Source organism: Caulobacter sp. GW821-FHT10F06, assembly GCF_058809215.1.
The window spans coordinates 109,938-559,121 of the sequence record NZ_JBXASK010000002.1; the positions used below are offsets into that span (position 1 = coordinate 109,938).

The following is a 449,184-nucleotide window of genomic DNA, read 5'->3' on the forward strand; positions in this document are numbered from 1 at the left end:
GGTGTCCTTGCCAGGTCGGGCGATAAGCCATGTCGAGGTCCTTGGGCGCTCGGCGCCGGGGCTGGGACTCGACTCAACGAGCATGTCGGTGATTCGTTCGCCGCCGTGGCGGTCAGCCGCAGGGCTGGGTCTCGCCGGTGTCCAGGTCGACACGGAAGCAGTGCTCGTGGCCGCTGTCGAGATCGCGCACGACGACGCTCAATTCGCTCTCGTCGCCGAGCGTCACGGGGTGGTCTTCGACATAGGCCACGGCCGCCGCCTCGAACGAGGGTTCGGCGATCAGGCGCGCGTGATGTTGGCCAAGGTGGCGCGCATGGACGCTGAAGCGGCGGTCGTCATTGGCGTGGGCGGCGGCTTTGGACATGCAAGGTCTCCTCGCGAAAGACAACGCGCGGCGGGCCGTTTGGATTCCTGCGCCGGCGAGAGCGGTGTGGATCGCGACCGAGCGCGAGCCGTTCAACCTCCGCCTCAAGATCGGAGCCGTCATGGCCGCTGCCAAATCCGCCCCCAAACTGGCCAAGTACCAGGAGATGCGCGACTTCGCCCAGACGGCCGAGCCGTCGGGCCAAGACGCCCGGGTCGTCCCGTCCGAAGCCCTGCGGTTCGTCATCCAGAAGCACGCCGCCAGCCATCTGCACTTCGACCTGCGGCTGGAGGTCGAAGGGACCTTCCGCTCCTGGGCCGTGCCCAAGGGCCCGTCCCTGGCGCCCAGCGAGCGGCGGCTGGCCATGGAGGTCGAGGACCATCCGCTCGACTATGGCGACTTCGAAGGCACGATCCCCAAGGGCCAGTACGGCGGCGGAACGGTGATGCTGTGGGATCGCGGCTTCTGGGCGCCGGAGAAGGGCTTCGAGAAGATCGGCGCGGCCCTGGCCAAGGGCGAACTGAAGTTCGTCATGGAAGGCGAGCGGATGCACGGCTCCTGGGTTTTGGTGCGCACCCGGCGTGACAGCAAGGGCAAGGCCAGCTGGATTCTGATCAAGCACCGCGACGAGGCGGCGATCGAGGACAATGCCGGCGGGCCCACCGACGCCGATCGTTCGGTGGCCTCGGGGCGAACCCTGGATGAGATCGCCGCCGGCAAGGGCAAGCCGCCGACCCCGTTCATGACCGCCAAGGGCGGCAAGGCCGGCGCGGTCTGGCAGAGCAACCGGGCCGAACCGGACGAGGGGACGACGCGGGCGGCAAGGCCGCAGACGGCGAAAAAGGCCAGCGTGCCCTCGGCCAAGCCCGCCCCCAAGCGGGTCGCAACCCTGCCGGGCTTCATCGCGCCGCAGCTGTGCACGTCGCTGGACAAGCCGCCGGCCGGGGCCGGGTGGGCGCACGAGATCAAGTTCGACGGCTATCGGATGCAACTGCGCACCGAGGGCGGCAAGGCGACGCTGCTGACCCGCAAAGGCCTGGATTGGTCGTCGCGCTACCCTGAGATCGTCAAGGCCGGCGCCAGGCTTGCCGACGGGATCATCGACGGCGAGGTGGTGGCGCTCGATCATACCGGCGCGCCGGACTTCGCGGCGCTGCAGGCGGCTGTCGCCGATGGGACGACCAAGAACCTGGTGTTCTACGCCTTCGACTATCTGTTCGCGGGGCTCGAGGACCTGCGCGGCCTGCCGCTGCGCGATCGCAAGGCGCGGCTGGAAAGCCTGCTGGCCAAAGCTCCGGGCAATCTTCGCTATGTCGACCACTTCATCACCGCCGGCGACGCGGTGCTTCTGTCGGCGTGCCGCATGGACCTGGAGGGCATCGTCTCCAAGAACCTCAATGCGGCCTACCAGTCGGGCCGCAGCGACAGCTGGACCAAGTCCAAGTGCCGCGCCGGCCATGAGGTGGTGATCGGCGGCTGGACCACGACGGGCTCGGCCTTCCGCTCGCTGATCGCCGGGGTCAACAAGGACGGACAGCTGGTGCATGTCGGCCGCATCGGCACGGGGTTTGGCAAGGGCAAGGTCGAGGCCCTGCTGCCCAAGCTCAAGGCGCTGGAGACCGACAAGAGCCCGTTCAGCGGCAAGGGCGCGCCGCGCAAGACGGCCGACATCCACTGGATCAAGCCGCAGCTGGTGGCCGAGATCGAATATGCCGGCTTTACCGGAGACGGCCAGATCCGCCAGGCCGCCTTCAAGGGGCTGCGCGAGGACAAGCCGGCGGCCGAGGTGGAAGCGGAGGTCCCGGCCTCGCCGGCCACGACGCCGCTCAGCAAGCCGGCCCCGGCCACCGTTCAGGTCAAGACCGTCAACGCCAAGAGCGCGGCGGTGGTCCTGGGCGTGACCCTGTCCAACGCCGGCAAGACGCTCTGGCCTGACGCGGCGGACGGCAAGCCCGTCACCAAGCTCGATCTGGCCCAATATTACGAAGCGGTCGGCGACTGGATGATCGAGCACATCAAGGGGCGACCGTGCTCGATGATCCGCATGCCCGACGGCATCCTTGGCGATCAGCAGTTCTTTCAGCGCCATAGCGGCAAGGGCCAGTCGGCCCTGATCAGCGAGGTGGAGGTCTGGGGCGATCGCAAACCCTATCTGCAGTTCGACCGGGTCGAGGCCCTGGTCGCCGCCGCCCAGACGGGGGCGCTGGAACTGCATCCCTGGAACTGCGAGCCCTTTCTGCCCGAGCAGCCCGGCCGGCTGGTCTTCGACCTCGACCCGGCCCCCGACGTGCCGTTCGAAGCCGTGATCGAGGGCGCGCGCGAGGTGCGCGACCGTTTGCAGGACCTGGGCCTGGCGAGTTTCTGCAAGACCACCGGCGGCAAGGGGCTGCATGTCGTCACCCCGCTGGACGGCGAGGGCGTCGATTGGCCGACCGCCAAGGCCTTCGCCCGCGACGTCTGCAAGGTCATGGCGGCCGACGCCCCTGACCGCTACCTGATCACCATGGCCAAGAAAGACCGCACCGGCCGGATCTTCCTGGACTATCTGCGCAACGACCGCATGGCCACGGCCGTTGCGCCGCTGTCGCCACGCGGCCGGCCCGGCGCCCCGGTGTCGATGCCGCTGACCTGGAACCAGGTGAAGAAGGGTCTGGATCCGGCCAAGTACACGATCCGCACCGTCCCGGCCCTGGTGCGCAAGCTCACGGCCTGGGAGGACTATTGCGACGGCGAGCGGTCCTTGGCCCAGGCCATCAAGCGGCTGGGCAAGGTCTAGCTTGGCGGCCGGATCGAAGGCGGGACGGGGCGGTTATCCCGTCACGCCCGACGGACGCTATTTTGTCGTGCGCGGACGCCTCTGGCGGCTGGCGAACCCGGCCCTGGCCCCGGAGCGTCGCGCCGAGCTGACCCAGCAACTGATGCGCGCCCGTCGCGGCGTGCAGATCGCGCGTCGCGCGGGTGACGCCCAGGCCGAGGCCGAGGCCCGGCGCGCCGTCGACCAAGCCAAGCACGACCTGGGCGAACGGGGCGCGCCCTGGTGGACCGATGGCGCGCCCGATCTCAACCGACGTCTGGCGCGCAACACGCTCTACGCCGCGTGGTTCGCCGCAACTCAGGGAGCGTTGTGACGTGATGGCGCAGCGCGCTCGCGTCGCGTCCGATCGTCCCCACATAGGGTGATGGGTGAGACATCAGCGGCCGAGGCTGCATTCGAGGCGCTCCGGGACGGGCTCGACCTCGCCCCGGACCTGGACGGTCTGGACGGCGTGGCGGCCCGCCGCGCGCGCTTCCTGACCCACGCCGCCGCCGCCCGTCGGGTCGCGGTCTATGACTTCGAGATTCCGTCCGGCGCGACCGCGCCCGCGCTCAACGCGCCGGACGAGCAACGTGACGCCCGCGACCAGCTTCTCCTTGTCGCCGCCCTGACCGGCGGCGCGCTTGGCAAGTTCTGGGGCGGGGTGTCCGTGCGCATACCGGTCTCGGCGGCTGACCGGTTCGAAGGCTTGGCCAAGCCACTGATCGAGGCGTTTTTGGTCGCCTATCGCCGCTGAAGGTTTGGCGCTCGCGACGGGCGCCGTTCGCGCGCCCGGGGCGCGCGGCGCGAAAAACTGTGGACGCTCGCCGCTGGCTGTCGCTTGGCGGCTGCTCGCCGCCGAGAACGCGCCTAGTCAGCGCCCATGACCCAAGACGAGATCGATCCGCTGCTGGACGCCATGCAGTCTGAGTTTGAGACGAGCGGCGCCGAAGGCCACAAGCCCGGCGTCATCACCTTCCAGACCGATGCGTGGGTTCGTTCGGCGCTGCCCACCTGCTGTACGTCGCCGGCGCGCGGCATCCGCTATCGCGGCGTCCGCATTGTCATCAGCCGACAGCGCCAGACCCGCGTCTGGAACCGCGCCGAGGCGGCGGCGGCCGGCGAGAGCGGCGAACCCCATGAGGACCTGAAATCGGTTGCGGAGGCCGCTGTCTAGCGACGTTTCCCAGCGAACGTCCGCTAGCGCAGCTGGCTGTCCTTGCTGCCGCGGCGATTGATGCCGCCGATGACCACCTGTTTGTCGCGGCCCGATTGGCAGTGGACGCAGGTGCGGGCCCCCGGCAGGGCCTTGCGCCGGGCCTCGGGAATATCCTCGCCGCACTCAACGCAGGACAGGGTTCCTTCGCCGGACGGCAGGCGCGCGCGGGCGTGCAGCACGCCATCGGTGACCGTGTCGTTGATCTGGTCGAGCACGCCGCCGTCGTGTGTCCAGCCGCCAGCCATCGTCCGTCGCTCCTTGTCCTCAGACGCCTAGATGGGGCGGGCGGCGGTCGGACCAAGCGGGACTGGTCGGTGTTACATCGGTCAAATTGACGCGCCGGACGCACCATCGAGAGCGGCTGCGACCGGACTTGTCGTCACCGCATCGGACTTTTGCCTGCGCACGCCGACTCGGCGTTGATTTGACGACCATCTAGCGAGGGTTCGATGACGCCTGACGAGTTCGCCCATCTCGCCCAACGCCTGGGCTCCAACGTCGTGACCCGCCCGATCCTCGACACCCTGCAGTTCAAGGTCGGCAGCAAGGCCTTCGCCACCCTCGGTTGGCCAGAGCCCGGCGTGGCGGTGGTCAAGCTCGACCCGCGGCGACAGGCCTGGGCCTTATCGCTCGGCACGGCCCTGTCGGCGGAACCTGGCCGGCGCCGCAAGGCGGGCATTATTCTGGTGCGTTTGTCCGGCCTGGACGCTGCGGCCGCGCGTGACCTTCTCGCCGCCGCCTGGACCCACGCCCAGCGCGGCGCGTCGGCTCGGATCGCTCAGCCTGTCGAACCCCATGCGCGACCGGCCGTTGCGGCTTAAGGCGCGACAGCCGCCACCCGCCCGCGCATTAAAGCGGGTCGAGCGACGCACGCGCCGACCTGCGGACCGCCGATTTTTCCGGGAAGCGGCCCGGCGATGTCGGGGGGCGATAGCCGGGCCGCAGGTCCGGACCCGGCTCTAACGGGTGGGACGTGAAAAGAACTCAGACGCTGGCCGCCGGTTCCCGCGACCGGACGTCTGCGTCACGCGAGCAGGTTGAACGCCGAGACTGCGGCGATCGCGGTCAGGGCCGCCGCCAGCAGAAGCGCCAGAAGCCAACCCGATGGCGTCAGCAAACGAGGGGCGGGGCGTCGGCGTGGGGGCATGTGCCTACCTTAGCAATGGCGACGAGCGGGCGCCATCGTCGCGGCTGGCGCCATCATGGCCCAAGATGGGGCTTAGAACAAATGGAGAACTTTTAGACTCGCTTTCGCGACCGGAGCGCGTAAGAGGTATCGGGATGCGGCGTCCCGCCACAGGGCGAACGGGTTGGCGCGACGGCATTGTACGGGGTGTTGGGGAGTGCTTGGCGTGTCGCGGATCGACAGTGAGTTTGTGCAGCTGGCGATCGAAATCGGTCTCGTCGAAAAGATCGCCGCGACCCTGCAGGACGTCGACCGCGCCATTCGTGAATATCCGGTCGGGCGAGGCAGGCGTTACCTCGCGCGTCTGCACGAGCAACGACAAACCCTGCAAAATCCGAGTCCGCGGACCACGGCGGCCCTGGCGGCGGCCATCTGCGTCGCCGACCCCAGCAAGGCGTCGATCATCCGCCCGGCCTTCGAGGCGCTGGTTGAGCGTCATCCCGAGCTCTCATGGTTCCTGGCGCTCGTGCCCAGCGAGCCCGCTTCGGATATGCGCTTGCGCCGCGCGAGCTAGCCGCTGACTTTTACGAGCGCGCTGGACCTTCGGTCCAACGCTTTGGCCGTCTCCCCCAACCCTCGGACAGGTTTTCCCGGCCGCTCGCCGCGGCCGCGCGCTTGGGGGCGCTGCCCCCTGGCGCACTTCGCATCGGTTTCCGCCCAGCTTCGCGGGCGAGCGGACCTCGTGGATCACGAGAGCGGCGACGGCTGCAGCCGGGTCCCCGCGAAACCGCCGCTCCGTTTGCACCCCCCGGTCTCGCCGACGGGCAGGGGTCAGGCGCGCCTTGCGCCTGACCCCAACCCTCTACGGGAGACCCGTCATGTCCAAGTCTGGTTCCACCGCCCACCCCAGCGCCCACGCGCTGGCCAACACTGACGGGCAAGCGCGCATCGAGCGCGGTCTGGTCCGGCCCGAAGACGTCGTCCGAATGCAGACCTCCGATGAGGACGACGAGACCGGTGAGGCGGGGAGAGGCGAGCACGAGACCGGCGAAGACGCCGCCAACCGCCCCGGTCTTGCCAGAGCGGAGGGCTCCGATGAGGACCCCGAGGGCGATGCGGGCGCGCCGCTGTCGGCCAAGCTGATCGCCGACCTCACCGCCCATCGGACGGCGGGGCTGCGTCTGGCCGTGGCGGGCGATCCCGACCTTGCCCTGCTGGCCGTGACCCACGCCCTGACGCTCTGCACCTTCTTCGGGGCGGCGCGGGCCTCGTGCCTGGACATCAAGCGGTCCTCGACCTTCCTGCCCGAGCATGGCGAGGGGGTGAAGACCAGTCCGGCCTGGGAGGCGATGGCGACGCGTCATGCGCAGTGGGGCGCGCAACTCCCCGGCGACGCCGAAGCGGTCTGGGACTTTCTGGTGGGCCTGGATGTCGACAGCCGCATGAGCCTCCTGGCCTTCTGCGTCGGCGGCTCCATCGACGCGGTGCGCGCCTTTGGCGGGCGCGGGGCGGCGCTGGACCATGCCGAGACCCCGGCGACCGCCACCGCTCTCGACATGACCGCCTTCTGGACCCCGACCGCCGAGCGTTACCTCGCCAGGGTCACCAAGGCCCATGTCCTGGCGGCGGTGACCGAGGCCGTCTCGCCCGATACGGCCCTGCGCCTGTCGGGGGCCAAGAAGGCCGACCTGATCGCGGCGGCCGAGCCCGATCTCGTCAAGGCCGCTGGCTCCCGCCGCTGCTGCGGATGCGGCCAGCGTCCAAGGACCACGGCGAGGCGGGCGAGGGGACCGATCCGGTGTTCGAGCCGGCGACCCGGCGGCCCAAGCGTTGGCCGAAGACGCCCCCGAAACCGAGGCCGAGGCGGGCGACGGGGCGGACTTGACGGTTGAGTAGAGGCCCTGCCGGGCCGGGCCGCCCTGTGTGGCCCGGCTTCGGCGCGGGCAAGGGCGGCCGCCTTGACGGTGGGGTAGGGCTCCCTGCCGCGCGGCGGCGGGGCGCGGCTTGAGGGGGATCAGCCTCGCGGCTCGGCCTCGTCGGGCCCGGTCTCGTTGCGGCGGGCCGGGCTACAGGCCAGAGCAAAGCGGCCTCGACGGCAAACGGCCGGGGCCCTGACCGAGGCCGGGAGGCTCGGGCCGTCGCGCCGGACCGACAGGTCGCGGCGCCCTTGGTTGAGGTGACGCGTCGAGGCCGCGCCGATATCGGCGCCCTCGGCGAAGACGCGGGCAGGCCGTCTGGCCTGGACCCAAAACGCCCTTGACCGCCGTGAAGACGATCCGAGGACGAACGCCTCCAGCGCGCGCCGAGACCCAATGGAGCCCTCCCGCGCGGCGTTGAACGGGGCCGAAGGCGCGCCTTGGAGGCCGTCTTCCCGCTGATCAAGCCACGACCCGCGCGGCCTCTCTTGGCTGCAACCGGACCGAGCCGGAGCCGTCAGGCAACCTGGGTGTCGGGTTTCTTCCCCGGCGCGCGCCCAGGGCTTCTGGCGCCTTCCTCGCGAGACAACAAACCCGCCCCCGGGCGGTCCTCCGCTCCCGCTGCGGGGCCGCGCTGGCGCGGCCTGCCTTCCGTCGCCGTCCCGGTCTCCGGAGCGCCATCGAGGCCGCGATGGTCGCGGCCCGACAAGCGAAAAGGACTCACGCCAATGGCACGCATCGGCACATTCAACAAGAGCGAAAACGAGCGAAGCGGCGTGCTGTCGACGGCGATGAGTTTCCTGGGTCTCTATCGAGATCCGGTCGTCGCCGACGTCACCCGCAAATGCGATTGGCGCATCACCGATCTCGTCGACGCCGACAAGCCGGTGAGCTTGTACCTCGTGGTGCCGCCCTCCGACATCAGCCGGACCAAGCCGCTGATCCGATTGATCCTCAACCAGATCGGTCGGCGTCTGACCGAGGGACTCGACGAGGCCAAGACGCGCCGGCCCTTGTTGCTCATGCTCGACGAGTTTCCAGCGCTCGGAAGGCTCGACTTCTTCGAGGCGTCCCTGGCGTTCATGGCTGGCTACAAAATCCGCTCCTTCCTGATCGCGCAGTCGCTGAACCAGATTGAGCGGGCCTATGGACCGAACCACTCCATCCTCGACAACTGCCACGTCCGCGTTGCGTTCGCGACCAACGACGAGCGGACCGCCAAGCGCATCAGCGACAGTCTCGGCACCGCTACCGAGATGCGGGCTATGAAGAACTTCGCCGGCGGACGGCTGTCGTTGTGGCTCGGCCACGTGATGGTCTCGCGTCAGGAAACCGCGCGCGCGTTGCTGACGCCGGGCGAGGTGATGCAACTTCCTGCGCAGGACGCGGTCATCCTCGTCGCCGGGCTTCCGCCTATTCGAGCGCGCAAGATTCGGTATTACGCCGACACCAGGTTGGTGGCGCGCGTCGTTCCGTTGGAGGAGCAGCCCCCGATTTCACTGGGCGAGGAGCCGTCGAGTTGGGAACGCCATCCGCCACTCGTTGACCGCGGCGATGGTCCCCGCCCAAGCACAGGAGACGGGGAGGGCGGACTACGGAGGGAGCCCGATCTCGAGGAAATGAAGTCGCCCCAGCATGACCTAGACGATATTGATCCGGTCGTCGAACATGACGGGGATGGCGATGAGATTCAGCAGGGCCGCGAGCTGCATCGTCGCTTCACGGGCGTCGCTAGCCAAGCCGCCATGGATCATGACGACGGCATTCCGTTGGGCGGTGACTCTTGAAGGTCCCCACGAAGGTCTTCCTTCCCGGCGACACCATTCGAAAACTCGACGACCTCGCACGACGAACCCGCCGTCAAAAGTCGGAGATCGCCCGCGCCGCAATAGAGTCATATCTGTCGCCCGATACGGCAGAAGCGGCGGAGGCGGCGTTGACGCGCCGCTTGGATCGAATGACCCGTCAGCTAGATCGTATTGAACGCGACGTTACGATCTCAAATGAGGCTGTCGCACTATTCGTGAAGACTTGGCTGAAGGTCACGCCGACGATGTCAGCGACTGAGGATCGTGCGGCCGCCGCAAAGGGACAGGAGCGGTACGCCTGGTTCATTGAACGGCTCGGTCGCCGGCTCTCAGAAGGACGGCTTCTTCGACGTGAGGTCCTATATGAAAACGCCGCTTCGGCGCACGAGAACGACGGACCTCCGAACGCTGAAAGCTGACTCATGGCTGACCTTGGGAAGGGCCGCTTTCCGGTAGTGGCGAAACGCCAGGCGCAGGACGTACGTGTTGATGTTCCAGATATAGGTTGAGTAAAGCCCTACGGGCCGCCTTTCGACGTTTCGGTATAAAAACACCCGTTTCACTCGCCCTGGCCTTGGCAAGGCGATCCGCCTTCCTATGTACCATAGCCGCTCGATGTAGTTGGAGCGGCCGGCTTGGCCACAAGATCTTGACGAGGTGGTCGACTTGGTGTGAGAATCGGCCCATGGTAAAAACGGGTTAACAAGCCCTTTCCAATCGTGCCGACTCGCGCCATACGAGTCTTGCGGATTGGGCGTTGGCTGTTCCTTTCCACTCAAATTGAAGATGTGCTCGTAAGTACGCGAGCATTCGCACCGCGTACCAGGCAATGGAGATGTCCAGTGATCTGAGCGTGCACATGGTGGGGAGAGGACGACCAACCCTAGACTTGGCCGTCGCGAAGGAAGTCGCCCTCTCTCCGGTACCGACTCGACCGAGCCAGCGGTGCGATCTTACGCGCCGCAGTCGCGCGCACAACCATGGCCGCGACGGAGATCGGTCGGAAAATTCCTTCCTCCCCCTCCGTCCGAAAGATCGCTGCCATGTCGTCTGGTGTCGCCCACCGTTGTCCACTGCCCGATAGAGAATTTGAGAGCGCCTGGAGCGCGATCAAGATCGATCCCGCCGTCAAGGAACGGCTGATCGCTCAAGCCATCCTGGCCTTGACGATCCGTCCCTCTATCCCCTTCGACACCGCGCCGCTTCACGGCCTGATCGTGCTGGCCGGTCCGCCCGGTACGGGCAAGACGACTCTGGCCCGGGGCCTTGCGACCAAAGTCGCTGCGATGCTGTCCGGCAAGAAGGTGACCTTCCTGCAGGTCGACCCCCATGGCTTGGCGAGCGCTTCGCTGGGCAAGAGCCAGCAACAGGTCACGACCCTTTTTTCTCAGACCATCCCCGAGGCGGGCATGGGCGGCGTCGCCATCGTGCTCCTGGACGAGGTCGAGACCTTGGCTGCGGATCGAAAGCGGATGAGCCTCGAGGCTAACCCTGTCGACGTGCACCGAGCCACCGACGCCGTCCTCGCCAGCCTCGACCTGCTCACCCGCAATCACAAGAACATCCTGCTCATCGCCACCACCAACTACCCCCAGGCGGTTGATGCGGCCTTCCTATCCCGAGCCGACCTGATTGAAACGATCCCGCCGCCCAACGCCGACGCCCGCGCCGAAATCATCCGCGATACGCTCGAGGGCCTCGCCAGCAAGTGGCCCAAGATCAAGGGCCTGGTGCACGACGTTTCGCTATTCGTCAGCGCATCGAACGGCATGGACGGCCGGCGCCTACGCAAGGCGCTGGTCGCTTCGCTCGGCTCGTCGATCGAAACGGCGAAAGATCCCAACCGCCTCACCAGCCAACAGGTCTTAGCGGCGATCAAGGCGGCCGCCCAGGCCAGCAAGGAGGTGGGCCGTGAAGCTGCGTAGGGATATCGCCGCCGTACCGCTCCGCACCGGCGCGGAGACTTGGTCGAAGGTGGTTGAACTGATCACCGCGTCGGGGTCGATCGATGTTGGACAGCTCAACGCCGCAGCATCCGTGATGGCCAGTTTGCTGTCGGAGGACCACTACGCCAGCAACGCGCTGACGCTAAAGGGCGATGGCCATCGGCTGGTGATCTATGGCGCTTACGGGGCCGACGCCCTGTCCCTGGGCGCGGATGTTTCGCAACTCGACTGGAACCCGACCGCCAAGGATTGGACGCTCTTCGTCCCGTGCGACCCGGTCGACCTCGACTGGGTCAAGGCAAGCCTGAAAACCCGAGCGCCCCGCTTCGTCGTCCACGCGCTGGACGAGACGCCTGCGGAGCTTTCGGAAGGAAGCGAGAAGGCCGCGGCCTCGGCGTCGGGCTTCGAAATCAACTGGGGGGCAATCTGATGGCGGTTTCCACCTATACCTACACGCGCACTCACACTGCCGCCTTCGTCTCCGACCACCTGCGTGGGCAGTTGACGCGGATCGTGCAGGCGGCCGGTTTGTCCCCTGAAAAGCTTGTCGATGACTGGGACGTGCTCGGCCGCGCCACGCGAGCCTGGCTGGAAAGCGGCCATCTCGAGACGGTGACGATCGAGTTTTACAAGGCTGGATCGAGCCAATTGCAGTTGCGCTGGGATTTCCCGATCGAATACGCGGGAAGCGGGATCGACGACGATATGTGGGTCGATCGAGAACACCTCCAGCGCACCATCGCCAAGGCCGGACGACCGTCCGCGGACTGCACCTACCGGATCCTCCTTTATACCCGCGCCGGACGACCGGACGTGGCTGGGATGTCCTCGTGCTCGGCCCTGTCCACCCAGGGCCTCGTCAGCCGCGCCACCGGCACGGCGATCGCGACCGGCGATATCACGGCCGGACTGAACTATTGGAGGCCGCAATGAGCAAGGTCAGCGACGCGTTCGCTACGTTCAAGTCTCGCCTAGAGCTTACCCAGACCGAACAGGACGACGCCAGCCGGCGGCAAAAGGACGTGCGGGCGACGGTCCAAGAGGCCTTCGATGTCGAGCGCGACTTCCTGACGGGGTCGTACGGACGCCACACCAAGACAAAGCCACTAAAGGATATCGACATTTTTGTCGTCCTTGGGGCCAAGGAAGCACATCGCAAGAAAGCCCACCCCAAGGGTGTCCTGGACGACCTAGAGAAGTGTCTCGTCGACACCTACGGCAAGGAGCAGGTGGAACGAGATCGCCGTTGCGTCACCGTGTGGTTCGAGAAGCGCAACCAGACCCAGCACGAGGACGGAAAAGTCGTAAGCTTGGACGTCGTGCCGGCCTTCGCCACGGGCGATGACTACGAAATTCCCGATGAGCAGCTTGGGACCTGGATCAAAACCAATCCGGCCAAGCACAAGGAACTCACGACAGCGAAGAACAAGACCTTGTCGGGGAACTGGGTGCCCCTGGTCAAGATGCTCAAGAGCTGGAACCGAGCCAACGGCCGGCCGATCGAGCCGTCATTCTTGGTTGAGGTGATGGCGCTCGACCTGGTTGACGGTCCGTTCAACAACTTTCCGGATGAATCCCGGCGCTTCTTCGCGGCCGCGGCGGCGAGCATTGACGATACCTGGGCCGACCCCGCCGGCCTTGGCCCGCCGGTCTCCGATGAAATGACGCCGGCCAAGCGCGCTGCGGCACGTGAAAAGCTCAAGGCCGCCGAAATGGGGGCCACGCGAGCCTACCGGGCCGAGATGCAGGGCAGTGAAGGCGAGGCCGTCCGGATCTGGCGCTCGATTTTCGGTGATTTCTTCCCAGCGTCGTGACGGTCTCAGCCGGCACCGCGAACATGCTCGCTGGCGCCGGCCTTCATCTGTCGCTCGAGATTGGGGCGGGCCAGCTGATAGAGACCGGGGATGATCATCGGGCTTCCCGTCCGCCTAGCGTAAAGCGCGTTTTGGACGTTACGAGCGGCGGCTTTCGCGCTGTCAGCGTCCATCTTTCCCGCCTTGACCTCCTCTAGATACTTCTCAGCCTCAGCCTTCGTTTGATCCTGGGCTTCGGCCGTATCTTTCTGGCGGAAGTGTTCCCGAATGGCCCAAATCAAAATGGGTGCGGCGGGTGTCACCACGGTCGCCATATCCTGGAACGGGATATTGGTCCTCCAGCAGGCGACGCCGAGGCCGATCGGGACCGCCCAGGCCAGGAAGAGCGCGACGGATCCGTTAAGCCTGCGCAGCTTCCCGTCGTACCAGAGGTTCGTCCGCTGACAGATCAAACGCCCAAGTTCAAGCGAGGCTTCTCCAACCGCCGCCGGATACCAGTCGCGCAGTCCCTTGTCTTTGCGCCGCTTGAACCAGGCCGACGCCGCTTCGTCGATCGTCTCCTCGTCCAAAGGCTTCCCGGCCGCCAGACTGTTCCAAGGCAAAGCCAGGACCGCGCAATCGAACCTTTCCGCGATCTTGGCGCCATAGCGCACAAATCGCCGTTGGGCGCGGTCAAGCACGGCTACGTCGAGCACCGTGATCAAGAGGCTCACCAGCGCGATGGTCGGGCGGGCGCTAGCGATGACCAGGCCTGCGACCGCACCGACCATGGGCAACAGCACCGTCAGGAAAAGCTGGACGATGAAGATGATCTTGGCGTTGTGAAACATTTGCTGGCGAGCGCGGAGAAGCCGCAGGTTCGCCTCAAGGTTCTGAGAGACAGGAATGTCGTTCATCTCGGCGCCAGTCGCTCAAATTTACACTGACAACCTTGGCAGGAGTCTCCGGATGCGGGAACGCGTTTTCGAACCATGGTTGCCGCGTGTCCCCGCGGCTGTTGAGCCGGGACGAGGCGTAGGCTAGGTGCGCAAAACTGGCCGGGTAGCTTCCGTTACCGCCGAGACAGGGGACAAGGGACAACTGATCGACGTGATCAAAACGTGTCTGAGTAGGCGAGCATGTATGTAACGCGCTTCAGCGTCACGACGATCAACCTTGCCTTCGCCCTCGAATGACGGCAGGCCAGTCCTAGTCCGCAGTGCCCGTTGAAGCTGACCGGGAACCTGCGACGCGTCCATTGACCAATCTGCTATCGGCTGATCGAAGCTGAATGCGCAGGCCGGGGACCGACATGCAGTTCATCAACGACGGACCCAATATCCCGTTTGAACTCATTGAAGCTCAGGAGCGCGGCGAAGTGGTCTTCGTTTGCGGAGCGGGCGTATCGCGCTCGGTGGGGCTGCCGTCCTTCGAGCAATTGACGCGGGATGTCTACGCCACCCTTCACGAGGACTGGGTTGGACATCCGGTCGAGGCCGCGGGCATGTCTCCACAGAGCCCAGCCTACGATCGAACCCTGTACGCCCTGCAAGCGCGGCTTGGCGGCGCGGGGCTGCGTCAAGCCGAGCACGCGCGCCGGGAAATCGTCGAGGCGGTTCAACGCGCCCTCGCGCCGCCGCGCGCCCGCCGCTTTGTTCATCATGGCAACATCTTGCGGCTATCGCGCGACGCGGAGATGCGACCGCGCGTGGTGACGACCAATTTCGACACTCTGTTCGAGCGCTCGCGCAGACGGGACAACCTCGGCGCCATCTCCAGCCGCGCCGCGGCGGACATGCCCGGTCCCGGATCGGCCGATTTTGAGGGGGTGTTGCATCTTCATGGACGGATCGCCGACCGCTATCTCGGATTGCCTCGGTCCGATCTTGTTCTGACCAGCGCCGAGTTTGGCGAGGCCTATCTTCGATCGGGCTGGGCCGCGCGCTATGTCTACGATCTAGCAAGAGCCTCAACCCTGGTGATCGTCGGCTATGGCGCGGACGACCCGCCGGTTCGCTACCTTCTGGAGGTCCTCAGCGCCGACCGCAGCCGCTTCAGGGATCTTCAGCCCATCTACGCCTTCGCGCCGGTCGATGAAGGGGCGGCGGTTGGAGATGCAGAGGCGCGCTGGAAACTCCAGGGAGTCATGCCGATCCTCTACACCGCCCGTGATCAGGGCCGTGACCACGCTCTGCTCTATGACACCCTGGCGCTGTGGGCCGACTATCAGGATGACCCCACCGGCTGGCGACGTGCCCGGGCCCGTCAACTCATGGCCGCCGGACCTGAGGCCATGACGGACGGGGATTGGGATCGACTGGCTTGGGCGCTCGGAAGGGGCGACGGCGGCCGAATTCTGGGTGAAGTCAATCCGACGCCCGAGTGGTGGGAGGTCTTACGCGACCGCGCGCTGGTTGGAGGTGAGGGCGCCTACGCGATCGATTGGCTGAGCCAGCGGCTCCAAGACCGTCAGATGTTCCAGCAGATCGTTGGCGACCGAGCGTTGGACCGTGCAACCTTGACCGACCTGACCCACCGACTGAACGTGGCGGAACTCCCTCAGCCCTGGGACACGGCCTGGCGATTGCTCACTCGGCGCCTGAATGCAGGTGGCGTTGCCTGGGATGATGGCTGGCATGGCCTGCTCGGCCGGCTCCGCCGCGGTGACACGGGGCTCGACGTCCGGCGTGGCTTCGCGCGAATCCTGACGCCCAAGCCCACGGTCGAGCGGCCGTTCCGTTGGCCAGACTCCGAAGTTCCAGAGGACCCGCAGGTGGAGCGTCTGCGCGATCTTGCCTCTGTCGGGTTCAAGATCCGGGCCCATGCCGACCTTACGGCCTTGCTGGTGGCTTGGCCGGCCGACAAGGATGAGATCTTGCTTCGAACGCTGCTGCGGGCGCTGTTCGATAGCCTGGAAGAAGCGACCGAGTACGGGTTCGCCGGCACGGGGTACGATCGCGCCTCCAATCAGGTCAAATCCATATCGCCCCACGGCCAGAACCGGCACGCTGAGGGCTTCTATCCCTTGGTGCGCTTGGTCGCAGACCTCCTGCAGCGTCTCTCCGCGACCGATCCCCGCGCCGTCACGGGCTTTGCCGAGGAACTGGCCGCTGCGCCCTACGTCTTGACCCGCCGCCTACATCTGCATGTGTTGACCGCAGATGCGCCCTTCGAGGCCGAGCCCGGCGCCGAGGCTCTCTTGGCGCTCTCCGACGAAGACTTCTGGGGCTCGGAGTTCAAGCGCGAGGTCATGCGTCTGCTTGTGACGCGTTGGAACGCGTTCTCGATTGCATCACGCATCGCGCTGGAGACGCGGCTGACCATCGGGCCGCCCCGAAGCCTCTTTTTGCCCGACCCGTCGCTCGACGAGGAGATCCGAGCGATCTGCGACCTGGAAATCGTTCAACGTCTCGGACGCTTGCGCGAGACGGGCGGTGCGCTTTCGATGAACGGAGCCAAGGCCCTCGACGATCTCCTCTCGGCCCATCCCGCCTGGGAGGAGCGCATGGGCGAGCGCGCCGAGTTCGCCGGATGGTCGGAGTCTCGGATCGGCGAACAGGGGGATGTGGACCTGCTGGCCGGCGTCGAGCCCGAGCGGTTGGTCGACGTGGCGCTGGAGCATGCACAGCGCGACCCGTTCAACCAGGGTGAGATCTGGCGCAAGTTTGCGGGGGCCGAGCCTGGGCGCGCGTTCGACGGATTGGTGGCACAGGCGACAAGTGGCCAATGGCTCGGATGGGCCTGGACACCGTTTTTCTGGGCCATGGCCGAAACGGACGATGCCGAACTCGAACGTCGAGTGGTCGGCTACCTGGTCGACATGCGCAACGAAGATCTCACCGGCTTCGGCGCCTCAGTGGCGAGCTGGATCCAACGACGTGACGGCTTGGCCGCCGTCGAACGCTCCCAACTTCTGAACCTATGGGACAAGTTGTTGGACGTTATCGCCAGCGATGATCGGGAAGCGGTCCTGGACAACGCCGATGCGCTGTTTGAATCGTGGAATCGGGCTCCGGGCCATCTGTCGAAGATCTTGATTGCGGAGCTGTCCAATCGCGGTCCGATTGGCGGCGCTGGACTGCCGGCCGATCTTGCGCCCCGCTTCCAGCGCCTGGTTGATCTCAATGGCGCCCAAGGGCTTCTGGCGAACATGGGCTTGATCTCGCAACTGACGTTCTTACACCAAGTCGATCCAGCTTGGGTCCAAACGACCCTGGTCCCCAAACTCGCCGTCGACCACGCCTGGGCTCCAGATCTTTGGTCGGCGCACGTGCGTAACCGCAGCCTGGGTACCTTGGAACTGATCGGCCAAATCAAGGCAGCCTTCCTTGCCGCCATCGCCGATCCAGCGCGGTTCGGCGCAGCCAATGAGGGGCTCATCGGTCATTTGGTGGCCCTAGCCATCAATCCGATTTCTGATCCGCGTCCCGAAGAATTGCCCACCTGGCCTGAAACTAAACGAGCCTTGGCCAGAACAAGTCACGAGGGGCGGGGGCGGGCGTCATTCCTGATATTCGACCGATTGCGGGATCTTACACCGGCGGCGGGCGCCGCGATCTGGCGGCGCACGCTTGGCCCGGCGTTCCAGGCCATCTGGCCGATGGAGCCGGCGTTACAAAGCAGTGACACATCCCTCTACCTCGTCTGGGCCGCGCAGAAGGCCGGTGAGGCCTTTGCCTACGCGGTTTCGACAATTCGGCCGGCACTGGTCGCCGGGACACGAACCAACTCGCTCTTTGATCTTCTCGACGAAGACAAGGAGGCCCTGCTGAACCAGAACCCTCAAGCAACGCTAGAACTGCTCGACGCGGTGGTCGATCCCGCCCAACCGCCACGTGGCTTGATGGATAGGCTAACCGCCTTGGCGCAGTCTAATCAGGCCATCACGCGAGAACCAAGGTATCGGCGGCTTTTTGGCATTGCTCGGCGCGCGGCGTCATAAACGTCACGGATCGCGACAGTTTCAGGAAAGAGCCTCCTCCGATGAAGCTCGACTCGTCGGCGGAGCGTCCGGTTTCCGGAGCGGAGTCAACGGCAGCAACTGGCGCTGCACAGTCCGAGTTCGCCGTTTCCCAAAGCCGCAATGGCTACTCCCACCCCCGACGAACGTCCTGTCGGCGGCATTCTGGGCACCCAATCGCGTACGTCGGCCGGCGTTCCCGATCGGCGTCACGCCGTTCCTCGGGAGTTAGGACTTCGACAGTGAACCTGTGACCGCAGTTGTTGCAGCGATATGGCGTCGGAATTGGCATCGTTCTACCAATGCTAAGTTGGCCAGATTGTACGATCTCGCGCTTCTCCGTCAGAGACGGTCATCGCGGTGGGGCTCTAGCTCCGTGGGACCCGTGGCTTGCGTAAAGGGCGGCGCACTGTGGGCTTTGCCTTGGCGACCGTCTTCGGTTTCGCCGGTCCGGCCTTGGATTTGCCGACCTTGGTCGCCGTCGGCTTGGCTTTCGCCGCGACAGGTGTTTTGCCCTGTGCAGCGGATTTTGCTGCGAGTTCCAACCTAACTGCTCCGACCACGCGTCGGATGCCAGAAGAGATGTCGAGATAGGCCTTGTCAGCTGGCCGCCATGCAGTGATCGGCTTCCCGTCCGTTGGTAGCAATTTGAAATGCGCCGCCGTTGTAGCCTTCCAGTCGCAAGGCCTTACGACCACTGCGACAACGTGAACGAGGCCTCGTGACCTACGCGACATCGCCCGAGTGAACTCAAGTTTCCAGCAATAAGTACTCGCCAAGTAGTCAGGGCTGAGAAGCGCCACGAAGATATGCGCTTGGCGGAGTTCGCGAGCGATACCTGTGTCCAAGGCGTCGCCGGCGTTAATATCGCCATCGAACCAAGTTGTGACGCCATCGCGCTTCAAGGCGGCGAGGTGGGTTTCGAGCTTCTCGCGCGCGCCTGAATCCTTATGTGAGTAAGAAACGAAAATATTGACCTGCGGCTTTGCGCCTGCACGAGCAGGCGCGCCGGCTCTTAGCGTCGATCCTCGTTGTTGTGCCGCCATAGCGCCCACCCCAATAGCAGCTCGCCGCAGGCCTTACGTACCGGTCAACGGCGAATCAGAGAGGTCGAATAATGCCTCTGTACTCAATCTATGTCTGCGTTTGGACCGGGGGCCAATGCCGCGTACGAAAGCTTTTGACACTACGCCTTGCCGCCGGCGCGTCCTCGAGGGCTTTGCTGGGCTCTTGGTAGCAGGCGGCATCTTTTCAGGACGTCAACGTCCGATTCTCGATCTGGTCCTTCGCCAGCGAAGAAGCACTTTGCCGTTACGAGGTGAGCGTATCGCTCGTGCTGGCTCGGCACGGGTTGGCACGAGCGACCCAACATTCGCCAGAAAGCGGCACTTTTGAGAGTCAGCAATGGGTGGGTAGCGGTCGCGCACCTACGCACATCGCGGTGCAGCTTACAGCTGCCTATGAAGCGCCCGCCGGATCAGCCAGAGATGGAAGGCGTGCACTGCGAGGAAGACGACCGCGCAGAAGGCGACTACCGGTATGACGAGGCCTTCCTGACCAGCCCTCGGTTTTACGAATGCTGCCGCGGCGGCGATGAGGGCCAAGCAGATTGCCGCCAGCACCGGGGTGAATGCGAGCGCGACCTTCCGGGGTGCGGTCCAGTTTACCGAGCCATCCCCCCCCCACTGCATCGGCAGCCGCGGTTGGCTTGCAAAGTGGCGGTCGGCGCGGAGAGACATCGCTGTAAGCAGCGCCACGGCGCTCAGGACGACTACCGCAGCTTCCATCGCTTGCGTCATGGGACCGTTTCCAATCCACCTTAGGTTAAGCCCTCCAACCGAAAGTCCGCAACGGGTCGGGGGCAGAAGGAAGCGCAAAGGCCGCATCCGGACCTTCGCCCCGGGCCCAAGGTCCGGTTGCTGGAGGCGAGTCAATGTCTCCTACTGGCGCAGGCAGGGCTCTGACGGACCGAGTAGGGAGCTGCGGAATGGTGCCCCCGGCCTCGGTCTAGTTCTTCGTTGAAGGTGCGCACGAGGATCTCGGCAACCGGTTCCGAACCAGCAGGACATGCCCGCTATAGATTATGCTTCGGCGGACCCGAAATCGGACGGCGTCCGACGCGGCGAAGGTTCAGTCTGGGCCAGCGCCTGGCGAACGCGATCCAGAAGCTCGACCCGCCGATAAGGCTTGCCGATCACGTCGAGCGAGGGTCGCGCCGGTCCTTCGACCAAGAGATCCTCGTTGTAGCCCGTGGTCAGCAGCACGGGCAACTCCGGGCGCATCCGACGGACCTCCTCGGCGAGCACGATACCATTGCGTCCGCCCGGCATGACGATATCGCTGAATAGCAAGTCGAAGGTGTCGGGCGCGGATGAGAAGACCGCCAGGCCCTCGTCGCCCGACGATGCCGTCGTCACCTGGTAGCCGGCGCTGGCCAGGATTTCGCGAGCCAGCGCCTGGACCTCGGGATTGTCCTCGACCAGGAGGATCCGCGCGCCATCGGCGGCAACCTCGATCGGCCCAGACGCGGGCGAGGCGGCGGGCGGGGCCGGCACGCGTGGCACGGCGTCAGGGGCGACCGGGAAGATCAGGCGGATCAGCGCGCCCTTCCCGGGTTCGCTTTCGATCTCGAGCCGGCCGCGCGATTGCTGCACGAAGCCGTGCGCCATGGCCAGGCCAAGGCCCGTGCCCTTGCCCACGCCCTTGGTGGTGAAGAACGGCTCCATGGCCCGCTCGAGCACGTGGCGCGGCATGCCCTCGCCTTCATCCCGCACCTCGACGGCCACGTAGTCACCGCTGGGCAGTTGCCGAGCCTCGGCGTCGCCGTTGAGATGCAGACTCTTCGTCGTGATCGTCACCACCCCACCGCCGGGCATGGCGTCGCGGGCGTTGATGACGATGTTGAGCAAGGCCATCTCGAAATGGTCGGCGTCGAGCAACACCGCGGGCAATCGTCGCCGCAGATTCAGCTGCACGTCGATCTGGGAGCCGAGCGTGCTCTCCATCAACTCCCCGAAGTTTATGATCAGCTCGGACAGGTTGACGGCCGTCGGTTCCAGCCGGGTCTTGCGGGCAAACGCCAGGAGCTGGCGCGTGAGCTTGGCCCCGCGCTCCGCCGCCGATCGGGCCGCGTCGATGTAGCGAAGGCTCCGGTCGTCCAGCGGGCGCGAGGCCAGGAGCTCCAAGTTGCCGTTGACCACCTGCAGGAGATTGTTGAAGTCGTGGGCCAAGCCGGCCGTCAGCTGACCGATGGCTTCCATCTTCTGGGATTGCCGGTAGGCCTGCTCGCTGTCGCGTCGGCGGCTGACGTCGAGCTGGCTGGCGAAGAAATAGAGCAGCTCGCCGGACGTGTCGTAGACCGGGCCGATGAATACCGCGTTCCAGAAGGGACTGCCGTCGCGCTTGTAGTTGAGGATCTCGAGCGAGATCGCATCGACCTTGGCCACCGCCTCTCGCATTTCGGCGATCACCTCGCGGTCAGACCCCGGCCCCTGCAGGAAGCGGCAGTTGCGGCCGAGGATCTCCGCCTCCTCGTAACCGGTGAGGTCCAAGAAGGCCTTGTTGGCGAAGACGATCGGATTGTCCGGCTTGTTGGGATCGGTCAGGATCATCGGCATCCGGGTCATCTCGACCGCGGCGAAGAAGACGCCACCCCGTTCGTTCAGGTCCGGACGGGTAATGGTGCTTTCTCGCCAATGGCGCCGGCCGGCGGTGCCGAGGGGCTCGGAAGGGCCATCGTCCAAGGTTCCGTTGGCCGGGACGCCGCGGCTCTGGCCGCCGCCTTCGATATCTTCAGGCAGGTCTGGGCGGCTGTGATCGTCGTCGGCGGTCAAGGCAGATTTCCAAGCGGTGCAATGGTGGCCTGCACCAACGCGCGTTCCGGGCCCTGGTTCGCCTCGGCCCAAGCTTTGCGTTGCTGAAGCCTGACTTCGACGGCGACCGGAACTCACGCAAGCTTCACCGCGTTCGCGCCTTTTACAGTCCGGCGGCTTGAGCTAACGCTGGGACCAAAGAGGGTGGGCCGTGGACGTCATGAACGCCGATGCTGAAGGTCTGCCGCGCGCGGCGAGCCGCCAGTTGCAAGGCGGCGGCGCGGTCGGCGACCTGATCCGGGCCTACGACTGGTCCGAGGCCGGCCTGGGCCCAATCGACACCTGGCCGGCGGAGCTCTTCACCACCGTCCAGACGATCTTGTCGTCCCGCGTGCCGATGGTGATCCTGTGGGGGCCCGACGGGCGGCTGATCTACAATGAGGGCTATGCCGAGGTCTGCGGTCCTCGCCACCCGGCCGCGCTGGGCGGCAAGGTCCTGGACATCTGGCCCGAGGCGCGTTTTTTCAATCAGAATATCCTGGATCGCGGCCTGGCCGGCGAAGCGCTCCACTACGCGGCTCAGCCCCTGGAGCTTTGGCGGCTCGGGCGCGCTGAGCAGGTCTGGATGGATCTGGACTACACACCCGTTCGCGATGAGGCGGGACGACCGGTCGGCATCCTGGCGATGGTCTTCGACATCACCCAGCGCGTCGTGGCCGAACAGCAACTGGCGACCAGCGCCCGGCTCTTTGGGTTCCTCGACCAGCTCGGGCAGGCCATCAGCGCCCACAACACCGCCGACGACATCCTGCGGGTCACCACCCGCATGGTCGGCGAACACCTGGGCGTCTCCAACTGCGCCTATGCCGACATGGACGCGGACCAAGACGGTTTCACCATCCAGGGCGACTGGCACGACGCGGCCTCGCCCTCGATCGTCGGCCACTACAGCCTGGCCGACTTCGGAACCTTGGCGGTGCGGGAGTTGGGGGCTGGCCGGCCGCTGATCGTCAACGACAATCTCGCGGAACTGGCCCCGCACGAAGCCAAGACCTTCCAGGACATCGGCATTGCCGCCACCATCTGCATGCCGCTGGTCAAGGCCGGGCGCCTGGTCGCCCTGATGGCGATCCATCACAAGGTCCCGCACCTCTGGACCGACTACGAACTCTCGGTCATCCGCGCAGTGACCGAGCGGTCCTGGGCCCACGTCGAGCGCGTCGGCGCCGAGGCCGCGCTTCGTCGGCAAGAGGAACAGCTGCGCCTGGCCACCGACGCGGCCGAAGTCGGCCTCTGGGACGTGGACGTGGTCGACGACACGCTCTACTGGCCGCGCCGCCTGAAGCGGATGTTCGGTATTGTCACCGATCGCCCCGTCTCGATGGCCGATTTCTACGGGGGCCTGCATCCCGATGACCTCGACGCGACAACCAAGGCCTACGCGGCGGCGGCCGACCCGGCGGTGCGTGAGCTCTACGACGTCGAGTACCGCACGGTCGGTCTGGACGATGGCGTGGTGCGCTGGGTTGCCGCCAAGGGCCGGGGTGTGTTCGATGGCGACCGGTGCCTTCGGGTCATCGGCACGGCGATCGACATCACTGCCCGAAAGGCCGACGAGCAGGCGCTTCAGGAACTCAACGAGACGCTCGAACGCCGCATCGTCGAGGGGATCGCCGAGCGGCGCCTGCTCGTCGACCTGGTCGAGAACACCGACGCCATCATCATCGTCATGGATCACGGATACCGCATCCTGGCGCTCAACCGCGCTGGCATTCAGGCCTTCGAGGACGCCTACGGGGCGCGGCCCAAGGTCGGCGACAACATGCTCGCCCTGATCGGCGACCGGCCCGACGACGTCGCCGAGATCAAGGCCGCGTGGGACCGCGCGCTGGCCGGAGAGGAGTATACCGACGTGCGCGCGTTCGGCAGCGCCGAGCACCAGCGCCGCTGGTTCGAATTGACCTTCCGCAACTACTACGACGCCGAGGGCGATCTAGCCGGCGCCTATCAGTTTGTGTACGACGTGACGGCGCGCGTGGCCGAGCAGCGCCGCTTGGCCGACGCCGAGGAGCAGCTAAGGCAGTCGCAGAAGGTCGAACAATTAGGCCAGCTCACCGGTGGCGTCGCCCACGACTTCAACAACCTGCTGACCCCCATCATCGGCTCCCTGGACATGCTCGGCCGAAGGGGCCTGGGCACCGAGCGCGAGCAGCGCCTGATCGCCGGCGCGCTGCAGTCCGCCGAGCGGGCCAGGACGCTCGTCCAGCGCCTGCTGGCCTTCGCGCGCCGCCAGCCCTTGCAGCCGACGGCGGTCGATACGGCGAGCTTGGTGACAGGCATGGCCGAACTCGTCGCGAGCACGACGGGTCCGCAGGTGCGGGTCGTGACCGACATCGCCCAGGGCCTGCCCATGGCCCATGGCGACCCCAACCAGCTCGAGATGGCCATCCTCAATCTCAGCGTTAACGCCCGCGACGCCATGCCTGACGGCGGCGACCTGAAGATCTCCGTGGCGCCCGAGACGGCGGGCGAAAAGCGGCCGCCGGGCCTGGCCGAGGGCCACTACGTCAAGATCACGGTGGCCGACACCGGCGTCGGCATGGACACCGCCACGATCGAGCGGGCGATCGAACCCTTTTTCTCGACGAAGGGCGTCGGCAAGGGGACAGGCCTTGGTCTGTCGATGGTCCACGGGCTGGTTCAACAGCTGGGCGGCGCCTTGGAGATCACCAGCACGGGCGGATCCGGAACCTGCGTGACGCTCTGGCTGCCCGCGAGCACGGCGTCCGCCCCGGCCGTCGACCTTGGTGAGACCTCCTCCGGTCTCTACGTCAATCGCCTCGGCACGGTGCTTCTCGTCGACGATGAGGAGGTGGTGCGAGCCAGCACCGCCCACATGCTCGAGGAGATCGGCTTCCAGGTGATCGAGACCGGATCGGCCGAACAGGCCCTAGCCGTTTTGCGGAAGCGCGACGACCTGGCGCTGCTGGTCACTGACCACCTCATGCCGGGCATGAACGGCGCCCAGCTGGTTCGCGCGGCCCGGCTTGCCCGGCCCCGCCTGCCGGCGCTGATCATCTCCGGCTATGCCGAGGCCGAGGGGGTGCCGCTGGATATGCCGCGCCTGACCAAACCCTTCCGGGCGCGGGAACTGTCGGACGCCATCGCCACGCTTCGAATCTAGGTCGTCCTAACAGGCCCCGCCCGGCCACGGCGATGGCCCGCCCAGCCCCGATCGCCCGACCCGAGCGTTCTTAACATGAAAGCCAACGCGCGAAGGCGCCCCGGCGGAACCGGGGCGCGGTGTACGCTCAAGCCGGGTTTGGCGAGCGCGCTGGCCGATGGGCCCTATGGTGTTCGGCCTGGCACGCCCCGGGGCCAGGCGCGCCCTAGCGGAAAGGGCGCGTGTCGACGCCTTGTCGTGATGCCTGATCAGACCGCTTTTCGAAGACCATCGCTCGCGGGGCCGAGGATCGGCTGTCGCAACGTCTTGTGGCGCAGTCTCGACAAAGGGAAGGGGGGCCTTGCGGTGCGGCGAAGAAGATTGCCGATGACCTAGCAAGCATGGTTCCGTTGTGTGGTTGAGCAAAGTCCTCGCCGTCGGATCCGGTAAATGCGCACCCGATATAATCGTCCGAGCTGGCATAAGATCTGCGCTGGCGCATTTCTCGCCGCACTGACCTGGACCTCGGCCGAGGCTGGAACTCCTACACCCTTCGCGCCGCCGACCAACGCCGACCTCGTCCTCTACCGCGACGCCATTCTGATTGACGGCACGCGCGCACCCGCGCGTCCGCATATGGACGTGCTGGTCTCGGGCGAACGGATCCTGAGCGTGTTTTCCGACGCGACGCGGCCGGCCGAGACCGCCAAGGCCAAGGTCGTCGACCTGCACGGGAAATACCTGATTCCAGGCCTGATCGACTCGCACGTGCACCTGGCCACGCCGCCCAACCGCCGCCAAGCCGAGGCTATGCTGCGCCGGGACCTCTATGGCGGGGTAACCGCAGTTCGCGACATGGCCGATGACCTTCGCGCCCTAGGCGACATCACGCGGGCCAGCCGGGTCGGCGAGATCGCAGCGTCGGACGTCTACTACGCCGCGCTGATGGCCGGCCCCGACTTCTTCACCGACCCGCGCACGGCTCAGACCACGGCTGGCGGGGAGCCGGGCCAAGTGCCGTGGATGCAGGCGGTTACCGATCAGACGAACCTGCCGCTGGCCGTCGCTCGGGCGGCCGGAACCTCGGCCACGGCGATCAAGCTTTATGCCGACCTGGATTCGGTGCTGGCCGGCCGGATCACGGCCGAAGCCCATCGTCAGCACCTGAGGGTCTGGTCCCACGCCACGCTCTACCCGGCCAAGCCTTCGGAGGTGGTCGCCGCCGGCGTCGAGGCGATCTCCCATGCCTGCCTGCTGGTTCGTGAGACCGATCCGCAGGTTCCCCGGTGGGCGCAGCCGCGCCACCCGGTCGATCTCGACACGTTCAGGGCAGGCGACAATCCGGTGCTGGCGCGGCTGTTTGCGGTCATGGTCGCGCGCGGGACGATCCTCGACGCGACGGTGTGGACCTATGGCGCCGCGCCGCCTGCCGGCCCCAGCAGCACGCCGCCTCTGAAGCCGGGATCCTGCGACGACGTCGTGGGCGGCGCGATCACCCACCAAGCCTACCGGGCCGGGGTCCAGATCTCAGCCGGGACAGACAACGTCGCGCCGGCGAGCGATCTCTGGCCGGACCTGTTTCACGAACTGTCGGCGCTGGTCGATCGCGCCGGCCTGCCGCCCGACGCCGTGATCCGCTCGGCGACCCTGATTGGCGCAAGGGCGGCCGGGCAGGAGCGAGATATGGGCACCCTGGAGGCTGGCAAGCTCGCCAACATGATCGTGCTGTCCAAGGACCCCCTGGCGTCGATCGACAATCTGAAGACGGTGGTGATGACCGTGAAACGCGGGCGCGTCTTCACGCGTGATGACTTCGTTCCACTGCGAGAAGACGACATCACGGACTTCTGACGCCTGTGCTTCCGATGCCTACTCCGCCACGCTCACCCCAGCGGAGTGGGCGGCTCCGAAGGTCAGGTTTCTGGCACTGTCCTAAGGTCGGCTACTGGCGCATGCTCAGCTTAGCGCGCCTTCGATCCCGTATTGTAGACACGACCTTGGCAGAGCGGCTTCAGGCGTCAACAGAGGTAGGTGCGATAGGCGCCGGTGTCCGGCTCCGGACCGTCCAGGGCCCAGGAGTCCGGCGCAGAGGCGCCGTTCTCGTAGGTTCGTACGAAGACACCCGCCGCCAGCTGTGTGGTGAAAACCCAGGCCGGCCGGCCGGTGAACTCCCACCGGCCGGCGCCGCCGCGCTGGACGGTCAGCGTGCCCGTGACGCCATTGGCGAACCTGTACTGCAGAGTCGAGCCTGGGGCTGTCCAGCACGTCGAATAGGAAACGGCGCCCTTGGCGTCATAGACGTCGTATCCGGCGCCATTGCGGAAGCTCCACTGGAAAAGATCCGGCGACTCGGCCGCCAGGGTCAGCTTGTAGGGCTTGGCTGCGTTCTGGCGGCCAACCGCCAGAAGATAGATTCCGTCCTTGGGCAACACTGCAATCAGCTTTGTCAGATCGACGTCATCGGCCTTCAGCATCTCCGCGCCCTCGGGCGTATAGAGGGTGATGGCGTGCCCCCCGGACCCGGGCGCGCCGGCGCTGGCCTGCAGAACCGAGCCGGATTCGCCGATGAAGGCGAACAGATCGACGGACGCCCCGACCTTTCCGGCCGGCCGCGCGATGGACTTGCCAACCTCGGCGGTCAGCACCCCCGGCGGCGGCGTGAACTTGGGCAGCGCCGGCGGCGCGACCGGGGGCTTGGGGGGAGGCTTGGTCGTCGCCGCCGCCGGCGCCTGGGCCGCCATGAGCTTGACGGGAGGCGGCGCCGGCGATGGCGGCTCCCATTTGATGTAGGGCCGTCGGTCGGTGTCGATCTTCAGCCGGTAGGATGTGACTGGCGGATCGCCCTTTGACCAGACGCTGACGACATAAGTCCCCGCCGTATTGATCGGCACGGAGAGCTGGCGCTCGGGGTTCTTCTGGCTGGTCGCGGCGACGTACCTATTGTTGGGATTGGCGACGAGAAGAATGATTTCCTTTGAAGCCTCCAACATCTCCAGGCGCAATGTTTCGCCGGCCTCGAGCGGGACGGCGAGGTATTCGGTCTGGTTCAGGCTGTCACCGTTGTCGAGCATGTCGAGGTCGCTCTCGACGATCTGAGGCGCGGCGATCACGTGAGGCGTCTTCGACGTCGTCCTGCGCCAGGGGGCGAGGACGCGCACGGCCGGGTCGCGCGGCTGGACAGCGTCGGGCTTCGCCGACGCCAGCAGCGGGCGGGCCGCCGCCGCCCGCAACGCCGGGTTGGCCGCAAGGACCCTGGTGTTGGCGGCGAAGGCTTCGGCCACCATGCCAGCCAGCCCGCCCGGTGCGCTCTTGCGCTCCATCGCCTCGCGGGTGGACAGCCGTCCGATCTCGGTCCCGGTCGCGCGGTCGGTCAGGATCCATTCCACCGCGACCTCGACCTTGCCGCTGATGGTGTCGGTGTTGCCAAAGCCGATATTGGGCAGGCACACGTCCGCCAGCGAGACGCGGGCGACCCCCGCCACCTCGACGGGCGCCGAGCCTGACGCGTTCACCGCAATTCCCGCCTTAGTCAGCTCCTCGCGCAGGCGTGCGTCGCTTTCGCCGGTAGTGAAGGCGCGGCGCATCGCCGAGCCCGTCGTCGGACCTTGCTTGATGCAGATCGCGCCGCCTTTCAGCACCGTGGTCGACTGTTGTTCCACGGGGGCGGCGGCCATCGGTTTCAGGGAGACGGTCAGGACCTGGGCCTGGGTGGCGCTCGCCGCGGCGAGCGTCGCGGCGGCTCCGAACAAGGCAAGGCGACTCATTGAGCGCGCCCCTGCTTGCGGCGCTCGCGGAAGAAGGCCTCCGTGTCGGCCTGGGCCTTGGCGTTGGCCTGTGCAGTCTTGGCGGCCAGTTCGACCTTCTTCCTGGCCTCCTCGGCCAAGGTCTTCTTTACCTGCTCGTCCCAGACCTTGCCGGCGTCGCGCAGCGAGGTGTCGGCCTTGATGGTCAGGGCGGGCTTGCTGACCTGCGCAGGCGCTTTGGGGCGCGCGGTAGGCGGCGGGGCGGTCTTGGCCATCGCGGCAGGGGCGTTGATCCGCATCTTGGCGTAACGACCGCGTGCGGTGAGATCGTCGATCAGGTTGGGGGCGATGGCCTTGGTCAGGCCGGGCCAGGCCGAACGGGTCAGAGCGTAGCGCGTCGGATCGGACCGGTGCGTGTAGCCGTCCAGCCGAGCGGCATAGGCCTGAAACGGCTCGGGCCCGATCGCATCGCAGCCCATGTTGGTGGTGTAGTATCGCATGCCTTGGCCGCGCATCCACGTGGCGTGGGCCGAGTTGGCGTCGGCGAGCAGCTTGTGGAATTCGGCCATGGTCGGTGGAAACGGCGCCTTGAACAGGTCGGTAACGAACTGTCTGACGAGGCCCTCCTCCGGCGCCACGCAGTAATAATACAGCTCGCTCGGCAAGGCGTAGGGGACACCATAGGCGGGCATCCAATTGACCTCCTCGAAGGTCTTGCCCGAGCGCGTGAGCAGTTCGAGCACATAACGAGGCGCGCCCTCGGGGCTCGCTTGGCAGGCGGCGAAAGAGCGATGGATCGAGCTGTATTTTGTCGACAGGAAGGCGAACCACTCATCAGCCATCGCTGTACTGGACATGTTGGCTTCGGCCTCGAACGCGAAGGCCCTGCTGTAGATATAGGGATTGGAGCCGCCTCTATTCGAGGTGTACTCGCATCGCATCACCCAGCGGGTCTTGCCTTGCGCGGAGGCCTCGCCGGCCGTTAGGGCAAGCCCCAGGACCATCAGCAAAAGAGCCCAGAATCCACCAAACCGCATCGTCCCTCCCGGCCGTATAACGATGGTCCCTCACGCGCCTTAGGTGGACGATCCTGGTTGCGGCAGTCAACACCGACGCTAGCGACGAAAGCGGGCGGAGGCCTGTCGCCTCCACCCGTTAATGACGTCTCGACCTGGTTAGGAGGAGGCTAAATCGCAACTCCGCCCAGGGTCGCTCGCCAGCGGCTCCCGTGGCTACACGTCCAGAAACCGGAGTGGTGCCAAGGGCCGCTCATGCCGCAGCTCTGTCGCCGCAGCGGCGGCGTTATCAGACCCGTACGCCTCCAACCTCACTAGCGAGCGGTTGCAGCGCAGTCATCTCTACGTCGGACAGAGTCATCGTAGCGGCGGCGACATTTTCCTCGAGGCGTTGGCGACGCCGCGTGCCGGGGATCGGTACCGTACTCACGCCCAGTCTACGGGACTGGGTATGGAGCCACGCCAGGGCAGTTTGCGCAGGGGTGACGCCTCGCGCGGTGGCCAGGGACGCCACCGCGTCGACGAGCTGATCATTGCGCTCCAGGTTTTCCGGGGCGAAGCGCGGGAAGTTCAGACGAGCATCTCCCTGCGGCAAGGATCTAGCGAAACCGCGGGACGTCAACAGCCCGCGCCCGAGCGGAGCAAAGGGCACAAGCGTCACGCCCAGTTCGATCGCCAGCGGTACGATGTCGTCCTCAATGTCGCGGCTGAACAGCGACCATTCCGATTGCAGGGCGACGATCGGATGGATCGCATGGGCCTGGCGCAGTTCGTCGGGTTCGACCTCGCACAGGCCCAGTTGGCGCACCTTGCCGGCGCTCACCAAGTCCGCCATCGCGCCGACGGACTCGGCCAGCGGCACGGCCTTGTCGCGGCGATGCATGTAGTAGAGGTCGATGACCTCGACCCCGAGGCGTTTCAGCGAGCGCTCGACGGCCGCACGGATGTGTTCGGGGCGGTTGCTGAGGCTCCAGTCGTCGGGCGTCTGCGGCGTGCGGACATAGCCGAACTTGGTGGCGACCAGGGCCGTGCCCCGGTTCCTGCGCAGGAAATCCGCCAGGAAGGCCTCGTTGGCGCCCAGCCCGTACATGTCGGCGGTGTCGAACAGGGTGACACCGAGGTTCAGGGCGCGGTCTAGCGTGGCGCGGGCCTCGGTCTCGTCGGTCGCGCCGTAAAACTCGCTCATGCCCATGCAGCCCAGGCCCTGGGCGCCGATGGAGGGGCCGCCCCGCCCGAGTTCGACCTTGGGAAGCGCGTGCGAAATGTTCGTCATGGAAAGGCTCCGAATGAATGACGAACAGCTCTATAAGTGTGGACCATGGTCCATGGTCAAGGAGGCGCCGGCATGCTGATCTCGGAGTTCGCCCGCGTCGTCGGCCTGCCCGTCGACACCGTCCGGTTCTATGTCGGGAAGGGACTGCTGCGGCCCGAACGGGGCGGTAAGGGCGGCGGCAATCCGTACCAGGTCTTCACCCGCGACGACGTCACCGCCGCCCGCATGATCCGCCTGCAGCAATCGCTCGGCTATTCGCTGCGGGAGATCGCGGCGCTGAACGAGGAATACCGGGCGGGCGGCGGCGGTGACGAGCGTACGGCGCAGGTCCTGCGTCTTCAGATCGAGCGCCTGTTGCAACGCCGGGCCGAACTCGACGCCGGTCTCGACTTCCTGCAGGGCAAGCTCGACTGGCTGGCGGCGGGACGCCCCGGCGACGTCCCGCGCCTGGAGGACTATCTCTGCCGCGCCGAGGCCGCCAGTTCCGAGAGCCCTTCGGCCAGGGAGACGACCGGCGCATAGCCGAGTTCACGCCGAGCCTTGCCGATGTCGAGCGTCACCTCCACGGCCGAGGCGGCGAAGCCTTGCAGGGTGAGCGGTACAGGCTTTCCACCCCGCGAGAGCAGGCCGATCAGGTCGCCCACGGCCGCGACGGCGCGCACCACACCGCGCGGAACGACCTTGTCCGGCGCCGCCATGCCTTGCGTCTCCAGCAGCGCCGAGACGAACGTCCGGAACGCCATCGGCTCGTCGTCCGACAGGAAATAGACCTCGCCGCCGCGCCCGGCCCGCAGTGCCAGATCGACGCCGTGACAGAGATTGTCGATATGGGTGGTCGAGGTCCGATAGCCGCCGCCATCGATCCACGCCAGCTGGCCAGAGCGGGCGGCCTCGACCAGCGTCGGCAGGGCCGTCGTGTCGTCGCGGCCCCAGACGAAGCGCGGGCGCACGACGACGACCGCGAAGGTCTCGTCGTTCATGGAGAGGGCGATCCTCTCGGCGGCGATCTTGCTGCGCGAATAGGAACCGGCCGGCCGGGCCGGATAGGGCCGGGTCTCGTCGACGTTCCTCAGCGGCCGCCCGTCGCTCAGCACCGACTCCGTGCTCAGGTGCACGACGCGGCGCACGCCCGCGGCCCGGGCGGCGCGAAGGACGGTCCGGGTTCCCTCGGCGTTGGTGCGCATCTGCGCCGCGCCGCCATGGCCGTGGTCGGTGTCGGCGGCCGCGTGGATCAGGGCGTCGCAGCCGGCCATGGCCTGGCCGATCCCCGGATCGAGGACGTCGCCGACCACGGCGATCGCGCCCAGGGCCCGCAGGCGGTCGGCGGCCTCGGGGCTGCGCACCAGGGCGACGGCCTCGACGCCGTCGCTCAGGAAGCGGCGCACCAGATTGCGGCCGACATAGCCGGCCGCGCCGGTCACGAAGAGGCGTCGCGGGCAGGCGCGCGCGCTCGTCGCCGCGCCGAGGTCGGCGGAGGAAGGGTTGGTCATGGTCTTGAAGTCCGGTTTGGGGGAGGGGTCAGTCGCCCGTCGGCGGCGGGCCGTCCTGCGGCGTCGCCGAGGACAACCATTCGATCTCGCGAACGATCCTGTCGCGCTCGGCCGGCGGGAAGTGGTGGAAGTCCAGGAATTCGAGAAACTTCAGGCCCTCGAGGGCGAGATAGGCCAGCAGGGCCCCGCGCGGCGCGGCCGAGGTGTCGAGCACGCGGGCGACGACTCCGGCCTGGTTGGCCTGCATCTTCCGGCGCAGGTCGGCGTCCAGCACCAGGGCGGCGCTGAGGTTCAGGGCGACGGCGCGGAAGTCCTCGGGCGGGGCGTGGGCGCCGCCGCGTATCCGCCCGCGGATGACGGGGCTGTCCTGGCCCGCCAGTTCGGCTTCCAGCGCCGCGTGACGGGCGTTGTCGGCCGCGAACGAGCGATCGACCACCGCCTCGATCAGCGCCTGCTTGGTCTTGAAGTCGTAGATCACCGTCGCCTTGCCGACCCCGGCCTCCTTGGCCACGGCGTCGAGCGTCAGGTTGGCCGCGCCGTCCCGCGCGACGACGCGCTCGGCGGCGTCGAGAATGACCTGCTGGTCGATGACGCGTTTGCGTCCCATCTTGGCTCCATTCATAACCGACCGGACGGTTATAAATGAGAGTGGCTGTCGGTCAAGGCTCAGCAGCGTCGCCGCGGAAGCTGCCGCCTCCTAGGCACCGCGCAGTCGCCAGGCGCGCCTTCCGCCAACGTCTTGTTCCTGGACGCGTGCCAAGGTCAGCTTCTGGCGCGATCCGGCCGGCGAAGCAGACCTTCGGATAGACGGAGAGGGGTGGTGAGCTGACTTTAAGGTGATAGAATTCCGACGATGACGGAGGATCGATATGACGCAGTCGTTCGCAACAATCGCGATCATTGGCGGCTTTCTGATCTGCATCGCTACCGCGCTCGTCCTCGCCCTCAGTTCCAAGTCCAAAACACCTGACGCGTAGTCGTCAACGTCTGTCTGGGGTCGGAGATAGCCGCTGGCGTCGAAGAGCGAATGTCCGGGAACCGGATGAGCGCAAAGGGCCGCTCTGCGGCGCCTGAACGTGAAGAGCCGAAATATGGTAAGATGAGGCGAGGGGAGTAGCCAATTCGCAGGAGGCGAACATGGCTCAATTTGACCTCTTCCTTCCGCCCAAGCGGCCTTGGAATACCGCGCGCATTATCGGCCCTAAGCCGCCATTCAAGCCCAAGCATATCTGGGGAATTCGCCAACAGCTGAAGGCCAACGGTCGAGTACGCGACCTGGCGATGTTCAACTGCGCGATCGACGCCAAGCTCAGAGGCTGCGACCTGGTGAAATTGCGTGTCAGCGACGTGGCGCCAGGCGGACTAATTCGGCCGCGTGCGATGATCATCCAGCAGAAAACGGGTCAGCCCGTTCCCTTTGAGATCACGGAGCCAACGCGAGATGCTCTGGCCACGTGGATCAAGGTTCGCGGCCGCCGCCACGACGATTGGTTGTTTCCCAGCCGCAGCCGGCCGGGCGGGCACGTCAGCACCCGGCAGTACGCCCGACTTGTCGATAAGTGGGTGTCTATGATCGAGCTCGAGCCGCGAGCGTACGGAACGCACAGCCTCAGACGAACGAAGGTCGCGCTGATCTACAAGAAAACGGGCAACCTGCGGGCCTGCCAACTTCTTCTCGGCCACCGCAAGCTGGAGAGCACGGTTCGATATCTCGGCATCGAGGTCGACGACGCGCTTGAGATGTCCGAGGCCATCGATCTGTAGATCGCGCGCCCTGGAGCTGGGGCCTTGACTTGCAATTCTATACGCCGTCCCTGGAAGGTCGTGTTCCCGCAGCCGGCCAAAGGGCGGCTATTGGGGCTTAGCGGCAACGGTAGCCGCGATAAGGCCCGGTCTTCGGCTCGGGCATGTCCAGACTCCAGGAAACGGGCGTGCGGCCGTCCGCGTACGTCCGCACGAAGACGCCTTCTGTCAGTTTGGTGGTGAAGGGCTTTTGCCCCTGGCCCTCGAATTCCCAAACGCCGTCGCCGCCGCGCTGGACACTCAAGGTCCCCTTGAAACCGTTGGCGAAGGTGTAGCGCAGGGTCGCGCCCGGCGCCGTCCAGCAGCTTGAGAAGGACAGCGCGCCCTTGTCATCATAAACCTCGTAGCCCGCCAGGTTACGGAAGCTCCATTGGAAGAGGTCTGGTGAATCCGCGGCCAGGGTCAGCTTGTAGGGCTTGGCGGCGTTCTGACGGCCAACCGCGAGCAGGTAAATGCCATCCTTAGGCAGCACAGCGGTCAGTTCAGCCTGATCGACGCCCTCGGCCGTCAGCATTTCATCGCCTTCGGGCGTGTAGAGCGTGATGGTGTGGCCGCCTGCGGTCGGTCCGCCAGCGCTGACCTGCAGCACTGAACCGGACTCGCCAGCGAAGGCGAAAAGATCGACCTCGGCGCCAACCTTTCCGGCGGGTCTAATGATCGACTTTCCGATTTCAGCCGCGAGCACGCCAGGCGGCGGGGTGAGCTTGGGCATGGGAAGCGGCGCGGGCCTTTTGGGCGTCGCCGCAGGCGTGGTCGAGCCGGCCAGCTGCGCTCCCTTGGGCGGTTCGGGCTTCGACGGCGGCTTGGGCGGTTCGGCAACGGCTGCGGCCGTATCTCCCGGCAAGGACGGCGGCGTGGCGCCCATGCCGAAGGACATAAGGTACTTGCCGATGTGCGCTGGCCCCTTGGAGTTCACCAGGAGGAAGTAGGTTCCATCGGCGGGCAGGATCGCGACCACGGGAGCGTCCTTAGCCGTCCCTCGCGCCAGCACCTTGCCGTCCGAACCAGGCCCTCGGAATAGGACTTCGAAGTCAGGAAGGTCGGTGCGGACGCGCACGCTCACCGTCTCGCCGGCCCGGCCGGTAAAGGCGAAGTGCTCGGCGTTCCAGTTCGCCAGCACCCGGAAGTCCGACGTGGAGATGTCGCTAGCGACGGTTTCTCCAGGCCGGATCAGAACTGGCTTGTTGAAGGTGGTCGACCGCTTGGGATCGACCGTCAGGTTCTGGGCGTGAGCGGTGCCGGCGAGGACGAACGTGGCGGCCAGTAGGAGCGCGCGCATCATTGGGCTCGTCCCTGGCGACGGCGCTCCACGAAGAAGGCCTCCCACTCAGCCTTGGCCTTGGCGTCGGCCTGGGCGGTCTTCGCCGCCAGTTCCACCTTCTTCCTCGCCTCGTCAGCCAAAGCCTTCTTCACCTGCGCGTCCCAGGCCTTGCCGACGTCGCGAAGGGAGGTGTCGGTCTTGATCGTGAGGCTGCCGCCTGTCGAGGCGACGGGTGGTTTCGGCTTGGGTGTCGGTACTGTTTTCTGTTCGGCCAGCGCGCCGTCGGGCTTGAACGGGATATCGAAGATCCGGCCTCCGGAGCTCGAATGGTCGATCTCGTCGAGCGCCAGGGCGTTCAGCCGCTCGCGGGTGCGCGCTTTCAGGCACCTGGGCGCGCCCTCGATCTTGTTGGCCTCCAGGTAGCTCCTGAACGCCTCGCGCTCGATGGCGAAGCTCTCACTGAGCTGGACCTGGAAGACAGGCGTCTTGCCGTAGTCGCCGGGGTTGTAGAATCGCGCCGAAGGCACGGTCAGGCACTGCATATAGATCGGCTTGGAACTGAGTGGCGGCGGCGCCTTCAGGAGATCCGCCGCGCTGGGCGTCCAGTGCAGGTTGGTCGAGCGGCCGTCGGACTCGCGGAAGAAGCGGTCGTGCGCTCTGGAAGCGTTGGACTTCGGAGTCCCGGTGGCGTTGCTCATACTACAGCCCGAGACGTAGAGACTGCCCGCGCCCAGAGGCTGGACGGTCTTGCGGACGTAGGCTTCGAACAGCTCCGCATAGCCATCCTGTTCGACGCCGTCGGTCCACTCGAACTCGTCCGAGTAGTAGGTGTGGCCGTTCTGGACCTCGCCCAGAGATGGATGGGGAACGTGTTGTTCTGGCACGAACTCGAACGTCCAGCAGGCCAGTGAACCTGCATTCGCCGCGCCGGCGAACATGCAGGCGCCAAGCGACAACAGCGCCAGCGCGATCCGTTTCAAGCTCAAGCCCATCCCCCATAGCGCCCGGTGAGCATTTCACGACGTCGGACGAATGCTAGATCTATAACGTCGTTTGATCAAAGCGCGCGGGGCTGATCCGAGGAGCCGGAGAAAGCGCTGTCGTTAGACCCCGGTGATTGGCGCGGGCGGGTGCACCCTGATCTGATCGACCTCTCGCCGAACGTCCAGTTTCCGGAGGTATGCCAATGGCGGCTATTGGCGCGAAGCTGCCCTTGACCCGCAGGCGCTAATGCGCACCTGCCGCGCAGCCCTTTTCGTGTTATCGCAGGTCGCTCTGCCGCGGCGCACAACACAAAAGCGCATGTAGAGTGAGTTGGTGTCGCCATTCCGAGTCCGTGCCCATGACCCGCGTCAGCCAGATCGATGGCCTGGTGATCTTGTTGCGCCAGCGGCTGCTTGAGCAAACCAAGGGCGCGCGCGGCGCTGGAAAAGCGGTCGTCGGCAAGGGACAATCCAATCTGGTCGCAGCGTTGGGCGAGATCGACAGCATCGACGATCGCCGGCTGCGCCGGGCTCTGATCCAGGATGTCCTCAGCGACCAGTTCGGGCGCGGCTTGGTCAATGACGCGCGGTTCCAGCAAGTCGTTGAGAAGGTCACTGCGACCCTGGAAACGGATCCGGACGGCGCCAAACTCTTCGATCGCGTGATCGGCGATCTTCGCGCCGCCGCGCGTTAGCGGCGGGGGCGAAGTCCTAGCGCGGTCATGGTTTGCAGGACGCTGCGGCCGCCGGGACCGGCCGCGGCGTTGAGAGCGCGATCGCGAATTTGCTCAGCCGTGTGGGCATCGCCGGCCTGATCGGCCAGCAAGCTCATGGCCAGGGCGCTGGCGAAGCCGTCGCGATCGAGACGACTGGCCTGTTCGGCCAAGGAGCGGCCGGAAACCAGATCGCCGGCGACGATGTCGAGCACCGCCAACCCGCCACGGGCTTCTGCGAAGCTCTCATCCAGCGCCAACGCCGCCTCGAAGCGGGCGCGGCTGGCGGCAAGATCGCCCGCCGTGAAATAAGCCCAGCCGGCGGCGACATAGGCGCCCAGGTGGCGGCGGAAAATCTCCGCGGCCGCGTCCAGCTCGACCGCCGCCGCACCAGCTTCGCCTTGGGCCAAAAGCGCCAGGCCAAGCCCCAGGCGCGCGCGACCCTCACGCGGGTCCAAGGCCAGCGCTCGGCGCGCCAGGGCGATGGCCGCATCAAGGTCCGAAGCTTCCACCCGCAGCAAGGACAGAGCCGCCAAGCCCGGCGCCGTCTCGCCCGCCGCGCGCGCGAACGCCTCAGCGTGTTCGAGCTCGCCTAAATCCAAGGCCACGGCGGCCAGAGCCGCCGCCAGCGCCGCGTCGGCCTTGGTTCCGGCCGAGGCTTGACCGATGGCCAGCGCCTCCTCCAGTCCGCCCTGGTGATGCAGGGCCTGGACCTTCAGGCGGATGGCCGCGGGACTCTCGCGGATTGCGTCGGCGTCAAGCAAATCGTCGACTTCGGTCCACAGGCCCTGCCGGGCTGCGCACCAAGCCAAGTTGAAGCGCAGCGCCGGGTCGGCGGGCGCGTCAAGCAGCAGGGCCGCGAAAATCTCGCGTGCGGCGTCCAGCTCGTCCAGCGCCATCGCGGCCAGTCCCTCGAGATTGCGCAGAACCAGCGACGGTGCCTCCAGCTGCGCGCGGCGCGCCAGAAGGGTTCGCGTGGTGTCGGGCTCGCCCGCCTCCAGCGCCGCGAAGGCCGTGTCCTGCAGCAGCGGCAGATTGTCCGGGTCTGTTTCCAGGAACGTCAGCAAGCGCTGGAGCGACGGATCGGCGGTCATGGAGCCTCGCACGGACGGCAGAATGGCTCCGGCCATGCGGCCGCGTCGACGGCGCGTCAAGTCGTCAGGGTCGGCGCAGGGCCTCGGAGCAGAATATTTTCCACGGGGCCTAAACCTTCGCCGCCAGCGACGGATGAACCGATGAGCAAGGGCGTTGAGCCTGCTCTGACGGCGTTATCGGGGGCGTATACGACATGGTCGCGATCATCGCGGGAGCCGGCCTGGGCTTGGAAAACAGCTCGGCCCAGGTGCTGGGCGGCGTGGGCCGTCTGGGGCAGGCAGGGTTGGGCCGCGCGGGCGAGGCGGTCTACGTCAACGGCGCGACCGGCAACCTTGTGGTTCAGAACGCCGACGAGATGGTGTTTGGCCTGGGTCCAGACAGCGTCGTGGGCCGCACCTATAACAGCCTGACGACCTCGGGTTCGAGCTGGCGCGAGAGCCTTGAGCGCCGCGTGACCGGTGTGACCGGAACCGTCAACACCGCCGGCAGCACTATCACTCGCATCGCCGCCGACGGCTCCGAGGTCGTCTACGCCTATGACGGCGCACGCGGCCTTTATGTCGGCCGTCAGGGGGAGGGTGGCTACGACACCCTGAGCTTCGCTGGTTCGATCTGGACCTGGACGGACGGCGCGAGCCGGACGGTCGAGACTTACGACGGCGCCAACGGCGGCCGGCTAACAGGCTCGCGCGACGCCGACGGCAACAGCCTGACCTATACCTACGCCAGTGGGCTGCTCACCCGGGTGACGACGGCCGATGGCGGCTATACCGAGTTTGGCTACGCCGGCGGCCTGCTGACCAGCCTGACCTCGACCTTCGTCGAGGCCGGCGTCAGCAGGACACAGACCCGAGTGCGCTATAGCTATGACGGCTCGGGGCGTCTCTCCACGGTCACCGTCGATCTCACGCCTTCCGACAGCAGCATCGCCGACGGCAAGACCTATGTGACCACCTACGGCTATGACGGAACGTCCAGTCGGATCGCTTCGATCAGTCAAACCGACGGGACCAGTCTGGCGATCGCCTATGTCCAGGTCGGCGGCGTCTATCGCGTCTCCAGCCTGACCCAGCTGTCAGCGGCCGCGGTCAGCCGGGTGACGGGGTTCGCCTACGACACCGTCAACCGGATCACGACCCTGACCGACCCCTTGGGTCTGGTCAGCAAGCTGGCCTATGACGCCAGCGGCCGTCTGATCAGCCTGACCGCCCCGCCAGCGGTTAGCGGCGCGACCGCTCAGGTCACCGGCTTCAGCTACAATAGCCAAGGCGACGTGCTGACCGTTACCGGAGCCGACGGCCTGACGGTCACCTATGGCTATGACGCCAACGGCAATCGGATCTCCGAGGTCGACGCGGCGGGCGACACCGTAACGCGCACCTTCGGCGCCAAGAACGAACTGCTGACCGAAACCCGCTATCTGGTCGCCGCGCAGGGCGCGACGGCGGCCAGCGGCGTTCTGACCAGCCGCTATGTCTACGACGCCGAAAACCACCTGCGCTATGAGATCAGCGCCGAAGGCGAGGTCGTAGAGCACCGCTATTCGGCGGCGGGGCTGGAGACCGCCCTGATCCGCTACAGCGCCCAGCGTTACGACGTCTCGGGCCTGGCGGTGACCGCCGCGCCCGCCGAAGGCGCCCTCGACGCCTGGGTGGCGGGGATCAGCGACAAGAGCCAGAGCCAGCGCACCGACACGACCTATGATTTCCGTGGGGAGATCGCCACGGTCACCGTCTATGGCAAGGTCAAGGCCGATGGCGCCGGGGACACCGCCGCCGACTTCAGCCGGATGACCTATGTCTACGACGCGGCCGGGCGGCTGCTCAGCCGACTGCCCAATGGCGCGGCGACCAGCGAAGTCCATGTCTATGACGGCCTGGGCCGCGAAGTCGCTTTCACCGATCTGGGCGGGGCCCAGACGACCACGACCTTCAACGACGCCGCGGGCGTGACGCAGGTCGTCTTGGCCAACGGCCTGTCGAAGACCTCGACTTACAATCTGGCCGGCGAGCTTGTCGCCTATGTCGAAAGCGGCGCGGGCGTGACGACCGCGACCAGCGCGTACGTCTATGACGCCGATGGTCGGCTGCGTGTTGAGGCCGGGCCCACCGGGGCCAGGACGTTCCACTTCTATGACGATGCGGGTCGTGAGATCGCTCGTATCAATCCCGACGGCGCGGTGATCGAGTACGGCTACAACGCCGCCAATCAGCTCTTCAAGACCATCGGCTACAAGACAGCGCTCAACGCCACGCAGCTGGCCTCGCTGATTGACGCCAATGGCAACCCAACGGCGGTGACCTTCGCCAGCGTGCGGCCCGCGGCCAATATCGACGATCGCTTTGACTGGCGGATCTACGACAAGGCTCATCGCCTGATCGAGATCATCGATCCGACCGGCGCCACGACGGTCTACGAGTATGACGGTGCCTCGCGGCTGGTTGGAACCCGGCAATACGCCAACAGCCAGGTGACGCCGGTCAGCTTCAACACCCTGACGATCGGAGCCTTCGGGTCGGGCTGGCGCTTGATCCAGTCGGGGGATCTGACCGGCGACGGCAAGCACGACTTCGTCTTCCGCCACGACGGCGGCGCGATCTATATGTGGTCGCCAACCGCGACGGGCGGGATCGTCGGCGCCGATGTCGGCTGGGCCGATCCGACGGAGACTGTGGTGGCGGTCGCCGATTTCAGCGGCGACGGCAAGGCCGACATCTTGCTGCGCACGGCCAGCAACCAGATCAAGCTCTGGTCGTCGGTGTCAGGCTCGACCCTCGCCTATACCAGCCAAGTGCTGACCACCATGACCTCGGACTGGTCGGTGCAGGCCTCCGGCGACTTCAACGGCGACGGCCGCGCCGACATCCTGTTTCGTCATACCGGCGGCACCCTGCTGTCCCTGGTCAGCAACGCCAGCGGCGGCTTCACCACAACCGACCTTGGGTGGTCCGATCCCGGCAACAAGCTCGTGTCGGTCGGCGATTACAGCGGCGATGGCAAGGCCGATCTGATCTGGCTCCAGTCCAACAACGATATCGTCGCCGCGACCCTCAACTGGGGATCGACCGTCAGCTATAGCAATCGCAATTTCGGTCAGATCGGCGCCGGATGGCGCCTGAACCCGTCAGGCGACTTCAATGGCGACGGCAAGTTCGACTTCCTGTTTCGTCACGACGGAGGCTCGGTCTATATGTGGGGCAGCACGCCGCTGCCCGCCTATACGGGCGAGACCATCGCCTGGTCGGATCCGACCAACACGCTGGCCGGCGTCGGCGACGTCAATGGCGACGGCAAGGCAGACCTGATCTGGCTGCAGGCTAGCGGCGATATCATCGTCACCTATCAGTCCGATCCGCGCGCGGCGCTCAACGCCTATGCCAGCGCCCAGACCGGAACCTTGATCCTCCCGGCGGCGGACTCGCTCAGCGACCGGATCACCCGCAATTTCTATGACGGCCAGAACCGTCTCATCGGCACGCTAGACGCCGAGGGCTACCTCACTCAGATCAAATACGATGCGGCCGGTCGCCAGACCGAGACGATCCGCTACGCCACCCTCACCAATGAAACCTTGCGCGCCAGCGCGACGTTCTCACAACTGCTGGGCAGTGTCGGCGTCAATGGCAAGGATATCCACAACTGGTCCCTCTACGACGCCCGCGGCCTGCTCGTCGCAGGCATCGATGGCGAGGGCGGTCTCACGCGCTACCACTACACCGCCCTGGGAGATCTGGATCAGCGGATCGTCGGTCAAAAGCTTGACGTGGCCGCCTTGCTGGCCTCCGGGCCGACCTTGGCTGGCTTCCCCGCCGCAGCGGCCGGGACCGTGCTGGAGACCACAAGCTACGATCGCGACCGCATGGGCCGAGTGCTCGCCGAGACCCGCGCAGCGGCGGGGGGGTCTGAACAAACGCTGTATGTCTATGACACGGCGGGTCAGCTTATCAGTCGCACCGAGGCGGCCGGCAGCAGCGACGCACGAACCTTCAACCAGACCTTCGATCGACGCGGACGTCTGACCGGCGCCTTGAATGGCGTGGGTTCGGCCGCCCTGGCGGCTCTCGGCTCCAGCCCGAGCGCCGGCCAGATCGCCGACATCTATGCCCGCTATGGGGTCACCTATGTCTATGACGCCGCAGATCGGCTGATCAGCAAGACCGAAGCCAATGGCGTTGACGCCAGCGGTCTGCGCAGCCTCTATTACTACAGCCCAGCTGGCCTCTTGCTCTACGAGATCAATCCGGCCGGGGAGGTCACGCAGTACGGCTGGAATAGCTTTGGCCAGCGCACGGACATCGTCAACTACGGCACGAAGATCGCGGCCGCGACGCTGTCTGGCCTGACGGGCGGGGCGGTCACGGCCGCTCTCAGCAACGCCATCGCCGCTAATGGCAATATCGATGTGCGCACCCACGCCGACTACGACCTGATGGGCCGGGTGACGCGATCGATCGATGGGATGCAATCGGCGACCACCTATGACTACAACGCTTTTGGTGAGTTGATTTCGACCCTGGCGCCCGAGAGCGCCACGACCAACATCCAGACCACGCGGACCTACGACCGGCGCGGTTTGCTGGCGAGCGTGACGCTGGACGCCGCACCCACCGGAATGCAGCTGAAGACGACCAATGCCTACGACGCGTTCGGTCGCTTGCTCAGTTCCACCGACCCCAAGGGTCAGGCCGCGGCCTGGACCTATGATCGGGCGGGACGCGTGGTGGTCCAGACCAATGGCCTGGGCCAGTCCCAAACCTTCGCCTATGACGGCCGCGGCGCACTGATCTCGTCGACCGACCGCACTCTGCGCACCACGACCTACGGCTATACCGCCTTCAATCGGCAGACGACCATGACCACACCCGAAGGGGTGGTGGTGACGACCAGGACAAACGCCCTGGACCAGACCGTGTCGATCACCGACGGGGCAGGGCGTGAAACCAGCTGGACCTACGACAAGGACGGCCACGTCAAGACGGTCACCGATCCGGCTGGCGCCGTGTCAGCCTCCAATTACGACATGGCTGGGCGTCTGAAGACGGTCACCGACGCCTTGGGGGTCAAGACCACCTATGCCTATGACGCGCTTAACCGCGTCCTGACCCGCAAGGTCGATGATGGCGGCCTGAACCTGACGACGACCTACAACTACGATTTCACAAGCGCGAACCGTCAAATGACGGTCACCGATCCGGCCGGGACGGCCACCAAGATCGTCTTTGATCTGAACGGCCGGCAAACCAGCGTCACGGTCGACGCCGGCGCAGGCCGCCTGGCCCTGACCACGACCTATGCCTATGATCGTACGGGGCAGGTGCTGACCCAAACCGAGGCGACCGGAACCAGCGCCCAACGTGTCATCAAGTACGTCTATGACAAGGCCGGGCGGCGTATTTCCACCTCGCTCGATCCAGCCGGTCTCAATCTGACAACCCGCTACGCCTACGATAAGGCCGGCAATGTCGTTGCGACCACCGACGCCAATCTGGCGGTCAGCCGGTTTGTCTATGACGCCGACAATCGCCTGATCTTCTCGATCGATCCGGTCGGAGCGGTCACAGCCCTCAGCTACGACGGCGAAGGGCGGGTGGTGTCCACGCGACGCTATGCCAACCTGATCAGTCTGGCGGGCCTGCCGACGGAGGCCACCGCCGCTCAGGTGACGAGCCTTATCTCAGCGTCAAACCTCGATGAGGTCACCGCGCAGGTCTATGACGCCGACGGGCGGCTTCGCTATGTGGTCGGCGCCGATCTTCGGCCGATCGAATACGAATACGACGGCGCGGGCGCGGTTATCCGCACCACCCAGTACGCAGGGCCTATCGCCTTCCAGGCCAGTTATTCGCTAACCTCCGTCCAAGGACAAATTCAAAGCCTCGGTCTGGGCGGTTCGAGCGATAACCGTGTGTCGCGCACGATCTATGACGCCGCCGGACGCGCCGCGTTTGCGATCGACGCGGCGGGCGGTGTCACTGCGTTTGCCTATGACGCGGCTGGCCAGTCGATACGCGCGACGCGTTATGCGGCGCTCTACACCGCCACCGGTCTGCCCAGCCTCGCCAACCTACAATCCTGGGCTAGTGGTCAAAGCGGCGCGCGCATCGATCGCTCGCTCTACGACGCCGCTGGCCGGGCCGTGTTCTCGGTCGACGCCTTGGGCTACGTCACCGAGCGCCAATACGACGCGGCTGGGCGGGTCATCAAGTCGATCCGCCACGCCAACGTCTATTCAGTCTCCGACGGGACAACAGTATCGAATTTGCGCGCCGCCGTCGGCTCGCCTGCCGCCAACGCGGCGATCACCCAGTACGCCTATGACACGGCTGGGCGGCTGACCGACACCACCGACGCGCTCGGCTATGTCACCCATCTGACCTATGACGCCATGGGGCGGGTGATCGACGCCATCGCCGCGTTTGGCACGGTCGACGAGGCCACGACCCACAATCAATATGACGCCGCTGGCCGCTTGCTTTGGCAGACGCGCGGCTATGGCGCGAGCGAAGCCGCGGCCACCGGCTACCAGTACGATGGCGTGGGTCGAGTACGGTTCATCACCGATCCGCAAAACTATGTGACCGAGCAGCGCTACGACGCCGCCGGACATCGCGTCCGGACCTTACAGGCCATCGGTTCAGGCGTGACGGCAGAAACCGCCTACGCTTACGACGCTTTTGGCAATGTGGCAGCAATCACCGACGCCCGCGGCGCGGTCGGCTACATGTACTACGACAAGCTCAACCGGCTGGAGTTGCAGGTCGACCCACAGGGTTACGCCACGGCCACCACCTTTAGTCTCGGCGGCGAGACCGCCTCGACCACCCGCTATGCGACCGCCATCGTCGGCGCGGGCTTGAACGCCCGTCCCGTCCCGACGGCGAACGACAGGGACGCAGTCACAGTCTTCGGCCGCGACAAGCTGGACCGGCTGATCAGCATCAAGGACGCCGAAAACAAGACCGAGAGCTACCAACTCAATGCGTTCGGCGATCGAATCTGGACTCAGAACCGCCTCCAAGGCGTGACGACGCGCCAGTTCGATGCGCTGGGCCGAGTGATCTCGGAGACCCTGCCGGTCACGTCGCTGCAATCGGACGGCGTGGCCAAGGCTGTGATCAATTCTTATCAATACGACGCGCGGGGAAATCTGCGCGTGTTCACCGAAGCCGTGGGTCTGGAGGAGCAGCGCACCACGACGCAAATCTTCGATCTGCTCGACCGCAAGGTGGAGGAGGTCGGCGACGCCGTCGACGCCTTGCAGGCCGATGGCGTCACCGTGCAGTCGTTCACGCCTCACAAGTCCTTTGCCTATGACGGCCGTGGGAACCTGATTGCGACCGTCGACGCGGCGTCGGCCCGAACGTTGTTCTATTACGATGACCTGGACCGCAAGACCGTGCAGATCGACGCGCTGGGCGGCTATGTCAAATGGACCTACGACCGGGTCGGCAACATTTCTTCGGTCGTCAGCTATGCCAGTCTGGTGACGCCGCCAACCGCCGCCGGAGGGGCGCCGCCCGCCGCGCCCGCCGGCGGCCTCCGCCAAGTCTGGCATGAGTACGATGGCGCGGGGCGGCTGATCCGCACCACCGTGCCGCAGATCCGCACCGGCGAGATGGTCGGCGGAACCTATGTCGCCAGTCTAGGCGATGTGGTCACGCGTTCGGTCTACGACCTTACGGGCAACCTCGTCCAGGAGATCGACGCCCGCAATGGCAGCATCTTCCACTACTATGACAAGCTGGGTCGCGAGATCGCCCGGGTCGATCAGGCCGGCTATCTGACGGTCTACACCCGGGACGGTGAGGGCAATGTCACCAAAGAGGAACGGTTCGCCCAACCACTCAGCGGGACAGCCAACAGTTCTAGCGATCCCGCATCGCTGCGCAGCCAAGTCGCGGGAGGGGCCGACGACCGGATCACCGAGTTCGAGTACGACAGAAACGGTCGACGGCTCACTGAAACGCGAAAGGCCGTCAAGATCGCCGTCGTGGCTCCGAGTGGCGGCAATGATATCGAGGGCACGCTAAGCTTTGCGACCGTCGATGCAACGGTCCGCTATGTCTACAACGGTCTGGGTGAGGTCACGCTCAAGACCGAAGCCACAGGCGATGCGACCGCCTATGGTTATGATGCGATGGGCCGCCTAATCAGCGAGACCGGGCCGACGATCACCAATCTCGTCGGTGAGCAGCGGCAACGGCAAACCCAGACACGTTACGACGGTCTGGGCAATGTCACCCGGACTTGGACGGGAGCCCAAGGTCTTCAGGCCAGCACCGATCACATCACCACCTACCGCTACGACGCGGCCGGACGCTTGAAGACCCTGATCGATGCGGAGGGGTTCCAGCGCAACTTCGTTTACGACAAGGCAGGGCGCACGGCCCTGGTCAGCTATGATCGCAGCCGCTCGGACGGCTCCAAGGTGCGCGAGGGCACGGTCTATCAGTACGACGCTCTGGGACGGGGCGTGCTGCAGTCGACGGTGATCTGGAACGGCTCGACCTGGGGGCGTCTGGATCCGCTGCAGATGCAATATGACGCCTTTGGAGCGGTCGTCTCGCAGGGCATCAACGGTCTCTACCAGATCCACTATGACTATGACGCTGGGGGCCAGCTTTGGCGCAGCAATTCCGGGGACGGGATCTATAAACTCTTCGTCCATGACGCCAATGGCGCGGTGACCCTGACCATCGCCTCGACGGGCGCGAACCTGGCCAGCTACGCCAGCCTTGAAGCGGCGATCACGGGTTTGGGCGGTGCGGCGGCGCTAGGGTCTGGCGCCGTGGCGGGGGTGACCAAGACGGTCGAGCGCTTCGATGCGCGCGGTCAGTCAATCGAAACGCTCGAACTGGCGCGTGAGCTTTCAGCCACGGGGCAGGGCGCGCCAGCGACAGCCAATGTCAGCCACAAGCGCGACTATAACGCCTTCGGCGAGGTTGCGCTGGAGACCAACGCTTTGGGCGGCCATGTCGCCTACACCTACACCACACTGGGTAAGGTGCGCACCAAGCAGATCCAAGACGTCGATTTCACCGACCAGTACGGCGTCAGCGCGCGTGCGCCTGCGGAAACATACTACTACGATCGTTCGGGCCGCCTCGTCGGCACCATCAACCCGCGAGGCTCGATCTATACTCGCACTCTGCTGGCCGGAACCGGTTACGGCGGCGACGAGGCGCTGGCGACCCAGGAATTCAAGTTCACCAACGCGCTCCAGTCCGGTGGCGTGGTGACGAACCGCTACGATGTGTTCGGACATCTGCGAGAGGTCATCGATGAACTCAACCGCAAGGAAGAGCGCAGCTACGACCGCATGGATCGGCTGACCTATCTGATCCGGCCAACCGTCAGCTCCAGCATTCATCTGGCGACCCAATACGCCTATGATGAGTTGGGCCAGAGACTGAGCTCGACACAGCAAAATCAGGGCGCGAACCTGGTCGGTGAAGTCACCGACTACGACGCTGCGGGGCGGGTCGTTCAAACTCAATCTACGGGTCCGGACGCGACATTGAGCGCCCAAACCGTTCAAAGATACGCCTATGCCTGGGATGGCAGCCTGAGTTTTGGCGCGGGCGCTGTGGGAGGCTGGACGAAGACCACCTATAGCCCGACCGGCATCTCCTACGAGAGCGCGGAATATTTTGGCCGCACGGTGTCGCGCAAGGATGAGCGCGGCTTCACCCATACGATGAGCTTTGACGGGGCGGGGCGAGTCGCGAGCCAAGTCAGCGACGAAGGCGCCGGACAGAACCTCACCTACACCTACTATAACACGGGTCGCGTCAGAACAATTACCGACGGCTTCACGGGCAACCAGTACCTGGCGGCCTCGGCTTCTTACTCAACCTTCGGCTACGACGCCGAAGGCAATCTCACGGCCGAGACCTTCGATCAGGGCGGCGTCAGCCTCAAGAACGCGACGGCCAACTACGACGTTCAAAATCGGCGCATTTACTACAAGGACTACGGCGCAGCCCTGAAGGTGGAACTCAATTACACCTACACGGCGATGAATGACGTGCGCAGCGTCATTGGAACCTACAGGGCGGTAGGCGCGACAAGCGATACTTCAGTCCAAAACTGGTTCGCCTACGACGCCTTCAACCGCCTAACCGTCTCCAACGGCATTAAGGATGACGTCTTGGGGGTCGTCCGTGGAACCCAAGGGGTCTCCATCAGCTATGACGCCGCCGGCCAGCAGAAGACATCGACCCGAACCTCCCAGATATATAGCCAATGGTATAATCCGGACTCAGGTGAGTACGAGACCAGCACGACGACCGAGGACAGAACCGAACGCTATAGCTATCGCAATGATGGCAATCTGAATTTGGTCGAAGTTGATTACAATGGTCAGGGCTATGCTCTTCTGATGGAAGAGCTTCGTGATGCGCTAGGTCGGGTTACGGTTCACACCGAATACAAAGGCGTTTTGGGCGATAACAACAGTTCCGTTTATACGCGCAGCGATACTTTTAATCAGAAAAACCAAATAACATATGAATACTCCGCGACCGTGCAGGCTGATGGCGGAGTTATGTTTTCAACCACTAACTTTGACTACGAAGACAGCGGCCAACTATATCATACGGCGACCGTCAACACCCGCGGGGGCGCAACGGCAAGCACGGTCCACACCAACTACATCTACAGCCCTGCCAAGGAACGGCAGACGTCCATTATCACCCAGACCTTCACTAACAGCACCGGGACTTGGACACGCGGCGTTTCCGACATGACCTATGACGCCAATGGTCGCTTGGCCAAGGTCGAGGTCAGCAACTATGCCAATCAGGCGGCTTGGGACAACGGAACAAAGACGCTGGAGCGAACGATCAAGTTCGCCAATGACGCCACGGGGCAGGCCATATCGCGCATCGAAACCCCTGCCAGCGGCGGCGCCGCGCCAAAGGACTACTTTTACCTGTTCAATGGCGTGCGTGTGGGCCAGGTCGGCAACAACGGCACGGCTGATTTCGACTACACGGCGGCGATCGCCAATCGGGCTTCGACAGCAAGCGGGCCGTTCCGCGCCGGCTTCGCCGTTCCGTTCGCCGACTTCGCTCAGAACTACGAGCCGATCAATCCGACCTCGCGTGGCGAAGCCAGCGCCGCCAGTGCTTATCGCGTCAATGAAAATGACACCTTGCGCTCGATTGCCCTCGGGCTCTGGGGCGACGAAGCGCTCTGGTACGTTCTGGCGGACGCCAACGGCCTAACCGGCGTGGAGACGTTGCCGCCAGGTATGGTGCTCACCGTCCCGAACAAGGTCGTCAACACCCATAACAAGAACTCCACCTTCCGGGTCTTCGACCCGAGCGACGTCTTGGGCAATATCCAGCCTAACGCTCCGTCGCCCGTTGAACAGGTTCAGGCCCAGTCCAAAAAGAAGGGCTGCGGCACGGTCGGGAAAATCCTCACGGTCGTGGTCGCGGTCGCTGTCTCAGCGCTTTCTTACGGCACGCTGACGGGGGCCGCTTTTGCCACCAATAGCGCCTTGCTCCAAGGCACTGGATTGGTCGGCGCGCTCGGATCTGGCACCATTGGGGCCGGTGTCGCCGCAGGCGCGATCTCCGGCGCGCTTGGCAGCTTGGCGAGTCAAAGTTTCGCCGTCGCGAGCGGAGTGCAAGATCAGTTCAGCTGGAAGGGCGTAGCCCTGGCCGCCATCGCCGGCGGTGTTGGTGGCGGTCTTGGGGAAATCGGCGGTCTCAACAAGATCGGCACGCCGATTGGCGACATTGGCCGCGGCATCGCTAGGGGCGCGCTGGGCAACGTTGTCACCCAAGGCGCGTCTGTGGCTACGGGGCTTCAGAAAAAATTCGATTGGACCGGGGTAGCTGTGGGGGCTGCCGTTGGTGGCGCAGCAGCGGGTATCGGTAGCCTAACTTCCGGCCATCTGGAGCGCGGATCCTGGCAGTTCGATATTGTCACCGGGGCGGCTGGAGCAGTAGCGGGAGCGGCGACACGTTCTGTGATCGACGGAACGGACTTCGGCGACAACGTTTTGTCCGCCTTGCCGGACGTGATCGGCAGCACCATCGGTAACGCTGTCGGCGCCAAACTCTCCGCACAACTGTCCAGCCAGGAGGCGGATGAGCGTTCAGCAAGAATGGACGCCATCATGCGCGGCATGGACCGTGCAAACGAGCGATACGCGGCAGGAAACCCCGGAAGCTATGAAGTCGCCGCGTTGGGGAACAGCTACAGCGGCGCGCCAACGGCGAAGTCGCACTGGTGGTCGTGGAGCAACGTTAAAGGTGCCGTTTCAAACTTCTTCCGTGACCCGATCGGCAGCACCAAGAATGCGTTCAGCGCGGCCGGAAGCTGGCTTAAGGAGAGCATCGGCTATGACCGAGCCCAGATAGGAACCTCGCTTTCGTATGATGCCGATGGGGCCACGGCTGTGTCGGAGGTGCTGGTCACGGCCGGTGCGCGGGCGAAAAGCTGGCTGTCCGACTTCAGTCGGGAATTCTCGATTGCGCGGGGCGCGTCCGTTTGGGAGGCCTCGCGACCTCGGTCTGAGCCGACAATAGTTCCGTTGACACCCCTCCAGTCGGGGACGGTCAACTACGCTTATCGAAGGGGAGAGGCGTACAACACGCTTTCCGTTGGCCAAGCCGAGATAGGGCTGATCAGTAAGAGAAATTCGGCCGGAACCAACGCGGCCCTGCTCGCGAAGGGCGCGTTGGTCCAGACGGCGGGGGTAGTGCAGGCTGCAGTGTGGCCTGTAACGGGCACCATAGACACCATTGGCGGCCTTGGAAAAGGCGAGGGCTTGTGGGCGTCGCAGAACACCCGGCGCGACACCGACGCCATGCTGGGATTGGTGACAACGGGTGTGTCGATTCTGGCGCCTGAACTGTCGCCGGTCATCGCCGAAATGCGGGGTGCGGCCGCTGCCCGCGCCCTGACTGGAGCCCCCGTCGCAGAGAGTGCCTTCGGGACTACGGGCTCGGTGACTGTGAGTGGTGCGCGCGCAATTGATCTAGGGCAGAGCTATGAGGTCGGTGTACGGGCGATCTACGGTGACGCCCCGTTCAAGGCGCGCCAGTTTACCGCACTCGTCGACGGTGAACGTGTTTCAGGTGTCGCTGACAACGTCGTAGTTTTGGGCGGAAACAGCACTGCCATTGAGGCAAAGTTCGTTGATGACTGGGCGGGATCAATCAGGAATCCTGGAAGCCCGTATGGAGGGGCGCCATGGGCGGTTGCAGAGCAGGGGCAGATGGTTAAACAAGCTCAAAGCTATGCTGCCGGCTTTAAGGGAGGGGTTGTGTATCATACCAACAGTGTTGAGCTAGCGACGCACTACTCGAGTGTGTTTAGCGATGCGGGAATTACGAACTACAAGTTTGTAATCACGCCAGCGATACGCTAAGGGGGGGGCTTATGTCTAAATCGATCGAAGATATCTTAGGTTTGCAAATCGAACGCGAGCCGGTCATTCCCGGCACTCGTTCGGGCGAGGCAGAAGAAGTTCGATACGTGAGCTTTGCCGAAGGCCAGAGCCCAGCTCATATCTACGAGGACGTGGTCTGGAAGATGAAGCCGCCGGTCGCTAAACAAGGAGGCGTAATGCTGGCCGGATGTACCATTATCACGCCCGCCGAGGACCGATTTTACGCCCTCAGCTATCATGGCGATGTCGCGGGGTGGCAAGCGCAGATTGACGGAGGAGCCGCCGAGCTCGGGTTGTTGTCTGCCAAAATTGTCGGGGGGAGCGACCTGCTCATATCAGACGGCCGAAGCTTTCCGATCAGTCAGTGCGCTGTTGATCTCGACTAGCGGTGTCAATTCTCAGGCTTGGATCGTTGGTGGCGAATTTGATAACCGCTACAGTCAAGCTTCCGGCGTGATCACAGCGTGAGCATTCAAGGGCGCGGTTCGCCCCTCGATCCGGACCTCTGCACACCGCAATGGCCAAGCTTTGCGGACTGGGGTGATCCTCCGCTCGCCGCCAAGAGTGCGTAAACTTCGAACACGCGCCGGCGACAAACCCAAAATGAGGGAGAAACCCACCGACGGGTCAAGATTGTCCACAGCCTCGGTTCGCGCACAGCTTGTGTGCGACAAAAGCGGCGTGACAGTTAACGGCTGTTAAGCTGCGCGGGGGCGTAAGTGGGATCCGATGAGGCGCTGGGGCTGATCAATCAGCTCCTGATGAACGTGCTTGTGGTGTCGGCGCCGGTTCTCGGCGCCGCGCTCGCCATTGGCTTGCTGATCAGCGTGCTGCAGGTGGTCACCCAGCTGCAGGAAGCCACCTTGAGCTATGTGCCCAAGATGCTGGTGGTGGTGCTGGTGCTGATCGCGCTGGGCCCGTGGATGCTGCATCGCGTCACCGGCTTCGCCGTCAGCCTGTTCAAGCTCATTCCCTCGCTAGGCGGATGATGGGCGCCGGCGATCTTTCAGCCTGGTTGGTGGCGGTGCTGCTGCTGTCGCTGCGCGTCGCGCCGGTGTTCGCCTTGGCGCCGCCGTTCTCGTTGATCCGCGCGCCGGCGCCGTTTCGCGTGCTGTTCGGTTTGACCATCGCTGCGGGGCTGGCGTCGGGCCGCCCCGAGGTGCTGGCGGCCGGCCATCTGGCCCCGGCCGATCTCTTGGTTGCGGCGATAAGGGAGTTGGCTCTGGGCGGCCTGATCGCCCTGTGTTTCCAGCTGTCCTATGCGGCGCTGCAGACGGCGGGGCGGACCATCGACATCCAGGCCGGTTTTGGCCTGGCGACCCTGATCGATCCGACCACCCGCGGGCAGGTTCCGCTGGTTGGGACCCTGCTGGCCTATGCGGGCGGGGCGGTGTTCTTCGCTATGGACGGCCATCTGGAGCTGGTGCGCCTGCTGGGGGCGTCGCTGGACGCCGCGCCCTTGGGCGCCGCCCATCTGTTGCCATCGCCCGCGCGCTTGGCGGCCTTCACCTCGGCGGTGTTCGCCGTGGCCTTTGGCGTCGCTGGCGGCGTGGTGCTCTGCCTCTTCCTGGCGGACGCGGCCATCGCGCTGCTGTCGCGCACCGCGCCGCAGCTCAACGTGCTGGTCTTGGGCTTCCAGCTCAAGACCCTGCTGCTGTGCTTGGCCCTGCCAACGGCCTTTGGTCTGTCGGGCGCGCTGTTTGCGCGCCTGGCCCGGCTGACCCTCGAAGCCCTGCCACGCCTGACATGAGCCAGGGCGAGCAAAATCCGACCGAGGCCCCGACCGCCTTCAAGCTGCAGAAGGCGCGCGAGAACGGCTCGGTGGCGCGCGGCGTTGACCTGGCCTTCTTCATCGGCCTGGCCGTGTTCCTGATCTATGGCTGGATGCAAGGGCAGGGCGCGCGCGCGGCGATCGCCCAGGCCGCGCGCAGCGCCTTGGCGCTGGGTCCGGACGCGCTGGACTCCCAGGCCAGTCTGCTGGTCATCGCCGGGACAGTGCTGGCCGCCGGGCTGCGCCCCCTGGTCTTCCTGGCCGGCTCGGTCGTCCTGATCGTGCTGGTGTTCGAGATCGCCCAGCTTGGCGGCCTGACCTTTTCCGCCACGCCGCTGAAGCCCGATTTCTCGCGGCTCAACCCGGCCACGGGCTTCAAGCGGATCTTCACCCCGCGCATCCTGGTCGAGACCGGCAAGGGCCTGCTCAAGCTGGCGGTCTATCTGGGGCTGGCGGGCATGCTCATCGCCTCAGCCCTGGCCATGGTGCCCGCCACCGTGCTCGACGCTGATCGCCTGGCCCTGGGTCTGGTGGCCCTGACCCTGCGGTTGGTCGCCTGGTTCGTGGGCGCAGCCTTCGTGTTCGCCGCCGCCGATCAGCTGATCGCCCGCAAGGACTTTTTCAAGCGCATGCGCATGAGCCGCCGCGAGGTGCGCCGCGAGCATCGCGACCGCGAGGGCGACGCCCGCCTCAAGCAACGCCGCAAAAGCCTGCATCGGGAGTTCGCCCAATCCAGCCAAAGCCTGCGCGGCGTGCGTCAGGCCGATGTCTTGATCGCCAATCCGACCCATTTCGCGGTGGCTTTGCGCTATCGGCCCGGGCAGATGGAGGCCCCGGTGATCGTCGCGCGGGGCGCGCACCGTTTCGCCTTGCGGCTCAAGCGCCTGGCCTTCGTCTATGGCGTAGCCGTGGTCGAAAGCCCGGCCCTGGCGCGGGCGCTGTTCGTCCACGCGCTCGACGCGCCCGTGCCTGACGCGCTGTTCGCGCCGGTCGCCGAGATCTATCAGTCCCTCTCCGACAAGGGGGCGCTGCGGCGCCTGCATGCCGATGTCTAAGGGGCTATGGGACAAGAACCAGGATCTGGTGCTCGTCGCGGGTCTGCTCGGCATCCTGATGATCCTGTTTGCGCCGATCCCGCCGGTGCTGCTGGACCTGTGCATCATCATCAATTTCGCCTTCGCCCTGACGATCCTGCTGCTGACGGTCTATGTCGAAAAGCCCGTGGCGTTCTCGACCTTCCCGTCGCTGCTGCTGGTGACCACCCTCTATCGCTTGTCGCTCAATGTCGCGGCCACGCGCCTGATCCTGACCCAGGCCCACGCCGGCGAAGTGATCGGCTCGATCGGGGCCTTCGCGGTCCAGGGCAGCTTCGTCATCGGCCTGGTGGTCTTCTTCATCCTGGTGATCGTGCAATATGTCGTGGTCACGGCCGGCGCCCAGCGGGTGTCCGAAGTCGCCGCGCGCTTCGTGCTCGACTCGGTGCCCGGCCAGCAGATGAGCATCGACGCCGACCTCAACATGGGCCTGATCGACCAGGCCGAGGCCAAGCGGCGCCGCAAGGGGCTGGAGAAAGAAGCCGGCTTCTATGGCGCGATGGACGGGGCCAGCAAGTTCGTCAAGGGCGACGCGGTGGCCGGTGTCATCATCCTGTTGATCAACATCATCGCCGGCTGGATCATCGGCGTGGCCCAGATGGGCATGGACTGGATGCAGGCGCTGCAGACCTTCAGTCTGCTGACCATCGGCGATGGCATCGTCACCCAGGTCCCGGCCCTGGTCATCTCGGTGGCCACCGGCATCATCGTCACGCGCTCGGCGGCCGACCGTCGCCTGGCCACCGAGGTGTTTGGTCAACTATCCTCGGTGGCGAAGATTCCGCTGATCGTCATGGGCGCGCTTCTGGCGCTGCTGCTTTTGCCCGGCATGCCCAAATGGCCGATCCTGATCTTGATGGCGCTGGCTGCGGCCCTTTGGTTTGGCGTGCGTCGCGCCGCGCCCGAGGCCCTGACCGGAGCGGTGCTCGACGAGATCGAGACCAGCGGCGAGGGCGGCGCCGATCGCGCCCCAGCGGTGATCGAGGTGCTGCTGGGCCATCGCCTCAGTGAGGCTTGGCGCGATCTAAAGCCGGTGCTCAGCGAGCGTATCACCGCGCTGCGGGGCCAGCAGGAGAAGGCCAGCGGTTTTGCCTTCCCGGCCGTGATGTTCCTGGACGGCGAGCACCTGGCCGCGGACGACTACGAGATCGCCCTGCATGGCGCGCGGCACGCCCGCGGCGCCCTGTTGGCCGACAAGGTCCTGGCCGTGCGCGGCGATCCGGCGGCGGTGGCCCTGGCGGGCGTGGAGGCTCGCGACCCGGCGTTCGGTCTGCCCGGCGTCTGGATCGATCCGGCCGACAGCGAAACCGCACAATCGGGCGGCTATACGGTCATCGATCCGATCACCGTTCTGATCACCCATCTGGGCGAGGTCCTGCGCGGCGAGGCGTCGCACCTGTTGTCGCGCGCCGATGTCGTGGCTCTGCTTGAAGGCGTTCGGGCCCGCCAGCCGGGACTGATCGAGGAGCTCGTGCCCGGCGTTGTCAGCGTCTCGGACATCCAGCGCGTGTTGCAGGCGCTGCTCTCCGAGGGCGCGCCGATCCGCAACCTGGACTTGATCTGCGAGGCCTTGGTCGATCTGGGACGCCACACCAAGGACCCCAACGACCTGGCCGAGCTGACGCGCCAGCGCCTGGGCCACGGCATTTGCCAACATCTGCGCGGCCGCCATGAGCAGCTGGCCGTGCTGAGCCTGACGCCGCGCCTGGAAGGTCAACTGGCCGAGGCGGTGCGGCGCAGCGATGGCAAGGGGGCCTTCGTCATCGACCCGCGGCTGGCCGAGCAGCTGATCCTGCGACTGCTACCGCTGGTCGAGGCGATGGTCCAGCAGAGCCTCTCGCCCGTACTGCTGTGCGGCCCCGAGCTGCGCCGGCACCTGCGCACCTTCACCCGTCGCACCTTGCCCCGCCTGTCGGTGCTGTCGGTCAACGAAGTGCCCCACACCATCGACCTGACCTCGTTCGCTGTGGTCTCCGTCGAGTGACAATTTGTTGCAGAGCGTTGTTATTTAGCGAAATAATTGAAATACCCGTTGTCTCGCCGCAAGGTCCCATGTTAACGGCGTAAATATGGGGGACTTCATTTCAATCGCTGGCCGAGTTTTGTCGCAGTCTACGGAGCGCGTCGAAACTTACGCAAATAATATCGCTAACGCCACAACTCACGGTTACAAGCGCGGCGTTGCTTTTGATCGCCTCGTGAATACTGGTTCGGAGGGTGGCGTTGCTGTATCGAAGATTCGTGCGGCGTTGGACCTTTCGCCGGGCAAGCTGATCGAAACGGGCAAGTCCCTGGATCTGGCCCTGACCGGCGAGGGCTTCTTTCTGGTCCGCGCGCCCGAAGGCTTGCGCCTGACCCGGCTGGGGCGGTTCGAGCGCGACGCCGAAGGGCGCCTGACGACCCCGAGCGGCCATATCCTGCAGGCGCGGGGCGGCGGCGACCTCAGCGTCGGCGACGGCGCGATCGGTCTGGCGCCGGGCGGTTTGCTCACCCTGGACGGCGAGGCGCTGGAGGCGATCGCCGTCGTCGCGCCTCAGCGGGCCGAAGACCTGACCCCGGCCGCCGATGGCGGGTTCACCGCCCCAGCGGCGACGCTGACGACGATCGTCGAGCCGGCGCTGCGGCAAGGCGCCTTGGAGGCGTCCAACGTTTCGACCGGTCAGGACATGGTGGCGATGATGGAGGCGCTGCGACGGGCCGAGACCGGTCAGCGCCTGATCACCGTCTACGACGACCTGATGGGTCGAGCCCTCACCAGCTTTGGACAGGTATGACCATGAACGGCGCCTTCTATATCGCCGCCACCGGCCTGGACGCCCAGCAACGGGCGCTGGAGCTGACGGCTAACAATATCGCCAACGTCAACACCGCCGCCTTCAAGCGCTCGGAGGCGAGCTTTGTGGCCTTGATGGCCGCGCCGGCGCGTAGCCCAGGCGTTGGAGACGCAGAGGGGGCCGTGACGAACGGCGCAGCGGTCGAGCAGGCGGGACTGAGCGGCGGCGGCGTGGTCTTGAGCCCGGGGCGCACGGTCATGACACCCGGCGCTCTGAAACTGACTGGCGAGGCGTCGGCCTTGGCCATCGACGGCGAGGGTTTCATCGAACTGATGGGCCCCTCGGGCCGTACGGTGCTGTGGCGCGGCGGCCAGCTTGGCGTCAACGCCGAGGGGCTCCTGGCCGCCGCCAACGGTCTGCCGCTCAAGGCGATGATTTCCGCGCCGATCGCGGCGGGGGCCTTGACGATTTCGGCCGATGGCCAGGTGCGGACGGCCAGCGAAGCGGGCGGCGAAGGCGAGCTTCTCGGCCGCATCGACCTCGTGCGCGCGCGCGATCCGGCCAGCCTGACGGCGCTCGGCGAAGGCCTCTACGCGGTAGCCGACGAAACCAGCCTTCTGAGCGCCCGTCCCGGCGAGGATGGCGTGGGGCGTTTGGCGCAGGGCGCGGTCGAAGGCTCCAATGTCGAACTGGCCAGCGAGATGATCGCCCTTTTGCTGACCCAGCGGGCCTATGCGGCCAACGCCCAGGTGGTCCAGGCGGGCGACCAGCTGATGGCCATCGCCAACGGCCTGCGGCGCTAGCGATCATGCGGCGGGCAATCGTCAATCGGGCGGCAGGCCCCTGGGATGCGGCGGTTCTGGCCCTCGCCCTGGCCGTGTCCGCCGCGGGGTCGGCCACGGCGCGGGAAGCCTGTTTGCGGGTCGTGCGGCCGGTGAGCGCCGGCGTGACCCCGATCATCTCCGATTTCGAAACGATGCCTTGCCCGGCCAACCAGCGTCCGGACCGGGCGCTGCGATATGTCGCGGCCAACGGCTTTGTCGCCGCCGTGCGGGACTTGACGCCGGGCCAGGTGCTGCGAGCGCCGCCGGCGGGCGCGGTGGCCGCTTGGCGTCCCGGCCAGACCCTTCGCCTGCAAAGCAGGGCCGGGGGGGTGCGCATCGAGCGTCAGGTCGCCGTGGTCAGGCCGGCCGGCCTTGGTCAGGCGGTGTTTGTGCGGGCCCAGAGCGGTCCGGTCTTCGCCGCGCCCGCGGCGATGGTCGCGCCATGATCGCCCGTCGCGCTTCCAGCCGCGGCCCGATCGCGGCGAGCCTTGGCCTGGCCTTGGTCTTGGCCGCCGTTGGTCAGAGCCACGCACGCCAGGTGACCGATTGGTCGGCCCTGACTGCCGATCGTTCGGCCTTGCGGGTCGGCGACGCCCTGACCGTCATCGTGCGCGAGACCGCCTCGGCCGCCAATTCGGCCCAGACGACGGCGCGCAAGAGCGGCCAGCTGTCGGGCCAGGCCGGGAGCGAAGGCGCGCTCAAAAGCGGCGAGCTGGGCCTCAAAAGCCTTTACCAGGGCGACGGCGCCAATGGCCGCTCCGATCGCCTGGCTGCTGAGATCAGCGTCGTGGTGGTCGAGGTCCTGGCCAATGGCGACCTGCGGGTGGCTGGCGAACGGGCTTTCCGGGTCAATGGCCAAGAGGCGCGCATCAGCGTCTCCGGACGCGCCCGACGCGCCGACATCGCCCGCGACAACACCATCGCCTCGACCCGCCTGGCCGAGGCGCGCATCGTCTATGAGGGCGATGGGACCGCTGCGCGCGCGGCGCGCCCAGGACCGCTGTCGCGGCTGCTCGGCGGCTTGGGCCTGTTCTGATGACCGGGCCGTTCCCCCTCCACCGCCGTTCAGGCCGACGACTTCGTGCGGCCGCCGCCAGCGCCGCCATCCTCGCCGTAACCCTGGTCATGGCGGCTTCGGGCGCGCGCGCCCAGGACGTCCGCATCAAAGACCTGGGCCGGTTCCTGGGCTGGCGGCCGACGGTGCTGGTCGGCTACGGCGTGGTCACCGGCCTGGCCGGTTCGGGCGATACGCCCAATAGCGAGGTGACCCGTCAGGCGCTGAGCAATGTGCTGGGGCGGTTTGGCAGCAATGTCGCCCCCGAACAGGTGCGCAGCCGCAATGTCGCCGCCGTCATGGTCGCCGCGACCCTGCCGGCCGGAGCCCATCTGGGCGATCGCCTCGACGTCACCGTCAGCTCGATCGGCGACGCCCGCAGCTTGGCGGGCGGAACCTTGCTGGTCACCCCGATGGTCGGCGTCGACCAGCGTCCCTACGCTCTCGCCCAAGGAGCCTTGGTGGTCGGCGGTTATCGCTTCGACGCTGACCGCAACGCCGCCCAGAAGAACCATCCGACCTCGGCCAGCGTCCCCGGCGGCGCGATGATCGAGGTCGCGCCGCGTGATCCGGCCATGGCCTCGGCCACGGCCCTGACCTTCGTGCTGGACAACCCCGACGTCACGACCGCCCAGCGCATCGCCGACGCGGTCAATATTGGCGTGCGGCCCGGCGCGGCGCGGGTCGACGACGCCAGCGCCGTGCGCATCGAGGTGGCGGGCGGCGACGTCTATCGCCTGATCAGCCGCGTGGAGGCCCTGGCCGTGCGGCCCGACGCCCAGGCGCGGGTGGTGGTCAATGAGCGCACCGGAACGATTGTCGCCGGCCAGGCCATTCGCATCGCCAGCGTGGTGATCTCGCAAGGCGACATCAAGGTCACGGTCAGCGTGCAGAACGAAGCCTCCCAACCGGGCTTGGTCGACAGCTATGCGCCCGACGCGCGCAGCCTGGTGATCAGCAACACCAAGCTGGAGGTCGACACCCGCCGTGAGGCGGTCAAGCGCTTCCCTGACGCCACCATCGCCGATCTCGTGGAGGGCCTGGCGGCGGTCAAGGTCGGGACCCGGGAAATGATCGGCGTGTTGCAGGCGCTGAAGACAGCCGGCGCCCTGCACGCCGACATCATCGTGCAATAGGAGGATTTCGATTGGACGCCCTGCAATCGGCCACCCTGCTCAAGGCCCTGGACGGCTTGTCGCTGCGCGAGGCCGTCTCGGCCCGCAATATCGCCAACGCCCAGACCCCCGGCTATCGAGCCCAGAGCGTCAGCTTCGAGGCGGCTTTGGCCCAGGCCGCCGCGCGCGGTCCGGCGGCGGTCCAGGCGCTGCAGCCGACCCTGGCCACGCCGATCGATCCGGCCGGCGGGGAGGGCGTGCGTCTGGACCTGGAACTGGCCACGGCCTCGGCCAGCGCCTTGCGCTACGGCGCCCTGGTCGAGGCCCTGAACCGACAGCTGCAGTTGCAGAGCCTGGCCGTGACGGGCGGTCGCTAGCATGAAAGCCATGGAGATCAGCGCCAGCGGCTTGGACGTCGAGTGGCGTCGCCTGGAGATCATCGCCCAGAACCTAGCCAACGCCCAGGTCACTCGCACCGCCGCTGGCGGTCCCTACCAACCCATGCGCTTGGTCAGCGGCCCCCGCGCCCGGTTTGAGGCTCTGGTCAGTGGCGGGGCCTCCGCGTCGACCGGCCCTGCGGATCTGTCGGGGGTGACGGTCTGGGGCCTGGAGCCGCAGGGCGGCGCGCCGCGTCGGGTGCATGAACCCAGCCACCCGGACGCCGACGCCCAGGGCGACGTGCTTTATCCGGCCCTGGACCACGCCGCCGAAATGACCCTGATGGTCAAGACCGCCAGGGTCTACGAGGCCAATCTGGTGGCCCTCAACATCGGCCGGCAGATTTACGCCAAAGCGCTCGAGCTTGGAAAACGCGGATGAGCCTGACGCCCATCGACGCCGTCGCGTCCCTAGCCGACGCCCGCGCCCTAGAGGCGGCGGTGCGCGCGCCGCTGGCGCCCGCATCGCCCGCGGTCTTGGCATCTTCCACGGTCTCGCCGGGCGCTTCGTTTGGCCAGATGCTGCTGGGCGGCCTGGACCAGGTCAACGCCAAGGTGCTGGACGCCCAGGCCGCCGTCCAGGCCTTCGCCTTGGACGACTCCATCCCCGTCCACCACGTGACCTTCGCCCTGGAGCAGGCGCGGCTGGCCGTCGAGCTGATGACCCAGGTCCGCGCGCGCCTGACCGAGGGCTATCAAGAGCTCCTGCGGATGCAAATCTGATGACGGCGATCCATGCGGCTTCGTGATCTCTACGCCACGCCCGGCCGTCAGCTCGCCTTGGCGGGCGGCGTCCTGGTCGTGCTGGCGGCGGTGTTGACCGCCGTCTATCTGCTTTGGCTGCGCACGCCCTATCGGGTGCTGTTCGCCGACCTGCGCGCGGCTGACGCAGCGACGATCGTCGCGGAGCTCGACAAGAAGAAGACGCCCTATCGCCTCGAGGACGGCGGCCGCACCATCCTGGCGCCCGAGAACCTGGTCGACGCCGCCCGCCTGGACATCGCCGGCCAGGACCTGCCGCTCAAGGGCACGGTGGGGTTCGAACTGTTCAACAAGTCCGACATGGGCCTGACCGAGTTCGCTCAGCAGATCAATTATCGCCGCGCCCTCCAGGGTGAGCTGGCGCGTACGATCATGGCCATTGATGGCGTCGAGACCGCGCGGGTGCACCTGTCCCTGGCCCAGACCTCGTTGTTCGCCCAGGATCGGCGGCCGGCCAAGGCTTCGGTGACGGTCGTCAGCCGCCCCGGCCGAGCCCTGTCGCGCCAAAGCGTGCGCGGCGTCCAGAGCCTGGTGGCGGCCGCCGTCGAGAACCTGTCGGTGGCCGATGTGGTGGTGCTCGACGAACGGGCCCAGGTGATCAGTAGTCCGGAATTCGGCAGCCCACCGGCTCGAGCCGCCGACCCCGCCGGCGCCGAAGCCGCCGCGGCCCGGCTGGCCCAGGCGGCGCTGTCGCGCGCTCTGCCCAACGTACCGGCCGAGGTCGTCGTCAGTGCGCCCGCCGCCGGCGCGGGCCTGACCGAGGACGCCGCTTGGAGCGGCGACCGCGTTGGCCCGTCCGACGCCCTGACCGCGCGACCTCGTGACTACAGTCTCGCCGTCAAGGTGCTGATCGACGCCCCGGTCGACGCGGCCCTGCGCGCGCGGGTTCAGGCCGTGGTCATCGCGGCCCTGAGCTTGGATCCCACCCTGGGCGACAGTGTGTCTTTGGTCGACCTCTCCCGAAATCGAGCGGGCGGCGAGCCCTCCGCCGCCGTCGCACCGAGCGCGGCTGCGCCCGCCGCGCCGGCCGTTGCGGCGCCGGCCTGGCCGCCGCGTTGGGCCGCCTGGCTGCTCCTGGCGCCGCTCTTGTTCCTCGCCTACCGGCTGGCGCGTCGCGCCACGGCGCCGTCGCGCTTGAGCCCGGCCCAGCGCGATCGGCTGATCGAGGACCTGCGCGCGGCGCTGGATGAGGATCTCGCCCATGCCGGTTAGCAGCGAGCGCGCCCTGCGGCGTCTGGTGACACGGCTGTCGAGCCTGGCGCCCGAGGATCGCGCGGCGATCCTGGCGGCGTTGTCGGCGCCGGGCCGAGCCCGCGTCCAGGCGCTGCTGGCTGAGCACGCCGGACTGAGCCTGGCCAAGACCGTGGCCGAGCCGGCCGCGTCGCCGGCCGCGCGGGCGCAGGCTGCGTTGGAGCCCGCGCCGCTCGACCTGGTCGGGCTCTCGCCCTGGCTGGCGGCGCGGGTGCGGACTTCGCCGGGGGGCGGCGCGTCAGGTCTGGAGTCGATGACCCCCCAGGGCTTGGCGGCTTTGCGCACTGCGGCCGAGGACATGCTGCCAAGGCTCACGCCGCCGCCATCCACAACGCCTGCGCGACCCTTCTGGGCGCGCCTTACCAAGCTCCGCGCCCAGCGGCGGCCGCCGCGCGCGGGCGGAGTGCGAGCATGAGCGGCGTGATCAAATCCAGCGCCTTGGCCTTGACCCGGGTGCGCGCCTTGGCCGCCGGCGCCGCCGCGCCCGATCCCGCTGACCTCGAACGCGCCGCGCAGGAGGCCCGCATCGCGGCTCTTCAGGCCGAGCTGGTTCAGGCCCGTCTGGTGATCGCCGAGCATCCGAGGGTTCAGGCGCTCGCCGTTGAGGCCGCGCGCGAAGCGGGGCGCCGCGAGGGCCAGAACGCGGTCGAAGCCAAACACGAGCAGGCGCTGGCGACTCTCGAGGCGAGCCTGGCCAAGGCGCTCGACCTCCAAGCGGAGGGCTGGAGCCAACTGGAGGCGTTGGCCGCCGGTCTGGCTCGCGTGGCGCTGGAGAGGGTGCTGGGTCCCAGCGCGCCCCAGCAAGCCTTGGTGTCGATGATCATTGCCGAGCAGCTGCGACGGCTGGCCGGCGAGGCGGTTTTGCGTATCGAGGTCTCGCCGGCCGACTTCCCGACCGCAGAGGCCTTGGCGGTGTTGAAGGCCCGCGCCGCACCCGGCGATATCGAACTCCTCGCCCTGCCGCATCTGACGGTCGGCGCCTGCCGGATCGTCCAGCGGCTGGGCGAGCTGGAGGTCGGCGCGCCGCGACAGCTCAACGCGCTGCGCGATCTGATCGACGGCTGGCTCGACGCGCAGGCGCCGCGATGACCCTGGAGCAGCTCAAGAGCCGGATCGCCGCCAGCGACCTGATCGGCCGCACCGGCCGGGTGACGCGGATCCTGCCGACCTATGTCGAGGCTGACGGCCCCTCGGCCTCCCGCGGCGCGCTCTGCCGCATCCAGACCCGCAGCGCGCCGGTTCTGGCGCAGGTGGTGGGCGTCAATGCCGGCTCGGTGATCCTGGCCCCGTTCGAGGACGGTGCGGCGACCTATCCTGGAGCGCGTGTCGAGGTCTGCGCTGAAAGCGACGCGGTGCCGGTGGGCGACGCATTTCTGGGGCGGGTGGTCGATGCGTTCGGGCGGCCGTTGGATCGCGGCGGTCCGATCGCCGCCCAGGCGCGCGGGCCCTTGGGCGGTGAGGCCAGCGCCCCCCTGGAGCGCACCGCCGCGCGCGCGGCGCTGGAGACCGGCGTGCGCGCCATCGACGGGCTGCTGACCCTGGGTCAGGGTCAGAGAGTGGGCGTGTTCGCTGCGGCCGGCGTGGGCAAGACCAGCCTGATGACCCAACTGGCCCGGCAGGTCGTCGCCGACCGCTGCGTGGTCTGCCTGGTCGGCGAGCGCGGCCGGGAGGTCGAGGCGCTGTGGTCGCAAGGTCTGCCGAAGAGCGTGCGCGATCGCACGGTGCTGGTGGCCGCGACCTCCGATCAATCGGCGGCGATGCGGGTGCGGGCCGCCGACTACGCGCTCAGTTTGGCCGATCATTGGCGCCGGCAGGGCCGGCACGTCCTCTTCCTGCTCGACTCGGTCACCCGCCTGGCCATGGCCTTGCGCGAAACCGGCCTGGCGGCGGGCGAGCCGCCGACCATCCGCGCCTATACGCCGGGCGTGTTCGCCGCCATCCCGCGCTTGGTCGAGCGTTGCGGGGCGCTGGCCTCGGGCGGCGCGATCACGGCGGTGATGACCGTGCTGAGCGAGACCGACGAGAATGACGATCCGATCGCCGAGATGATGAAGTCGCTGCTCGACGGTCATATCCTGCTGTCGCGCAAGCTGGCCGAGCAGGGGCATTTCCCGGCCATCGACGCACCCCGCAGTCTTAGCCGCCTGGCCCGCGACCTGGTCGCCCCCGACCGCCGCGCCGATGTCGCCCGCGCCTTGGCGCTGCTGAGCGGCTACGAGCAGGCCCGAACCCTGATAGAGACCGGGGTCTATGCGCGGGGCGGCGACGCCCAGATCGACGCGGCCATCGCCGCCCGTCCGACCTTGATGGCGTTCTTGCGCCAGGCCAGCGACGCCCATTGTCCGCCGGACTCGACCTTCGCGGCCCTGGCCGCCGCGCTCGACCCGCCGGGGGTCGTATGAGCGCCCGCCAAAATCTCAAGGCGCTGGCCGCCGTGGTCGAGGCGCGTTCGGTCGGCTGCTGCGCGGCGGAGGCAAGGCTTGGCGGGGCGCGGCGGGCCGCCGCCGCTCAGGAGGCGCGCGTCGCCGCGGCCGCGCAGGCCCTGGATCAGAGCCAGGCGGCCTGGTCTCGCGGCCTGGGCGCGCCGAGCCTGCCGCTCGAACTGTCATTGGCCTGGTCTCAGGCCGTCGCCGAGGACATCACGCGGTTGGCCGATGAGCGGCGGGCGCTGGAGGCCGCCGAGACTCATCTTGGCCATGCGCTCGATCAACGCCGGATCGCGGCCGCCGGAGAAGCGGCGGCCAAGGCTCTGCACGGGCGCGCCGCGCGAGTCTTGGCGCGCGTCGAGGACGAGGCGCGGCTGGCCGAAGCCAGCGATCGCATCGCCCAGTCCTGGCGGCGGCCATGAAGATCGTTTCCGACACCCTGACCCAACCGCGGCGCGGCGCAGAGCCGCCCAAGGCGTCCGGTCGACGGGCGGCCTTCGACGCTCACTTCGCACCCGGCGCGCGCTCGAGCGTGCAGGGGCGCGAGCCCCCGGCCAAGGCGGCGCCGGCGCTCTCGCCCCGCGTCGATGAGGCCCAGGCGCGGGGGCAGGCGGCGGTCGGCCTGCCGATCGAGCCGGCCGCAAGTCCCTCTGCGGCCGTCGACGGATCGGCGGACCTGGCGGCGCTGGATTGGCGCGCCGTCGGATTTTCCGCCCTGGGGCTGTTTGGCGATGGCCGCGCCCAGGCTGGACCGTCGACGACCTCGTCCATCCCGACTGGCGTGGGGGCGGCGCCCGCCACGCCCGCGACGATCGGGTCGGGCGCGGCGCCCGGGGCTGACCTGATCCGCCTGTCCGTCCCTGCTGTCGTCAGCCCGACCGCCGGCGCCGCGCCGGAGCCGCCGCCCCTTGACGGGGAGAGGTTAGGACACGGCCTGGAGTTGGAATCGGCGGGCGGCCAGGAGGCTGTCAGCCAAGGCCAAGATTTGGGCGCGGCGTCGATCGAGACGCCGTCCTGCGAACCCACACAGCTCGAGCATACGCTCGAGGCGGTCTTGCGGGAGATGGCGGCGCCCTTCGCCGGGACCGGGACGGCCGCCGTCAGGCTCGCCGTCGCGTTGGTCGACGGCCAAGCGCGCATCGCGCTTTTCGTTCCGGGCCTGTCCAAGACCGACGCCGCCCGGCTGCAAGCCAGCGTCGATGAAATGCTCTCCAGCCTTGGCCTGAGCCTGGGCTCCCTGTCGCTCAACGGTCGCGCGATCCTCGCTCGCGCGCCCAACACTGGAGGTTCCCATGGCCGTATCAGCGGTTAGTACGGACGCGTCCTCGGCCGCCTATGGGCTGGATTTCCAGTCCCTGCTGAAGATCATCCTGACGCAGCTGACCTATCAGGACCCGCTCAAGCCGATGGACAACTTCCAGTTCGTCTCGCAGCTGGCCCAGTTCTCCCAGCTGCAACAGAGCCAGTCGCTCAACGAGCAGGTGTCCAGCCTGCTGACCGCCCAATCGTCCAACCAGGCCACCAGTCTCCTGGGCCGCACGGTCGACGTCACCCAGGACACCGGCGCGGTCAGCGGCGTGGTGCAGTCGGTGTCGTTCGCCAGCGGCGGCCCCCAGCTGACCATCAAGACCACGGCGGGCGATCTGCTCGCCAATCTGTCGCTTGGCGACGTCACCCAGGTTCGTTGAGGAGGCCCCTGTGCTCGGATCCATTTTCGTCGGCTTGAGCGGACTGAACGCCTACACCAAGGGGCTTCAGACGATCAGCAACAACGTCTCCAACCTCAACACCGTCGGCTTCAAGGCCTCGACCGTACGGTTCACCGACGTGTTCAGCGCTGGCGGTCAGGGCCTTAGCTACGCGACCTCGGACGGCGCCAAGAGCGGCGGCGGGGTGAGCGTCGCCAATCCGACGGTCAATTTCGCGCAAGGCGATCTGCGGCAGACCGGCGGCGATCTGGATCTGGCTATCCAGGGCGGCGGCTTCCTGGTCCTGCAGCAGGGCGACAAGACCGTCTATGCGCGTACCGGCCAGTTCGCGGTCGGCGAGGACGGCTACATCGCTCTGAGCGGCGGAACCCAACGGCTTATGGTCCTGGACGCCAACGGCCAGGCCTCGGCGCTGAATATCGACGCCAAGCGCATCGGCAAGCCTGTGGCGACCACTAAGGTGGTCTTCGCCGACAACCTGTCTTCGTCCGGAACCGAACACACGGTGTCCAACATCGCGGTCTATGACGGCGCTGGCGGCAAGCACCTGTGGTCGATCAAGTTGACGGCGGCGGGCGGCAGCGCCTGGACGGCCACGGTCACCGACGAACTGGGCGTGTCGATCGGCTCCTCGACCCTGAAATTCAATTCTGGAGTCATCGATCCGACCACCTCCAGCTTCAACGTCAGCGCCGCGCCCAGCGGCGTCGACCCATTCACAGTGAGCTTTGATTTCGCCAGCGGCGTGACCTCCTATTCGTCGGGTACGACCTCCAGCCTGCGGGCGTCCTCGGTCGATGGCAGCGCGGTCAGCAACCTCTCCAGCGTCACCATCGACGAGGACGGGCACGTAAAGCTGACCTATTCGAACGCCAAGACCGAAGTGCTGGGGGCGGTGGCCTTGGCCGATTTTCGAGACGTCAGCCGACTGACGCCGGTTGGCGGGGGGCTTTATGAGCTTAAGGGCCAGGGCCAGGCGCGCCTCTTGGCCAGCGGCCAGGACGGCGTGGGCAAGCTGGTCTCCCAGCAGTTGGAAGCCTCCAACGTCAACCTCTCCGAAGCCTTCGGCGAACTGATCTTGGTCCAGCGCGGCTTCCAGGCCTCATCTCAGGTGGTCAGCGTCGCCAATGACATGATCCAGCAGCTCTTTGGCATTCGAGGCCAAGGATGATGGTCTGCACGGGCGAACGGGCCACGCCATGGCGGCCGCCGAACTTGATGGCGCGTCCGGCCGCCCGCGCGCCGATCGCCCAAGCGGTTGGGGACTGGTCGCACAGCTGGTTCTCGCGTCTGGTCCTGAAGATCGAGCGCTGGGAGATGGTCGGCGGGCCCCTGACCGACAGCCTCGAGCCCGGCCAGCGCCTGTGGGACGGCGCGATCGGCCTGGCCTGCGGCGATCGCGCCCAGCGCCGGCTTATTGAGCGGCTTTGCGACATCGATTTGGCCGACCAGCCCCTCAATCCGCAGGATCGTCGTTTGACCGAGGCCCTGCTGACCAGCGCGCTGCAAGATCTGGGTCGGCGGACCGTCGCAGCGCTTGGGGCTTGTTCAGCGACCGCAGCCGCCGGCCCGGGCTTGGCGGGCGACGGCGTCAAGGCCGGTCTGGCTGACGCGGGCGGCGACATCCTGCTGTGGCTCCTCCTGCCGCGGAGCAGCCTGTTGCCGGTCTGCGAGGCGTCCTTGCCGTCGCCGCGACCGCGGCCACGCCTGGCGTCGCTCAAGGCGGCGCTCGACCGCCGTCCTGTGAGGTTGAGGGCCGATCTGGGTTCAGCCGAGCTCACCCTTGCCGAGTTACAAGGCCTCGCCGTAGGCGATGTCCTGGTCCTCGATCAGCGCCTGGATGCTTGCGTCGACCTGATCGTGTCCGGCGCGTCCGGCGGCGGTTTGGCCGGTCGGCTAGGTCAAGCCGGCGGACACCGCGCCCTGACCCTCGTGAACAACACCTGATGAGATCCCGATGAGCCTGCAATCCAAAATTCCAAGCGCCGGCGCAGCGGCCATCGCCAACGGGGCGCCGCTGATGAGTCTCGACACGGCAATGTTCAAAGCCGTGCGCGTGCAGTTGCGCGCGCGGCTGGGCGAGCTCGACCTGTCCATGGGCGAGCTCTTGAATTTGAAGGCCGGGGAGGTCGTCGCCCTGGACCGGCTGCTCAGCGAGCCGGTAGACCTCTATCTGGACGAAACGATCGTGGCGCGTGGTGAGATCGTCGCGGTTGAAGATCACTACGGCGTGCGCCTGCTTGAGGTCGCCGCCGCGTCATGATCGCAAGACGAGGAAGCGGCCAGGCGGCTTTGACCGGCTTGCTGGTCATGGCCTGGGCCGTCCCAGGCCTGGCCGCCCAGGTCGCCCGCGTCCACGCGCCTGTGCTGGCCGATCCGGGGGTTCCGTGGTGGCGGCTAGTCGCGGCGTTGACTCTCTGCCTGGCCCTGGCGGTGATCGGCGGCCTGGCGTTGCGGGCGCGCATGGGCGGCGCGGTCGCGCCGCTCGATCCTAAGACCTTGCTCAACAGGCTGCTGACGAGCCCGTCGCCGGCCGTCGACGCTCGGCGTCTGAGTGTCATCGAGACCGTGCGGCTCAGCCATAACATCGACGTCTGTCTTCTTCAGGTGGACGGCGCACGCCTGGTGGTGGCGGCGACCCCCCAGGGGGCCTTGCTGCTGACGCCGACGCCTGCGATAGCGAGTCCGACCGCCTCTCCGGCCGAGGGGACGGGCGCATGACGCCGTTCACCGCCTTCCGCAGGATTGCTGCCGGCCTGCTGCTGGCCGTGCTGCTGGTCGCACCTGCCAGCGCGATGGCGGCCCAGGCGGAGCCCGCAGCTTTGTCCGTGGCCACGCCAGGCCCCGGCGTCCCGGTCGCAGGCTCAGACGTCGCGCGTCCCGCGGTCTCGCCCGCGGCTGACGCCAGCACCTCGCCAGCCCCCCAGGCGACTCCGGCGTCAAAAGCCGAAGACGGCCCCGTAGCCGGTCCAGCACGCGAAACGCGCGCCGCAGCGATCCGGACACGGGCGACACCAGCGCTGGCGACGGCGGCCATACAGCCCCAGGCCAAGACCGCCGAGGTCGTCCGGCTCACCCTGGCGCTCACCCTGGCGGGCATGATTCCGCTGATCGCCCTGTGCATGACCCCGTTCGTACGGATCGTCGTGGTGCTGTCGATGATCCGCCACGCCTTCGGCATGCCTGAGACCCCGCCCAGCCAAGTGCTGGTGGCGCTGGCGCTCTTCCTCACCGCCTTTACGATGATGCCCACCCTCTCGCAGGTGAACCAGTCGGCGGTGCGGCCCTTCCTGGAAGGACGCCAGTCGGTCGAGGAGGCGTTCGACCGCGGCAGCGGACCCATGCGGGCCTTCATGCTGCGTCAGGTTCGCGATCAGGATCTGGGCGCGGTCTACGCCATGGCCAAGCGCGAACCGCCCGCCAGCGTCGAGGGCGTCGGGCTGATGGAGCTGACCTCGGCTTTCATGCTCAACGAGCTACGGGTGTCCTTCAAGATTGGTTTTGTCATCCTGCTGCCGTTCCTGCTGATCGACCTGGTGGTCTCCGGTGTCTTGTTGTCGCTGGGGATGATGATGGTGCCGCCCTCGACCCTGTCGCTGCCGATCAAGATCTTGATGTTCGTCTTGATCGACGGTTGGACCCTGGTGCTCGAAGGCGTCGTCGGCAGTTTCCGGTGACGTCGCCGGCCGCCGCGCGCGATCTGTTGGAACCCTCGAAGACCGAGGCCGATCTCTGGCGCGCTAAGGCGGCCGGTTCGGCGCGCGCCCGGGAAGACCTTTTTCATCGCCACGTCGACTTTGCGCGCGCGATGGCGGCGCGGCGGTTTCGGCGCGGACGGGCGCCGGATATCGAATTGCAGGACTTGCGACAGTTGGCCTATGCCGGCCTGCTGGAGGCCATCGATCGGTTCGAGCCCGATCGCAGCGCGTCCTTCCGTGGCTTCGCCGCCCGGCGCATCACCGGCAGCATCCTCAATGGTCTTGCCAAGGCAAGCGAACTTCGCCAACAGATCGCCTTTCGCAATCGTGTCCGCGCCGATCGCCTGCGCTCCCTCGGTGAGGCGGGGATAGAGGACGCCGGCGCCGCCGAGGCGATGAGGGCCCTGGCGGACATGGCCGTAGGTCTGGCGCTCGGCTTCATGCTCGATGGTTCGGGTTTGGTGGCCGGCGAGACCGATCCAGGACCCAGCGCCTATGACAGCGCCGCCTGGCGCGACGCCCTCCGGCGGGTTGTGGCCAGTCTCGACAGTCTGCCCGAACGCGAGCAGACGATCGTTCGCGGCCACTATTTCGAGGGGCTGGATTTTGAGCGGCTGGGCGCTCTCCTGGGCGTGAGCAAGGGGCGGATCTCGCAGATGCATAAGAGCGCGATCGCCAAGCTGCAAACCTGCCTTGCCAAACCCCAAGCCTTTGTTGTCGAGCGATAGGAAGTACGATGTCCCAAGCCTTGTCTTGTCCCGAGTCGGTCCTGGCCCAGGCAATAGAGCTTTCGCAGCACGACGATGCGGCGGCCCTGGCGCGGATCAGCATGCTGGTGGAACAATATCCTCAGGACGCGACCTTACGCTTTTTGTACGGCTCTCTGTTGGCCGGCGCTCAGCGCTATGAAGAGGCCAAGGCGGCTTTGGCTCAGACGTTGCGCTTGGCGCCCGATCATGTGATCGCCCGGTTCCAATGGGGGTGCCTGCACTGGACCAGCGGCGAGATGGCCGTGGCCGCAGAGATTTTCGCGCCCTTGGCTGATCTTCCAGCGGGTCATGCGCTTCGCGCTTTCGCGGCGGGTCTGCAGGCGCTTGGACAGGATGATTTCCAGAGCGCTCGGGCCTTTCTGGCTGAGGGGCTCGCTCAGGGCAGTGGCAACCCCGCCGTGGACGCCAATATGCGTCTGGTCGCCGAGCAGATCGTCTCGAACGGCGATCAACCCGAAGAAGCGACCTCCTCAACCCATCTGCTTCTCTGGCAGGGGTTGGGCCGATCCACCAAGCATTAGCGCGGCGTCCTGTTTCGCAACGTCGTCACCGCGGTGGCGAAAGGTCGATGCCAGACGGCCGATCACCATTTCTTCTACGAACTGCCGTCGCCGTGCTTGATCGGCCAAGTGCACTCGGGCCGAGCAATTCTAGACTGACGCGATCATACTTCCCCATCGACTGTTTCGTCGACCCGCCATCTTGAAGTTGGCGACGGGACGACACGCTCGGTTCCACCACGCTTCGCACCCCTCGTGGCTGGAGCGGGCGGGGCGCCGACTATAAGAATTGATCTGAAGGTCGTGTTCCCGGCCAGGGCCTGGAGTCCGCTTCTGGCGCTTCCTTGATGCTAGGCTTCCAGCCTAGCGAGAATAGGGCGCGGGTCCCGAGCCCACCCACCCGCACCACGTCCCAAGGTCAGTCGGCTCGCAGGGGAACAACCGTGATCCGGAGCCTGGCCAGTGCCGGCGAACAGCTGCTCAACTCGCCGCTTAAGCTGTGCAATTGACGCAGCCAGTACGTGTAGTAGGGTTCGCCGCGCGCTCGGGACGCGTGTGTGCATTGGTTTCGATGAACCCTTCGTCGGCGCGCCCCGCCCGCGCAGGAGATCAGGACGATGCAGAGGACATCAGCCGGAAAGGTGGCGCGCGGCGTGCAAAATGCCTGACGCCGGCGACGACTTTGATCTCAAGCGGGTCGTGCGACCAATCATCCTGGCGCAGGGCAACAAGTACATCAAAGAGTTGCTGCGGAAGCACAAGATCCGGATCGGCCTGACCAAAGTCGACTTCGAACGCAACATCTACGACGCCATCGACAAAGGTACCCTCACCCGCGAGATGGTTGAGGCGTGGCTGCTAGAGGTCGAAGGGTGGGGGAACCAGCACGTCTATCTGCTGGCGCCGCCCGAACTCGACCGGAGAGGCCTTGAGGCCGCGATCAAGGCCTCGGACCATGCCGACCGGCTGGGCACCTATGTCAGCTACGACTTTCCCGAAACGCTTTCGATGACAGCCGTGCGCCTTGAGGCCGACTACCTAGCCATCGACTGGCACATCGGCTCGAGCGGGTGGGAGCGCGACAAGCTCAAAGACTACCGCCAAGAGATCGATGGCGACCTCTACGAATTCCGAGCTTTTCGGGACCGCTCTGACCGTACGGTGGTGCGGTTCGAATGGCGCTTCGGTACACCGTACAGCAGTCTCTTCACCCAGCTGCCGAACGATGGCGAGATCCACGCCGACACGATGCGGAAGGTGTTCACAGATCTCCGCACCCTCGGCGTTGCCGCCGCGCCGCTCGGCAGGATAAGCCTCAGCCAAGCCGTCAAGGTGGCGACGCAGGATGAGGAGATCATCGCCCTTTCCACGAAGATGATGGCGGACGGCGGTTACATCGAGATGGTGTCGACGCTGACTGATGGAGGCATCGGGGATGTTGAGCCGATCCGCCGGGCCCGTCAGGGCGTCGAGGACGCGGACTTCCGCTCCGCCGATGGAATGCTCAGCTTCCCGCTCCAGACGTATAAGACGCTCACCAGAGACATCAAAGCGACAGTCTACGGCAGCGAGGGTCGTTTCCGAATCTGGGTGCAGTGCAAGCGCGACGACATCTACACCGTAGCGGATCTCATATGGCAGAAGAACGCCTAGGCCCGGGCTCGGCGCACGAGGTGACTGAGAGGCTTCGGGCCTTGATCGCCTCCTGCACCACGCGGGAGATTGATCCGCGCGAGCTTGCCGCGGGCAGGTCTGATCAGCTGGATGTGCTGACGGCGGCGCTGGAGTCCCTCGCAAGTGAGGGCGGCGTGACGGCCGTCACGAAGTGGACCTGCCCGGAGGTCGGCTGCGGCCTGCCCCTAAGCGAAGACGATGTTGAGGCGCGCCGGTGTCCGCATTGCCACGCAGATTACCGTGAGACCGGAAACGAACCGGCCTCGCATACGGTCTACCGTGTCGAAGGCGAGCTAAGTCGTGACATCGCTTGGGTGGTGGTGGTCCACGGGATGAACACCATCGGCCCATGGCAGGAGGACCTGAGCTGGCGGCTCGGGAACACGTTCCGCTACAGCGCGCCGGTGCTCATCTACAAATACGGCATCGTTCGTGTTGGTGTGCTGTTCCGCTTCCGCCATCGGCAGCTGGTGGAGGCGTTGGGGAAGAAACTGAGGCGTGCGGTCGACTTCGCCGCAGCCGCGGGTCGCGCCCGCGCCCCAGATGTTATCTTGCACAGCTTCGGCACTCTGCTGTTTGCGAAGCTGCTGAAGGATCCGCGGTTCGCGGATCTCCGCTTCGGCCGTGTCGTAGTGGCCGGGAGCATCGTGAGGCCGGACTACGACTGGGGCGCACAGATCGCGGCCGGCCGTGTTCAGGCCGTCCTTAATCACTGCGGCGACAAGGACTGGGTGGTCTGCTTGGCCGAACCAACAATTCCGGATACGGGGCCGTCGGGCCGGATTGGGCTACAGGATGTCACCGTCCTGAACTTTGCCGCGCCGGGCTACAAGCACGGGACATTCTTCGAGAAGAACGGCCTCGACGAAAACCTGGCGCCGGGCGGCCTGTGGGACCGCTTCTTCCGGCTTCCGCTCTCTACTTTTAGCGCCGAACGCATGGCGGCGCCCGCCGCCACGCGATGGCGGGCGTGGCCCTCGGTCTTTCGGCTGCTGGTGAGAGTGCTCCTTATTGCACTGATCGCAGCATTGGCAGTGGTAGAGCTCGCCGCGCTCTTTGCGCTGGGCTGGACGGTGTACGGCTACTTTTTTCAAACCTAGATCGAGACACCGGCTGAACGTCCGATTGTCGTCCGAACGCCAACGTCCGTTTGTGGCGCAACTGAGCCGGCTGAGTAGACCTGCAGAGCGGCAGGGCAGGGCGTAGAGCCCGCAAAACTACCAGACCTTAGAGCCTCGCTGGCAATGCCCGCTTTGGCCTTCAGCTAATCAGAATAGGACGGAACCGGCTCGTCTATATTGACGCGACGACTGGCATAGTCTCGTCTAATGCGAAATCGGGGGGGCAGGCTGTGAGTTATATCGGAGCGGTTGCGGCAGCGTCCCTGCGGGCCGAGAAACGTGTGGCGGCGGCGCTACGGGAGGCCGACGCCTTCTCTCCCGAAACCGCGATCAGCCTTCAACATGGTCGGCTCATCCAACGCGGAGCGCTTCGCCGCCTCATCCGCCACGGCGCAGTCACCGAAGTCCAAGACGGACGCTACTGGCTTGACGAAGACGCATATCAAGGGATGACAGACTGGCGCCGGAGTCGTCTGATCTTGCTACTCTTGGGTGCTGCTGCGCTCGCGATCATCGCCATCGCCGCTGTCATCGTGAGGTCCTGAGGGACAGACGCCACCCTTTTACTCCCGCCGGTCAACGTCAGGTTTCTGGAGCCGCACCAAGTTCCGGTTATGGCGCATCATTTCCGGAGATCGGGAAGAGGACGTAGGTAGCACGGGGGGCTACTTCGCTGGTGACTCCTTGGTCAGTTGGCCGGCAGCAATCTTCCAGTCGCCAGACTTGTCGGCCGAGGCCACCAGGATCAGCGCTCGTTGCAAGCCGGGAACCGGCTGGCCATTCATCAGGAAGTCCATGTGAAAGAAGATGGTCGCCACGTCTGGACGCACTAAATGGGCCTTGGGCTTGTCCTTCAGGACGATCGTCGTCTTGGCTGCCCAGCCGCCGACGTGGACCTTGGCGAATTCGGAGACAATCGCCGCGCGGCCCTCGGTGCGTTCTTCAGCGACTGGCACCCAGACGGCGTCCGGCGTGTAGAGCGCCTCAAAGGCCTTGGGATCGTGCGCATTCCAGGCTGCTACAAACTTGTCAGCCAGGGTTTCGGGCCCAGCGGCGTGCGCCAGGGCAGGGACGAACAGCAGGGCGGTGGTCAGTGCGGCGGTGCAGCGCATGGCGGGGCTCCTTAGAATTTTAGTGCATAGAACCGCAGTTCTGTGACACCGCACACCGGTACTTTAACGACCTTTTCGAGCCGGCGCGGAACGTCCAGTTTCTGGAGACGCCGCAGCGTCAGCTTATGGCGCGCCGTGGTTACTCGCCCGAGCCGTCTCAAGGCAACGCGCCTAGGTGCGGACTGGCTTGGTGGCTAGTCTTCGCAGGCGACATATGCTCCTTCTGACATAACTCCAGATTGATACTGCGAAAGGCTGGAAAATGCGCTGGGATGGAGCGCGTGTAGTCGCGCTGGTCGACAAGGTGACGGATCTGGTGTTCGTCATCGCCTGGATGGTCGTGGGCTACGCTCTAATGCGCGGATGGTTTCCCGGCTTGGAAACGCGAACGCTAGGGTCTCCTCTGCGATTTCTAGGCGGAGCATTGTTGGTGGTTGGCGCCGTAAGGTTGCTGCTGGCATTGATCAGAGTGCTACGGCGCGCCAGAGCAGAGCATGCTCTCTAGGCCGGTCGGCGCGCAAGCGGGCACCGCCGCCATCCGTCCGAACTGTGGAAGGTCTGGTCCCTGGGGATGTGTCAAGGTCGGCTCCTGGCGCTGCCCGGCCAGCGGCACAAAACTTCGGATCGCCCGGGGAGGGTGGGAAGCTTACGTCTTCCATGCCATCCTCCCGGTCGAACAAGGAGCAGCGTATGCGCAGTCCACTGGTAGCCTTTGCGCTAACCTGCCTCGTCACCCAGAGCGCCACGGCTCAAGCTGCGCCGCCAGTCCGCATGCCGCCAGAAATAGGTGCTGCTTATGGTCGCCTAGGAAAGGCCATCGTAAGTCACGACGCTGAAGGCGTGAAGTCCGTGTGGGCGGAGGACTTCATCGTCAACGCGCCCAACAATACGGTTCTGCACCGCGATGAGGTGATCGCCGCGATGAACGAGGACCTGCTCGACTACAAAGATTTTCGAAAGAACATCACGGTCGTCGATCAGAAGCCGGGCGCCGTCGTCGTCATGGGCTACGACACAATGGTTCCTCTCAAGGGACCGGGCGCAGGCAAACAGGTGACGCGCCCCTTCACCGACGTGTGGATGAAGCGTGGCGAGGCTTGGATGCTTGTGGCTAGACAGGCCACGATTGCCGCCGCGAACTAGAACAAGGTCAACGTCAGCGTCGGCTTGGGGGCGATCGCCCATCACATAGCGCGCTGAAGGTCCAGTTTCTGGAAGTAGGTCAACGGCAGCTCATGGCGCGACCGAGGCGCTCCTCCGGACTTTTGGACCGACAGGGCAGGGGGAAAGTCGAGGCTCAGTTGGGCGCTTGAACAAGCCTGATCAGGCTGCCGTCCGGATCCACCATCGCACCAACAAGCCCGCCCCAACTCTCCAATTTAGGGCGATGAGCAGATGGCCGGCCCTCGGCCCTCTCGGGTACACCCGCGGCGAGAATGGCCTCGAAAAGCGGGGCTATGTCTTGCATCCGGAGGCAAGATCCGAAGGCGCTGCCTGCAGGATCGAAGTCTGGAAAGAGGAAGAACTCTAGGATCAAATCGCCTCGCTTGAGGATCATCCATCCTGCGTCGCGCCAAGTCTCGATAAAGCCAAACCCGCCATAAAACCGTGAGGTTACATCGAAGTTGCGCGACGGCAGGTTTGGGGTTGCGGTGTCGGGCATGGGTGAGGCTCCACGAGTACGAGTGGCTTTGGCTATTGGCGATCGGCGTCCATGGGGCGCCACGAGTGTCTGAAACGGATCGAGCGCGGAAGAGGGCGCTGACGCGGCGCCCGCGCGATCTCAGGCCGGATCTATATCGTTGACCTCTCGGCGCATAGCGAGCGCCGAGGCGATCGACCAGGCCCCGATCGCGAGCGTCGCAAACAACGCCCCGTGCAAGTCTGGTCGCCACGTCCCCGTGGCCAGCCAGGCGAGAAACAGTCCCGATACGGCCAAGCCGCCAATGCCAATGCGGCGCCCACCGGACCGTCCCCTCCAAGCCAGGCCGTAGATCCCGATGCCGATCGCGCCCAGCGCATAGTGGATGGAGGCGAAGCCTTGATTGATCCAGTAGGTCTGGTGGCGCAGCGCCCGGAGAAGGTCGGGCGACATCTCGCCATCGCTGGCAGCCTGCGAGATCTGCGGTTGAACCAGGCCGCTCATGACCCCAGCGCCCATGCCGGCTAACAGGCTGAACGTCATGACGCAAAGCGCCAGCACCGACAGAGGACGCGAGAGACCAAGATGGCGCGACATCTCGAAATAGCCGTAGGCGAGGAAGGGCGCGATGATTAGGCCGGTCCAGTGCACGGCGTCGTTGAGGTCGATATGGCCCATGCTGGGGCCGCCCGTATGAGACGGATGAACCGCCATCAGGCCGATATAGGCCAGCCAGCCTATGATCAGGGCCATGGCTCCGGCTTTGGTGGTGTTCGACATCTCGCGCTCCAGGTTCGGCTGAAGGCTTGTCGTTGGCACGGATCGCACGGAAAACCATCGGGGGCCCGCCGCGTGCTGCCGGGATCGGGACAATGGAGCCGGAATGTCCGGAAATAGGGTCGAGCTGAAACCGATCGATCATCGCGCAGCGCGGACGAGGGGGCGCCTGTCGCACGCCTTGATGACGCTGGGCGCCGTGGAGAACTTCGACCGCATCCGACTTGGCGATCTCATTCGCACGGCGCGCATCGGTCGCTCGACCTTCTATGCGCACTTCCAGAACAAGGACGACCTGGTCTGCCGGGCCTTCAGCGACATGATCTCGCTGTGCGAGCGGCGCAATCGCGAAGGTGGGCGAAACGATTGTCTTCCGGTCGAGCCTCTTGTCCTTCACGTCGCGGGGCAGCGCGAGTTCGCCCTGGCGATCGCGCGATCCAGGACACTCGCACCCATGCTGGCGGCCGGCGAGGAGCGCCTTCGCATCATCGCCAACACCAATCTGACGGCCACCTATCCGCAAGTCCGGCCGGAGGTTCGTCGACAGGCGGCGGCGTTCCTGGCGGGCGGCCTGATGGGGCAGATCCGTGTCTGGCTCGACACGGGTCTCACCGGCTCACCTGAGACGCTGATCGATAGCCATCGGACGCTGGCGGCCGCGATGCTTTCGATGTTTGGGAGCAACCCGTTAGCCTGAACGGATCGCCCGCCACGCCGCGGCGGAAGGTTCGGGCTAGCGCGTCACCTCGAACCGGTAACGGCCGGGCATCTCGTGACCCTCGGTCATGATCTCCCGCGAGACGGTGTGACGACCGGTGGGTGTGTGGGGTCGACGCCGGCTCAGGTCAGACTTAAGGCAAGGCCAGCGGCCACTCGACCTGTTCTCTTGGAGCAAACGGCTGCCTGCCGATTGCGGAAAAGCGTCAACGCCGCAGGCCGATCTCAAGGTCGTGTTACTGGAGCGATACCAAAGTCCGGTTATGGCGCGCTGGGCCCGTGCGCGCTAAAAAACATTGGCGGAGTTGCGACCTAAAGCTCTACTGAAATCGTTATGCCCTCGTTCTGGGGCTTTCTTAAGGACGCCTTCAGCACAGAGTTGGCGAACACCAGCGCTGTGATGAAAATTATGATCACGAACAGGCCGTATTTTGCACGGCGAAACGACACATCTCCCGCCTTGGCCTTCGACCATTCGGCCGCAATTACCGGCCGCACCGCCGCCGCGAAATTTTCAGTCGCATCCGTGCATGGAATGATCTGGAACACGGCGTTGTTCATGAGGTCATCCATGGCTTTCAAGCAATTGAGCGCTTCAGCTGAAACCTTCTCGGACGGATCAAGGCGCAAGCGGAGCTTGGCTGAGGAAATCCGGTAAGCCAGCGCCAACTCGCCCGCTTTCACGCTAGGGGGCTGATCTTCCGGCTCAGGCAAGCGTTGGCCAGCATGGGCGATGTATTGCGCAACAATAACGGCGCAGTCTTCGCGAAGCGCATCGATCCAGGCTAGCCTCAGATCAGAGAGTTTCTGCTCCTTGGCAATGATCAAGCCTGCGAGCGACACGATGGCGCCGACGAGCGCCGCGACTACCACACCAACCGCCGTGTCGGGAAGGATAAGAGGCATACCGCGTCCTAGTCTTGCCGCCAGAGGCGTTGGCTATGGCAGAGCATGACAATACGGGGCTCACATTGATAACGCAGATCCGCAAGGCGTTGATATTTGGGCGACCTGCGCGCCTTTTGCGCAAAGTGCGAGCGCAGCGTATCGGGCAGGATGCGTTCGACCGGTAAGCTCACCGATCGCGGACGTGCGTTGAGCGGGGAAACGCTGCCAGTGCATAAGTACAGACGGTCTTGCTGGGATACCGGAGATATGGGATGCGCGGCGCTACCGAGTCCCGGAGGTCCCATGTCCATGCTTCGTTCCGCTGTCTGCGCTGGCGCCCTGGCCGCCGTCCTGAGCGCCGCGCCGGCCTCGGCTCAGGTCTCGCCGCCGGCCGGACCGTCCTCGCCGACCCGTCCGTCTTTGACGGCCCTGGAAAGTGTCATCGTCAGCAAAACCCCGCAGACCCAGGTCAAGACGGTCGATCACGAGCGCATCACAGCTAAACGCATCGATATCGTCGGCGCGGACGGCACAATACGCATGACCCTGGCGGGCGAGACGCCGGCGCCGATTATCGACGGGCTGCAATACAAGCGCGCCTTTAACGTTTCGGGTTTGATCCTTTACGACGCCAAGGGCAGCGAGCGCGGCGGCTTTGGCGTTGCCGATGTCAAGGACGGGTCCATGGCCGTGTTGGCCTTGGACCATCCGGCCATGGACGCCATCGGATGGCGAGTGGCGCCGGACGGTGCAGTCAGTTTCTCGATCAATCAGGCGCCGCCGCTGCTGCGGGAGGCCGCCCTGGGCGACCGGCTGGTGCCCGGCGTGCAGACGTCGACGCGCATCCGGCTGAACGTGGCCAGCGACGGCACGCCATCGGTGGCGCTGGCCGACGCGGCCGACCGCGCGCGCGTGCGCATGACCGTGACGCCGGAAGGCTATGGCGCCATCGAGTTTCTCGACGCCGAAGGAAAGGTGATCCACACCCTGGCCCCCGAAGCCGAACTGAAGAAAAGGTGAGGAGTCGGACACTCACTGCGCCACCGCGAGCTCCAGCGATGACGAATGCTCAGCGGGCCGCGCTTTCCGCTGAATCGAGGCTCCGCCTTGCATCGACCTCCGCGCCGGTAAGCTTGGCGCGATAGGCCTGAAGCGTCGCCCGCATCGCATCGTGGCGCGCCTTCAACAAGGCTTTGGCCTCCTCTCGGAAGGGCGCCGGTCGGCCAGCGACGTCGCGATCTGTGAGGTCGTTGGACATGGCCACGGACTCGTCGGTGGCGAGAATTGAGACGCAGGTCTCGGCGTCGGTGACGGCGATGCTCGTCGCCACCGCGTTGTCGGTCCTGGCGATGCTGCTGGCGACACTGTTGTCCGTCCGCCGGATCGAGTCTCGCACCTGCGCCGTAAACTGGGCCAGCTCTGCTGCGTTCGACAGATTGACGAACTCGCCACCGCCCGCCCGCGCAACCGCCGTCAGTTTTGCTGCCTCACCCGATGGCAGGTTGAAGCCGATGACGTTGACGATCGCCCGGGTGCGGCCGCTGTTGATCCGGCGTGCGACAGCCACGGGATCGCCGTTGCAGGTCTCTTCGCCATCCGACACGACATAGATGACCTGCCCCCCGGGCGTGCCGGAGGCGGTCAGCAGGGTCTCGGCGCGATCGAGCCCGGCGGCGAGTGGCGTCCAGCCGACGGCGCGGACCTGTCCCAGCGCCATGTGTAGCGGCCTGCGGTCCGCCGCCATCGGCGCGAGCACGTCGACGGCGGAACAGGATCTCGCCTTACCGGCCTGGCTGTTGTCGCCCTGTTGGCCGAAGACCAGCAGGGACGTCTGTACGGACGGGGGCAAACCGTCGACGAAGCCGTGCGCCGCTTCCCGCGCCAGATCCAGTTTTGTCCGACCGCCCATCCGCCCGGCCATCGAACCGGACCCATCGATCATCACGATCACGCGCGTTGGCGCAGCCCGTGGGCCAATGTCGCGTGACGGCCCTTTCAGTTCGGGCTGCTTGAGCGCCACGTCCTTGCTGAAGCACCCTTGGGGATCCTTCTTGGTGAATTGGGCGACATAGGCCTTAGCCTGCGCCGAAGCGCCGTGGGTCTTCACCTCGTGCTCGGCCGCCGCGTCCCGAGCGCCGGAGCGGCCTTCGCAGCCGATCAACGCGAGGACAAACGTACAGGCCACGAGATTATGAACTGCAACAGCTCTCATTCCCGCGACGCCTCCCATCGAACAGACCGGTTCAATATGAACCGCCAACGCTACAACGCTCGGTGGGCGACGCCGGTCCTCGACATCGATGCTGAATTTCGAGCGCCTGGCGCCGAGCCCGAGCCGCAATGGCGCAGCGTCGGAGTTCCGGTGATGTTCGTCGATGTCGATTCCCGGCGAGATCAATGGTCCTGGCGTGGCCCGCTATGCGGCGCTCGATTTCCGCAATTGCCGATTATCGTGAGCACCGGCGCCTCGGCGGTGGCGCCAGAGGACCCGCCGGCCAACGTTTCTGTCTTGCCCAAGCCTTGCGCGCTTCAGATCTTCTGACGTCAATCCAAGATGTGACCTCGAAGCCGAAACCGGTGCCATAGAACGACGGAGCACATCCTTAGAGTTCTAATCGGGGCGCGATGCAGCAGTAAGGGTCAGCCCAAGCAACGGCGAAAAATCCGATTGACGGTGCTTGACGGTGTCTTGGCGTGGATTAAATTTGGCAAAGCCGAACGCCTACGGGGTCCGGCTCTGGGGCGCCGGACGCTTCGGGCGCCCCTCATGTCCAACTTGCTTGCGAGGAGATGGAAATGAGCACTGCGTTTGACCTTTCCCCCCTTTATCGATCGATGATCGGCGTTGCGGACCTCTTCGAGGCCGCCTTGAGCAGCAACGCCGACGCCAGCGATCCGCCGTTCGATATCGAGAAGACCGGCCACGACAGCTATCGCGTCACGCTTGCCGCAGCTGGCTTTTCGCCGACCGAGCTGGAGGTGACGGCACAGCCCAATCTGCTGGTTGTATCCGGCAAGAAGGCCAAGTCCGACGAGGTCGCGCGCAATTTCCTGCATCGCGGCGTGGCCATGCGCGGATTCGAGCGGCGGTTCGAACTGGCCGATCACGTGGTGGTTCGGTCCGCCAGCCATGCCGACGGCCTGCTTACGGTTGAACTCGAGCGCCAAATTCCGGAGGCCCTCAAGCCTCGCCGCATCGAGATCGGCCAAGTGGCGCCGCAGCAGTTGGCGGGGCCCGAACAGGCGCGTAGGGCGGCGTAGGTCGGAGGACTGTGATGATCACCGAAGTCGCGGCGCCCAAACCGTCTGGCCCGTGGCGGTGCCGGCCCGCCGTGGGATTCCTTCATCCGCTGGAGGTCGTCAAGGACGCGGATCTGGATACTGCATCCAAGCGCGAGATTCTTGCGGCCTGGGCTTCGGACGCCAGTGCGGTGGAGGATCGACCGACCCAGCGGTGGCTGCTTGGGACCCACGCGCCGGTTCCGGTGAGCGAGGTGCTGGCTGCGCTGCGCCGTCTGGACGCCTTGAGCCACTCATAAATTCAAGGGCGGCTGGCCGGTTCCGGTCGCCCATCTATCCATTGGAGTCAAAAATGCCGACGGTGATCTCGGTCGCCCCGGAGGGTCCGGCCTGGGCGGTGCGATGCCCAGCGCTGTTTGAGAACGTCAAGATCTTCAAAAGCGGCGCACGCGCGGAAGCCGTCGCGCGAGCCCTGGCCGAGAAATTGAGCCAAGCGGGTCAGGACTGCCTGCTCGAGATCCGCCTTCGGGATGGTGGCCTTGCTGGACGTCTTGTCTGCCCGGCCGCCGGCCAGCCCAAGCGCTTGCATCTAGCAGCTTAGGCGGGTGAGCCGCTGCAGGCCTTGGGGCGAGGACCGTCGACACGCGCGCCGACGCCAATGTCTTCTCGGGCGCGACACCGATGTCAGCGTCTGGCGCGACCCCGCCCGGGGAAAGCTGGCCTCCAGGTCGTCAAGCCGGTGGTGGCTTGCCTCAGCCTCAACGGCGGCGTGAACACCGCAGCCTGTTCAGATCGCTTGCGTCCCGAGCCTCGGTGGGCGGGCAGCTCTGGATCAATCCGCCGTGGCGATCGAGGCGCCGCCCTCTCTCCGGGGGAGGCAAGCCTGGGCGTCGCCCCGAGTTGGACCTCGGACAGAACGCGCTGGCGCGCTTGGAGGCGATCGTCCTCGTCAGGGGGCAAGCTGGGTCAGGACAGGCCGACCCGATTGAGTCCGTCATCAGCGCCAGGGTTTTACTGGGTCGGGGTTTGGCCGGCCCCATGTTCGGCGAAGGCCCGCTAACGCAAGTGCGCTGAGCCGCAGAGGCGGCCCGGCGTTCCAATAGGATGGCGCGCACGTTGCACACCCCACCTTCAATCTCTGACGTGTTCCAGTCGCGCCATCTCCCCCTGACGCGCCGTGAGCTGCATCGGCGCACCGCGGATCCACAGCCGGTCGACCTGGATGGCAGTCCAGCCCGCAGGCAGGTGCACCGGGCGCTTGGCCCATGTCTCAAGCGGCCCCGGACCAGGCTCCAGCCCGGTGAACCCGAACAGCAATCCCGTCAGAAAGCCGCCGATATTGGCGAAGAACGGTCCGGCCTGGGGCTGCTCAGGGAAACGGTCGGCGCGATATTCCAGCGTCTGGGAAAAGCGGCCGACGCAGAACTGGCCAAAACCGTCGTCCAGAAGCTTTAAGGCCAGGTCCCGTTCGCCCGCCCGCGCCGCCCAGGCGCCATAGAGGGCCGACAGCATCGGGCTGCCGATATAGTCCTGCGCCCTGTCCAGATAGAGCGAGAGGGTCGCCGCCTCCTCAGCCGCGTCGAGGCGATAGCCGAACGGGAACAGACCCATCAGCGGATCGGGCGTCGCGCCCTTTTCCTCGTCCACGCGGTAGGCGTCGTGCGAGATCACCGCGCGGCCGCGCTTGGGGATCGCCAGGCCGTCGGCGATGGCGGGCCAGGCGGGGTCGATCGGCTTGTCCAAGATCTTGGCGGTCGCGATGGCGGCGCGCAGCACGACCACGGCGCCCATGTTGGTGAAGGCCGCGTTGTCGACGGGGTTTTCGCGCTCGGCGATGCCCATCGAGGCGTTGATGGCGTAGCCCGTCCGCGTTTTCGTCACTCGGCTGACGATCCATTCGCTGACGCCGGCCAACACCGGCCAGGCCTTTTCGCGACGGAACGCCTCGTCCCCCGTGACGTCCGCGTGGAAGCTGAAAGCGCGCGCGACGTCCAGGGACACGTGGTCTTCGTGCCACGCCGCCGTGCCAGGCAGAGGCGCAGCCTCTTCGCCGCTGGTCGGCGCGCTTTCCCACGGAAACTGCAGGCCGCGACGCCCCAGGAGCTGAGCGTTGCGCTTGGCGGCGGCGAGCTTGTCGGTGCGGTAGTCGAGCAGCGCTTGCGCCGCGTGCGGGTGCAGGACGCAAAGCGGCGGCAGCGAGAAGGCCTCGATGTCCCACATCACATGGCCGAAATAGTAGTGATAGTCATGCCACGTCGCCAAGCCGAAGATCGAGGTCGAGGCCGGCGACGAGGCGTGGACCGAGCTGTTGAGATAGAAGAACGCCGCGTCGATCAGGCCCTGCCAGCGCTCGTCTGCGCCCTCCACCCGGATACGGCCCTTCCACAACTCGGCCCAGACCGCGCGGTTCTGTTTGCGCAAGTGGTCGAAGCCGTCGGACCTGGCCTTGGCCGCCAGACGGGCGGCCTGCTGATCGGGCAGCGCGTGCAATACGCTGGGAATGATGCTGGCGACCTGCCGCAGCCGCACCGTCCGTCCGGCCCTGGCCCGCAGTCCGTACTCGCTGACCAGCCGGTGATCGCGCAGCGGCGGCAGGGACGGCGTCTGGTCGCCCGCGCCCAGCACCTCGGTCACCAAGGCGATGCCGCAGGTCGACAGCGCGCCGGCAGACTCCCAGAGCAAGGTTCCGTCCGTGGCGGATGCCGGCTCGCCTGGCGTTCCGCGTCCATGGCGCAGAGCGCGGCCGTCGGCGCCTCCCGCATCGATGATGGCGCGCAGTCCCAGCGTGCAGGCGGCGTCGACGGTGATCGCCACCTCCTGGCAGACCAGGGTCGGATCCTGGCGGCTGCAGAAGGTCAGGACCTCGACCTGCGCCTGTCGGCCCTCCGCGGTGAACGAAAAGCGGCTGGTGAGTTCTCCATTGGAAAAATCGTAGGCCTGCTCCAGGTCGGCGGCCTGATGCGGGATATCCGACAGCCAGACGCCGTCCAGGGCGATGTCGCCGGCGATCGGGTAGGGCGCGACTGCGGCGGCTTCGATCCGCCGCTCGTAATGCTCGCCGCTGTAGCCGCTGACCAGGATCATGCCTGTGGTCAGCGGCAGGTCGCGCACGCGTAGGCCGATCAGGCCGTTGCTGACATAGGCCGGCAGTTGGCGATGACCGTCGCCCGAAACGCTCTTGGGATTGATCGGTGGACTCATGGCGCTTCCGGTTCAGTTTGGGCCGGGGGAGAACTCGCCGCAAAAATGCGCGGCGCGGCGGTCAGATCCCAGGCTTGGCCGGTGTCGTTGGGGCGAGGTGGTCGCGCGTGATCAGGCGCCGTTCGCAAAAGCGCAGGATCTCGTCGTTGTAGACAGCCGCTCGCTCGAGGAAGCCCATGTGGTTGGCGTCGTCGACCACCCGCAGACACGCGTCCGGCGCGCGCATGGCGATGTGCTCGCTGGCCTCGAGCTTGGTCACCAGGTCCTTGTCGCCGGCCAGGATCAGGCAGGGCGTCCCAGTGCGCTCGATCGCTTCATGAGCATCCCAGCGGAACATCGCCAGGTTGCCGCGCGCCAGGGCGGCGGGCGGGTTGCGGGTCGCCAACAGGGTTGTCTGGTTGAGCTGGCTGCGCGTGACCTGGCTCGCGAACCCGATGCGGTTGGCCAGATGCGCCGAGCCGCTCAGATAGCTCTGCCAGGCGCTGAGCCAAGCCAGAGGCTGCAGCCAGATCGCCAGACGAAACATCGGCTCCAGCAACGGCCAGCGCAGAGCCAGGGCGAGCTTGCTCAGCACCATGGTCCGCAAGGGGTTGGTGTAGGTGGTGTTGACAAGAACCAGGCCCCCGACCTGCTGGCCGAGGACGTCGGGATGATCGCGCACCAAGGTTTGTATGGTCATGCCGCCGATGCTGTGGCCGACCAGAACGGCGGGCCGACCGTTCGCCAGGGCCAGCACGGCCTTCAGGTCGGTGGCGAAGCTGGACAGATCGATGGCGCCGCCTTTCGCGGCTCGCGAGCGTCCCAGACCGGGAAGGTCCCAGACGATGACGCGGAAGCGCTGCGACAGCGCGCGGCGCAGATAGCACCAGATCGTGCTGTCCAGGCCCCAGCCATGTGTGAGGATCACCGGCGGCGCGTCCGCCGGACCATGAATCTCGACATAAAGCGTCGAGCCTGTAGGGCTGGCGATCATTTGATGCGCGCCGCGCTCGGCGTGGGTCGGATCGATGTCAGGCTTGGCCAGCAGAGGCGCGACGACCACCCGACCCAGCAGCGACCAGGCCAACAGACCGCCGGCGGTCCACAGTCGCCAGGGTTCGCGGACCTGATGGGCCGCGCCGTAGGCGTCCAAGACCCAATGACCCTCATGCCACGACCAAAGAAGATGGACGCCAAGGCCCAGGATCGCCAGCGAGACGAGCGAAAGGACCAGACGGGCGAGGACGACCAACGGCATGGGCGTGTTCCGAATTCAGAGGGAGCGAAGGCTGCGCTAATGGGTCGCCGGCGTGCCTGTTCCGGCCTGTTTGGATGGAACTGTCTTGGCCGGCAGCGATTGCAGAGGCATGAAAACCAAGAGCCTTCCCCTGGTCCTGGTCGTCGAAGACGAACCCCTGATCCGCGACCTCGCCAGCACGGCGATCACCGACGCCGGCTTCGACGTCATCGAGGCCGCCAGCGCCGCCGAGGCGCTTGAACTCCTGCAGACGAGACCCGACGTCGGCGTGCTGTTTACCGACGTGAACATGCCGGGGCCGTTGGATGGTCTGGAGCTGGCCAGGCTGGTGCATGAGCAGTGGCCGGCGATACAGCTGGTCGTGACCTCCGGCCGTCCGTTGGCCGGACCCGTGCCGGATGACGGCCGCTTCGTACAGAAGCCCTACCGCCTAGATGACATGACCGACACCGTCGCCCTGGTCGCCGAACGCCTGACCTGAACGCCTGGCGCGGCAAGCGCCGGTCGGCTCGATGCTCCTCGCTAGGACGCCCATGAACACCCAGGCTCTTGCTGATCTTTTGGCCGCCTTGGAAGGCTTCGGCTATCGGTTCGTCACGCCGACGCCGTCCGTCAGTCGGCGGATGGCCGAAAAGCCCATGCCGGGTCCGCCGACCCTGCGCGACGTCTTCGGCTGGACGCGGCCGTTCCGGGAGGGCGATCTGCCGCCGGCCGTCTTCGCGCTGCTCCAAGACGCCGGGGCGCTGGCCGGCGACGCCCAGGCCTGGCGCAGCACGGTTCGGGTCTCGACCGTCCACGAACGCCTGTTTCTGCACTCGGCCTTTCCGGCCACGGCCTCGGACGCCGTCTTCCTAGGCCCCGACAGCTATCGCTTCGCCGACCTGATCGCCGCCGAGCTGGCCTTGGACGCCAATGTCGGCACGATCCTGGACGTCGGCGCGGGCGCGGGCGTCGGCGGGCTGGTCGCGGCCCGGTACGCGCCAGGAGCCAAGGTGATCCTCAGCGACATCAATCCTCGGGCGCTCGTCCTGGCGGGCGTGAACGCCGGGCATGCCGACGCGGACTTCGAGCTGCGCAACGCCAGCGGGCTGGATGCGGCGCCCGAGGCTGTCGACCTGATCGTCAGCAATCCGCCCTATGTCGCCGGTCAGTCCGGCCGGACCTACAAGGACGGTGGCGACCTGCATGGCGCGCGGCTCTCCCTGGACTGGGCGATCGCCGGCCTGCGCCGACTGGCCCCCGCCGGCCGGTTCATCCTCTATACCGGCAGCACGATTCTGGATGGCGGCGTCGATCCGTTCCGCGACGCCCTGGAAAAGGCGGTCGGCAAGGAAGATGGCTTCGAACTGCGCTATCGCGAACTGGATCCGGACATCTTCTCCGGTGAGCTCCGACGCGAGGCCTATGCCGACGCCGAGCGGATCGCCGCCGTCGGCGCGGTGATCACCCGGGCGGCTTAGCGCGTTCGCTGGGACGACGCGCCTTCAGGTCAAAGCCGTCGCCGCTGGCCAGGACGTGGAGGCGTATGTCGAACATCGAGAGTGTCTTTTCCGGCCGCGCCTCGGCGATGTTGGATGCGGTGACGCCTTCCGCGTCGACCACATAGACCGCGCCGCTGCCGAGAACGCTGAAGACCTCGCCCTCGACGATGATCGCGGTGTCCTCGTCGATGCCGACGCCCAGCACGCGCGGGCTTTGGGCGACCGCGCCCAGAAGCCGGCCGATCCGGCCGCGCTCGGCGAAGTGCTGGTCGATGATCACGTCGCGCATCAGGCCCAGGCCCGGCGCCATGCGCAGATCGCCGATCCGGTGCGTCTCCGCGCTGGCGCCGCGCACCATCATCGTGTCACTCATCACCGAGGCGCCCGCCGACGTGCCCGCCAGGACGCCGCCTTGGCGCCAGATCTCGCGAATGCGCGCCTCGATCGGCGTGTCGCCGACCTGACTGCTGATCCGCAGCTGGTCGCCGCCCGAGAAGAACACGCCCGCCGCGCCGTCCAGCAGGGCGAGCTTGGCGTCGTCGTGGGTCTCGGCGCGATCCTCGACATAGAGCTCGACAAGGTCGGTGACGCCCAGGCCCGCGAACGCCTTTTGATAGGTCTCGAAATAGCCCTCCGGCGCGTGGGAGGCGATGGTGGCCAGCACCAGGCGGCCGCCCTTCAGGCGCTGGGCGACGGCCTTGAGGATGGCCTTGTCGCCCTCCTTGTCTTCGTGGCCGCCGATGATGATGAGCGGGCCTTCGATATTGGCTTGGGTCACGCGAGATCTCCGGAGGCGTCCTGCGCCCGATGGGTGAAGGCGCTGGCCGGGCGGTCGGCCCTGGCGTGGGCGACGGCGAACTGCGGGCTGTTGTGGCCCCAGTCCAAACGGCCGTCGGCGTCGATCACGATCAGGCCCGCCTCGCCGCCGACCGCGGCCAGACGGGTCAGGGCCGCGTCGATGGCGGGGCCTGGCGGCACGGCTTCCAGGCTGTGGATCAGCCGCGCGGCCAGGGTGGTGCGAATGATGCTCTCGCCGTCGCCCGACAGCGACACTGCGCCCACCGCGTCGTCGGCATAGAGGCCGCAGCCGGGCAGGGGGGAGTCGCCGACCCGACCCGGTAGACACCCCGGCAGGCCGCCGGTCGAGGTTCCGGCGGCCAGATGACCGTGGATGTCCAGCGCGACGCAGCCGACCGTGTCGCAACCGGTGTCCGCAGGCTGTTCGACCATCAGATCTCTCGGCGCACAGATTTCGCCGTCATGGGTGCGCGCGAAGCCTTCGGCGCCGTGCCCGACCAGCAGCACAGGGCGCTCGGGCAACATCTTTGCGGCCACCGAGATCGGGTGGCGCAGGGTGGTGACCGCCGCGACTCCGCCGACCGAAAGGTCCGCGCCGTCCATGATCGCCGCATCGCACTCGACCTTGCCGTCGGCGTTCAGCACCGAGCCATAGCCGGCGTTGAAGGTGGGGTCGTCCTCCAGCGCGCGGATGGCCGTTTCGACGGCGTCGACGGCGCTGCCGCCCGCCGCCAGCACGGCCTGGCCCGCGGCGATCGCCAGCAAGCAGCCGTCGCGATGGGCCGCCTCGGTGTCCGGCCCGATGGCCTTGGCGCCCCCATGGACGATGATGGCCCAGGCGGGGCGGGGCGCCTCGTCGGGCGGGGAACGGCGATCAGGCAACAGCGCCTCCAAGTTCGTCGCGGCGCCAGTCGCGCGGATGGTCGGCATTGGCCGCCGGCCGGAAGGACTCCACCTGGCGCCAGGCCGCATCGACGCCGGTGGGGAAGAGCAGCACCAGATCTTTGGGGCGAGCCATTTTCAGGGCCGTGTCGATGGCGTCGGTCTCGCTGAGGATCCGGTGCAGGCTGTGCTGCGGAAAACCCGCCGCCAGGGCGCCGTCGGTGAGCAGGGAGACCACCGAGCCGGCGGGACGGCCACGGCCATCGGGGCGTTCGCGGAAGATCAGGTCGTCGAACAGGCCCGCCGCGATCTCGCCCATCTCCACGATGTCCGCATCGCGCCGGTCGCCGGGAATGCTGACCACGCCGATCACCCGGCCGACGGAGGGACGCAGCCGCGCGATCAGGTCGCCGACCGCGCGCATGGCCGCCGGATTGTGCGCGTAGTCGACGATGACCCGGAAGCCATGGGCGTCGTGGACGTTGAACCGGCCCGGGTTTTCGCGGTGCGACGAGCTGAAGTCGCGCAGGGCCCGGGCGACGACCTCCAGCGGCACGCCTTGGGCATGGCCGATGGCGATGGCGGCCAGGGCGTTGGCGACGTTGAACGCCGCGAGGCCCTGGAGCGTGGCGGGAATCTCGTCGGCGTGCAGGACGCTGACACGTCGGCCGCGGTCGTGGAGCACGAGTTCGCCCGAAGGTTCGCGGGCGACCAGCAGCCCACCCTCGGCGAGGTGACGCCGAAGAGGCGCCGACAGGTCGGGGCCGCCTTGCAGTGTGAAGTAGCAGACGCGTCCGCCCGCGTGCCGGGCCATGCCCAAGGTGAGGGGATCATCGCCGTTGAGCACGCTGACGCCGCGCCGGCCCACCGCTTCGGTGACGATCGACTTGACCGCCGCCAGGTCCTCCAGCGTGTCGACGCCCTTCAGGCCCAGGTGGTCGGAGGTCACATTGAGCACGACGCCGACGTCGCAACGGTCGAAGCCCAGGCCCTCGCGCAGCATGCCGCCGCGCGCGGTCTCCAGGACGGCGACCTCGACGGTGGGATCGCGCAGCACCATCCGCGCGCTCTTGGGACCGCTGGCGTCGGCGTCCAGGATCTTGTCGTCGTCGACATAGACGCCGCTGGTGCTGGTCAGGCCCACGACCTTGCCGTGCGCGCGGAAGATTTTGGCCGCCATCCGGCCGACGGTCGACTTTCCGTTGGTGCCGGTGACGGCGATGATCGGAATGCGGGATCGCGAGCCCGGCGGATAGAGATGGGCGATGACGGCCTTGGCTACGTCGCGCGGCTGGCCCTGCGAGGGCTCCAGATGCATGCGAAAGCCCGGGGCGGCGTTGATCTCGACGATGCCGCCGCCCGTCTCGCGGACCGAGCGAGCGATGTCGGGCGCGATGAAGTCGATGCCGGCCACGTCCAGGCCCACCGTGGCCGCGGCGCGGCGCGCGATGCTGGCGTTGTCGGGATGGATGTCGTCGGTGCGGTCGATCGCGGTCCCGCCGGTGGAGAGATTGGCCGTGGCTCGCAGGGTCACCACTTGGCCCGGCGCTGGCACGGCGTCCAGGCCAAGGCCCGCGCGGACGAGCATCTCACGGACATGGTCGTCGACGACGATCCGGGTCATCACCTCCTCGTGGCCGGCGCCGCGACGCGGATCTGTATTGACCGTCTCGATCAAGACCTGAACCGTCGAGACGCCGTCGCCGATCACCTGGGCCGGCACGCGCTGCGCCACCGCGACCACCTTGCCGCCCACCACGAGAATGCGGTGGTCGTGGCCTTCGTACTGCTCCTCGACGATGACGCGGCGACCGTGCTTGGCGGCCTGGTCGAACCCCCAGCGGACGGCGTCGGCGTCGCGCAGGTTGGTGTTGACGCCGCGCCCATGGTTGCCGTCGAGGGGCTTGAGCACCACCGGTCCGCCCAGCTTGGCGGCTTCGCGGATCGCTTCGTCGGCGGTCTTGACCACGGCGCCGCGCGGGGTCGGCAGGCCGACCGCCGAGAGCACGGCCTTGGTCAGGGCCTTGTCGCCGGCGGTCTGCACGGCGATCTGCGAGGTCTCGCCGGTGATGCTGGCCCGCAGCAGCTTGCGCCGCGCGCCATACCCCAGCTGGACCAGGCTCTGGGCGTCGAGCCGAGCGGCGGGAATGCCCCGGCGGCGCGCTTCGTTGACCAGCGACCGGGTGGTGGGCCCCAACGCCTCGCCGCGCGCGATCTGGCGAAGGCCCAGGATCGCGGCGTTGAGGTCGAACGGAACTTCCACCCCACCGCTCAGCGGCGGCGCCACCATGTTCAGGTTCGACAGGCCCTGCAGCTCGCGCGGCAACAGACTGTTGACGGTCTCGATCGCGACGCGACCTGCGGCCCGTCCCAGCCCCTCGGTCTCGTAGACATAGAGGATGTTGTAGACGCCGGGGCGGCCCTTGACCGATCGGGTCTTGCCGCGGGTCGTGGCCGCGCCCGCCAGATGCTGCAGTTCCAGCGCGACGTGTTCGATCACGTGGCCGAGCCAGGTGCCTTCCCGCAGGCGACGTATGAAGCCGCCGGGCGTCTTGAAGCAGCAGCCATGGCGATCGAGGCCGGGCAGGGCGACGAGAAGCCGGTCGGTGAACCCCGGCAGTCGATGGGTCGGCCACTGTTCCAGCGGGCCCAGATCAAGCTGAATCCGGACCATCAAACGATGGCTGTAGAGGTGCGGCCCGCGATAGACTGAGGTCTCCAGCACGCGCATGTCAGGCGGCCTTGGCGCTGATCAAATGATGGTCGACGACGCGCGCTTGCGCACGGCAGATGTCTCGGATCACCAGCGCCGCCGCCAGGGCGCGGGTGGGGACAACGCCGCTGTCGCGCCGCCGTCCAGCGGGGTCCACAGTCTCCCAGCGCCAGGCGTCGCCGTGGGGACGGATCGAAAATCGCACCATTGTCATAAGGTCGTTCATCGTTGCAGCCCTGCCTTGGGAAGGCTGCACAAACGATGCGGGACGCCGCCGGTTCCTGGGTTGCATGGCCGACACAAGTGGCTGAATTCGCGAGGTTTGATCCGGGCGTCAGGCGGCTTCCCGAGCCGGGAACCGCCGGCCGTGATCGGCGCTTAGCAGGTCCTGATCCAGCCTGAGGCTTCCATGCAAATCCCCACCGCCGCAGCGCCCTGCCGCCTCCAAGACGCCGGCCTTCTGGACGGCGATGTCCAGCGACGTCTGTCCAACTGGAACCATCAGCGGCTGGACCCGACCGGGCCGTCGGACAGCTGGGAGCGCGATCTCGCCGTCGAGTTGGAGATGCGTCGCCTCGAAGGGCGCTATGTCGAAATCCAACGCGAGGCGATCGCCGCGCGCGCCGCCGAAGCGCCCACGGACGTCGCCGGGTTCATCGCCTGGTTCGAAGAGCTCAAGGCGACGGGACCCGGCCAGAACGATCCGCTTTTCCCCTGGCTGGCGACCGCCGCGCCAATGGAGGACATGCGCTGGTTCCTTCTGCAGGAAGTGGCCGGGGAGGCGGGGTTTGACGACCTGGTCGCCATGACCCAGGTCAAGATGCCGACCCAGGCCAAGCTGGAACTGGCCCGCAACTATTGGGACGAGATGGGGCGCGGCGCGGAGGCCGGCATGCACGGTCCGATGCTGGACCAGCTGGCGCGCGCCATGAGCCTGGAGCCGACCATCGAGGGCACCGTCCCGCAATCTCTGGCGCTGGGCAATCTGCTCGTCGCCTTCGCCACCAACCGCCGCTACGCCTACCACGCGCTCGGCGCGCTCGGTGCGGTCGAGCTGACGGCCCCCTGGCGAGCCGACCTTGTGGCCCAAGGCCTCAAGCGCCTCGGCGTGGGCAAGGCGCGCAAGTATTTCGCGCTCCACGCCACGCTCGACGTCGCGCACTCCGAAGCCTGGAACGCCGAAGTCTTGACCCCGCTGGTGCGCGATCGTCCCGAGTGCGCGCGCTATCTCGCCGAGGGCGCCCTGATGCGCCTGGACGCCGGTCGCCGCTGCTTTGAAGCCTATCGCGCCCGCCTGTGGCCCGCGCGGGACGTGGCCGCCTGACTCACCGCGGGTCGCTGAACGCGCCCCGAGGCGTCGCGGGCCGCAGGCGAAGCGCGCTCAGCTCCGCCGGGTCGTGCTGAGGCGCGAAGCATGCCGGATCGAATTCGCCCAGCGCCGCCAGCCGATCCCAGTCGCCGATCGTGAGCAGACCGTCCTTCAACGTCGCCAGGCCTGAGCGCTTGAGGCTCTGCAAGACCCTGTGGGTGTGGACCACCGACAGTCCCAGGGCGTCGGCGATGTCGGCCTGCAAGGCCGGAAACCGGCACACGCCGTTGGCGGCCAAGGCCAGGACCTTCTGACGCGCATAGATTTCGCAGAACAGATTGGCGGTGCGCGACAGCGCCGAGCGCCGTCCCAGGTTGACTATCCAGTTGCGTTGCAGCTTGGTCTCGGTCAGCACGACACGGCATAGCGTTCCCAGCAAATTGGGATGGGCGCGAATCAGGGCGCGCAGCTCCTGGCTTGTGGTCTGACGCATCTCGCAAAGGCCCAGGGCGCGAACTTCATGATCCACGCCTAGGAACAGACCGCTCAGGTCCAGCAGATCGCCGGGGGTCGCAAAACCCAGAATCTGTCGGCCACCGTCGGCCAGCACGTGCTGGCGCACCCCGATTCCGCTGATGAGCAGGCGCAGCTGAGCACGCTCGCCGGGGCGGACGAGCGGCTGACCCGCCGACACTTGGACGACCTTCTGCGAGCAGGCCAGAAGGCTGTCGCGCACAATCTCGCGCAGGGGGCCAAAGCGGTCGAGGCTGGCGATGAGCAGCCGGCTCACGGCGCGCGTTCCGCCATATCGCGTGACACCAGCGCGACGCGTTCTTCGCCTTTCCACACTTCGATGCGGCTGCAGCTTTGGTGCTCGCCGAGCAGGCGCAAGGCGTGGACGGCGGGTTCGCCGACGCCATCGTCCCAGCTCACATCAAGAACCGCCGCACGCTCACCGCGCGCGAAGCCCAGATAAACATAGCTCTTCACAACCGTCCCCTAGATCACGTTGAGGCGACCGTAGGGCGGTGGCGCGGGCCCGACCTTGATCTAGGTTAGTGCCGGAGCGAATTTCGGACGATTTTTAGCCTATCGATGGCCGAACCCCGCATCTTAGGTTCGAGCGCCGCAACTCTTCCGCCTGATCCGGCTTTTTGAGGCCGGAACGGTTTGAGTGCATTCCAAAGCCTTGAGGACCCCTTCGATGATTTCCGCCCTCGTGGAGAAACTGGCGCGTCGCGATACGCTCTCGGCCGATGAGCGCGAGGCGCTGGCCGAAGTGCTTGGACCTGAACGCCGCGTCCCGGCCGGCGCGCTGATCATTCACCCTGGGGACCGTCCCACGCACAGCACGTTTCTGATCGCCGGCTTCTGCGCCCGATACACGCTGACGCGCGCTGGCAAGCGGCAACTGACGGAAATCAACGTCCCGGGCGATTTCGTCGACCTTCACAGCCTGATGATGAAGCAGATGGACCACGGCATCGTGGCCCTGTCGGACTGCGTCATCGCGCCCGCTCAGCACAGCGATCTGCGTCGGTTGACCGAACGCCACGCGCACCTCACCCGGCTCCTTTGGCTGGAAACCGTGATCGATGGCGCGATCCATCGGCAGTGGCTGGTGACGATGGGTCAACAAGGCGCGGCCAGCCGACTATCGCACCTGATCTGCGAGCTCTACCTTCGGCTGGAAGAGGCTGGCCAGGCCCGCGATCTGCATTTCAGCGCGCCGCTGACCCAGGTCGATCTTGGCGATCTGCTGGGCCTGACCCCCGAGCACGTCAATCGCGTCATCCGGGATCTGCGTAACCAGGGCCTGATTGATTGGAAGGGCGCCCAGGTTACAATCGCCAACTGGGACGCCTTGGTCGACCTGGCGGCATTTGACGCGACCTATCTGCGCCTGCAGCGTGACCCCGTTTGACGCGCCGCGCCGCTAGGCAACAGCCGTTGGAAGCGGCGATAACTGGCCTTGAAGGTCGCCCGCTCTGCAGCCTGGCCCAGTCGAGCATGTTCAGCTGCGTGGCCACGACCTCGACCCGTCCCGCTGTACGCAGCACCTACACTACCCTCTTCAGGTTGGTCGCGGTGACGCCAAGGGCGTCGACGAGGTCCTGCTGGGTTAGCGGGAGGGGGTAGACGCCGTCCATCCCAATTCCGACCGAGTCCAGACGCAGCTTCAGTTCACACAGCAGATGGGCGAGCGCCTCACGGGTCGAGCGCCGCCCGACATTGATCACCCATTCACGCCAGATCGCCCCTTCGATCAGGGCTTCTCGGAGAAAGGCTTCGAACAGCCTGGGATAGGCCGCGCCGAGGGAAGCGATGTGCGACTGAGGGATTCGACAGAGCTTGCAGACCGACAGCGCCTCGAGATTGTCGTCGCGGACCCCCAGAAGAGACGCCTGCACATCGACGATGTCGCCTGGCAACAGCAACGACAGGATTTGTCGGCGCCCATCGGGCAAGATCTTGGAGCGGCACGCCATGCCCTCCAGCAAGATGGTTGCGACATTGTGGGGTTCGCTGGCCATCGCGATCATGGCTCCGGGCTTGAAGGTCAACGGATGGCTGATCGCGCTGTCGATCGCCAGCGTTTCAGACTCCGTCAGCGCCGTGTGGGCCGAGAGCTTGCGGACGAACACAGGCTCGATGAGCGAGGTCACCAACGGGGAAGGCGCAAACGCTCGGGATTGGACCCCGGCGCGGCGGCGAGGGACGTCTGGGCATGCGGGCTCCGTCTGCGCGAGCACACGCAGTCTCTCTGTCGCCGACAACCCTGGCAAAGCCGACGATGTTCCGACCCTAGGGACAATCGCCGGGCGATGCGCTGCAATTTGTCGAACGCGGTCATGCCGTGGGCGGCCGCCCCGTCTCAGAAGACCTTGCGAACCATCGGTTCGCGCGCCCAGATCCGGCCCTTGCCGGCCGCGGCGATGAAATCGTCGATCGAGGCCTTGGGCAGGTTGATCAGCCCGGCGTCGACGTCGGGATTGGCGTCGGATAGGCCGCCCTTTACGAACAGCGGCGCGGCCGCCGGCAGATAGGCGATGACCTTCAGATGGCCGAACGCGTCGCGGACGAAATTGACCGCGGTGGCTTCCAGAGCCAGGGCCGCGCCGCCTTCGTCCGACGGCGCCAGCACGACGGCGTCGAACAGCACCGACGGTCCGCCATCGACCCGAAAATCGGCAGGGAGCAGCGCACCGCCCGCCGTCGTCACGCCGGTGATGGTCGGGGCGACGATGGCCAGCTTGGCGCCCGCCGCTTGGACGGCGGCCTTCAAGTCGGCCAGCAGGGCATCGTCGACGCCGTCCGTGACCAGGCAGCCGACCTTGCGACCCACCAGGCCCGGCGCCGACTTGGCCAGGATGCTCAGCATCGGCGAGGGCTCCATGTCGGTCGCCGGCACGGGCGCCGAGGCTGGCACGATCTCGCCGCGCAGGCCAAGGCCGGTCGCCACCCGCAACGCCAGGGTCTGGTCGATATTGACTAGGCGCGACAGCATCGCCTCGCGAACCGCCGGCACGACGCACTTGCTCAGCTCGAAGATCAGCGCCGCGACGATGTGATCGCGCTCGGGTTCGGTCTGGCTGACGAAGAACATCCGGGCCTGGGTGTAGTGGTCGCCGAACGACTCGGGCCGCACCCGCAGCTGCTCGCCGGTCTCGAGGTGGGGGAAGGTCCGGTAGCCGCTCGCCTGGGATTCCCGGGCGATGTCCGGACCCAGGCTCGAGGGCTCGTAGTTCACCTGGCCCTTGGGCGCGTCCATCCGCATGTGGCCGTCGCGCTGCAGGTTGTGGAACGGGCACTGGGGCTGGTTGATCGGGATCTGGTGGAAGTTAGGACCGCCCAGGCGCTTGAGCTGGGTGTCCTGGTAGGAGAACAGCCGGCCCTGCAGCAGCGGGTCGTTGGTGAAATCGATGCCCGGCACCACGTGCGAGGTGCAGTAGGCGACCTGCTCGGTCTCGGCGAAGAAGTTGTCGGGGTTGCGGTCCAGCACCATCCGGCCGACGACGCGCAGCGGAATGACCTCCTCGGGGATGACCTTGGTCGGGTCCAGCACGTCGAAGGGCAGGGCGTCGGCCTCGTCCTGGGTGAAGGTCTGCAGGCAGAATTCCCACTCGGGGAAGTCGCCGCCGTCGATGGCCTCCCACAGGTCGCGACGGTGGAAGTCGGGATCGGCGCCGTTGATCTTCACGGCCTCGTCCCACACCACCGACTGGGCGTTCAGCTTGGGCCGCCAGTGGAACTTGACGAAGGTCGAGGCGCCGGCCGCGTTGACCAGCCGGAAGGTGTGGACGCCGAAGCCCTCCATCATCCGGTAGGAGCGCGGGATCGTCCGGTCCGACATGATCCACATGATCATGTGCATGCTCTCGGGCGTCAGCGAGATGTAGTCCCAGAAGGTGTCGTGGGCGGTCTGGGCCTGGGGGAACTCGCGATCCGGATCCTGCTTGGCGGCGTGGATCAGGTCGGGGAACTTGATGGCGTCCTGGATGAAGAACACCGGGATGTTGTTGCCGACGAGATCGAAATTGCCTTGCTGGGTGTAGAACTTCACGGCGAAGCCGCGCACGTCGCGGGCCAGGTCCGCCGAGCCCTTGTTGCCGGCCACGGTTGAGAACCGGGTGAACACCGGAACGCGCTCGCCGGGCCGCTGCAGGAAGTCGGCGGCGGTGATGGCGGACAGGTCCTCCAGGCATTCGAAGAAGCCGTGCGCCGCCGAGCCGCGCGCGTGGACCACGCGCTCAGGGATGCGCTCGTGGTCGAAGTGCATGATTTTTTCGCGCAGGATGAAGTCCTGCAGCAGCACCGGACCGCGCGCGCCGGCTTTCAGCGAGTTCTGGTTGTCGCTGATCGGCACGCCTTGGTTGGTCGTCAGCTGGGTCGCCGTATCGACGCTCTGCTGATGCAGTTCGCCGCCGGCGCCGGTCAGGGTTTCGAGGCCCATGGCGGTGTCGGGCGCGGGGGGAGCGGCGGCCTTCGAAGTCTTGGTCTTGGTGGGCATGGGATGTCCTGGCCGCTAGGGCTCGTGATGAGGAAAGGGGGGGGGGCTCAGGCAGCCGGGGTCGGCGCGAGCAGCGCCATCAGTTCGGCCTTGCGCGCGGCGAGCTTGGCGCCCAGGGCGTCGAGATCGATGCTGGTGGCGCGAACCTCGGGGAAGAGCTCCTGCTCCTCCTCCTCGACGTGGTGGCGGACCTGCTCGCCCAGCACCTTGATCTTGGCGTCGTAGAGCGGCTGGCCGGGCGCGCCGGCCTCGATCTGGGCGATCAGGGTCTTGGCGCCCATGTGCTCGACGATCGCCTCGTCGATCAGGTCGCCATCGCCGGTCTCCTCGCGGGCCGGCGGATAGAAGAACTCTTCCTCGATCTGGGCGTGGACCTTCAGAGCCAGGCAGATCTTGTCGGCCAGCGCCTTCTTGTCCGCGTTTTCGGTGAGGGTGTCGTATTGCTCGAAATATTCGTCGACCTCGCGGTGGTCGGCTTCGAGCAGAGACAGGGCGTCGAGACCAAAGGTCTTGGGCGCGGCGGCGGCCTTGGTCGCGGCGCGCTTGGTCTTCGTCTTGGCTTTGGTGTTCGCCGTGGTGGCCATGGGGGGTCTCGGTTGTGAGGAGACCTCATCAACCGGCCGGTCGGATGGCTGTTCCTGGTCGACTTTCCAGCTCTGGCAGGCGGCTGACCCGCCCGCGAAGCAGTCGCGGAACCGACACTCAATGGATGCGAGGTTTGGACCGCCGTACAGCCGTCCAAGACCCGCGCTCGGCCAGCGATCTCCAGTGTCCGAGGCGCAATGTCGGCGGCATCAAATGATGTCGGCGACCGGCGCAGGCAGAGGCGCCGGGGCCGGCGCGCTCCGCCGCTCGGCTCCAACGATCCGGGCGACGGCGAGGTCGGTGGTGACATTGCCCAGGGTGCGGAAGAGGTCGGGGATGGTCTCGATCGCCAGCAGCACTGGCAGCACGTTGATCGGCACGCCCATGGCCAGGCAGACCGGACCGATGGTGGCGAAGAACGACACCTGCGCCGGCAGGCCGACAGCCGCGAGGCTGACCGCCGCGGCGACGACGACGCCAACGCCCGCGGTGACCGGCGAGACCGCCACGCCATGCAGGTGGGCCAGATAGATGGCCACCGCGATATTGGCCGCCGCGCTGGCCGCGCGGAAGATCGACACCGACAGCGGCAGCACGACCTCGGCCGCGCCCGGCGAGGCGCGCAGGGTCGAGGCGGCTCCGATCATTGCGGGCACGCAGGCCAGCGATGACTGCGTGCCCAGGGCGATCGCCTGGACGGGCATCGCGGCTCTTGCGAAGGCGAGGGGCGAGATCCGTCCGACCACGGTCGCCAGCAGATAGGCGAGGACGGTGATGGTCAGGCAGGCGCAGACGATGACGCCGACATAGTGCAGCAGGGCGCCGGCCGCTCCGATCCCCATCTTAGCGCCGACCCCGAAGGCCAAGGCCAGCACGCCCAGAGGACCGGCCAACAGCACCCACCGCACGATCACCAGCATGGTGGCGACGATGGCCTCGAAAAACCGGACGAGGGGCGCGCGCAGGTCCGCCTCGATCCGGCTGGCCGCGAAGCCGAAGAACAAGGCGAAGACCACCAGCGGCGCCATGCTCATCTCGGCGGCGGCCTTGATCGGATTGGGCGGGATGATGCCGGCGAACCAGGCCCCCGCGGCCGCCATCGTCGGCGCGTCACGAGCTTGGCCGCGCAAGGCCTCGGCCCCCGCCGGCAAGGGCGACCATGACAGCACGAGGCTCGTCACCGTCGCGCTCAGCGCGCAGGCCGCCAGCAGCCAAATGACGAACCAGGCCATCGCCCGCGCCGCGATCCCGCCCGCCGAGGCGCTCGATGTGGCCGAGGCGACGCCGGTGACGAGCAAGGCGAACACCAGAGGCACGACGGTCATGGTCAGGGCGTCCAGCCACAGCCGCCCCACGGGCTCGGCCATCGCGAGCAAAAGGTTCAGAACGTCCGAAGGCTGTCGGCCGAACCAGGCTCCGAGCGCCAGGCCGAGCACCAGTCCAACCAGGATGCGGGTGGACATCGTATTCCAGGCCATACGCCTCGTCGTCGCGCTCGGTTCGATCATCGCACTGGCCCTTGTCGTGAAAAGCCCAGAACGACGCGATCGCCCAATGGCTCCATCGACGGGTGGCGACGGCGACGCTTTTCCAATCACGCGACCCGGCGTCCATCAAATGATGCGCGGTCCGGCAGGGCTCATGAAAGCCGATGCGCGCCAAAGGCTTATGTCGACTCAAGACAGAGAAGAAGATCAGCTTCACCACAGGAACCCCCGAAGCGGCCGGATGTTGATCGGGCCACAGCAGGGAGGATTCCATGTCCGACGAGCAGATCGCCCAAGCGATGGAAAGCGACGCGCCGCTCACGGCCGCCGTCCACCAGCGCGCCGTCTCCCACGAGGTCGCCCAAGAGCGGGGCTGGCACGACGCCGCTTTGGTCGGTCGCACCGTGACCATTAATCGTCCGCGTGCGGAGCTCTATGCTTTCTGGCGGGACTTCCGAAACCTGGCCCTGTTCATGGAGAACGTCCAGAGCGTCACCCCCGGCGACGACCGGCGCTCGCACTGGGTGGTCAAGGCTCCGGCCGGCAAGACCGTCGAGTGGGACAGCCTTCTGACCGAAGAGGTCGAGAACGAGGTCCTGGCCTGGGAGTCCGCCGAGGGCGCGGACATCAAGAACGCCGGCCGGGTCGAATTTCGCGATGCTCCGCCGGGGCGTGGCACCGAGGTCACCGCCACCATCGTCTACGAGCCGCCCGGCGGCGACCTGGGCAAGCTGATCGCCAAGCTCTTCCAGAAGGAGCCGAAGATCCAGGCGCGACGCGAACTGCGCCGATTCAAGCAGCTGATGGAAACGGGCGAGATCTCCACCGCCCAAGCGCCCGACGCCGCCCCGCGGGGCTGACCCTCATTTAAAGACGGAGACGCCCATGCGCGCCCTGACCTGGCACGGCAAACACGATGTCCGCATGGACACCGTGCCCGACCCCAAGATCATCAATCCCCGCGACGCGATCATCAAGATCACCTCGACCGCCATCTGCGGCTCTGACCTGCACCTCTATGACAGCATGATCCCCTCGATGGCCAAGGGCGACATCCTGGGCCACGAGTTCATGGGCGAGGTCGTCGAGACCGGGCCTGGCTCCACCCTCCAGAAGGGCCAGCGCGTCGTCGTCCCGTTCGTGATCGCCTGCGGCAAGTGCTTCCATTGCGAGAAGCAGCAGTTCTCCGGCTGCGAAAACTCCAACCCCGCCGACACCCAGGATCTGGGCGAGGTGGCCTACGGCACGGCGATGACCGGCCTGTTTGGCTATTCACACATGACCGGCGGCTATGCCGGCGGCCAGGCCGAATACGTCCGGGTCCCTTACAGCGATGTCGGGCCGATCGTCATTCCCGACGGCCTGGAGGACGACAAGGTCCTGTTCCTGTCCGACATCCTGCCCACGGGATGGATGGCGGCCGAGAACTGTCAGATCGAGCCGGGCGACACCGTGGCGGTCTGGGGCTGCGGCCCCGTCGGCCTGTTCGCGATCCAGAGCGCGCTGATCCAGGGCGCGCACAAGGTCATCGCCATCGATCACCATCCGCACCGCCTGGAGCTGGCCAAGTCGCTGGGCGCCCAGGTGATCAACTATCACGACGTCAAAGTCCGCGAGGCCCTGATGGCCATGACCGGCGGCATCGGGCCGGACGCCTGCATCGACGCCGTCGGCATGGAGAGCCACGGCTTCTCGATCGACAACGTGGTCGACGCGGTCAAGGTCGCCACCCGCCTGGGCACCGACCGCGCGCACGTCTTGCGCGAAGTGCTGATGGCCTGCCGAACCGGCGGCCGGGTTTCGATCCCAGGCGTCTATGGCGGCATGGGCGACAAGATCCCGATCGGCGCCCTGATGGAGAAGGGCCTGCAGATCCGCACCGGCCAGACCCACGTGCACAAGTATCTGCGGCCTCTGCTGGACTTGATCGGCGAGGGCGTCATCGACACCACCTTCCTGATCAGCCACCGCCTTCCGCTGGAGCAGGCCCCCGAGGGCTACAAGATGTTCAAGCAGGACCAGAACGAAGTGACCAAGGTCGTGCTCAAGCCCGACTGGCGCAAGGAAGCCGCTTGATGACGCAGGAGGTTCGCCCCCTGGCCGTCGTCACGGGAGCGTCGTCGGGGATCGGTTATGAACTGGCCAGGCTGGCGGCGGAGGATGGCTACGACCTGGTCATCGCGGCCGACCAGTCCCTGACCGAAGCTGCGCACCACCTCCGTGAGATCGGCGCCAAGGTCGCCATCGTCCGCGCCGACCTTTCGACGACGGCGGGCGTAGACGCGCTTTACGCGGTGATCCAGCATCAGGCTCAACCGGTCGACGTCCTGATGGCCAACGCCGGCCACGGTCTGGGCCATGCCTTTCTGGACCAGGACTTCACAGATATCCGCCACGTGATCGACACCAATGTCACCGGCACGGTCTATCTGCTGCATAGGGTGGCGCGCGACATGCGCGAGCGTGATCGCGGCAAAATCCTGATCACCGGCTCGATCGCCGGCCTCATCCCGGGATCTTTCCAGGCCGTCTACAACGGGACGAAGGCGTTCATCGACAGCTTCGCTTGGGCGCTGCGCAACGAACTGAAGGATACACTGGTCACCGTCAGTTGCTTGATGCCCGGTCCAACGGACACCCCGTTCTTCGCCCGCGCCGATATGCTCGACACCAAGGTCGGGGCGGACCCCGACAAGGCTGATCCAGCGGATGTCGCAACAGCAGGCTATCGGGCGATGCAGGCGGGCGAGGGCGACGTCGTCGCCGGTCTCAAGAACAAGATCCAGGCCGCAGCGGCGGCCCTCACGCCGCGGAGCGTTCTAGCCGAGCAACACCGCAAATTGGCTGAACCCGGCACGGACAAGGACTAGCAGAGACTAGGGCCCCTTGGGCTCAACGACCTTGAGAAAGGCCGGGCTTTACGCGGATCGAGCGCCGGCCTCTCGTCGCAGCAAGTCTTTCTGACGGGCGCGGTCGCGATCTCGCAGCCGACCGCATCGGCGCGGATAGAATTGGCGTACTTTTAGGCGGGCGCGAGGCCGTGCCCCTCGGGCGCCTATCAGCGCAGTTCCCAGCAGCGCGTGGCGGCACGCTCTGACGCCCTGCAGACACGTCTGACAGTTGGCCTATCCCCTGCAAAATTCGTCGGCAGTTGTGGCACAGATTGGTGCTACGCGCATTTGACTCCGAAGCTTGATGTGCGCGATGCGGGGCGCGTATCCAACGGGGATCAAGATGGCCTTTTGTTCGACCGTGACCTGCCGCGTGCGGCCTGTCGCGTTGCGTTACCTGTGCTCCGAAGCCGACCTCCCACGGGGCGTGGCGCGAGCCGGTCGCGCATGAGCCAAGACGATCGATCGGATCGCGCCGCCGTCAATCCAGCACTCAGCTTCCTGGCCGGCGGCGGCGAGCTGGGTGAACTGATCCGCAGCCACGACTGGACCGCGACACCGTTAGGCCCGCCCGAGCATTGGCCCCAGAGCCTGAAGACCACCGTCGGCATCATGCTGACCTCGCGCCAGCCAATTTGGGTTGGTTGGGGACCTGACCTCACCTATCTCTACAACGACCCCTACAAGTCGATCATTGGCGGCAAGCACCCCTGGGCGCTGGGCCGCCCGACCCACGACGTCTGGAGCGAGATCTGGCCGGACATCGGTCCGATGCTGGAAACCGCCATGGGCGGGCGCGAAGGGACGTATGTGGAAGAGCAGCTCCTGATCATGGAGCGCAACGGCTATCCCGAAGAGACCTACTACACCTTCTCCTATAGCCCCGTGCGCGGTGACGACGGCCTTCCGGGTGGAATTATTTGCGCCAACAGTGATGACACCCAACGGGTGATCGGTGAGCGGCAGCTGGCCTTGCTGCGCGACCTGGCGGCCGAGACCGTCAGCGCCAGGGATTGGCGCGAAGCTTGCGCGCAGGCCGCCAGGGCCCTGGAGCGCAATCAGCGCGACGTAACCTTCGCCTTGCTCTACGTCGTGGAACCAAGCGGAGAACACGCCGAACTCGCCGCCGCAACGGGGTTGGAGCCGGGCGCACCGCACGCCCCCGAGGCAGAGGCCCTAAGCGCGTCGACCTTCTGGCCGATTGGCGACGTTCTCCAAACACGCGCGCCTGCAACGGTCGATCTGACGGAGCTGGGCCTGCTCGTGAAGGGCGCCTGGGATCGCCCGTCGCGCGCGGCGATGATTTTGCCGCTCGCTGCAGACGCCGGCCGCGACGCGGTGCTGGTGATTGGCCTAAGCCCTTATCGCGCCTTGGACGAGGCCTATCGCAGCTTCCTGGGCCTGGTGGCCGGTCAGATCGCCTCGGCGATCGCCAGCGCCGAGGCGTTCGAGGTCCAGCGGCGGCGTGCTGAGGTCCTGGCCGAATTGGACCGCGCAAAGACCACGTTTTTCTCCAACGTCAGCCATGAGCTGCGCACGCCGCTGACCTTGATGCTCGCGCCGCTCGAAGAGCTCCTGGCCACCGACCTGTCGCCGGAAGTCCGCGACGCCATCATCCTGGCCAGTCGCAATGGCGGGCGTCTCCTGCGCCTCGTCAACAGCCTCCTCGATTTTACCAGGATTGAGGCCGGACGGGTGCGGGCCAGATATACGGCCGTCGACCTGGCCGCCTACAGCGCCGAGATCGCCTCGTCCTTCCGTTCGATCCTCGAGAAAGCCGGCCTTGCCCTGGACATTCGGGCCAAGCCGTTGCCTCACCCGGTCTATGTCGATCAGGAGATGTGGGAAAAGGTTCTGCTGAACCTGCTGTCCAACGCCTTCAAGTTCACGCTCGAAGGCCAAATCACCCTGGTCGTCGAGCCGACGCGTGACGGGCGAGCGGTCCAGGTAAAGGTCAGCGACACCGGCATCGGCGTTCCGGCAGAGGAGATGCCCAAGCTGTTCGAGCGCTTCCACCGGGTTGAGGGCGCGCAAGGCCGCAGCGTCGAGGGCAGCGGCATCGGCCTGGCGCTGGTCCAGGAGCTGGTCCGCCTGCACGGCGGCGAAATCGCCGCCGAGAGCATTGAAGGGCGGGGAACCACCTTTACGGTCACACTGCCGTATGGTCAGGCCCACCTGCCGGCCGAACAGGTCCAGCCCGAAGCGCTGCTCGCTCCGGCTAGTCGGATCGGCGACTATCTGGAGGAGGCGGCGCGCTGGCTTCCAGGCACACCGTTCGGCGGCGATGGCCTTGAGCCGCCCTGGCCCGTCGCGTGGCGAACGGGCGATCCGGACGGCAAGGCGCGCGAGGTCAAACGCGTTCTGCTGGCCGACGACAACGCAGACATGCGCGGTTATGTGACAAGGCTTCTGGAAGGGCAGGGCTATCGCGTCGAGGCGGTCGCCGACGGCGAGGCGGCCCTGGCGGCCGCGCGCCGGGCGCCGCCAGACCTCCTGCTGACCGACGTGATGATGCCCAAGCTCGACGGCTTTGGCCTACTGGCGGGCGTTCGTGGCGACCCTGTCACCCGAAGCGTCCCGGTGATCATGCTGTCGGCGCGGGCTGGCGAGGAGGCCAAGGTCGAAGGTCTGGACGCTGGGGCCGATGACTACCTGGTCAAACCGTTCTCAGCGCGCGAGCTTTTGGCGCGGGTCAACGCCAACATTCAGATGGCCGGCGTACGGCGTGAGGCCGACCGCGCCGTGTGGGCTAGCGAGCAGCGGTTCCGCATCAGCCAGGACCGCTTAGGCATCGCCCTGTCGTCGGGTGGGGTCGGCGTGTTCGAATGGGAGATCGATAGCGACAGCGTCGCGGTCCTGGGTCCGGTCTCCAGCCTGTACGGGGTCGATCCGCAAGCGGCCGAAAGCGCGGGATTGCCGCTGCAGGCGTTTATCGCCGGCATCCATCCTGATGATCGCGATCGCGTCCAGGCCACCATCGCCGAGGCCGTGGAGCAGGGCCTGCACTTCCACGCGGAATACCGGGTGATCGGCGCTGGCCAGGAACGGGACGTGATGGCGTTCGGCGACCTGCATACCCGCCCGGGCGATGTTCGGCTGCTGGCCGGGGTGATCATCGACGTCAGCGAGCTGCGCCGCGCGCAACGCGACCTGCTGGCGCTTAATCGTGATCTTGAGCAGCGGGTCGCCGAAGAACTCGCTCAACGCCTGCAGGCTGAGGAGGCGCTGCGCCAGGCCCAGAAAATGGAGGCCGTCGGGCAGCTGACCGGCGGCGTCGCCCACGACTTCAACAATCTGCTGACGGTGATCATCGGCGGGCTGGAGACTTTGCGCCGCGCTGGCGCGGCCGACGAGGCGCGGGCCAAACGAGCTTTGGACATGGCGTTGCAAGGCGCCCAACGCGCCGCAGGCCTGACCAGCCGCCTCCTGGCCTTTTCCCGGCGTCAGCCGCTGGAACCCAAGGCGCTGGATCTCAATATCCTCGTGCGGGACATGACCGACCTGCTGCACCGGACCCTGGGCGAGCAGATCGAGCTGGAAGGGGTGCTGGCGCCCAGACTCTGGACGGTCGAGGCCGACCAGAACCAATTGGAGAGCGCGCTTATCAACCTGGCCGTCAATGCGCGTGACGCCATGCCCGACGGCGGCAAGCTGACACTTGAGACGGCCAATACCGAGCTGAGCGACCACTATGCGGCGCAAGACGCCGAGGTTATCCCGGGCCAGTACGTCATGGTGTCGGTCAGCGACAGCGGCTCTGGGATGTCACCGCAGACCTTGGCGCGGGTGTTCGAACCGTTCTTCACCACCAAGGAGGTCGGTCGTGGCACCGGCCTGGGCCTGTCGATGGTCTATGGCTTCGTCAAGCAGTCGGGCGGCCACGTGACCGTTTACAGCGAGGAGGGGCAGGGCACGACGGTGAAGCTCTACTTCCCGCGTCATCATGCGCTGGCCGAAGCCAGCACCGCGTCCGGTCCGAGCTACGCGCCCGCAAGCGCCGACGGCGAAGTGGTTTTGGTTGTCGAGGACAATGACGATGTCCGGGCCTATTCGCTGCAAATTCTTCAGGAACTCGGCTACGGCGTCATCGAGACGATCGATGCCGACCAGGCGCTAGACGTGCTGCGCAGTGACCGGCGCATCGATCTGTTGTTCACTGACGTCGTTCTGCCGGGCAGGAGCGGCCGGGCGATCGCCGACGCCGCCCAGGCGCTGCGCCCTGAGTTGAAGGTCCTCTTCACCACCGGTTACTCAAGAAATGCGATCGTCCACCAGGGCCGATTGGACCCGGGCGTGCAACTGATCGGCAAGCCCTTCACCTTCGACCAATTGGCGGTGAAGATCCGCGATCTTCTGGACCGCAGTGATCGCCCAGATGGGCCAGCGCCGCCCGGAAAGTCAGGAGACTGAAGGGCGTCCTGCCGGCCGACCGATTGCGCCCGGGCGCCTCTGGGAGGATTGACCCTCAGGCAGATCCAGCAAGCTCCTCGCATAGGTGCGCTGTTACGGACACTGCCAACTTTGCCGCGTTCGTCGAAAGGTATGTCCGCCTAGGGTTCGGGCCGGATTTGGGATGCAGTCGCGGAAGCGAGCCAACGCGACGTGGTCGGCGTGCGCGGCCGTTCTCGTATCGCAAAATTCGACAGCGTTCCCAAAGCGGCGCTGTCGGAACGCGCTTGGGGACGGCGTGTTGATCCTCTGTCCATCCCACGCAGGAGAGCGCCATGACTGATCAAGACCAGAACCGCAAGCCGCAACAGCAAAATGAAAACCCGCAGCAGCGCTCGCCGCAACAGCAGAACGAGCAGCGCGACAACCAGGGCCAGAAGACGGGCGAGCGCATCGACACTGACGGCGATGGCCGCACCCGCGACCCGAACGACACCCGCCCGACCGACGACGGCGGGCGTGGCGAGCCCGTGCAGCGCTGATCAGCAGCGGAGCTTCTTGAGAAAGGCCGGGCGCTTCGCTCGGCCTTTTTTCGTTTCACAAGCTCGCCGCCGACTTTGCAGTTCCCTCGCGGCTCCACCTCCTTGTCGAAGGCGATGCGGGGTGACGTCGACTTTCAACGGCTGATAAAGAACAGGACGGTCACAGAGACGGCCTCAGCAATTGCGCCTGAGCCTTTACGAGCGCGGGTCCGTGAAGCTGCGGCGATCTTCGCGAGGTGAACATGGCGCGCTATGACGACGAGGATGACTGGCTGCCCGATGGCGTCGCCGAGCCCCTGATGTGGCTGGCCTGTCTGATCTCCGCTGTGCTTCCCACGCTCTTGTTGGCGGGGCTGTGGGGGATCGCCGGCGGGCAGGGGCCCCAGGGCTTGTTTCTCGGGGTCTACATCCTTGTCTTCACCGGCTTCGTGGCCTTAGCCAAGCCGTGGACACACCGCTGACGCGGACCTGCGGCGGGGCGGGGGCGGAGCTGGTCAAGGCTCCGCCGGGTTCGCTTAGCCGTTGACGGCGTCCTTCAATTGCTTGGCCGGCGTGAAGGCGACCTTCTTGCTGGCGGCGATCTCGATGCTCGCGCCCGTCGAAGGGTTGCGTCCGGTGCGGGCCGGCTTGGCCTGGACCTTGAACTTGCCAAAGCCGGGGATCGAGACTTCCTCGCCCTTCACGGCGGCGTCGCTCAGCGACTTGAAGACGCCGTCGATGATGGCCTTGGCCTGAGCCTTGGTCAGCTTGGGCTCGGCGGCGACGACGGCCTCGACCAGATCCGAAACGTTCATGGAAACCTCCTTGGGGAACAGGCTCCGACCCTGGCGAGCCGAACAGAGCTTGTCATCGGGGTCAGCGGGAGGGGCGGGCGGTTTTCCATCCGTATCTTTGTGTTTCCCACAGATTTCGCCGCCGATTTGGCTGTTGAGATCGGTCCGTCCCAGGTCTTCTTGTTCGTCCCCGAGACCTTTCGGGGACGAACATGGACCAGCCCGAGACCCTTTCAGACCTTTCCCGAACCCAGCGGATGCTCCGTTCGGCTCTGGGTCCGCTGCTGCTGGCGCGTCTGGATGATCCGGGCGTCGCGGAGGTCATGGTCAATCCCGACGGACGGGTCTGGCTCGACCGGTTCGATGTCGGCCTGGTCGACGCCGAGCTGATCCTCGCGGCGGCCGACGCCGAGCGGGTGGTTCGGCTGGTGGCCCATCACGTCTCGGCGGAAGTCCACGCCAGTCGCCCTCAGCTGTCGGCGGAGCTGCCCGGAACCGGTGAGCGCTTCGAGGGTCTGCTGCCCCCGTTGGTCGCCGCCCCGACCTTCTCGATCCGCAAGCCGGCGCGCCAGGTCTTCGGACTCGACGACTACGTGCGCACCGGCGTGATGACGGCCGCGCAGGCGCAGTGTCTCCGCGCTGCGGTCGCCGAGCGCCGCAACATCCTGGTGGTTGGCGCAACCTCGAGCGGCAAGACCACCCTGGTCAACGCCCTGCTGGCGGTGGTCGCCGAAGCCGCCGACCGGGTCGTGCTCTGCGAGGACCTGCGCGAGCTGCAATGCCCGGCTCCGAACCTGGTGGCCCTGCGCACGCTCGATGGCGTAGTCGACCTTGCCGATCTTGTCCGCTCGACCCTGCGCCTGCGACCCGACCGCATCGTCATTGGCGAGGTTCGCGGAGGGGAGGCGCTCGACCTCATCAAGGCCTGGGGCACAGGTCATCCCGGCGGCGTGGGGACGTTGCACGCCGGCTCGGCGCTGGGCGCCCTGATGCGCCTGGAGCAGCTGATCCAGGAGGTCGTGGTCACCGTGCCGCGCGCCCTGATCGCCGACACCATCGACCTGATCGCCGTCCTCTCCGGCCGCGGCCGCCAGCGACGCTTGATCGAACTTGCACGCCTGGAGGGCCAGGCGCCCGACGGCGCCTACCAGCTCAGCACCGCCTGAGAACTCCAAGTCCCCCAAACCCCCAAACCTAAGGAGAACGGCCTCGTGTCTACGAGCCTTGCCCTGTCGCGCGCCCCCAACACATCCAATGGGTCGCCGCGGCCACCGCTCCCGCGCATCCGTAACTGGATCCTCACTGGCGCGGCCACCGCCCTCAGCCTGGTCGCCGCGCAGGCTTACGCCGCCGGTTCGTCCATGCCCTGGGAGGAGCCGCTCCAGAAGATTCTGGAATCGATCGAAGGCCCCGTCGCCAAGATCATCGCCGTCGTCATCATCATCATGACCGGCCTGGCCCTGGCCTTCGGCGACAGCACCGGCGGCACCCGTCGACTGATCCAGATCGTCTTCGGTCTCTCGATCGCGTTTGCCGCCTCCAGCTTCTTCCTGTCGTTCTTCTCGTTCGGCGGCGGAGCGCTGGTCTGATGGCCGGCGATCGCGCGTGGGGACTGTCGGCGCCCGTCCATCGGGCCCTGACCGAGCCCGTCCTGCTCGCCGGCGCCCCGCGCGCGATCGCTTTGGTCAACGGCACCCTGGCCGCCGCCTTGGGCCTGGGTCTGCGCCTTTGGCTCGTCGGCCTGGCGGTTGCCGTTATCGGGCACGCCCTGGCGGTCTGGGCCGCCCGGCATGACCCGATGATCTTCGAGGTCAGTCGCCGGCACGTGCGGATTCCCGCGCGTCTGGAGGTCTGAGCCATGCTCGACCTTCGCGAATACGCCCGCCGGCCCACCGGTCTGTGCGACTACCTGCCGTGGGCCGCGCTCGTCGCGCCCGGCGTCGTGCTCAACAAGGACGGATCGTTCCAGCGCACTGCCGGCTTCCGCGGGCCTGATCTGGACTCCGTCACCGACGGCCAGGTGGCCGCGGTCGCCGGCCGAATCAACAACGCCCTTCGCCGCCTGGGCTCTGGCTGGGCGCTCTTCGTGGAGGCCCGCCGCGATCCGGCCAGGGCCTATCCCGAAAGCGTCTTTCCCGATCCGGTCTCGGCCCTGGTCGACCTCGAACGTCGCGGCGCCTTCCAGGAGGAGGGCGCGCACTTCGAGAGCCGCTACTTCCTGACGCTGCTCTATCTGCCGCCGGCGCAGCGCAACGGCCGCATCGCCGACCTCTTCGTCGAGGGGCGGGCCGCTGAAGGGCTCGACGGGCGCACCGAACTGGGCGGCTTCATCGAGCGCTCCGACCGGGTCCTCGCCCTGGTCGCCGCCTTGATGCCCCAGGCCGCTTGGCTGGATGACGGCGCGACCCTGAGCTTCCTGCATGGGGCGATCTCGACCCGCCGCCAGACGATCGCCGTTCCCGAGACGCCCATGCAATTGGACGCCCTCCTGGCGACCGAGCCCCTGAGCGGCGGGCTCGAGCCGCGCTTGGGGCAGGCCCATCTGCGTGTCCTGACCCTGACTGGCTTTCCGGGCGAGACCACGGCGGGCTTGCTCGACGAACTCAACCGGCTGGCCTTTCCCTACCGCTGGACGAGCCGGGCGATCTTCCTCGACAAGACCGCCGCCGCCGGTCTGCTCACCAAGATCCGTCGCCAGTGGTTTTCCAAGCGCAAGTCGATCGCGGCCTTGCTGCAGGAGGCCCTGACCCAGCAGCCGGCGGCTCTGGTCGACAACGATGCGGCCAACAAGGCCGGCGACGCGGATCTGGCCCTGCAGGATCTCGGCGACGACGCCGTCGCCTACGCCTTCGTCACGGCCAATGTCGTGGTCTGGGACGAGGATCCCGTCCGCGCCGAGGCCAAGCTTTCTCTGGCCGAGAAGATCATCGCCGGGCGGGACTTCACCGTCATCCGCGAGCGGGTCGGAGCGGTCGAGGCCTGGCTCGGCAGTCTGCCCGGTCACGCCTACGCCAATGTCCGCCAGCCGCCGCTGTCGAGCCTGAACCTGGCGCACATGGCGCCGTTGTCGGCGGTTTGGGCGGGACCGGAGCGCAACGCGCACCTGTCCGGTCCGCCGCTCCTGATGGCGCGCACCGAGGGCTCGACACCGTTCCGTCTGTCGCTGCACGTCGGCGATGTCGGTCACAGCCTGATCGTCGGTCCGACGGGGGCGGGCAAGAGCACGCTGTTGGCCCTGATGGCTCTGCAATTTCGGCGCTATGCCGGCGCGCGGGTCTTCGCCTTCGACTTCGGCGCTTCGATTCGCGCAGCGGCCTTGGGGATGGGCGGCGCTTTCCACGACCTGGGCGGCGTGCTGCGCGAAGCCGAGCGGCCGGCCGTAGCCCTGCAGCCCCTGGCGTGCATCGATCAGGAGAGCGAACGGACCTGGGCGCTGGACTGGCTGCTGGCCATCCTCGCGCGTGAAGGCGTCGTGGTCACGCCGGCCGTGCGCGCCCATGTCTGGAGCGCGCTCGGGGCCCTGGCGAGCGCGACGCAGACCGAGCGCACGATCACGGGCCTGACCGCGCTCTTGGCCAGCCTGGAGCTCAAGCAAGCCCTGGCGCCCTACGGCCTCGGCGGTCCTTGGGGACGATTGCTCGACTCAGACCACGAACAGCTGGGCGAGGCTGCGGTCGAGGCCTTCGAGACCGAGGGTCTCCTGGGCACGGCGGCCGCCCCGGCGGTGCTGGCCTATCTCTTCCATCGCATCGAGCGGCGGCTCGATGGCGCCCCGACCCTGATCCTGGTCGACGAGGCTTGGCTGGCGCTCGACGATCCGGCGTTCGGCGCGCAGCTACAGACCTGGCTCAGCACCGTGCGCAAGAAGAACGGCGCGGTCGTGCTGACGACCCTGTCGCTCAGCCAGATCGAGCAGAGCCGCATCGCCTCGGCGGTGATCGAGCTCTGCCTGACGCGGATCTGCCTGCCCAACGCCTGGGCGCTCGATCCGGTCGGGGCGGCGGCCTATCGCCGCTTTGGCCTCAACGACCGGCAGATCGCCCTGATCGCGAGGGCCACGCCCAAGCGCGACTACTACCTGCAGTCCCCGGTCGGCGAGCGGCTCTTCGAGCTGGGTCTCGGCCCTGTAGGTCTGGCCTTCGCGGGCGCGTCCTCCAAGCCCGATCAAGCGGCCATGGCCGCCCTTCTGGCCGAGCACGGTCCCGCCCGCTTCGCGACCGCCTGGCTGCGCGCGCGGGGCCTCGTCTGGGCCGCCGATCTCCTCCCGTCCCTCGATCCTTCGGAGCTCACGTCATGACCCTTCGGTCGCGTCGATCCCTGCTGCTCGCCCCTCTGGCCCTGGCTGTCCTGGCCGGCGCCGCGCAGGCGCAGTTCACGGTCTACGACCCCACCAACTACGTCCAGAATGTCGTCCAGGCCGCACGCGCCCTGGAGCAGATCAACAACCAGATCACCTCGTTGCAGAACGAGGCCCAGATGCTGATCGGTCAGGCGCGCAATCTGGCGAGCTTGCCGTATTCGTCCCTGGCCAGCCTCCAGGCCCAAATCGGACGCACGCGAACGTTGCTGGGGGAGGCCCAAAAGCTCGCCTACGACGTCGGCGCCATTCAGGAGGCCTTCAACGCCAACTACAAGGCGCCGGCCGGGGGCGGCGGAAACGCCGATCTCGTGGCCCGCGCCGACGCCCGCTGGGCGGCTTCCGTGGCGGGGTTCGAGGACGCGTTGAAGGTCCAGGCCGGAGTGGTCGGAACGCTCGGCGGAAGCAGCGACGAGTTGGCGGCGCTGGTCGGCGCGAGCCAATCGGCGAGCGGCGCCCTTCAGGCCGCGCAGGCCGGCAATCAGCTCCTGGCGCTTCAGGCCCAGCAGCTATCGCAGCTGACCGCCCTGGTTGCCGCCCAAGGGCGCGCCCAAGCCCTGGAGGCGGCAGATCGGGCCGCCGCCCGGGCTGACGCCAAGGCTCGGTTCTCCCGCTTCATGGGCCGCAACCCGTGATCCGGCCGATCCTCTGGAGCCTGGCGGCCTGGATGGTCCTGGCCGCCATTGTCCTCGCCGTGCGTGACACGGGTAGGGTCGAGCTCCGTCCGTCGGTGGCGACGGCGCATCAGGGTGACGAGGCCCTGTCGCGATGCCGCGCGATGGGACAGGCGGCCGGGGAGGATCCGGCCTGCAGGGTGGCCTGGCGTGAGGCGCGTAGCCGTTTCTTCGGAAGCGTCCCGCGATGAACGATCCCGGCGTCATCGACATCTTCTTCGCCACTTTCGATCGCTACATCTCCAGCGGCTTTGGTCTGCTGCGGGGCGAGGTCGGGGCGCTCGCCAACATCCTGATCGCCATCGACATCACCCTGGCGGCGCTGATGTGGAGTTTGGCCTCGGGCGAGGACGTCCTGGCCCGACTGATCCGCAAGGTGCTCTATGTCGGCTTCTTTGCCTTCCTGATCGGCAACTTCCAGGCGCTCGGCCTGATCGTCGTGGAGAGCTTCACCGCTCTAGGCCTGAAGGCGTCCGGCGCCGGCCTCAGCGCCGCCGACATCCTGCGGCCCGGCAAGCTCGCGGCCCTGGGCCTCGACGCCGCAAAGCCGCTGCTGGAGTCGGCCTCCGAACTGGCCGGCTTTCCGGCGGTGTTCGAGAATCTCGTGCAGATCACCGTCCTGCTGGTCGCCTTCCTGCTGGTGATCGTCGCCTTCTTCGTGATGGCCATCCAGGTCTTCGTGGTTCTGATCGAGTTCAAGATCTCGACCCTGATCGGCTTCGTGCTGGTCCCGTTCGGGCTCTTCAACAAAACCGCCTTCCTCGCCGAGCGCGTGTTGGGCGCGGTGATCGCCACGGGCGTCAAGGTCATGGCCCTGGCGGTGGTGATCGGCATCGGCTCGACGCTGTTCGACCAGTTCATCGCCACCTGGCAGGGCGGCCAGCCGACCCTGGAGCAGGTCCTGGCCTTGGTGCTGGCCAGCGCCGTCCTGCTGGGCCTGTCGATCTTCTGCCCGAGCATCGCCTCTGGCCTTGTCACCGGCGCGCCGCAACTGGGCGCGGGCGCGGCCGTCGGCACGGGCCTGACGATCGGCGGCATGGCCCTGGCCGGGGCGGCGGCGACCCAGATGGCCGTCGGCGCGGGCGCGAGCCTGGCGCGGGGCGCGGCGGCGGGGCGTCTGGCGACCGGTCGCGGCGGCGACGGCGAAGCGCCGCCTCCAGCCGGCGGTTCGCCATCGGGCGGACCTTCGCCGACCGGCTCGCCGGGCTCGGGCGGGGCTCCTTCCACCGATCAGGCCGGAGCGGCCCACGGCGCGCCCCGCTGGGCCCGCGACCTCAAGCAACGCCAGGACCTGGCCCACGGGGCGGGCATGGCCGTCCACGGCCTGGCCAGCGGCGACGATCACAGCGGCGGCGCTGCGCCGTCCCTCTCGGAGGATTGAGACATGCACCCCTTCAAGGGCTGGCCACGCTATGGCCGCACGCCCGCCCCCGAAACCCCTTATCAGCGCGCGGGCCAGGCCTGGGACGAGCGCATCGGCTCGGCTCGCGTCCAGGCGGCCAATTGGCGGCTGATGGCGCTGGGCTTGCTGGCGCTGTCGGGAGGACTAGCCGTCGCCCTGACCTGGGAGTCGGCCCAAGGCACGGTGACCCCCTGGGTAGTCGAGGTCGATCGCGCCGGGGCGGTGCAGGCGATCGGCCCGGCCGACAAAGGCTATGCGCCCACCGACGCCCAGGTCCGCTCGGTCCTGGCCCGCTTCATCGAGGACGTCCGATCGGTCTCCAGTGACGGGGTGCTGGTCGGCCGGGCCTGGGAGCGCGCCTACGCCCATGTCGACGGCGACGCGGCCCGCTTCATCACCGCCCATGCCGAGGCGAGCGACCTGTCGCGTCAGATCGGCAAGGCGCAGATCGCCATCGAGGTCACCAGTGTCCTGCGGGCCTCGCCGACCAGCTTCCGCGCCGCCTGGATAGAGCGCCGCTATGTCGAGGGGCGCCTGGCCTCGACCGAGCGCTGGCAGGCCATTCTCACCGTCGAGCTGCGGCGGCCCAGAACGGACAAGGAGATCCTCGCCAACGGCCTGGGCGTGCGGATCACGGCGATCAACTGGTCGCGGGAGTACGGCGCATGAGGGCCCTGATCCCCCTGATGTTCGCTGGCGGGCTCGCCGCGACGGCTGTCCACGCCGCGCCGAGGACGCCCCAGGCCGCGGCTCCGGTCGAGTATGCCTATGACGCCCGCGCCGTCTTTCCGCTGGTCGCGGCTCCAGGAAGGGTGACCGACATCCTGCTCGAGGCGGGCGAACAGCTGGTCGCGGCGAACCCGATCGCGGCGGGCGACACTGCCCGCTGGATCATCGGCGACACCACCAGCGGCGAGGGCGGCGAGCGCCGCGTTCATGTCCTGGTCAAGCCGACGGCCGCGGACCTGGCCACCAATTTGGTCATCAACACCAACCGGCGCACGTACTTCCTGGAGCTGCGCGCCTCGGCGCGCGGCTTTCTCACTCAGGTCCGCTGGCGCTATCCCCAGACCGTGATCGCAGCGGTTATCGCCGCGCCGCCGGCGCCGACCCCGGCCATGCGCCGCCTAGTCCCGCGGCCTCTGAATTTCGGTTACCGCCTCAAGGGACGCGCCGCCTTCCGGCCCGAGCGCGTCTGGGACGACGGGCAGAGCACCTTCCTGGCGTTCCGCGCCGACGCCCTGGCTGGCGACTTGCCGCCGCTCTTCCTGGTCGGGGCGGACGGCAAGGCGATCGAGCTGGTCAATTATCGGGTCGAGGGTCGAAATGTCGTGGTCGATCAGCTATTCGCCGCGGCCGAGCTGCGGCTAGGGCAGGGGAAGCTGGCGCGCAGGGTGCGCATCGTACGTGAAGCTTCCGCGCCAGAGGCCCAGCCATGAGCGCGCCGGAAACCGATATCGATCGCGAACAGCAGGCCATCGCCGAGTCCTTGCGGCTGCGGGCGCCGCCGCCGCCGGTCGCCCGGGTGTCCCGCAAGGCGTTGATCATCAGCGTCGCGGCGCTCTCTCTGGCGTTGGCCGGCGCCGTCGGTTGGTCGCTGACCGGCCACAAGGCCAAGCCAGCGCCCGAGCCGGTCTATCAGCCGGCGCGACCGCCCGAGAAGGTCGCGGCGCTGCCGAAGGACTACCTCAAGCGCGGCGACATTCCGGTCCTGGGCCCCCCGTTGCCGGGCGATCTGGGACGGCCGATCCTCAGCGCCCAGTCCAGAGCGGCGATAGACGCCCTGCCGCAGCCGGCGTCCGCCAAGGCTTCGCCGGCGGCCAACGCTGGCGTAACCGCACGCCGGGAGGCGTTGGCCAGCAGCCTCTTCCTGCGCGTCACGGGGACGGTCGAGGCCGCCTCGGGGCCGCCCGGGCCCACCGTCCAACCCGCCGTCGCCGATGAGCGTCTGACCAGCCTGGAGCGTCTCCAGGATCCCGCCTCGCCCTACGTGTTGCAGGCCGGCGCGATGATCCCGGCCACACTGATCACCGGGTTGCGATCCGATGCGGCGGGCTTGGCGATCGCTCAGGTCACCCAGGACGTCAGGGACAGTCTGACCGGCGCGCATCTGCTCATTCCGGCCGGCGCGCGACTGATCGGCGAATACGGCGCCCAGACCCACGATGGCCAGGAACGTTTGGCGGTCGTCTGGACGCGCCTGACGCTTCCGAACGGTCGCGCCCTGATGCTCGACAAGCTGCCGGGCGCGGACGGGCAGGGCGTGGCCGGACTTCAGGACCAGGTCGATCGCAGGTGGGGGCGGGTGTGGCGCGCCGCGGCGCTCAGCACGGTCCTGGCGGTCGGCGCCGAGAGCGGCGCGTCCGGAGAGGATGATCTGGCCCGGGCCGTGCGCCGCGGTGTCGGCGGCACGGCCAGCGATGTTGGGCAGCAGGCGGTGGGGCGGAGCTTGGCTCTGGCGCCAACCCTGACGATCCGGCCCGGCGTCCCGTTGCGGGTTTTGCTGACCCGCGATCTGGTTCTGGAACCCTATGCCGAAGGAGCTAAGCGGTGAGCAAGTTGAGGCTTGGCCCCATCGAAGACGACACGCCGGTGAAGGTGACGGTTGAATTCCCGGCGGCGATGCACCGCGACTTGCTGGAGTACGGCAAGCAGCTTGCGGCCGAGACCAATTCCAAGGTCGCAGAGCCGGGCAAGCTGGTCGTGCCCATGGTGGGGCGGTTCATGGAAGGCGATCGTGGCTTTACGCGAGGCCGCAAGGCGCGCAAGGCGTAACGGTCGGCGAGCGTCGCGAAGCGTCAGCGCCAACTTACCACCTCACGAGTCAGTCTAGATCGCGTCCTCCGCCAGGGCTCTGATCAGCGCGACGAGCCTTCGCCGTTCGTTGGACCGGATGCATGGAAAGAGCTTCGCTAGCTCCAGCCCCTCGCGTGTTGAAAGAAGTGCTTGGACGTTGCTGCTCGCTTCGTCCAACGCGAAATCCACCATCTCTGAATCGAGCCCTTCGAAAAACCATTCCAGCGGCGTCTCCATCTTGCAGGCGGCCGCGTAGAGCTTGGACGCGCTGATCCGGTTTGCGCCGCGCTCGTACTTCTGCATCTGCTGGAAGGTCAGGCCCAAGGCCGTGGCGAGTTCGACCTGAGAAAGGCCCATCATGTGTCGACGCTGCCGAAGGCGAGCGCCGACGTGAAGGTCCACCGGATGGGGCGCTGAGTTCGTCACTGGGCGGCTTCCTCTGGCGGTCTGTCAGCCCCGTAGACGATCGGACCGGCCTCTACGGACAGTGACCGATGAGCCGAGCTGACCCTATCTTGCACGGCTCATGAGATAGACGCCGCCGCGAGCGCCCTCCCACAGCGGCGGTGGGCGGCGGCTAAATCGGCGTTTGACCTTCGATTGGCGGGCGTTCGAAAAAGCAAATCTTTGCCCCGCGGCCTGCGGGACCATAGAGGCGCGACGGAGCCGCCTCCGCGCGTCAAACGCACGTTTGCTTACTATGTGCTTACTGGAGCAATTTCGATGACGTTCTCTTCGCGAGTGGTGGAGACCCAAAGCACTGATTTGCTTTGGGTCTCCATGGTGCCACGACAGGGACTCGAACCCTGGACCTCAGCCTTACCAAGGATGCGCTCTACCACTGAGCTACCGCGGCGAAGAGGAGGGGGCGTATAGCGAGCCAAATCGCGGATGCAAAGCCCAAAAGCGACTTGACCCACAGACTTCGTCGCCGCACCCCTCGCGCATGCCGATCAGCGACGACAAATCCACCCGCGAAGCCAAGCTGGCCGAAGCGCTCCGGACCAATCTGCGCAAGCGAAAAGCCGCGTCGCGCCCCGCTTCGGGAGAGGGGGAGCGCGCGGTCGAGGCGGCGGAGGCCGCGCCGCAGCCCTATAACGTCGTTCGGCGGCTGGAGGCGGTGAATCACCGCGACGGGGCGCGAATCGTCCTGCTGCTGGAAATCTCCTCGCCCTATCCGGCGCCGGATTCGGACGAGACGGCCTGCGCGGTGCGTCTGGTCGGCGACGGCGGCCAGTTTGACACCCCGCACGGCAAGGCTGCGTTCGGCGTGGACGGCCTGCAGGCCCTGCGCAAGGCCATCGATCTGGCCCAGGTGGCTCTGGACCTGGCCTCGACCACTCACGACCTGCGCTGGCCCGACGGCAGGGCCTACGATCTTTCGGCCCCCATTTGACGCGGGTTTCCTGTGGGAGGCCTTGCAAGCCCTCTTGCAACGGATAGAACCCGCCCCTCACATGTGACCCGCGCGGCGACCCCTCCCGACCGCGCGATCGAGGGACGACATTTGGATCGCATCGCCATCATCGGCGGCGCGCGGCTGAACGGGGAAATCCCGGTCAGCGGCGCCAAGAACTCGGCCATCAAGCTGATGGCCGCCAGCCTGCTCACCGACGAGCCGCTGCGCCTGACCAACATGCCGCGTCTGGCCGACACCCGGTTCCTGGGCAAGCTGTTGTCGCGCCTGGGCGTCAGCGTCACCGAGAGCGACGGCGCGGACGGCCAGCAGACCCTGCTGCATGCTCCCGAGATCACCAGCGGCTTCGCGCCCTACGACCTGGTTCGCCAGATGCGCGCCTCGTTCAACGTGCTGGGCCCGCTGATCGCCCGCACTGGCCAGGCCAAGGTGTCTCTGCCTGGCGGCTGCACCATCGGCGCGCGGCCCGTCGACCTGCACCTGCAGGCCCTGGAGGCCCTGGGCGCCAAGATCGACCTGCACGAGGGCTATGTCTATGCCCAGGCCCCGCGCGGCCTGAAGGGCGCCGAGATCACCTTCCCGATCGTGTCGGTGGGCGCGACCGAGCACGCCATGCTGGCCGCCGTGATCGCCGACGGCGTCACCGTCCTGCGCAACGCCGCCTGCGAGCCCGAGCTGATCGACCTGCAGGAATGCCTGAACGCCATGGGCGCCAAGGTCGAGGGGGCCGGCACGTCGACGGTGACCATCACCGGCGTCGCCCGCCTGCATGGCGCGAGCCACGCGGTGATCCCCGACCGCATCGAGATGGGCACCTACGCCGTCGCCGCCGCCATGGCCGGCGACGAGGTGCGCCTGACCAACGCGCGGCCGCACCTGATCGACAGCCTGCTTGAAAAGCTGGAAGAGGCCGGCTGCGGCGTCGAGCCCACGGCCGACGGCGTCATCATCCGCCGCAAGGCCGAGCGCCTGAAAGCGGTCGACATCGAGACGGCGGCCTTCCCGGGCTTCGCCACCGACCTGCAGGCCCAGTTCATGGCCCTGATGACCGTGGCCGACGGCGAGAGCCGCATCCGCGAGACCATCTTCGAGAACCGCTTCATGCACGCCCCCGAGCTGATGCGCCTGGGCGCGGACATCTCGGTGTCGGGCGGCGAGGCTCGCGTGCGCGGCGTCGCCCAGCTGGAAGGGGCCGAGGTGATGGCGACCGACCTGCGGGCCTCCGTCAGCCTGGTGATCGCCGGTCTGGTGGCGCGCGGCGAGACGACGGTCAGCCGCATCTATCACCTGGATCGCGGCTTCGAGCGTCTGGAAGAGAAGCTGGGCGCCTGCGGGGCCCAGGTGCGTCGCATCAAGGGCGACGGCGAGCCGGAGCTCTAGATGGCCAAGCCGACCATCGCGCCGCTGAAGCTGCTGGCCCAGGACGCCGACGACCTGGCGGTGATCTCGGCCGCCCTGCAGGACGCCGTCGCCAAGATCGGCGACATCCGCTGGGACGCCCAGGGCCGCACCCTGACCCTGGCCTGCAACCGCTTCCGCTGGGAGGCCGGCGGCAAGAAGGATGGCGAAAGGGTTCGCTCGGCTCTGCAACTGGGCGACGTCACAGGCGTCCAGGCGCGCAACCTCAAGCGCGACGCCAAGGGCGCGATCGTCGAACTACTGTCGATCGCCTTCGAGCCGGGCGAGGCTCCGGGCGGGACGGTGATGCTGACCTTCGCCGGCGGCGGCGACCTGCGGGTCGGCGTCGAGTGCCTGGACGTGGCCCTGGCCGACGTCTCCGAGCCCTGGACCACGCCGCGCCGGCCCGGACACGCGGATTGAGCATCGTGCGTGGCCCTCGCCCTTCGACAAGCTCAGGGTGAGGTCCATTCGCAGGCTTTGGCGATCGGAAACCTCATCCTGAGCCTGTCGAAGACCTCATCCTGAGCCTGTCGAAGGACGAGGTTTCCGTGCAACCCGCGCACCCGCTGGGCGCCCGCTGATCGATCCGTAGGCGCGCCTTTTTCGTGATTTCCAAACAGGCAGGCGCGGCGCCCAGGATTCGTCCCACGCGCTAGTGAACTCGCCCGCTACGCGAAGGTGTTAACCTGACGCTACGCGCCCGACAGAGGCGCGAGAAACGTCATGGAGGCCGCGATGGCCAGGAAGTCCTATGCGACTGGCGAGTCCCAGTCGGTGTTTTTCCGTACGTGCGACATCAGCAAGCCTGAACCGCCGGTGCTTCGCCACGGCGGTCCCTGCCTAGACTGGGGACGTTTGACCCTGGTGGGCCTCATTCTCCTGCTCGGCGTGGGGATGGCGACACTGGCCTATGCGGGTCTGAGCTAACCTCGGCCACTAGCGGAACGGTGGTTCGCCAGGCGAACGCCGTTCCGCCGATTGCCGCGCGCCCTATTGCCAGTGCGGCCCGACCGCCTCTAAGCTCGGCCTTCGCGTGCGAGGCGGGGGCCGGCGCGATCCGACGTGACTGCGCCCGCGGAAGGCTCCCGCATGAGCGCCCCCGACAGCGACCTCTGGAACGAAGACCTGGCGCCGACCGGCGAGGCCAAGCGCACCTGGCGCTGGTGGCACTTCGCGGCCCTGTGGCTGGGCATGGTCATCTGCGTGCCGGCCTACATGCTGGCCTCGGGCCTGATCGAGCAGGGGATGTCGGCCGGCCAGGCGGTGGCGACCGTGCTGCTGGGCAACCTGATCGTCCTGATCCCCATGCTGCTGATTGGCCATGCCGGGGCCAAGCACGGCGTGCCCTATGCGGTGTTGGCGCGGGCCTCGTTCGGGGTGATCGGCGCGCGCGTGCCCGCCGTGGCGCGGGCGGTGGTCGCCTGCGGCTGGTACGGCATCCAGACCTGGATCGGCGGCGGGGCGCTGCTGACCCTGCTGGGCGTCATCGTCGGCAAGAAGCTTGAGGGCGCGCCGATCCCGCTGCTGGGCATCGGCGTCGGGCAGCTGCTGTCGTTCCTGGTCTTCTGGGGGATACAGCTGCTGTTCGTCACCAAGGGTCTGACCGCCGTGCGCCGGCTGGAGACCTGGACCGCGCCGATCAAGGTCGTGATCTGCGGCCTGATGGTCTGGTGGGCGATGGACAAGGCCGGCGGCCTGGGGCCGATCTTCCACCAGCCCTCGGCCTTCGCCGCCAATGGCGCCAAGGCCGGCCAGTTCTGGAGCGTCTTCGTCCCCGCCCTGACGGCCATGGTCGGCTTCTGGGCGACGCTGGCCCTGAACATCCCCGATTTCACGCGGTTCGCCAGGCGGCAGAAGGACCAGATCCTGGGCCAGGCCCTCGGCCTGCCGATCCCGATGGGCCTGCTGGCCCTGGTCAGCGTGGTCACCACCTCGGCCACCGTCATCATCTTCGGCAAGGCCGTGTGGGACCCGGTGCAGCTGGCCGGCGACATCGGCGGCGTCGCGGTGGTCATCGGCCTGCTGATCATCAGCCTCGACACGGTGTCGTGCAACATCGCCGCCAACCTGGTCGGCCCGGCCTACGACTTCTCGGCCCTGTGGCCGGCCAGGATCACCTATCGCATCGGGGGCTGGATCACGGCCGGGATCGGCGTGCTGATCATGCCGTGGAAGCTGCTGGAGACCACCCAGGGCTACATCTTCACCTGGCTGGTCGGCTACGGCGCGCTGCTGGGGCCGATCGCAGGGATCCTGATCGTCGACTACTGGCTGCTGCGCAAGACCGACCTGGCGGTGGAGGAGCTCTACGAACGCGGCGGCCGCTATGCCTATCGGGGCGGCTGGAACCCGGCGGCGATCGTCGCCCTGGTTGTCGGCGTCGCGCCCAACCTGCCAGGCTTCCTGGCCTCGGCGGCGCCGCACCTGTTCGGCGGCGTGGGGGCGTTCTGGACGGGGCTCTATACGTATGCGTGGTTCGTTGGGCTGGTGATCGCGGGCGCTGTCTATGGCGCGATGATGCGGGGCAGGGCGGCTTAGCCCTTGTCATGCGGGTAAAAACCCGCATCTACACGCCCATGCGCCGCTTCGACTTCTCCGCCCCCGACTTCGCCGCCGCCTTCAAGGCTTTCCTCGACGAACCGCGCGGTTCGCCGGCGGATGTCGACGCCTCCGTCGTCCAGGTGCTGGACGCCGTACGCACGGGCGGCATCCAGGCCGTGCTGGACCTGACCCGCAAGTTCGACCGCGTCGACCTGACCGAGGACACCGTCCGCGTCACCGCCGAGGAGATCGAGGCCGGAGCCGCCGAGACCCCTGCCGACGTGCGCGAGGCCATCGCCTTCGCCGCCGCCCGTATCCGCGCCTATCACGCTCGCCAGCGTCCGGCCGACCAGGCCTGGACCGACGAGGCCGGCGTGCAGCTGGGCTGGCGCTGGACGCCGATCGAGGCCGTGGGCGTCTATGTGCCCGGCGGCCGCGCGGCCTATCCCTCGACCGTGCTGATGAACGCCGTGCCCGCCCAGGTGGCCGGGGTCGACCGCATCGCCATGGTCACGCCGCCCGGCAAGCTGCAGCCGGCGGTGCTGGCCGCCGCCAAGGAAGCCGGCGTCACCGAGATCTGGCGCATCGGCGGGGCCCAGGCCGTCGCCGCCCTGGCCTATGGCGCCGGACCGATCCAGCCCGTCGACAAGATCGTCGGCCCCGGCAACGCCTATGTCACCGCCGCCAAGCGCCGCCTGTACGGCGTCGTCGGCATCGACGCCCTGGCCGGCCCGTCAGAGATCGTCGTGGTGGCCGACAACAAGAACAACCCCGACTGGATCGCCGCCGACCTGCTGAGCCAGGCCGAGCACGACCCCGCCGCCCAGTCGATCCTGATCACCGACGACGAGACCTTCGCCTCGGCGGTCGAAGCGGCTGTCCAGGCGCGCCTGAAGACCCTGGCCACCGGCGAGGACGCCACCGCCTCGTGGCGCGACCACGGCGCGGTGATCATCGCCCCGCTGGACGAGAGCCCGGCCCTGGTCGACGCCATCGCCCCCGAGCACGTCGAGTTCGCCCTGGACGATCCCGAGCGCCTGTCGGACCGCGTGCGCCACGCCGGCGCGATCTTCCTGGGTCGCCTGACGCCGGAAGCCATCGGCGACTACGTGGCCGGCTCCAACCACGTGCTGCCCACCAGCCGCGCGGCGCGCTTCCAGTCTGGCCTGTCGATCTACGACTTCCTCAAGCGCACCTCGATCGCCAAGTGCGACGCCGCCTCGTTCGCCATCCTGGGACCGCACACCGTCGCCCTGGCCAGGGCGGAGGGTCTGCCCGCCCACGCCCTTTCGGCATCCATCCGGTTGCCTTCCGAAGGCTGACGCGCAAATCTCCGGCGACACATGACCGACGCCAAGACCAACCAGCACCTGAAGTCGATCGTCATCGACGACGACAGCCTCGCGGCCGCCTCGCGCGACCAGGAGCAGGAGCGGCAGGTCGCCATCTTCGACCTGCTGGATTCGAACTATTTCGAGCCGGCCGAGTCGGAGGCCGGTCCCTACGACCTGAAACTGTCGCTGATCGAGAACCGCCTGGCCTTCGACATCGTCGGACCCAGCTACGAGCGGCGGCACCTGTTGTCCCTGTCGCCCTTCCGGGGGGTGATCAAGGACTACTTCATGATCTGCGACAGCTATTACTCGGCGATCCGCAGCTCGACCCCGCAACAGATCGAGGCCTTGGACATGGGCCGGCGCGGCCTGCACAACGAAGGCTCGTCGCTGCTGCGCGAGCGGCTGGAGGGTAAGGTCAAGACCGACCTGGACACCGCCCGCCGGCTCTTCACCCTGATCTGCGCGCTGCACTGGCGGGGCTAGGGGGCGGGTGCCTGATCTGCCGGACGCCGTACTGTTCACCTGCAACTACAACCGGGTGCGGTCGCCCATGGCCGAGGGCCTGTTCAAGCGATTCTACGGCACCCGGGCCTTCGTTGATTCGTGCGGCCTGAAGGAAGACGTCGAAGGCGAGGGGATCGACCCCTTCGTGATCGCGGTGATGGACGAGCTGGGTCTCGACGTCTCGACCCATCAGCCCAAGACCTTCGCCGAGCTGGAGGACGACAGTTTCGACGTCGTCGTCTCGCTGACGCCCGAGGCCCAGCACCGCGCGGTCGAGCTGGCGCGGGGGCGAGCGGTCGATATCGAGTACTGGCCGACCCACGATCCCACCCTGCAGGACGGCTCGCGCGAGGCCCGGCTGGCGGCCTATCGCGAGGTTCGCGACGCCCTGGCGGACGCGATCAAGAGACGTTTCGGCGCACCATCGACGTTTGGGGGGTGAATGCGTTATAGAGGCGCCTCGCTGCGGCGGCCCGCGCCTCGATCACCCGATCGGGCGCGCCGTCGCGGCTATTCGATTCGCTCCATTTGAGAGGCCTGATGGCTAAGGAAGAACTCCTCGAGTTTCCCGGTACGGTCAGCGAACTGCTGCCGAACGCCACCTTCCGGGTGACGCTTGAGAACGCGCACGAGATCATCGCCCACACCGCCGGCAAGATGCGCAAGAACCGCATCCGCGTGCTGGCCGGCGACAAGGTGCTGGTCGAAATGACGCCCTACGATCTGACCAAGGGCCGCATCACCTACCGGTTCAAGTAGGCTCGATGTCCTCGCAGACGGCCGTCCAGCCGGCGCTGGTCCTGGCCAGCGCGAGTCCCCGGCGCCTGGACCTGCTCAAGCAGGTCGGCGTCACGCCCGATCGGGTCGATCCCGCCGACATCGATGAAACGCCGCTGCGCGACGAGACCCCGCGTCGCCACGCCCTGCGCCTGGCGCGGGAAAAGGCGCGCGCCGTGGCCGACCGCCAGCCGGGCGCCTTCGTGCTCGCCGCCGACACCGTGGTCGCCGTCGGGCGCCGCATCCTTCCCAAGGCCGAGACCGAGGCCCAGGCGACCAAGTGCCTGGCCCTGCTGTCTGGCCGCAATCACATGGTCCTGACCGGCGTCGCCGCGATCGGACCAGACGGCCGGGAGGCCTTCCGGCTGGTCGAGACCCGCGTGCAGGTCAAGAGGCTGTCGGACGCCGAGCAGGCCGACTACCTGGCCGGCGGCGAATGGCGCGGCAAGGCCGGCGGTTACGCCGTCCAGGGCGTGGCTGGCGGCTTCATCATCGACCTGCACGGCTCCTACACCAGCGTCGTCGGCCTGCCGTTGTACGAGACCCTGAACCTGCTGCGCGGGCTGGGCTGGAAAGACCAATGAGCGCCCCTCAATGAGCGAACGTCGCGCCTATCTCTATAAGGGCGTCGGCGAGACCGTCGGCGTCGTCACCCTGGACGGTCGGCCCGAGCGGCTGATCGCGACCTGGGACGGCGATGATCCGCTGGACGTCGACGGCGTGCGCGGCGTGGCCCGCATCCGCAAGATCGAGCGGGCCTTCGCCTCGGCCTTCGTCCAGCTGCCCGGCGGCCAGGACGTGCTGCTGCCGCTGCGCCCCGACATGCCCAAGCTGGTCGAGGGCGGTCTGGTCGAGATCGAGATTCGCACCCCCTCGCGCAAGGACAAGGCGGCCGTGGCCCGCTTCGTCGGGGAAGGGGAGGGCGAGCCGCGCGTGCTCGAACCCGCCCTCAGCGTCGAACAACAGCTGCGCCTGCTGGTGAAGTCGGGCTCGCCCACCACCGGAGAGGCGGCCCTGGCCGTGGTCGAGGCGGCCGAGGCCGAGGCCCTGGAGACGATCTTCGCCCTGCCGGGCGGCGGCGACATCAGCATCGAGCCTACGCGGGCCCTGGTGGCGATCGACGTCGACCTCGGCGCGCGGGAAGGCGCCGACGCCAAGCGCGCCGCGCGGCAGGCCAACATGGCCGCCCTGAGCGTGGCGGCGCGAATCCTCCGACTCAAGGGGTTGGGCGGCATCGTGGTGTTCGACCTCGTCGGGCGCGGCCACGACGGCCAGGCCCTGTCGACCGCGGCGCGCAACGCCTTCTCGATCGACAATCCCGGCGTGGCCATCGGGGCGATCAGCCGTTTCGGCACGCTGGAGATGACGATTCCCCGGCGCGGCCGGTCGATTCTCGAACGTCTGCTGGATTCGCAAGGCGCGCCGAATCCCCCCGCCGTCGCCCGCCGTCTGGCGCGGGCGCTGGAGCGGGAAGGGCGGGCCGATCCCGGCGGTCGCCTGCTGGCCCGCTGCGCGCCCGTCGTGGCCGAGGCCTTCGCTGCGCTCGACGCCGGCCTCGCCGATCGGCTGGGCCGCAGATTCACCGTCGAGGCCGTCGCCGGCTGGCCGACCGATCGCATGGAGGTGTCCGCATCATGAGCACTGGGTGCCCCATCTGCGGCAAGCCGGTCGATCCGGTCGCCAAGCCGTTCTGCTCGAAGCGCTGCGCGGACGTGGATCTGCAGCGCTGGCTGTCGGGTCGCTACGTCGTGCCCGGGGCCGAGGAAGACGACGAGAATCCGCTCTCTGAAGAGATCAACAGGAATGACGATTAGAGCGCTGGACATCCAAAACGGCCTCGCCTATAGACGCGGCTCCCCGCCGTAGGGCGGGCGCTGAAGCGGTTTTCGGACCGTTTGGGCCCAAGGGCCTGGGTAGCTCAGTTGGTAGAGCAGCGGATTGAAAATCCGCGTGTCGGTGGTTCGAATCCGCCCCCAGGCACCACTTTTCTTGTGTTTTCCCGCTCATTGAACCGGTTTCCGGCGGCGGCGATGTGAATTCACGAAGCACAGCCCCTGTCGCCGTGACCGTCAGGCCCCCGGCGTTCCGCTGGTCAGACCTCTCGGGCGTCGCGGAGGCCTCGACAAGGCAGGATTGTAATCGGCGCCGCCCCATCGGGCGCCTGTTCTTCGCCAACCGCTGTTTTGTTATTATGCTGCAGCGCAGCGTGACTATTCCCGTTGATAGGGAAAAACCGCCCTCAAATCCTGATTTCGCTTTTGTGCGTCGCAGCAACCAGGTCTTTGGCGCAGTCGGGGCGATGATTTTATGCCCAGCAGAACCCCTTGACGGTGCGAAAAGGGGTTGCCAAAGGACCCCTGCCGCAATTCTAACATTGCGGTAAGGTCAAAGCCCTCGATCAGGGGGCTTCGATCATCCGCGCTTCGAAACGATCCTTCCTGGGGGCCTAGTCCTCTTGAGGGGCGTAACGGATCGAGCGCAGCGAAGCGGGTCCGCCAGGTAGGAAGAGAAATCGACCTCCAGGTGGGCTATTCAGAGTTAGGGTGGAGACGCTCTCGCGCGACGACCCTCGGTCCAAACGTGCTAGACCAATCAGGAACTGGCGACAGATGCTCGACATTAAACGGAAGACCCCCCTCATCGCTCTCGTCGGCGCCATGGCGCTGATGGCGAGCGCCCCGGCTTTCGCCCAGGACGCCGCGGCTCCCGCCCCGGCCGCCGCCGAAAGCACCGCCGCCGCTCCGGCCGCTGACGCCGCCGCGACCCCGGCTCCGGCCCCGGCTGCTGACGCCGCCGCCGAAGAACCCAAGAAGGAAGGCCACTCGCTGACCCCGGTCGGCATGTTCCTGGCCGCCGGCGCCGTCGTTAAGGTCGTCATGATCGGCCTGCTGCTGGCCTCGGTCTTCTCGTGGGTTCTGCTGCTCACCAAGATTTTCGAGTTCGGAGCCCTGAACAAGCAATCGGACAAGTTCCTGGAAGCCTTCCGCGGCGCTCGCTCGATCGCCGACATCGCCCGCATCGGTTCGTCGGAAGAATTCGAAGGCAACCCGATGGCCGACATGGCCGCCGCGGCCGCCCAAGAAGTCGAACTGTCGCGCCAAGCTGGCCTGGCGGTCGGCGGCGATCACCGCGACTCGACCCTGGCTCGCGCCACCTACGCCATCAACGCGGTGCAAGCCTCGCTGGTTAAGCGTCTGTCGGGCGGCATGGTGTTCCTGGCCTCGGTCGGTTCGGCCGGTCCGTTCATCGGTCTGTTCGGTACGGTTTACGGGATCATGACCTCGTTCATCGGCATCGCGAACACCAACACGACCAACCTGGCCGTCGTCGCCCCCGGCATCGCCGAAGCGCTGCTCGCCACCGGTATCGGTCTGTTCGCCGCTATTCCTGCGGTTATCTTCTACAACTACTTCCAGACCCGCATCTCGGGTTACGGCACCCGCTCGGAAGGTTTCGTTGCTGAACTGATGAACGCCATCTCGCGTCAGCTCGACAAAGGGGCGTAAGACCCATGGCCGCCAAACTCTCAGGCGGTGGGGGCGACAGGTTTAACGTCGAACAGAACAGCGACATCAACGTCACGCCCTTCGTGGACGTCATGCTGGTGCTCCTGATCATCTTCATGGTGGCGGCTCCGCTCGCCTCCGTGTCGGTCGAAGTAAACCTGCCGCCGGCGGTAGCGAAAGCATCGACGACCCCGCCGAAGCCGGTCTACATCTCCATCAAACAATCGGGGCAGGTCTTCATCGGAGACTTTCCCACCACGGTTGACGAAATGGGGCAGGACCTCGCCAAGAACATCGGCAGACGCGATCCCACCAAGGAGCGCATCTACATCCGAGCCGACGAGAAGACACGCTACGGAGCTTTCATGGAGGTTATGAACACCCTCCAGGATAACGGCTTCTATAGCGTCGCTCTTATCGGCAAGGACGATAATAGCTAGGGGTGCTGCATGGCTGAACAACAAACGCCCGAGCATCGCCACTACGATCCGCTCACTTCGGAAGGCCCTCGCCGGAAAAAGGGTTTAGGCCCCTTCGGCATCGCGCTTGTCGTGGTTGTTGGTCTGCACGGGCTGCTCTTCGCCTACCTGGCGAAGCAGAAGTTCGAGTCGGTGTTCAAGGAGTATTCGGACGACGCCGTGGACGTGGAGCTTCCGCCCCCGCCCCCGCCGCCGCCGCCGCCTCCTCCGCCGCCTCCGCCGACCAACGAGCCCCCGCCGCCTCCCGCGGTGGTGCAACCTCGGCCGCCGATCGCGCCCCCGCCGGACATCACGCCGCCGCCGCCGCTCCCGATCCCGCCTGTTGAAAAGCGGATCGAAACGACGGCTCCGCCGGTGATCTCCTCCGTGCCGCCGGTTCCTACGAACCCGCCGGCCCGGGCTTCGGTGATCACCAAGCCGGACTGGGCTCGCAAGCCCAGCGGCGATGACATGGCCCGGTACTACCCGGACCGTGCTCAGCGGATGGAAGTCAACGGCAAGGCGACGATCTCTTGCTCGGTGACCGCCCGCGGTACGCTCGAAGGCTGCTCCGTGGTCTCCGAGAATCCGGCGGACTACGGCTTCGGTGACGCCGCGATCAAGCTGTCGCGACTGTTCCGGATGAAGCCTAAGACCCTCGACGGCGCGCCCGTCGATGGTGGCCAGATCACGGTTCCGATCGTGTTCCAGGTCCCGCAATAGGGTCTGGTCTCGCCAGAAAGACAGGAACGCCCTGGAGCTTCGGCTCCGGGGCGTTTCTTTTTGGACCCGGCGTTTCGGCCAGGTCATTTGGGCGGGACGTTTTCCTTTGGAGCAGGGCCTTTCGGCGCTTGATCCCGAAGGCCTGTCCGATTAAAGACACCTCCTCGCGATGCGCCGCCTTAGCTCAGTTGGTTAGAGCGCCGGTTTGTGGAACCGGAGGTCCTCAGTTCAAGCCTGAGAGGCGGTACCATCGCAAGACGCTGAAAAGCCCGGGGTTTCGCCCCGGGCTTTTTCGTTATGCGCCTCGCGGATCCGGCGCGGCGATGTCCCCTTCGACGGATGAGCTGACCGGCGCGCTCGCTTTCATCTAAATTGTATCTTGCACATACAGTCTTGCGAGCGTACCGATGGCGTCAACGGGACGCTCAAGGAGGCGCGGGTGAGGGAAGGGATCAAGGTCTTCGGATCGCTGGGCGACCGGCTCGGCCTTCAGTTCCACTATGTCGACCTGCGGGCCATGAGCGCCCTGGCCGCGCGCCTGGCCCCGCTGGGCGTGACGCCCGCCCGGGCGACGGCGGTGATCTACATCGCCCTACACGACGGCTGCGACCAGATCAGCCTGGGCCGCGCCCTGGGCATCAACCGCGCCAGCACCATGAAGGCTGTCGACGAGCTGGAGGCCCTGGGGGCGCTGGAGCGTCGTCCCGGCCGCGACCGCCGCACCAACGCCCTGCACCTGACGCCCGCCGGGGTCGTCCTGGGGCGCGACATCGAACGCATCACCGCCGAGCACGACGACGCCGTGTTCGGGGCCTTGAGCCCCGCCGAACGCGCCGAGCTGGCGCGACTGCTGGCCCGGGTCAGGCCCGACCAGCCCGCCGAGGCGCCAGAGCCCGCCGAAGCCCTCTAGCCCCGCAAGACCAACGGCGCGCAGTCGCCGGACGAACACGAAAGGGAGACGCCGATGAGCGCTACGTTCGACAGACGCGATCCGGTGACCGGCGCGGTCGCCACCACTTCCAAGGCCATGACCGCGACGGAGGCCACCGCCGCCGTCGACGCCGCCCAGGCCGCCCTGGCCGGCTGGAGCGCTCTGGGCCCCAACGCCCGCCGCGCCTTGCTGGCCAAGGCCGCCGACGCCCTGGAGGCCAAGGCCGCCGCCTTCGTCGACGCGATGATGGGCGAGATCGGGGCCACCGAAGGCTGGGCGCGGTTCAATTTGATGCTGGCCGCCGGCATGGTCCGCGAAGCCGCCGCCCTGACCACCCAGATCGCCGGCGAGGTCATTCCGTCCGACAAGCCCGGCTGCCTGGCCATGGCTCTGCGCGAGCCGGCCGGGGTGGTGCTGGGCATCGCGCCCTGGAATGCGCCGATCATCCTGGGCGTCCGCGCCATCGCCACGCCCCTGGCCTGCGGCAACACCGTGGTGCTCAAGGCGTCGGAGACCTGCCCGCGCACCCACGGCCTGATCATCGAGGCGTTCGCCGAGGCCGGCTTGCCGCCAGGCGTCGTCAACGTCGTGACCAACGCCCCGGCCGACGCCGCCGAGATCGTCGGGGCCCTGATCGATCATCCCGCCGTGCGCCGCATCAACTTCACCGGCTCCACCGCCGTGGGCCGCATCGTCGCCAAGCGCGCCGCCGAGCACCTCAAGCCCGTGCTGCTGGAGCTGGGCGGCAAGGCCCCACTGATCGTGCTGGACGACGCCGACCTGGACGAAGCCGTGAAGGCCGCCGCCTTCGGGGCGTTCATGAACCAGGGCCAGATCTGCATGTCGACCGAGCGGATCATCGTCGTCGACGCCGTGGCCGAAGCCTTTGTCGCCAAGTTCCAGGCCAAGGTCGGCACGATGGCGGTCGGTGACCCGCGCGAGGGCAAGACGCCGCTGGGCGCCGTGGTCGACGCCAAGACCGTCGCCCATGTCGAAGGCCTGGTCGCCGACGCTGTGGCCGCCGGCGCGGTGCAGGTCAATGGCGGCGCGTCCAGCGGCGTGCTGATGCCCGCCACCGTGGTCGACAAGGTCACCCCGGCCATGAAGCTGTTCCGCGACGAGAGCTTCGGCCCGGTGGTCGGGATCACCCGCGCCCGCGACGAGGCCCATGCCATCGAACTGGCCAACGACACCGAGTACGGCCTGTCCGCGGCGGTCTTCACGAAAGACACCGCCCGCGGCCTGCGGGTGGCGCGCCAGATCAAGTCCGGCATCTGCCACGTCAACGGCCCCACCGTGCACGACGAGGCCCAGATGCCCTTCGGCGGCGTCAAGGCTAGCGGCTACGGCCGCTTCGGCGGCCGCGCCGGGATCGAGGCCTTCACCGAGCTGCGCTGGATCACGATCGAGACCCAGCCCGGCCATTTCCCCATCTAGTTCGAGAGAGACGTCATGACCGAGGTCAACGACACCGCCACCTTCACCGTCGAGAACCGCATCGCCTGGGTGAAGTTCAACCGTCCCGACAAGCGCAACTGCATGAGCCCCACCCTGAACCGGCGCATGATGGAGGTGCTGGACGAGCTGGAATATCGCGATGATGTCGGGGTGCTGGTCCTGACCGGCGAGGGCTCGGCCTGGTCGGCCGGCATGGACCTGAAGGAATACTTCCGCGAGACCGAGGCCAAGGGCCTGGGCGCGGTGCGTCAGGCCCAGCGCGAGTCCTATGGCTGGTGGCGGCGCCTGCGCTGGTACAACAAGCCGACCATCGCCATGGTCAATGGCTGGTGCTTCGGCGGCGGCTACGGCCCGCTCTATTCCTGCGACCTGGCCATCGCGGCCGACGAGGCTCAGTTCGCCCTGTCGGAGATCAACTGGGGCATCCTGCCGGGCGGCGGGGCCACCAAGGTCGTGGTCGACCTCGTGCCGCTGCGCGACGCCATGTACCATGCCCTGACCGGCGAGCTGATCGACGGCCAGAAGGCGGCCCAGTGGCGGCTGGTCAATGAAAGCGTGCCCCTGGCCCAGCTGGAGACCCGGGTTCGCGAGCTCGCTGAGGTGCTGCTGAAGAAGAACCCGGTGGCGCTGAAGGCCACCAAGGACGCCGTCCGGCGGGTCAAGGAAATGACCTACGACAACGCCGAGGACTATCTGGTCCGCGCCCAGGAAGCCGCCAACTCGTTCGACAACGACGGACGCAAGGAAGGCATCAAGCAGTTCATCGACGACAAGACCTACAAGCCCGGCCTGGGCGCCTACGATCTGGCCAAGCAGAGCTAGACGCGGCGAAGGGGAGGAAACAAGAGGGAAGGGACCATGAGCGCTCCCACCGATCATGTCAGCCTACAGGCCAGGCTGGAGCCAGGGCGGCTGGCGGCGGTCGAGCTGGCCAGCGGCCGGCGCTGGACCTATGCCCAGCTGGACCACGCCGTGGCCCGCGCCGCCCGGGTTCTGTCCCAGCGTGGCCTGGCCGTCGGCGACCGCCTGGCCAGCTTGGCGCGAAACCGCGTCAGCCTGGTGGTCCTTCACCTGGCGTGTGCGCGGATCGGCGCGATCTACACGCCGCTGAACTGGCGGCTGAGCCCGCCCGAGATCGCCGCCCTGGTCGCGGACGCCGAACCGCGCCTGATCGTCGGCGACGGCGAACTCGCCAAGGCCGGTCTGGAGGGCCTGTCGCTGGACGCCTTGGAGGCCGAGATCGAGGCGGCTCAGCCGCTGGAGACCGCGCCCACCGATCCCGACCGGCCCTCGCTGATCCTCTACACCTCCGGCACCTCGGGACGGCCCAAGGGCGTGTTGCTGTCGGAGCGCAATATCGACCAGACGGCGCTGAACCTCGGCTGTCTGGGCCGGGTGACCCACGACAGCGTCTTCCTGATCGACTCGCCGATGTTCCACGTCATCGGCCTGGTGACCAGCGTGCGGCCCACCTTCCTGCATGGCGGCGCGATCCTGGTCTCCGACGGCTTCGATCCCGACCGCACCCTGGCGCGGATGGGCGATCCCGCGCTGGGCGTGACCCACTATTTCTGCGTGCCGCAGATGGCCTCGGCCCTGCGCGCCCGGCCGGGCTTTGACCCCGCTCGCCTGCGCGGCCTGACGGCCCTTTTCACCGGCGGCGCGCCGCATCCGGCCGCCGACATCCGCGCGTGGCTGGCCGACGGGATCGCCGTCACCGACGGCTTCGGCATGAGCGAGGCCGGCACGGTGTTCGGCATGCCGGTCGACCCGACCCTGATCGACGCCCGAGCGGGTTCGGCTGGCGTCGCCATGCCCGGCGTGCGGGCGCGCATCCTTGACGCCGACGGCGCGGACTGTCCGCCCGGGACGGCCGGCGAGCTGCTGCTGAAGGGCGACAATGTGTTTTCCGCCTATTGGCGGCGACCGGACGAGACGGCCAAGGCCTTCACCGAAGACGGCTGGTTCCGCACCGGCGACATCGCCGTGGCCGACGCGGAAGGCTTCCACTGGCTGATCGACCGCAAGAAGGACATGTTCATTTCCGGCGGCGAGAACGTCTATCCGGCCGAGATCGAGGCGGCCCTGGCGGGTCACCCGGCCATCGCAGAATGCGCCGTCGTCGGTCTGCCCGACGCGCGCTGGGGCGAGGCGGGGCACGTGGCCCTGGTCCTGCGGTCTGGGGCCGTCTGCGGTCACGCCGAGATCATCGCGCACCTGGAGCCGCGCCTGGCCCGCTACAAGTTGCCCAAGGCTGTCACGGTGATGGAAACCCTGCCGCGCACCGGCTCGGGCAAGATCCAGAAGGCCGTGCTGCGCGCTCTGTTGCTGGACCGCATCAAAACGGGAGAACCGGCATGAGCCAACTCAATCGACGCGGCTTCGCGGGCGTGGTCGCGGCGGCGGTCGCCACGCCGGCCCTGGCCGAAACGCGGAGCGATCCTCCCGCCCTGATCCATGTCTTCGACCTCGACGTCCGCGTCTCGCCGGCCCAGGAGCTGGGCGAGGTGGGCGGCGGTCGGCGGCGGGTGATCCCGATCATCGGCGGCGGGCTGAGCGGGCCAGACCTGAAGGGCGAGGTGCTGCCCGGCGGGGCCGACTGGCAGACCATCCGGCCCGACGGCGTCACCCTGCTGCAGGCCCGCTACACGATCCGCATGTCGGACGGCGCCACCCTCGGCATCGTCAACACCGGGGTCCGTAAGGCCGCGCCCGACGTGGTCCGCCGCTTGACCGCCGGTGAGGACGTCGATCCGTCGCTCTATTATTTCCGGGCCACGCCGATCTTCGAGGTCGGGCCTGGACCCTATCAATGGCTGACCGAAAATGTGTTCATCTCGACCGGGGCCAGACATCCCGACCGGGTGGCGCTGAAGGTCTTCAAGGTCGCCTGACACCACAACAAACGAGCCCGACACGGGCCGGACCGGGGGAAACATCATGACCACGCGATCGGACACCGCAACGCCGCCCGCCGCGACGGGAGCCGCCGTCACCGTGGCCCTGTGCTTCCTGGTGGCCGTGCTGGAAGGCTTCGACATCCAGGCCATGGGCGTGGCCGCCCCCAAGCTGGGGGCCGAGCTGAAGATGGCCAAGGACGTGCTGGGCGAGGCCCTGGCCGCCAGCAATATCGGCCTGGTGCTTGGCGCGATCCTGGGCGGCTGGCTGGCTGACCAGTTCGGCCGCAAGGCGGTGCTGATCGGCGCGGTGCTGGGCTTTGGCGTCTTCACGCTGCTGACCATGCACGCGCGCGGCTTCGAGCTGCTGTTCGCCGCGCGGCTGCTGGCCGGCTTCGGCTTCGGTGCGGCCTTGCCCAACCTGATGGCCCTGTCCGCCGAGGTGGCGCCCGAGGGCAAGCGGGGTTCGACCGGCACGATGATGTTCTGCGGCATGCCGCTGGGCGGCGGCGTGGTGGCCCTGATCAGCTGGCTGGGCCTGGGGCTGGACTGGCGTCACCTGTTCCTGATCGGTGGCCTGGCGCCGCTGGTGCTCGCCCCGCTGATCTTCTTCCTGATGAAGGAGCCGCCTGTCTCACGCGAGCGGGGGGCAGGCGGCGTCAACTGGCGCTGGCTGGCGGTGCTTCCGCTCTACGCGCTCTGCTATCTGGCCCTGGCCTGGGCCGGCGGCCTGCCGGGCATGGGCTCGATCAAGGCCCTGACGCCCTGGCTGGCCTCGCTGCCGACGGTGATCATCGCCTATATGGTCCTGCACCGTCAGGCCCTGTTCGGCGAGGGGAGGGCGTTGCAGTCGGTGCTGCTGTGGGCGGTGTTCTTCCCCACGCTGCTGATCCTCTATCTGGTGCTCAACTGGCTGCCGACCCTGGTGATCGCCAAGGGCTTCGTCCACGAGGCCAGCCTGGCCTCGGTGTGCTTCAACTTCGCCAGCGTGGTCGGAGCCCTGATCCTGGGCCGGCTGGTCGACCGGTTCGGTCTGCGCTGGCCGATGATCGCAGCCTATGTCGGTTTGATCGCCAGCCTGATGCTGCTGGCTCGCGCCGACACCCTGGCCCTGGTCATGGCCCTCAGCGGCGCGGTTGGCTTCTTCGTGCTGGGCGCCAACTACGCCCTCTATGGCGCGGCGGCGTCCTACTATCCGGCCGTGGCGCGGGGGCGAGGCTCCGGCGCGGCGGTGGCCTGGGGACGGCTGGGTTCGGTGGCCGGGCCCCTCGTCGGCGGCTATCTGCTGCAGGGCGGCTCCAGCGCCGGCGGCGTCGTCTCGTCGATGACGCCTTTCGCGGTGGCGGCCCTGGTCGGCGTCTTCCTCCTGACCCTGCTGGCGAAACCAAAGCACTGATCAAGGATTGAGCCTGCCAAGCGGAGCAATGCTACGCTCCGCAATGTTTCGACAACAAACGCTCAATGCGAGCGGGCATAGCGGCGTCTGGCGCATGCTGTTGTTGGTGTGAGTGCAGGGGTTTCCAGATGCCGATCGATACGCCGCCCGCCGTTGCTCCCGCGGGCGTGGAGCAGGTCATCGTCACCGCCGCACGCCTGCCGCCCTTGAGGGGCGAGGCCGCCTTCTCGGTCGTGCGCATCGACGAGGCCGAACTGGCCTCGGCCGTACGCGTCGACGAGGCCCTGGGCGACACGCCGGGCGTCTCGCTGTTCCGGCGCACCTCCAGCCTGTCGGCCAATCCCACGACCCAAGGCATTAGCCTGCGGGCCATCGCGCCCTCGGGCGCGGGGCGGACCCTGGTGCTGCTGGACGGCGCGCCGCTGAACGATCCGTTCGGCGGCTGGGTGATCTGGTCGCAATTGGCTCCGGAGAGCCTGGGTGGGATCGACATCGTGCGCGGCGCGGGGGCGGGACCCTACGGCGCCGGCGCCCTGACCGGGGTGATCTCCCTGCGTGAGCGCGATCGCGGCGTGGTCGCCGACGTTTCTGCCGGCGACTACGGCTCGGCCCGCGCCTCGGCGGCGGGTGCGACTCAGGTCGGCAAGGTCCAGCTGTTCGCTAGCGGCTCCTACGACCACAGCGACGGCTACACCCCCGTGCGCGGCGCGGCCCGAGGCGCAGCCGACCGTCCGCTGGACCTGGACGCCAAGAGCGCCGCCCTGCGCCTCGACGCTCCGCTCGGCGCGGCCGAACTGTCGGTGCGCATCGGCGGCTACGAGGAAGAGCGCGGCGCGGGCCTGTTGGGCGCCAACGCCAAGGCCACGGGCTCGTCGATCAGCGCCACCTTGGCCAAGGCGCCTGAAGCGACCGGCCTGGGCTGGCGGCTGCAGGCCTGGCGGCGCGAGAGCGACCTCTACAATGCCTCGGCCGCCGTCGCCGCCAACCGGGCCACGACCACGCCCGCCAATGAGCAGTACGAAACCCCGGCTGTCGGCAAGGGCGTCAACGCCGCCCTGCGCTGGAGCTCGCCCCGCTTCGAGGGCGAGGTCGGTCTGGACGCGCGCTACGCCGACGGCGAGACCCACGAGCGCTTCCGCTACATGAACGGCGCCTATACCCGCGACCGCCGGGCCGGGGGCGAGACCTCGGTGGCCGGGGCCTATGTCGAGGGCGCGTGGACCAACGATCCGTGGCTGCTGACCGGCGGCGTGCGCCTGGACCGCTGGACCAACAGCAACGCCATCCGCCTGGAGCGCGACACCGCCACCGGCGCCGTCACCCTGGACGATCGTCCCGTCGACCGCGACGGCCAAGTGTTCACCGGCCGCCTCGGCGCACGGCGCGATCTGGGACAGGGCCGGGCGCTTCGCCTGGCGGCCTATAGCGGCTTTCGGCCGCCGACCCTGAACGAGCTGCATCGCCCGTTCCGCGTCGGCAACGACATCACCGAGGCCAACGCCGCCCTGCAGCCCGAGAAGCTGTTCGGCCTCGAGGCGGGGCTGTCGAGCCAAGGACCCAACCACCTGATCGAGGCCACGGCGTTCTGGAACCGCATCCAGAACCCGATCGCCAATGTCACCATCGGCGTCGGGCCGGGGACTTTCCCGCGCGCCGGCTTCGTGCCGGCCGGCGGGGTGCTGCGCGAGCGGCGCAACACCGGCGAGATCAACGCCGTCGGCCTGGAGGCGCGCGCCACCCGCAAGCTGGGCGCGGTCGATCTGCGCGCGGCCCTGTCGGTTACCGACGCCCGCGTCGACGGCGGCGGGGCGGCGCCGCAGCTGACCGGCAAGCGTCCGGCCCAGGCGCCGATCTGGAGCGCTGCCACCGGCGCGGCCTGGAGCGTCAACGACCGCCTCAGCCTCGACGCCGACCTCACCTGGGAGGGCAAGCGGTTCGACGACGACCTCAACAGCCGCATCCTGGCGGCGGGCCTGAAGCTCGACGTCCGCGCCGACTGGAAGCTCTCCCGCACGGCCACGGTCTATGTCGCCGCCGACAACCTGCTGGACGAGAAGATCGACGTTTCGCGCACCGCCGACGGGGTCGCGGGCTACGTCAATCCCCGCATCGCGCGGGTGGGGCTGCGGCTGACTTTCGACGGATCAAAAGGCGGTTGACGATCTTTGTACCAACTGGTGAGTAATGGTCTCCAAAGGCCATCGCCGGGAGGATCAACATGACGACCATGCGCGCGGGGCTGATCGGCTCGGGCATTCAGGCCTCGCGGACCCCGGCCATGCACATGGCCGAGGGCAAGGCCCAGGGCTTCGCCTATGACTACGTCCTGATCGACACCGACGTGACGCCCGGCGCGCTCGCCGACCTAGTGGCCGAGGCCCAGGCCAAGGGCTTTGCCGGCCTCAACATCACCCATCCCTACAAGCAGGCGGTGATGCCGCTGCTGGACGCGCTGGACGAGGACGCCGCCGCCTTCGGGGCCGTCAACACGGTGGTGTTCGGCGACGGGCGGAGCAAGGGCTTCAACACCGACTGGTCGGGCTTCTCCGAGAGCCTCCGGCGCGGCCTGCCGGGCGCGGATCTCGGCGCTGTCGTGCAGCTGGGCGCCGGCGGAGCGGGTTCGGCGGTGGCCTACGCCCTGCTCAAGCGCGGGGCGGCCAGCCTGACGATCTTCGACAATGACCAAGCCCGCGCCCACGACCTGGCGGCGCGGATGGCGGGGATATTTCCTGACGCTCGCATGGCGGCCGGCGAGGACTTGGCCGACGCGATGGCCGGGGCCAACGGGCTGGTCAACTGCACGCCGGTGGGCATGGCCAAGTATCCGGGAACACCGCTGCCGGCGGAGCTGCTGAGCGCCCGGTTGTGGGTGGCCGACGTGGTCTATTTCCCGCTGGAGACCGAGCTGCTGCGCGTCGCCAAGGCGCTGGGCTGCCGCACCGTCGACGGCGGCGGCATGGCGGTGTTCCAGGCCGTCGACGCGTTTCGCCTGATCACCGGCGTCGAGCCGGACGCCGAGCGGATGCTGGCGGGGTTTAGGGCCATGGTGGCGGTCTAACGCTCGGCGTGTGGTCCTCGTCCTTCGACAGGCTCAGGATGAGGACCAAGGATAGGCCGCTGAAGTAGAAACCTCATCCTGAGCTTGTCGAAGGACGAGGTTTCGGCTCCGCGCGCTACAACGCCCCCACCACCGGCGCGGCCCGGCTCTGCGCCGCCATCCGCACGGCCGCGTTGGGCGCGCCGTACTGGTCGTAGCCGCCCTTGCGCTGGACGATCTCGAAGAAGAACCGGCCGTCGAACAGCTCGGTATAGACGTGCAGGAACTCGCCGCCGCGTTCGTCGCGGTCGTAGAGGATGCCATGGCGCGACAGCTGGTCGACCAGGGCGTCGGGCAACGCGAAGCGGGCCGCCAGATCGTCGTAATAGTTGCCCGGAATGGCCAGGAACTTGACGCCGTTGGCCGCCAGCGCCTGGGCGGCGGCGAAGATGTCGTCGGTGGCGAAGGCGATCTGGTTGACCCCCGCGCCGACGAAGGTGGTCAGCGAGCGGGCCACGCTGGTGCGGGCGCTGTCGGAGAAACTCAACGGGAAGCGCACCGTGCGCTCGGCGTCCGACATCGCCCGGCTGCGGACCAGGCCGTACGGGTCGGGCAGGTCCCAGGACTCGGCCGGCTCCAGCCCGATCACGGCGCGGTAGAACAGCAGCCAGCTGTCCATCTGCCGGGCCGAGACCGCCTCGCCGACGTGGTCGACGCGGGTCAGGACCTCCAGGTCCTTGTCGCCGGGCGGCTCGACATGGAATTCGGCCGAGGGGTCGAAGTCGTGGGGCACGATGTAGAGCAGGCTGCCGTCGGGCCGGCGGATGGCCGGCATCGGCCGGTCCTCGGCCCCGGTGCGGCCCTCGAAGCGCGCGCAGCCGAACGCCTCGGCGCGGGCCAGGAAGCGGGCGGTGTCGTCGACCTTCAGGCCCAGCGCGCACACCGACGGGCCGTGCAGCAGGTAGAAGGAATGGGCGAAGGCCTCCTTCTCGGCGTTCATGGCGATCATCATCTCGCCCTGCCGCCAGAGGGTCACCGCCTTGCTCTTGTGCCGGCCCCAGCGACGGAAGCCCAGCGCCGACAATTGGGTCGACAGCGCCGCCTCGGCCCCGCCGCCGACCGCGAACTCGATGAAGGCCACGCCGTCCACCTTGGGCCGGGCCGGCGGATCCACCAGGGCCACGCGCGGCTGGGCGGCGCCGGCGTCGATCCGGCCGCGCACCTGCTCCTCCAGCCAGATCAGCGAGCGCATGCCGTCATTGGCGATCTGGCGAGACGGCGACGACTGGAACTCGTCGTTGAAGATCTCCAGCGACACCGCGCCGGCGTAGCCCGTCCGGATCACCTGGTGCAGGAAGCCGGCGACGTCCAGGTCGCCCTGGCCGGGGAAGCAGCGGAAGTGCCGGCTCCAGGCGCGCAGCTCCATGCCCAGGCGCGGGGCGTCGGCCAGCTGAACCCAGAAGATCTTGTCGGCCGACATCGCGCCGATCCCGGCGACGTCGTCATTGATGGCCAGGGTGTGGAAGCTGTTGAGCACCAGGCCAAGATGCGCATGGCCGGCCTGATCCACGATCCGGCTCGCATGGCCGGCGGTGCGGACGTTGCGGCCCCAGGGCAGGGCCTGGTAGCCGATCTTCAGCCCCCGCCGGCCGGCGCGATCAGCCAGCTCGCGCAGCTGGGCGGCGGCCAGGGCGTCGTCGTCGGTGGCGGCGACATTGACATTGCTGCACACCAGCATCAGCGGCGCGCCCAGCTCGGCCATCACATCGAACTTGCGCTCGGCGCGCTCCAGGCTGCGGCGGAACGCGTCGTCGGGCATGGCCTCGAACTCGCGGAACGGCTGGAAGGCGGCGATCTTCAGGCCCAGATCCTCGGCCTGCCGGCGGATCTCCTCGGGGGAGTCCTCGCAGAACAGCAGGTCGTTCTCGCACAGCTCGACCAGGTCGTACTTGGCCGCGGCGATGGCCGTCAGCTTCTCCTGCAACGCGCCGCTCAGCGACAGGGTGGCGATCGAACGGAGCAAGGATGTCCTCCAGCGGGGGTGAATTTGGGGGGAGGGGCGCGGCGTGGGGCGTGGGGTGCGAGCCTATACTATCCGTTTAGGGGGTAAAGGCGTGGGCTCGCTTTCAGTCGCTTGGGCGGATGGGCCGTGCGTCCTTCGAGGCCCGCTGCGCGGGCGCCTCAGGATGAGGAGTTCTGTGCTGTCTTCCTCATCCTGAGGTGCGAGCCAACGGCGAGCCTCGAAGGACGCAGAGTGCTTGTCACCAACGTTCAACAGAGTTGTAATCAGACTTCAGGCTGCCCGACCTGAAAGGCAACGTCCACGAGCAGCTATCGAGCGGCAGAATAGCTGTTAAGCTCACACGATGATCATAACGCCTGAAGCGCTCTATTTGCAGTTTGGCCGCCTTGTCGCCGACATGCCCGACTTCGGTGGCCCAGGCCCTTTAAGCAACGAGACAAATGCCTGGCTGGGGCGGGCGGGCGCGTTGGTCGACCAGAACGCGGACTTGGCGGACAAAGTGTCGTTCAAAGTCGCCGTGCAAAATCTCACTGGCTCACTGCACGCGGGTAACGCCCAGACGATCAAGTCGATAGTATATGCCGCACTCGCCCGCGCTGAACTGGCTGCACCGCTGAGCGTCCAGGGTACATTCATCCAGGCCGGCGGGACGTTTGACGCTTTCGTAGCGTTCGGCAAGGCTGTGGAAAGCGCGACTAGAGACGTGATGATCGTCGACCCCTACGCCGACGCAAAGGCGTTGACCGACTTTGCAGTCCAGGTGCCAGAAGGTGTGGCTGTGCGAATCCTGGCCGATGCGGAGTATCGCAAAGCGACGTTGAAGCCTGCGACAGAGAGCTGGCAAGCTCAGCACGGCGCCTCACGCCCTTTGGAGGTCCGGCTGACGCCCAAGAAGGCGCTGCACGACCGATTAATCTTGGTCGATAGTAAGCTGGTTTGGACCCTTGGCCAGTCTCTGAACGCTATCGCGGCTCGCGCGCCGACCAGCATCGTGTGTGTGGATCCTGAAACATCGGCGCTTAAGGTTGCGGCATATGAAGACCTATGGGCGGCGGCGACGCCTATTTGACGTTTTCACCCATGCCTTTGCGACGGACAATTGGAGCCGGAGGGGCTGCAAAGGGTCGTAACAGCACGCGCCCCTCCGCGCGAACCCAACCCTTCATCTCTCGTAGGCAGCAGCGTGCCGGTCTGGTCAGGTCTGTCAAGGACGGCCCTCCGGGCCGCCGCGGCGCGGCGACGCGTGCGCGTCATCCTTGAGAGACCTGTCCAGACCGGCGATCGTCTCGCCGTGAGATGAAGGGATGGCTTCCCTTCGGCGCGAACGGGTAGGGCACGGAACCCCTCTCTCATGGAGAGAGGGAGGGGCCCGCCGCGAAGCGGTGGGAGGGTGAGAGGTTTTACCGTTAGCGGGGGTGTTTCGGGTCTTTCCGCTGAAGGTCTTCGAGGGTTGGTAAGGTGTTCAGTGCGATGTCTGGCCGACTCCCATGGGAGGTCCTGGCAGTGCTTTATCTGGTGAGGGTGTGACCTCTCACCCTCCCACCGCCCTTGGCGGCGGGCCCCTCCCTCTCTCTATGGGAGAGGGATTTTGGATCCCGGAGCCGCCAATCTTGGCTCTTGTGTCGGATCGCGCCCGGCTGGATCGTCCTAGGGACGACGCGGCGCCAGGCCCTTCGGCGGCGGGCGATCACAGGGAGGACACCATGGCGAAGTTCATGGCCATCTATACCGGCACGCCGGGCGCGCGGCCGGACCCCGACCCGGCCGCCATCGCCAAGGGCATGCAGGCTTGGGGCGAATGGATGGCGCGCCACGCCGGCCAGATCGTCGATACGGGCGGTCCGCTGGGCAAGACCAAGAAGGTCTCGGGCGACGGGATCGCGGACGTCCAGAACACCATCGCCGGCTATGTCATCGTCGAGGCCGACGATCACGAGGCGGCCGCGCGGATGTTCGAGGGGCATCCGCATTTCGCCATCTTCCCCGGCGACGGGGTCGAGGTGATGCCTGTGTTGCCCGTGCCGGGGGCTTGAGGACGGGCTGCTGAGTAAGCCCTGGTCTCGCCCGCGAAGGGAGATCGGGACGCCCAACCAATATAGCTTCGTCATTCCCGCCCTTGTGGCGGGAACCCCTCTATCCGCCGCAGGTGCGGATGTTTGGCGCGCTGGCGCGCCACTGCGCTTCACGTGTGAGCTGCGCGAGGGGTTCCCGCCACAAGGGCGGGAATGACGGATGAAGGAGGCTACGTCGCCACGTGGTGCACGTGCTTGTCGGGCGAGTAGATGTCCATGATGTTCCAGTGGCCCGTCGTCGGGGTCGGGACGTTGACCATCTGCACGTCGATCACGCACGGACGGCCCGAGGCGATGGCCGCCTCCAGCGCCGGCTTGAAGCCCGCCGCGTTTTCCACCTTCACGCCGTCCACGCCATAGGCCCGCGCGATGGCCGCGTAGTCCGGCGAATAGGGGACGCCGTTCTTCTCGAACACCGTGCCCAGGGTGGTGCCGAAGTGGGCCTTCTGCAGGCCGGCGATGGTGCCGAAGGCGTAGTTGTTCATGATCACCCAGATGACCGCGATGTCCTCCTCGAAGGCCGTGGCCAGCAGGGCGGGGTTCTGGCCAAAGCCGCCGTCGCCCACCAGCGAGACCACCACCCGCTCGGGCGCGGCCAGCTTGGCGCCCATGGCGGCGGGAGCGCCGAAGCCCATGGTGGCGAAGCCGCCGGGGGTCAGGATCGAGCCGGGGGTGTAGATCGGGAACTGCTGGCCCACGCCGTTCTTGTTCCAGCCGACATCGGTGGTGATGATCGCGTCGCGCGGCAGCACCTGGCGCACCTCGGCCAGGATGCGCTCGGGGCGCATCGGCCAGGCCTCGCTGGCGGCCGCCTCGGCGTTGGTGGCCTTGTAGTCGACCCGGTACTTTGCGATCTCGGCGCGCAGGGCGTCGTTCTTGCGGCCTTCCGGATAGAGGCGCTTGGCGGCCTTGTTCAGCACGCGCAGGGCGTTCTTCAGGTCGGCGACCACGCCGATCTCGCAGGGGTAGTTGCGGCCGATCTCGTCGGGATCGATGTCGATGTGGATCAGCTTGGTGGTCGGGAAGTTGAAGGTGTAGCCGGCCTCCCACGAGCTGCAGTCGGCCTCCTTGAAGCTGGTGCCCAGGCCCAGGATGTAGTCGGCGGCCAGGCAGCTGTCGTTGATGTACTTGGTGCCCCAGAAGCCGGTCATGCCCAGCGTCATCGGATGGTCGTCGGGCAGGGTTCCCTTGCCCATCAGCGAGTGGGCGACGGGCAGGCTGAGATGCTCGACCAGCTCGGCCAGTTCACCCGCCGCGTCGGCCAGGTTCACGCCGCCGCCGACATAGAGCAGCGGCTTGTCGGCGCCGGTCAGGGTCAGCAGGATGCGGTCGGCGGTCTCGTCGTCGATCGAGGGCTTCTGCAGCACCTTGGTGTGAGCCTTCAGGCGATCGAACAGGGCCACGTCCACCTCCATCGAGAAGATGTCCATCGGCACCGAGACCAGCACCGGACCCGGACGGCCGCTGGCGGCCAGCTGGAAGGCTTTTTCCAGGATCTCGGGGAACAGGTCGGGGCGATCCACCCGCCAGGCGCGCTTGACGAACGGGCGGTAGATCTCGAACTGCGAGGCGTCGGCGTGGAGGTTGACCTCCTGGTGCGGGTGCTTGCCGTAATAGTGGCTGGGGATGTCGCCGGCGATCACCACCATCGGGATGGAGTCCAGCGCCGCATTGGCCACGCCCGTGGCGGCGTTGGTCAGGCCGGGGCCCAGGTGGCTGAGCACCACGGCCGTCTCCTTCTTGACCCGCGCATAGCCGTCGGCAGCGTGCGAGGCGATCTGCTCGTGGCGCACATTGACGAACTTGATCGAGCTGTTGGTCAGGGCGGTCAGCACGGCGATGTTGGTGTGGCCGCACAGGCCGAACAGGTGGCTGACGCCCCGGTCCTCGAGGTATTTCACCAGCTGGTGGGAGATCAGGTCTTTCATGGCGAAACTCCATTCCCCCCGCGATCGGGGAGAGAATTTGAAGGGCTATTTGGTGAGCTTGCGGTCGGCGGGGCCGGTGTAGGTAAAGGGGATGTCCTTGGGCATCGGGCCCTTGATCCGCTGGCCCTGCTGGGTTTGTTCCCACGCGTGGGCCAGGATTCCGACGGACCGCGAGAGGATGAACAGGCCCCGGCCCATGGGGGGCGCGAAGCCGAGTTCGGAGAAGATCACGGCGGTCGCGCCGTCGATGTTCATCGGGATCGGCTTGCCCTTGCGGGCGGTGAGCGCGGCCTCGACGGCCCAGCCGATGGCGACATAGTCACCCTTGACCGCGCCGGCCTCGGCGGCGACCTCGACCAGGGCCATCAGGGGCTTGGAGCGCGGGTCGACCGGGTGCCAGCGATGGCCGAAGCCGCCGACGATCTTGCCGTGTTCCTCGTAGTAGCGGGCCAGACCCGTCTCGACGGCCTGGTCGAGGGGCGCGCCGCTGTCCTGCTCGGCCTTGATCCAGGCGAACAGCTCCATGCACTGCTGGCCGGCGCCGCCGTGGACGTCGCCCAGCACGTTGATGCCCGACGCCATGGCGTTGTTGAGCTCCGCGCCGCAGCTGGCGGCCATGCGGGCGATCGAGATCGACGGCGCCTGCGGACCGTGGTCGACCGAGGCCACCAGGGCGGCCTCCAGCAGCCGGGCCTGCTTGGGCGATGGCAGGTCGCCACGCACCATCAGCCAGATCATCTGTGGGAACGACACCTGGCCGATCAGGTCCTGGATCTGATAGCCGCGAACCTTGATCTCGCCCGGGTGGATGTCGATGATGTCGGTGGACCACCAGGCGCGGGCGGCGGCCAGGATCTCTTCCGGTGATTTCGCCATCAGACGATCCCCTGCTTGCGGTGGTCGGCGATCTCGTCGGCGGTCAGGCCAAGGCTCGCCAGAACCTGGTCGGTGTGTTCGCCCAGCGTGGGCGGCGGCGTGGTCGCGCGCGGATCCTCGCCGTCGACCTTGAAGCCGGCGCGCGACACCGACAGCGGACGATCCAGCGCGGGCACGTGGTCGAAGGTCTGGACCAGGCCGCGTTCCTTGATCTGCTGCAGGTTCAGGGCCTGGGGCACGGTCAGCACCCGGCCGGCCGGCACGCCGACGGCGTTGAAGGCGGCCTCCCACTCGGCGGCAGAGCGGGTGGTCAGCACGGCTTCGATCTCGACGGTCAGGTCGGCGCGATGGGCCTTGCGGGCCTCGCGCTTGGCGAAGCGGGAGTCGGTGGTCAGGTCGGGCCGGCCGATGACGCCGCACAGGGCCTCGAACTGCTCCTGCTTGTTGGCGGCGATGTTGAGCAGGCCGTCGGAGGTCTTGAATGCGCCCGAGGGAGCGGCGGTGAAGTTGTCGTTGCCCATCGCCACCGGGTCCTGGCCGACGATCAGGTAGTTGCTGACCACCCAGCCCATGGTGGCAATGGTCGATTCCAGCATCGAGACGTCGAGGAACGACCCCACGCCCGTCCGCTCGCGGCCGACCAGGGCGCTGGAGATGGCGAAGGCCGCCGTGATGCCGCCGATGCTGTCGGCCACCGGATAGCCCACGCGTAGGGGCGCGCTATGGGCGTCGCCGGTGATGCTCATGACCCCTGAAAGACCTTGGACGATCTGGTCATAGGCCGGCGCGGCCTTCATCGGCCCGTCCTGGCCAAAGCCAGAGATGGCGCAATAGACGAGGCGCGGATTGATGGCCTTCAGAGCCTCATAGCCCAGGCCCAGGCGGTCCATGACGCCGGGGCGGAAGTTCTCGACCAGCACGTCGGCGTCGGCCACCAGCCTGCGGAAGATCGCCTTGCCGGCCTCGGGCTTGAGGTTCAGCGTCAGCGAGGTCTTGCCGGCGTTCTGGGCCAGGAACGACGCGCCCATGTGGCGAGCGCTGAGCGCGGGATCGGCCCCCAGTTGCCGCGCCAGGTCGCCCGAGCCCGGCGTCTCGACCTTCAGGACCTCGGCGCCCAGCATCGCCAGCTGGTAGGCGCAGAACGGCCCCGCTAGCACGTTGGTCAGGTCCAGGACCTTGATGCCGGAAAGCAGCGTGCTCATCGGCGGATGAACGGGTTGGGGACTTCCAGGTCCGACGAGATCCAGACGCACTTGACGTCCAGATAGTCGCGCACGGCCTCCATGCCGGACTCGCGGCCGATGCCCGAGCGCTTGAAGCCGCCGAACGGCGAGGTGAAGCTGGTGGCGCGGTAGTTGTTGACCCAGACCGTGCCGGCTTTCAGCTTGTCGGTCATCTGCATGGCGCGCTTGAGGTCCTTGGTCCACACGGCGGCGGCCAGGCCATAGGCGACGTCGTTGCCGATGCGCAGGGCGTCAGCCTCGTTCTTGAACGGGATCACCGACAGGACCGGGCCAAACACCTCCTCCTGGGCGATGCGCATGTCGTTGCGGACGTCGACGAAGATGGTCGGTTCAACGAACTGCGGGCCAAGGTCCGGGCGGGCCTTGCCGCCGAACACGCAGCGCGCGCCCTCGGCCTTGGCGATCTCGATATAGCCCATGATCTTGTCGAACTGCGGCTTGGTGGCCACCGGGCCGATCTGGGTCTCCATCGAGGCCGGGTCGCCCAGCTTTGCGGTCGAGACGAAGGCGATCAGCTTCTCGATGAAGGCGTCGTGGATGTTCTCTTGCAGCAGCAGGCGCGAGCCCGCCTGGCAGCTCTGGCCGGTGGCGGCGAAGATGCCCGAGACCACGCCCTTCACGGCCTGATCGAGGTCGGCGTCGTCGAAGATGATGTTGGGCGACTTGCCGCCCAGCTCCAGGGTGACGGTCTTCAGGCTCTTGGCGGCTAGTTCGTAGATCTTCTGGCCGGCGATCTCGCCGCCGGTGAAGCCGATGTGCGGTACGTCGGGATGGGTGACCAGTGGCTCGCCGACCTCCTGGCCAAAGCCGGTGACCACGTTGACGACGCCCGGCGGGAAGCCGGCCTCGGTGAATAGAGCCGCGAACTCGACCATCGAGGCCGAGGTGAACTCCGAGGGCTTGATCACCGCCGTGCAGCCCGCCGCCAGGGCCGGCGCCAGCTTCCAGCTGGTCAGGGTCAGGGGCGAATTCCACGGCGTGATGATGCCGATGACGCCCTTGGCCTCGTACCGGGTGTAGGCGAACACGCCCGCCTTGTCGGTGGGGATGACGTGGCTTTCGATCTTGTCGGCCAGGCCCGCGTAATAGTGGAAATAGTCGCCGACATATTTGACCTGGGCCGTCACCTCGGCGGCCAGCTTGCCGTTGTCGCGGCGCTCGATCTCGGCGATGCGGTCGGCCTTGGCGATCAAGAGGTCGGCCAGCTTGCGCATCAGCTTGCCGCGGGCCGAGGGCGTCAGCCGTGACCACTCGCCCTCGAAGGCCGCCTTGGCCGAGGCCACCGCGCGGTCGACGTCTTCCTTGCCGCCGCGCGCGATCAGGCCCCAGGCTTGGCCGGTATAGGGGTCTTCGGTCGGGAAATAGACCCCGCCCGCCGGCGCGACTTCCTCGCCGTGGATGTAGAGCCCGTAGGTCTGCGTCTTGTCGTCCAGCATGTCGAACTCGCGGCTTTCGTCTCTAAACTCTACACTACGAACTGGTTCGTCCAATGTCGCGCAGCAGTTGTCGCGTCGCGACCAGCGCCTCGCTCGCCCGTTGGCGATCGGACATCGTTGCGGCCAGGCTGGCGTTGGGGATCTCGACCGAGATCGGGATGTGGGCGGGCAGGGCGCGCAGGATGGCCTTCAGGTCCAGGCCGCCCTGGCCAGGATTGAGCCGCGCCTCGCGCGCCGTGTGGATCAGGCCCTCGACGGTGGTCGGCGCCTGCGCCGGCGCGTCGGCGATCTGGATGAAGTTGAACAACCCGACGGGCAGGGCGGCGATCTCGTCCGGCGCGCAGTTCGAGCGCGAGAAGTGCAGGGTGTCGATCATCACCCCGGCGTTGGCGCGATGGGCGGCCAGGGCCAGCCGGGCGGCCTCTTCCACCGTCCTCAGCCCCGTCCAGGTCAGGAATTCCAGATCGGCGGTCAGGCCGTGGTCGGCGGCCAGGTCGCACAGGGTGGTGTAGCGGTCGGTCAGCCGGCTCCAGTCCGGGTCGTGGCCCTGGGTCAGCAGATGGGCGGCGCCCAGTTCGGCGGCGGCCTCCAGCATCGGCAGGAAGCTCTTCGGATCGGTGTCCGGCGTCAGCCGCGCCAGCTCGACGTCGAGCACGCCCACGCCAGTGGCGGCGATGCGCGCCTTGGTCTCGCGCAGCATCGCGCGGTCGCTCAGGATCGGGAAGGCGTCGCCCGGCGTCACCTCCATCAACCGCAGGCTGGCATAGTCATAGCCGCAGTCGGCGGCCAGGCTCACTAGGTCGGGCGGCGACACGTTCAGGGCGGTCAAGTGCGCCAGCGACAGCTTGACTCCCATCCCCTGCGTCCTCCATCCCCGGAATGCGACTCGAGTAACTCCCGAGTTCGTACATTAATGTACTAACTAGAACAATCGAAACCCCGCGTCAAATTCCAAGCGTCGACGACGGCGGAATGGTACGGGGACGCAAAGCCAGGGAGCGTCGAAATGAGCCTGCCGATCCATGTATTGAACGGTCCGAACCTGAACCTGTTGGGCACGCGCGAGCCGCATATCTACGGCCACGACACCCTGGCCGACATCGAGGCGCGCTGCGTCGCCCTGGCCAGGGCCCACGGCCATGAGATCGTCTTCCGCCAGACCAACCACGAAGGCCAGCTGGTCGAATGGGTGCAGGAGGCGCGGCTGGCCGCCAGCGCCCTGGTGCTCAACCCCGCCGCCTATGGCCACACCTCGGTGGCCTTGCTGGACGCGCTGAAGAATGTGCCGGTCCCGATCATCGAGTGCCACCTCTCCAACCCCGCCCAGCGCGAGGCCTTCCGCCACCACACCTATGTCTCGCTGGTGGCGACCGGCGTGGTCTGCGGGTTCGGGGCCGACAGCTACGAGGTCGCCATCGAAGCGGCGGTGCGGCTGATCAAGCGCGCCAGGGCGTAGGCGACCGATCCTCCCCCTGAAGGGGGAGGAGATCGCGAAGCGATCGGAGGGGGAAGTGCTGCTGATTCAACGCGGTCTTCCCCCACCGGCCTTCGGCCGCCTCCCCCTTCAGGGGGAGGATTTGGCGCGCTCTATCCCCGCGCTTTTCCGACATAAAGCTCCATCTAATCAACGCCCTGCAACTTTCTTCCATCGCGCTCTCAGCAGCGCCTCGACCCGCCCCATACTCATTGGTGTCCCCGTCGCAGGGGGAGGGCGCCTGGTACCGGCCCAAAGCGGCGATGGGGATGGAGCTGAGCGGGGCCGCGATGTCCTGGCCGGCGGGTCGAAGCGTGCGGGCTGTCTCAGAAGGACGGCGCAAGCGCCGAGTGGCTCGCAGGGCCGGAGCAAGCGCGGGAACGACAGGGCGGTGATCGTACAAGCCGCCTATCGGGGATAGTCGGGGTCGAGACGGACAGAGACCGATCGATCTTATCCCTGCCCGTCCGGGGGCTCTTGGGGACCCGAGCCGAAAAACGCTCACGCCTCCCATCCTCAGGTCAAGAACAGCGCCTGCGAAGCGGACGATCGAACCGAAACGCACCCAACACATCACGGTCCCCGGGTTCGTCCCGGCCGCTTCGCGCCTCCCCATACCCTTCAGCGGCTCGTGCCGCGTGAGGCGGCGAAGCCGTGTCTTCCCCATCCAAGGGAGCAACCCAGGAGCCAACCCATGCCCAATTCCAAACCGCCGCGTAGCCGCCGGCAGCGTCCCCGTCGCAAGCTCACCCAGGACGACTGGATGAACCGTTTCGTCGACGGGATCGAGGCGATCATCGAGGGGGCCGAGCGCGACGCCCAGCCCCTGTTGCACAAGGCGCCGGCTGAGGAGGCCGCCGCGTTCCGCGCCTACTGCGCCGCCCAACGTCGCCAGTTGATCGATCTGCGCGCCGATCTTCTGGTCCCGGATCCGTCCTTTCCGACCCTGGATGCGTTGTGGCGCGAGCAAGAGACGGCGCGGCGCCGCAAGGGGTGAAGTCTCGGCAACGAAATCGTTCGTACAAAGTGATTCCAACCCGCCGCAGGCCTCGAAATCAAAGTGGAAAACCCTGTTAAACAAGGCGTTTTCGAGCTCGATCGAGGGCTTGATCCACCCCCTTTTTAAGATTGTTCGCTCGGTGGACGATTGGTAATAAGTTGAGTAAAATCAATATATTGTGGAAATTCATCAACCTGAGAACTGAAAGAACGTCGTCCGCCGGCTCCCCGCGCCCCGCTTGACACGGACCAGATAGTACATAACAACTCGGGACAACGAAAAAACTACGGGGAGTGAAACCATGCTTGCGCCACACATGCGCCTTGCGTTCAGCGCGTCGACGCTTTCGCTGATTTTCGCGGCCGGTCTGACGACCGCCGCCCAAGCCCAGGACAAGCCGAAGGCGGACGAAGCCGCCATCGTCGAGGAAGTGATCGTCACCGGCACCAGCATCCGCGGCGCGGCTCCGGTCGGCTCGGCCCTCGTGGCCGTGGGCCGCCAGGACATTGAGAAGACCTCGGCCCAGACCGTCCAGCAGATCCTCAAGACCGTGCCTTCGGTCACGGGCCTGGGCAGCGCCGGCCAGGGCAGCTTCGGCAGCGCCGACAACTCGGGCACCAACGCTCCGACCATCCACGGCCTGGGAGCCAGCGCCAGCAACTCGACGCTGATCCTGATCGACGGCCACCGCATCCCGCTGACGGGCATCAACCACGCCCTGGCGGATCCGAACATCATTGCGCCGGGCGCCATCGAGCGCGTCGAGGTCCTCGCGGACGGCGCCTCGTCGGTCTACGGCTCGGACGCCGTCGCCGGCGTCATCAACTTCATCACCCGCAAGAACTACGACGGGTTCGAGGTCTCGGCTCAGTCGGGCTTCGGCGACAAGTATCACACCTACAGCGGCTCGCTGCTTTGGGGTAAGCGCTGGGACGGCGGCTCGGCCCTGTTCTCGTACGGCTATTCGGACCGCAGCAATCTGCGGGCCGGCGACCGCGACTTCACCCGCGCCGATCACCGCTCGCAAGGCGGCACCAACCTGGCCTCGTTCAACTGCGGCACCGCCTCGGTTCAGCCGGCCGGCAGCAGCCTGATCTACGCCGCGCCCTACACCGGCGCGGGCGTCACCAACGCCGCCGCCAACGCCTTCTGCGACTATTCGGGCGTGGCCGACCTGCTGCCCTCCGAGCGCCGCCACAGCGTCATCGCCAAGGTCAGCCAGGACTTCGGCGAGCGCCTGACCATCGGCGCCGACGTCATCTACTCCAAGCGCAACAACTGGGCGGCCCTGTCGCGCGGCACGATCACCACCACGGTCTATGGCCCGGGCAGCGGTCGCGGCACGCAGATCAATCCGTTCTACGTCAATCCCACCGGCTCGACGGCGACCTCGCAGACCATCCGTCTCGACGCCAACGACCTGCTGGGCCCCGGCGCCTACGCCGACAGCGGCGCGACCAGCTTCCTGGTCAACGGCCAGGCCGAGTACAAGCTCAACGACAACTTCATCCTGACGGTCGGCGGCACCGCCGGCCAGGACGAGAGCCGCGAGCAGCGCGTCGGCGTGCTGTGCAGCAGCTGCGCCAACCTGGCCCTGAACGGCACCACCAACGGCAGCGGCAGCCTGACGGCGGCCTCGATCCCGGGCACCACAGTGATCGTCACCCAGGGCCTGACCACGGCCAACGCCCTGGACGTCTGGCACACCGGCTCGGCCAACCAGACCTCGGCGGCCGTCAAGGCGGCGCTGAAGGACTCGACCACGACGCAGATCGCCACCCAGGTGCTGGAGAACGCCCGGGCCAAGATCGACGGCACCCTGTTCGCCCTGCCGGGCGGCGACGTGCGCATCGCCTTCGGCGGCGAGTACAGCCACTACACGCTGAAGCAGGACCTGACCCGGCCGCTGAACATCGGCCCGGCGACCCTGGGCTCGGCGACGGTCAACCTGAACTACGACCGGGTGGTGAAGTCGGGATTCGTCGAACTGCTGGTGCCGATCATCGGCGACGGCAACGCCCTGCCGTTCGTCCAGGCCCTCGATCTGAACCTGTCGGGCCGCTACGACAAGTACAGCGATTTCGGCTCGACCAAGAACCCGAAGATCGCCGTCAACTGGAAGATGAACGACAGCGTCAAGTTCCGCGCCAACTACGCCAAGTCGTTCGTGGCCCCGGCCTTCACCAGCATCGGTTCGGGCGGCGGCATCACCGGCGAGTCGGGCTTCGGCAACTACGGCCAGGGCACGGTCAACGTGCCGATCGCCGCCTACGCCAACGCCACCCAGCTTCCGGGCTGCGCGGCGGCGACCACCACCTGCACCATCGGCACGACGATCACCGGCGCTCAGATCAGCGGCGGCAACGACCAACTGCAGCCCCAGCACGGCAAGAGCTGGGCGGCGGGCGTCGACTTCAGCCCCGGCTTCCTGCCTGGCTTCCGCGGCAGCGTCACCTACTGGAGCTCCAAGCTGACCGGCGGCATCACCGCGCCGACCCCGGCCTTCGCGGTCAACTCGGCCGGCCTGAACGGGCTGCTGAAGATCTATCCGAACGGCGCCACCCCGGCCGAGATCGCCGCCGCCATGGGCAACCTGCCCCTGACCAGCGCTCTGCCCTCGACGGTCTACTTCATCTACGACTTCCGCCAGCGCAACGCCCTGAACCTGGACATCGCCGGCCTGGACATCGACGCCAGCTACCACTTCAACACTGACAACGCCGGCTCGTTCACGGTCGGCGGCTCGATCTCCGAGAAGCTGAAGTTCGACCAGAACGTCGGCGGCGGCGCCACCTTCGACGTCCTCAACACCACCGGCTTCAACACGACCTTCCCGTCGGTCAAGCGCACTGCACGCGCCAATGTCAGCTGGTCGCTGGGGCAGTTCTCGGCGGACGTCTTCGCCAACTACACCGGCTCGTACTATAACTGGAGCGGCACCACGCAAGTGCCGATCACCCGCAACGCGGCGGGCGTTCCGACCGGCGGCGGCGACAAGGTCAAGGCCTACACGACCTTCGACCTGCACGTGGCCTACGACATCAAGAGCGATGGCTGGCTGGGCGGCGTGCAGCTGTTCGGCGACGTCTCGAACCTCTTCGACAAGGACCCGCCGTTCTACAACAACGCCAACGGCTACGACACGTTCTCGGGCAACCCCATCGGCCGGCTGGTCGCGGTGGGCTTCCGGGCCAAGTACTGATCTCGGTCGACTTGAAGGCGCGCCGGACCCTCACCGGCGCGCCATTCTTTCCGTTTCGGCAGGCGGTTTCGGCGTTCGTTCGCCGGAGCCGCCTGTTTCTATTTCCGGCTCTGCTTCAGCCACGGCAGGCGGGCCCGCAGCTGGGCCGCCAGCGCCGGCACGGGCGAGGTGATGTCGTCCAGGTCGAAGACGAGGTCGGAGGCGGCGTAGAACGGCGCGCGCTCCGCCGCCAGGCGACGCAGGATCTGGCCGGGATTGTCGCCCTTCAGGATCGGGCGGTTCTTGCCGCCGGTCAGGCGCTGGGCGATGGCCTCGACGTCCTTGCGCAGCCACACCGTGAAGGCGTCGCGGGCCAGGGCCTGGCGGGTCTCGGCCATGACGACGGCCCCGCCGCCGGTGGCGATCACCTTGGGCTCCCCGTCCAGCAGCCGGGCGATCACCCGCCGTTCGCCCTCGCGAAACGCCGGCTCGCCCAACGTCTCGAAGATTTCGACGATCGACAGCCGCGCGGCTTCCTCGATCTCGCGGTCGGAGTCGACAAAGGGCAGGGACAGCTCGGCGGCCAGGCGTCGGCCCAGCGTGGACTTGCCCACGCCGGTCAGGCCGACCAGGGCTATGGCGCGGGGCGGGGGAGGGGGCTGGTCATCGGGAGCTTCTACGGACATCGGCGTTCAGCCTATAGCCCGCGCCGCGACAGGTCTGGATCATTTGTTCGCCGCCGTGCGGAGCAAGCCGCTTGCGCAGCCGGCTGACGCGCAGGTCGACCGTGCGATCGAAGACGTCCGCCGCCTCGTCGGGCAGGGCCTCCAGGATCTCGTCGCGGCTGACCATGGCCCGCGGCGTTCGGGCCAGGCGTTCCAGCAGGCCGCACTCGGACCGGTTCAGTCGCAGCACGACTCCGTCGGCCACCTTCAGCGTCATGTCGCCGGGCGTGAACTCGCCGACATCCTCGATGGCGTAGACCACGCCCCTCCAGGCGATCGCGGCCGGCGGGGCGTGGCGATTGAGGCCCAGAACGGCCTTGATCCGCGACCACAGCTCGCGGTCGGCGCAGGTCGCGGCCACGACATCGTCGGCCCCGGCCTCCAGCGCCTCGATCCGCTGCTCGCGGTCGCCGCTGTCGTCGATGACGATCACCCGCGAGCCGGCCAGGGCGCGGCGCTCCAGATAGAGCCGCCGGTGCTCGCGGAACGCGTCCTGGCCCTCGACGATGAACAGGTCGGCCTTGCGCGGGGCCTTGAAAACCGAGGGCGCGGTCACGACGTGGAAAGCGAGCCCGCGCAGGTATTCGATCCGCGCCCGGGCCGGCCCCTCGTCTTCGCTGATGAAGACCAGGGTCGGTTCGAACGGAGAGGTCCTGGCGGAGAAGCTCCCTGGCGACCCACTGGGCCGCCAGGGAAGGTCGCCCGAGCGGGAGGTCTCGAGCGGGAGCGCGTGCGCGGTCATGTTCAGGCGCGCGCGTATGCGTAGGGAGAAGGGGCGCAGACGAAAGTCGGCATGTCGATGTCTCCCCGCGTTCGCGCGTTTCCCCGCGCATCGTGTCTTTGAACCGCCTCAGGGCGATCGTGACACGTTAATTACGTAAGTACTGGTTAGTACGTTTTGTACGTGACGACAAGGAGGAAGCGGAACTGGAGCAGGATTTGGCCAGTCTAGCGGGTGACGTACCGCAGGATCATGTCGGTGATCGAGGCCTTGCGCGCCTCAAGGGCGGCCGGCGATTCCATGTCGCGATTGAAGATGATCGAGAAGGTGTGCCGGTTGGAGATGTTGAAGAAGCTGAGCGCCGCGATCGACATGTAGAGGTCCACCGCGTCGATGCCGTCGCGCATCACGCCGGCCGCCGCGCCGCGATCGCAGATGCGGCGCACGGCGTTGATGACCACCGAGTTGATCGGTTCCAGCGAGGGCAGGGTCTTGATGTGGCGACCGCGCTGCATGTTCTCAGTGATGACGAGGCGGACGTCGTCGCCATGTTCGTTGTGGAAGTCGACCGTGAAGTGAACCAGCTTCTCGATGGCTTCCAGAGGCGGCAGGTCGTCCAGGTGCAACTCGCGTTCCCGGCTGCGCAGGGTCATGTAGTAGTTGACCAGAACTTCGCGGTAGAGACCTTCCTTGCTCTGGAAGTAGTAGTAGATCATCCGCTTACTGGTGCGGGTGCGCTCGGCGATGCTGTCGACCCGCGCGCCGCTCAGCCCGTGTTCTGAGAACTCCTCGGTTGCGACGGCGATGATATCGGCCTTCGTACGCTCTGGATCGTTCGTTCTGGTCTTGGACCTTTTCACGGAGGCCTTTTTCATTGTCTCTTCAGGTTCGTACGGACGTTTATCCTTGTTCATCGGGTGTAAGCCCCCACAGCGTCAAGCTATTCCGCAGCAAATCGCCGAGGCTTTCCAGTGCCTGTCTCAACGCCGAGAAAAAGTGGCCAGATTTTCGAGCCGTGTAAAGCACGCACTGGTTCGTACAAAATGGTTGCCCCGGACGCGCGGCTGCTCCTAAATGGCGTCGGGCCAACAGCGCGGGGACAATCGCGACGCGGCCCGGGTGGAGACAACAAGGCGCTTTCAGATCCAGTCGTGACGACGCCGGCCCTCGGGATGGCGCGCCATGCGGGATCCGGATCCCAAAGAGGACGGCGCCTGCCTTGGGAGTTTTGCATGAGAACGCTGATGTTCGCTCTGCTGGGGAGCGCCTCGCTGCTTGCCGGCGCTTGCGCCGCCCAGACGGCGCCCCAGAAAGCCATGGGGCCCGGCCAGCTGGACTGGCCCACCTATGGCGGCGATCACACCGGCGCGCGGTTCTCCGGGGCCAAGCAGATCACCCCGGCGAACGTCTCGAGCCTGACACCGGCCTGGACTTTCCACATGCGTCCAGCCGACGCCGCGCCGATCGAAGCTGGCTTCGGCGGTCCGCCGCCTCCCGGCGTGGCCGGAACGCCTCCCGCCGCCGCTTCGCCAGCCGGGGCGCCCGTCCCGTCGGCCGCCGAGCGCGCTCAGGCCTCTGCCGAGGGCGTCGCGCCGCGCCGACGCACCAGCCGCTTTGGTCCGTCCGAGGCGACGCCGCTGATGGTCGACGGTCTGCTCTACCTGGCCACGCCCTATCGCAAGGTCGTCGCCCTGCGTCCGGAGACTGGCGAGGCGGTCTGGACCTACGACATGACCACGTCGGGCGTGCCGTCTGTGCGCGGCGTCGAATACTGGCCCGGCGACGGTAAGGCCCCGCCGGCCATCGTGTTCGGGACCCGCGACGCCAAGCTGATCTCGCTGGACGCCAAGACCGGCAAGCCGACGGTAGGCTTTGGCGTCGACGGCATCGTCGACATGCGCACGCCCGAAGTACTGAACGGCACGGAAGGCTCGCTAGGCATGACCTCACCGCCGATCGTTTACGGCAACCTGATCATCACCGGCTCCAACACCCAGGAACAGCCGGCCCTGGGCGCGGCGGGCGACATCCGCGCCTGGGACGCCCGCACCGGCAAGCTGGTCTGGACCTTCCACACCGTGCCGCGCGCCGGCGAGTTCGGCGCCGACACCTGGAAGAGCGACAGCGGCAAGCAGCGCTCGGGCGTCAACGGCTGGGGCATCTTCACCCTCGATGAGGCGCGAGGCGTCGTCTACGTGCCGCTCGGCGCACCGGCCTGGGATCGCTACGGCGGCGACCGCAAGGGCGCGAACCTGTTCGGCACCAGCGTGGTGGCCCTCAACGCCAAGACCGGCGAGCGGCTCTGGCACTATCAGGTCGTGCACCACGACATCTGGGACTTCGACCTGGAGGCCCCGCCGACCCTGTTCGACGTCAAGAAGGACGGCAAGACCATCCCCGCCGTTGGGATCGTCTCCAAGAACGGCCTGATGTTCATCCTCGACCGCACGACGGGCCAGCCGGTCTACCCGGTCGAGGAGCGCCCCGTGCCCAAGAGTGATCTGCCGGACGAGGAGTCCTGGCCGACCCAGCCGTTTCCGACCGCGCCGCCGCCGATCTCGCGGATCACCGCCAGCCGCGCCGACCTTGCGGACCTGACGCCCGAGCACAAGGCGTTCTGCGAGAACCTGGTCGACAGCAACAACATCCAGCTGGGCGGACCCTACCTGCCGACTGGTTCAGGCCGCACCACCGTCAACTTCCCCGGCACGATCGGCGGGGCCAACTGGGGCGGCGGGGCCTTTGACCCGACCAGCGGCTATTTCATCATCAACACCTTCGACCTAGGCCAGATGCAGTCGTTGGTCCCCAACCCGACCGGGCCGCTGCCTTATCGGATGAACCAGCCGTTCGGCCGCTTTTGGCAGCCGACGGGCCGCCTGCCGTGTCAGAAGCCGCCGTGGGGCAAGCTGGTCGCCGTCGACGTCAACAAGGGCACGATCGCCTGGGAGAGCGTGCTGGGCGTCACCGATGTCCTGCCCGAGGCGCTGCAGAAGACCGGCCGGCCCAGCATGGGCGGCCCGATCGTGACCGCCGGCGGCGTGGTCTTCATCGGGGCCACCGACGACAACCGCTTCCGCGCCTTCGACGCCAAGACCGGCAAGGAGCTGTGGGAGACCAAGCTGGAAGCCTCGGGCCACGCCACGCCGATGACCTATGTCGGCAAGGACGGGCGCCAGTACGTGCTGATCGTCTCGACGGGCGGCACCTTCCTGGACAGCCCGATGACCAGCGACGCCGTCACCGCCTTCGCCCTGCCGGCCAAGTGAGAATCGCGATGAAGATCCTGACCAATCTCCTGCTCGGCGCGGTGGCGGCGCTGGCCCTGGCGCCCGCCATGGCCGCCGCCCAGACCGGCAATCCCGGCGGGGCGATCAACGACAATCTAGGCCTGATGGACTACGGCGTCTGCCGGGGGACCGATCCCAAGTGCTTCCACGACTGGCCGCGCGCCGCGCGGACCGGGCCGTTGAAGGTGCTGCTCTACACCCGCACCGCCGGCCCCCGGCACGCCAACCTCGGCGCGCCGCTCGGTCCGGGTCTGAACCCTCCGCTGGCCGACGACAATGTGGTCCAGAAGGGCATGCTGCGCCTGGCGGCCGAGAACGGCTTCACCCTCGATTACACCGAGGACGTGACCCAGATGCAGCGCCTGGTCGGCTACAATGCGGTGATCTTCTACAGCACCTCGCGTGACAATCTCGACGACGGCGCCAAGACCGCGCTGCGGCAGTACATGCGGGCCGGCGGCGGCTTCGTGGGCATCCACAACGCCTTCGGCACCCTCTACAACTGGCCCTACTACGAGGGCCTGCTGGGCGGGGCCAACTTCTATGATCATGGTCCGGCCCAGGAGGCCGAGGTGGTGATCGTCGACTCGAAGGATGTCTCGACCGCCGGCTTGGCCAAGCGCTGGAAGTTCAAGGACGAGTGGTACAACCTCGTGCCTTTCCCGACCAAGGTGCGCTTCCTGGCGACGGTCGACGAGAAGACCTACAGCGCCCCGGCCGGCGCGGGCGAGGGGCCGCCGCCGCCGCGTCCCGGCATGCCGCCGCGCCCGCCCATGGCGCCGTCCGTGGTCGGCAAGAGCCCGGGCCACGGCGACTTCCACCCGGTGGCCTGGTGCCAGTATTACGACGGCGGCAAGGCCTGGCTGACGACCCTGGGCCACGACCAGGCCGTGTTCGCCGCCTCCGACAGCGAGTTCGCCGGCGCCAAGGCCTTCCAGAGCATGGTGGTTGGGGCGATCAAGTCGGTGGCCGGCGACGCGCCGTTCTGCCGCTAAACGTAAAGAAAGGGCCCGGCGGATCCCACCGGGCCTTTCTCTGTCGCAGGAGAGATGATCAGGCCTTCTTGAACTCGATCTCGATATCCAGCGAGACGTCGTCGCCGATCATCGGGACCAGCTTGGTCGAGCCGAACTCCGAACGCTTGATCACGGTCTTGGCCGAGAAGCCGGCGCGGGTGCCGCCGCCGCTGGCGCCGAAGCCGCGGAACTGCACGTCCAGCTTCACCGGCTTGGTCACGCCGTTCAGCGTCAGGTCGCCAACTAGCACGCCCTTGTCGCCGGTGCGGGTCAGCGAGGTGGAGACGAAGGTCGCCGTCGGATTCTTGTCGGCGCCCAGGAAGCCGACCGGGAATTCGGCGTCGGCCTTGTCGTAGCCCGAACTGAACGAGGGGAGGTCGATCGTCACCGTCACCGCGCTCTTGTCGGGCGCGGCGGGATCGAAGTCGAAGCCGGCGTCGAACCGCGCGAAGCGGAAGGTGTAGAGCGAAAAGCCTTGGTGCAGCACCTTGCCGGTAATGCTGGCGTGGGTCTTGTCGACGGCGTAGTGGCCGGCGGGCATCTGGGCCGCGTCGATCGACGGGGCGCTCCAGGCCTGAGGCGCGAAGAGCAGCGCGGCCGTGGCGGCGGCGAGGGCGAGGCGTCGGTTCATCGATGGGATCCTCGGATCAGGGTTTAGGCTTGGGCTTGGTCGCGGGTTTCGCCGCCGGCTTGGCGACGGCCTTGACGGGCGCTGGCTTGGTGGCGGGCGCCTTGGCCGGGGAGGGCGCGGGTTTGGCTTGCGGCCCCAGCACCTTGACCAGATAGGCGACCGCCGCGTTGCGGTCGGCGTCCGAGATCTCCAGGCCGCGGTCGACCATCTTGTCGATGGTGTCGTGCCACCCGTCGGCGTCGTGACGTTCGTTCTCGATCAGGGCGGTGGCGTGGCAGCTCGAGCACTTGTTGACCACGACATTGCGGCCGGCACCCGGGGGCAGGGGATCGGCGGACGCCGCGCCCACGGTCAGCAGGGACGCGCCAAGCGCCGCGGCGGCGAGAAAAGCCTTTTTCATTCCTGTCCTCACTCCAACGTCTTTCCGTCGCCGATTTTTGCTTTGGCGTTTTCCGAGCCTAGCGCCGCTCGCCTGAACGGCGGATGACACGGGGGTGCGGATCAGCCTGGCGAGCTCATTATGTACGAACAGGTATGTTAATGTCTTTCGAGCCGTTGTATATCCAAAATTCGGGGGCGCTGGCAAACACCAGGAACGCCGAAAAATAGAGCCGCGCGAAAAGCAGCGGCCGGCAGCATAGCGAGGAAACGGTGAAAGCGAACGCCACCACAAGTCTGTCCGCCAAGCCCAGCAAGGTCAGGTTCCTGATCCTGGCGCTCGTCACGGGCGGCACGATGATCAATTACCTCGACCGCACCCTGCTTTCGGTGGCCGCGCCCAGCGTGACCAAGGAGCTGGGCATCGACGCGGCCGTGATGGGCCTGGTGTTCTCGGCCTTCTCCTGGACCTACGCCCTGTCGCAGATCCCGGGCGGGGTTTTCCTCGACCGCTTCGGCACGCGACTGACCTACGCCCTGTCCGTCAGCTTCTGGTCGCTGTTTACCCTGCTGCAGGGTTTCGCGGGCGGACTGGTATCCCTGCTGGTGTTCCGCCTGGGTCTGGGCGTTGCGGAGGCGCCTTGCTACCCGGCCAACAGCCGCATCATGAACATGTGGTTCCCCCAGCACGAGCGCGCCCGGGCCACCGGCGTCTACTCGGTCGGGCAGTATTTCGGCCTGGCCTTCCTGAGCCCGGTGCTGTTCTGGATCGCGGCCACGTTCGGCTGGCGCTCGCTGTTCCTGCTGGTCGGAGCCATCGGTATCGCCTTCGGCGCGCTGTGGTACGCGGTCTATCGCGATCCCAGCGCCAGCAAGACCGTCAACCAGGGCGAACTCGAATATATCGCGGCCGGCGGCGGGTTCGCGGCCAAGGTCGACCATCAGAAGTTCCAATGGCGCAATGTCGGCCGCCTGCTCAGCCATCGCCAGATCCTGGGCGCGTCGCTGGGCCAGTTCGCCAGCAACTCGACCCTGGTGTTCTTCCTGACCTGGTTTCCGACCTATCTGGCCACCGAGCGCCACATGGCCTGGCTGAAGGTCGGCTTCTTCGCCGTGCTGCCCTTCATCGCCGCCTCGGTCGGCGTCGCCTTGGGCGGCGTGATCTCCGACACCCTGTTGAAGAAGACCGGCTCGGCCAATATCGGCCGCAAGCTGCCGGTGGTCGGCGGTCTGCTGCTGGCCTCGACCATCGTACTGGCCAACTTCGTCGACAACAACGTGGTGGTCATCGCCATCATGTCGGTGGCCTTCTTCGGCCAGGGCATGTGCAATCTGGGCTGGACCCTGATCACCGACGTCGCGCCCAAGAACTTCATCGGGCTGACCGGCGGGGTGTTCAACCTCTGCGCCAACGTCGCCGGCATCGTCACGCCGCTGGTCATTGGCCTGATCGTGGCCAAGACCGGCTCGTTCGTCTGGGCGCTGGCCTTCATCGGTACGATCGCTCTGCTGGGCGCGCTGTCCTACATCTTCGTCATCGGCGACGTGAAGCGCGTCGAGATGGAGCCGTAGTCAGTCGTTCGACCCGACCGCCTCGGCCTTGCGATAGGCCAGGCGGTCGGCGCGGAACGAGCCCAGCCAGAGCTCGTCGCCGACGAAGAGAGCCGTCGAAACGTTTGCAAAGGCGGGATGTGGCGGCCCTGACGCCAGCGGTCGGACGGCCAGGCTCACGGGATCGATCGCGGCGACCGCATAGCCGCGATGGCAGCTGAGATCGACCTTGCCGGCCACGTTCCGGAAGGGACCGCCGCAGGCTGGTTCGTCGGCCGTCATGCCGGCGGCGACCAGTTGGCCGTCCTTGCCCCAGTGGATGTTGTCGGGATGAAACGGCAGCGGGATGGTCGTCGGCGCGGGGTTCGGCTGGGTCAGTGAGAACCGCAGGACCGCCTTCAGACCCCAGGCGACGATGTAGAAGGCCGATCCGTCCGGCGCGCTCTCGAGGCCGTTGTCGCCCGGCAATTCCGTGCCGGGGATCAGGCGGAACGTCGGCTCGCCCGGTCCGCGCCGATAGACGCCGCCGGTCGCTCGACGCTCGACGGAATCGGCCATGGTCTTGCCGGGATGGAACAGCACAGAGGCCAGCAGCACGCCCGACGGCGTCGACGTCACGCTGTTGGCGGCCAGACCCTCGGGCATCCGTACGCAGCCCTTCCAGGTGAAGCGGGGCGCGGCGCCGCGCGCGTCGACATCGAACACCTCGATCGCCTCCCGCTCGCCATGGCCGGCGACATAGAGGATCGCGCGGCGGGGTCCGGTCGAGCGCAGGCTGAGCCCCTGCGACCAAAACCGGGTGGGATCGGGCGGCGCGGCGCAATCGGGATAGGCGCGGGCGTCGGGACGGGCGCGCAACGGCTTGTCGGGAAACCAGCGGCTCCATGTCTTGGTGCGGGCGTTGATCAGGTGCAGGGCGCCATGCGGCTTGTCGCGGCCCATGCCGCTGGCCACGATCCAGTCCGTGCCGGGGATGAGCAGAAGATCCTCGGCGTCCTCGACGCCGATCAGAAAGCGCAGGTCGCCATCCGCTTGCGCCCGGATGGGGGCGGCGAGGGCGCAGGCGACGCCCAACGCCGCGCACGACGTCTTCCAATTTCCTAGCGCCATCCTCGCCGTCCGTTTCTTGTTATGCCGCGTCTTGCGGCTAATATAACGAACCATTTAGAACAAAATAGACCTCCGAAGCGGCGCGCTGAAGGAGGCGAGCGGAAGGACGCCATGACCATCAGCATGATCGACCATGTGAATATCGTCACCGAACGCCTGGAGGAGACCCGGGCGTTCTATGTCGACGTGATGGGCCTGGCGATCGGGCTGCGACCGCCGTTCGCGGTGGAGGGCTACTGGCTCTACGCCGGGCCAAAGGCCGTGGTGCACATGCAGCGCGCGCCAGCCTCCGTCTGCGCGTCCGAAGCCAGCGCGCTCAACCACTTCGCCTTCGCGGTCGAGGCTTTCGATCCGATGATCGAGCGACTGCGGGCGCACGGCGTGGCGCATCGCGTCGTCGTCGTGCCGGGCACGTCGTTCCGCCAGGCGTTCTTCCACGATCCCAACGACGTCCGCGTCGAGATCACTGAGGCTGTCGTACTCTAGACCGCCGGCGTCCTGGCCAGCGCCGCGATCAGGGCCTCGGCCGCCAACGCCGCTTGCAGCCTTATGTCGGGAACGGCGGTGATCTCCCAGAAGGCGCCCCGCGTGATCGGTCCCACGGCGAACAGGCGAGGATTGGCCGTACCGTCCGCGTCGATCAACCGTCCGGCCGCATCGACCTCGACGCCCAAACCCTGTTCGTCGGGACGGATCAGCCCGACGTCGCGCAGGGCGCAGAGCAGGGGATCGTGATCGGTCGCCAGCGCGCCGGCCGGGCCGGTGCAGTTCACCGCCTGAGCGACGTCCAGGCTCCGGACCTGGCGTGATCCGCGCGGGGTCCAGTCCGCGCGCAGACCCTCGGCTGCGGACGTCAGCGATTTCAGCCGCCCCGCTATGAGGGTCAAGCGGCCGCTCCGGATCAGGTCTGCGATACGCGCCGCGACCTCGGGCGCCAGGCGATGGCGATGAATGTCCCAATAGGGGCGGGCGTGACGCAAGAAGCTGGCGCGTTGGGCGCGGTTCCAGCTTCGCCAGATCCCTTGGGTCCAGGGGCGAAGGGCGTCGATGGTCTCTCGCCAGCCGTGGCGGATCGCTCGGGTTCTAAGCCACCGGGACAGCGCCGCGGGGGAAGCCTTGGCGGGTGGCGACGCCGGTTCGATCGGCGAGGTCGGCGCATGGGCCAGCGGCGCCAATCCTCGGCGCGACAGGGCGATGATCGGCCGATCCGGCGCGATACGCACGAGGCTTAGGACCACATCCGCCATGGTCAGGCCCGAGCCGATCAGGAGGGTCGGTCCTTCGGCGGCTCCGGCATCGAACCGCCAGGGATCGGCGTGGTAGCGTGGGTCGGCCAGGGTCGACAGATCGATCGCCGCCGGCGCGGCGGGCGGCGGGTTGCCGACGGCCAGCACCACGGCGTCGACGCGTTCGACGCCGCCGGAGGCGCGCATCAGGCGCCATTTTCCGCCGTCCCGGGCCAGATCGACCGCCGCGTCGGAGACCAGCGAGAGCCGGCCGTCGCCGTCGTTGGCGGCGCGGTTCAGCAGGTCACGCAGATAAAGTCCGTATTCGCCCCGGCTGGCGAAGGCCGAACCGCCTTGCGGGCGTTGCGCGGCCAGCCAGCGAACGAAGTGATCGGGATCGTCGGGCCAAGCGCTCATATTGGCCGCGCGGACATTCAGCAGATGGTCCGGATTGGCCGTGGAATAGGCCGCGCCCTGGGCGAAGTTCGTAGTCTTCTCGATCAGGATGACCTGCACCGCGCCGGAGCGGGTCAGGTGCAGGGCGGTCATCAGACCGCTGAAGCCGCCGCCCACGATGGCGACGACGGGAAGATCGAGAACGGGCATCTTAATTCTACCAAATAAGTAGGATTTTGACGCCTTGTCCCGCATTCTGGAAACCGAGGCAAGCAGCGGTTATCGCCGGTCGCACGTCAGCGTGGAAAGAGCGCGCCGATCCGACGCGCGAAGAAGGTCAGCCTGGTTCTTCCTCGACCATGGCGCGGACCAGGTCGACCACGCGACGGCGCAGACGCCGGTCGTCCAGCTTGGGGAACAGCGACGCCAGCTCCAGGCCTTCCGGCGTGGAGACGAACTCGGTCATGCGGGCGGCGAAGCCGTCGTCCCGACCGCCGTCAGTCTCGTCCAGGCCTTCGAAGAAATACGAGACCGGCGCTTCCAGAAGACGGGCGGCGTCGTACAGCTTCGAGGCGCTGATGCGGTTGGAGCCGCGTTCGTACTTCTGGATCTGCTGGAAGGTGATGCCCAGGGCGTCGGCCACCTGCGTCTGGCTCAGACCCATGACCTTGCGCCTGATCCGGAGGCGGGCGCCGACATACAGGTCGACGGGGTGAGCCGGCTCGGCGGCGATCTTGTCGTTCATACGCAATCCATTCCTTCCAGCACCTTGGCCGACGCCGTCCGGAGGACAGCGTCGTAGCTGGACAATGGAGGATAACCAGACCTTGTTCCGTTAGTCACGTCCGGGAACCCATACTGCGTCAATGCGCGGCAAGGGTGAGCGCGTTGCAAGCGCCCGAAAGAAGGGTTGACCTTTGAGGCGGCGGAAGGTGTCTGCGCCGCATGGGAACTGAGTCAGGCGCGCGTATCGCGGTGGCCGGCGCAGGCGCCTTCGGCTCGGCGATCGCGCTGGCCCTGGCGCGCGTCGGGTTTGCCGTCACGGTGTTCGATCCGGCGGCGCCGGGCGACAACGCCTCGGGCGTCGCGGCCGGCATGCTGGCGCCCGCCAGCGAGGCGCTGTTCGACGAGGCCTCCGCGCCGCATCTGGATCTCCTGCGCCGGGCCCGCGACCTGTGGCCTGATTTCGCAGCGGGACTGGAGATCGAGATCCGCAAGGACGGCGTGCGGGTCGAAGGCGACGCCGCGTGGCTGGCTGCTGTCGACGCTCGGCGACAGGCGCTAGGCCTGCCCACGGATCGCGAAGCCGACGCGCTTCGCATCGACGAGGACTGGCGGCTGGATGCGCGCGACGCTCTGACCCGCCTGCGGGCCGAAGCCTCACGCCTGGGCGTCCAGTTCGAAGCCGACGCGGTCGAGGCCTATCGAGACGGCGTCGTTCAGCTGTCGGGCGGGCGCGCCGAACCCTTTGAGGCGCTGGTGGTCGCCACAGGCGCCGCCGAGCGGGCCGGGACCCTGGCGCCCGAGACACGCGTGCTGGAGCCGATCAAGGGGCAGATCCTGCGCCTGGGCCAGGGACCGATTGCCGGCCCCGTGCTGCGTGGCCCTGGGGTCTATCTGGCGCCTGCGGGACGGACGGCTGTCGGCGCCACCATGGAGGCGGGCCGCGACGACCGCGCGCCGGAGCCGGACAAGACCGCCGCCCTGCTGGCCGCCGCCCGGGCGCTTCGCCCGGATCTGGCCTCGGCGACCGCCACGACCGAGGTCGGGGTGCGGGCCTCGACGGCCGATGGTCTGCCGCTGGTGGGCTGGAGCCGTGCGCCTGGCGTGATGCTGGCCGTCGGCGCCCGTCGCAACGGCTGGCTGCTGGCGCCGCTTGTGGCCGGTCTGGTCGCCGCGTATCTGATGGGCAAGGACCCGGGCCCGGACGCGGCGCGCCTCGATGCGCGGCGCTTCGACGGAGAGCCCGAGGCGTAAGCAAGCGCAGGGGGATATCCGATGGCCGGTTTCTGGCTGACCGAGGAACAGGAAGCGATCCGCGAAGGCGTCGCCAAGCTGTGCGCGGGCTTCGACGACGAGTACTGGCGTCGCACCGACGAGACCGGAAATTTCCCTGAGGATTTCGTCGCCGCCATCGCCGACGGCGGCTGGCTGGGCGTCGCGATGCCGGAGAGCGTCGGCGGTGCGGGCCTGGGCCTGACCGAAGCGGCCGTGATGATGCAGGCCGTGGCCCAATCGGGCGCGGGCTTTTCCGGGGCCTCGGCCATCCATCTGAACATCTTCGGCCCCATGCCGATCGTGAAGTTCGGCACCGACGCGCAGCGCGCCCGTCACCTGCCGCGCCTGATATCGGGTCAGGACAAGATGTGTTTCGCGGTCACCGAGCCTAATTCGGGCCTGGACACCTCCAGCCTCGAGACCCGGGCGGAGAAGGTCGACGGCGGCTATCGCCTGAACGGCCGGAAAGTCTGGACCACTGGCGCCCAGCGCGCCAACAAGATCCTGATCATCGCCCGCACCACGCCCAAGGATCAGTGCGCCAAGCCGACCCAGGGCCTCAGCCTGTTCTATACCGACCGCGAGAAGATCGAGGCCAAGCCGATCCCGAAGATGGGCCGCAAGGCAGTCGAGTGTAACATGCTCTTCATCGAGGACCTGTTCGTGCCGGCCGATGATCTGGTCGGCGACGAGGGCAAGGGCTTCTCCTACCTGCTGCACGGCCTGAACCCAGAACGGGTGCTGTTCGCCGTCGAGGCTATCGGCCTGGGGCGCGCGGCCCTGGCCAAGGCGACGACCTACGCCAAGGAGCGCGTGGTGTTCGGACGTCCCATCGGTCAGAACCAGGGCGTGGCCCACCCGCTGGCCAAGTCCTGGGCCGAGCTCGAGTCGGCCAACCTGCTCGCCTTCAAGGCCGCCGCCCTCTACGACATGGGCAAGGACTGCGGAGCCGAGGCCAACGCCGCCAAGTATCTGGGCGCAGAGGCCGGCTTCACCGCCTGCGAGAACGCTGTCCTGGCTCATGGCGGCATGGGTTACGCCAAGGAATACGACGTCGAGCGCTACTTCCGCGAGGCGATGATCGCCCGCATCGCGCCGATCAGCCGCGAGATGATCCTCAACTTCATCGCCGAGCGCGTGCTGGGCTTGCCCAAGAGCTACTGACGAAAATGGGCCGGGTCGCGCCGCCCGATACGCTGGCGACGGTTCCCGGCCCACCGCTTCAAGTTTGGAAGGTGCGCGAACGTATGCGGACTAAAGGCTGAAGCGGATCGGGATTCGCACGGTCGCGCCGTCGACGGCTTCGCCGTTCTCAGTCTGCGGGCTCATGCGGAAGAAGCGCGACAGTTTCAGGGCCGCGTCGCCGAAGCCTTCGCCCATCGGCGTCTCGCTGACGACCATGCAATTGCGGACCGAACCGTTGACCGCCACCGCGCAGCTGATCGTGGCGCTGCCGGAGATCTCGCGCCGCGCCGCGCCGTCCGGATAGTAGCGCGCCATGTCGTCGGCCGACGGTTTGCGCAGCCAGTTGGCGCGGGTGATGACCTTGGCCTGCGGCGGCGCGATGGCTGGACCCGGCGAGGGCGGATCGGGCGTCAAGGTCTGGGGACCGGGACCCGCAGGCGGCAGGTGCGCGTCCGGCGGCGTCATCGGCAGCGGATCGGGCGGCGTGAACGGCGTCGGCAGGGGCGGATGCAGTGGAATCGGGTTCGACAGCTTTGGCGGCGGCGGATCGTCCGAGGGCGGCGGCGGGGGCGGCGGCGTGTAGAGCGGCAGGATCAGCGCGCGATCTGGTTCCACGGTCTGCGTCGGAATGACGTACCTCTGATAGGCGAGGTAGGCAAACAGCCCGATGTGCGCGGCGGCCGAGACGCCCAGGGCGATCACCAGCGCCCGCGACATCTTGGGCGGACGGGCGTCGAGCCCCGGAATATAGGAGCCGGAGAGGGTGTTGGTGATAACCATGATCGACCTCCCTTGGTCTAATTACATATGTAAGTCAGATCATCACGCTGCGATCCTGTTGTAAATCTACATTCGTAAAATTCGTAGATCTGTGCGCTCTATCCCGTCCGACGGGGTGCGGCATGATGCGCGTGGCGCCGGTCTGGTTAACGTGGTTAATCGCGGATTAACCATGATCGTTCAGGTGTGGAGCCATGGCCGTCCAATCCATCCGCAGCGTCGTCGAATCGGCGATCCAGCGCGCCTCCAGCGCGACGGGCGTGGATTTCACGTTCCTGATGGGCACCGCCAAGCGCGAGAGCGGGTACAATCCCGGCGCCAAGGCCAAGACCTCGTCGGCGTCGGGCCTATTTCAATTCGTCGACCAGACCTGGCTGGGCACGCTGAAGAAGCACGGCTCCAAGTATGGCTACGCCCGCTACGCCGACCTGATCAGCCAGGGCTCCGACGGCCGCTATCACGTGCAGGGCGACGAAGCCCGCAAGGCCGTCCTGGGCCTGAAGATGGATCCGCACGCCGCCTCGCTGATGGCGGGCGAACTGGCCTCCGACCACGCCTCCTACCTGCGCGGCCGAGTCGGACGCTCGCCGACGGCCGGTGAGCTCTACGCCGCCCACTTCCTGGGTCCGCAGGGCTCGGCCCGCCTGATCGAGGCCGCCAACAACACGCCCGGCGCCAGCGCCGCGTCGATGTTCCCGGACGCCGCCCAGGCCAACCGTTCGATCTTCTATCGCGATGGCCGTCCGGCCACGGTCAGCGAGGTCTACGCCAACCTGACCAAGACTGGCGGGACCACCCGCCCGGTGGAAGCGCCCAAGGACGACGGCCCCGACCAGGGCTTTGTCCAATACGCCAGCGGTCGCCGGCTGGAGCGTCTGCGCCAGCAGGAGGCGGTGGTCGATCTGATCCTGCGCGGCTCGCAGGACGTCGACAGCCCGTTCGGCGGCAACACGACGGCTGGCGTTGGCCAGCGCCTGGCCAGCTCGATGTTCTCCAGCGAAATGCTGCGCGTCCTGGCCGAGGCCAAGGACGGCAACGTCAACCGCTAGACCGCGGTCAGGACCGCGATGCGGTCCTCGCTCCAGCCCAACTCCCGGAAGACGACGGCCGTGTCCGCGCCCAGCTTGGGCGCCGGGCCGCGCGGACCATCGTTCGAGCCCGGGAAGCGGGCGGGCGAGGCCGGCGCCCTGAAGGTCCCGCCGGCGCCGTCGGGCGTGTCGACGAAGCAGCCCGCCGCCTCGGCCTGGGGATCAGCCACCAGTTCGCGCGGCGTCTGATAGGGCGCCCAGGTCAGGTCGCCGGCGTCCAGCGCCGCTTCCGCCTCGGCATAGTCCATCGCCCCGAACGCCTCGTCGAGCACGTCGACCAGGGCCGCGCTGTTCTCGCGGCGGGACTTCGAACTGACAAAGCGCGGGTCGTCCGCCAGCTCGGGCCGGCCGGCGGCGGCGGCGATGCGGGGCCAGTCGGTGGCGCCCTGGCGCGGCAGCAGGCAGATCCAGCGGCCGTCGCGGGTCTGGAAGAAATTGGCCAGGGGCTGGATCGCCTCGCGCCGCCCGCGTGTCGACGCCAGTTTCCCGAACCGCAGCTGGATCGCCATGTCCGAGCCGATCGCATAGACGCCCGTGCGCAGCAGCGAGGTTTCGACCAGACGACCGACGCCGGTGGCCTGACGCTCGAACACCGCCGCCAGGATCGCCGACACCGTGGCCAGCGAGGTGACATGGTCGCCCATGCCCGTGCGGATCGGAAAGGGTTCGGCCCCCTTCGGCGCCGTGATCGACCCGACCCCGGCTCTCGACCAGAAGGCGGCGACGTCCATGCCCGCCTTATCGGCGTCGGGGCCTTCGAGGCCATAGCCGGTGAGGCTGCAATAGATCAGGCGCGGATTGACCGCCTTCAGGCTCTCGAAGTCCGCTCCGGCCCGGGCAAGAGCGCCGGGGCGGACGTTGGTCAGGAAGATGTCGGCCGTCGCCGCCAAGGCCTTCAGCGCCTCGCGCCCGGCGTCCGATCGGATGTCGAGCACCACGGCCCGCTTGCCCCGGTTGTCGAGCTCGAAGATCGGGTTGGCGTCCTGCTCGGAGGCGATGGTGTCGAAGAAGCGCCGCATGGGATCGCCCTCCGGCGACTCCACCTTGATCACGTCGGCGCCCCAGTCGGCCATGATCCCCGCCGCGCCGGGCGCGGCGATATAGGTGGCCAGCTCGACGACCCGGAGTCCTTCCAGCATCGCATCCTCCCGTTCTTCTTCTCGTTGGCGACGAGTGTGCGGGAGCGCGGGGGCGGTGGAAAGGCTTACCCTGGGGGAGCCGGAAGGATCGCGCTAGGCGGCGGCCTTGCCGGAGGCCGAGGCGCGGTCAAGCGTGGCGGCGTCGGCGACGGCGCGGGCCACGGCGGCCACCGAGACCGGCTTGCGCAGCACGATGTCGGCGCCGGCTTCGGTGCACTCGCGGGCCTCGTCGGCGTCGCCGTCGATCACGGCGATGATCGGCATGTCGCGGTTCTTGCCTTCCAGGGCCCGCACGGCGGCGGCGGCGCCCGGGCCGTCCAGCACCGGCATGCGGCCGTCCAGCATCAGGAGGTCGAACTCGGCGATGCGGGCCAAGTCGGCGGCGCGACGGCCGTTCTGGGCGTGAACCACCTGGTGGCCGAGCTGCTCGAGGATGGCGCGCAGCATGGCGGCGTTGAGGGCGTCGTCTTCGGCGATCAGTACGCGCAGGCTGCGCGGCGCGCCCGGCGCCTCGGCCGCCGTGGAGGCCTCGTCGTCGGTCTGGGCCTCGACCTGCAAGGTCTCGTCGAAGGGCAGGGTCAGGGTGAAGCAGCTGCCGACGCCCAGCGCGCTGCGGGCGTCGAGCGCTCCGCCCATCAGACGCGCCAGCTGGCGCGACAGCGACAGGCCCAGACCCGCGCCATTGACGCCCGCGCCGGTGCGCTCGACGCGGCGGAACGGTTCGAAGGCCTGTTCCATCTCCTCGGTCGACAGGCCAGGACCGGTGTCGGCCACCTCGATCGCGATCAGGTCGCCGCGACGCTCGATCCGCACCTCGATCCGGCCGCGCACGGTGTACTTGACCGCGTTGCCTAACAGGTTGGCGATGATCTGGCGCGTGCGCATGGCGTCGGCCATCACCGCGCCATGGCTGCGGCGCTCCAGCAGCGGATCGACATGGACCGCCAGCTCCAGGCCCTTGGCCATGGCGTGCGGGCGCTCCAGCAGGGCCAGGTCGCGCAGCAGGCGGACGGGCTCGAAGGGCAGGGTCTCGACCGCCAGCCGACCGGACTCGGCGGTTTCGCTGTCGAGCGTGGCGTTGAGCACCGCGATCAGGTCCTGGGCGGCGTCCAGAGCCGCGTTCAGCTGTTCGCGCGATGGCGCGGCGCGACCGCCCTTGCCTGCGGCGGCGGCCAGCACGTGGGTCACGCCGGTCAGGCCGTTGCGGATCTCGTGGCTGAGGGTGGCGACGATGTCGGACTTCGAGCGGGCGGTCCGCTCGGCCGCATCCAGCACCGTCAGGCGTTCCTGGATCAGGCGCTCGTGGGCGTCGGCCAAGGCGTGCTGGCGACGCAGCATGCGGTTCAGCACCAGGGCCAGGGCCAGCGACAGGGCGATGGCGCCCCAGGCCATCACGCCGGCGTGGCGGCTGTCGGCCACCGAGAACAGCGCCAGCAGCGGTCCGGCGGCGGCGATCGGGGCGGTGATCAGCAGGGCCGGCAGCGAAGTGGCCGAAAAGAACACGCAGACCACGGCGGCGGCCGTCGCCAGCAGCAGCAGGGCCTCGCGCACCGGACCGGCGCTATGGGCGAACACCGACAGCTGGACCACCGAGACGGCCCACAGCAGTCCGCCCAACAGCTGGACCCGGGCGCGGATTTTAAGGTCTTGCGACGCTTCGCCGCGCAGCCAGTTCACGGCGGCGTAGAAAGCGCCCCAGTTGATGGCGAAGATCACCAGGCTGGCGGCCATCCAGAGGGCGTCGTCGGCGAACGATCCGGCCCACACGAAGATGGGCAGGCTGACGCCGAAAAAACCAAGCGCGTAAGGCAGTAACGCGGTTTGCGCGTCCAGGGCCATGGCCAGGTTCGCGTCGCGCGTCAGGGGCTCGTTAGGGCGGCGCTCGGCGAACAAGGTCGCGTTCCTCGACAGTTGAGCGCGGAGGGTAGGGGATCACGGTTTGCGCCCCGTTACGGGGTATCGTTAATCCACAGCTTTCGGGTTCAATCGATCATTAAGCCTAACAGTAGATGTTAGGGATCACTGGCAATTCCTCTGGTTCGGCGAACCCATGGCCACCACCCGCGCGGCGCTTACAGACAACGATATCCGGATGCTCGTGAAGGGCGCGACGGCCGACGAGCGCGCCTTGGCGGCGCACAAGCTTTGCCGCACGATCGACCGCGTCGACATGCCCGAGGACGAGCGCCAGATCGCCCACGACATTCTGCGGGTGATGGCCACCGACGCCGCCGAGCTGGTGCGTCGGGCCATGGCCGTGACGCTGAAGAACTCGCCCAGCCTGCCGCCGGACGTCGCCAATCGCCTGGCGCGCGACGTCGAGAGCGTGTCGCTGCCGATCATCGCCTGGTCGCCCGTGTTCAGCGACGCCGATCTGGCCGAGATCGTCCGCATGGGCGGCGAGGCCCGCCAGATGGCGGTGGCCAAGCGTCCCAAGCTGTCGACCCGCGTCACCAGCGTTCTGGTGGAGCAAGGCTCCGAAGCGATCGTCGCGACCGTGGTCGCCAACGACAACGCCCGCTTCTCGGAAGTCGCCCTGCAGAAGGCCCTCGACCGGTTCTCCAAGTCCGAGCAGGTGTTGCAAGCCGTCGCCTATCGCTCGGCCTTGCCGCTGGCGGTGACCGAGCGCCTGATCGACATGGTCGGCGACCAGTTGCGCGATCATATCCTGGCCCACCACGCCCTATCGGCCGAGCGGGTGCTGGAGCTGGTGGTCGGCGCCAAGGAGCGCGCCACGCTCGACCTGGTCGACCAGGCCGGCCGCGCCGCCGATCCCAAGGCCTTCGTCAGCCACCTCAATCGCGTCGGCCGCCTGACGCCGTCGCTGCTGCTGCGCGGCCTGGCCCATGGCCACATGACCTTCTTCGAGTGGGCGGTGGCCGAACTGGCCGGCGTGCCGCATCACCGCACCTGGCTGATGATCCACGACGCGGGCCAGCTGGGCCTGAAGGCCATCTGCGAGCGCGCGGGTCTGCCGCCGCGCCTCTACGCCGCCTTCCGCGCGGGCGTGGACGCCTTCCACGCCATGGAGTTCGACGGCCGCGCCCACGACCGCGAGCGCTTTCAGGAGCACATGATCCAGCGCTTCCTGACCTCGCCGCAGTCGATCTCGCGCGAGGATTCGGACTATCTGCTTGAGCGGATGGACCGCCTGGCGCGCGAAAGCCACACCGCCACCGGCTGATCGGCCGTACCCGGCCGGCGAACAATCGTTCGCCCCAGGACTCGGCAAACCGTCCCAACCGCGCCAAGCTGCGGGGATGTCAGAGTCATCTCTCGGCCCGATCCGACCCGCCGCCACCATACTGCTGCTTCGAGACGCGCCCGCCTTCGAGGTGCTGATGGTCAAGCGGCACCACCGGATCGACTTCGCGGCCGGCGCCCTCGTCTTCCCGGGCGGCAAGAGCCATGGCGGCGACGAGGATCCGCGCTGGCGCGATCTGGCCACCGGCTGGGACGCCGTGGGCGAGGACGGCGCGGCCCTGCGCATCGCCGCCATCCGCGAGGCCTATGAGGAGGCTGGCGTTCTGCTGGCGCGCGACGCCAGCGGCGCGTTCTACGAAGGCGAAGCGGCCGTCGAGGTCCGCGCGGCCGTCGCCGAGGATCGCGTGCCGTTCATCACCGTGGTCGAAGAACTGGGTCTGAAGCTGGACCTCGCGGCCCTGACCATCTTCGCCCGCTGGATCACGCCCAACCTGATGACCAAGCGGTTCGACACCTGGTTCTACGCCGCCCATGCGCCCGGCGCGCAGCAGGCGATCTGCGACGGCCACGAGGCCGTTGACGCCGAATGGATCGCGCCCCGTGAGGCGCTGGAGATGGCGGCTGCGGGGACGCGCAAGGTGATCTTTCCCACGCGCATGAACCTGCAGCTGCTGGCCGAAAGCTCAGGGCCCGCCGAGGCGATCGCGCGCGCCTCGGCCCGTCCCCTGGTCACCGTGGAACCCTGGGTCGAAGGCGCGGGCCTGCGCATCCAACCCGACGCCGGCTATGGTGACGTGATCGAGCCGCTCTCGGCGCTGTAGGTCGGCGATCGACCTATTTCGGCAGCGCCACGCCGGCCGCGCTGACCCAGGCGGTGATGTCGCTGAGCACCTTGCCGGTCGCGCCATCATAGGCCTGGACGATCGGACCGACGCGGTTTTCCGAAGCCTTTACGCGAGCCTCGAACACTTGGTCGCCCACCAGGGCGCGGTCGCTGCTGCGGTTCAGGACGCCGCGCACTTGGACCAGCACCTCGGGAGCCGTCTTGGGTCCGTTGACATAGACCGTCTCGAAGGAACGAACCTCAAGGCGCAGGATGAGGTCGGACTTGGCGACCTCGCCGCGACCGATCAGGCGCGCGCGGCCAGGATCGGCCTCGAAGGCGCGGGCGACGGCTTCGTCGAACAGCACACTGGCCGGCGACACCCAACGCGCGTCGCCGATATAGGCCGCCTCGCCATTGGTGAAGGTCAGGATGCGGTCGCCGGCGGAGGCGCGCGTGAAGATGGTCGGCGTCTTGAAGACCCCGAACAGCGCTCCTGCGGGGCCTTTGGAGACGGGCGCGACCGGATCATTGCCGAACCGGTACAGCCCGACGGGATCGGCCTTGGGGAACAGGCTGACGCAGCCGGCGAGGGCGGCCGCGGTCGCCGCCACGGCGAGACCGCGAAGGATGGTGCGCATCGGGTTCACGGCTTGACCTCCAGTTCCTTGGCGGGCGCCTTGCCGACCAGTCCGCGCGGGTTCTGTTCGACTTCGCCGACCAGGCGATCGAGAGACTCGGCCGCCGATTGCAGGGTGACGATGGCCTGCGACAGCTGCGGCAAGCCGGTGGTCGCGAAATCGCTGGTCGGGCCGTCCAGCTTCGAGATCATGCCGCGCGCGTCCTTGGCGGCGGCCTTGATCTCCTGGGCGGCGTCGGCCAGTTCCTTGATCGAGCGACGCCCATCGCCATCGACCACGTTCTGGGTCGACTTGGAGAGGTCGGTGATCGACTGGGCGGTGGCGTCGATGCTTTGCAGCGCCTTCTGGGCGTCGGCGATGATCGCCTTGCGCTCGCGCAGCTCGGCGGTGACGGCCTGGACGTCGTCGAGCGAGGCGCTGAAGGTCTTGATGTTGTCGTCGGACAGCACGCGGTTGACGCGGTCCAGGGCCTCGATGGTGCGAGTCAGCACCGTGCCGCCGCCTTCCAGCAAGTCGGAGAGGGCGCTGCGCTGACTGCGGATGACCGGCACCTGGCCGCCCTTCACCGTCTCCTTCAGAAGCGGCTTGGACGGCGTGCCGGCGGTGATCTGGACGTAGTTGACGCCCGTGATGCCCTGGGGCTCCAGCGTGGCGTAGCTGTCGGTCTTGATCGGCACGTCTGAGGTGACGCGGATGCGGGCGATGACCCGGTTGGGGTCGCTCTTGTCCAACGCGATCTTGGTGACCTCGCCGACCTTGATGCCGTTGAAGTGCGCCTCGCCGCCTTCGGACAGGCCGCGTACGGGGCCCACGAACAGGATGTCGTAGACATCGTATTCCTGGTTGAACTGCAGCTTGGCCAGCCAGACGACGAACACGACCAGGCCCATGAATAGGGCCAGGGTGATCGCGCCGACCAAGGCGTAGTTGGCGTTTCTTTCCATCAGCTGGTCCTCGCGGCCGTTGTCTGGGCCGTTGTCGTCTTGCCGCCGCCTGCCGCGCGACCGCGCGGTCCCAGGAAGTATTCCTTGATCCACGGATGGTCGGAACGCTCGAGCTCCGCCACGGGTCCGATGGCCACCACCTTCTTGTCGGCGATAACGGCGACGCGGTCGGTGATGGCGTAGAGGCTGTCCAGGTCGTGGGTGATCATGAACACCGTCAGGTCCAGGGTGTCGGACAGGTCTTTGATCAGCTCGTCGAACGCGGCGGCGCTGATCGGGTCCAGGCCGGCCGTGGGCTCGTCGAGGAACAGCAGTTCGGGATCCAGCGCCAGGGCCCGGGCCAGGCCCGCGCGCTTGCGCATGCCGCCCGACAGCTCGGCCGGCTTCAAGTCGGCGGCGCGGGCGGGCAGGCCGACCAGCGCGATCTTCAGATCGGCCAGTTCCTGGATTTCGCGCTTGGGCAGCTTGGTGTGCTCGAACAGTGGCGCGGCGACGTTCTCGCGCACCGTCAGGTTCGAGAACAGCGCGCCCTGCTGGAACAGGATGCCCCAGCGCCGCTCGACCGAGGTCCAGCGTCGACGGTTGGCCGTGCGCATGTCGTGGCCGAACAGCTTGACCGAGCCGCCGTCGGGGACCTTCAGGCCGATGATGCTGTTGAGCAGCACCGACTTGCCCGCGCCCGAGCCGCCGACGACGCCCAGCACTTCGCCGCGCTCGATGGTCAGGTCCAGCCCGTCATGAATGACCGCCTCGCCGAACTTCGAGACCAGGCCCTCGACCTGGATCGGATGGGCTTCGTCGTCCAGCGACGGGGTCTCGCCGTGGTGATGGGGATGGGCGTCGGTCAAATGTCCAGCTCCATATAGAGCAGGGCGAAGACGGCATCGATGAAGATGATGGCGAAGATCGCGTGAACGACGGCGGCGGTGACGCGGCGGCCCAGGGACTCGACGTCGTTGCCGACCTCCATCCCCTGGCGGCAGCCGATGGCGGCGATCACCGTGGCCATGACCGGGGCCTTGGACATGCCGATCCAGAAGTGGGTCGGGCCCACATATTCGACGATGCGCTGCAGGAAGAAGCTGGGCGACAGGTCCAGCACCATCCACACAACCAGGATGCCGCCAGCCAGGCCCGCCAGGGTGGCGATGAAGGTCAGCAGCGGAATGGTCAGGAGCAGGGCGGCGAAGCGCGGCAGCACCAGGGCTTCGTAGGGGTCCACGCCCATGACCTGCATGGCGTCGATCTCCTGGTTCATCTTCATCGAGCCGATTTCCGCCGCGAAGCTGGAGGCCGAGCGGCCGGCCAGCAGGATGGCGGTGATCAGGATGTTGAACTCGCGGAAGACCGAGATGCCGATCAGTTCCACCGAATAGACCTGGGCTCCGAAGTCGATGAGCATGTTGGCGCCCAGCAGCGCCACGACGGCGCCGATGAAGAAGGTGGTCGTCGCCACGATCGGCATCGCGTCCAGGCCCGCGCGCTCGGCCAGCGAGATGATCGGCGCCCAGCGGATGCGGCGCGGATCGACGGCGCAGCGGGCCAGGGCGGTCAGCAGGTGGCCCAGGAAGACCATGGTGCTGTAGACGTCGTCGGCCAGGCCGAACATGCCGCGCCCGATGCGCTCGAGCAGGGCCTGGAAGCCTCGCGAGCGGGGAACGACCTCGGGCTCGACCTGCACGGCGCTGCCGACCAGCTCGAACAGCCGCAGGATCTCCTTGCGGGCCTTGATCTTGCCGGCCGTCTGGCGACCGTCCGCCGCGCGGATGATCGCATAGGCGCCGGCGGTGTCGCAGCGGTTCACCTGGCTGAGATCGAGGTCGGCGTCTTGGGTGTCGTGCAGGGCGTCGGCCAGCCGCACCCCGGCGTCGAACAGCCCGCGCGCCGTCCAGTCCCCCGACAGCACGACGGTCTTGGCGCCGTCGGTCTTGTCAAAGGTGAAGTCCGCTTGGACGGGCATGGAGAAGAACTGATCCTTGTCGTTACGCTCAAGCCTAGCAAAGGACCTGAATAGCCCCAAACGCGCCAAGGCGCAGCTTGTTGCCTGTTGTTTGAATAGGCTTCGCCGCCAGCGCGCGCCAGTCGCGATCCAGGATTATCCAGGTACAGGAAAATGAGGCGTGCGGCGAAATGCATATGCTTTTCCCGCCAGCTTTTAATCGTGGTTAACAAATTACGTTCAGGTCTGACGGCGTAAGTTCTTACGAGTCGGAGTCGATGGCATGAGCGCAAACCCCAAGCTTGATCAGCGCATGTCGTTCATGCGGTTCGACGAGCGCGATCGCACCGCCCTGCGGGCCCTCGAGCCGGTCATCGACGCCGAGATCTCCAACGCCCTGGGCCGCTTCTACAATCAGGTCCGCGCCTTCCCCGAAGCGCGAGGCAAGTTCCGCGACGAAGGCCACATCGCGACGGCCGAACGCGCGCAGGCCAACCATTGGAAGCGCATCGCCACGGCCGATTACGGGGCCGACTATGCTCGCGACGTCGAGCGCATCGGCCGGGCCCACGTCGACGCGGGTCTCGAGCCGCGCTGGTACATGGGCGGCTATGCGGTGGTTTCCGAGGAACTGATCCGGGCCGTCATCGCCAAGCGCGCCAAGGGTCTGTTCGCCAGCGCCAAGTCCGACGCCGACCTGGCCGACGGCCTGGTGGCGCTGAACAAGGCCGTGTTCCTGGACATGGAACTGGCGATCTCCAGCTATCTGGGCCTGCTCGAGGACGAGCGCGCGGCTCTGGAAGAAGAGCGTGAGGCCGCCGAACAACGCCAGGCCCAGGCCGTCAAGGCCGTGGGCGAGGCTCTGGCCCGTCTGGCCGCAGGCGATCTTTCGGCGCGCGTCGATGGCGGGCTGGCTCCGGAATTCCAGTCGTTGAAGACCGACTTCGACCAAGCCGCCGCTGCGCTGGGCGAGGCCATGCGCGCCGTCGAGCGCGCCACCTCGGGCATCCGGGCCGGCGCCGACGACATCGCCCGCAACGCTGACGACCTGTCGCAGCGCACCGAGCAGCAGGCTGCAACCCTGGAGCAGACCGCCGCCGCAGTGGAAGAACTGACCGCCACGGTCGGAAAGACCGCCCAGAGCGCCCGCGAGGTTTCGGCCCGCGTCGGAGAGGCCAGCGCCGAGGCCGAACGGTCGGGCGCGGTGGTGACCCGCGCCGCCGAGGCCATGACCAAGATCGAGAGCTCGTCCAACCAGGTCTCGCAGATCCTGGGCGTGATCGACGAAATCGCCTTCCAGACCAACCTGCTGGCCCTTAACGCCGGGGTCGAGGCCGCCCGGGCCGGCGACGCCGGTCGCGGCTTCGCCGTCGTCGCCCAGGAAGTGCGAGCCCTGGCCCAACGCTCGGCCGACGCGGCCAAAGAGATCAAGAGCCTGATCGCCGAGTCGAGCCGCCAGGTCGGTGAAGGCGTCGATCTGGTCAACCAGACGGGCGAGGCCCTGCGCGGCATCGTCGACAAGGTCGGCGGCATCGACGGCCTGATCAACGCCATCGCCGCCTCGGCCAGCGAGCAGGCCACGGCGTTGAACCAGGTCAATGCGGCGGTCAATCAGCTCGACCAGGTCACCCAGCGCAACGCCGCCATGGTGCAGCAGTCCAGCGAGTCGACCCATTCGCTGCGCGTGGAAGCTTCGGACCTGGCCAATCGTGTCGGCGCTTTCCGCATCGGCGGCCAAGCGCCGGCGGCGCATGTCGAGGCCCCGGCCGAGAACGCGGTCCACGCCGCGCGGGCCCGCGTCGCGGCCTTCGCCCGTCCCGGCCGCTAAGGCGCGGGCGGCGGGGCCGTCGAGGCCCGGTGGATCAGTTCGAAGGGCAGCAGCTCATCGACCGGCGCGGTGCTGGCGGTCGCGCCCTTGATGACGCCAGAGATCAGCAGCCGGGTGGCCAGCGACGCCATCTCGACGACTGGCTGACGCACGGTGGTCAGTTGCGGGCGGCTGAAGCGGGCGCTGGGGCTGTCGTCATAGCCGGCCACCGACACCTCGCCCGGCACCATGACGCCCGCCTCGGCGGCGGCGGCCAGGCAGCCCAGCGCCATGTCGTCGTTGCTGGCGAAGATCGCGGTGGGGCGATCGGGCAGGGCCAGCAGCGCCTTGGCCTGCTCCAGACCTGACTGGAAGGTGAAGTCGCCTTGGCGCACCCAGCTGTCGGACACCGGCAGCTTAAGGCTTTCCATGGCTTCCATATAGCCCTGCCGACGCGCCTGGCTGGCGCCGTAGCGCGGCTCGCCGACGATGAAGCCGATGCGCTTGTGGCCCAGGCTGGCCAGATGCTGCGTCATCTCCCGCGCGGCGGCGACGTCGTCCATGTGGACGCGCGGCCCTACCCCGTCGGGGCGTTCGGGACCCAGGCGCACATAGGGCGTGCCGGCCTTGTCGAGCAGCTCCAGGACCGTCTCGTTGTCGGAGCTGGGCGGGGTCAGGATCACGCCGTCGGGCTTCAGCGCCGCTAGCAGAGCGGCCACTTCCTGGCGCACGCGCGGGGCGTCGTGGTCGATCAGCTCGATCAGCAGGTGATAGCCGGCGTCGCGGCACTGCAAGGTCGCGCCCAGCTGGATGCGGCTGAGATAGTCAGCCCCGCGTTCGCTGCGCCAGTGGTCGATGGTCAGGGCCGCATCGACGAAGACGGCGATCACGAACGAACGCGAACCGGCCAGGCTGCGGGCCGAAAGGTTGGGGCTGTAGTCGAGCGCCTCGGCGGCTTCCAGCACGCGGTCGCGCATCGCGGGCCGCACGTTGGGCTCGTTGTTCATGACCCGAGACACGGTCTTGATGGAGACGCCAGCCCGTGCGGCGACGTCGTAGATCGTCACCGAGGCCATGCACCCGTCGCGTCTTGCTTGATGAGACTCAATCCCATGTTCTCAGCCTAGAGCATTTCTTCCCGCTCTAGCGACGCTTGCGGCGAGAAAAATTCATGTGCGCGCAAAGGCGTCCGCGAATGCCGCGCGGTCGGTCTTGTGCCATGGGATGGAGAGGGCCAGTGTGGCCCCAGAACACGGCGCCAGATCGTGTCCGAAGGGGAGCATCCATGTCGCCAAGCGACGAGGCCCGGCCGGCCACGCCGGTCCGACCCGGTTTCATAGCGGCCTACACGTTGGCGCAGATCGGCGCCTTCGTCAGTTTCATGCCTCTGTTCCAGGTGCTGCTGCCGCTGAAGGCCGAAGCCATCGACGCGGCGGGCAAGGCGGCCCTGCTCAGCCAGACCGCGTTCTGGGGCGCGCTGACGGCCAGCGTCGCCAACCTGATCGCCGGCGCGATCAGCGACCGGACCACCTCGCGCTTCGGCCGCCGCCGACCGTGGATGGTGGTCGGCGCGCTGGGCGCCTCGGCGTCCTATCTCGTCATCATGCTGGCCAGGACGCCCGCCGCCCTGATCGCCGGCATCGTCTTCTTCCAGCTGACCTTCAACCTGTGCTTCTCGGCCCTGGTCGCGGTCATGCCGGACCGTGTGCCGGACACCCAGAAGGGGCGGGTCGCCGCCTTTCTCAGTCTCGGCAATCCCATCGGCACCGTGACCGGCGCAGTGCTGATCGGCGGCGTGCTGACGTCCGAACGGACGCGTTATTTCGCCATCATCGCGGCCCTGCTGCTGTCGCTGGCTCCTTTCGTCATCCGCCTGAACGACAAGCCCCTGGCCCGGGACGCCCGGCCGCCGTTCAAGCTGGGCGCGTTCATCGCCGGGCTCTGGGTCAATCCGCGCCGCTATCCGGACTTCGCCTTCGCGTGGCTGGGCCGGTTCATGGTGCTCGTCGCCTTGAGCCTGGTGCAGTGCTACATGCTCTACTTCCTGCAGGACGTGATGGACTATCCGAGCCTCTTTCCGGGCCACAAGGCCGAAGAGGGGTTGGCGATCCTGACCACGGTTTCGACGATCTCGAACGTCTCGCTGGCCCTGATCGGCGGCATGCTGTCGGACCGGCTCAAGCGTCGGAAGCTGTTCGCCGCCGGCGCGGCCATGACCATCGCCCTGGCCATGCTGATCTTCGCCATGACGCCCAGCTGGCCGGTGATGGTCGGAGCCTATCTGCTGCTGGGCTGCGGTGCGGGCTGCTTCTATGCTGTGGACATCGCCCTGGTCACCCAGGTGCTGCCCTCGCAGCAGGACGCCGGCAAGGACCTGGGCGTTCTGAACCTGGCCAACACCTTGCCCCAGGCCCTGGCGCCGGCCCTGGCGTTCTGGTCGCTGGGCCCCTCGCACCAGGACTTCGGCGTGTTCTTTGTGATGGCCGCGGCGCTGGCGGCGGCTGGCGGTCTGGCCATCCTGCCGATACGAGGCGTGCGGTAAGCCATCCGGAAGACCGCCGTGCCCGACTTCATCACGATCACCGACCCCGCCGACCCGCGCGTCGCGGCCTATCGCGACATCCGCGAGCGCGATCTGGTGGGACGTCAGGGCCTGTTCGTCGCCGAGGGCGAGACTGTGCTGCGGGCCTTCGTTCGCGACGCGCCGGAGCGGGTCGAGTCGCTGCTGATCGATCCCAAGCGGCGCGACAAGCTGGACGAGGTGTTCGCGGGCCTTTCCGCCGAGACGCCGGTCTATCTGGTCGAGCAGGCGGTGCTGGACGCGGTGGCGGGCTTTCACTTGCATCGCGGCATATTGGGCATCGGTCGCAAGTCCGAGCCGATGGCGGCCAAGACCCTGCTGGCGTCGCTGAAGGGCAGGGCGACCGTGCTGGTGCTGTGTGGCATCGCCAACCACGACAATCTCGGCGGCATCTTCCGCAACGCTGCGGCCTTCGGCGTCGACGGCGTGATCCTCGACAGTGACTGCTGCGATCCCCTTTACCGCAAGGCCATCCGCGTCTCGGTCGGGGCGACGCTCAGCGTACCGACGGCTTGGCTAGAGAGAAACGAGGACGCCGCCGGTCTGTTGGAGCGGCACGGCTTCGAAGTCCTGGCCCTGTCGCCGGCGGCGACCGAAACCTTGGCGGAGCTGAAGCCGCCCGAACGCTCGGCCGTGTTGCTGGGCGCCGAGGGGGCCGGCCTGTCGGCGGATTTGATGGCCCGCGCCCGGCCGATCGGCATCCCCATGGCCAACGGCTTCGACTCGCTGAACGTCGCCACCACCAGCGGCGTAGTGCTGCACCATCTTCGCTTCGCAGGCCGCTAGGAAACCGGTTTCCTGAATCGCGTCGGCGGTTCTAGAGTTCGCCCCGAAACGCCTGAACAACCCGCCAGAAGGTTCCGTCCATGCTCAATCGTCGCGGCGCGCTGGCCACCTTCGTCACCGGTCTCCTGGCTTCGGGCCTAGCCGGCGCGGCGAAAGCGGAGACCTTGCCCATGGCCGATCCCACCGAGACCCTCGAACTGTGGCCCGCCGGCGCGCCCGGCGGGGACAAGGTCACGGCCGTCGAGGCCATCGTCGAGCGCGGCGATCCCAAGGGCCTGCGCGATCGCGCCCTGACCCACACCCGCAAGCCGACCCTGGTGGTCTTCCGTCCCAAGACTCCCAACGGCGCGGCGGTGATGCTGGCGCCTGGCGGCGGCTATGAGCGCGTGGTGCTCGACAAGGAGGGCTACGAGACGGCCCGCTGGCTGGCCGATCGCGGCTACACCTGCTTCGTGCTGTTCTACCGCATGCCGGGCGACGGCTGGGCGGCCGGTCCCGACGTTCCGCTGCAGGACGCCCAGCGCGGCCTGCGCCTGATCCGTTCGCGGGCCGCCGCCATGGGCTTTAGCCCCGATCGCATCGCAGTGATGGGCTTCTCGGCCGGCGGCCATGTCGCCGCCAGCCTGACCACGCGCTTCTCGGCCAAGGTCTATGATCGCGTCGACGCCGCCGATGATCTTTCGGCCCGTCCCAACCTGTCAGCCCTGATCTATCCGGTGATCACCATGGACCCGACGTTCATGCACGCCGGCTCACGCAAGCAGCTGCTGGGCCCGACGCCGACGGCGGAGCAGATCGCGCTCTATTCGCCCGAGAAGCAGGTCGCCGCCGACCTGCCGCCGGTGTTCCTGCTGCACGCCGCCGACGACCCCGCCGTGCCTGTGGCCAATTCGCTGGCCATGTTCGGCGCGCTGAAGGCCAAGTCCATCCCGACCGAGATGCACATCTTCGAGGAGGGTGGTCACGGCTTTGGTCTGCGCTTCACCAAGGACAAGCCCGTCGCTGCCTGGCCCGGGCTGTTCGAGACCTTCGCCAAGCGTCACGGATTGTGAGGCGGTTTCCAGCAAGCCCGCTCGGCCTCCAGGTGCTTTTGCCAGCGCACGCGTAGCTGGCCGGGCCGCTGGCCGTGGCGGTCTTCCAGGAACTGGGCTTCGACCACGCGGTCGGTGCGGAAGGTGCGGAACGCCTCGCGCAGTTCGCACCAGCCCACCAGCATGCGCACCGTCTCGCGATAGCCGACGGTGACCGGCCAGATAACCCGTTGGCTGACGGCGCCATGCTCGTCGCGGTAATCGAGGCGAATTTTGCGGCCGGCATGGATCCAGGCTCGCGCCTGGGCGATATCCAGCCCGTCCGGCGCGGCGTTCCAGGCCGGCGCCGCGCCCGTGGCCGGCTCCAGCACATAAGGCCTCAGGCGTTCGGGCACCGCAGAGGCGATCTTGCTGATCAGGTCGCGCGCGGCCTTGGCCAGCACGGGGTCGCCGCGTCCGGCCACCCACTGGGCGCCCAGCACCGCAGCCTCGATCTCGTCCGGCGTCAGCATCAGCGGCGGCATGTCGAAGCCCGCCTCCAGCACATAGCCCACCCCGGCCTCGCCTCGGATCGGCGCGCGCTGGCCGATCAGGGCGGCGATGTCGCGATAGACGCTGCGCTTGGAGGTCTCCAACTCGGCGGCGATGGCGTCGGCGGTCACTGGCGCATGGCTGCGGCGCAGGATCTGGATGATCTGGAATAGGCGTTCGGCGCGTCTCATGAGGACACCATGGCGGAGCTATGCTGACAGCATGCTGGCAGTAGGGTGGCGGTAGCAAGTCTCCATCGAACGCTGTTGGACGGAGACGAGAGATGATCACCCTGTACGCCACGGGCGCGGGCTTTGGCCTGCCGGAGTTGAGCCCCTACGTCACCAAGACCGAAATCCAGCTGATGATGGCCGGACTGCCCTATCTCAAGGAGCCGGGCAGCCGCGACACCGCGCCCAAGGGCCAGCTGCCTTGGATCGACGACGACGGCCAGAGGATCGGCGACTCCACCTTCATCCGCGCTCACATCGAGCGGAAATACGATGTCGACCTGGACGCCGGCCTCTCCGACCGCGACCGCGCCGAGGCCTGGGCCATCGAGCGGATGATCGAGAACCACCTGGGCTGGACCTCCGGCTTCTTCCGCTTCATGGACCCCGCCAACTTCGCCAAGGGCCCGGCCCACTGGTTCGACGGCGCGCCGGAAGAAATGCGCGAGACTCTGCGCCAGGGCCTGCTCGATGCGGTCTCGGCCAATATCCGCGCCGTCGGGGTGGGGCGCCACAGCCAGGACGAGATCGTCTGGCTGGGCACGCTGTCGCTGCGGGCTCTGGACGAGATCCTCGGCGACAAGGCCTTCCTGATGGCCGACCATCCGACCGGCGTCGACGCCATCGCCTTCGGCGTGTTGGCCGGGATACTGACCTCGTTCTTCGACTCGCCGCTGCGCCGCGAGGCCGAGCGTCACGACAACCTCGTGGCCTATGTCGACCGGATGATGGACCGCTTCTATCCGGCCCATCCGTGGAAGCTGCGCGAGGCCGCCTAGGTTTGGGCGCCTGACTCGGCCTAACTAGGGGCGGCGCTTCGGAGCGGAGCGCCGCCCCAATCCTTTGTCCGGGAAACAAGCCCATGGCCGTCGTTCATCTCAAGCGCTGGAACCTGTCGATGGGGACGGGCCAGCCCCTGGCCGTGATCGCCGGCCTCAACGTGCTGGAAAACCTCGACCTGGCCCTGGAGGTCGGGCGCGAGCTGAAGGCGATCACTGGCGAGTTGGGCCTGCCCTATGTGTTCAAGGCCAGCTTCGACAAGGCCAACCGCTCGTCGATCACCAGCTATCGCGGTCCGGGTCTGACGGAGGGCCTGGCCATGCTGGCCGAGATCAAGCGCGTGCTCGACGTGCCGATCGCCACCGACATCCACGAGAAGGAACAGGCCGAGTCGGTCGCCGCGGTCGCCGACCTGGTGCAGATCCCGGCTTTCCTGTGCCGCCAGACCGACCTGATCGTCGCCGCCGCCCGCGCCACCAGCGCCGCCGGCGGCTGGATGCACGTCAAGAAGGCCCAGTTCCTGGCGCCGTGGGACTGCAAGAACATCATCACCAAGGCCCGCGAAGCCGCGCCCAATCTCGACATCGTGCTGTGCGAGCGGGGCGCCTCGTTCGGCTACAACAACCTGGTGGTCGACATGCTGGGCATCCCGCAGATGCAGGCGCTGGGCGTGCCGGTGACCATCGACGCCACCCATGCCGTACAGCTGCCAGGCGCGGACCCGCGCACCAACGGCGGCTCGACCGGCGGACGGCGCGAGGGGGTGTCGGTGATCGCCAAGGCGGCCGTGGCGGCCGGCGCGGACGGCGTTTTCCTGGAGTTCCACCCCGAGCCCGACAAGGCGCTTTGCGATGGCCCCAGCTGCCTGCCGCTGGACGGCGCGGCCAGCCTGCTCAAGACCCTGAAGGCCCTGCACCAGGCGACGCGGGCCTAGGCGCAGACCGCATCCAGGGCTGATGCGCTCCACGACCGCTTGGGAACCGGCAGGCCGCGCGCGGCCATGGCGTTCTCCAGCGTCAGGGGCGCGGCGACCGCGGTCGCGTCGAAGTCGGCCTTGTAGAACGGGTGGCGCTCGGCCTTGTCCAGCGGCGTGAAGGTCACGCCCAGCGACCGGTAAAGCGCCAGCAGGCGCGGGGCCATGCGGGCGTCGAAGGCTCCCAGATGCATCAGCAGGACGTAGGGGATGTCCTTGCCGTAGAGCGTCTTCGACAGGCCGCGCGAATAGGCCAGGCTGTCCTCGGCGGCCTTCAGGTAGCTGGTCTCTAGCCCGGCGATGGCGGCTTGGTCATCCTTGGCCAGGCAGCGGGCATAGGCGCCGTTCCAGGCCCAGTCGTCGAAATTCAGGGTGACGCTGGCGATGTGATAGCCGCGCGCCTTCAGAATAGCGCGGGCGGCGGCGCGCTTTTCCGGGGTCTCGCCCTCGGACAGGAACGGATAGCGCAGCCAATGCCAGTCCGCGCCGCCCGACAGCTTCTCCAGCAGCGGCTCGTTGCGCGCCACCTCGGCTTCGAAGGCGCTGGGGTCCAGCTGGGCCAGGTTGAGGTGCGTCCAGGTGTGGTTGCCCAGCGGATGGCCGGCGGCGCGCCACATCGGCAGAACGTCGGCCGAATCCGGCTCGCGCTCCAACTGGACGCCGTTGACGAAACCATAGACCGGACCCGTCTTGGCTTCCTTCAGCGCGGCCAGGAAGTCGGCGGCGATGGCGACGCGGGTGACGCCAGGCGGCAGGGCGCTGTGGGCGGGCAGGTCGTCGACGGTGATCGCCACCTGGATCTTCGGCTTGGCGGCGGCGGCGGGCGTGGCGGCCAGGGCGGCGATCGCCAGCAGCAGGGCGGCCTTGATCATTTGAACAGCTCCAGCGGCACGGCCCGCGCCATGACGCGATAGCCTTCCAGGGACGGATGCAGGTGGTCGCCGGAGTCGTAGGCCGGCAGCAGGCGATCGGGCTTGGCGGGATCGCGCATGACCTTGTCCATGTCGATGACGGCGTCGAAGTTACCGGGCGCGCGGATCCAGGTGTTGATGGCCTGCCGGTCGCGCTCGTTCGCGGCGTCAGGATGGTAAAAGTCCGAACCGCCATAGGGCATGATGGTCGCGCCGATGATCTTGATCCCTCGGGCGCGAGCCTTGTGGACCATCTGGGCGTAGGCGGTGGTGATGCGGTCGACCAGGGCGGCGTGCTCCTCGTCGCTGACCGGCGCGTCGCGGGTCAGGTTCCCCAGGTCGTTGACGCCCTCCAGCACGATGGCCCAGCGCACGCCGCTCTGCATCAGCACGTCGCGATCGAAGCGGGCGGCGGCGTTGGGGCCCAGGCCGTCCAGCAGCACCCGGCCGCCGCCGACGCCCAGGTTCAGAACGCCGACTCCACGCGTCTTCGGATCGGCCTGCAGCCGGATCATCAGCGCATCGGGCCAGCGCAGATTGGTGTTGGGCTTCACGCCATAGCCGTCGGTGATCGAGTCGCCGATCACGGCGATCGCGCCGGCGGTCTTGCCGACCTCGACCTCGACGCCGGACAGCTGGAACCAGTGGTCGACGGTGGTGGCTCCGGGCAGGTCGGGGGACGAGACCTTGTCGCCCTTGGCGACGTAGGAGGTCGCGCGCGAGCCGGGATGGCTGGTCTGCACGGCTGGGGCCTTGTCGATGTGCAGCGTCACCGCGACGTCGGACAGGGCCGCCGCCGGCCAGGCGACCGGATCGGACAGGTATTCCGCGCCGGGCGGCACGGTCACCCACGCCTTGCCCGAGAAGGTCACCGCCCGGTCGGTCGCCGGATCGATCGCCGCGCCGGCCGGCGACAGTGGTCGGGCGATGCGTGTGGCGGTCACCTTGAGCGGCGTCGTGCCGAAGACATTGGAGATCCGCACCCGCAGCTTTGGACCGCCCAGGCTCAGGCGCACGATCTGGCGCAGGGTGGCGTCGTCCAGCGCGCCGGCGGGCAAGGCGTTGCGCTCTTCCGGAACCTGCTGGGCGCTGGCCCAGGCGCCGGCCCACCGGGTCTCGACGTGGCCGACGGTCGAGAACGAGAGCGCGAGAGCGGCGGCGAGGCCAAGTGCGCGGCGGGTGATCATGCGGGGTCCGTCCTCGTCGGATCGGGTCGATAATCGCGCTCGCGATACTCAAAGCCGTCGAAGTCGGCCGGATGGCCCGCGCCCGACAGGTCCTGGCAGGCCATGCCGACGAAGGCGCCCGTGAAGTTGGGCGCGCCGGGGCTGGTGGCCTCGTCCGACAGGATGCTGGCGTCGAACACCTGCGGCAGCCAGGTCCAGGCGATCCCGTCCAGGCTCCAGGCGAAGCGCAGACGCTCGAAGTCGACCTCAACCCGCAGATGGATCGGTCCCGGCGGCAGCAGCATCGGCTCGGTGAAGGCGTCGGCCTGGGCCGCGTCGGGCAGGGCCGACATCACCTGGATGCAGCGGCCGCGGGCGTCGCAGTGGGTGACGTGCAGATAGTGGAATTTGCTCTGGCCATAATAGCAGACCAGGCCGGCGGCCTGTTGGAAGTGCTGGGGCTCGAAGTCCATCACGGTCGAGGCCGAATAGCAGAAGGCCTGTTGGCGGCGAGCGACAAGGGCCTGGCGATACTGGCTGCCAAGGCTCTCGCGCCCGTGCAGACGCAGACGGCCGGGACGATCGGTCAGGCTGAAGAGGTCGTCCGGCCAAGGCGAGCGCAGCCACTGGAAGTCTATGGGCAGGTCCGGGCCGTCGAACGCCGTCCGCGCCGGTGCGGACGGGACGGGATGCGGCGGCAGGTCGGGCGCGGGAACGCTCAGGCTGGGCAGGCCCAGGCCGTCCACCGTGCGAAGCCAGCCGTCCTCGCCCCAGACCATCGGCTGGATCGCCGTCTCGCGTCCCAGGACGCAGCGGCCCCGGTTGGGCAGGGGACGGCCGCACAGATAGACAGCCCAGGTCTGTCCGTCCGGGGTCTCCACCAGATCGGCGTGACCAGCGCGCTGCAGTTCCGCGTCGGGGCGGGTGCGCGAGCTCAGGATGTAGGTGTCGGGATGCAACTCGTACGGCCCGGCGATGTCGCGCGCGCGGGCCATGGTCACCGCGTGGTTCCAGCCCGTGCCGCCCTCGGCGGTCAGCAGGTAGTACCAGCCGTCGCGCTTGTAGAGGTGCGGCGCCTCGGTCAGGCCCAGCGGCGTGCCCTCGAAGATCACCTTGCGCTCGCCGATCAAGGCGCGCTCGGCGGGGCCGTATTCCTGCAGCACGATGCCGGCGAAGCGGTTGCGGCCCGGGCGGTGGTCCCACAGCATGTTGACCAGCCACTTGCGGCCGTCGTCGTCGTGGAACAGCGACGGATCGAAGCCGCTGCTGTTGAGGAACACCGGGTCGGACCAGTCGCCGTCGATGGTCTCGCAGGTGACCAGATAGTTGTGGAAGTCGCGCAGGGACGCGCCCGACGCCCCGCCCACGGTGGTGCGGCCATAGCGCTTCACGTCGGTGTAGATCAGGTGAAACTTGCCGTCGGCGTGGGTCAGGCACGGCGCCCAGACGCCGCACGAGTCGGGCGCGCCCAGCATGTTCAGCTGGCTGGGCCGGTTCAGCGGCCGGGCGATCAGCCGCCAGTTCACCAGGTCGCGCGAGTGGTGGATCTGCACGCCGGGGAACCACTCGAAGGTCGAGGTGGCGATGTAATAGTCCTCGCCGACGCGGACGATGGACGGGTCGGGATTGAAGCCCGGCAGGATCGGATTGCGGATCATGCGACGGCCTTTCGGTCGCGGACCAGGGTCCAGAGCAGCACCGCGCCTAACAGGTCGAGGACGCCCAGCGCCAGGAAGAAAGGGTCGTAACCGACGGTCGCCACGAGCCCGCCGATCAGCAACGAGAAGATCAGCACGCCCAGATTTCCCATCGTCCCGGCCATGCCGGCGACGGTGGCGACCTCGTTGCGGCGGAAGAGGTCGGACGACAGGGTGATCACGGTCACCGACAGGGTCTGGTGGGCGAAGCCGCCCAGGCACAGCAGGGCGATGGCGGCGTAGGGGCTCTCGACCCGGCCGACGAAGGCCATGCCGGTCATCATCAAGGCGCCCACCGTGAAGGCGCCGCGCCGGGCGTTGATCAGGCTGACGCCGCGCCGCTGCAGGAAGGCCGCGACGGTGGGGCCGAACAGGCAGCCCAGGTCGGCCGCCACGAACGGCAGCCAGGCGAAGAGGGCGATGGCCTTCAGGTCAAAGCCGCGCACCTTGGTCAGGTACAGCGGCACCCAGAAGGCCAGGGTGCCCCAGGTGGGATCGGCCAGGAAGCGGGGCAGGGCGATGCCCCAGAAGTTGCGACGCTTGAGCAGCTGCAGGATCGACGGCTTGGCGCCGTCGCCGATCAGATGGGTTTCCTGGCCTGCAGCGATGTGCTCGCGTTCGGCGTCGGACAGGGCCGGATGGGTGGCCGGCGACTGGTAGAACTTCAGCCACAGCGCCACCCAGACCAGCCCCAGGGCCCCCGCCAGCACGAAGGCCGCGCGCCAGTTCCAGGAGAGGATCGCCCAGGCCACCAGCGGCGGGGCCAGCATCGAGCCGACCGACGCCCCGATGTTGTAAACGCCGCCGGCGTGGCCGCGCTCCTTGGCCGGAAACCACTCGGAGACCGCTTTCATGCCGGCGGGATTGGCCGAGCCCTCGGCGAAGCCCAGCAGGCCGCGCAGCCCGGCCAGCATCGGCCAGTTGGCGGCCAGGCCGTGCGCCATGGTGATCAGCGACCAGGCCGTGGCGAAGATCGCGAAGCCGGTCTTCAGCCCGATGACGTCCAGCACGTAGCCGCAGACCGGCTGCAGCATCACGCCCAGCTGGAAGGCCCCGGTGATCCAGCCATATTCCTTCTCGCCAATGTGCAGGTCGGTCAGCACGGTGGGAGCGGCGACGCCCAGGGTGGCGCGGGTCAGGTAGTTGACGATCGCGCCCAGCATGATCAGGCCGATCATCCACCAGCGCAGAGCCTTGATCGTTCGCGCGGCCATTGGATGTCGGTCTCCCCGGGGCGGATGGTTTTCTTTGGACGTTACCGGTCCCATCTCGCGGCGCGCAAGGTGGCGCGTGGTCGTAGAGCTGTCTAGGTCAGACCATCGGAAATAGAGATCAGATCAATGCGGCCTGGCCGAACCGGTGACCGGGACCTGCGTTTCACAGCCGGCAGCCAGCACAGGAGATCCGTCATGCCCGCCAAGTCCGCCGCCCAGCAGAAGGCCGCCGGCGCGGCCCTGTCCGCCAAGCGCGGCGACACGCCCAAGAAGGACCTCAAGGGCGCGTCGAAATCGATGCTGTCGATGAGCGAGACCGAGCTCGAAAAGATGGCGTCGACCAAGCGCAAGGGTAAACCCGAGCACGTCAAGCCCTAGCGCCGCAGGGCGATGGCCGGCCGCCCGAGGACGGCCGGCTTAGTCTCAGCCCAGGGCGTGCTTGTAGAGCGTCAGCAGCTCGGCCCAGGCCTTCTCGGCCAGAGGCTCGTTGTAGACTTGGCTGCCCTTGACGGTCCAACCGTGCGCCGCGCCGGCATAGACCTCGATCTTGCTGGGCCGCTTGGCGGCGTCCAGCGCGACCTTCAGCTTGTCCTTCACGGTCGGGTCCTGCTTGTCGTCGTTGTCGGCGACGGCGACCAAGTAGTCCGACTTGCTCTGTGGCAGGGTCAGGTGCGGGCTGGCGGGGGCGTCGGTCACTAGGCCGCCGCCGTGGAAGCTGGCCACCGCGCCGACGCGCGACGAGACCGCCGCCGCCGTACGGAACGCCAACGGGCCGCCCATGCAGTAGCCCTGGGTTCCGACCTTCTTCTTCTTGTTGGTCTGGGGCAGGCTGTCGAGGAAGGCGATATAGGCGACCGCATCGCGATCGGTGCCTTCCGGCGTCACGGTGGCCCGCAGCGGCGTCAGCTTGGCGCGATCCTCGGGATTGGCGAAGTTGAAGCCGCTCTCGGCTACCGGCGCCTTCTTGGCGCGGTAATAGAGGTTGGGCACCAGCACCACATGGCCCTCGACCGCGAGGCGACGGCCCATGTCGCGGAACACCGGCCGCAGGCTGACGACGTCGGGCCAGACCACCACGGCCGGCCAGGAGCCCTTGCCTTCGGGATAGTAGAGCGCCGCGTCGGCCGTGCCGTCCGGGGTCTTGATCTCGACGTCCTTCTCGACCACCGGGGCGCCGGCATGGGCGGCTCCGCCGACGCCGGCCGCCAGCACCGTCATCAGGCCGAAGGCCCGACGCGAAACGGTGGGATCATGGATCAAGCCCTGGTGGATATCGTCGTCACACATGCCGGTCCTCGCGATGGAAATGGAAGCGCAATCGGATTGAAGCACCGCGTCGTTGAACGCTGGTGTCCGATTGTTGCCGGGATCGCGGGAAGAGGGAAGGGCGCGCCTGGGTCCCCGCGTCAAAGACTGGGACCGCCATCCGCCTGACGGTCCCAGGAGTGAGGGGAGTTATCCATGGGCCATGTCGAGCGGTCAGGAACGCCCGGCCCACTGCGATAGCGGTAACAATATCCCTGCCGTCGTCAACCTTCGCGTGCGTGTAGTGCGGTTCAACGCGAGCGTGAGCGCCGTTTCGCCGGCGCGTCCATTCCAATTTGTTTCGTGCCTGCAATGTCTTGCGGGTCATTTGAGATTTCGACGGATGCGTAAATTTTTTTCCGAGCGGCGCGGCGACGTCATGATCCCCGAAATTGCCTGCGAAAATAACCGATACAGCGCTGTCAAAAGCTGCTTGACCGCCGCGAGAGACCGATGTTACCGCTAACTAGTCGAGACCGAGGAGTCGCGTCGGCGCATCGTCGCTGACTATGTCTTCGGGTTTTTGACAGTGGCGTAACAAAAAAACCAAGCCCCGACGCCCGGGGCTCAGCGCGGGGAAACGTTTATGAAGCGACATCGTCGTTCGAGGACCGCTGTGTCCTTTATGGCTCTCTCGATGGCGGCTTTCGCCGCTGGCGAGGGTCATGCCCAACAGGCCAATGATGCTCAGACCGTGGAAGAGGTGATCGTCACCGGCATCCGCGCGTCGCTCGAGCGATCCATCCAGATCAAGCGCACCAACAGCGGCGTGGTCGATGCGATCTCGGCCGAAGACATCGGCAAGTTCCCGGACACCAACCTGGCGGAGTCCCTCCAGCGCATCACGGGCGTGTCGATCGACCGCACCAACGGCGAAGGTTCGCAGGTGACGGTCCGCGGCTTCGGCGGCGGCTTCAACCTGGTCACGGTCAACGGCCGCACCATGCCGACGGCCAACGTCGCCACGGTCGGCGGCGACCAGTCGGCCGACTTCGCCAGCGGCACCAGCCGCTCGTTCGACTTCTCGAACCTGGCCTCCGAAGGCGTCACCACGCTGGAAGTCTACAAGACCGGCCGCGCCGCCATCCCGTCGGGGGGCATCGGCGCCACCATCAACGTCAAGACGCGTCGTCCGCTGGACGGCAAGAGCGGCCTGACCGGCAGCCTGGGCGTCAAGGGCGTCTATGACGAGGGCGTCGACAAGTCCCTGGTGGGCGCCGACAAGATCACGCCGGAAGTCTCGGGCCTGCTGAACTGGCTCGACGATTCCGAGAAGTTCGGCATCGGCGTGTTCGGCAGCTACCAGAAGCGCAACTTCACCAGCCGCAGCGCCACGTCCAACGACTGGAACATCCGTCGCTATTCGGATTTCATCAACCCGGCCAACGGCTTCGTCCGCGCCAACGGCGCGACCGTCATCACCAACGCGCCGGCCAACGGCAATACGTTGGTGGCGATCCCCAACGACAGCCGCTACCACTTCTCCGAAGGCGAGCGCGAGCGCCTGAACGGCCAGCTGTCGGTGCAGTTCAAGCCGGTCGAAAGCCTGACCCTGACCGCCGACGCGCTCTATGCGCAGAACAAGTCGTTCGAGCGCCGCAACGACAGCACCAACTGGTTCAACCGTCCGTTCGACAAGGTGACCTTCGACAGCAACCCGGTCGTCGCCACGGCCGTGCTGCTGCAGGAAAACCTCAGCGGCACCAAGGACATGGGCTTCGAGCAGCAGTATCGCGCCAACAAGGACACCTTGAAGTCCTATGGCCTGAACGCCGCCTGGGACCTGTCCGACCGCTTCCACGTCAATGTCGACGGTCACATCTCCAAGACCGACAGCGCCCCGGACGCGCCGAACGGCACTAGCATGACCTCGGTCAGCATCGGCGCGCCGATCGTCTCGTCCCACGCGGTGGACTACAGCGGCAAGATCCCGGTCCAGACGATCGCGATCAACGACGCCGCGCCGCGCGGCAACGCCAACGGCCTGCTGGACGTCGGCGACCTGGGCAGCCAGGTGGCCCGAACCTCGTCCCAGCGCCAGCGTCAGGACATCAAGGAAATCCGCGTCGACGCCGGTTGGGAGCTGGATGACAACGGCAGCCGCTTCGACTTCGGGGCCGACTACCGCACGTCCAAGATGATCCAGACCAGCCTGAACACCCAGCAGGACCTGGGCAGCTGGGGCATCTCGAACCCGGGCGACGTCAAGCAGTACGCCGGCAACCTGGTCACCAGCTTCTGCCTGGCCTGCCAGTTCAACACCTTCGATCCCAAGCAGAGCGGGGCGGGCCTGACCTCGTTCCGCGCCGACGCCATCGACCTCTATAACGCCCTGTCGCCGGTCTATGTGGCGCGCGGCAACGCCGTTGGCGTCACCGGCCAGGACAACAACCGCGTCGACGAGGACATCTCGGCCGTCTACGCCCAGCTGACCTGGAAGGCCGAACTGGCGGGGCGTCCGGCGACCGTGGTCACCGGCGTGCGCTACGAGCAGACCGAGGTTAATTCGGTCTCGCTGATCCGTACGCCGCGGGCCATCGTCTGGACCGCCGACAACGACTTCCGCGTCGACACCACCTCCACCTACCAGCCGGTCTCCGGCGAGGGGAAGTACAGCAACCTGCTGCCCTCGTTGGACTTCCAGATCGACATGACCGACGACGTGGTCGGCCGCTTCTCGTTCAGCCGCACGATCGCGCGGCCGGACTACGGCAACCTGTTCGCCTCGATGTCGGCGGGCGCGCCCAACCGGCCGGTGGCCAACGGCGCCATCCCGCTCGGCACCAGCGGCAATCCCGACCTGGAGCCGCTGATCTCCGACAACTTCGACGTGTCGGTCGAGTGGTACTACAAGCCCAGCAGCTACATTTCGGCGGGCTTCTTCGAGAAGCGGGTCAACAACTTCGTCGGCACCGGCACCGTCACCCAGAACCTCTTCGGTCTGCGTGACGCCAGCTCTGGCCAGGCGGGCACCCGTTCGGGCGACGCCCGGGCCAGCCTGACCGCCATCGGCGCCAACCAGACCGACGTCAACCTGTTCACGATGACGGCGCTGATCCAGCAGACCGGCTCCGTGGCGGCGGCGACGGCCCAGTTCCAGGCCAATCGCGGTCCGAGCGGCGACCTGAACCAAGCCTTCGCCGACCAGATCCTGGCCGCTTACGACATCGAACCGAACTCGGCCGACCCGCTGTTCAACTTCAACGTCTCGCGGCCGATCAACAACCGGACGGGCAAGATCCACGGCTTCGAAATCGCCGGTCAGCACTTCTTCGGCGACACCGGCTTCGGTATCGCCGGCGCCTACACCATGGTGCGCGGCGATGTCGACTTCGACGTCGGTTCGGACCCGGGTCAGGACCAGTTCGCGCTGCTGGGTCTGAGCGACACGGCCAACGCCACGCTGATCTACGACAAGCACGGCGTCTCGGCTCGCCTAGCCTACAACTGGCGTGACCGGTTCCTGCAAGCCACCAACCGCGGCGGTTCGCGCAACCCCGTGTTCGTCGAGCCCTTCGGTCAGCTCGACTTCAACATCAGCTATGATGTCACCGACAAGCTGGCGGTTTCGCTGGAAGGCATCAATCTGACGCGCGAAAGCCTGCGCACCTATGCTCGTGACGAGAACGAGCTGTGGTTCGCCCAGGAGCTGGACAGGCGCTTCCTCCTCGGCGCCCGCTATCGCTTCTAGACGACACACAAGCTGGTGAAGGGAAGGGCCGCTGTTCGCAGCGGCCCTTTTCTTCCGAAGCGGCGTAGGATCGGCGCAAAGGGCCGTTCGACGCGAAAGGCGCGCATGACAAACCGAGTGCTGCTTAACAATATCGACCACGCCGATCTGAAGGCGGCGGTCGGCCACGGGCCGGAGTTCGGCGACAACATCAATCTGGCGCTGGTGCTGCCCACCGAGTTCGAGGCCGTGCAGCGCGAATATCCGATCCTGCTGCGCAAGGACCCGGCCGGAGACATCCAGGCCGTCGCCTTGCTGGGGTTCGATCGCGACGAGAACCTGTTCCTCGAGGGCGGACGCTGGGCAGCGCGCTACGTGCCGGCGGTCCAGCAACGTGGCGCCTTCTCGATCGCCCTGCAGGACACCGGCGCGGGCGAGCCGACGCCGATGATCCATGTGGATCTCGACCACCCTCGCATCAGTCGGACGCAAGGCGAGCCGCTGTTCCTGCCGGCCGGCGGCAACGCGCCGTATCTGCGGCACATGATGGCGGTGCTGGGCGTGATCTATGACGGACTGGAGGTGGCCGGACCGATGTACGCCGCCTTCGCCGCCCTGGACCTGATCCAGCCTGTCGAGATCAACATCGCGCTGGAAGGCGGCGCGTCTTACGACCTGCCGAACTTCCTCGCCGTCTCGGCCGAGCATCTGGCGGCGCTGTCGGGTCCGGACCTGGAGCGCATGCACCAGTCGGGCCTGCTGCGAGCCGCCCAATGGCTGATCTCGTCGATGGGCAATATCGAGCACCTCGTCGAGCTGAAGAACCGGCGGTCGGCGGCGTCATGACGGCGGCGGCGCGCAAGGTGCTGGAGACCACGGTCGCCTCGCCGGCGGACATCCCGTTCGACGCAGTGCTGCGGGGCCAGACCCCGATGGTCTTCAAGGGCCTGGCGCGCGACTGGCCGTTGGTGAAGGCGGGGCGGGAGTCGCCTCGGGCCGCCATGACCTATCTGTCCTCGCACGATCGCGGCGGACCGCTGCTGGCCTATGTCGGCGCGCCGGAGATCAAGGGTCGCTTCTTCTACGACGCCACCCGCACGGCCATGAACTTCCGCGCCGAACGGGCGGGGCTGGCCGACATCCTCGGCCGCATCGAAGCCGGGCTCGGTCAGGACGACGGGCCGTCGCTCTATGTCGGCTCCACCGATCTCGACGCCTATTTCCCCAGCCTGCGCGCCGAGAACGACCTGGGTCTGGGCGCCGAGGCCTTCGGCGCCGAGCCGCCGCTGGCCAGCATCTGGATCGGCAATCGCACGGTGGCGGCGGCCCACTACGACATGTCCAACAACATCGCCGTCTGCGCGGTGGGGCGTCGGCGTTTCACGCTTTTCCCGCCCGAGCAGGTCGCCAATCTCTATCCCGGTCCGCTGGAGCCGACCCCGGGCGGCCAGGTGGTCAGCCTCGTCGACTTCGACGCGCCGGACTTCGAGGCCCATCCGCGCTTTCGCGACGCGCTCGCCGCCGCCCAGGTCGCCGACCTCGAGCCCGGCGACGTGCTGGTCTATCCGGCGCTGTGGTGGCACCAAGTCGAGGCGCTCGACCCCTTCAACGTGCTGGTCAATTACTGGTGGAACGCCGCGCCGGGTTTCATGGACACGCCCATGACGACGCTGCTGCACGGCCTGCTGAGCCTGCGCGACCGGCCGGACTTCGAGAAGCGGGGCTGGAAGGCCCTGTTCGACTACTACCTTTTTGGGCCCGCCGACCAGGCCGGCGCGCATCTGCCGGACGGCGCGCGCGGTCCGCTGGGGCCGATGGACCCAATGAAGGCCCGGCGCTTGCGAGCCCAGCTGCTGGACCGGCTGAACAGATAAGAACGAGGGAGGATGGCGTGAACGGTCAGATCGTGAAGAAGGTGGTCGTCGCCGGCGGCGGCTCCTCCGGCTGGATGGCGGCGGCGGCCCTGTCGCGGCAGCTGGGCCCGCTGCTGGACATCACCCTGGTCGAGTCCGACGACATCGGCACGGTCGGGGTGGGGGAGTCCACGGTGCCGACGGCCCGCACCTTCAACGCCCTGCTCAATCTGGACGAACAGGAGTTCATGAGCGCCTGCCAGGCGACCTTCAAACTGGGCATCTCGTTCGAGAACTGGGGCGAGATCGGCGACCGCTACATCCACTCGTTCGGCCAGATCGGCAAATCCACCTGGCTGGGCAGCTTCCATCACTTCTGGCTGCAGGCCAGGGCGCAGGGCTTCGGCGGCGATCTGGGCGATTACTGCCTGGAGCTGAAGGCGGCCGAGCAGGACCGGTTCTACACCGACGACAATTCGCCGGTGAACTACGCCTACCACATCGACGCCGCCCTCTATGGCCGCTACCTGCGCCAGAAGTGCGAGGACAAGGGCGTCCGTCGCGTCGAGGGCAAGATCGCCAGCGTCCGCATGCGCGCCGAAGACGGCCATATCGAGGCCCTGGTGTTGGAGTCGGGCCAAGTTATCGAGGGCGACCTCTTCGTCGACTGTACGGGCTTTCGCGGCTTGCTGATCGGGGACACCCTGGGTGTCGGCTTCGAGGACTATGGCGAGTGGCTGCCCAACGACCGCGCCTGGGCGGTGCAGACCAGCACCGACGTCCCGCCCGGCCCCTATACCCGCGCCATCGCCCACAAGGCCGGCTGGCTATGGGGCATACCGTTGCAGAAGCGGGTCGGCAACGGCCTGGTCTATTCCAGCCAGTTCATGACCGACGAAGAGGCCTTGCAGCAGCTCCACGACATGGTCGAGGGCGAGATGCTGATGGATCCGAAGCTGATCCGCTTCCGCGCCGGTCGCCGCCACAAGGCCTGGCACAAGAACTGTGTCTCGCTGGGCCTGGCCGCCGGCTTCATCGAGCCTCTGGAATCGACCTCGATCCACATGATCATGATCGCCATTCACCGGCTGCTGCAGCTGTTCCCGTTCCAGGGCTGCAACGACGCGCTCAGCGACCGCTTCAACAATCTCGCCAACGACGAGATCGAGAAGATCCGCGACTTCATCGTCCTGCACTACAACGTCACCGAACGCACCGACAGCCCGTACTGGGACCACTGCCGGACGATGAATATCCCCGACAGCCTGCGTCACCGGATCGAGCTGTTCCGCGAGAACGGCCATGTGTTCCAGGCTCCGGGCGAGCTGTTCCAGATCGACTCTTGGTTGCAGGTGATGTTGGGCCAGAGGCTGGAGCCGAAGGCCCATCACCACATGGGCCGGCTGATGCCTCCCGAGCAGCTGCGCCGGGCCCTGGATGACCTGAAGGGCAATATCGGTCGCGCGGTCGAACGCATGCCGTCCCACCAGGCCTTCATCGACCGCTACTGCCCCGCCTAGGAGCCGCGCCATGCCGTCCGCAACAGGGATCGACCGTCGTGGCCTGCTGATCGGCGGCGCGGGTCTGATGACCGCGTCGTCCGCCTGGGCGGGGGCTCAGGCCGAGGTGATCGTCGAGACGGTCGAAGGGCGTCTGCGAGGGCTCAGCGCCGACGGCGTCGACGTCTTCCGCGGCGTGCCCTATGGCGCGAGCGTCTCGGGCGCGCATCGCTTCAAGCCGGCCCGGCCCGCCGCGCCCTGGACGGGCGTGCTGGACGCCACCCGCCTGGGAACGCCGTCCTTGCAGGACCCGGGCACGGTCTATGGCGTCAACGAGCCCGCGCCGGGCGAGGATTGTCTGGTGCTGAACCTTTGGAAGCCCGCCGGCGGCGGCTCGGGCCGCCCGGTCATGGTCTACTGCCATGGCGGCGGGTTCACCACCGGCTCGGCGGGCAGCACCGCCCAGGACGGCTCCAACCTCGCCCGCGAGCACGACGTGGTGGTGATCTCCACAAACCACCGGCTGGGCCTTCTGGGCTATCTGTGCCTGACCGAACTGGGCGGGCAGGACTATGCCGGTTCCGGCAATCAGGGCCTCTCCGACATCGTGCTGGCCCTCAAGTGGGTGGCGCGCAACATCGCCGCATTCGGCGGCGACCCGGGCAATGTCACGATCTTCGGCGAGTCCGGCGGCGGGGCCAAGGTTTCGTGCCTCTACGCCATGCCCTCGGTTGCGCCGCTGTTTGCGAAGGCGGCGATCCAGAGTGGTCCGGCGGTGCGCATCGGCACGTTGGACGCCGCCGCCCAGACCACTCGCCTGCTGCTGGATGAACTCGGCATCGCGAAGGCCGACTGGCGCAGGCTGCTTGAGGTTCCGGCTCCCACGCTGCTCGACGCCCAGAAGGCCCTGGCCAGGCGCACGCCCAGCAACAGCGGCGGCTGGAAGGGCATCTCGTCGGTCGGTCCGGGTCACTACGGCCCGCTGGTCGACGGCGGGCTGTTGCCGCATCACCCCTTCGATCCCGCCGCGCCGGACAGCGCCGCCGACAAACCGCTGATCATCGGCTGGCTGGACAGCGAGGCGGCGTTCTTCGCCTGGCAATCCAACGATGCCGCCGCCTTCAGCCTCGACGAAGCCCAGCTGCGGACACGCCTGGAGAAGACGCTGGGCGCCAACGCCCAGCGGATGATCGACGCCTGCCGCACCGATCGTCCCGGCGCGACGCCGACCGACGTGTATCTGGCCGTCGAAAGTGTGCGCAGCATGGGGATCGGATCGATCGTCACCGCCGAGCGCAAGGCCGCGCAGGGCAGGGCGCCGGTCTACTACTACAATCTCTCGTACCGCTCGAACCGCAAGGCGCCGGGCTCGGACCGCGAATTGGGCGCGATGCACGCCAGCGACATTCCCTTGGTCTTCAACAACGTCGCCTCGCCCGACACCCTGGCCGGAAGCCGCGCGGACCGCGCCGAGGCCGCCCGCAACATGAGTCGGATGTGGGCCAACTTCGCCCGCACCGGACGTCCGACCGCGCAGGGACAACCCGCTTGGCCCGCCTACGACACGCGCACCCGGCACACGATGGTGATCGACGTGCAGTGCGAAGTCGTCGCGGACCGCTTCGCCGCCCAGCGTCGCCTCTGGGCGGAACTGGATCCGCCGTCGGCCTGAGGCGCAGGTCGCGCCTATCCGGCGGCTGAGCGTGGCCCGTGGGCGACGGCTTGGGCCGCGATGGCGACCTGGGTGCGATTGTGGACGTTGAGCTTGCGCATCAGCGCGGTCATGTGAGCCTTGACCGTGGCCTCGGCGATGCCGAGGTCGAAGGCGATCTGCTTGTTCAGCAGACCTGAATTGACGCCTTCGAGAACCTTCATCTGGGTGGGCGTGAGGCCGAACACGGCCTTCAGATCCCGGTCGATAACGCGGACTTCCGTCGTAGTCATTTCCTGACCCCCTTCATTTCATCCCTGCGCAGCCATCGCGAGATGGCGCGGCACCCGCTTGTTGTGTCGGCCGGTCATGTCGGTCGATCAGGGGTTGCTCGTTCGGATGTTAGCGTTATCTGTTGGACAAGTTCAAGTGTTTTTGACGATGTGAGCGTGAACATCGTGTCGCATTCGTCGGTAAGCTAAAACCTGTCATACAGGTTTGGCGATTTGGGCTATGACTCCGTTGCGTGTCGGCCCACAGCCGATCGACAGCCGCTTTCTCCGCGAGGCGAACGGGGCGATGGTCGCGCAGCTGGACTGGAGACGAGGGGATGAGCGAAGGCCGCTTGGCCGACCGGGCGTATACGGGGATCGTGGAGATGATCAACGCCGACGGCCTTGCGGTTGGCGATCGTCTGCCGTCCGAGGCGCGTCTGGCGGAGATCTTCGGCATGTCGCGCACCGTCGTGCGCGAGGCCCTGGTCCGGCTGGCCGCCGACGGCATCACCGAGGCGCGGCGTGGGGCGGGGTCGTTCATCAAGAACCGTCCGTCCGACAAGCTGGGCGCCTACATGCCGCTCTCCGAACTGCCCTCGACGCTGGGCAGCTACGAGGTGCGCTTCGTGCTCGAGGCCGAAGCCGCGCGGCTGGCGGCGGCGCGGCGGTCGGACGAGGAGATGGCCAGCATCGAAGAAGGCCTCCAGCACCTGCGCGCCGCGCTGCTGTCCAACGATCCGGCCCACGTCGAGGACATGGAGTTGCACCGCCGCATCGTGCTGGCGACCGCCAATCCGGCCTTCCTGATGGCGTTCGAGGCGCTGCAGTCGGATGTCGACCGGATCATGCGCGCCGGGGTCGGCATCTCGCGCTCGCGACCGCCGGAGGCCATCGGCGAGATGATGCGCGAGCACGAGATGATCGTCGAAGCGATCCGCGCGCAGGACGGCGACGGCGCCGCCCTGGCCATGCGCTGGCATCTATCGCAGGGCCGAAAGCGGCTAATGCCCTGACAGGGTCCAGGCGCGGCCTTCGCTGGCCTCCAGCCAGGTCAGCGCCGCGTCACGCAGCTGCTGCGGCGAGGCGCTTGCGGCCAGCAGGGTCGCCGCCTCGTCCGCCTGCGGATGCTCCAGGGTGGCCAGCTGACTGCTCAGCAGGCTGACGGGCATGTAGTGGCCGGTCCGAAGGGCGAGCCGGCGCTGGAGTTCGTCCGCGTCGGCGTCGAGCAACACGAACCGGGTGGGCGCCGAGATGGCGGCTCGAAGGCGGTCACGATAGCTGCGCCGTAACGCCGAACAGGCCGCGACGGCCGTCCCGTCCGCCGCCAGGGTCCGGCCCAAGGCCGAGCCCAGCCGATCCAGCCATGGCCAGCGATCGTCGTCGGTCAGGGGCTCGCCGGCGCTCATCTTGGCGATGGCGGCCGCGTCGTGAAAATCGTCGCCGTCCAGGAACGGACAACCCAGGGCCTGGGCCAGGACCGCGCCCAGCGTCGACTTTCCGCTGCCGCTTACCCCCATGATGATGACGGCGACGGGCTTGGGTCCGGCGGGGGGAGGGGACGGCTGCAAGCGGCTTCCTTGGGCTGATCGGCGACAAGGCGTCGGGCGGTCGGCAGGCCAGCCGAGCGGTGGAAGCCAAGGTCTTAGAGCCAAGCTGGGCAGGCGAGAACTACGACCATGGTCGTGGATGGCGGCCCGCTTGCGACGCCGTATCCGTGGTCTAAGACACGCAAGGAAGCGGCATGAGAGTCATCCTACTGGCGGCGGTGATCCTGACGTCCGCGTCGCCCGCCCTGGCCGCGACCTCGTCGGTTCTTCTCACGGCTCCCGATGATCCGCGCGCGGTCCGCGTCAAGGGCGTCGGCGATGGCCGGGCCGACGACACCGACGCCGTCCAGAGCGCCATCGACGCCGCCCGCGACAAGACCGGCCACGGCCTGGTGTTCCTGCCGTCGGGCCGCTATCGCCTCAGCCGCAGCATCCTGGTGCCCCCAGGCGTGCGCATCTTCGGGGTCGGAGCCACACGGCCGGTCTTCGTGCTCGGCGCCAACACCCCCGGCTTCCAGAAGGGCGTGGGCACGATGGTCGTGTTCACGGGTGGCGATCAGTACGCCGTCGGCCGCATCCCCGTGCCGGTTCCGACCGTGGTCGGCGCCAAGGAAGAGGTGCGCGACGCCAATTCCGGCACCTTCTATTCGGCGCTGAGCAATGTCGACATCGAGATCGGCGCCGGCAATCCGGCCGCGGCGGGTGTGCGCTTCCGCATGGCCCAGCACGCGTTCCTCAGCCACATGGACTTCCGCCTAGGCTCGGCCTTCGCCGGCGTCTACCAGGCGGGCAATGTCATGGAGGACGTCCACTTCCACGGCGGCCGCTATGGCATTGTCACCGAGAAGACCTCGCCGGCCTGGCAGTTCACGCTGCTGGACTCGACCTTCGACGGCCAGCGCGACGCGGCGATCCGCGAGCACGAGGTCGACCTGACCCTGGTCAATGTGGCGATCAAGAATACGCCGGTCGGCATCGAGATCGACAAGGGCTACAGCGACAGCCTGTGGGGCAAGAACGTTCGCTTCGAGAACGTCTCCAAGGCCGGCGTCGTCATCTCGGCCGAGGACAACGTCTTCACCCAGGTGGGCTTCGACAATGCGGTGGCCTCCGACACCCCGGTGTTCGCCCGCTTCCGCGACAGCGACAAGACCGTGGCCGGCAAGGGCCGCGCCTATCGGGTGAAGTCCTTCACCTACGGCCTGACCCTGCCGGGTCTTGGCCAGATGGGCGAGTACAAGACCATGGTCGACCAGGCGGCGCTGCCGGCCTTGCCCGCCGCTTCGCCGCCCGCGCTGCGGGCCCTGCCGCCGGTGGCCGAGTGGACCAACGTCAAGACCCTGGGCGTGAAGGGCGACAGCGAGACCGACGACACCGCCGCCTTGCAGAAAGCGATCGCCAGCCACCGCGTGCTCTATCTGCCGACCGGCTTCTACAAGGTGTCCGACACCCTGAAGCTGCGGCCCGACACCGTGCTGATCGGCCTGCACCCGGCGACGACCCAGCTGTTCATTCCCGACGGCAATCCGCGCCATGCTGGCGTCGGGGCGGTCACGCCGATCATTGAGACGCCCAAGGGCGGCGATAATGTCCTGGCCGGGATCGGCCTCTTCACCGGTCGCGTCAATCCGCGCGCCTCTGCGCTGCTGTGGCGGTCGGGCGAGGCCTCGCAGGTCACCGACGTCAAGATCATGGGCGGCGGCGGCACGCCGACCATGGACGGCAAGCCGCTGGGCGCGGCCCAGGCCCGAAGCGGCGACCCCGTGGCCGACGGCCGCTGGGACGCGCAATATCCCAGCATCTGGGTCACCGACGGCGGCGGCGGGACCTTCGCTAATGTCTGGAGCCCCAACACCTTCGCCTCGGCCGGCTTCTACATCTCCGACACCAAGACGCCGGGCCACATCTACGAGGTCTCGGTCGAGCACCACGTGCGCAACGAGTTCGTGCTCGACAACGTCCAGAACTGGGAGTTCCTGGCCCCGCAGACCGAGCAGGAGGTCGGCGACGGCCCGGACGCGGTCTCGTTCGAGATCCGCAACTCGCGCAACATCCTGCTGGCCAACTATCACGCCTACCGGGTGACGCGGTCGTACCATCCGGCCGAGACGGCGGCGAAGCTGTTCAATTCGTCGGACATCCGCTTCCGCAACGTCCACATCAACGCCGAGAGCGGCATCGCCCTGTGCGGCGCCGAGGGCTGCGGGACGACGCTGCGGGCCAGCAAGTATCCGTTCGAGAACGCCATCCAGGACAAGACCCGCAAGCTGGAGGCTCGCGAGCGCGAGTTCGCGGTGCTGGACGTCGCCGACGCCCCCGCGGCGGCCGCCGCGCCGAACGCGGGCGTGCGCAAGCTGGAGACCGGCTTCTGGTCGATCTCGGGCGCGTCGGTGGGCGCGGACGGCGCGCTCTACTTCGTCGAGAAGCGCTTCCAGCGGATTTATCGCTGGACGCAGGCCAAGGGGCTGGAGGTGGTCCGCGACCATTCGCTCGACCCGGTAAACCTGGCGGTCGATCGTTCCGGCAAGCTGCTGGTGCTGTCGTCGTACGGCGCGGAGGGCAGCGTCTATTCGATCGATCCGAACGGTCCCAAGGATCAGTTGACGATGATCGCGGCCACCCCGTCGGCGGCGCGTCCGGACGCCAGGACCCTGTTGCCGGTCAACTGGTGGGACAATGGCGAGTTCAAAGATCAGTACGATCCGTCGACGGATCGCTTCACCACCCTGGCCGAGATGTTCGCCCGCGACGTCGGCGCGCCCAAGGCCAAGGAATATGTCTCGCCCGACGGCAGCCTGGTCCTGCCGGCCTTCCGGGTCTGGGAGCAGGGGCCGCCCGATCACGTGGGCTGGCGCTGGTCCGACAGCCTGCAAGCCCACGGCCTGATCGGGGCCGGGCAGGGCGAGCGGGTGTTCGTCACCAACGAGTCCGAGGGCAAGACCTATAGCGGCAAGATCGGTCCCGACGGCGTCCTGACCGACCTGAAGGTGTTCGCCAACCGGGGCGGAGAGAGCGTCGCGGTCGACGGCCAGGGTCAGGTGTTCGTCGCCAACGGACAGATCTTCAAATACGCGGCCGACGGCCAGCCGGCCGGACGGATCGACCTGCCCGAGCGGCCGCTGCAGCTGATCTTCGGCGGACCCGACCGGCGCACGCTGTTCGTGCTGACCCATCACTCGCTCTATGCGGTGACGCCTTGAGGCGCGCCGTCCGATGAGCTCCACTTCCCCTGACCGGCCCGAGGGCCCGTGAGGCGTCCGTCTCCACCCCTGACTGGTCCCGGCCTCGCGCCGGGACTCTTTTTTACGAGGTTTGCGATGCGTGCTTGGGTGGCGACGGGGATGGCGGCGGTGGTCCTGCTGCTGGCGGCCAGCGCTTCGGCGGCGACTTCGGTCTCCACCTTCGCCACGGCTCCTGACGATCCCAGCGCGGTGACGGTCAAGGGGGTCGGCGACGGTCGGGCTGACGACAGCGCGGCCCTGCAAGGCGCGATCGACGCGGCGGCGGCCAAGGACGGCGGCGGCTTGGTCTTCCTGCCGTCGGGGCGCTATCGGATCAGCAAGACCCTGTTCCTGTGGCCGGGGGTGCGCGTGTTCGGCGTGGGCGCGACCCGTCCGCTGATCCTGCTCGGCGACAAGACGCCCGGGTTCCAGAAGGGCCTGGGCAACATGGTGATCTTCGCGGGGGCCAAGATCGATACGTCGCGGCGCGTGCCGTTCCCGCCGCCCGGCAGCGTGCCCTTCAACAAGGACATCGCCGACGCCAGCCCCAACACCTTCTACTCGGCGATGAGCAACATCGACTTCAAGATCGGCGAGGGCAATCCGGCGGCGACCGTGATCCGCTTCCATGCCGCACAGCACGCCTATCTCAGCCACATGAACTTCGACCTCGGCTCGGGCCTGGCGGGTCTGCACCAGGTGGCCAACGAGGCCGAGGATCTGCACTTCAAGGGCGGCCGCTACGGCATTCTGGCGGAGAAGACCTCGCCGGCCTGGGGTTTCGTGCTGCTGGACTCGACGTTCGAAGGCCAGCGCGACGCGGCGATCCGCGAACACGAGGCCGGCCTGACCCTGGTCAATGTGGCGATGCGGAACACGCCCGTCGGGATCGAGATCGACCGGGGCTATGGCGACTGGCTGTGGGGCAGGGACGTTCGGTTCGAGAACGTCTCCAAGGCTGGGGTCGTGATCTCCAACGAGGCCAGCGTCTACACCCAGGTCGGCTTCGAGAACGCCACGGCCGTCAACACGCCGGTGTTCGCTCGCTTCCGCGACAGCGGCAAGACCACGCCCGGCCAGGGCGTCGCCTATCGCGTCACGTCCTTCACTCACGGCCTGACCCTTCCGGGCCTGGGCCAGGTCGGCGAGACCAAGACGCTGATGAAAGCCGAGCCCGTCGCGGCGCCGGCCGGGCCGCTCGCGCCGGCGATCCGGGCCCTGCCGCCTGTGGCCGAATGGGTCAATGTCCGCATGCTGGGCGCCAAGGGCGACAACGTGGCGGACGACACCGCCGCGATCCAGAAGGCCATCGACGCCCACCGTGTCGTCTATTTTCCGACCGGCTTCTACGTCGTCACCGACACCCTGAAGCTGCGACCCGACACCGTGCTCATCGGCCTGCATCCCAGCCTGACCCAGATCGTCCTGCCCGATCGCACGCCGAGCTATCAGGGCGTCGGCGCGCCCAAGGCGCTGGTCGCGTCGGCGGCCGGGGGCGACGCCATCGTCTCGGGACTGGGTTTGAACACCGGCGGGATCAATCCCCGCGCCACAGCCCTGCTGTGGACCGCCGGCGCGACCTCGATGGTCAATGACGTCAAGTTCCAGGGCGGCCACGGCACCAATCTCTACGACGGGACGCGGTTCAATCCCTACAACGCCAACGCCACGGCCGACGCCGATCCGGCCAAGCGCTGGGCGGGCCAGTATCCCAGCCTGTGGGTGACCAATGGCGGCGGCGGGACCTTCGCCAATCTCTGGAGCCCCAGCACCTACGCCTATTCGGGCATCTACATCTCGGACACCCAGACGCCGGGCCATATCTACCAGGCCTCGGTCGAGCACCATGTGCGTAGCGAGATCAGCCTCAACCGCGTCGCCCACTGGGAGCTGCTGGCGCCGCAGACCGAAGAGGAGGCCGGTGAGGGCGAGGACACCGTCTCGCTGGAGATCCGCGACTCGCACGACATCCTGGTGGCCAATTATCACGCCTATCGCGTCACCCGAACGCGCAAGCCGGCCCTGGCGGCGGCCAAGGTCTATAATTCCCACGACATCCGCTTCCGCAACGTGGCGGTGAACTCCGAGAGCGGCGTCGGCCTGTGCGACGAGAACGGCTGCGCCACTTTCCTGCGCCTGAGCAAGTACCCATACGACAACGCCGTCCAGGACGTCACCAGCGGCCTGCTTGCGCGCGAGCGGCAGTTCGCGGTGCTGGACCTGCCAGCCGATCCGCCGCCGGTCGCGCCCTCGGTCTTTCCCGCCGGCGCCAGCGTGGAGAAGCTGGCCGACGGGTTCTATTCGCTGGGCGGCGGCGCGGTCGATGCGGCCGGGACGCTCTACTTCGCCGACCGCAAGCATCAGCGCATCTACAGTTGGTCGGAGGCGCGCAAGCTGTCGATCGTGCGCGACAACACGCTGGACCCGATCAACCTGGCGGTCGATGCGTCGGGCCATCTGCTGGTGCTGTCGTCGGACGGCCGCGACGGGTCTGTCTACAGCTTCAAGCCGGGCAGTCACGACACCGAGGTCACGGTGATCGCGCCGACCCCGGCGGCCGATCATCCCGGCGCGGTCAGCGTGCTGCCGGTCAACTGGTGGAACAACGGCGAGTTCCAGGACCAGCTGGACCTCAAGACCTATCAGTTCACGACCTTGACGGAGATGTTCGCCCGCGACATGGCGCTGCCCAAGCCCCGGGAATACGTTTCGCCGGACGGCAGCCTGGCCTTGCCGGCCTATCGCGTCATACAGCAGGGGCCGCCCGACTACCGGGCGATGCGGTTCTCGGACGCCCTCGACACCTACGGCTTCACCACGGCCAGGCCAGGCCAGCGGGTGTTCGTGACCAACAGCTCGGAGAACAAGACCTACAGCGGTCTTGTCGGCCCGCGCGGGGCGATCACCGACCTCGAGCCCTTCGCCGATCGCGGCGGCGAGAGCGTCGCCACGGACGGGGAGGGACGCGTCTATGTCGCCAACGGCCAGGTGTTCGTCTACGCCCCCGACGGCCGCGCGCTGGGACGCCTGGACGTGCCTGAGCGGCCCCTGCAACTGCTCTTCGGCGGCCCCGATAAGCGGACCCTGTTCGTGCTGACCCACCACGCGCTCTACGCGGTGCGACGGCCTTAGAGCCGGCGAACCGCGTTCGACCTACGACCATGGTCGTAATGGTTAGCGCCCCGCTAGTCTGACAGCTTCAGCCCCAGGCCATCGCAGATGGACTCAACGAAAAACGGGAGGCTGCCAGATGAGTGCTTTGGGTCGGAGGCGAGGGGGATCGCCGCTTTTGAACGTTCTGTTCGCGACGAGCGCGGTCGCGATGATCGCATCGGCCGGAGCGGCCAGCGCCCAGACGGCGCCGGCGCCCGCCGAGCCCGCCGCCACGGCCCTGACCGAGATCGTGGTCACCGGCACGCGCATCCGCTCCACCGGCTTCACCGCGCCCACGCCGACCCAGGTCCTGGGCCAGGCCGACCTTGAGCGCGCCGCCCAGCCGAACATCTTCACCGCCATCACCCAGCTGCCGTCGCTGCAGGGATCCAGCGGCGCGACCACCGGCACCTTCAGCACATCGAGCGGCCAGCAGGGCCTGAGCTCGTTCTCGCTGCGGGGCCTGGGCACCATCCGCACCCTGACCCTGCTGGACGGCCAGCGGGTCGTGCCGGCCAACGTCACGGGCGTTCCCGACATCGGCCTGTTCCCCCAGCTGCTGGTCGAGCGGGTCGACGTGGTCACCGGCGGCGCCTCGGCGTCCTACGGCTCGGACGCGGTCGGCGGCGTCGTCAACTTCATCACCAACAAGCGGTTCGTGGGTCTGAAGACCAACATCATGACCGGCGTGACGACCTATGGCGACAACCACCAATGGCTGGCCCAGATCGCGGCCGGCCAGAACTTCATGGACGACCGCCTGCACGTGCAGGTCAGCGGCGAATACGACTGGGAGGAAGGCGTCCCGGCCGGCGGCTTCGGCGAGGACGCGCCCGGCAGCCGCGACTGGTACACGACCGCCACCCTGGTCAATCGCGGCGTCGCCAATGACGGCTCGCCGCAGTACCTCTACCGCGAGCACGCCCAAGCCTATCAGTACACCAAGTACGGCCTGATCAGCGCGGGTCCGCTGCAAGGCACGGCCTTCGATCAGGCCGGCAACCCGTTCACGTTCCAGTACGGTGGCGGCGGGGCGCCGTCCAAGGCGGCCAACGGCGCGGTCAGCGGCTGTTACACGAACGGCGGCTTCTGCGTTGGCGGCGACCTGTCCGGCAACGTCGGCATCGGCACCTCGCTGCAGTCCCGGATCAAGCGGATGAACAGCTACGGCCGCATCGGCTACGATCTGGACGACAAGAACGAGATCTACGCGACCCTGAACGTCGCCCGCGTCGAAAGCAGCAACCAACCTAATCCGGGCGCGGCCACGACCAATCTGACGATGTCGTGCTCGAACCCGTATCTTCCGGCTTCGATCGTGGCCGCCTGTGCGACCAACAACATCACGACCTTCAGCTTCGGCACCAGCAACGCCCTGCTGCCGCGCAACATCTCGGTCCATCCCACCCGGACCCAGGTCCGGGCGGTGGTCGGAGCCGACGGCCGGTTCGACGCCTTCGGCAAGGAGTGGCGCTACGACGCCTATTTCACCCACGGCCAGAATACGACGAACATCCACGTTCGCGACATCCTGCTGATGCCGCGCTATCGCGCCGCCATTCAGGCCACGACGGTCGGCGGCCAGATCGTCTGCGCCGATCCGATCGCCCGCGCCAACGGCTGCGTGCCGATCAACATCTTCGGGGGTAAGCCGCCCAGCGAAGCGGCCCTGGCCTACATCACGCCCAAGAACGGCCCGTACCAGCACTCGGTCCAGAAGCAGGACGTCTTCAGCCTGAACTTCAGCGGCGAACCCGTTTCGCTGTGGGCCGGCCCGGTGTCCCTGGCGGTCGGCGGCGAGTACCGCAAGGAGCAGTACCACGTCCAAGGCGACCCCTACGGCGACGGCAACGTGGATTCGCCCAACACCACCGACTACCCGGCCGACCCGGTCCTCACCGCGTCGGGCGCCAACTGGTTCGCGGGCAACTACCACTCCGGCGCCGGCCAGTATTCGGTGAAGGAAGCCTATGCCGAAGTGAACATCCCGCTGATCAACTCGGAGGCGGCGGGCAAGGCCAACCTCAACATGGCCGGTCGCTGGACCGACTACAGCACCTCGGGCACGGTCTACACCTGGAAGGTCGGGGCCACCTGGGACACGCCGGTCGACGGGGTCCGTCTGCGGGCCGTGACCTCGCGCGACGTCCGCGCTCCGAACCTTTCGGAACTGTACGCCGCGCCGGTCACGACGACGCTGCCGAACTTCACCAACCCGTTCACCGGCGGCGCGCTGACGGTTCTGCAGAACGTGGTGGGCAATCCCAACCTGAAGCCGGAAATCGCCAAGAACGTGACCATCGGCGCGGTGCTGTCGAACCCGCAATGGCTGCCGGGCTTCAGCGTCTCGGTCGACTGGTACAACATCGTTCTGAACGGCGGGATCTCCAGCCTGGGCGCCCAGCAGGTGGTCAATTTCTGCTTTGCGGGCCTGCAGCAGTTCTGTAGCGCCTTCAACTTCTCGCCCGCCCAGGGCACGCCGTTCGTCAACTCCCAGACGTTCAACCTGGCTTCGATCAAGACCAGCGGCTTCGACATCGAAAGCAGCTACCGCTTCGAACTGCCCAGCGTTCCTGGCCGCTTCACGGTGCGGGGCCTGGCCACCAACACCCACAAGTTTGTCACCAACCCCGGCATCCCCGGAGCCGTCGCCATCGACTCGGCCGGCCAGAACTCCGGCGCTACGCCGGACTGGAAGTTCCTGGCCATTCAATCCTGGGACAACGACAACTTCGCCTTGAGCGTCCAGGAACGCTGGTTCAGCGATGGTCGGTTCGGCGGCACGACCACCGACTATGTTCAGTGCGCGGCCGGCAGCTGCCCGGTCTCGACCGCCAGCCGGCCGACCATCGACTACAACCACATGAGCGGCGCGACCTATGTCGACGTCAGCGCCTCGTACAAGTTCGGCAAGGGTCTGCAGATCTACGGCAAGGTCGACAACCTGCTGAACCGCGATCCGACGCCGTCGCCCCAGACCAATACGGGCCTCGACGCCAACCCGGCGCTGTACGACCTGCTGGGACGCTTCTACCACGTCGGTCTGCGCTACAGCTTCTAGCGCCTCTGGCGATCCGCCGCGGTTCGGCTCAAATGCCGGAACGCGGCGGATCATCGCGTTCACACGCCGCCGTCGTGGGCGGAGGTCAAAGGTTATCCATTGAGCAGGCCAGACCGCCCCCGGGGCGCCACCATTGTCGATGTCGCGCAGCGGGCCGGCGTCTCGCGCATGACGGTGTCGCGGGTGATCCACGAGCGCGCCAAGGTGCGGGAAGAGACGCGCGAGGCGGTCCTGGCCGCGATCCGCGAGCTGAACTACGAGCCGAACCTGGCGGCCCGCAACCTAGTCATGGCGGGCGAGCTGCGGATCGGGGTGATCTATTCCAACCCCAGCGCCGCCTTCATGAGCGATTTCCTGATCGGCGTGTTCGAGGAAGCCACCAGCGCCGGCGCCCGGCTGATCCTGGTGAAGGGCGAGAACGGCCAGGCGCCGACGGTCCACGAACTGCGGGGACTGATCGCGTCCGGCGTTCACGGCGTGGTCCTGGCCCCGCCCCTGGGCGAGTCCGCCGTGGTGCTCGACATCCTGCGCGCCGCCCATCTGCCCGTCGCGGTGGTCGCCGCCGGGCGTCCGCCCAGCGACGCGATCAGCGTCCGCATCGACGACCGCCAGGCCAGCCGCGCCATGGCCCAGCATCTGCTGGATCGTGGTCACCGGCGGATCGGCTTCATCGCCGGAAATCCCAACCAGAGCGCCAGCGCCGAGCGTCTCGAAGGCGCGCGGGCGGCGATCGCGGACGTCGACGGCGCCGAACTGGTCCTGGCCCAGGGCGCCTTCACCTATGCCTCCGGCCTGCGCGCCGCCGAGCAGCTGCTCGACGCCGACGCGCCGCCCACCGCCATCTTCGCCAGCAATGACGACATGGCCGCCGCGGCCGTGTCGGTGGCCCATCGCCGGCTCCTCGACGTGCCGCGCGATCTGACCGTGGTCGGGTTCGACGACACCACCGTGGCCACTACGCTCTGGCCGCCCCTCACGACGGTCCGCCAGCCGGTCCGCCAGATGGCGGCCGTGGCCCTGGATCGGCTGATGCGCGTGCTGCGCTCCACCGAGCCGTCGCCCGAAACCTCGGCCGATTACGTCCTCGACCACGCCCTGGTCGAGCGCGAGTCCACCGCCCCGCCCAAACGCGTCTCCCCGATCGCGGGCGCGAAAACCCACGAGAGGTCCTCGCATGCCTGATCCGTCGCTGGATATGGAGCGCGCCACCGTCGGGCGGGTGACGCGGCGGCTGATGCCGCTGTTCTGCCTGATGTACCTGATCGCCTATATCGACCGGCAGAACGTCTCCTACGCCAAGCTCGACATGGTCCAGGCCCTGGGCCTCAGCGAGGCGGCCTACGGCCTGGGCGCTTCGTTGTTCTTCATAGGCTATTTCCTGTTCGAGGCCCCGTCGAACCTGATCCTGGCCCGGGTGGGCGCGCGGGTCTGGTTCGCGCGGATCATGTTCACCTGGGGCCTCGTCACGCTCGCGCTCGGCTTCACCCAGAACGCGACGATGTTCTACGTCCTGCGGTTCCTGCTTGGGGTGACGGAGGCGGGGTTCTTCCCGGGCGTGCTCTACGTCCTGACCCTCTGGTATCCGCAGGCCCATCGGGCGCGGATGGTCGGCCTGTTCATGATCGCCAGCGCCGTCGCCAACGCCGTCGGCGCGGCCCTGGGCGGACTGCTGCTGGACCTGGACGGAACCCTGGGCCTGGCCGGCTGGCAGTGGGTATTCCTGGTCACCGGCGTTCCGGCCGTGCTGCTGGCGCCCTACGTTCTGTGGCGCCTGCCGGACGGTCCGACCAAGGCCCGCTGGCTGCCCGACGCCGAGAAGGCCTGGCTGGCCAAGGTGCTGGACACCGAGCGGGGCGGGGTGGCCGACGACCATCGCGGGGCCTGGAAGGCGATCTTCGATCCGCGCGTGCTGCTGCTGGCGGGCCTCTATATCGGCATGCCGCTGGGCGCCTACGGCCTCAGCTACTGGCTGCCGACGATCGTCAAATCGTTCGGAGTCTCCAACAGCGTCAACGGCTTCATCAACGTCATTCCCTGGATGTTCGTCGCCGCCGGCCTCTGGTTCGTGCCGCGTCACGCCGCCCGCCACGGAGCCAGCGCCTGGCACATCGCCGGACCCTGCCTGCTGGGCGCCCTGGCCCTGACCCTCAGCGTCATCGTGCCGGGCGCGGCGCTGAAGTTCGCCATGCTGTGCATCGCCGCCCCGGCCATCTTCGCGGCCCAGCCGGTGTTCTGGAGCCTGCCGCCCAGCTTCCTCAGCGGCCCCCGGGCGGCGGCGGGCATCGCGGCCATCAACGCGATCGGCAATCTGGGCGGCTTCATCGCCCAGAACCTGGTGCCCCTGGTGCGCGACGCCACGGGCAGCAATCTGGCGCCAATGCTGGCCCTGGCCGCCGTGCTGCTGGTGACCAGCGTTCTGATCTTTGTCGCCATGGCCCAGCTGGAAAAGACGCGGCGAGCGCAGGGCTGAAGAAAAGTCTCGTCGCGCTTTTTCGTGTTCAGGGTTTTCGCCGCGCGCTTGTCCCAGCTAGATCAGGGCGCATGCGAACCGGCGACAGATGATTGACGATCCCAAACTGAAGGCCTGGTTCTTCCGCGAGGTCTTCCCGCTGGAGCCGGCCCTGACGCGCTACATCCGGCGCAACTGGCGCAATGACTCCGACGTCGCCGACCTGCGCCAGGAGGTCTACGCCAAGGTCTACGCCGCCGCGCGCGAACGGCTGCCGCTGCAGGCCAAGCCGTTCGTCTTCACCACGGCTCGCAACCACCTGATCAACCTGGCCAAACGCGCCCAGATCGTCTCGATCGAACATGTTGCGGATTTGGAGGCTTCGGTTGTCGCAGTCGATACCGTGACGCCCGATCGCCACCTCACGGCCCGGGACGAGTTGCGCCGCGTGCAGGCCGGGCTGGACCGGCTTCCGCCGCGCTGCCGGGAGGTCGTGATGTTGAGAAAGATCGAGGGCCTGTCCACCAAGGAGGTGGCCCTGCGCCTCAATGTCGGGTCCGACACGGTCGAGCAGCAGATGGTCCATGGCATGCGCGCCCTGGTCGATTTCATGATGGGCGGGGCGGGCAAGATCCGTCGCCCGCAAGCCAACAAGAAGGGCGCCGCCAAGGCGACCGAACTATGAGCAGCGCCGTGCAGACCGAAGAGATCGCCGCCCGTTGGCTGCTGCGCCGCGAGGAAGACGACTGGTCGGCGGACGATCAGGCGCGCCTCGACGCTTGGCTGGACGCCGCGCCCGAGCACAAGGTCGCGTTCTGGCGCCTGGAAATCGGTTGGCGAAAGGCCGACCGCCTGGCGTCCCTGCGCCGCCCGGAAGGTCCGCGTCCGGCTGGCCGTCCGGCCCTGGCGTTGTGGCGGCCTGTCGCCGCCGCCGCCTTGATCGCCGCCTGCCTGGCGGCGGCCGCGCTGATCCTGCCGGCCGCCGGCCTGTTGGGCGGTGACAGCTATGTCACCGAGATCGGCGGCCGCGCCACTGCGCCCCTGGCCGACGGCACCCGGATCGAGCTTAACACCCGGACCAAGCTTCGCGCCGCCGTGACCAGGAAGGGCAGGGAGGTCTGGCTGGATCGCGGCGAGGCCTATTTCGAGGTGGCCCACGACGCCTCGCGGCCGTTCGTGGTCCATGCGGGACCCAAGACCGTGACCGTGCTGGGCACCAAGTTCTCGGTCCGCCGCGACGGCGACCGGGTCGAGGTGGCGGTGATCGAAGGCCGCGTGCGGGTGGCCGACAGCGGTTCGGCCAGGGCCCGGCCGGCCCTGCTGACCCGCGGCGACATGGTGATCGCTGACGGAGCCAGCACCTTGCTGACCGAGACCTCGATCGAGCGGGTGACCAGTGAGCTGAGCTGGCGCCAGGGCCTGTTGTCGTTCGACCAGTCGACGCTGAGCGACGCGGCCGAGGAGTTCAATCGCTACAATCGCAAGCGGCTGGTGATCGGCGATCCGCAGGCCGGCGCCATGCGCATCGGCGGTAGTTTCGAGGCCGAGAACGTCGAGGCGTTCGTGCGGCTGCTGCAGGAGGCCTATGGCCTGAAGGTCGAGGACGACGGCGACAGCGTGAAGATTTCGAGCTGAGCTGTTACGGGTTTTCGTCGGTCCATTGTCGCAACCCCATGGGGCCGTACAAGAGCCCCATGAGGGGCATGAGTATGGTTTCGTCGAAACTTCTGAAACTGGCGCTGGCGGGTGGAGCCTGCGCCATGATCCTGGCGAGCGCCGCAGCGGCGCAGAGCCGAGACTTCAACATTCCGGCGGGCGATCTGAAGGCGGCGCTGGACGCCTACGCCAAGCAGACCGGCGCGCAGCTGGTCTATCGCACCGACGACGTGCGCGGGGCCGGCACGCCCGGCGTCCATGGCAAGCTCGATTCCGAGGCCGCGCTGCGCAAGATCCTGGGCGGCACGGGCCTGAGCGTCCGTCGCGACCGCTCGGGCGCCATCGCCATCGTGCGCGAAGGCGCCGCCACCCGCACCTCCAGCGACGGCGCGGGGGCGCCCGAGGCTTCGACGGTCGAAGAGGTGGTGGTCACCGGCTCGCGCCTGAAGACGACCGTGTTCGACGCCCCGACCCCGGTGGTCGCCGTCGATCGCGACGACATTCTCGAGCAGGGTTACATGGGCCTGGCCGAGGCGCTGGAAGACATGCCTGGCGTCGTCCAGGCCTCCAGCCTCGCCAACAACCAGACCGCCACCCAGGCCAACGGCCTCAGCACCATCAGCCTGCGGGGGCTCGGCGAAAACCGCACCCTGACGCTGATCGACGGCCACCGCACGGTGTCGAACGCCGGCAACAAGAACGCCGTCAGCCTCAGCTCCATTCCCGAATTCTTCGTCGACCGTGTGGAAGTCACCACCGGCGGCGCCTCGGCCGTCTATGGCTCGGACGCCATCGCCGGGGTGGTCAACATCATCACCGAGCAGAAGTTTCAGGGCCTGCGCGCCCGCGTGGTGGGCGGCACGACCGACGCCGGCGGCGGCGAGTCGCTGGAATATTCGGTCGGGGCCGGCAAGCGCTTCCTGGATGACCGCCTCTATGTGATGGCCGGCGCCACTTTCGACCGCCAGTTCGTGCTGAAGGCCACCGACCGCGACTTCGCGACCCAGTCGCTGATCTACGCACCGGCGACCAACACGGTGACCTCGCCGGACCTGTCGACCTACACGGCCGGCGGCCGTTTCATCAGCGGCAAGTGGTTCTACAACGACAGCGGCCTGCATCAGAACTTCGTCACCGCCACCGACGGATACGAGGACCGCACGCGCGGCACCCTGATCACGCCGCGCGACACCCTGAACGGCGCAGCCAAGTTCAGCTACGACTTCAGCGACAACCTCAAGCTCTGGGGTCAGTTCCTGTATTCGAAGGTGACGACGGACTCCTCGCGCGAGCCCTATTCAGTCAGCTATTCGACCACCTTCGGCGTCAATGACGAGTATTCGGTGGGCCGCATCTCGCGCACCCTGAACCCGTTCGCGCCAGCCGAGATCAAGGCCGCCTCGTCCAGTTCGGGCATCGACTTTCGCCGCCGTCTCGTGGAGCTGGGCGACACCTACACCCACAACGAGCGCGAGACCCTGCGCGGCTGGCTCGGCCTGGAAGGCCACGCCTTCGCCGACTGGGACTGGAAGCTGACCTACGGCTACGGCGAGTTCGACGGCCACCAGATCCGCGGCAACACCGTCAACCTGCAGCGCCTGTCCTGGGCCCTGGACGCCGAGAAGACCTCGGCCGGCGTCATCCAGTGCCGCAGCGCCGCGGCCCGCGCCGACGGTTGCGTTCCGATCAACATCTTCGGCGTCAACTCGATCACCCCCGAAGCCGCCAACTACATCCGCGCCAACGTCTGGTATCACCCGCAGAACCGCCAGGACACGATCGAGGGCTATGTCAGCGGCACGGCGTTCAACCTGCCGGCCGGCCCGGTCGAGACCGCCTTCGGCTTCGAGAGCCGTCGCGACAAGACCCACACCACGACCGACGCCCTGATCCAGAACGGTTTCGGCAGCTCGTCCTACATTCCGGAGTACTCCGGGGTGATCAAGGCCGACGAAGTGTTCGCCGAGGCCTCGCTGCCGATCTTCAAGGACGCGCCGTTCGCCTATCGCCTCAGCATCGACGGCGCCGCGCGCTTAGCCAAGTACAATCTGGACGCCGTCGACACGACGACCAGCTATCGGGCGGGCCTCCAGTGGTCGCCGGTCAAGGACCTGCGCTTCCGCTCGGAATACGCCCGCGCCCAGCGCGCGCCGGACACCAGCGAGCTCTACTCGCCGCCGCGCGACGACGCCGACACCGTGGTCGACGTCTGCAGCGGCGTGACGGCTGCGACCACGGGCGTGGTCGCCACCAACTGCCGCGCCAACCCGGCCATCGCCGCGGCGATCGCGGCCAACGCCGACCACACGTTCCGGCAGACCTCGACCTCGATCAAGGCGCCCAACGGCGGCAACGCCAACCTGCACGAGGAAACCGCCAAGACCCTGACGGTCGGCGTGGTCTACAGCCCGTCGTTCGTTCCCGGCCTGACGGCCAGCGTCGACTACTACGACATCAAGGTCGCCGACGTGATCGCTTCGCTGAGCAACTCGGCGCTGCTGCTGGGCTGCTATTCCGACCCGACCGGGACCAGCAACAGCTTCTGCTCGACCATCACCCGCGACAGCTCCGGCCAGCTGGTGAAAATCCTGAACCAGGAGCAGAACCTCAATCAGATGCGCGCGCGCGGCGTCGACGTGGCGGCCAGCTATCGCTTCGACCTGCAGAACTGGGGCGTGCCCGGCAAGTTCTCGGCCAAGCTGAACTACAGCCGCCGGCTGGAGCTGAGCACCGAGTACAATGGCATCACCAGCGTCGAGGTCTCCGAGGAAGTCGGCGAGATCGGCACGGCCAAGCACGAGGCCAAGGGCAGCCTGTCCTGGCGCGGCGAGGCCCTGAACCTGCAGTGGTCGGCCCGCTATATCGGCAAGGTCGTCGACAGCAACGAGCGCAAGGCCGCCGCCGCAGCCGCGGGCTTCACCGATCCGCTGTACCTGAACGTCGACGCCTACTGGCGCCACGACATCAGCTTCAAGTACACGCCGGACTTGCGCGATCCGAAGTTGCGGATCTTCGGCGCCGTGCAGAACGTCTTCGACGAGTACGGTCCGTTCCTGCCGGACGGCACCGACAGCGGAAACGCCTATAACTACAGCTCGATCTACGGCGTGATGGGCCGCAGCTTCACGCTGGGCGTGCAGCTGGACTTCTGACGCCGACGGTCGGCCGGAGCGGACGCTTCGGCCGACCGTCCTCTATCCTGACCCGACGATGAGGGAGATGTCCGTGGCCTTTCGGATGCGCATGCTGGCCGCCGGCCTGGGCTTGATGTTGACGGCCTCCAGCCTGGCCTTCGCCGCCTCGCCGGAGTGGGAGACCCCCGAGGCCAAGGACCGCAAGAGCTTCGCGCCCTATCTGAAGGACGAGGAGCTGGTGTTCCACGTGCTGGCCGGTCCGCCGGCCGACGGCTCGACCGTGGCGCTGGATGACGCCATGGGCATTCTGCGTCGCCAGAAAGAGACCACGCCCGAGCGCTTCAAGCTGGCCGAGGCCGACGCCGACCGGCTGTACGAGCGCTTCTCTCAGGCCTTCGGCGCGCCGCTGGAGCGGACCAGCCTGCCGTTCACGATCCGCCTGCTGAACCGTCTGGAGCGCACGGTGGGCCGGCCGGTGTTCGCGGCCAAGGACGTCTATCAGCGGGCGCGGCCCTATCAGGTGATGAAGCTGACGCGGGTGTGCGGCCGCAGCGCGCCGGATCCCGATCCGGACCAGTCCAAGCGCACCTCCTATCCATCGGGACACTCGGCCTATGGCTGGACGGCGGCCTTGGCCCTGGCCGATCTGGCGCCCGATCACGCCGAGGCGATCCTGAAGCGCGGCGTGGACTATGGCGAAAGCCGCCTGATCTGCGGCGTGCACTTCCCGTCCGACGTCGAGGCCGGCCGCCTGGTCGCCACGGCGGTCTACGAACGGGTCAAGGCCACGCCGGACTTCCAGGCCGACTTCGCCTGCGCCCAGGCCGAACTGGCCAAGGACGAGCCGAAGCTGGCGGCCTGCCGCCGACGCGTGGCCGCGCCGGCGGGCTAGGATCGACCTAGCCGCGGTAGCGCAGTCTGAAGGTCACGCGGCGCGGATCGTTGTCGTCACGAACGGCGAACCGGCGCCCAAACGCGCGTCGATCCTGCGCGCGGGCTGCTTCCCGCTCGGTCTGGCAGGCAGCAAAAAGCCCCCGACCTCGCGTGGAGATCGGGGGCTTCCTGAGGCGTTCAGACTAGAAGGTGCTGCTGATCCGCACGCCCACCGTCCGGGGACGCGGCGAGAACACCCGGATGCCGTCCAGGGATTCCACCACGCCCAGATAGGCGGCCTTGTTGGTCAGGTTGTCGGCGAACAGGCCCAGGTCCCAGGCGTCCTTCCGCACGCCCAGCTTGGCGCTGATCATGTAGTAGGCCGGCAGCTTGGTGTTGTAGGTGTTGCGGCTGTTGAACGAGGTGTGCGACGAGCCGCGATAGTTCAGGCCGGCCTGGACATAGCCGTCCATGCCGTCGGCCACTTCGTGCTCGTATTCGCCCTGCAGGTTGAACGCCCACTTGGCGCTGAGCGGCACGCGGTCACCGTCATAGCCGTAGGTGCCCGCCGCGATCACGTCGGCCGGCAGGTCCGAGGCCAGCTTGGCGTCGACATAGTTGACGCTGCCGCTGAGGCTCAGGCCGGAGATCGGCTTGAAGGTGGTGTTGACCTCGACGCCGTTCACCTCGGTCTTGCCGGCGTTGATCGTGTAGGCGAAGGCGCCGGGCGCCTGGGCCGACAACTGCTGGTCGTTCCAGTCGATGTGGTAGACGGCCGCGTCGACGAACAGCTTGCGCTCCAGCCAGTACGACTTCACGCCGGCTTCGTAGTTCCACAGGCTGTCGGGGTTGTAGGTGCCGGGGAACACCACGCCGGCCTGCTGGGCCAGGGAGGTGGCGGTGTTGACGCCGCCGATGCGGAAGCCCGAGGCGGCGCGCGCATAGACGCTGATGTCGGGCGTGGCTTTCCACAGCAGCGCGACGTTGTAGCTGGGCTTGTCGTTGCTGCCGCGGCTGTCGCCGGTCTTCGTCGGCGCCGTCACGACGCCGAAGATGTAGTCGGGATAGACCGTCTGCAGGTTGGTGATGATGTCGTGGATGTCGGCCTTGAAGTAGCGCAGGCCGACGGTCGCGGTCAGGGTGTCGGTGATCTTGTAGTCGCCTTGCGCGTAGAGGGCGTACTGGCCGACGCTGCGCTTGGTGTTGGTGCCGAATTCATACGGGCTGTTGAGGACGCCGGCGGTGCGGCCGGGCTTGCGCAGGCCCTTGGTCGTGCATTCGCTGTAGGTGTAGCAGATGGCTTCGCCGTTGATGTTGGCGACCACCGAGTTGGTTTGATAGACGCTCTGGCTGTTCTCGTAATAGCCGCCGGTGACGAGCTGGAACGGCCCGTCGAACGACGACGAGAAGCGCACTTCCGACACGAAGTCCTTGAACACCATGGTCGGCACGAACAGGGTCGAGCCGGTCAGGCCGAAGCCGTTGGCCGTGGGCGTGCTGTCCTTGGGGTTGATGACCCGCTGGTTGGTGTAGGAGGTCGAGGCGCTGATGGTGCCGAAGCCGAGGTTGTAGTCGCCGGCCAGCGAATAGAGGTTGTAGTTGTCGCGGTAGAACTCGACGGTCGGCGAGTTGTTGGCGTAGGGGCCGCGGGCCTTCAGCCACGACTGGGTGCCGTCGACGTCGACTTCCTGGTGGACCACGGTGGCGGTCAGGGTCAGGTCGTCGGTGGCGCGCAGCAGGCCGATGATCCGGCCGCCCTTCACGTGCGAGTCGTTGTTGTTCTCTTTGAGATTGCCGTTGACCGTCTGGTCGACGAAGCCGCCGCCGCTCTCGCTCCAGCCGGTGACGCGGATGCCCAGCTTGTCCTTGATGATCGGCACGTTTAGGGTCAGGTTGCCGTCATAGAAGTTGTTGCCGCTCTTGACGGTGGCGGCGCTGGCCGAGACGCGGCCGCCGAATTCGTCGAGCTCGGGCTTCTTGGTGATCACCCGCAGCGTGCCGCTCATCGAGCTGGAGCCGAACAGGGTGCCCTGCGGGCCCTTCAGCACTTCGACGTGGTCCAGGTCGAGCAGGCGCAGGCCCGGCTTGCCGTCGCCCAGGATGTTGCCGGCGACGCCGCCGACCAGCGGGGTTTCGTCCAGATAGATGCCCGAGGTGGCGCCGACGTTCGACTCGATGCCGCGGATGACCACCTTGGTCTGGGCCGCGCCGTAGCTCTGGATGTTCAGCGAGGGATCGGCCTTCGTCAGATCCTGGATCGTCTGGATGCCCTGCTTCTCGAGCGTCGCGCCCGAGAAGGCGGTAATCGCCAGAGGGGTGTTCTGCACCGACACGTCGCCGCGGCGAGTGGCGGTGACGACGATCTCGGAGAGGGCGTCGTCGGAGGCCGGCGCCGTCTGGGCCTGGGCCTGGGCGGCCAGCAGGGTCGCCAGGCTGGCCGAGGCCAGCAGCAGGGCGCTGCGGCCTGCTCGGATGGTCGGCCTTTGTGCGGCGCGAGACGATTGCGACATGATCTTGATCCCCTTGGCCCGCCGCCGTTTGGCGTACGGACATTTTGCGAAAGCGGCCGCGCGAACGACCTCAACGACATCTTTCCGTCGGCCGGCAAATGCGGCGCGGCGTCGCAGAACATTGTCTGACAAGTTGATCGTCATACAAACTTACTTTGTCTGACAAACTTACAACATCGCGGTCCGCGATTTTCGTCCCGACGCCGAAACCGTGAGCGCAGCAGGCCTCTTTTTGCTCGCGGCGTGGGCGCCGATCGCGTCTCGCCGTCGTTCCGGGTGACGCGCCGCGAGGCCTGAACCGCCAACGCCTCGCCAAAATGCGTTGATCTGTCTCAAGCGATTTTCGGGCGGCGCCCAATTGCTGTGCCTTCGTGAGGGCAGGCGCTTGAAACGGCGGCAACACCGCTTGCGCGAGGGTGTCGCGTCTTTCTAATCTTGTATTACAATCAGACGAACTTCACAGCGTGGGCTCGCACGGCCAAGCGGTCGTGAACCAGGAGGTCCCGCGTGACAGACAAGGCCGAAACCTCACGCATGGACTGGCCCAAACGGAGCCTGGCCTACTTCGCCCTGACCGTGCTGCTGATCGCCTATGTCTTTTCCTTTATCGACCGGATCATCCTGTCGATGCTGGTCGGGCCGATCAAAGCCGAGCTGGGTCTTAGTGACACGCAGATCGCCCTGGTCAACGGCCTGGCCTTCTCGATGTTCTACGCGACCATCGGCCTGCCGCTGGGCTGGCTGGTCGATCGGGTGTCGCGCAAGGGCGTCATCGCCGCCGGCATCGCCCTGTGGAGCCTGGTCACCGCGCTCTCGGGCCTGGCCAACAATTTCGCGCACCTGTTCATGGCGCGCATGGGCGTGGGCGTGGGCGAGGCGGCTTTGTCGCCGGGCGCCTATTCTATGATCGCCGACTACTTCCCGCCCAAGTCGCGCGGCCGGGCGATCGCCATCTATACGATGGGCGTCTCGCTGGGCTCGGGCCTGGCCTATCTGATCGGCGGCCTGCTGATCACCTTCGCCAACAAGCACGCGGCGGTCGACCTTCCCCTGCTGGGCGCGGTGTCGCCCTGGCGCTTCATCTTCATCGCCGTGGGCCTGCCCGGCCTGCTGGTGGCCGGCGCCATGCTGCTGGTGCCCGAGCCGCTGCGCCGCCGCTCCGACAGCGGCGTGTCCGACAACGGCGCGGCCGAGCGCTTCCTGCCGTTCCTAAATGCCAAGGCCGGCGTCGTCAGCGCCTATATCTTTGGCTACGGCATGACCAACGTGCCCTTCGCCTGCTTCCTGGCCTGGGGCCCGGCCTTCATGGGCCGCCACTATCACCTGTCGCCCAAGGAGATCGGCCTCAGCCTGGGGATGATCTTCCTGGGCCCCGCGTGCCTGGGCCAGCTGGCCGGCGCGGCCTGGACCGACTGGCGCTATTCCAAGGGGGCGACCGCGGCGGCGTTCTCGACCGGCCTGGTCTGCGCGATCTTGCTGATCCCGTTCTCGGCCCTGACCACCCTGGCCCCGACGGCGGGCTGGAGCATCTTCGGCCTGGCGGTCAGCGTGTTCCTGGTCTGCGCCTCGGTGGGGCACCAGGGCACGGTCGCCACGCTGATCTCGCCCAACCGCCTGCGCGGCCAGGTCTCGGCCCTCTACATCCTGATGCAGAACGTCATCGGCCAAGCCGTCACCATCCTGGCCGTCGCCCTGATCGGCGACTACGTGCTGCACGACGACACCCGCATCGGCGAGGCCATGGCCATCGTCAGCGTGATCGGCGCGATCCTCGGCGCGGTCGCCTTCGCTCTTGGCCGCGAGCCGCTGCGCCGCGCCATGACCGCTGTCTCAACCCAACCTGTCAGTCAGTCTTGAGGACGGCGCCCCCGCGCCCGTTCGGAAAGGATCCAGCGTGAAGTTCGGCTTTTTCAACCTGATGCCGTGGCCCGGCTATCCCGAGCCCCCGCGCGTCTACCCGACGCCCAACAAGGACTATGATCCGATCAAGGGTCAGAAGCTCTATCACGACTATATCGACCTCCTGGTCCACGCCGAGGCCTGCGGCTTCGACTGGATCGGCTGCAACGAGCATCACTTCAGCCCCTACGGTCTGATGCCCAACTGCAACCTGATCGGCTCGATTCTGACGCGCGAGACCAAGGTCTCGAAGCTGGCGATGATCGGCAACCTGTTGCCGCTGTCCAACCCCATCCGCGTGGCCGAGGAATACGCCATGCTGGACGTGATGAGCGGCGGTCGCCTGATCGCCGGCTTCATGCGCGGCGTGCCGCACGAATACATCGCCTACAACTCGCCCCCCGGCGAAAGCCGCGCCCGCCAGAAGGAAGCCGCCCAGCTGATCATCAAGTGCTGGACCGAGCCGGAGCCCTTCGGCTGGGAAGGCGAGTTCTTCCAGTTCAAGTCGGTGTCGATCTGGCCCAAGCCGATCCAGAAGCCCTATCCGACCATCCTGATGTCGGCCTCCAACGAGGAATCGGCGGTGTTCGCCGCCGAGAGCAAGGCGATCATGGCCATGGGCCTGATCTCCGACATGGCCGTGGCCCGCAACAACGTCGACATCTTCCGCGAGACGGCGCTGTCCAAAGGTTGGACGGCCACCGACGACCACGTGATGATGGGCGCCAGCACCTGCATCTGCGAGACCGACGAAGAGGCCCACGAGGTCTTCGCCTCGGCCCTGGACTACTTCCACGGCACGCTGATGAAGCCGACCTACGATGCGCTGAAGCTGGTCCTGCAGGCCGGCTACTTCAACAAGCAGAAGGCCGGCGCAAGCTATGACAGCCGCCTCGACAAGGTCGCGGCCAAGAAGACCATCCAGGAGATGATCGACGCCGGCTCGATCATCTGCGGCAGCCCCGAGACGGTCGTGAAGCAGATCAAGCGCTTCCGCGACGAGCTGGGCGCGGGCCGCCTGAACATGAGCATGCAGATCGGCGACCTGCCGATCCCCGTAGTGCGCAAGGGCATGGACCTGTTCCGCGACCGCGTCCTGCCGCACGTCCGCGACCTCTAGGAGCCTCAGCGATGTCCTTTGAACGTCATCAAGTCACGCTCTACACGGGCGAGCTGTCCTATCTCGTCGCCGGCGAGGGCGAGCCCTTGCTGTACCTGCACCCGGCCGGCGGCGCGCTGCTGACCGAGGTGGTCCAGGGGCTGGCCAAGTACCGCAAGGTCTATGTGCCCATCCTGCCGGGCTTCGACGGAACGCCGCGCCATGACGGCGTCAACACCGTCGTCGAACTGGCCCACCTGGCCGCCGAGTTCGCGGCCCTGGTGATCGGCGAGGCCCCCGACGTGATGGGCGCCTCGTTCGGCGGCTGGATCGCGCTGTGGATGGCCGTCAAGCATCCCAAGGGCGTCGGCCGCCTGGTGCTGGAGGCTCCGGCCGGCCTGCGTTTCGGCATGGACGCCTCCAGCCTGACGCCCGAGGCCGCCCGCGCCAACCTGTTCGCCTATCCGGAAAAGGCCGCCGCCTTCGCGCCCACCCGCGAGACGGCGATCGTCAACGGCCAGGCTTTCCAGACCTATATGGACGGCGTGTTCGTCGACGAGGATCTGGTCGAGGCGCTGCCGGGCATCGAGGCCCACACCCTGGTGCTGATGGGGACGCTGGACGTCACCATCCCGCCGGAGACGGGCTGGGCCCTGACGTCCAAGCTGCCGCACGTGAACCTCAGCTACATCTACGACGCGGCCCACGCGGCCCAGGTCGACCAGCCGGCGGCCTGCCTGCGGCTGATCCGGCACTTCCTCGAGAAGGGTCCGGCGTTCATCGTCGCCTCGCGCGAATACGCCTGATCTCCGATGGTCCTGCAAAGACGGCGCGGCCTTCGCGGGCCGCGCCGTTTTTCGTTTGTCTTCGAGTCTTACTCAATCAGGCGAAGCCTTTAAGCTTGTCATCCCGGCCGCAGCGCAGCGGAGAGCCGGGACCCAGGGGCAACCGCGCTGCGGCGGTCCTGGGTCCCGGATAGCCTCTGCGAGGCTTCCGGGATGACAAGTGTTATGGCTCTGATCTTATTGAAATTTGTGCGTGGCCGACGCTAGTCCTCCGCCCGCGCCGCATAGCGCCGCGCCAGCACCGCGCAGACCATCAGCTGCATCTGGTGGAACAGCATCAGCGGCACGATCATCGGCCCAACCACGGCGGTCGGGAACAGCAGACCCGCCATCGGCACGCCCGAGGCCAGGCTCTTCTTCGATCCGCAGAACACCAGGGTGATCTCGTCGGCCTTCGACAGGCCCGCTCGGCGGGCGATCAGGTTGGTGGCCAGCAGGGCGACGGCCAGGATCGCGGCGTCCAGCACCAGGATCGTCGTCAGGTCGCCGGCCCCCATCTTGCGCCACAGCCCCTCGACCACGGCGGCGCTGAAGGCGGTGTAGACCACCAGCAGGATCGAGCCGCGATCGACGAGGGTCAGCACCTTCTTGTGGCGGTCGACGAAGCCGCCGATCCACGGGCGCAGCAGGTGGCCGGCCACGAACGGCGCCAGCAGCTGCAGCAGGATCGACCACACCGCGCCCAGCATGTCGCCGCCCTGGCCCTTGGCGCCCAGCAGCACGGCGGCCAGCACCGGCGTCAGAGCCACGCCGACGATGTTCGACAGCGACGCCCCGCAGATCGCCGCCGGCACATTGCCGCGCGCGATGGCGGTGAAGGCGATCGACGACTGCACCGTCGAGGGCAGGATGCACAGATAGAGCAGGCCCGCCGCGATGGTCGGGTTCAGCAGGCCGGCGGGAACGATCCGGAACGTCAGGCCGATCAGCGGGAACAGCACGAAGGTCGAGGCCAGCACCATCAGGTGCAGCCGCCAATGGCCGATCCCGGCCAGCACCGCCTCGCGCGACAGCTTGGCGCCATGCAGGAAGAACAGCAGGGCGATGGCGATGTCGGTGACGCCGTCCATGACCTTGGCCGCCAGGCCCTGACAGGGCAGCAGCGAGGCCAGGATCACCGTGCCGACCAGGCACTGGGTGAAGGTGTCCGGCCGCAGCCGGGCGAGGGAGGACAGGGCTTTGGACAAGGGCCGCTCCGGGCTTGCCGCCGGTCGCCACGGGCGCGCGGGCGGTGATGAATTGTGCAGCCTTGTCATACGATCCGCACGACGAGGGTCAATCGTCCGGCGCGTGATTCTTGTCATACAATCATATTGACGATCGCCTTTCGACCGGGCCTAGCTCGGGTCGTTCCAAGGCTTGAAGGCGCGCCCCGATGTTCACCACCCGTCCGGAAATTCGAGGCACGTTCGGCGTGGTCGCCTCGACCCACTGGATCGCCTCCTCGGTGGGCATGTCGGTGCTGGAAAAGGGCGGCAACGCCTTCGACGCCGCCGCCGCCGTGGGCTTCGCCCTGCAGGTCGTCGAGCCGCACCTGTGCGGGCCGGCCGGCGAGGTGCCGATCATCTTCCATTCGGTCGAAACGGGTCGGGTCGAGGTGCTGTGCGGCCAGGGCAATGCGCCGGCCGGCGCGACGATCGAGGCGTTCAAGGCCCTGGGCCTGGACGCGGTGCCGGGCTCGGGCCTGCTGGCGGCCGTTACGCCCGGCTCCTTCGGCGCCTGGCTGACCCTGGTGCGCGACCATGGCCGTCTGCGTCTGGCCGATGTGCTGGAGCCGGCCCTGGGCTATGCCGAGCACGGCCATCCTGTGCTGCCCGGCGTATCGCGCGCCCTGGCCGAGCTGAAGGACACTTTCAACACCGAGTGGCCGACCTCGGCGGCCGTCTGGCTGCCCCATGGCGAGGCGCCCGCGCCGCAGTCGCTATTTTGCAATCCCACCCTGGCGGCGACTTGGCGGCGGATCCTCGACGAGGCCGGCGAGGGGGCGCGCGAACAGCAGATCGAGCGCGCCCTATCGGCTTGGTACGAGGGCTTCGTGGCCGAGGCCATCGACCGGTTCTGCCGCGCCGAGCCGCTGATGGACTCCAGCGGCCGCCGCCATCGCGGCCTGCTGACCGCCGACGACATCGCCGGTTGGCGGCCGAAGTACGAGGCGCCGACCACCTTCGACTATCACGGCTGGACGATCTGCAAGACGCAAGCCTGGGGGCAGGGGCCGGTGCTGCTTCAGGCCCTGTCGCTGCTGAAGGGCTTTGATCTCGCGGCCATGGATCCGAACGGCGCGGACTTCGCCCACGTCGTGATCGAGGCCGCCAAGCTCGCCTTCGCCGACCGCGAGGCCTACTACGGCGACCCCGATTTCGTCGACGTGCCGCTGGACACGCTGCTCAGCGAGGCCTACGCCGTCGAGCGCCGGAAGCTGATCGGCGAGCGGTCTTCCGACGAGATCCGCCCGGGCGTCCTGCCGGGTTTCGAGGACCAGGTGGCGCGCGCGTTGGGCATGGTTCGTCCGGCCAGCGACACCGCTGGCGGGCTGGGCATCGGCGAGCCGACCATGTCGCACTTGAAGCCGACCCTGAAGCCGGGCGACACGGTGCATCTCGATGTCATCGACCGCTGGGGCAACATGGTCTCGGCCACGCCGTCGGGCGGCTGGCCGCAGTCGTCGCCGACCATTCCGGAGTTGGGCTTCGCGCTCAACACCCGGGCGCAGATGTTCTGGCTGGAGCCCGGCCTGCCATCCTCCCTCGCGCCGGGCAAGCGTCCGCGCACCACCCTGACGCCCACGCTCGCCCTGCACGAAGGCCGGCCGGCCCTGATCTGCGGCACGCCCGGCGGCGACCAGCAGGACCAGTGGCAGCTGGCCTTGCTGCTGCGCCGGATCCATCACGGCCTAGGCCTGCAGGAGGCCATCGACCTGCCGCTGTTCCACACCGTCCACTTCCCGTCGTCATTCTATCCCCGCGAGGCCTTGCCCGGCGTATCGGTGATCGAGGAGAGCGTGGGCGAGGCGGTGATCGCCGACCTGTGCGCCCGAGGGCACGACCTGCAGGTCGCTCCAACCTGGTCGGCGGGCCGTCTGACGGCGGCCGAGCGGCGGGCCGACGGCCTGCTCAGCGCGGCGGCAACGCCCCGGCTGATGCAGGCCTATGCGGTGGGGCGGTAGGGCAAGCGTTCAGCCCTGTGCGTGGTCCTCGTCCTTCGACAGGCTCAGGATGAGGACCATTGCTGGCGTCGCATTCGAAAACCTCATCCTGAGCTTGTCGAAGGACGAGGTTTTCGTGGCGCCCTAAGCGCTGATCCACACCCCGCCGTCGGCGATCTCGACGGGATAGGTCCTCAGCTTTTGCTTGCAGGGCAGGGTGCAGGCCTTGCCCGAGCGGACGTTGAAGCTGCCGCCGTGCAGCGGGCAGAAGATCACGTCGCCCTCCAGCCGACCTTCCGACAGCGAGGCGATGGCGTGGGTGCACTCATCGTCGACAGCGTGGAATTCCCCGTCGACCTTGCACAGCAGGACCGGATCGAGGCCGTCGATCTCGAAGCGCTTCAGGTCGCCGTCGGCGAGGTCGTCGGCGGCGCAAAGGCGGATGGCGGCGTCGGAAGGCATGGTCTGGCGAAGGTCCCTGTCATTGGCGAAGCGTCGCGACGGACGCTGATTTATGTCATATTGTCATACAGAAATTCCGGCAAGCGACGTCGGAATCGGATCGCGTTTTGTCGGTCGCTGACTGGAGTTTGGGCATGGGCCACATCTTGCTGCTCGATGCGGGTGGAACGATCAGCTCAGAGCTCGGCGACGGCGGGGCTCTGACGGCCGGCCAGGCGACCGAGCGGCTGGCGAGCATGGCGCCGCGTGGCGTGTGGGAGGTGCGCGTCCGTCAGGTCTATAGCGGCCTCAGCGAGGAGATGAGCTTTGCCGACATGGCCCGGATCGTCGAGGCGGCGGCCGAGGGCATGGCCGATCCCGAGGTCGACGGCGTCGTCGTCGCCCATGGGACGGACATCATGGAGGAGACGGCCTTCTTCGCCGACCTGACGCTGGCGCGCGGCAAGCCCGTGGTGTTCACCGGCGCGCAGCGAGCGGCCAGCCAGTCGCGCTTCGACGGGCCGCGCAACCTGCACGACGCCGTCGTTGCGGCCGCCTCGCCGGCCTTGGCGCGCGCCGGCGTGGTGATCGCCTTCGCCGGGCGGCTGATCCCGGCCTGGCAGGCCGCCAAGGTCCACACCAGCGAGGCGCGGGCCTTTCGCGCGCGCGACGGCGGGGAGGGGCGCGTGCGCGGCTGGGCGGTGACCGCGCCGCCGGCCGGCCCTGCGTTTCAGCCGCTGCCGTTGCGCGCGCCGGTCGGCGGCGTGGAGCTGATCGGCCTGGGCGCCGGCGCGAACGGAGCCCTGATCCACGCCGCCGCCGCCATGGGGCTGCGCGGCCTGGTGCTGTGCGCGCTGGGACGCGGCAATGTCGGCCCGGCGGTGCTGCAGGCCGTGAAGGCGGCGATCGCGGCGGGGCTGGTGGTGGTGATCGCCTCGCGCTGCCAGGAGGGTTCGAGCGCGCCCGACTACGCCACCGGCCTGGCCCTGGAGCGGGCCGGCGCGATCTTCGGCGGCAAGCTGGGCGCCAGCCAGTCGCGGATCCTGCTTTCGCTGCTGTTGGCCGAGCACAACTCGGGCGAGGCAGCCGCAAAAGCCTTCCGGGCCTGGATCGATCAGCCGCCAGGGATGTAGCGCTCGCAGCGGATGGCGCCGTGGGCGACGCCTTGGGCCGTGAGCCAGGCCTGGCTGGCCTCGATCATCTGCGGCGGGCCGCACAGGTAATAGGCGGTGTCGGGCGACAGGTCCTTGGGATCGAGCAGCGACAGGGCCGTGCCGATCTTCGCGCGGTCGCCGGGCTCGCCGCCCATCACCGCCAGCCGGACCTCCAGGTCAAGATTGAAGGTCGCCAACTCGGCCAGTTCGGCTTCGTAGAACAGGTCCTCGGGCGTGGCGCAGCCGAAGCACAGCAGGGCCGGGCCCGAGTCGGGGCCCAGCGCGCGCAGGATCGACACCGCCGGCGCCAGGCCCGTGCCGCCAGCCAGGAACACGTGCCGCGTCGCGCGCGGATCGTGGGCGAAGGCGCCCAGCGGGCCTTGCAGCGCCACCTTGTCGCCCGCCTTGGCGCTGGTCGCCAGCCAGGTGGACATCATGCCGTCGGGCACGTGGCGGATCAGGAATTCCAGCTGGCCGGTATGGGCCGGGGCCGAGGCGATCGAATAGGCCCGCGCCTGCTTCGCGCCCGGCGGCCGCATGCGCACATATTGTCCGCTCTGGAACGCGAAATCGTCGTCGCCCTCCAGTCGCAGCACCAGGCGGTGGACGTTGGCCGCGGCGCGATCGACGCTGACAACCCGCGCCGACCGCCGCGACGGCGCTGAGGGCAGGGGCTCCAGGGCGTAGGGCAGGTCGAACGTCGCGTCGCCGTTCAGGCGGGTCATGCAGGTGGGGCGCAGGCCGGCGGCGGCCTCGGCCTTCGACAGGGGCGAGGGGCCGTCGGCGTCGAACTGCGTCTCGCCCGCGCAGAGCTGGGCCACGCAGGCCCCGCAGGAGCCCGAGGCGCAGTCGTAGCGCAGCGGCGCGTCGATCTCCATGGCCGCTTCCAGCACGGTCTGTCCCGGGGCGACGGGCAGGGTCAGGGCCTTGCCGTCGGCGAACCTGAAGTGGGCGGAGTGCATGGCCGGGGAATCCGAATTGCGCTGAAATCTTGTATGACAATAATACAAAAAATTGCGCAAACAAGGATTGGCGCCGATCTGGCGCGCTGCTAGGTCTGATTGCCAGTTCGTCATACAACAATTCAAACAAATTCCGGGGATCGCGCATGGCGGCCGACGCACTGATCGAAGAAACGGCGGAAAGACTGCTGGGCGCCTATGAGGGAGCGTTGTTGCCTCCCGTCAGCCCGGCTTTCGCGGTGGGCGATGTCGAGTCCGCCTATGCGGTGCAGATGGCCCAGGTGCGCCGCTGGCGCACGGCGGGCCGGCGGATGGCGGGGCGCAAGATCGGCCTGACCTCGGAAGCTGTGCAGCGCCAGCTGGGCGTGGGCGAGCCGGACTTCGGTCACCTGTTCGCCGACATGGTGTTCGAGACCGGCGCTGTCCTGCCCTATGAGCGTCTGCAGCAGCCCAAGGTCGAGGCCGAGATCGCCCTGATCCTGGCCCATGACATCGACGACCCCCAGGTCGACGCCGCCGGGATTCTCGCCGCCACGGCCAGCGTGACGCCCGCCATCGAGATCGTCAGCAGCCGGATCGCCGACTGGAAGATCAACATCGTCGACACCGTGGCCGACAACGCCTCGTCCGGCCTGGTGGTGCTGGGCGGTCCGGCCCGGCGGCCCGACGGGCTGGACCTGGTCGACTGCGCCATGACCTTGTCGGTCAACGGCCAGATCGTCTCGCGCGGCAAGGGCAGCGACTGCCTGGGCCACCCGCTGAACGCCGCTGTCTGGCTGGCCCGGCGCTGCGCCGCGCTGGGCTATCCGCTGCGGGCCGGCGAGCTGATCCTGACCGGCGCCCTGGGTCCGATGGCGGCGGTCCAGCCCGGCGACCAGGTCGAGGCCGTCATCGATGGTCTGGGATCGGTCAGCCTCGGATTTGGTCAGGGCGCCTCAAACCTGGGCGCCTGACCGTCGCGGACCCGGCAGCCGGTCGCGCCGATTGCCTCCGTGCGGTTCAAGCTAATAACGTCATATCGTCATACAAAGATGGGTTCGCCCCATCGACCTACCGAGTAAGGGCAGCATGAGCGAGCAGCATTTCGTCAATCCCGAGGTCGCCAACGCGGTCGGCGACTGGAAGGGCTATGTGGAGGCCAAGCTCGGCTTTCGTAACCACTGGTACCCGGTTCGCTTTTCCAAGGAGATCGCCGAGGGCGAGGCCATCACCGTCAAGATGCTGGGCGAGGCGCTGATCCTCAAGCGCATCGACGGCAAGGTCTGGGCCATCCGCGACCGCTGCCTGCACCGCGGCGTGCCGCTGTCCAAGAAGCTGGACTGCTACACCAAGGACACCATCACCTGCTGGTATCACGGCTACACCTACCGGGTGCAGACGGGCGAGCTGGTCAACATCCTGGCCGTGCCCGACAGTCGCTTGATTGGCCGGCGCAAGATCGTCACCTTCCCGGTCGAAGAGGCCAAGGGCGTGATCTTCGTGTTCATCGGCGACACCGAGGACGGCCCGCCGCCGCCCCTGGCGCACGACGTGCCGCCGGGTTTCCTGGACGACAACGTCATGGTGCTGGGCAAGCACCGGGTGGTGAACTCCAACTGGCGCCTGGGGGCCGAGAACGGCTTCGACGCCCTGCACATCTTCATCCACAAGGACACCACGCTCCGCCACTACCGCACCTTCAACTTCCCGATCGGCCACACCCCGCTGCCGGGCGCCGTGGTGACGGTGGAGGAGCCGGACGGCCCCAAGGGCGTCATCGACGACTTCGCCCTGCACAAGCCGATGTGGGAAGGCACCATCGACGGCGAGGTGGTCGTCACCGGCCCCCGCACGGCGACCGTCCAGGGCACCTCGGCGGCGATGAAGACGTCGTGCTGGCTGCCTGGCGTGCTGAAGGTCGACTCGTTCCCCAACAAGGGCATGGACCAATACGAGTGGTACGTGCCGATCGACGGCGAGAGCCACATCTACTTCCAGACCATCGGCGGCCACGTCAGCAATGACGAGGAGCGGATGAAGTTCGCCAACGACTTCGAGACCATCTGGAAGCCGCACGGCCTGGACGGCTTCAACGCCGACGACATCTGGGCCCGCGAGGTCACCGAGCCCTTCTACAAGGACGACTACGGCTGGGTCGACGAGATGCTGTGCGAGCCCGACGTCACCCTGCTGGCCTGGCGCCGCCTGGCCAGCCGCTGCAACCGAGGCATCCAGACGCCGGAGCACCTGCGATGAACGTTCCCGACCTGACCGGCACGGGCGTCACGTCCAACTTCATCGACGCGGCCGGCGTGCGCACCCACTATCTGGAGAAGGGGCAGGGCGAGCCCCTGGTCCTGGTCCACGGCGGCGGCGCGGGCGCCGACGCCTATGGCAACTGGCTCGACTGCATCCAGGTGTTCGCCAAGTCGTATCGGGTGATCGCGCCCGACATGATCGGCTTCGGCTACACCGACAAGCCTTCGCCGGACGTCTATCGCTACGACCAGCCGGGCCGCAACAAGCACCTGGCCGACTTCCTGGAGGCCATGGGCCTGTCGGGCGTGGGCCTGGTCGGCAACTCGATGGGCGGCGCGGCCTCAATCGGCGTGGCGATCGACAAGCCGCATCTGGTCGGCCAGCTGGTGCTGATGGGCAGCGCTGGTCTGCCGATCCCCGAGCGGCCCTCGGCCCATCTGCTGCACAACCTGCAATACGACTTCACGGTCGAGGGCATGCGCCGCGTGGTCGGCGGCCTTACCGGACCGGACTTCAAGCCGTCCGACGCCATGATCCAGTACCGCTACGACCTCTGCGAAGACCCGGAGATCAAGGCGGCGCTGCAGGCCATCAACGCCCTGACCAAGACGGGCACCCTGAACTATCCCGAGGACGCGATCCGCCAGATCAAGCACCCGGTGCTGGTGGTCAATGGCAAGAAGGACGGGGTCTCGATCCTGCCGCGCGCCTATCGCTTCCTGGAGCTGCTGGAGAACAGCTGGGGTTATATCGTCCCCCATTGCGGGCACTGGGCGATGATCGAGCGGAAGGATGACTTCTGCGCGGCCGTCGAGGGCTTCCTGACCCGCACCAAGGCCTGACCGTGGGCGCGCCGGACTCGTCCAAGGTCGGGCCGCCGCCGGGCGTCCACGCCATGATCCACCACCTGATCCAGGCGCCGGCCGACCGGCGTCTGGTGAAGGAGGACGACGAGGCGCTGTTCGATTGCTTCGGCGTTCCCGCCGAGGTGCGGCCGGTGCTGCACGCCGGCTACCGTGACGACCTCCACGCCCTGGGCATTCACCCGAACCTGATCATGAAGTGGCTGATCTGGTCGGGCCGGATCACCATCAAGGGCTTCTCGATCAGCTATTATTTCGACCGGAGATAGACGTGGGCAAGATCGTCGGCGCCTTCGCCACATCGCACGTTCTGGGCGCCCCCGACGGTGTCGAGGATCAGGCCGAGCGCGTCTTCCAGGGCATGCGCGAGATCGGCGCTCGCCTGAGGGCGCTGAAACCCGACGTCGTGGTGGTGCTGACCAGCGACCACCTCAACAACTTCCACGTCGACATTCCCGCGCCGTTCGCCGTGGCCACCGACGCGGTCATGACGCCCTATGGCGACATGGGCCTGCCCACCGACCCGATCCAGGGCGCGCCGGACTTCACCCTGGATCTCGCGGCCTTCTTCGCCGAGCACGGCTTTGGCGTCAGCGCGCTGAGCGGCGTGCGGCCCGACCACGGCGTGATGATCCCGCACGCCATCTGCGACCCCGACCGGGTGCTGCCGACGGCGCTGTTCTACGTCAATTCGGTGCTGGATCCCTCGCCGTCGCCCGACCAGTGCTGGACGGCGGGCGCCTTGCTCAAGCGCTTCGTCGAGCAGTCGCGTCCCGCCGACGAGCGCGTCGTGCTGCTGGCCGGCGGCGGACTGTCCCACTGGCTGGCCGTGCCGCAAGAGGGCCGCGTCAACGAGCCCTGGGACCGCTGGTTCATGGGCACGCTGGTCAGCGGCCACGGCGAGGAACTGACCCACCTCACCAACGCCGAGATCCTTGAAGCGGCCGGCAACGGCGGCCTGGAAGTGGCCGCGTGGATCGCCATGGCCGGCGCGGTTCCGGGGGCGCGGGGGGAGGTGATTTATTACGAGTCGCTGCCGTCGTGGGCGAGCGGCATGGGCGGGGTGGCGTTGGCGGTTTGAGGTCAACGCTGCGCGGTAGTCGGTCGAAACGGCCCTCACCTTGAAGACCGCCTCTCCATCATGGACGAACGATTGTTACTGGCTCGGGTCGATGACGAGCGATGCGGACAGGTCGCGGTGCGCGTCGATCTGAGCCTGGATGGTTTGGAGATTGGCCTCTACAGCGGCCATGGCGTCCGCGCCCGCGATGAAGCGCAGCGGGAGTTCGTCGGCGTCTGACAAGGTCACCATGGCGGCGGCGAGCTTGGCGGGGTCGCCGCCTTGCAGCCCGTTCATGCCCGACCAGGCCGCGACCGTCTGGTCGGTGCGCTGCGCATAGTCTTCGACCCTCAACTTCGGCCAGATCGTCGAAGCGCCCTCGACCAGCAACTCGGTGCGGAAGAAGCCGGGTTCGACCAGCATGGTCTGGATGCCGAAGGGGGCTACGTCGAACCGAAGCGACTCCATCCATCCCTCGAGCGCGAACTTGGAAGCGGCATAGGCGACGACGAATTCCTGACCGATCAGGCCGGCGAGCGAACTGACCGTGATGATCTGGCCGGCGCGCTGGGCCCGCATGATCGGCAGGACTGCCCGCGTGACGTTCAGGGGGCCGAAGAAATTGGTCTCCATCTGCGCCCGGAAATCGTCGGCGCTGATCGTCTCGAAATAGCCCGCGTAGAAGTTGCCGGCATTGTTGACCAGCACGTCGATGCGGCCGAAGCGCTGCACGGCGGCTTGAGCAGCGGCGACCGCAGTCTCCGGAAGGGTGATGTCCAGAGCGACCGTCAGCAGGTTTTCGTGCTCGCCGATCGCCTTCAGGACGGCGTCAGGGTCGCGGCCCGTCGCGACAACGCAGTGCCCCGCCGCCAGCGCCTTGCGTGCGATATCGACGCCCAGTCCTCGGCCAGCGCCGGTCACGAACCAAATCTTGCTCATCATCAGTCTCACGTCTGGGGAGGGGTCAGAGGTAGCGGGTGAAGAAAGGGGCCAGCTTGGCCATGGCCGTGACAGCGCCGTCGCCATCATAGAGGTCCATGTGGGTGGCCCCCTCGACGATAAAGAGTTCCTTCGGCCCGGGCGCCTTGGCGTGCAGCTCCTGGCTGTGCCACAGCGAGCCGGCCTTGCTGCCCGCGATGATCATCACCGGCTGTGTCAGGAAGGTCTCGACCCGGTCGAACCCGGTGTAGGAGATCATGTAGCTGGCGCTGGTCAGCAGCATCTTGTTGGGCGCGTTCGGATGCTGACCGCGCGGCGTCAGATAGTAGTCGGCCGCCTCCTGCAGATCGAGCGGGGCGGTCTTGTCGCCAACATTGGGGACATAGGGCGCATAGATCGGCGCGGCGCCGGCCGCCTCGGCGGAGCGCTGTCTGGCGACGGCGTCGAGGGTTGCGATCTGCTCGGCTTCGGAGGCTTTGCCGTCCCAGCCCTTGCGCGACGCCGCACCCACATCCACGGCGCTGACGGTCGCCACGGCCTTGATCCGCCGATCCGTCGTCGTGGCCTTGATGGCGTGGCCGCTGCCTGCGCAAACGCCGAGCACGCCGATGCGGGCGCTGTCGATGTAAGGCAGCGTGACGAGGTAATCGACCGCGCTGTAGATGTCGCCGACCCGCTTCATCGGATCGTCCAGGAAGCGAGGCGCGCCGCCGCTGGCGCCCTGGTGCGAGGCGTCGAACGCCAGCACGACGAAGCCCTGTTCGGCCAGCTTCCGAGCGTACAGGCCCGCGGTTTGCTCCTTCACCCCGCCGCCGGGGTGGACCGAAACGATGGCCGCGTACTTGCCGTCCTCGCTGAAGCCTTTCGGCAGGTGAAGATTGCCCGCCATGGTGATGGCGTTGTTGGGAAACGCGACACGTCTCATGTTTGGGCTTCCCGCCGTGTCTGGGTTCGACTGAAGACCGGCGGCGCTGGCCAGGCTCGGCAAGGCGGCCGAGGCGGCGACCAGCGATACCGCCGCCAGCATGCGCCGGCGCGGCAGGCCGATCGCGGAGAGGTCCGTCTTTTCCATACGCATCATCACTCGCCTTCGTCGCCGGGGGCTCATTCGCCGCCTTGAAAGGACCCTAGCGCTGACGAGGCCTAGAGATTAGACGCTGAGTTCCGCATGAGCTTAGAAGCTGAGGTGATAAATGAAGCGCGAGGAGATGGCTGATCTGACCGCCTTCGTGGCGGTCGCCGAGGAGCGCAGCTTCACGCGAGCGGCGGCGAAACTGGGTATGTCGCAATCGGCGCTAAGCCAGATCGTTCGCCGTCTGGAGGCCGGCCTGGGTCTGCCGCTGCTGACCCGCACGACTCGCAGCGTCGCACCGACCGAAGCTGGCGAGCGCCTGTTGCAGACCTTATCGCCCGCGCTCCAGAGCCTGGACGCCAGCCTGGCCTCGCTGAGTGATCTGCGGGGCACGCCCGCTGGAAGCTTCCGCATCACCTCTGTCGAACATGCGTCGATCACGATCCTGGCGCCCACCTTGGCCAGGCTGCTGCCGGACTATCCCGACCTCCGGGTGGAAGTCATCGACGATTATCGTCTGGTCGACATCGTGGCCGAGCGTTTCGACGCCGGTGTTCGCCTGGGTGAGCAGGTGGATCAGGACATGGTCGCCGTGCCGATCGGCCCGGACTTTCAGATGGCCGTCGTCGGATCGCCTTCGTACTTCGAACGTCGTGGTCGGCCACGGACCCCGCATGACCTGACTGACCACGCCTGCATCAATCTGCGTCTGCCTTCGTCAGGCGGCCTATGGTCGTGGCCCTTCACGAAGGACGGGCGCGACCTGAAGGTTCGGGCCGACGGGCCGTTGGCGTTCAACACGATCATGATGAGCCGTGAGGCCGCCTTGTCCGGCCTTGGGTTGGCCTATCTGCCGGAGGATTTTGTCGAAGCCGCCATCGCGGAGGGGCGGATGATCCGTGTGCTTGCCGACTGGACGCCAGCATCGCCCGGCTATCATCTTTATTATCCCAAGCGGCGTCAGCCGGGGCGCGCGTTCACGCTGCTCGTGGAAGCGCTGCGCTATCGCCATTAGTCCACGACGCGCTCGTCCGCGCAGGGCGCAGATAAAAGGCGCTGACCCCCAAGTCGGCGCCTTCCTTTTGCCTGTCATCCGGACAAGCGCGCAGCGCGCCGATCCGGGACCGCCGGATATTCTGAGCCTCTTGTGGTCCCGGGTCTTCGCTGCGCTTCGCCTGGGATGACAGATTTCTACCCCTTCAAATGCCCATCCCGGTTCTCGAACAACTTCTGATCCGCGAACCCCGCCACCTCCGGCCGGCCGCGGCCGAGGACCACCTGCAGATAGACGTCCTCGTCCGTCTCATTGACATAGCCGTGGATCACGCCGGCCGGACAGGAGATGCATTCCCACGGGCCGAGTTCCTTGGAGAGGCGGCGGCCGTCCTCGTCGTCGATGAACACCACGCAGCGGCCCTTGAGGATGAAGAACACCTCCTCGACCTCGTGGGTGTGGGGCGCGTTGCCCTGGCCGGGGGGGACCAGCATGATCGACAGGGTGAAGTTCTCGGCCGGGATGATGCCCGCCGCGTCGTGCTTGCCTGAGGCGCCGGCCCCGATGAAGCGGTGCTGGGCGCGGCGATAGCCCTCGATATTGGCGTCCGAGAAGGCGTTCCAGTCGGGGGTGCGGTCGTCGAACCGCGCGACATAGCGGTCCATGATGTCCTCGAGCGAGGCGTCGACGAGGGCGGGCAGGCGGGGGTGGCGGGCTACGGCCATGGGGTTTCCCTTCGGTGTGGGGGTCTTAGAGAACCGCGTCGGCGACCTTGACGGCGTCGATCATGCAGGCGCGGCGAATGAAGGCGTCGTGCAGCTCGGGCGTGACCCCGGCCTTGCGGATGGCGTCCAGGCCGGCGGCCCGGGCGGCGGGATCGGTCTCGCCCAGGGTCTTCTTGTTCTGGATGCTCTGGGCCTGGACGAAGTCGGTCTGGGCCTTGCGACGCTGGCGGGTGTAGCGGTCGAGCAGGGGTTGCGCGTCCTCGCCCTCCAGCAGGATCGCGGCCAGCTTGTCGGTCAGGTTCACCGCGTCGTGGATGCCGCCGTTCATGCCCATGCCGCCGACCGGATTGTTGACGTGGGCGGCGTCGCCGGCCAGCAGCACGCGGCCCTGGTTGAAGCTGGCGGCCACGCGCTGGTGCACGCGATAGGTGGCCACGGTGGCGATCTCGTAGCGGCCGGGCTTGGGGCAGAACTTCTGTAGCCGGGCCTCGATGAAGTCGGGGTCGAGCAGCTCTTCCTCGGTCTGCTCGGGCAGGGTGGGGCCCACGGCGCGCCACTGGCCGCCGCCGTCCGGACCGCGCGCCTTGAACAGGTTCAGCCACTCGTCGGGGTCGGCGAAGTAGTTGCGGTTGTCGATCTCGGACCGCAGCGTCGTGAAGTCGAAGTGGGTGTCGATCTTCAGGAAGCGCTCGGGCCAGGTGAAGCCCTCGAACTCGAAGCCGGTCAGCTTGCGCACCGTGCTGCGGGCGCCGTCGCAGCCGACCAGATAGGCGCCCTCGATGATCTCCTCGTCCTGACCCTGCGTCTGGACGCGGGCGCGGACGCCGTCGGCGGTCTGCTCGATGTCCAGCAGGCGCGTGCTCATCCGCACCTCGGCGCCGTCGTCGGCCTGCAGGCGCGGGACGATGGTCTTGACGATCTTGTACTGCTCCCACTGCAGCACATAGGGGTGGCGGGGAACCTCGACCATCTCGCGGATGTCGAAGCGCGCGATCAGCTCGCCGGTCGGACGGTCCAGATAGTGGAAGACCGGCGAGACCAGGCCCTGCTCCAGGCCGTCGTCGAGAAGCCCCAGGTCTTCCAGCATCGCCACGGTGGGCGGATGGCACGAAGCGGCGCGGCAGTCGATCTCGGGCTCGGCCAGGGCCTCGACCAGCACGATCGGCAGGCCCCTGCGGCGCAGGGCGTGGGCCAGGACGGCGCCCACGGGCCCCGCCCCGACGATGATGATTTTACGCGACGAACCCATGGGCGCACTCCGTTCAACGAAGCGACGCTAGTCAGCGAATCTTTGTATGACAATCATATAAGTCGATGGGGCGCGAAGCCCCGCCGCGATTGCCTAAGAAGCGACCCGCTCGGCCTCGTTTTCGTCAGCCTGCAAGCGCGCGACGATGGCGACGCGGGCGTTGTTGAGGTGCTGCGACATCGCCTTGGCCGCCTTGTCGGGGTCGCGCGCCAGCACGGCCTCGACCATGGCGTCCCATTCGCGCAGGCCGCCGTCCAGACGTCCGGGTTCGGACATCGAGCGGGCGCGCAGATAGTTGACCCGGGCCAGCAGGGGGCGGGCGACTTCCATGATCACCCGGCTGCGCGCGCCTTGCAGAATGGTGTCGTAGAACTCGCCGGCCGTGGCGGCCAGCTGGCGCGGAGAGCCCTTGTTGGCGGTCTTGGCGATGGTCTTGTGAATCCGCACCAGCGCCTTGATCTCCTTGTCGTCGGCCAGCGCGACAAAGCGGCGGATCGCCATCGTCTCGAGCATTTCGCGGATCTGATAGATGTCTTCGGCGTCTTTCGAGGTGATCACCGTCACATTGATGTTGCGGCGCTTGCCCACCTCGACGAGGTTTTCGGACTGGAGCTGGCGCAGGGCCTCGCGCACCGAGGTGCGGCTGACGCCGAGGGCTTCGCACAGTTCGCGTTCGACCAGGCGCGTGCCGGGCGGATAAAGGCCGGTGCTGATCGCGTTGCGCAGTTTATCGAGCGTGTGGTCGCGGACCAGGGACGGCGTCTCGATGATGCGAAGGTCTTCGTATTCCAAGGCTTCCTCGGGATTTGAGAGCGTGGCGTCGAGGCCAAAGTTTGTCTGCTCATACTACAAAGACTCTGGTTATCTGTCCTAGTCCTAAGATCACAATCTTCGAGCGTCTTCGCGAATTAGTCGCAAGGCGGGCAGGGCGATGTCCAAACGCGCGCTTTGCAGCAGACTGTAGGCGGTCAGGGCCGAGGTCTTGGGATTGCTGGCCGACGCCTTGCCGAAGATCTCGAACAGGAAGCGGCCGAACGCGCCCTGCGCCTCGATGACGCCCAGCGGATCGGTGACCTTGCGCGACGAGACCAGCCGCACCCGGGTGTCGTCCAGGCCGACGCCCGCCAGCGACACGGCGATCGAGACGTTGGCGTTCTTGGGATAGGCGAGGGCGGCCTCGCGGGCCGAGCCCTCGAAGAACACCACCTCATCCTCGGCGTGATCCAGGTCGATCAGCTGCTCGGCCGGCGTGCCGCGCCAGGCGTGGGCCGGCTTGTGCGATGTGTAGGTGACGCTGCTCAGCCCCGCCAGGCGCGCGGCCGACAAGCCGTCCAGGCCGGCGATCGCGCCGGCCGGCAGCAGCACGCGGCCGCCGCCCTTGGCCTCGGCGGCCATCAGCTCGGCGACCATAGCCTCGTCGGCCAGCACGCCCACGGACGAGACCAGCAGGTCGACGCCCGCCGCCAGCACGCCCGCGCCGTAGTCGCGGACAGACTGGTGGCCGGCGCATTCCAGCACGATGTCCGGCTTGGCGGCCAGCAGGCCTGCCAGGTCGTGCACGGCCGGCGCCGGTCCCGCCGTGCGGCCCGGCCGCACCAGCACCGCGACCAGGCCGGCGTTCTCGCCCAGCCGCTCCAGCGTCTGGACGATTTCCTGGCCGATTGCCCCGTATCCGATCAGGGTCAGGCGTTTGGGGGTCGTCATCATGCTCTCCGACTTGCGCGTAGAAGATAATATCGTATGACAAAGTCTCGACAGGCAACAGGGCGCGGCCCTCGGATCGGTAAGTGATGAACAGTCAGGCGCCAGAAGCCCAGAAGACCAAGGTCGCGATCATCGGATCGGGCAATATCGGCACCGACCTGATGATCAAGGTCATGCGGCTGTCCAGGACGCTGGAGATGGGCGCCTTCGTCGGCATCGATCCGGAATCGGACGGTCTCAAGCGCGCCGAGCGCCTGGGCGTGCCGATCACGGCCGGCGGCGTCGATGGCCTGGTGGCCCTGCCGGGCTTCGCCGACATCGCCATCGTCTTCGACGCCACCAGCGCCGGCGCGCACAGGCATCACGACGCGGTGCTGCGAGCCCACGGCAAGCAGGTGATCGACCTGACCCCCGCCGCGATCGGCCCCTATGTGGCCCCGCCGATCAACGGCTCGGCCCACTTGGACTCGCCCAACATCAACATGATCACCTGCGGCGGCCAGGCGACGATCCCGATGGTCGCCGCCGTCGGCCGCGTGGCCAAGGTCCACTACGGCGAGATCGTCGCCTCGATCGCCAGCAAGTCGGCCGGCCCCGGCACGCGCGCCAATATCGACGAGTTCACCGAGACCACCTCGCGGGCCATCGAGACGGTGGGCGGGGCCACGCGCGGCAAGGCGATCATCGTGCTCAATCCGGCCGAGCCGCCGCTGATCATGCGCGACACCGTCTACTGCCTCTGCGACGACGCCGACATCGCCGCCATCGAGGCCTCGATCGGGGCGATGGTCGCCGAGGTCCAGGCCTATGTGCCCGGCTATCGCCTCAAGCAGAAGGTGCAGTTCGAGCGCTTGGGCGACAACGCCCCGCTGTTCATCCCGGAGATGGACGCCGCCTTCGCGGGCCTGAAGGTGACCATCTTCCTCGAGGTCGAGGGCGCGGCCCACTACCTGCCGGCCTATGCCGGAAACCTGGACATCATGACCTCGGCCGCGCTGAAGACCGCCGAGGCCATCGTCGAACATCGCCGTGGGAAGGCCGCCTGATGACCGTCCAAGCAACGCCCAAGTCCAAGCTCTACATCCAGGACGTCACCCTGCGCGACGGCATGCACGCCATCCGCCACAAATACAGCCTCGACAATGTCCGCGCGATCGCCAAAGCCCTGGACGAGGCCAATGTCGACGCCATCGAGATCGCCCACGGCGACGGCCTGTCGGGCTCGTCGTTCAACTACGGCTTCGGCGCCTGCACCGACTGGGACTGGATCGAGGCGGTGGCCGAGGTGATCACCCACGCCAAGCTGACCACCCTGCTGCTGCCGGGCATCGGCACCGTGCACGACCTCAAGCGCGCCTACGACATGGGCGTGCGTTCGGTGCGCATCGCCACCCACTGCACCGAAGCCGACGTCTCCAGGCAGCACATCGAATATGCCCGCGGTCTGGGCATGGACGTGGCCGGCTTCCTGATGATGAGCCACATGAGCCCGCCCGAGATCCTGGCCGAGCAGGCCCTGCTGATGGAGACCTACGGCGCGCATTGCGTCTATGTCACCGACAGCGGCGGCGCGATGACCATGGACGCCGTGGCCGCGCGCCTTCAGGCCTATGATCGCGTGCTCAAGCCCGAGACCGAGCGCGGCATCCACGCCCACCACAACCTGTCGCTGGGCGTGGCCAACTCGATCGCCGCCGTCCAGAACGGCGCGATCCGCGTCGACGCCTCGCTGGCCGGCATGGGCGCAGGCGCCGGCAATGCGCCGCTGGAAGTGTTCATCGCCGCCGCCGACGTCTACGGCTGGAAGCACGGCTGCGACCTCTTCAAGCTGATGGACGCCGCCGAGGATCTGGTCCGGCCCCTGCAGGACCGTCCGGTCCGCGTCGACCGCGAGACCCTGAGCCTGGGCTATGCCGGCGTCTATTCGTCCTTCCTCCGCCACGCCGAAAAGGCCGCCGCCGACCATGGGCTCGACACCCGCGCTGTGCTGATCGAGCTGGGGCGCCGACGGATGGTGGGCGGCCAGGAAGACATGATCACCGACGTGGCGCTGGACTTGGCGAAGGCTCGCTAACCCTATCATCCCGGCCAAGCGCGAAGCGCGCCGAGCCGGGACCGCCGCAAGCGCATGTGCATGCGTGGTCCCGGGTCTGCGCTACGCTTCGCCCGGGATGACAATGCGTTGTTGGCTCGCCAACACCAGATCTTCCCCCTGAAGGGGGAGGTGTCGCCGTAGGCGACGGAGGGGGGAGTCTTGCGGACTCATTGCGGTGTTCCCCCACCGGCCTTCGGCCGCCTCCCCCTCCAGGGGGAGGATCTCCCCGCGCTATCGCGAGCAAACGCGTTCGTCCGTCCCAATAAAATCAACACCCTAACCGCCCAAACCAGCGTCACGATCCAAAATCGACGCATCCCTCTCCAAAACGTCCGCATACTTCTCCTCGCCCCGCCACTGGGGAGGCCGTCCAGCTGGCGACCTGACGGGTGGTGGGGGCGGTCGAGCGGGTCGCGTTCGGTCGCTGTTGTTCGACGGTCCCGGCGGGATCGGTATGGCGAAGTCGGCTTCCAAGGAGGCTGGCGGTTCACACCGTTATCGATCCGGGAGCCCCCTTCGGCGACGGCGGCCAGCGCTCCAGGCGCGGGCTGAAATCGCTCGTGCGGTCCGGAAGGGTCGCTTCTCTTCCGCCCGTCGGGGGCTGAAATCGAGAGCGGGTTAAAACCCCGCGTCTCGAAGGCTCACCGGAAAATCGATCGCGCGGAGCGCTGGGCTCAGGCCGAAACGGTACTCCACTACACACTCATCCGGGCTTGGCCCGGACGCTCCGCCGCCTCCCCAAATCTCGCCGGTGAAAATCGGCGAGGGTGCGAACTCGTATCTAGTCGCCCGCCGCCCGCGCGGTGAAATAGGCCAGCAGCCGATCGATGAACCCCGTCACCGCCGCCTCGGCGGCGTCGGGGTCGCGGTCCTGCAAAGCCTTCAGGATCTGGGCGTCGCAGGCCAGGGTCAGGTCGCGATTTTCGGGGGTCTCATGGATCTTGCCGCGCATCGTCTGGAAGACGTCGTCGACCATGCCGGCGCAGCGCTTGAGCAGGGCGTTGCGGCACATGTCGCGCAGCAGCACCCGGAACTCGGCGTTGGCTTCGACGAAGGCCTTGGCCTTGCCGGCGGCGTGAGCCTTCTCCTGGCGCTCGTGGGCCTTAGCCAGGGCGCGGATCTCGTCGGCCGAGGCTTCTGCGGCGGCGTGCCGGGCCACGCGCGCGTCGAGCAGGCGGCGCACCTCCAGCCGGTCCAGGATGTCCTTCTGGGTGTCGACAGGCACCAGGTAGCCACGGTCCTGCGGCGTCAGCACGCCTTCGCGCGACAGCTGCAGCAACACCTCGCGGATCGGGGTGCGCGAGACGCCGTAGGCGTCGGCCAGCTGGGTCTCGACCAAGCGCCGTCCGGGCTCCAGCGCGCCTGACTGCAACTCCTCGCGCATGCGGCGATAGACCTGGTCGCGCAGCCGCTCTCCCGGTGCGATGTCTCCAGGCTTCCTGGCCATCGACGACTCCCTCAATCCCTGTCCTGGCCTAGGATATCGCTCGCACCGGGGCAATCGGCATCCTGTATGCAAACGAAGCGATCGGTCGTTATGTCCTGCATACTGTATACAAAGAAATTGAGCTTCGACGCTCGATCTGGTTCAATGCCCGGGTCGGCTTCGAGGCTGGCGCTTGTTCCATTTCGACGACCGGCGGAGCGGCTGGTCGAGCCGACCAGGAGATCTCGTTCGTGAGCTACAAGACCATCACCGCCGCGCCGATCACCCCGACCATCGGCGCAGAGATCGCCGGCATCGACCTGTCGCGGCCGCTGAGCGCGGTCCAGCTGGACGACCTGAACCAGGCCATCGCCGACCACCAGGTGATCTTCTTCCGCGACCAGACGCTGGATCCGGCCTCGTTGAAGCGGGTGGGGCAGTATTTCGGCGAGCTGCAGGCCCACGCCCTGAAGGGGCTGCCGGACCATCCCGAGGTGCGCAAGCTGCACGCCGACGAGACCTCCAAGCACGTGGCCGGCGAGGAATGGCACACCGATATGTCGTGCCTGTCCGTACCGCCGATGGGCAGCATCCTCTACATGCACACCCTGCCGCCCCAGGGCGGCGACACCATCTTCGCCAGCATGTACGCGGCCTACGACGCGCTTTCGCCGGGCATGAAGGCGCATCTGGAGACCCTGACGGCCACCCACGACGGCGCGCTGGCCTTCGGCCGCTTCGATCCGGACGGCAAGTATCCCAAGGCCGTCCACCCGGTGATCCGCACCCATCCGGTGACCGGCAAGAAGGTGCTGTTCGTCAATCGCGGCTTCACCAGCCACATCAACGACGTCAGCCGCGAGGAGAGCAACGCCCTGCTGCAGTATCTCTACCTGCACGCCGAGAACGCCTATTTCCAGATGCGCTTCCGCTGGACCCCCGGCGCGGTGGCCTTCTGGGACAACCGCTGCACCCAGCACCTGGCGATCTGGGACTACTACCCGCACGTCCGCTCGGGCTTCCGGGTGCAGGTCGAGGGCCAGGCGGACGCCTATACGATCGCGGCGTAAAAGACTGTCATCCCGGCCAAGCGCGAAGCGCGCCGAGCCGGGACCGCAGGAAGCTCGGCGCTTGCCTTGGTCCCGGGTCTGCGCTGCGCTTCGCCCGGGATGACAGGCATAGAAAGGGCCGCGCCTCGAAGGAGGCGCGGCCCTTTGTTTTGTCTGGCGTGGCGATCAGCTCACCGACACCGCCGCCCCCCGGCGACGCTCGCCGAATGGCCGCAGCACCAGCATCAGGCCGGCGGCCAGGATGCAGATCGGCGCGCCGATCGCCAGCATCACCTGGTACGAGCCGGTCAGGTCATAGACCCCGCCGAAGGCCACGGGGCCCAGGCCCATGGCCACCATCACCGCCGAGAACAGCACCCCGAAGATCTGGGCGAAGCTCTTGAGGCCGAAATAGCGGCTGGTCAGATAGGCCAGCATGTCGACCTCGGCCCCCAGGCTGCCGCCCAGCAGCAGGGCGGGGAAGATCAGCGCCCAGGCGGGCAGGGGCACGGCCAGCAGGCCCATGCCCAGCGCCGACAGGCCAAAGAAGATCACCGCAATGCGCCGGGCGTCGAAGCGGTCGACCAGGAAGCCGATCAGGATGCGCCCGCCGAAGGTGGCGAAGCCGAAGATCGAGGCCATGCTGGCGGCCGCTTCCGGGGTCATGCCCCGGTCGGTCAGCAGCGGGACCATGTGCGGGATCAGGCCGTACAGCACGAAGGCCAGGCTGACGAAGATCGAGGCCAGCACCCAGAAGTCGCGCTTGCCCATGGCCTGTTTCAGCGTATCGCCCAGGGCGTCGGCGGGATTGGCCTCGGGGACCAGCGAGTCGCTGTCGGCGTTGGGCTGGTCGGCGGTCTTCTCCTTGAGCAGGAACAGCACCATCGGCAGGGTCACGCACAGCATGATCAGGCCCAGGGCGACATAGCAGCCCTTCCAGCCGAAGTGGCTGATCGCCGCCTGGCCGACCAGCGGCACATAGGCGAAGCCCAGGCCGGTGCCGCTGCCGGCGATGCCGATGGCTAGGCCGCGCGATCGGTCGAACCACGAGGCCAGGATGCGCATGTAGGGCACGCTGTTGGCCCCGGCCGCGATGGTGCCGATCAGCACATAGGCGGCCATGAACTGCCAGACCTTGGTCACCGCCAGCGGGATGGCCAGCAGGCACAGGCCCAGGGCAATCACCGACGGGATCAGCACCCGCCGCGCGCCGAACTTGTCGACCACCTTGCCGACCAGCGGCAGCGACAGGGCGGTGCACAGCATCATCAGCGATGCCGCGCCGCTGACCTCGCCCCGGGTCCAGCCGAACTGCTCCTGGAAGGCGTTGATCACCAGGCCCAGCGAGGCCAGGCCGAAGGCGGCGGGGCCGGTCGAGATGCCGATCAGGCAGATGCCGATGATCAGCCAGCCACGCGCCGGAATGGGCTTGCGGGCCGGCCGTTCGGCCGTGGAGGGCAGGGCGTCGACGCTCATGGGTTCACCAGTTCGACGGGGACTTGCACACCGTCCGATTTGTAGATCTTGCCGCCCTTCATCACGAACCGGACGCGCTCCAGCTCGGTGATGTCGGTCAGGGGATCGCCTTCGACGGCGACGATGTCGGCATAGCGACCGGCCTCGACCGCGCCGATCTCCTTGGAGCCGATCAGGTCGGCGGCGCTGGTGGTCGCTGCGGCGATCACCTCGGCGGGGGTCAGGCCCGCCTTCACCATCAGGGCGGCTTCCTTGATGTTCTCGCCCTGGCCGGTGTCGCTGCCCAGCGCGATCTTGACGCCGGCGTCGTGCGCCCGGGTCAGCTTGGTCAGGCTGGAGCCCATGGCCAGCACCTTGGCCACGGTCGACGGGTTCAGTGTCTCGGGGCGATTGCGCGCCGCGTCGTACAGCTTTTCGGTCGTCAGCAGGGTGGGGATGAAATAGGTCCCGTTGGCCTTCATCAGCTTGAAGGACTCGGCGTCGGCATAGGTGCCGTGCTCGATGGAGTCGACGCCGGCCCGGACGGCCGCGTCGATCGCGCCCTTGCCGTGGCCATGGGCGGCGATCTTCAGGCCCAGGGCGTGGGCGGTCTCTACCGCGGCCTTGATCTCCGCGTCGCTCATCAGCTGGGCCTTGGGATCGTCGCCCTGGCTGACCACGCCGCCGCTGGGCATGATCTTGATCACCGTGGCGCCCAGCTTGTGCTCGGTGCGCGCCAGCTTGATCACCGCGTCGGGACCGTCGGCCAGCCCCGCGCCCCAGTCGCGGCGCGACACGTCCTCGGCATAGCCGTGGCTCCAGTCGTTATGGCCTCCTGTCGGGCCGATGGCCTCGCCGGCCACCCACATGCGGGGACCCGCCACCGAACCGGCCTCGATGGCCTTCTTCAGCGCGATGTCGGTTCCGTAGAGCCCGCCCAGGTCGCGCACCGTGGTCACGCCCGACTGCAGGATCTTGCCGACATTGACCGTCGCCGCCAGCACGGTGTCGAGCGGCGAGTTCGTCATGTTCTTGGCGATGCCGTTGCCGGTCCGGCTCAGCGAGGTGACATGCGTATGGGCGTCGATCAGGCCCGGCAGCACGGTGGCCTTGGACAGGTCCACCACCTTGGCCCCGGCCGGCGTGACGAAGCCCGCCTCGACGCCGGTGATGCGGTCCTTGGTCACCAGGATCGAGACCTGTTCGCGCGGCTTGGCGGAAACGCCGTCGATCAGTCGCCCGGCGTGGATCACCACGTCCTGGGCCTGCGCCGCGCCGCCCAGTACGCTGGCGGCGAGCAGGACGGACAGGAAGCGCTTTTGCATCCGTCCGCTACGGGTCTGTGTCATCTGGAAATCGGCCTTCCGTGACTGGGGGCAAAGCTGCGTCGGGTCCCCGAAGGTCGCCCGGGCGCCTGATTGTTGAGCTGGACGCGGCGGGGCGGTCAGGCCGCCAAGGAGCCGACGCGGGCGAAGGCCACGACCTGACGGCCGACCAGCTCCAGCTGTTCGCGGACCTTGTCGTCCAGGCACGCGCCGTCGGGACCGAACAGGCCCGGCGCGCTCTGCACGAAGGCGCCGCACGGCGTGGGCCAGCCCCGCATGGCGTGGATGATGGCGCGCAGCCCGGCCAGGACCGGACCTCCGCCTTGCGGACCGTAGGCGGTGGCGATGCAGCCGACCGCGCAGCCATCGACATAGACCCGCTTGTCGGCTCGCATCTCCTCCATCAGGTCGATGGCGTTCTTGACCAGGCCGGAGACGCCGCCGTGATAGCCGGGGCTGGCGATGATGAAGCCGTCGGCGGCTCTTGAAGCGGCCACGAACTCGGCCTCGGCCGCTGTGCGCGGCGCGGCAGGATCATAGTGGGGCAGGCCGGCCAGGAAGGCTCCGTCGAACAGGCGGACCTCCGCACCGGCGGCCTCGGCGGCGGCCAGGCTGACCTTCAGGGCCAGTTCGGTGGTCGAGCCTGGGCGGGTGGTGCCGCCGATGCCGACGATGAGAGGTCTGACGCTCATCATTGGGCTCCCGTCTTTGGGCCGAAGATCCAGTCGATGCGGTCGTCCGTCGGCTTCTTGGGCAAGGCCGGCTTCCAGCTGTCGGCGGCGTTGACATCGCCCTTGCCGGAATAGGCGGCAAAGCGCGGATAGGCGTAGAGCGGGCGCTGGCGCTTGATCGCGCCGTCAGGGCCCTTCTGGGTGGCGACCACGCCGTCGGGCGCCTCGCCCTTTTCGACCCAGGCCATGATCGCCGGCATGAAGTCGAAGCTGTTGGGCGCGTCGCCGCCCCGGCAGTGGAACATGCCCGGCACCATGAACAGCCGGAACCAGCCGCGCACCTTGTCGATCCCACCCTGGCGCGTGTGAACCTGGGCGTAATAGTCCAGCGTGTTCAGCGGCGAGACGCCCTGGTCGGCCCAGCCGTGATAGAGGATCAGCTTGCCGCCCTTGGCCTCGAAGGCGGTCAGATCGGGCGCGGTGTCCGGTGCGACGGGGTCGTAGCGGGTCAGGGCGTCCTTGATCTTGTCGATGTCGGTGTCGAAGTTGAAGTCGCGATAGGTGAAGCCGACCGGCGGGTTGGGCGTGAAGTTCAGGAAGCGCTGGGCGCCATCGGCCAAGGTCAGGCGGTCGTCGCCCTTCCAGGCGCCTTCGCTGCCGAACACCTCGCCGCCGGGAAACAGGCGCTGGCCCTTGCTGTTGCGCGGACCGTCGTAGACGGCCAGGGCGGCGGCCACCTGAGCGGCGCTCAGGCAGTCTGAGCCTTCGCCGCCGTCCTTGCACCGCACGCTGGCGACGTCGAACTTGCAGGCGCGCGGATCCATGATGATCCCGTCCTTGACGCCGTCCAGTCCGTCGCACGCTGTGATTACCGCCTTGTGCAGCACCTCCAGCGTGGCGTCCGACATCACAGGAGTGTTGTCGGGCTTCAGCATTTTCTGGGCGTCCCAGGTGTTGGCGATCGCGCCCAGCCGGCCGGCGAAGGCAGGATCGCCCGCGATGATCCCGTCGAAGTCGCCCGGATAGTGCTGGGCCTCCATCAGCCCCTCGCGGCCGCCCGTCGAGCAGCCCCGGAAATAGGAATAGGCCGCCAACGCGCCATAGAAGCGCGCGACGATGGCCTTCGAGGCCACCGCCGAGACGTGGGTCGCGCGGCGGCCGTAGTCGCGGCGCGCGTCGGCGCTGTCGCCCCACAGCGGATCCTTCAGGAAATTGCCGACGTGGCCCATGTTGTTGGCCGAGACCGCGAAATCCTTGGCCAGCACGTCGCCGCAGTTCTGGATATTCACCCCGCCGCAGAACCCGCCGCAGCCGACCTGGAAATAGCGTCCGTTCCAGGTCTTGGTCGGCAGGCGCAGCTGGAACTGGATCTGCGGCTGCACATAGCCTGTGATGTCGCAATATTCCGGCGTCGCGCCGCTGGCGGGAACCAGCTTGGCCGAGGTGATCGAGGTCGGCGCGCCTTCAAGTCGAGAGAGGTCCCAGCCCATCACGCTCTCGCACGGCGTCGGGGCCGCCAGCCTGGCGTCGACGGGGGCTTTCGCGGCGGTTTGAGCCGTGGCTCCCGTCACCAATGAAACTGACGCGACGAGGACAGCAAGGCCGCCAAAGGCCAGGCGTCTCGCGAGCCGATTGAGCAATTGCCGAGCGCGCATGGAGAAATCCAGATTGAAGGTCGCCGGCTAAGTTGTATGACAATAAGACAGCATACAAGTCTCGACTCCTCGCTTTCCTGTCGGAGTTCGCCGGCGCCCAAAGACTAAGCGGGCTCTGCCTTACTCCAAGGGCGCGGCCCTCCGGCGGTCCTCAGATCGAGCGTTAATTGGGGGGATGGGAATTTCCCACGCGACTGGGTTCCTGCGTGCGTGGTCAGCGCAGACACGTGACGGCGCGCCGCATGCTCGTCGAAATATTTTCGCGTCCAAAGCCAGGCTGGCGCGACGCTTCCGACGAGGGGAGCGGATGAGCGTGTTCCTGACCCGGGTCCAAGCCAAGATCGCGGGTGAGAAATCGCCCGCAAGTCTTCGATTTGAGAGGAAAAGAGAATGGTGGATGCGACAGGGATTGAACCTGTGACCCCCTCGGTGTGAACGAGGTGCTCTCCCGCTGAGCTACGCATCCGCCTTGTGGGGCCGGTCGGTGAGGACCGATCCGCGAGAGGAGGGGGCCTATAGCCCGGTGTTTGGCCGGGGGCAAGAGGCCAAGAGGTCGATACAGGCCTGGGGCACGTCCAAAAAGCTGTGGATGACCAGATCGCCGCCCAGGGTCTCGACCGGCTCCTCTGTGTAGCCGAAGCTGACCAGCAGGGCCGGGACGTTGGCGCGCACGGCGGCCAAGGCGTCGTTGATGCTGTCGCCGACCATCACCGCGCGATGCGGATCGCCGCCCACGGCTTTGATCGCGGTCAATACGTGGATCGGATCGGGCTTGGCGGCGGGCGACAGGTCCGCGCCGATCACGGCGTCGAAGGCGCGTGACAGGTCCAGGGCGTCCAGCAGGGCTACCGACAGGTTGGTCAGCTTGTTGGTGCAGACCACCAGCTTGCAGCCGGCGGCGCGCAGTTGGGCCAGAACCTCGACCACGCCGGGGAAGGGCGCGCTCTCGTGGGCGATGCGCTCCAGATAGATGGCGATGAAGCGCTCTACGAGCTTGGGCGCGGTCAGGGCGTCCAATGGATGACCAGCGGCGGCGAAACCCCGCTCCAGCAAGGCCCTGGCGCCACGGCCCACCATCAGGCGCACCTCGTCGAAGGGCAGGGGCGGCAGGCCTTCTTCGGCGAGGATCATGTTCAGCGCGCCGACCAGGTCGGGCGCGGTGTCGACGAGGGTCCCGTCGAGGTCGAAGGCGATCGTGGCGCCGTTCAGGGCTTGAAGGTCATGCATTGATCTGGCCTTTCGGCTAAACGGCCGGCTAATGCAACGTCATCCGGTTCGCAGGGAGTCGCCAGCATCATGAGCATCGCCGCCTCAGGCCGCCCCCGGGCCGCCGTGATCCTCGCCGCGGGCCAGGGCACGCGCATGAAGTCGCCAACCCCCAAGGTGCTGCACAAGATCGCCGGCCGGGCCCTGCTGGACCACGCCATCGACGCCGCCGAGGCCCTGGGCTGCGCGCGGATCATCGTGGTCGTCGGGACCCACAGCCCCGCCGTCGGCGTCCACGCCCGCAAGCGTCTGGGCGAGTCGGCGGTGGTGATCCAGGATCCGCCGCTGGGCACCGGCCACGCCGTCTTGGCGGCCAAGGCTGCGCTCGCCGATTTCGACGGCGACGTGGTGGTCACCTTCGCCGACTGCCCGCTGCTGAGCGCCCCGACGATCGCGCCGCTGTTCGACCTGCGCGCCGCAGGCGCCGATGTCGCCGTGCTGGGTTTCGAGGCCGCCGACCCGGGCGCCTATGGCCGCCTGATCCTGGCCCCGCACCACGTGCTGCTGCGCATTGTCGAGGCCAAGGACGCCGACGACAGCGTCAAGCAGGTCAAGCACTGCAATTCAGGCGTCTTGGCCGCCGATCGCGCGACCTTGTTCGACATTCTCGACACCGTCGGCAACGACAACGCCAACGGCGAGTACTATCTGACTGATGTGGTGGGCATCGCCCATGGACGGGGCCTGTCGACCCGCGCGGCCTTCGCGCCGGAAGCCTCGGTGCAGGGCGTCAACTCGCAGGCCGAACTGGCCGCCGCTGAGGCCGTCTGGCAGAAACGTCGCCGCTCTGCCCTGATGATCGAGGGTGTCACCATGCCCGCGCCGGAGACGGTGCACCTGGCCTGGGACACCCAGATCGCGGCCGGGGTCACGGTCGAGCAGTTCGTGGTCTTCGCGCCCGGCGTCAGTGTCGCGACCGGCGCGGTCATCAAGGCCTTCAGCCACCTGGAGGGCGCGACCGTGGGCGAGGGGGCGCTGATCGGCCCCTACGCCCGCCTGAGACCCGGCGCCGAGATCGGCCCCGACGCGCACATCGGCAACTTCGTCGAGGTCAAGAAGGTCAAGGTCGGCGCGGGCGCCAAGGCCAACCACCTCAGCTATCTGGGCGACGGCACGGTGGGCGAGAAGGCCAATATCGGGGCCGGCACGATCTTCTGTAACTACGACGGCTTCGACAAGTTCGAGACCCATGTCGGCAACGGCGCCTTCATCGGCTCCAACAGCGCCTTGGTCGCGCCGGTGCGGATAGGCGACGGCGCGATGACCGGCTCGGGCTCGGTGATCACCAAGGACGTCGAGGAGGGCGCTTTGGCCCTTTCCCGCGCGCCGCAGCAGGACAAGCCGAGCTGGGCGACCAAGTTCCGCGCCCTCAAGCAGGCCAAAAAGGAAAAGAAATGAGCGCCGACGATCAAAAGCGCCTGTCGGGCGAAGCGGCCGCCGAGCTGGTCGAGAACGGCATGGTCGTGGGCCTGGGCACCGGCTCGACCGCCGCCTGGTTCGTCAAGGCCCTGGCCGCGCGTAAGCTCGACATCCGGGGCGTGCCGACCTCGGACGCCACCGCCAACCTCGCCCGCGAGCTGGGCATCGCCCTGGCGGCGCTGGATGACGTCAAGGCGGTCGACCTGACCGTCGACGGCGCCGACGAGATCGGCCCGGGCCTCAGCCTGATCAAGGGCGGCGGCGCGGCTCTGCTGCGCGAGAAACTGGTGTGGGAAGCCTCCAAGCGCTGCGTGGTCATCGCCGACGCGGCCAAGAACGTGAAGGCCCTGGGCAAGTTTCCGCTGCCGATCGAGGTCGTGCGCTTTGGCCACGTTCACACCGGCCAGCGCCTGGCCGACATCGCCGCCGAGTTCGACCTGCCGCCGCCGCGCCTGCGCATGGCCGATCGTGGCGTGGTCGTCACCGACGGCGGCAACCTGATCTACGACATGGCCTCGGGCAAGATCGACGAGCCGGCCGCCCTGGCTTCGGCGCTGAAGGCCGTGACAGGCGTCGTCGATCATGGCCTCTTCCTCGATCTGGCCGACGAAGCGCTGCTGGGCACGGACGACGGCGTGGTGCGCCTGGTCCCCTGAATGACTAGATAAAGCGCCGACCCGTTCTCAAGCTTGCTGGAGCCTTCTATGGCTGACTACGATTTCGACCTCTTCGTCATCGGCGCCGGTTCGGGCGGCGTGCGCGCCGCGCGTCTGGCGGCCCTGTCGGGCGCCAAGGTCGCGGTGGCCGAGGAATACCGGGTCGGCGGCACCTGCGTGATCCGCGGCTGCGTGCCCAAGAAGTTCATGGTGTACGCCAGCGAGGTCTCGAGCCAGCTGAAGACCGCCAAGGGCTACGGCTGGTCGGTCAGCGAGGCCAGGTTCGATTGGAAGGCCTTCCTGCACGACAAGGACGTCGAGATCGCGCGCCTGTCTGGGATTTATGTCACGAATCTGCAGAAGGCCGGCGCGCATCTGCTGCACGGCAAGGCCAAGCTGCTCGACGCCCATACCGTCGAGGTCGTGGGCAAGGACGCCGGCCGCTACACCGCCCGCAAGATCCTGATCGCCACCGGCGGTCGCCCCGTGAAGCCGGATTTCCCTGGCGCGGAACTGGGCATCACCTCGGACGAGGCCTTCCACCTGCCGACCCTGCCCAAGCGCGTGATGGTGGTGGGCGGCGGCTATATCGCCGTGGAGTTCGCCGGCATCTTCAACGGCCTGGGCGTGGAGACGACACTGCTTTATCGCGGCGCCAACGTGCTGCGCGGCTTCGACGACGACGTGCGTTCGCACCTGGCCGAAGAACTCGAGAAGCGCGGCGTTAAGGTGGTGCTGGGCTGCTCGCACGAGACCCTCGAGCAGACCGAGAGCGGCCTGCTGAGCACCCTCAACAACAACCTGACCTTCGAGACCGACGTGGTGATGTTCGCCACCGGCCGCGAACCCTATGTCGAGGGCCTGGGCCTGGACAAGGCCGGCGTGAAGCTGAACGAACGCGGCGCGATCGCGGTCGACAAGCACTCCAAGACCAATGTCGACGGGATCTGGGCCGTGGGCGACGTCACCGACCGCATCAACCTGACGCCGGTGGCCATCCGCGAAGGCGCGGCCTTCGCCCAGACCGAGTTCTACGGCAATCCGACCAGCTTCGACCACGACATGGTCGCCTCGGCCGTGTTCTCGCAGCCGCCGGTCGGCGTGGTGGGCATGACCGAGGCCGAAGCCCGTCACGCCTTCGGCAAGGTCGACATCTATCGCTCGGTCTTCCGGCCGATGAAGGTGACCTTCTATGGCGGCCAGGACCGGTGTCTGATCAAACTCGTCGTCAAGCAGGATGACCAGAAGGTCGTGGGCGTCCATGTGGTTGGGCCAGACTCCCCGGAGATCATCCAGATGGCCGCCATAGCGGTGAAGATGGGCGTCACCAAGCCGCAATGGGACTCGACCTGCGCGGTGCACCCGACGCTGGCCGAGGAACTGGTGACGATGCGCGAGAAGTACGTTCCGGCCGAGGTAGGCGGAGTCGGATGAGGTCTCTCGCGGGGGCGGAGCGGTCCACGAAATGGCTCGGCGGCGTCGCGGTGTTCACCATCGTGATGGTGCCGTTCGTCGGCTATCTCGCCTATCTGGGCTTTGCTTCGTTGCTCGCCCTGACCGGGCTGCTTTCCCTGCCGGGGTTGGTGCGCTCGCGCCCGGCGTCGCCGCCGATGATGGCGTTGGTCGTCCTGGTGCTGTGGGGCTTGATCAGCATGGCCTGGAGCCCGGCCGCCCCGCATGTCGCCGACCTCAAGGACTCCGGCGACATGGAGACCTTCACGGCCCTGAAGCTGTTGTTCGAGCTGGCCTTCTATGGCTCGGCGGTCGCGGCGATGGGTCAGCTGTCGGAGAGCTCCAGGACCCGCGTCGGCACGGTGATGGTCGTCTGCGCCCTGGCGCTGGCGCTGCTGGTGGCGCTGGACGGGATCAGCGCGGCGGCCTTCTACAAGTGGCTGCGGGTCCTGATCCACGATCCCGAGCGGGCCGACTTCGCGGTCATCAAGGTCTCGATGTCGACCTACGTCCTGGCCCTGCTGTTCTGGCCCGTGGCGCGGATCATGAGCAGCCGCGGCTGGACGCCGGCCATCTTCGTGCTGCTGGTCGCCATCGTCGTGGCCGCCGTGTCGACCAGCGCCGACGCCAGCTGGGCCGCCTTGTTCGCCGGCGGGATCGTCTGGCTGGGCGTGCGGGTCGTCGGCAAGCCGGTGGCGCGCCTGCTGGTGGCGGCGGTCGCCGCGCCGTTCGTGCTGGGGCCGGTTCTGCTGGTCTTCGGGCTGCGGTCGGGCTTCGTCGCCTGGCTGCATGAGCACGTGCCCAACTCGTGGGACGCCCGCCTGAACATCTGGGCCTTCACCGCCAACCAGGTCCAGGCGCACGCCATTCGCGGCTGGGGCCTGGACGCCAGCCGCACCTTCGGTCCGGCCATTCCGCTGCACACCCACAACGCCGCCATGCAGCTGTGGCTGGAGCTGGGGGCGGTCGGCGCGGCCCTGGGCGGGGTGTTCTTCAGCTGGGTGGCCTATCGCATCGTCGCGGTGACCGGCGAGGCTCGCGAGGACGGCGCCATGGCGGCCGGAGCCTTGGTCACCTATCTTGTCATCGGCGGTCTGAGCTTCGGGGTCTGGCAGGAATGGTGGCTGGCTCTCGGCGCGCTGACCGTCATCTGCTGCGGCGTCGCGCGCGGTCTGAAGACTGCGCCCCGTCGCCGCTAAGGGCGAATTTTTCTCGCCTCCGTTAAAATGCGGCCCCGGTTCGCATGAATTTTGCCTTTTCCTCGCGGTTACGCTAAAAGCCGCTCCCTTTGAAGCTGTAGAGCCTGTCATGACCTCGCGTTGGACCCCCGCCACCTGGAGAGCAAAACCCGCAAAGCACATCCCGTCGGACTATCCGGACGCGGGCGCTGTGGAACGGGTCGAGCAGACGCTTCGCCAGATGCCGCCGCTGGTCTTTGCGGGCGAGGCGCGTCGTCTGAAGAGCCTGCTGGGCGACGTGGCCGAGGGCCGCGCGTTCCTGCTGCAGGGCGGCGACTGCGCCGAGAGCTTCAAGGAATTTCATGCGGACAACATCCGCGACACCTTCCGTCTGATCCTGCAGATGGCGGTGGTGCTGACCTTCGCCGGCGGCAAGCCGGTGGTGAAGGTGGGCCGTATCGCCGGCCAGTTCGCCAAGCCGCGCTCGGAACCGATCGAGACGATCGGCGACGTGACCCTGCCGTCCTACCGGGGCGACAACATCAACGGCATGGACTTCACGGCTGAAGAGCGCGCCCCGGATCCGGATCGCCTGCTAAAGGCCTATGGCCAGTCGGCCTCGACCCTGAACCTGCTGCGCGCCTTCGCCAACGGCGGCTACGCCGACCTGCACAACATCCACCGCTGGACCCTGGGCTTCGTCGGCGACAGCCCGCAGGGCGCGCGCTATCGCGAGCTCAGCGACAAGATCAGCGAAAGCCTGGCCTTCATGGCCGCCATCGGCGTGACGCCGCAGAGCCACCCGGGCATGCATCAGGTGGAGTTCTTCACCAGCCATGAGGCCCTGCTGCTGGGCTTCGAGGAAGCCATGACCCGCGTCGATAGCACCTCGGGCGACTGGTACGACACCAGCGCCCACCTGCTGTGGATCGGCGAGCGCACCCGTCAGCTGGACGGCGCGCACATCGAGTTCATGCGCGGCGTGAAGAACCCGATCGGCCTGAAGTGCGGTCCGACCATGGAAGGCGACGACCTGCTGCGCCTGATCGACGTGCTGAACCCGCACAACGAGCCGGGCCGCCTGACGCTGTACGGCCGCTTTGGTTCGGACAAGATCGCCGACCGCCTGCCGCGCCTGATGAAGGCGACCAAGGCCGCCGGCCGTTCGGTGGTCTGGGCCACCGACCCTATGCACGGCAACACGCTGAAGGCCTCGACCGGCTACAAGACCCGGCCGTTCGACCGCATCCTGTCGGAAGTGAAGTCGTTCGTGGAGATCGCCCATTCGGAAGGCGTGCATCCCGGCGGCGTCCACCTGGAAATGACCGGCCAGAATGTCACCGAATGCCTGGGCGGCGCCCGCGCCGTGTCGGAAACCGACCTGGCCGATCGCTACCACACCCACTGCGATCCCCGTCTGAACGGCGAGCAGGCCCTGGAACTGGCGTTCCTGGTGGCCGAGAAGCTGAAGTCCGATCGCGACGACCAGCGCCGCCTGGCGGCCGGATAACGCTGGTCGTCGAAGCTCTGGCGTCGCTTATCGCGCAGGTATAGCCTCCTTCCTCAGTGGAGGAGGCGACGCGATATGATGGGTTCAACCCTCTCTCGCAGAGGGCTCGCGGGCCTGGCGGCGCTTGCGTTGGCGCCGTCCCTGGCCAGCGCCCGCAATGTAGAGCAGCCCTCGGCGACCACCAGCGACACCCTGCGCTATCTGGACGCCTCGCGACGGCTGACCGTCCAGGCGATGGTCAACGGGCAGGGGCCTTTCTCCTTCCTCGTCGACACGGGGGCCAGCGGTTCGGCGATCTCCGCCGAGCTTGCCGACCAGTTGGGCCTTATCCGCCAAGGCAGCGTCGAGCTGCACGGCCTAGCCGGCGCCCAGACCGTCTCGACCGTGCGGCTCGACGCGCTCAAGGTCGGCCGCCGCGCGCGGGGCGGCATGTTGATGTCGGTGGTCCCGCGCGAGAACCTGGGCGCAGCCGGACTGCTGGGCCTGGAATGGCTGGGCGACAACAGCCTGATGCTCGACTACGAGGGCCGCCGAATGCATGTCGGCGCGGCCCTGCCGTTGCCCGATTCCCAGACCGTGATCGTCAAGGCGCGCACCAAGACCGGCGGCCTGACCCTGATCGACGCGACCATGCCCGGCGCGCGGCTGCTGGCGTTCCTGGACAGCGGCTCGACCACCACCGTGGGAAACCTGGCGCTGCTGGAGGCCGCACGGCGCGACAACGCCATCGTCGGCGATGTGGTCGAGGTCGGGCTCAACAGCGTCACGGGCCAAGTGCTGGCCTGCCGGCTTGCGGTTCTCAGTCGCCTGACCCTGGGCAGCATGACGTTGCGCAACGTGCCGATTGTGGTCGGCCATGTTCATACCTTCGATTATTGGGGCATGGGCGACAAGCCGGCCATCCTGATCGGCTCGGATGTTCTCCAGAAGTTCGAGACTGTTGCGCTTGATTTCAAGCGTGGCGAAGTGCGCTTCCGGGTCTCCGATCGCGGGTGACCCACTGGGGCGGATAGGCCCCAGCGTAAACGCGTGCGATGCAGCACGCCGCGTCTTGACCCGCCGCGCGGCGCTCTCCAATGGTTGTTTGAACGGAGGGTGTTTATGCGTCTGCAGGCCAGGTTGAAGCGTGAGTGGCGGTTCCTGAAGGGGCTGACCCGAACGCTGAAGCGCGTGAAGTCCATCGCTCCCGATAGCGTCAACCTCATCTGCGACGACCTCGAAGCGGCGGTCGACCAGTGGTCGGCCAGCCGCGCCATCACCTTCGAAGGCAAGACGATCACCTATGGCGAGCTGGACGCCATGGCCAACCGCTATGCGCACTGGGCCAAGGGCCAGAGCATCACGCGCGGCCAGACGGTGGCGCTGTTCATGCCCAACCGCCTCGAATATCTGGCCATCTGGTATGGCCTGTCGAAGGTCGGCGTGGCCACGGCCCTGATCAACAACCAGCTGACCGGTCCGGCGCTGGCCCACTGCCTGAACATCTCCCAGGCCCTGCATTGCATCGTCGACGCCGAGACCTCGCCGTGCTTCGAGCAGGTTAAGGACAGCCTGGGCCGGCACGTCCAGCAATGGGTGCTGGGCGGCGCACATGGCGACCAGCGCGACTTGGCCAACGCCTTGAAGAGCTGCAGTCAGCTGCGCCCCGACCGCGAGACGGCGCGCGGCGGAATCACCGCCAAGGACACCGCCCTCTACATCTTCACCAGCGGCACCACCGGCCTGCCCAAGGCCGCGCGCATCACCCACATGCGCGCCCAGCTCTACATGCGCGGCTTCGCCGGCTCGACGGACTCGCGCCACACCGACCGCATCTACGTGACCCTGCCGCTGTACCACGCCACCGGCGGCCTCTGCGCCATGGGTGCGGGCCTGCTGAACGGCGGCTCGATCGTGCTGCGTAAGAAGTTCTCGGCCACGCACTTCTGGAGCGACATACGCACCGAGAACTGCACGATGTTCGTCTACATCGGCGAGCTGTGCCGCTATCTGGCCAACCAGCCGCCCAGCGACGAGGACCGCAACCACAAGATCCGCCTGATCTTCGGCAACGGCCTGCGTCCCGACGTCTGGGACGACATGATGGACCGCTTCAAGATTGGCGGTGTGCTGGAGTTCTACGGCGCGACCGAAGGCAACGTGTCGCTGTTCAACTTCGACGGCCGTCGCGGCGCCATCGGGCGCATTCCCGGCTATCTGAAGAAGAAGTTCAACATCCGGATCGTCAAGTTCGACGTCGAGACCGAGATGCCGATCCGCGGCCCCGACGGCTGCTGCATCGAGGTGGCGCCCGGCGAGGTCGGCGAGTGCGTGGGCCATATCGCCAACGACGCCCGCTCGAATTTCACCGGTTATGCCGACAAGGCCGCGACCGAAAAGAAGGTGCTGCACGACGTCTTCGCCAAGGGCGACGCCTGGTTCCGCACCGGCGACCTGATGCGCACCGACAGCGACGGCTACATCTATTTCGTCGATCGCATCGGCGACACCTTCCGCTGGAAGGGGGAGAACGTCGCCACCAGCGAGGTGTCCGAGCGTCTGGCCGGCGTGCCTGGCGTGCTGGAGACCAACGTCTATGGCGTCAAGGTCGGCGACCTGGACGGCAAGGCCGGCATGGCCTCGCTGGTCGTGGGCCCGGAGTTCGACATCGGAGCCCTGGCTGAATATGTCGATCGCGAGATCCCGGCCTATGCCCGGCCGATCTTCGTGCGCCTGCAGCGCGAGATCGAGACCACCGGCACCTTCAAGTACCGCAAGATCGATCTGGTGACGGAGGGCTTCGACCCGGCCCTGGTCAAGGACCCGCTCTATTTCCGCGATCCGGCCAAGGGCTACGTGAAGATCACCAAGACGGTGCACGCCAAGATCCTGGCAGGCGGCTTCAAGCTTTAGAAAAAGAACTTTACATCACAAAGTTGGAGCGGTACGGATCGATGATCGAACATCGACCAGGAGCTGCGTCGTGACTGAAGACATGAAGGCCATCCGCGACGACATCGCCTTCATGCGGGCCTTGGCGGAAGAGGGGCGTCAGGCCCCGCTGCTCGGGGGCTCCATGCTGGTCGCGTCCGGCGCGGTCTACGGCACCGCCAGTGTCTTCCAGTGGGCGATCCTGGCCAGGGTCCTGCAATTGCCGCCCGTCTCGCTGATGATCATGTGGATCATCGCCTTCGCCGCGCACATGATCCTGATCACCGTGCTCAAGCGCGGCATGAGCGCCCGGCCGGGAGCGGGCTCGTCGGGTAACCGCGCCATGCGCAACGCCTGGATGGGCGTTGGCTGGGGCTGTTTCGTCATCTTCTTCGCCTTGGGCGTGGCCAGCTGGAAGACGCGCGACATCAACCTGATCAACTTCTCGCCGTCGATCGTGCTGGCGCTGTACGGCGCGGCCTGGTCGGTGGCCGCGGCGATGTCCCGCGCGGCGTGGCTGAAGATCGTGGCGGTCGCGTCCTTCGTCGGGGCGGTCCTGATCGCCGTCCTGATGGGCAGCACCTGGATCTGGCTGGCCTACGCCGCCGCCCTCTATCTGCTGGCGATGGTCCCGGGCCTGGTGCTGATGCGCCAGGAACCCTCCGATATCGTCTGAGGGGCTGGGTGATGGACGATTTCGAAATCGATCACATCGACGAGGTCATCCACGGACGCGTGCGCCTCGGGATCATGGCCTATCTGTCGGGCGCCGAGACGTCCGACTTCAACGCCCTGAAGGCCAAGCTGTCGGTCACCGACGGCAACCTGTCGGTCCATCTGCGCAAGCTCGAGGACGCCGGCTATGTGGGCATCGAGAAGAGCTTCGTCGGTCGCAAGCCATTGACACGAGTGACGCTGACCGATGCGGGCCGCACCGCCTTCGGCATCTATCTCGACGCCATCGGCAAGCTGGTCGACGGACGCTGAAGCAACCTCGTCCAGAGCCGCGTGTTGCTCGTATCTTCGCGGGATCACGAAGACGGAGACGGGTGTGGCGGAGAGTTCGATGACGCGTCGCATTGGCCTGACGGCCCTCGGCGGCGCCCTGGTGTCGGCCTGCTCGCCGCTGTCGATGTTCGCCACCCTGACGCCCAAGGACGCCGCCAAGGCTCCGCTGCGCGGCGCCGCCTATGGCGATGGTCCACGCCGCAGGCTGGACGTCTTCGCGCCGCCCAACGCCGTCGGCGCCGAACCGGTGGCGGTGTTCTTCTATGGCGGGTCGTGGGACTCGGGCCGGCGCGGCGACTACGCCTGGGCCGGACGGGCTCTGGCGGCGCAAGGCTTCCTGACCGTGGTGCCGGACTATCGCCTCTATCCCGAGGTGCGCTTTCCCGACTTCCTGACCGATTGCGCAGCGGCCGTCCGCTGGGCGGTCGATCACGCGACCGGGCTGGGCGGCGATCCGTCCCGCATGGTCCTGATCGGCCACTCGGCGGGCGCCTACAACGCCGCCATGCTGGCGCTGGATCATCGTTACCTGCGGGCGGTGGGCGTGGATCCCAAGGCGATCCGGGCCTTCGCCGGCCTGTCTGGCCCCTATGACTTCCTGCCCCTGGACGGCCCGATCACCCGGCAGACCTTCGGCGCGGCGGCGGACCTGCCGTCCACCCAGCCGGTCCCCTTCGTCACGGCCAGCTCGCCGCCGGCGTTCCTGGCGACGGGAGAGGCCGACACCACGGTCTATCCCCGCAACACCCGCAAGCTGGCCGCCGCCCTCCGCGCGGCCGGGGTCAAGGTCGAGGAGCGCCACTACGCCGGTCTCAACCACGCCGACACGGTGTTGGCCCTGTCACGGCCGTTCCGCGGCAAGTCGCCGGTGCTGGGCGACATGACGGCCTTTCTGAAGGCCAATCTCGGCTAGCCGCAGGTCCCGCCGTTCAGCTTGCGCTGATAGGCCTCGACCAGGCTCAGATAGGGCGGGATGAAGGTGCTGACGACCACCGGCTTGCCGTCGGTGGTGCTGCCGGCCACGCCCGCCCGCATCTCGAAGTGCAGGTGAATGGTGGTGGGCGTGCCGCCGAAATCGTTGGACACCTTGCCCAGCTTCTGGCCCGGCGTGACCTTGTCGCCTTCCTTCACCGCCAGGGTCGCCATCTGCATGTGCAGGTAGCGATAGGTGAAGTGCGGGGCGGCCTTGGCTACCAGGGTCACGGTGTAGGTCCCGATGTCGGTGATGGTGCCGGCCTCGGTGGCCACGGCCCAGTGCTCGTTCTTTTTGCAGGTGGCCGGGCGGATGTCCTGGCCCTGGTGACCCGTGCCCGAACCGCACAGCGGGCTGGTCCGCGAGCGCGCCTCGCAGAAATTGTCCCGCCAGGGCAGGGTGTAGTTCATGCTGTCGCACTGGCTGGTCTTGCCCGGAGGCGCCATGCCGCCGCCGGCCCCGTAGACCTGCGAATTGGCGAAGCCTGCCTCCTGCAGCGGCCAGCACATGGACGGCGACCAGACGGTGCGGTCCAAATAGCCCGACCCCTGGCCGGTCGGCAGGGTTCCTGGCGCATTGTGGGCGAAGTTCGCCGGCGAGGGCGCGGGTGGAGCGTCGGGCTGCACCGGCGGCTCGGGGCTGGGCGGCAGCGGCTCGGACGCCTCCTGCTCGGCACCGCCCTCGGACGGTGCGTCGTCGGATTGTGGCGGGCCCGGCTCGGTCGACACCGGCTTTGGCGCGGCCGGAGCAGCGGGCTTGGTCTTGTCGTCACAGGCCGTCAGGGCCAGCGCGGCGACCAGGGCCAGGGCGAGGGACATCGGCTTGCTCATCGCCTCAGCCTCCCAGACCGGCTTCGGCGCGGGCGGCCGCGCCCAGCACCACGGTGGTGGTCTTGCCCACCAGGCCCAGCACGTAGTTGTCGTCGGTGCAGCGCAGGTCGCCCGCCTTCTCGCAGCGGATCTCCACCGTGTAGAGCACGCCGTAGCGGATGAAGCTGGCCAGTTGCCCGTCGACCGTGCGCTGCACCGTCAGGCTTTCCGGTCCGACCGGATCGATCTTGAGCGGCTTGGTCGCGGGCAGGGGGATGATCGCCGTCGTGCCGCTCAGCGAGATGCCGGCGCCGGGGGCATCGGCGGTGATCGTGTAGTAGTCGCCGAAGCTGTAGATCCGTGCGCCGGCAGTCAGCTTGGCGTCGTTGGGCAGCAGGATCGGAACCTTGGTGGCGTCCACCTCCGCCTTGTCGAGATTGGCCGAGAGCGTGTCCGATGCGCCGCCGCTCTGCCGCAGGCCGCCCACCGCGCCCTGCCAGTCGACCCGGCCGCGCGTGCGCGAGGGGACGGTGGTCGCGGTCGGCGGGACGCGGTTGATGACGGGCGGAGCCCGGGTGGCCGGAGCCGCGCCCGGAACAGCCGCGCCGGTGGCCGGATCGACCCGGGTCTGGGCGGTGACGCGGGAGCCGACGGCGACCCCGACCCCCACGGTGGCGACGACCACGGCCGCCGCGACTATCCATCGTCCGTTGCGCATGGCCCCCACCACATAACCGCGTTCGTTCAACCCTAGCGCGGATCGGCGGGAGTGTTAACCCTTTCGCGCCGGGCGCGAGATTGAACCCACGCCTGTTCGTGTCTATATGGCCCGACTGTTCCAGGGCCATGTGTGTGGCGGCCCCGACAAAGCCCATGAGTTTCAAGGGGATAAGAGTTCGCCATGCTGCTGACCATGATGAAGGCCAAGCTTCACCGCGCCACGGTGACCCAGGCCGACCTCGATTACGAGGGCTCCATCGCCATCGACCGCGACCTGCTGGACGCCTCGGGCATCCTGCCCAACGAGCAGGTCGACGTGCTCAACATCACCACCGGCGCGCGGTTCACCACCTATGCCATCGAGGCCCCGCGCGGCTCCAAGGTGATCGGCGTCAACGGCGCGGCGGCGCGCCTGGTGCAGAAGAACGACACGGTGATCGTCGTCACCTACTGCCAGCTGCCGGCAGAGGAAGCGCGCAACTACGCCCCCACCGTCGTCCTGCTGGACGAAGGCAACATCATCAAGAAAGCCGCCTGACCATGACGCGCACGGCCGGTCTCGCTCTCGCTGCCCTGGTCGCCGGCGGCGTCGTCCTGACGGGCTGCGCGCCCAAGCTTCCCGACGGCGTCGATAGCGAGCGGTTGTCGACGGCGGTCGGGCGGGCCATCGGCTCGCCCTCGACCTGCGTGATCGTCAGCGACGCGGCCAGCAAGATGATCTGGCGCGGCGGCGGCTACATCACCTGCGCGCGCAACCTGCCCAGCTGCGAGGGCGGCGCCGACGTCACCGCGGAGGCGGTGCTGAAGGCCTCGCTTGGCAAGCCCGCGCGCTTCCTCAGCTGCCCCAGCGCCTCGGGCGGGGCCAATACGGTGGGTTGGGCCACGGGCCCGGTGCCGGTCGGCGAGGGCAAGTCGCCCAACGGCCTCAGCTATGTAGCGGTGATGGAGGGCGAGCGCGCCCTGCCGGGCCGTGAGGTCCAAGAGCGTGTCGAACGCGCCTTCGCCAAGGCCGGGTTCTAGGCCAAGCGCGAAAGGCGCTCCCCGCCAAGGCGAGGAGCGCCGGTCGTTCCTAGCGGGCGACCTCGTAGGTCGCCGAGACGTCGATCCGCACCTTCAGTTCGCCAGCGGCCACGGGGCTGGAGTCCGAGCGCTCCATCTTGGCCATGGCGTACATCGGCATCGGCGGCGGGGCGGGCGTGTAGCCGCCGCCTTCGCCCAGGCTGACCATTCGCACCACCTTGTAGCCGGTGGCCTTGGCGTAGAGGTCGGCCTTGGCCTGCAGCGCCTTGACCGCCTCGACCCGCGCGGCGTTCTCGGCCGCTTCGGGGTTCTGCAGGCCAAAGCTGATGCCGCCCACGGTGTTGGCGCCGGCCGAGACCGTCGCGTCCACCGCTTGGCCGAGACGGGAGAGGTCGCGCACCACGATCGTGACCTGGTTGCTGACCTGGTAGCCGGTGAACTTCGGCGGCTGGTTCTGCTCGTAGACGTACTGCGGATTGACGATGAGGTTCGAGGTCTGGATGTCGCGCTCGGCGATCCCGGCCTTCTTAAGGGCGGCGATCACCTGGTTCATCCGCGTCGCATTGGTCTTCAGCGCGCCGGCGGCGGTCGTCTCCTCGTTCTGCACGCCCAGGGTGATGGTGGCCATGTCGGGCGCGACGCGGGTTTCGCCATAGGCGGACAGGTTGAAGGTCGAGGCGGGGAACGCCGCGTCCTGCGCCATGGCGGGCGCGGCCGTAAGGGCGAACACGCCTCCCAGGGCGGCGGGGATCAGAGCGGCCGAAGCGATACGGGCGGCGAAGGCGGTCATCACGGGTCTCCTGGGGGCGGTCTCAAAAAGCTTTGCCGACCCTCTGTGGCTCCTTGATGAAACTTTGAACCTGAACGGGAGCTTTAAGCCGCGTTCGGCCCATGCTAATCGGCCCTTCCTCCGGACGCGCAACCGCATCCCAGGGGCCTGTAGCTCAATGGTTAGAGCCGACCGCTCATAACGGTCTGGTTGGGGGTTCGAGTCCCTCCGGGCCTACCACCACTTCCTGAAATTCAAACGATATCAATCGCTTCGGAAGCACGAGCGCGCGTTGCGCCGATTGGGCGTTTGCTTATCGTGAATGTTCGAAGAAGCGAGGCCCGGCCGGGGAAAATCCACAGATCCCCGGCCGGCAGGCTGATAGTCGGTGGGGACCTAACCGTCAGCCTTGATTGTTAGACGCCGCCGCGCGGCCTCGCCCACATGCGCCCGGCGCGGCGGGCTGTGGATAACTGGCAAAGAAAAGCGCCGGCCACGAGGGCCGGCGCGAGGGGGACGCCTAGAAGAGAAGGATCGTTGCGGCTCTAGAACACGTAGGAGCCGCCGAAGAAGAACTGCCGGCCGGTGGTGCTGAACACCCGCTGCGAGCGGCGTTGCTTGCCGCTCCACTGGTCGGCCTCCTGGTTGGTGATGTTCAGGGCGTCGGCCGTCAGCTTGAAGTGCGGGGTCACCTGGTAGGAGATCGTGGCGTCCACATTGGTCGTCGCGTAGCTGCCATTGGCGTCCGGCACTTCGGACTTGAAGGGCAGGGCGGTCAGGTACTCGTCGCGATAGGCCACCGAGACGCGGGCCGAGAACTTGCTGTCCTCGTAATAGACCGTCGCGTTGACCGAGTGCGGCGAGACGTTCAGGAACTGGTCGTGGATCTGGGTGGCCGGCGTCGTGGCCGTGCCGGTCGACAGGTAGTAGAGCACCGAGCTGTCGACATAGGTGTAGTTGACCATCGTGCCGGTGTTGGCCAGCAGGCCTGGCAGGAAGGTGAAGGGCTGCTGCCAGCTGAGCTCGACGCCGCGGATATAGCCGCCCTGGGTGTTGCGCGAGCGGGTGACCAGATAGGGCGTGCTGGCGTCCTGGCCGGCGGGCAGCAGGGCCAGGGGCAGGCCGGTCCCGCCGTAGGGCTCGGTGGTGGCGATGGTCTGGATCGAGCTCTCGATCTCCTTGTCGAAGAACGTCGCCGACAGGATCGTGCCGCCGGCCGGGTACCATTCCAGGCTGACGTCATAGTTCTTGGCGCGATAGGGATCCAGGAACGGGTTGCCGATCGAGGCGGTCTGAGCGCCGAAGGTGGTGTTGACCGAGCCGCCCGGGGTCAGGTTTCCGAAGCTGGGCCGGGCCATCACGCCGGCATAGGCGAAGCGGGCCACCAGGTCCGGCATGACGTCCAGCGCCAGGTTCAGCGACGGCAGCCAGTCATGGTACTTGTGGTTGACGGTGATCTGCGAGGTCAGCGACGTGTAGCCGGTGGCCGCCAGGTCGGTCTTGACGTAGCGCACCCCGGCGTTGCCGCGCAGGCGGCGCCCGCCCAGCACGTCGGCGTCGAAGTTCAGCTGCAGATAGCCGGCGGTGTCGTCTTCCTTGACCGCGCGGTTGTTCCCCAGCGCCGAATTGATGGCCAGGGTGAAGTCGCCATACTTGTTGGAGCAGTTGCAGAGCAGGCCCAGCTTGTCGATGTAGGCCATGACGTCGGGCACGACCCAGCTGGTCACCGGACCGGCGGGCAGGTCCAGCTGCTTGCCAAAGCCGGTGATCGTCTCGCTGAGCGGCGCGCTGCCTGGGAAGTCGGCGGCGAACTGGGCGAAGTTGAACGGGATGGTGCCCGTGGCCGTCACGCCCGTCGCGCCGTTGTTGGGATAGAGGCGCTGGACCTGCTTGGACTTGAAGTCGAACGACTTCAGCGACACGCCGCCCTTTAAGGTGAAGACGTCGGTCAGCTTGTACTTGAGGTTCCCCTCCACGGTCGAAAGCGTGTTGAAGACGCTGGCCTTCACGACGCGGATGTCGGGGGTCAGGCCGGTGCCGGCGTTGGTGAAGGTGACATTGGCCGGGTTGGTGACGTCGTAGCCGTAGTTGATGTAGGGCCGGCGCGGATCGGTGCGAGCGTCCCAAATGTAGCCGGCCTTGTTGAAGCCGTCATACGACATCAGCACGTCCCAGGGCTGGTCGAAGTCCGAGCCCGAGTGGCCGAATTTCACGTTGCCGCTCAGCCGGTCGTTGAAGGTGTGCTCGAAGTTCAGGCCGATCTGGTGGGTCTTGGTCGTGGTCTGGCTGCGTTCCTCGATGTGCTTGATGTCGACATTGTTGATCTTCATGTAGTCGACCTGGCCGCTGGGCAGCACGTGCACGTCCATGATCTGGGCGTCGACCCGACCGGCGAACAGCGGGAAGGCCGCGCTGGCGCCGTTGACGTTGCGGTTCAACGAAGCGTTGGAGAGCGCGTAGTCGGCGCGATCCTGGTCGAACTTCGAATAGACGATGTCCAGGGTCACGTCGGTCTTGTCGGTCGGCCGCCACTGCAGGGCGCCGGTCATGCCCAGGCGCTTCTGGTCCAGGGTGAAGCGGCCCAGGCCCGGATTGCGGGGCAGGAAGACGTTGGGCTGGTTGATCGCCGCATAGGCGGTTGGATCGGACGGCAGGCCCGAGAAGCACTGGCCGGCCGGACGGTTGCCCGCGCCCGACAGCGCGTTGACGTACGGAATGGCGGTGTTGACCACCTGGCTGCCGGCCTGTGACGCGATGTCGACCGCCGTGCCGCAGAAGCCGTTGTTGGCGTCCGAATAGTCCGACTGCGAGGTGTCGCTGTAGCCGTCTTCCTGTTGCAGGCGCTCGCTATAGGCCAGCGAGAACAGGGCGCCGAAATTGCCCCAGGTGTCGCTGATCAGGCCCGCGAAGCGCGGCGAGGTGGTCTTGTTGTTGTCGTAGTAGGCGGCCTGGGCCGAGGCGGCGGCGCGGAAGCCGGCCTTATCGAAGGGGCGGGCGGTTTGCAGGTCGACGGTGGCGGCCAGCGACCCTTCGTCCATGTCGGCCGACTGCGACTTGCTGACCGTGACGCTGTTGAACAGCTCCGAGGCGAAGGTCGAGAAGTCGAAGCCACGCGAGCGGTTGATGCCGGCGGTGACGCCCAGGGTCGAGCCGGTGGTGGCCGAATAGGCCTCGATGCCGTTGAGGGTGGTGCGCACGAAGTCGCCGCCCAGGCCGCGCACGGTGATGTTGCGACCTTCGCCGCCGTCGCGGGTGATCGAGACGCCGGGAATGCGCTGGATAGACTCGGCTAGGTTGGCGTCGGGGAAGCTGGCCATATCGTCGGCCTTGATGACGTCGACGATGTTGTCCGAGCGGCGCTTGGTGTTGATGGCGCTGGTCAGGCTGGCCTTGAAGCCGGTGACCACCACCTCGTCGACGGTGGCGTCGCTGACCGGCGCGGTCTGGGCCGAGGCCGCCGCGGCCGCCATCAGGGACGCGCCCAACGACAGGGCTATTGCCGAACAACTCGTACGCAAGACGCCACGACTCATGACCTGAAAGGCTGACATCGGTCTCTCCCTGATGGGCCGCGTCCGCAGGCGCGACCTTGCTGTTTCCATCCCGGCCGCCCTTTGCCGGGCGGCGCGTCTTATTGGGGGAGCCCAGGTCCCAACCCTGGTTCCATCATCGGGAGCTCGGCGCTGGCGAAGGATCGACGACCATTTTTGGCCATCGTCACCCAATCAGGCCAAAATTCTCACAATGTGGAATTTTATCCCACCTTATGAAGGTGATGATAGCCGCATCGTAAAAAGGCGCGAGTCCTTAGTGTGCATTTTGCATCGGCAAATTGCCGATATGTCTATTATGCGACACTGTATTTCATTTTGTGGGAGTTGCGCGCGGGTTTGGCAATCGCTGATGACGTTTCAGATGACGCCGAAGAGCGTTTCGCGGCCTAATTGCGCCGTTGTCGACTTAGGCCGTGTCTTCGCGCTTGTTCGGTGCCACCAGTCGCGTCGCCAGGCCCACCTTTTCAGAGGTCTTGTTGAACTTCTCGGCGACGGCGCGGTCCAGGTCGATGCCCAGCTGCATCGCGATCAGGTCGGTGCAGATGATGACGTCGGCCAGCTCTTCGGCCAGTTCTGCCAGGCTGGCGCGCGAGCCGCGGATGCCCATCCGCTCGCGTTCCAGCTTCTTGATGATGTTGCAGGCCTCGCCCACCTCGCCGGCGAGTTCGTTGCCGCGATAGGACAGCGTGATCTGGCCGTCGCTGTCCCACTCGGCCTGGCGGGCGAGATTGGCGGCGCGAAGGGTGGTGTGATCGCTCATGAGGCTTCCGATCGGCTGAGGCCTTTCGGATAGCCGGCTAGAACCGCGACGGATAGGCCTGGGCGGTCTTGCTGTTGTTGTAGCTGGCCCCTGGACAGTCCACCGCATAGGCGTGGGTGGTCTCGCGCAGATAAGGGCCGCGATTGACGTCGCCGTTCAGGGCCCGGCACGAGACGGCGGTCTTGTACTTGACCGAGCCGTCGACGCTGAGCTCGGCCATGAACTGGTCGAAGGCCAGGTCCATCAGGCCGCGCGTGGCGGCCAGACGGCGGGCGCGGCCGGCGAAGGCCGTGGTGATCTCACCGTCGGCGACGGAGCGTCCGACGGGCGTAGGACCTGCGGCGGCGCCGGCGGCGTTGATCGCGCCGCCCGCCAGCATGGCCTCAAGGTCCTGGAAGCGCCCGCTGGCGCCGCCCACCGCGACGGCGGTGGCGAACGATGAGGCAAAGCCCAGGGGCGCCTGGTTGGGGCCGCCGATCTGGGCGGCTTCCGCCGCGCCCAGCACGCCGGCATAGGGCGCGTCGGCGATCGAGACGATCAGGTTCTGATTGACGTAGTAGCCCAGGGCCACGCCCCACAGCGCGCCGCCGAGCGGCGCGATCACCCGGTCCTTGGAGACGCCGATCGGGCCAGCCAGGGCCACACGGGTCATTTCCGGGGTGAAGCCGGTCCACATGGCGCGATAGCTGGCTTCGACGGTCTCTTCCTTCACCACCTCGCCCGTGCGCCAGCGCACCAGGCGGAAGGTGATGCGGGCCGAGGCCAGCTTGTCGGTCCCCAGCCAGACGTCGGGACCGCGCAGCTCTTCGAACTGCGTATAGAGCATGTATTCGGCGTCCAGCCGGCTGGGCGCCAGCATGTCGGCGCGCTGCAGGTGGGCGTTGAGGCTGTCGACGACCTGCACGCGGGTCGGACGCGTGGTGATGATCGCGCCGCCGTCGAACCAGCGGAACTCGGGAGCGCCCTGGACCTCTTGCACAACGACGTTGCGGAAGAACGGCTTGGCGGGGTTGGCCTTGGCGACGCCCACTGGCGGCATCGGGGGCTGGCGCAGCGCGCGCACCTCGTCATGGCTGGCGCAGGCGCTCAGGGCCAGCGCCGCGCCGGCCATCGCCAGCGACGCGTTCAGGAACTTGGCCGTCGTAACCATCGTGGCTCTCCAAAGTCGGGGGAGAGCATGCCGTGACAACCTTAATGGGCCATTGCGCGACGGCGCCGTCTTCAGCGCGAGGCGCGCCGCGCCGAGAGCCGTCCTGCGACGCTCGGCGCGGCGTTATCGGGGGGGGCTAGCGGTTGCCGCCGGCCACGGCGATGATCTCACCCGTGATCCAGGCGCTGTCGGGCGAGGCGAGGAAGGTGGCCACGGGAGCGATGTCCGATGGCTGACCGAGGCGGCCGAGCGGCGTCTGGGCGACCATCTCGACCTCCAGATCCGAGCCGATGATGCCCATGGTGTGGGTGCCTTCGGTCTCGACGGCGCCGGGCGCGATCGCGTTGACGCGGATCTTGCGCGGGCCAAGCTCCTTGGCCAGCACGCGGGTGATCGAGTCCACGGCGGCCTTGGTGGCGGTGTAGACCGAGGCGGTCGGGATATCGACGGTGGTGGCCGCCGAGCTGATGTTGATCACGCTGCCGCCGTCGGGACCGAAGCGCTTGGCCGCCTCGCTGGTGGCCAGCAGCAGGCCCAGGACGTTGGTGTCAAACTGACGCCGATACTCGGCCTCGGTCACGTCCTCGATTGGCGCGAAGGCATAGACGCCGGCGTTGTTGACGAGGATGTCCACGCCGCCGAACGCCTTCTGGGTTTCGTCGAACAGCCGCGTGACATCGTCGCTCTTGGCCACCGAACCCTGGACGGCGATGGCCTTGCCGCCGGCGGCGGTGATCTCGGCCACGACCTTGTCGGCTCCTTCGCGACTGGAGGCGTAGTTGACCGCCACCGCGGCGCCCTCGGCGGCCAGGGCCTTGGCGATGGCCGCTCCGATGCCCTTGGAAGCGCCGGTGACGACTGCGGTCTTGCCTGAAAGCTTGCTCATGATCTCTCTCCGATCGCCTTCATCGGCGAACAGTTCGATACTTAGATATGCATCGAAGTGATTCAATGAGCGAGGTCGCGTGATTTTCTGGAAGGCGGCTTCAGATTTCCGCCAACTGGGCCAGATAGGCGTTCAGGACGTCGCGCTGCAGCACCAGGAACGCGAACCTGCCCTGCCGGCAGATCTGGATCAGGCCGGCGGTCTCCAGTTCCTTCATGTGGTGCGAGAAGGTGGCGGCGCTGACCGCCACATGCTGAGCGACCGCGCCGCAGGGTGTGGGTTCGCTGGCCGCACCGATCTCCTTGAGGATCTGACGCCGGCGCGGCTCCGCCAGGGCCTTGGCGATCAGATTCACCTGGCGTTCGTCCAGCACGATGCGCGCGTCTTCCATGGTGCTCATATGCGGTGCGAGGGCGTCGGACGCAAATGGGTTGGCGGCTTGAAGACCGCGCGGGGAGCGCCGCGAGCTTTCAGCCCACCTTGGCGCGGCAGTGGGCGGCGATGAAGTCGGCGTGGGCGGGCAGGCCTCGGGCGGCGCCGTCGAAGATCTGGCGCAGGTCGGACAGGAAGCCCGCCAGCTGTTCGTCGGGCAGGGTGTCCGCCAGCGGATGGTGCGTCGCCGGATCGATGCCCTGGCCCAGCAGCACCTGCAGCCAGCTGACCTCGGCGAACAGGTCCTCGTCCTCGCGGTACAGCCGGCCGGCGTTGGCGAAGACGCCGATCTTGCGGGCCAGGGTGTCGGGAATGTCCATGGCCGCGCACTCGCGCCAGAACGGCGCGTCGGTGCGGGTGGTGGCCTTGTAGTGCAGCACCAGGAAGTCGCGGATGCGCTCGAACTCGACCCCGGCCTGGCGATTGTATTCGTCGATGTCGACCTGGGCGAAGCGCTTGTCGGGAAACAGGCTCAGCAGCCGCGACAGGCCCGACTGGATCAGGTGGATGCTGGTGCTCTCCAGCGGCTCCATGAAGCCGCTCGACAGGCCCAGCGCCACGACGTTGCGGTTCCAGAACTTCCTGCGACGGCCGGTGACGAACTTCAGCGGGCGCGGTTCAGCCAGGGCCTCGCCGTCGAGATTGGCCAGCAGGGTGGCGGCCGCCTCGTCGTCGCTGAGGTGGCGGCTGCAATAGACCATACCGTTGCCGGTGCGGTGCTGCAGCGGGATCCTCCACTGCCAGCCGGCCGTGCGGGCCGTGGCGCGGGTGTAGGGCAGGAGGGGCGCGGTGCGGGCGCAAGGCACGGCCAGGGCGCGGTCGCAAGGCAGCCAGTGCGACCAGTCCTCATAGCCGGTCTTCAGCGCGCCCTCGATCAGCAGGCCGCGAAAGCCGGAGCAGTCGATGAAGAGATCGCCGTCGATCGTTTCGCCGCTCTCCAACGTCACCGACGCCACGAAGCCGTCGGGCTCGCGCAGGGCGACCTCGCGGATCTTGCCCTCGGTGCGGACCACGCCCCGCTGCTCGGCGTATTTGCGCAGGTGCTTGGCATAGAGCGCGGCGTCGAAATGGAAGGCGTAGGCCAGGCCCGGCAGCTTGCTCTGCCCCACCGTGGCCAGGCGGCCAAAGCGGCCCGCGTGGGCGGCGATGTCGTTGAGGGAGTAGTCCCACAGGCGGGTGTCGCCGCCGGCCTGCCTGTGACGCAGCCAGTGGTGATGGAAGGGAATCTGGCCCAGGTCGTGGCCGATGGCGCCGAAAGCGTGCAGGTAGCGGTCGCCCAGCTTGCCCCAGTCGACGAACTCGATTCCCAGCTTGAACGTGCCCTGCGTCTCGCGGAGGAACTCGTCCTCGTCCAGTCCCAGCACGCCGTTGAAGAGCTTGATCTGCGGGATGGTGGCTTCGCCGACGCCGACGGTGGCGATCTCGTCGGACTCGACCAGGCGGATGGCGACGGAGGGTCCGAGCGTCTTGGCCAGGGTGGCGGCCGCCATCCATCCGGCCGTGCCGCCGCCGACGATCACCACCTGGCTGATGCGTTGATCGCTCATCGCCGACCTCCCATGCGGACGTTATCGCGTCCGTCATAAAAAGAACCCCCGCCGGGCAGGTCCGGCGAGGGTTCGAGGCTTTGGGGATCGAAAGGTCGGTTAGAACTTGTAGCTGAGGCCCACCAGGTAGGTCCGGCCGTAGCGCTGGTAGTCGATGACCTGGCGCTCGTCGTTCTGGTAGGTGGTGAAGGGCTCGTCGGTCAGGTTGTTGACCTGGAACAGCGCCGAGAGGCCGTCCAGCGGACCGTCGGTGAAGCTGTAGCCCAGCTGACCGTCGACGACGCTCTCGCCCTTGACCATCCGATAGTTGCGGCCGTTGCCGAAGCCCGACACCTCACCCAGGAACTTGGAGCGATAGCGCTCGCTGATCCGGGCCGAGAAGCCGTTCTTCTCGTAATAGACCGTCAGGTTGGCCACGGTCTTGGACAGGCCCGGGATTTCTTGGGTCGGGTCGCCGGCGTTCGGCTGGATCGAGCTCTTGGTCTGCGAGGCGCTGAACTGGGCGCCGAAGCCGTCCAGGACCGGATGGATCAGGCTGCCCGGGATCGAGGCGGCGAATTCGACGCCCTTGATCGAGCCGCCCTTGCCGTTCTGCGGCGTGGTGACCAGGCCCTTGCGCGAGGCGGGCTCGGGGTTGCCATTGGTGGGGAAGCCCGTGAAGTCGAACACGACGCTCTGGTCGTACACGTAGCTCTTCAGGTCCTTGTAGAAGGCGGCCAGCGACACATAGGCCTGACGACCGAAGTACTTCTCGTACGACACGTCGATGGAGTCGGCGCGCCAGGGCTCCAGCTCCGGATTGCCGCCGCTGCCGCTCCAGGGCGAGGTGTTGATATTGGTCGAGGTCGCCTTGGCCGGATCGTAGCTGAAGGTCTTGGAGGCGCGCATCTGGTCCATCCGCGGACGGGCCAGGGTGCGGGCGACGGCGAAGCGCAGCGACTGCTCGTTGGCGAAGCGGAACTGCAGGTTCACGCTGGGCAGGAAGTCGACATAGCTCTTGCCGCCCGACAGGTTGGCGCGCGTGACGCCCGCGCCGGTGCCGCTGGCGCCCAGGGCGGTCGAGCTCTGGTCGGTGTTGACCAGCTGGAAGCCGAAGTTGCCGGTGACCGGAACGCCGGCCAGGGCCGCGTCGATATTGGCCTTCAGATAGCCGACGGTGACCTTTTCCTCGACATCCCAGCTCTTGACCAGGACGTCGGCGTTCGGGTTGCGGACCAGGTCGTAGACGCCCGAATTGATCAGGGCGAACGGGTCGTAGCTGACCATGCCGGCGATGCCGATGAAGGCCAGCGAGGTGGTGCCGACCAGGGCGCTGGCCGGGATCGTGACGCTGGCGGGCGAGCCCTTCACGCGCAGGAAGAACTCGTCATTGACCAGCGCCTTGGAGCGCTCGCTGTAATTGACGCCGAACTCGATGCTGGACAGGCCGTCGTCCAGGGCGCGCTTGGCGTCCAGGCGCAGGGCCTTCAGTTCGTCCTCGACCTTGGGCTTGTTCAGATAGCCGTCCTGGCCGCCGGCGATGATGTCGCTGCCCCAGCCTTGCGAACTCGTCAGCTTGATCAGGTTCGGGTCGGCGTAGTTCAGGGTCGAGGTGAAGATCGCCACGCCGTCGTCGTTCATCTTGAACGTCATGTTGTCGGTGGCGCCCGTGCCGCTACGGCCGGTGCCGGCGTAGGTCTCCAGGATCATGTCGGTGCGTTCGACCTTCGACCAGCTGACGTCGCTGGTCAGGGTCCAGTTGTCGCCGACCAGGAACTTGTTGTTCCAGCCGATCGCCTTGATCGTCGAGTCGCGATCGTTGCCGTCGTTGCGGACCACGCCCTTGACGCCGTTGAACGTGCCGGCGGTGACGAAGCCGTCCTTGGCCGTGGCGTTGGTCAGCGGGATGCCGCCCCAGACCAGGGGCAACTCGATGCCGCGCTGGATCTGGTGGTTCTTGAACTCCGAGTAGAACACGTCGAGCGAGGTCGAGTAGTTATCGGTCGGCGCGTATTCCAGCACGCCGATGACGCCGTCACGCTTGAGCATGCTCGACTGTACGTACGGCTTGGCGCCGCCGATCACCAGGTTGCCCGAGGCGTCGGTGGGATAGCCCCACGAGTTCCAGCGCTCGGCCTGATAGGGCGACTCCATGTGGGCGTAGCCGATGGCGACGCCCAGCTTGTTGTCGAGGAATTGGTCGATGTACGAGACGTTGAAGCGGTTGCCGTGGGCCTTGGTGCCCGCGTTCAGCGCGCCGATGTCGTTCCACTCGTAGCGAGCGCCGACGGCCAGGGCGCGCTTGCCGAAGGCCAGCGGGCGCACGGTGCGCAGGTCGGCGGTGCCGGCCAGGCCCTGGCCGATCAGGCCAGCGTCGGGGGTCTTGTAGACCACCACGGCGCTCAGCAGTTCCGACGGATACTGGTCGAACTCGACGCCCCGGTTGTCGCCGGTCGAGACCTGCTCGCGGCCATTCAGCAGGGCGGTGGTGAAGTCCGGCGCCAGGCCGCGGATCGAGATCACCTGGCCGCGGCCGTCGAGGCGCTGGGCGGTCAGGCCGGGGAGGCGGGCGATCGACTCGGCGATCGACACGTCCGGCAGCTTGCCGATGTCTTCGGCCGACACGGCCTCGACGATCGAGCTGGAATCCTTCTTGAGGGTGATCGCGCCTTCGATGCCGCGACGGATGCCCGTGACCACGATCTCTTCGACGACGGCCTTGTCGTCGGCGGCGGCGGTGGTTTGTTGGGCGTTCGCCGTTCCGGCGGCGGCGAAGCTCAGCGCCAAGCTGGTGGCGGCTCCGCTCATCAGAAGCGCACGGCTGCGCTGGTGTCTCGTGGTCATGGTCTCACCCTCCCTGCGTCGGCTCCCTGCGTTTCTGACGCTGCTCTGGAAGCCGTTGTCGCAAATTACTGCAAATTAACTGGCCGTAATCAACTCAAAAAATCGCGTAGCCACCTGGCGGATGTCGCTCGCGGCGCTTTTTGGGCAGGCCTGTAACGGAATTTTCCCCTTATCAGCCTTGGTGTTGCGGCCCGTGTGGCCGAGATGTCGCTGTTCTCGTGATTGACAGGCATACGGGTCGTCTGCAAATTTATGCAAATTATTGCAGTGAAGCGATCCGGCTTTCGAGATCGACGACGCCGCAGGGGGAAACGATGCCGGCCTGGGACTCCTGGCGACGCGCGCTGCTGGCCATGACGGCCGCGAGCGCCTTGACGACGGCAGGCGCGAACGCCTTCGCCGCCGGCGCCGCCGCGCCCTATCTGCAGCGCAAGCCCCAGGACGAGGTGATCTATTTCGTCTTGCCCGACCGCTTCGCGAACGGCGACGCGGCCAATGATCGCGGCGGTTTGCCGGGTGGTCCGCTGACCACGGGATTCGATCCGGCGCGGGCCGGCTTCTACCACGGCGGCGACCTCAAGGGCCTGACCGCGCGGCTCGACTACATCCAAGGTCTGGGCGCGACGGCGGTGTGGCTGGGGCCGATCTTCAAGAACAAGGCCGTGCAGGGCCCACCGGGTCACGAATCCGCCGCGCACCATGGCTACTGGATCACCGACTTCACAGACGTCGATCCGCACTTCGGCACGCGCGCCGACTTCAAGGCCTTCGTCGACGCCGCCCACGCCCGGGGGATGAAGGTCTATATGGACATCATCGCCAACCACACCGCCGACGTGATCCAGTATCGCGAGTGCGGCGAGCGCGGCTGCGCCTATCGGAGCAAAGCCGACTACCCCTATGTGACGCGCGGCGGCGTGAAGGGCGAGGCGATCAACGACGGCTTCGACGGCAAGGATTTCGGCAAGCTCAAGCGTCCGGACTACGCCTATACGCCGTATGTCCCGGCGGGCGAGGCGAGCGTCAAGAAGCCCGCCTGGCTGAACGATCCGATCTACTATCATAACCGCGGCGAGAGCACGTTCGCGGGCGAGAGCTCGCGGCTGGGCGACTTCGCCGGGCTGGACGACCTCTTCACCGAGAACCCGCGCGTCGTGCAGGGCTTCATCGACATCTACGGCCAGTGGATCGATGACTTCGGGATCGACGGTTATCGCATCGACACCGCCCGCCATGTGAACCCCGAGTTTTGGCAGGTGTTCATCCCGGCCATGACGGCGCGGGCCAAGGCCAGGGGCATCGAGAACTTCCACATCTTCGGCGAGGTGTTCGATACCGACGTCGCCGCCCTGGCGCGCCACACCCGCGTCGACAAATTTCCGGCGGTGCTGGACTTCGCGGTGCAGTCGGCGATCACCGACATGGTGGCGGGCAGAGCGGGAACGGACCGCCTGGCGCGGGTGCTGGCCGGCGACGTCCTCTACGAAGGCGGCGCGGAGACGGCGCTGCAGCTGCCGACCTTCCTGGGCAACCACGACATGGGCCGGTTCGGCCACTTCGTGCTGAAGGCCAATCCGGCCATTTCCGACGGAGAACTGCTTGCGCGGGTCACCCTAGGCCACGCCCTGATGATGTTCTCGCGCGGTGTCCCGACGATCTATTACGGCGACGAGCAGGGCTTCACCGGCGACGGCGACTATGCCGACAGCCGCGAGGACATGTTCGCCAGCCAGGTCGCGTCCTACAGCGACAACCGCCTGGTCGGCGGCGGCGGCGCGACCGGCGACCACTTCAGGACCGATGGGCCGCTCTATCGCGCCATCGCGCAGATGGCCAAGATCCGCAGCCAGCGCGCCGCCTTGCGGTCTGGCCGCCAAGTCTTGCGCGCCGCCGGCGACAAGCCGGGCCTGCTGGCCTTCTCCCGCATGGCGGGGCAGGTTGAGTATCTCGTCGTCTACAATACGGGTTCTGCGCCGATCACCGCCAATGTCGAGGTCGAGCCGACCTCGCGCGTCTGGCGGTCCGTGCATGGATCCTGCGCCGACGCGTCGACCGCGCCGGCTAGCTACCGGGTCGAGGTCGGCCCGCTGGACTACAAGATTTGCGTTTCCGAGGGTCTACAGTGACGGTCAAGGTTCTTTCCCGCCAGGCTGTGGAGCCCGCGATGGACGCCGAGTGGTGGCGGGGCGCGGTGATCTATCAGGTCTATCCGCGCAGCTTCGCCGACTCCAACGACGACGGCGTCGGCGACCTGCCGGGCATCACCGCGCGGCTGGAGCACATCGCGTCCCTGGGCGTCGACGCCGTCTGGCTGTCCCCGTTCTTCAAGTCGCCGATGAAGGACTTCGGCTATGACGTTTCCGATTATCTAGACGTCGATCCGATCTTCGGCACGCTGGACGACTTCGACCGCCTGATCGCCCGCGCTCACGAGCTGGGCCTGAAGATCATCATCGACCAGGTGTTCTCGCACACCTCCGACGAGCACCCGTGGTTCGAGGAAAGCCGCCAGGATCGCACCAATCCCAAGGCCGACTGGTTCGTCTGGGCCGACGCCAAGCCGGACGGCAGCCCGCCCAGCAACTGGCAGTCGGTGTTCGGCGGTCCGGCCTGGACCTGGGACGCCCGGCGCGGCCAGTACTACATGCACAACTTCCTGGTCTCGCAGCCACAGCTGAACGTGCACGCGCCGGCCGTGCAGGACGCCCTTCTGGCCACCGCCAAGTTCTGGATCGACCGGGGCGTGGACGGCTTCCGCTTCGACGCCATCAACTTCTCGATGCACGACCCGGCCTTCACCGACAATCCGCCCCTGCCGCCGGGCGGCAAGCGCACCCGGCCGTTCGACTTCCAGGACAAGATCCACAACCAGAGCCACGCCGACATCCCGGCGTTCCTGGCCCGCATCCGCGCGCTGACCGACGCCAACGGCGGCCGGTTCTCGGTGGCCGAAGTGGGCGGCGACTACGCCGACCGCGAGATGAAGCTGTTCACGCAAGGCGAGGACCGCCTCAACAGCGCCTACGGTTTCCTCTACCTCTATGCCGACAAGCTGACCGCCGACATGGTCCCGCAGGGCGCGGCCATGTGGATGGGCGAGGAGGGGGAGGGCTGGCCCTCGTGGACCTTCTCCAACCACGACGCGCCGCGCGCGGTGTCGCGCTGGGCCGAGGGGCGCGACCGCAAGGCCTTCGCCGAGATGGCGCTGCTGCTGCTGATGGCCCTGCGCGGCAATGTCTTCGTCTATCAGGGCGAGGAGCTGGGCCTGCCCCAGGCCCATGTGCCGTTCGAGCGCCTGGTCGATCCCGAAGCCATCGCCAACTGGCCCCAGACCCTGGGGCGCGACGGCGCCCGCACGCCGATCCCCTGGGTGGCGACCGCGCCCAACGCCGGCTTCTCGGCGGTCGAGCCCTGGCTGCCGGTCGATCCCGAGCACCTGCCGCTGGCCGTGGACGCCCAAGAGGCCGACCCGGCCTCGACCCTGCATGTCGCGCGAAGGCTGATCGCGCTGCGTCGGCAGTATGCCGTGCTGCGGACGGGCAAGGTCCATTTCGTCGAGACCAACACGCCGCTGCTGATCTTCGAGCGTGGGGAGGGGGCGGACGCGTTGTTGTTCGCGTTCAACCTCGGGCACGAGGCCGTGGCCTGGGTGCTGCCGGAGGGCTGGGTGCTGGCGGAGAGCGTGAACCTGGGCGGTGAGGGTGTGATGCCGCCTTGCGCGGGGCTGATGGCGCGGCGGGTCTGAGCACAGGCGAAAACCTCGTCCTTCGACAAGCTCAGGATGAGGTTTTCTACTGTTCGGGCCTATGAAATGGTCCTCATCCTGAGCTCGTCGAAGGACGAGGGCCACGCTCCGATCGGGGCGGCTACCCCCCGCAACTCTCGCGGATAATCAGATCCGTCGGGATCCGCTCCGACCGGCTGACTCGATCCCCGCTGTCCAGCAGCTTGGACACCATCAGCCGCCCGGCCTTGGCCGTATCCTGCGAGATGGTGCTCAGCGCCGGGCTGGAATAGCGCGCGAAGGGCACGTTATCGAAGCCCACCACCGAGACGTCGCCCGGCACCGTCAGACCTGCATGCTTCAAGGCGCGGATGGCGCCCAGGGCTATGAGGTCCGACGCCGCCACGACACCGTCGAATTTCACGCCGCGATGAATCAGCGAATCGATCGCTGCCTCGGCCGACTCGACCTCGAAGTGGGCCGGAACGATCAGCTCCGGATCGACGCCCAGCTTCTGCTGCTCCAGCGCGTCAAGGTAGCCGCGATGGCGCTGCATCGCTTCCGGCGCCTCGGTGTCGCCCAGGAAGACGATGCGCTTGCGGCCCAGGCGCGCCAGGTGAAGCGTCGCCCGCCGCCCGCCCTGCGGGTTGTCTGAGCCGATCGAGCAATAGTTCTGGTCCGGCAGTTGCGCGCCCCAGACCACGAAGCGGCCTTCGGTTTCCGACAACCGGTTGAATGCCGCGTGCAGCGAGCTTTGGCCCAGGAAGATCACCCCTTCGGCCCGGCTGGTGGTCATGGCTACCGACAGGTCTTCATAGGTGGCCGGCGAGATGTGGCTGAGCAGGATGTCGCAGCCGCGCTCGCTGGCGGCCTCGCCGACCCCGGCCAGCAGCTCGAGGAAGAAGGGGTCCGACATGCCGCTGTCGCGACCTTGCGGGCGAGGCGTGACGATGGCGATCGTCGCCTCGGCGCCGATCGGGCCGGCGGGCATGTAGCGGCGGAACGGATAGTCCATCTCGCGCGCCAGCTTCCAGATCGTCTGCTTGGTGCGCATGTTGACGGCGGGGCTGTCATTGAGCGCCCGCGAGGCGGTCGAGATCGACACGCCAGCCATCTTGGCCAGGTCTTCAAGCCGGGTGACGCCCTTGCTCACGCGTGTTTCCGTCCCATCGTCGCGCGGCTGCAAAATTTGCCGCAAAAGTTTTCATTGGTTTCCTTAAGGCATCGGTCGCAAGGCTTGGCAAGCCTGAGTGGAGCGCGGGCGGCGCGTCTATGCCAAACGGATTGCAAAAACAGGGAATTTCAGCGACGTCCAATTTCGATATCGGGTCAAAAAGTTACGATATTTCAGCATAAAGTATTCGATTTCGAATGCTAAGGATCATGAAAATTGATGCAAATTTTTGAAAGCTGGATTGCGCCGACGCCATTCACATGCGCAGATGCGCCCCACGAAGCGCTCTGAAAAAGCTTGCGCATCGCCGGCATGAACCGGCGGGCGATCGGGGGAAGCGGATGACCAAGGCCCGGCTGAATCTCTTCCAGATCTGGAACATGTGCTTTGGGTTCTTCGGGATCCAGATCGGTTTCGGCCTGCAGAACGCCAACACCAGCCGCATCTTCCAGACCTTGGGCGTCGATGTGAACCACCTGGCGATCCTGTGGATCGCCGCGCCGGCCACCGGCCTGCTGGTCCAGCCGATCATCGGCCATTTCAGCGACAAGACCTGGGGCCGTCTGGGCCGCCGGCGACCCTACTTCTTCTGGGGCGCGATCCTGACCACGGCGGCGCTGCTGGTCATGCCCAATTCGCCCAGCCTGTGGATCGCCGCGGCCGCGCTCTGGGTGATGGACGCTTCGATTAACATCACCATGGAGCCGTTCCGGGCCTTCGTCGGCGACAACCTGGCGCAGGAGCAGCGCTCGACCGGCTATGCGATGCAGAGCTTCTTCATCGGCCTGGGCGCGGTGCTGGCTTCGGCCCTGCCGTGGATGCTGACCAATTGGCTCGACGTCGCCAACACCGCCCCGGCCGGCCAGATCCCGGACTCGGTGCGCATCGCCTTCTACACCGGCGGCGCGGGCCTGCTGCTGGCGGTGATGTGGACGGTGTTCACGACCAAGGAATACAGCCCCGACGAACTGGCCGCCTTCGAGCGGGCCGAGCGCGCCGACCAGATCCAGGACGCCAACGACGATCGCAAGCGCTCAGACCCCTCGATGGCCTCCTATCACGGCCTGGGCTTCGGCGGCCTGCTGAGCGGGCTGGTCCTGGCCCTCTTGGTCTGGACCGCCCGGCTGGAAAAGGAGCTCTACGTGCTGGCTGGCCTGCTGGCCGTGTTCGGCGTCGCGGGGATCGTGGGCGCGCGGTTGAAGCGCAGCAGCAACACGCAGAACGGCTTCTCCGAAGTGCTGGAAGACGCCTTCCTGATGCCGGTCACCATGCGCCAGCTGGCGGTGGTGCAGTTCTTCTCGTGGTTTGGCCTGTTCGCCATGTGGATCTACACCACGCCCGCCGTCTCGGCTTGGCACTTCCACGCGGTCGATGCCGCCTCGAAGGCCTATAACGAAGGCGCCGACTGGGTGGGCGTGCTGTTCGCCGTCTATAACGGCGTCGCGGCCCTGGCGGCCCTGCTGATCCCGACCATGGTGCGGCTGACCAACCGCCGCATCAGCCACGCGGCGTGTCTGGTCCTGGGCGCGGCGGGCCTGCTGTCGATCCCTCTGATCAAGGATCCGAGCCTGCTGTGGATTTCGATGATCGGCGTCGGCTTTGCCTGGAGCTCGATTCTGTCGGCCCCGTATTCGATCCTGGCCGGAGCCCTGCCGGCCCGGAAGATGGGCGTCTATATGGGCATCTTCAATTTCTTCATCGTCATTCCGCAGCTGCTGGCCGCCACCGTGCTGGGCCTGCTGTTGAAGACCTTCTTCGGCGGCCAGGCGATCTGGGCCCTGGTCCTGGGCGCGGTCGCCTTCGTGCTCGCCGCGATCTCCGTGTTCGCCGTCACCGATCCCGACGAGGCGCCCGCGCGCGCCTGACCGTTCCCGACCTTCAAGAGGCCGTTCCCATGCGTATGCTCAAGACCTTCGCCCTGACCACAACCGCCGTCTGCGCCATCGCCGGCGCCGCGTCCGCGCAGACCGCACCCGGCGCTCCGGGCGCGCCCTCGACCTGGGCCTATGCGGCCAAGACCGGGGTGGGCGCGTCTTACGAGGCCTACACCAACGGCGTCTACAAGGATGGCGGCCGCACGGGCGTGATCTCCAAGGTCTGGTTCTCGATCGCCGACGGCGTGCTGACCGAGACCATGTACGGCCTGATCCACCAGGCCCAGATCAAGCAGATGCGGGTCGCGGTCCAGACCGCGACCGGCCTCGCCGTCGAAGGCCCCGACACCATCGCCAAAACCGAATACCTGCACGTCGACGCCGAGGACCGTCCGCTGTCGCCGGCCTACAAGATCACCACCACCGACAAGCAGGGCCGCTTCGTCATCGAGAAGGCGATCTTCACCGATCCGGACCGCCAGAGCCTGATGGTGCGCGTGACGGTCAAGGCGCTGAAGGGCCCGGTGACGCCTTACCTGCTGCTTGAGCCGCACATGGCCAACACCGGTTCGGGCGACGCCGGTGCGGCGACCAAGACCGCCCTGACCGCCAACGAAGCCAATGTCTTCCTGACCCTGAAGGGCTCCAAGCCGTTCGACGCCGCCAGCGCCGGCTTCCTCGGAACGTCTGACGGCCTCACCGACCTGAAGAAGGGCGGCAAGCTCGACAAGCTCTACGCCTCCACCGGCAAGGACCGCGGCGCGATCATGCTGACGGGTCAGCTGCCGACCACCAGCGGCGAGATCAGCGTCGACTACGCCATCGGCTTTGGTCCCACCGCCGCCGCCAGCGCCGCCGCGGCCGACGGCACGCTAAAGACCGGCTACGCCAAGGTGCTGGCCGGCTACAACAGCGGCTGGGAAAGCTACTTGGCCTCGCTGCACGAGCTGCCCCGCTTGCGCGTGGCGGCCACCGACGGCGGCAAGCTGGTCCAGGCCAGCGCCCTGATGCTGAAGGTGCAAGAGGACCGCACCTATGCCGGCGCCCTGATCGCCTCGCTGTCCAATCCGTGGGGCGACACGGTCGACGCGTCCAAGCCCTCGACCGGCTACAAGGCCGTCTGGCCGCGCGACTTCTATCAGTGCGCCATGGCCCTGGCGGCGCTGGGCGACATCCAGACCCCGCTGGCGGCGTTTCGCTATCTGCCCACCGTGCAGGTCGGCCCGCACACCAAGGGCAATACGGGCAAGGGGGGCTGGTTCGCCCAGAAGTCCGAGGTCGACGGCACGCCCGAATGGGTCGGCGTCCAGCTGGACCAGACGGCCATGCCGATCATGCTGGGCTGGAAGCTGTGGAAGCAGGGCTGGCTCTCGGAGGCCGAGCTGAAGGCCTATTACGGCAAGATGATCAAGCCGGCCGCCGACTTCCTGGTCGACGGCGGCAAGGTCGGCCTGGGCTGGAACCACGAGACCATCAAGCCGCCCTTCACCCAGCAGGAGCGCTGGGAAGAGCAGGGCGGCTACTCGCCCTCGACCACGGCGGCGGTGATCGCGGGGCTGGTGGTCGCCGGCGACATCGCCGAGGCGTCCGGTGACAACGCCTCGGCCGAGCGCTATCGCAAGACCGCCGACGGCTATTCGGCCAAGGTCGACAGCCTGATGGTCACCACCAAGGGCTCGCTGGGCGACGGCCACTATTTCCTGCGCCTCAATAGCGACCAGGACCCGGACAACAAGAGCCCGGTCGAGGAACGCAACGGCCAGCAGGCCGTGCCTGAAGACAAGATGCTGGACGCCGGCTTCCTGGAGTTCGTGCGCTACGGCGTGCGCCGCGCCGACGATCCGGCCGTCGTGGCCAGCTTGCCGGAGCTGGACGATGAGAACATCGAAGACCTCCACCGCGTCCGCTACACCTTCATCTTCAAGGGCGAGCAGGGCGTGTTCCCCGGCTGGCGGCGCTACGGCGTCGACGGCTATGGCGAGGACACCCAGACCGGCGCCAACTATGGCGCGGACGGCAAGATGGCCCCGGGCCAACGTGGCCGGGTCTGGCCGATCTTCACCGGCGAGCGCGGTCACTACGAACTGGCCAAGATCACCCTGCACGGAAAGCCCGCGCCCGGCGCGCTGGAGCCGATCCGCAAGACCTATGTCAAGGCGATGGAGCTCTTCGCCAATGACGGCCTGCTGATCCCCGAACAGGTCTGGGACGGCGTCGGCGCGGCCAGCGCCCACGGCTATACGCGGGGCGAGGGCACGGATTCCGCCACGCCGCTCGCCTGGTCGCACGCGGAGTACATCAAGCTTCTGCGCTCGGTGGCCGACGGCGTGGTGTGGGACAGCTACCAGCCGGTGAAGGTTAGGTACGGGCGCTAGCCGGCAGATCCTCCCCCCTTTGGGGGAGGTGGCCCGGAGGGCCGGAGGGGGTCCTCTCCGGCCTAAACCGTTGAGGACCCCCTCAGCCGCTCCGCGACAGCTCCCCCGAAGGGGGGAGCATCTTTCCCAGAGCTCTCCGCCACGCCAAAACGTCGCACCTCGCCATGGTTAATGCCGGATTTACGAATCGGGGCCGATGACTGGGAAACCTGCCCGTTTCCCGGAGTCGCCCCATGTCCGCTTTCCGTCGCCTGACGATCGCCTGGAAGCTGATCCTGGTGGCGGGCCTGGCGATCGGCCTGCTGCTGATCGCGGCGGCCGTGGCGGTGTCCTCGCACACCAGCGCCATCGTCTCGGGTCTGACCAACCAGTATGCCGGCGCGGTGGCCAACGAGGCGATCGAACAGGTGCAGGCCGACATCGGCAAGGTGCAGTCGACGACCCGCTCGATGGCCGTGTCGATCGGCGCGGCGCACGAGGCCGGCCTGCGTGACCGCGCCACCGTGGTCGGCATGCTCAAGCCCAACGCCGAGAGCTCGGACTTCGTGCTGGGCAGCTGGTTCATCGCCCTGCCCAACAGCTTCGACGGCAAGGACGCCGAGATGGTCGGCCAGACCGCCCTGGGTTCCAACAGCAAGGGCGCGTTCTCGCCATATTGGGTGCACGACGGCAGCAAGGTGATCTTCCAGCCGCTGGACAGCACCGACGACTACACCCAGCCCTATTTCGCCGTGGCGCAGAAGACCGGCAAGGCGGCGATCGTCGAGCCCTATCCCTATGACGTCGCCGGCAAGTCGGTGCTGATGACCTCGGTGGCCTATCCCGTCACTTCGCACGGCCAGTTCGTCGGCGTGGCCGGCCTGGACATGGCCCTGGACGAGCTGTCCAAGCGCCTGGGCGCGCTGAAGCTGCTGGACGGCGGTCGCGTGATGCTGCTCTCGGCGGACGGCAAGTGGGTCTCGCACCCCGAGGCCGCCAAGCGCATGACCGCCTATGCCGACGCCGGCACCGACAAGGTCCGCGAGGTCCTGGCGGGCGGCGAGGGCGGCGAGATCTCGGGCGTGGTCGCCGACGGCGTGCCGATGGCCCGCATCGTCCGCGCCGTGCCGATGCCGGCCCTGAACACCACCTGGGCCCTAGTCATGGACGTGCCGGTGGCCGCCATCACCGGTCCGGCCGACCGGCTGGCCAAGATCCTGTTCGCCGGCGGCATTCTGATCACCCTGGCCGTGCTGGGCGCGCTGTTCCTGGCCAGCCGGGCCCTGGTGCGCGCGCCGCTGGCGGGCCTGACCCGCTCGGTCGACAGCCTCAGCGCCGGCCGCTACGATCAGCCGGTGTCGGGCATCGACGGCGGCGACGAGATCGGCGCCATCGCCCGCGCCCTGGACGGCTTCCGCCACGACTTGGCCGACGGCCAGCGCCGCCGCTCCGAACAGGAGGCCGAACGCGCCGTCGCCGAGGCCGCCCGTCTGCGTCACGAGAAGGAGGCGCAGGCCTTCGCAGACGCTCAAGCCGTCGCCGTGTCGGCGCTGGGCGAGGGCATGGAGAAGCTGGCCGACGGCGACCTGATCTGGCGCATGCGCGAGGACGACTTCGCCGCCGACGCCCGCAAGATGCCGCGCGACTTCAATGCCGCCGTCGAGAGCCTGCAGGCGACCATGGCCGGCATTCTCACGGCCGCCCGCAGCATCCGCAACGGCTGCGCCGAAATCAGCAATGCTTCGGACGACCTGGCCCAACGCACCGAGCGCCAGGCCGCCAGCCTGGAGCAGACCGCCGCGGCGCTCGACCAGATCACCGCCACCGTCAAGCGCAGCGCCGAGGGCGCCAATCGCGCCCGCCAGGTGACGCTGAGCGCCAGGACCAACGCCGAGCGCAGCGGCGTGGTGGTCAAGGAAGCCGTCGAGGCCATGGGCGGCATCGAGAAGTCCTCGCACGAGATCACCAACATCATCGGGGTGATCGACGAGATCGCCTTCCAGACCAACCTCCTGGCCCTCAACGCCGGTGTCGAGGCCGCCCGGGCCGGCGACGCGGGCCGGGGCTTCGCCGTCGTGGCGCAGGAAGTCCGGGCCCTCGCCCAGCGCTCGGCCGACGCCGCCAAGGAGATCAAGGCTCTGATCCGCACCTCGACCGAACAGGTCGGCAAGGGCGTGAAGCTGGTCGGCGAGACCGGCCAGACCCTGGACCAGATCCTGGGCCAGGTGGTCGAGATCAACGAACTGGTCGGTGAGATCGCCGCCTCGTCCAAGGAGCAGGCCGTGGGCCTGGCCGAGGTCAATCAGGCGGTGAACCAGATGGACCAGGTCACCCAGCAGAACGCGGCCATGGTCGAGCAGTCCACCGCCGCCAGCCACGCCCTGGCCACCGAGGCCGCCGAACTGGAACGCCTGGTCGGCCGCTTCCAGGTGGGGGCCCAAATCCATGACCTGCGGCCCCAGGCGCCGTCACGGCCCGCGCCGCGCCCGACGGCGGCGCCGAGCCGGGAGAGCTTCCGCCAGCGCTATGTGCAGGGGGCGAATGCGCTGAAGCTGGCGCCGTCCTCGCGGCCGGGGACGTGGGAAGAGTTCTAGGACTCCTGTCTTCGGGGGCGGGCGATGTTGGCCGGCGCGGCTTAGGTCACCCGCATGAAGCGGGCGATGACGAATTTTGCATTGGAGATGCGCGGGCGCGTGTCTCGCATTCACTCCCGAACGCGCTATATCCCCGCCCATGGCTGAAGCTTTCAACGACAAGACCCTCGCCGCCGACAAGGCCGCCCGCTACGCCGAGGTGGCCGACGAGATCGCCTCCGTGCTGGACGGCGAGCCCAATCTCACCGCTCGCATGGCGACGGTGGCCTCGATGCTGGCCAACAGCTTCGACCACTACTTCTGGACCGGCTTCTATGTCGTCGATCCCGCCAAGGAGCGCGAGCTGGTCGTCGGGCCCTATCAGGGCACGCTGGGCTGCCTGCGCATCGCCTTCGGGCGCGGCGTCTGCGGCGCGGCGGCCGAAACCGGACAAACCCAGCTGGTGCCCGACGTCCACGCCTTTCCGGGCCACATCGCCTGCGACAGCCGCTCGGAAAGTGAGATCGTCGTCCCCGTGTTCGACGCCTCGGGCAAGCTCCTGGCGGTGTTCGACGTCGATTCCGACAAACCCGCCAGCTTCGACGTGATCGACCAGCAAGGTCTCGAGACGATTCTGAAGGCCACGTTCGGCTAGAGCCGGCGGCCCAGGTCGGGACCCCGACTCTTGGCCCCGAGGTTGCAGTCCCCTCTCCATCATTCCCTAACCGCTTCGGAGTAGGACAGGATGGACATGCTGGACGTCGAAACCTTGCACCCGAGCCGCCTCGCGACCGCCGATGTCGCGACGTGGCGCGAGATGGCGACTGCTCACCCGGCTTTCGCCAACCCCTTGCTGGGTCCCGATTTCGCGCGAGCCGTCGGCCGCGTCCGTGACGACGCGCGGGTCGCGGTGATCCGCCGGGGCGGGGAGACGGTGGGTTTCCTGCCGCATCATCGCCGTCCGGGGAACCTGGCCCGGGCCATCGGCTCGCCTCTGTCCGACTACCACGGCGTCATCTCGCGTCCCGATCCGGGATTTCGCGCCGAGGACGTGCTGCGCGCCGCCGATCTGGGCGTGTTCCGCTACACCGGCCTGGTCGATCCGTTCGGCGTGTTCGGCGGCGAGGGCGAGGCCAGCCAGGCCTTCGTGATCGCCCCGCAAGGTTCGGCGGACGATTATCTGGAGCAGGTGCGCTCGGCCAGCCCCAAGAAGATCAAGAACTATCGCCGGCTGGACCACAAGCTGGCGCGCGAGATCGGCGAGGTGCGCCTGGTCGCTCCCGACACCTCGCGCGAGGCCTTCGACCAGATCCTGGCCTGGAAGCGCGAGCAGCTGCAGCGCACCGGCCTGCACGACTTCCTGCGGCCCGACTGGACGCGCGGCCTGCTGCTGGACCTGTTCCAGCGCCAGACGGGCGACTTCCAGGGCCTGCTGATCGGCCTCTATGCGGGCGACCACTTGGTGGCGGGCCATTTCGGCGTGCGCCAGAACGGCGTCTACCACCCGTGGATCGCCTCGACCAACCCGGCCTTCGGCGCCTGGTCGCCGGGCCAGCTGTTCTTCCTGCGGGCCATCGCGGCCATGCCGGAGCTGGGCCTGACCCGCTACGATCTGGGTCCCGGCCATGATCACTACAAGCGCGCCTACGCCTTCAGCCAGCACACGGTCGCCGACGGCGCCGTGACCGCCGGCCTGAAGGCCAGCTCGGTCGAGAAGGCCTGGACCCTGGCCGGGGCGCGGGGCGACGGCGTGGTGGCGCGCCTGCGCCGCCGCAGCGAGGTCATCGCCAGTGTCGAGCTGACCGTCGGCGGCCGCCTGCGCGGCATGATCGACGCCGTCGCGGGTCAATCGCGTCGCCATGGCGACGTCGGAGCGCGCGAGACGGTCTGATGGCGCGCCTGACGGTCATGATCCCGACCCAGAGACGGCTTGGCGGCCTGGCCGTCGCCGTGCGGTCGGTTCTTGGCCAGCAGGGCGTCGCGCTGTCGGACCTGGAGATCGTCGTCGTCGACAACGACCAGGTCGACTCGGCCCGCGCGACCGTCGAAGCCATCGCCGCCGACGCGGCCTGTCCGATCCACTATGTCCACGAGCCGCGCGCCGGCGTGGCCAACGCCCGCAACGCCGGCATGGCCAAGGCCTCGGGTCAGCTGATCGCCTTCCTCGACGACGACGAGGAAGCCCCGGCCGGCTGGCTGGACGCGCTGCTGGCTGCGCAAGCCAAGTATGACGCCGACGTCGTGTTCGGTCCGGTGAGGGCCCGCGCGCCAGACAGCGTCGTCGAGCATCGCGACTATCTGGAGCGCTTCTTCTCGCGCTTGGGACCCGCCCAGGCCGGCGTGATCGACACCTATTACGGTTGCGGCGACAGCCTGCTGCGCCGCGCGGCCTTGCCCGATCCGATCTCGCCGTTCGCCACCGAGCGCAACCAGATCGGCGGCGAGGACGACATGCTGTTCGGCCAGATGAAGGCGGCCGGCGCCGTCTTCGCCTGGGAGCCGGCGGCCTGGGTCTGGGAAGACCCCGTGCCCGAACGCCTGACCCTGGACTACACGATCGCCCGCGCCTTCGCCTACGGCCAGGGCCCCTCGGCCCACTGCGCCGCCGCCAGCCCGCCCGACCGCATGGGCGTGGTCCGCTGGATGGCGATCGGGGTGGGGCAGGCCGTGGTGTTCGGCGCCGTGGCCGGCCTGAAGTGGCTGACCAGATCCAATGACCGGGCCGACTGGCTCGACAAGGCCGCGCGCGGCCTGGGCAAGACCCTGTGGTGGGGCCCCTTCAAGATCCATTTCTACGGGAGGACCGCATGAGCGTGATCACCGATTGGACCGACGAGAAGTCCAAGGCCTTCGGTCAGCAGAACCTGGCCTTCGAACACAGCCTGCACGAACGCCCCATGTTCGACGACGAGGGCCTGGCGCGTCTGCTGGACCTCTATCCTCGCGACCAGCTGGGCGTCTTCACCATGGGCGAGGACCCCAAGGCCTGGACCACCTGGCGCAAGGGCGCGGCGGGCAACCTCTCCGGCGACCAGCTGCTGGACGCCGCCAAGAGCGGCCGCATCTGGCTGAACCTGCGTCACACCAACGACCACGTGCCCGAATACGCCGCTCTGGGCGACGAGATTTTCGCCGAGAAAGAGGCCCGCGTCCCGGGCCTGCGCACCTTCAAGCGAGATCTCGGCATGCTGATCAGCTCGGCGAACGCCCAGGTGTTCTACCACCTGGACGTGCCGCTGGTTTCGCTGTGGCAGCTGCGCGGCCAGAAGAAGGTCTGGGTCTATCCCGTCGCCGACCCTTATGTCGGCGAGCTGGATCTGGAGAAGATCGTCCTGAAGGAAACGGCCGAGCAGTTCGCCTTCGATCCGGCCTGGGACAAGGGCGCGGCGATGTACGACCTGACGCCGGGCAAGATGGTCACCTGGAAGCAGAACGCCCCGCACCGGATCGAGAACGGCCCGATGCTGAACGTCTCGCTGTCGATCGAGTTCATGACCCCGCCGGCCCTGATGCGCGCCAACGTGATCTACGCCAACGGCGTGCTGCGCCGTCGCCTGGGCGCCAAGCCGCGCATCCAGGACGGCTTCGGCCCCACCGCGCTGAGCAAGCTGGCCGTGGCCCGCGGCGCCAAGGCGCTTAAGCTGCAGACCCCGCACGTGCGCCACCTGCCGGTGACCTTCGGCCTGGACGCGGCCAAGCCGGGCGTGCTGGTCGAGCGCGCCTGACGGGGCGTTTCGCTGAAAGAACGGGCAACAAGTAATAAAATACTTCATTATCCGATTGCTCAGGGCGCAGGCCGCGCCCGGCGGGAGGATGGTCTTGCCCGAAGTCGCGCTTTGCCCCACTGCTAGGCCGATGAGTCAGGCCGTTACGATTGAACTGGGCGAGGGCGCCGAACACGACGCCCGCGCATTGCGCGACGCCTTCGGGTGTTTCACCACCGGCGTGACGGTGGTCACCACCGTTTGCGCGGACGGCCGCAAGGTGGGCCTGACCGCCAATTCCTTCACCTCGGTGTCGCTGAATCCGCCGCTGGCGCTGATCTGCGTCGACCTGAAGTCCTCCAGCCTGCCGTGGCTGGACGCGGCCGGCGTGTTCGCCGTAAACGTGCTGCACGCCGAGCACCAGGAACTGGCCCGAAATTTCGTGCGCAAGGACGTCGACCGGTTCGCGGGCGTCGAGGTCGAGACCTGGCGCACCGGCGTGCCGATCCTGTCGGGCTGCATGGCCAATTTCGAGTGCGAGACCCATCAGGTTTTCGACGCCGGCGATCACCGCGTCTATGTCGGCCGGGTGGTCAAGCTGCGCTACGATCCGGACCACGAGCCGCTGGTCTATCTGCAGGGCCGGTTCCGCCGGGTTCATGTGGACGCCGAATAGGCTGTGCGTCCTTCGAGGCCTGCGGCTCGCACCTCAGGATGAGGAATTCAGAACGCGCCTCATCCTGAGGCGCCCGCGCAGCGGGCCTCGAAGGATGCAGGGCGTTAGCGGTGAAATTTTCGGGCCTGTAAGCGCCCAGTAGAATGCTATTGACGCGCAAAACAGCGTTAGGGAGCGCATCATGCGAGACATCGCCCATTTCGTGAACGGTCAGACCCTGGTCGGAACCTCCGGCCGCTTCGGCGACGTGTTCAATCCCAACACCGGTGAGATCCAGGCCCGGGTGCAACTGGCGACCGACGCCGAGTTGGACGCCGCCGTCCAGGCCGCAGCCGCCGCGCAGGTCGGCTGGGCCCAGACAAACCCGCAACGCCGCGCTCGGGTGATGTTCGAGTTCAAGCGCCTGATCGAGCGCGACATGAATTCGCTGGCCGAGATCCTGTCGTCCGAGCATGGCAAGGTCATCGCCGACAGCAAGGGCGACATTCAGCGCGGCCTGGAAGTCATTGAATTTGCTTGTGGCATCCCGCACATCCTGAAGGGCGAATACACCGAGGGCGCCGGCCCCGGCATCGACGTCTATTCGATGCGCCAGCCGCTGGGCGTCTGCGCCGGCATCACGCCGTTCAACTTCCCGGCCATGATCCCGATGTGGATGTTCGGCATCTCGATCGCCGTGGGCAACACCTTCATCCTCAAGCCGTCGGAGAAGGACCCGACCGTGCCGGTGAGGCTGGCCGAGCTGATGATGGAGGCCGGCGCTCCGGCCGGCGTGCTGAACGTCATCCACGGCGACAAGAGCGCCGTCGACGCCATCCTGACCCATCCGGACATCAAGGCCGTCAGCTTCGTCGGCAGCTCCGACATCGCCCACTACGTCTACCAGACCGGCACCGCGCACGGAAAACGCGTCCAGGCCATGGGCGGCGCCAAGAACCACGGCGTCGTCCTGCCCGACGCCGACCTCGATCAGGTCGTGAAGGATCTCTCCGGCGCGGCCTTCGGCTCGGCCGGCGAGCGCTGCATGGCCCTGCCGGTGGTGGTGCCGGTCGGCAAGAAGACCGGTGACGAGCTGCGCGAGCGGATGGTCGCCGAGATCGAGAGCCTGAGCGTCGGCGTCTCCACCGATCCCGCCGCCCACTACGGCCCGGTGGTCAGCGCCCAGCATCGCGACAAGATCGCGGATTACATCCGTATTGGTGTGGAAGAGGGCGCGGAACTGGTCGTCGACGGCCGCGACTTCAGCCTGCAGGGCTTCGAGAAGGGCTTCTTCATCGGCCCGTCGCTGTTCGACGGCGTCAAGAAGGGCATGAAGACCTATCAGGAAGAGATCTTCGGCCCCGTCCTGCAGATGGTCCGCGCTGAAAGCTTCGAGGAGGCCCTGGCCCTGCCGTCCGAGCACCAGTACGGCAACGGCGTCGCCATCTTCACCCGCAACGGCCGCGCGGCGCGTGAGTTCGCCAGCCGCGTCAATGTCGGGATGGTGGGCATCAACGTGCCGATCCCGGTGCCGGTGGCCTATCACACCTTCGGCGGCTGGAAGCGCAGCGCGTTTGGTGACACCAATCAGCACGGCGTCGAAGGCGTGAAGTTCTACACCAAGGTCAAGACGATCACCGCCAGGTGGCCCGAAGGCGAAGTCGGCGACAGCAGCTTCGTCATCCCGACGATGAAATAGGCCAGGCGAGGGCGGCGGAGCGGAACGATGATCAAGACCTCTCCCGCCGTCTTCGCGATCGCCATGGGCCTGGCGGCGGCCAGCGCCGCCGTCGCGGCGACTCCCGCCGAGCTGGCGCTGGTCGGCCAATACGGCGAGGCCGCCACGCCGCTGACCCTCTTGGAACGGGACGGCGCGCTGTGGATCGACGGGGCAGGGCGGTCAACCGCGCGTCTGACGCTCGAGAGCGAGGGGCGCTACAGCATTGACGGTGGCGGCGAACTCATTGTCGCCAAGCGAGGCGTGAAGGTGGACGGCGTCCTGCTCAAGCGCCGCGACTTCGGGGCCGAGGTCCAGGCCGGCATTCGCAAGGCCGTCCGCGCCGATCCCAAGTCTCTACGGGCCCGCGCCCTGGCGGCCACGCCGCCGGTCGAAGCGCCGCCGCGCAAGCCCGCCGACCTCGTCGATTTGGCCACGATCGACCCCGCCATCCGTTTCGACATCGCCTATGCCGGCCGCAACAACTTCATGGGCCTGAAGCTCTATGACCGTTCGGCCGCCTATCTGCAGCGACCCGCCGCCCAGGCCCTGGGCCGGGTTCAGAAGGCGCTGGGGACCAAGGGCTATGGCCTGCTGATCCATGACGCCTATCGGCCCTGGTTCGTGACCTGGATGTTCTGGGAGGCCACGCCGCCCGCGAGCCACATGTTCGTCGCCGACCCCGCCAAGGGCTCACGGCACAATCGCGGCTGCGCGGTGGACCTGACCCTCTACGATCTCAAGACCGGCCAGCCGGTCGAGATGCCCAGCCGCTATGACGAGATGTCGGGTCGCTCCTACGCCGACTTCATCGGCGGCACGTCAGCCCAACGCGCCCGCCGCCAGATCCTGCGCGACGCCATGGTCGCCGAGGGCTTCGAGGTCTATCCCGAGGAGTGGTGGCACTTCGACTACGGCGACTGGCGCGCCTACGGCATCGGCACGGCGACGTTCACGCAGTTGGCGGAGCGATCCTAATGTTGTCATCCCGGCCGCAGCGAAGCGGAGAGCCGGGACCCAGGGGAGCCCGCAGTGCGCTGGCCCTGGGTCCCGGACAGCCTCTGCGAGGCTTCCGGGATGACAACAGTTTTAGGCGTGGATGAGATCGATGATCTTCAACGCATCCCTCGTCGCCGCGCCGAACTTGGTGTTGTCGAACACGCACCAGACCGCCGCCGTCCGAGCCTCCTCGCCAAGCTGTTTCGCGACCCCTGCCAACAGCTTGTCGTCATAGGCGCTCTCATACATCACCGGCGAGCCGTGCAGGCGGCGGTAGGTGAGGCCGCTCCACCCGCCGGGCTCGGCCGCCGCAGGGACGATGGCCGGATCGGCGGCGACTCGGGCGATCTGGAAGTCCGCGAGCAGGCCGTCGGGCTCCGTCTCGAACCAGGTCGCGTGACGTGGCTCAAGCACGGTCAGGGCGTCGGTGCGGTCGCGCCAGGTCTTCAGGAAGGCCTCAACGCGCTCGACCTCGAACTTCAGGCTTGGCGGCAGCTGGATTAGCAAGGGTCCGCGCTTGTCGCCCAATCCGTCGGTCTCGTCGAGAAACCGCGCCAGCAGGTCCTCGATCCCGACCAGCCGCCGCTCGTGGGTGATGGTCTGTGGGACCTTTAGCGCGAACCGGAAGCTCGCCGGCGTGGTCGCCGCCCAGCGCTCGTAGGTCTTGCGCTGGTGCGGGCGATAGAAGGACGAGTTGATCTCGACGGCATCGAACCGCGCCGTATAGCGCTCCAGCCCTGTGCCCTCGGCCGGGAAGTCGTCGAGGTCTCGGGGAAAACTCCATCCGGCCGTGCCGATGCGAATATCCATGACAGGCCAGCGCATGGCGCCGGCCTTGGTTCAACCGCGCGGCCGCCAGGGCAGGACGTCGGCGCTGTGACCGACGCCGACCTTTGCGCAGTCGTGCTTTAGCGGACAGGCCCCGCATTTGGGCGCGTCGTGCGGGCACAGCATCTGGCCCAGGCCCCGCTTCATGAGCCAGTGCAGTTCGAAGAGGTCGTCGGCCGTCCAGCTGTCGGGCGCCAGACCCATCAGGGCGTGATAGGTGTGGGTGGTGTCGCCTGGACCCACCAGGCCGATGCGCTTGGCGACCCGATCGACGTGGGTGTCGACCACCAGGGCCCGCATGGCCAGGGTCGAGAAGTTCAGCACGCTGGCGGCGACCTTCACACCCACGCCGGGCAGGCTCTGCAGCTCCCACCGCGCCTCGTCGACGGGACGGCACGCCAGGTGGTTCAGCGACAGCCAGCCGACCTTCTGCTCGATCAGGCGCAGGGCGTGGGTCAGGTGGCGGGCCTTGTCCTGCGGATAGGTCACGTCGTCAATGATCGACAGCACGCGCGCGTCTGTGGCCTGGGCCAGGTCTTCCCAGCTCTTGAACTCGGCCCGCAGGCGCAGGAACGCCGCCCACGAGACCGCGTCCTGGGTGCGGCCGCTGATCGACGACTTCACCAGCTGCGAGATCGGATCCATCCGCGCCACAGGCCGCTGCGGACCGAACTCGCAGAGCAGGGTGTCGCGCGCGCTTTCCAGCGGCGAGCGAGAAAGGCCTAGAGACAGCTGCATGGAACGTCGCTATGGAACATAATGAGAACATTATGCGAGGCGGAGCAACTTGTCCACAGGCTGTTAGCGTCGCGCGCGGCCCCACAGCGAGGTCACGCGACGCCGCAAACGCTGGAGGGCCACCTTGACCGGCGTCGGCGCGGCGGCGGGAGCGGGGCGCTCCTCGGCGGGCAGTTCGACATTGGCGAAGCGGGCGATCAGGTCGCGCAGTTGCGGTTCCTGCACCGCCAGGGCGGCCTCGACGGGGGCCATCCACTGCAAGGTGCGCTGACCCTTCTCGGGCCAGGTGGCGTGCTCGCCCGTGATCTTCATCGGAAAGACGTCGACCTTGACCAGTCTGGCCGCGCCGCTCTTCAGGCGCTTGAGGTATTCGTAGTCGCCGAGGGGCTGCTCAACGATCACGCCGTCGAGGCCGGCTTCTTCATAGGCTTCCTGGGCGGCCGCCTGGTGGTCGGCCTTGTCCTTCATCGGCCAGCCCTTGGGGATCACCCAGCGGCGGGTCTCGCGCGAGGAAACGAGCAGGATCTCCAGAGCCGCGCCCTGGCCGCGCCAGGGCAGGGCGGCGACCTGGCGTCGCTTCCCTCCGGCCTTGCCGCCGCCTTGCTTGCCCGTCGTATCCGTCACTTCATCCAGAACCCGAGATAATAGAACACGATCGCCATGATCCCCGCCGCCGGCAGGGTGACGATCCAGGCGGTGACGATGTCCTTGGCCACGCCCCAGCGTACGGCCGAAACGCGACGCGAGGCGCCGACGCCGACAATAGCGCCTGTAATCGTGTGAGTCGTCGAGACCGGAACGCCGATATGCGTCGCTAAGAACAGCGTGATGGCCCCGCCGGTTTCCGCGCAGAAGCCCTGCATCGGCGTCAGGCGGGTGATCTTGCTGCCCATGGTGTGAACGATCCGCCATCCGCCGAACAGCGTGCCCAGGCCCATGGCCGTCTGGCAGGCAAGGACGACCCAGAAGGGAATGGTCCCCGCCTTGTCCGTGACACCGTGCGCGAACAGCAGTGCGGCGATGATGCCCATGGTCTTCTGCGCGTCGTTGCCGCCGTGGCCCAGGCTGTAGAGGGCGGCCGATACGAACTGCAGCTTGCGAAACACCCGGTCTGCGAAGAACGGCGAGCTCTTCACGAAGGTCCAGGAGACAATCAGCACCAGCAGGATCGCCAGGATGAAGCCCAGGGTCGGCGAGACGATGATCCCGGCCGCGGTCTTGCCCAGGCCCGCCCACTGCACGGCGTTGAAGCCGCCGACCTTGGCCACTGACGCGCCGACCAGGGCGCCGATTAGGGCGTGTGAACTCGAGGAGGGGATGCCCGCCCACCAGGTCAGCAGGTTCCAGCTGATCGCCCCCATCAGGGCCGCGAAGATCAGGCGGTCGCTGATCACGTGCGGATCGACGATGCCCGAGCCGACCATCTTGGCCACGTGCAGGCCGAAGAACAGGAAGGCGATGAAGTTGAAGAACGCCGCCCACAGCACGGCCCACTTGGCCGACAGCACCCGCGTCGAGACGATGGTCGCGATCGAGTTGGCCGCGTCGTGCAGGCCGTTCAGGAAATCGAACGCCAGGGCGACGACGACCAGGAAGACCAGGATGATGAGCGTGGCGTCCACGGGTCTCAGACCTGCTCGACCACGATGCCGCTGATGCGGTTGGCCACGTCCTCGAAGCGGTCCATGACCTTTTCCAGGTGGCTGTAGATGTCGACGCCGACGATGAACTTCATCGGATCGCCGTCACGGCTGGCCAGGAACAGCGCCTTGCGGCCCTCGTCGTACATGACGTCCGACTGCTCCTCGATCTGGGTGATCTTCACCGAGATCTCGCTGAGCTTGCCGGCGTTCAGGCGCATCTTCGGCAGCAGGGCGACGGCCTCGGCGGTCAGTTCGGCGGCCTGGACGATGATCTGCGCCATCGCCTGCATCTGCGGCTCGAAGCTCTTGACCTCGAACAGGCTGACAACCTTGGCGGTCTTGCGCATCTGGTCGATGGCGTCGTCCAGCGAGGTGGTCAGGTCCTGAATGTCGGAGCGGTCGAACGGCGTGATGAAGGTGCGGCGGACGGCCTGCATCACCTGGCGGGTGATCTCGTCGGCCTCTTCCTCGTGCTGATAGACCCGCGCCCCGGCGGCCTCGACGCCGTCGCCGCCCTGCATCAGATCGCGCAGCGCGCCAGCGCCGTCGACCAGCGTCCTGGCGTGGGCCGAGAACAGGTCGAAGAACTTGTCTTCCTTCGGCATCACAGCCCTGAACAAGCCCAGCATCACGTCTTTCCTTCGCGCCTATTGGCCGGCTGATTTCATGCGCCAAGCCGCCATTCCGTAGGCGGAGCATCGCGCGGCGCACCCGAACCACGGAAGGAATGGGGCGTCAAATCCTATCTGTGAAACTTATGTGACAGTCTTGGCCTCTCGTCCGCGACGTCCGGTTGAGGCAGTATCGACGCCGAAGTCTTGGGGCAGGAGTCGGGCATGGCGTTCACGCTCACCATCAACGGGGAGACCCGCTCGGTCGAGGTCGAGGGCGACACGCCCCTGCTGTGGGTGCTGCGCGACACGCTCGGCATGGTCGGGACCAAGTTCGGCTGCGGCCTGGCCCAGTGCGGCGCCTGCACCGTGCATGTCGACGGCGCGCCGGTGCGGTCCTGCATCACCCAGGTCAAGCGCGTAGACGGCAAGAAGGTCGTCACCATCGAGGGCGTGGGCAAGGACCCGGTCGGGGCCAAGGTTCAGGAGGCCTGGAAGGCCATCGACGTGCCCCAGTGCGGCTACTGCCAGGCCGGCCAGATCATGTCCGCCACTGCGCTGCTAACCGCCAAGCCCAAGCCGACCGACGCCGACATCGACGCGGCCATGAATGGCAACCTGTGCCGCTGCGCCACCTATGTGCGCATCAAGAAGGCGATCAAGACCGCCTCTGGCCAGGAGGCTTGAGCATGGACGGTGAAACCCTGCGCGACCCGACGCGTCGCCTGTTCCTGCAGACCGGCGCGGCCGTCGGCGGCGGCCTGATGCTGTCGTTCAGCCTGTCGGGCGAAGGCCGTGCGGCGGGCGACGGCAAGCTGAACGCCTATGTCCGCATCGCGCCGGACGGCAGGGTGACCATCGTCTCCAAGGTCCCCGAGGTGGGGCAGGGCATCAAGACCTCGCTTCCGATGCTGATCGCCGAGGAGTTGGACGTCGAGTGGTCGGCCGTCAGCATTGAGCAGGCCATCGCCGACGCCAAGGTGTTTGGCCGGCAGGTCGCTGGCGGCAGCCAGGCCACGACGCTGGAATATGACGGCCTGCGCCGTGTGGGCGCGACGGGGCGAGCGCTGCTGATCGCCGCCGCCGCCGCCCGCTGGGGCGTGCCGGCCGACAGCTGCGCCACCGAGCCGGGTTTGGTGGTCCACGCCGCCAGCAATCGCAAGCTGGCCTATGGCGAGCTGGCCGAGGCCGCCGCCCTGCTGACGCCGCCCGATCCCAAGAGCCTGACGCTAAAGGATCCCAAGACTTTCCGCATCGTCGGCAAGAGCCAGAAGAGCCGCGACCTGGACGCCATCACCACCGGCCAGCCGCTGTACGGCATCGACGTGCGCGTGCCGGGCATGCTGTACGCGACCTTCGCCAAGGCCCCGACCTATGCCGCCAAGGTGGCCAGCGTCGACCTCGCCCCGGCCAAGGCCGTGCCCGGCGTTCGCGACGCTTTCGTGGTCGAGGGCGGGACCAATCTGCAAAGCATCATGCCCGGCGTCGCCGTGGTCGCCGACAGCTGGTGGCAGGCGCGCAAGGGGCGCATGGCGCTGGACATCAAATGGGCCGAGCATCCGACCCGCGCCCAGAGCACCGCAGGCTTCGCCGCCAAGGCCGCCGAGCTTTCCGAGGCACCGCCGCATCGCACGGCGCGGTCAGATGGCGACGTCGACGCGGCCCTGAAAGGCGCGGCCAAGGTCGTCACCGCCCAGTACGCCTATCCATTCCTCGCCCACGCCAATCTCGAACCGCAAAACTGCACGGCCAGCTTCAAGGACGGCAAGGTCGAGATCTGGGCACCGACCCAGAACCCCGAGAGCGGCCGCAAGCTGGTCGCCGCGGCCCTAGGGATCACCGAAGCCGACATCACGATCCACCTGACCCGCATCGGCGGCGGCTTCGGCCGGCGACTGATGAACGACTACATGGTCGAAGCCGCCGTCATCTCGAAAATGGCCGGCGCGCCGGTCAAGCTGCTGTGGACGCGGCAGGACGACATCCAGCACGACTTCTACCGCCCCGCCGGCTGGCACAATTTCAGCGCGGGCCTGGACGCCAAGGGCGATCTCGTCGCCTGGCGCGACCACTTCGTGACCTTCGGCGAGGGCGAGCAGTTCGCCACCTCGGCCGGCATGAACTCCACCCAGTTCCCCGGGCGCGCCGTGGCCAACTACCGCCACGACATCTCGGTCATGCCCCTGGGCTTCCCGACCGGCTTCCTGCGCGCGCCGGGCAACAACGCCTTCGGCTTCGTGATCCAGAGCTTCACCGACGAGCTGGCCGTGGCCTCGGGCCAGGATCCCGTCGCCTTCCGCCGCAAGCTGCTGGGCGAGCCGCGCCTGCTGGGCGAAGCGGGGCAGGGCGACGCCTTCCACACCGGCCGCATGCGTGGGGTGCTCGATCTCGTGGCCGAAAAGTCCGGCTGGGGCCGCAAGGTTCCCAAGGGAACGGGCCTGGGTGTGGCCTGCCACTATAGCCACCTGGGCTATGTGGCGGTGGTCATCCAGGTCTCGGTGACCAAGGGCGAGCTGAAGGTCCACAAGGTCTGGGCCGCCGTCGACTGCGGCTCGCAGATCGTCAATCCCAGCGGCGCCGAGCAGCAGGTGCAGGGCTCGATCCTGGACGCCATCGGTTCGGCCCTGCGCCAGGAGGTCACCTTCGAGAACGGCGCGGCGACCCAGTCCAACTTCGGCGACTTCCCGCTGCTGCGCATCGCCGAGGCTCCGCCCGTCGAGGTGCATTTCAAGCTCAGCGACAACCGGCCCACGGGCCTGGGCGAGCCGGCCTATCCGCCGACCCCGCCGGCCCTGTGCAACGCCATCTTCGCCGCCACCGGAAAGCGCATCCGCACCCTGCCGATCGGCGATCAACTGGCCTGACGGGGCGCCGCCTGCTAGGAGCGAAGGCCGCTCCTAGCAAGGTCTCGTCATGTCCCAGGTCACCGTCGTCAGCCACCCGCTCGTCCAGCACAAGCTGACCAAGATGCGGGACAAGACCACGTCCACGAAGACCTTCCGCGCCCTGATGCGCGAGACGGCGACGCTGATCTGCTACGAGGTCACGCGCGACCTGCCGATGGACGAGGTCCAGATCGAGACCCCGGTCGCCCCGACCGCCGCCAAGGAGATCGCCGGCAAGAAGCTGGTCTTCGCGCCGATCCTTCGGGCCGGCCTGGGCATGGCCGACGGCATGCTGGACCTGGTGCCCTCGGCGCGCGTCGCCCATGTCGGCCTCTACCGCGATCCGGAGTCGCTGGAGGCGGTCGAATACTACTTCAAGGCCCCTCAGGACATCGCCGGCCGCCTGGTCATTGTCGTCGACCCGATGCTGGCCACCGGCCACTCGGCCATCGCCGCCGTGACGCGGCTCAAGGCGGCGGGCGTCACCGACCTGCGGTTCGTCTGCCTGCTGGCCGCCCAGGTCGGCGTCGACAATCTGCGCGCGGCGCACCCCGACGTCCCGATCTGGACGGCGGCGATCGACGCGGAGCTCAACGACCACGGCTACATCGTGCCGGGGCTCGGGGACGCCGGGGACCGGACGTTCGGGACGCGGTAGGAACCTGGCGTCAAACGTCGTGCGTCCTTCGAGGCGCGCTCAGGAGCGCGCACCTCAGGATGAGGTTGTTATTGCAATGAATTCCTCGTCCTGAGGCGCCCGCGCAGCGGGCCTCGAAGGACGCACGGTGAAAGCCGCCTAAGGCAACGCCTTCACGAACGCCTTCACCACCGTCGCGGAATTCTCCGACGCCAGGCTCATGAAGGTGTGCATTTCGTTGGCCGCCGCGCCGCCGCCAGCCAGGTCCGACAGGCTGCGGAAGGCGATGAACGGCTTGCCGTTGACATAGGCCACGTGGGCCACCGCAGCGCTTTCCATGTCGGCCACCCGGGCCCCGAAGGTGGCGCTGAGATATTTGCGGTAGGCGGCGTTGTCGAGGAACACCGGGGCCGAGACGCCGTTGCCGCCCACCACCACCTTGGGCGAGTGGACCAGACACTGGTCGGCCACGCAGCGCTGCAGGCTGGCCGAGGCGGCGACCGTCTTGGCCAGGGCCAGCATGGCCGGATCGGCCGGGAACCAGCGGCGCTTCTCCACCGAACCGTCCGGCCGCGGCAACAGGATCGCGCGCGGGAACATCATGCCGTAGTTGGCCAGGTCGTCGTTGCGCACCGAGGGCGACAGCTCGAAGCCCTTGTCGGTCTCACGGGCGAAGGCCGTCTCCAGGCTTTGCGTCCACTGGTCGGCCACCAGCACGTCGCCGATGTCGAGGCTTTCGTCGACGCCGCCGGCGATGCCCGAGAACACGATGCGGGTGATGTCGAACCGATCCAGCGCCATCTGGGTGGTCATGGCCGCGTTGACCATACTGACGCCGCTGAGGAACAGCACGATCGGCTTGCCCTCCATCGTGCCGGTGACGAACGAGAAGCCGTGCACGTCGTAGCGCTTGGGGTCCTTGGTGGCCGCCTCAAGGGCGACCAGTTCAGGCGGGAAGGCCGACATCACCGCGATGCGCGGTGTGCCGTCCAGGCGCTGGGCCCACGCGGCGGGCGCGATCGAGACGATGAAGGCGGCCAGCAACAGCGCGATCGGACGCATGGGAACTCCTTGTAATTCGCGCCAGATCACCACGGCCGGAGCGTCCAGCCCATAGCCGAGCGCCCCGGCGCCGCCAATCGCCGCCCCGCTGACCGATCGTGAGCCACAAGCCCGTCCTGGCCGACAATCGGAAGGCGATCGATGGCGGCGAAAGCCGAATCCGCGCCTATTGAGCGGTACTTTAACCGGGACGCCGCCCAGGCGAACATGATCCAGACCGTGCGCCTCAGTTCCTGGTCCGTCCTCGCTTCGCGACTGGCCTTCGCCGTCGGCCTGGGCCTGGTTGTGGCGCTGCTGGCCTATGTCTGCATGGAGCTGCCGCGCGATCTGGGCCAGGTCACGCCGATCTGGTTGGCCAACGCCGTGGTGCTGTCGGTCCTGCTGCGCGCCGAGCCTAAGCGGTGGCCGCTGCTGATCGTCTGCGCGGTGGCGGGCAACATTCTGGCCAGCCTGCACGCCGGCGGACATCTCAACATCGTCCTTGGGCTGAGCGCCGCCAACGTCGTCGAATACGTGTTCTGCGCCGCCGTGCTGCGGCGGATTCTCGGCGCGGACATCGACGTCAGCCAGCCGCGCCACCTGATCTGGCTGGCGGTGATGTGCGGCGTCTGCGCGCCGCTGCTGTCGTCGCTGATGGCCGCCTCGGTCTTCCACCTGGCGCGCCACGCCCCTTTCGCGCCCATCATGATCAGCTGGGGCCTGTCCAACGCCCTGGGCCTGATGCTGGTCACGCCCAGCTTCATCGCCTTCCGCCAAGCCAAGACGCTGCTGGCCGAGCGGCCGATCACCAAGGCGGGGCTCATCTCGCTGGCCGGGCTGATCGGCGTGGTGGTGCTGGTCTTCTACCGCACTCGCTATCCGATGCTGTTCCTGATCCCGCCAGCCCTGGCCTTCGTGGCCCTGGAGCTGGAAATGCTGGGTGCGGCGGTCGGCATCCTGGTGCTGGCCGGGCTGGCCATCGGCTTCACCGTCCTCGACATCGGCCCGATCGCGCGCCTGTCCCAGGACATGTCCGACCGCGCCCTGTTCCTGCAGGTGTTCCTGGTCGTCTCGATCTTCGCGGCCCTGCCGCTGGCGACCGTCAACACCCAGCGCCGGCGCCTGCGCGATGTCGCCCAGGAACAGAAGCGCTGGGCCGAGATGGCCGAGGGGCTGGCCGGCGTCGGCTACTGGCGCCTGCACGTGGCCACCGGCGTGATGACCTGGTCGGACCAGATGTATCTGATCATGGGTCGCGACCCCGCCGACGGCATGCCCGCCGACTATCTGGAAGGCGTCCATCCCGACGACCGCGAGATCGTGCTCAAGCGCTACGACGCCGCCATGACCTCGGAGGCCCCGCGCGCCAACTCGGTGACGCGTCTGCGCCGGCCGGACGGCGAGATCCGCTACACGCGGGCCAATTTCATCGTCGAGCGCGACGCCGAGGGCCGTCCCGTCGTGCTGTTCGGCGTGGTCATGGACATCACTGCCCAGCAGCGGGCCGAGATGGCCATCACCGAAAGCGAGGCGCGTTTCCGCCTGCTGACCGAGAACGGCAGCGATGTGCTGACCCATTCGGGCATGGACGGACGCTTCATCTACGTCTCGCCGTCGGTCGAACATCGCATGGGCTACCGCCCCGACGAACTGGTCGGGGTGTCGACCCTCGATCTGATCCATCCCGACGACGTCCAGGCGGTGCAGGAGGTCATCCAGGCCCAGCTGGCGGGCGCCGGCGCCGCGCCCCCGGTCCGCGTGGAGTACCGCGCCCGCCACAAGGACGGCCGCTACATCTGGTTCGAGGCCCGGCCGACCTTGGCCTTCGACCCGACCACGGGCGAGATCAACGGCGTCACCGACATGGTCCGCGACATCTCCCGCCGCAAGGCGCTGGAGGTCGAGCTGCGCCAGGCCCGGGCCGACGCCGAGGAAGCCGCCGCGGTGAAGGGTGAGTTCCTGGCCAATATGAGCCACGAGCTGCGCACGCCGCTGACGGCGGTGCTGGGCTTCACCAAGCTGGTCGAGGAGCAGCCCGAACTGAGCGCCGAGACGCGCGGCTATGTCGAGCGGGTGTCGAACGCCGGCAAGGCGCTGAGGGCGACGGTCAACGACATCCTCGACTTCTCCAAGCTCGAGGCCGGCCAAGTCGAGATCAAGCCGCGCGCCGTCTCGGCCGCCGTGCTGACCCGCGAGGCGGTGGAGCTGTTCGAAGCCCAGGCCTGCGGCAAGGGCGTGCGCCTCACCACCGAAGGCCTGGATGACCTGCCGCCGCAGCTGCTGGTCGATCCCGACCGGCTGCGCCAGATCCTGCTGAACCTGATCGGCAACGCCGTAAAGTTCACCGAGGAGGGCGGGGTCGAGGTCGCCGCCGACTTCGATCCTGAGAGCGGCTGCCTGGCCTTCTCGGTCACCGACCACGGTCCGGGCATGCCCGCCGACCGCGTCGGCCAGCTCTTCCAGCGCTTCTCGCAGGTCGACGGCTCGTCGACGCGCAAGTACGGCGGCACGGGCCTGGGCCTGGCGATCTGCAAGGGCCTGGCCGAGGCCATGGGCGGCGAGATCGGCGTCGAGAGCCACGAAGGCCGTGGCTCGCGCTTCTGGTTCTCGGTGCCGGCCACGCCGGTCGACCAGGACGAGGAGCGCCAGGCCGAGACCGGCGAGATGCTGGAGTTGCCCGACAACTGCCGCATCCTGATCGTCGACGATAACATGGCCAATCGCGAGCTTGTCCGAGCGATCCTGACGCCGTTCGGTGCCGACATGACCGACGCAAGCGACGGCGACGAGGCCATCACCAGCGCCCATGGCACGCCGTTCGATCTGATCCTGATGGACCTGCGCATGCCGCGGGTCGACGGTCGCGCCGCCGCCGCCCGCATCCGCCAGGGCGGGGCCAACGCCAAGACGCCGATCCTGGCCTTCTCGGCCGACGCCTCGACCCTGACCATCGACGAGGTCTTCGACGGCCAGATCCCCAAGCCCCTGTCGGCGCTGGGACTGGTCGAGACCGTATCGCGCGCCCTCGCGGCGAGCCGGGCCTGACGGCATGACCGGAACCAAGCCCCTGATCTATGTCGCGGACGACGACGCCACGATCCTGGACCTGATCGTCATCGTGCTCTCCCGCAGCGGCTTCGAGGTCGTCGGCTTCGCCGAGGCCGAGGCGCTCGTGGCGGCCCTGGCCCTGCGTCCGCCCGCCGTGGCGCTGCTGGATGTCCGCATGCCCGGCCAGAGCGGCCTGGACGCCCTCAAGGCGATCAAGGAAACGCCCGGCGGCGGCGTGATCCCGGTGTTGATGCTGACCGGCGACGGGCGTCTGGACCGCATCGTCCAGGCGATGCAACTGGGCGCGGCCGGCTATGTGATGAAACCGTTTGAGCCCGCCCAGCTGGTCGAGCGCGTGCGGGGCCTGCTGATCTAGCCGCCGATCAGTTCGCGGATCCAGGCCAGGAAGTTGTTCCACAGCGTGAAGAAGCCGGTGGCGGCGACCTCGACCGGCCTGGCCGACGGCGGGGGAGGCGGCGGCGCGGGCACGAACCAGCTGGGCGCGGCCGGCGGCGCGCAGTTCTTCTGCATGCCCAGACCCTTCAGATAGCCGCGCCGGACACCGCCCGAGCGGATCGCAGCCTGCACCGCCGCGTCGTGCCTGGCCGCGCCGGTCAGCTTGCGGATCCAGCCCCGGAAGGGCAGCACATGGGTGGTCTGGTCGCGCACCTCGGCCACGCCTGCTTTCCAGGCTCCGTCGGCGACCTTCCTGCCGCGCGAGCGCTCGTCCGGCGGCGGCGCCTCGTCGAGATCCGGGCCTAGGGCGGCGTCCAGCCGGCCGATCTCGGCGGCGATCGGCTCGCAGCGCGTCAGGCCCTCGACGTCATAGGGATTGGCGACGGCGCGGCTCAGGACCGGCGGAATGCCCTTCTGCTTGAGGTTCAGGTCCTCCAGCGGCGCGGCGACGGCGTCGCGCAGGGTGTCGCGCTCCTGCATCGTGCCGGGATCGGCCGCCAAGGCGGGGCCGGCCAGCACGGCGGCGGAGATCAGGACGGGTAGGAACGAGCGACGCATGGCCTTGAGATCGCCCGGCTTCGCGGCTTCGCGCAAGAGGGATCAGGGACGACGATGGATCGCGCCGTCCTTCATCACGAAGATCACCGCCTTGGTCGCCGCGATGTCCTGGGTCGGGTCGCCGGACACGGCGACGATGTCAGCCAGGTAGCCGGGCTTGATCTGACCCAGGCTGTCCTGCTTGCGCAGCACCTTGGCGTCGACGGCGGTGGCGGCCAGCAGGGCCTGGGTGGCGGTCATGCCGTGGCGGACCATCCAGACCAGCTCGCGGGCGTTGTCGCCGTGGCGGAACACCCCGACGTCGCTGCCCATGCCGATGGTCACGCCGCTCTTCATCGCCAGCTTGAAGGCCCGCTCGGCGGCCTGCATGGCCGGCGTCGGCGGGGTCTTGCCGGCGACATAGCCGCCGAAATAGGTCGAGGTGCTTTCGCTGGCCGTCAGGGTCGGGAAATAGGCCACGCCCTTCTCGGTCATCAGCTTGAAGGTGGCTTCGGAGCCGCCATAGCCGTGCTCGATGGTGTCGACGCCAGCCAGGATCGACCGGCGCATGCCCTCGTCGCTGGAGGCGTGCACGGCCACAGGCCGGCCGCTGGAATGGGCCGCCTCGACCATGGCCTTCAGCTCTTCGAGGCTGAAGGTCGGCTGGGTCGAGCCGTCGGGGCCGACGCGATAGTCGGCGTAGATCTTGATCCAGTCCGCGCCTGCGCCGGCCTGTTCGCGCACGGCCCTGACCGCTTCGTCGATCCCGCTGGCCTCCTGCGCGCCCTGGGGCAGGTCGGCGTCGGGATTGTAGTTGCGGCGGGCCGGTCCATAGGCCCCGGTCGCGACGATCGCCCGGGTGGCCACGAACAGGCGCGGGCCGGGGATCAGCTTGTCGTTGATGGCGCGCTTGAGCGAGACGTCGCTGACGCCCGCGCCCTCGGTGCCCAGCTCGCGCAGCGTGGTGAAGCCGGCGTCCAGCGTCGCCCTGGCCTGGACCGTGGCGCGGATCACCCGGTAGTCCGGCGCTTCCTTCAGCACCTGATCGTCCCAAGACGCCTCGTTGTAGGGATGCAGCAGCAAGTGGCTGTGCAGGTCCATCAGGCCGGGGATCACCGTCGCGCCCGGCAGCTCGACCACCTCGGCGCCGGTCGCGTCCAGCCCGGCGGCGGGACCGACGGCGGCGATCTTGTTGTCCTTTATGAGGACGCCCCAGCCCTCGTGCGGCGCGCCCGCGTCCTCGGCCGTCCAGACGCGGGCGGGCTTGAGCAGGATCGGCTGAGCGGCCTTGGCCGCCATGGGGGTGAGGATCAAGGCTAGGGCGGTGAGAAGGCGGCGCATGGACGACTCGCGGGTTGAACCGTCTGAGCTAAGCCGAAATCGGCGGCGGACCCAAACGGTCAAGCCTCGCCCCTGGGTTGACGGTCTTGGACAATCGCTTCAGGTCTCGGACATTCGGGGGAAGCTAGAGCATGAAGCGCGGTTGGGTGTTGGCCATCGTCGTAGGCCTGCTAGTCCTGCAGGCGGTCTTCGGAGGCGGCGCGACCATCGCGGACCAATGCGTCAACGGCAGCTGCGTGATCCTGGCGCGGACGCTGCCCTGGGGGATCGTTTCGGCGGCCCTGTGGCTGGCGCTCGTGACGCTGTACCGGCCGCTGCCGTCGATCCCGGCGCCCGGCCAGAAGGTTCGACTGAGATCGCGGCTGGCGGCCTTCTTCATCGATATCGCGGCGGGCTTTTCGATTGTCGGGCCGATGTCGGCGCTGCCGATGATCCTCTATGTGGCCCTGGCCTCGGGATCGTTCTCGTGGGGCGTGAGGGTCAATGGGCCCAACCTGTGGGAGCACCTGTTCGCCGTCGTTCTGGTGCTCGGCGGCGTCGCGGGCGTGTTCGCCTATTTCTACCTGCCGCCGGCGCGCGGCCGCCAGACGTTGGGCCAGTACGTGATGGGTTATCGCGTCGAGCGCCTCGAAGGTCGCAAGCCCAACGCGCCCATGCTGGGTGCGCTGAGCGTCATCGGAATTTGCGCCTGGCCGGTCTCGATCCTGCTGGCGCTGTCACGCCCGGACCGGGAATTCTGGTGGACCGTCAAGAGCGGCCTGCGCGCGGTGCGGCTGGCCCCGTCGCCCAGGGCCGAGCCAGCCGACCTCGCCTAGATCTCCTGGTTATACTTGCCGACGCGATCGCCCAGGCGCGGCTTCACTTCCTGGCGGAAGAGAGCGCGCATGTCGTCTTCGGACTGGGTGCTTTCGACCACGACCACGATCTCGGGCTTGTTCGAGGAGGCGCGGACCAGCACCCACGAGCCGTCGTCCAGGTGCACGCGCACGCCGTTGACGGTGATCACTTCGGTGATCTTGCGGCCCAGGATCGAGCCGCCGGCCGCGAACAAGTCCTCGTATTCCTTCACCACGTCGGCCACGACACCGTACTTCACCTCGTCGCCGCAGTGCGGGCTCATGGTCAGCGAGGTGAAGGCCCCCGGCAGGGCCTTGCGCATGTCCGACAGCTTCACGCCGGGATTGCGGTCCAGCATGGCCAGGACGGCGGCGGCGGCGGTCAGGCCGCAGTCATAGCCGTAGCCCAGGTCGCCGTTCATGAAGAAGTGGCCGCTCTTCTCGAAGCCGGCCAAGGCGCCCAGCTCGGCGCTCTTGCGCTTGATGTAGCTGTGGCCCGTCTTCCAGTAGACGACCTTGCAGCCGTGCTTAGCCAGGATCTCGTCGGTGGCGTAGAGGCCGGTCGACTTGACGTCGACCACGAAGGTCGCGCCTGGGTTCAGCGGAGCCAGGTCGCGGGCCAGCATCAGGCCGATCTTGTCGGCGAAGATCTCTTCGCCCTCGTCGTCCACCACGCCGCAGCGGTCGCCGTCGCCGTCAAAGCCGAAGGCCAGGTCCGCGCCATGCTCCCGGACGGCCGCGGCCATCGAGTGCAGCATTTCGACATCTTCCGGGTTCGGATTGTATTTCGGGAAGGTGTAGTCGAGCTCGACATCCATGCCGATGACATCGGACACGCCCATGCGCTGCAGGGCGTCGACGGCGAAGGCGCCGGCCGTGCCGTTGCCGCAGGCGGCGATGACCTTCAGGGGCCGGGTGATGCTGGCGCGCTTGGCGACGTCGGCGATGAAGCGCTCGGCCTCGCCCTCGACCCGGATCAGCTTGCCGCCGTCACGCTCGACGAAAGCTCCGCCCAGCACGATGTCGCGCAGGCGGCCCATCTCGTCGGGACCGAAGGTGAGGGGCTTTTGCGCGCCCATCTTCACGCCGGTCCAGCCGTTCTCGTTGTGGCTGGCGGTGACCATGGCCACGCAGGGAATGTCCAGGTCGAACTGGGCGAAATAGGCGGTGGGCGACAGGGCCAGGCCGATGTCGTGCACTTCGCAGCCCGCGCCGATCAGGCCCAGGATCAGCGCGTTCTTGATCGACGACGAATAGGAGCGGAAATCGTGGCCGACCACGATCTTCGACAGGCCCAGTTCCTGGATGTAGGTGCCCAGGCCCAGCCCCAGCGCCTGGACGCCCAGCAGGTTGATGTCGGGCCCGAAAAGCCAGCGCGCGTCGTACTCGCGAAAGCCGGTCGCCTTGACCAGCGGCTCGTTCTCGTAGGCGGCGGTGTTGGGAACGAGATCGGATCGGGGAGCAGAGAACATCGGGGCTCGCATCAAAGTTGAGAGGTCGCTTTAGCCGCCATCAAGCCGGGCCGCTAGCGTTCTCACATGACATCGATTGTCGAAATGTGACTTCGGCCTAGATTATGCCCGCTCGGAGCAGATCGTGGACATGTAGGACGCCAACCGGGCGCCCGCCGTCGACGACGAACAGCACCGTGATGCGCTTCTCGTTCATGATCTTCAGGGCCTCGGCCGCCAGGGCGTTGGGGCCGATGGTCAGGGGCGCGCGTGTCATGACTTCGTCGGCGCGGTGGTCCAGCAGGCCTTCCATGTGCCGTCGCAGGTCGCCGTCGGTGATCATGCCGATCAGATGGCCGGCGTCGTCCAGCACGCCCACGGCGCCGAAGCGCTTCTCGCTCATCACCAGCAGGGCGTCGCGCATCGTCGTGGCCGCGTGGGCTAGGGGCAGTTCTTCCTCGCCGTGCATCAGGTGGCCGACGGTGCTGAGCATCGCGCCCAGCTTGCCGCCGGGATGGAAGACGCGGAAGTCGCTGGCGGTGAAGCCGCGGCGTTCCAGCAGGGCCACGGCCAGGGCGTCGCCCAGGGCCATCTGCAAGGTGGTCGAGGTGGTCGGGGCGCTGACCTCCGCCGTCGCCTCGGGCGCGTCGGGCAGGAGCAGCAGGATGTCGGCGGCCTGGCCCAGTTGGCTGCCCTCGACGGCGGTCATGGCGATCAGCGGGATCGAGAAGCGCTTGGCGTAGGCCAGGGTGTCGGACAGCTCGCGGCCGGCGCCCGACTTGGACAGGGCCAGCACGACATCGTCGGGACCGATCATGCCCAGGTCGCCGTGGCTGGCCTCGGCGGGGTGGACGAACATCGCCGAGGTGCCGGTCGAGGCCAGGGTGGCGGCGATCTTGCGCGCGACGTGCCCCGACTTGCCCATGCCGGTGCAGACCACCCGGCCCTTGGCGTCGAACACGGTCTCGACGGCCTTGGCGAAGGTCTCGCCGAGATTTTCCGACAGGCTGCGAAGCGCGTCGGCCTCGCCCAGGATCACGCGTTGGCCGACCGCGACGGCGTCGAAGGCGCTCATTGGGCCTGGCCGCCGGCCGCCTTCACCGCGCGGATGGCGTCGTCGGCGCGCTTCTGGGCGGCGTCCTTCTCACGCTGGATTTTCAGTTTCATTTCCGGCGTCTGCTGGACCGGCGTGTGGCCGAACGGGGCCGGCGAGCGCGCGCCGTAGCCCTGCGGCCAGACCATGGCCAGGGCGATCATGGCGAAGGCGATCAGCGCCAGGAGAGGCATGAAGAAGCGGTCGGACATGCGCCTGCCTATAGCATGTGTCGCGCGGACGGGGAGGGGGCGGTTGGCGGCGGAGCGCTTGACGTCGCTCTCCGGTGGGCCTAGCCCGCCCGTGACAATCCCAAGGAGCCCCGATGCCGACCCTCGTCCTGCTTCGCCATGGCCAGAGCCAGTGGAATCTCGAGAACCGCTTCACCGGCTGGGTGGACGTGGACCTGACCGCCGAGGGCGAGGCCCAGGCGCGCAAGGGCGGCGAGCTGATCAAGGCCGCGGGCATCGAGATCGACGACGCCTTCACCTCGGTGCAGACCCGCGCGATCCGCACCTGCAACCTGGCGCTGGACGCCGCCAAGCAGAGCTTCGTGCCGGTGACCAAGGACTGGCGCCTGAACGAGCGCCATTACGGCGGCCTGACGGGTCTGAACAAGGCCGAGACCGCCGCCAAGCACGGCGAGGAGCAGGTCACCATCTGGCGCCGGTCGTACGATATCCCGCCGCCCGAACTGGCGCCCGGCGGCGAGTACGATTTCAGCAAGGACCGCCGCTACGCCGGCAAGGATCTTCCGGCCACGGAAAGCCTGGCCACCACCCTGGTCCGCGTGCTGCCGTACTGGGAAGCCGACATCGCGCCGAAGCTGGCGGCGGGCGAAACCGTCCTGGTCGCCGCGCACGGCAATTCGCTGCGCGCCATCGTCAAGCACCTGTTCTCGGTGCCCGACAGCGACATCGTTCACGTCGAGATTCCCACCGGCAACCCGCTGGTCATCGACCTGGACGCCGGGTTGAAGCCTGTCGCCGTGCGCTATCTGGACGAGAGCCGGGCCGAGAAGCTGCCGCCCATCGCTTAAGCCCTGCCGGAAATCCTTGGAAACGCTGCGTTAATGCCGAAGCAGGCATGGTCGCGATCTATCTGGTTTGGGATCGATCGCGAACACCATGAGCGCCCCAGCGGCGGCAGGCCAAGAGTACCGGCGCCTGACGCAATACGAGGTTGACGTCATCTGCGCCAAGCACGACCGCCTGTGGTCGGCTAGGCTGGGTGGCGCGCGCGCCGTATTCGCCTTTTGCGACCTTTCCGGCCTGTCGGTGACGGGCCGGAATCTCTGCGACGCCGACTTCACCGGCGCCATGCTGGTCGGCTGCGACATGCGCAAGGCCAAGCTGGACAACGCCAACCTCTATGGCGCGGACATGCAGGGCGCCGATCTGACCGATGCGTCCATGCGTCGCGCCGACCTGCGCGGCTCGAGCCTGCGCGGCGCCAACCTGACGGGCGCCGACCTTTTCGAAGCCGACCTGCGCGAAGGCTCGATCGCGGCCGCCGACCGCAAGGAAGGCTATCGCATCATCGAACCCATCCAGCGCGAGGCCTATGCGACCGGCGCGGTGCTGGCCGGCGCCAACCTGGAACGCTCGCGTCTGTCGGGCATCGTGGCGACCAAGGCCGACTTCAGCGACGCGATCCTGAAGGACGCCAAGCTGGTCCGGGCCAACCTGAAACAAGCCAATTTCAACGGCGCCAACCTGGCCGGAGCCGATCTCTCGGGCGCGAATCTGGCCGGCGCGGACCTGCGCAACACCGTGCTGGTCGGCGCCAAGACGATGTCGTGGAACGTCAACGACACCAACATGGAAGGCGCCCTGACCGACAAGGCCTCGGGCACCGACATCTCCGAACTGCCGTACGAGAAGATGATCGCCGACCACGCCCGCTGGTGCGAGACCGGCGGCGCGGAGGGCAAGCCCTCGGCCTTCGACCGCGCCGACCTGCGCAATCTGAAATCGGTGCGCGGCTTCAACCTGACGGCCCTCTCGGCCAAGGGCGCGGTGTTCTACGGCCTCGACATGGAAGGCGTGCAGCTTCAGGGCGCACAGCTGGAAGGCGCCGACCTGCGGGCCTGCAACCTGCGCCACGCCGACCTGCGCGGCGCGCGGCTGAAGGGCGCCAAGCTGTCGGGGTCGGATTTGCGCGACGCGCAGCTGGGTCCGCTGTTGATCGGCCGTGACCGCCTGCTGCCCTCCGACCTGACCGGCGTGCTGTTGACGAACGCCGACCTGGCGCGGGCCGACCTGCGTCAGGCCTGCCTTGCGGGCGCCGACCTGTCGCGGGCCAACTTCACCAACGCCCTGCTCAAGGAAGTCGATGTCACCGGCGCCATACGCCAGGGCGCGCGCGGGCTGGACGACGTCATTTAGAGAACGCGACAATTTGGCGCGGTCTTAACCGTTCGCTCGTTGCTCGCTGTCATGTTGATCGGATTCAAGACGTTGGATCCGGGGGGAGATAACTGGAATGACCGCCGCGCAGAGCATGGCCGGCAGGCGACGCCTCAGCCAAGCCGAGCTCGACATGATCGTGGGAGCTCACGAGAAGTTCGTGACCGGCAAGCAGGGCGGCAAGCGCGCCTCCCTGAAGTTCACCAACCTGTCCGGTCTTGACCTGTCCTTCCGCAACCTCGTCGACGCCGATTTCTCCGGCTCCGTCCTCGACGGCTGCCGCATGGTCCGCACCAAGCTGGATCGCGCCAACCTGTTCGGTTGCGACCTGCGCAAGGCCGACCTGCGCCAGGCGGTGCTGATCCGCGCCGATCTGCGCGGCGCCTGCCTGCGCGGCGCCAACCTAGCCCAGGCCGACCTGACCCAGGCCGATTTCCGCGAAGGCCAGATCGCCATTCCGCATCCCCGCAAGGGTCTGGACACCCTTCGCCACGAGGCCCGCCAGGGCGAGGTGGACGAGGTCAACTTCTCGGGCGCCACCCTGGACGGCTCGCAGTTCGAGGGCGTCTCGGCCTTCAAGGCCGACTTCAGCGACTGCTCGCTGCGCGGCGCCAAGCTGTCGGGCGCCAATCTGAAGGAAGCCAATCTGGCCGGGGCCATCCTCGACGGCGCCGACATCAAGGGCGCCAATCTCGAGGGCGCCAACCTGCAGGGCTCGGTGATGGCCGGCGTCGACACCGCCAGCGCGCGGACCGCGGGCGCCAGCATGACCGGCGCCTTGACCACCGTCACGCCCCAGGCCCAGGCCAAGGCGCAGGAGCTCTATCAGCGCGCGCTCGACAACCAGCGCTGGTGCCAGACCGGCGGCAAGGAAGGCCAGTGCGCGCGCCTCGACGGCGAGGACCTGCGGCCGCTCGGCGACAGGCTGAAGGGCCTGCGCCTGACCGCCATGAGCGCCAAGGGCGCCTGCATGGTCGGGCTGGACCTGTCGGGAGCCCAGCTCCAGGGCGCCAATCTCCAGAACGCCGACCTACGCGCAGCCAATCTGCGCGGGGCCGACCTGCGCGGCGCCAAGCTCACGGGCGCCAACCTGACCAAGGCCGACCTGCGCCAGGCCTTCCTCTGCGCCCTGCCGCTGGGGCCAGAGCGCAAGACCCAGACCAACCTCGCCTCGGCCCGCCTGCGCTACGTGATGGCCCAGACGGCCGACCTGTCGGAAGCGGTGCTGGACGGCGCCGACCTCCGCGGCGCAGACTTCACCGGCGCCCGCGCCCACCGCGCCAGCTTCCGCGACTGCGACGTCGCCCAAGCCCAGGGCCTGGACCTCTCCGCGCCGGAGTAAAATCAGCTCCTCGCCAAGATGTTTGCGACAAAGTCCGACGGATCAGTTGGCGGCGCGTCCCACTTTGCAATGCTCGGGTGAGTGAGCGTGGTGACGCCGATTCCCGACGGATTTACGTGCGCGACGCTCTTCCAGCGTCGAGCGTTCTTCTCCTCGAATGTTCCGATCGGCGCGTGAGCGGCGAGCATGGCGCGTGTCCATTCGCCTGCCGTGCCGCCGAGGCAAATGACGGTGCGAACGCCCAAAGTCTCGATGACGGCCTCATGTACCGGCCAGCATTTCGCCAGAAGATCGATTTTCTCGCTCGCGAGTTCAGCTTCGCGACTGGAGCGGACGAACACGACGTTGCTTGCCGGTGTTGAGTGCGGGTGGCGGCCGAGGCGCTGAAGCAAATACCGAATGCGCGGCTGCATTCTGTATGAGCCCGGCTGACGGCCGTGCCAGCTCTCGTCGAGATATTCTGACCAGTGATCCGAAGGGCGCGCCAATGCGTCGGCTGCGTGCTTGCCAACAGTTTCTGCTGATTGTCGGACGGGACAGCCGCCAGGATTCAGGCCCAAAATGTAGACGTCCGACGGCTCCGATAACGCGGCTTTGCCGGAATAGAATACTGATCCAGAACGGCCATGCAGGCTGTGATCGACGAGTTTCAGAAAGTCACTCAGCATCGGCCGCGCTCTCCGCAAGCTTCGACCTTCAGACTTCCACTCGCGCCGTCGGCTAGCAAGTCACATGGCTTAGTCGGACTAGGCCCAAACGAAAAAGGCGGCGCATCGCTGCGCCGCCGAAGTCGGAGAGGGGTGTCTACAAAGCGGGGTCTACAAGGTCGTAGGGCTGGTCGCGATTAGGCGGCCTTGTTGCCCTTGACCTTTTCACCTTCGATCAGCGGCGCGGAGGCGGTGTTGATCTCGATGGTGCGCGGCTTCAACGCTTCGGGCAGTTCGCGCTTCAGCGAGATCGCCAGCAGGCCGTCCGCGAGGGCGGCGTCGGTGACGATCACATAGTCGGCCAGCTGGAACTTGCGCTCGAAATTGCGCTCGGCCAGGCCGCGATGCAGGTAGCGCTTGGTTTCGTCGTTGGCCGGCTTGCGGCCGGTGACGGTGAGGAGGTTTTCCTTCACCTCGATGCCGAGCTCCTCGGGCTTGAAGCCCGCGACGGCGATCTCGATGCGGTAGGAATTCTCGTCGGTCCGCTCGATGTTGTAGGGCGGGTAGCCCGAGGCGGTTTCGGTGTTGGCGGCGGCGTCGAGTTGCGCGGCCAGACGGTCGAAGCCGACGAGCGAACGGTACAGGGGCGAGAGGTCGATCGTACGCATGGTCACATCCTTCTTTCAAAGCAAGGCGTGTTGAAGTTCGTACCGTTGGCGACCCAGAATTGGCGTCGCCCGTGGTCCGGAAGGCCCGGGTTTCCAGCGCCTTCGGATAGACAGGTGGGAAGCCCGTTTTCGACTTCAAGGGGATCATTTCGAACATTGCGGGTGAAAGGCTTGATCGCCGCAAACCCCCGGTTAAGGTCGCCGCACCTGACGCGGAAGAGACCTCCCAGATGCCCCACCGTCGCCAAGTCCTCCTGATCGCCGCCGCCTTGAGCCTGGCCGCCTCGTCCGCCTTCGCCGCCGACGCGGCCCTGAAGGCGGCGGTGGCCGCGCCGCATCGTCCGGCCGGGGACGTGGCCCGCGACGGCGCCCGCCATCCCTATGACAGCCTCAGCTTCTGGGGCCTCAAGCCCAATCAGACGGTGATCGAGGTCGTGCCGGGCAACGGCTACTGGACCGAGATCCTGGCGCCCTACGCCAAGGCCACGGGCGGGACCTACATCGCCGGCGTCGCCGACCTGGCCAATCCGAAGATCTCCGAGGGCGCCAAGAAGGGCCGCGCGGCCTTCGAGGCCCGCTTCGCCGACGAGAGCCGCTACGGCAAGGTCAAGTACGTCAATTTCGGTTCGGTCTCCCGGCCTCTGGGCGCGCCGGGCTCGGCCGACCTCGTGCTGACGGCCCGCAACGTCCATAACTGGACGGGGCAACCTGGCGTCGCCGACAAGATCTTCGCCGATTTCTTCGCGGTGCTGAAGCCAGGCGGCGTTCTGGCGGTCGAGGATCACCGCGCCGATCCCAAGCCTGAGGTCGGCTCCAGCGGCTATCTGGCCACCGCCACCGTGGTCGCCCTGGCCGAGAAGGCGGGCTTCAAGCTGGACGCCAAGTCCGAGATCAACGCCAATCCCAAGGACACCAAGGACCATCCCTTCGGCGTCTGGACCCTGCCGCCCACCAAGCAGACTGCGCCCAGCGGCCAGCCGGCCGACCCGACCTTCGATCGCACCAAGTACGACGCGATCGGCGAGAGCGACCGCATGACGCTGCGCTTCCGCAAACCGGCTTGATACGGCGCCTTTTGGCCAAGGTCGGGCGCTAGTCTGGCGGCAGAGTGACGGGGGGACGATGCTTCCAGAGATTTCATGGTCAAGGCGCGGCCTGATCGTCGGCGTCGCGGCGGCGGGCCTGACCGCGTGCGGAAAGAAGAAGGCCAAGGAAAACCCCAAGGCGCCGGCCAAGAAGGGCGCCGACACCATCGAGGCCGCCGTCGCCGGCAATTGGCGCTCGCCGGCCGACAAGGCCCGCGACATCTGGCGCCATCCGGTCGAGACCCTCAAGTTCTGGGAGTTGAAACCTGGCCAGACGGTGGTCGAGTTCTGGCCCGGGGCGGGCTGGTACACCGAGATCCTGGCCCCATTCCTGGCTGACACCAACGGCAAGCTCTACGCCGCCGTGCTCGAGGCCGACCCCAACGATCCGGCCGCCGCCGAGATCGTCGAGGCCTATCGGCGCAAGCTGAGCGAAAAGCAGAAGCTTTACGGCAAGGTCGAGATCACCAGCTTTGGCCCCTCCAGCGGCCCCGTGGCTCCGGCTGGCAGCGCCGACCTCGTGCTGTTCCTGCGCAACCTCCACAACTGGATGGCCGCCGGCATCGCCGAGAAGGCCTTCAAGGACGCCCTGACCGCCCTCAAGCCCGGCGGCGTGCTGGGCATCGAGGAGCATCGCGGCGAGGCCGGGCGCATCCAGGACGTCCTGGCCGCCGACGGCTACGTGCAGGAGGCTTACGTGGTCCAGATGGCCAAGGAGGCTGGCTTCATCCCGATGGGCGCCAGCGAGATCAACGCCAATCCCAAGGACACCAAGGACCACCCGTTCGGCGTCTGGACCCTGCCGCCGACCCGCCTGTCGTCGCCGCGCGGCGAGCCGGCCGAACCGGGCTTCGACCACGCCAAGTACGACGCCATCGGCGAAAGCGACCGCATGACCCTGAAGTTTGTGAAGCCCAAATGAGCCGCCGCATCGCCGTGATGGCCGCCGCCGCCCTGGCCGTCGCGACCCCGGCCCTGGCCGAGAAGACCGCGCCGGCCGGCAAGGTCTTGCCGTTCCTCGACAAGTTCCTGAAGGTCCCGCCGGCGGAGCGCTCGCACCTGAGGCTGGCCTATATTATCAAGCGCGACGGCAAGCCCGCGCCGAGCGTCAAGGCGACGCTGGTCGAGGCCGGCGGCGCGCGCTCGCCCCTGCCGCTGGACGGCGACGGCGTCTTCCAGCGCCTGCCGACCCTGGCGCAGCTGGAGGCCGGCGCCACCGTGGCCTTCGACGTGCCGGCTGACGCCAAGCTGGGCGTGACGATGTCGTTCGAAACGGCGCTGAAGCCGGCGACCGAGTACGACGTCAAGGATCTGGCCGCGACCGTCAACGAGGGCAACGCCGTCATCGGCAAGGCGGCCGGGCCCATGGCCCTGCTGGCCCCGAAGATGACCGGCGTGGGGTTCCCCAAGGCCGGCGACGGCGTCGTGGTCTTCGCCGACGGCCACACCCAACCGCTGCCGGAAGCCAACGAGGCGCCGTATTTCCGTCCCGCCGACTTCAAGGGCGCCGTACGGGTAAAGTTGACAAAGTCCCCGACTAAGGTCGCCTTCTATGACGGGAAGAAATAGATCGTCTCGGGTCTGAACGGTGTTTACTTGCCGTCGCCGCCCGGTCTAGCTACGCCAACCACCACGCGAAACACAGAGGGAGATCGCGCTCATGGCCACCATCCAGGAAATCACTGATCGCATCAAAACCGCCGTCGGCGACGACAGCGGCCTGGGCAAGAGCCTGAAGTTCGATCTGAAGGACGCCGGCGTCATCCACATCGACGGAGGCTCGGTCACCAACGAAGACCTGCCCGCCGACCTGACCATGACGCTCAGCATCGACGACCTGCTGGCCATCGGCGCCGGCTCGCTGGACCCCACCATGGCGGTGATGACCGGCAAGCTGAAGCTGTCGGACATGGGCGCGGCGATGGCGCTGCAGTCCAAGATGGCGGCGCTCTTCGCGAAGATGCGCTGATCCATGCCGGAACGCGCGCCTCTGGTTTCGATTCCCGAGGCGCCTGTTCCGGATCATGGAACCGCCGAATGGTTCAGCGGCGCGGACGGGGCGACCCTCCGCGCCGCTTCGTTTTTCCCGGAGGGGAAGCCGCGCGGCTCGGTGATCGTCAGCCCCGGTCGCAGCGAACCGATCGAGAAGTACTACGAGGTTGTCCAGGACCTGCTGGACCGCGGCTTCGCCGTCCTCGTCCACGACTGGCGAGGGCAGGGGCTCTCGGCCCGCGCCCTGCCGGATCGGCTCAAGGGCCACGCCCAGGGCTTCAAGCCCTTCCTGAACGACTATGCGGCCCTGCTGGACGCCTTCCAGGACCGCCTGCCCAGGCCCTGGATCGCGATGGGACACTCGATGGGCGGGTGCCTGACGACCCTGGCCCTGGCCCACGGCGAGAGCCGCTTCTCCGCCTGCGTGCTGTCGGCGCCGATGCTGGGCCTCAACACCGGCGGCAAGCCGGCCCGCGCCGCGCGCGCCCTGGCCTGGATCTTCGCCCGCGCCGGCATGGCCGGCGACTACACCCTGGGCGACAAGGGCGACCCGTTCGCCCATAGCTTCGCGCGCGACGCCCTGACCCACGACCAGGCGCGCTACGAGCGCTATCGCGCCCAGCTGCTCGGCGACCCGGACATCGCCTTGGGCGGCACGACGTGGGGCTGGGTGGACTTCGCCTTCTCGGCCTGCGCCTGGCTGCGCCGCTCGCCCGGCGTCGAGGCCATCACCATCCCGGTCACCATCATCGGCGCCGGCGAGGACACCCGCGTGCTGAACGCCGACCTCAAGTCGATCGCCAGCCGCATTCCGAACGGCCGCTACCTGGAGGTGCCGGGGGCCTTTCACGAGATCCTGATCGAAACCGACGAGCGCCGCGCGCAGTTCTGGAAGGCGTTCGACGAGACGGCGGACGGGTTAGCGACGTGCGCCTGACTACTTCGCCGACCGTCGCAGCGACACCAGCGCCTCGTCCAGCGGCCGGCGATCGCCCGAGATCACCATCTGGCCGCCGTTCTGGCCGATCGGCTGGCCGCGCCAGTCGGTGACCAGGCCGCCGGCGCCTTCGATCAGGGGGATGGCGGCCTCGATGTCCCAGGACTTCAGGCCGGCCTCGATGACCATGTCCATCTTGCCCATGGCGACCATGGCGTAGGCGTAGGCGTCGCAGCCCAGGCGGGCCAGCTTGGCGGCGGCGCGCACCTGCAGCCAGGCGCCGCGCTCGGCGCCGTCGAAACAGGCGTCGGGGTCGGTGGTGGCGATGACGGCGTCGGTCAGGTTCGCGCATTCGCGCACCTGGATCGGATGGCTCTGGCCGCGCGACAGCAGGCGCGAGCCGCCGGCGTGGCCGATGAACACCTCACCCACATAGGGCTGGCCGATCGAGCCCAGCACGGGGCGGCCCTGATGGCGCAGGCCGATCAGGGTGGTCCATAGCGGCAGGCCGGAAATGAAGGCGCGGGTGCCGTCGATCGGATCAAGCACCCAGACGAACTCGGCGTCCGGGCGATCCTCGCCATACTCCTCGCCGATCACGCCGTGTTCGGGATAGCGTTCCGAGATCAGGGCGCGAATGGCCGCCTCGGCGCCGCGATCGGCCTCGGTCACCGGATCGAAGGCGGCGTGGCTGTCGCGAGGCAGGTTCTTGCCCGCGCCCTTGTCCTCGAGCCCATGATCGGCGCGGAACAGCGGCAGGATCGCCGCCGCCGAAGCCCGGTTGAGATCGAGGGTGAAGGCGTCGAGCGCCGCGAGCCGATCAGCGGAAAGCGTCATGGGCGAGGGTTTAACGCCCTCGCCGCAGGTACGCCACCGAGAGTTACGCGTCGACGTGCTCGCCGCCGTTCAGCGACTTGGCCAGGTCCAGCAGGCGACGACGCGGACGCTCGCCCAGCAGGTAGTAGGCGCGGATCAAATCCAGCGTCTCCTTGCGGGCGAACATCTCGCCACCCTCGGCTTCGCTAGCCGTCTCGCGGCGCACCTGGTCGGACAGGCCGTCGTAGAAGTAGCCGACCGGCACTTCCAGCGCTTCGGACAGCTGCCAGAGGCGAGCGGCCGAGATGCGATTGGCGCCGCACTCATACTTTTGGATTTGTTGGAAACGCACGCCCACCGTGCCGGCCAGTTGCTGCTGGGTCAGACCCAGAAGACGGCGGCGACGACGCAGACGCTTACCCAGATGCACGTCGATGTCGTTACCCATGGAAGCCAAGCCCCCCTGCTAGATATCGAGCGTCCCGAAACGGAACGGTCCGCACTGACGGTCGCAAGTCGCGTGCCGGGCGAAGCAGCGTTGCGCGGTGCGTGCAAGCCAGCCTAGTAAGACACCATGTCGGATAAGCGTCGGCCTTGGGCCCAGGACCTGCTTTGGCGCTTGGAAGCGCTGGGCTTTGACCTCTTCATCGGAGCCGTTCGCCTGATGGGCGTGGACCGGGCGTCGGACTTCGGCGGTTGGCTGGGCCGCACCTTTGGTCCGATGAGCGGGGCCCACAAGGTGGCCGAGCGCAATCTGAAGCTGGCCTTCCCGGAAAAGGACGCCGCCTGGCGGGCCGAGATGCTGGTCGCGCAATGGGACGGGCTGGGCCGCTCGTTCGCCGAATTTCCCTTGATGGACAAGATCTTGCCGTCCACCGGCCGGGTCGAGGTGGTCAACAAGGAGCGCCTTGCCGAGATCGCCGAGCAGAAGATCCCGGTGGTCTTCGTTTCAGGCCACCTGTCGAACTGGGAGGTCATGCCGGCCGCCATCGTCGACAGTGGCGTGGTCTGCGAAATGACCTATCGCGCGGCCAACAACCCCTATGTCGACAAGCGCATCCGCGACAGTCGCTTCCGCTATGGCGTGCGCCTGTTCGCGCCCAAGGGCGGCGACGGGTCGCGCGAAATGCTGAGAGGCATGATGGAGGGGCGATCGGTCGCCCTGATGAACGATCAGAAGTTCAACGGCGGCGTGGCCGCCCCGTTCTTCGGCCACGACGCCCGCACCGCGCCGGCGCCGACGCGGATGGCGATCCGTTTTGGCACGGTGCTGCAGCCGATGTCCGTGCAGCGTCTGGAGGGCGCGCGGTTCCGCGCCGTGGTGCACGATCCGATCGTCCCGCCTAACACCGGCGATCGCAAGGCCGATATCGAGGCGGGCGTGAGGATGATCAACGCCTTCCTGGAAGAGCGCATCCGCGAGCGTCCCGCCGAGTGGTTCTGGGTGCACCGCCGCTGGCCCAACGAGGTCTATGCCGAGCTGGCCGCCCGCGAAGCCGCCAAGGACGCGTCCGGCACGGCCTAGATGTCGAGCTGGGCCGGCGGGAACTTCGGGTCGGTGCTGCGGCGATAGGGACCTTCGTAGTTGGCCTCCTCGCGACGGCGACGGCACGGGCCGAAATAGTCCTCCGACCGGATGAAAGGTCGAGGCTTGAAGATCACCGTATTGATCCGGTCCAGCAGCGAGCGGGCCGTCACCGGCTTGACCACGATCTCGGTCACGCCGGCGTCGCGGGCCTCGAACACGCGGTTCCGTTCGGCGAAGCCGGTCAGCATGATGATCGGCAGGAACGGGTCGACGCTGTCGGCCGAGTTGCGGACCAGTTGCGTGAACTGCACGCCGTCCAGCGGCGACATCTTGAAGTCGACGATGGCGATGTCGACGGGGCCTTCGCGCATGGCCTGCAGCGCTTCCGCGCCGTCCATGGCCTCGCGGAGATGCTTGACGCCCACGCCCTTCAGAATGGCGCCGACGATCGACCGCATATGGTCGTTATCGTCCACCAGAAGGAAGCGCAGGTTCGCAAACTCCGCCGACATGCGGTTGTCGTCTCCCCGTCAGACCCGGAAACCGTGGCGCGCGATTAAGCACGCGGCAGAGCTTCTGCATACTGAGATCAAGGCTAATGATTGGTTTATTTTCGCGCTACAGGCGAGGCGGCGCAGCTCCGACGAGCAGCGACGGATCGAGGTTGCGGCCATGCCACTTCATCCGCCAGCACAGGTGCGGACCGGTGGCCCGGCCCTCCTTGCCGACGGCGCCGATCAGTTGGCCCTGCCTCACGGATTCCCCAGCGGAAACAACAACTTTCGATAGGTGCAGATAGGCGGTGATCAATCCCTGGCCGTGGTCGATCAGGATCAGGCCGCCCTCGTAATGCAGGCCGGTCTCGGCGAAGGCCACGACGCCGGCGGCCGGCGCGCGCACCGGGGTCCCGATCGGAGCCGCCAGATCAACCCCAAAATGGGGACGCTTGGGCTCGCCGTTGAGGATCCGCTGGCCGCCGAACCGCGCCGAGCGGCGCGCGCCGTCAACCGGCAGGATGAAGCCGGCCTTGAAGGCGTCGAGGTCGGCGAGGCTGGCGAAGCCCACGGCCTTGCGCTGGCCCTCGGCCACCAGGCGCGCCAGCAGCACCGGATCCTCGGGCGTCACCTGGTCGGCGGGCAGGCCGTCGATGCGTTGGATATCGAAGGTCCCCGGCGCGATCTGCGCCTCGTGGGTGGCCGAGCCGCTGGCGGTGGTCACGGTGATATGGACCAGGGGCGGGGCGTCGCGGTCGAAGCCGACCACGAACCAGCCGTCCGCCGAGGCCTGGCCCACGACCTCGCCGTCCAGGTCGATCGAAGCGCGCGGCGCGGTGCGGCCGATGGCGTAGCCGCCCTGGACGAACTTTCCGGACAAGGCCAGGCCCGGCGCGGCGGCGAAGGCCGCCGGGGCCGCGCCGCTCAGGGCCATGGCCGCCAGGAGCGCGCGACGGTTCAGGCGCTCTTCTCTTGCCAGCGCTTCAGGGCTTCGGCGGGGCCGGCATAGGCTTCCTGGTGCTCGGGGCTCCAGTAGCGCAGGGCCTCCAGCGACACCTTCGCGCCGGTGATGGCGCACAGCACGTAACGGCCCGGCGACATCACGGCGAATTCGCCGTCGCCATAGTGCAGCACGGCGGGGCCGTCGGATTTTCCAAGGTCGCGATCGTAAGCGTTCATCGGATCATTCTACGTCAGCGTCGGGGCTCAGAACAGGCTGCCCTGATCAGGTTTTGGTGTTGTCGGCTTGGGGCGGGCCGGTTTCGGGGTCGCCACGGGGGGAATGGGCGGGCTGTAGGGCGTCGAGCCTTCGCCGCCGATGACCGCGTCGCGGTCGCCGCTCTTGAACTTCAGATTGACCCGCTCACCCGACACCAGGTCGGACGCCGAGCGCGCCAGCGAGCCGTCGGCCTTGCGCACCAAGGCGAAACCCAGCTCCAGCGGCCGTTCGGGATTGAGCGACTGGCGCAGCTTTTCCAGGCTGGCCAGGCGGTCGGCGTCGCGCTGCACGCGACGTTGTCCCGCCGACTGCAGGCGCGTCCAAAGCAGCGGCAGGCGGGCGTGGGCCTCGGCGCGATCGATGGTGCGGGCGCCGCAGGCGTTCAGGCGGTTGCTGAGATTGGCCAAACGCTCGCCGCCACGATCAGACACGCGGCCTCCGCCAGCCTGCAGTCGAAGGCCAAGCTCTTCGAGCCGCTTGGCCTTGAGCTGACGCTGCCGTTCCAGCGCCTCGGGCGACAGGCGGGCGGTGATCTTCAGCAGGTCCTGCGCATGGACGGCCGTGTTGCGGCCCAGAGCCGCGTCGAGCCGTCCCGCGGCGATGTCGAAGCGCTGCTGGGCTAAGGCCAGCAGGTCGGCCGGGCGGGGCAGGCCGCGCGCGGCGCCGACCAGTCGAGTGCGGCGATCCTCGATCAGGCGCGCGCCGCTGCGGCTCAGGCGGCGGTCGTAGTCCGAGACCAGGGCGCGCAGTTCGCCCAGCACCGGCGTGGCGATCTCGGCAGCGGCCGTCGGCGTCGGGGCGCGGCGGTCGGAGACGAAGTCGATCAGGGTGGTGTCGGTCTCGTGCCCGACGGCCGAGATCAGTGGGATGTCGCTGGCCGCCACGGTGCGCGCCAGGGTCTCGTCGTTGAACGCCCACAGGTCCTCGACCGAGCCGCCGCCCCGGGCGACGATCAGGATGTCGGGCCGCGGCACGGGTCCGCCCGGCGCGATGGCGTTGAAGCCGCGAATGGCCCCCGCCACCTGCACGGCGGCCTGCTCGCCCTGCACGACGACGGGCCAGACCAGGACATGGCACGGCCAGCGGTCGCGGATGCGGTGCAGGATGTCGCGGATCACCGCGCCGGTCGGGCTGGTGATGACCCCGACCACGGCAGGCATCGAGGGCAGGGGACGTTTGCGCGACGCCTCGAACAGACCCTCGCCGTGCAGCCTGGCCTTCAGTCGCTCCAGCTGCGCCAGCAGCGCGCCGACCCCGGCGGCCTCCATGCTCTCGATGACGATCTGGTAGCGCGAGCCGGCCGGGAAGGTGGTGATCTTGCCGGTGACGATGACCTCGAGGCCCTGCTCGGGCCGCACGCCCAGGCCGCGCACGGAACCCTTCCAGACCACGCCGTCGATGGCGGCCTTGTCGTCCTTGATGGTCAGGTAGACGTGGCCGTTGCCGTGATGGGTCACCTTGCTGAGCTCGCCGCGCAGCCGCACGAAGCTGTAGCGGTCCTCCAGCGTGCGCTTCAGCGCGAAGGCCAGTTCCGAGACGGAATAGGCGGGCGCGTTGGAATCAGAGGCGGCGACGTCGGTCATCCGCACAGCATAAGGCCCTCCCCGACGAACGGGGAGGGCCGCATGAGAGACGTGTTCTTATTGTGTGTTCGCCAGCCGCTAGATGTAGCGGCGCAGCGAGCGGGCCAGTTCGGTCGGGCCGGCCTTCTTCTTGGATTGTTGCGGCTGATAGGCGACCCGGGCGTGCTCGACGCAGTAGGGGCCTTCCGAGGAGCGACGGCCGCAGAAGGTGAAGCCGTCCGACGAGGGGTCGCCGATCGGCCACTTGCACATATGCGCGCCCAGGGTCAGCACGGTGGCCGAGCCCGGCTCTTCGTTGCGATAGGCCGGCAGCGACGGCGGCGCGACCGAAGGCGCGGCGGCCATCGGCGCGGGGGCCGATTGTTCAGGCGTGACCACCCGGCGCGGCGCGGACGGCATGGTCTGCGCGGCGGGACGGGCGGGACGCGGGGCCTTGAAGGCCGGACGCGCCGGTTGCGAGGGCGCCGCGCGGCCCGACAGGCCCAGGCGGTGCACCTTGCCGATCACGGCGTTGCGCGTGACGCCGCCGAGTTGTTTGGCGATCTGACTGGCCGAAAGCCCATCCAGCCAGAGCTTCTTCAAGGTCGTGACCCGTTCGTCGGTCCAGCTCATACCCATCTCCCGCCATCCTATGGGTTCCTGGCTTCCCCAAGCCATGGACCCCATATCTGGTGCTGTGACCGCCCCGCCGGCGGTCGTCCTACCAGATATCGTAAAGAATGTGTTAAAGCGCACAATAGGCGCCATGTGGTCTGTCCACAGAAACTAGATGTAGATTCGCATTTGCTTAACCTTGCGTCCCGACCGGTGCGGGCGCACATGGCCAAGGTGAATACGGGATCCGAGCTTATGAGAGACATGGCAGACAGCGTCATTCCGCCGCAGCCGCGCGACTATCACGGCTGGAACTGGAGCGGTTTCTTCACCCTCTACCAGCGCGAGATCCGCCGTTTCTGGAAAGTGGGCACCCAGACCGTGGCCGCGCCGGTGGTCACCACGCTGCTCTACATGCTGGTGTTCGTGGTCGCCGTCGGCCCCGCGCGCCAGGCCGTGGACGGGGTCAGCTTCGGCCACTTCGTGGCCCCGGGCCTGATCATGATGGCCATCCTCAACAACGCCTTCGCCAATTCGTCCTCGTCGCTAATCCAGGCCAAGATGATGGGCCTGACGCCAGACTTCCTGACCCCGCCGCTGTCGCCGCTGGAGCAGGTCTCGGCCTTCACCCTGGGCGCGGCGACGCGCGGCGTGGTGGTCGGGGCGGTCACCGCCATCGTCATCGGCGTTCTGCCGGGCGCGGGTCTGGGCGTGGCCCACATCTGGCCGATCCTCTATTTCGGGATCGCCGCCTCATTGATCCTGGGTCTGGCCGGCATCCTGGCCGGTCTGTGGGCCGAGAAGTTCGACCAGCTGGCGGCCGTGACCAACTTCCTGATCATGCCCATGACCTTCCTGTCGGGCACCTTCTACCTGGTCGACAAGCTGCCCGAGCCGTTCCGTTCGGCCAGCCACTTCAACCCGTTCTTCTATCTGATCGACGGCTTCCGCTACGGCTTCATCGGCCATGCCGACGGCTCGATCCTGATCGGCGTGCTGGCCACGGCCGGCCTGACCGTCGGGCTCTTCCTGTGGTGCTGGCATCTGTTCCGCACGGGTTACCGCCTCAAGACCTGAGGCGGTGTGTCCGGGGCGACCCAAGCCGCTAAATTCACCGTACTTTCATTGACAGACTGTCGTTCCACGGCGACAACCTGCGGCCTTCCGGTCCCCGTGCGAAAGCGCGGGGGCTTCTTTCCTTTTTGGGAGGTCGTCTTGAGCACCCAGACGTCGTCGTCGAATTCCTCGCAACACCACATCATGGGCGTCTACAACCGCGCCCCGCTGGCGTTCGAGCGAGGCCGAGGCGCGCGCCTGTTCTCGACGACCGGCGAAGAGTACCTGGACTGCGTGGCCGGCATCGCCACCTGCGGCCTGGGCCACGCCCACCCGACCCTGGTCGACGCGCTGAAGACCCAGGGCGAGAAGCTCTGGCACGTCTCCAACATCTATACGATCCCCGAGCAGGAAGCGCTGGCCGACAAGCTGTGCGCCCACACCTTCGCCGACGTGGTGTTCTTCACCAACTCGGGCACCGAGGCGATCGAGTGCGCCCTGAAGGCCGCCCGCCGCTATCACGTGGTCAATGGCCAGGCCGAGCGCGTGGACATCATCGGCTTCGACGGCTCGTTCCACGGCCGCTCGTACGCGGCGGTCAACGCCTCGGGCAACGCCGGCTATCTGGACGGCTTCGGTCCGCGCCTGCCGGGCTACAGCCAGCTGCCGTTCGGCGACATGGCCGCTCTGAAGGCCGCCCTGACCCCGACCACGGCCGCCGTGATCATCGAGCCCGTGCAGGGCGAGGGCGGGGCGCGGTCGCTGACCGAAGCCCAGCTGATCGAACTGCGCCTGATGACCCGCGAGGCCGGCGTGCTGCTGATCCTCGACGAGGTTCAGTGCGGCATGGGCCGGACCGGCAAGCTGTTCGCCTATGAGTGGGCCGGCGTCGACGCCGCGCCGGACATCATGTGCGTGGCCAAGGCCCTGGGCGGCGGTTTCCCGGTCGGCGCGTGCCTGGCCACCAACGAGGCGGCGCGCGGCATGCAGCCGGGCACGCATGGCTCGACCTACGGCGGCAACCCGCTGGCCATGGCCGTGGGCAAGGCGGCGTTCGACGCGATCAACACCGACGAGCTCCTCGACAACGTCAAGACGGTGGCCGGCTACTTCGTCCAGCAGCTGAACGGGCTGAAGGATCGCTTCCCGGACGTCATCGTCGACATCCGCGGCAAGGGCATGCTGATCGGCGTCAAGCTGGTCCCGAACAACCGTGACTTCATGGTCATGGCCCGCGACCAGAAGCTGCTGATCGCCGGGGGCGGCGACAACTGCATTCGGCTGCTGCCGCCGCTGAACCTGACCGTCGAGGAAGCCAGCGAGGCGATCTCCAAGCTCGAAAAAGCTTGTGAAGTCGCGCGCGCCAAGGCCGCCGCCTAGAGGATATCCGCAACCGTTTCCTCGCCCTTCGACAAGCTCAGGGCGAGGAAATTTGGACTGTCATTCGCCCTCATCCTGAGCCCGTCGAAGGACGAGGGCGGCATCTCGAAACGTGGCCCAAGATGACCACCCCCCGGCACTTCATCGACCTGTGGAAGCTGGACGGCGCCACGCTGCGCCTGATGCTGGAAGACGCCAAGGCCCGCAAGACGGCCCGCGCCGGCTGGGGCAAGGGCAAGGTCGACGCCGACGCGCCCGCCGACGGCCGCGTTCTGGCGATGATCTTCCAGAAAAACTCGACCCGCACCCGCTTCTCGTTCGATGCGGCGATCCGCCAGTTGGGCGGCAGCGGCATCATCTCGACCTCCAACGACATGCAGCTGGGTCGCGGCGAGACCATTGAGGACACCGCCAAGGTTCTGTCGCGCATGGTCGACGCGGTGATGATCCGCGCCAACAGTCACGCCGACGTCGAGCGTTTCGCCCAGGTCTCGACCGTGTCGGTGATCAACGGCCTGACCGACAAGAGCCACCCGTGCCAGATCATGGCCGACCTGCTGACCATCGAGGAGCATCGCGGCGACGTGGGCGGCAAGACCATCGCCTGGGTCGGCGACGGCAACAACGTCTGCTCCAGCTTCATCCACGCCGCGCCGCTGCTGGGCTTCAAGCTGAAGATCGCCTGCCCGGCGGTCTATCACCCCGACCTGGTGGATCTGGCGCGCTCGGCCGAACTGAACGGCCAGGTGACCATGACCGACGATCCCAAGGAGGCCGTGCGCGGCGCCGACGTGGTCGTGGCCGACACGTGGGTCTCGATGGGCGACACCGATCACGACGAGCGCCTGGCGGCCTTGGAGCCCTATCAGGTCGACGACGCCCTGATGGATCTCGCCAAGCCCGACGGCGTCTTCCTCCACTGCCTGCCGGCCCACCGCGGCGAGGAAGTCACCGACAGCGTGCTCGACGGCCCGCGCTCCCTGGCCTGGGACGAGGCCGAGAACCGCATCCACGCCCAGAAGTCGGTCCTGGCCTGGGCGTTTGGGGCGATCGGGTAGCTCAGACTTGGCGCGGTACGGGTGTCCATTCGAACACTCCCGCGTAGAGATCGTCCCAGCGCGGGTTGTCTCGTTCGATCAAGTTGATCTTCCAGTCCCGCCGCCACTCCTTCAGCGATCGCTCGCGCTGGATGGCGGCGGTCATCAGCTCGTGGGTCTCGAACCACACCAGGCGCTTCAGGCCGTAGCGCTTGGTGAAGCCTGGGATCAGGCCGTCCCGATGTTGGACGATGCGGGTTTGGAATTGGCTCGTGACGCCGATGTAGATCGTGCCGCGATAATGATCGGCCATCATGTAGACGGCGATGTCTGCACCTCTTCCGACCATTGTATAAAAATACACGCATAAATTTACTTCGTCATCCCGGGCCTTGTGCCCGGGACCCCGCTGTCCGTCGCAGGTGCGCGGACGGTGAAGCGGTGAGGTTCGGGTGCTCTGGAGAATTTCCCGTGCGAGCCGACACAGGGGTCCCGGGCACAAGGCCCGGGATGACGGGGTTAATTTGAGCAGGTGAGCAGATGCCCTCGCAATTCCGATCTTCACCCCCTATCTAGCCTCCCCATGACCGACATCGCCCCCAACACCGTCCTCGACGACGTCGTTTCGTCGTTCCAGATCGAAGGCCTGCCCGTGCGTGGCCGCGTCGTGCGCCTGGGCGCCGCCGTCGACGAGGTGCTGACCCGCCACGACTATCCCGAGCCCGTCGCCAACCTGCTGGGCGAGGCCTGTGCGCTCGCCGCCCTGGTCGGCTCCAGCCTCAAGTTCGAGGGCCGGCTGATCATCCAGGCCCAGGGCGACGGCCCCGTGCGCTATGTCGTGGTCGACTACGACACCAGCGGCGGCCTGCGCGGCTATTGCCGGTTCGATCCGGAGGAAGTGGCCAAGGTCTCCGAAGGCTTCGTGCGGCCGGGCGCCAAGACCCTGCTGGGCGGCGGCGTGTTCATCATGACCCTGGACCAGGGCCCGGACATGGACCGCTATCAGGGTGTCACCCCGATCGAGGGCGAGACCCTGGCCCTGTGCGCCGAGCAGTATTTCGACCAGTCGGAACAGACCCCGACGCGCGTGCGCCTGGCCGTCGGCCAAGCCGACACCGGCGAGGGCCCCAAGTGGCGCGCGGGCGGCATCCTGATCCAGTCGATCGCGGGCGACGAGACGCGCGGCGAGACCCAGGAGGCCTGGACCCACGTGCGGGCCTTGTTCGAGACCACGGGCGAAGACGAGCTGATCGATCCCACCCTGACCACGCCGACCCTGTTGTGGCGCCTGTTCCACGAGGACGGCGTGCGCCTGCTGGACGAAAAGCCGCTGCGCGCCTTCTGCCGCTGCTCGGAAGACCGCATTGGCGTGGTCATCCAGTCGTTCACCGACGAAGAGAAGGCCGAGATGGTCGAGCCCGACGGCAAGATCCGCGTGACCTGCGAATATTGCTCGCGGGTCTATGCGCTGGACCTGGCCGCCGTCTGATACAACGACGCCGGCGCCCCGGGAAGGGAGGCCGGCGTCTGGTCTCTGGCCGACGAGCCCGGAGCGATCAGATTCCGCAGCCGGTCTGACGCCAGCCGGCCCTGAAGGCGTCGTGGTTTTCGGCGCTTTCCAGCGTGGCGATGTTTGACCGGGCGATGAAGCGCCGGCTGTCGGCCTCACCATCTGCGTTTCGGCTGCTGACCGTGCCGCAGATCACCACGGCCTGGCGGTAGTCACCCACCCGCAGGTCGGTGAAGGATGCGCTGTCCGGATTGGCCAGGGCGCTGCTCACCACCTTCTGAACCTTCGGCAAGGCCATCAGGGCCCTGCGCTGGGTATAGGTGGCGCGCAGGTCGATCGGGCCCTGGCTGGCTGCGAGCCGAGGGCGGGACATGCTGGCATGAGGATCATTTTGAGTCGGAATGATCCGCCGCTGGGCGTTGGCCTGAGACGCCACCGCGACGCTTGAGGCGGCGACCACAACCATCATCAGAGCCATGAAGGATATTCCGCGCGTCATCGGCGACCTCATGGTTGCAAGCAAAGCTTCGATCTGTCGAGACTTTGCCTTACCGATGGGTGTGTCAATGAAAATTGCGCGCCGAAGGCGTGTGTCGACCTAGTTATACCGCCGCGCCGCGCCAGGCAGGTGCAGCGAGAACTCGGGGATCTCGGCGTCGAACACCTCGCCGTCCGCCGTCATCATCTGGTAGCTGCCGCGCATGGCGCCAGACGGCGTCGGCAGGGGGCAGTTGGAGACGTAACGGAAGGCCTCGCGCGGCTTCAGTTCCGGCTGCTCGCCGACCACGCCCGAACCCTCGACCTCGTTGCAGCGGTTGAAGGCGTCTGTGATCGCCCAGCGGCGCGCGACCAGATGCACGGTCTCGGCGCCGTGGTTCTCGATCTCCACCGTGTAGGACCACAGATAGAGGCCGTCGTCAGGGGAGGAGTCCTCGGGCTGGTAAACCGGCGCCACGCGCACGACGATGTCGCGTGTGCGGGCTTCATAGATGCCGCCGTCGGCGCCGCGACGCCGACGAATCCGCTGCAGCGGGGGAGAGGTCTCACGCCTGGTCGAGCGCACGGGTCACATCTCGCGTCAGATCGTCGAGGCTTTCGAGGCCGACCGACAGGCGCACGCCGCCTTCGGTGACGCCCAGCAGCGGGCGTTCGGCTTCGGGCACCGAGCGGTGGGTGGTGGTCGGCGGGTGGGTGGCCATCGACTTGGCGTCGCCGAGGTTGTTGGAGATGTCGACGATCTCCAGCGCGTTCAGGAACTTGAACGCCGCTTCGCGCGAGCCCAGGTCCAGCGCCACCACGGTGCCGCCGCCGGTCATCTGCATCTTGGCGACGTTGTGGCCCGGATGGTCGTGGCGGAAGGGATAGAGCACCTTCTGGGTCTTCTTGTGCTCGGCCATCACATTGGCCAGGGCGAAGGCGGTGTCGGTCTGGCGGCGGACGCGCAGGTCCAGGGTTTCCAGGCCCTTCAGCAGCACCCAGGCGTTGAACGGCGACAGCGATGGGCCGGTGTGGCGCAGCATGTCGCGATAGAACTCTTCGTTGATCGCCTCGGTGGTGAGGATCGCCCCGCCCAGCACCCGGCCCTGGCCGTCGATGTGCTTGGTGGCCGAATAGACCACGACGTCGGCGCCCAGCTTCAGCGGCTGCTGGAAGATCGGGGTGGCGAAGACGTTGTCGACGATGACCTTGGCGCCGACCGCGTGGGCGATGTCCGACACCGCGCGGATGTCGGTGATCTCCAGCACCGGGTTGGACGGGGTCTCGATCAGCACGGCCTTGGTGTTGGGCCGCATGGCCGCTTCCCAGGCCTTGGGGTCGGTGGCGTCGACGAAGGTGGTCTCGACACCCATGCGCGGCAGCCATTCGGCGATCAGCCAGCGGCACGAACCGAAGAGCGCGCGGCCGGCCACGACGTGGTCGCCGGCCCGCACCAGGCCCATCAGGGCGGCGTGGATCGAGGCCATGCCCGTGGCTTGGGCGCGGCAGACTTCCGCGCCTTCCAGCAGCGCCAGGCGGTCCTCGAACATCTTCACGGTCGGGTTGTTGAACCGCGAATAGACGAAGCCGGGCTCCTCGCCGGAGAACCGACGGTCGGCGCCCTCGGCGCTGTCATAGGTGAAGCCCTGGGTCAGATAGAGCGCCTCGGCGGTCTCCATATATTGCGACCGCGCCAGCCCCCCGCGGATCAGCTTGGTCGCGATGTCCCAGTCTTTGGGGTCCTCGGCCACGGGGCGTTCCTTCTTCGGCGCGGAAAGGCCGGCATAAGGGGTTCAGCGGCGCGCAGGGTCAAGGCGCGGAGGCCTGATTTCAACATCAGAATTGCTTGAGGCGAGCCGGGCTCGCTCCAGCCTTGCCTTCCAGGCGAGCTTTAGCGACTGTCGCCCCGATGACCGACGCCCATTCCGCAGGGATTCTGCCCTGCCAAAACATCGAAGACCTCATCGCCCAGGAGGCGATCACCTCCCAGACGCCGTTCGACGTCGACCAGGTGCAGCCCGCCAGCCTGGACCTGCGCCTGGGCGCGCGCGCCTGGCGGGTGCGAGCCTCGTTCCTGCCGGGCCTTGGCCGCAAGGTGACCGAGCGTCTCAAAGACGTGGCCATGCACGAGCTGGACCTGACCAAGGGCGCGGTGCTGGAAAAGGGCTGCGTCTATATCGCCGAGCTGCAGGAGAGCCTGGCCCTGCCGGCCAATATCTCGGCGCGCGGCAATCCCAAGAGCTCGACCGGCCGGGTGGACGTGTTCGTTCGCCTGCTGACCAATCACAGCCGCGCCTTCGACGATGTCGACGCCGGCTATGAGGGTCCGCTCTATATGGAGATCGCGCCGCAGACCTTCTCGGTGCTGGTGCGCACGGGCACGCGCCTGAACCAGCTGCGCCTGAAGCGCGGCGAGCCGGCCAAACTTTCCATTCGCAGTGTCGGCGTCGACCTGTCGCCGGGCATGGGCGGCATCGTCGGGTTCCGCGGCCGTCGCCACGCCGGCGTCGTCGACCTGGACCACGAGGACGGCCACGATCCGCGCGACTTCTGGGAGCCGCTGGAGACCCGCCATGGCGAGCTGCTGCTGGACCCGGGCGAGTTCTACATCCTGGCCTCCAAGGACGACATCGAGATCCCGGTGCTGGAAGCCGCGGAGATGACCCCGATCGATCCGTCGGTCGGCGAGTTCCGCGTCCACTATGCCGGCTTCTTCGACCCGGGCTTCGGCACGGAAGAAGCCGCCGCCGTCGGCTCCAAGGGCGTGCTGGAAGTGCGCAGCCACGAGACGCCGTTCCTGCTGGAGGACGGCCAGACCGTCGCCCGGCTGGTCTATGAGCCGCTGACCGCCCGGCCGGTGCGGCTGTACGGCGAGGGCGGGTCGCACTACCAGCGCCAGGGCCTGAAATTGTCCAAGCACTTCAAGGCCTGGACCTGAGTCAACCTGTCCCTGGGGCGTTAGGTCGCGCCTCGCTTAAGCCCCACCTTAAGCCGACTCACGCTTAGCTCAGGCTCACGAATTTTCGGTCGGGCCAAGGCGTATGGTGCGTGAGTTCAAGAACGGGCGAGGGCGGTTTTTCGCCTCTGTCCTGACAGCGGCGACGGTGTGGTGCGCGGGGGCTGTGGCCCAGGCGGCGCCGGCCATGTGGGAAGTGCGCGACGCGGACTCCCGCATCTTTCTGTTCGGATCGATGCACGTGCTGTCGCCGGGCGTGAAGTGGCGCACCCGCACCTTCGACCGCGCCTACGCCGCCGCCGACAAGGTCTGGTTCGAGACCCGCGCCGACGCCGGCCCCGCCGAGATCAAGGCCTTGGTCGACCGCTACGGCGTCGACGCCAACCGCTCGCTGACCGAGAAGCTGCCGCCGGTGTCGGTGGCCTCCCTCCGCCCCTTGCTGGACCAGCGCGGCGTGCCGCTGGAGCGGGTGGATCGCCTGCGGCCCTGGGCGGCGGCGATGATGCTGTCGGTGCTGCCGATGGCCCAGGCCGGCGCCAGCGTCGCCAGCGGCGCCGACGCCACCGTCACCACCCGCGCCAAGGCGGCCGACAAGCCGGTGGCGGTGTTCGAGACCCTGGAAGAGCAGCTGAAGATCTTCGCCGACCTCCCCGAGCCGGTGGAGCTGGAATATCTGGACGACGTGGTGCGCGAGCAGCTCAGCCCGCCGCGCAACGGCGTCGACCTGCAGGCCGCCTGGCTGCATGGCGACATGAACCGGCTGGGGCCTCTGCTGGTCGATCACCTGCGTCACGACCGCCCGGCGTTGCACGACGCCCTGCTGCACAGGCGCAATCTGGCCTGGGCGCAGAAGCTGGATCAGGAGATGCGCGGATCGGGCGTCCAATTGGTCGTGGTCGGGGCCCTGCACATGGCCGGCGACGACGGCCTGCCCGAGCTGATGCGCCAGCGCGGCTATGCCGTCCGTCGGGTCCAATAGCATGAAGCGCGACCGTCGCGGCATTGCGTCACACCACATCTGGTGGGCGCGAATGGCTCTTACACAAGTGGTAGAAGGTTTGTGTCGGGAGAGTCGTTTCGGCGACTCACTTTCGACACCATCCAAGTCCATGGAGGGCGCGTCATGGCCCGTCTGAACACCGACCCTTTTTCGATCCTCCAGACCCGCGTGCGGGCGTGGGAGGCGTGCGCCCGGATCCCGGGTTGCGACAAGGCGATCTGGCGCCAGGACGCCGCCGGACGGGTGATCCGCTGGGCCGATTTCGGCGACCGCTTCTCGCGCTACGGCTGGGAGATGCGCGAGCGTCCCAGCCTCGGCCTGCTGGGTCGCGCCCTCAAGCGCCACACCACCGAGGCCCTCCACTGGCGCGGCGTGCTCGGCGACGAAGCCCACCACGTCTTCGACCTGCCCAAGGCGGCCTGACCGCCTCTCCAGTGTCCGATGCGCGAGCCAAGTCCGAGATCGCGCGCCTGTCGACGACGCCGAGCTTGACGGGAGCGGCGTCTCGATAGAGGCAGTGCCAAGCTTCACCGAGGCCGGGGCGCGATGAACAATTTTCCGGATGATATCTTCACCGAACCCTCGGATGTCGATCCCGACACCCTGGCCAATCTGGGACCGCTGCGCCGGCTGGCCGGCGTCTGGGAGGGGCAGAAGGGCGTCGACCTGAACCCGAAGGCCGAGGGGCCCGAGCGGCGCGACTTTCTCGAACGCATCGAGATGCAGCCCATCGATCCCCAGGCCAACGGTCCGCAGCTGTTCTACGGCCTGCGCTATCACGTCCACATCGTCGCCTCGGACGAGGAGACGACGTTTCACGACCAGATCGGCTACTGGCTGTGGGAGCCCGCCACCGGGCTGATCCAGCAGACCCTGGCCCTGCCGCGCGGACAGGTGGCGCTGGCCAGCGGCCGCGCCGCGCCGGATGGCTCAGGTCTTGTGGTCCGGGCCGAGCGGGGCGGTCCTGGCTATGGGATCTGCTCGACCGACTTCCTGGAATGGGCGTTCCGCACCGACTCCTACGCGCTGGACGTGCGCTTCGAGGCCGACGGCGGCTGGTCATACGTCTCCACCACCATGCTCCAGGTCCGTGGCCGGACCGCGCCTTTCCGCCATGTCGACCGCAACACCCTGACCAAGGTCGCCGAGCCCAGGCCCAATCCCCTCGCGCGGATCGCGGCGGGTGAAGCCACCTTGGCCCAGGCGCATGGCTTTACGTCGATCGGCGGCGCGGCGCGTCCTCCGGGCTGAGGTCGCGCCAGGCCATCCGCCGGGTTGATGTCGTCTCTCCCATACAAAATGCAAAGCATGCTTGACATGATGTCGGGCATATATGACAAACACCCTTGTCATTTAGGCGGGGTTGCTTGTCATGGATTCCAAGGTTTCGAAGCAGGGCGCGCGCGAAGCGCTGGCCCAGAAGATCCTTCTGGGTTGCGGTGCGTTCGGCGGCGTGAGCGGAGCGGGCTGGTACCTGTTCGACAAGCTTGAGATCGCCGTGCCGACCCCGCTGCTGGCGTTGGGATCCTTGCTGGTGGTGGCCGCCATCGGCTGGGCGACGGTGATCTACTGGCGCAACATCGATGAGGCCGCCCGCGAGGCGCACAAGTTCGCCTGGTTCTGGGGCGGGTCCGGCGCCCTGTTGCTGTCCCTGCCGCTCCTGATCCTGACCGACACCGCCAAGCTGGAGGCCCTGTTCGGCCCGGGCGACGCCGCCCACTGGGTTCGGATCGGGTCGTTCGCGCTGCTGACCCTCCAGATCATCGGCTACGGCCTGGCCTGGGCCGGCTGGTGGCTGGTCCGCCAGCGTTGAGCGCGCCCCGCATCCTTGGAGAGTCTCAGATGTCGCAAGCGTCTCCCGCGCCGTCGCGCGCCCAGAGCAGGATCCTGGCGGCCGGGATCGCCGCGGTCGGCTTTCCCGCGTCCTTCATCGCCATCCGGCACGGCGATGGCGGCTGGCTGACCCTGGTAGGCGCCGTGCTGATCTTCGCCGTCTCCACCGCCGTGGCCTTGCTGCTGCGCCGCGTCAGCGACTGCGGGCCGATGACCTCGCCCATGCGGCGCTATCTGTGGCGGCTGATGCCGGCGATGTTCGCCTATGTGCTGGTGCTGTTCGGGTCGCTGTGGAGCATCCGCCACCTGCACCCGCAGGGCGCTCTGCTGTGGATCCTGGCCGTCGCGCCGGCCTTGCCGATCGTCGGCGCGATAGCCGCCATGGGCCTCTATCTGGTCGAGGAGACCGACGAGTTCCTGCGCGCCGTCCTGGTTCAGTCGATGCTGTGGGGCATCGGACTGGTGATGGTGGTCTGCACCGGCTGGGGCTTCCTGGAGAACGTCGAGCTGGTCCCGCACCTGCCGGCCTATCTGGTGTTCCCGATCTTCTGCGGCGGCATGGGCCTGGCCCAGCCCTTCGTGCGCAGGAGGTACCGGTGAAGAACCGCCTGAAGGTCCTCCGCGCTGAGCGCGACTGGAGTCAGGCCGATCTGGCCGAACGGCTCGAGGTCTCGCGCCAGACCATCAACGCCCTGGAGACGGGCAAGTACGATCCCAGCCTGCCGCTGGCCTTCAAGATCGCCCGCCTCTTCGGCCAACCCATCGAATCCATCTTCCAAGACGAGGCCTGACATGACGCTTGCTTCGAAACTCCCCAAGAACCCCGCTGTCCGGGTCCTGGTCTACGCCGCCATCGGCGCGCCGCTCGGCTATCTGGTCGGCAAATGCTTGGCCGGGCTGGAGGACGCGGGCGTCTGGACCGCGCCGGACCTTGGCTGGTCCGACGCCCTCGCCATCCTGCTGGCCTTCCTGCTGGTGAGTGTCGGCGTGATCACCCTGATCGTCAGCGCCAGCCGCAAGATCCTGGGCCGCCAGATCGATCCGGAAGGCGGCCGCCCCGCGACCTGGGCCCAGGCGTCCCTCTACGCCCAGAATGGCGTGGTGCTGGCCCTGGCCGGTGTGATGATGGCCGCGCCAGTCGTCGTCCGCGCCGCGTTCGACCCCGTGCCGCCGCTGATCGCTTCGGCGGCCATGGCCGGCCTCGTGGCTCTGTTCCTCGTCCAGACCGTCGGCAACATCTCGGTCTGGATGCGCAGCGACGAACTGATGCGCCGTGCGACCGCCGAGATCTCGGCGCTGACCTTCGTGATCCTGCAGGGCGCGCTGTTCCTGTGGGCGGCCGGCGAGAAGCTGGATCTGTTGCCGACCCTGACCCTGTGGGACGCCGTCAGCGTGATGATGACCGCCTACCTGCTGATCGCCGGGGTCGTCATCTGGCGTCGCGGCCTGGCCGCCTAGCCCTTCAAGACACCGTCCATCGGCGCGGCGCCCGCCGCCGCGCCCAGATCTTCACCGGCGCGCCGCCGGAGCCTTCCGCGCGCGCCAACCTAAAGGACTCGCCGATGAAATCGCCTCACCCTCGCTTCCCGATCATCCTGCTGGCCATCCTCGCCGCGATCGGCGTGTTCGGCGGCAACCACGCGCATTCCGCGCCCCTGGCCTCGGACCGCATCTCGGTCTTCGTGACCGGACAGGGGCCCGACGTGATCCTGATCCCCGGCCTGGCCTCGTCCGGCGCGGTGTGGGACGCCACCGTCAAGCAGCTGTCGGGCCGCCATCGCATTCACGTCGTCCAGGTCGCCGGTTTCGCCGGCGCGCCGGTCGGCGGCAACGCCGAGGGCCCGGTGCTGGAGCCGCTGGTCGAGGCGATCGACGGCTACATCAAGTCGGCCAAGCTGAAGTCGCCGGCGGTGATCGGCCACTCGATGGGCGGCCTGACCGGCCTGATCCTGGCGCGCCGCCACCCCGAGGACGTCAGCCGCCTGATGATCGTCGACAGCCTGCCGTTCTATCCGGTGCTGTTTTCGCCCGCCGCCACGGTCGAGGCGGTCAAGCCGCAGGCCGTGGCCCTGCGGGACGGCATGATCGCCCTGTCGCCCGAAGCCTTCGCCGGCCAGCAGGCCCTGACCATGCCCCGGCTGGTCAAGTCGCCCGAGGGCCTGAAGGCCGCCCTGGCCTGGTCGGCGGCCTCGTCCCAGTCGGTGATCGCCCGCGCGATGTACGACGTCCTGACCACCGACCTGCGCGGCGAACTGGCCGCGGTGACCACCCCGACCACGCTGCTCTATCCGTACGACCCGATGATGGGCGCGCCCCAGGCCGCGATCGACAAGACCTATGGCGACGCCTACGCGGCCCTCAAGGGCGTCAAGCTGGAGCGCGTCGACGGGGCCTTCCACTTCATCATGCTCGACCAGCCGGCGGCCTTCGCCCAGGCGGTCGACCGGTTCCTGAACTAGCGCTTTTCGCTGCGCCGTATCGCGTTCGGCGTGTCTTCCCCTTAAGACTATCGCACCAGCCGAGGACTCACATGCTTCATACGCTCTCCAAGACCGCCCGCCGCCTGCTCGCCGGCGTCGCCGCCGTGGCCGCGCTCAGCGCTGCCGTTCCGGCCATGGCCGAGCCCGCCCTGTGGGCGATCAAGGACAAGGACTCGACCATCTATCTGTTCGGCACCATCCACGTGCTGAAGCCGACCACCCAATGGCGCTCGACCAAGATCGACAAGGCGCTGAACGACAGCGGCGACCTCACGGTCGAGGTGCTGGGCGCCGACGACCCGGCCGCCATGCAGCCCCTGGTGCTGAAGTACGGCGTCGACCAAGCCACGCCGCTGTCCAAGAAGCTGAACCCGGAAGACCTCAAGCGTATTCAGACCCTGGCCCAGGGCGCGGGCGTGCCGCCCCAGGCGCTGGAGGTCATGCGCCCCTGGCTGGCCTCGATCTCGCTGGCCATGCTGCCGATCATCAAGGCCGGCTACGATCCCAAGAGCGGCGTCGAGCAGGTGATCCAGGCCCAGATGAAGGCCACGGGCAAGCCGGCGGCCTCGCTGGAGACGCTGGAACAGCAGATCCGCTTCTTCGCCGACATGCCTCAGAAGGTCGAGGTCGAGATGCTCAAGTCCACCCTCGACGACGCCGAGGAAGGTCCCGCCAAGATCGACAAGATGGTCTCGGCCTGGGCCTCGGGCGACACCAAGGCGCTGGAGACCGAGTTCGTCACCGAGATGAAGAAGGACTATGCCGACGTCTATGACGTGCTGATCATCGACCGCAACGCGGTGTGGGCCCAGCAACTGAAGACCAAGCTGGCCGGCAAGGGCGTCAGCTTCGTCGCCGTCGGCGCGGGCCACCTGGTGGGGCCCGACAGCGTGCAAGCGCAACTGGCCAAGCTGGGCGTCAAGGCCGAGCGGGTGAACTGATCGACGTCAGAGTCAGCAGCGCCCCCTCCGTCACGTCGCCTATCGGCGCCGCGCCACCTCCCCCGTTTCACGGGTGAGGAGGAAGGCCGCTGCTCTCCTCCTCCCATGCGAAGCGGGGGAGGTGGCGCGATGCGAATACGCATCGTGACGGAGGGGGCGTCCGGCGTTTGCCGTCCTATCCGCAAACGGAGTTACTCCGCCGCCTCCACCGCCGGCTTGCGTAGATAGATCGAGCGCTTGGGCACGCTCATCACCCGGTGCAGCATGGGCTCGAAGGCCTCCAGCGGCATCGACTTGAAGTTCGGATCGAAGGCGTCCTGGTCGTACAGGTGCCCGAACTGGGCGGTGTATTCGAAGTCCGGATGGCCGCGGAACTGCTCGCGCATGTCGCGGTCCAGACCCAGATAGTCGAAGAAGTAATAGCCCTGGAAGATGGCGTGGTTGGCCACCATCCAGTGGTTCCGCTCCGACACGAAGGGCTGGACGATCGCCGCGGCGATGTCGGCGTGATTGCGCGGGCCCAGGATGTCGCCGATGTCGTGCAGCAGAGCGCAGACGACATATTCCTCGTCGCGGCCGTCCTGATGGGCCTTGGTGGCGGTCTGCAGGCTGTGCTCCAGCCGGTCCACCGCGAACCCGCCGCAGTCGCCCTGCAGCAGCTTCAGGTGCGTCATCAGCCGGGTCGGCAGCTCGCGCCCGAACTCCATCGAGGCGTTGGCGATGATCCCCCAGTCTTCGGCCGTGCCGTCGACCATGGCGTGGAACTTGGCGCGCGGATGATCTTCCCCGTCAGCCATGGCGCGTTTCCTCCGAACGTCTGTTTGAAGGATCGTGCGCCCGAAGCACAGCGCCGTCAACGGAACCGCTCATCGACGGCGAACCTTCCTCTGCGATGAAGATCGCCACCTTCAACATCAACAATATCAACGCCCGGCTCGACAACCTGATCGACTGGCTGGACCAGGCGCAGCCTGATGTCGTCTGCCTGCAGGAGCTGAAGGCCGAGCAGGGCGCCTTCCCGGCCGAGACCCTGGAGCAGCTGGGCTACGGCGCGGTCTGGAAGGGCCAGCGCACCTGGAACGGCGTGGCCATCCTGGCGCGTGACGGCGAGCCGGTCCTCACCCGCACCAGCCTGCCGGGCGATCCCGCCGACACGCAGTCCCGCTACATCGAGGCGGCGGTGAACGGGGTGCTGGTCGCCTCGATCTACCTTCCCAACGGTAATCCCAGGCCCGGCCCCAAGTTCGACTACAAGCTGGCCTGGTTCGCCCGCTTGATCGCCCACGCCGAGGCCTTGCGGGCTACCGGCGCGCCGGTGGTGCTGGCGGGTGATTACAATGTGGTGCCGACCGAGGCCGACATCTATCCCAACCACTCCTGGGCCGACGACGCGCTGTTGCAGCCCGAGAGCCGCGCGGCGTATCGGACGCTGCTCGACGCCGGCTGGACCGACGCCCTGCGCGCCGTCCATCCGCAGGGGCCGCTCTGGACCTTCTGGGACTACAAGCGAATGCGCTGGCCCAACGACAAGGGCCTGCGCCTGGACCACCTGCTGCTGACCCCCGACCTCGCCGACCAGCTGACCGACGCCGGCGTCGACCGCTGGACGCGCGGCGAGGACCACTGCAGCGACCACGCGCCGGCGTGGATCGAACTGGACCGCTAGAAAGGGTGGAAGCGCCTGGAGCGGGCGGGGGGAATCGAACCCCCGACATTCTGCTTGGGAAGCAGACGCTCTACCTCTGAGCTACGCCCGCGAGGCGTTGGCCGTTCCTTAGCGGGTCCGCCCGCCGACCTCAAGCGCTCTACGACGCCGCCGCGATCGCCGCGTCGATATCGGCCAGCGAGTGGAAGCCGGGCTCCATCTTGCGGCCGTTGATCTCGAAGGTCGGGGTAGCGTCGACCTTGTTTTCGCTGGCGTTGCGTTCGACCCGCGCGTTCAGCGCCTTGATCTGGGTTTCGTCGGTGACGCACTTGTTGAACTGGTCTTCGTTCAGGCCGGCCGACTTGGCGATCTCCAGCAGGGTCTCGCGCGGGGTGATGAAGGCGGCGCGTTGCTGGGCGAAGATGGCGTCATTGACCGCGAAATACTTGTCCTTGCCGGCGCAGCGGGCCAGCAGGAAGCCCGCCGACGCGACGGTGACCTCCGAGCCGTCGCCCACCAGCATCTCGCGGAAGACATAGCGAACCTTGCCGGTGTCGACATATTTGGCCTTGAAGGCCGGATAGACCTCCTGTTGCCAGGCCGCGCAGATCGGGCAGCCGACCGAGGCGTATTCCACCACCGTGATCTTGGCGCTCTTGTCGCCCAGGACCATGTCGTCCGGCAGCGCCTCGAAGGTCTTGGGCTTGCAGGCGCTCAGGGCCAGGCTCAGCAACACGACGGCCACGACAGCGAAACGACGCATCAGTCCAGACTCCGTACCAGGAACAAGCGTCTCCATGAGACGGACGATCGTCGCCGGGGTCAACCTTCGGCGCGCTAGGGCTCGTCCAGCCAGGTCGCCACCCAGAACAGCGGGGCGTTCCAGTTGATGGCCACCTCGTTCTGGGTGAAGGCGCGGTAGTCGTCGGTCCAGCAGGTCTGGGGCGCGCACTTGCCCTTCATGTCCTTGGCCACCGGATCGCCCATGCTGGTCGAGTTGGGCCCGCCCGAGATCACGCCCGGCGGCGGGGCGGGATAGCGCGCATTGGCCTGCTGGGCCCAGAAGCGGTGGTGCGGATTGCGCATCGGCCGCGCGCCGTGGCCGGTGACGAACGAGCGGTCTAGCGGGTTGCGGCCCAGGATGAAGTCCATCGCGTCGACCGCGCCGTCGCGATAGGCGGCCTTGCCGGTGAAGTCGTGGGCCAGGCCCAGCACCATGGCCCGGTTCAGAACCGACGAGGTCGAGCCCCACGGATAGCCCTTGGGCGCATAGGGCAGGGCGTAGCCTTGCGTGGTTTCGTCAGCGAGATAGCGGTCGGCGCTGGCGACCAGGTTGGCGCGGGCCTTGGCGATCTCGTCGGGCTTCAGCTTGTTGGGCGCCAAGGCCAGGGTGATCGTCCCCAGGGCCCCGACCGAGGGCCAGCCGATGTCGCCGGTCGGCGTCGTCCCCGCCGCCAATCCTGTTGCAGAGGGGCCGGCCAGGAACAGCGGCGAGGCCCGCAGGATCGCCTCGTAGCCCGCCGCGCCGGTCGTGGCGTAGAGCTCGGCGGCCGCCCAGTAGAACTCGTCGCCCAGATTGGCGTCGCCATAGCCGCCGCTGCCGGTGAAGGCGCCCAGGGCCTGGATGTCGGGATTGCGCGCGGCGGCGGCGAAGGCGCGCCGCGCGGCTTGCAGGCAGCGAGCCGAGAAGGCTGGATCGATCGTCTTCCACAGCCGCGCGGCCTGGGCGGCCGTGGCGGCCAGGTTCAGCGTCGCCGCCGTGGTTGGATGGTAGAGATAGCGCGTCTCCCTGTCGTCGGCCGGGGCCGTGGGCAGGGCGGTCCAGTGCTCGTCGGCCAGCCGCTGGTGCGCCATGCCCGAGGCGTCGACGGCGGTCAGGGCCAGCCGACCGGTGGGACCGACGCGCTGCGGGCCGACCGGCAGGTCCATCGTCACGCCCGCCGGAACCTGCATGGCCAGCAGGAAGTCCATCTCCCAGCGCGCCTCGTCCAGCAGGTCGGAGACGCCGTTGGCGTTCTCGGGGATCTTGCCCTTGCCGTCGGCGAAGGCGGCCAGGGTCGAGGCCTTGCCCAGCACGGCGGCGCGCTCATAGGCGTTCTGCAGGGTCCAGACGGCGATGCCGCCATTGACCACGTACTTGCCCTGGTCGCCGGCGTCGTACCAGCCGTGGCTGGCGTCCAGCGTGTAGGCGCAGCCGGCCCAGACTTGGCCGCGCTCGTCGGCCTTGTCGAAGCAGGTCGCCTTGTCGGGCGCGTGACCGGCAGGGCGGGCCAGATCCGGCCGCTGGACGAAGCGGGCCTCGATCGGGACGCCGCTGCGGTTCTGGTAGAAGAAGCCCAGGGCGTCGGCCTTCAGCGCGCCGTAGAGCCGCCCGCCGATCGCAAAGGGACGGCTCTCGACCGCGCCGACGACCAGGCGATAGCCGTCGCCCGCGCCCTTGAAGTCGCTGAAATCGATCTGGTGGACGTGCTCGCCGGACGCGGCGTCGTCGCCGAACACCTTGGTCTCGCCGCTGGCCACGACCGCGCCCTTGGCGTCGCGCAAGGTCCAGGGCAGGGGCGCGGTCGAGGGATCGGCCAGCATGGCGCGTTTGGGCCCCGCGGCCTCGACGCCCAGCTGGTTCAGGCGAATGGCGCGGGCCGCCTCCTCGGCGCTCGCGGTCCCGGACAGCGTCAGGACCAGGGCGGCGACCATCATCGCGGGGCGGAGTTTCATGCGCGCTTCCTGCCATCGCGGCGCGTCATGCTCGCGCGCCGTCGACGACAAGTTAGCGGTAACCTGACAGCGTTGTCACTGACAAAACGTCTCGGCCAGGCTCGAGTGTCTCAGCGCCCCGCCTCGGCGCGGATCACACGACGACGCTGTCCCAGGCCGCGCGCATTCGACGGAAGGCCGCGTTCAGGTTGGCGAGGGCCTGGGCGAGCGGGGCGTCAGTGCGCAGTCCGCGCCGGGCCTCGGCATATTGCTGGGCGTTGATCTGTTCGGCGATCTTGCCAGCGACGGCGTGAAAGTCGCGGTGCGCCTCCAGCAGACCCAGGAACGCGTGATTGCCGGCCCAGCGCTTTCGGCCTTCGCCATGCAGCCAGCATCCCGTCGCGCACGCACGGTCGGACTTGAGCGCAGCGAGGTCGACGGGGCGCTCCTGCGAGATCGCGGTCTGCAGGGTTTCGCGAAGTTCGGCGTGCAAACGCGCCTGTTCCTGGAAGTCCATGCCCAAAACCGCCCCGGCTCAATCCGGCGGCGAGTTTGATCGCGTCGTTTTTCGCGCGCGTCTCAGAAGCTTTCGCGGCGATATCGGCGCGGGTCCGCCAAGTTGCGAGGGCATGAACCACGCCAAAGATCGATGCGCGCTATTGGACTCCGGCCATCAGTTTCAACCGCGCCACGTCCGGATCGGCCACCGCCCCGGTCTGCGGTCCGATCAGCAGTTTCCGCGCGTCGCCGTCCGGCGCATAGGTCGGCCAAGCGGGCAGGCCGGGCCCGTTGGGATCGCCGGTCTTGGTGAAGTTGGCCCAGTAGGACGACATCTGGTCGGCCACCTTGGCTTCATCGGCCTCGACCCGCCAGCCGGGCATCACCTCCGGATGGCCGAAGGCGAAGGGGATGTCCGACGAGTGGAACGCGCCGAACGACTTGCCGGCGTTGCTGGCGCCAAACCAGCCCTCCGGCGTCTTGGCCACCTGGTCGAAGCGATAGAGATAGACCGGCGCCTTGCCCGTGCGGGTCTGGGTCGCCGCCCACGACCAGGTGGGCAGGCCCATCCAGATGTCGCCGGCCAGATCGCGGCGCGAGCGGGCCTCGTGGGCAGGATCGGACGGATAGAACGGGGCCGCCTCGGCGGCGCGGGCCCCGAACCGGCTCTTGATCACGTCCGCCAGACTGGCGTTGGCGAAGAGGCCGCTCTCCAGGAACGCGCCCTCGTCATGGGTCCAGCCGGTCAGCAGGGGGACGTCGTTCTGCCGGCCGGCCTTGAACGCGTCCGCCGTGCCGGTCGGCATGATCCAGCCGTCGATGACGGGCGAGAAGGCGAACTTGCTGTCCGGCGCGGTCCACATGGCCAGAATCTCGGTGGCCGAGCGAGCCCGCAGGGCGGCCAGGCTGGGGCTGCCGAACGCCTTGCCGAAGGCGACGCCCTCGGCCTCGCGCGCGGCCAGCGGCGCGTCGGCGCCCATCATGCCGAAGCCCGAGCCGCTCTGGCCGATCACGCCCCGGAACAGGCCCTTGGCCTCCGGCGAGCCCATCAGTCGGCTGACCGCATCCGAGCCGGCCGACTCGCCGACGATGGTCACCTTGTCGGGATCGCCGCCCAGGGCCGCGATGTTGTCGCGCGTCCAGCGCAGGGCCGCGATCATGTCGGCCAGGGCCTGGTTGCCGCTGGCCTTGCGCGGCGATTCCGCCGTCAGCTCCGGATGGGAAAAGAAGCCGAACGGGCCAAGGCGGTAGTTGATGGTCACCACCACGACGCCCTTCCTGGCCAGGGCGACGCCGTCGTGGCGCGGCTCGGCGCCGGAGCCCGCGCCATAGCCGCCGCCATGGATCCAGAACAGCACCGGCAGCGTCTGGCCCGGCTTGGCCCCGCTCCAGACGTTCAGATAGAGGCAGTCCTCCGACATGCCCGGGGTGAAGGGGTCGAGGTCCGCATAGCGCTTGGGCTGCACGCAGTTGGCGGCGAAGCGATCGGTCGGGCGCTGGCCGCTCCAGGCGACCACGGGCGCGGGCGGTTTCCAGCGCAGGTCGCCGACCGGCGGGGCGGCGTAGGGCACGCCCTTGTAGGCCCTGATCCCGAAGGCGTCGGCCGTGGGCGGCGCCAGCCGGCCGCCGGTGACCTGCTGGGCGTGTCCGGCGCTCGCGAGCGCGCCGAGGGCCAGGACGAGGAGGGCGACGCGACGGACCATGCAGGGGCTCTTCTGTTGCGAGCGCCCAGATGAGCAGGGGCGAGCGAGGTTGTCACGCCCGCAAGCTGTCATCCCGGCCGCAGCGAAGCGGAGAGCCGGGACCCACGGTGACCGCAGTGCGCCGGCCCCTGGGTCCCGGACAGCCTCTGCGAGGCTTCCGGGATGAGAACTATTTTTGGGATCACACCCGCTCGACCACCATCGAAATCCCCTGGCCCACGCCGATGCACATGGTCGCCAGCGCGTAGCGGCCCTGGCGGCGGTGCAGCTCCTCGACGGCCGTCAGGGCCAGGCGGGCGCCGCTCATGCCTAGGGGGTGGCCCAAGGCGATGGCGCCGCCGTTGGGGTTCACGTGCTCGCCGTCGTCGCGCAGGCCCAGCTGGCGCAGCACCGCCAGGCCCTGGGCCGCGAAAGCCTCGTTCAGCTCGACCACGTCCATCTGGTTGATGGAGAGGCCCAGGCGCGCCAGCAGCTTCTGGGTCGAGGGGGCCGGGCCGATGCCCATAACGCGGGGCGGCACGCCGGCCGCGCCGGAGCCGACGATGCGGGCGCGCGGCGTCAGGCCATGGCGCTTGATCGCCTCTTCCGAGGCGATGATCAGCGCCGCCGCGCCGTCATTGACGCCCGAGGCGTTGCCGGCGGTGATCGTGCCGTCGGGGCGGACGATGGGCTTCAGGGCCGACAGGGCCTCGATCGTGGTGGCGCGCGGATGCTCGTCCTTGCTGACCACCACCGGGTCGCCCTTGCGCTGGGGGATGGTGACCGGGACGATCTCGGCGTCGAAGCGACCGCTGGCTTGCGCGGCTGCGGCGCGGGCCTGGCTGCGCAGGGCGAAGGCGTCCTGGTCGGCGCGGCTCACGCCATGGTCGTCGGCGACGTTCTCGGCGGTCTCGGGCATGGAGTCGACGCCATAGGCCTTGCGCATGGCCGGGTTGACGAAGCGCCAGCCGATGGTGGTGTCGAAGATCTCGGCGGCGCGCGAGAAGGCGCTGTCGGCCTTGCCCATCACGAACGGCGCGCGGCTCATGCTCTCGACGCCGCCGGCGATCATCAGTTGGGCCTCGCCGGACTTGATGGCGCGGGCGGCCACGCCCACGGCGTCCAGTCCCGAGCCGCACAGGCGGTTGACGGTCGAGCCCGAGACCTCGGTCCCCAGGCCCGCCAGCAGGGCGGCCATGCGCGCGACGTTGCGGTTGTCCTCGCCGGCCTGGTTGGCGCAGCCCAGCACCACGTCGTCCACCAGGCTCCAGTCGACGCCGGCGTTGCGCGCGGCCAGGGCCTTCAGCGGAATGGCGGCCAGGTCGTCGGCGCGGACCGACGACAGCGCGCCCGCATAGCGGCCGATCGGGGTGCGGACGGCGTCGCAGATGAAGGCTTCGGCCAAGGGGAACTCCTGCTCAAGGCCGCTCCGCTTCGAGGCGGGCTGGCGAGATTGTTTGCGGCACATACTAATGACCGCGACCGGCGGATCAAGCGCGCCAAACGGTCGTTGGCCTTGGACACCGGTGTCAAATCACCTACGACTTCGGGCAAGAACCAAGGTCATGGGAGACGCGTGATGATCAGCCGGCGCGAGGTGATGGGCGGAGCCCTGGTCGTGGCCGGCGGCGGCGCGACCCTACTTTCGGCGGGCGGCGCGAGCGCGGCGGCCGCGACCGACGACGCGCTGCTCAAGACCACCCTGGACAAGCTCGCCAAAGGCGGGCCGGCCGCCGAGCGTCTGGCCATGCTCAAGGGCCTGCAGCCACTGAACCTCTCGCCCGGCGCGCGGCTCGACTACGACGCGGTGCTGGGGTCGATCGAGACCGAGGCCGAACTGGTCCGCCGCTTCCCGTTCGGCGCCGGCCCGGGCGCGCCCTATGTCGTCACCACGCGCGGCGGGACCTGGCTGAAGGCGGGCGAGGCGGCCAAGGCCGGCGGCGACGCGGCCGCCGCCTCGGCCAGGAAGCTCGACGCCGAGACCGCCCAGATCGCCGCCGACGCCGCTCAGGGCGTGATCGCGCCGGCCTTCGTGATCGACAAGGTGTTAACCGGCCTGACCGCGACCGCCGGCGCCGCATCGGCCTCGCCCGAGATCGCCGCCGCCCTGGGCCGCCAGCGCGACGCCCTGCAAGCCGTGCGGGCCAAGGCTGGCGAGTCCGGCGGCCTGCGCTTCAAGGACCACGACGCCTATTACGCCCTGATGCTCAAACTGAACCTCGGCATGACCATCGCGCCGAAGGACGCCCACGCCCGAGGCCTGCAGGTCGCCAAGGCCCTGACCGCCCGCGCCGACGCGCTGCTGAAGAAGCAGGGTCTCAGCAAGGGCTCGGTCGGCCAGCGCCTGACCGCGCTCAGCCAGGACCCGCGCTATCTCTACAGCGACGACGACGCCGGCCGCGACCGCGCCGTGGCCGACATGAACGCTTGGCTGGACCGGTCGATCGCCCGCCTGCCGGTGTCGTTCGGGACCCTCGCGCCGGGCTCGCGCAACGCCCGCGTCAGCCGCATGACCCGCGCCGACGAGGCCGCCGGCCGCCAGGGCTATCGCGACGCGCCCAGCTTCGACGGCGCCAAGGCCGGGGTCTACTATGTCGACCTGAAGGCCATCCGCACCCGGGCCAGCTGGACCCTGGGCAGCGTCGCCCACCACGAGGCCATCCCCGGCCACATGGTGCAGATCCCGCTGGAAGAGGTGTCCGGCGCCCACCCACTGCGCGTCCGCCTGGCCTGTCCAGGCTTCGTCGAGGGCTGGGCGATCTATGCCGAGCAGCTGGCCGACGAGGAGGGCGCCTTCGCGGCCGATCCGTTGTCCCAGCTGGGCTATGTGCAGTGGATGCTGTTCCGGGTCGGCCGGCTGCTGGTCGACACTGGCATGCACACCCAGGGCTGGACGCGCGCCAAGGCCGAGGCCGTCTTCGCCGACCTGCAGGGGCCGCCGCCGGTGTTCGCGCCGATCGCCCAGGATGTCGAGCGCGCCGCCATCGGCCCCGGCGGCGTGGCGGGGCAGGGCCTGGCCTGGCTGGAACTGGCCCGCCTGCGCGCGCAGGTCCGCAAGGCAAAGGGAACCAGCTTCGACATCCGCGCCTTCCACGACGCGGTGCTGACGCCCGGAACCTTGCCGCTGGCGACCCTGCGCGGTCGGCTTCTAGGCGTCTAGGGGCCGACTGGCGTCGATGATCTGGGCGCTGTCGATGAATTCCTTGTAGGCGCTGATCTTGCCGTCCCGGACGGTCAGGATGTGCACCCAATCGGAGTCGACCAGCTGGCCGGTGGCTCGCACGCGGCCCTTGACGTTGCCCTGCACCACCACCGTATCGCCCTGGGCGATAAAGCTGGACTGCGTGCTGTCCAGCCGTTCCAGATGCTGGTCCAGCAGGGTGAAATACTCGGCCACGCCCTCGCGGCCCGTGCGCGAGCCGAACAGCGACAGCAGGTTGGCCGGGCCAACGGCCGTCCAGCTCACGTCGTCGGACAGGGCGTCGAGCACCTTGTCGATCTGGCCGTTTTCGAAGAAGGCGTAGGACCCCTTCACGAGGTCGAGTGCTGCGTTCATGGTCAACCCCCTGAAAGACAGGGATTTACCATCCTTCAGAAACCGACGTTATGCAAGCTGTCGTTGTATTTTCGCGCGCCCCTGAACGACGAACGCCGCCCGGTCGACGAGGACCGGACGGCGTCCTTCAGGTCTGACGAAGCCGCTTAGTGCGGGGTTTCGGCCGGCGGCGCGGGCGGGGGAGCGTCCTTGCCGGCGCCTTGCTGGCGGGCGGCGCGCATCTTGGCCATGCCGGCCTTGAGTTCCTCGACCGTGATCTTGCCGTCGCCGTCGGCGTCCGCCGTCGTGAACCGCTCTTCCTTGCGGCCCGCGGCGACCCACTCGGCCTTGTCGACGCCGCCGTCGGCGTTCTTGTCCCAGGCCTTGATGATGGTTTCCGGCGACGGCATCTGGGCCATGGCCGCGCCGGCGGCGAGGGTGGTGATCGAGGCCAGGGCGGCGGCGATGATGTGGCGACGCATGTGGGGGTGTCCTTCCGACTTGATGTCCCGTCCAGCGTGATCTGCCCGATTTGTTGCGGCGATATTACGGCGATACGCGGCGCGGCCGCGTGCCATGCATCGGCCCGTCAAAGAGCTCTAGTGGCTCTTTGAAAACAGGTTGATCACCAGCACGCCCGCCAGGATCAGCGCGATCCCGACCAGGGCGGCCGCGTCCAGGCGCTGGCGGTACATCACCCAGGCGATGCCGGTGACCAGAACGATGCCGATCCCCGACCAGATGGCGTAGGCGATCCCGACGGGCACGAACTTCAGCGTGTGCGACAGGGCGTAGAAGGCCAAGCCGTAGCCGACCGCGGTGATGATTGACGGCAGCGGACGGGTGAAGCCCTCGGCCGCCTTCAGGGCCGAGGTGGCGATCACCTCGGCGACGATGGCGACGGCGAGCCAGGCATAGCCGTTCATGGCGCGCTCCTTGGGGACGAGGCCGGTTCGAAGGGGGGGAAGTCGATCTTGACCTGGACCTTGAAGGCGACGGCCAGACCCCAGGCGATCAAGCCCAGCGCGACGGCCGCCAGCAACAGGGCGAGCGCGCGCTGGCGGTCCATCGCTAGTGCTTCCCGCGATCGCGTCCGAAGTTCGGCTCGGCGCTTTCCTGGCCAGCGGCGACGATCCCCCGGCGGATGGCGCGGGTGCGGGTGAAGTGGCTGTGCAGGGTGTCGGCGTCGCCCCAGCGGATAGCGCGGCTCATGGCCTGCAGGTCTTCGGTGAACCGGCCCAGCATCTCCAGCACCGCGTCCTTGTTGGCCACGAAGATGTCGCGCCACATGGTCGGGTCGCTGGCGGCGATGCGGGTGAAGTCGCGGAAGCCCGAGGCCGAGAACTTGATGACCTCGCTCTCGGTGACGTTCTCCAGATCGGCCGCGCTGCCGACGATGGTGTAGGCGATCAGGTGGGGCAGGTGGCTGACGACGGCCAGCACCAGATCGTGGTGCTTTTCCTCCATCAGCTCGACCTGGGCCCCGAAGGACCGCCAGAAGGCTGACAGCTTGGCGACGGCGGCGGCGTAGTGCTCGTCGTCGCTCTCGAACGGGGTCAGGATCGTCCAGCGGTTCTCGAACAGCTCGGCGAAGCCGGCGTCGGGGCCCGACTGCTCGGTGCCGGCGATCGGGTGGCCGGGAATGGCGAAGATCTTCGAGATGTCCTGGGCGCGGAAGGCCTCGGCGACATTGGCCTTGGTCGAGCCGACGTCGGTCAGGGTGGCGCCGGGCTTCATGGCCGGGATCACCAGGCTGGCCAGTTCGGGGACCGACAGCACCGGCGTGGCGATGACCACCAGGTCAGCGTCCTTCACGGCCTCGGCGATGTCCCCGGTGACGTGCTCTGCGATGCCCAGCTCGACAACGCGGGCGCGGTGCGCCTCGCTGGCGTCGGCGACGGTGACCTCGCCGACCACGCCCTGGGCGCGCGCCGCGCGGATCACCGAACCGCCGATCAGGCCACAGCCGATCACGGTCATCTTGGGATAGAGGATGCCGGGATTAGACATGGTTACAGACCGTTTTTAATCCCGCCCCCAACAACCGCTCATCCCCGCGAAGGCGGGGACCCAAGCTGGATTGGCCGGTCTGGTTCTGAGCGAAACCCCAAGCTCGGCTTGGGTCCCGGCTTTCGCGGGGATGAGCGAATGAGGGGGACATCAGCGACCCACGAACTCGGCCAGCAGGTCCACCACGGCGCGGTTGTGCTCTTCCTGGCCGATAGTGATGCGGATCGCGTCGGGCAGGCCGTAGTTGCCGACGGCGCGGACCAGATAGCCCTTGGACGCCAGGAACGCCTCGGCCTCCGGCGCGGTCTTGCCCGGGACCTTGGGGAAGTTGACCAGCACGAAGTTGGCCGCCGACGGCGTTACCTCGAGGCCAAGCCCGCCCAGCTGTTGGGTCAGGAACGGCCGCCATTGCTCGACCAGCGCCACCGAGCGGGCCTGGAATTCGACATCGGCCAGGGCGGCGACAGCGGCTTCCTGGCCGGGAATCGAGGTGTTGAACGGCGGACGGATACGCTCGATCGGTTCGATGATCCCCGGCGCCGCGTAGCCCCAGCCGACGCGCAGGGCGGCTAGGCCGTGGATCTTGCTGAAGGTGCGGGTGACGATGACGTTCTCGGCCGTGCGGGCCAGGTCGAGGCCGTCCTCGAAGCGCGGATCGGTGGCGAACTCGGCATAGGCGCCGTCCAGCACCAGTAGCACCGACGGCGGCAGGGCCGCGTGCAGGGCGCGGATTTCCTCGCCCGTCAGCCAGGTGCCGGTCGGGTTGGCGGGGTTGGCGATGAACACCAGGCGCGTGCGCTCATCGACGCATTTCACCACCTCATCGGCGTCGATGCGCTGGTTCGGCTCCTTGGCGAAGCGGACCTCGGCCTGGCAGGCGCGGGCGCCGATGGCGTAGGCGGCGAAGCCGTGCTCGCCCTGCACCACATTGTCGCCGGGCTCCAGATACACCTGGCACAGCAGGGCGAAGATCTCGTCGCTGCCGTCGCCGAAGGTCAGGCGTTCGGCCTCCAGGCCGTAGTGCGCGGCCACGGCCGTCCGCAGGATATTGGCCTTGCCGTCGGGATAGATGTGCAGGCGGTCGACGGCGTTGCGATAGGCGTCCTTGGCCTTGTCGCTGCAGCCCAGAACGTTCTCGTTGCTCGACAGCTTCACCGGATGGGCGACGCCTTCGATCTTCGACTTGCCGCCGACATAGGCGTGGATGTCCATCAGGCCCGCCTTGGGGGTGGGGCGCGGCGCGGCGAAGCGGTCGGAGGTCGGAGCGGTCATCTCGGCTACTCGGGTGGAACTTGGCGGTCGTCTTACACGTCGAAGGGTGTCGGCGCAGCCCCGATCACGCCTGTCAGCTTGCCCGGAGCCCGGGCCAGGCGCTCGTCGCCGGACATGAAGAAACCCACCAGCGAGAACAGCTTCAGCCCGCCGGCCTCGGCCAGGGGCTCGGCGGCGACGCCGTCCTGGCCCAGGGCCTCGACGATGGCGTTGGCGCTCTTGGGCGAGTCGGTCACCCAGAAGGTCTGGTCGCCGCCGGTGGGCTCGACCTCGACTTCCGCAACCGCCAGCGCGGCCTGCGGACCCCAGGCGCTCAAGCAGGGGAGGGCGGCGAAGATCTTGAGTTTCGGTTCGGCCAGCAGGCGGCCCCACCAGGCGCTGTCGGGCGTCAGGGCCAGCACGCCGACGCCCCAGGGCGTCTTGGCCGCGGCCAGCACGTCCTTGGGCTCGGCCAGGACCTGCATGCGCGGCGCGGTTCCGAAGCGCAGCCGGGTCAGCTCGACGGCGCGGGCGGTGTCCTTCCCGCCCCAGACCGACAGGTGATAGGGGCCCTGGCGGGCTAGGTTGTCGCTCATCACCTCGCGCCAGATGCGGATGACCAGGGCGTTGTTGGCCGCCTTGCGCGGCATGGCCAGGAGCTTGCGGACGATCATCGCCTCGCGGCCGGGGCGCAGGCCAAAGCCGGTGTCGCCCGCCGCGCGCTTGGCCGCCGCCACCGAACTGGCCAGGGCGGCCCGCTCGTCCAGCAGCTTCAGAAGTTCGCCATCAATGGCGTCGAGTCGCCATCGGACCTCGTCCAGCGACAAAGGCGCGTCGGCCGCGTCGGTACCCATGTTTATCCCCGAAATTGGAGGCCGGACCATAGTCCTTGCCGCCGCCGGCGCAATAGCCGGTATTCCCGGGAAGAAACTTGCGCGGTGAGCCGCTCAGTAGACGCGCGGCGAGGGGCCAGTGTCGATCGTGCCAAGGCGCGTGCGGCCCTCTTGGAACATCAGGCTGGCCTCGATCACAGGCTCGCGACCCAGGGCCTGGGCGACTGCGGCGGCGGCCTGCTCGGGCGTGCGGATCTTGGTGTTGGCATCGACGCGTTCCTTCAGGGCCACCTCCAGCGAGCCTTGCAGGCGACCGTCGGAGTCGACGCTCAGCGCCCCGGACTTGGCCGCGCCCTCGGCTTCGCCAGCGGTGATCTTGGCGTCGTGCATGGTGATGTTGCCGCCGGCGGCGGTCCAGTCGCGCACCGCATCGGCCCAGTTGTCGCCCTTCAGGTACGAGACCCGGGTCAGGCGCGCGTCCAGGGTCATGTCGGCCAGGTTCTCCTGGGCGATGCGGCCCAGCAGGCCCGTGAAATTGACGCGCGCGCCGCCGGCCTTGAACAGGATCGCGCCCTGGTCGTCGGGACCGGGCCGCAGGTGCAGCTGCATCGACTCGGCCGAACTCAGCGGGAACGGACGGGCCTGGGGCGAGGTCGAGAACACCAGCTTGACCCCCTCGATCGAGATGCGCGGCGGGCGTTCGTCGAGGCCGGCGATGCTGGCGCGCAGCACCTGGCCGGCAATGGCCACGTCGCCGCCGTCCGGACGGGTCAGCAGGGCGCCGCGCGGAGCGGTCGCCACCCAGTGATCCAGGCCGTAGATCATCGCCTCGCCCTTCAGCTCGGGGATCTTCAGCGCCCAGCCCGACGGCTCGGCCACCCGGGCGTCGGCCAGGGTCACGTCCAGCCGGAACGGAAAGCCCGAAAAGGTGCGGGCGCTCCACGACAGGTCATAGCCGCGCGCCTTCAGCGAGGCCGAGGCCGCGTCCATGCGCTGCTCGGCCTGGCCGCGCAGCCAGAACCAGCCGACGCACCAGGCTGATGCAAACGCCAGCGCGATGAGAAAAGGCGTGAGCAGGCCGCGACGGCGGGCTTTGCGGGACGGGGCGGCGTCGTTATGGGTCATGAAGTGGGCGCGTCCAGTCGGGATTGGTTATGAGCGTAGAAGGCGGCGATCGCTGGGTCTTCGGATACGGATCGCTCATGTGGCGTCCCGGGTTCCCGTTCATAGACCGAAGAACGGCCGTGCTCCACGGTCGGCGCCGGGCCTTCTGCATCTATTCGGTGCATCACCGGGGCACCTACGAGCGTCCCGGCCTGGTCCTGGGCCTGGCCCCCGGCGGCGCGGTGCGGGGCGTGGCCTACCGCGTGGCGGCCACGGCCTGGGAAGAGGTCTACGCCTATCTGCGCGAACGCGAGCAGCCGACCGAGACCTATTTCGAAGCCTGGAGCGAGGTGAAGATCGATGGGAACGGCAAGGCGCAGGCCCTGGTCTTCCTGTCGGACATGAAGCACAGTCAGTGGGCGGGAGCCCTGACCCTGGAGCAGCAGGCCGACCTGATCGCCGGCGCCAAGGGGCTGTCGGGGCGCAACATCGACTATCTCAGCGACCTTGTCGGCCACCTGCGCGAGGACGGCGTGCGCGACCAGTCGATGGAAGCGCTGCTGACGCTGGTGCAGGCGCGGGAGACGGCCGCTTAGTTTCCCTCTCTCATAGAGAGAGGGATCCTCAAACCCCCTCGTCCTCCAGCGCCTTGGTCGCGGTGTCGATCCGGGTCTGCAGCTCGCGCATGAACTCGCCGCGCTTCAGGCCGGCGGGGATCGGCTCCAGATAATGGAAGACGATCGTGCCCGGCGGACGCAGGAAGCCCTTGGGCCAGTGGACGCCGCAGTTCAGGGCCAGGGGCGTGACCGGCATGTCCAGCTCGCGATAGAGGGCCGCAATGCCGGGCTTGTAGTCGCCCGGAACGCCGACGTCGCCGCGGGTGCCTTCGGGGAAGATCACCACCTGCCGGACCTCCTTCATCCGGTCCAGCGTGTCGCGCACCAGCTTCTTCAGCGCCGTGGAATGGCCGGCGCGGTCGACGACGATCATGCCGGCCTTCAGGCCGTGCCAGCCGAACAGCGGCACGTTCAGCAGCTCCTTCTTCATCACGAAGCAGGCGTCGGGCAGCAGGCCGAACTGGCTGAACACGTCGAACATCGACTGGTGCTTGGCGGCGACCAGGGCCGGACCGGTGGGCAGGTTCTCGCGGCCCCGCACCTCGACCTTGATGCCCGAAATCCAGCGCAGACCGAAGAAGAGCCCTTTCGACCAGAAGGACAGCGCGGCGGTGTTCAGGGCGCGCGGCAGGGGCAGCAGCAGCAGCATCCAGATCGCCGTGAAGGCTGACCAGATCCAGAAATAGACCTGGAACAGAAACGAACGCAGTTGGATCAAGACGTCTTCTCCGCCGGTTGCCCGGCTTTCTCCTTGGGTCCCAGGCTCAGGAACGTCTCGCGTCCCAGGATCGCCAGGTACTTGCAGTATTCCACGATCATCCGCCGCGCGGTGATGTTGGTCTTCCACCAGTGATGAACGTCCAGGCCCTCGGTGACCACCGGATAGGCGTAGAGCGTGGTCCTGGGCATGGCGGCGTGCAGCTCGAGCATCGAGCGGGGCATGTGATAGTCGGCCGTGACGATAATGAGGCTGTCATAGCCCTTGGCCTTGGCCCACTCCGAGGTCTCCTTGGCGTTGCCCAGGGTGTTGGCGGCGGCGAAGCCCAGGTCGACGCAGCAGTCATAGATCGGCTTGACGGCCTTGGTGACGTTCAGCACATCGGCGCGGGTGGCTTCGCGATTGACGCCGCTGATCAGCAGGCGCTTGCCCTTGCCGGCCTCCAGCAGCTTTGTGGCCGCCTCCAGCCGGATGTTCGAGGCGCCGGTCAGCACCACCACGGCGTCGGCAATCGGCGGCTCCTTGGCCGGGGTCGACTGCTCGACCCGACCGGAGAAGGCCAGCAGGCCCAGGGCCCAGACCATGGCGACGATCAGAAGGGCGGCAAGGCTTTTCACGGCATGCTCCTGAGCAGGCGAAGCGCGGCCATCCGGGCGGTGAAGCCGGCGACCAGGGCGGCGATCAGCGGGCAGGGCAGCGGCGCCAGCAGGTCGATCCAGGCCAAGGGCAGGACCGGCGCCAGGCCCGCGCCGCCCCCCAGATAGCGCGCACCCGCGCCGATGATGGCCGCGCCCGCGCCGCCCAGCAAGCCCGCCAGCGCCGCCATGGCCGCGAAACGGCCCTGGAACAGGCCGGCGATGAAGCCCGCCTCGGCGCCGGAGAAGTGCAGCACCTCGATCACGTCGTGGCGCGAGGCCAGGCCGGCGCGGGTGGCGAAGGCGATCACCGCCGCCGCCGCCGCCGCGATCAGGGCGAAGACCCCGACGGCGGCCCAGCGGGCCAGGGCGGCGCTGCGCTCGATGTCGGCGATCCACTGGCTGTGATCGTCGACGACGGCGTCGACCCCGGCCGCCTTCAGCGCCTGGCTCAGGGCGGCGGCGGAGGCCGGCGCCTTCGGGTCGAGATCCAGGGTCACCAGGCGCGGGGTGGGCAGGTCCTCGACCAGGGCGTCCTTGCCGATCCAGGGAGCCAGCAGCGCCTCGGCCTTGTCGCGGGTCATGGCCCGGGCCTCGCTGACGCCGCGGACCCCGGCCAGGGCCTCGGCGGCGCGGGCGGCGGCGCTGTCGGGCGTCTCGCCGGAGCGCGCGCGGACCACCACGGTGGCCGAGCCGGTCAGCTGGTTGGTCCAGCCCTCGGCGGCGCGGTTGGCGGCCAGGGCGGCCAGGGCGGTCAGGCAGGCCAGGAAGCACAGCACCGCGACCACGAACACAAGCGAGCCGTCCCGGGCGTCGCGCGGCGGCAGCAGCGGGCCGGGCCGCCAGCGGTCGACCTGGAACACCTCGCTCATCGCCCGTCTCCCGTATCCACCAGGCGGCCGTGTTCGAGATGCAGGGTCGGGCGGGCGGCTCGCGCGACCAGCTCCTCGTCATGGGTGGCGATCAGCACCGTGGTGCCCAGGCGATTGAGCTCGACGAACAGCCGCAGCAGCCGCAGCGACATGGCCGGATCGACATTGCCGGTCGGCTCGTCGGCCAGCAGCACGTCCGGGCGGTCGACCACGGCGCGGGCGATGGCCAGGCGCTGCTTCTCGCCGCCCGACAGGGTGGCGGGCAGGGCGTGCATGCGTTCACCCAGTCCGACCCAGGTCAGCAGCTCGGCGACGTCGTCGCGATAGGTGGCGGGTTTGCGCTGCAGGATGCGCAGCGGCAGGGCGGCGTTGTCAAACACCGACAGGTGCTCCAGCAGCCGGAATTCCTGGAAAACCACGCCGATCCGGCGACGCAGGAACGGCAGGTCCGAGCTCGCCACCAGGCTTACATCGCGGCCGAAAAGCTCCACGCGACCCCGTGACGCACGGTGGGCCAGATAGATCAGCTTGAGCAGGGAACTCTTGCCCGCGCCCGAGGCGCCGGTCAGGAAATGGAAGGAGCCGGGAGCCAGCGAAAACCCAATGTCCCTTAGGGTTTCCGGCGCTCGACCGTAGCGCATCGACACGCCTTCGAAGCGGACCACGGGAAGGGCGTCGTCGCCCTGTTCTGCGTCGATCCGCAAGGAGGTCCCGCCGGGCTTTCTGGACATCAGGGGCAAAATCGGCGACCCCATTTGTTAACGCGAGGGGCGTACGATTCGAGGCCATGATACTAACCTGTCCGGAGTGCGCCAGCCGCTATTTCGTCGACGACTCCAAGGTCGGGTCGGCGGGTCGCGTCGTGCGTTGCGCCTCGTGCGGGAACCGGTGGACCGCCCGTAACGAGGACGCCCTCGACCTCTTCGAAGAGCCTTCCGCCGCCGCCTCGGCCGGCGAAGCGGCCCTGACCGCGCTGGACGCCAGCGGGGTCGCCGCGGCGACCGCCTCGGCCGGCGATTCCGAACCCGAACCGCCGGTCAGCGCCCTGCCGGGCGAGGAGCTGCCAAAGGTGTTCCGCGCCCGCGCCGACGCCGAGCGCCGCTTGCGCGAAGCCACCACCACGGGCGTGGTCTGGGCCGGCATGGCCGCCGCCATGGCGGTGATGGTGGTCGGGGCCCTGATCTTCCGCATCGACGTGGTGCGCCTATGGCCCACCACGGCGGGAGCCTACGCCAGCGTCGGCCTGCCGGTGAACACCGTCGGCCTGGTCATCGAGAACATCAAGGCCGAGCCGTCGCTGGAGGATGGCCACGCGGCCGTCACCATCACGGGCGTCATGCGCAACATCACCGAGCACGCCGTGATCGCCCCGCCGCTGCGGGTGGAGCTGCGCAACGGCAAGGACAAGCGCGTGGCCGGCCGCATCGCCGCCGCCGCCGATCCCAAGATCCCGCCCAGCGAGATCCGCCACTTCTCGATCACGATCCTGGATCCGCCGCGCACCGCCAAGGACCTGGTCATCGACTTCGCGTTGGAGCCCGGCGCCGCCAAGGCGGTGAAAGCCGCCCTGAAAACCCCGGCCGCCCACGGCGCCGAACCCGAATTGGCCCTTCGCGGAGCACAGGAAGCCGCCGCCGAAGGCGAAGCGGCTGGACATGAACCCCCGGGACATGAGACCGGATCGGAGGAAGCCCCTCCCACCGACTCTCACGAACCCGCGCATCATGAATGACCTGACCCACCCCGAAGTCCTGATTTCGGAAGCCGAGATCGCCGAGCGCGTCCAGGCCCTCGCCAACGCCATCGCCCCGCGCATCGACGACGACACCGTCGCTGTCTGCCTGCTGACCGGCGGCCTGTGGTTCGCCGCCGACCTGACCCGGGCCCTGTGGAAGGCCGGACGCAATGTCCGCTTCGACGCCCTGTGGCTGGCCTCCTACCATGACGAGCGCAAGAGCACCGGCCGCTGCGAGGTTCGCGCCGACCTGCAACGCCCGCTGGTCGGTCGCCGCGCCCTGGTGGTGGACGACGTCTTCGACAGCGGCCTGTCGCTCAGCGAGGCCTCGCGCCTCGTGAAGGACGCCGGCGCCAGCGAAGTCCTCACCGCCGTCTTCGCCCGCAAGCCCTGGCCCACCGATCGCGGCATGGAGCCCGACTTCGTCGCCTGGGAAGCCCCGGCGCGCTACCTGGTCGGCTACGGCCTGGACGACGAGGGCAAGAGCCGCGGCCTGCCGTACATCGGCGCGCTGGACTGATCGAGCGGCAAGCCGGCGCTCCGGCGGCCGCGTGGCCGCCGGATGATCGCGTCCTCGAGAACTTCGACCAAGTTTCGCCTCTTCCTTCGCTATCTCATCGCGCCTAGTTTTTGGGCGCGATCAAACGCGCAGGAGGAAGACATGGACGCCAAAGCTGGTGATGTTGCTGGCGGCTGCCCAGTGCAAAAGCCGTCGACGGTCCGCTCTCTGCTCGGCAGGCAGAACAAGGATTGGTGGCCCGAGGCCCTGCCGCTGGACGTCCTCAACCAGGGCGGACTTTCGTCCGACCCGATGGGCGACGACTTCGACTACGCGGCCGCCTTCAACGCGCTCGACTATCAGGCGCTGAAGGCCGATCTCACCGCGCTGATGACCGACAGCCAGCCCTGGTGGCCGGCCGACTACGGCAACTACGGCGGGCTTTTCATTCGCATGGCGTGGCACGCCGCCGGCACCTATCGCACCGCCGACGGGCGGGGCGGCGCCAACAGCGGCCAGCAGCGTTTCGCGCCGCTCAATTCCTGGCCGGACAACGGCAATCTCGACAAGGCGCGGCGCCTGCTGTGGCCGATCAAGCGCAAGTACGGCAAGCACATCAGCTGGGCCGACCTCTTCATCCTGGCCGGCAACGTCGCGATCGAATCCATGGGCGGCCCGGTCTTCGGGTTCGGCGGCGGACGCCGCGACGTGTTCGAGCCCGAGCGCGACATCTATTGGGGATCCGAGGAGCAGTTCGTTGGGCACCCGGACAACAAGACCCGCATCCTGCCCGAAGAGCAGCTTGAACTGGAGCAGCCGCTGGCGGCGATCCAGATGGGCCTCATCTACGTCAATCCCGAGGGGCCGGGCGGCGTGCCCGACGCCCTGCAGTCGGCGCGCGACATCAAGGCCACGTTCGAGCGCATGGCGATGAACCATGAAGAGACCGTCGCGCTGACGGCCGGCGGCCACACCTTCGGCAAGGCCCACGGCGCGGGCGACCCGAGCCTGGTCGGCGCGGCTCCGGAGGGCGCCGATATCGCGCTGCAGGGGCTGGGCTGGTCGAACGCTCACGAGAGCGGCTTCGGCGAGCACACGACGACCAGCGGCATCGAAGGCACCTGGGTGAACACGCCGACGGAGTGGTCGGCGAACTATTTCCGGCTGCTGTTCGACTACGAGTACGAGCTGGTGCGCAGCCCGGCGGGCGCCCAGCAGTGGCAGCCGATCAACCAGCGCGAAGAGGACATGGCGCCGGACGCTCACGTTCCGGGCAAGAAGGTCCCGACCATGATGACCACGGCCGACATGGCGCTGAAGGTCGATCCCGAGTTCCGCGCCATCTCCGAGCGGTTCCGCAACGACCATGAGGCGTTCAAGGACGCCTTCGCGCGGGCCTGGTTCAAGCTCACCCACCGAGACATGGGACCCAAGGTTCGCTACCTCGGCCCGGAAGTGCCGCAGGAAGACCTGATCTGGCAGGACCCCGTTCCGGCCGGCGCCACGCCGTCCGACGCCGAGGTGGCGGCGTTCAAGGCCAAGATCCTCGATGCCGGCTTCAGCGTCGGTCAGCTGGTGAAGACGGCCTGGGCGTCGGCCTCGACCTATCGGCGCTCGGATCACCGCGGCGGCGCCAATGGCGCGCGCATCAGGCTCGATCCGCAGCGGACCTGGGCCGTCAACGAGCCGGAAGAGCTTGGTCAGGTCCTGGCCAGGATCGATGCGCTGCGCGGTTCGCTTTCGATCGCCGACGCGATCGTTCTGGCGGGCTCGGCGGCGGTCGAGAAGGCGGCGCGCGACGCCGGCTTCGACGTCGAGGTCCCGTTCACGGGTGGGCGCGGCGATGCGACGCCCGATTGGACCGACGCCGAGAGCTTCGCGGTGATGGAGCCGGTCGCGGACGGCTTCCGCAACTACCTCAAGACCAAGCACACCGTGAAGACCGAGGAGCTGCTCCTCGACAGGGCGTCGCTACTGGGCCTGTCGGTCCCGGAGATGACGGTTCTGCTGGGCGGGCTGCGCGTGCTGGGCGCCAACCATAAGGACGCGCCGGAGGGGGTGTTCACCAACCGCAAGGGCCAGCTGACCAACGACTTCTTCGTCAACCTGCTCGACAACGCCACCTTCTGGAAGGTGGTCGATACGAGCGCCGACGAGGCCTTCATCGGTTATGACCGCGGCGGCGACCACGAGAAGTGGCGGGCCACCCGCACCGACCTGATCTTCGGCTCCAACAGCCAGTTGCGCGCGGTCGCGGAGGTCTATGCCGAGGCGGGCCATGAGAAGAAGTTCGTCCGAGACTTCGTCAGCGCCTGGACCAAGGTGATGAACGCCGACCGCTTCGACGCGCCGCAAAACCCCGACAGCGTTGAGCCCATCGGTATCGCGGAGCCGGCGGCGTAGTCGCCGGTAAGAGAAAGGCCGCGGCGGGGCTGTGCGCCGCCGTGGCCGATCACCGGTCTGGACCGGCGCTGCGGCTATTCCCGCGCTACCGCGAGCATTGCCGCCCCTTCGGCCCAACAAATTCAACGTCCTAGGTCGACCACTTGGCGTCACGATCTAAAATCGACGCCTCACGGCCAAAATCGCCCGTAGACTTCTCCTCGCCCCGCCACTGGGGAGGCCGTCCAGCTGGCGACCTGACGGGTGGCGGGGGCGGTCGAGCGGGTCGCGCTCGCCTGACCGTCGTCGATGCAGTCCCGAGCGGGGATCGGTTCGAGGTGTGTAATTCCCGAGAGGGTCTCGCCGGGCAAATCGATCAGTAACCCGCCCGTGGAAAGCCCGGCGACGGCGGTGAGCGCTCCAGGCGCGAGCTGAAATCGCTCGCGCGGTCCGGAAGGGTCGCTTCCCTTCCGCCCGTCGGGGGCTGAAATCGGGAGCGGGTTAAAACCCCGCGTCTCGAAGGCTCACCGGAAAATCGATCGCGCGGAGCGCTCCGGCCTAGGCCGAAACGGTACTCCTCTACACCCACTCATCCGGGCCTGGCCCGGACGCTCCGCCGCCTCCCTCTAACCTTCAGCGGGTCGACCGCATGAAGCCGCGAAGTCGTGTCCGGCCTCAGACCCAGTCGGGGACCAGGTCGCGGGCCAGCATCTCGTCGTAGGACGGTCGTGCGCGAATGACCGCGAACCTGTCCCCGTCGACCAGCACCTCGGGCACCAGCGGGCGGGTGTTGTACTCGCTGGCCATCGCCGCGCCGTAGGCGCCCGCCGACATGAAGGCCACCAGCTCGCCCGCCGCCAGCGACTGCATCTGGCGATCGCGGGTAAAGGTGTCGCCGGTCTCGCAGATCGGGCCGACCACGTCATAGACCGCTTCGCCGTCGCGCTTGATGAGCGGGCGGATGTCGTGGAAGGCGTCGTACATGGCCGGGCGGATCAGGTCGTTCATGGCCGCGTCGATGACCAGGAAGCGCTTGCCCTCGGGCCGCCCGTGGACGTGGATCACCTCGCTGACCAGCACGCCGGCGTTGGCGGCGATCACCCGGCCCGGCTCGAAGGCCAGCTTGACGGGCAGGCCCTTGACGACCTCGCCGACCATGGCCGCGAAGTCGGCGGGCGAGGGCGGTGTCGGCATGTTGAAATAGGGCACGCCCAGGCCGCCGCCCAGGTCGAGGCGTTCCACCGACAGGCCTTCGCCCAGCAGCTGTTCGACCAGGCCGCGCATCTTGGTGAAGGCGGCGCGCATGGGGGCCAGGTCGGTGATCTGGCTGCCGATATGACAGGCCACGCCGATCGGCTCGAGATTGGCGTTGTTGCTGGCGTTGGCGTAGAGGCGCGCGGCCTCGGCGAACGAGACGCCGAACTTGTTCTCGGCCTTGCCCGTGGCGATCTTGGCGTGACCGCCGGCCGCGACATCGGGATTGACCCGGAAGGCGACTTTCGCCCTCAGGCCCAGGCTGGCCGCGACGTCAGCGATCAGGTTCAGCTCGGGCTCGGACTCGACATTGATCTCGGCGACGCCGGCCTTCAGCGCGAATTCGATCTCGCGGCGGGCCTTGCCGACGCCCGAGAAGACGATGCGATCGGCGGGGATGCCGGCGGCCAGGGCGCGGCGGACCTCGCCTTCGGAGACCGTGTCGGCCCCGGCGCCCAGGTCGCCCAGCACCTTCAGCACGGCGACGTTGGAATTGGCCTTCACCGCATAGGCGATCAGCGGATCGACGACGCCGGCCGAGGCCAGCGCGTCGCGGAACACCGTGAAGTGCCGCTCCAGCGTGGCGCGGGAATAGACATAGACCGGCGTGCCGACATCGGCCGCGATGCGCGCCAGGGGGACGCCTTCACAGGCCAGGCCCTCGGGGCCGTATTCGAAGTGGTTCACATCAAAGCCTAGTTGGGGGTCGCGCCGGGGAAGCCCGCCGCCGAGACGCCGCCGAACGGGTTCGGGGCCGTGCCGGCCAGCGGCGCGGCGCGGACGGTGCGGTTGCTGGACGCCGGATCCATGATTTCCTGCGTGCCGCCGATGCGGGCCGGCTTGTTGGCCGTGCCGGACGCCGCGCGGCGCTCGGCTTCATAGGCGGCCTTTTTCTGGGCGTCCCACATCGGCGCGGGGCGCTCCAGCGCGGCCTGCTTGCCACAGGCGGCGAGGCTGAGCGCGGCGAGGGTCAGAAGAGCGAGGGGGCGCAGGGTCATCCGAGCAGTTCCTTCCAACGCGCGATCTGGGCGCGGACCTGGGCGGGAGCGGTCCCGCCGTAGCTGATGCGGCTAGCCGCCGAGGCGGCCGGGGTGAGGACGGCATAGACCTCGGCGGTGATCTTCGGCTCGATCGCCTGGAATTGCTCCAGGGAGAGATCCGCCAGATCCACGCCTAGGCCCTCGGCCGTCTTCACGGCCGAACCTGTCACGTGGTGGGCGTCGCGGAAAGGCATGTTCAGCGTCCGCACCAGCCAATCGGCCAGATCGGTGGCGGTCGAGAACCCCGCGCCGGCCGCTTGGGCCATCTTGTCGGTGTTGGGCGTCAGGTCCGACACCATGCCGGCCATGGCCAGAAGGCTGAGTTCGAGGGCGTCGAAGGCCTCGAAGGTCGGGACCTTGTCTTCCTGCATGTCCTTGGAATAGGCCAGCGGCAGGCCCTTCATGACCACGGTCAGGGTCGTCAGGCTGCCCAGGATGCGGCCGACCTTGGCGCGGATCAGCTCGGCGGCGTCCGGGTTTTTCTTCTGCGGCATGATCGAGCTGCCGGTCGTGAAGGCGTCGGTCAGCTTGATGAAGCCGAACATCGGCGTCGTCCACAGCACGATCTCCTCGGCCAGGCGCGACAGGTGCGTGGCGGTGATCGAGGCCGCCGACAGGGACTCCAGCGCGAAGTCGCGGGCAGAGACGCTGTCCAGCGAATTGGCGGTCGGGCGATCGAAGCCCAGGGCCTTGGCCGTGGCGTGGCGGTCGATGGGGAAGGGCGAACCGGCCAGGGCGGCCGCGCCCAGCGGGCACTCGTTCATTCGTGCCCGGGCGTCGCGGAAGCGGGAGGCGTCGCGGCCGAACATCTCGACATAGGCCATCAGGTGGTGGCCGAAGGTCACCGGCTGGGCCGGCTGGAGGTGGGTGAAGCCCGGCATCAGGTCGTCGGCATACTGCTCAGCCTGGGCCAGCAGCGCGCGCTGCAGGGCGTCGAGCTGGGCGGCCGAGCGGTCGCAGGCCTCGCGAACCCACAGGCGGAAGTCGACGGCCACCTGGTCGTTGCGCGACCGGGCGGTGTGCAGCCGGCCGGCCGTCGGGCCGATCAGCTCGCGCAACCGCGCCTCGATGTTCATGTGGATGTCTTCGTACTCGTCGCGGAACGGGAAGGTCCCGGACGTGATCTCGCCCTCGATGGTCGCGAGGCCTTCGAGGATTTTCGCGCCGTCTTCGCTTGCAATGACGCCTTGGCTGATCAACATCCCGGCGTGGGCGCGGGAGCCCGCCAGATCCTGCGCCCACAGGCGCTTGTCGAAGCCGATGCTGACATTGATCGCCTGCATCAGCTCCGCCGGTTTGGCCGAGAACCTGCCGCCCCACATGGCTTGACCCTCTCCGCCCGTGGCGGCGTCGGGTTTCTTGGAGGCGTTGTCGGTCATATGAGCGAAGTCCAGTCGGGTGATAACGGAACGACCGCGCCGAAGCGCGACGTCCTGAAATGGGCGATCGGCGCCGTCATGCTCGTCGGCGCCGCGGCGGTTCTATACGTCATCGCCGCCGCTTCGTTCAAACCCTCAGGTCCCGCCGACCTCAACGAATTCAAGCGCGCCTCGCTGGCGAAGCTGGATGTGCCCGCCACGCCGCGCGCCGCGCCGGGCACGACCTTCTTCGACGAGGCCGGAAAGTCGACAACCCTTGCCGATTTCAAGGGCCAGGTCGTGGTGATGAACCTCTGGGCCACCTGGTGCGCCCCCTGCAAGAAAGAGATGCCGACCCTGGCCAAGCTGGCCGGCGCCTACGCCGCCCAGCCGGTGAAGGTGCTGCCCATCAGCGTCGATCGCGACTCGGACCTCAACCTCGTCCAGGCGGAGATGGCGGCCAACCCGCCGCTGAAGATCTATCGCGACCCGTCCTACAAGCTGTCGTTCGACCTGGATCCCCGCGCGGCGGGCTATCCGACCACGGTGATCTACGACAAGCAGGGCCGCGAACGCGCTCGCCTGTCCGGCGACGCCGACTGGTCCAGCCCCGAGGCGCGCGGCCTGGTCGAGAAGCTGCTGGCCGAGAAATAGGGGTGATCGATCCCGCCGTCCTGGAGCCGATCGCCGACCGCGCCTGGCCGGCGCGCGAACGGGCTGCACTAGGTGGCTGGCGGCTGAACGCGGCGGACGGTTGGTCGATGCGCTCCAACGCCTGCTGGCCGCTGTCCGCGCCGGACCGCGACGTCGAGACGGCGATCGACGCAGCCGAGGCCTGGCTGATCGCGCGGGGCCTGCCGCCGCGCTTCAAGCTGACCGACGGCGCCATGGCGCCCGACGACCTTGCCGAGCGGTTGGCCCGCCGCAGCTATGTCGACTGCAAGAAGACCCTGGTGATGATCGGGCCGGCGCTGGGTCGCGCCGATCCGGATGTGACCCTGTTCGCCGCGCCCGATCCCAGTTTCGAGGCCGTGTTCACCGCCTCGGCGGGCGGCAATCTCGCCGACGCCCGGGAGCGGCTGGAGACCCTGGCCCGCATCGCGTCGCCCGCTCGCTTCGCCCGATTGGATGTCGGCAGCGCGCCGGCGGCCATCGGGGCGTCTGCCGTCGAGGGCGACTGGGCGGGCGTCTTCGGCATGCGCACCGCGCCCGACCATCGCCGCAAGGGCCTGGCGCGCCGTATTCTGAAGGCGCTGCTGGCCGAAGCCGCCGCGCTGGGCGCGTCCCAGGCCTATCTGCAGGTCGAGGCCGACAACACGCCGGCCATCGCGCTCTACGAGATCGAGGGATTTCGCCCGGCCTATAACTATCGCTATTGGGTGAAACCCTAGGCGAAGCCCATTTCAGTCCGTAGGGCCTCCGGCGTCATCCCCTCGGCCCGCAACTCACGCAGGGTCTGGGCCTTGTCGCGCTTGGCGTAGCGCTTGCCGTCCGGTCCGGTCAGCAGACGATGGTGGCGATAGGTCGGCGTGGGCAGGTCCAGCAGGGCTTGCAGCAGACGCTGGATATGCGCGGCCTCGAACAGGTCCTCGCCCCGGATCACATGGGTGATGTCCTGCAGGGCGTCGTCCAGCACCACGGCCAGATGATAGGCCACGCCGACGTCCTTGCGAGCCAGCACGATGTCGCCGGCGGTTTCGGGACGAGCGGCGATAAGGCCAGTTTCACCAGCCGGCCCGGCGCCGTCCTCGACGAAGCTCAAGCCCTCGAACCCGCCCAGCGCCTCTCGCGCCGCCGCCAGCGACAGCCGCCAGGCGAAGGCCTCGCCCTGCGCCAGGCGCGCGGCTTCCTCGTCGGCGGGCAGGGGAGCGCCGACGAACGGCGTCTGCGGCTCATGCGGCGCGCGGCCGATATCGAGCTCCTTGCGGGTCTTGAAGCAGCGATAGACCAGGCCGCGCTGGCGCAGCGCCTCGATGGCGGCGTGATAGTCGGCCAGGTGGTCGGACTGCCGGCGGACGGGCTTCTCCCAGTCCAGGCCGAGCCAGGCCAGGTCGTCCAGGATCGCGGCCTCGTATTCCGGCCGGCTGCGGGTGGCGTCGATGTCCTCGATCCTCAGCACGAACCGGCCGCTTGCGGCGTGGGCGGCCTCGAAGGCGGAGAGGGCGGAAAAGGCGTGGCCGCGATGCAGATAGCCCGTCGGCGACGGCGCGAACCGGGTGGCGAAGACCAAGGGATCAGGCCTGGTCGAACTTCGCGAACATGCCCAGGTGCTCGAACACGGCGCGCAGGAACGCTTCCTCGCCGCCCAGCAGCTCCTTCAGCGGTGCGAACTGCTTGAAGCTGATCATCTCGGCTAGGCCATGGCCCGCGCACCATGCGGCGATGGTCGCCAGTTCCAGATCGATATCGGCGACGCCGCCGCCCGACTGTTCGGAGATGGTGTTGCGCACCTGGCAGTAGGCGCCTTCTTCCTTCATTTTCTCTGGAAGGGCGTCCTTGTCTCGCGAGCAATCGTACATAACTCGGTACAGCGCAGGGTTGTCTCGGGCGAAACGCACATAGGTCACACCGATGCTGGTCATCCGGTCGCGCGCGTCGGTCGCCTTGGCGCGGACTTCGGTCAGGGCGCTGTCGAGCGCCACCCAGCCTTCGTGGGCGACGGCGTCCAGCAGTTCGCCCTTGTCCTTGAAGTGGTGGTAGGGCGCCGCCGGGCTGACGCCGGCCTCGCGGGCGACGGCGCGGAGCGACAGGGCGGCGGGACCTTCGCTCTCGAGGATTCGACGCGCGGCGTCGACGAGGGCGCGGCTGAGATCGCCGTGGTGATAGGGGCGGGATTCTGTGGCTGCGCTGGTCATCGGCCTCACTCTAGCCCTTCCTTTCTAAAATTTCATCCAAACGCTGTAAAGATCATCTTGACGGCGTTCAGATTGGTGTTATCTAAACACCGTCCAGATCGGGCAAGCCCACGACCGAACCAACGGCGGGGCGCATACCAAAGAGGGATCTTCGTCATGCTTCGTTCGCTCACCGCTTTTGAAACCGCCTTCGACCGCATGGCCGGCGGCTATTTCGTCGTTCTCGCCCTGGCCGTCGCCGGCGCCCTGATCAGCGTGGTTCTGTAAGCTTCGATTTGTCCGCGAACGGCGGAGTTGGCATCCCGCTCCGCCGTCGCGTTCGCCGCCGCGCTTGAACCTGTTCGCGCCGGGCGGTAGCACGAGGAAACCGAGACCCGAGTGGGGAACGTCTCGCTGCTCTCCGGATTTCCAGCCCATGCGTAATTTCACTCCAGACTTCCGCCGATGAGCGTCGCCTTCACCAAGGAAGGCGACAGCGAGGCCTTCGCCGCCGACCTGCTCGACCGGCCCATCTCGCCCAATCCTAATCTCGTGACCGCCCGTGGGCTCGAACAGCTCGAGACCTGGCTGGCCGAGGCGCGCGCGGCCTACAGCGCCGCTCAGGCCACCGGGGGCGTCGCCGAGGATCGCACCGCCATGGCGCGGGCAACCCGCGACCTGCGCTATTACTCCGCCCGCCGCGCCAGCGCCCAGCTGACCGAGCCGACCGGTCCCGAAGACATCGTCCACTTCGGTCAGGCCGTGACCTTCGATCGCGAGGACGGCCGTCGCCAGACCTTCCGCATCGTCGGCGAGGACGAGGCCGATCCCGCCGAGGGTTCGGTGTCCTATGTCTCGCCCCTGGCCCGGGCCCTGCTGGGCAAGACGATCGGCGATACCGCGATGGTGGCCGGCGGCGAAGTCGAGATCGTCGCCATCGACTAGCAAGGATCGGGTTGCCGACCTCGCTGGGCGATGGTCAGGTCGCGCCGTGACCACGGACCGTTCGCCCAGCGCCGACCAGATTCGGCACGCCCGCGCCCATCTCGCCGCGATCGATCCCGCCCTCGCGGCGATCGAAGCGGTGACGCCGGAGTTTCCATGGCGCGCGGCCCAGCCGGGTTTCGCCGGCCTGCTGAGGCTGATCGTCTATCAACAGGTGTCCTTGGCCTCGGCCGCCGCCATCTGGGCGCGGGTCGAGGCCGGGCTGGGAGAGGTGGCACCGGCCGCCGTTCTGGCGCTTGAGGATGTCGACCTGCAGGGCCTGGGCCTGTCGCGCCCCAAGGTCCGCTACGCCCGCGCCATCGCCGAGGCCCATGTCTCGGGTCTCTGCGACCTCGACGCTCTGCGCCACATGACCGACGACGAAGCCTCTGCGGCCCTGATGGCGGTCAAGGGGATCGGCCGTTGGACGGCCGAGACCTATCTGATGTTCTGCGAAGGGCGACTGGATGTCTTCCCGGGCGGCGATGTCGCCCTGCAGGAAGCCATGCGCTGGGCCGATCGCGCGCAGGTCCGACCCAACGAAAAGCAGGCCTATCTGCGCGCCGAGGCCTGGAAGCCCTATCGCGGCGTCGCGGCCCATTTGCTCTGGCGATGCTACGGCGCGGTCAAGACGGGCGAAATTCCACCATTCTGATCGCTTGTAGACAGATGTCTTGGTTCCGTCGCGGAGTTGGATCATCCTTCGAATGCGTTCGGGAATGAATGGCGATTCCCTTTGAATGCGTAGGAAGGAGGCCCGTCTTCAGTCCGATCGCGTATCCGCTTCATAGGGGCCTGTCCGGCTCCCAAGGGAGGTCCTGATGCAGGTTCTCTCCCGTCCGCCATCCGGCATGCCGGCTCTGGTGCTCAATGCCGACTTCCGGCCCCTCAGCTATTATCCGCTGTCCCTCTGGCCCTGGCAGGAGGTGATCAAGGCGGTGTTCCTGGAACGCGTCGAGGTGGTCTCCACCTATGACCACGTCGTCCACTCGCCATCGTTCGAGATGAAGCTGCCCAGCGTCGTGTCGCTGAAGCAGTATGTCCCTCAGGACCGGCCGCCGGCCTTCACCCGCTTCAACCTGTTCCTGCGCGATGGTTTCACGTGCCAGTACTGCGGCGCGCCCGATGACCTGACCTTCGATCACGTGATCCCGCGTTCGCGCGGCGGTCGCACGACGTGGGAAAACATCGTCACGGCCTGCGCGCCCTGCAATCTGCACAAGGGCGGCCGCACGCCGCGTGAGGCGGGCATGCAGCCGTTTCATACGGCGCGCCGCCCCAGCATGCATGAGTTGCAGGATCGCGGCCGCCGGTTCCCGCCGGGCCACCTCCACGCCAGCTGGCTCGACTACCTCTACTGGGACATCGAACTGGAGGCGTGAAGGCGACGTCTAGCGTCAGGTAATGCGCTTGGCGCTGGGCGGATCGCTGGCCGGGAAGCTCTCGTCGAGGCTCTCGTCGATCAGGGCTTCCTGGCGATCCTCCGCCAGCTCGACATGGTCGGCCAACTGGTCGTGCTTTTCGCCTTCCGGCGTGGGCTCGACGAACTTGGTGGCCGGCGTGTTCTCGTTCTGGAAGGCTTCCTTGACGTCGCTCTCGGTGACGCGGTTCTCCGGGTGGCCCGGCTGGCCCAGATCCTGGGCCTGGGACTCGTCGCCGAGAACGCCCGGGCTCGAGCCGTCGTGCTTCGTGTTGGCATCCATCATGGTCGTGTCCTCTCGGTGAGACACACCAACGTTTGCTGGCCAAGCCTGTTCCGGTTCGTAACAAGCCTCGCTGTTGGACGCCGTATCCTGTACGATCATCCCATGACCAATCGTCCAACCACCCTGGAACGCGCCTTCCAACTGGCGCGCTCCGGCGAGTATTCCACGATTTCCGACATCCGCCGCCAGTTGAAGCAGGAGGGCTTTTCCGACGCCCCCAGCCAGATCAGCGGCCCCAGCATGCTCAAGCAGCTGCGCAAGCTGTGCGAGGCCGCGCGTCCCGACGACGCCGAGGCGATCGAGGCCCCCGCGCTCGCGGAAGGCCTGTAGACCGGGGCTTTTCAGCGGCCGGACAGCCTTGGCGCGTGCGACGTCCAGGCCGCGCGGATGCAACCCAACGGTCTAGCCATGGGTTTCCTAGGGACAAGAAACGTCTCGGGAGACGACCATGAACCGCGGCCATCACGACGCCGAACAGCGACATTTCACCCATGGCACCAGCGCCTCGACCGCCGACATGGCGTCCGAAGCCAAGGTTCGGCCCGAGGATAAGCATTTCGACGCCCCGCACGCGCGGATCGTCGAGCCGCTGCAGGACGGCGAAAAGCACGATCAGTTGGCCGAGAAGGTCGAGTGCTCGGAAAGCCGTCAGGAAGCCCTGCTGGACGAAGGCTTGGAAGAGAGCTTCCCGGGCAGCGACCCGGTCAGCGTCAAGCGCATCACCTGATCAGGCGGCGCCGCGCGGAAAGCGGGCCGAGGCGCGGTCGGCGAAGCGCGCCGATCGCGGCAGGGCCTGGCCCGGCTCGATGACGATCTTGACCCGCTTGCGGGTCTTGCGGCGATCCATTGCGGCCAGCGCGGCCAGCGACATGTCGCCATGTTCGCGCGCCGTCTTGCGCAGCATCTCGATCTGGCTGGCCCCATAGATGGTCAGGATGCCCGCGGCGTCGGCGGCCCAGTCGGCCAAGCTGGCGCTCCGGCCCGGATCGAAGATCTGCACGACCTCGACCGCCGCGCCCAGGATCAGGGCGCTCCGGGCCAAGTCGGCGCGACGCATCCGCGGGAAAGCCAGGAACGAGATCGCCGTCAGAGCGCCGAACGCGAGGGCGTGGGCGGTCTTGTCCGACATGTCGAAGATCCGCTCCATGCCCTGGAACGGGCCCAACATCAGGATGGCGGCGACCACCGATCCGATCAGCAGGACGGCGCGGGCCCCGGTCACAACACGATTTGGCGTCAGCATGGTTCGACTCTCGACTGGAGCGTTTCCATAGCTTGGGCGTCACGCAAATCTGGTGAACGAACACGGTCAACAAGAGATGACCGGGCCTTGCGCCGTCAGGGTTTGGCGGCCTTGGCCTCCTCGGCCTTCTTCTTGGCGTCGGCCTCGGCCTTGGCGGCGTCGTCCCTGGCCTTCTTCCAGGCCTGGAACGCCTCGACATAGGGCTGGCGGCGCAGCACCTTCGAGGCTGGATCGACGATCACCGGCACGGCGTCGCCCACGGTGATCCGGCCCTCGCCCTTGGCCATGGGCAAGACGGTGACCTTGCCGCCGACCGAGACCTCGACCGGCATGGGGAACGGCTTGTTCTTGGGCGTCTTCCAGCGCAACAGCAGATCACCGCCGTCGCGGGTCTCGACCAGTTCGGGCGGCGCGGCCTCATACAGATAGACGTCGAAGAACCAGCCGTAGTCCTTGCCGGTCACGTCGTTGACGATCTTGATGAAGTCCTTGGTGCCAGCGTAGCGCGGCGCGAAGTTGCCCGGCTTGGGATCGTCGCGGCCATAGACGATCAGGCGCGTGGCCTTGAAGAACGCCTCGTCCCCGATCAGCGTCCGCAGCGTGTGCAGGACGTTGGCGGCCTTGAAGTAGATGTCGTTCCCAGGCCCGCGCTCGGGGTTGTAGACGTCGTCCTCGCGCAGCTGCTTGCCCGAGACGATCGGAGACTTGTTCTTGATATCGCCGCGCATGGTGTTCAGGCGGGCCATGTATTCCATGTCGCCGTGCAGCCACTGCGAATAGAGCGGCTGCATATAGCTGCCGAAGCCCTCGTGCAGCCACATGTCGTCGTTGTCGAGATCGGTCAGCTGGTTGCCGAACCACTCGTGGGCGAACTCGTGCTGCAGCAGCCAGTCGAAGCCGTAGGCGTCCTTCTTGTACTCGTTGCCGTAGGTGTTGATCGTCTGGTGCTCCATGCCCAGGTGCGGAGTTTCGACCACGCCCATCTTCTCGTCGCGGAACGGATAGGGGCCGATCATCTGCTCGTAGAAGTCCAGCATCGGCGTGAACTCGGCGAACAGGGCCTTGGCCTTCTCCTCGCGGCCCTTCAGGTTCCAGTACGTCATGGGGAAGCTGTCGCCGAACCGGCTGTGGTAGGTGGCCGACAACTCCTCATAGGGGCCGACGTCCAGGGCGATGGCGTAGGTGTTGGGGGTCTTGGCCCGCCAGTTGTAGGTCCGCCAACCGTCCGTCTCGGTCATGCCCAGGAAGACGCCATTGGCCGGCGCGACCAGCGGGGCGGGCACGGTGATGTGCAGGTCGACCAACTTGGGCTCGCCGGTCGGATAATCGATGCAGGGCCAGAAGAGGTCGCAGCCTTCGCCCTGCACGGCCGTGGCGATCCAGGGCTCGCCCGTCTCGGTCTTGCTCCAGACGAAGCCGCCGTCCCACGGCGCCTTCTTGGCCTCGCGCGGCTGGCCGTCATAGATGATCGACACCGTCACCGAGCGCCCCTTGGCCAGCTTGCGGGGCAGGGTGATCGAGAGGCGGCCTTCGGGGTTCGTCCAGGCCTTGGGCGGCAGCGCCTTGCCGTCGACGGCCAAGGCGCTGATGACAAAGACCCGGTCGAAGTCCAGGACCAGCCTGTCCAGAGGCGTCTTGGCCGTCAGCGTCAGGATCGCCTTGCCCTCGATGGCCTTGCGGTCTGGGACGATTTTGAAGCTGAGATCGGCGTGGTCGAAGGCCAGGGCGGCCTGCTCGGCCGGCATCGGACCGCCGGTGTCGAGGCTCAGCGCCGAGGTCTCGGGCGGCTTGGCGGGCGCGTCGGCGGCGTTCGCGACGTTGGCCAGGGCCAGCAGGGAGACAGCGCCGAAAGCGGCGGCGAGGGCGCGGTGGCGAGCGGGCAAAAGAGACTCTCCCGAGACGGTTCAGGCCGCCATCGGTAAGCGTCGCCGCCCGGCAGGCCAAGTCTCGAGCGTCAGATCTTTTCGCTGATCTTGATCGCCGCGCGACAGCCGGCCTGGATCACGGCGGTCAGCAGCGGATAGGCGACGGCTTCGTGCGCGCCTTCCTCGACGGCGGTGTCGCGGTGGCCCAGCTCGTCGTCGCGGAACTGGGTCAGCTCGGCGGCCAGTTCGGGATCGCGGTCGCGAAGCTCCTCGATCTGGCCGGCATAGTGCTTCTCGATGACGTTCTCGACCGCCTCGGTGCAGGCGTGGGCCGCCTTGTCGCCGAGTAGGGCCGTGCCCGCGCCCAGGGCGAAGGCCGCCGCGCGCCACAGGGGCGACATCAGCGTGGGACGCACGCCGCGCTCGGTTAGCAATTCGTCGAAGCGCGAAAGGTGGACCTGTTCGTGGCCCTCCATTTCCTTCAGCTGGTCGGCGATGCGCTCGCGCCCGGGGCTGGCCCGCATGACCGCCGCCTGGCCGCGATAGATGTGGACGGCAGCCAGCTCGCCGGCCTGGTCGACCCGCAGGATCTCGGCCAGGCGGGCCTTGGCGGCGCCGGCCCCGGGACGACGAGGCGCCGCGCCGCTCATCGGACGGCCTTGCGCAGGCCGGCCGTCAGCGAGGCGAGGGCGAAGCCCAGCGAGGCCAGGGCGTTCCAACCGGCCATCGACAGACCCAGGAACACCCAGGCGGCCTTGTCGCATTGCGGAACCTTGATCGAGCTCGTCCCCTTGAGCATGGCCACCAGGTCGCTCGCCGCAGCCACGCCACCGCCGGTGCAGGTGGTCGGACCCGGCCACCACTTCCATTCGACGCCGGCATGAAAGGCCGCCAGCCCCGCGCCGTAGAGGAAGATCGCGGCCAGCAACAGGTCGAAGGGACGACGGACCTTGTCAGCCCATGTCGAGCGGCGAGCGACTAAGGCGATAAGGGCAACGGTCCCGGCGACCCAATAAACTTCACGCTGCTTCAGGCACAGGTGGCAGGGCGCGAGCTTGCCGAAGGTCTCGAACGCGTGGGCCGTGGCCAGCATCGCCGCGCTGACGACGAAAGCGATGACCGGCCAACCGTCCAGCGCCCGGGCCACGAGCGATGGCGAGGCGGGCTTGACGACCGTCGTGGGCGCAGGGCCGCGAACGGGTTCGGCGACAGGCGCATCGAGCGCGGGGCCGGCGTTCGTGGCGATGGGCTCGTTCGTGTCGGTCATACGGCGCACGCGCCTCCGCTGCTTCCTCCCAGGAAATGGCTCGCCGCCAGCCCGATGACAAGAAGCAGGAACAGACCGCCGGCGAACAGGGCCAGACGACGTTCGATTACCGGCAGCAGGGTGGGGCCGAACTTCTTGACCACGAAGGCGACCAGGAAGAACCGCGCCGAGCGGGTGATGACCGAGGCGATGATGAACATCGGGAAGCTGAAGGCGGCCAGGCCCGAGGCGATGGTCACCAGCTTGTAGGGGATCGGGGTCAGGCCCTTGGCCAGGATCACCCAGACGCCGTACTTGCCGTACCAGCACTGGAATTCGGCAAGGCCCCCGGCATGGCCGGTGATCGACATCATCCAGATGCCGAAGTCCTGCAGGAAGAAGCCGATCGCATAGCCCAGGATGCCGCCCAGCACCGAGGCCAGGGTGCACAGCGCCGCGTAGCTCCAGGCGCGGTCCGGGCGGGCCAGCACCATCGGCGCCAGCATCACGTCCGGCGGAATGGGGAAGAAGGAGCTCTCGGCGAACGAGACGGCGAACAGGCTGGCGGGGGCGTGCTTCGAAGCAGCCAGACCCATGACCCAGTCGTACAGGCGACGCAGCATGCGAGCTCCACTGAAATGACGCCTGTTGCTAGCAGGGGCCGGAGCCGTTGTCCCCCGCGATGATGGACGGCGCGCCCTCCAGACCGCGCCGTCCCTTCGTCTGATTAGAACTTGACCGCCAGCGAGACGCTGTAGTTGCGGCCGGGCTGGCTGTAGCCCTCGGTGACCGTCGAGTTGGCGGCCAGCCCGCGCGCGTCGCTCCACCACCAATAGGTCTTGTCGGTCAGGTTGAAGACGCCGGCCCGCAGGGTCACGGCCTCGGTGACGTTCCACCAACCCGTGACGTCCACCACCGTGAACGACGGCGGGCTGAAGCAGTAATAGGGCGAGGTGGTCGCCACGCCGCTCGTCGAGCAGGTCAGGCCCGAACGGCCCGGCGCCTTGCGCTCTGAGTGCACGGCGCTCAACTCGCCGCCGAACAGGCCTGACGGCGCGCGGTATTCGAGGCCGCCGACGACCTTGACCGGATCGATCGAGGTCAGGGGCGTGTTGACGCCGTTGGTCCGGGAGGCGCCGCGAGCGTACGAGATCGCCGTGCGGGCCGAGAAGCCGGCGCCGAGCTCGAAGCTGGCGGCCGCTTCCGCGCCGCTGATCTTCACGCCCGACAGGTTTACGTACTGATAGACGGCCGGATTGGCGGCAGTGAAGTTTCCGCCGACCTGAACCTGCTCGATGAAGTCGTCATACTCGCCGGTGAAGCCGGTGACCTGGGCGCGGAACCGCTCGTTGCGCAGGCGGAGGCCGGCTTCGAAGGTGCGGCTGGTTTCGGGCTTGAGGTCCGGGTTCGAGATCGACTTGTAGTTCTGGGTCGGGTTGGCGAAGCCGGTGTTGACCTGCGACGGGGCGGGGGCCTTGAAGCCGGCGGCGGCGTTGGCGAACACGGTCACCAGGTCGGTGGCCTTCCAGACCACGCCCAGCTTGGGGCTGACCTTCGACTCGCTCTGGCTCGACGGCGTATTGGCCGTGAACAGGGCGTCGGCCTTGGGCTCAAGCTTGTAGTAGTCGTAGCGCACGGCCGGGAAGAAGGTGACCGGACCCACGGCGAACTCGTCCTGCACGAAGGCGCCGGCCAGAGTGTAGTCGGTGGTCGGGAAGGCCCGGGCCGGGAAGGTTTCGCCGGCGGGCGGCACGGTGCCGTCGCGCACCCCTTCCTGGCGGGTCTTCGAGGCATCGGCGCCCCAGACGATGGCGTGCTCGACGCCGCCGAGGTTCGACTGGCTGTGCAGCTCCACTGCGCCGCCGAACACTTCGTTGTCGAAAGTGGCGTCGCGGGTGCGGTCGGCGGCGGTGTTGCGGTCCTCGGCCGAGAACTGCTTGGTGTGGCTGTCTTGGTAATAGACCGTGGTGCGGGCCGAGGTGATCAGGCCTTCGCCGCCGGTGTAGCGGTGATCGAAGCTCAGGCGGTCGCGACGCACCTTGTCGAAGGCGGTCAGGCCGATCACGCTGGTCGAGGCCAGCGGCGGCTTGGCGATGGCGCTCAGCACGGTCCAGTCGGTCTGGCGGTCCAGGTGATCCAGCGTCAGGCCGAACCGGTGGCGGTCGTTCGGGCTGTAGACCAGCTTCACCAGACCCGAGTTCGACGTGTTGTCCTCGGGGTTGGCGGTGGTGCGGTCGGTGTTGGCCGCGTTGTTCGCGCCCGCCGTCTCCTGGCCCTCGCCGTCGCGACGGGTGAAGGCGACCAAGGCCTCGAAGTTTCCGGTCTTGCCCGCCGCGACCAGGCTTTCGCTCCAGCTCTCGTCGGCCGAGGCGTAGGAGGCCTTGGCGCGAACGGCGAAGGTCTTGTCCTTGGCGATCAGGTCGGACGGATCCTTGGTGATGAAGCTGACCGCGCCGGCCAGGCCGTCGCTGCCATACATCGCCGAGGCCGGACCGCGCACGATCTCGACCGACTTCAGAATGTCCAGGTCCACATAGTCGCCGCGGCCGGTCGACTGGGCGCCGAACGCGAAGCCATCAGGCACGCGCACGCCGTCGACGGCGATCAAGACGCGGTTGCCTTCCAGGCCGCGGATATTGAAGCCGGCATTGCCGTCGCGGCCCGTCGAGGCGCCGGCGGCGGTGAAGCGGGCAGGGGCGCTGCGCACCGAGACGCCGGGCTCGTAGCGGATCAAGTCCTTGATGTCCTTGACCAGCCGATCCTCGATCTCGGCCGAGGAGATGACGCTAACGGTCACCGGCGCGTCCTCGACGGCCTTTTCCGAGCGCGTGGCCGTGACGGTGATCTTGTCGATCTCGTTCTCGGCGACCGTCGCGCTGTCGGCGGCGAAGGCGGACGTCGCGGCAAGGAGAGCCGCGGTGGAGGCCGCCGCGAGGCAGACGAATTTGGTGCGAGACATAATGGAGAACCCCTCGTTTGGACTGTTAATGAGAACCAGTCGCATTTTGAGGGTGAGCTAGGCCCATCGGCTCGCGTGGTCAAGCTAAATGAGATTGATTCTTAGAGTCAGTATCAATAGACCGGCGACACTGACGCTTCGATGCGTTTCCGGAGTTGCCTATGACCAGATCTTTCCGAGCCACGCTCGTCGCCGGCGCGACCCTCGCTAGTCTGCTGCTAGGCTGCGCCGCCCAAGCTCACTCGCCCTACATGCTGCCCAGCGCCTTCGATGTGTCCGACCGAAAGCTCGTGACGGTGCAGGGCGCTTTCACTGAGAGCTTCTTCAGCCCCGAAGTAGTGATGAAGTCCGACGCCTACGCCGTGATCGGTCCGGACGGCAAGCGCACGCCGCTGACCCCGACCTATCTGCGCGAGCTCGCCCTGGTCGAAGCGCCCACCGAGGCGATCGGCACCTATCGCATCACCACTGGCCAGCGCGTCGGTCGCACGGCCAAGGCGGCGCTGATCAAGGGTGAGTGGGTGTTCTTGGAAGGCCCGAACGCGGCGCCGGTCGGTGCTCTGGTGGTCGAGATGACCAGCATGACCACCGCCGACGTCTACGTCACCAAGGGCAAGCCCAGCGCCGCCGCCGTCGCGGCGATCGGCAAGGGCCTGGAGTTCGTGGCCATCACCCACCCCAGCAGCATCTTCACCGGCCAGGACGCGACCTTCGAGGTGCTGTTCGACGGCAAGCCGGTCGCGGGCCAGGAGATCACCCTGAGCGCCGGCGACGACCGCTACGCCGACACCAAGATCGCCCCCAAGGCCCTCAAGAGCGACGCCAAGGGCCGCTTCACGGTCAAGGTCGAACGCTCGGGCGTCTACCAGATGCAGGCCCGCTACCGCGTGGCTCCCGCCGCCGAAGGGCAGGGCGGCCAGAGCCACACCTACTCGCTCACCTTCGAATCCCTGCGCTAAGGACCGCTATCCATGAAGACCCGTTCGATTTTCGTCGCCGCGATCCTGGCGATCTCGGCCTTGGCCACTGGCGCGGTGGCCGCCTCGCACGCCCGCGACACCTTCATCAAGGAACAGGATCAAAACGGCGACGGCGTCGTCACCAAGGAAGAGTTCGTCGCCACGCGCCAGATCCAGTTCGACCGTACAGATGCGGACAAGAACAGCTCGATGTCGCGCGAGGAATATGTCGGCGAGTTCAAGGCGCGCCTCGAAAAGAGGCTCGCGGCTTCGACCGAGACGCCCGAGAAGAAGGAGGAAGAGCGCGTGCGCCAGATGCGTCAGGCCGACGTGCGCTTCGGCGTGCTCGACAGCGACAAGAGCGGCGCGATCACGCCGGCCGAGTTCGCCTATACCGGCTGGGGCATGTTCATGACCCACGACAGCAACAAGGACGGCGTCGTCTCTGCCGTCGATCCGGTCAAGGAAGAGACCAACTAAGACCGCTGGAGGGAGGGACGCGACGTCGCGGCGCTTGGATTTACGGGCCGGGGTGGCTATCACCCCGTTCCAAAGGGCTTAAGGCCCAAGACATTTCGAAAGCCGATCCGATGAGCGACACCCCTCCCGACCGCCTGGCCACCAATCCCGACAGCCCCTTCTATGACGCCGAACTGCTGGAACGCGGCGTCGGCATCCGCTTCAAGGGCGTCGAGAAGACCAATGTCGACGAGTACTGCGTCAGCGAAGGCTGGGTGCGGGTGACCGCCGGCAAGACCCTCGATCGCAAGGGCAACCCGATGACGATCAAGCTGCAGGGCGAGGTCGTTCCCTACTTCCGCGACATCGCGGAATCCTGATCGTGCCCGCGCTGCGTCGCCTGATCGACCTGCCCGGCTTCGCCGACCTGGAGCACCGGGCGCTGCTGAAGCCGGCCTTCGCCGATCCCGAGGCGCGGCGCGAATATCCCGAGATCGACCAGCTGGCGCGCGACACCTTCGGCCTCACGGCCGACGAGGCCGCCGTCATTCCCGACCCCGAGGGCTGGGACGGCATCGACATCAAGTCGATGCGCGAGCAGGCCGACCAGTTCGAGCTGGAAGGCTGGGACGTCACCGACGACAGGCGCCGTCCGTTGCGCATCCTGGGCCATTTCAGCCATCCGTTGTGGCTGGCCCTGCGCGGCGTGGCCGGCAGCCTGCCGTTCCAGCCCGAGCCGGAAGAGACCGAGCACACGACCTCGTCGCTCGCCGCCGAGGCCAAGGCGTTCCAGCGCGATAAACGCTGAGGTCCGGCGCTAGCGCTTCTTGCCCAGCTCGGCGCCGATGTCCTTGATCGAGTTGCCGACCGAGCGCTGCGCCGCGATCAGTTGATCCTTGGTCACCCCCCAGCGCTTCATCCAGTATTCCACCTGGTGGCGCTCGCGCGGGTCCAGCCGGTCTTCGTCGCGAAAGTCGCGCTTGCCCTTGGGAATGCCCATGGTTCTTCTCCTGCGTTCCGCGCGGCCTATCGCGCGCGCCGGGCGTTGTCGAGGCGATGCTAAACCTCCAGCCTCCTCTGGGAAGGATGAATTGATGAGCGATCCGGATCTGGAAGCCATGGCCCATGACGAACTGTCTCGCGCCATGACCCTGAGCTGGCGCGATCTGTCCAAGGTGATCCCGTGGGGCGACACCTTCGAGGGGATCACGCCGGCGGGGCGCGACGTCGAGGTCGAGCGCAATTATCTGTGGGCCACCGAGACCGGCGGCGACATCCTGTGCGAGGTCGCCGTCTATGGCGGCCCGTCGCGCTACGACCAGGGCGCCAAGGTGCGCGGCGTGATTTCCCGCAAGGGTTAGAAACCTTCGCCGTGCAAGTGGTCGCCGGTTGCGTTAACCATAGGGCGCGCCATCATGGCGGACGCAGCCTGGGGAGGGGTCGGTGTACCAGTCAGAGTTTCCAGTCGACCAGCCCGTGCCGATCTTCGACCCGACCTTGCTGGTGGGTCTGGTGCTGGCCGCCCTGGTGATCGCGGCCATGGCTTTCGCGGCCGGCCGCCTGCTGGGCCGCAAGGACAAGAGCCAGAGCTACAAGGACGTTCCCAAGATCATCCACGACGCCATCAAGGCCAAGTGCGTGGCCGCGACCAGTGCGCCATCGGGAGAGCTGGTGTCCAAGACGCTGGAACTTGTCGAGGAAGTTCAACGTCGTATCGGCCCGGTCGTGCAGTTCGGCGGGCCCTGCGCCAAGGCCCTGAAGGGCCTGACCGAAGCGCTGAAGGGCGAACCGCCGGCCGACGAGAAGGACAAGCACGGCAAGGACGCCCACGGTCATGGTCACGGCCATGGCAAGGGCGGTCACGACGCGGGTCACAAGGCCGCCGATGATCATGGCGGCCACGGCGCGACGGCGCATGTGGGTCATGATCCGTCCTGCCATTGCGAGCGCTGCATGGCGCTGGTGCTGGAAACGGCCGCGCCGAATCTGACGATTCTGGGCCCGCGCATCGGCGGTCAGACCATAGTGGTCTCCAATCCGCCCAAGCCAGCCGAACCGGCCCACCATGAGGAGCCAGCGGAAAAGGTCTTGGATCACAAGGGCTTCTCGCAACAGGTCCGCATGGCTGTGGTCGAGTTTTCCGACTTCTGGAGCCGGGGCGACTGCCTGCTGGAGCTGGAGCGCTGCCAGTTGGCGCTGACCAAGACCGCACCTCTGCCCAAGCTGAAAATCGTCGCGTCGGACCACTGAAAGCGTCGGGCGCCGCAGGGGCGGGCGCGGGGCGCCTTCTATGCACAACCAACGGGCGAAACCCGAGGTTTCCGTGTACGATGGGGCTGGACGGTTGAGACGGTTACGCGTACCGCGCCACATCACGTAGCGTGGAACGAACCCGTCACGACCGGTTTGTTCTAGTAACGCGTAGGATTGGCGAAAAGGTCGTCCTCTAGATGGTGACCACGCCGTGGGAGGACGAAAGGAAACGGGTCATGACCGCAACGGTCTCTCCCCTGACGACTGCGCTGCCCGAAACGCCCGAGGAGGCGCTGAGTCTCGCCGATTATGTGCCCTACAAGCTGTCGACGGCGGCCGCTGCGGTCAGTCGTCTGATCGCCCGGGCCTATGAAGATCGCTTCGGCCTGACCATTCCGCAGTGGCGGCTGATGTCGGTGCTGGCCGAGGGCGGGCTTACCCAGAACGCCGCCGTGACGCGCACCGCCATGGACAAGGTCCGGGTCAGCCGCGCGGCCCAGGATCTGGTCGAGCGTCGTCTGGTCAATCGTACAACTGTGCGGGCCGATCGGCGCTCTCACCGCCTGGAGCTCACGGCCGCCGGCCGTCGGCTGTTTTCGGAGATCGCGCCTCTGGCCTTGGCCTACGAGGCTGCGCTGCTCTCCGGCTTGGCGCCCAGCGAGGTGGCGACCTTCAAGCGCCTCCTGGGCCGTCTGGAAGCGGCCGCCACCCAGCTGGCTGGCGGCGAGACTATGGTTCCCTGAAGTCTCGGGCGTGATGGACCGCGCGGGCGATTGCACGGGCGAGGCAGTCCGCGGCCGCCGATCCGATGCGCGAGATCTCGACCGGCCGGGTCGGTCCCGCGCCTAAGGCCGCTGCGCCTGACGCCAAGGCAAAGACCACGTCGCCGTCGAAGGCGGTGTGGGCCGGCCGAACGGCGCGGCCCATCCCGTCATGCGCCATCATCGCCACGCGTTTGGCCTCGGCCGTGGTGAGGTCGGCCGTCGTCGCGACCACAGCCAGGGTCGTGTTGGCCCCCGCGCGCAGCCGCCCGGCCGCGCCCAGCTTCGAGCCGTCGGGCAGGGGCTCGCTGGCCGAGACCGGGCCTGTGGGGAAGCGGCCTCCGAACTCGCCGTCGATCTCGAAGGGCCAGGCCCAGAAGGTCTCGCCGTCGGGCATGTAGACCGAGCCGACCGGGTTGGCGGCGACCAGGGCTCCGACCACCAGGCTGTCGCCCAGGTCGATCGAGGCCGAGCCCAGGCCGCCCTTGCTCAGCCCCGCCATGGCTCCGCGTCCGGCCCCGACCGCGCCCAGGGCGAAGTCCTCGCTGGCGGCGGCCACGGCGGCCATGCCCAGCGTGCGATAGGGCGGGTCCAGGCCCCAGGCCTTATCGCCGCCGTTGCTCAGATCGTGCAGCACCGCGCCGGGCACGATGGGGATGGCCGGCGTGCCCGACGTCATCCGCAGGCCGACGTCGGCGGCCGAGAGCGCGGCGACCACACCGTCGGCCGCCACCAGGCCAAACACCGATCCGCCCGACAGGCAGATGGCGTGGGCGCGGCTGAAATTGTTCTCGGGCGACAGGGTCTCGGTCTCGCGCACCCCGGGACCGCCGCCCCGGACGTCGACCGCAGCGCTCCAGCCTTCCGGGCACAGCACGACCGTCACGCCGGTGCGAACCGTCTCGTCCTGGACGCTGCCAACGGTCAGGCCCGGAATGTCGGTGATCAGGTTGCGGGGACCGGGGCGAGGCATGGCGAGAATCTCCTGTGCGCCGCGACCCTAAACCGGTCGCCTCGCCACTGGAATTCGCCGACGACGCCTGCTAGAGAGACCACCCTTCGTGAAAGCGAAGCCTGCGGGCGTGGTGAAACTGGTAGACGCGCCGGACTCAAAATCCGGTTCCGAAAGGAGTGTCGGTTCGACCCCGACCGCCCGCACCAACTCTTTCGATGATCTAGGGTTCGCCGATGAGCGCCCCTAGCGTCGAACGTGCCGTGTCCGCCGCCGTCCGAACCGCAGGGTCTGCCGCCAGAAGCGGTCCACCTTGTCGGCGAAATGGGGCAGGTAATAGTAGCAGTAGCTCCACAGCCCCACGATACACAGGCCGAGAAAGCCGGCGATGATGAGGTTCGGTGTCATGGCGGTTCTCGATGCGTCGATCTATCCTGGGTTGTGCTCGTCAAAGCACCTTATGGCAATGCTTCAGTGGTCCCGCAGGCGCTTAATCGGCGTTCTGGGCGCCGATTAAGCTTACGACACCTAAGCTCGCCGTCTTTCAGGCAGGCGGCCGCCGGGAATGAAGAGGCTTAACCGCTGGCGCGCTCCGGCCCCCGCGCGTCCAGCACCGAGCGGATCCGCGCGGCCAGCGCCGGCGGCTCGTAGGGCTTGTCGATCATCGGATATTCGTTGGCCCAGTCGGTGGCCTCGGCGCCGATATAGCCCGAGGTCAGCAGCACCTTTAGGTCAGGCTGTTCGCTCAGCGCCTTGCGCGCCAGCTCCAGACCGCTGACGCCGCCCGGCATGATCACGTCCGAGAACAGCAACTCGTAGGTTTGTGGTCCCTTGAGCCGCCGTAGGGCGCCGGCGGCGTTACGGGCGGTGGTCACGCGATAGCCGAGGCTCTTGAGCGTGTCGACCGCCAGAGCGAGCACGGCGGGGTCGTCCTCGACGACCAGGATGTGCTCGGAGCCCGCCGGTTCCGCACCGGCCGGCGAGGCTGCGACACGCTGCGTGTCGGGCTCCGGCGTGGTGGGCAGATGGATCTGGAAGATCGCGCCGCTGCCCGGCGGGCTGCGGACCGAAACATCGCCGCCGGACTGGCTGACGAAGCCATAGACCTGGGACAGGCCAAGGCCCGAGCCCTTGCCGACCTCCTTGGTGGTGAAGAACGGTTCGAAGATGCGTTCGGCGACTTCGGGCGGCATGCCCGAGCCGGTGTCGCGCACGATGATCAGGTTGCTGGGGCGGCCGGCCTCGTCATGGTCGGCACGGGTCTCGATGGTCACCGTGCCGCCGTTGGCCATGGCGTCGCGAGCGTTGACCGCCAGGTTGAGCAGAGCGCTTTCCAGCTGGGCGGGGTCGACATTGACCCACAGCGGCGTGTCGCCGATCTCGAGCTCGACGCTGACCGCGTCGCCCACCGCTTGTCGCAGCAGCGGGGAGAAGTTGCGGATCAGCTCGTTGAGGTCGACCGTCATCGGGTCCAGGCGCTGGCGTCGCGAGAAGGCCAGCAGCTGGCGGGTCAGGGCTCCGCCGCGTTCGGCCGCCTGCCGTATGGCCCGGATGTTGCGGGCCAGAGGATGATCGTCGCCGGTGCGGCGCTGGATCAGTTCGGCGTTGCCGAGGATCACGGTCAGCAGGTTGTTGAAGTCATGCGCCACGCCGCCGGTCAGCTGGCCGACGGCCTCCATCTTGCGGGCGTGGGCGAGGGCTTCTTCCAGCGCCCGCCGGTCGGTGTTGTCGAGCAGGGTGCCGAAGACCACCGGCTCCTCGTCGCCTTCCTGCGGCGCCAGCACGCCTTGGTCGATCAGGGAGCGATAGGAGCCGTCCTCGCACAGCCAGCGGAACTCGCAGGCATAGGAGCCGGTGCGCCGCGCCTCGGTCTGGGCCTTGATGACGATGTCGAGGTCGTCGGGATGCACCCGGCTGATGCCGAAATCTGCTTGGTCCAGAAAGCGCGAGGCCGGAAAACCCGTCAGCGCCAGGGCGTTCTCGCTCAACGACAGGGTGGTGTAGGGCGGGGCGGCCAGGCGGGAGTGGAAGACGATCGGCAAGGTGCGCAGGATCGCCTGCTGCCGTTCCTGGCTGGAGCGCAGGGATCGCTCGGCCACCAGCTTTTCGGCATGGATGCGGGCGTTCTCCTCCAGCAGCACGCGTCGGCTCTCGGACTGGCGCGCCAGCTCCAGCGTCTTCAGGTGCAGGTCGACCAGCACCTGCACCTTGGAGCGCAGGATGAAGGGGTCGACGGGCTTGAACACCACGTCGACGGCGCCGGCCGAATAGGCCTTGAAGATGTGCAGCTCGTCGCGGAACACCGCCGTCAGGAAGACGATAGGAACGTCGCGTGTGCGCCGCCTTTGGCGGATCAACGCGGCGGTCTCGTAACCGTCCATGCCGGGCATGTGCAGGTCCAGCAGGATCACCGCGTAGTCGTCGGTGAGCAGGCAGCGCAGGGCTTCCTCGCCCGATCGGGCCACGACCAGTTCCTGGCCCAGGGTCTCCAGCGCCTGGGTGGCGGCGAAGGCGTTCCGCTCATCGTCGTCGACGATCAGGATCCGCGTCCTAGGTCGGTCCTCGGGCGGCGGTTCGGGCGGGAACTGAACAGCGGGGGTGCTCATCTAGTGGACCAGGGTGTTCAGCGGCAGGATGTTATCGCTGGCGGCCTGCCGGGCGTCGGCGCGTTGCACCGAGACCCGCAGCACCGAGATCAGCTGGTCCAGGTCGACGGGCTTGGAGACGTAGTCGGACGCTCCGGCCTGGATGCACTTCTGGCGGTCGCCCTTCATGGCCTTGGCGGTGACCGCCACGACCGGCAGGTCGGCGAACCGGCCGCGCGAGCGGATCTCGCGGATGGTCTCGTAGCCGTCCATGTCGGGCATCATGATGTCGACCAGCACCATGTCGACCGACGGCATGCTGTCCAGCAGCTCCAGCCCCGCGCGGCCGCTCTCGGCGTAGCGCAGCTCGATGCCGTATTCCTCCAGGGCGCTGGCCAGGGAGAAGATGTTGCGGATGTCGTCGTCGATGACCACGGCGGTCCGCCCGGTGAGCACCACGTCGGCGTGTCGGCTCTGGACGATCATGGCCCGGGCGGAATCCGACAGCTTCTCGACCTGTTCGTGCAGCAGCAGGGCGGTATGGTCGACCAACTGGGCCGGCGTGCGGGCCAGGCGGACCAGGCCGCCGAACACCGCCAGCCTGAGGCGGCGATCATCCTCTGGCTCCAGTTCCTGAGGCGCGTAGATCACCGTCACGCCTGACGCGGCCCCCCGCTGCTTGAGGGTGTCGAGCGCCGGGCCGACCGGCCCCCCGCCCACGGTGATGACCAGGCAACCCAGCTCGCCGGTGAAGGCCTCCTCCGGCAGGACATCGAGATCGGCCTCGACCCGGATGGCGCCGAAGGCGTCGCGCAGGATTTCCTCGGCCCCGTCCTGGGCGCCGACGAGGATCGCGGTGCGATCGTCGTGGCTGGCCAGGCGCTTGACCTTGTCCAAGGTGGAGACGACGGACTCCTGCTCCACCGGTTTGCTGGTGAAGCCGAAGGCGCCCATCTTCAGGCCCAGGCCCCCGCGGTCGTCGGCGGAGATCACCTGCACCGGGATGTGGCGGGTGTCGGCCGTGCGCTTGAGCAGGTCCAACAAGGCCAGGCCGTCCATGTCGGGAAGGCCGACATCCAGCATGATGGCCTCGGGCGAGAAGCGGCGAGCCAGGGACGGCACAGTCGAGCCCTCGCCCGTGACCACGCCCTTGAAACCGTTGTCGCGGATCAGCGACAGCAGGATCGCCGCAAAGCGCGGGTCGTCCTCGACGATCAGCACGACGGGATCGCCAGGCGTGATCTGCTCGCGGTCGTCGACCACGGTCTCCAGCGGCTCGTACGACGGCGCGTCGGCGGTCGAGAACCGGAACGTGGCGGGCGGCGCCGGGCGGGAAGGGGCCACCGGCTGGGCCGCTGGGCTGAAGTTCAAGGGCAGATAGAGCGTGAAGGTGCTGCCCACGCCAGGCGTCGAGACGACCTTCAGCTCGCCGCCCAACAGGCGCGTGATCTCGCGGCTGATCGACAGACCAAGACCCGTGCCGCCGTACTTGCGGCTGGTGGTGCCGTCGGCCTGCTGGAAGGCCTCGAAGATGATCCGCTGCTTGTCCTCGGGGATGCCGATGCCGGTGTCCTCGACCGAGAAGGCCAGAACCTGGCCGGCCTTGTTGAGGTGGTCATTGCCCGACGCCCAGCCGGATTCGGCGCGCATCACCGACAGGCGGACCGAGCCGGCCTGGGTGAACTTGAAGGCGTTGGACAGCAGGTTCTTGATCACCTGCTGCAGGCGCTTGTCGTCGGTGTACATCGACTTGGGCAGGGCCGGGTCGATGTCGATGCCGAAGTCCAGGCGCTTGTCCTGCGCCAGCTGGGCGAAGGTGCGCTGGGTCTGGTCGCGCAGGCTGGTGAACGACATTTCGCCGATGTCGAGGGTGGTGGTGCCGGACTCGATCTTGGACAGGTCCAGGATGTCGTTGATTAGACCCAGCAGGTCGGCGCCGGCGCTGTGGATGTTCTTGGAGAACTCCACCTGCTTCTCGCTCAGATTGCCCTGAGCGTTCTCGCTGAGCATCTTGGACAGGATCAACAGGCTGTTGAGCGGCGTGCGCAGTTCGTGGCTCATATTGGCCAGGAACTCGGACTTGTACTTGGAGGTCAGGGCCAGCTGCTCGGCCTTTTCCTCCAGCGCGGCCTTGGCCTGTTCGACCTCGGTGTTCTTGGCTTCCACCTGCTTGTTCTGGGCCGACAGCAGCATGGCCTTGTCTTCGAGCTCGGCGTTGGTCTGCTGTAGTTCGTCCTGCTTGGAGCGCAGCAGCTCCTCGGATTGACGCAAGCTGGCGGCCTGTTGTTCGAGGCGGTCGTTGGTCTTCTTCAGCTCTTCCTGCTGCGCCTGCAGTTCGGAGGTCAGTAGCTGGGACTGCTCCAGCAGGCCTTCGGTCCGCATGTTGGCGGCGATGGTCGAAAGCACGATGCCGATGGATTCCATCAGCTGGTCGAGGAAGGCCTGCTGGGTCTCGTTGAAGGTTCCGAAGCTGGCCAGCTCGATCACAGCCTTCAGCTCGCCTTCGAACAGGGCCGGCAGGACGATGATGTTGCGCGGCGCGCTTTCGCCCAGGCCCGAGCTGATCTTGACGTAGTCCTTGGGCACGTTGGTCAGGAGGATGCGCTCCTTCTCCGCCGCGCACTGGCCGATCAGGCCCTCACGCAGGCGCAGCCTGGCCGAAGGCGGCTTGCGCTCGTTGGCGGCATAGGCGGCCGCCAGGCTCAGCATCGGATTGCCGGCGTCGTCGGTGTCGGAGACGTAGAAGACGCCGTGCTGGGCGTTGATCAGCGGAGCCAGCTCCGACAGCACCAGGTTCGACACCGTCGACAGGTCGCGTTCGCCCTGCAGCATGCGGCTGAACCGGGCCAGGTTCGTCTTCAGCCAGTCCTGCTCGGTGTTCTTGAGGGTCTGATCCTTCAGATTGCGGATCATCTCGTTGATGTTGTCCTTCAGCGCCGCGACTTCGCCGGAGGCTTCCACGGTGATCGACCGCGTCAGGTCGCCCTTGGTCACGGCGGTGGACACCTCGGCGATGGCGCGGACCTGGGTGGTCAGGTTGGCGGCCAGTTCGTTGACGTTGTCGGTCAGGTCGCGCCAGAGGCCGGCGGCGCCGGGCACCCGCGCCTGGCCGCCCAGCTTGCCTTCCGACCCCACTTCGCGGGCCACGTTGGTCACCTGGTCGGCGAAGGTGGCCAGGGTCTCGATCATGCCGTTGATGGTGTCGGCCAGCGAAGCGATCTCGCCCTTGGCGTCCAGGGTCAGTTTGCGCTTGAGGTTGCCCTGCGCGACCGAAGTCACGACGTCGGCGATGTTCCGCACCTGGCCGGTCAGGTTGGCGGCCATCATGTTGACGTTGTCGGTGAGGTCCTTCCAGGTGCCGGCCACGCCGGGCACCTGGGCCTGGCCGCCCAGCTTGCCCTCGGTGCCGACTTCACGCGCCACACGGGTCACTTCAGAGGCGAAGCCGTTCAGTTGGTCGACCATGACGTTGATGGTCGACTTCAGCTCCAGGATCTCGCCCTTCACGTCGACGGTGATCTTCTTGGACAGATCGCCCTTGGCGACGGCGGTGGTGACGTCGGCGATGTTGCGGACCTGGCCGGTCAGGTTGGCGGCCATGAAGTTGACGTTGTCGGTGAGGTCCTTCCAGGTGCCGGCGACGCCCTTGACCTGGGCCTGGCCGCCCAGCTTGCCCTCGGTGCCGACTTCCCGCGCCACGCGGGTCACCTCCGACGAGAACGAGTTCAGCTGGTCCACCATGACGTTGATGGTGTTCTTCAGCTCGAGGATCTCGCCCTTCACGTCGACGGTGATCTTCTTGGACAGATCGCCCATGGCGACGGCGGTGGTGACCTCGGCGATGTTCCGGACCTGGCCGGTCAGGTTGCCGGCCATGAAGTTGACGTTGTCGGTCAGCTCCTTCCAGGTGCCTGCGACGCCCTTGACCTGGGCCTGACCGCCCAGCTTGCCCTCGGTGCCGACTTCGCGCGCCACGCGGGTCACTTCCGAGGCGAAACCGTTCAGCTGGTCGACCATGACGTTGATGGTGTTCTTCAGCTCGAGGATTTCGCCGCGCACGTCGACGGTGATCTTCTTGGAGAGGTCGCCGTTGGCGACGGCGGTGGTGACCTCGGCGATGTTGCGGACCTGGCCGGTCAGGTTGGCGGCCATGAAGTTGACGTTGTCGGTGAGGTCCTTCCAGGTGCCGGCCACGCCCTTGACCTGGGCCTGGCCGCCAAGTTTGCCCTCGGTGCCGACTTCCCGCGCCACGCGGGTCACTTCCGACGAGAATGAGTTCAGCTGATCGACCATCGTGTTGATGGTGTTCTTCAGCTCCAGGATTTCGCCGCGCACATCGACGGTGATCTTCTTGGACAGATCGCCCATGGCGACGGCGGTGGTCACCTCGGCGATGTTGCGGACCTGACCGGTCAGGTTGCCGGCCATCAGGTTGACGTTGTCGGTCAGCTCCTTCCAGGTGCCGCCGACGCCGGTGACATTGGCCTGGCCGCCCAGCTTGCCTTCCGTACCCACTTCGCGAGCCACGCGGGTCACTTCCGAGGCGAAGGCGTTCAGCTGATCGACCATGACGTTGATGGTCGACTTCAGCTCCAGGATCTCGCCCTTCACGTCGACGGTGATCTTCTTGGACAGATCGCCCATGGCGACGGCGGTGGTGACCTCGGCGATGTTGCGGACCTGGCCGGTCAGGTTGGCGGCCATCAGGTTGACGTTGTCGGTGAGGTCCTTCCAGGTGCCGCCGACGCCTTCCACGCGCGCCTGACCGCCCAGCTTGCCTTCGGTGCCGACTTCCCGCGCCACGCGGGTCACTTCCGAGGCGAAGGCGTTGAGCTGGTCCACCATGACGTTGATGGTGTCCTTCAGCTCGAGGATTTCGCCGCGCACGTCGACGGTGATCTTCTTGGACAGGTCGCCCCGCGCCACGGCGGTGGTGACCTCGGCGATGTTGCGGACCTGGCCGGTCAGGTTGCCGGCCATCAGGTTGACGTTGTCGGTCAGCTCCTTCCAGGTGCCGGCCACGCCCTTGACGTTGGCCTGACCGCCCAGCTTGCCTTCGGTGCCGACTTCACGGGCCACGCGGGTGACTTCGGAGGCGAAGGAGTTCAGCTGATCCACCATGGTGTTGATGGTGTTCTTCAGCTCCAGCACCTCGCCCTTTACGTCGACGGTGATCTTGCGGCTCAAGTCCCCGTTGGCGACGGCGGTGGTCACTTCGGCGATGTTGCGGACTTGGCCGGTCAGGTTGGCGGCCATCAGGTTGACGTTATCGGTGAGGTCCTTCCAGGCGCCGGCCACGCCGGTGACCCTAGCCTGACCGCCCAGCTTGCCCTCGGTGCCGACTTCCCGCGCCACGCGGGTGACTTCCGACACGAACGAGCCCAGCTGGCCCACCATGGTGTTGACGACCCGGCCGATGCGCAGGAACTCGCCGCGCAGGGGGCGGTCCTCGTTCTCCAGGTCCATGGTCTGGCTAAGATCGCCCTTGGCCACGGCGCCGATCACGCGGGCCATTTCGGCGGTCGGGTGGACCATGTCGGTGATCAGGGTGTTGACCGCCTCGACGCTGGCCGCCCACGAGCCCATGGCGCCAGGCAGGCGCGCGCGCTGGGTGATCTTGCCCTGCTTGCCAACGACATCGCCGAGGCGTTCGAACTCTTTCGAGATTCGATCGTTCAGATCCACGGCGTCGTTGAACGCTTCGGCAAGTTCGCCATCCAGGCCGCTGAGGTCGGTCGGGAGCCGGACGGAGAAGTCGCCGCGTCGGAAGGCGCGGAGCGCTGCGAGAAGCTGGTGGTTGTTGAGGCCCCGGGTCTCGGGTTGAAGCTCTGCCGTCAGCATTAAACGCTCCCATCGCCGGAGGCGAAACGATCATGGGAGCAGTGTTCCGGATGACGCCTAGAACTCTAAAGCTCGACCTGACGCATCACGCCTAAAGCCGAACACCCCCCAAACTTGACCGATAACGCGCGCCCCTCGAAATGGGTTCCACGGCGAAAGCTTGGCAATTTGCGAATTCGACGGCGTTGCGATCGAGGGGAACAGGCGTGTTCGCCGATGGTTTTCTAGTGAGCGAACAAGGGAGAAAAGCCATGTCCAAGTCCCCGCCGATCCCGCCGGAACAACGCGCCTTCAAGGGCGCCAAGCCCGACATCGAGGGTGATCACGCCGATCGCCGCGACGCCAAGACCGGCCTGCAGTCGGGCGAACCCGGCGACGCCGACGCCAATCTCGACAGCCAGGGCCGGTTCGGCAACCTGCGCCAGAACACCACCCATTCCGGCAACGTGCAGGATCGCTAGAGCTTCAATTCGGCGATGACCTCGGCCGCCTCGGTGAAAGCCGTGTTGGCGGCCGGGACGCCGGCATAGATCGCCGTCTGCATCAGGACCTCCTTGAGTTCGTCCTGGGTGAAGCCGCCCTGTTCCAGGCCGGCCTTCACGTGCAGGCGGAACTCTTCCCAACGCGCCAGCGAGGCGCAGATGGCCAGCACCAGCAGCCGCCGCGTGCGATGATCCAGGCCGGGCCGGCCCCATATTTCGTTCCAGGCATACTTGGTGATCATCGCTTGGTAGTCGGCGGTGAAGGCTGTGCGCTTGGCCAGCGAGCGATCCACCCAGGCGTCGCCGAGCACCTTGCGCCGGTTCTTGAGACCCGCCTCGAACAGCACGTCGTTGGCCTCGCGGATGGCTGTACCGCCCAGCACTTCAGCCAGGAAACCACGCACCGCGCCAGCGAAAGCCGCGGGAGCCTCCAGGCTGGGCAGGTGGGCGCCATCGACTTCGAGGTGACACGAGCCTGGAACCGCGGCGACGATGCGCTCGGCGTGGCCCTCGAAGGGCGTCGCGACGTCCTTGGCTCCGGTCAGCACAAGAGTCGGGGCGGTGATGTCTGGCAGACGCTCCAGCAGGGCCATGTCGCGGATCGCCGCGCCGCAGCCGCAATAGCCGTCGGGGTTTTGGGTCAGCATGCCCGCGCGGACGGTCTCGACGATCTCGGGATGCTGCACGCGGAAGCCGTCGGAAAAGAAGCGACCCAGCACGGCGTCTACGATGGCGCCGAGGCCTTCAGCGCGGATCAGGGTAAGGCGTTGCTCCCAGACGCTGGGATCCATGGCGGGCGAGGTGCAGGCCAGCACCAGGGCTGTCACCCGCTCTGGCGCCCTCGGGGCCAGGGCCATTGCGATCATCGCGCCCAGCGAGGTGCCGCAGATCGCTGCCTTGGCGACACCCGCCGCGTCCATCACTGCCAACACGTCGTCGGCCAGCATGTCGAGGCTGTAGTCGCCGGCCGGCGCGTCAGACGCTCCATGGCCGCGCGTGTCGATGCGCAATACGCGGAAGTCCGGCGTCAGAAGCGGCACGACAGGCTCATAGAGCGACATGTCCGTGCCGATCGAGGTCAGCAAGACCAGCGCCGGCTTGTCGGCTGCGCCATAGGCCCGCCAATAGATGCGGGCGCCGTGCGAGACTGCGAAGGGCATCAGCGGTCCTTTCTGTAAGCGGCGAGGGCCCGGGCGACCAGGGCCTCGGACTCGCCCGTGTCGGTCCCGACATCGGCGGCAACGAGGTTGGCGGCCATGCGGCCAGTATCGACCTCCAGCCCTTCGATCACGGGCGCGATCGCCGCCAGGGCGCCATGGGCCAGTTGGAAGAGCTCGGCCAGTATCGGGCCCTCGGCCTGCCAGCCGCCCAGGCCGCGCTCGTGCTGTTGGGGCAGGGCGGCGATGATGGTGGCGGCCAGGTGCGGCGCGCGGATGGCGGCCGACAGGGCGACCTGGCAGCCGGTTGGATTGCGCTTGTGGGCCATGGCTGATGAGCCGCCGCGACCGACGACCTTGGGTTCGAAGGCTTCGCCGACCTCGATCTGGGCCAGCAGGGCGATGTCGGCGGCGATCTTTCCGACAGCGCCGACCAGGATGGCCAAGGCGGAGGCCAGGCCCGCCAGGCCTTGGCGCTGGGCGTGCCAGGGCAATGGTGGCGAGGGCAATTCCAGTCGCGCGGCCAGGTTTTCGGCGACGTCGATCGCCTTGCCGCCGAGACCCGCCAACGACCCGGTCGCGCCTCCAAATTGCAGCTGGATCGCTTCAGCGGCTTCGCGCTCGAACCGTGTGCGGGCGCCGTCGACACCGCCCAGCCATCCGGCAATCTTCAGGCCGAAGGTGATCGGCAGTGCGGCCTGCAGCAGGGTGCGGCCCAGCATCGGGGTGGCCGCGTGGCGCTCGGCCAGCGCCGCCAGCGCCTCGACCAGGCGGCGAGTGTCTCGACGGATCAACGCCGCGCCGTCGCGGGCCTGCAGCATCAAGGCGGTGTCGGCCAGATCTTGGCTGGTCGCCCCCTTGTGCAGCAGTGGCGCGATCTCGGCCGGCAGCCGTTGGCGCAACAGGGCGACCAGCGGGATCGCCAGGGTGCCGGCATGGGCGGCGGCTTCGGCCAGGTCGGTGATGTCGGGAAGCTCGACGCAGGCGGCGGCGATGGCCTGGGCGTCGTCCGCGCCGATCAGGCCGGCGTCGGCCTGGGCCAAGGCCAGCTGCGCCTCGAACCGCAGGGCCGCGCGCAGCAGGGCCTCGTCGCCGAACGCCGCCAGCATGTCTGGGGTCGAGGCCGGTCGGTCGCGCAGCAGGGATGACAAGTCGGCCGACTCCATTCGAGCGTCAGATGTCGAAGAAGACGGTTTCGCGCTCGCCTTGCAAGACGATGTCGAAGCGCCAGACCTCGCCGACCGGCTTGGCTATCAGGGTTTCGCGCCGCTCGGCGGGAACCAGGGCCAGGATCGGGTCGCCGGCGTTCGCGGCTTCGTCATCGAAATAGGCCCGGGTGGCCAGGCGCTTGATCAGTCCGCGCCCGAACACGCCGACCGCGATGTGCGGCGCCTGCTCGTCATCCACCCGGCCCGGGCGAACGGTGCGGAAGCGGTAGATCCCGTCCTCGCTGGTGGACGAGCGTCCAAAGCCGATGAAGCCGGTGTTACTGGAGCCGTCGGCGTAGCGGCCGGTCGCGTCGGCCTGCCAGATCTCGATCATGGCGTCCGGTACGGGCTGGCCGGCGCCGTCCGTCACCAGGCCTTCCACGGTGATGATCTCGCCCGAGACCTCGCCCTTCGAGGACGGCGTGTTCAGCACGTAGTTGGCGTCGGGAAAAAGCTCCGTCCGCGCGCCGATGTCGCTGTCGCCCACCAGGTCGGCGCAGCCCTTCCAGGGCAGGCCGTAATGGAAGAACGGGCCGACGGTCTGCGAAGGCGTCTGGCCGAACAGGCCAGGGTCCTGGTTGTCCTGACGCGGGGCGGGATTGATCTGCTTAGTGGTCATGATCATCCTCGAACGGGGTCGCGTCGCGGCCGCGCAGCACCACGTCGAACAGATAGCCCAGGGCCCAGTTGGGCCGGGTGGTCTCGATGTCGAACCGCGAGACCATCCGTTGGCGGAAGGGCAGGGGCACGGCGTTGGCGATCGGGTCGATCTCGATCAGCGGGTCGTCGGGGAAGTACATCTGGGTGACCAGCCGCGTGGCGAAGGCCGGACCCAACAGCGACAGGTGGATGTGGGCCGGCCGCCAGGCGTTGTGGTGGTTGCCCCACGGATAGGCCCCGGGACGGATGCTGACGAACTGGTAGCGGCCCTCGGCGTCGGTGATCACCCGGCCCGCGCCGGTGAAGTTGGGATCGTGCGGGGCGTCCCACTGGTCCTTCTGGTGGATGTAGCGGCCGGCGGCGTTGGCCTGCCAGATCTCCATCACCGTGTTGGGCACGGGGCGGCCGTCCTCGTCGAGCACACGGCCCGAGACGACGATCCGTTGGCCCTGAGGCATGGCGCCATGCTGGGTCGTCAGGTCGGCCAGCGCGCCGCCCATCAGCCGGTCCCAGGCGTTCACAGGACCGGTGGTCTCGGTGATCGTGTGCGGGATCTTGACCAGCGGCTGACGCGGCGAGCGCGGCACGGTCGAGCCGTAGGCCGGATAGAGCGACGGCGGCTGGCCCGCGTCCTCGCGAGTGTAGCCGGTCATGCGAACGCTCCGGCGTCGAAGTCGGCCTCGGTCTTGGCCTTCACCTCGTCCAACGTCACGCCCGGCGCCAGTTCGATCAAGGTCAAGCCGCCCTCCTTCCGGTCCAGGTCAAAGACGCAGAGGTCGGTGATCACCATGTCGACGCAGCGCGCGCCGGTCAGGGGCAGGGCGCAGCGCTTGAGGACCTTGCTCTCGCCGGCCTTGTTGGCGTGGTCCATGACCACGATCACGCGCTTGACGCCGGCCACGAGGTCCATGGCTCCGCCCATGCCCTTCACCATCTTGCCGGGGATGGTCCAGTTGGCGATGTCGCCGTTCTGGGCCACTTCCATCGCGCCCAGTACCGTTAGGTCGACGTGGCCGCCGCGGATCATCGCGAAGCTCTGGGCGCTGTCGAAGAAACTGGAGGTCGCCAGTTTGGTGATGGTCTGCTTGCCGGCGTTGATCAGGTCCGGATCGGCCTCGCCCTCATAGGGAAAGGGGCCCATGCCCAGCATGCCGTTCTCCGACTGCAGGGTGACGTGGACCCCGTCGGGAATGTGGTTGGCCACCAGGGTCGGGATGCCGATGCCCAGGTTCACGTAGAAGCCGTCCTGCAGCTCACGGGCGGCGCGCGCCGCCATCTCGTCGCGGGTCCAGGCCATCAGACAGTCTCCCTCGGACGGGTCGTGAGCTTCTCGATGCGCTTCTCGTTGATCGTCGAGAGGATGATGCGATCCACGTAGATGCCGGGCGTGTGGATGCTGTTGGCGTCCAGTTCTCCGGCCTCAACGATCTCCTCGACTTCCACAATGGTGAGCTTGCCGGCCGTGGCCATCACCGGGTTGAAGTTGCGGGCGGTCATCCGGAACATCAGGTTGCCCTCGGGATCGGCCTTCCAGGCTTTGACAATGGCGACGTCGGCGCGCAGCCAGGTCTCGCGCACATAGTCTTCGCCCTCGAAGGCCTCGACCGGCTTGCCCTCGGCCACCACGGTGCCCACGCCGGTCTTGGTGTAGAAGGCCGGGATGCCCGCGCCGCCGGCGCGGATGCGCTCGGCCAGGGTGCCCTGCGGGTTCAGCTCCAGCTCCAGCTGGCCCGACAGATAGAGCTGCTCGAACAGCTTGTTCTCGCCGACATAGCTGGAGATCATCTTCTTGATCTGGCCGTTGTTGAGCAGCATCCAAAGCCCAAAGCCGTCGGCCCCGCAGTTGTTGCTGATCACGGTCAGGCCCTTGACGCCCGTGTCCTTGAGGGCGGGGATTAGGGTCTCGGGATTGCCCGACAGGCCAAAGCCGCCGGACATCAGGGTCATGCCGTCGAAGACGACGCCCTCCAGCGCCGCTGCGGCGCTCGGATAGATCTTGCTCTTCATGTCTAACTCCAGGGCCTCCTTAGACGAGCGGAAGGCCGACATAGTTTTCGGCCAGCGTCACCTGGGCGGCGCGCGAGCCCTTGATGTAGGCCAGTTCGGCCACCTGCATCTTGCGATCGAAACCGTCGCGGTCGGGAAAGCGGTGGGTCAGGCTGGTGAACCACCACGAGAAACGCTCGGCCTTCCACACCCGGGCCAGCGCGCGGGCCGAATAGCCGTCGATCCCGGCGTCCGAGCCTTCCTGATAGTGCTCGATCAGGGCTTCGGACAACATGACCACGTCTGAGACCGCCAGGTTCATGCCCTTGGCTCCGGTGGGCGGTACGATGTGGGCGGCGTCGCCGGCCAGGAACAGGCGGCCATGGCGCATGGGCTCGGTGACGAAGCTGCGGAGGGGGGCGATCGACTTCTCGAACGACGGACCACGCGTCACCTTGGCGGCGGCTTCGGGACCCAGGCGCAGGCACAGCTCGTCCCAGAACCGCGCGTCGCTCCAGTCCTCGATCTTCTCGTCCAGGCCGCACTGGATGTAGTAGCGGCTGCGGGTCGGCGAGCGCATCGAGGCCAGGGCGAAGCCGCGCTCGTGGTTGGCGTAGATCAGTTCGTGGTCGCAGGGCGGCACCTCGGCCAGGATGCCCAGCCAGCCGAACGGATAGACCCGCTCGAAGGTCTTGAGCACGTCGGCGGGGATCGAGGCGCGACTGACGCCGTGATAGCCGTCGCAGCCCACCACGAAGTCGCAGTCCAGTCGCCGCTCGACGCCGTACTGGCGCCAGGTCACGCTGGGTCTGTCGCCGGCGATGTCGTGCAGGGCGACGTCCTCGGCGTCGAAGATGATCTGCACGCCGCGCAGTTCGGCGGCGTCGAACAGGTCCTTCATCACCTCCTGCTGGCCGTAGACCATGACGGTCGAACCGCCGGTCAGGTCGGCCATGTCGATGCGGAACACCTCGCCGTCGCTGGCCAGGTTGGTGCCGCCGTGCACCAGGCCCTCGCGACGCATTCGTTCGCCCAGGCCCAGGCTTTCCATCAGGTCGACCGTGACCTGCTCCAGCACGCCGGCGCGCACGCGGCCCTCGACATAGGCGCGGTCCCTGCGCTCCAGGATGACGGCGTCGACGCCAGCGCGTTTGAGAAGGTGGCCGAGGAAAAGGCCGGCCGGGCCCGCGCCGATGATGGCGACCTGGGTGCGCAAATGAAGGCCTCCGCCCTGCGTCGCCTGTCGCGACTTGAGGCCAGACTGATCCTGTCCGCCGTTGATTGGGATGGACAGAGCATCACAAAAGTTGGACTTTTCTCTCGGCCGGAATGTCCGGTCTGGAGATCTGTATTTGGGTCAAAAAGCTGTCATTCCGAGCTTTTTCCTGTTCGGGGAGCCGCTGAAGACGGTCGAAGGCAAGTTCCTGCATCTGGAGGACTTGGACGATCGCTCGCGCCCCAACGACTGGAACATCCGCGCCCACGCCCACGCCGACCTCAACCACGTCTTTCACATCACCGCCGGCGCGGGGGTGATGCATGTCGAGGCCCAGACCATCGCCTTTGCCGCGCCGTGCCTCTTGCTGGTGCCGGCGGGCGCGGTGCACGGCTTCGTCTATGAGGCCGACACCTCCGGTTCGGTGCTGACCATCGCCGACAGCTATCTGCGCGACCTGACCGGGCGCGAGCCGGCCTTCGCGGGCCTCTTCCGCGCGCCGTGCCAGTTGCCGCTGGGCGTCGATTCGCGGGTCGAGGCCGCTCTGGCGGGCCTGTCGCGCGAGCTGGTCTGGACCGCGCCAGGCCACGCCGCCGCCGTCGAGGCGCACCTGCTGTCGATCCTGGTCGAGAGCCTGCGTCTGTTGGTCCAGGCCCGCGCCGCCAGCCCCGCCGTGCAGGGCGCCCAGGCCACTCTGGTGGCCCGCTTTCGGGAGCTGGTCGAAGCCCATTTCCGCGCCGGTCTGTCGCTGGAGGACTATGCCGACCGCTTGGGCGTCACCGTGACCCGTCTGCGCGGCGCCTGCCTGAAGGTCGCCGCCGCGCCGCCGCTGCGCCTGGTTCACGACCGCATGTTGCTCGAGGCCAAGCGGGCCCTGATCTATTCGAACATGACCGTCGCCGAGGTCGCCTATCACCTCGGCTTCGAGGATCCAGCCTATTTCTCGCGCTTCTTCGCCAAGGCCGAGGGCCGCTCGCCGCGCGCGTTTCGGGCGGCCCGCGAGGACCTGGCCGAGGCGCGCTAGCGGGCGCGCCCATCGTCAAGGATCGCTCATCGGCGCCTTCAGGCCTTCCAATTGGCTTGGCGCGCGAGGTCGCGCTCTAAAGGTCCGGGGCCGAACCGGCGGGCAGGGCGGGGCGAGAACAGTGACGTCGCCTAATATTGGGGCGTTCATGCGACTGATCGGTCTCATGCCGGGCAGTCGACCGCCCATGGCCTTCCTCCAGGTCTTTCCGAGGCGGCCCACCGCCGGAAATCGGCGTCTCATCCATCGTCAGTCATAGGACAAACGGATCTCGCCCGACCTCCCCGTCGGAGCGAGACCAAGAGGGGATAGTCATGAAGATCGATCCGAAGACCCTGTCGCGCGGCCTCAGGCGGGCGCTCCTGTCGGCGACAATCCTGGCCGCGGCCACGCCCGCCCTGGCCCGTCAGGCCGCGCCGGCCAATGAAGTCGACCTGGTGGTCGTCACCGGCAAGCGGGTGTCGGAGGCCAGCGTCGCCATCGGCACCGACCAGGCCACAGCGACGGTGTCGATCACCCGCGAGGCGCTGCTGTCGGCCCCCGCCGGCGTCACCGGCCTGAAGATGCTGGAGAGCCTGCCGGGCTTCAACGTCCAGGCCAACGACGCTCTGGGCATGTACGAGTTCGGCAACTCGGTCTCGGTGCGGGCCTTCAACTTCCAGCAGATCGGCTTCCTGCTCGACGACATTCCTATGGGCCGCAGCGACCAGTTCGGCGGCAGCCCGATCTATCGCTATGTCGACAACGAAAACCTGCTGCGCGTCACGGCCTCGGCCGGCGCCGGCGACGTGGCCCTGCCCAGCTATGCGTCGCTGGGCCCGATCGTCGACTACTTCACCCAGGCCCCCAGCCAGACCGCCGGCGGATCGGCCAGCTACACGCGCGGCAGCGATGAGCTCAAGCGCACCTTCCTGCGGCTGGAGAGCGGCAAGGTCGGTCCGTTCTCGGGCTATGTCAGCGGCTCTTGGATCAAGGGCGACCTGTGGCGCGGCCCGGGCACGATCGATCGCAAGCACTATGAGGGCAAGTTGCGCTGGGACATCGGACCGGCGTCCAGCCTGACCTTCCAGACCGTGCACAACGACTATTTCGACTATGACAGCCCGTCGATCACCAAGGCCCAGTACAACGGCTCGGCTGGCGACATCTTCGGCCGCTCGGGCCGCGACTTCGCCTATCTGGGTTACGTGCCGGTTCCCGGCGCGGTGGGCTCTGCGGCGACGGCGACCTCGCTTCCGCAGGCCGTCGCAGGCGTTCCGTACTCCAACGCCAACTACAACCAGTACTACAAGTTTGCGGTCAACAAGCGGAAGGACCACCTCTACGGCCTGACCTTCAAGACCGCGATCGGCGAGAACATCAATGTCTCGTCCACGGCCTATTACGAAGACAAGGGCGGCTATGGCGTCTCGCCCGAGGCCTACGCCACCTCGCTGGCCAGCTATAACGCCGAGCGCCTGATCGTGGCCGGGCTGACGGCGCCCAAGGGCCTGCAGTACGGCCTGTCGGGCGTCGACGGCAAGCGCAAGGGGATCACCGCCAAGGGCGAGTGGTTCATCGGCTTCAACACGGTCGAGGCCGGCGTCTGGCTGGAGGACGACGACTATCACCGCACCCAGGCCCGCTATAACGTCGAGAACGGCAATCCGGACGGTACTCCGCTGCTGAACGAGCCCGTCCACCTGCAGCGCAACTACACCTCGACCCGCCAGACGACGCAGTTCTTCCTGAAGGACACGCTGAAGCTGCTGGACGACAACCTGAAGCTCGAACTGGGCTTCAAGACGCTGGACGTCGACTACGAGATCAGCGGCTATCGCAATCCGGCCGATTACATCGCCAGCCGCCAGCCGACGATCAAGATCAACTGGTCCGACAGCTTCCTGCCGCAGGTGGGACTGGTCTATTCGCTGGGCGCGCGCGACCAGATCTTCGCATCCTATTCGGAAAACATGGCCCTGCCGCGCGGCGCGGACGACGTGCTGTCAGCCGCCAGCCCCACCGTGGCGCCGCCTAAGGCCGAGACCTCGACCAATCTCGAACTGGGCTACCGCACCAACCGCCCGACCTTCAACGCCTCGTTCGTCGTCTACAAGACCGAGTTCAAGAACCGCCTGCAGCAATTCAACACCATCGTGCCGGGCAGCACGACGGTGGAAAGCTTCTTCCAGAACGTGGGGGCGGTGAAGGCGTCCGGGGCCGAGTTCAGCGGCCAGTGGAAGCCCGAGCTGCTGGGCGGCAAGATCTATTTCAACACCAACCTGTCGTACAACAAGTCGGAATTCCAGGACGACATCGCCGCCTATCGCGCCAGCGCCACGGCGGCTCCGATCGTGCTGGCGATCAAGGGCAAGGTGGTGCCCGACTTCCCCGAATGGATCTTCCAGGGCGGCGTCACGGTCGAGCCGACCGACGGCTTGGTCTTCAACCTGTCGGGCCGCCTGATCGACGACCGCTTCACCAACTTCGTCAATACGGAGAAGGCCGGCGGCTACATGATCTGGAACGCCTATGTCGACATGGGCGACGGCTTCGCCGCCGGGCCGTTCGAGCAGATCAAGGCGCGGGTCAATGTCGATAACATCTTCGACACCGACTACCTGGGCACGATCGGGACGACGGTGAACACCGCCGCCACCTTCCGTCCGGGCTCGCACCGCACGATCCAGTTCACGCTGTCAGCGGACTTCTAAGGCCGACTAGAACTGAGGCCGCTCGCGTTCCGCCGGAGCGCGGGCGGCTTCCACATCGCGGATCAGGTCGGCCAGCAGGGCGCGGCCCTTGACCCACTGACCATGGCCGGACGCCACGTTGATGTGGCCGGCGCGGCCCAGGTCCACGAACTTCGACCCCCATCCCCGCGCGAAGGCCTCGGCCCGCTCGATCGCGACATAGGGGTCGTCGCGGCTGGCCACGACCAGGCTGGGATAGGGCAGGCGCAGGCGCGGGATCGGCGAAAAGCCGGTCAACAGGCGACCCGCCGGACCCTCGCGATTGACGTCGGCCGGCGCGACCATCAGGGCCCCGCCGATGCCGCGCCCGCCGGTGATCTGGGTCAGGTGCGCGACCAGGGCGCAGCCGAGACTATGGGCCACCAGGATCGCGCCCGGCCGCCGACGCACCGCCTCGGCCAGGCTGATGGTCCAGTCGCCGAGCGCCGGGCGCTCCCAGTCGGTCTGGTCCACCCGTTCCGCGGTCGGGATCGCGCGCTCCCAATGGCTCTGCCAGTGATCCGGTTCGGAATTGTACAGGCCCGGCACGATCAGGATCGGCGGGCCGTCGGCGTCGCGGCCGGCCGATCGGGACGGTTCGGGGAAAGGCTCTGAACGGATCATGGCGAAAGACTCGGAGGGATCGGCCGTAGGGCGACCAAAACCCGCTCCGAGCGATCCGTTCAAATCAGATCAACTTAGTAGGAATATAGAGAAGCTGAAGCCGCCGATCACTCGATGGTCGGATCGCCACGGTGCAGCGGATCGGGCAGGGGCTCCCCGGCCTTCACGAACTGCAGCGACACAGAATTGATGCAGTAGCGCAGGCGCGTCGGGGCCGGGCCGTCGGGGAAGACGTGGCCCTGGTGGCTGTCGCAGCGACCGCAGCGGGTCTCGATACGGACCATGCCGTACGAGGTGTCCTTGATCGCCTTGACGTGGCTCTCGTCGAACGGGGCGTAGAAGCTGGGCCAACCCGTGCCGCTCTCGAACTTGGTCTGATGGCGAAACAGCGGCAGGCCGCACAGCCGGCAGCAATAGACGCCGGGGTTCTTCTCGCCCAGCAGGCCGCCGCAGAACGGGGCCTCGGTGCCGTGATGCAGAAGGACGCGGGCTTCTTCGGCCGTCAGGTCGGCCTCCAGGCGTTCGCGTTCGGCCTCGTTGGGCGCGGTGAGGTCGAAACCGGTGGTCGAGCGGGTGGCGATATCGGTCATGGACGACAATGTAGGATGGCCGGAGCCAATCCGGTAGACCGGACGCTTAGAGTCGCAAAACCTTCGTCCCTCAGGGAGCCTCCCATGACCGTCGCCGTCGCCTTCTTCCAGCCGGGCTGGGCCGACTGGGAGGCCGGCTCTGTCCTGGCCCTGCTACGCGAGCACCTGGGCGTCCAGATCGAGATCGCCACGCCGGACGGCGAGCCGCAGACCTCGATCGGCGGCGTGCTGGCGGCTGCCGACTACAAGTTCGGCGATCCGGTGCTGTCGGACGCCGACGTCTTCCTGCTGATCGGGTCCGACGCCTGGGTCGAGTTCAAGGACGAGGCGGTGTTCGGCCTGCTGCGCCAAGCGGTTGCCGACGGCAAGATCGTCGGCGCGATCTGCGCCGGCACGGTGGCGGCGGCGCGGGCGAGGCTGTTCGACGGTCGCGCCCATACCTCGAACGGTAAGGACTGGCTGCTGGAGCAGGAGGCGGGCTACGCGGGCGCGGACGGCTATGTCGACACGCCCAAGGCGGTGACGGCCGGCAAGATCGTCAGCGCGCCGGGCACGGCCCCGATCAGCTTCGCGGCCGCGATCGGACGGCTGATCGCCCCAGAGGCGGAAGAGATGCTGGCCGGCTACGAGGCGATGTTCGCCAGGGAGTTCTCGGCTACCTAAGCTTCAACAAAACTTGTCATCCCGGAAGCCTCGCAGAGGCTGTCCGGGACCCAGGGGCCGGCGCACTGCGGTCGCCCTGGGTCCCGGCTCTCCGCTTCGCTGCGGCCGGGATGACAAGCTTCAAGGACTACTTCAACGCCGCCGCGCCGGCCCGCGCCACGATCCCGTCCTGGGCGGCCGAACCGCCCGAGACGCCGATCGCGCCGATGATCTTGCCGTCGACCAGCAGCAGCTCACCGCCCTCCAGCGCCATGGCGCCGGTGAAGATCGAGTTCAGCGTGCCGCTCTTAACCGCTTCCTGGAAATAGGAGCTGGGACGGCGGAAATTGGCCGAGGTCTCGGCCTTCTTCCGCGCCACGTCGTTGGAGCCGTACTGCGTGCCGTCCATCTTCTCGGCCAGCACCAGGGCGGTGTTGGGCTCGACCACGGTGATCACCATGGTCCAGCCGTTCTTGCGCGCCTCGGCCTCGGCGGCCGCGGCGACCGTCTTGGCCTCTGCCAGGGTGACGATATGGCTGGAGTAGGGGGCGGCCGGCGGCGCCGGCGGCGGCGTGGTCTGGGCGAAGGCCGGGGCGGCGGCCATGGCCAGGACCGCGAGGATCACGGCGGAGGTCGTCTTCATCGCGATGGTGTCCTTGAGGCTGATCATGGCAGCACGACCTCGTCATTGAGGGCGGTGTTCTGCGGCTGAGCAGTGACGATCCGCACCCGCAGGCCGGCCGCCTTCACGCCGCCCGGGATTTTCAGCTTCACGCTGGCGACCTTGGGCAGCAGGTCGGTCGGGGCCTTGAGCGCCGGCACGGGCGCGGACGCCAGCACCTTGCCTGCCGTATCGACCAGTTCCAGCTTGGAAGCCGTTGCGTCCTGAGCGCCCAGGCTGTGGACCTTGGCGGTGACCGCCGAGCCTTTCACCGTGACGTCGCCGCGGCCCACGCCCAGGTCGGCGCGCTTGGACGGATCGTCGCCCGGCGTTGTCAGGGCCATGTCCACCACCGTCGTCTGGCGCGGGGCCAGGGTCAGGGTCACCGACCTGGTGCGCTCGAAGGCGACCGAGCGGGTCTCGCCCGCGCCGTCGATGGCGTCGTCGTTGTTGGCGTCGAGGCCCTGGGTCAGGCTCCACTGGCCGGGCGCGACGCCCCAGCCGGTCATGGTGGCGACCACCGGCTTGTCGGTCAGGTTATAGGCCACGACCTTGAAGGCCTTGCCCGCGCCCTTGACCAGCAGCGCGACGTCCTCGCCCTTGGCGCCGTTCTCAAAGCGCCAGCTGACCGTATGGCCTGGCGTCATCTGGGCGCGCTTGTTGGCGATGCCGCCCAGGCGCGAGCGTTGCAGGATGTCGCTGGGGATCTCCACACGGTCCGACCACCAATGGCCCTCGGTGTGCATGTACATGTGCTGCGCCGCCCACTGAATCTCGTCGGCGTACAGGGTCTCAAGGTACTTCTTGTCGCCGGTCAGGGTCCACGCCGCATAGCGCTCGAGCGCCCCGCCCTTGTCGGCCATCTTCAGGATGGCGTCCTTGTTGCCGACGTCCAGCTTCAGCGCGGCCAGGGCGTTTTCGTTGATGTCCTGCAGCGACTTGATGCCGTTCTTCGAAATCCGCCACTGGATCGGCTTCAGGTACTTGTCGTCGCCGGTCAGCTTCCAGGCCGACCAGAACACTTGGAACGGACCGCCGGAACCCGAACCTTGCAGAACCGTTCCGCCGCGCTCGGCGTCGGTGCGCCAGTTGATTTCGTTGGGATAGGAGCCGTCCTTGGCGACGTGCGCCAGATAGCCGTCGGCCACGCCGGTCACGGTGGCCTTGGCGGTCGGGTCGCCGTTGTAGTCACCGATCAGGATCGCCGGGTGCACGACGCCGAACGAATAGGGCTTCTGCCACTCCCACGGGCCTTCACGGTACGAGATCTTGCCGCTGTACCAGTTGGTGTTGAAGTGTACGTGGCCGGCCGGGTTCTTGTCGATGATCCGGGGCAGGGCCTTCACGGTGGTGAACAGCCGCTCGACCGCCAGCGGATCGCCGTAATCGAGATACATCGCTTCGGAATTCGAATTGATGCCTTCCTCGTAGGCGTGCAGTTCATCGGTGACGATGGTCGACAGGCCGTCGGTGAACATGCCGTTCTTGTAGGCGGCGTCCGTCAGGCGGTTCAGCGAGTCCTTCACCTTGTCGGGATCGACGCCCATCAGGGCCAGGCCCGGCCACTGTTGCAGCAGGTCGCTATCGTCCGAAATGCCGCCGCCGAAGTCGCCGTATTCGACCTGGCGCTCGTCGATCCACCAGTTGATGAACTTGCTGACCAGCTTCAGGTCCTCGACCTGACGGAAAGCCCACAACGGGGTGTCGCCGGTCTGCTTGGGCTGGTCGAAGGCCGGCCAGCCCTGGCTGCCGTAGGTGATGTCTCCCCAGTATTCGCGGCCGATCTGGTTGTCCGGGTCCACCTTCAAGAGGTCGGAGATATCGGCGTAGAGGCGGCGGTACAGGCCCTGGCGCTTGGAGGTGGTGTGCTCCTCGACCAGGAAGGCCCAGTTGTCCTTCACCTGGTTCAGGCGGTCGGCGACGTGCTCGGCCTTGGCGGCCTCGCGGTCCTTCAGCACCAGGCGGATCTTGGTTCCATCCAGCGCCTTGGGGCCGAAGGCGGTGCTGTCGGCGGCGAGGGTCAGGTACAGGCTGTCGGCGGTCAGGATGCGGTCGCGCAGGTCCAGCCACACGGTGCGGGCCTCGCCCGGCTTCACCGAGACGCTGACGTCGATCATGTTGCGGCCCGGCCAGATCGGATCCTTGACCTGGATGTTCAGCGGGATCAGCGCGGCGTCGCCCGAAGCCGGCAGGGCGGGGATGTCGATGGCGATCCCGTCCAGGCCGTCGCGGGCGTTCTCCCAGCCATAGGCCCAGTTGCGGGCCAGGGCCTGGGCCGGCGGCGCGTCGCCGAAGCCCGACGGGATCAGCACGTGGACGATCGGCAGGCCTCTGGCCTCAAGGTCGCCAGCCGGGCGCTTGCGCACCGGAGCGCCGTCGGGCAGGGCCACGACTGTGGCGCGCTCGCCGGCCGGATGACGGCCGACGATATAGGCGTTGAGGCTGGCCAGGTTCAGATAGTCGGGCGCGGCGTCGGCGCGCACCGTGTAGCTCATCTTGAACGCGTCCTTCGGCTCGGCGCCGGCGGTCACGTTATAGGCCCAGAGCTCCTGGATCGGGGTTTCCTGGTCGGTGTTGGTGAAGGTCAGCACGCCGCCCTTCAGCGGCTGGGCCAAGGCGTTGAAGGTGCGGCCTTGCGCCTTGGCGCGAGTGGCGACCTTTGTCGCCTTGCCGTCGGCGCCGGTCCAGGTCAGGTCGCCATAGGCCGTGCCCTGGATCTCCAGGCGGTTGATCGGCTCGTCGGGCAGGCTGAGCTTTAACGCCTTGCCGCCTTCGACATAGACGTTCCAGTCCGGAAGCTGGAAGTAGTCGTTGCGGCCCTCCAGGCGCGAGCGGTTGTAGACGCCGGGCCAGGTGGTTTCGGAGATGCCGTCATTGGCCCGCCACATCCACTCCTTCAGGTCCTTGGCGTCGGTGAACTCGACCTTGCGGATCGTGGTGGCGGGGGCGTCGAGATAGGCCGGAGCGTCGTCCTTCCGGTTCCAGCCGTAGCGCAGGCGCCAGGCGGCGCGCGTGGACGGATCGTCGAGGGTGGCGACGGGGGCGGCGGTTTCGGTCGGGGCGTTCTTGGCCAGGGCAGCGACGGCGGTGGCGTCGAGGGCGCGGTCATAGACCTTCAGCTCGTCCAGATCGCCGCCGCGCAGGAAGTTGTAGCGGCTCTGCACCTGGTGCGGCGCGACCACGCGGGCGGCGACGCCGAACTGGTCCAGACCCGCGTCATAGACCGCCTTGGTCTCCTTCTTGGCCGCCAGCTTGCCGTCGACGAACAGCTGGACGCCGGTGTTCTCGTCCCAGGTGAAGGCCAGGTGGGTCCAGGCGTCGGGCGAGGGGTTCTTGTCCAGCTTGAAAGACACGCGGGTGCGGGCCAGGCCGTTGTCGGTGACGAAGGCGTCGAAGCCGTGACCGTTCCAGTCGATGCGCAGGAACGCCATGTCCCAGCTGGAGTGGTCGGCATAGCCGACGCGGAAGATCACGAACGGCGCGACGCCGACCGGGTAGCCTGAGCGCCAGAAGAAGGCGAGCGAGCCGCGCTGGGCCTGGATGTTGCCGGGGGCGTTCCACGAGACGACGCCGTCGTCCTCGGCGTGCAGGCCCTTGCCGAACGCGCCGTTGGCGATCGGGGTGACCTTGTCGGCGAAATTGGGGGTGGGGTCGCCCTTGGCGAGGTCGGCCACGAGGCCCTTGTCACCGGAGACATGGAAGAGCAGGGCCGGTTCGGCCGGGGATGTGGCGGGCGTCGCGGCGTTCGCCGCCCCCGCCAGGATCAGGAAACAGGCAGAGCCCAGAAACATCGCCTTGGTCACGAACGCTTCTCCCCTAGGAGGTTTGGGGCATTGTTATGGGTAACCGGTGTCATGCCCTGTCGCCGGTGTAGCGCCGTAGGGGCAAGGTTGCAAACGGGCGCTGGCCTGATAACCGATGACCAACGAGACAATAAGCCCGCAGGGAAAGACCGCATGTTCAGCAAGATCCTGATCGCCAACCGGGGCGAGATCGCGGTGCGGGTGATCAAGACGTGCCGTCGGTTGGGGATTGCGACGGTGGTGGTCTATTCGGACGCCGACGCCGGGTCGCTGGCGGTGGAGATGGCCGACGAGGCGGTGCATATCGGCCCGTCGCCGGCCAACCAGAGCTACCTGGTCGCCGACAAGATCATCGCCGCCTGCAAGTCGACCCGGGCTGAAGCCGTGCATCCGGGCTTTGGCTTCCTGTCGGAGAACGCCGGCTTCGCCCAGCGCTGCGCCGACGAGGGGATCGTGTTCATCGGACCCAACCCCGGGGCCATCTCGGCCATGGGCGACAAGATCGAGAGCAAGAAGTTCGCCCAGGCCGCCGGGGTGTCCTGCGTGCCCGGCCACATCGGCGAGATCGACGACACGGCCCACGCCATCCGCATCGCCGAGGAGATCGGCTATCCGGTGATGATCAAGGCCAGCGCCGGCGGCGGCGGCAAGGGCATCCGCGTGGCCTGGACCCGCCAGGACGTCGAGGAAGGCTTCCCGGCCGTCCGCGCCGAGGCCAAGGCCAGCTTCGGCGACGACCGCATCTTCATCGAGAAGTTCATCGTCAGCCCGCGCCACATCGAGATCCAGGTGCTGGGCGACAAGCACGGCAACGTCGTCCATCTCTTCGAGCGCGAATGCTCGATCCAGCGCCGCAACCAGAAGGTCATCGAGGAAGCCCCCAGCCCGCTGCTGGACGAAGCGACGCGGGCCGCCATGGGGGCCCAGGCCGTGGCCCTGGCCAAGGCCGTGAACTACGACAGCGCCGGCACGGTCGAGTTCGTGGCGGGCCAGGACAAGAGCTTCTTCTTCCTGGAGATGAACACCCGCCTGCAGGTCGAGCACCCGGTCACCGAGCTGATCACGGGCCTGGATCTGGTCGAGCAGATGATCCGCAGCGCCGCCGGCGAGACCATGGCGTTCGGCCAAGGCGACCTGAAGATCAACGGCTGGGCCATCGAGAGCCGCATCTACGCCGAGGACCCCTACCGCAAGTTCCTGCCCAGCATCGGCCGCCTGGTCCGCTATGCGCCGCCCGAGGAGGGCGACCACGGCGAGTACACGATCCGCAACGACGCGGGCGTGCGCGAGGGCGACGAGATCTCGATGTACTACGACCCGATGATCTCCAAGCTCTGTTCCTGGGCCCCGACGCGGATCGCCGCCGTCGACGGCATGGGCCGGGCGCTGGAGGACTTCCACATCGAGGGCCTGGGCCAGAACATCCCGTTCCTCAACGCGGTGATGGACCAGGAGCGGTTCCGCTCGGGCCAGCTGTCGACCAACTACATCAAGGACGAGTTCCCCGACGGCTTCGGCGGGACCGAGCCGACGGCCCAGCAGATCGATATCCTGACCGCCGTCGGCGCGGCCATGCAGCGGGTCTACGCCGCCCGCGCCCGCTCCAACGCCGCCGCCGGCCTGACCGGCAAGGTCCGCGACGAATGGGTGGTCGCCGTCGGCCACGCCAAGCGCCGCGTCAAACTGTCGGGCGAGCGCAGCCTGTCGGTCGAGCTGCTCGACGAGGGCCGGTCCCTGACCCTGTCGGCCATCGACTGGCGGCCGGGCCTGGCGACCTTCCGCGGCGCGCTGGACGGTCAGGCCTTCACGGTCCAGGTCGCCCCGGCGGCCGAGGGCTTCACCATCCGCCACCGCGCCGCCAAGGCCCGGGTGCTGGTGCTGACCCCGCGCTCGGCCGAACTGCACGACAAGCTGCCCGAGAAGCAGGCCGCCGACACCTCCAAGCTGGTGCTCTCGCCGATGCCGGGCCTGGTGGTCTCCATGGACGTCGCCGTCGGCCAGACCGTCCGCGAGGGCGAGGTCGTCTGCGTCCTCGAGGCCATGAAGATGCAGAACATCATCCGCGCCGAGCGCGACGGCGCCGTCAAGGCCGTCAACGCCAAGGCCGGCGATCCCGTCGCGGCCGACGAGGTGCTGGTCGAGTTTGCCTGAGATCGTTTCCCGACGGCCTGGGCTCTCCCTGCGACTTTCGCTAAAGGGTTCTCACGCCTAGGTTCTGGCGTGAGAGTCGCGGGAGCTGGCGGGCATGAACGGTCGGAGTGAATGGGCGGAGCTGTTCTTCTCGTCCAATGGGCGGTTGTCGCGCACGCCGTTCCTGATCGCCGCCGCCGTGCTGATCGGCTTCACGGTCATCTATGAGGCCATCGCCGGCTACACCCTGCACTGGCTGACCGGCTGGCTGGTCTATCCGGCCCTGCTGTTCTCGGGCGCCTGCGTGCTGTCCAAGCGCCTGCACGACCGCGGCCGGTCGGGCTGGTGGGCGATGCTGATCCTGGCCGCCATCGTCGCGGTGTGGCCGCAACCCGAGCACTTCCTCGACTTCGTGTTTTCGATCGTCATCCTGTGGGCGATCGTCGAACTGGGCGTCATGGGGGGCGAGCAGGGCGCGAACCGGTACGGGGCGAACCCTCTGAAGGCGGTCTCGATCTAGACTGGCGCTTCGCCGTCCGTCACCGGCCCGAACACCCGCTGGAAGTTGGCCCGCAGGGCCTCGTCGGCCTCGTCCATCGTCACCGGCAGGCCCAGGTCGACCAGGCTGGTGACGCCGTGCTCGGTCTGTCCGCACGGCACGATGCCCGAGAAGTGGCCAAGATCGGGCTCCACGTTCAGGCTAATTCCGTGGAAGCTGACCCACTTGCGCAGTTTCACGCCGATGGCGGCGATCTTGTCCTCGCGCGACCAGCCCGCGCCCTTGCGTTCCACCCACACGCCGACCCGGCCCTCGCGCATTTCGCCGACCACGTTGAAGGCGGCCAGGGCCTCGATGATCCAGCCTTCCAGGGCGGCGACGAAGGCGCGCACGTCGCGGCCGCGCTTCGTCAGGTCCAACATCACATAGGCCACCCGCTGGCCGGGGCCATGATAGGTGTACTGCCCGCCGCGACCGCTCTCGAACACCGGGAAGCGGTCGGGCTCGATCAGGTCGGTCCCCTTGGCCGAGACGCCGGCGGTGTAGAGCGGCGGGTGCTCCAGCAGCCACACCAGCTCGCCCGCCGTCCCGTCGGCGATGGCGGCCGCGCGAGCCTCCATGGCGGCGACTGCTGCCGGGTAGGGGACGTAGCCGGTCGAAACTGCCCACTCGACGGGCGCGTCGTCGCCGCGTCCCAGCAGCGGGTTTCCTTTATTTTCAAGGCTTAACGGGCGATCAAGCATACGGCCCTATTCTTGCAATCTCGATGGCGCGACCAAGAATGGTCGAGTGTCGATTCAGGGGCCTTAGTTCGTGAGCCAGGTCAACGCCGTCAATGTCGAGATCTCCGTTCTTTTGGGGCGCTCGATCCTACCCATGCAGCAGCTGCTGCGCATGGGCCGCGGCGCGGTGATCCCGCTGGACGCCAAGACCAATGACGAGGTCTGGATCCTGGCCAACAACCACCCCATCGCCCGGGGTGAAATCCAGATCAGCGACGACCGCATCGCCATCCAGGTGACCCGCGCCGCCGACGTCTACGACTACATGGCTGGCGGCGTCTAACCCGCGGTTGCGTTGAACTGAAAGCGCGCGAAGATCGTCTCCAGGATCTGGAGACGATGATGCGAAACATCTTCCTGCCGATGGCGCTGCTGGGCGCCTTGATCGTCGGCGCGTCGAGCGCGGCAGAACGTCCATCGCGTAGCGGCGCGTACGATTCCGTCCAGATCTCCACCGTCACCGGCGACGAGGGCGGGGTGCGCCTTCGGGTCAATGACGGCCCGTCGCCCAGCGTCGACTTCACGCTCTGCGAGGGCGCGTGTCTGGCCACGCACCGCTTCCCAGCCACGATCGAGGGCGATCGCCTGAGCTTTCTCTATGTCGAGCGCAACCTCGACGCCCATGGACGCCCGGCGAGCGAAACCCGCGCCAGGGTCGAGGGGCGATTCGTCCCGCGCGGCCTGATGCTGAAGATCGACTTCCTCGACAGCCCGCACGACGACAGCGCCGGCTTTTCGCTGATCCCGCGCGTCAAACCCTGATCCGGACACGCGGCCGGCGCGACATCGTAACTCCGCTCTTCCCAAAGCCGATTCAGTTTGCTACCTGCCGCCCCTCACCACGAGCGGTCGTGGCGGAATTGGTAGACGCGCAGCGTTGAGGTCGCTGTGGGGCAACCCGTGGAAGTTCGAGTCTTCTCGACCGCACCAGGTGAACATGAGTAGGGCGCGCCCGGCGAAATCGGTTTCCGACTCGCTGGGGGCGCTCTAATCGTTTCTGGCCCTGGCCTGTCCGGGCTCCGCACGGAACACGCCCGCGACGCCACGCCCTTAGAGCTCAGGAGGCCCCCATGACCCGGGACATCGCCGAACTGACCGACGAGGCGCTGGACGACATCCCTTTCCCCGCCGCCGCGACGCCCGAGGATCTCGAAGACCTCGCGCTGGGCGACGACTACGCCCTCAATCCCGAATATGTGGAGATGGTGGTCGACGCCGTCGACAGCGGCAATACCGAGCGTCTGCGCGAGCTGGTCTGCGCGCTGGAGCCCGCCGACGTCGCCGACCTGATGGGCTTTCTGTCGGCCGCCTATCGCGAGGACGTCATCCCGCTTCTCGATCCCGAGGCGCTGGGCGAGATCATCTCGGAGATGGACGAGAATCTCCGCGAGGAGATCCTGGAGGCCACGCCTTCGGTGACCCTGGCCCGCGCTCTTGAGGAGCTCGACACCGACGACGCCGCCGACGTCATCGACGACCTGGACGACACCAAGCGCTATCAGGTGCTGGCGGCCATGGGCGAGACCGACCGCGCCGCCATCGAGACGACCCTGTCCTACGAGGACGAGACCGCCGGCCGCCTGATGCAGCGCGAGTTCCTGGCGGCGCCCGAGTTCTGGACCGCCGGACACACCATCGACCACGTCCGCGAGGCCGGCGACTCGCTGCCCGAACTGTTCTTCGAAGTCTATGTGGTCGACCCCACCTACAAGCCGGTCGGGGCCATCCCGATCAGCCTGCTGCTGCGCAGCCGCCGCGAGACCCCGCTGGCCGAGCTGATGGAGGCGGTGACCGAGATCACCGTCGACATGGACCAGGAAGAGGTCGCATACATCTTCGACAAGTACCACCTGATCAGCGCGCCGGTGCTGGACGCCGGCGGCCGGCTTGTGGGGCAGATCACCGTCGACGACATCGTCGAGGTCATCCGCAACGAGGCCGAGGAAGACATCCTGGCCCTGGCCGGCGTGTCCGACGCCGGCCGTGACGCCACCGTGATCGACATCGTCAAGTCGCGCCTGCCGTGGCTGATGCTGAACCTCTGCACCGCCACCGTCGCGGTCAGCGGCGTGGCCGTGTTCCAGGCCGAGATCGCCCAGCTGGTGGCCCTGGCCATCCTGATGCCAATCGTCTCGTCCCTGGGCGGCAACGCGGGCACCCAGACCCTGGCCGTGGCCGTGCGCGCCCTGGCCAGCAAGGAACTGACCACTGCCAACGCCCGCCGGATCGTGCTGCGCGAACTGTCGGTGGGCCTGGTCAACGGCCTGTGCCTGGCCCTGGTGATGGGCGGGGCGACCTACATGTTCTTCGGCGAGAAGGACCACCACGACAAGCTGGCCATCATCGTCGGCCTGGCCCTGGTGGCCAACATCTTCACCGCCGCCGTCGGCGGCATCCTGGCGCCCTTGGCCCTGGAGAAGATGGGCCGCGACCCGGCGGTGTCGTCGTCGATCTTCGTGACCTTCCTGACCGATTTCACAGGGTTCTTCGCGGTGCTGCTGATCGCGGCGCTGTTGTTGCACTAGGTCCTGCCAGAACGCGCGCCGTCACGCGAGGCGGCGCGCCGGAGCGACTGTTTTCACTCTTTTTTCGATGATCCCCCGCCAGCGGCGCCCATCTTGCGCGGAGGAGACCAAACGCATCCGCGTCTGTCTCAAACTGGGTCATTCTTGGCGATGAAACCGCGTCATCAGGTCTCCCGCGCCGCCGTCGATCTCATCAAGAGATTCGAAGGCTACCGAATGAAAGCCGCTCAGCTGCCTGATGGCCGCTGGACGATTGGCTACGGTCACACGCTCACCGCTCGCGGTGGCGCGACCGTCTCGGAAAAAGACGCCGAAGCCCTTCTTCTCTACGATCTCATCTCGGTGGCCCACGCGGTCAACGAGCAGACCTACGCGCCGCTGAACCAGAACCAGTTCGACGCGCTGGTCTGCTTCGCGTTCAACATCGGCCTGGACAACTTCCTGCGGTCGGGCGTGCTGCGCCGGATCAACGAAGGCTCGCTGCTGCAGGCCGCCTGCGCCATGGAGATGTGGCGCAAGGCCGACTTCGAGGGCGAGCGCATCGTCATCGACGCGCTGGTCCGCCGCCGCTCGGCCGAGAAGTCGTTGTTCCTGACCCCGCCCGACGGTGTCTATGTGGCCGCGCCCAGCCCCGTGCTGCGGCCCAAGGTCGACTACGACGCCAGCTGCGCCGTTCCGAAACAGACCCCGGCCGCCGTCTCGACCCGCGTCGAGGGCGACCGGACTGTCGTCGAGCGCGAGGACGGCCCCGCGCCGATCGTGCCGATGGCTCCGGACGAGGGCATGACCGCCAGCGAACAGGCCGCCGCCGCTGTCGGCGCGCGCCTGGCCGCCATCCTGCCCGACGAAGCGCCGCCGGCTCCCAAGTCCAGCCCCAAGGGCGACGACCTGGTGTTGCCCGAGCCGCCGGTCCCGGCCACGGCCCCGCCCGCGGCGGTGCTCTATGCCGAGCCCGAAGCGCCGGCCGCGCCCGCGCCGTTCCAACTGACCCCCGAGCCGCTTCCCGGTCCGGACCCGGTCGTGGAGACGGTCGAGTTCGCGCCGCCGCCGCCGCCGCCGCCGGAGCCGACGCTGTTCGAGACCGCGACCCGGGCTTCGCCCTCGGTGTTCAATCTCGACGGCTTCTCGACCAGCGACGACGTGGCCCTGACCTCGCTGGACGTGCCGTTCTCGGACCCCGAGACCCCGCGCTTCGGCAATCTCAGCCTGCTGGTCAGCCTGGGCGTGCTGGGCCTGGCGATGTTCGGCGGCGGGGTCCTGTGGATCCTCACCGTCGCCTCGGGTCCGGGCTTCTCGCAGATCAAGATGTTCGGCTACGGCGCCAGCATGATCGGCGCGATCTGCTTCGTGGTTTCGGCCTACCTGCTCCTGCGCAAGCTGGCGGGCCCGGACGACCTCGACGAAGAATAAGAACCACTTCGGTGGAGCTGGAGAGCATGAACGCCCGCGGGTCTCGTTGATCCGCGGGCGTTTATGCTATTGGATTGGGCATGACGACAAATTCCGCACCCTCGATGGACTTCGCGCTGGGCGAGACGGCCGACGCGATCCGAGACACCACCGCCCGCTTCGCGGCCGACAAGATCGCGCCGCGCGCCGCCCAGATCGACGAGGCCAATGAATTTCCCCGCGACCTGTGGGTGCCGATGGGCGACCTGGGCCTGCACGGCATTACGGTCGAGGAAGAGTTCGGCGGCCTGGGCCTGGGCTATCTCGAGCACGTCGTGGCGATGGAGGAGATTTCCCGCGCCTCGGCCTCGGTGGGCCTGTCGTACGGCGCGCACTCCAATCTGTGCGTCAACCAGATCCGCCGCTGGGCCACGCCAGAACAGAAACACCGTTACCTGCCCAAGCTGATCAGCGGCGAGCATGTCGGCTCGCTGGCCATGAGCGAGGCCGGTTCGGGCTCGGACGTGGTGTCGATGAAACTGCGGGCCGAGCTGAAGGGCGACCGCTACGTGCTGAACGGCACGAAGTTCTGGATCACCAACGCCCCGCACGCCGATACGCTGGTCGTCTACGCCAAGACCAGCGATCGCGGCATCACCGCCTTCCTGATCGAGAAGGGCATGAAGGGTTTCAGCGTCAGCAAGAAGCTCGACAAGATGGGCATGCGCGGCTCCGACACCGCCGAGCTGGTGTTCGAGGACTGCGAGATTCCCGAAGAGAACGTGCTGGGCCCTGTCGGCGGCGGGGTAGGGGTGCTGATGAGCGGTCTCGACTACGAGCGCGCCGTGCTGTCGGCCGGCCCGCTGGGCCTGATGCAGGCCTGCCTGGACGTGGTCCTGCCCTATGTCCGCGACCGCAAGCAGTTCGGCCAGGCGATCGGCTCGTTCCAGCTGATGCAGGGCAAGGTGGCCGACATGTACGTCGCCCTGAACTCGGCCCGGGCCTATGTCTACGCCGTGGCGCGGGCCTGCGATGCGGGCAAGACCACCCGCTTCGACGCCGCAGGGGCGATCCTGCTGGCCTCGGAAAACGCCGTGAAGACCTGCCTGGAGGCCATCCAGGCTCTGGGCGGCGCGGGCTACACCAAGGAATGGCCGGTCGAGCGCCTGCTGCGCGACGCCAAGCTCTACGACATCGGCGCGGGCACCAACGAGATCCGCCGCTTCCTGATCGGCCGGGAGCTGGTGGGTTCGTAAGAGGCTGTCATCCCGGGCGAAGACCCGGGACCGCCACAGGCTCGGCGCTTCCGGCGGTCCGGGCTCGGCGCGCTTCGCGCTTGGCCGGGATGACAGTTTTAGCGGAATGAAAAAGGGCCGTCCCGGTCTGGGACGGCCCTTCCATCGTCGTTGCCGCATCGCACGGCGTGACTCGAAACCTTAAAGCGGTTCAACGCTCTAGGCGGATACCTCGATCTTCAGGCTCCAGGTCACGACTTGCGACCGCGTGAGACAATGAGACACTGGATCACCTCCTTTCAGCTGTTGAAACAACACAAGGCGATATGAGCGCGAATTTCGTGGCGTGGGAAGAGGCTATTCGCGCGACGCGAAGCCGCGGTCCCGGCGCCGGGTTTTAGTTCAGCACCAGCTTCAGGCCGATCAGGACCACCGTCCAGAACAGCAAGGTCGCGCCGATCATCATCGGTCGCGGCAGGTACACGCCGTATGAGAGATGTGAAAACGCGCGCTCGGACTTCGCGGCGCGGCCCATGGCCATCGTAAGCTTGACGGGTCGAGGCATTGGCTAAGCGTCCTTCCCTAAGGCCCCTCTGTCGGGGACCTAACTTAGATATATGGTGAATCTGCCATTAAGGAAGCGGTGAATCGGCTGTAGCGATGCTCCGGACCGCGCCATTTGTCGCACCGTGGAGCTTCGCGCATGCCGACCTGGAATCCCGACGTCTATGCTCTGTATCGAGCCTATCGTGAGCGGCCGGCGCTGGACCTGCTGACGGCCCTGCCACGCGACCTGGCGCCGGGCGAGATCTGGGACCTGGGCTGCGGCCTGGGCGAGCAGGCGGCGCTGCTGGCGGCCCGGCATCCGGGCGCGACGGTGCACGGTCTCGACTCCAGTCCGGAGATGCTGGAGCGGGCGAGGGGGCTTGGCGCGCGGGTGGACTGGGTGCAGGGCGACATCACTGGCTTCGCGCCCGACAAGCCTATCGACCTACTGTTCAGCAACGCGGCCCTGCAGTGGGTGGGCGGCCACGAGACCCTGATCCCGCGGCTGGCCAAGGCGCTGGCCCCGCGCGGCGTGCTGGCCGTCCAGATGCCGGTGATCAACGCCGTGGCCTGGCGCGAGACGTTGGGCGAAGTGGTGGCGACGGGACCGTGGGCTTCGCGCTTGGCCGGGATCGAGGGGGTGCGCCACACCCAGGACGCCCGCGACTACTACGACTGGCTGGCCCGAATCTGTCCCGAGATCGACATCTGGACCACCACCTATCTGCACGCCCTGCATGGCCAGGACCCGATCGTCGACTGGACCCTGGGAACGACCCTGCTGCCCTATCTCGACGCCTTGGATGATCCGGCCGAGAAGGCCGCGTTCCTGGACGCCTGGCGGTCGCGACTGGCCCGCGACTATCCGCGCCGGGCAGACGGCGTGACGCTGTTCCCGTTCACCCGGATGTTCGTCATCGCCCGTCGGGACTGACCAGCCCACGGGCCCGTTCGGCCAGACTGGGGCGGCGGCGCAGGTCGGTGACGGCGCGGTCCAGACCGTCCAGCGCGAAGGCGGCGGCGATCTTGCCGGCCAGGACCGCCGGCTCGAAGGCCTTCCAGTCGCGGATGTCGACCTTGTCCAACTTGGGCGTGATCAGCACGTCCGAGGCCTCGCGGCTGGCGGCCAGGTCGCGGCCGGTCGAGACCGTGGCGGCGCGCATCAGCAGGGCCACGATCGGCGGCCCCTTGCGCCACTCGCCCGACCAGATCCACTTCCATAGCGAGCTCGGGGTGACAATGTCGTCGCCGGTGATGCTGCGGCCTCGGGTGACGTCGACGCCGACGATGGGCCCCAGCTGCATCGAGCGCATCACATCGGCGGGGAAGTTCTTCATCACGGCCCCGTCGACCAGCACCGCCCCATCCTCGCAGACCGGCGGCAGCACGCCCGGCAGGGAGATCGAGGCCCGCAGCGCCGCGTGCAGCGAGCCCTGCCGATGCAGGTGATACGAGCCCGAGGTCAGGTTCGACGACACGCAGAAGAACGGCAGCCAAAGGTCGTTGATGTGGATGTCGCCGAAATGCTCCTCCAGCCGCGCGCGCACCTTGTCGCCGCGCGTCATGGCCACCATCGGAAAGGCGATGTCGTCGACAGGGCTGGACTCTACGAATGCCTTGCGGATGCGGGTCTCCATCTCGCCGTCGTCCCAGCCCATGGCCAGTCCCGCGGCGATCACCGCCCCCATCGAGGCGCCGCCGACGAAGTCGATGGGAATGCCGCGCTCGCGCAGGGCCTCGATCGCGCCGATATGGGCATAGGCCCGCGCGCCGCCGCCCGACAGCACCAACCCGACCGACTGTCCGGTCAGCACGCGGGCCAGCCGTTGCACGTCGGCCATGCCGTTCTCGCGCAGATGGAACAGGCGGGCCGCTTGGGTCGCCGTCACCCAGGCTTCCGAACCGACCGGCTGCTTGAGGTTGGCCGACTGCAGCAGGATCAGGTCGACCAGCCGCTGCGCCTGCAAGGGTCCCGAGGCATAGGACGGGATCGCGGCCGGCGGCACATGATCGCCGCGCCCGATGCGGAACAGGCGGTCGACCTGCCGGCCGACCACATGCTTCCAGGCGGTCTCGTCGGCCTCGGCGACATAGAGGACGAAGTCATGCTCGCGCTCGACATTGGTGAACCACTCGGTGGGCGCCAATAGGGACTCGCCGCCCTCGACGGTGACCGAATAGCCCAGGGCGGTCATGGCGCGGGCGATGCGTTCGACGATGGGGCGGATGGCCGGGCCCGGCTCGACGGCGATGAAGCCATAGACCGACGGATCGCCGATCGCCGCGTGGGTCTGGGCCTGGCGGGCGCGGCGGATCATCAGCCGCGACAGGTCCAGCATCACGGTCGGATCGTCCTCGACCGCCGCGAAGAAGTCGGCGCGGGGCAGGGCCAGCACCTCGCTGTCGCGCAGGGCCACCAGATTGGCCGAGTGGGGCGTGCCGCCGATCAGCGCCATCTCGCCGGCCGGCTCGCCCGGACGGATGACGCCCAGGAACTGCGGCTCCTGGCCTTCCTCGCGGCGGAAGGCGCCCAGGCGGCCGGTGCGGAGGAAATACATTTGGTCGGCGTCCTCGCCGGGCGCATACAGCGTCGCGCCGCCGGGCAGCGAGAACCACGTGGCCGCCCCGTCGCGCCGCTCGCGGGCGAACAGGCGCGCCAGCGCCGAGTCGTCGAAGGCGTCCAAGGGCGTTCCCACGCGGTGACGCTAGCGTGTAAGGGCAGGCTTGACCATTGGCCTGCCTTACGTCCGACTGTCGCACCCCGACGCCCGAAGAAGGCGGACGGTTTTTACGAATTGAAGCTGGTTGAGAGGCGAAAGATGCCGTCTTCCAGCGCTGGGTGGAAAAGGTTATGCCTCGCTCATGCCGAAGCTGAACTCCGTTATCGATACGTCCGGCGAGACCTTCGCCCGTAACGCGGCGCATAATCGCCAGCTGGTCGAGACCCTGCGCGAGGAAGTGGCCAAGGCCGCGCTGGGCGGTTCGGAGGCCACCCGTCAGCGCCACGTCGCGCGCGGCAAGCTGCTGCCGCGCCAGCGAGTCGAGCGCCTGCTGGATCCCGGCTCTCCCTTCCTGGAGATCGGCCAGCTGGCCGCCTGCGATCTCTATGACGGCGAGGCCCCTGGGGCGGGCGTAATCACCGGCATCGGCCGGGTGTCGGGCCGCGAGGTGATGATCGTCGCCAACGACGCCACCGTGAAGGGCGGCGCCTACTTCCCGATGACGGTGAAGAAGCACCTGCGGGCCCAGGAGATCGCCCAGCAGAACCGCCTGCCGTGCGTCTATCTGGTCGACAGCGGCGGCGCGAACCTGCCCCACCAGGCCGAGGTCTTCCCCGACCGCGACCACTTCGGCCGCATCTTCTTCAACCAGGCCCGGATGAGCGCGGCGGGCATCGCCCAGATCGCCTGCGTCATGGGCTCCTGCACCGCCGGCGGCGCCTATGTGCCGGCCATGAGCGACGAGACCGTCATTGTCCGCGACCAGGGCACCATCTTCCTGGCCGGCCCGCCGCTGGTAAAGGCCGCCACGGGCGAGGTCATCAGCGCCGAGGAACTGGGCGGGGCCGACACCCACGGCCGTCGCTCCGGCGTCGTCGACCACGTGGCCAATGACGACGAGCACGCGCTGGAGATCGTCCGCTCGATCGTCGCCAACCTCAACATCACCAAGCCGGCCGAACTGGTGATCACCGAGACCAAGCCGCCGCGCTACGACGCCGAGGAGCTATACGGCATCGTGCCCACCGACGTCCGCGCGCCCTACGACGTGCGCGAGGTCATCGCCCGCATCGTCGACGACAGTCACTTCGACGAGTTCAAGGCGCTGTATGGCACGACCCTGGTCTGCGGCTTCGCCCGCATCTGGGGCCAGCCGGTGGCGATCCTGGCCAATAACGGCGTGCTGTTCTCCGAGAGCGCCGTGAAGGGCGCGCACTTCATCGAACTGGCCTGCAAGCGCAAGATTCCATTGGTGTTTCTCCAGAACATTTCCGGCTTCATGGTGGGCGGCAAGTACGAGGCCGGCGGCATCGCCAAGGACGGCGCCAAGCTGGTCACGGCGGTCGCCTCGGCCGAGGTGCCCAAGTTCACCGTGCTTATCGGCGGCAGCTTCGGAGCCGGCAACTACGGCATGTGCGGCCGCGCCTACAGCCCGCGCTTCCTGTTCACCTGGCCCAATAGCCGCATCTCGGTGATGGGCGGCGAGCAGGCCGCCAGCGTGCTGGCCACGGTCCATCGCGACGCCGCCAAGTGGACCGACGACGAGGCCGAGGCCTTCAAGGCCCCCATTCGCCAGAAGTACGAGGACGAGGGCAATCCCTATCACGCCACCGCGCGTCTCTGGGACGACGGCATCATCGACCCGGCCCAGACCCGCGACGTGCTGGGTCTGGCCATCTCGGCCAGCCTGAACGCCCCGATCGCGGAGACGACGTTCGGCGTCTTCCGGATGTAGTCATGACGAGCCCGCCGCATCCTCGCCTGTCGCTCTGGACCGAGGCGCTATTCCCGGCCTGGGAAGCGCTGAACCGCGACGCCCTGGTCGTCCAGTGGCTGGGCGGCGCCATGGACGCCGGGCGCAGCCGCGCGACCTTCGAGCGGGTGTCGACGCATGTCGCGGACAACGGCTGGGGCATATGGGCTGTGCTGGACGAAGCGGACGAGGCCGTCGGCGCGGCGGGCCTCCACACCTTGGACGGCGAGTTCGGGGGCGAGGGCGTCGAAGCCATGTGGCGACTGCGGACCGATGCGGTGGGGCGGGGCCTGGTCTCCGGCGTCATGCCGGCGGTGCTGGCCGACGGCTTCGCGCGACTTACCGTAGACGAAATCCTGGCCTTCACGGCCCGTTCGAACGTTCGGTCCCAGGCGGTCATGCAACGGCTGGGCTTTTCGCGCGACGAGGGGCGGGACTTCGACCACCCCGGCCTTGCGCTGGATCATCCGTTGCGACCGCATGTGATGTATTGCTTAGCCAGACCTCAGGAAGGCCAAGACCAATGACCAATCCTATCGCCGATCCCCTTGTCGAAGTGCCCGACACCGACACCATGAGCCCGCTGGTTCACCTGGAGAGCACCCCCGAGGGCGCCGTCACGGTGTGGATCAATCGCGCCGACAAGAAGAACGCCTTCGACGCCGAGACCATCGCGGCCCTGCGCGAGGCCTTCGAGACCCTGCATGGCGCCGAGGGCGTGCGCGTGGTGTTCCTGCGCGGCGTGGGCGGCGTGTTCAGCGCCGGGGCCGACCTGACCTGGATGGCCGGCGCCGTCGACGCCAGCGAAGACGACAATCGCCTCGACGCCCTGGGCCTGGCCCACATGCTCAAGGCCCTGCACGACGTGCCCGCCCTGACCGTGGCCCTGGTCGAGGGACCGGCCTATGGCGGCGGCGCTGGCCTGGTCGCGGCCTGCGATCACGCCATGGCCACCGCTGACGCGGCCTTCAGCTTCTCGGAAGTGAAGCTGGGCCTGACGCCGGCGACCATCAGCCCCTACGTGATCGCGGCGCTCGGTCCACGCACCGCCAAGCTGCTGTTCGCCACCGGCCGGGTGTTCGACGCCGACGCCGCCTGGAGCTATGGCCTGGTCGACGAGGTGTTCGACGACGCCGCCGGCCTGGAAGCGGCGCGCGACGCCCTGATCGAGGAGATGGTCGTGTGCGCTCCCGGCGCGATCGGCGACGCCAAGGCCCTGGTCAACGACTTCACTGACCAAAAAATCGACCGCGGCCTGATCGAGGAGACCGCCAAGCGCATCGCGCGCCGCCGTGTGTCCGAAGAGGGCCAAGAAGGCGTGCGCGCTTTCCTCGCGCGTCGTAAACCCGCCTGGTCAATCTAGGCGCGATTCAGGGGGCGGAATGACGGGCGAACTCGAAGCGGCGGCGGCGGACTCCATCACGGACGTCTTCCGCCCCAAGAAACGGCATCCCTTCGACAAGCAGGGGGAGCTCTGCAAGAACTGCGCGACGCCCCTGGAAGGCTGGTACTGCTACTCCTGCGGCCAGAACGCCGACACCCATCACCGCTCGATCCTGCACCTGATCTGGGAGGCCATCGAGGGGATGTTCCACCTCGATGGCCGCCTGGCCAACACCCTGCCGCTGCTGTTCTTCAAGCCAGGCAAGCTGGCCAAGGACTACATGGAAGGCCGAATCGTGCGGCACGTGCCGCCGTTCCGCACCTTCCTGGTGGCTCTGCTGCTGTTTATCTTCGCTGCTGAGCACGCAATCCACGGCATCCGGCATACGCAGGAGCTGAAGGACGAGAAGGCGGCCGAGGCGCTGACCACGCCGCAAGGCCGCAAGGTCAAGGCCGACGAGATCCGCAAGGACGCCACCGAGGTTCGTGATGAGCGCCTGAAGGACCTCGCCACGGGCCGAGACGAGGCGCTCAAGGAAGAGGGCGCCGATAAGGTCAAGATCGCCGCGGAATACGCCGCTGACGTCCAGAAGGCGCAGGACCGCTACGCCAAGAAGGTCGCGGCCGCCGACGCCCTGCAGAACAATCCCAACGCCGGCGCCGAGGCGCTAGCCAAGCTTCACGGCCGCAACGCTAACGCCGCCGAGCAAATCCGCAGCCTGGACTTCCAGAGCCCGGAGACGCTGCAAGCCGACGCCAACAAGATCGCCGACGCCCAGATCGCGGGTCAGCATTTCAACGTCGTCGTGCCCGGCGAGAACCAGCAGGCCGAGGTCAAGGCCAAGGTTGCCGAGCAGGGTCACGCACCGAGCGGGAAGCACGCGTCCAACGCGGAGGCGCTGGGCAGCTGGAAGGAAGGCCTGGCAAAGGCTGTCGCCAATCCCGACTATTTCCTGCTGGTGATGTTCGGCTGGGCCCACCGCCTGGCCGTATTGCTGCTGCCGATCATCGGTCTCAGCCTGGCGCTCGTGTATGTAAACCGTCGCCAGTACTTCATCTACGACCACCTGTTGGTGGCCACCAACCTGCTGTCATTCTCATTCCTGACCAATGCGTTCTGCATGGTGCTGCCGATGGCGGCTTGGCCGACCGCGTTTGGCATCCTCTCGCTGTGGGTGCCGATCAACCTCTTCCAGACCCTGCGCGGCGGTTACGGCTCCGGCATCTTCGGCGCCGTGCTCAAGACGTTCATCGTCTGGATGATGAGCGTGACGGCCTTCGGTTTCCTGGTGGTCGGCCTGATGCTCTTCACCCTTTCACAGATGTAGGCCCAGCCTTTGATCTCCTCCGTCCTCATCGCCAATCGCGGCGAAATCGCCCGCCGGATCATCCGCACAGCGCGCGAGCTGGGCGTGCGAACCATCGCGGTCTATTCCGAGGCGGACGCCGACGCGCCGTTCGTGATGGAGGCAGACGCCGCCATCCTGATCGGCGCGGCCCCGGCGCGGGAGAGCTATCTGGTTCCGGAAAAGATCCTGGCGGCCGCTCGGCAGATGGGGGCCGAGGCCATCCACCCCGGCTACGGCTTCCTGTCCGAGAACGCCGACTTCGCCCAGGCGGTGCTCGACGCGGGCCTGGTCTGGATCGGTCCGCCGCCCTCGGCGATCCGCGCCATGGGCCTGAAGGACGCCGCCAAGAAGGTCATGATTGCGGCCGGCGTGCCGACCACGCCAGGCTATCTGGGCGAGGACCAGTCGGTCGAACGCCTGGCCAAGGAAGCGGCCGCCATAGGCTATCCCGTGCTGATCAAGGCCGTGGCCGGCGGCGGCGGCAAGGGTATGCGCAAGGTGCTGGCGGCGGCTGAGTTTGAAGCCGCCCTGGCCTCGTGCCAGCGCGAGGCCTCGGCCAGCTTCGGCGACGACCGGGTGCTGCTGGAGAAGTACGTCACCCGCCCGCGCCACATCGAGGTGCAGGTGTTCGGCGACAGCTTCGGCAATGTCGTCCACCTGTTCGAGCGCGACTGCTCGCTGCAGCGCCGCCACCAGAAGGTTATCGAGGAGGCTCCGGCCCCCGGCATGGACGAGACCACCCGCGAGGCCGTCTGCGCCGCCGCAGTCAAAGCCGCCAAGGCCGTGGGCTATGTCGGGGCCGGAACGGTCGAGTTCATCGCCGACGCCAGCGAAGGCCTGCGCGCCGACCGCATCTGGTTCATGGAGATGAACACCCGGCTGCAGGTCGAGCACCCGGTCACCGAGATGGTCACCGGCCAGGACCTGGTCGAATGGCAGTTGCTCGTGGCCTCGGGCGAGCCCCTGCCGCTGGAGCAGGACGAGATCACGCTGGACGGCTGGGCCATGGAAGCCCGCCTCTATGCCGAGAACCCCGTCACCGGCTTCCTGCCGTCGACGGGCAAGCTGAAGCACTTCCGCCTGCCCGAGGGCGACGTCCGCGTCGACAGCGCGGTCGAGGAGGGCGGTGAGGTCACGCCGTTCTACGATCCGATGATCGCCAAGCTCATCGCCCACGGCGTCGACCGCGAGGACGCCGCCCACCGCCTGGCCGAGGCCTGCGGCCTGGTCGAGGTGTGGCCGGTCAAGACCAACGCCGCCTTCCTGGCCAAGTGCGCCAGCCACCCGGATTTCGTCGAGGGCTTGGTGGACACCGGCTTCATCGAGACCCGGCTGGACGAGCTGGTCGAGCGGACGTTCTCCGACGCCCCGACCCTGGCCGCCATCGGCCAGCGCCTGGAGGGCTTCATGGAAGCCGACACGTCCAAGGCCGATCCATTCGAGAGTGCGCCCTCACGATTGCTGGGATTCCGCCTCAACGCCCCGCGCGCGGTCATGAACCTGCCGATGAGTGTCGATGGCAAGAAGGTCCCGCTGCGGGTCGCCCTGGCCGGTGGACGCGGCGACGACTGGTCGTGGGACATCACGGTCGAGGACGGCCGGGCGCTGGATGATGTCGACGTGCTCCCGGGCGCGCATGGCGAGGGCCCGCTGCGGGTGTTCGAGGGTGGCGACGTTCAGGAGTTCGAGTTCGGCTATCAAGCCGGCGGCGCCCACATGGCGGCCTCGGACGGCGCGATCCTGTCGCCGATGCCGGGCAAGATCGTCTCGGTCGCCGTCGAGGCCGGCCAGAGCGTAATCAAGGGCCAGACCCTGCTAACGCTGGAAGCCATGAAGATGGAGCACGCCCTGGCTGCGCCGTTCGACGGCGTGGTGGCCGAACTGTCGGCCACGGCCGGCGGCCAGGTCAGCGAGGGCGTGGTCCTGGCCAGGCTCGAGCCGGCCGCCTAGGCGGCCGGCCGGCGCTCCAGCTACTGGCTCTTCGACACCAGCGCGCCCAGCTTCTTGAGCTTGGGCGTGACGATCGGGATCGTCAGCATCGTGCTGCTCACCGCCATCAGCAGCAGGGCGGTGAAGGTCGTGTTGGTGATGATCTGCTTGTCCAGCAGGATGTTGGCGAAGATGATCATGATCAGGGCCTTGGTCTGCAACAGCCAGCCGATGATCGAGGCCTCGCCCTTTTCCCATTTGAGGATCTTGCCGGCCAGGTGGATGCCGGCCAGCTTGCCCGACACCGAGGCGACCAGCAGCAGGGCCGCCGCGCCGAACACCGCCAGCCCGCCGACGTCCCATTGGGTGCGCAGGCCGGTGCTGAGAAAGAACACCGGCATCACGGCCAGCAGGATGTGGTCGCGGAAGGCGTCCATCTGCTTTTGATTGAACCAGGTCGAGTCCAGAACCGCGCCGGACAGAAACGCGCCGACCATGAAGTGCAGGCCGGCCCAGTCCGCTGCGAAGCCGCAGGCCGCCAGCCAGATCAGGCCGACATACCAGCGGTCTTTCTCCGGAATGCGGACCATCAGCTTGCGGATGGCGAAGGCGGCCAGCGCGAAAGCGACCAGGAAGCCCGCCTGGCGACCCACGCGCTCCCAGTCGAGCAGGATCAGCGCCAGCACGCCCCAGATCGCCACGTCGTCCATGCTGGCGTAGCGCAGGATGCGCTGGCCCAGCGGCTGGCGAAGGATCTCGAGCTTCTCCATCAACAGCACGAGGATGGGCAGGGCGGTGACGGCGCAGGCCATGCCGATGCCCAGCACCACCTGCCAGTGCGCGCCCTTGGGCCCGGCCCAGCCGCTGTAGCGCAGCATGGCCACGGCGGCCGCGCTGCCGAACAAGAGCGGGACGGCCAGGGCCAGGCCCGACGTGATCCCCGTCTCCTTGCGCAGGGTCCAGGCCTGCTTGAGGTCCAGCTCGATCCCCGCCACCCAGACGAAGATCATCACCGCCCACCAGGCGATGCCGTTCAGCGCGGCGATCACCGGCTTGCTGAAGACGAAACCGTAATAGTCGGGGAACAGGTGGCCCAGCACGCCGGGCCCCAGGATGATGCCGCCGATGATCTGAACCACTACCAGGGGTGCGTAATATTCGGTTCGGAACAGTCGCCAGACCAGGTACGGGACCGCGAAGATGATCAGCATCGCGATCAGGAAAATTTCGGACGTATTCATCGCCGCGTGCATCTAGAGCCCCCTTGGACGCCGCGTATGTTCGCGGTCGCCGTTCTTCCCCAATCGCCTTCGATAGCACCCGCCGAAGCTGCGCCGCAACGGCGAGTGATAGCGTTGTCATGCGGATCGCGGCCGACGCGCTGAAACGGCCCTTTCCCGCCAGGGCCCCCGCGCGCTATCACCCGGCCATGGCCCTGCACATCATCAAGCTGGTCGTCGGCTGCGACACGATCGACGACCTTCTGGACTGGCACAAGGAAAGCGATCGCCCCTGGATCATGCACACACGCATGACGCCCAAGCGCCTCGACGAGGTGCTGGACGGCGGCTCGTTGTACCGCGTGTTCAAGGGTCAGATCCTGTGTCGCCAAAAGATCCTGGCCATCGACACGATCGGCGAGGGCGCGGCCAAGCGCTGCGAGGTGACGGTCGATCCGTCGATCATCCGCGTGGTTCCCACCCCGCGCCGCGCCTTCCAGGGCTGGCGCTACCTGCCGGACGCCGATGTCCCGGCGGATCTCAGCGAGGGCGAAGCCGCCGACCTGCCGCTGGACCTGGCACGCCAACTGCGCGAACTGGGCGCGTGGTGACCTGAAGGCGATCCGTTAGCGATCTGGCAACCTGAGCGGGTGTCCCATCCTCACGGTTACAGGAGGGACACGATGAAAGCCGCTTTTGCCGCCCTGGGCGTCACGGTGCTGTTCATGGGCTTGATGGTCGCCCTGGCGATCGTGCTGCGGCCGGTGGGCTAGACCACCGGCATGTTGTCGATCAAGCGGGTCTTGCCCAGCCACGCGGCCACCAGGATTCTGCCCTGCGCCTCGCCGATAGGGCCGGGTCCCAGTTTCGACAGGTCCGAGGCCTCGCGCACGTCCAGATAGTCGATCTGACCGAAGCCGGCGGCCGTCAGGGCGGCCTTGCCGGCGGTTTCCGCCTCGTCGATCCGACCGCCGTTCGCCACGGCCTTGGCGACGGCTTTCAGGGCCTGGGGCAGGGCGGTCGCGACGGCCCGCTCGTCGGCGCTGAGATAGGCGTTGCGCGACGATAGGGCCAGGCCGTCCTCGGCCCGCGCGGTCGGAGCCGCGACGATCTCCACCGGCAGGTCCAGATCCTTCACCAGCCGCTTGATCACCTGCAGTTGCTGGTAGTCCTTCTCGCCGAAGATCGCGTAGTCGGCCTGGCACTGGATCAGCAGCTTGGCGACCACGGTGGCGACGCCGCCGAAGAACTGCGGCCGGGCAGCGCCTTCAAGGGGCTCGGACACGCCCGAGACGGTGATCGCGGTCGAGAAGCCCGGCGCGTACATCTCCGCGGCGTTGGGCGCGAACAACAGGTCGCAGCCGGCCGAGGCCAGCTTTTCGGCGTCCAGCGCCTCGCCGCGCGGATAGGCGTCGAAGTCCTCGTGCGGCGCGAACTGCTTGGGATTGACGAAGACGCTGGCCACCGTGCGCCGCGCCTTGGTCTGGCCAAGCTTGACCAGGGTCAGGTGACCGTCGTGCAGCGCGCCCATGGTCGGGATCAGGGCCACCTCGTCGCCGACGGCCTTCCAGGCGGCCACCTGGGCGCGGAGATCGGCGACGGTTCGGACGATGAGCGGTGAGGTTTGGGGCATCTACGGCCTCCTGTATGCGCAGGCGTGGCTTATGGCCGAGGGGCGCTGCGGCGTCCACCTTGCCGCTCCGGCAGCGCTTGCGGTGAAGCTTGGTGCGGCGGGCCCTGCGACAAAAGGGCCTGTGGATCAACGTCATGACCGCTCGGCTGCGCCTTGGAGGCCGTGTTAACGTTTCGTTATCCGCCTGAGTCGCGGAGACAGAAGGAGCGAGTTCATGGCCGATACGCGCGTGATCGTCGTTGGGAACGAAAAGGGCGGGGCGGGCAAGTCGACCATCGCCGTCCACCTGGTTACGGCCCTGCTTTACGGCGGAGCCAAGGTGGCGGTGATCGATCTCGACCTGCGCCAATGCACCTCGATGCGGTTCTTCGAGAACCGTCGCGCCTGGCTGGCCGACAAGAAGCTCCCGCTGCCGGAGCCGATCCAACTGCGACTCAGCGACGACGACGTGGCCCTGGCCGCCGCGCCGGAAGCCGAGCAGATCGCCCGCTTCGAGGCCGCCTTCGCCAAGGGGCTGGAAGAGGCCGACTTCGTCCTGATCGACACCCCCGGCGGCGACACCGCCATCTCGCGTCTGGCCCATGGCCGCGCCGACCTGATCGTCACGCCGATGAACGACAGCTTCGTCGACTTCGACATGCTGGGTCACGTCGATCCGGTGACTATGGAGCTGACGACGCCCAGCCTCTACTCGCAGTCGGTCTGGGAAGCCCGCAAGGCGCGCGCCATGAGCGGCCAGCGCCAGGCCCTGGACTGGGTGGTGCTGCGCAATCGCCTGGCCACCACCGAGGCTCGCAACCGCAAGCGCCTGGAGGACCGTCTGACGGCCCTGGCCAAGCGCGTCGGTTTCCGCATGGGCCCCGGCCTGCGCGACCGGGTGATCTATCGCGAGCTGTTCCCGTTCGGCCTGACCATCGCCGACCTGTCGCCGCAGGTTCGCCCGGTGCCGGTGTCGCTGCAGCACCTGGCGGCGCGTCAGGAGCTTCGCGCCCTGATGCATTCGCTTGGTCTTTCGGCCTATTCCGGGGAAACTCTGCTCGCCGCTCAGTAGGGGCCCCTCGGGGGTTGCCTGAGCGCGTTCCGGGTTTGAAATGATCTATCTGTTGCTTGGCGCGGCCGTCCTGGCCCTGGTGTTCTGGGGCGGCAAGCGTCCGCTCGTGAAGGGGGACGGCTGGCGCGTCGGCGCCGGCGTGGCCGCCCTGGCCGCCTTCGCGGCGGCCGCCTACACCACCATTCGCGGCAGCTGGGGCACGGGCATCGTCCTGGGCATCGTCGGCCTGTGGAGCGCCTCGGAAGCCCGTCGCCGCGCCTCGATCGGCAAGGCCGCGCCGCCCGCCGTCTCGGGGCCCTCGCTGACCGAGGCCCGCTCGATCCTCGGCGTCGGCCCCGACGCCACCGCCGAGGAGATCCGCGCCGCCCACGCCCGCCTGATCCGCCTGGCCCACCCCGACAAGGGCGGCACGGCGGGGCTGGCGGCGCAGCTCAACGCGGCGCGGGATCGGTTGCTGAAGCGCTAGGCGCGCGAGCGCGGGCGTTGGGAGCGTGACGATTGGTGGACAGATGATCCGCTGAGGATCTCAACCAAACCACACACCGTCGTCATCCCCCGCTTCATGCGGAGGACCCAAGCGGCGCCGGCGGCTGTAGTCGCTGACCTTTGGTCGGACTTCGACCTCGGCTTGGGTCACCCGGACAAGCCGGGTGATGACCGACTTTTGTGTCTCGAGCGCGGGGATAGCCGCCTTCGTATCGGATGCGCCGAGCCTTCCCGTATTCTGACTTCACCTCGTCGCGAGGAAAGGGCGCTAGGCCAGCGACCGAAGCGGCGGCGGGGTGCGATCGAGCGGGACTGGGGTCGAGGGGGATACTCGGCCGTGTCCGGGGACCTGGTTGCTGGCCAGGTCCGCCCGCCGTCGGCGTGGTTGAAGGCAAAGGGGCGTGTCTGGCTGAAAGCCCGTCCTCTTCGACCGTCGGGCGCTTGCGGAAACGGAAGAGCTCGGGTCCCGGTAAGGCCCGAATAGGGCCACCCGACGGGAGGCTGGCGGATAACGATGGCGCGGAGCGGACGGTTTCGTCGAAACGGTATTTCTATTTCCACTCCGGACGTCGTCCGGACGCTCCGCGACCCTTTCCAATCCTTCAGCGGTTCCCGCGTGAAGCGGCGGACGCATGTCCTGACCCTAACCCTGTCGAGGCGGCCCCAAGGGCCTCATCGGAGGAGCCTGAATGTCGATCCAGCCTGACACGCAACAAAAAAGCCCGGAACGCTGGGCGCTCCGGGCTCGATCCGAGTTTCGAAAGACAGGCGCCTCAGCGCGGCGACAGCACCATGCAGGGCTGGCGCTTGGCGCTGATCGCGGCGCAGGCGCTGCGCGCGGCTTCGGCGGTCAGGCCCTGGAACTGGGCGCGGAACGCGCCGCCGGCGGCGCCCTCGACCGCGCCCTCGGCGTCGGCCACGAACTTGGCGAAACGGCCGCGAACCAGCGACAGCTGCTCCTTGGCCAGGCCCTTGGACTTAAAGGCGCCGACCTGCACGGCCCACTCGCCCTTGGCCTTCTTCGGCGCGGACTTGGGCTCGGTCTTGGCCTGGGCGGCCTTCAGGGTCTGGGCGATCTTGACCGGCGCGCGGGCGGGGGTCTCGGTCAGGACGATCTTCAGGCCGGCCTGGTCGCCGTCGCCCTGTTCGACCGACGGGCGCATGATCGGGCCGGTCGGCTCGTCGGTATAGAGGTTGGCGGCGATGGTGGTGCGGTCGCCGCGGGCGCGGCGCTTGAGGACCTCGAAGCCGGTCAGCAGCAGGTCTTCCATGTTGTTGTCGCGCCAGGCGGTCGAGGAGCCGCCCAGGACCACGGCGATCAGGCGGCGGCCGTCGCGCACGGCCGAGCCGGCGAGATTGTAGCCCGAGGCGTTGGTGTAGCCGGTCTTCAGCCCGTCGAAGCCGTCCATGCTGTCGAGCAGGCGGTTGTGGCCGCGGACGTAGTTCCCACGGAACGTGAAGCCCTTGATGCTGAAATAGGAATAGTACTGCGGGAAGTCGCGCATCGTCGCGCGCGACAGGATGGCCAGGTCGCGGGCGGTGCTGATCTGGCGGCTGTCGGGCAGGCCCGAGGCGTTGACGAAGCGGCTGTTGCGCATGCCCAGTTCCTGGCCGCGCAGGGTCATCAGGGCGGCGAAACGCGCCTCGCTGCCGGCCAGCTTCTCGGCCATGGCCACGGCGACGTCGTTGGCCGATTTCACGGTCATCGCGCGGATGGCTTCGTCGACGGTGATGCTGTCGCCGGCGGGCAGGCCCAGCTTGGTCGGGGCCTGGGCGGCGGCGCGGGGCGAGATGACGACGCGGTCGGTGGGCTTCAGGCGGCCTTCGCTCAGCGCCTCGAAGGCCAGGTACAGCGTCATGACCTTGGTCACCGACGCCGGATAGCGGGGGCTGTCAGCGCGCTTGTCATAGAGCACTTCGCCCGAATTGGCGTCGATGACGATGGCCGCATATTTCGGCTCGGCGCCGTTCATCTGCAGGTACGGGATCTGGGCCGAGGCGCTGGCCGGGACCAGCGCGCCAATCACGCAGGACAGCACCAGGCCGACGGTGGCGAGTACGGTACGGGCGGAGCGAAGCTTGGCGAACATGCGATGAGCGTCCGTCACTTTTGAACTGAGCGGTTCCGCACCGCCACACGCGTACCAGTAGCATGAACTGACCCGCCTTTAGCCAAAGTAAACAACCGGTGAGCGATGTTGTCGCGGGTGCGGAAAAATCATGCGCGTTGCGACTGTGCTTCAGCTTGCCCTAGGGTCATGGTGCGCTGCACAATTTTGTTGACTGCTGCACTGCAACATGGCAAATCGGCGTTGTCCCAAGCGCATGGGGCTGCTTCGCACAGCTTCGCCATGCCCCGCCAAACTGCCAGGAGACTCCCCATGGCCGCCGCCGAAACCATCAAGACCACTGTCGAGCAGTTCAGCACCGCCTCGAACCAAGCGTTCAAGGATGGCGTCGAGAAGTCGCTGGCCGCGCTGGCGGAAGCCAACACCCATTCGAAGAAGAACCTGGAAGCCGTCGTCGCTTCGGTGACCGCCGCCACCAAGGGCGCCGAAGCCCTGGGCGCCGAGACCTTCGCCTACTCGAAGAAGGCTGCCGAAGACCAAGTAGCCGCCGTGAAGTCGCTGGCCGCCGCCAAGAGCGTGCAGGAAGCCGTCGAGCTGCAGACCGCCTGGGCCAAATCGGCCCTCGAAGGCTACATCGCCCAGATGAGCAAGGCCTCGGAAATCGTTTCGGCCTCGATCAAGGACTCCATCAAGCCGCTGAACGAACGCGCCAGCGCCGCTGTCGAGAAGTTCCAGGCCGCCCGCTAAGGCGACCCCGGAGCCGCCCAGGCGGGTCCGACCACCAGTTGAGAAGGCCCGAGCCGGCGACGGTTCGGGCCTTTTTTCTTGTGCCCTCCGGACGCGGCGTTAAGCATGGCGTCTCGTAAACCGGAGTGCGTGATGTCGACGATCGAAGCCCGCCTGAGCGAACTTGGCGTGACCTTGCCGCAGCCGGTCGCGCCCGTGGCCAACTACGTGCCGTTCGTCCGCTCCGGGAACCTCGTCCACATCTCCGGCCAGATCTCGCTGGACGCTTCGGGCGGCATCAGGGGCACGGTCGGCGTCGACGTCGACCTGGAGACTGCCCAGGCCGCCGCGCGGCTTTGCGGGATCAACCTGCTGGCTCAGATGAAGGCCGCCTGCGACGGCGACCTGGACCGGGTGGTGCGGGTGGTCAAGTTGGGCGGTTTCGTCCAGGCCGGTCCCGACTTCATCGACATCCCCAAGGTGGTCAACGGCTGCTCGGACCTGATGGTCGAGGTGCTGGGCGACGCAGGCCGTCACGCCCGCTCGGCGGTCGGCGTCTATCGCCTGCCGCTGGGCTTCGCGGTCGAGGTCGACGCGGTGGTGGAGATTCGCTGATGCGTGCGCACGAGCGTCCCGCGACCGAGGTGTTCGGCGAGGCCTGGGAGCGTCTGTTCGACCCGGCCATCGCCCATCGCGGCCTGTGGACGCCGGGCGGCGCGCCGGAGAACTCGCTGGCCGCCTTCCAGGCCGCCTGCGCCAAGGGCTACGCCATCGAGCTGGACGTGCAGCTCACCGCCGACGGCCACGCCGTGGTGTTCCATGACGACCGGCTGGAGCGTCTGACCGGCGTCGAGGGCCGGCTGCGCGATCATACCGCAGCCGACCTGGGCGCGCTGAAGCTGTCTGGCACGGACGAGACCATCCCGACCCTGGCTGACGCCCTGACGGTGATCGGTCACCGGGCCATGGTCTATATCGAGCTGAAGACCCCCTTCGGCGAGGTCGGCGAGCTGGAGAAGGTCGTCTCCGAGATCCTGATCGATCACAACGGCCCGACCGCCGTGATCGGCTTCAATCCCTATTCTCACGCCTGGTTCGCTGACCACCATCCGCAGATCCTGCGGGGCCTGGACAGCTACAGCTGGAACGACGACAGCGCCCGAAAGCTGGCGCCGGAGATGCGCAAGTCCCTGGCGGCGCTGGAGCAGGTCGAGATCGCTCGACCCGATTTCCTGGCCCTGGGGCTGGACATGCTGCCCAGCGCCCGCGGCGACGTCTACCGGGCCAAGGGCATGCCGGTGATCGCCTGGACCGTGCGCTCTGCCGAGCAATGGGACGCCGTCAGCGACCATTGCGACAACCTGATCTTCGAGGGCTTCGAGGCGTGACTTCGGTGACGTCGGCGGTTCGCGTCCATCGCGAGATCGCCGAGATCGGCCGCGAAGCATGGGACGCCTGCGCCGCCCCGACCGGCGATCCATTCGTCAGCTACGACTTCCTGTCGATCCTTGAGGAAAGCGGCTGCGTGGGCGCGCGCACCGGCTGGGCGCCGCAGCACCTGTCGGTCGAAGACGACGCCGGCGGCGTGGCCGGGGTCATGCCGCTTTACCTGAAGTCCCACAGTCAGGGCGAATACGTCTTCGATCATTCCTGGGCCGACGCCTATGAGCGGGCAGGGGGGCGCTACTATCCCAAGCTGCAGTGCTCCTCGCCGTTCTCGCCGGTGACGGGCTCGCGGCTGATCGTGCGGCCGGACGTCGACCTCGACGATGGCCGCTCTGCGCTGCTGGGCGGAGCCCTGACCCTGTGCCAGCGCATGGACGCCTCGTCGCTGCACGTCACCTTCCCCAACGCCGCCGAGTGGGAATGGATGGGCCAGCGGGGCATGCTGCAGCGGCAGGACCAGCAGTATCACTGGGAAAACGCAGGCTACGCCACCTTCGACGATTTCCTGGCGGCCCTGTCGTCCAACCGTCGCAAGACCATCCGCCGCGAGCGTCGCGACGCCCAGGCCGGGCTCGAGATCGTGGCCCTGACCGGCGATGAACTGACCGAGGTCCATTGGGACGCCTTCTTCGGCTTCTACATGGACACCGGCGGCCGCAAGTGGGGGCGGCCCTATCTGAACCGCCGGTTCTTCTCACTGCTGGGTGAGCGGATGGCCGACAAGGTTATCCTGCTGATGGCCCGTCGGCCGGGCGGTCCGTGGATCGCCGGTGCGCTGAACCTGTTGGGCCGAGACTGCCTCTATGGCCGCCACTGGGGTTGCACCGAGGACGTGCCGTTCCTGCACTTCGAGCTCTGCTACTACCAGGCCATCGAGCATGCGATCCGGCTGGGCCTCCCGCGCGTCGAGGCCGGCGCCCAGGGACAGCACAAGATCGCCCGGGGCTATCTGCCCAGCGCGGTCTATTCCGCCCACTGGATCGCCGACCCTGCCCTACGCGAACCCGTCGCCCGCTATCTCGAACGGGAGCGCGAGGCGGTCGAGCACGACATGGCGATGCTCAGCGAGGAATATTCGCCGTTCCGCCACGAGGGCGACTAGCTCAGTTCGACGTCGGCGACCTTGCCTTCGTAGTCCTGCTTCGGATCGCGGCCGAGCAGCATCTTCACGCCAGCGAACAGGCTGTGCTCGTTCAGCCAGATCTGGGCGTGGCCGGGCTCGAACCGCAGCAGGCGCAGCTTGGGGTCGTCCTTGCCCGTGTACCAGGCCGCTACGAAGGGATTCCACAGGCGCTCGACGGTCGCGCTGTCGGTGTCGACGGTGACCTGACCCTCGACGGTGGCGAACACGTCGTGACCCTTCGAGACGAACTGGATCAGACCCTCGCGCTCGCTGCCGCCGATCGATGCGACCAGGTCGTTGTCGTCGGAGGTGAAGACCCAGAGCGGTCCGCTGTGATCACCTTCGAACTGCGCGGTCATCGGTTGGCCTTTGCCGTCCGGATCGCCGGGCAGGCCCAGCATCACGGTGCGGTCGGACTTCAGCGCCTTCCAGAACTTGGCGGCGAGATCGGCTTCTTTCGACATGGTGTTCCTCCGTTTGGAGGACCAACGACGCGGCGGGCCGGGCGTTCCGTCACGATCGCTCCCAGGCCGTCTTCAGCAACGCCTTCACCTCGTCGTCGACATCGGCGGGCGAGGCCAGGGCGATCTTGGCCTTCAGGCGCTCGGACCAGCTTTCGTTCCTTGGCGCCGCCAGGCGAGGGGAGGCGTCGGGCGTCAGGGCCAGGCCCAGCGACGCCGTCCCGCCCTTGACCGGCTTGATCGCCGCGAACTGCACCTTGTTGGACCACGCCGAGAAGGCCTTGCGCTGGCCATGGACCAAGCCCGGGAAGTCGGCGACGGCCGCCTCCACAGCCGCGAGGATCGCCGCCGAAGACGGATCGGTCCACAGCGTCTTGCGTAAGGCCTCTGGATCGTCCCAGCCGGCTTCCGACGGAAACGCCTCGCCCAGGATGTGGGCGCAGCGATTGACGCCCAGGCCGTAGTGCGTCTTCAGCCATTCGACGCGCTTGCCGGGCTTGGTCTCCTGGCAGTCGCGGCGGACGATCTCCACCCATTCGGCCAGGGTCTTGCCGGTGTCGCGCTCGAGGCTGGCCTGGACCGAGGCGAACCATTTCTTCTGGCGCTCGGTC

At 67.6% G+C, this 449,184-nt stretch carries 414 protein-coding genes, 8 tRNA genes and 4 pseudogenes (2 of these 426 running past the window's edge); 252 read left to right on the forward strand and 174 right to left on the reverse strand.

Annotated elements, in window-relative coordinates:
• Together ku and AC1RUS_RS03770 are read right to left on the reverse strand one after the other, a co-directional pair.
• Positions 1-31, reverse strand: partial view of a non-homologous end joining protein Ku gene (gene ku / locus AC1RUS_RS03765; RefSeq protein WP_492913188.1) — the 5' portion only. 887 nt of this gene lie to the left of the window's left edge; only the first 31 of its 918 coding nucleotides appear in the window; the start codon lies at positions 29-31; the stop codon falls past the left edge of the window.
• A gap of 81 nt (positions 32-112) precedes the next feature.
• On the reverse strand, positions 113-364 hold the full coding sequence (locus tag AC1RUS_RS03770; protein ID WP_492913190.1) for a DUF5961 family protein: 252 nt from the start codon (positions 362-364) through the stop codon (positions 113-115).
• 121 nt (positions 365-485) lie between these two features.
• Here AC1RUS_RS03770 and ligD point away from each other — a divergent pair, with 121 nt between their 5' ends.
• The 4 genes from ligD to AC1RUS_RS03790 all read left to right on the forward strand — a co-directional run bounded on the left by ligD (position 486) and on the right by AC1RUS_RS03790 (position 4,335).
• Positions 486-3,140: a DNA ligase D gene (gene ligD, locus AC1RUS_RS03775; protein WP_492913192.1), complete on the forward strand. Its 2,655-nt coding sequence runs from the start codon at positions 486-488 to the stop codon at positions 3,138-3,140.
• 67 nt (positions 3,141-3,207) lie between these two features.
• Positions 3,208-3,492 (forward strand): hypothetical protein, encoded by a 285-nt coding sequence (locus AC1RUS_RS03780; RefSeq protein WP_492913196.1) that lies wholly within the window; start codon positions 3,208-3,210, stop codon positions 3,490-3,492.
• A gap of 51 nt (positions 3,493-3,543) precedes the next feature.
• Positions 3,544-3,915, forward strand: coding sequence for a hypothetical protein (locus tag AC1RUS_RS03785; RefSeq protein WP_492913198.1), 372 nt, complete (start codon positions 3,544-3,546; stop codon positions 3,913-3,915).
• A gap of 126 nt (positions 3,916-4,041) precedes the next feature.
• Positions 4,042-4,335 (forward strand): hypothetical protein, encoded by a 294-nt coding sequence (locus tag AC1RUS_RS03790; RefSeq protein ID WP_492913199.1) that lies wholly within the window; start codon positions 4,042-4,044, stop codon positions 4,333-4,335.
• Positions 4,336-4,358: 23 nt separating this feature from the next.
• Here the strand turns inward: AC1RUS_RS03790 and AC1RUS_RS03795 are convergent, their stop codons facing one another.
• Positions 4,359-4,622 (reverse strand): DksA/TraR family C4-type zinc finger protein, encoded by a 264-nt coding sequence (locus tag AC1RUS_RS03795; RefSeq protein WP_492913200.1) that lies wholly within the window; start codon positions 4,620-4,622, stop codon positions 4,359-4,361.
• A 204-nt stretch (positions 4,623-4,826) separates the two neighbouring features.
• Between AC1RUS_RS03795 and AC1RUS_RS03800 the strand changes: the two genes are divergently transcribed.
• The 9 genes and pseudogenes from AC1RUS_RS03800 (at position 4,827) to AC1RUS_RS03840 (ending at position 12,987) form a co-directional block, all read left to right on the forward strand.
• Positions 4,827-5,198, forward strand: a complete 372-nt coding sequence (locus AC1RUS_RS03800; RefSeq protein WP_492913202.1) for an MmcQ/YjbR family DNA-binding protein — start codon at positions 4,827-4,829, stop codon at positions 5,196-5,198.
• A 531-nt stretch (positions 5,199-5,729) separates the two neighbouring features.
• The gene (locus tag AC1RUS_RS03805) at positions 5,730-6,077 is read left to right on the forward strand and encodes a hypothetical protein (RefSeq protein ID WP_492913204.1); all 348 of its coding nucleotides are present in this window, start codon (positions 5,730-5,732) and stop codon (positions 6,075-6,077) included.
• Positions 6,078-6,381: 304 nt separating this feature from the next.
• Positions 6,382-7,395 (forward strand): hypothetical protein, encoded by a 1,014-nt coding sequence (locus tag AC1RUS_RS03810; protein ID WP_492913206.1) that lies wholly within the window; start codon positions 6,382-6,384, stop codon positions 7,393-7,395.
• A gap of 773 nt (positions 7,396-8,168) precedes the next feature.
• Positions 8,169-9,206 (forward strand): annotated as a pseudogene (locus AC1RUS_RS03815) (type IV secretory system conjugative DNA transfer family protein); the annotation flags it as partial.
• Positions 9,203-9,646, forward strand: coding sequence for a CopG family transcriptional regulator (locus AC1RUS_RS03820; RefSeq protein ID WP_492913208.1), 444 nt, complete (start codon positions 9,203-9,205; stop codon positions 9,644-9,646). The pseudogene AC1RUS_RS03815 and the gene AC1RUS_RS03820, both read left to right, overlap by 4 nt.
• A 624-nt stretch (positions 9,647-10,270) precedes the next feature.
• Entirely contained in the window at positions 10,271-11,152 is an 882-nt protein-coding gene (locus AC1RUS_RS03825) for an AAA family ATPase (RefSeq protein WP_492913210.1), read from the forward strand.
• On the forward strand, positions 11,139-11,603 hold the full coding sequence (locus AC1RUS_RS03830; RefSeq protein WP_492913212.1) for a hypothetical protein: 465 nt from the start codon (positions 11,139-11,141) through the stop codon (positions 11,601-11,603). The genes AC1RUS_RS03825 and AC1RUS_RS03830 overlap by 14 nt, the downstream gene beginning before the upstream one ends.
• Complete coding sequence (locus tag AC1RUS_RS03835) at positions 11,603-12,106, forward strand: hypothetical protein (protein WP_492913214.1); 504 nt, start codon at positions 11,603-11,605, stop codon at positions 12,104-12,106. The genes AC1RUS_RS03830 and AC1RUS_RS03835 overlap by 1 nt, the downstream gene beginning before the upstream one ends.
• Positions 12,103-12,987 (forward strand): CBASS oligonucleotide cyclase, encoded by an 885-nt coding sequence (locus tag AC1RUS_RS03840; protein WP_492913216.1) that lies wholly within the window; start codon positions 12,103-12,105, stop codon positions 12,985-12,987. The genes AC1RUS_RS03835 and AC1RUS_RS03840 overlap by 4 nt, the downstream gene beginning before the upstream one ends.
• Before the next feature lie 5 nt (positions 12,988-12,992).
• Here the strand turns inward: AC1RUS_RS03840 and AC1RUS_RS03845 are convergent, their stop codons facing one another.
• Positions 12,993-13,883 carry an S-4TM family putative pore-forming effector gene (locus AC1RUS_RS03845; protein WP_492913218.1) on the reverse strand — a complete coding sequence of 297 codons (891 nt, stop codon included), beginning with the start codon at positions 13,881-13,883 and terminating at the stop codon, positions 12,993-12,995.
• Between the two features lie 395 nt (positions 13,884-14,278).
• Between AC1RUS_RS03845 and AC1RUS_RS03850 the strand changes: the two genes are divergently transcribed.
• A complete protein-coding gene (locus AC1RUS_RS03850; protein WP_492913220.1) occupies positions 14,279-17,908 on the forward strand; it encodes an SIR2 family protein in 3,630 nt (1,209 codons plus the stop codon).
• A 386-nt stretch (positions 17,909-18,294) separates the two neighbouring features.
• Here AC1RUS_RS03850 and AC1RUS_RS03855 read toward each other — a convergent pair whose 3' ends face one another.
• From AC1RUS_RS03855 to AC1RUS_RS03865, 3 genes are all read right to left on the reverse strand, one after another.
• Complete coding sequence (locus AC1RUS_RS03855) at positions 18,295-18,972, reverse strand: toll/interleukin-1 receptor domain-containing protein (protein ID WP_492913222.1); 678 nt, start codon at positions 18,970-18,972, stop codon at positions 18,295-18,297.
• 402 nt (positions 18,973-19,374) lie between these two features.
• The gene (locus tag AC1RUS_RS03860) at positions 19,375-19,725 is read right to left on the reverse strand and encodes a hypothetical protein (protein WP_492913224.1); all 351 of its coding nucleotides are present in this window, start codon (positions 19,723-19,725) and stop codon (positions 19,375-19,377) included.
• 282 nt (positions 19,726-20,007) lie between these two features.
• Positions 20,008-21,759: a histidine kinase famiy protein gene (locus tag AC1RUS_RS03865; RefSeq protein ID WP_492913226.1), complete on the reverse strand. Its 1,752-nt coding sequence runs from the start codon at positions 21,757-21,759 to the stop codon at positions 20,008-20,010.
• 199 nt (positions 21,760-21,958) lie between these two features.
• Here AC1RUS_RS03865 and AC1RUS_RS03870 point away from each other — a divergent pair, with 199 nt between their 5' ends.
• Both AC1RUS_RS03870 and AC1RUS_RS03875 read left to right on the forward strand, forming a co-directional pair.
• Positions 21,959-24,922, forward strand: a complete 2,964-nt coding sequence (locus tag AC1RUS_RS03870) for a PAS domain-containing protein (RefSeq protein ID WP_492914133.1) — start codon at positions 21,959-21,961, stop codon at positions 24,920-24,922.
• Between the two features lie 429 nt (positions 24,923-25,351).
• Positions 25,352-26,752 (forward strand): amidohydrolase family protein, encoded by a 1,401-nt coding sequence (locus AC1RUS_RS03875; RefSeq protein WP_492913228.1) that lies wholly within the window; start codon positions 25,352-25,354, stop codon positions 26,750-26,752.
• Positions 26,753-26,919: 167 nt separating this feature from the next.
• On the opposite strand, the gene AC1RUS_RS03880 is transcribed toward AC1RUS_RS03875, so the two are convergent.
• The 3 genes from AC1RUS_RS03880 to AC1RUS_RS03890 all read right to left on the reverse strand — a co-directional run bounded on the left by AC1RUS_RS03880 (position 26,920) and on the right by AC1RUS_RS03890 (position 30,933).
• A complete protein-coding gene (locus AC1RUS_RS03880; RefSeq protein WP_492913230.1) occupies positions 26,920-28,665 on the reverse strand; it encodes a hypothetical protein in 1,746 nt (581 codons plus the stop codon).
• A complete protein-coding gene (locus AC1RUS_RS03885) occupies positions 28,662-29,654 on the reverse strand; it encodes a hypothetical protein (protein WP_492913232.1) in 993 nt (330 codons plus the stop codon). The genes AC1RUS_RS03880 and AC1RUS_RS03885 overlap by 4 nt, the downstream gene beginning before the upstream one ends.
• A gap of 295 nt (positions 29,655-29,949) precedes the next feature.
• Complete coding sequence (locus tag AC1RUS_RS03890) at positions 29,950-30,933, reverse strand: aldo/keto reductase (protein WP_492913234.1); 984 nt, start codon at positions 30,931-30,933, stop codon at positions 29,950-29,952.
• Between the two features lie 72 nt (positions 30,934-31,005).
• Between AC1RUS_RS03890 and AC1RUS_RS03895 the strand changes: the two genes are divergently transcribed.
• Entirely contained in the window at positions 31,006-31,455 is a 450-nt protein-coding gene (locus AC1RUS_RS03895; RefSeq protein ID WP_492913236.1) for a MerR family transcriptional regulator, read from the forward strand.
• On the opposite strand, the gene AC1RUS_RS03900 is transcribed toward AC1RUS_RS03895, so the two are convergent.
• Positions 31,389-32,423, reverse strand: coding sequence for an NAD-dependent epimerase/dehydratase family protein (locus AC1RUS_RS03900; protein WP_492913238.1), 1,035 nt, complete (start codon positions 32,421-32,423; stop codon positions 31,389-31,391). The two genes, AC1RUS_RS03895 and AC1RUS_RS03900, sit on opposite strands and share 67 nt — an antisense overlap.
• A 28-nt stretch (positions 32,424-32,451) precedes the next feature.
• A complete protein-coding gene (locus AC1RUS_RS03905; RefSeq protein ID WP_492854066.1) occupies positions 32,452-33,030 on the reverse strand; it encodes a TetR family transcriptional regulator in 579 nt (192 codons plus the stop codon).
• A gap of 530 nt (positions 33,031-33,560) precedes the next feature.
• Here AC1RUS_RS03905 and AC1RUS_RS03910 point away from each other — a divergent pair.
• Positions 33,561-34,187, forward strand: a complete 627-nt coding sequence (locus AC1RUS_RS03910; protein WP_492913240.1) for a site-specific integrase — start codon at positions 33,561-33,563, stop codon at positions 34,185-34,187.
• Between the two features lie 97 nt (positions 34,188-34,284).
• Here the strand turns inward: AC1RUS_RS03910 and AC1RUS_RS03915 are convergent, their stop codons facing one another.
• Both AC1RUS_RS03915 and AC1RUS_RS03920 read right to left on the reverse strand, forming a co-directional pair.
• Entirely contained in the window at positions 34,285-35,508 is a 1,224-nt protein-coding gene (locus AC1RUS_RS03915; protein ID WP_492913242.1) for a hypothetical protein, read from the reverse strand.
• The gene (locus tag AC1RUS_RS03920; RefSeq protein ID WP_492913244.1) at positions 35,505-36,473 is read right to left on the reverse strand and encodes a hypothetical protein; all 969 of its coding nucleotides are present in this window, start codon (positions 36,471-36,473) and stop codon (positions 35,505-35,507) included. The genes AC1RUS_RS03915 and AC1RUS_RS03920 overlap by 4 nt, the downstream gene beginning before the upstream one ends.
• Positions 36,474-36,829: 356 nt before the next feature.
• On the opposite strand from AC1RUS_RS03920, the gene AC1RUS_RS03925 reads away from it, so the two are divergent.
• On the forward strand, positions 36,830-37,165 hold the full coding sequence (locus AC1RUS_RS03925) for a hypothetical protein (RefSeq protein WP_492913246.1): 336 nt from the start codon (positions 36,830-36,832) through the stop codon (positions 37,163-37,165).
• Here the strand turns inward: AC1RUS_RS03925 and AC1RUS_RS03930 are convergent.
• Positions 37,162-38,277, reverse strand: coding sequence for a tetratricopeptide repeat protein (locus AC1RUS_RS03930; RefSeq protein WP_492913248.1), 1,116 nt, complete (start codon positions 38,275-38,277; stop codon positions 37,162-37,164). The two genes, AC1RUS_RS03925 and AC1RUS_RS03930, sit on opposite strands and share 4 nt — an antisense overlap.
• Positions 38,278-38,471: 194 nt before the next feature.
• On the opposite strand from AC1RUS_RS03930, the gene AC1RUS_RS03935 reads away from it, so the two are divergent.
• The 30 genes from AC1RUS_RS03935 (at position 38,472) to AC1RUS_RS04080 (ending at position 74,645) form a co-directional block, all read left to right on the forward strand.
• Positions 38,472-51,665, forward strand: coding sequence for an FG-GAP-like repeat-containing protein (locus tag AC1RUS_RS03935; RefSeq protein ID WP_492913250.1), 13,194 nt, complete (start codon positions 38,472-38,474; stop codon positions 51,663-51,665).
• Positions 51,666-51,676: 11 nt separating this feature from the next.
• On the forward strand, positions 51,677-52,072 hold the full coding sequence (locus AC1RUS_RS03940) for a hypothetical protein (RefSeq protein ID WP_492913252.1): 396 nt from the start codon (positions 51,677-51,679) through the stop codon (positions 52,070-52,072).
• Between the two features lie 333 nt (positions 52,073-52,405).
• Positions 52,406-52,675, forward strand: a complete 270-nt coding sequence (gene fliQ / locus AC1RUS_RS03945; RefSeq protein ID WP_492913254.1) for a flagellar biosynthesis protein FliQ — start codon at positions 52,406-52,408, stop codon at positions 52,673-52,675.
• A complete protein-coding gene (locus AC1RUS_RS03950) occupies positions 52,672-53,436 on the forward strand; it encodes a flagellar biosynthetic protein FliR (protein ID WP_492913256.1) in 765 nt (254 codons plus the stop codon). The genes fliQ and AC1RUS_RS03950 overlap by 4 nt, the downstream gene beginning before the upstream one ends.
• A complete protein-coding gene (locus tag AC1RUS_RS03955) occupies positions 53,433-54,512 on the forward strand; it encodes an EscU/YscU/HrcU family type III secretion system export apparatus switch protein (protein WP_492913258.1) in 1,080 nt (359 codons plus the stop codon). Before AC1RUS_RS03950 ends, AC1RUS_RS03955 begins: the two co-directional genes overlap by 4 nt.
• Complete coding sequence (locus AC1RUS_RS03960; protein ID WP_492913260.1) at positions 54,499-56,535, forward strand: flagellar biosynthesis protein FlhA; 2,037 nt, start codon at positions 54,499-54,501, stop codon at positions 56,533-56,535. The genes AC1RUS_RS03955 and AC1RUS_RS03960 overlap by 14 nt, the downstream gene beginning before the upstream one ends.
• An 85-nt stretch (positions 56,536-56,620) precedes the next feature.
• The gene (locus AC1RUS_RS03965; RefSeq protein WP_492913262.1) at positions 56,621-57,325 is read left to right on the forward strand and encodes a flagellar hook-basal body complex protein; all 705 of its coding nucleotides are present in this window, start codon (positions 56,621-56,623) and stop codon (positions 57,323-57,325) included.
• Between the two features lie 2 nt (positions 57,326-57,327).
• A complete protein-coding gene (locus tag AC1RUS_RS03970; protein ID WP_492913264.1) occupies positions 57,328-58,128 on the forward strand; it encodes a flagellar hook-basal body protein in 801 nt (266 codons plus the stop codon).
• 5 nt (positions 58,129-58,133) lie between these two features.
• Positions 58,134-58,595 (forward strand): hypothetical protein, encoded by a 462-nt coding sequence (locus AC1RUS_RS03975; RefSeq protein WP_492913266.1) that lies wholly within the window; start codon positions 58,134-58,136, stop codon positions 58,593-58,595.
• Positions 58,592-59,185, forward strand: a complete 594-nt coding sequence (locus AC1RUS_RS03980) for a flagellar basal body L-ring protein FlgH (protein WP_492913268.1) — start codon at positions 58,592-58,594, stop codon at positions 59,183-59,185. Before AC1RUS_RS03975 ends, AC1RUS_RS03980 begins: the two co-directional genes overlap by 4 nt.
• Positions 59,185-60,339: a flagellar basal body P-ring protein FlgI gene (locus tag AC1RUS_RS03985; RefSeq protein ID WP_492913270.1), complete on the forward strand. Its 1,155-nt coding sequence runs from the start codon at positions 59,185-59,187 to the stop codon at positions 60,337-60,339. Before AC1RUS_RS03980 ends, AC1RUS_RS03985 begins: the two co-directional genes overlap by 1 nt.
• Before the next feature lie 11 nt (positions 60,340-60,350).
• Complete coding sequence (locus AC1RUS_RS03990; RefSeq protein ID WP_492913272.1) at positions 60,351-60,695, forward strand: flagellar basal body rod protein FlgB; 345 nt, start codon at positions 60,351-60,353, stop codon at positions 60,693-60,695.
• Position 60,696: 1 nt separating this feature from the next.
• Positions 60,697-61,137, forward strand: a complete 441-nt coding sequence (flgC, locus tag AC1RUS_RS03995) for a flagellar basal body rod protein FlgC (RefSeq protein WP_492913274.1) — start codon at positions 60,697-60,699, stop codon at positions 61,135-61,137.
• On the forward strand, positions 61,134-61,478 hold the full coding sequence (gene fliE, locus AC1RUS_RS04000; RefSeq protein ID WP_492913276.1) for a flagellar hook-basal body complex protein FliE: 345 nt from the start codon (positions 61,134-61,136) through the stop codon (positions 61,476-61,478). The genes flgC and fliE overlap by 4 nt, the downstream gene beginning before the upstream one ends.
• A 12-nt stretch (positions 61,479-61,490) precedes the next feature.
• The gene (gene fliF / locus AC1RUS_RS04005; protein ID WP_492913278.1) at positions 61,491-62,729 is read left to right on the forward strand and encodes a flagellar basal-body MS-ring/collar protein FliF; all 1,239 of its coding nucleotides are present in this window, start codon (positions 61,491-61,493) and stop codon (positions 62,727-62,729) included.
• Positions 62,719-63,183 (forward strand): hypothetical protein, encoded by a 465-nt coding sequence (locus tag AC1RUS_RS04010; RefSeq protein WP_492913280.1) that lies wholly within the window; start codon positions 62,719-62,721, stop codon positions 63,181-63,183. The genes fliF and AC1RUS_RS04010 overlap by 11 nt, the downstream gene beginning before the upstream one ends.
• Positions 63,180-63,857 carry a FliH/SctL family protein gene (locus AC1RUS_RS04015; protein ID WP_492913282.1) on the forward strand — a complete coding sequence of 226 codons (678 nt, stop codon included), beginning with the start codon at positions 63,180-63,182 and terminating at the stop codon, positions 63,855-63,857. The genes AC1RUS_RS04010 and AC1RUS_RS04015 overlap by 4 nt, the downstream gene beginning before the upstream one ends.
• On the forward strand, positions 63,854-65,170 hold the full coding sequence (locus AC1RUS_RS04020) for a FliI/YscN family ATPase (RefSeq protein ID WP_492913284.1): 1,317 nt from the start codon (positions 63,854-63,856) through the stop codon (positions 65,168-65,170). Before AC1RUS_RS04015 ends, AC1RUS_RS04020 begins: the two co-directional genes overlap by 4 nt.
• Entirely contained in the window at positions 65,167-65,616 is a 450-nt protein-coding gene (locus AC1RUS_RS04025; protein ID WP_492913286.1) for a hypothetical protein, read from the forward strand. The genes AC1RUS_RS04020 and AC1RUS_RS04025 overlap by 4 nt, the downstream gene beginning before the upstream one ends.
• The gene (locus AC1RUS_RS04030; protein WP_492913288.1) at positions 65,613-66,506 is read left to right on the forward strand and encodes a hypothetical protein; all 894 of its coding nucleotides are present in this window, start codon (positions 65,613-65,615) and stop codon (positions 66,504-66,506) included. The genes AC1RUS_RS04025 and AC1RUS_RS04030 overlap by 4 nt, the downstream gene beginning before the upstream one ends.
• Positions 66,487-66,882, forward strand: coding sequence for a flagellar hook assembly protein FlgD (locus tag AC1RUS_RS04035; RefSeq protein WP_492913290.1), 396 nt, complete (start codon positions 66,487-66,489; stop codon positions 66,880-66,882). The genes AC1RUS_RS04030 and AC1RUS_RS04035 overlap by 20 nt, the downstream gene beginning before the upstream one ends.
• 10 nt (positions 66,883-66,892) lie before the next feature.
• Complete coding sequence (locus AC1RUS_RS04040; RefSeq protein ID WP_492913292.1) at positions 66,893-68,074, forward strand: flagellar hook protein FlgE; 1,182 nt, start codon at positions 66,893-66,895, stop codon at positions 68,072-68,074.
• Positions 68,071-68,850, forward strand: coding sequence for a FliM/FliN family flagellar motor switch protein (locus AC1RUS_RS04045; RefSeq protein ID WP_492913294.1), 780 nt, complete (start codon positions 68,071-68,073; stop codon positions 68,848-68,850). The genes AC1RUS_RS04040 and AC1RUS_RS04045 overlap by 4 nt, the downstream gene beginning before the upstream one ends.
• Before the next feature lie 10 nt (positions 68,851-68,860).
• Positions 68,861-69,166, forward strand: coding sequence for a FliM/FliN family flagellar motor switch protein (locus tag AC1RUS_RS04050; protein WP_492913296.1), 306 nt, complete (start codon positions 68,861-68,863; stop codon positions 69,164-69,166).
• 47 nt (positions 69,167-69,213) lie between these two features.
• Positions 69,214-69,624: a flagellar biosynthetic protein FliO gene (locus AC1RUS_RS04055; protein WP_492913298.1), complete on the forward strand. Its 411-nt coding sequence runs from the start codon at positions 69,214-69,216 to the stop codon at positions 69,622-69,624.
• Complete coding sequence (gene fliP, locus AC1RUS_RS04060; RefSeq protein WP_492913300.1) at positions 69,621-70,580, forward strand: flagellar type III secretion system pore protein FliP; 960 nt, start codon at positions 69,621-69,623, stop codon at positions 70,578-70,580. The genes AC1RUS_RS04055 and fliP overlap by 4 nt, the downstream gene beginning before the upstream one ends.
• Complete coding sequence (locus tag AC1RUS_RS04065; RefSeq protein WP_492913302.1) at positions 70,577-71,329, forward strand: sigma-70 family RNA polymerase sigma factor; 753 nt, start codon at positions 70,577-70,579, stop codon at positions 71,327-71,329. The genes fliP and AC1RUS_RS04065 overlap by 4 nt, the downstream gene beginning before the upstream one ends.
• Positions 71,330-71,337: 8 nt before the next feature.
• Positions 71,338-71,892, forward strand: a complete 555-nt coding sequence (locus AC1RUS_RS04070; protein ID WP_492913304.1) for a hypothetical protein — start codon at positions 71,338-71,340, stop codon at positions 71,890-71,892.
• Between the two features lie 639 nt (positions 71,893-72,531).
• Positions 72,532-73,524, forward strand: a complete 993-nt coding sequence (locus AC1RUS_RS04075) for a hypothetical protein (RefSeq protein WP_492913306.1) — start codon at positions 72,532-72,534, stop codon at positions 73,522-73,524.
• 41 nt (positions 73,525-73,565) lie between these two features.
• Positions 73,566-74,645 (forward strand): hypothetical protein, encoded by a 1,080-nt coding sequence (locus AC1RUS_RS04080; RefSeq protein WP_492913308.1) that lies wholly within the window; start codon positions 73,566-73,568, stop codon positions 74,643-74,645.
• A gap of 686 nt (positions 74,646-75,331) precedes the next feature.
• On the opposite strand, the gene AC1RUS_RS04085 is transcribed toward AC1RUS_RS04080, so the two are convergent.
• A complete protein-coding gene (locus AC1RUS_RS04085) occupies positions 75,332-75,778 on the reverse strand; it encodes a YybH family protein (RefSeq protein WP_492913310.1) in 447 nt (148 codons plus the stop codon).
• A 690-nt stretch (positions 75,779-76,468) separates the two neighbouring features.
• Here AC1RUS_RS04085 and AC1RUS_RS04090 point away from each other — a divergent pair.
• Positions 76,469-76,921, forward strand: a complete 453-nt coding sequence (locus tag AC1RUS_RS04090) for a nuclear transport factor 2 family protein (RefSeq protein WP_492913312.1) — start codon at positions 76,469-76,471, stop codon at positions 76,919-76,921.
• Between the two features lie 154 nt (positions 76,922-77,075).
• Here AC1RUS_RS04090 and AC1RUS_RS04095 read toward each other — a convergent pair whose 3' ends face one another.
• Together AC1RUS_RS04095 and AC1RUS_RS04100 are read right to left on the reverse strand one after the other, a co-directional pair.
• Positions 77,076-77,441: a bleomycin resistance protein gene (locus AC1RUS_RS04095; RefSeq protein ID WP_492913314.1), complete on the reverse strand. Its 366-nt coding sequence runs from the start codon at positions 77,439-77,441 to the stop codon at positions 77,076-77,078.
• Between the two features lie 120 nt (positions 77,442-77,561).
• The gene (locus AC1RUS_RS04100; protein WP_492913316.1) at positions 77,562-78,200 is read right to left on the reverse strand and encodes a hypothetical protein; all 639 of its coding nucleotides are present in this window, start codon (positions 78,198-78,200) and stop codon (positions 77,562-77,564) included.
• A 181-nt stretch (positions 78,201-78,381) separates the two neighbouring features.
• Here AC1RUS_RS04100 and AC1RUS_RS04105 point away from each other — a divergent pair, with 181 nt between their 5' ends.
• Entirely contained in the window at positions 78,382-78,894 is a 513-nt protein-coding gene (locus tag AC1RUS_RS04105) for a TetR/AcrR family transcriptional regulator (protein ID WP_492913318.1), read from the forward strand.
• 332 nt (positions 78,895-79,226) lie between these two features.
• Here the strand turns inward: AC1RUS_RS04105 and AC1RUS_RS04110 are convergent, their stop codons facing one another.
• Positions 79,227-79,820 (reverse strand): hypothetical protein, encoded by a 594-nt coding sequence (locus tag AC1RUS_RS04110; RefSeq protein WP_492913320.1) that lies wholly within the window; start codon positions 79,818-79,820, stop codon positions 79,227-79,229.
• 402 nt (positions 79,821-80,222) lie between these two features.
• Here AC1RUS_RS04110 and AC1RUS_RS04115 point away from each other — a divergent pair, with 402 nt between their 5' ends.
• Positions 80,223-80,822 (forward strand): hypothetical protein, encoded by a 600-nt coding sequence (locus AC1RUS_RS04115; RefSeq protein ID WP_492913322.1) that lies wholly within the window; start codon positions 80,223-80,225, stop codon positions 80,820-80,822.
• 49 nt (positions 80,823-80,871) lie between these two features.
• On the opposite strand, the gene AC1RUS_RS04120 is transcribed toward AC1RUS_RS04115, so the two are convergent.
• Positions 80,872-82,200 carry a vWA domain-containing protein gene (locus AC1RUS_RS04120; RefSeq protein ID WP_492913324.1) on the reverse strand — a complete coding sequence of 443 codons (1,329 nt, stop codon included), beginning with the start codon at positions 82,198-82,200 and terminating at the stop codon, positions 80,872-80,874.
• Positions 82,201-82,592: 392 nt separating this feature from the next.
• Here AC1RUS_RS04120 and AC1RUS_RS04125 point away from each other — a divergent pair, with 392 nt between their 5' ends.
• From AC1RUS_RS04125 to AC1RUS_RS04135, 3 genes are read left to right on the forward strand one after another with little or no spacing between them, the layout of a single operon-like run.
• Entirely contained in the window at positions 82,593-83,063 is a 471-nt protein-coding gene (locus tag AC1RUS_RS04125) for an Hsp20 family protein (RefSeq protein WP_492913326.1), read from the forward strand.
• Between the two features lie 14 nt (positions 83,064-83,077).
• Positions 83,078-83,341 carry a hypothetical protein gene (locus tag AC1RUS_RS04130; protein ID WP_492913328.1) on the forward strand — a complete coding sequence of 88 codons (264 nt, stop codon included), beginning with the start codon at positions 83,078-83,080 and terminating at the stop codon, positions 83,339-83,341.
• Positions 83,342-83,394: 53 nt separating this feature from the next.
• Positions 83,395-83,643, forward strand: a complete 249-nt coding sequence (locus AC1RUS_RS04135; RefSeq protein WP_492913330.1) for a hypothetical protein — start codon at positions 83,395-83,397, stop codon at positions 83,641-83,643.
• A gap of 530 nt (positions 83,644-84,173) precedes the next feature.
• Here AC1RUS_RS04135 and AC1RUS_RS04140 read toward each other — a convergent pair.
• Both AC1RUS_RS04140 and AC1RUS_RS04145 read right to left on the reverse strand, forming a co-directional pair.
• Complete coding sequence (locus tag AC1RUS_RS04140; RefSeq protein ID WP_492913332.1) at positions 84,174-86,243, reverse strand: glycoside hydrolase family 65 protein; 2,070 nt, start codon at positions 86,241-86,243, stop codon at positions 84,174-84,176.
• A gap of 61 nt (positions 86,244-86,304) precedes the next feature.
• The gene (locus AC1RUS_RS04145) at positions 86,305-87,480 is read right to left on the reverse strand and encodes an alpha/beta fold hydrolase (protein ID WP_492913334.1); all 1,176 of its coding nucleotides are present in this window, start codon (positions 87,478-87,480) and stop codon (positions 86,305-86,307) included.
• Between the two features lie 109 nt (positions 87,481-87,589).
• Here AC1RUS_RS04145 and AC1RUS_RS04150 point away from each other — a divergent pair, with 109 nt between their 5' ends.
• Both AC1RUS_RS04150 and AC1RUS_RS04155 read left to right on the forward strand, forming a co-directional pair.
• Positions 87,590-87,961, forward strand: a complete 372-nt coding sequence (locus tag AC1RUS_RS04150; RefSeq protein WP_492913336.1) for a response regulator — start codon at positions 87,590-87,592, stop codon at positions 87,959-87,961.
• A 52-nt stretch (positions 87,962-88,013) separates the two neighbouring features.
• On the forward strand, positions 88,014-88,940 hold the full coding sequence (locus AC1RUS_RS04155) for a methyltransferase (RefSeq protein ID WP_492913338.1): 927 nt from the start codon (positions 88,014-88,016) through the stop codon (positions 88,938-88,940).
• On the opposite strand, the gene AC1RUS_RS04160 is transcribed toward AC1RUS_RS04155, so the two are convergent.
• The 4 genes from AC1RUS_RS04160 to AC1RUS_RS04175 are packed head-to-tail and all read right to left on the reverse strand — an operon-like array spanning position 88,924 to position 93,562.
• Positions 88,924-89,739 (reverse strand): cyanophycinase, encoded by an 816-nt coding sequence (locus AC1RUS_RS04160; RefSeq protein ID WP_492913341.1) that lies wholly within the window; start codon positions 89,737-89,739, stop codon positions 88,924-88,926. The two genes, AC1RUS_RS04155 and AC1RUS_RS04160, sit on opposite strands and share 17 nt — an antisense overlap.
• Complete coding sequence (locus AC1RUS_RS04165) at positions 89,736-90,641, reverse strand: isoaspartyl peptidase/L-asparaginase family protein (RefSeq protein WP_492913343.1); 906 nt, start codon at positions 90,639-90,641, stop codon at positions 89,736-89,738. Before AC1RUS_RS04165 ends, AC1RUS_RS04160 begins: the two co-directional genes overlap by 4 nt.
• Positions 90,634-93,366, reverse strand: a complete 2,733-nt coding sequence (gene cphA / locus AC1RUS_RS04170; RefSeq protein ID WP_492913345.1) for a cyanophycin synthetase — start codon at positions 93,364-93,366, stop codon at positions 90,634-90,636. Before cphA ends, AC1RUS_RS04165 begins: the two co-directional genes overlap by 8 nt.
• Before the next feature lie 7 nt (positions 93,367-93,373).
• Complete coding sequence (locus AC1RUS_RS04175; RefSeq protein WP_492913347.1) at positions 93,374-93,562, reverse strand: hypothetical protein; 189 nt, start codon at positions 93,560-93,562, stop codon at positions 93,374-93,376.
• Positions 93,563-93,763: 201 nt separating this feature from the next.
• On the opposite strand from AC1RUS_RS04175, the gene AC1RUS_RS04180 reads away from it, so the two are divergent.
• On the forward strand, positions 93,764-94,678 hold the full coding sequence (locus tag AC1RUS_RS04180) for an iron-containing redox enzyme family protein (protein ID WP_492913349.1): 915 nt from the start codon (positions 93,764-93,766) through the stop codon (positions 94,676-94,678).
• 1 nt (position 94,679) lies between these two features.
• On the opposite strand, the gene AC1RUS_RS04185 is transcribed toward AC1RUS_RS04180, so the two are convergent.
• Together AC1RUS_RS04185 and AC1RUS_RS04190 are read right to left on the reverse strand one after the other, a co-directional pair.
• A complete protein-coding gene (locus AC1RUS_RS04185; RefSeq protein ID WP_492913351.1) occupies positions 94,680-95,453 on the reverse strand; it encodes a Crp/Fnr family transcriptional regulator in 774 nt (257 codons plus the stop codon).
• A complete protein-coding gene (locus tag AC1RUS_RS04190; RefSeq protein WP_492913353.1) occupies positions 95,450-95,653 on the reverse strand; it encodes a hypothetical protein in 204 nt (67 codons plus the stop codon). Before AC1RUS_RS04190 ends, AC1RUS_RS04185 begins: the two co-directional genes overlap by 4 nt.
• Before the next feature lie 214 nt (positions 95,654-95,867).
• Here AC1RUS_RS04190 and AC1RUS_RS04195 point away from each other — a divergent pair, with 214 nt between their 5' ends.
• On the forward strand, positions 95,868-96,587 hold the full coding sequence (locus AC1RUS_RS04195) for a Crp/Fnr family transcriptional regulator (protein ID WP_492913355.1): 720 nt from the start codon (positions 95,868-95,870) through the stop codon (positions 96,585-96,587).
• Between the two features lie 136 nt (positions 96,588-96,723).
• Here AC1RUS_RS04195 and AC1RUS_RS04200 read toward each other — a convergent pair whose 3' ends face one another.
• The 4 genes from AC1RUS_RS04200 to AC1RUS_RS04215 form a co-directional block, all read right to left on the reverse strand.
• The gene (locus AC1RUS_RS04200) at positions 96,724-97,329 is read right to left on the reverse strand and encodes a Crp/Fnr family transcriptional regulator (RefSeq protein ID WP_492913357.1); all 606 of its coding nucleotides are present in this window, start codon (positions 97,327-97,329) and stop codon (positions 96,724-96,726) included.
• 209 nt (positions 97,330-97,538) lie between these two features.
• A complete protein-coding gene (locus AC1RUS_RS04205) occupies positions 97,539-99,674 on the reverse strand; it encodes a catalase (protein ID WP_492913359.1) in 2,136 nt (711 codons plus the stop codon).
• A 47-nt stretch (positions 99,675-99,721) separates the two neighbouring features.
• Positions 99,722-100,258: a hemerythrin domain-containing protein gene (locus AC1RUS_RS04210; protein WP_492913361.1), complete on the reverse strand. Its 537-nt coding sequence runs from the start codon at positions 100,256-100,258 to the stop codon at positions 99,722-99,724.
• Positions 100,259-100,468: 210 nt separating this feature from the next.
• Entirely contained in the window at positions 100,469-101,722 is a 1,254-nt protein-coding gene (locus tag AC1RUS_RS04215; protein ID WP_492913363.1) for a dicarboxylate/amino acid:cation symporter, read from the reverse strand.
• A gap of 296 nt (positions 101,723-102,018) precedes the next feature.
• On the opposite strand from AC1RUS_RS04215, the gene AC1RUS_RS04220 reads away from it, so the two are divergent.
• The 6 genes from AC1RUS_RS04220 (at position 102,019) to AC1RUS_RS04245 (ending at position 110,029) form a co-directional block, all read left to right on the forward strand.
• Positions 102,019-102,606, forward strand: coding sequence for an SRPBCC family protein (locus tag AC1RUS_RS04220; protein WP_492913365.1), 588 nt, complete (start codon positions 102,019-102,021; stop codon positions 102,604-102,606).
• A 25-nt stretch (positions 102,607-102,631) separates the two neighbouring features.
• Positions 102,632-103,822, forward strand: a complete 1,191-nt coding sequence (locus tag AC1RUS_RS04225; RefSeq protein WP_492913367.1) for a zinc-dependent alcohol dehydrogenase — start codon at positions 102,632-102,634, stop codon at positions 103,820-103,822.
• The gene (locus AC1RUS_RS04230) at positions 103,822-104,616 is read left to right on the forward strand and encodes an SDR family NAD(P)-dependent oxidoreductase (RefSeq protein WP_492913369.1); all 795 of its coding nucleotides are present in this window, start codon (positions 103,822-103,824) and stop codon (positions 104,614-104,616) included. Before AC1RUS_RS04225 ends, AC1RUS_RS04230 begins: the two co-directional genes overlap by 1 nt.
• 468 nt (positions 104,617-105,084) lie before the next feature.
• Positions 105,085-109,047, forward strand: a complete 3,963-nt coding sequence (locus AC1RUS_RS04235) for an ATP-binding protein (RefSeq protein WP_492913371.1) — start codon at positions 105,085-105,087, stop codon at positions 109,045-109,047.
• A gap of 314 nt (positions 109,048-109,361) precedes the next feature.
• Complete coding sequence (locus AC1RUS_RS04240) at positions 109,362-109,568, forward strand: hypothetical protein (RefSeq protein WP_492913373.1); 207 nt, start codon at positions 109,362-109,364, stop codon at positions 109,566-109,568.
• A gap of 242 nt (positions 109,569-109,810) precedes the next feature.
• A complete protein-coding gene (locus AC1RUS_RS04245; protein WP_492913375.1) occupies positions 109,811-110,029 on the forward strand; it encodes a hypothetical protein in 219 nt (72 codons plus the stop codon).
• Between the two features lie 54 nt (positions 110,030-110,083).
• Here the strand turns inward: AC1RUS_RS04245 and AC1RUS_RS04250 are convergent, their stop codons facing one another.
• Positions 110,084-110,362: an HU family DNA-binding protein gene (locus AC1RUS_RS04250; RefSeq protein WP_492913377.1), complete on the reverse strand. Its 279-nt coding sequence runs from the start codon at positions 110,360-110,362 to the stop codon at positions 110,084-110,086.
• 236 nt (positions 110,363-110,598) lie between these two features.
• On the opposite strand from AC1RUS_RS04250, the gene trbB reads away from it, so the two are divergent.
• From trbB to AC1RUS_RS04305, 11 genes are all read left to right on the forward strand, one after another.
• On the forward strand, positions 110,599-111,507 hold the full coding sequence (gene trbB / locus AC1RUS_RS04255) for a P-type conjugative transfer ATPase TrbB (RefSeq protein WP_492913379.1): 909 nt from the start codon (positions 110,599-110,601) through the stop codon (positions 111,505-111,507).
• A 117-nt stretch (positions 111,508-111,624) separates the two neighbouring features.
• Positions 111,625-111,930, forward strand: a complete 306-nt coding sequence (locus tag AC1RUS_RS04260; protein ID WP_492914135.1) for a TrbC/VirB2 family type IV secretion system protein — start codon at positions 111,625-111,627, stop codon at positions 111,928-111,930.
• Positions 111,930-112,196 (forward strand): VirB3 family type IV secretion system protein, encoded by a 267-nt coding sequence (locus AC1RUS_RS04265; RefSeq protein ID WP_492913381.1) that lies wholly within the window; start codon positions 111,930-111,932, stop codon positions 112,194-112,196. Before AC1RUS_RS04260 ends, AC1RUS_RS04265 begins: the two co-directional genes overlap by 1 nt.
• Positions 112,197-112,199: 3 nt before the next feature.
• Positions 112,200-114,638 carry a conjugal transfer protein TrbE gene (trbE, locus tag AC1RUS_RS04270; RefSeq protein ID WP_492913383.1) on the forward strand — a complete coding sequence of 813 codons (2,439 nt, stop codon included), beginning with the start codon at positions 112,200-112,202 and terminating at the stop codon, positions 114,636-114,638.
• On the forward strand, positions 114,635-115,333 hold the full coding sequence (gene trbJ / locus AC1RUS_RS04275) for a P-type conjugative transfer protein TrbJ (protein ID WP_492913385.1): 699 nt from the start codon (positions 114,635-114,637) through the stop codon (positions 115,331-115,333). Before trbE ends, trbJ begins: the two co-directional genes overlap by 4 nt.
• 32 nt (positions 115,334-115,365) lie before the next feature.
• A complete protein-coding gene (gene trbK-alt, locus AC1RUS_RS04280) occupies positions 115,366-115,563 on the forward strand; it encodes a putative entry exclusion protein TrbK-alt (RefSeq protein ID WP_492914137.1) in 198 nt (65 codons plus the stop codon).
• On the forward strand, positions 115,560-116,753 hold the full coding sequence (gene trbL, locus AC1RUS_RS04285) for a P-type conjugative transfer protein TrbL (protein WP_492913387.1): 1,194 nt from the start codon (positions 115,560-115,562) through the stop codon (positions 116,751-116,753). Before trbK-alt ends, trbL begins: the two co-directional genes overlap by 4 nt.
• Before the next feature lie 3 nt (positions 116,754-116,756).
• Complete coding sequence (gene trbF / locus AC1RUS_RS04290; protein WP_492913389.1) at positions 116,757-117,443, forward strand: conjugal transfer protein TrbF; 687 nt, start codon at positions 116,757-116,759, stop codon at positions 117,441-117,443.
• Positions 117,440-118,213 carry a P-type conjugative transfer protein TrbG gene (gene trbG / locus AC1RUS_RS04295; RefSeq protein ID WP_492913390.1) on the forward strand — a complete coding sequence of 258 codons (774 nt, stop codon included), beginning with the start codon at positions 117,440-117,442 and terminating at the stop codon, positions 118,211-118,213. The genes trbF and trbG overlap by 4 nt, the downstream gene beginning before the upstream one ends.
• Positions 118,210-119,328, forward strand: coding sequence for a TraB/TrbI/VirB10 family type IV secretion system protein (locus AC1RUS_RS04300; protein ID WP_492913392.1), 1,119 nt, complete (start codon positions 118,210-118,212; stop codon positions 119,326-119,328). Before trbG ends, AC1RUS_RS04300 begins: the two co-directional genes overlap by 4 nt.
• Complete coding sequence (locus AC1RUS_RS04305) at positions 119,325-119,549, forward strand: DUF2274 domain-containing protein (protein WP_492913394.1); 225 nt, start codon at positions 119,325-119,327, stop codon at positions 119,547-119,549. Before AC1RUS_RS04300 ends, AC1RUS_RS04305 begins: the two co-directional genes overlap by 4 nt.
• 54 nt (positions 119,550-119,603) lie before the next feature.
• Here the strand turns inward: AC1RUS_RS04305 and AC1RUS_RS04310 are convergent, their stop codons facing one another.
• Entirely contained in the window at positions 119,604-119,996 is a 393-nt protein-coding gene (locus AC1RUS_RS04310; protein ID WP_492913396.1) for a helix-turn-helix domain-containing protein, read from the reverse strand.
• A gap of 355 nt (positions 119,997-120,351) precedes the next feature.
• Positions 120,352-120,426: transfer RNA gene (locus AC1RUS_RS04315), tRNA-Thr, on the reverse strand.
• Between the two features lie 90 nt (positions 120,427-120,516).
• Here AC1RUS_RS04315 and AC1RUS_RS04320 point away from each other — a divergent pair.
• The 24 genes from AC1RUS_RS04320 to AC1RUS_RS04435 all read left to right on the forward strand — a co-directional run bounded on the left by AC1RUS_RS04320 (position 120,517) and on the right by AC1RUS_RS04435 (position 141,974).
• Positions 120,517-120,966: a hypothetical protein gene (locus tag AC1RUS_RS04320; protein WP_492913398.1), complete on the forward strand. Its 450-nt coding sequence runs from the start codon at positions 120,517-120,519 to the stop codon at positions 120,964-120,966.
• Positions 120,967-121,077: 111 nt separating this feature from the next.
• Positions 121,078-122,367: a UDP-N-acetylglucosamine 1-carboxyvinyltransferase gene (gene murA / locus AC1RUS_RS04325; RefSeq protein ID WP_492913401.1), complete on the forward strand. Its 1,290-nt coding sequence runs from the start codon at positions 121,078-121,080 to the stop codon at positions 122,365-122,367.
• A complete protein-coding gene (locus AC1RUS_RS04330) occupies positions 122,368-122,808 on the forward strand; it encodes a DUF2948 family protein (RefSeq protein WP_492913403.1) in 441 nt (146 codons plus the stop codon).
• Positions 122,809-123,477: 669 nt separating this feature from the next.
• Positions 123,478-124,926: an NCS1 family nucleobase:cation symporter-1 gene (locus AC1RUS_RS04335; protein ID WP_492913405.1), complete on the forward strand. Its 1,449-nt coding sequence runs from the start codon at positions 123,478-123,480 to the stop codon at positions 124,924-124,926.
• 38 nt (positions 124,927-124,964) lie between these two features.
• Positions 124,965-126,251 (forward strand): histidinol dehydrogenase, encoded by a 1,287-nt coding sequence (hisD, locus tag AC1RUS_RS04340; RefSeq protein ID WP_492914139.1) that lies wholly within the window; start codon positions 124,965-124,967, stop codon positions 126,249-126,251.
• A 21-nt stretch (positions 126,252-126,272) separates the two neighbouring features.
• Entirely contained in the window at positions 126,273-126,749 is a 477-nt protein-coding gene (locus AC1RUS_RS04345; protein WP_492913408.1) for a UPF0262 family protein, read from the forward strand.
• 7 nt (positions 126,750-126,756) lie between these two features.
• Positions 126,757-127,212, forward strand: a complete 456-nt coding sequence (locus AC1RUS_RS04350; RefSeq protein ID WP_492913410.1) for an arsenate-mycothiol transferase ArsC — start codon at positions 126,757-126,759, stop codon at positions 127,210-127,212.
• A gap of 98 nt (positions 127,213-127,310) precedes the next feature.
• Entirely contained in the window at positions 127,311-127,529 is a 219-nt protein-coding gene (gene infA, locus AC1RUS_RS04355; RefSeq protein ID WP_035044427.1) for a translation initiation factor IF-1, read from the forward strand.
• A 5-nt stretch (positions 127,530-127,534) separates the two neighbouring features.
• A complete protein-coding gene (locus tag AC1RUS_RS04360; protein ID WP_492913412.1) occupies positions 127,535-128,131 on the forward strand; it encodes a Maf family protein in 597 nt (198 codons plus the stop codon).
• Between the two features lie 10 nt (positions 128,132-128,141).
• A complete protein-coding gene (locus tag AC1RUS_RS04365; protein ID WP_492913414.1) occupies positions 128,142-129,185 on the forward strand; it encodes a ribonuclease E/G in 1,044 nt (347 codons plus the stop codon).
• Positions 129,182-129,361, forward strand: a complete 180-nt coding sequence (locus tag AC1RUS_RS04370) for a DNA gyrase inhibitor YacG (protein ID WP_492913416.1) — start codon at positions 129,182-129,184, stop codon at positions 129,359-129,361. Before AC1RUS_RS04365 ends, AC1RUS_RS04370 begins: the two co-directional genes overlap by 4 nt.
• Before the next feature lie 93 nt (positions 129,362-129,454).
• Positions 129,455-129,530: transfer RNA gene (locus tag AC1RUS_RS04375), tRNA-Phe, on the forward strand.
• A gap of 626 nt (positions 129,531-130,156) precedes the next feature.
• Positions 130,157-131,053: a MotA/TolQ/ExbB proton channel family protein gene (locus AC1RUS_RS04380; protein ID WP_492913418.1), complete on the forward strand. Its 897-nt coding sequence runs from the start codon at positions 130,157-130,159 to the stop codon at positions 131,051-131,053.
• Between the two features lie 5 nt (positions 131,054-131,058).
• Entirely contained in the window at positions 131,059-131,493 is a 435-nt protein-coding gene (locus AC1RUS_RS04385) for a biopolymer transporter ExbD (RefSeq protein WP_492913420.1), read from the forward strand.
• Positions 131,494-131,502: 9 nt separating this feature from the next.
• Complete coding sequence (locus AC1RUS_RS04390) at positions 131,503-132,234, forward strand: energy transducer TonB (protein ID WP_492913422.1); 732 nt, start codon at positions 131,503-131,505, stop codon at positions 132,232-132,234.
• A 173-nt stretch (positions 132,235-132,407) separates the two neighbouring features.
• Positions 132,408-132,484 (forward strand) — tRNA-His (locus AC1RUS_RS04395).
• 189 nt (positions 132,485-132,673) lie between these two features.
• Positions 132,674-133,144 (forward strand): MarR family winged helix-turn-helix transcriptional regulator, encoded by a 471-nt coding sequence (locus AC1RUS_RS04400; protein WP_492913424.1) that lies wholly within the window; start codon positions 132,674-132,676, stop codon positions 133,142-133,144.
• A 54-nt stretch (positions 133,145-133,198) separates the two neighbouring features.
• Positions 133,199-134,602 carry an aldehyde dehydrogenase gene (locus AC1RUS_RS04405; RefSeq protein ID WP_492913426.1) on the forward strand — a complete coding sequence of 468 codons (1,404 nt, stop codon included), beginning with the start codon at positions 133,199-133,201 and terminating at the stop codon, positions 134,600-134,602.
• A 15-nt stretch (positions 134,603-134,617) separates the two neighbouring features.
• Positions 134,618-135,445: a p-hydroxycinnamoyl CoA hydratase/lyase gene (locus AC1RUS_RS04410; protein WP_492913428.1), complete on the forward strand. Its 828-nt coding sequence runs from the start codon at positions 134,618-134,620 to the stop codon at positions 135,443-135,445.
• Positions 135,446-135,481: 36 nt separating this feature from the next.
• Positions 135,482-136,984 (forward strand): AMP-binding protein, encoded by a 1,503-nt coding sequence (locus AC1RUS_RS04415; protein ID WP_492913430.1) that lies wholly within the window; start codon positions 135,482-135,484, stop codon positions 136,982-136,984.
• A complete protein-coding gene (locus AC1RUS_RS04420) occupies positions 136,981-137,517 on the forward strand; it encodes a DUF3237 domain-containing protein (RefSeq protein ID WP_492913432.1) in 537 nt (178 codons plus the stop codon). The genes AC1RUS_RS04415 and AC1RUS_RS04420 overlap by 4 nt, the downstream gene beginning before the upstream one ends.
• A 46-nt stretch (positions 137,518-137,563) precedes the next feature.
• On the forward strand, positions 137,564-138,916 hold the full coding sequence (locus AC1RUS_RS04425; RefSeq protein WP_492913434.1) for an MFS transporter: 1,353 nt from the start codon (positions 137,564-137,566) through the stop codon (positions 138,914-138,916).
• 128 nt (positions 138,917-139,044) lie between these two features.
• Entirely contained in the window at positions 139,045-141,075 is a 2,031-nt protein-coding gene (locus AC1RUS_RS04430; RefSeq protein WP_492913435.1) for a TonB-dependent receptor, read from the forward strand.
• A gap of 59 nt (positions 141,076-141,134) precedes the next feature.
• The gene (locus tag AC1RUS_RS04435; protein ID WP_492913437.1) at positions 141,135-141,974 is read left to right on the forward strand and encodes a shikimate dehydrogenase; all 840 of its coding nucleotides are present in this window, start codon (positions 141,135-141,137) and stop codon (positions 141,972-141,974) included.
• A gap of 115 nt (positions 141,975-142,089) precedes the next feature.
• Here the strand turns inward: AC1RUS_RS04435 and AC1RUS_RS04440 are convergent, their stop codons facing one another.
• On the reverse strand, positions 142,090-143,976 hold the full coding sequence (locus AC1RUS_RS04440; RefSeq protein WP_492913439.1) for a bifunctional sugar phosphate isomerase/epimerase/4-hydroxyphenylpyruvate dioxygenase family protein: 1,887 nt from the start codon (positions 143,974-143,976) through the stop codon (positions 142,090-142,092).
• 343 nt (positions 143,977-144,319) lie between these two features.
• Between AC1RUS_RS04440 and AC1RUS_RS04445 the strand changes: the two genes are divergently transcribed.
• Complete coding sequence (locus AC1RUS_RS04445; protein ID WP_492913441.1) at positions 144,320-145,045, forward strand: hypothetical protein; 726 nt, start codon at positions 144,320-144,322, stop codon at positions 145,043-145,045.
• A 634-nt stretch (positions 145,046-145,679) separates the two neighbouring features.
• The gene (locus AC1RUS_RS04450) at positions 145,680-146,009 is read left to right on the forward strand and encodes a YciI family protein (RefSeq protein WP_492913443.1); all 330 of its coding nucleotides are present in this window, start codon (positions 145,680-145,682) and stop codon (positions 146,007-146,009) included.
• Positions 146,010-146,218: 209 nt separating this feature from the next.
• Here AC1RUS_RS04450 and AC1RUS_RS04455 read toward each other — a convergent pair whose 3' ends face one another.
• From AC1RUS_RS04455 to AC1RUS_RS04475, 5 genes are read right to left on the reverse strand one after another with little or no spacing between them, the layout of a single operon-like run.
• On the reverse strand, positions 146,219-147,976 hold the full coding sequence (locus tag AC1RUS_RS04455) for a thiamine pyrophosphate-binding protein (RefSeq protein ID WP_492913445.1): 1,758 nt from the start codon (positions 147,974-147,976) through the stop codon (positions 146,219-146,221).
• A gap of 45 nt (positions 147,977-148,021) precedes the next feature.
• Positions 148,022-148,852 (reverse strand): citryl-CoA lyase, encoded by an 831-nt coding sequence (locus AC1RUS_RS04460; RefSeq protein WP_492913446.1) that lies wholly within the window; start codon positions 148,850-148,852, stop codon positions 148,022-148,024.
• Positions 148,852-150,054 carry a CaiB/BaiF CoA transferase family protein gene (locus AC1RUS_RS04465; RefSeq protein ID WP_492913448.1) on the reverse strand — a complete coding sequence of 401 codons (1,203 nt, stop codon included), beginning with the start codon at positions 150,052-150,054 and terminating at the stop codon, positions 148,852-148,854. Before AC1RUS_RS04465 ends, AC1RUS_RS04460 begins: the two co-directional genes overlap by 1 nt.
• A complete protein-coding gene (locus AC1RUS_RS04470; protein ID WP_492913451.1) occupies positions 150,051-151,532 on the reverse strand; it encodes an aldehyde dehydrogenase in 1,482 nt (493 codons plus the stop codon). Before AC1RUS_RS04470 ends, AC1RUS_RS04465 begins: the two co-directional genes overlap by 4 nt.
• 34 nt (positions 151,533-151,566) lie before the next feature.
• Positions 151,567-152,388 (reverse strand): sugar phosphate isomerase/epimerase family protein, encoded by an 822-nt coding sequence (locus AC1RUS_RS04475; RefSeq protein WP_492913453.1) that lies wholly within the window; start codon positions 152,386-152,388, stop codon positions 151,567-151,569.
• Positions 152,389-152,538: 150 nt separating this feature from the next.
• Between AC1RUS_RS04475 and aroQ the strand changes: the two genes are divergently transcribed.
• The 3 genes from aroQ to AC1RUS_RS04490 all read left to right on the forward strand — a co-directional run bounded on the left by aroQ (position 152,539) and on the right by AC1RUS_RS04490 (position 157,208).
• The gene (aroQ, locus tag AC1RUS_RS04480) at positions 152,539-152,988 is read left to right on the forward strand and encodes a type II 3-dehydroquinate dehydratase (RefSeq protein ID WP_492913455.1); all 450 of its coding nucleotides are present in this window, start codon (positions 152,539-152,541) and stop codon (positions 152,986-152,988) included.
• Positions 152,989-153,700: 712 nt separating this feature from the next.
• On the forward strand, positions 153,701-154,003 hold the full coding sequence (locus AC1RUS_RS04485; RefSeq protein ID WP_492913457.1) for a hypothetical protein: 303 nt from the start codon (positions 153,701-153,703) through the stop codon (positions 154,001-154,003).
• Positions 154,004-154,307: 304 nt separating this feature from the next.
• Positions 154,308-157,208 (forward strand): TonB-dependent receptor domain-containing protein, encoded by a 2,901-nt coding sequence (locus tag AC1RUS_RS04490; protein ID WP_492913459.1) that lies wholly within the window; start codon positions 154,308-154,310, stop codon positions 157,206-157,208.
• 98 nt (positions 157,209-157,306) lie between these two features.
• On the opposite strand, the gene AC1RUS_RS04495 is transcribed toward AC1RUS_RS04490, so the two are convergent.
• From AC1RUS_RS04495 to AC1RUS_RS04505, 3 genes are all read right to left on the reverse strand, one after another.
• Entirely contained in the window at positions 157,307-157,873 is a 567-nt protein-coding gene (locus AC1RUS_RS04495) for a shikimate kinase (RefSeq protein ID WP_492913461.1), read from the reverse strand.
• Positions 157,851-158,654: a winged helix-turn-helix transcriptional regulator gene (locus tag AC1RUS_RS04500; protein WP_492913463.1), complete on the reverse strand. Its 804-nt coding sequence runs from the start codon at positions 158,652-158,654 to the stop codon at positions 157,851-157,853. Before AC1RUS_RS04500 ends, AC1RUS_RS04495 begins: the two co-directional genes overlap by 23 nt.
• A 206-nt stretch (positions 158,655-158,860) precedes the next feature.
• Complete coding sequence (locus tag AC1RUS_RS04505) at positions 158,861-159,508, reverse strand: TetR/AcrR family transcriptional regulator (protein ID WP_492913464.1); 648 nt, start codon at positions 159,506-159,508, stop codon at positions 158,861-158,863.
• Between the two features lie 357 nt (positions 159,509-159,865).
• Between AC1RUS_RS04505 and AC1RUS_RS04510 the strand changes: the two genes are divergently transcribed.
• Together AC1RUS_RS04510 and AC1RUS_RS04515 are read left to right on the forward strand one after the other, a co-directional pair.
• Positions 159,866-161,902, forward strand: coding sequence for a pyrroloquinoline quinone-dependent dehydrogenase (locus AC1RUS_RS04510; protein WP_492913465.1), 2,037 nt, complete (start codon positions 159,866-159,868; stop codon positions 161,900-161,902).
• Positions 161,903-161,910: 8 nt separating this feature from the next.
• The gene (locus tag AC1RUS_RS04515) at positions 161,911-162,918 is read left to right on the forward strand and encodes a ThuA domain-containing protein (RefSeq protein ID WP_492913466.1); all 1,008 of its coding nucleotides are present in this window, start codon (positions 161,911-161,913) and stop codon (positions 162,916-162,918) included.
• Between the two features lie 58 nt (positions 162,919-162,976).
• Here AC1RUS_RS04515 and AC1RUS_RS04520 read toward each other — a convergent pair whose 3' ends face one another.
• Complete coding sequence (locus tag AC1RUS_RS04520; RefSeq protein WP_492913467.1) at positions 162,977-163,570, reverse strand: YceI family protein; 594 nt, start codon at positions 163,568-163,570, stop codon at positions 162,977-162,979.
• A 16-nt stretch (positions 163,571-163,586) separates the two neighbouring features.
• On the reverse strand, positions 163,587-163,970 hold the full coding sequence (locus AC1RUS_RS04525; RefSeq protein WP_492913468.1) for a hypothetical protein: 384 nt from the start codon (positions 163,968-163,970) through the stop codon (positions 163,587-163,589).
• A 251-nt stretch (positions 163,971-164,221) separates the two neighbouring features.
• Between AC1RUS_RS04525 and AC1RUS_RS04530 the strand changes: the two genes are divergently transcribed.
• On the forward strand, positions 164,222-165,520 hold the full coding sequence (locus tag AC1RUS_RS04530; protein ID WP_492913469.1) for an MFS transporter: 1,299 nt from the start codon (positions 164,222-164,224) through the stop codon (positions 165,518-165,520).
• Here AC1RUS_RS04530 and AC1RUS_RS04535 read toward each other — a convergent pair whose 3' ends face one another.
• Positions 165,521-166,609: a hypothetical protein gene (locus AC1RUS_RS04535; RefSeq protein WP_492913470.1), complete on the reverse strand. Its 1,089-nt coding sequence runs from the start codon at positions 166,607-166,609 to the stop codon at positions 165,521-165,523.
• A gap of 111 nt (positions 166,610-166,720) precedes the next feature.
• On the opposite strand from AC1RUS_RS04535, the gene AC1RUS_RS04540 reads away from it, so the two are divergent.
• The gene (locus tag AC1RUS_RS04540; protein WP_492913471.1) at positions 166,721-167,095 is read left to right on the forward strand and encodes a VOC family protein; all 375 of its coding nucleotides are present in this window, start codon (positions 166,721-166,723) and stop codon (positions 167,093-167,095) included.
• Here AC1RUS_RS04540 and AC1RUS_RS04545 read toward each other — a convergent pair.
• Positions 167,092-168,441, reverse strand: coding sequence for an FAD/NAD(P)-binding protein (locus tag AC1RUS_RS04545; protein WP_492913472.1), 1,350 nt, complete (start codon positions 168,439-168,441; stop codon positions 167,092-167,094). The two genes, AC1RUS_RS04540 and AC1RUS_RS04545, sit on opposite strands and share 4 nt — an antisense overlap.
• Before the next feature lie 127 nt (positions 168,442-168,568).
• Entirely contained in the window at positions 168,569-168,976 is a 408-nt protein-coding gene (locus AC1RUS_RS04550; protein ID WP_492913473.1) for a helix-turn-helix domain-containing protein, read from the reverse strand.
• Positions 168,977-169,176: 200 nt separating this feature from the next.
• Here AC1RUS_RS04550 and AC1RUS_RS04555 point away from each other — a divergent pair, with 200 nt between their 5' ends.
• Both AC1RUS_RS04555 and AC1RUS_RS04560 read left to right on the forward strand, forming a co-directional pair.
• Entirely contained in the window at positions 169,177-170,208 is a 1,032-nt protein-coding gene (locus tag AC1RUS_RS04555) for an NAD(P)/FAD-dependent oxidoreductase (RefSeq protein ID WP_492913475.1), read from the forward strand.
• 21 nt (positions 170,209-170,229) lie between these two features.
• Positions 170,230-171,393, forward strand: coding sequence for an acyl-CoA dehydrogenase family protein (locus AC1RUS_RS04560; RefSeq protein ID WP_492913477.1), 1,164 nt, complete (start codon positions 170,230-170,232; stop codon positions 171,391-171,393).
• Positions 171,394-171,483: 90 nt separating this feature from the next.
• On the opposite strand, the gene AC1RUS_RS04565 is transcribed toward AC1RUS_RS04560, so the two are convergent.
• On the reverse strand, positions 171,484-172,194 hold the full coding sequence (locus AC1RUS_RS04565; RefSeq protein WP_492913479.1) for an energy transducer TonB family protein: 711 nt from the start codon (positions 172,192-172,194) through the stop codon (positions 171,484-171,486).
• Between the two features lie 194 nt (positions 172,195-172,388).
• Between AC1RUS_RS04565 and AC1RUS_RS04570 the strand changes: the two genes are divergently transcribed.
• A complete protein-coding gene (locus AC1RUS_RS04570) occupies positions 172,389-173,243 on the forward strand; it encodes a lytic transglycosylase domain-containing protein (RefSeq protein WP_492913482.1) in 855 nt (284 codons plus the stop codon).
• Here the strand turns inward: AC1RUS_RS04570 and AC1RUS_RS04575 are convergent.
• On the reverse strand, positions 173,240-174,421 hold the full coding sequence (locus AC1RUS_RS04575; RefSeq protein ID WP_492913484.1) for a CaiB/BaiF CoA transferase family protein: 1,182 nt from the start codon (positions 174,419-174,421) through the stop codon (positions 173,240-173,242). The two genes, AC1RUS_RS04570 and AC1RUS_RS04575, sit on opposite strands and share 4 nt — an antisense overlap.
• Positions 174,422-174,514: 93 nt before the next feature.
• Positions 174,515-176,314 carry a hybrid sensor histidine kinase/response regulator gene (locus AC1RUS_RS04580; RefSeq protein WP_492913486.1) on the reverse strand — a complete coding sequence of 600 codons (1,800 nt, stop codon included), beginning with the start codon at positions 176,312-176,314 and terminating at the stop codon, positions 174,515-174,517.
• A gap of 157 nt (positions 176,315-176,471) precedes the next feature.
• Here AC1RUS_RS04580 and spbR point away from each other — a divergent pair, with 157 nt between their 5' ends.
• Positions 176,472-177,605, forward strand: coding sequence for a pole-localized protein SpbR (gene spbR, locus AC1RUS_RS04585; RefSeq protein WP_492913488.1), 1,134 nt, complete (start codon positions 176,472-176,474; stop codon positions 177,603-177,605).
• A gap of 76 nt (positions 177,606-177,681) precedes the next feature.
• Positions 177,682-178,446: an NUDIX hydrolase gene (locus AC1RUS_RS04590; protein ID WP_492913490.1), complete on the forward strand. Its 765-nt coding sequence runs from the start codon at positions 177,682-177,684 to the stop codon at positions 178,444-178,446.
• Between the two features lie 13 nt (positions 178,447-178,459).
• Here AC1RUS_RS04590 and AC1RUS_RS04595 read toward each other — a convergent pair whose 3' ends face one another.
• Genes AC1RUS_RS04595 through AC1RUS_RS04610 form a run of 4 tightly spaced genes read right to left on the reverse strand, consistent with a single transcriptional unit; the run spans position 178,460 to position 181,993 of the window.
• Positions 178,460-179,089: an ABC-type transport auxiliary lipoprotein family protein gene (locus AC1RUS_RS04595; protein ID WP_492914141.1), complete on the reverse strand. Its 630-nt coding sequence runs from the start codon at positions 179,087-179,089 to the stop codon at positions 178,460-178,462.
• A 5-nt stretch (positions 179,090-179,094) separates the two neighbouring features.
• Positions 179,095-180,033 (reverse strand): MlaD family protein, encoded by a 939-nt coding sequence (locus tag AC1RUS_RS04600; RefSeq protein WP_492913492.1) that lies wholly within the window; start codon positions 180,031-180,033, stop codon positions 179,095-179,097.
• Positions 180,033-180,881: an ABC transporter ATP-binding protein gene (locus AC1RUS_RS04605; protein WP_492913494.1), complete on the reverse strand. Its 849-nt coding sequence runs from the start codon at positions 180,879-180,881 to the stop codon at positions 180,033-180,035. The genes AC1RUS_RS04600 and AC1RUS_RS04605 overlap by 1 nt, the downstream gene beginning before the upstream one ends.
• On the reverse strand, positions 180,878-181,993 hold the full coding sequence (locus AC1RUS_RS04610) for an ABC transporter permease (RefSeq protein ID WP_492913496.1): 1,116 nt from the start codon (positions 181,991-181,993) through the stop codon (positions 180,878-180,880). The genes AC1RUS_RS04605 and AC1RUS_RS04610 overlap by 4 nt, the downstream gene beginning before the upstream one ends.
• Before the next feature lie 262 nt (positions 181,994-182,255).
• On the opposite strand from AC1RUS_RS04610, the gene AC1RUS_RS04615 reads away from it, so the two are divergent.
• Entirely contained in the window at positions 182,256-183,800 is a 1,545-nt protein-coding gene (locus tag AC1RUS_RS04615; protein WP_492913498.1) for a methyl-accepting chemotaxis protein, read from the forward strand.
• On the opposite strand, the gene AC1RUS_RS04620 is transcribed toward AC1RUS_RS04615, so the two are convergent.
• Positions 183,797-184,855, reverse strand: coding sequence for a LacI family DNA-binding transcriptional regulator (locus AC1RUS_RS04620; protein ID WP_492913500.1), 1,059 nt, complete (start codon positions 184,853-184,855; stop codon positions 183,797-183,799). The genes AC1RUS_RS04615 and AC1RUS_RS04620 overlap by 4 nt on opposite strands.
• 209 nt (positions 184,856-185,064) lie before the next feature.
• Here AC1RUS_RS04620 and AC1RUS_RS04625 point away from each other — a divergent pair, with 209 nt between their 5' ends.
• From AC1RUS_RS04625 to AC1RUS_RS04635, 3 genes are all read left to right on the forward strand, one after another.
• Positions 185,065-186,321, forward strand: coding sequence for an MFS transporter (locus AC1RUS_RS04625; RefSeq protein ID WP_492913502.1), 1,257 nt, complete (start codon positions 185,065-185,067; stop codon positions 186,319-186,321).
• Between the two features lie 18 nt (positions 186,322-186,339).
• Positions 186,340-187,146, forward strand: a complete 807-nt coding sequence (locus tag AC1RUS_RS04630; RefSeq protein ID WP_492913504.1) for a TrmH family RNA methyltransferase — start codon at positions 186,340-186,342, stop codon at positions 187,144-187,146.
• Between the two features lie 80 nt (positions 187,147-187,226).
• Positions 187,227-188,198: an alpha/beta hydrolase gene (locus AC1RUS_RS04635; protein ID WP_492913506.1), complete on the forward strand. Its 972-nt coding sequence runs from the start codon at positions 187,227-187,229 to the stop codon at positions 188,196-188,198.
• Here AC1RUS_RS04635 and AC1RUS_RS04640 read toward each other — a convergent pair.
• The gene (locus AC1RUS_RS04640) at positions 188,186-188,899 is read right to left on the reverse strand and encodes a helix-turn-helix transcriptional regulator (RefSeq protein ID WP_492913508.1); all 714 of its coding nucleotides are present in this window, start codon (positions 188,897-188,899) and stop codon (positions 188,186-188,188) included. The genes AC1RUS_RS04635 and AC1RUS_RS04640 overlap by 13 nt on opposite strands.
• A 92-nt stretch (positions 188,900-188,991) precedes the next feature.
• Between AC1RUS_RS04640 and AC1RUS_RS04645 the strand changes: the two genes are divergently transcribed.
• Positions 188,992-189,717: a glutathione S-transferase family protein gene (locus AC1RUS_RS04645; protein ID WP_492913510.1), complete on the forward strand. Its 726-nt coding sequence runs from the start codon at positions 188,992-188,994 to the stop codon at positions 189,715-189,717.
• An 83-nt stretch (positions 189,718-189,800) separates the two neighbouring features.
• Positions 189,801-190,652, forward strand: coding sequence for a 3-deoxy-8-phosphooctulonate synthase (kdsA, locus tag AC1RUS_RS04650; protein WP_492913512.1), 852 nt, complete (start codon positions 189,801-189,803; stop codon positions 190,650-190,652).
• Here the strand turns inward: kdsA and AC1RUS_RS04655 are convergent.
• From AC1RUS_RS04655 to AC1RUS_RS04670, 4 genes are read right to left on the reverse strand one after another with little or no spacing between them, the layout of a single operon-like run.
• Positions 190,649-191,563 carry a polysaccharide deacetylase family protein gene (locus AC1RUS_RS04655; RefSeq protein ID WP_492913514.1) on the reverse strand — a complete coding sequence of 305 codons (915 nt, stop codon included), beginning with the start codon at positions 191,561-191,563 and terminating at the stop codon, positions 190,649-190,651. The two genes, kdsA and AC1RUS_RS04655, sit on opposite strands and share 4 nt — an antisense overlap.
• Positions 191,560-192,789: an SGNH/GDSL hydrolase family protein gene (locus AC1RUS_RS04660; protein ID WP_492913516.1), complete on the reverse strand. Its 1,230-nt coding sequence runs from the start codon at positions 192,787-192,789 to the stop codon at positions 191,560-191,562. Before AC1RUS_RS04660 ends, AC1RUS_RS04655 begins: the two co-directional genes overlap by 4 nt.
• Complete coding sequence (locus AC1RUS_RS04665; RefSeq protein WP_492913518.1) at positions 192,786-194,426, reverse strand: glycoside hydrolase family 43 protein; 1,641 nt, start codon at positions 194,424-194,426, stop codon at positions 192,786-192,788. The genes AC1RUS_RS04660 and AC1RUS_RS04665 overlap by 4 nt, the downstream gene beginning before the upstream one ends.
• Positions 194,423-195,679 (reverse strand): MFS transporter, encoded by a 1,257-nt coding sequence (locus AC1RUS_RS04670; protein ID WP_492913520.1) that lies wholly within the window; start codon positions 195,677-195,679, stop codon positions 194,423-194,425. Before AC1RUS_RS04670 ends, AC1RUS_RS04665 begins: the two co-directional genes overlap by 4 nt.
• 195 nt (positions 195,680-195,874) lie before the next feature.
• Here AC1RUS_RS04670 and AC1RUS_RS04675 point away from each other — a divergent pair, with 195 nt between their 5' ends.
• Positions 195,875-196,057, forward strand: a complete 183-nt coding sequence (locus tag AC1RUS_RS04675) for a DUF3008 family protein (protein WP_492913522.1) — start codon at positions 195,875-195,877, stop codon at positions 196,055-196,057.
• A 45-nt stretch (positions 196,058-196,102) separates the two neighbouring features.
• Here the strand turns inward: AC1RUS_RS04675 and AC1RUS_RS04680 are convergent, their stop codons facing one another.
• The gene (locus AC1RUS_RS04680; protein ID WP_492913524.1) at positions 196,103-196,966 is read right to left on the reverse strand and encodes a dienelactone hydrolase family protein; all 864 of its coding nucleotides are present in this window, start codon (positions 196,964-196,966) and stop codon (positions 196,103-196,105) included.
• 604 nt (positions 196,967-197,570) lie between these two features.
• Between AC1RUS_RS04680 and AC1RUS_RS04685 the strand changes: the two genes are divergently transcribed.
• From AC1RUS_RS04685 to AC1RUS_RS04705, 5 genes are all read left to right on the forward strand, one after another.
• On the forward strand, positions 197,571-200,675 hold the full coding sequence (locus AC1RUS_RS04685; RefSeq protein ID WP_492913526.1) for a TonB-dependent receptor: 3,105 nt from the start codon (positions 197,571-197,573) through the stop codon (positions 200,673-200,675).
• A 105-nt stretch (positions 200,676-200,780) separates the two neighbouring features.
• Entirely contained in the window at positions 200,781-201,500 is a 720-nt protein-coding gene (locus AC1RUS_RS04690; RefSeq protein ID WP_492913528.1) for a SapC family protein, read from the forward strand.
• A complete protein-coding gene (locus AC1RUS_RS04695) occupies positions 201,428-202,528 on the forward strand; it encodes a cupin-like domain-containing protein (RefSeq protein ID WP_492913530.1) in 1,101 nt (366 codons plus the stop codon). Before AC1RUS_RS04690 ends, AC1RUS_RS04695 begins: the two co-directional genes overlap by 73 nt.
• Positions 202,529-202,545: 17 nt before the next feature.
• The gene (locus tag AC1RUS_RS04700) at positions 202,546-204,027 is read left to right on the forward strand and encodes a tryptophan halogenase family protein (RefSeq protein ID WP_492913532.1); all 1,482 of its coding nucleotides are present in this window, start codon (positions 202,546-202,548) and stop codon (positions 204,025-204,027) included.
• Between the two features lie 10 nt (positions 204,028-204,037).
• On the forward strand, positions 204,038-205,678 hold the full coding sequence (locus AC1RUS_RS04705; RefSeq protein WP_492913534.1) for a carboxylesterase/lipase family protein: 1,641 nt from the start codon (positions 204,038-204,040) through the stop codon (positions 205,676-205,678).
• 14 nt (positions 205,679-205,692) lie between these two features.
• Here the strand turns inward: AC1RUS_RS04705 and AC1RUS_RS04710 are convergent, their stop codons facing one another.
• Positions 205,693-205,950 (reverse strand): helix-turn-helix domain-containing protein, encoded by a 258-nt coding sequence (locus AC1RUS_RS04710; protein ID WP_492913536.1) that lies wholly within the window; start codon positions 205,948-205,950, stop codon positions 205,693-205,695.
• Between the two features lie 317 nt (positions 205,951-206,267).
• Between AC1RUS_RS04710 and AC1RUS_RS04715 the strand changes: the two genes are divergently transcribed.
• Complete coding sequence (locus AC1RUS_RS04715) at positions 206,268-206,945, forward strand: FadR/GntR family transcriptional regulator (protein ID WP_492913538.1); 678 nt, start codon at positions 206,268-206,270, stop codon at positions 206,943-206,945.
• Here AC1RUS_RS04715 and AC1RUS_RS04720 read toward each other — a convergent pair.
• Complete coding sequence (locus AC1RUS_RS04720; RefSeq protein ID WP_492913540.1) at positions 206,934-207,500, reverse strand: gluconokinase; 567 nt, start codon at positions 207,498-207,500, stop codon at positions 206,934-206,936. The genes AC1RUS_RS04715 and AC1RUS_RS04720 overlap by 12 nt on opposite strands.
• A 173-nt stretch (positions 207,501-207,673) precedes the next feature.
• Here AC1RUS_RS04720 and AC1RUS_RS04725 point away from each other — a divergent pair, with 173 nt between their 5' ends.
• The 9 genes from AC1RUS_RS04725 (at position 207,674) to AC1RUS_RS04765 (ending at position 225,045) form a co-directional block, all read left to right on the forward strand.
• On the forward strand, positions 207,674-210,679 hold the full coding sequence (locus AC1RUS_RS04725; RefSeq protein WP_492913542.1) for a glycosyl hydrolase family 28-related protein: 3,006 nt from the start codon (positions 207,674-207,676) through the stop codon (positions 210,677-210,679).
• Positions 210,680-210,820: 141 nt separating this feature from the next.
• Positions 210,821-213,832 (forward strand): glycosyl hydrolase family 28-related protein, encoded by a 3,012-nt coding sequence (locus AC1RUS_RS04730; protein WP_492914142.1) that lies wholly within the window; start codon positions 210,821-210,823, stop codon positions 213,830-213,832.
• Between the two features lie 118 nt (positions 213,833-213,950).
• A complete protein-coding gene (locus AC1RUS_RS04735; protein ID WP_492913544.1) occupies positions 213,951-216,914 on the forward strand; it encodes a TonB-dependent receptor plug domain-containing protein in 2,964 nt (987 codons plus the stop codon).
• A gap of 99 nt (positions 216,915-217,013) precedes the next feature.
• A complete protein-coding gene (locus AC1RUS_RS04740) occupies positions 217,014-218,096 on the forward strand; it encodes a LacI family DNA-binding transcriptional regulator (RefSeq protein ID WP_492913546.1) in 1,083 nt (360 codons plus the stop codon).
• Positions 218,089-219,384: an MFS transporter gene (locus AC1RUS_RS04745; protein ID WP_492913548.1), complete on the forward strand. Its 1,296-nt coding sequence runs from the start codon at positions 218,089-218,091 to the stop codon at positions 219,382-219,384. Before AC1RUS_RS04740 ends, AC1RUS_RS04745 begins: the two co-directional genes overlap by 8 nt.
• An 88-nt stretch (positions 219,385-219,472) precedes the next feature.
• On the forward strand, positions 219,473-220,048 hold the full coding sequence (locus AC1RUS_RS04750) for an RNA polymerase sigma factor (protein ID WP_492913550.1): 576 nt from the start codon (positions 219,473-219,475) through the stop codon (positions 220,046-220,048).
• Complete coding sequence (locus AC1RUS_RS04755; RefSeq protein WP_492913552.1) at positions 220,045-220,998, forward strand: FecR family protein; 954 nt, start codon at positions 220,045-220,047, stop codon at positions 220,996-220,998. The genes AC1RUS_RS04750 and AC1RUS_RS04755 overlap by 4 nt, the downstream gene beginning before the upstream one ends.
• A 68-nt stretch (positions 220,999-221,066) precedes the next feature.
• Positions 221,067-224,171, forward strand: a complete 3,105-nt coding sequence (locus tag AC1RUS_RS04760; RefSeq protein WP_492913554.1) for a TonB-dependent receptor — start codon at positions 221,067-221,069, stop codon at positions 224,169-224,171.
• 73 nt (positions 224,172-224,244) lie between these two features.
• The gene (locus tag AC1RUS_RS04765) at positions 224,245-225,045 is read left to right on the forward strand and encodes an acid phosphatase (RefSeq protein WP_492913556.1); all 801 of its coding nucleotides are present in this window, start codon (positions 224,245-224,247) and stop codon (positions 225,043-225,045) included.
• Positions 225,046-225,229: 184 nt separating this feature from the next.
• On the opposite strand, the gene AC1RUS_RS04770 is transcribed toward AC1RUS_RS04765, so the two are convergent.
• A complete protein-coding gene (locus AC1RUS_RS04770; protein WP_492913558.1) occupies positions 225,230-227,536 on the reverse strand; it encodes a TonB-dependent receptor in 2,307 nt (768 codons plus the stop codon).
• Between the two features lie 507 nt (positions 227,537-228,043).
• Between AC1RUS_RS04770 and AC1RUS_RS04775 the strand changes: the two genes are divergently transcribed.
• Genes AC1RUS_RS04775 through AC1RUS_RS04785 form a run of 3 tightly spaced genes read left to right on the forward strand, consistent with a single transcriptional unit; the run spans position 228,044 to position 231,340 of the window.
• On the forward strand, positions 228,044-229,393 hold the full coding sequence (locus AC1RUS_RS04775) for an MFS transporter (RefSeq protein ID WP_492913560.1): 1,350 nt from the start codon (positions 228,044-228,046) through the stop codon (positions 229,391-229,393).
• Positions 229,394-229,430: 37 nt separating this feature from the next.
• Complete coding sequence (locus AC1RUS_RS04780) at positions 229,431-230,555, forward strand: LLM class flavin-dependent oxidoreductase (RefSeq protein ID WP_492913562.1); 1,125 nt, start codon at positions 229,431-229,433, stop codon at positions 230,553-230,555.
• A gap of 11 nt (positions 230,556-230,566) precedes the next feature.
• Positions 230,567-231,340, forward strand: coding sequence for an alpha/beta fold hydrolase (locus AC1RUS_RS04785; RefSeq protein WP_492913564.1), 774 nt, complete (start codon positions 230,567-230,569; stop codon positions 231,338-231,340).
• A gap of 242 nt (positions 231,341-231,582) precedes the next feature.
• Here AC1RUS_RS04785 and AC1RUS_RS04790 read toward each other — a convergent pair whose 3' ends face one another.
• Positions 231,583-232,566: a bile acid:sodium symporter family protein gene (locus AC1RUS_RS04790; RefSeq protein WP_492913566.1), complete on the reverse strand. Its 984-nt coding sequence runs from the start codon at positions 232,564-232,566 to the stop codon at positions 231,583-231,585.
• A gap of 188 nt (positions 232,567-232,754) precedes the next feature.
• Here AC1RUS_RS04790 and AC1RUS_RS04795 point away from each other — a divergent pair, with 188 nt between their 5' ends.
• Positions 232,755-234,545: a gamma-glutamyltransferase family protein gene (locus tag AC1RUS_RS04795; RefSeq protein WP_492913568.1), complete on the forward strand. Its 1,791-nt coding sequence runs from the start codon at positions 232,755-232,757 to the stop codon at positions 234,543-234,545.
• Positions 234,546-234,668: 123 nt separating this feature from the next.
• Here the strand turns inward: AC1RUS_RS04795 and AC1RUS_RS04800 are convergent, their stop codons facing one another.
• Complete coding sequence (locus AC1RUS_RS04800) at positions 234,669-234,986, reverse strand: non-heme iron oxygenase ferredoxin subunit (protein WP_492913570.1); 318 nt, start codon at positions 234,984-234,986, stop codon at positions 234,669-234,671.
• Positions 234,987-235,120: 134 nt separating this feature from the next.
• Here AC1RUS_RS04800 and AC1RUS_RS04805 point away from each other — a divergent pair, with 134 nt between their 5' ends.
• Positions 235,121-236,098 carry an asparaginase gene (locus AC1RUS_RS04805; RefSeq protein ID WP_492913572.1) on the forward strand — a complete coding sequence of 326 codons (978 nt, stop codon included), beginning with the start codon at positions 235,121-235,123 and terminating at the stop codon, positions 236,096-236,098.
• Here AC1RUS_RS04805 and AC1RUS_RS04810 read toward each other — a convergent pair.
• Complete coding sequence (locus AC1RUS_RS04810; RefSeq protein WP_492913574.1) at positions 236,080-237,081, reverse strand: FAD-binding oxidoreductase; 1,002 nt, start codon at positions 237,079-237,081, stop codon at positions 236,080-236,082. The two genes, AC1RUS_RS04805 and AC1RUS_RS04810, sit on opposite strands and share 19 nt — an antisense overlap.
• A gap of 146 nt (positions 237,082-237,227) precedes the next feature.
• Here AC1RUS_RS04810 and AC1RUS_RS04815 point away from each other — a divergent pair, with 146 nt between their 5' ends.
• The 5 genes from AC1RUS_RS04815 (at position 237,228) to AC1RUS_RS04835 (ending at position 241,263) form a co-directional block, all read left to right on the forward strand.
• A complete protein-coding gene (locus tag AC1RUS_RS04815) occupies positions 237,228-238,034 on the forward strand; it encodes a 2-keto-4-pentenoate hydratase (RefSeq protein ID WP_492913576.1) in 807 nt (268 codons plus the stop codon).
• A gap of 115 nt (positions 238,035-238,149) precedes the next feature.
• Positions 238,150-239,316: a Rieske 2Fe-2S domain-containing protein gene (locus AC1RUS_RS04820; RefSeq protein ID WP_492913578.1), complete on the forward strand. Its 1,167-nt coding sequence runs from the start codon at positions 238,150-238,152 to the stop codon at positions 239,314-239,316.
• Positions 239,313-240,161 (forward strand): alpha/beta fold hydrolase, encoded by an 849-nt coding sequence (locus tag AC1RUS_RS04825; protein WP_492913580.1) that lies wholly within the window; start codon positions 239,313-239,315, stop codon positions 240,159-240,161. Before AC1RUS_RS04820 ends, AC1RUS_RS04825 begins: the two co-directional genes overlap by 4 nt.
• Positions 240,162-240,163: 2 nt before the next feature.
• Positions 240,164-240,451 carry a hypothetical protein gene (locus tag AC1RUS_RS04830; protein WP_492913582.1) on the forward strand — a complete coding sequence of 96 codons (288 nt, stop codon included), beginning with the start codon at positions 240,164-240,166 and terminating at the stop codon, positions 240,449-240,451.
• A gap of 2 nt (positions 240,452-240,453) precedes the next feature.
• On the forward strand, positions 240,454-241,263 hold the full coding sequence (locus tag AC1RUS_RS04835) for a DODA-type extradiol aromatic ring-opening family dioxygenase (protein WP_492913584.1): 810 nt from the start codon (positions 240,454-240,456) through the stop codon (positions 241,261-241,263).
• Positions 241,264-241,338: 75 nt separating this feature from the next.
• On the opposite strand, the gene AC1RUS_RS04840 is transcribed toward AC1RUS_RS04835, so the two are convergent.
• Positions 241,339-242,163 (reverse strand): SDR family oxidoreductase, encoded by an 825-nt coding sequence (locus AC1RUS_RS04840; RefSeq protein WP_492913586.1) that lies wholly within the window; start codon positions 242,161-242,163, stop codon positions 241,339-241,341.
• Between the two features lie 43 nt (positions 242,164-242,206).
• Positions 242,207-243,259: an alpha/beta hydrolase gene (locus tag AC1RUS_RS04845; RefSeq protein WP_492913588.1), complete on the reverse strand. Its 1,053-nt coding sequence runs from the start codon at positions 243,257-243,259 to the stop codon at positions 242,207-242,209.
• 130 nt (positions 243,260-243,389) lie between these two features.
• On the opposite strand from AC1RUS_RS04845, the gene AC1RUS_RS04850 reads away from it, so the two are divergent.
• Positions 243,390-244,268, forward strand: a complete 879-nt coding sequence (locus AC1RUS_RS04850) for a LysR family transcriptional regulator (protein WP_492913590.1) — start codon at positions 243,390-243,392, stop codon at positions 244,266-244,268.
• 176 nt (positions 244,269-244,444) lie between these two features.
• On the opposite strand, the gene AC1RUS_RS04855 is transcribed toward AC1RUS_RS04850, so the two are convergent.
• From AC1RUS_RS04855 to AC1RUS_RS04870, 4 genes are all read right to left on the reverse strand, one after another.
• Positions 244,445-244,972 carry a cupin domain-containing protein gene (locus tag AC1RUS_RS04855; RefSeq protein ID WP_492913592.1) on the reverse strand — a complete coding sequence of 176 codons (528 nt, stop codon included), beginning with the start codon at positions 244,970-244,972 and terminating at the stop codon, positions 244,445-244,447.
• Between the two features lie 25 nt (positions 244,973-244,997).
• On the reverse strand, positions 244,998-246,221 hold the full coding sequence (locus AC1RUS_RS04860; protein WP_492913594.1) for an FAD-dependent oxidoreductase: 1,224 nt from the start codon (positions 246,219-246,221) through the stop codon (positions 244,998-245,000).
• 93 nt (positions 246,222-246,314) lie between these two features.
• On the reverse strand, positions 246,315-247,013 hold the full coding sequence (locus tag AC1RUS_RS04865) for a GntR family transcriptional regulator (RefSeq protein ID WP_492913595.1): 699 nt from the start codon (positions 247,011-247,013) through the stop codon (positions 246,315-246,317).
• Positions 247,014-247,103: 90 nt separating this feature from the next.
• Entirely contained in the window at positions 247,104-247,925 is an 822-nt protein-coding gene (locus tag AC1RUS_RS04870) for an aspartate dehydrogenase (RefSeq protein WP_492913597.1), read from the reverse strand.
• Between the two features lie 86 nt (positions 247,926-248,011).
• Between AC1RUS_RS04870 and AC1RUS_RS04875 the strand changes: the two genes are divergently transcribed.
• Together AC1RUS_RS04875 and dmpG are read left to right on the forward strand one after the other, a co-directional pair.
• Complete coding sequence (locus AC1RUS_RS04875) at positions 248,012-248,971, forward strand: acetaldehyde dehydrogenase (acetylating) (protein WP_492914144.1); 960 nt, start codon at positions 248,012-248,014, stop codon at positions 248,969-248,971.
• Positions 248,971-249,999, forward strand: coding sequence for a 4-hydroxy-2-oxovalerate aldolase (gene dmpG / locus AC1RUS_RS04880; RefSeq protein ID WP_492913599.1), 1,029 nt, complete (start codon positions 248,971-248,973; stop codon positions 249,997-249,999). The genes AC1RUS_RS04875 and dmpG overlap by 1 nt, the downstream gene beginning before the upstream one ends.
• Before the next feature lie 802 nt (positions 250,000-250,801).
• On the opposite strand, the gene AC1RUS_RS04885 is transcribed toward dmpG, so the two are convergent.
• The gene (locus AC1RUS_RS04885; RefSeq protein ID WP_492913601.1) at positions 250,802-251,467 is read right to left on the reverse strand and encodes a GntR family transcriptional regulator; all 666 of its coding nucleotides are present in this window, start codon (positions 251,465-251,467) and stop codon (positions 250,802-250,804) included.
• Positions 251,468-251,697: 230 nt separating this feature from the next.
• Here AC1RUS_RS04885 and AC1RUS_RS04890 point away from each other — a divergent pair, with 230 nt between their 5' ends.
• Positions 251,698-252,516, forward strand: coding sequence for a TauD/TfdA dioxygenase family protein (locus AC1RUS_RS04890; RefSeq protein ID WP_492913603.1), 819 nt, complete (start codon positions 251,698-251,700; stop codon positions 252,514-252,516).
• 165 nt (positions 252,517-252,681) lie between these two features.
• Here the strand turns inward: AC1RUS_RS04890 and AC1RUS_RS04895 are convergent, their stop codons facing one another.
• The 6 genes from AC1RUS_RS04895 to AC1RUS_RS04920 form a co-directional block, all read right to left on the reverse strand.
• Positions 252,682-253,971: an MFS transporter gene (locus AC1RUS_RS04895; RefSeq protein WP_492913605.1), complete on the reverse strand. Its 1,290-nt coding sequence runs from the start codon at positions 253,969-253,971 to the stop codon at positions 252,682-252,684.
• Positions 253,968-255,275: a metal-dependent hydrolase family protein gene (locus AC1RUS_RS04900; protein ID WP_492913607.1), complete on the reverse strand. Its 1,308-nt coding sequence runs from the start codon at positions 255,273-255,275 to the stop codon at positions 253,968-253,970. Before AC1RUS_RS04900 ends, AC1RUS_RS04895 begins: the two co-directional genes overlap by 4 nt.
• Positions 255,276-255,394: 119 nt before the next feature.
• Entirely contained in the window at positions 255,395-255,967 is a 573-nt protein-coding gene (locus AC1RUS_RS04905; RefSeq protein WP_492913609.1) for an NADPH-dependent FMN reductase, read from the reverse strand.
• A complete protein-coding gene (locus tag AC1RUS_RS04910; protein ID WP_492913611.1) occupies positions 255,967-257,517 on the reverse strand; it encodes a tannase/feruloyl esterase family alpha/beta hydrolase in 1,551 nt (516 codons plus the stop codon). The genes AC1RUS_RS04905 and AC1RUS_RS04910 overlap by 1 nt, the downstream gene beginning before the upstream one ends.
• 475 nt (positions 257,518-257,992) lie before the next feature.
• Positions 257,993-258,067: transfer RNA gene (locus AC1RUS_RS04915), tRNA-Val, on the reverse strand.
• Between the two features lie 47 nt (positions 258,068-258,114).
• Positions 258,115-258,828, reverse strand: coding sequence for an HAD-IA family hydrolase (locus tag AC1RUS_RS04920; RefSeq protein WP_492913613.1), 714 nt, complete (start codon positions 258,826-258,828; stop codon positions 258,115-258,117).
• A 69-nt stretch (positions 258,829-258,897) separates the two neighbouring features.
• Here AC1RUS_RS04920 and glmU point away from each other — a divergent pair, with 69 nt between their 5' ends.
• The 10 genes from glmU to AC1RUS_RS04970 all read left to right on the forward strand — a co-directional run bounded on the left by glmU (position 258,898) and on the right by AC1RUS_RS04970 (position 269,913).
• Positions 258,898-260,265, forward strand: coding sequence for a bifunctional UDP-N-acetylglucosamine diphosphorylase/glucosamine-1-phosphate N-acetyltransferase GlmU (gene glmU, locus AC1RUS_RS04925; RefSeq protein ID WP_492913615.1), 1,368 nt, complete (start codon positions 258,898-258,900; stop codon positions 260,263-260,265).
• A complete protein-coding gene (gene rpiA / locus AC1RUS_RS04930) occupies positions 260,262-260,942 on the forward strand; it encodes a ribose-5-phosphate isomerase RpiA (protein ID WP_492913617.1) in 681 nt (226 codons plus the stop codon). Before glmU ends, rpiA begins: the two co-directional genes overlap by 4 nt.
• 48 nt (positions 260,943-260,990) lie before the next feature.
• Positions 260,991-262,376: a glutathione-disulfide reductase gene (gor, locus tag AC1RUS_RS04935; RefSeq protein ID WP_492913619.1), complete on the forward strand. Its 1,386-nt coding sequence runs from the start codon at positions 260,991-260,993 to the stop codon at positions 262,374-262,376.
• Positions 262,373-263,593, forward strand: a complete 1,221-nt coding sequence (locus tag AC1RUS_RS04940; RefSeq protein ID WP_492913621.1) for an O-antigen ligase family protein — start codon at positions 262,373-262,375, stop codon at positions 263,591-263,593. Before gor ends, AC1RUS_RS04940 begins: the two co-directional genes overlap by 4 nt.
• A 109-nt stretch (positions 263,594-263,702) precedes the next feature.
• Positions 263,703-265,082 (forward strand): class II 3-deoxy-7-phosphoheptulonate synthase, encoded by a 1,380-nt coding sequence (locus AC1RUS_RS04945; RefSeq protein ID WP_492913623.1) that lies wholly within the window; start codon positions 263,703-263,705, stop codon positions 265,080-265,082.
• Positions 265,083-265,157: 75 nt separating this feature from the next.
• Positions 265,158-266,078 carry an aspartyl protease family protein gene (locus tag AC1RUS_RS04950; protein WP_492913625.1) on the forward strand — a complete coding sequence of 307 codons (921 nt, stop codon included), beginning with the start codon at positions 265,158-265,160 and terminating at the stop codon, positions 266,076-266,078.
• 105 nt (positions 266,079-266,183) lie between these two features.
• Positions 266,184-267,974: a long-chain-acyl-CoA synthetase gene (locus AC1RUS_RS04955; protein WP_492913627.1), complete on the forward strand. Its 1,791-nt coding sequence runs from the start codon at positions 266,184-266,186 to the stop codon at positions 267,972-267,974.
• Between the two features lie 70 nt (positions 267,975-268,044).
• A complete protein-coding gene (locus AC1RUS_RS04960; protein WP_492913629.1) occupies positions 268,045-268,668 on the forward strand; it encodes a hypothetical protein in 624 nt (207 codons plus the stop codon).
• Positions 268,669-268,679: 11 nt separating this feature from the next.
• Positions 268,680-268,979, forward strand: coding sequence for a winged helix-turn-helix domain-containing protein (locus AC1RUS_RS04965; RefSeq protein WP_492913631.1), 300 nt, complete (start codon positions 268,680-268,682; stop codon positions 268,977-268,979).
• Positions 268,915-269,913 (forward strand): alpha/beta hydrolase, encoded by a 999-nt coding sequence (locus AC1RUS_RS04970; RefSeq protein WP_492913633.1) that lies wholly within the window; start codon positions 268,915-268,917, stop codon positions 269,911-269,913. The genes AC1RUS_RS04965 and AC1RUS_RS04970 overlap by 65 nt, the downstream gene beginning before the upstream one ends.
• On the opposite strand, the gene AC1RUS_RS04975 is transcribed toward AC1RUS_RS04970, so the two are convergent.
• Positions 269,910-270,791, reverse strand: coding sequence for a M23 family metallopeptidase (locus AC1RUS_RS04975; protein ID WP_492914146.1), 882 nt, complete (start codon positions 270,789-270,791; stop codon positions 269,910-269,912). The two genes, AC1RUS_RS04970 and AC1RUS_RS04975, sit on opposite strands and share 4 nt — an antisense overlap.
• 16 nt (positions 270,792-270,807) lie before the next feature.
• Positions 270,808-271,500: a hypothetical protein gene (locus AC1RUS_RS04980; protein ID WP_492913635.1), complete on the reverse strand. Its 693-nt coding sequence runs from the start codon at positions 271,498-271,500 to the stop codon at positions 270,808-270,810.
• Between the two features lie 183 nt (positions 271,501-271,683).
• On the opposite strand from AC1RUS_RS04980, the gene panD reads away from it, so the two are divergent.
• Both panD and AC1RUS_RS04990 read left to right on the forward strand, forming a co-directional pair.
• Complete coding sequence (gene panD, locus AC1RUS_RS04985) at positions 271,684-272,040, forward strand: aspartate 1-decarboxylase (protein WP_492913637.1); 357 nt, start codon at positions 271,684-271,686, stop codon at positions 272,038-272,040.
• A 2-nt stretch (positions 272,041-272,042) separates the two neighbouring features.
• Complete coding sequence (locus tag AC1RUS_RS04990) at positions 272,043-272,522, forward strand: hypothetical protein (RefSeq protein WP_492913639.1); 480 nt, start codon at positions 272,043-272,045, stop codon at positions 272,520-272,522.
• 49 nt (positions 272,523-272,571) lie between these two features.
• Here AC1RUS_RS04990 and AC1RUS_RS04995 read toward each other — a convergent pair whose 3' ends face one another.
• A complete protein-coding gene (locus AC1RUS_RS04995) occupies positions 272,572-273,312 on the reverse strand; it encodes an SIMPL domain-containing protein (RefSeq protein ID WP_492913641.1) in 741 nt (246 codons plus the stop codon).
• A gap of 143 nt (positions 273,313-273,455) precedes the next feature.
• Here AC1RUS_RS04995 and AC1RUS_RS05000 point away from each other — a divergent pair.
• Positions 273,456-273,531 (forward strand) — tRNA-Ile (locus tag AC1RUS_RS05000).
• A gap of 305 nt (positions 273,532-273,836) precedes the next feature.
• On the opposite strand, the gene AC1RUS_RS05005 is transcribed toward AC1RUS_RS05000, so the two are convergent.
• From AC1RUS_RS05005 to AC1RUS_RS05035, 7 genes are all read right to left on the reverse strand, one after another.
• Positions 273,837-276,761 (reverse strand): TonB-dependent receptor, encoded by a 2,925-nt coding sequence (locus AC1RUS_RS05005; RefSeq protein WP_492913643.1) that lies wholly within the window; start codon positions 276,759-276,761, stop codon positions 273,837-273,839.
• A gap of 490 nt (positions 276,762-277,251) precedes the next feature.
• The gene (locus AC1RUS_RS05010; RefSeq protein WP_492913645.1) at positions 277,252-277,605 is read right to left on the reverse strand and encodes a MazG-like family protein; all 354 of its coding nucleotides are present in this window, start codon (positions 277,603-277,605) and stop codon (positions 277,252-277,254) included.
• Positions 277,606-277,642: 37 nt separating this feature from the next.
• Entirely contained in the window at positions 277,643-278,755 is a 1,113-nt protein-coding gene (locus tag AC1RUS_RS05015; RefSeq protein WP_492913647.1) for a hypothetical protein, read from the reverse strand.
• Positions 278,756-278,891: 136 nt separating this feature from the next.
• Positions 278,892-279,641, reverse strand: a complete 750-nt coding sequence (locus AC1RUS_RS05020; protein WP_492913649.1) for a glucose 1-dehydrogenase — start codon at positions 279,639-279,641, stop codon at positions 278,892-278,894.
• 100 nt (positions 279,642-279,741) lie between these two features.
• Positions 279,742-280,041 (reverse strand): ArsR/SmtB family transcription factor, encoded by a 300-nt coding sequence (locus AC1RUS_RS05025; protein WP_492913651.1) that lies wholly within the window; start codon positions 280,039-280,041, stop codon positions 279,742-279,744.
• Positions 280,042-280,111: 70 nt separating this feature from the next.
• A complete protein-coding gene (locus AC1RUS_RS05030; protein WP_492913653.1) occupies positions 280,112-281,620 on the reverse strand; it encodes a tryptophan halogenase family protein in 1,509 nt (502 codons plus the stop codon).
• A 99-nt stretch (positions 281,621-281,719) separates the two neighbouring features.
• Positions 281,720-284,443: a TonB-dependent receptor gene (locus AC1RUS_RS05035; protein ID WP_492913655.1), complete on the reverse strand. Its 2,724-nt coding sequence runs from the start codon at positions 284,441-284,443 to the stop codon at positions 281,720-281,722.
• Positions 284,444-284,757: 314 nt separating this feature from the next.
• Here AC1RUS_RS05035 and AC1RUS_RS05040 point away from each other — a divergent pair, with 314 nt between their 5' ends.
• Both AC1RUS_RS05040 and AC1RUS_RS05045 read left to right on the forward strand, forming a co-directional pair.
• A complete protein-coding gene (locus tag AC1RUS_RS05040; protein WP_492913658.1) occupies positions 284,758-286,569 on the forward strand; it encodes an alpha-amylase family glycosyl hydrolase in 1,812 nt (603 codons plus the stop codon).
• Complete coding sequence (locus AC1RUS_RS05045) at positions 286,545-288,188, forward strand: alpha-glucosidase (protein ID WP_492913660.1); 1,644 nt, start codon at positions 286,545-286,547, stop codon at positions 288,186-288,188. The genes AC1RUS_RS05040 and AC1RUS_RS05045 overlap by 25 nt, the downstream gene beginning before the upstream one ends.
• A gap of 121 nt (positions 288,189-288,309) precedes the next feature.
• On the opposite strand, the gene AC1RUS_RS05050 is transcribed toward AC1RUS_RS05045, so the two are convergent.
• Positions 288,310-289,365 (reverse strand): LacI family DNA-binding transcriptional regulator, encoded by a 1,056-nt coding sequence (locus AC1RUS_RS05050; protein ID WP_492913662.1) that lies wholly within the window; start codon positions 289,363-289,365, stop codon positions 288,310-288,312.
• Positions 289,366-289,682: 317 nt separating this feature from the next.
• On the opposite strand from AC1RUS_RS05050, the gene AC1RUS_RS05055 reads away from it, so the two are divergent.
• From AC1RUS_RS05055 to AC1RUS_RS05105, 11 genes and pseudogenes are all read left to right on the forward strand, one after another.
• Entirely contained in the window at positions 289,683-291,206 is a 1,524-nt protein-coding gene (locus tag AC1RUS_RS05055; RefSeq protein WP_492913664.1) for an MFS transporter, read from the forward strand.
• Positions 291,207-291,235: 29 nt separating this feature from the next.
• Positions 291,236-293,590 (forward strand): glucan 1,4-alpha-glucosidase, encoded by a 2,355-nt coding sequence (locus tag AC1RUS_RS05060; protein ID WP_492913666.1) that lies wholly within the window; start codon positions 291,236-291,238, stop codon positions 293,588-293,590.
• 233 nt (positions 293,591-293,823) lie between these two features.
• On the forward strand, positions 293,824-296,163 hold the full coding sequence (locus AC1RUS_RS05065) for a methyl-accepting chemotaxis protein (protein WP_492913667.1): 2,340 nt from the start codon (positions 293,824-293,826) through the stop codon (positions 296,161-296,163).
• A 139-nt stretch (positions 296,164-296,302) separates the two neighbouring features.
• Positions 296,303-296,797: a GAF domain-containing protein gene (locus tag AC1RUS_RS05070; RefSeq protein WP_492913669.1), complete on the forward strand. Its 495-nt coding sequence runs from the start codon at positions 296,303-296,305 to the stop codon at positions 296,795-296,797.
• 96 nt (positions 296,798-296,893) lie between these two features.
• Positions 296,894-298,033, forward strand: a complete 1,140-nt coding sequence (locus AC1RUS_RS05075; RefSeq protein WP_492913671.1) for a GNAT family N-acetyltransferase — start codon at positions 296,894-296,896, stop codon at positions 298,031-298,033.
• On the forward strand, positions 298,033-298,953 hold the full coding sequence (locus AC1RUS_RS05080; RefSeq protein WP_492913673.1) for a glycosyltransferase: 921 nt from the start codon (positions 298,033-298,035) through the stop codon (positions 298,951-298,953). Before AC1RUS_RS05075 ends, AC1RUS_RS05080 begins: the two co-directional genes overlap by 1 nt.
• Entirely contained in the window at positions 298,950-299,867 is a 918-nt protein-coding gene (locus AC1RUS_RS05085) for a hypothetical protein (RefSeq protein WP_492913674.1), read from the forward strand. Before AC1RUS_RS05080 ends, AC1RUS_RS05085 begins: the two co-directional genes overlap by 4 nt.
• A 130-nt stretch (positions 299,868-299,997) precedes the next feature.
• The gene (locus AC1RUS_RS05090) at positions 299,998-300,522 is read left to right on the forward strand and encodes a flavin reductase family protein (RefSeq protein WP_492913676.1); all 525 of its coding nucleotides are present in this window, start codon (positions 299,998-300,000) and stop codon (positions 300,520-300,522) included.
• Between the two features lies 1 nt (position 300,523).
• Positions 300,524-300,630: pseudogene (locus tag AC1RUS_RS05095) on the forward strand (hypothetical protein).
• Between the two features lie 73 nt (positions 300,631-300,703).
• Positions 300,704-302,200 carry a CoA-acylating methylmalonate-semialdehyde dehydrogenase gene (locus AC1RUS_RS05100; RefSeq protein ID WP_492913678.1) on the forward strand — a complete coding sequence of 499 codons (1,497 nt, stop codon included), beginning with the start codon at positions 300,704-300,706 and terminating at the stop codon, positions 302,198-302,200.
• A 27-nt stretch (positions 302,201-302,227) separates the two neighbouring features.
• A complete protein-coding gene (locus AC1RUS_RS05105) occupies positions 302,228-303,196 on the forward strand; it encodes a M15 family metallopeptidase (RefSeq protein WP_492913680.1) in 969 nt (322 codons plus the stop codon).
• A 111-nt stretch (positions 303,197-303,307) separates the two neighbouring features.
• On the opposite strand, the gene AC1RUS_RS05110 is transcribed toward AC1RUS_RS05105, so the two are convergent.
• From AC1RUS_RS05110 to AC1RUS_RS05130, 5 genes are all read right to left on the reverse strand, one after another.
• Entirely contained in the window at positions 303,308-304,042 is a 735-nt protein-coding gene (locus AC1RUS_RS05110; protein WP_492913682.1) for a DUF72 domain-containing protein, read from the reverse strand.
• A gap of 15 nt (positions 304,043-304,057) precedes the next feature.
• Positions 304,058-304,783: an endonuclease III domain-containing protein gene (locus AC1RUS_RS05115; protein ID WP_492913684.1), complete on the reverse strand. Its 726-nt coding sequence runs from the start codon at positions 304,781-304,783 to the stop codon at positions 304,058-304,060.
• 63 nt (positions 304,784-304,846) lie between these two features.
• Complete coding sequence (locus tag AC1RUS_RS05120; protein ID WP_492913686.1) at positions 304,847-305,407, reverse strand: NUDIX hydrolase; 561 nt, start codon at positions 305,405-305,407, stop codon at positions 304,847-304,849.
• Positions 305,404-306,405 (reverse strand): inorganic phosphate transporter, encoded by a 1,002-nt coding sequence (locus AC1RUS_RS05125; protein ID WP_492913688.1) that lies wholly within the window; start codon positions 306,403-306,405, stop codon positions 305,404-305,406. Before AC1RUS_RS05125 ends, AC1RUS_RS05120 begins: the two co-directional genes overlap by 4 nt.
• A 5-nt stretch (positions 306,406-306,410) precedes the next feature.
• Positions 306,411-307,055 carry a DUF47 domain-containing protein gene (locus AC1RUS_RS05130; protein ID WP_492913690.1) on the reverse strand — a complete coding sequence of 215 codons (645 nt, stop codon included), beginning with the start codon at positions 307,053-307,055 and terminating at the stop codon, positions 306,411-306,413.
• Between the two features lie 207 nt (positions 307,056-307,262).
• Between AC1RUS_RS05130 and AC1RUS_RS05135 the strand changes: the two genes are divergently transcribed.
• The 3 genes from AC1RUS_RS05135 to upp are packed head-to-tail and all read left to right on the forward strand — an operon-like array spanning position 307,263 to position 310,580.
• Entirely contained in the window at positions 307,263-307,724 is a 462-nt protein-coding gene (locus tag AC1RUS_RS05135) for a (2Fe-2S)-binding protein (protein ID WP_492913692.1), read from the forward strand.
• Between the two features lie 2 nt (positions 307,725-307,726).
• Positions 307,727-309,901, forward strand: a complete 2,175-nt coding sequence (locus AC1RUS_RS05140; protein ID WP_492913694.1) for a xanthine dehydrogenase family protein molybdopterin-binding subunit — start codon at positions 307,727-307,729, stop codon at positions 309,899-309,901.
• A 49-nt stretch (positions 309,902-309,950) separates the two neighbouring features.
• Positions 309,951-310,580: a uracil phosphoribosyltransferase gene (gene upp, locus AC1RUS_RS05145; protein ID WP_492913696.1), complete on the forward strand. Its 630-nt coding sequence runs from the start codon at positions 309,951-309,953 to the stop codon at positions 310,578-310,580.
• 138 nt (positions 310,581-310,718) lie between these two features.
• Here the strand turns inward: upp and AC1RUS_RS05150 are convergent, their stop codons facing one another.
• Positions 310,719-311,621 (reverse strand): 5'-methylthioadenosine/S-adenosylhomocysteine nucleosidase, encoded by a 903-nt coding sequence (locus tag AC1RUS_RS05150; RefSeq protein ID WP_492913697.1) that lies wholly within the window; start codon positions 311,619-311,621, stop codon positions 310,719-310,721.
• Positions 311,622-311,828: 207 nt separating this feature from the next.
• Between AC1RUS_RS05150 and AC1RUS_RS05155 the strand changes: the two genes are divergently transcribed.
• Both AC1RUS_RS05155 and AC1RUS_RS05160 read left to right on the forward strand, forming a co-directional pair.
• Entirely contained in the window at positions 311,829-314,645 is a 2,817-nt protein-coding gene (locus AC1RUS_RS05155; RefSeq protein ID WP_492913699.1) for a PAS domain S-box protein, read from the forward strand.
• Positions 314,646-314,649: 4 nt separating this feature from the next.
• Positions 314,650-315,024, forward strand: coding sequence for a response regulator transcription factor (locus tag AC1RUS_RS05160; RefSeq protein ID WP_492913701.1), 375 nt, complete (start codon positions 314,650-314,652; stop codon positions 315,022-315,024).
• Here AC1RUS_RS05160 and AC1RUS_RS05165 read toward each other — a convergent pair.
• Together AC1RUS_RS05165 and AC1RUS_RS05170 are read right to left on the reverse strand one after the other, a co-directional pair.
• The gene (locus AC1RUS_RS05165) at positions 315,021-315,698 is read right to left on the reverse strand and encodes a hypothetical protein (RefSeq protein ID WP_492913703.1); all 678 of its coding nucleotides are present in this window, start codon (positions 315,696-315,698) and stop codon (positions 315,021-315,023) included. The genes AC1RUS_RS05160 and AC1RUS_RS05165 overlap by 4 nt on opposite strands.
• Before the next feature lie 6 nt (positions 315,699-315,704).
• Positions 315,705-316,982, reverse strand: a complete 1,278-nt coding sequence (locus tag AC1RUS_RS05170) for a metal-dependent hydrolase family protein (protein ID WP_492913705.1) — start codon at positions 316,980-316,982, stop codon at positions 315,705-315,707.
• 131 nt (positions 316,983-317,113) lie between these two features.
• Between AC1RUS_RS05170 and AC1RUS_RS05175 the strand changes: the two genes are divergently transcribed.
• Positions 317,114-317,797 carry an RDD family protein gene (locus AC1RUS_RS05175; protein ID WP_492913707.1) on the forward strand — a complete coding sequence of 228 codons (684 nt, stop codon included), beginning with the start codon at positions 317,114-317,116 and terminating at the stop codon, positions 317,795-317,797.
• On the opposite strand, the gene AC1RUS_RS05180 is transcribed toward AC1RUS_RS05175, so the two are convergent.
• From AC1RUS_RS05180 to AC1RUS_RS05190, 3 genes are all read right to left on the reverse strand, one after another.
• Positions 317,794-319,290, reverse strand: a complete 1,497-nt coding sequence (locus tag AC1RUS_RS05180; RefSeq protein WP_492913708.1) for a phosphomannomutase/phosphoglucomutase — start codon at positions 319,288-319,290, stop codon at positions 317,794-317,796. The genes AC1RUS_RS05175 and AC1RUS_RS05180 overlap by 4 nt on opposite strands.
• A 97-nt stretch (positions 319,291-319,387) precedes the next feature.
• Entirely contained in the window at positions 319,388-320,344 is a 957-nt protein-coding gene (locus AC1RUS_RS05185; RefSeq protein ID WP_492913709.1) for a KpsF/GutQ family sugar-phosphate isomerase, read from the reverse strand.
• Positions 320,341-320,574, reverse strand: coding sequence for a hypothetical protein (locus AC1RUS_RS05190; protein WP_492913711.1), 234 nt, complete (start codon positions 320,572-320,574; stop codon positions 320,341-320,343). The genes AC1RUS_RS05185 and AC1RUS_RS05190 overlap by 4 nt, the downstream gene beginning before the upstream one ends.
• A gap of 113 nt (positions 320,575-320,687) precedes the next feature.
• On the opposite strand from AC1RUS_RS05190, the gene gpmA reads away from it, so the two are divergent.
• From gpmA to AC1RUS_RS05205, 3 genes are all read left to right on the forward strand, one after another.
• Positions 320,688-321,401, forward strand: a complete 714-nt coding sequence (gene gpmA / locus AC1RUS_RS05195) for a 2,3-diphosphoglycerate-dependent phosphoglycerate mutase (RefSeq protein WP_492913713.1) — start codon at positions 320,688-320,690, stop codon at positions 321,399-321,401.
• Between the two features lie 88 nt (positions 321,402-321,489).
• On the forward strand, positions 321,490-322,749 hold the full coding sequence (locus tag AC1RUS_RS05200; protein ID WP_492913715.1) for a pentapeptide repeat-containing protein: 1,260 nt from the start codon (positions 321,490-321,492) through the stop codon (positions 322,747-322,749).
• Positions 322,750-322,846: 97 nt separating this feature from the next.
• A complete protein-coding gene (locus tag AC1RUS_RS05205) occupies positions 322,847-324,112 on the forward strand; it encodes a pentapeptide repeat-containing protein (RefSeq protein WP_492913717.1) in 1,266 nt (421 codons plus the stop codon).
• 2 nt (positions 324,113-324,114) lie between these two features.
• Here the strand turns inward: AC1RUS_RS05205 and AC1RUS_RS05210 are convergent, their stop codons facing one another.
• Positions 324,115-324,780 carry a uracil-DNA glycosylase family protein gene (locus AC1RUS_RS05210; RefSeq protein ID WP_492913719.1) on the reverse strand — a complete coding sequence of 222 codons (666 nt, stop codon included), beginning with the start codon at positions 324,778-324,780 and terminating at the stop codon, positions 324,115-324,117.
• A gap of 176 nt (positions 324,781-324,956) precedes the next feature.
• Positions 324,957-325,427 (reverse strand): Hsp20 family protein, encoded by a 471-nt coding sequence (locus AC1RUS_RS05215; RefSeq protein WP_492913721.1) that lies wholly within the window; start codon positions 325,425-325,427, stop codon positions 324,957-324,959.
• Between the two features lie 230 nt (positions 325,428-325,657).
• On the opposite strand from AC1RUS_RS05215, the gene AC1RUS_RS05220 reads away from it, so the two are divergent.
• The 5 genes from AC1RUS_RS05220 to AC1RUS_RS05240 all read left to right on the forward strand — a co-directional run bounded on the left by AC1RUS_RS05220 (position 325,658) and on the right by AC1RUS_RS05240 (position 329,441).
• The gene (locus AC1RUS_RS05220) at positions 325,658-326,491 is read left to right on the forward strand and encodes a class I SAM-dependent methyltransferase (RefSeq protein ID WP_492913723.1); all 834 of its coding nucleotides are present in this window, start codon (positions 325,658-325,660) and stop codon (positions 326,489-326,491) included.
• A gap of 58 nt (positions 326,492-326,549) precedes the next feature.
• Positions 326,550-327,434 carry a class I SAM-dependent methyltransferase gene (locus AC1RUS_RS05225; RefSeq protein WP_492913725.1) on the forward strand — a complete coding sequence of 295 codons (885 nt, stop codon included), beginning with the start codon at positions 326,550-326,552 and terminating at the stop codon, positions 327,432-327,434.
• A complete protein-coding gene (locus AC1RUS_RS05230) occupies positions 327,431-328,081 on the forward strand; it encodes a hypothetical protein (protein WP_492913727.1) in 651 nt (216 codons plus the stop codon). Before AC1RUS_RS05225 ends, AC1RUS_RS05230 begins: the two co-directional genes overlap by 4 nt.
• A 91-nt stretch (positions 328,082-328,172) precedes the next feature.
• Complete coding sequence (locus tag AC1RUS_RS05235) at positions 328,173-328,481, forward strand: SCP2 sterol-binding domain-containing protein (RefSeq protein ID WP_492913729.1); 309 nt, start codon at positions 328,173-328,175, stop codon at positions 328,479-328,481.
• A gap of 3 nt (positions 328,482-328,484) precedes the next feature.
• Positions 328,485-329,441, forward strand: a complete 957-nt coding sequence (locus tag AC1RUS_RS05240) for an alpha/beta fold hydrolase (protein WP_492913731.1) — start codon at positions 328,485-328,487, stop codon at positions 329,439-329,441.
• Here AC1RUS_RS05240 and hisN read toward each other — a convergent pair whose 3' ends face one another.
• Together hisN and AC1RUS_RS05250 are read right to left on the reverse strand one after the other, a co-directional pair.
• Complete coding sequence (gene hisN / locus AC1RUS_RS05245; protein ID WP_492913733.1) at positions 329,442-330,278, reverse strand: histidinol-phosphatase; 837 nt, start codon at positions 330,276-330,278, stop codon at positions 329,442-329,444. It abuts the gene before it with no gap.
• Positions 330,279-330,321: 43 nt separating this feature from the next.
• Positions 330,322-330,714 (reverse strand): helix-turn-helix domain-containing protein, encoded by a 393-nt coding sequence (locus AC1RUS_RS05250; RefSeq protein ID WP_492913735.1) that lies wholly within the window; start codon positions 330,712-330,714, stop codon positions 330,322-330,324.
• A 117-nt stretch (positions 330,715-330,831) separates the two neighbouring features.
• On the opposite strand from AC1RUS_RS05250, the gene AC1RUS_RS05255 reads away from it, so the two are divergent.
• Positions 330,832-331,782, forward strand: a complete 951-nt coding sequence (locus AC1RUS_RS05255; protein WP_492913737.1) for a lysophospholipid acyltransferase family protein — start codon at positions 330,832-330,834, stop codon at positions 331,780-331,782.
• On the opposite strand, the gene AC1RUS_RS05260 is transcribed toward AC1RUS_RS05255, so the two are convergent.
• From AC1RUS_RS05260 to gcrA, 5 genes are all read right to left on the reverse strand, one after another.
• The gene (locus AC1RUS_RS05260; protein WP_492913739.1) at positions 331,779-332,297 is read right to left on the reverse strand and encodes a response regulator; all 519 of its coding nucleotides are present in this window, start codon (positions 332,295-332,297) and stop codon (positions 331,779-331,781) included. The two genes, AC1RUS_RS05255 and AC1RUS_RS05260, sit on opposite strands and share 4 nt — an antisense overlap.
• Positions 332,298-332,403: 106 nt before the next feature.
• A complete protein-coding gene (locus AC1RUS_RS05265; protein WP_492913741.1) occupies positions 332,404-333,213 on the reverse strand; it encodes a M23 family metallopeptidase in 810 nt (269 codons plus the stop codon).
• A 23-nt stretch (positions 333,214-333,236) separates the two neighbouring features.
• Positions 333,237-333,458, reverse strand: coding sequence for a DUF2093 domain-containing protein (locus AC1RUS_RS05270; protein WP_492913743.1), 222 nt, complete (start codon positions 333,456-333,458; stop codon positions 333,237-333,239).
• Positions 333,459-333,485: 27 nt separating this feature from the next.
• Entirely contained in the window at positions 333,486-335,081 is a 1,596-nt protein-coding gene (gene xseA / locus AC1RUS_RS05275) for an exodeoxyribonuclease VII large subunit (protein ID WP_492913745.1), read from the reverse strand.
• A 78-nt stretch (positions 335,082-335,159) separates the two neighbouring features.
• Entirely contained in the window at positions 335,160-335,693 is a 534-nt protein-coding gene (gcrA, locus tag AC1RUS_RS05280; RefSeq protein WP_492913747.1) for a cell cycle sigma 70 cofactor GcrA, read from the reverse strand.
• A gap of 237 nt (positions 335,694-335,930) precedes the next feature.
• On the opposite strand from gcrA, the gene AC1RUS_RS05285 reads away from it, so the two are divergent.
• The 3 genes from AC1RUS_RS05285 to argF all read left to right on the forward strand — a co-directional run bounded on the left by AC1RUS_RS05285 (position 335,931) and on the right by argF (position 339,169).
• Positions 335,931-336,752: an ABC transporter permease gene (locus AC1RUS_RS05285; protein ID WP_492913749.1), complete on the forward strand. Its 822-nt coding sequence runs from the start codon at positions 335,931-335,933 to the stop codon at positions 336,750-336,752.
• 138 nt (positions 336,753-336,890) lie between these two features.
• The gene (locus AC1RUS_RS05290) at positions 336,891-338,111 is read left to right on the forward strand and encodes an aspartate aminotransferase family protein (RefSeq protein ID WP_492913751.1); all 1,221 of its coding nucleotides are present in this window, start codon (positions 336,891-336,893) and stop codon (positions 338,109-338,111) included.
• Between the two features lie 122 nt (positions 338,112-338,233).
• On the forward strand, positions 338,234-339,169 hold the full coding sequence (gene argF, locus AC1RUS_RS05295) for an ornithine carbamoyltransferase (protein WP_492913753.1): 936 nt from the start codon (positions 338,234-338,236) through the stop codon (positions 339,167-339,169).
• A 1-nt stretch (position 339,170) separates the two neighbouring features.
• Here the strand turns inward: argF and AC1RUS_RS05300 are convergent, their stop codons facing one another.
• On the reverse strand, positions 339,171-339,497 hold the full coding sequence (locus AC1RUS_RS05300) for a GIY-YIG nuclease family protein (protein WP_492913755.1): 327 nt from the start codon (positions 339,495-339,497) through the stop codon (positions 339,171-339,173).
• Positions 339,498-339,731: 234 nt separating this feature from the next.
• Here AC1RUS_RS05300 and AC1RUS_RS05305 point away from each other — a divergent pair, with 234 nt between their 5' ends.
• Positions 339,732-340,637, forward strand: coding sequence for an Hsp33 family molecular chaperone (locus tag AC1RUS_RS05305; RefSeq protein WP_492913757.1), 906 nt, complete (start codon positions 339,732-339,734; stop codon positions 340,635-340,637).
• Between the two features lie 67 nt (positions 340,638-340,704).
• Here the strand turns inward: AC1RUS_RS05305 and AC1RUS_RS05310 are convergent, their stop codons facing one another.
• The 3 genes from AC1RUS_RS05310 to metZ form a co-directional block, all read right to left on the reverse strand.
• Positions 340,705-341,136 (reverse strand): hypothetical protein, encoded by a 432-nt coding sequence (locus AC1RUS_RS05310; RefSeq protein ID WP_492913759.1) that lies wholly within the window; start codon positions 341,134-341,136, stop codon positions 340,705-340,707.
• 120 nt (positions 341,137-341,256) lie between these two features.
• Positions 341,257-341,721, reverse strand: coding sequence for a Co2+/Mg2+ efflux protein ApaG (apaG, locus tag AC1RUS_RS05315; protein ID WP_492913761.1), 465 nt, complete (start codon positions 341,719-341,721; stop codon positions 341,257-341,259).
• Complete coding sequence (gene metZ, locus AC1RUS_RS05320; RefSeq protein ID WP_492913763.1) at positions 341,702-342,886, reverse strand: O-succinylhomoserine sulfhydrylase; 1,185 nt, start codon at positions 342,884-342,886, stop codon at positions 341,702-341,704. The genes apaG and metZ overlap by 20 nt, the downstream gene beginning before the upstream one ends.
• 158 nt (positions 342,887-343,044) lie before the next feature.
• Here metZ and AC1RUS_RS05325 point away from each other — a divergent pair, with 158 nt between their 5' ends.
• The 10 genes from AC1RUS_RS05325 to AC1RUS_RS05370 all read left to right on the forward strand — a co-directional run bounded on the left by AC1RUS_RS05325 (position 343,045) and on the right by AC1RUS_RS05370 (position 350,345).
• Positions 343,045-344,073 carry a 2'-deoxycytidine 5'-triphosphate deaminase gene (locus tag AC1RUS_RS05325; RefSeq protein WP_492913765.1) on the forward strand — a complete coding sequence of 343 codons (1,029 nt, stop codon included), beginning with the start codon at positions 343,045-343,047 and terminating at the stop codon, positions 344,071-344,073.
• 103 nt (positions 344,074-344,176) lie between these two features.
• The gene (locus AC1RUS_RS05330) at positions 344,177-345,070 is read left to right on the forward strand and encodes a TraB/GumN family protein (protein WP_492913767.1); all 894 of its coding nucleotides are present in this window, start codon (positions 344,177-344,179) and stop codon (positions 345,068-345,070) included.
• A gap of 144 nt (positions 345,071-345,214) precedes the next feature.
• Positions 345,215-345,514 carry a hypothetical protein gene (locus AC1RUS_RS05335; RefSeq protein ID WP_492913769.1) on the forward strand — a complete coding sequence of 100 codons (300 nt, stop codon included), beginning with the start codon at positions 345,215-345,217 and terminating at the stop codon, positions 345,512-345,514.
• Between the two features lie 123 nt (positions 345,515-345,637).
• Positions 345,638-346,342, forward strand: coding sequence for an FABP family protein (locus AC1RUS_RS05340; RefSeq protein WP_492913771.1), 705 nt, complete (start codon positions 345,638-345,640; stop codon positions 346,340-346,342).
• A gap of 121 nt (positions 346,343-346,463) precedes the next feature.
• Complete coding sequence (locus AC1RUS_RS05345; RefSeq protein WP_492913773.1) at positions 346,464-346,904, forward strand: hypothetical protein; 441 nt, start codon at positions 346,464-346,466, stop codon at positions 346,902-346,904.
• 29 nt (positions 346,905-346,933) lie between these two features.
• Positions 346,934-347,524, forward strand: coding sequence for a hypothetical protein (locus AC1RUS_RS05350; RefSeq protein WP_492913775.1), 591 nt, complete (start codon positions 346,934-346,936; stop codon positions 347,522-347,524).
• Positions 347,521-347,715, forward strand: coding sequence for a helix-turn-helix transcriptional regulator (locus AC1RUS_RS05355; protein ID WP_492913777.1), 195 nt, complete (start codon positions 347,521-347,523; stop codon positions 347,713-347,715). Before AC1RUS_RS05350 ends, AC1RUS_RS05355 begins: the two co-directional genes overlap by 4 nt.
• A gap of 1 nt (position 347,716) precedes the next feature.
• Positions 347,717-348,382, forward strand: coding sequence for a hypothetical protein (locus AC1RUS_RS05360; RefSeq protein WP_492913779.1), 666 nt, complete (start codon positions 347,717-347,719; stop codon positions 348,380-348,382).
• 104 nt (positions 348,383-348,486) lie between these two features.
• Complete coding sequence (locus tag AC1RUS_RS05365; RefSeq protein ID WP_492913781.1) at positions 348,487-349,383, forward strand: alpha/beta fold hydrolase; 897 nt, start codon at positions 348,487-348,489, stop codon at positions 349,381-349,383.
• A gap of 71 nt (positions 349,384-349,454) precedes the next feature.
• A complete protein-coding gene (locus tag AC1RUS_RS05370; protein ID WP_492913783.1) occupies positions 349,455-350,345 on the forward strand; it encodes a TraB/GumN family protein in 891 nt (296 codons plus the stop codon).
• A 191-nt stretch (positions 350,346-350,536) separates the two neighbouring features.
• Here the strand turns inward: AC1RUS_RS05370 and AC1RUS_RS05375 are convergent, their stop codons facing one another.
• On the reverse strand, positions 350,537-351,142 hold the full coding sequence (locus AC1RUS_RS05375; protein WP_492913785.1) for an HD domain-containing protein: 606 nt from the start codon (positions 351,140-351,142) through the stop codon (positions 350,537-350,539).
• Positions 351,143-351,237: 95 nt separating this feature from the next.
• On the opposite strand from AC1RUS_RS05375, the gene AC1RUS_RS05380 reads away from it, so the two are divergent.
• Positions 351,238-352,011: an exodeoxyribonuclease III gene (locus AC1RUS_RS05380; protein WP_492913787.1), complete on the forward strand. Its 774-nt coding sequence runs from the start codon at positions 351,238-351,240 to the stop codon at positions 352,009-352,011.
• A gap of 16 nt (positions 352,012-352,027) precedes the next feature.
• Here the strand turns inward: AC1RUS_RS05380 and AC1RUS_RS05385 are convergent.
• The 6 genes from AC1RUS_RS05385 to pcaF form a co-directional block, all read right to left on the reverse strand.
• Positions 352,028-352,102, reverse strand: a tRNA-Gly gene (locus tag AC1RUS_RS05385).
• A 48-nt stretch (positions 352,103-352,150) separates the two neighbouring features.
• Positions 352,151-352,753 carry a thioredoxin domain-containing protein gene (locus tag AC1RUS_RS05390; protein ID WP_492913789.1) on the reverse strand — a complete coding sequence of 201 codons (603 nt, stop codon included), beginning with the start codon at positions 352,751-352,753 and terminating at the stop codon, positions 352,151-352,153.
• Positions 352,754-352,827: 74 nt separating this feature from the next.
• Positions 352,828-354,705 (reverse strand): glycoside hydrolase family 9 protein, encoded by a 1,878-nt coding sequence (locus AC1RUS_RS05395; RefSeq protein WP_492913791.1) that lies wholly within the window; start codon positions 354,703-354,705, stop codon positions 352,828-352,830.
• Between the two features lie 133 nt (positions 354,706-354,838).
• Complete coding sequence (locus AC1RUS_RS05400; protein ID WP_492913793.1) at positions 354,839-355,201, reverse strand: CZB domain-containing protein; 363 nt, start codon at positions 355,199-355,201, stop codon at positions 354,839-354,841.
• Positions 355,202-355,340: 139 nt separating this feature from the next.
• The gene (locus AC1RUS_RS05405; protein WP_492913795.1) at positions 355,341-356,885 is read right to left on the reverse strand and encodes a carboxylesterase/lipase family protein; all 1,545 of its coding nucleotides are present in this window, start codon (positions 356,883-356,885) and stop codon (positions 355,341-355,343) included.
• Positions 356,886-357,066: 181 nt separating this feature from the next.
• Positions 357,067-358,269, reverse strand: a complete 1,203-nt coding sequence (pcaF, locus tag AC1RUS_RS05410) for a 3-oxoadipyl-CoA thiolase (protein WP_492913796.1) — start codon at positions 358,267-358,269, stop codon at positions 357,067-357,069.
• 174 nt (positions 358,270-358,443) lie between these two features.
• On the opposite strand from pcaF, the gene AC1RUS_RS05415 reads away from it, so the two are divergent.
• Positions 358,444-360,024 carry a DUF885 domain-containing protein gene (locus AC1RUS_RS05415; RefSeq protein WP_492913798.1) on the forward strand — a complete coding sequence of 527 codons (1,581 nt, stop codon included), beginning with the start codon at positions 358,444-358,446 and terminating at the stop codon, positions 360,022-360,024.
• Here AC1RUS_RS05415 and AC1RUS_RS05420 read toward each other — a convergent pair.
• From AC1RUS_RS05420 to AC1RUS_RS05455, 8 genes are all read right to left on the reverse strand, one after another.
• A complete protein-coding gene (locus tag AC1RUS_RS05420) occupies positions 360,013-360,420 on the reverse strand; it encodes a nuclear transport factor 2 family protein (RefSeq protein WP_492913800.1) in 408 nt (135 codons plus the stop codon). The genes AC1RUS_RS05415 and AC1RUS_RS05420 overlap by 12 nt on opposite strands.
• A 146-nt stretch (positions 360,421-360,566) precedes the next feature.
• Positions 360,567-360,881 (reverse strand): EF-hand domain-containing protein, encoded by a 315-nt coding sequence (locus AC1RUS_RS05425; protein ID WP_492913801.1) that lies wholly within the window; start codon positions 360,879-360,881, stop codon positions 360,567-360,569.
• Between the two features lie 117 nt (positions 360,882-360,998).
• Positions 360,999-361,325: a DMT family transporter gene (locus AC1RUS_RS05430; protein WP_492913802.1), complete on the reverse strand. Its 327-nt coding sequence runs from the start codon at positions 361,323-361,325 to the stop codon at positions 360,999-361,001.
• Complete coding sequence (locus AC1RUS_RS05435) at positions 361,322-361,468, reverse strand: hypothetical protein (RefSeq protein ID WP_492913804.1); 147 nt, start codon at positions 361,466-361,468, stop codon at positions 361,322-361,324. The genes AC1RUS_RS05430 and AC1RUS_RS05435 overlap by 4 nt, the downstream gene beginning before the upstream one ends.
• A 2-nt stretch (positions 361,469-361,470) precedes the next feature.
• Entirely contained in the window at positions 361,471-362,409 is a 939-nt protein-coding gene (locus tag AC1RUS_RS05440; protein ID WP_492913806.1) for a prephenate/arogenate dehydrogenase family protein, read from the reverse strand.
• Between the two features lie 150 nt (positions 362,410-362,559).
• Positions 362,560-363,681, reverse strand: coding sequence for a histidinol-phosphate transaminase (hisC, locus tag AC1RUS_RS05445; RefSeq protein WP_492913808.1), 1,122 nt, complete (start codon positions 363,679-363,681; stop codon positions 362,560-362,562).
• Between the two features lie 32 nt (positions 363,682-363,713).
• Positions 363,714-364,514 (reverse strand): chorismate mutase, encoded by an 801-nt coding sequence (locus AC1RUS_RS05450; RefSeq protein ID WP_492913810.1) that lies wholly within the window; start codon positions 364,512-364,514, stop codon positions 363,714-363,716.
• A gap of 93 nt (positions 364,515-364,607) precedes the next feature.
• Positions 364,608-365,618 carry a DUF2125 domain-containing protein gene (locus tag AC1RUS_RS05455; protein WP_492913812.1) on the reverse strand — a complete coding sequence of 337 codons (1,011 nt, stop codon included), beginning with the start codon at positions 365,616-365,618 and terminating at the stop codon, positions 364,608-364,610.
• 29 nt (positions 365,619-365,647) lie between these two features.
• Between AC1RUS_RS05455 and AC1RUS_RS05460 the strand changes: the two genes are divergently transcribed.
• The gene (locus AC1RUS_RS05460) at positions 365,648-366,193 is read left to right on the forward strand and encodes a gamma-glutamylcyclotransferase (protein ID WP_492913814.1); all 546 of its coding nucleotides are present in this window, start codon (positions 365,648-365,650) and stop codon (positions 366,191-366,193) included.
• 28 nt (positions 366,194-366,221) lie between these two features.
• Here AC1RUS_RS05460 and AC1RUS_RS05465 read toward each other — a convergent pair whose 3' ends face one another.
• From AC1RUS_RS05465 to ftsE, 4 genes are read right to left on the reverse strand one after another with little or no spacing between them, the layout of a single operon-like run.
• Positions 366,222-366,932 carry a lysophospholipid acyltransferase family protein gene (locus tag AC1RUS_RS05465; protein ID WP_492913816.1) on the reverse strand — a complete coding sequence of 237 codons (711 nt, stop codon included), beginning with the start codon at positions 366,930-366,932 and terminating at the stop codon, positions 366,222-366,224.
• Entirely contained in the window at positions 366,929-367,549 is a 621-nt protein-coding gene (locus AC1RUS_RS05470; protein ID WP_492913818.1) for a YdcF family protein, read from the reverse strand. Before AC1RUS_RS05470 ends, AC1RUS_RS05465 begins: the two co-directional genes overlap by 4 nt.
• Positions 367,546-368,439: a cell division protein FtsX gene (locus AC1RUS_RS05475; protein ID WP_492913820.1), complete on the reverse strand. Its 894-nt coding sequence runs from the start codon at positions 368,437-368,439 to the stop codon at positions 367,546-367,548. Before AC1RUS_RS05475 ends, AC1RUS_RS05470 begins: the two co-directional genes overlap by 4 nt.
• A complete protein-coding gene (gene ftsE, locus AC1RUS_RS05480; RefSeq protein ID WP_492914148.1) occupies positions 368,436-369,143 on the reverse strand; it encodes a cell division ATP-binding protein FtsE in 708 nt (235 codons plus the stop codon). Before ftsE ends, AC1RUS_RS05475 begins: the two co-directional genes overlap by 4 nt.
• An 83-nt stretch (positions 369,144-369,226) precedes the next feature.
• Between ftsE and AC1RUS_RS05485 the strand changes: the two genes are divergently transcribed.
• The 3 genes from AC1RUS_RS05485 (at position 369,227) to katG (ending at position 373,076) form a co-directional block, all read left to right on the forward strand.
• Positions 369,227-370,171 carry an MJ0042-type zinc finger domain-containing protein gene (locus tag AC1RUS_RS05485; RefSeq protein WP_492913822.1) on the forward strand — a complete coding sequence of 315 codons (945 nt, stop codon included), beginning with the start codon at positions 369,227-369,229 and terminating at the stop codon, positions 370,169-370,171.
• Positions 370,110-370,694 carry a phosphoribosyltransferase gene (locus AC1RUS_RS05490; RefSeq protein ID WP_492913824.1) on the forward strand — a complete coding sequence of 195 codons (585 nt, stop codon included), beginning with the start codon at positions 370,110-370,112 and terminating at the stop codon, positions 370,692-370,694. The genes AC1RUS_RS05485 and AC1RUS_RS05490 overlap by 62 nt, the downstream gene beginning before the upstream one ends.
• Positions 370,695-370,835: 141 nt before the next feature.
• Positions 370,836-373,076, forward strand: a complete 2,241-nt coding sequence (gene katG / locus AC1RUS_RS05495) for a catalase/peroxidase HPI (RefSeq protein ID WP_492913827.1) — start codon at positions 370,836-370,838, stop codon at positions 373,074-373,076.
• 654 nt (positions 373,077-373,730) lie between these two features.
• Here the strand turns inward: katG and lysA are convergent.
• Genes lysA through argH form a run of 3 tightly spaced genes read right to left on the reverse strand, consistent with a single transcriptional unit; the run spans position 373,731 to position 376,728 of the window.
• Positions 373,731-374,996 (reverse strand): diaminopimelate decarboxylase, encoded by a 1,266-nt coding sequence (gene lysA, locus AC1RUS_RS05500; RefSeq protein ID WP_492913829.1) that lies wholly within the window; start codon positions 374,994-374,996, stop codon positions 373,731-373,733.
• An 8-nt stretch (positions 374,997-375,004) separates the two neighbouring features.
• Positions 375,005-375,325 carry a hypothetical protein gene (locus AC1RUS_RS05505; RefSeq protein WP_492913830.1) on the reverse strand — a complete coding sequence of 107 codons (321 nt, stop codon included), beginning with the start codon at positions 375,323-375,325 and terminating at the stop codon, positions 375,005-375,007.
• Positions 375,304-376,728, reverse strand: coding sequence for an argininosuccinate lyase (gene argH, locus AC1RUS_RS05510; RefSeq protein WP_492913832.1), 1,425 nt, complete (start codon positions 376,726-376,728; stop codon positions 375,304-375,306). The genes AC1RUS_RS05505 and argH overlap by 22 nt, the downstream gene beginning before the upstream one ends.
• Here argH and AC1RUS_RS05515 point away from each other — a divergent pair, their 5' ends adjacent.
• A complete protein-coding gene (locus tag AC1RUS_RS05515; RefSeq protein WP_492913834.1) occupies positions 376,729-377,361 on the forward strand; it encodes a TlpA family protein disulfide reductase in 633 nt (210 codons plus the stop codon).
• Positions 377,362-377,363: 2 nt separating this feature from the next.
• The gene (locus AC1RUS_RS05520; protein WP_492913835.1) at positions 377,364-378,098 is read left to right on the forward strand and encodes a GNAT family N-acetyltransferase; all 735 of its coding nucleotides are present in this window, start codon (positions 377,364-377,366) and stop codon (positions 378,096-378,098) included.
• Here AC1RUS_RS05520 and gluQRS read toward each other — a convergent pair.
• Entirely contained in the window at positions 378,095-378,937 is an 843-nt protein-coding gene (gene gluQRS / locus AC1RUS_RS05525) for a tRNA glutamyl-Q(34) synthetase GluQRS (protein WP_492913837.1), read from the reverse strand. The two genes, AC1RUS_RS05520 and gluQRS, sit on opposite strands and share 4 nt — an antisense overlap.
• A 4-nt stretch (positions 378,938-378,941) precedes the next feature.
• Entirely contained in the window at positions 378,942-379,562 is a 621-nt protein-coding gene (locus AC1RUS_RS05530) for a TetR/AcrR family transcriptional regulator (RefSeq protein ID WP_492913839.1), read from the reverse strand.
• A gap of 156 nt (positions 379,563-379,718) precedes the next feature.
• On the opposite strand from AC1RUS_RS05530, the gene AC1RUS_RS05535 reads away from it, so the two are divergent.
• The 4 genes from AC1RUS_RS05535 (at position 379,719) to AC1RUS_RS05550 (ending at position 381,907) form a co-directional block, all read left to right on the forward strand.
• Positions 379,719-379,829: a hypothetical protein gene (locus AC1RUS_RS05535; protein ID WP_492913841.1), complete on the forward strand. Its 111-nt coding sequence runs from the start codon at positions 379,719-379,721 to the stop codon at positions 379,827-379,829.
• Positions 379,830-380,006: 177 nt separating this feature from the next.
• Positions 380,007-380,486, forward strand: coding sequence for a transcription elongation factor GreA (greA, locus tag AC1RUS_RS05540; RefSeq protein WP_492913843.1), 480 nt, complete (start codon positions 380,007-380,009; stop codon positions 380,484-380,486).
• 46 nt (positions 380,487-380,532) lie between these two features.
• Complete coding sequence (locus AC1RUS_RS05545; RefSeq protein WP_492913845.1) at positions 380,533-381,180, forward strand: DNA-3-methyladenine glycosylase family protein; 648 nt, start codon at positions 380,533-380,535, stop codon at positions 381,178-381,180.
• A 163-nt stretch (positions 381,181-381,343) separates the two neighbouring features.
• Positions 381,344-381,907: an HNH endonuclease gene (locus AC1RUS_RS05550; RefSeq protein ID WP_492914150.1), complete on the forward strand. Its 564-nt coding sequence runs from the start codon at positions 381,344-381,346 to the stop codon at positions 381,905-381,907.
• A 15-nt stretch (positions 381,908-381,922) separates the two neighbouring features.
• On the opposite strand, the gene AC1RUS_RS05555 is transcribed toward AC1RUS_RS05550, so the two are convergent.
• Positions 381,923-382,231, reverse strand: a complete 309-nt coding sequence (locus AC1RUS_RS05555; protein WP_492913847.1) for a hypothetical protein — start codon at positions 382,229-382,231, stop codon at positions 381,923-381,925.
• A 102-nt stretch (positions 382,232-382,333) separates the two neighbouring features.
• Here AC1RUS_RS05555 and AC1RUS_RS05560 point away from each other — a divergent pair, with 102 nt between their 5' ends.
• Both AC1RUS_RS05560 and AC1RUS_RS05565 read left to right on the forward strand, forming a co-directional pair.
• Complete coding sequence (locus AC1RUS_RS05560) at positions 382,334-382,561, forward strand: hypothetical protein (protein ID WP_492913849.1); 228 nt, start codon at positions 382,334-382,336, stop codon at positions 382,559-382,561.
• Positions 382,562-382,679: 118 nt separating this feature from the next.
• The gene (locus tag AC1RUS_RS05565; protein WP_492913850.1) at positions 382,680-382,958 is read left to right on the forward strand and encodes a hypothetical protein; all 279 of its coding nucleotides are present in this window, start codon (positions 382,680-382,682) and stop codon (positions 382,956-382,958) included.
• On the opposite strand, the gene AC1RUS_RS05570 is transcribed toward AC1RUS_RS05565, so the two are convergent.
• The 6 genes from AC1RUS_RS05570 to AC1RUS_RS05595 form a co-directional block, all read right to left on the reverse strand.
• Entirely contained in the window at positions 382,959-383,474 is a 516-nt protein-coding gene (locus AC1RUS_RS05570; protein ID WP_492913852.1) for a VanZ family protein, read from the reverse strand.
• A gap of 95 nt (positions 383,475-383,569) precedes the next feature.
• Entirely contained in the window at positions 383,570-385,357 is a 1,788-nt protein-coding gene (locus AC1RUS_RS05575) for a M1 family metallopeptidase (RefSeq protein ID WP_492913854.1), read from the reverse strand.
• Positions 385,358-385,428: 71 nt separating this feature from the next.
• Positions 385,429-385,989, reverse strand: coding sequence for a demethoxyubiquinone hydroxylase family protein (locus tag AC1RUS_RS05580; RefSeq protein WP_492913856.1), 561 nt, complete (start codon positions 385,987-385,989; stop codon positions 385,429-385,431).
• Positions 385,986-386,606 (reverse strand): disulfide bond formation protein B, encoded by a 621-nt coding sequence (locus AC1RUS_RS05585; RefSeq protein WP_492913858.1) that lies wholly within the window; start codon positions 386,604-386,606, stop codon positions 385,986-385,988. Before AC1RUS_RS05585 ends, AC1RUS_RS05580 begins: the two co-directional genes overlap by 4 nt.
• Positions 386,603-387,208: a YqaA family protein gene (locus AC1RUS_RS05590; protein WP_492913860.1), complete on the reverse strand. Its 606-nt coding sequence runs from the start codon at positions 387,206-387,208 to the stop codon at positions 386,603-386,605. Before AC1RUS_RS05590 ends, AC1RUS_RS05585 begins: the two co-directional genes overlap by 4 nt.
• Before the next feature lie 104 nt (positions 387,209-387,312).
• Complete coding sequence (locus AC1RUS_RS05595; protein WP_492913861.1) at positions 387,313-389,544, reverse strand: TonB-dependent hemoglobin/transferrin/lactoferrin family receptor; 2,232 nt, start codon at positions 389,542-389,544, stop codon at positions 387,313-387,315.
• A gap of 161 nt (positions 389,545-389,705) precedes the next feature.
• Here AC1RUS_RS05595 and AC1RUS_RS05600 point away from each other — a divergent pair, with 161 nt between their 5' ends.
• From AC1RUS_RS05600 to AC1RUS_RS05615, 4 genes are all read left to right on the forward strand, one after another.
• Positions 389,706-390,503, forward strand: coding sequence for a DUF4198 domain-containing protein (locus AC1RUS_RS05600; protein WP_492913863.1), 798 nt, complete (start codon positions 389,706-389,708; stop codon positions 390,501-390,503).
• Positions 390,504-390,515: 12 nt separating this feature from the next.
• The gene (locus AC1RUS_RS05605) at positions 390,516-390,983 is read left to right on the forward strand and encodes an EF-hand domain-containing protein (RefSeq protein ID WP_492913865.1); all 468 of its coding nucleotides are present in this window, start codon (positions 390,516-390,518) and stop codon (positions 390,981-390,983) included.
• A gap of 110 nt (positions 390,984-391,093) precedes the next feature.
• The gene (locus AC1RUS_RS05610; RefSeq protein WP_492913867.1) at positions 391,094-391,342 is read left to right on the forward strand and encodes a DUF3297 family protein; all 249 of its coding nucleotides are present in this window, start codon (positions 391,094-391,096) and stop codon (positions 391,340-391,342) included.
• Between the two features lie 2 nt (positions 391,343-391,344).
• Positions 391,345-391,770: a hypothetical protein gene (locus AC1RUS_RS05615; protein ID WP_492913869.1), complete on the forward strand. Its 426-nt coding sequence runs from the start codon at positions 391,345-391,347 to the stop codon at positions 391,768-391,770.
• Positions 391,771-391,779: 9 nt separating this feature from the next.
• Here the strand turns inward: AC1RUS_RS05615 and AC1RUS_RS05620 are convergent, their stop codons facing one another.
• Positions 391,780-391,962, reverse strand: coding sequence for a DUF3606 domain-containing protein (locus AC1RUS_RS05620; RefSeq protein ID WP_492913871.1), 183 nt, complete (start codon positions 391,960-391,962; stop codon positions 391,780-391,782).
• A gap of 118 nt (positions 391,963-392,080) precedes the next feature.
• Here AC1RUS_RS05620 and AC1RUS_RS05625 point away from each other — a divergent pair, with 118 nt between their 5' ends.
• The 3 genes from AC1RUS_RS05625 (at position 392,081) to AC1RUS_RS05635 (ending at position 393,958) form a co-directional block, all read left to right on the forward strand.
• Positions 392,081-392,323 carry a hypothetical protein gene (locus tag AC1RUS_RS05625; protein ID WP_492914152.1) on the forward strand — a complete coding sequence of 81 codons (243 nt, stop codon included), beginning with the start codon at positions 392,081-392,083 and terminating at the stop codon, positions 392,321-392,323.
• An 82-nt stretch (positions 392,324-392,405) separates the two neighbouring features.
• Positions 392,406-393,212: a hypothetical protein gene (locus tag AC1RUS_RS05630; protein ID WP_492913873.1), complete on the forward strand. Its 807-nt coding sequence runs from the start codon at positions 392,406-392,408 to the stop codon at positions 393,210-393,212.
• Between the two features lie 239 nt (positions 393,213-393,451).
• Positions 393,452-393,958 carry a MarR family winged helix-turn-helix transcriptional regulator gene (locus tag AC1RUS_RS05635; RefSeq protein ID WP_492913875.1) on the forward strand — a complete coding sequence of 169 codons (507 nt, stop codon included), beginning with the start codon at positions 393,452-393,454 and terminating at the stop codon, positions 393,956-393,958.
• Here the strand turns inward: AC1RUS_RS05635 and AC1RUS_RS05640 are convergent.
• Entirely contained in the window at positions 393,945-394,949 is a 1,005-nt protein-coding gene (locus tag AC1RUS_RS05640) for a P1 family peptidase (RefSeq protein WP_492913877.1), read from the reverse strand. The two genes, AC1RUS_RS05635 and AC1RUS_RS05640, sit on opposite strands and share 14 nt — an antisense overlap.
• Before the next feature lie 103 nt (positions 394,950-395,052).
• Here AC1RUS_RS05640 and AC1RUS_RS05645 point away from each other — a divergent pair.
• Positions 395,053-395,137 (forward strand) — tRNA-Leu (locus AC1RUS_RS05645).
• A gap of 37 nt (positions 395,138-395,174) precedes the next feature.
• Here the strand turns inward: AC1RUS_RS05645 and AC1RUS_RS05650 are convergent.
• The 3 genes from AC1RUS_RS05650 to AC1RUS_RS05660 form a co-directional block, all read right to left on the reverse strand.
• Positions 395,175-395,336, reverse strand: coding sequence for a hypothetical protein (locus AC1RUS_RS05650; RefSeq protein WP_492913879.1), 162 nt, complete (start codon positions 395,334-395,336; stop codon positions 395,175-395,177).
• 167 nt (positions 395,337-395,503) lie between these two features.
• Positions 395,504-397,534: a response regulator gene (locus AC1RUS_RS05655; RefSeq protein ID WP_492913881.1), complete on the reverse strand. Its 2,031-nt coding sequence runs from the start codon at positions 397,532-397,534 to the stop codon at positions 395,504-395,506.
• Entirely contained in the window at positions 397,535-403,354 is a 5,820-nt protein-coding gene (locus tag AC1RUS_RS05660; protein WP_492913883.1) for a hybrid sensor histidine kinase/response regulator, read from the reverse strand. It lies immediately after the preceding gene.
• 251 nt (positions 403,355-403,605) lie between these two features.
• On the opposite strand from AC1RUS_RS05660, the gene AC1RUS_RS05665 reads away from it, so the two are divergent.
• Positions 403,606-403,815: a hypothetical protein gene (locus tag AC1RUS_RS05665; RefSeq protein WP_492913885.1), complete on the forward strand. Its 210-nt coding sequence runs from the start codon at positions 403,606-403,608 to the stop codon at positions 403,813-403,815.
• On the opposite strand, the gene pcaDC is transcribed toward AC1RUS_RS05665, so the two are convergent.
• Genes pcaDC through pobA form a run of 7 tightly spaced genes read right to left on the reverse strand, consistent with a single transcriptional unit; the run spans position 403,812 to position 410,063 of the window.
• Complete coding sequence (gene pcaDC / locus AC1RUS_RS05670) at positions 403,812-404,996, reverse strand: bifunctional 3-oxoadipate enol-lactonase/4-carboxymuconolactone decarboxylase PcaDC (RefSeq protein WP_492913887.1); 1,185 nt, start codon at positions 404,994-404,996, stop codon at positions 403,812-403,814. The genes AC1RUS_RS05665 and pcaDC overlap by 4 nt on opposite strands.
• Positions 404,996-406,144, reverse strand: coding sequence for a 3-carboxy-cis,cis-muconate cycloisomerase (gene pcaB / locus AC1RUS_RS05675; protein WP_492913889.1), 1,149 nt, complete (start codon positions 406,142-406,144; stop codon positions 404,996-404,998). The genes pcaDC and pcaB overlap by 1 nt, the downstream gene beginning before the upstream one ends.
• Before the next feature lie 22 nt (positions 406,145-406,166).
• Positions 406,167-406,820 (reverse strand): protocatechuate 3,4-dioxygenase subunit alpha, encoded by a 654-nt coding sequence (gene pcaG, locus AC1RUS_RS05680; protein ID WP_492913891.1) that lies wholly within the window; start codon positions 406,818-406,820, stop codon positions 406,167-406,169.
• Positions 406,810-407,514 (reverse strand): protocatechuate 3,4-dioxygenase subunit beta, encoded by a 705-nt coding sequence (gene pcaH / locus AC1RUS_RS05685; protein WP_492913893.1) that lies wholly within the window; start codon positions 407,512-407,514, stop codon positions 406,810-406,812. Before pcaH ends, pcaG begins: the two co-directional genes overlap by 11 nt.
• Positions 407,511-408,158 carry a CoA transferase subunit B gene (locus AC1RUS_RS05690; protein ID WP_492913895.1) on the reverse strand — a complete coding sequence of 216 codons (648 nt, stop codon included), beginning with the start codon at positions 408,156-408,158 and terminating at the stop codon, positions 407,511-407,513. The genes pcaH and AC1RUS_RS05690 overlap by 4 nt, the downstream gene beginning before the upstream one ends.
• Complete coding sequence (locus AC1RUS_RS05695) at positions 408,158-408,880, reverse strand: CoA transferase subunit A (RefSeq protein WP_492914153.1); 723 nt, start codon at positions 408,878-408,880, stop codon at positions 408,158-408,160. The genes AC1RUS_RS05690 and AC1RUS_RS05695 overlap by 1 nt, the downstream gene beginning before the upstream one ends.
• A gap of 7 nt (positions 408,881-408,887) precedes the next feature.
• Complete coding sequence (gene pobA / locus AC1RUS_RS05700) at positions 408,888-410,063, reverse strand: 4-hydroxybenzoate 3-monooxygenase (protein WP_492913897.1); 1,176 nt, start codon at positions 410,061-410,063, stop codon at positions 408,888-408,890.
• A gap of 136 nt (positions 410,064-410,199) precedes the next feature.
• Between pobA and AC1RUS_RS05705 the strand changes: the two genes are divergently transcribed.
• Complete coding sequence (locus AC1RUS_RS05705) at positions 410,200-411,087, forward strand: helix-turn-helix domain-containing protein (RefSeq protein WP_492913899.1); 888 nt, start codon at positions 410,200-410,202, stop codon at positions 411,085-411,087.
• Between the two features lie 314 nt (positions 411,088-411,401).
• Positions 411,402-413,780 carry a TonB-dependent receptor gene (locus tag AC1RUS_RS05710; protein ID WP_492913901.1) on the forward strand — a complete coding sequence of 793 codons (2,379 nt, stop codon included), beginning with the start codon at positions 411,402-411,404 and terminating at the stop codon, positions 413,778-413,780.
• Between the two features lie 6 nt (positions 413,781-413,786).
• Here the strand turns inward: AC1RUS_RS05710 and AC1RUS_RS05715 are convergent, their stop codons facing one another.
• Together AC1RUS_RS05715 and msrB are read right to left on the reverse strand one after the other, a co-directional pair.
• Positions 413,787-414,422, reverse strand: a complete 636-nt coding sequence (locus AC1RUS_RS05715; protein WP_492913902.1) for an alpha/beta hydrolase — start codon at positions 414,420-414,422, stop codon at positions 413,787-413,789.
• Between the two features lie 107 nt (positions 414,423-414,529).
• Positions 414,530-415,012, reverse strand: coding sequence for a peptide-methionine (R)-S-oxide reductase MsrB (gene msrB, locus AC1RUS_RS05720; RefSeq protein WP_492913904.1), 483 nt, complete (start codon positions 415,010-415,012; stop codon positions 414,530-414,532).
• 84 nt (positions 415,013-415,096) lie between these two features.
• Here msrB and AC1RUS_RS05725 point away from each other — a divergent pair, with 84 nt between their 5' ends.
• Entirely contained in the window at positions 415,097-415,675 is a 579-nt protein-coding gene (locus tag AC1RUS_RS05725; RefSeq protein WP_492913906.1) for a DJ-1/PfpI family protein, read from the forward strand.
• 3 nt (positions 415,676-415,678) lie between these two features.
• Here the strand turns inward: AC1RUS_RS05725 and AC1RUS_RS05730 are convergent.
• The 3 genes and pseudogenes from AC1RUS_RS05730 to AC1RUS_RS05740 form a co-directional block, all read right to left on the reverse strand.
• Positions 415,679-415,794, reverse strand: a pseudogene (locus AC1RUS_RS05730) (hypothetical protein); the annotation flags it as partial.
• A gap of 8 nt (positions 415,795-415,802) precedes the next feature.
• Positions 415,803-416,297: a GlcG/HbpS family heme-binding protein gene (locus AC1RUS_RS05735; RefSeq protein ID WP_492914155.1), complete on the reverse strand. Its 495-nt coding sequence runs from the start codon at positions 416,295-416,297 to the stop codon at positions 415,803-415,805.
• 23 nt (positions 416,298-416,320) lie between these two features.
• Positions 416,321-420,273: pseudogene (locus tag AC1RUS_RS05740) on the reverse strand (LamG-like jellyroll fold domain-containing protein).
• Here AC1RUS_RS05740 and AC1RUS_RS05745 point away from each other — a divergent pair.
• Positions 420,272-422,269 (forward strand): acetyl-CoA carboxylase biotin carboxylase subunit, encoded by a 1,998-nt coding sequence (locus AC1RUS_RS05745; RefSeq protein ID WP_492913908.1) that lies wholly within the window; start codon positions 420,272-420,274, stop codon positions 422,267-422,269. The pseudogene AC1RUS_RS05740 and the gene AC1RUS_RS05745 overlap by 2 nt on opposite strands.
• 94 nt (positions 422,270-422,363) lie before the next feature.
• Positions 422,364-422,768 carry a DUF805 domain-containing protein gene (locus tag AC1RUS_RS05750; protein ID WP_492913910.1) on the forward strand — a complete coding sequence of 135 codons (405 nt, stop codon included), beginning with the start codon at positions 422,364-422,366 and terminating at the stop codon, positions 422,766-422,768.
• On the opposite strand, the gene lipB is transcribed toward AC1RUS_RS05750, so the two are convergent.
• The gene (lipB, locus tag AC1RUS_RS05755) at positions 422,765-423,490 is read right to left on the reverse strand and encodes a lipoyl(octanoyl) transferase LipB (RefSeq protein WP_492913912.1); all 726 of its coding nucleotides are present in this window, start codon (positions 423,488-423,490) and stop codon (positions 422,765-422,767) included. The two genes, AC1RUS_RS05750 and lipB, sit on opposite strands and share 4 nt — an antisense overlap.
• A 70-nt stretch (positions 423,491-423,560) precedes the next feature.
• Between lipB and AC1RUS_RS05760 the strand changes: the two genes are divergently transcribed.
• From AC1RUS_RS05760 to AC1RUS_RS05785, 6 genes are all read left to right on the forward strand, one after another.
• Positions 423,561-423,812, forward strand: coding sequence for a FliM/FliN family flagellar motor switch protein (locus AC1RUS_RS05760; protein WP_007670373.1), 252 nt, complete (start codon positions 423,561-423,563; stop codon positions 423,810-423,812).
• A gap of 59 nt (positions 423,813-423,871) precedes the next feature.
• Entirely contained in the window at positions 423,872-424,291 is a 420-nt protein-coding gene (locus AC1RUS_RS05765; protein ID WP_492913915.1) for a hypothetical protein, read from the forward strand.
• A gap of 83 nt (positions 424,292-424,374) precedes the next feature.
• Positions 424,375-424,459: transfer RNA gene (locus AC1RUS_RS05770), tRNA-Leu, on the forward strand.
• 140 nt (positions 424,460-424,599) lie between these two features.
• Positions 424,600-426,054 (forward strand): magnesium transporter, encoded by a 1,455-nt coding sequence (gene mgtE / locus AC1RUS_RS05775; RefSeq protein ID WP_492913917.1) that lies wholly within the window; start codon positions 424,600-424,602, stop codon positions 426,052-426,054.
• Positions 426,055-426,204: 150 nt separating this feature from the next.
• Positions 426,205-427,464, forward strand: a complete 1,260-nt coding sequence (spmX, locus tag AC1RUS_RS05780) for a lysozyme-family localization factor SpmX (protein WP_492913920.1) — start codon at positions 426,205-426,207, stop codon at positions 427,462-427,464.
• An 80-nt stretch (positions 427,465-427,544) separates the two neighbouring features.
• Positions 427,545-428,699, forward strand: a complete 1,155-nt coding sequence (locus AC1RUS_RS05785; protein ID WP_492913922.1) for an isovaleryl-CoA dehydrogenase — start codon at positions 427,545-427,547, stop codon at positions 428,697-428,699.
• 198 nt (positions 428,700-428,897) lie between these two features.
• Here AC1RUS_RS05785 and AC1RUS_RS05790 read toward each other — a convergent pair whose 3' ends face one another.
• Both AC1RUS_RS05790 and AC1RUS_RS05795 read right to left on the reverse strand, forming a co-directional pair.
• A complete protein-coding gene (locus AC1RUS_RS05790; protein ID WP_492914157.1) occupies positions 428,898-428,981 on the reverse strand; it encodes a hypothetical protein in 84 nt (27 codons plus the stop codon).
• A 94-nt stretch (positions 428,982-429,075) separates the two neighbouring features.
• Complete coding sequence (locus AC1RUS_RS05795; protein ID WP_492913924.1) at positions 429,076-429,243, reverse strand: hypothetical protein; 168 nt, start codon at positions 429,241-429,243, stop codon at positions 429,076-429,078.
• 138 nt (positions 429,244-429,381) lie between these two features.
• Here AC1RUS_RS05795 and AC1RUS_RS05800 point away from each other — a divergent pair, with 138 nt between their 5' ends.
• On the forward strand, positions 429,382-430,158 hold the full coding sequence (locus tag AC1RUS_RS05800) for a methyltransferase domain-containing protein (RefSeq protein WP_492913926.1): 777 nt from the start codon (positions 429,382-429,384) through the stop codon (positions 430,156-430,158).
• Here the strand turns inward: AC1RUS_RS05800 and AC1RUS_RS05805 are convergent.
• On the reverse strand, positions 430,139-431,920 hold the full coding sequence (locus AC1RUS_RS05805; RefSeq protein WP_492913929.1) for a patatin-like phospholipase family protein: 1,782 nt from the start codon (positions 431,918-431,920) through the stop codon (positions 430,139-430,141). The two genes, AC1RUS_RS05800 and AC1RUS_RS05805, sit on opposite strands and share 20 nt — an antisense overlap.
• 166 nt (positions 431,921-432,086) lie before the next feature.
• Between AC1RUS_RS05805 and AC1RUS_RS05810 the strand changes: the two genes are divergently transcribed.
• Genes AC1RUS_RS05810 through AC1RUS_RS05830 form a run of 5 tightly spaced genes read left to right on the forward strand, consistent with a single transcriptional unit; the run spans position 432,087 to position 438,379 of the window.
• Positions 432,087-433,679 carry a carboxyl transferase domain-containing protein gene (locus tag AC1RUS_RS05810; protein WP_492913931.1) on the forward strand — a complete coding sequence of 531 codons (1,593 nt, stop codon included), beginning with the start codon at positions 432,087-432,089 and terminating at the stop codon, positions 433,677-433,679.
• A gap of 2 nt (positions 433,680-433,681) precedes the next feature.
• The gene (locus tag AC1RUS_RS05815) at positions 433,682-434,224 is read left to right on the forward strand and encodes a GNAT family N-acetyltransferase (protein ID WP_492913933.1); all 543 of its coding nucleotides are present in this window, start codon (positions 433,682-433,684) and stop codon (positions 434,222-434,224) included.
• A complete protein-coding gene (locus AC1RUS_RS05820) occupies positions 434,221-435,060 on the forward strand; it encodes an enoyl-CoA hydratase-related protein (protein ID WP_492913935.1) in 840 nt (279 codons plus the stop codon). Before AC1RUS_RS05815 ends, AC1RUS_RS05820 begins: the two co-directional genes overlap by 4 nt.
• A gap of 19 nt (positions 435,061-435,079) precedes the next feature.
• A complete protein-coding gene (locus tag AC1RUS_RS05825) occupies positions 435,080-436,408 on the forward strand; it encodes a DUF3667 domain-containing protein (RefSeq protein ID WP_492913937.1) in 1,329 nt (442 codons plus the stop codon).
• A 9-nt stretch (positions 436,409-436,417) separates the two neighbouring features.
• On the forward strand, positions 436,418-438,379 hold the full coding sequence (locus tag AC1RUS_RS05830; protein ID WP_492913939.1) for an acetyl/propionyl/methylcrotonyl-CoA carboxylase subunit alpha: 1,962 nt from the start codon (positions 436,418-436,420) through the stop codon (positions 438,377-438,379).
• 20 nt (positions 438,380-438,399) lie between these two features.
• On the opposite strand, the gene AC1RUS_RS05835 is transcribed toward AC1RUS_RS05830, so the two are convergent.
• The gene (locus AC1RUS_RS05835) at positions 438,400-439,611 is read right to left on the reverse strand and encodes a cation:proton antiporter (RefSeq protein ID WP_492913941.1); all 1,212 of its coding nucleotides are present in this window, start codon (positions 439,609-439,611) and stop codon (positions 438,400-438,402) included.
• A gap of 176 nt (positions 439,612-439,787) precedes the next feature.
• Here AC1RUS_RS05835 and AC1RUS_RS05840 point away from each other — a divergent pair, with 176 nt between their 5' ends.
• Positions 439,788-440,189, forward strand: a complete 402-nt coding sequence (locus AC1RUS_RS05840; RefSeq protein ID WP_492914159.1) for a DUF1489 family protein — start codon at positions 439,788-439,790, stop codon at positions 440,187-440,189.
• 158 nt (positions 440,190-440,347) lie between these two features.
• Here the strand turns inward: AC1RUS_RS05840 and panC are convergent, their stop codons facing one another.
• Complete coding sequence (gene panC, locus AC1RUS_RS05845; RefSeq protein ID WP_492913943.1) at positions 440,348-441,211, reverse strand: pantoate--beta-alanine ligase; 864 nt, start codon at positions 441,209-441,211, stop codon at positions 440,348-440,350.
• A gap of 214 nt (positions 441,212-441,425) precedes the next feature.
• On the opposite strand from panC, the gene mipZ reads away from it, so the two are divergent.
• Together mipZ and AC1RUS_RS05855 are read left to right on the forward strand one after the other, a co-directional pair.
• Positions 441,426-442,262, forward strand: a complete 837-nt coding sequence (mipZ, locus tag AC1RUS_RS05850) for a division plane-positioning ATPase MipZ (RefSeq protein WP_492913945.1) — start codon at positions 441,426-441,428, stop codon at positions 442,260-442,262.
• A 40-nt stretch (positions 442,263-442,302) separates the two neighbouring features.
• Positions 442,303-442,728 carry a J domain-containing protein gene (locus AC1RUS_RS05855; protein ID WP_492913947.1) on the forward strand — a complete coding sequence of 142 codons (426 nt, stop codon included), beginning with the start codon at positions 442,303-442,305 and terminating at the stop codon, positions 442,726-442,728.
• Positions 442,729-443,521: 793 nt separating this feature from the next.
• Here AC1RUS_RS05855 and AC1RUS_RS05860 read toward each other — a convergent pair.
• Positions 443,522-444,838 carry a D-alanyl-D-alanine carboxypeptidase family protein gene (locus AC1RUS_RS05860; RefSeq protein ID WP_492913949.1) on the reverse strand — a complete coding sequence of 439 codons (1,317 nt, stop codon included), beginning with the start codon at positions 444,836-444,838 and terminating at the stop codon, positions 443,522-443,524.
• Between the two features lie 291 nt (positions 444,839-445,129).
• On the opposite strand from AC1RUS_RS05860, the gene AC1RUS_RS05865 reads away from it, so the two are divergent.
• The 4 genes from AC1RUS_RS05865 to AC1RUS_RS05880 all read left to right on the forward strand — a co-directional run bounded on the left by AC1RUS_RS05865 (position 445,130) and on the right by AC1RUS_RS05880 (position 448,091).
• The gene (locus tag AC1RUS_RS05865; RefSeq protein WP_492913951.1) at positions 445,130-445,564 is read left to right on the forward strand and encodes a phasin family protein; all 435 of its coding nucleotides are present in this window, start codon (positions 445,130-445,132) and stop codon (positions 445,562-445,564) included.
• 132 nt (positions 445,565-445,696) lie between these two features.
• Positions 445,697-446,158 (forward strand): RidA family protein, encoded by a 462-nt coding sequence (locus AC1RUS_RS05870; RefSeq protein ID WP_492913954.1) that lies wholly within the window; start codon positions 445,697-445,699, stop codon positions 446,156-446,158.
• Complete coding sequence (locus AC1RUS_RS05875) at positions 446,158-446,931, forward strand: glycerophosphodiester phosphodiesterase (RefSeq protein ID WP_492913956.1); 774 nt, start codon at positions 446,158-446,160, stop codon at positions 446,929-446,931. Before AC1RUS_RS05870 ends, AC1RUS_RS05875 begins: the two co-directional genes overlap by 1 nt.
• Positions 446,874-448,091 (forward strand): GNAT family N-acetyltransferase, encoded by a 1,218-nt coding sequence (locus AC1RUS_RS05880; RefSeq protein WP_492913958.1) that lies wholly within the window; start codon positions 446,874-446,876, stop codon positions 448,089-448,091. Before AC1RUS_RS05875 ends, AC1RUS_RS05880 begins: the two co-directional genes overlap by 58 nt.
• On the opposite strand, the gene AC1RUS_RS05885 is transcribed toward AC1RUS_RS05880, so the two are convergent.
• Both AC1RUS_RS05885 and AC1RUS_RS05890 read right to left on the reverse strand, forming a co-directional pair.
• Positions 448,088-448,576, reverse strand: a complete 489-nt coding sequence (locus AC1RUS_RS05885; protein WP_492913960.1) for a pyridoxamine 5'-phosphate oxidase family protein — start codon at positions 448,574-448,576, stop codon at positions 448,088-448,090. The two genes, AC1RUS_RS05880 and AC1RUS_RS05885, sit on opposite strands and share 4 nt — an antisense overlap.
• A 49-nt stretch (positions 448,577-448,625) precedes the next feature.
• On the reverse strand, positions 448,626-449,184 hold the 3' portion of the coding sequence (locus AC1RUS_RS05890; protein ID WP_492913962.1) for a DUF4287 domain-containing protein. 29 nt of this gene lie beyond the right edge of the window; the window shows 559 of its 588 coding nt (coding positions 30-588); the start codon falls outside the window, past its right edge — the gene reads right to left on this strand; it ends in the stop codon at positions 448,626-448,628.

Coding starts and splice junctions, on each gene's coding strand:
- AC1RUS_RS04150 (WP_492913336.1), top strand. CDS start 87,590: ATGAAAACCAAGAGCCTTCCCCTGGTCCTGGTCGTCGAAGACGAACCC.
- AC1RUS_RS05865 (WP_492913951.1), top strand. CDS start 445,130: ATGGCCGCCGCCGAAACCATCAAGACCACTGTCGAGCAGTTCAGCACC.
- trbB (WP_492913379.1), top strand. CDS start 110,599: ATGCTCCGTTCGGCTCTGGGTCCGCTGCTGCTGGCGCGTCTGGATGAT.
- AC1RUS_RS04785 (WP_492913564.1), top strand. CDS start 230,567: ATGTCCTTTGAACGTCATCAAGTCACGCTCTACACGGGCGAGCTGTCC.
- msrB (WP_492913904.1), bottom strand. CDS start 415,012: ATGACCGATATCGCCACCCGCTCGACCACCGGTTTCGACCTCACCGCG.
- AC1RUS_RS04735 (WP_492913544.1), top strand. CDS start 213,951: ATGAGTGCTTTGGGTCGGAGGCGAGGGGGATCGCCGCTTTTGAACGTT.
- AC1RUS_RS05375 (WP_492913785.1), bottom strand. CDS start 351,142: ATGGCTGACGGGGAAGATCATCCGCGCGCCAAGTTCCACGCCATGGTC.
- AC1RUS_RS05035 (WP_492913655.1), bottom strand. CDS start 284,443: ATGACCACGAGACACCAGCGCAGCCGTGCGCTTCTGATGAGCGGAGCC.
- AC1RUS_RS05555 (WP_492913847.1), bottom strand. CDS start 382,231: ATGATGGATGCCAACACGAAGCACGACGGCTCGAGCCCGGGCGTTCTC.
- AC1RUS_RS05015 (WP_492913647.1), bottom strand. CDS start 278,755: ATGGTTACGACGGCCAAGTTCCTGAACGCGTCGCTGGCGATGGCCGGC.
- AC1RUS_RS04655 (WP_492913514.1), bottom strand. CDS start 191,563: ATGATCAAGGCCGCCCTGCTGCTGGCGATCGCCGCCCTGGCCGCCACG.
- AC1RUS_RS03770 (WP_492913190.1), bottom strand. CDS start 364: ATGTCCAAAGCCGCCGCCCACGCCAATGACGACCGCCGCTTCAGCGTC.
- AC1RUS_RS05455 (WP_492913812.1), bottom strand. CDS start 365,618: ATGACCCATAACGACGCCGCCCCGTCCCGCAAAGCCCGCCGTCGCGGC.
- AC1RUS_RS05175 (WP_492913707.1), top strand. CDS start 317,114: ATGAAGCGCGGTTGGGTGTTGGCCATCGTCGTAGGCCTGCTAGTCCTG.
- AC1RUS_RS04030 (WP_492913288.1), top strand. CDS start 65,613: ATGAAGATCGTTTCCGACACCCTGACCCAACCGCGGCGCGGCGCAGAG.
- AC1RUS_RS05260 (WP_492913739.1), bottom strand. CDS start 332,297: ATGTCGGCGGAGTTTGCGAACCTGCGCTTCCTTCTGGTGGACGATAAC.
- AC1RUS_RS04250 (WP_492913377.1), bottom strand. CDS start 110,362: ATGAACGTTTCGGATCTGGTCGAGGCCGTCGTCGCCGCCGAGCCCAAG.
- AC1RUS_RS04345 (WP_492913408.1), top strand. CDS start 126,273: ATGACCGACGCCAAGACCAACCAGCACCTGAAGTCGATCGTCATCGAC.
- AC1RUS_RS05855 (WP_492913947.1), top strand. CDS start 442,303: ATGATCTATCTGTTGCTTGGCGCGGCCGTCCTGGCCCTGGTGTTCTGG.
- AC1RUS_RS05060 (WP_492913666.1), top strand. CDS start 291,236: ATGCGTATGCTCAAGACCTTCGCCCTGACCACAACCGCCGTCTGCGCC.
- AC1RUS_RS04975 (WP_492914146.1), bottom strand. CDS start 270,791: ATGTCCCTCGCCCTGGCCCTGGTCGCCGCGCTGGCCCTGACGGCCTGT.
- argH (WP_492913832.1), bottom strand. CDS start 376,728: ATGACCGACAACGCCTCCAAGAAACCCGACGCCGCCACGGGCGGAGAG.
- AC1RUS_RS05640 (WP_492913877.1), bottom strand. CDS start 394,949: ATGCCTCGCCCCGGTCCCCGCAACCTGATCACCGACATTCCGGGCCTG.
- AC1RUS_RS05620 (WP_492913871.1), bottom strand. CDS start 391,962: ATGGGCATTCCCAAGGGCAAGCGCGACTTTCGCGACGAAGACCGGCTG.
- AC1RUS_RS05085 (WP_492913674.1), top strand. CDS start 298,950: ATGAGCGTGATCACCGATTGGACCGACGAGAAGTCCAAGGCCTTCGGT.
- AC1RUS_RS04235 (WP_492913371.1), top strand. CDS start 105,085: ATGAGCCAAGACGATCGATCGGATCGCGCCGCCGTCAATCCAGCACTC.
- AC1RUS_RS05425 (WP_492913801.1), bottom strand. CDS start 360,881: ATGCGTCGCCACATCATCGCCGCCGCCCTGGCCTCGATCACCACCCTC.
- AC1RUS_RS05170 (WP_492913705.1), bottom strand. CDS start 316,982: ATGCGCCGCCTTCTCACCGCCCTAGCCTTGATCCTCACCCCCATGGCG.
- AC1RUS_RS04690 (WP_492913528.1), top strand. CDS start 200,781: ATGACAAACCGAGTGCTGCTTAACAATATCGACCACGCCGATCTGAAG.
- AC1RUS_RS05020 (WP_492913649.1), bottom strand. CDS start 279,641: ATGAGCAAGCTTTCAGGCAAGACCGCAGTCGTCACCGGCGCTTCCAAG.
- AC1RUS_RS04560 (WP_492913477.1), top strand. CDS start 170,230: ATGGCCGGTTTCTGGCTGACCGAGGAACAGGAAGCGATCCGCGAAGGC.
- AC1RUS_RS04555 (WP_492913475.1), top strand. CDS start 169,177: ATGGGAACTGAGTCAGGCGCGCGTATCGCGGTGGCCGGCGCAGGCGCC.
- AC1RUS_RS05870 (WP_492913954.1), top strand. CDS start 445,697: ATGTCGACGATCGAAGCCCGCCTGAGCGAACTTGGCGTGACCTTGCCG.
- AC1RUS_RS04620 (WP_492913500.1), bottom strand. CDS start 184,855: ATGGCCTCGGTGACGATCTACGACGTCGCCGCACGGGCTGGCGTCTCC.
- AC1RUS_RS04435 (WP_492913437.1), top strand. CDS start 141,135: ATGACGACCATGCGCGCGGGGCTGATCGGCTCGGGCATTCAGGCCTCG.
- AC1RUS_RS03915 (WP_492913242.1), bottom strand. CDS start 35,508: ATGATGCGCGCGCTCCTACTGGCCGCCACGTTCGTCCTCGCCGGCACC.
- AC1RUS_RS04770 (WP_492913558.1), bottom strand. CDS start 227,536: ATGTCGCAATCGTCTCGCGCCGCACAAAGGCCGACCATCCGAGCAGGC.
- AC1RUS_RS03930 (WP_492913248.1), bottom strand. CDS start 38,277: ATGACCGCCGATCCGTCGCTCCAGCGCTTGCTGACGTTCCTGGAAACA.
- AC1RUS_RS04175 (WP_492913347.1), bottom strand. CDS start 93,562: ATGGTGCGATTTTCGATCCGTCCCCACGGCGACGCCTGGCGCTGGGAG.
- AC1RUS_RS05825 (WP_492913937.1), top strand. CDS start 435,080: ATGACGGGCGAACTCGAAGCGGCGGCGGCGGACTCCATCACGGACGTC.
- AC1RUS_RS04045 (WP_492913294.1), top strand. CDS start 68,071: ATGATGGTCTGCACGGGCGAACGGGCCACGCCATGGCGGCCGCCGAAC.
- gor (WP_492913619.1), top strand. CDS start 260,991: ATGGCTGACTACGATTTCGACCTCTTCGTCATCGGCGCCGGTTCGGGC.
- AC1RUS_RS05715 (WP_492913902.1), bottom strand. CDS start 414,422: ATGATCCGTTCAGAGCCTTTCCCCGAACCGTCCCGATCGGCCGGCCGC.
- mipZ (WP_492913945.1), top strand. CDS start 441,426: ATGGCCGATACGCGCGTGATCGTCGTTGGGAACGAAAAGGGCGGGGCG.
- AC1RUS_RS03955 (WP_492913258.1), top strand. CDS start 53,433: ATGAGCCAGGGCGAGCAAAATCCGACCGAGGCCCCGACCGCCTTCAAG.
- AC1RUS_RS05070 (WP_492913669.1), top strand. CDS start 296,303: ATGGCTGAAGCTTTCAACGACAAGACCCTCGCCGCCGACAAGGCCGCC.
- AC1RUS_RS04545 (WP_492913472.1), bottom strand. CDS start 168,441: ATGCCCGTTCTCGATCTTCCCGTCGTCGCCATCGTGGGCGGCGGCTTC.
- AC1RUS_RS04540 (WP_492913471.1), top strand. CDS start 166,721: ATGACCATCAGCATGATCGACCATGTGAATATCGTCACCGAACGCCTG.
- AC1RUS_RS04875 (WP_492914144.1), top strand. CDS start 248,012: ATGAACAGTCAGGCGCCAGAAGCCCAGAAGACCAAGGTCGCGATCATC.
- AC1RUS_RS04955 (WP_492913627.1), top strand. CDS start 266,184: ATGCGTCTGCAGGCCAGGTTGAAGCGTGAGTGGCGGTTCCTGAAGGGG.
- AC1RUS_RS04300 (WP_492913392.1), top strand. CDS start 118,210: ATGAGCGCGCCGGAAACCGATATCGATCGCGAACAGCAGGCCATCGCC.
- AC1RUS_RS04405 (WP_492913426.1), top strand. CDS start 133,199: ATGAGCGCTACGTTCGACAGACGCGATCCGGTGACCGGCGCGGTCGCC.
- AC1RUS_RS04615 (WP_492913498.1), top strand. CDS start 182,256: ATGAGCGCAAACCCCAAGCTTGATCAGCGCATGTCGTTCATGCGGTTC.
- AC1RUS_RS05305 (WP_492913757.1), top strand. CDS start 339,732: ATGACCGACATCGCCCCCAACACCGTCCTCGACGACGTCGTTTCGTCG.
- AC1RUS_RS05725 (WP_492913906.1), top strand. CDS start 415,097: ATGACCGTCGCCGTCGCCTTCTTCCAGCCGGGCTGGGCCGACTGGGAG.
- AC1RUS_RS05115 (WP_492913684.1), bottom strand. CDS start 304,783: ATGCAGCTGTCTCTAGGCCTTTCTCGCTCGCCGCTGGAAAGCGCGCGC.
- AC1RUS_RS05650 (WP_492913879.1), bottom strand. CDS start 395,336: ATGACACCGAACCTCATCATCGCCGGCTTTCTCGGCCTGTGTATCGTG.
- AC1RUS_RS04135 (WP_492913330.1), top strand. CDS start 83,395: ATGCCGACGGTGATCTCGGTCGCCCCGGAGGGTCCGGCCTGGGCGGTG.
- AC1RUS_RS03845 (WP_492913218.1), bottom strand. CDS start 13,883: ATGAACGACATTCCTGTCTCTCAGAACCTTGAGGCGAACCTGCGGCTT.
- AC1RUS_RS05350 (WP_492913775.1), top strand. CDS start 346,934: ATGTCGCAAGCGTCTCCCGCGCCGTCGCGCGCCCAGAGCAGGATCCTG.
- AC1RUS_RS03905 (WP_492854066.1), bottom strand. CDS start 33,030: ATGGGACGCAAACGCGTCATCGACCAGCAGGTCATTCTCGACGCCGCC.
- AC1RUS_RS04565 (WP_492913479.1), bottom strand. CDS start 172,194: ATGGTTATCACCAACACCCTCTCCGGCTCCTATATTCCGGGGCTCGAC.
- AC1RUS_RS04225 (WP_492913367.1), top strand. CDS start 102,632: ATGCGCGCCCTGACCTGGCACGGCAAACACGATGTCCGCATGGACACC.
- AC1RUS_RS04730 (WP_492914142.1), top strand. CDS start 210,821: ATGGCGGCGGTGGTCCTGCTGCTGGCGGCCAGCGCTTCGGCGGCGACT.
- AC1RUS_RS05330 (WP_492913767.1), top strand. CDS start 344,177: ATGGTGCGTGAGTTCAAGAACGGGCGAGGGCGGTTTTTCGCCTCTGTC.
- AC1RUS_RS04455 (WP_492913445.1), bottom strand. CDS start 147,976: ATGAAAGACCTGATCTCCCACCAGCTGGTGAAATACCTCGAGGACCGG.
- AC1RUS_RS04240 (WP_492913373.1), top strand. CDS start 109,362: ATGACTGATCAAGACCAGAACCGCAAGCCGCAACAGCAAAATGAAAAC.
- AC1RUS_RS04590 (WP_492913490.1), top strand. CDS start 177,682: ATGTCAGAGTCATCTCTCGGCCCGATCCGACCCGCCGCCACCATACTG.
- AC1RUS_RS04695 (WP_492913530.1), top strand. CDS start 201,428: ATGGCTGATCTCGTCGATGGGCAATATCGAGCACCTCGTCGAGCTGAA.
- AC1RUS_RS04130 (WP_492913328.1), top strand. CDS start 83,078: ATGATCACCGAAGTCGCGGCGCCCAAACCGTCTGGCCCGTGGCGGTGC.
- aroQ (WP_492913455.1), top strand. CDS start 152,539: ATGAGCCTGCCGATCCATGTATTGAACGGTCCGAACCTGAACCTGTTG.
- AC1RUS_RS05765 (WP_492913915.1), top strand. CDS start 423,872: ATGCGAAACATCTTCCTGCCGATGGCGCTGCTGGGCGCCTTGATCGTC.
- AC1RUS_RS05625 (WP_492914152.1), top strand. CDS start 392,081: ATGGCCCATGACGAACTGTCTCGCGCCATGACCCTGAGCTGGCGCGAT.
- AC1RUS_RS04800 (WP_492913570.1), bottom strand. CDS start 234,986: ATGCCTTCCGACGCCGCCATCCGCCTTTGCGCCGCCGACGACCTCGCC.
- AC1RUS_RS04635 (WP_492913506.1), top strand. CDS start 187,227: ATGCTCAATCGTCGCGGCGCGCTGGCCACCTTCGTCACCGGTCTCCTG.
- trbK-alt (WP_492914137.1), top strand. CDS start 115,366: ATGGTCCTGGCCGCCATTGTCCTCGCCGTGCGTGACACGGGTAGGGTC.
- AC1RUS_RS04805 (WP_492913572.1), top strand. CDS start 235,121: ATGGGCCACATCTTGCTGCTCGATGCGGGTGGAACGATCAGCTCAGAG.
- AC1RUS_RS04195 (WP_492913355.1), top strand. CDS start 95,868: ATGATTTCCGCCCTCGTGGAGAAACTGGCGCGTCGCGATACGCTCTCG.
- AC1RUS_RS04825 (WP_492913580.1), top strand. CDS start 239,313: ATGAACGTTCCCGACCTGACCGGCACGGGCGTCACGTCCAACTTCATC.
- AC1RUS_RS05690 (WP_492913895.1), bottom strand. CDS start 408,158: ATGGCCTGGACCCGCGACGAGATGGCGGCGCGCGCCGCCCGTGAGCTG.
- AC1RUS_RS05105 (WP_492913680.1), top strand. CDS start 302,228: ATGATCAAGACCTCTCCCGCCGTCTTCGCGATCGCCATGGGCCTGGCG.
- spmX (WP_492913920.1), top strand. CDS start 426,205: ATGAAACCGCGTCATCAGGTCTCCCGCGCCGCCGTCGATCTCATCAAG.
- AC1RUS_RS03880 (WP_492913230.1), bottom strand. CDS start 28,665: ATGAGTCGCCTTGCCTTGTTCGGAGCCGCCGCGACGCTCGCCGCGGCG.
- AC1RUS_RS04385 (WP_492913420.1), top strand. CDS start 131,059: ATGGCCGCCAAACTCTCAGGCGGTGGGGGCGACAGGTTTAACGTCGAA.
- AC1RUS_RS04425 (WP_492913434.1), top strand. CDS start 137,564: ATGACCACGCGATCGGACACCGCAACGCCGCCCGCCGCGACGGGAGCC.
- AC1RUS_RS04750 (WP_492913550.1), top strand. CDS start 219,473: ATGATTGACGATCCCAAACTGAAGGCCTGGTTCTTCCGCGAGGTCTTC.
- AC1RUS_RS04920 (WP_492913613.1), bottom strand. CDS start 258,828: ATGCATGACCTTCAAGCCCTGAACGGCGCCACGATCGCCTTCGACCTC.
- AC1RUS_RS05005 (WP_492913643.1), bottom strand. CDS start 276,761: ATGGCGGCCGCGGCGGCCTCGGCCCAGACCGCGCCGGTCAGCGACGCC.
- AC1RUS_RS05010 (WP_492913645.1), bottom strand. CDS start 277,605: ATGAGCGATCACACCACCCTTCGCGCCGCCAATCTCGCCCGCCAGGCC.
- AC1RUS_RS04705 (WP_492913534.1), top strand. CDS start 204,038: ATGCCGTCCGCAACAGGGATCGACCGTCGTGGCCTGCTGATCGGCGGC.
- AC1RUS_RS05100 (WP_492913678.1), top strand. CDS start 300,704: ATGCGAGACATCGCCCATTTCGTGAACGGTCAGACCCTGGTCGGAACC.
- AC1RUS_RS04815 (WP_492913576.1), top strand. CDS start 237,228: ATGGCGGCCGACGCACTGATCGAAGAAACGGCGGAAAGACTGCTGGGC.
- AC1RUS_RS05800 (WP_492913926.1), top strand. CDS start 429,382: ATGCCGACCTGGAATCCCGACGTCTATGCTCTGTATCGAGCCTATCGT.
- AC1RUS_RS04900 (WP_492913607.1), bottom strand. CDS start 255,275: ATGCAAAAGCGCTTCCTGTCCGTCCTGCTCGCCGCCAGCGTACTGGGC.
- fliF (WP_492913278.1), top strand. CDS start 61,491: ATGCGGCTTCGTGATCTCTACGCCACGCCCGGCCGTCAGCTCGCCTTG.
- AC1RUS_RS04510 (WP_492913465.1), top strand. CDS start 159,866: ATGAGAACGCTGATGTTCGCTCTGCTGGGGAGCGCCTCGCTGCTTGCC.
- AC1RUS_RS04055 (WP_492913298.1), top strand. CDS start 69,214: ATGGCCTGGGCCGTCCCAGGCCTGGCCGCCCAGGTCGCCCGCGTCCAC.
- AC1RUS_RS05515 (WP_492913834.1), top strand. CDS start 376,729: ATGAGCGAAGTCCAGTCGGGTGATAACGGAACGACCGCGCCGAAGCGC.
- AC1RUS_RS03890 (WP_492913234.1), bottom strand. CDS start 30,933: ATGACGAACATTTCGCACGCGCTTCCCAAGGTCGAACTCGGGCGGGGC.
- AC1RUS_RS04725 (WP_492913542.1), top strand. CDS start 207,674: ATGAGAGTCATCCTACTGGCGGCGGTGATCCTGACGTCCGCGTCGCCC.
- AC1RUS_RS04010 (WP_492913280.1), top strand. CDS start 62,719: ATGCCGGTTAGCAGCGAGCGCGCCCTGCGGCGTCTGGTGACACGGCTG.
- panD (WP_492913637.1), top strand. CDS start 271,684: ATGCTGCTGACCATGATGAAGGCCAAGCTTCACCGCGCCACGGTGACC.
- AC1RUS_RS04365 (WP_492913414.1), top strand. CDS start 128,142: ATGAGCGAACGTCGCGCCTATCTCTATAAGGGCGTCGGCGAGACCGTC.
- AC1RUS_RS03975 (WP_492913266.1), top strand. CDS start 58,134: ATGCGGCGGGCAATCGTCAATCGGGCGGCAGGCCCCTGGGATGCGGCG.
- AC1RUS_RS05205 (WP_492913717.1), top strand. CDS start 322,847: ATGACCGCCGCGCAGAGCATGGCCGGCAGGCGACGCCTCAGCCAAGCC.
- AC1RUS_RS04895 (WP_492913605.1), bottom strand. CDS start 253,971: ATGAGCGTCGACGCCCTGCCCTCCACGGCCGAACGGCCGGCCCGCAAG.
- AC1RUS_RS05345 (WP_492913773.1), top strand. CDS start 346,464: ATGGATTCCAAGGTTTCGAAGCAGGGCGCGCGCGAAGCGCTGGCCCAG.
- AC1RUS_RS04860 (WP_492913594.1), bottom strand. CDS start 246,221: ATGGGTTCGTCGCGTAAAATCATCATCGTCGGGGCGGGGCCCGTGGGC.
- greA (WP_492913843.1), top strand. CDS start 380,007: ATGAGCGTCGCCTTCACCAAGGAAGGCGACAGCGAGGCCTTCGCCGCC.
- AC1RUS_RS03980 (WP_492913268.1), top strand. CDS start 58,592: ATGATCGCCCGTCGCGCTTCCAGCCGCGGCCCGATCGCGGCGAGCCTT.
- AC1RUS_RS04070 (WP_492913304.1), top strand. CDS start 71,338: ATGTCCCAAGCCTTGTCTTGTCCCGAGTCGGTCCTGGCCCAGGCAATA.
- AC1RUS_RS05235 (WP_492913729.1), top strand. CDS start 328,173: ATGGCCACCATCCAGGAAATCACTGATCGCATCAAAACCGCCGTCGGC.
- AC1RUS_RS04640 (WP_492913508.1), bottom strand. CDS start 188,899: ATGAGACGCGCCGAACGCCTATTCCAGATCATCCAGATCCTGCGCCGC.
- AC1RUS_RS03985 (WP_492913270.1), top strand. CDS start 59,185: ATGACCGGGCCGTTCCCCCTCCACCGCCGTTCAGGCCGACGACTTCGT.
- AC1RUS_RS04265 (WP_492913381.1), top strand. CDS start 111,930: ATGGCCGGCGATCGCGCGTGGGGACTGTCGGCGCCCGTCCATCGGGCC.
- AC1RUS_RS05055 (WP_492913664.1), top strand. CDS start 289,683: ATGACCAAGGCCCGGCTGAATCTCTTCCAGATCTGGAACATGTGCTTT.
- AC1RUS_RS04550 (WP_492913473.1), bottom strand. CDS start 168,976: ATGAACGACAAGATCGCCGCCGAGCCGGCTCACCCCGTCGACCTGTAT.
- AC1RUS_RS05325 (WP_492913765.1), top strand. CDS start 343,045: ATGACCGACGCCCATTCCGCAGGGATTCTGCCCTGCCAAAACATCGAA.
- xseA (WP_492913745.1), bottom strand. CDS start 335,081: ATGACCGACGTCGCCGCCTCTGATTCCAACGCGCCCGCCTATTCCGTC.
- AC1RUS_RS05200 (WP_492913715.1), top strand. CDS start 321,490: ATGAGCGCCCCAGCGGCGGCAGGCCAAGAGTACCGGCGCCTGACGCAA.
- AC1RUS_RS04525 (WP_492913468.1), bottom strand. CDS start 163,970: ATGAAAAAGGCTTTTCTCGCCGCCGCGGCGCTTGGCGCGTCCCTGCTG.
- AC1RUS_RS04965 (WP_492913631.1), top strand. CDS start 268,680: ATGGACGATTTCGAAATCGATCACATCGACGAGGTCATCCACGGACGC.
- AC1RUS_RS04410 (WP_492913428.1), top strand. CDS start 134,618: ATGACCGAGGTCAACGACACCGCCACCTTCACCGTCGAGAACCGCATC.
- flgC (WP_492913274.1), top strand. CDS start 60,697: ATGAAAGCCATGGAGATCAGCGCCAGCGGCTTGGACGTCGAGTGGCGT.
- AC1RUS_RS03895 (WP_492913236.1), top strand. CDS start 31,006: ATGCTGATCTCGGAGTTCGCCCGCGTCGTCGGCCTGCCCGTCGACACC.
- AC1RUS_RS05215 (WP_492913721.1), bottom strand. CDS start 325,427: ATGCGTACGATCGACCTCTCGCCCCTGTACCGTTCGCTCGTCGGCTTC.
- AC1RUS_RS04420 (WP_492913432.1), top strand. CDS start 136,981: ATGAGCCAACTCAATCGACGCGGCTTCGCGGGCGTGGTCGCGGCGGCG.
- AC1RUS_RS05840 (WP_492914159.1), top strand. CDS start 439,788: ATGGCCCTGCACATCATCAAGCTGGTCGTCGGCTGCGACACGATCGAC.
- AC1RUS_RS04090 (WP_492913312.1), top strand. CDS start 76,469: ATGCGCAGTCCACTGGTAGCCTTTGCGCTAACCTGCCTCGTCACCCAG.
- AC1RUS_RS04495 (WP_492913461.1), bottom strand. CDS start 157,873: ATGTCCGTAGAAGCTCCCGATGACCAGCCCCCTCCCCCGCCCCGCGCC.
- AC1RUS_RS05040 (WP_492913658.1), top strand. CDS start 284,758: ATGCCGGCCTGGGACTCCTGGCGACGCGCGCTGCTGGCCATGACGGCC.
- AC1RUS_RS03835 (WP_492913214.1), top strand. CDS start 11,603: ATGGCGGTTTCCACCTATACCTACACGCGCACTCACACTGCCGCCTTC.
- AC1RUS_RS03790 (WP_492913199.1), top strand. CDS start 4,042: ATGACCCAAGACGAGATCGATCCGCTGCTGGACGCCATGCAGTCTGAG.
- AC1RUS_RS04390 (WP_492913422.1), top strand. CDS start 131,503: ATGGCTGAACAACAAACGCCCGAGCATCGCCACTACGATCCGCTCACT.
- trbE (WP_492913383.1), top strand. CDS start 112,200: ATGCTCGACCTTCGCGAATACGCCCGCCGGCCCACCGGTCTGTGCGAC.
- AC1RUS_RS04490 (WP_492913459.1), top strand. CDS start 154,308: ATGCTTGCGCCACACATGCGCCTTGCGTTCAGCGCGTCGACGCTTTCG.
- AC1RUS_RS03960 (WP_492913260.1), top strand. CDS start 54,499: ATGCCGATGTCTAAGGGGCTATGGGACAAGAACCAGGATCTGGTGCTC.
- fliP (WP_492913300.1), top strand. CDS start 69,621: ATGACGCCGTTCACCGCCTTCCGCAGGATTGCTGCCGGCCTGCTGCTG.
- AC1RUS_RS05530 (WP_492913839.1), bottom strand. CDS start 379,562: ATGACCAGCGCAGCCACAGAATCCCGCCCCTATCACCACGGCGATCTC.
- AC1RUS_RS04230 (WP_492913369.1), top strand. CDS start 103,822: ATGACGCAGGAGGTTCGCCCCCTGGCCGTCGTCACGGGAGCGTCGTCG.
- AC1RUS_RS04505 (WP_492913464.1), bottom strand. CDS start 159,508: ATGAAAAAGGCCTCCGTGAAAAGGTCCAAGACCAGAACGAACGATCCA.
- lipB (WP_492913912.1), bottom strand. CDS start 423,490: ATGCTTGATCGCCCGTTAAGCCTTGAAAATAAAGGAAACCCGCTGCTG.
- AC1RUS_RS04205 (WP_492913359.1), bottom strand. CDS start 99,674: ATGCCCACCAAGACCAAGACTTCGAAGGCCGCCGCTCCCCCCGCGCCC.
- AC1RUS_RS03810 (WP_492913206.1), top strand. CDS start 6,382: ATGTCCAAGTCTGGTTCCACCGCCCACCCCAGCGCCCACGCGCTGGCC.
- AC1RUS_RS05400 (WP_492913793.1), bottom strand. CDS start 355,201: ATGGACTTCCAGGAACAGGCGCGTTTGCACGCCGAACTTCGCGAAACC.
- AC1RUS_RS05130 (WP_492913690.1), bottom strand. CDS start 307,055: ATGCTGGGCTTGTTCAGGGCTGTGATGCCGAAGGAAGACAAGTTCTTC.
- katG (WP_492913827.1), top strand. CDS start 370,836: ATGGACGCCAAAGCTGGTGATGTTGCTGGCGGCTGCCCAGTGCAAAAG.
- AC1RUS_RS05210 (WP_492913719.1), bottom strand. CDS start 324,780: ATGCTGAGTGACTTTCTGAAACTCGTCGATCACAGCCTGCATGGCCGT.
- AC1RUS_RS05190 (WP_492913711.1), bottom strand. CDS start 320,574: ATGTCCGACCGCTTCTTCATGCCTCTCCTGGCGCTGATCGCCTTCGCC.
- AC1RUS_RS04520 (WP_492913467.1), bottom strand. CDS start 163,570: ATGAACCGACGCCTCGCCCTCGCCGCCGCCACGGCCGCGCTGCTCTTC.
- panC (WP_492913943.1), bottom strand. CDS start 441,211: ATGCCCCAAACCTCACCGCTCATCGTCCGAACCGTCGCCGATCTCCGC.
- AC1RUS_RS04105 (WP_492913318.1), top strand. CDS start 78,382: ATGACGCTGGGCGCCGTGGAGAACTTCGACCGCATCCGACTTGGCGAT.
- AC1RUS_RS04940 (WP_492913621.1), top strand. CDS start 262,373: ATGAGGTCTCTCGCGGGGGCGGAGCGGTCCACGAAATGGCTCGGCGGC.
- AC1RUS_RS05285 (WP_492913749.1), top strand. CDS start 335,931: ATGAGAGACATGGCAGACAGCGTCATTCCGCCGCAGCCGCGCGACTAT.
- AC1RUS_RS05420 (WP_492913800.1), bottom strand. CDS start 360,420: ATGAACGCAGCACTCGACCTCGTGAAGGGGTCCTACGCCTTCTTCGAA.
- AC1RUS_RS05610 (WP_492913867.1), top strand. CDS start 391,094: ATGAGCGACACCCCTCCCGACCGCCTGGCCACCAATCCCGACAGCCCC.
- AC1RUS_RS04380 (WP_492913418.1), top strand. CDS start 130,157: ATGCTCGACATTAAACGGAAGACCCCCCTCATCGCTCTCGTCGGCGCC.
- AC1RUS_RS04905 (WP_492913609.1), bottom strand. CDS start 255,967: ATGAGCGTCAGACCTCTCATCGTCGGCATCGGCGGCACCACCCGCCCA.
- AC1RUS_RS04535 (WP_492913470.1), bottom strand. CDS start 166,609: ATGGCGCTAGGAAATTGGAAGACGTCGTGCGCGGCGTTGGGCGTCGCC.
- AC1RUS_RS05560 (WP_492913849.1), top strand. CDS start 382,334: ATGACCAATCGTCCAACCACCCTGGAACGCGCCTTCCAACTGGCGCGC.
- AC1RUS_RS03910 (WP_492913240.1), top strand. CDS start 33,561: ATGGCTCAATTTGACCTCTTCCTTCCGCCCAAGCGGCCTTGGAATACC.
- hisN (WP_492913733.1), bottom strand. CDS start 330,278: ATGACGCTTTCCGCTGATCGGCTCGCGGCGCTCGACGCCTTCACCCTC.
- AC1RUS_RS03870 (WP_492914133.1), top strand. CDS start 21,959: ATGAACGCCGATGCTGAAGGTCTGCCGCGCGCGGCGAGCCGCCAGTTG.
- AC1RUS_RS05110 (WP_492913682.1), bottom strand. CDS start 304,042: ATGCGCTGGCCTGTCATGGATATTCGCATCGGCACGGCCGGATGGAGT.
- AC1RUS_RS05240 (WP_492913731.1), top strand. CDS start 328,485: ATGCCGGAACGCGCGCCTCTGGTTTCGATTCCCGAGGCGCCTGTTCCG.
- AC1RUS_RS04335 (WP_492913405.1), top strand. CDS start 123,478: ATGAGCGCCCCCGACAGCGACCTCTGGAACGAAGACCTGGCGCCGACC.
- AC1RUS_RS04210 (WP_492913361.1), bottom strand. CDS start 100,258: ATGGCCACCACGGCGAACACCAAAGCCAAGACGAAGACCAAGCGCGCC.
- AC1RUS_RS04625 (WP_492913502.1), top strand. CDS start 185,065: ATGTCGCCAAGCGACGAGGCCCGGCCGGCCACGCCGGTCCGACCCGGT.
- AC1RUS_RS05565 (WP_492913850.1), top strand. CDS start 382,680: ATGAACCGCGGCCATCACGACGCCGAACAGCGACATTTCACCCATGGC.
- AC1RUS_RS04360 (WP_492913412.1), top strand. CDS start 127,535: ATGTCCTCGCAGACGGCCGTCCAGCCGGCGCTGGTCCTGGCCAGCGCG.
- AC1RUS_RS05370 (WP_492913783.1), top strand. CDS start 349,455: ATGCTTCATACGCTCTCCAAGACCGCCCGCCGCCTGCTCGCCGGCGTC.
- AC1RUS_RS03840 (WP_492913216.1), top strand. CDS start 12,103: ATGAGCAAGGTCAGCGACGCGTTCGCTACGTTCAAGTCTCGCCTAGAG.
- AC1RUS_RS05745 (WP_492913908.1), top strand. CDS start 420,272: ATGTTCAGCAAGATCCTGATCGCCAACCGGGGCGAGATCGCGGTGCGG.
- AC1RUS_RS04320 (WP_492913398.1), top strand. CDS start 120,517: ATGCCGATCAGCGACGACAAATCCACCCGCGAAGCCAAGCTGGCCGAA.
- AC1RUS_RS04755 (WP_492913552.1), top strand. CDS start 220,045: ATGAGCAGCGCCGTGCAGACCGAAGAGATCGCCGCCCGTTGGCTGCTG.
- AC1RUS_RS05875 (WP_492913956.1), top strand. CDS start 446,158: ATGCGTGCGCACGAGCGTCCCGCGACCGAGGTGTTCGGCGAGGCCTGG.
- AC1RUS_RS04670 (WP_492913520.1), bottom strand. CDS start 195,679: ATGGCCGCGCGAACGATCAAGGCTCTGCGCTGGTGGATGATCGGCCTG.
- AC1RUS_RS05335 (WP_492913769.1), top strand. CDS start 345,215: ATGGCCCGTCTGAACACCGACCCTTTTTCGATCCTCCAGACCCGCGTG.
- AC1RUS_RS04760 (WP_492913554.1), top strand. CDS start 221,067: ATGAGTATGGTTTCGTCGAAACTTCTGAAACTGGCGCTGGCGGGTGGA.
- AC1RUS_RS04215 (WP_492913363.1), bottom strand. CDS start 101,722: ATGTCCACCCGCATCCTGGTTGGACTGGTGCTCGGCCTGGCGCTCGGA.
- AC1RUS_RS03795 (WP_492913200.1), bottom strand. CDS start 4,622: ATGGCTGGCGGCTGGACACACGACGGCGGCGTGCTCGACCAGATCAAC.
- gcrA (WP_492913747.1), bottom strand. CDS start 335,693: ATGAGCTGGACCGACGAACGGGTCACGACCTTGAAGAAGCTCTGGCTG.
- AC1RUS_RS04015 (WP_492913282.1), top strand. CDS start 63,180: ATGAGCGGCGTGATCAAATCCAGCGCCTTGGCCTTGACCCGGGTGCGC.
- AC1RUS_RS03925 (WP_492913246.1), top strand. CDS start 36,830: ATGACCCGCGTCAGCCAGATCGATGGCCTGGTGATCTTGTTGCGCCAG.
- spbR (WP_492913488.1), top strand. CDS start 176,472: ATGGCCACCACCCGCGCGGCGCTTACAGACAACGATATCCGGATGCTC.
- AC1RUS_RS05415 (WP_492913798.1), top strand. CDS start 358,444: ATGATCAGCCGGCGCGAGGTGATGGGCGGAGCCCTGGTCGTGGCCGGC.
- AC1RUS_RS05230 (WP_492913727.1), top strand. CDS start 327,431: ATGAGCCGCCGCATCGCCGTGATGGCCGCCGCCGCCCTGGCCGTCGCG.
- AC1RUS_RS05180 (WP_492913708.1), bottom strand. CDS start 319,290: ATGTTCTCTGCTCCCCGATCCGATCTCGTTCCCAACACCGCCGCCTAC.
- AC1RUS_RS05365 (WP_492913781.1), top strand. CDS start 348,487: ATGAAATCGCCTCACCCTCGCTTCCCGATCATCCTGCTGGCCATCCTC.
- AC1RUS_RS04610 (WP_492913496.1), bottom strand. CDS start 181,993: ATGCCCGTCCAAGCGGACTTCACCTTTGACAAGACCGACGGCGCCAAG.
- AC1RUS_RS05360 (WP_492913779.1), top strand. CDS start 347,717: ATGACGCTTGCTTCGAAACTCCCCAAGAACCCCGCTGTCCGGGTCCTG.
- pcaDC (WP_492913887.1), bottom strand. CDS start 404,996: ATGCCCTTCGCAGTCTCGCACGGCGCCCGCATCTATTGGCGGGCCTAT.
- AC1RUS_RS03940 (WP_492913252.1), top strand. CDS start 51,677: ATGTCTAAATCGATCGAAGATATCTTAGGTTTGCAAATCGAACGCGAG.
- AC1RUS_RS04810 (WP_492913574.1), bottom strand. CDS start 237,081: ATGCACTCCGCCCACTTCAGGTTCGCCGACGGCAAGGCCCTGACCCTG.
- AC1RUS_RS05065 (WP_492913667.1), top strand. CDS start 293,824: ATGTCCGCTTTCCGTCGCCTGACGATCGCCTGGAAGCTGATCCTGGTG.
- dmpG (WP_492913599.1), top strand. CDS start 248,971: ATGACCGTCCAAGCAACGCCCAAGTCCAAGCTCTACATCCAGGACGTC.
- AC1RUS_RS05160 (WP_492913701.1), top strand. CDS start 314,650: ATGACCGGAACCAAGCCCCTGATCTATGTCGCGGACGACGACGCCACG.
- AC1RUS_RS04220 (WP_492913365.1), top strand. CDS start 102,019: ATGTCCGACGAGCAGATCGCCCAAGCGATGGAAAGCGACGCGCCGCTC.
- AC1RUS_RS03950 (WP_492913256.1), top strand. CDS start 52,672: ATGATGGGCGCCGGCGATCTTTCAGCCTGGTTGGTGGCGGTGCTGCTG.
- AC1RUS_RS05660 (WP_492913883.1), bottom strand. CDS start 403,354: ATGCTGACGGCAGAGCTTCAACCCGAGACCCGGGGCCTCAACAACCAC.
- AC1RUS_RS04100 (WP_492913316.1), bottom strand. CDS start 78,200: ATGTCGAACACCACCAAAGCCGGAGCCATGGCCCTGATCATAGGCTGG.
- AC1RUS_RS03935 (WP_492913250.1), top strand. CDS start 38,472: ATGGTCGCGATCATCGCGGGAGCCGGCCTGGGCTTGGAAAACAGCTCG.
- AC1RUS_RS03800 (WP_492913202.1), top strand. CDS start 4,827: ATGACGCCTGACGAGTTCGCCCATCTCGCCCAACGCCTGGGCTCCAAC.
- AC1RUS_RS05795 (WP_492913924.1), bottom strand. CDS start 429,243: ATGCCTCGACCCGTCAAGCTTACGATGGCCATGGGCCGCGCCGCGAAG.
- AC1RUS_RS03860 (WP_492913224.1), bottom strand. CDS start 19,725: ATGACGCAAGCGATGGAAGCTGCGGTAGTCGTCCTGAGCGCCGTGGCG.
- AC1RUS_RS05090 (WP_492913676.1), top strand. CDS start 299,998: ATGAGTCAGGCCGTTACGATTGAACTGGGCGAGGGCGCCGAACACGAC.
- glmU (WP_492913615.1), top strand. CDS start 258,898: ATGAGCATCGCCGCCTCAGGCCGCCCCCGGGCCGCCGTGATCCTCGCC.
- AC1RUS_RS05270 (WP_492913743.1), bottom strand. CDS start 333,458: ATGAACGCTTACGATCGCGACCTTGGAAAATCCGACGGCCCCGCCGTG.
- AC1RUS_RS03855 (WP_492913222.1), bottom strand. CDS start 18,972: ATGGCGGCACAACAACGAGGATCGACGCTAAGAGCCGGCGCGCCTGCT.
- fliE (WP_492913276.1), top strand. CDS start 61,134: ATGAGCCTGACGCCCATCGACGCCGTCGCGTCCCTAGCCGACGCCCGC.
- AC1RUS_RS05405 (WP_492913795.1), bottom strand. CDS start 356,885: ATGGTCCGTCGCGTCGCCCTCCTCGTCCTGGCCCTCGGCGCGCTCGCG.
- AC1RUS_RS05460 (WP_492913814.1), top strand. CDS start 365,648: ATGAGCGTAGAAGGCGGCGATCGCTGGGTCTTCGGATACGGATCGCTC.
- AC1RUS_RS04680 (WP_492913524.1), bottom strand. CDS start 196,966: ATGTGTGACGACGATATCCACCAGGGCTTGATCCATGATCCCACCGTT.
- AC1RUS_RS04125 (WP_492913326.1), top strand. CDS start 82,593: ATGGAAATGAGCACTGCGTTTGACCTTTCCCCCCTTTATCGATCGATG.
- AC1RUS_RS05860 (WP_492913949.1), bottom strand. CDS start 444,838: ATGTTCGCCAAGCTTCGCTCCGCCCGTACCGTACTCGCCACCGTCGGC.
- AC1RUS_RS04795 (WP_492913568.1), top strand. CDS start 232,755: ATGTTCACCACCCGTCCGGAAATTCGAGGCACGTTCGGCGTGGTCGCC.
- AC1RUS_RS05255 (WP_492913737.1), top strand. CDS start 330,832: ATGTCGGATAAGCGTCGGCCTTGGGCCCAGGACCTGCTTTGGCGCTTG.
- AC1RUS_RS05885 (WP_492913960.1), bottom strand. CDS start 448,576: ATGTCGAAAGAAGCCGATCTCGCCGCCAAGTTCTGGAAGGCGCTGAAG.
- AC1RUS_RS04665 (WP_492913518.1), bottom strand. CDS start 194,426: ATGATCCGCAATCCGATCCTGCCGGGCTTCAATCCCGACCCGTCCATC.
- hisC (WP_492913808.1), bottom strand. CDS start 363,681: ATGACCGCTCCGACCTCCGACCGCTTCGCCGCGCCGCGCCCCACCCCC.
- AC1RUS_RS05380 (WP_492913787.1), top strand. CDS start 351,238: ATGAAGATCGCCACCTTCAACATCAACAATATCAACGCCCGGCTCGAC.
- AC1RUS_RS04180 (WP_492913349.1), top strand. CDS start 93,764: ATGCAAATCCCCACCGCCGCAGCGCCCTGCCGCCTCCAAGACGCCGGC.
- AC1RUS_RS03785 (WP_492913198.1), top strand. CDS start 3,544: ATGGGTGAGACATCAGCGGCCGAGGCTGCATTCGAGGCGCTCCGGGAC.
- upp (WP_492913696.1), top strand. CDS start 309,951: ATGTCCCAGGTCACCGTCGTCAGCCACCCGCTCGTCCAGCACAAGCTG.
- AC1RUS_RS04075 (WP_492913306.1), top strand. CDS start 72,532: ATGCCTGACGCCGGCGACGACTTTGATCTCAAGCGGGTCGTGCGACCA.
- AC1RUS_RS05600 (WP_492913863.1), top strand. CDS start 389,706: ATGACCAGATCTTTCCGAGCCACGCTCGTCGCCGGCGCGACCCTCGCT.
- AC1RUS_RS04500 (WP_492913463.1), bottom strand. CDS start 158,654: ATGACCGCGCACGCGCTCCCGCTCGAGACCTCCCGCTCGGGCGACCTT.
- AC1RUS_RS05220 (WP_492913723.1), top strand. CDS start 325,658: ATGCCCCACCGTCGCCAAGTCCTCCTGATCGCCGCCGCCTTGAGCCTG.
- AC1RUS_RS04855 (WP_492913592.1), bottom strand. CDS start 244,972: ATGGCCGTAGCCCGCCACCCCCGCCTGCCCGCCCTCGTCGACGCCTCG.
- AC1RUS_RS04745 (WP_492913548.1), top strand. CDS start 218,089: ATGCCTGATCCGTCGCTGGATATGGAGCGCGCCACCGTCGGGCGGGTG.
- AC1RUS_RS04485 (WP_492913457.1), top strand. CDS start 153,701: ATGCCCAATTCCAAACCGCCGCGTAGCCGCCGGCAGCGTCCCCGTCGC.
- AC1RUS_RS04370 (WP_492913416.1), top strand. CDS start 129,182: ATGAGCACTGGGTGCCCCATCTGCGGCAAGCCGGTCGATCCGGTCGCC.
- AC1RUS_RS05815 (WP_492913933.1), top strand. CDS start 433,682: ATGACGAGCCCGCCGCATCCTCGCCTGTCGCTCTGGACCGAGGCGCTA.
- AC1RUS_RS04245 (WP_492913375.1), top strand. CDS start 109,811: ATGGCGCGCTATGACGACGAGGATGACTGGCTGCCCGATGGCGTCGCC.
- trbG (WP_492913390.1), top strand. CDS start 117,440: ATGAGGGCCCTGATCCCCCTGATGTTCGCTGGCGGGCTCGCCGCGACG.
- pcaG (WP_492913891.1), bottom strand. CDS start 406,820: ATGACCACTAAGCAGATCAATCCCGCCCCGCGTCAGGACAACCAGGAC.
- AC1RUS_RS04675 (WP_492913522.1), top strand. CDS start 195,875: ATGCCCGCCAAGTCCGCCGCCCAGCAGAAGGCCGCCGGCGCGGCCCTG.
- AC1RUS_RS05310 (WP_492913759.1), bottom strand. CDS start 341,136: ATGGCTCTGATGATGGTTGTGGTCGCCGCCTCAAGCGTCGCGGTGGCG.
- mgtE (WP_492913917.1), top strand. CDS start 424,600: ATGACCCGGGACATCGCCGAACTGACCGACGAGGCGCTGGACGACATC.
- AC1RUS_RS04415 (WP_492913430.1), top strand. CDS start 135,482: ATGAGCGCTCCCACCGATCATGTCAGCCTACAGGCCAGGCTGGAGCCA.
- AC1RUS_RS05750 (WP_492913910.1), top strand. CDS start 422,364: ATGAACGGTCGGAGTGAATGGGCGGAGCTGTTCTTCTCGTCCAATGGG.
- AC1RUS_RS05030 (WP_492913653.1), bottom strand. CDS start 281,620: ATGAGCGATCAACGCATCAGCCAGGTGGTGATCGTCGGCGGCGGCACG.
- AC1RUS_RS05135 (WP_492913692.1), top strand. CDS start 307,263: ATGGCGTTCACGCTCACCATCAACGGGGAGACCCGCTCGGTCGAGGTC.
- AC1RUS_RS03970 (WP_492913264.1), top strand. CDS start 57,328: ATGAACGGCGCCTTCTATATCGCCGCCACCGGCCTGGACGCCCAGCAA.
- AC1RUS_RS04035 (WP_492913290.1), top strand. CDS start 66,487: ATGGCCGTATCAGCGGTTAGTACGGACGCGTCCTCGGCCGCCTATGGG.
- AC1RUS_RS05075 (WP_492913671.1), top strand. CDS start 296,894: ATGCTGGACGTCGAAACCTTGCACCCGAGCCGCCTCGCGACCGCCGAT.
- AC1RUS_RS04970 (WP_492913633.1), top strand. CDS start 268,915: ATGCGGGCCGCACCGCCTTCGGCATCTATCTCGACGCCATCGGCAAGC.
- hisD (WP_492914139.1), top strand. CDS start 124,965: ATGCGCCGCTTCGACTTCTCCGCCCCCGACTTCGCCGCCGCCTTCAAG.
- AC1RUS_RS05025 (WP_492913651.1), bottom strand. CDS start 280,041: ATGAGCACCATGGAAGACGCGCGCATCGTGCTGGACGAACGCCAGGTG.
- AC1RUS_RS04645 (WP_492913510.1), top strand. CDS start 188,992: ATGATCACCCTGTACGCCACGGGCGCGGGCTTTGGCCTGCCGGAGTTG.
- AC1RUS_RS04710 (WP_492913536.1), bottom strand. CDS start 205,950: ATGACTACGACGGAAGTCCGCGTTATCGACCGGGATCTGAAGGCCGTG.
- AC1RUS_RS05655 (WP_492913881.1), bottom strand. CDS start 397,534: ATGAGCACCCCCGCTGTTCAGTTCCCGCCCGAACCGCCGCCCGAGGAC.
- AC1RUS_RS05585 (WP_492913858.1), bottom strand. CDS start 386,606: ATGACCGACACGAACGAGCCCATCGCCACGAACGCCGGCCCCGCGCTC.
- AC1RUS_RS04460 (WP_492913446.1), bottom strand. CDS start 148,852: ATGGCGAAATCACCGGAAGAGATCCTGGCCGCCGCCCGCGCCTGGTGG.
- AC1RUS_RS05570 (WP_492913852.1), bottom strand. CDS start 383,474: ATGCTGACGCCAAATCGTGTTGTGACCGGGGCCCGCGCCGTCCTGCTG.
- AC1RUS_RS04945 (WP_492913623.1), top strand. CDS start 263,703: ATGACCTCGCGTTGGACCCCCGCCACCTGGAGAGCAAAACCCGCAAAG.
- AC1RUS_RS04145 (WP_492913334.1), bottom strand. CDS start 87,480: ATGCCGTTGGTCGTCCTCGCCCGTCTGGTCCTTTCGCTCGTCTCGCTG.
- AC1RUS_RS05880 (WP_492913958.1), top strand. CDS start 446,874: ATGGGACGCCGTCAGCGACCATTGCGACAACCTGATCTTCGAGGGCTT.
- AC1RUS_RS05265 (WP_492913741.1), bottom strand. CDS start 333,213: ATGGCCCTGAGCGGCGCGGCCCCGGCGGCCTTCGCCGCCGCGCCGGGC.
- AC1RUS_RS05430 (WP_492913802.1), bottom strand. CDS start 361,325: ATGAACGGCTATGCCTGGCTCGCCGTCGCCATCGTCGCCGAGGTGATC.
- AC1RUS_RS04095 (WP_492913314.1), bottom strand. CDS start 77,441: ATGCCCGACACCGCAACCCCAAACCTGCCGTCGCGCAACTTCGATGTA.
- infA (WP_035044427.1), top strand. CDS start 127,311: ATGGCTAAGGAAGAACTCCTCGAGTTTCCCGGTACGGTCAGCGAACTG.
- AC1RUS_RS05140 (WP_492913694.1), top strand. CDS start 307,727: ATGGACGGTGAAACCCTGCGCGACCCGACGCGTCGCCTGTTCCTGCAG.
- AC1RUS_RS05300 (WP_492913755.1), bottom strand. CDS start 339,497: ATGGTCGGAAGAGGTGCAGACATCGCCGTCTACATGATGGCCGATCAT.
- AC1RUS_RS05810 (WP_492913931.1), top strand. CDS start 432,087: ATGCCGAAGCTGAACTCCGTTATCGATACGTCCGGCGAGACCTTCGCC.
- AC1RUS_RS05435 (WP_492913804.1), bottom strand. CDS start 361,468: ATGGACCGCCAGCGCGCGCTCGCCCTGTTGCTGGCGGCCGTCGCGCTG.
- AC1RUS_RS04685 (WP_492913526.1), top strand. CDS start 197,571: ATGAAGCGACATCGTCGTTCGAGGACCGCTGTGTCCTTTATGGCTCTC.
- AC1RUS_RS04085 (WP_492913310.1), bottom strand. CDS start 75,778: ATGCGCTGCACCGCCGCACTGACCACCGCCCTGCTGTTCGTCCCTGCC.
- AC1RUS_RS04820 (WP_492913578.1), top strand. CDS start 238,150: ATGAGCGAGCAGCATTTCGTCAATCCCGAGGTCGCCAACGCGGTCGGC.
- AC1RUS_RS04570 (WP_492913482.1), top strand. CDS start 172,389: ATGGCCGTCCAATCCATCCGCAGCGTCGTCGAATCGGCGATCCAGCGC.
- AC1RUS_RS04885 (WP_492913601.1), bottom strand. CDS start 251,467: ATGGCCAGGAAGCCTGGAGACATCGCACCGGGAGAGCGGCTGCGCGAC.
- AC1RUS_RS03965 (WP_492913262.1), top strand. CDS start 56,621: ATGGGGGACTTCATTTCAATCGCTGGCCGAGTTTTGTCGCAGTCTACG.
- AC1RUS_RS05580 (WP_492913856.1), bottom strand. CDS start 385,989: ATGAGCGGCGCGGCGCCTCGTCGTCCCGGGGCCGGCGCCGCCAAGGCC.
- AC1RUS_RS04595 (WP_492914141.1), bottom strand. CDS start 179,089: ATGCGCACCATCCTTCGCGGTCTCGCCGTGGCGGCGACCGCGGCCGCC.
- AC1RUS_RS04110 (WP_492913320.1), bottom strand. CDS start 79,820: ATGCCTCTTATCCTTCCCGACACGGCGGTTGGTGTGGTAGTCGCGGCG.
- AC1RUS_RS05590 (WP_492913860.1), bottom strand. CDS start 387,208: ATGCTGCGTCGCCTGTACGACTGGGTCATGGGTCTGGCTGCTTCGAAG.
- AC1RUS_RS05450 (WP_492913810.1), bottom strand. CDS start 364,514: ATGGGTACCGACGCGGCCGACGCGCCTTTGTCGCTGGACGAGGTCCGA.
- AC1RUS_RS04870 (WP_492913597.1), bottom strand. CDS start 247,925: ATGACGACCCCCAAACGCCTGACCCTGATCGGATACGGGGCAATCGGC.
- AC1RUS_RS05605 (WP_492913865.1), top strand. CDS start 390,516: ATGAAGACCCGTTCGATTTTCGTCGCCGCGATCCTGGCGATCTCGGCC.
- argF (WP_492913753.1), top strand. CDS start 338,234: ATGACCACCCCCCGGCACTTCATCGACCTGTGGAAGCTGGACGGCGCC.
- gpmA (WP_492913713.1), top strand. CDS start 320,688: ATGCCGACCCTCGTCCTGCTTCGCCATGGCCAGAGCCAGTGGAATCTC.
- pcaH (WP_492913893.1), bottom strand. CDS start 407,514: ATGACCGGCTACACTCGCGAGGACGCGGGCCAGCCGCCGTCGCTCTAT.
- AC1RUS_RS04950 (WP_492913625.1), top strand. CDS start 265,158: ATGATGGGTTCAACCCTCTCTCGCAGAGGGCTCGCGGGCCTGGCGGCG.
- AC1RUS_RS05150 (WP_492913697.1), bottom strand. CDS start 311,621: ATGCGTCCGATCGCGCTGTTGCTGGCCGCCTTCATCGTCTCGATCGCG.
- AC1RUS_RS05080 (WP_492913673.1), top strand. CDS start 298,033: ATGGCGCGCCTGACGGTCATGATCCCGACCCAGAGACGGCTTGGCGGC.
- ligD (WP_492913192.1), top strand. CDS start 486: ATGGCCGCTGCCAAATCCGCCCCCAAACTGGCCAAGTACCAGGAGATG.
- AC1RUS_RS05835 (WP_492913941.1), bottom strand. CDS start 439,611: ATGCACGCGGCGATGAATACGTCCGAAATTTTCCTGATCGCGATGCTG.
- AC1RUS_RS05155 (WP_492913699.1), top strand. CDS start 311,829: ATGATCCAGACCGTGCGCCTCAGTTCCTGGTCCGTCCTCGCTTCGCGA.
- AC1RUS_RS05440 (WP_492913806.1), bottom strand. CDS start 362,409: ATGTCTAATCCCGGCATCCTCTATCCCAAGATGACCGTGATCGGCTGT.
- AC1RUS_RS04025 (WP_492913286.1), top strand. CDS start 65,167: ATGAGCGCCCGCCAAAATCTCAAGGCGCTGGCCGCCGTGGTCGAGGCG.
- AC1RUS_RS04845 (WP_492913588.1), bottom strand. CDS start 243,259: ATGCGTATGGAAAAGACGGACCTCTCCGCGATCGGCCTGCCGCGCCGG.
- AC1RUS_RS05390 (WP_492913789.1), bottom strand. CDS start 352,753: ATGCGTCGTTTCGCTGTCGTGGCCGTCGTGTTGCTGAGCCTGGCCCTG.
- AC1RUS_RS05635 (WP_492913875.1), top strand. CDS start 393,452: ATGACCGCAACGGTCTCTCCCCTGACGACTGCGCTGCCCGAAACGCCC.
- trbF (WP_492913389.1), top strand. CDS start 116,757: ATGCACCCCTTCAAGGGCTGGCCACGCTATGGCCGCACGCCCGCCCCC.
- AC1RUS_RS04050 (WP_492913296.1), top strand. CDS start 68,861: ATGAGCCTGCAATCCAAAATTCCAAGCGCCGGCGCAGCGGCCATCGCC.
- AC1RUS_RS05535 (WP_492913841.1), top strand. CDS start 379,719: ATGCTTCGTTCGCTCACCGCTTTTGAAACCGCCTTCGACCGCATGGCC.
- AC1RUS_RS04450 (WP_492913443.1), top strand. CDS start 145,680: ATGGCGAAGTTCATGGCCATCTATACCGGCACGCCGGGCGCGCGGCCG.
- AC1RUS_RS04470 (WP_492913451.1), bottom strand. CDS start 151,532: ATGCTGGACGACAAGACGCAGACCTACGGGCTCTACATCCACGGCGAG.
- AC1RUS_RS04600 (WP_492913492.1), bottom strand. CDS start 180,033: ATGGAAAGAAACGCCAACTACGCCTTGGTCGGCGCGATCACCCTGGCC.
- AC1RUS_RS03875 (WP_492913228.1), top strand. CDS start 25,352: ATGCGCACCCGATATAATCGTCCGAGCTGGCATAAGATCTGCGCTGGC.
- AC1RUS_RS03850 (WP_492913220.1), top strand. CDS start 14,279: ATGCAGTTCATCAACGACGGACCCAATATCCCGTTTGAACTCATTGAA.
- AC1RUS_RS04515 (WP_492913466.1), top strand. CDS start 161,911: ATGAAGATCCTGACCAATCTCCTGCTCGGCGCGGTGGCGGCGCTGGCC.
- AC1RUS_RS05665 (WP_492913885.1), top strand. CDS start 403,606: ATGTCCAAGTCCCCGCCGATCCCGCCGGAACAACGCGCCTTCAAGGGC.
- AC1RUS_RS03900 (WP_492913238.1), bottom strand. CDS start 32,423: ATGACCAACCCTTCCTCCGCCGACCTCGGCGCGGCGACGAGCGCGCGC.
- AC1RUS_RS04995 (WP_492913641.1), bottom strand. CDS start 273,312: ATGACCGCCTTCGCCGCCCGTATCGCTTCGGCCGCTCTGATCCCCGCC.
- rpiA (WP_492913617.1), top strand. CDS start 260,262: ATGAGCGCCGACGATCAAAAGCGCCTGTCGGGCGAAGCGGCCGCCGAG.
- AC1RUS_RS05395 (WP_492913791.1), bottom strand. CDS start 354,705: ATGAAACTCCGCCCCGCGATGATGGTCGCCGCCCTGGTCCTGACGCTG.
- AC1RUS_RS04980 (WP_492913635.1), bottom strand. CDS start 271,500: ATGCGCAACGGACGATGGATAGTCGCGGCGGCCGTGGTCGTCGCCACC.
- AC1RUS_RS04850 (WP_492913590.1), top strand. CDS start 243,390: ATGGCTGATCTGACCGCCTTCGTGGCGGTCGCCGAGGAGCGCAGCTTC.
- AC1RUS_RS05490 (WP_492913824.1), top strand. CDS start 370,110: ATGAGACCGGATCGGAGGAAGCCCCTCCCACCGACTCTCACGAACCCG.
- kdsA (WP_492913512.1), top strand. CDS start 189,801: ATGGCCGTCGTTCATCTCAAGCGCTGGAACCTGTCGATGGGGACGGGC.
- AC1RUS_RS05225 (WP_492913725.1), top strand. CDS start 326,550: ATGCTTCCAGAGATTTCATGGTCAAGGCGCGGCCTGATCGTCGGCGTC.
- AC1RUS_RS03825 (WP_492913210.1), top strand. CDS start 10,271: ATGTCGTCTGGTGTCGCCCACCGTTGTCCACTGCCCGATAGAGAATTT.
- AC1RUS_RS05485 (WP_492913822.1), top strand. CDS start 369,227: ATGATACTAACCTGTCCGGAGTGCGCCAGCCGCTATTTCGTCGACGAC.
- AC1RUS_RS05595 (WP_492913861.1), bottom strand. CDS start 389,544: ATGTCTCGCACCAAATTCGTCTGCCTCGCGGCGGCCTCCACCGCGGCT.
- AC1RUS_RS04020 (WP_492913284.1), top strand. CDS start 63,854: ATGACCCTGGAGCAGCTCAAGAGCCGGATCGCCGCCAGCGACCTGATC.
- trbL (WP_492913387.1), top strand. CDS start 115,560: ATGAACGATCCCGGCGTCATCGACATCTTCTTCGCCACTTTCGATCGC.
- AC1RUS_RS05820 (WP_492913935.1), top strand. CDS start 434,221: ATGACCAATCCTATCGCCGATCCCCTTGTCGAAGTGCCCGACACCGAC.
- AC1RUS_RS04465 (WP_492913448.1), bottom strand. CDS start 150,054: ATGAGCACGCTGCTTTCCGGCATCAAGGTCCTGGACCTGACCAACGTG.
- AC1RUS_RS05735 (WP_492914155.1), bottom strand. CDS start 416,297: ATGAAGACGACCTCCGCCGTGATCCTCGCGGTCCTGGCCATGGCCGCC.
- AC1RUS_RS04715 (WP_492913538.1), top strand. CDS start 206,268: ATGAGCGAAGGCCGCTTGGCCGACCGGGCGTATACGGGGATCGTGGAG.
- AC1RUS_RS05785 (WP_492913922.1), top strand. CDS start 427,545: ATGACGACAAATTCCGCACCCTCGATGGACTTCGCGCTGGGCGAGACG.
- AC1RUS_RS04445 (WP_492913441.1), top strand. CDS start 144,320: ATGATCATAACGCCTGAAGCGCTCTATTTGCAGTTTGGCCGCCTTGTC.
- AC1RUS_RS05340 (WP_492913771.1), top strand. CDS start 345,638: ATGAACAATTTTCCGGATGATATCTTCACCGAACCCTCGGATGTCGAT.
- AC1RUS_RS04575 (WP_492913484.1), bottom strand. CDS start 174,421: ATGCTGGAAGGACTCCGGGTCGTCGAGCTGGCCACCTATATCGCCGCG.
- AC1RUS_RS04660 (WP_492913516.1), bottom strand. CDS start 192,789: ATGATCACCCGCCGCGCACTTGGCCTCGCCGCCGCTCTCGCGCTCTCG.
- AC1RUS_RS05475 (WP_492913820.1), bottom strand. CDS start 368,439: ATGAGCGAGGTGTTCCAGGTCGACCGCTGGCGGCCCGGCCCGCTGCTG.
- AC1RUS_RS05710 (WP_492913901.1), top strand. CDS start 411,402: ATGAAGATCGATCCGAAGACCCTGTCGCGCGGCCTCAGGCGGGCGCTC.
- trbJ (WP_492913385.1), top strand. CDS start 114,635: ATGACCCTTCGGTCGCGTCGATCCCTGCTGCTCGCCCCTCTGGCCCTG.
- AC1RUS_RS04330 (WP_492913403.1), top strand. CDS start 122,368: ATGGCCAAGCCGACCATCGCGCCGCTGAAGCTGCTGGCCCAGGACGCC.
- AC1RUS_RS04430 (WP_492913435.1), top strand. CDS start 139,045: ATGCCGATCGATACGCCGCCCGCCGTTGCTCCCGCGGGCGTGGAGCAG.
- AC1RUS_RS04990 (WP_492913639.1), top strand. CDS start 272,043: ATGACGCGCACGGCCGGTCTCGCTCTCGCTGCCCTGGTCGCCGGCGGC.
- AC1RUS_RS05185 (WP_492913709.1), bottom strand. CDS start 320,344: ATGAGCGCCTTCGACGCCGTCGCGGTCGGCCAACGCGTGATCCTGGGC.
- AC1RUS_RS04140 (WP_492913332.1), bottom strand. CDS start 86,243: ATGAGTCCACCGATCAATCCCAAGAGCGTTTCGGGCGACGGTCATCGC.
- AC1RUS_RS04475 (WP_492913453.1), bottom strand. CDS start 152,388: ATGGGAGTCAAGCTGTCGCTGGCGCACTTGACCGCCCTGAACGTGTCG.
- AC1RUS_RS04155 (WP_492913338.1), top strand. CDS start 88,014: ATGAACACCCAGGCTCTTGCTGATCTTTTGGCCGCCTTGGAAGGCTTC.